The sequence below is a fragment of the Amygdalobacter nucleatus genome (assembly GCF_029167365.1).
Lineage (GTDB): Bacteria > Bacillota > Clostridia > Saccharofermentanales > Fastidiosipilaceae > Amygdalobacter > Amygdalobacter nucleatus.
Map to the genome: position 1 here is coordinate 665,344 of NZ_JARFNM010000001.1, position 461,373 is coordinate 1,126,716.

The following is a 461,373-nucleotide window of genomic DNA, read 5'->3' on the forward strand; positions in this document are numbered from 1 at the left end:
CGCTGTGACTTAGAGGGTATGGCGGACTATGCAGAAGAAGTAGCTCGTTTCTTTGGCTATGATAATATTCCATCTACTATGCCACATGATTCATTAGCAGGTGCTTATACACCTAGACAGAGCTATGAACGCTTAATTAAAGATAGCTGTGTTGCACTTGGTTTCTCTGAAATGATCACTTTGAGTTTTGAAGCACCTAATACATTTGCTAAATTAGGCTTCCAAGATGAAAAGACTTTGGCCCAAGTTAAAATTGCTAATGCTGCTGTTGAAACTTCAAGCTTGCGTACAGATTTGTTGCCAGCTTGCCTAAGAGTTATTAGCAACAACGTTACGCAATTTAATGATCATGGCAAACTGTTTGAAGTTGGTAATTGCTATTTCGATATTAAGGATGAAAGTGGCTTGCCAACTTATGAAACACGCTTGTTAGCTACTATTTTTGCTAATGATAAACAAGCTAAGAGTGGTAATCTCTTCTATGAGTTAAAGAATCTCTTACAGGAATTGACAGCTGTGCTTGGCATAAAGGCAGAGCGTTTGAGCTATAATGTTCTTTCTGATTTGCCTGTTTATCATCCATATCGTAGCGCCACAGTTTATTTGGATCAGACTGAATTAGGCCAAATTGCGTATGTCGATAAGCAACTTTTGAAAACATACGATATTAAGGGCGAGGTAGCTGTTTTACAAATTAAGTTAGCGCCAATTTTTGCTGAGGCAACATTTGTGCGTAAGCAAAAGAAGATTAGTCGTTTCCCAGCCTATAGTCTAGATTTGGCTTTTGAGATGGATAAGACAGAGTCTGTTGAGAATTTATTGAATATTCTAAAACATAAGGCTAATGCTAATTTGGAACAAATTACGATCTTCGATGTTTATCAAGGTGAACAAATTGCCACTGATAAAAAGTCTGTTGCTTTCAACTTGACATATCGTCATCCAGATCGCACATTAACAGAAGCTGATGTTAGCGACAATGTCAAAGAAATGGTCGAGGCTGCTAAGACAGCTGGCTACAGTTTGCGTTCAGCTAGCACCAACTAACTAAATAACTTATTTAGTAATGTTTTATTAGCAATATTTAAGGATTTGAAGCTGCTCTTTAACTTGTTAAAGTTGGGAGCAGTTTTTTCGTAGCAAAATTAATCTATCTAGGCCTCTAAAAGCCCTAAACTTTGGGGAAATTATCTGCTTAATTTTAATTTTTCCAACTAACTGAAAAAGTTTTAGCTAGTTTCAAAAAACAGAAAATAGCCCTGAATTTAAGGCTATTTTTCTTTAGGAATTTATGAATTTTTGAATTAAAAATAGCCTAATTACAAGCGTTAAGTTCATTAGACTTAGAGCTGGAGGTGACATATGAAAAGTATAGAAGCGGCGGTGATTTTGCCATTAGTTTTGATTTTGTTGTGTTTAACAGCCAGTTGTTGTCTGGTTGCTTATGCTCATAGCGATAAGTTTAATCAGGCATATTTGCAGACGACAGCTAAAACTAGGAATACAGAGAAGCTAATGAATTATGAATTTCGTAATCTCAATTTAGCTGGACTTAAAGCTAAGAATTTGGGTCAACGGGAAGTGAAATGTATTGGTTCAGATTGTCGTGGCAACGAAATACTGGAACTGATTTATTTCATTAGTGATGAACTTAAAGCAGCTAAAGCATTGACAGCTTAGTGAGGTTAGTATGCGTAAGTGGCAGGAAGCTTTGAAGAAGCTAGGAAAACGAAAGGAACATGCTAGTGTCAGTTTGTTAGCTTGTATATGTTTGGCTGGTATTCTGACTTTAGAATCTGTTTTGTTACCTGCTAGTCGCTTACGTTATTTTGAGGCACAAATACCTGATTTTGTGAATATGCAATTAAAGACTATTCTTGCTAGTTATAAACGTCCGTTATTTAAACGATATGCCCTATTGGCTTTTGATAAACAATCTGAAGGTAAAGATGAATTATTGGCTCTAGTTGGGAAGCAGGCAGATACTTATCACTTTCAGGCTGAGGTAGAGGCTGAAAAGAGCTTAAGTGAGACAGACGTTTTACAAACAGAAGTATTGCAATACATGAAACCACGCTGGCCTTTAGCTATGTTGCAGACGTTTAAGCAAAGGTTCTTAGAACTTAAAAAAGGTTTGCAGGCAAACAGTCAAGCTTTAACGGTAATTGGAAAAGATGTTGATCTAGTTAAAGGAAAGCTAGATAGCTTACAACAAACTAAAGGTAAGGATAAGGCAAAATGGAAAAAGTTATTAGCTATGGGTTTGGAGAAGGCGCTTGATTATTGTTTTGATGGTTATAGCGAATACAAAAATTTAGCCGAGCAATCAATGCTGAATACGGAAGCAATTAGTAGTTTTACTAATCTATTTAATCTGGCTAAACAGACGATGGATAGTTTAACTAAACTGAATCTCCCCATGCTTGATGATATTTTAATCAACGAGTATTTGTTGGCTTTTTTGAGCTCTGCTGTACGTAATCAAACGACAGCCTTGCCAAGTAGCAACAAATTATCTTCCAATTTGACTGGCCGAAATCAAAGCTTTCAAAGTTTAAGTTTTGCTGATCCGTATGAACTAGAAGCTTGTATGTCAATGTTTAATGGTAAAGCTGCTTATTTACAAGTGCAGACTGAGATTTTTGCTTTGCGCTTCGCCTTACAATTTGTAGCTGTTAGACAAAATAAAACACAGCAAGCCATATTTCTGGGGGTTGGAAAAATAATAGAGTTAGCTTGTTTAATTTTTGCTATTCCTATCTCAGCCGAAGCTGTATGTCAGTTTTTAACCGCAGTAGAAGCAGCTATACGTGCTTTTAAAGAACTAAAAATTTTGAAAGCTGGTCGCACTTTAGGGCTTTTACCCAATGAGTTAGTAAAGACGTACGTGCTACCTAAAGAACTTGCAACGTTTCAACATGATTACTTTGATTATGCTCGCCTCTTTTTATTATTAATGACACGTAAACACCGACTCAACAAACTTTATAAGGCAATTAAAGCCAATTTACCAGCAGATTTTTACTGCCAAATTAGAGCGAAAGTTAATTGGCAAGTGCCTAAATGGACTTTTCAACAAGGCCAATATCAAGCCCAATTGACCTATCTCAAAAATTAGATGTCCGCAATTAAGCAAGGTGATGATTGTGAAAAAGTTAATGTCTAATCTGATTAATTTAGCCAAACGAAAAGAGAAAGCCAGCCTGAGTATCGAGGCGGCTATGATCTTACCAGCTTTTTTGCTGTTTTTGCTGAGCCTTGTTTTGATGGTGCAATTGGCAAATTATGAATTACTGTGGCACGCAGCGGGCAATGTCGTTTGTCAAGAGTTAGAAGCAATTATTGCGACAACAGCAAGTATCGAACATGACAAATTACACGATAAGGTCTTAGGCAATGTCTTACAAAAATTACCAGCTAAAGTGGCTAAAAAGGCTTTGAATGTTAAAACAGGTATGTTATCGGCAAAGTATTTGCTTAGACGGCATATTGATTTGTTTCAAGAAATCAATTGTGGACAAAGTGGCCTAAATTCTCGTTTAATTAGTAATTTCAAAGCGAAAGTAAGACTGAATGAGGCTAGGCACAATTTAACTTATGAGACAAATTATACCTATCACTTGTTCTTTTGGCCGGTTAAACGTCAATTTAAATTAATTGTACCATTGTGGAATGTTTATCCATTTGATGGCTATACGCAGAAAGATGAGCAAAGTGATGAAAAAACAGAAAAGACTGTTTGGAGTGAAGGCAATTTTAAGCGAGGCGATTTGTTACAAAAGAAATATGCTGCCAATTTGCCTAAAAGTTATCCAACAATTAACAAATATAGTGCTGGCGTGGTGACAAGTATTAAAAGTGTAGATCTGACTAATCCTAGTTTAGAAGATCCGTTTTATTTGGAAATGCGAATTAGCAATTTGGCTAGACAGCTAAGTAATTTTAATGGTTATCAAGCCAAAAATTCTAATTGGCCAACAATTCAGGCCACTGACATTAAGGCACGCAAATTGTTGCTGATAGTGCCTGAAAATAGCCCAGAGGATAAATTAGCTAAGGTCGAAAATATTCTAAAAGCTTATAAGCAGATTGATTATGAGATAGTCAAGCATGAAAAGAGCTATCGCTATAAGCAAACAGAAGCTGAAACTAGTGATAAGAGTGACGATTTAGGGGGTGATACCCATGATTTAGATTAAGTATAGGCGATGAATTTCAAGCTTGTGTGTGGAGAAAATGCTTAAGAAATTTATGGTCAGCTGTAAGTAGTTTTAGCTATTACTAAATTCGATTAAAAGAGGTAAAAATATGAAAAATATCAGAAATATTAAATTAGGCTGTGCCGTTGTTTTAAGCTGTCTATTGACAATTAGTGAACCTGTACTTGCACTTAAGCGAACTAGACAAGCAAGCTCACAAAATACCTATAGAAGCGCACATAGCATGCGAAAAAGATCAGCTCATGGACCGGCTTTAGGCCAAGATAGGTACGCCGATGATCGCTTCGATTCTGAATATGCAGTTACGGGCAAAGTAAATGTTTTTGATCAGTACGGTAGTACGGTTAGTGGAGCTAGAATTGAAGTGTCATATCCAAGCATGAGTGGAAGTGGCGTTAAAACAGTATATGCAGGTGAAACGTTCTCAGCTACTTGTTTAAGTGGTTCGACAGTTTCGCAGTGCTATATTAAAGCAACTTTAACTTATTTACCATCGGGATATGAATTGATTGGGGATAAGACAGCTTATTTGTCTGGATCCAGTGATTCTATGATATACACTTTTTCTGTTAAGCGTACAGGTCCTTCGCCAGAAGAGATAAGACGTGAAGAAGAACGTAGGCGCGAGGAAGAACGAAAGAAAGAAGAAGCACGTAAGAAGGCTGAGGCTGAAAAAGCGAAAGATTTGGCTGACTTGCAAAAATTCAAGCAAGACCATGCAAAGCTTTTAGCTAAAAAAGAGCCAGTTTTAACTGATGTTAAAGAGGTAGAAACGGCTTTTAACGAGGCTAAGAAACATACAAGTGGACCGAATAAGGAAGAATGGAAAAAATTGGTCAAGCAGTTGGATGATTTCACAGTCAAATTAAAGAACCTTCCAATTACGCTCAATATAGACTATGTAGATAGCAAAGGTAAGTTAGTAATTTCAGTTGCAGTCAATCACAAATTTGGTGAAGTTGAAGATTTTGCAATACCTAATAAGTTGAACGAACAACTTGAGTCAAGCAAAGCTTACAAAATGCAATTGGCTAAAACTATGCCTAAACATACTGTCAGCTATGCGGATGACAAAAAGCATTTTACAGTTCCAGTTAAACTGGTAGTTAAGGCAAGTTTGATTACGACTGATAATGTGCTTATGAAAACTACCATCAAATATGTCGATGAAAATGCTAAAGTGCTAAAAACAGAAGAGGCTATGCTAACAGCAAAAAGTCTTGTAGATTTGCATATACCTGAGGGCTATAAACTAAAAGATGCAAGACGGACATACCATCAGGCTAAAGAAGTTATGGTTGATGTTGTGCGCTTAGAATATCCAGTTAAGCTTCGCTATATTGATAGTAAAAAACAGTTGATTCATACTGAAAATGTAAAGTGCAAGTATGGTGACAAGCCAACATTGAATTATTTAACTACTCAAGCTGGTAAAGAATATAAATTAGCAGATGGAAATTTCAGTTTGCCGCTTGTTAAGGGCGAATTAGATATTGAAGTTCCAGTTAAAAAAGTTATTAGTTGGGCTATGATTCAACCTGATTTAACTAAGCAGCTAAAAAATTACAAGGCTTATACAGAAGATGGCAAGCTGGTATTCACAGGTCAAGCTAGCAAAGAAGGTTTAGCTGATTTTGATTTTCATTTGCCAAAAGGATATGAATTACTTGATGCTAAGGATTGGTTAGCTGGTAAAAGCGATGGGATTAAGGTAAAGGCTCTATTGCCTGATAAAAAAGAGGATAAGTCTGATAAACCTGATTTGAAGAATGACAAGTCAGACGACAAGCAATCAGATGATAAGAAGTCAGATAACAAAAAGCCAGATAACAAAAAGCCAGAAGACAAGCAAGATGATCCCAAAGTTAAAGCAGATGCTTTAAATAATTCTGATTTGGACAAGGATAAGTTGATTGAACAATTACATAAGGAATTGGAAAACAAAAAGCCAAAGCCAAAATTAACGTTCAATAAACAGAATATGCAGATTGAACCAAGTAAGAATAGTAGTCTTTTGAAGTTTTTGCGTGCCGACAACAAAGAACCTTTAGCTAAAATAGCCTTAACAATTTTGAATCAAAATGGCCTAAAACCACATTTTACGCTCATCAAGGGTGACTATTATTATGAACCGAATGGCGAGATAACAACTGTTTACACGGATTCAAATGGTGAGCTTTTACTTAATAATTTGCCTGATGGTGACTATCGCTTCTTCTATCAAGGCGTTGAAATTGCTAATTTACATATTGATAATGACTTAGCAGATCCAGGGGTGGAAGGTAGTATACTTGTTCCTGCTGAGTTGTTAGAAAAAGCTGATGTCATGCAATCTTTGAGCGAAAAGATTAGTAAACAATGTGATTGGATGCAAGATTGGCAAAGCGGAAAATTAAAGGACAATGTAGCTGAATTACTCAACAAGTACAATGCTGAGGCAGATGATAAGAAGAAATTGACAATTGATGAACTAGAACAAGCGTTAGCTGAAAAACAGTCAGCTCTTGAAAATAAGTATGAAGTAGTTAAAGTAGGTGACGACACATATCTTAAGCCTAAGGGTGCATCTGAAGAAGCAATGTTTAAGGCTTATCGAATTAGCAAAACTGGTGAAAAACGTTCGCCAATTAACTGCTTGAGTTGCTTCAGATCTTTGTTCAGCATACATCTGTTTAGAAGATGATGACAGTATACAAGCCCAGGGTGTAAGACGGTGCGTAGTTTAAAGCAAATTTACCGATTAGTGGTTGAACTTGCCTGTTAAAAGCCGTATATTATACAGGTTAGACTATAATATTTTATTGGCTGAATTAGTCAGCGCAAAGGAACTATGGGAATTATTGATAAAATTTTTGGAACACACAGCGAGCGCGAAATTAAGCGGCTTATGCCCTTAGTTGAGAAAATCGAAAGCTTGGAGCCTGAATACAGTAAGTTATCTGAAGCGGAGCTAAAAGCGAAAACACCTGAATTTAAGCAACGTTTACAGGCTGGAGAGAGCTTGGATGATATTTTGCCTGAGGCTTTTGCTACTTGTCGAGAGGCTGCTTGGCGTGTTTTAGGCATGAAACATTATCGAGTTCAACTTATAGGTGGTATTGTCTTACACCAAGGTAGAATTGCTGAGATGAAGACAGGTGAAGGTAAGACATTGGTTGCAACTTTGCCTGTTTACTTGAATGCTTTGAGCGGAGAAGGCGTACACGTTGTCACTGTTAACGACTACTTAGCTCAACGTGACTCTGAATGGATGGGTAAAGTTTACCGCTATTTAGGTTTAACAGTTGGCTTGATTGTCCATGATAAAGATAGCTATGAGCGTAAAGAAGCCTATGCTAGTGATATTACTTATGGTACTAATAACGAGTTCGGTTTCGATTATTTGCGTGATAACATGGTTGTTTATAAAGAACGTTGCGTACAACGTGCTTTGAATTTTGCTATCGTCGATGAAGTCGACTCAATTTTGATCGATGAAGCAAGAACGCCATTGATTATTTCAGGTCAAGGTGATGATGCTACTGATATGTATCAACGAGCTGATCAGCTAGTTAGAGGCATGAAAGCCTTACATTTAACTGAGACTGATGAAAAAGTTGAACAAGATGAGTATGCAGAAGATGCTGATTATGTTGTTGATGAGAAAGCAAAGACAGCTGTTTTGACTCGGAGAGGTGTTAAGAAGACTGAGAAATTCTTCGGTATTACAAACCTTGCTGATGAGGCAAACTATGATGTACAACATTATGTCAGTAACGCTTTGAAAGCACATGGTACAATGCTTCGTGATCAGCAATATATTGTGCAGGATGACGAGATTGTTATAGTTGATGACTTTACTGGTCGTCTTATGTATGGTCGCCGTTATTCAGATGGCTTGCATCAGGCAATTGAGGCAAAAGAGGGTGTAGAAGTTAAGAAAGAGAGTAAGACGTTAGCTACTATTACTTTCCAAAATTTCTTTAGAATGTACAATAAATTGTCAGGTATGACAGGTACTGCTACAACAGAAGAACAAGAATTCAGAGATATTTATAATTTGGATGTTGTAACTATTCCTACCAACAAGCCTTTGCAACGTATTGACGAGCATGACGCTGTGTTCAAGACCATTAACGGTAAATTGAATGCAATTGTTGAGGAAGTAAAAGCTGCTCAGGCTAAAGGTCAGCCAGTCTTGGTTGGTACTGTTAACGTAGATAGTTCAGAACGGATTTCTGATTTGTTCAAGCGTAACGGTATTAGCCATAACGTTTTGAATGCTAAGCAACATGCTAGAGAAGCTGAGATAATTGCTCAGGCTGGCCGTATAGGCCAAGTCACGATTGCTACTAACATGGCTGGTCGTGGTACAGATATTCTGTTAGGCGGTAATGCTGAGTATCTGGCTTTGCAGGAATTGCGTAAACAAGGCTTTGATGAAGAACTGATCGTGCAAGCTAATGCTTACAATGAAACGGATGATCCAGCTATTTTGGATATTCGTGAACGCTTCAAAAATTTATATGACGATTTCAAGAAGATCACAAGTAATGAACATGATCAAGTAGTCAAAGTTGGCGGCTTATATATCATTGGTACAGAACGCCATGAATCACGCCGAATTGATAATCAGTTAAGAGGTCGAGCTGGACGTCAAGGCGATCCTGGTAAGAGCAAATTCTATTTGTCTTTGGAAGATGACCTTTTGCGTTTGTTTGGTGGCGCTTGGATTAAGAACTTATTCGATAAGTTGAATGTTGATGAAAATATGGAAATTCAGGCTAAGTACTTGAATCGAAATATTGCTAATGCTCAAAAAGCAGTTGAAGGCCAAAACTATGCTATTCGCCGCCGTGTCTTTGAGTATGATAACGTCATGAACAAGCAACGTGAAATTATTTACGATTTGCGTCGTAAAGTCTTAGATGGCGAAGATTTGAAGCCAATATTTACTAAGCTGATTTCTAATACAGCTAAAGATATTGTTGCGACATATGCTAACGGTATCGAAGATTTCAGCAATTTAGATTATCTATCCTTAGCTAATAAAATAAGTTATGTATTTGGTGGCTTGGATTGTGTTAATCGTTTGTTGGAGATTGCTAGCTTATTGCGTAATAGAGAAGCAAGCGATGATGAGATATGCTTAACCTTAGCTAACGGCGAGAAATTCTATCCTGCACGTTTATCCGAGGAACAGTTAGTTGATGAAATTGTAACTGAAGCAATGCAACGTTATGCTGACCGTGAGGCGGCGTTACCTGCACCTGAATTGATGCGTGAAGCTGAACGAGTTATTCTCTTACGCGTTATTGACGATCACTGGATGGAACATATCGATGCTATGGATGATATGCGTAATTCGATTGGTATGCGTGGCTATGGTCAACATGACCCTGTAGTTGAATATACTAAAGAGGGTTATGCGATGTTCGAGGCTATGAACGATTTGATTCGTGAAAATGCCGTACGTTTGTTGATGTTAGCTCAAATTACAGCTGAGAAGCCAATGGAGCGCCGCGAAAATAAGCAGGAATTAAGTGAGGCCAAAGAAGAAGGAAATACAGCTTACCAAGCAGCTGAGAGCGAACAAAATTCAGCTGGCGAAGTTGGTGAACGTGAGTCAAAGGCAGAAGACAATGAAACAAGAATGCCTGTAAAACGTGACAAACGTAAAATTGGCCGTAACGAGAATTGCTGGTGCGGTAGTAACAAGAAGTACAAGGATTGTCATTTGATGGAAGACAGAAAGAATGACTAATTCCTTAGCATAAGCAAGTTTAAGCTTGAGATAGTTTAGGATGACTTGTTAAGCAGGCAGTGACATTGGTCGCTGCCTGTTTTGCTATTATTAGTTTATGAACTAAAAGAAAAATTGGAAACGAGCTAGTATGTTTAAGAAAGAATTATTGGTTTTGGTGCCACAAGCTAAAAAATACGTATTTTTCGTCGCCATATGTCGATGGATCAGTTTGTTATCGCATATAGTCTTTGTTTTTGTGTTTGCCAAATTTTTAGAACAATTATTATTTAAACAGAATTTAGCTTGGCTTAATTTATGTTTAGTTGCCTTTTTACAAGCAATAGTTATCCGTGGTATTTGTGAAATTTTACAGAGTCGTTTTGCGTTCCAAGCTAGTGCTGATGTCAAACAGGTTTTGCGGGCTAAATTATTTGCCAAATTATTACAGATTGGGCCCAATTATGCTGATTATGTTTCCACAGCGACAGTTATGCAATTAGCCACAGAAGGAGTTGAACAATTAGAAAGCTATTTCAGCGGTTACCTACCACAGTTCTTTTATGCCATGCTTGCTCCTTGCACCTTATTTATCTGCTTGGCTCCGATTTACTTTACAGGTAGTTTAGTTCTGTTTATCGGTGTACCTTTAATACCAGTTTCGATAGTCATTGTGCAGAAAATAGCAAAACGGATAATTGCTAAATATTGGAATTCCTACACTGGCATGAGCGACCATTTCTTGGAAAATATCGAGGGATTAACTACCTTAAAAGTTTATCAAGCAGATGAAATTAAAGCGAAAGAAATGGAAAAAGAGGCTGAAAGCTTTCGGATAGCTACTATGCGTGTGCTGTTGATGCAATTAAATTCAATCAGTGTCATGGATCTATTTACATACGGAGGAGCAGCTGTTGGCATTTATCTAGCTTGTCGAGCTTTTTATTTAGCAAATATTTCTTTTTCTACAGCTTGTATATTTATCTTGCTGGCTAGTCAGTTTTTCTTGCCTCTACGTAGCTTAGGTGCTTATTTCCATATCGCAATGAATGGAATGACTTCGACAGATAAGATAATGGCAATTTTACAGACTAAAGAAATGAAAGATGGTAATACAGTTTGCTCAACTGAGTTTAAGCAAATTACACTTTGCAACTTGTCATTTACCTATGCAAATAAAAAAGAAAATGTGCTGGCTAATTTGAATTTGGATTTGCAAGATAAGGGTTTATATGCGCTTGTGGGAGAATCTGGTTGTGGTAAATCAACCCTTGCCAATATTTTAGCAGCTAAATTGCGTAATTATAGTGGTCAATATCTCATTAATGGCATAGATAGCAAAAGCATGACGAGGCAGAGCTTGTATCAGAATATAACTTGTGTAGGCTTGGATAGTTATGTATTTAAGGGAACTGTGCGTTCCAATTTAAAGTTAGCTGATGCAGATGCTAGTGCTGAACAAATGCAAGAGGTTTTGCAGGAAGTTAATTTGATAGATGATTTCTTGCCAACTGGCGGCCTAGACAGTGTGATAAGTGAGGGAGGTGCTAATTTGTCAGGTGGACAAAGACAGCGCTTAGTATTGGCGCGTGCTTTGTTAAAACCAACAGCATTTTATGTCTTTGATGAGGTAACAAGTAATATTGATATTGAGAGCGAAGCTATAATCATGGCGAAAATTTATGCGCTAGCTCAGAAAAAAACAGTTTGCTTAATTTCACATCGTCTTGCTAATGTTGTACCTGCCAAACAAATTTATTTTTTGGATAAGGGTAAAATTGTTGAAAGTGGGACGCATGCAGAATTAATTACGAAAAATGGTCCTTATGCTCAACTATTTAATAAACAGGCAGAGCTTGAACATTATGGTTGGGGGAATTAAGTATGCGCAATAATGTGAGAGATAAAAAGTTTAATAGACGAAGTGGCTTAGTGATTATGGGCAGGCTACTTAAATTGATTCGCAACTTATTACCAGTAATAGCTTTAGCTGTGTTGTTTGGCGTTTTAGGCTATTTGTCTATGACAGCCATTCCAACGTTAGCTATGCAAGCTTTGCTAAAATTTTTGCAGGAACAAGGCAAATTATCCAATGCGAACTTTTGCTTCAAATTTGCCAATGTTAATAGCATATTAGGATTGATGGTGATAGTAGCTGTTTTGAGAGGCTTTCTTCATTATGCGGAACAATATTGTAATCACTATATCGCCTTTAAGATTCTAGCTTTAATCAGGCATAGGGTGTTTATAGCTTTGCGCAGATTGTGTCCTGCTAAGTTGGAAGTAAAAGAAAGAGGCAACTTAATTTCAGTTCTGACGAGTGATATTGAGTTATTAGAAGTGTTTTATGCACATACAATTTCGCCAATTGCTATTTGCATTATTGTATGCACTGCTTTAATTGTCTTTTTCGCCTATTATCACTGGAGTATTGCTTTATTAGCCTTGCTAGCTTATTTATTTGTTGGAGTGGTCGTACCTTTGGTGAATAGTAAATTGGGTAATAAAGTTGGTGTTGCTTTTCGTGAACAAATGTCTGACATGGACAGCTTCGTGCTTGAATCATTGCGTGGCATAGAAGATATTATGATGTTAGGTTATGGCGAAAAACAGGCTGCTAAATTGAGTGAAGAATCAAATTCGCTTAAAGGTCAGGCAAGTAAATTGACGAAATATAGCGCTTGGCAAAAAACGTTAACTTTAATTTCTATCTTTTTAGCTAGTTGTGGCAATCTACTTTTAACAATTAACTTATATCAACGAGGTAGCTTAGGCGTTGATGGCATAGCGATTACTTCAATTACACTTATGTCCTCTTTTGCGCCGACAATTGCCTTAGCTAATTTGTCTAATAGCTTGAATTTGACTTTTGCAAGTGGGGAAAGAGTGCTATCTCTATTAGATGAACAAGCCGTAGTTGATGAGGTAGAGGGTGAAATAGAGACTGAAACGTTTGAAAATATGTTAGTAGACGCTGTTTCATTTTCTTATGGCCCTAAAGCTGTTTTGACTAATTACACGTTAAATATTTTGCCGAAGCAAATTATCGGCATTTATGGCCCAAGTGGTTGTGGAAAATCAACGTTTCTGAAATTATTAATGCGCTTTTGGGATGTTAAAACAGGTGCAATTTATTTAAATAAGCGAGATTTAAGAGAGTATCCGACCAGTAATTTGCGTAAAACAGAGAGCTATATCAGTCAAGACACTCAGCTTTTTAAGGGGACAATTCGAGAAAATATTGCCATTGCCAAAATGGATGCTAGCTTAGATGAAATTGAAAGCGCTGCAAAAAAAGCCGCTATTCATGATTTTATTATGTCTTTATCTAAAGGTTATGACACGGAATTAGAAGAACTTGGTGCTGGTCTTTCAGGTGGACAAAGGCAGCGAATAGGACTTGCGAGAGCCTTTTTGCATGACTCAGAGCTTATCTTATTAGATGAACCAACATCTAATTTGGATGCCCTCAATGAAGGCTTGATTTTGAAAAAGCTTAAGGAAGAAGCTAAGACTAAAACTATAGTTTTAGTTTCACACCGTGAATCTACTTTGAGAATAGCTGATAAGGTTGTTAATTGCGGGAAAGCATAAGCAACTTGCAATGCAAAAACATAATATACAAAGAACATATGCAACAGCAATTTTTGTTTACAACAAACTAAATATATTTTGTTATACTTAGAAGAGTACTTTGACAAGTCAACTTGATAACTTTGGGGATGTAAAGGCTTCGACAGGGTTGTTGAGATTGGAATAGCGGGTAGAGGATGCGCGTTGGCCTCTTTAAAAAACGGGCAAAAAATTTAGTTGCAAAAACTAATAGATTCGCTGTAGCTGCGTAAGCTTGGCGCACAAACTTGATGAATCTGCTAATTGAGTGATTGTGTTAGACTAGCAGACCTTGATCGTTAGAGGTCAAACTTTCAAATTTCAAGTTAAGCTTTGCCCTTGGAATTATCTATGAAGCTACTTTCATAAGCGATTGTTCAAAGTCTACCTTATGAGGGGAATTTAGAAAATTTGAACTGCACCCGGAGAAGTTCTGATTAAGGCGATTTTGGACACGAGTTCGATTCTCGTCATCTCCATTCTATTATGCAAATCCGAACACTTGCTTTTTTGTTAAGCATTGCTTCGGATTTGTTTTCCTAATTGGAATGTAGGCTAATTTTTCTTATTTTGATTAAGTTGAGGAGTGTTTACTATGGAAATTAAGCAGGGGAAAAATCGTTTTTATATCGGCAGTTCAGAGACTGATTTTGTCGCTGAAATTACGTTTGAACTTGTAGATGCCAATACATGGAGCATCAATCATACATTTGTTGATCCTAGCTTGGAAGGTCAGGGAATTGGGCGCAAATTGGTTAAAGCTGTTAAGGATTATGCAGAAGCTCAGGGCAAGGAATTGACAGCTACCTGTTCATATGCAGCCCATGTCTTAGCAAAATCTGCTAAATAATCTAGAATTAATCAGGCAGATAAGCCTATGTTAAAATAAGGTAAATCAGTTGAACGAGGTGAAAGTGTTGGCTCTTCAGTTTTCAGAACAGTTTATGCAACATTATCTAGGGACATTGAGCCCCTTGGCGTGGAAACTGTATTTGCATTTGTCATTTATCTGTTCACAACGAAAGAATTGGCAATTACAGGCCAATGAGATTGAATTAGAACCGGTGAATCAGTTCGTTAATAACAAACAATATAAAGCAGAACTGAAAGCAGCTACGGCTGAATTACAACAGCAGAGCTTATTAAAAGCTGATTACACTCGCCAATGCCTATGGTTAGTTAGCCCAGATATTCAGCAGAAATTGTGGGATTTAGCTGATATGTGGCAACAAGAATTACAAACTATGAGTGAGGAACAGAAGCAAAATCTGACAAGAAGTAACTTTGTTTTAGCTCAAGTAGATGCTTGTACAGCCAATAACCAGAAATTGCTTGATTATTTGCTTGCAACTAAGAAGCAGCAGCTTAATGCCAATTTGCTCGGCCAAACTGAGCAAACAACAGCTGAGCTTAGTTCAACACAGGCTAGTTCAGACAGTGATGAGACTGAATATAATGAATTGGTGCAAGCTATTAACCAGCGCTTCTTAGTTGGCTTTAGTTCTTATAGCTGGATCAATTTGATTGACAAATTACATCATGAGTATCATTTTGAAAACACACTTATCTATGCCATTTTTGCAACTTTACAGAGCGAAGGCCATCTTTACAAAGATCAGATTCAACGCTTAGCCGATAATTTACATAAAGAAAATATTACCAGCGCCGAAGCTTTTGATAAGTGGTTGAGCGAACAGGAATTGATTGCAAAGCGGCGACCGTTTGTGCAGGCTAATTTGCAACGCCATAATTTGACAACTGCTGATATGCAGATAGTGAATAAGTGGTTCGATGAATATGCTTATGATGAAGAAATAATAAAGTATCTTTTCAGTAAAAGCGTTGAGAGTACCAATCCAACTTTGACGTGGTTCGATGCGATTATCACACGTTGGCATAATTCTGGTTATAAGACATTAGAAGAGATTCAGCAAGCTGAAAAAGAGTTCAAAGCAAAGCCAAAGCGGCAGGCTTATGTGCGCTCAGGTTTAGCTAGTTATCAGCCACGTAGTCAGAAAGAAAATTATACAGAACGGCATTATGATGCTGATTTTTATAAAAAATTGATGCAAGGTTCGAAGCATACGCTGAAATACGATTAATTGGAATAAATGCTATGAGTTTAGATTATTTGGATAATATTTATAAGGCCCGCAAAAATAAGGCGGCCACCAAGTTGTCAGGCTTAAAAACTTGGCTTTTAGCGCATGATGCTAATTTGAAAGCTAAACGCCTTAAGTTGACGGACTTACATGCTAAGTTGATTGATTTGACGAGACAGGCTGTAAGCCAAGCAGACTGTCATGATTTGAAGACATATGCACCATATACGGCATTATTGGCTGAGACTAAATTAGCTGAGCAGGATTTTAATACAGCCGTTAAGCAAGCTTGTGCTGAATATTGCCAAAGACAGAACTATGCTTTGTATGAATGTTCACTTTGCTTAGATAGAGGTTATATTGAATTACAGTCTAACACAGAGATAGAAACTACGCCTAAACAGATAGCTTGCCCAAACTGTTTCCCTAAACTTTGTCGTCAGTATTTGCAAAGTTTGAATTTGTGGCAAATAAATCATAGCAATCAGGATGATAACAGATTAGAAGAGCCAGTTTTGGATATTTATCGGCTCAAAAATTCAGCTGAAGTTTTTACTGAGCAAAAAGACAATTATGAGATGAATTACAAGTATGCTTTGCGCTTCTCAGAAAATATTATCCAAGCTGAGCTAGCTAGTAGTAATACATTAGCTGATTGCAAAGACAATTTGTTTATTTCCGGCGCTGCTGGCTCTGGAAAAAGTTATTTAGCGGCTAAAATTGCTGAATATGTGCTTAGACATGGCGTTTTAGCCATATATATCACAGCTGATAGCTTAGCTGATTTGTTCAAGCAACAAGAATTTTTGAAAACGTCATATGCGCCTGATTTAAGACAATTAGATTATGTCAAAACCTGTTTCAGCTTAATTTACCAAGCTCCGCTTTTGGTGATTGATGATTTGGCTGTTAGCAATTTGCAAGTTCCGCATTTATTGAAGTTATTTAATCAGCTTGGCGCCAAGCAACATTTGGTTTTGACTACCAATTTGAGTGCCGATGATATAGTTCAAACTTATGGTGAACGAATTTTATCCAGATTGTTATATCGAGCTGAACCGATTGATTTTTTGACAGCTGATTTACGTTTGGGGATTTAATATGATCAGTTGTGGCGTTGATATTGTTGAAATGGATACCATGCGTGTAACTTACATGCGGCAAGGTGAAAGACTTTTAGAACGTTTATTAACCAAGCATGAACAAGCTGAGTGGAGTAGACTACGTCAGCCAGAAAGGCAAGTGGCATATTTAGCTAAGCGTTTTGCTGCTAAGGAAGCTTTGCTTAAGGCCATTAAAACAGGCTTAAGTCAAGGCTTTAGTTGGCAGCAGATTGAGGTAGTCAAAGCTGAAAGTGGGGCTGTCAGCTTCAAGTTGAGTCCAGATTTTTATGCTAATTTAGTTAAGGTGGCGAGCTTATCAGATTACAGTTCAGACAAGAACTTGGAAATAGCTTTAAGTTTAAGTGACAGCTTGCATTATGCTATAGCCCAAGTTTTCATCATGTGGTAAATAAAAATTCACAGATAGTTTAGTAGTTGAAATTATAATTGTCTGAAAGGAGAGAGGTTTTATGAAAAAGAAAAGTGCTCTTGGTGTAGCCATTATAGTTGTTTTAATCTTAGTTTTGACAGGTACTTCATATAATTCTTTGTTGTCGAAACAGATCAATGTGGAAGAAAAAGTAGCAAACATAGACAGTCAGTTACAGAGAAGAGCCGATCTGATACCTAATTTAGTTGGAACGGTCAAAGGTTATGTTAAACATGAAGATGATGTATTCAAAGCCGTTAATGAAGCTAGAACAAAGCTTTTAGCTGCTAAGACGATGCCAGAGAAGGCAGAAGCAAGCCAGACAACTCAAGCTGCTTTGGGTCGTTTGTTAGCTGTAGCTGAAAATTATCCAGAATTAAAGAGTGATAAGCTATATACCAATTTGATGGATGAGTTAGCCGGCACAGAGAATCGTTTAGCTTATGCAAGAGATGAATATAACCAAGCTGCTAAAGCAAATAATCAGGCTGTTTCTCGTTTCCCGAGTGTTATTTTTGCCCGTTTGTTCTCGTTTAATAAGGTAGATTATTTCCAAGCAACAAAGGCTGCTCAAACTGCTCCGACGGTAGATTTTAGCAAGTAGAGATGAGCGAAGTTTATCTTTCAAATTAGAAAGCAGGTTGAGATGCATTTAACAAGTAAACAAAAATTGGGTGTATTTGCAATTTTTTGTAGTTCGGTGCTGGTCCTAACTTGCTTTATTTTTGCAATATTTCATCAAACAAGTGAAACTGTTTACCCAGAAGCAACCTATGATTTTTATGTCGCTGATTACAGTTCAGTTTTGGATGATGCGACGATTGAATATATCGTGAGAGAAGCAAATAATTTAGCTTCAAAGACGAAAGCGCAGGTCGTGGTTGCAACGGTGCCCGACACGCATGAAGATAGCTTAGAGAAATATAGCATTAATTTGGCAAATAAGTGGAAAATAGGCGATGAAAAATTAGACAATGGCATTTTGCTTTTATTCACGACTGAAGATGCGCATGTTCGCTTAGAAGTTGGCCGTGGCCTAGAAGGTATCATTAATGACGGCAAAGCTGGGCGAATTTTGGATCGTTATGCAGTTGAAGCTAAGAATGCAGGTGAGTGGAATCAGGCTGCTTACGATACTTTCAACGCCATTTGTCGACAAATTTACAAGGCATACAACCTTGAATGGCCAGCTTATATGAATGAGATGTATGTGCGTAAGAATGTTACATTTGACCAGAGTAAGAAGACTTTGCAGACAGATCTGGTTTTCCCAAGCAAAAAAGTTATTTTGAATGAGCGGCCAATTGGTCAACAAATTTTATTCGCGTTCCTTGCTGCTTTGTTCATTTCATCTGTACTAGCAATTATTTTGGCTAGTTTCGTGATGTCATTGATTAGACAAGCTAAGGCAAGTCCTTATTATCGGGATAGGCTCAATAATGACATGCTATTTTGGACTTTGCTGAATGTGTGGTCTAATTCTAATCGTGCAAGGCGTCATTCTTATTGGTCGAATCATGGCGGAGGCTGGTCGTCAGGCGGCTCATTTGGCGGAGGCGGCTCTTTTGGTGGTGGCGGTGCTAGTCGCTGATTGTCTTTTGTTCGCTCATATAATGCCTATCTGTTTTAGTACAGATAGGGAATAGATAGCCAGAAGCGATAATTCAAGACGAAGGATTAGATGCCATCTAATGCTAAAGGCGCAAAAACATTTAAATTACTAAAATTAGGCAATAGAAAAGGCTCTGTTTTGAACAGAGCCTTTTGCGTAATCTAAGTTCTTCTTAGCTGACTTAAATTATTTGTCGCTTGTTTCGAAGCGCTTCTGCCTCTGTATCTTCTTCATAGAAGACAGCATGTGGTAAGATTAGGGTGCATTCATCGCCAACTTTGAATTCAATGCGGTGTGGAGTTTGCACTTTAACAGTTTCCGTGCCGATATTCACAATATATTCAGTGAAGTTCGTTAAGAAAATGCGTTTGATAATTCTGCCATGTAATGTAGCTTGTTGATCAGTTGAGCTGTTAGCAGGCAAAATTTCAACTGTATTTGGGCGAGTAGCTAAAAGTAACGAACCCTTTGTTTGCCCTTTCTTTAACATCTCTTCTGAAATAGGGATATTTAATACTTGTGTATCACCAGCAATACGAAGTTGTTCGCCTTCAACAGAAACACGCATGAAACTTGATTCACCCAAGAATGAGTGAACGAAGCGATTCAATGGCTTGTTGTATAATTCCTCAGGTGTGCCAATTTGGACAATCTTACCCATATCCATAACCAACATACGGTCTGACAGAGCCATTGCTTCGGATTGGTCGTGTGTGACGAAGATGATGGTGAAATTAAACTTTTTCTGTAAAGCCTTAATTTCAAAACGCATACTCTCACGTAACTTAGGGTCAAGGTTGGAGAGTGGTTCATCCAACAACATGATACGTGGGTTAGTTACAATCGCACGTGCTAAGGCAATACGCTGCTGTTGACCACCAGATAGGTTAGCTGGATATTCATTACCCAAGCCATCTAGGCCAGTGTGCTTGAGGGCCGTTTGAACACGCTCATTAATTTCAGCTTGTGGACGCTTTTGCACACGTAGCGGAAAAGCAACGTTTTCAAACACATTCATATGTGGCCAGACAGCAAAGGCTTGGAAAACCATGCCAAGTTGGCGATCTTCTGGTGGAATGTACAATTTTTTGGCGCGGCTAGAAACAAGCTTGCCTGACAGATAAATTTCACCGTCTGACAAATCCTCAAAGCCAGCAATCATGCGCAAAGTCGTTGTTTTACCACAACCAGAAGGACCTAGGAAAGCGAAGCATTCGCCCTCTTTCACTTCTAAATTAAAGTTTTCAACTGCTGTTACAGTTCCTAAACTTTTAGTCGTAAATTGCTTAGTAACATTACGTAAAATAATTTCGCTTGACATTAGTTGCTTCTCCTATCTTTAGTAATAAAGCGCACAATAGCATTGCAGATAAATATGATGATAATAGCGACGGAAGCCAGAGCTGAAGCTTGAACTATATAGCCATCACTTTTTAGTGAGTAGATAGCTACGCCCAAAGTTCTGGTAAATGGACCATAGAGTAGGACAGAAGTTGTCAACTCACGCATAGCAGGTAAGAAGATTAAGAAGAAACCAGAAACCATGGCTGGACGAATTAGAGGTAAGGTAACGTCTAACAAAGATTCAAAGTGGCTAGCACCACAGTTACGGGCTGCATCTTCCAATGAATGGTGTACTTGTTGCAAGGAGGCAGAAGCACTCTTCATGGAAAAAGCGAGGTAACGGGCTAGATAAGCTACCAAGATGATCCATAACGTGTTATAGAGGTTGAAATAAAGTTTACCAGACCAAGTTAAAATAACACCAATTGCTAAGACTATACCTGGAATGGAGTAGGGTAAAACTGAAATAATTTCGAGGACTGTTTTGCCACGAGGCTGGATTTTGGTGATGACGTAAGCAATGATAACGCCTAAAATCATACAGATAATACCAGCTGAAATTGACAGTAACAGAGAGTTAGAAATAGAATCTGTAACCATCTTATTTGAAGTTAGAATTTCCTTGAAATTGTCTAATGTGAAATTGTTAAGTGTTAATGGTAGGCCGTAAGCTTTTAACATACCAACTAAGAAGATCATGGCAAGCGGAATTACGACCACAACTACTAAGAAACTTAAAGCAACGAATAAGAGAGGCCATTTGCTACCACGTAACTTAATTAGCATTGGGCGCATTGATTTCCCTTTGATAATATCGTAGCTTCCAGCTTTTAATACATGTTTCTGTAAAACGAGGGCGAGCATGACGACTGCAACCAATAACAAGGAGAGAGCAGCACCTTCTCTGATACCTTGGAAATCACCAGATGAGCGATTGATCAAGTCATAAATACGAGTTGGCAATGTGTAGATTTTTTGGGAAAAACCTAAGATAGATGGTACGCCAAAGTGGGAGAGGGATGAGGTTAAAATTAGAAGCGCACCAGAAGCGATAGCTGGCTTTACGAGCGGTAAAGTAATTTTGGCAATAACGTAACCTTGCTTAGCGCCAGCAATACGAGCTGATTCTTCCAAAGTTGGATCCATACGTTCAAGTGCACTAACAACTTGCATGAACACGAATGGGAAGTAGTATGACATTTCAACGAAAATAATACCGCCCAAAGAGTTGATGTTGAACAGTGCATTTTTAGCGCCAGTTACAGACATATACCAATTGTTGAAATAGCCACCGCGTGGCGAGAGCAACAAGTCCCAAGCCATAGCACCAAAGAATGGTGGAAACATATAAGGAATGGTAAAGAGTGAACGCATTAGGCCTTTTAGTGGAATATCACTGCGACCTAAAAGCCAAGCAAAGAACAGACCAACAACAGTACCCAAAACAGTGACAGATAGGGCAATGATGAGTGTGTTAAACATGGCTTTGATGTTTTCTTTATCTAAAAGTACTCGCTTGAACATTGATAGATCAAAGCTGCCTTCATTGAAGAAAACGTTGATAATGATCATGGCAATTGGCAGAACAACGATAACTAATAGGAGGATAAAGCTTAACCAAGTCAAAACTAAATCGAGGCTAAAGTGACGACCTTCCATTTTATCGAGATCTGAACGTTTAAGGGATTGTTTGAAAGATTGAATTAAGCTTCGCATGTTGCATTCTCCTTATCTAATAGAACAGAGTTAGAAGGATAATAGACAGCCTTTGCAAATTTGATACCAACTTCTTGTCCCTCGCTAAATATACCCTGCTTAAGTGCATCTAAAGTACTAACTTGGACACGTAGTTCAAGATCACCTAATCTGACAAAATAGTTGTATTGGTTGCCTAAGAAAACAACGCTTTTTACAGTTGCCTTAAGGGGTGAATTATCGGAAAAGACAATATCTAACGGACGAATACCCATATCTAAACTGTTAGCTTTAGTCAATTGGAGAATTTCATCAATTGGCGCATCAGGCCATAAGATATTTTGCTTAGGCTGCTTGATGTAGACTTTTTCAGCATTAACAATCAAAGGAATAAAGTTTGATACACCGATAAACTCAAAGACAAAGCGGTTAGCTGGCTGCTTGATGATTGTTTCATCATTAGCAACTTGGACAATTTTACCATCTTGTTGCATGATAGCTATGCGATCACAAAGCTTTAGTGCAGCTTCCTGGTCGTGGGTGATATAGATGATAGTTGTACCTAAATCGTGCTGAATTTGGCGAATTTCTTCGATCATTTCTTCACGCAATTTAGCATCGAGATTGGTAATAGGTTCATCCATGACGATCAATTTCTTGGAAGATACGAGCGCACGTGCAATTGCAACACGTTGCTGCTGACCACCTGATAATTGAGCAGGCATATAGTTAGCATAAGAGGACATACGAACTTGCTTTAGAGCATGTGCTATGATCTTTTCACGTTCGGATTTAGCAATTTTATGCTTAGCCAAAGGATACTCAATATTTTTACTGACTGATTTATGCGGCCAGACGGCATAATCTTGGAAGACCATGCCAATTTTCCGTTTCTCAGGCTTAATACTTATATGCTTATCGTGACTGAATACAATTTGATCGTCGATGAGAATTTCACCAGAACTTGGATTCAAAAGACCAGCTAAGCAACGAATAAGCGTTGTTTTACCACAGCTTCCAGGTCCGACAATACCAAGAATTTCGCCATCCTTCACTTCAAGTGATAGATTGCTAAATACTTTTTTATTGCCAAAATTGAAGCTGACATTATTAAAAGTTACAGATGCCATCAGTAGACCTTTCTATTATTAAATTGCATAAAAATGCCCGAAAGCGGCTGTATTCACAGACTTTCGGGCTGTAAACTCAGCTTAATTATTTGAAGAGTTTATCGAACTTATCGAGGATTTCTTGTTTTTGCTTAGCAACTTCTTTATCGTCTGTTTCTAGCATACGTTTCGCAATTTCTGCTGCATCGAGTGCAGCTTCGCCAACTTTAACGCCGTTTCTAACAGGTGTTGCTTGCGTCTTAGCCAAAATTGTTTGGCCTTCTTCGGACAAGATGAAATCATAAAGCAACTTAGCTTCTTCCATATGTGGAGCGCCCTTCATGATAGCGATAGGGGAAGAAACAACGATCAAATCTTTTTCAGGATAGCTGAATTTAATCGGAGAACCTTGTTTCTCAAGTGTTCTTGTTACATAGTCAACACCGATACAGGACATGTAAGCGCCTGAACCAACTTTGTTGATAGTAGAAGTTGTACCTGATTCAAGTTCCATCTTATTGGCTTTCAATTTTTCAAAATAAGACCAGCCATAATCTGGATGATTGACCAAGGCAGATACAGCATACATTGTAGTACCAGCTTCTGCTGGATCGGACATAACTAATTGGCCCTTAAATTCAGGCTTTGTTAAATCGGACCAATTTTTTGGAATTAAATCAGCTTTAACGTTAGTTGAGTTATAGGAGAAGCCCATAACGACCAGACGTGCGCCAACGAAAGTGTTGTCCTTGTCTTTGAATTTATCAGCTATCTGTTCAGCTTCCTTGGACTGATATGCTTCCAACATTCCTTTTTCTTTGAAAGTCAGGTAATTAGATGGATCACCGACCCAAATCAAGTCACTAGCAATTTGGCCAGATTGTTGCTCAGTTGCAATTTTAGTCAAAACCTTACCTGTACCAGCAGCGTAATAGTCCATAGCAATATCAGGATACTTTTTCATAAAAGCTTCCTTGATAGCAGACAATTGCTTCTCTTTCAGAGATGAATAGAGCATGACCTTTTTCTGCTTGTCTGGTTCTGCTTTAGTCTTAGCTTGTTCGTTTTTTTGACCACAAGCACTTAGTGTTGTTAGACATAAGCTAGCTGTTAGTGCAAAAGCAAGTAACGATTTACGTTTCATAAGTTCCTCCTGCTCTAAATGAGCATAATTTAATCTAATTACATAGCGAAACATTAATTGTGCTTCAATTGTGCTTCATAACACTATGTAACTTTAAGATGGCAACAGTATAGACAAGGTGCTACAAAAGGGCGAGTGCAAAATCACGATAAATTGGCTTATTCAACAAAACTGTACACGGTTTGAGCTCGCTTAAGTGCAATTTTATGTCCAAAAATTAAAATTATATTGCATAATGTAAATGTCAGATTTGGCGTCAATTGATAACTTAGCAGGCAACAGGAGCTTAAATGAATAACGTAAATTCGTCTGTTAATATGGATAAAGTGTATAAAACAAAGGCTACAATCATAAGAGCCTTTGCTGCTTTCATATTGCTAAATTATCTTGCGATCTTTTCAATTGCTTACTTTAACCTTAATCAATTTCGTTACATTCGTGAAACGCGTGCAAAACAATTGTTTAATGAGACTATCGAGCAGCAGGGCAGACTAATTGCTACATATAATCGGCAGATCATCGATTCGATTCTGCAATTGTATAATTCACCTTTAAATAAGAAATTACGTCAACAAAATAAGTTATCTCAGACAGACAAATTACAAGCTATGCGCGAACTTAATGCCTTTGTCACAAGCTCTGAATATTTATTATCAGCCTATGTTTATAACCCAGTTTACGGTATGCTATCTAGTGATGATAATTTTGAATCAACAGATGAGCTGGTTAATTTTAAGGATACGGCTGCTTTAGATTTGCTGAATATGGCAAGTAAGCAGCCAAAAAGTTTGCAACTGTTGCCAACTTTGCGAACTTATCCGACCAAACAAATTGCAATTTCCAAAAATCCTAAATTTGAATCAGATCTTTTTGTATTGGCGCCTGAACAGAAATATTTGTTCACTTATGTATTACATGAAGGCAACACAGCTTTAATTGTGAATGTCGATGCGGCCTATCTAATTAAAATTATGCAGACTAATCGTGAGCAGACTGTGCTGCTACAGATGCAGGATGGCGAAAAATTGCTAATTGGTGGTAATGCTGAATTTGCTAAAGATTTGGATAGTAATTTACCTGATTTAGTAGATGATAAGCAATTAGTTTCTAGTAATTTCACGCTACTCAATATAAGTGGGCGAAACTACCTTAGCGCACAAACTTATAGTAAGACACTTGCGGCTAATATGGCGTATTTTTTGCCTGAGAAGCAAATCCTTGCTGATGTTTACACTTTGAAGAAACAGACATACCTGTTGCTATTTTTCGTTTTGTTGCTATTTATGGCCTTGCACATTTGGCTTTGGAAGCAGGTGGTTAATCCCTTTGCCGAGGCAGTCAGTGAGGTTGGTAAATTACATAAATTTTCATTTAATCCAGCCAAAGTCCTTAAAACATTGCGTCAGCAACAATTTTGGCGTGCTTTGTTGAGTGGCGTTTACAAAAATGAGCCTGATTTTGAGTTCGTGACAGCTTGTAAGCAGTTGGATTTGGATTTTACAGATGAGCATGTTTATCTGATTTTGCCAGATACAGTTCTGAGCAGCCAAGAAATCGAGCGAATTTTGAGTGAGTTTAATTGCCAGCAGGCTAAAATTGACTATTCGGAAAAAACATTTTACTTGTTAGCAGCTGAACAAGTATTGACTGAGCATTCTAGTCTATATGTCATACCTAAACAGATTGAAAATTATGTTAGTCATAATGCTTGTTTCTATAGTGGAATTTACCAGGCTAAAGATTTGGCAAAAGCAACGCTTCATCTCTTGGAGTTACAGAAATTAGCGCATCTTAATTTGATGCAACTAAAAGCTGAGGATGAACTATATACATTAAGCAAAGCTAACGGTGAACAAACTATAATTTCGAATTTGTTCAGCAATTTGTTGAATTATACGAAAGCAAGCGATGAGTGCTTGGATGAGTTTTGGCAAAGCTTAAGAACATATAGATTGGCTAGTGTAATTTATAGTTTACGTAATTTGGCGGTACAATTAGATAAAAGGACAGACGAAATAAGAGAATCTGCTGAGCAGCCAATAACTGTGCCACAGCTAAGTGCAAGTTATTTAGCACAAGACCAATTGAATGAGTTGCTCACAAAAGATTTTACGTTCAAAGATCTTTCAGACATCTTGTTACCTAAAATAGAATACTATCGTCAGATCAAATTAGCACAGCATCAGGAGCAGGTGAGCAGTCTAGCTGAACAAGTATCAGAGTTTGTGCAGATGAATTTAGCTGATTTTAATTTATCTTTGAAATTGGTAGCAGCCGAATTTAGACTGAATCCAACTTATCTGAGCAAACTGTTTAAGGAAGCGAAAGACATCACTCTAAGTGCTTATATTACGCAAAAACGAATGGAAGCAGCGGTTGACTTACTCATGACAAGTGACATGAGTAACAAGCAAATTTGTGCGCAAATTGGTCTTGAAAATAGTTCTTATTTTTACGCTTTATTCAAGAAAACCTATGGCGTAACTCCAAGTGAATACAAACAATCTAATGAACAACAAAAAGGGGATACAGACTAAATTCTGTATCCCTTAATTAAATCGGAGTGAGAGGATTCGAACCTCCGGCCTCATAGTCCCGAACCATGCGCGCTACCACCTGCGCTACACCCCGAAGAACTCGTTAATTATAACATAGTTAGAATTTGAATAATAGATTTCGATGTACATCACGCAAAATGTCCATGCAATTTCTTAAGCAGCGAGGGAAGAACGTGTTTTATTTTAATTATGACAAAAAGAAAAGCCCCTCTAGGCGAGGGGACTTTACCAACTGTAATTCACTATAAGCTTAGACTATGCACGAACTACAGCACCGTTGCGTAAGCAAGATGTGCAAACATATTCTGTCTTAGGAGTATTGCCTTCGATAACACGTACCTTGCGAACATTTGGCTTTTGTTGGGCCAAGGCGCGACGAGAAACCTGAGAACGTGTGATGGAAATCTTACGTCCAAAGTTCATACCCTTTTCACAAATACTACATTTTGCCATGGATTTCACCTCCCAAATTGAGCTATCCACAAGGAATGCTTAATTCTAACTAGCTCGTACCTCTTGAAAGATACCTGTCAATTCTACTGAATTTAGCTTGTCTTGTCAATAGCAAAAAATTGACAGGTTAATATGTGTTCTGGAGCAAATTTCCCCACTTTTAGGGCCTGAAATTTGATTAGTATCATATTTAATCGCACAAATATTCTCAATCTCATATAAGATCATTTATGAACTTAGATGATATAAGTTCAAAAAATAATTATCTAAATTCAAAGGAGAACTAGCATGGCTAAGGGAAAAATTAAAGTTGCAGTCGCCGCTCTTAAAGTTTTAGAGGGTTGGGGTGTAGATACTGTGTATGGCATTCCATCCGGTACATTGAGCTCTTTTATGGATGCACTTGCTGTTGAGCAGGATAAAATCAAATTTATTCAAGTTAAGCATGAAGAAGTAGGCGCTATGGCCGCAGTCATGCAAAAGAAATGGGGCGGCAAATTAGCTGTTTGCGTCGGCTCAGGCGGCCCAGGTGCAACTCACTTAATTAACGGCTTATATGATGCTGCAATGGATGCAACACCAGTTGTAGCTATTTTGGGATCACGTCCGCAAGCTGAATTAAATATGGATGCATTCCAAGAATTAAATCAAAACCCAATGTATGATCATATTGCTGTTTTCAATCGCCGTGTCGCTTATGCAGAACAATTCCCTAAGTTGATGGATGAAGCTTGCCGTGTCGCTTTAGCTAAACATGGCGTAGCTGTTTTGGAAGTACCAACTAACTTTGGTTTCCAAGAGATGGACGCAGATGCATTCTATTCATCAGGTTCAAGTTACAGACCTTTCAAAGCATCCGCTTTGGATATGAACGATATTGATGCTGCTTGTGAATTAATCAAGAAATCCAAACGCCCACTTATTTATGCTGGTTTTGGTACAGTTGGTCATGGCGAATTAGTTGAAGCTTTGTCCAGAAAAATCAAAGCACCAGTTCTCACAACTGGTAAGAGCTATGAGGCTATGCATTGGAACTATGAAGCACTTTTAGGTTCAGCTTATCGTGTTGGTTGGAAGCCAGCTAATGAGGCAATTTTAGAGGCTGATACAGTTCTATTCGTTGGCTGTAATTTCCCATTTGCAGAAATAGATCATACTTTCCGTAATATTGAACATTTCATTCAGATTGACATTAATTCAGCTATGCTCGGTAAACGTCATGCCGCTGATGTTGCTATTCTGGGTGATGCAGGTGAGGCTTTGCAGACCTTGTTAGACAAGTTGCCAGAAATCAAAGATACAGCTTGGTGGAAGGCTAACTTGAAGAACGAGCAAAATTGGCGCGATTATTTGAACAAGATCGAAGGCAAGCAAAGTGGCGATTTGCAATTGTATCAAGTTTATAATGCCATCAATAAACATGCAGATGCTGATGCCATTTACTCAATTGATGTTGGTAACTCAACTCAGACATCAGTTCGTCATTTGCATATGACACCAAAGAACATGTGGCGTACTTCACCACTCTTTGCCACAATGGGTATTGCTTTGCCAGGTGGTATTGCAGCCAAACACACATTCCCAAATCGTCAAGTTTGGAACTTAATGGGTGATGGCGCATTTTCAATGACATATCCAGATGTTGTAACTAACGTTCGTTACAATTTGCCAGTTATCAATGTTGTCTTTACTAACAACGAATACGGCTTCATTAAGAATAAGTACGAAGATACGAACGAAACAACTTTCGGTACAGAATTTACGGATGTAGATTATGCAATGGTCGGTGTTGCACAAGGCGCAATTGGCTTTACAGTTCGTCGAATTGAAGACATTGACGCAGTTATGGCACAAGCAGTCAAAGCTAACAAGGAAGGCAAGACAGTGGTAATTGATTGCAAGATCACAAACGATCGTCCAATCCCGGTTGAAACAGGTTGCTTGAAGCTTGATTCGAAGTTATGGTCAGATGCTGAAATTAAGGCTTACAAAGCTAAATATGAAGCTGAAAATCTCGTACCATTCCGCACATACTTGGAAGAAGAGGGTTTGAGTTCTAAATACATTAAGTAATTAGCTGAAAATTAACACTTAAAAAGTGTTGCAAATAGCCTGTCACATATCAATGTGGCAGGCATTTTAAGTATTAGCGTAAGTTAGCTAACCAGAGTAAGCAGAGAACAAGCCCAACAACAATACGGTAAATAGCCATCTCTTTCAGACTGTGTTTGCTTAGATAGCGCATGAAGGCTTTCACGACTAAGAGAGCAACTAAGAACGAAACTAGGCAGGCGATAGCGAGGTAAACATATTGCATATATTCGCTATTACCAGCTAGGAAATGTTGCTTTTCAGCTTGCAAGAAAGGCAGATTAACAGCTTGCTCGGCTAACATTGTGTCACCCAAACTGGCAAAAGAGTTTTTAACTTTGAAAAATTTATAGAAGCTAAAAATACTTGCGCCAAACATTAGGGGGATTGCTAAGAAAAAGGAAAATTCAGCCGCTAGTTTGGTTCTTAAGCCAGCTAACCAACCACCGATGATGGTTGAAGCTGAACGTGAAAAGCCAGGTAACAAGGCTAAACATTGCCAAGCGCCTATCAAAAAAGCTTGTTTGTATGTCAAGTCATCTAATTTTTGCGCACGCGGATTTTCCACCTGATAGCCTTCGCCAAAATAAAGAAGTATACCGCCAATAATCAGGGCGATTGCAACCGTTAAATTGTTGAACAGATAACGTTCTATGTATTTGTGCAATGGTACAGCCAGAATCACAAATGGCAATGAGGCTAAAATCCATTTGGCCCAGAAATGTAAAGCTGGCTTTTTCAGTTTTAGTAAATCGATGAATAATTGCCATAGCTTACTAAAGTAAAGCACGACAACAGCTAAAATAGCTGCTAATTGAATTACGATCATCAGCAATTTCATGAAATTATTTTGCGGTAATTCAAAAAGACTACTTGTGATGATTAAGTGGCCGGTTGATGAAACTGGCAAAAATTCAGTTAGGCCTTCAACAATAGAAAGAATGATAATTTTTATTAAATAAATGAAATCCATATTTTTTCCTTCGTCAATCGATATGCACTTTTGATATAATAGCAGATAACGGGGTAAGAATTTGCCTCAGCAATGTAAAGAAAAGGATATGTCATGAGCAAACAAATTTTGAACTTAGACTTAAGCGATGGCCTTTTGCTAAAAGAGAAAATTTTGATTCTCGATTGTGGTGGCCAGTATAAGCAATTGATTGCTAGACGCGTACGAGAAGAAGGCGTTTATGGTGTGATTTTGCCAGCTGATACTAGCGTGGATGAAATCAAACAAGCGAATTACACTGGTATTATCCTGAGTGGTGGCCCTAATTCTGTATACGAGCACAATCGCTTTGAAGCAGATCCTGCCATCTTAGATCTAGGCATCCCAGTTTTGGGTATCTGCTATGGTGCGCAATGGATTTGCCACGTTAAAGGCGGTCAGGTTTTATCAGCAGACAAAGGCGAATATGGTAAGCGCTTTATAAATGTGGCTGAGTCAACTAAAGACCCAATTTTCCATAACCTAAAGGCAAATAGCCAAGTTTGGATGAGTCACCGTGACCAAATTTCTAAATTACCAGCTGGATTTACAGTATCTGCAAGTTCTGATTCTTGCCCAATCGCTGCTTTTTCTAATAATTCACTTAATTTGTATGGGGTGCAGTTCCATCCGGAAGTTGAACATAGCTTGCAAGGCCGTGACATGATTCATAATTTTCTCTATGAAGTTTGTCATGTCCAAGGCAACTGGCAGATGAAAGATTTTGCTGAAAGCATGATTGCTAAGCTAAAAGAGAAGCTAGCAGGTGCTAAAGTCTTGTGTGCTTTCAGTGGTGGCGTTGATTCATCAGTTGCCGCTTTACTCGTTCACAAGGCAATTGGCCGTAATTTGACTTGTATTTTTGTTGACCATGGTCTTTTACGTAAAAATGAGGCTGATGAAGTTGAGAAAGTCTTCAAAGATACTTACGATATGGACATTCGTCGCATTGATGCAAGTGAGCGCTTCTTAGGCCGTTTGCAAGGTGTAACTGATCCAGAAACTAAGCGTAAGATCATTGGTGAAGAATTTATTCGGGTGTTCGAAGAAGTGGCTAAGGATTACAAGGATGTTGATTACTTAGTACAGGGCACAATTTATCCAGATGTGATCGAAAGTGGTACAGATAAGGCAGCTGTGATTAAGAGTCACCATAATGTTGGCGGTTTGCCTGATAACATCAAATTCAAAGCCATTGTAGAGCCTCTACGTAATTTGTTCAAAGATGAAGTGCGTAAAGTCGGTTTGGAGCTTGGTATGCCAGAGAATTTGGTTTGGCGTCAACCTTTCCCAGGACCAGGTTTGGCCGTGCGCTGCTTAGGTGAAATTACTAAGCAAAAGTTGCAGATTTTACGTGATGCAGATGCTATTTTCCGTGAAGAAGTGGCTAATTCCAATTTGCATAAGACAATTTCCCAGTATTTTGCTGTGCTGACACCGATAAAGTCAGTTGGTGTTATGGGTGATAGTCGTACATATGATTACACTGTGGCTCTACGTGCTATTATCACGAATGATTTCATGACAGGTGAGTGGGCTCGTTTGCCATGGGAGCTTTTAGAGAAAGTAAGTTATCGTATCGTGAATGAGGTTAAGGGCGTTAACCGTATAGTTTACGATGTGACGGCAAAACCACCAGCTACGATTGAGTGGGAATAACAGAAGCAAATATGTTACTGATATAAAACGCTTGAAAATACAGTATTTTAGCGGTTTTGGTGTAGAAAAATTCTCTAAATGATACTGTTTTGATACTAAAAGTAAGAAAAAGCAGGTCTGAAAGGGAGTTGTTGAATTTAGGTAAAAATTTTAGAAAGCCTTCCATCATTTTGGTGGGAGGCTTTTGTAGAAAATAGATAATGGTATATTTGAAGTTGTGGAGAAGATGTAAAATATGGGATTTTGCACAAAAATATTGTGCAAGAATGTCGCTTTATATGTTTTTTCCTTCGTTGATATTGACAATTGCAATTATGCCTACAGTGATTAATAAGTCAATTGATAGGATAGGGTGGATAGGATTTGGTATTACAATAATTCAAATGATATGTTTTGTTGTGATTATGATATCTACTGAAAAAGCTTTAAAGAATACCTTTGATGAAAGTGGAAACAGAGTGTAAAACAACTTCCTATTTATAGGGACAGATAAATCCCAGTTTCGTTTAAATCTTCGAACAATATAAAAGACAAAGCACATGACTTTAAGATTGTAAAATCTTTCAGCTATGTGCTTTTTCTGTGCCTATTTTATATCCGGAGGAATCTTAGCAGATATACCTTTTCTATAAAACTTTACATTGCTTTCTTCAAAAGGAACATAATCTTTTTTCAAGCTGTCAGGATAGTTAGCTTTCCAATCCTGCAAGGCTTCTTTAGTAATTTCGTTATTTTCATATTTCTCTTTCATTTCCTGCCACTGTTCAAGCATATTACGAATTCTTAATATAGCTTCACTGCCGAAATATATACCTGTGGTAGTGTATCCGGGATCTTCGTCATTCATAATAACCTGTCTTATATTAACTTCAATACTGTCATCAAGTTTAAATAAGAATCGCATAAGGTCATGTTCCGTGTATGGATATGCAGGTTCTTTCAGATAATCTTTATTTACATGGAGTGCAGCGGAAATATTTTCTAAGACATCATCTTTAGGAGTACGAATATCAAGCTCATATTGTCTGATTCTGACATCATCTAAATGTGTTCTGTCTCCTAATGCCTTTTGAGTAATTCTCCGTAATTCACGGAACTTCTTAATTATTTTACCCAAACTCAATTTTAACACCTCCTTAGGAGCAAATTTGTTTCTCTTTTAATAATATAATCGAAAATAAGAAAAAATACAATAGAAAAATAAAATTTAGAAAAAAGTATTGACAGAAACAAAAAAGCTACTTATAATCTAAAATAGAAACAGAAACAAATAAGTTTCTGAAAAGAAAGGAGGAAAGTACGATGGAGAAATTATTTCTTACTTCAAATGAAGTTGCCGATTTACTAAATATATCGCAGCAGCAGGCTTATAAAATCATTCGTGATATGAATAAGCAGCTGGCTGAACACGGCTTTCTTATCCTAAGGGGAAGAATCAATAAGAAATATTTTATGGAACAAATATACAAATCAAAGGAGGGAGAATAATGCCTGCATATAAGGACGAAAAAAATGGAAAATGGTTCGTTTCGTTCTATTACAAGGATTGGGATGGACAAAGCAGGAAGAAGCTGAAAAGAGGCTTTGAAACAAAGAAAGAGGCAATTACTTACGAGAGAAATTTCACGGTAAAGATGTCCGGTTCACTCAATATGCTTTTTGAGGATTACTTTGAACTCTATAAAGCCGATGTTATAGGAACTATTCGTCTTAATACATGGATGACAAAAGAACACATGATTAGGACAAAAATACTGCCGTTTTTTACAGGAATGAAAGTAAGCGAAATAAAACCTGTGGTAGTTAAGAAATGGCACAATGTGCTTCTAAATATTGAAAATGCGGAAGGGGAAGCCTATAAGCCAACTTATCTTAAGTCAATTCACGCACAGCTAAGCTGTATGTTCAACCATGCCGTTAAGTATTACGGACTAAGACAAAATCCTTGTAAGGTTACAGGCAGAATCGGAAAGCAAAAGAGTGATGAGGAAGTGGAATTCTGGACTAAAGATGAATATCTGCAATTTATTGAAGCTGTTAAAGATAAGGATATTTCATTTTATGCTTTTGAAATTCTTTATTGGACAGGGATTCGTTTAGGAGAACTCAGAGCATTGACAAAAGGGGATTTTGACTTTGATAAAAAGACAATGCGAATCAGTAAATCAGCTCAGAGAATTAACGGAGAAGAAGTTATAACAGACCCGAAAACACCTAAAAGTAAGAGAACAATAATGCTTCCTGATTTCCTAATCAGAGAGCTACAGGATTACTTCCTTAAAATCGGGTACTTTTCAGAGGATGAGCAGATTTTCCCTAAATGCAAAACATATTTCAATAAGGAAATGGAAAGAGGAATAAAAAAGTCGGGCGTAAAGAAAATAAAACTTCATGCACTAAGACACAGTCATATATCGCTGCTTATAGAAATGGGCTTTACACCGGTAGATATTGCAGCGAGAACAGGGCATGAAAGCATAAAGGTGTTAATGGATTATAGTCATATGTTCCCCAATAAACAGGTGGATATGGCTGATAAATTGGACAAGGAGGGCGAATACAGTGAAAGCACCGAAATTTCCAAGCTATGATGAGGCGGTTAATCGTAAAAAGAAAAAGTGCCAAAATTTGATGAGTAAAGAAGAATGGCAAACGTTGGAAGAGGAAAGAAAACAAAAGGAACGAGATAAAGGCAAGCGATTTGCTAATCACAGGAAAAAGGATGTAACCATAGCATTCAGAACAAATCGAAAAGACAGAGAGCTTATTTTCAATAAAATTGCGATGTCCGGGCTGAGTAGACAGGATTATATGACTAATGCAATTCTTAATGCTCCTATAAAGGTGTTTGCTACAAGAAATGTCATAGACAGTTGTAAAAGTGAGTTACAGGAAATTTTATCGGAACTGAAACGAGTGAAAGAATATGGAGAAGTGGATGATAATTATAGGCATGAACTTAGGATGATTGTTGAAATAATAGAAGCGGCAATGCAAGAAAAAAGCCTTTAGCCATACGACTAAAGGCAAGATGAAAGTACAACTTGGTATTTCATCCCTGACAAGATTATTTTATCAGGTTGTACTTCTATCAGCAATAAAAAGATAGGAGGTTACGATGATAAACAGAGAGAAATATATTGAAAATATTCCGCAAGACTTAAAAGACCGTAGTCAATGGTTATGGTTTAAAAGGGTAGTAAATGTTGATAGGCACGGAATGAAAAAAGTTATAAAGATACCTGTAAGCCCGATAACATTGAAATCGAATTTTTGGAATCAAAAAGAAAATTGGGCAGATTTTGAAACGGCGGTTAATAATTTGAAAAGTAGTGGCTGTGACGGATTGTCTTTTGTGTTGAGTAAAGACGATCCGTTTGTGTGTATCGACTTGGACGATGTGGACAATAAAAAACTTGAGATGTTTATAAATGACTTTAATGATACTTATATCGAAGTATCACAATCCGGAAGAGGGTTACACATTTTTGCAAAGGGGAAAATGGAAAAGAACTTTAATAACCAGCTTGAGAAAGTGGAGATGTATCAAGAAAATAGATGTATTGCTATGACAGGTAATATCTACAAATTTAATGATTTTGTTGCGAACAAAGTTCTCTTGAAACAAAAGGAGTTGGACAAATATTACAAGTTATTTTTCCCAAAAAGAAGTGTCAGAGAAGTTATTAGAAAATATCAGGAAGCTGCTGAATGTGTTCCTGACAGTGATACAGTTATAGAAACCATGTGCAGGTATAACGCAAAGGCAAAAGCGTTATTTGAAGGCTCATATACAAGCGGAGACGCCAGTAAAGATGACTTTTCATTGCTTCTTTTTCTAAACAGTTTTACTCACGGAAATGCAGAAATGATGAAAGAAATATTTTTGAAATCTGCACTTAATCGAATGGGAGATAGAAGTAAAAGAAGTACGGAAAAAGGATACTTGAAATATTTAGAGGACAGCATTTCAAAAGCGATACAGGGAGGAAATAAGAGATATTGGGATTATAACTATCACAGAAGTAAAGGAGGATACTCGCTTGAATAATTGGCTTAAATTTGATGATTTGGAGCTAAGCGATTATTTAGATCGTGAACTTGAAATCACAGATAAGGGACAAGTCAAAAGTACAACAACCAATCTCATAACTGTGTTAGTGAATCCCCGTTTTTGTAAAGAACAAGATATTTTATCAGGATATATTTTCTTTGACACTTGCAGCAGAACAATTCGTTTTTATGGAAAGTTAAAAGGAGAAAGATGTACTGATTTAGAAATACGAAAATGGAATGACCATATGACAAATATCCTCGGAGTTGAAATCGAAAGAGAATTTGGAATTAAATATTCGAAAAATCGTATGGAAGATGCCGTTCTTTTTGTTGCTCATAAGAGGTCAATCAATTTACCGGCAATGTATATGGAATCGCTACCCTATGACGGGCAAGAATATATTTCAAAATTACTACCCAAATATCTTGGAGCAGAGGATACAAAATTAAATTCTTGGATTATGAAACATATCTTGGTCGGTATGGTAAAAAGAGCATTTAATCCCGGATGTAAGTTTGATGAATTGATGGTTCTTACAGGGGTGCAGGGCGTTGGGAAAACTTCATTTATTGAAAAACTGGCACTATTTCCTGAATGGTATTGCTCATTAAACAATATAAAAGGGAAAGATGCCGTCAGTAATTTGGTAGGTAAGATTGTTGTTGAGCTTGAAGAATTTGTTGCTCTTAGAAATGCGAAAAGTGCTGATGAAGCAAAACTTTTTATTTCGGCAAGAACAAGCACGGTAAGACTTCCATATGAACGCTTTTCAACAGATGTTAAACGAAGCTGTGTTTTGATTGCGACAACAAACGACGCTACATTCTTGGGAGACTTCTCAGGAGAAAGAAGATACTTGCCTGTAAAAGTGAACAGTGAAAAGATACAAATTCCGTTGATGTATGATCCGGAAAAATTTCCTGTATTGGAAACTATCACAAGAAAAAAACATGAAAAAATGCTGAAAAATGATTTTGAAGGAGCTATTGCAGAAGCGGTACATCTTTACAAAAACAAGCTGCATGATTTCTATTTGCCGAAGGAACTAAGAAGTGATTTGGATTATGTCATTCAAACACATAAGAGCGAAAACAGACATGTGCAAAACTTCTTGGACTTCATGGAATGGAAGGTAACGAAGTCTGATACTCCTAATATATTATGTTCCGCAGAATTTACAAGCAAGTATCCTGAAACAAATGAAAAGGTGTTTTCGGAACTGATGGAAAATGAGATGGCTGACGAATGGATTTTAGAGCCTAATGTAAAAAGCAAGAAAGTAAGGATTGACGGAATCGTTAGAGTAAGCAAGAAGTTCTATAAGAGAAATGTAACCGCAGACTTTATGGAAGTAAAAGATATGGAAATACCATTTTAAGAGTTTTGAAAAAGTCTGCTACCGCTACTTTGCTACCTGGCTTAAAAGGTAGCGAGGTAGTGGTAGCGACAACTTTTAAACTTTTGTAGAAAAGAAAAAAACATGATTTTTTAGATAAATTGATTATAGCGGTTCATATGTCTTTTCTGTGATAGTCATAAGAGCTTATTAGTAAAAGCACTATTTTCAGTGAGATAGTAAAAGCACTATTTTCAGTGAGATAGCAAGCATATACTTTTTGACCACAGTCCAAAAAGTAGGCTTGTAAGCTGCTAATTCACCTTAATCAATTTTAGGGAGTACCCTAAGACCCCAATGAGAAAGGAGAGATGAAAAATGCCAAAGATAGTTAATCGTAAAAACAACTGTACCGTTCACTTTATGGTGAACGAAGAAGATATGAAAGAATTAAATAGAAGATTTGCATTGACCAATTTTAAGAGCAAGAGAGAATTTTACAGAGATACTATTTTCAAGAACAAAATTATCAGCATTGATATTTTTGGAGACTTCAGAAAAGAACTGAGGGAATTATCTTCTCTTATAAGTCGTAACTCAGTGAACCTGAATCAGATTGCAAAGGCGGTAAACAGTACAGGAGTTATTTACAAAGATGATATTGAAAGTATCAAGGAAGCTTTGCAGGGGGAACTTCTTTTTCTATCAGAGTTTAGAGAAAAGGTTTCCGACTATATTATCAATGAGGTTGTAGGATAATGGCTGTTACAAAGATACATCCGATTAAAACAACTCTTAAAAAGGCAATAGACTATATCTGTAACGGAGATAAGACAGACGATGAAATCTATGTTACAACACACCTTTGCAGCAGAGAAAATGCTCATAAAGAGTTCGAACTTACCAAGAAACAATTTAGCTCAAGAACCAAGACCTTAGCACATCATTTGATTCAATCTTTTGTTCCGGAAGAAGTGAGTTTTGAAGAAGCACATCAAGTTGGAATTGAACTCTGTGAAAAGATTTTAGGCGGGAAATATGAGTATGTATTGGCTACTCATATTGACAAAGACCATATTCATAATCACATCATTTTTAATTCCATAGATGTTGATGAAGGTAAAGTTTATCATTCCTACTATGGTTCCTATATGAACATCAGAAATCAAAGCGATAGACTGTGCAAGGAACATAATTTATCGGTAATAGATGTTGAAACGCAAAAAGAAATCAATGAAATTAAGCGAAGAAAATTTGTGAATTGGTACGACTGGAATGAAGATAAAAAGGGCAGTAGCTATAAATCAAGACTTCAATTTGATATTGATAGAATCATAAAGCAGTCAATCAACTGGCAGGACTTTTTATCTAAAATGGAAAGCTATGGTTATGAAATCAAGTTTGGGAAGCACATAGCTTTTAGAAGTAAAAATCAGCAAAGATTTACCAGAGCAAAGATCATTGGAAATAACTACACTGAAGAACAGATTAAGGACAGAATCCTAAATAAAGAGAAAGAAATTGGCAATATCATTGATATTAAGAACAACGAAAAAGCAAAGTTGAACAAAGGGTATGAACACTGGGCAACGAAACATAATCTTAAAACTGCTGCTTCCACACTTGTTGAAATTAGGAATAAAGGTTTTAACTCAATGGAAGAATTGGAGCGTGGCATCAGCCGAATCTCCATTGAAAAGAATGAGTTGAAACGAGAATTTGATAAGCTGTCATTGGAACAAAAGAGGATAAAGGCAGTAGTAAAGCATATTCAAGTCTGTATTAACAAGCGAGAACATTATGAGGGTTATCGCAAAAATCCGAATGACAAAATTTATTTGATGATGAATCGAAAAGATGTGGAAGCTTATCAGAAATCCTATGAGGAAATAGATATTTTCCTTAAACAATTTCCTCATTTGAGACATATGGTGTTGGGAGAGTTAAAAGCAAAATCAGGTAAAATTCTTTTCAGAAAATTAAATGAGCGTTCCAAAGAATTACAGATTAAACAAGAGGATATTGCCGAGAAACATAATGCGTTATCAGTAAAATATGAGGAGTTGGAACATCTGAAAAATAACATGAATGATTATCTTGGCAGAGATAAAACTGAGAAGAAAAAGGAATCAGTTATCGACGTCATAAAGAAGCATAAGGCTAAGGAAAAAGAAAAGCCAAAAGAAAAGAAAGAAGCAAACAAAGAAGCTGATAGGTAAATTTATGGTCGGTGTGGTCTTAGGGCTGCACCGGCTTTTTACTATTTATAGTGGTAAAATCTAAATAGAAATTCGAATATTTTCGAAATAGAGTTGACATACATTCTGTAAAAAAGTATAATCTATTTAGAAATATATCGAAATAGAATTTTGAAGTTTAAAATAGATTAGACGAGGTAATTTGAGTGGGATTCCCGAATACATTTAAAGCATTAGCAGATCCTGTAAGGCGTGATATTTTACTTTCCTTGAAGCAAAAATCACTTACAGCAGGAGAAATTGCTGAAAAATATGATTTATCTAATTCAACCATTTCTTATCATTTATCCTTGCTAAAAAAAGCAGAATTAGTAACGGAGAGGAAGTATAAGAATTTTATATACTATGACATAAATATATCCGTATTTGAGGAATTGATAATTTGGTTATCACAGTTTCAAGGAGTGGAAAATGAAGAATAAAAAATGGTATGTGGTAATAATACTACTTAGTTTTTCAGCAAGTATATACCTATTAACTAACGGAAATGGAGAAATTAGTTTCTATAAGCTGTATATACTACCAATGATAATTTCGGTATTTAGCATAGGCTTAGATATAATTGGTGGGATGCTGGCGAAAAGAGATAGATTGCCACATAAATTAGTATTGCCTATTGCAATGAGTGTTCCTGTGTTATTTTCTATATCACAATATGGAAAGTATGTTTTTAATCAAGCGAATGAAAACTATACTCAGAAAATAATACATGTTTTAGTAGCTTTAATCATTATTGCAGTTGGGAATTATTTGCCAAAAACAAAACCAAGTAGATTTGTAGGACTGAAATTTTTCTGGTTATTAGATAGACCGGTACTATGGTTTAAAGTGCATAGGTTGGCGGGATATTTATGGATTATATCTGGCATTTTGATACTATCCGTTGGTCTTTCAAATAAATGGTTTTGGATGATTAGTTATGCAATGCTGCTATATGTCATTCCATTGATATATTCCATTGTGTTATTAAAAAAAGAAAAGGAGGAGAAAAATGAAATCATCAAAGATTAAGCACCTAATTATTAGTAGTATTTTATGCTTAGCTACAGTTGGCATTTTCTTGGTATTTGGTAAGAATTTACCAGATATAGTACCAGTACATTGGGATTCATCTGGAAATGTTAATGGTACTATCGCCAAAACCTACTTAACTTACGGAGCGCCATTTGCATATCTGCTTATTAACTTTATTGCATTTGCAAAGTTTCAAGGAAGTGAAAAAGCAACATGGAAATACTATCTTGTACCATTAAGTGTAATAGCAATTAGTTTCTTGGTAATATTTTTAGCTTTGAGATAAGAACATAGTGCAGAGTAAAATAGCTCCAGACAGATTATTCTGCTGGGGCTATTTTTAGGAGGAATTATGCTGAAAATAAATAATTTTTCGAAAACCTATAGTAATGGTCATGTTGCAATTGCTAACTTAAATTTAACGGTAGAAGCAGGTGATATATATGCGTTTATTGGTTCTAATGGTTCAGGTAAGACATCAACTATAAAGGCTATCGTGGGAATACATGATTTTGATGGCGAAATCATTGTTAATGGTAAAAAAGTAAGCAGAAAAAATGAAACTTATAAAAAAGATATTGCTTATATACCGGATAATCCTGATGTATATGAAAATTTGACAGGCTTTCAATATGTCAATTTTGTATCTGATTTATACGAAGTCGCAAAAAATGTAAGAGAGGAAAAGTTAGATTATTTCTCAAACTTGTTTGAAATGAAATCCTTTCTAAACAATACAATTTCATCCTATTCACATGGTATGAAACAAAAAATTGTGATTATCTCAGCATTGATTCATTCCCCTAAGTTATTAGTAATGGATGAGCCTTTCGTGGGATTAGATCCCAAATCATCATATTTGCTAAAAGAAGAAATGAGAAAGTTAGCGAGAAATGGTGGAGCAATTTTCTTTTCAACACATGTTTTAGAAGTTGCAGAAAAGCTTTGTAATAAAATTGCCATGATAGATAATGGACATTTGATTTTTGAGGGTAAAACAACAGAAATATTAAAAAACTCTGATGGATTAGAGCAATATTTTATGGAGATGATTAAAAAATGAAAAATACTGTCATACTTGTAAAAAATCAAGTGATCAATCTCCTTAATATCGGTAATGGAGAGAAAAACAAAAAAGAAACATTGATATATACTTCATTGAGTCTATTTTCTGTATTTATGTTGGTTTGCTTGTACAATTTCTTTTCAATAAAATCAATTATAGAAATTGGGTTATATAAGTATGCTGTATCGTATGGAGTTTCCATATCGTTTTTCTTTGTGGTTTTAGCAACGATTTTTAGAAGTAATTCTATTTTCTTTTATAACAAAGATTTTGAAATGCTTAGTTCTTTTCCGGTAAAAAAATCTGAAATCATTGCAAGTAAGTTTTTTCTATTATATTTAATAGACTTAATTATATGTGAAAGCGTATTGCTGCCAGATGTAATTTTATTATTATTAAAACAATACATTTCAATTGAACTATTTTTGATTTTTTTAGTAGCAAGCATAATTATCCCTATTATTCCTATGTGTGTGGCTTCTGGCTTGGCGATTTTAATTGAGATGTTAGGTAGTTTATGTAAAAGAAAAAATATTGTGAACATCACATTATCATTTTTGCTTTTCATGGGATATTTTATAGTTATATCAATAAATCGTGGGGCGAAATATTTAGCGTTAGAAAAAATTATTGAGAATAAACTTATAAAAATATTTCCTTTTGCAAAGCTATTTTATATCGGAGAAAGTTTACAAATTAGACTTGTTATTTTCTTGTTGATTTCAGTTGCGATATTTAGCTTGTATTTCACTTTCTCAATGAAAAATTACGATAAAATACATCTATTTCTAAATAGATGTATTCAAGGGAAAAGAGAGAGTAACTTAATCATTAAGACAAAAACACCATTTAGAGCGTTGTTTGAAAAAGAATTGAGGAGGTATTTAGGCTCAAGTAGTTATGTGATAAATACTTCTTTGGGCATTATGATTTTGTGTTTTGTATCATGTGGATGTATTATATTTGGAATTTCTAATATAGAAAATCTGTTAGGAATAAGCTCATTGGAATCAATACTTACTCAATATGGTTCATTGTTTATTGCTTCATTTTTAATAATGTCTTGCACTACATCATCGTCCATATCATTGGAAGGCAATAACCTATGGATATTACAATCATCACCAGTGTCTACAAGGAAAATCATAAATAGTAAAATAGCGGTTAATGTTTTAATACACTTTGTTGGATATGTACTTGCAGTAATGATGATTCTTTTGAAAACTAAATTGAATGTGCTTCAAATGAGTTTTGTATTGATTGTTCCGATATGTTATTCATTATTTATTTCTGTTGTAGGTCTTTATCTAAACATGCGATACATGAAACTTAAATGGAATGATGAGATAAGTGTAGTTAAGCATAGTACAGCAGCCATACTAACCAATCTTATTGCAATAATTATGATTGCAGTTCCTGTTATAATGATGATTTTCTTGCATTTGTCATATCAAGTAACAATGCTTATAATATGCACCTTAATGCTTATTGTTCGTCAAAAATTATATAGAGTTAGTCTATCTATAAATTTTTGCAAGTAATGTGAAGAAAATACCTATGAACTAAAAATAAAATTAAATATAGAGATATTTTCAAGAGGACATTTTACGCCAAAGTGTAGAAGTCCTCCTTTTTTATTCTCATAAAGCAAAAACAGAGAACTTAAAAAGGAGGATAACTAAGTGGCAAAAGAATATTACATTTATGTAAAAGGCAAAGCCGTACCTGTAAGTGAAGAAGTTTATAAAGCCTACTGGAAGATAACAGAGCATGAAAAGTATCTCCAAAGAAAAGATTGGAAGCACAATGTTATATCATTTTCGGCACTGGATTATGACGGACACTTTATAGATAACATCATAGATGAAAGAATAGACTTAGAAAAAATTGTAGAAGTAAAAATGCAAATTGAAGAATTAAACAAGGCACTAGCCACACTAACAAAAGAAGAACAAGAGTTAATGGAAGCCATCTTCTACAGAGAAGAAAGTCTAAGGTCAATCGGCAGAAAAGAAAAAGTAAGCTATCAAGCAATCGGAAAAAGGAGGGATAAGATTTTAGAAAAACTAAGAAAGATATTAAAAGATAAAATCTAAAAACATGGAAAGGTTAAGTGTCAAAAGATGCTTAACCTTTTTGACTATATATAGAGGTTTGAGAATCTGGGCTATTATTTGAATAAAGAAATTTTATGGTACAATCACTGTAGTTTAGTTGAAAATAACGCAGTAATGTTTATTAGATTTGTAAGCTTAAAATTTTAGAAAATTTTATATTTTAGTATCACTTATGATACTGTCTTGATACTAAAAAACTCAAAAACTATAAAAAATAGGTATAAAACGCTCAAAAATAGAAACAAAATAGATACTGCTTTATAAAAACAAGAAACAAATATGCTATGGTAATTATTGAGTGGGAATAATCGCAAAATTGTCTAAAATGGCTTGATTACAAGCTATATAGAGAATGAAAAATGGCTACTGGTACTCAAATGGTACTGGAAGTAAAAAAGAATAAATTGAATAATAGTTCCAAGTGGTTTACATTTGGACAAAAAATTGAGACTTTTAATTAGTTTGTGTATATAAACTCCTCCTGATTAGATAATCATAATCAGGAGGAATTTTTATGGCAAGAAAAAGACCAGAAATAAGACTAAACAAAATATCAAAAATTTATATTAAACCAACACCATAAATAAAATTTATCATCACAAAAAATGGAAAGTTTACTTGACATTTACTCTAAAAAGAATTATAGTATATGTAAAGTTAACTTGTCATTTGATGGGAGGTAATTAAATGTGAAAAATAGACTTGAAGAAATTAGAAAAAGTCGAGGAATTACTCAAGAAGAACTGGCAAATATCCTTGAAGTGTCAAGGCAGACCATCGGTTCTCTAGAGAATGGAAGGTATAATCCTTCAATTATTTTAGCTTTTAAAATTGCTAAATTTTTTAAATTGACAATTGAAGATATTTTTATTTATGAGGAGGAAGAAAATGAATAGAAACAAAAGCATCTTAAAAGATTGGATTTTAGTATTTTTTGGAGTAGCACTGGTTTTAACGGGATTCTATCTTCACAAAAGCATCAATAGTGTAAATAAGACAGTCCTCGCTATTCCGTATTTATTTATCGGTATTGGATGTGGAGTTTTCGGACATTTCATGGGAAATATAATTAAATATTTCTCTACAAAAAATAACAAAGAGTTAATAAGACAGCTTGAAATTGATAAGACGGACGAAAGAAACGTATTGATTGCAGAAAAATCAAAGGCAAAGGCCTACGACTTAATGACCTATCTCTTTGCAGCCATGCTTATTATGTTTTCATTGATGGGTGTTGATGAGTTACAAATAATAATACTAGTTGCAATCTATCTTTCTATACAAATATATGCAGTATTTTGGCATTCTAAATTTGAAAAAGAAATGTAAAAAAATTAGACCGTAGCTTCAAGCTGCGGTCTTTTTGCGTACATATTTTTATTTTAAAAATCTTGATTTTTTTGGATATGATAATTTCCATTCTTCAAACTCTTCATCTGTTATTTCATCATTATAATGTTTTTTTTCTCATTTCATCCCATTCTATTAGGAAATTATTATAGGTGTACGTTTCGACTTCATCACCAACGTTAGGGAAAAAATTCAAGTCAGATCGGTTAACGGTCTTACAAGAACCATCAGGAAATCCAATAATTATACAATCATCTTTTATACTTATAATCTTTGCCATAAAAACCTCTCGGCAATAAAAAAATTACTAATTTCGCAACAAACGAGCAATCTGATTATATATATATATATATGCAAGTTCCGAACGGTTTTTTAAGCTATATTCACCAAGAAGCTTGTAAATCTAATCTTCACGCCCCATCCTTCAACACCTTGTAATAAAAAATAGCCAGCTGCGTGCGATCCCTAAGCTCCAATTTTTCTAGAATTTGCGAGAGATAATTGCGGATTGTCCCTTCGCTGAAATGTAACTCAGCTGCAATTTCTTTATTGCTTAGGCCGTTAGCGACACAATAGATAATCTGCCGTTCAGAATTTGTTAAACGTAGACTTGCAAGCTCCACCGACTTTGCCTCGACTTTAGAATTAGCCGTAGATTGTAATAAGTTCGGCAATTTCTCACTGATGGCGTTCCCATAGACAGATTGGCCCTGCTTTACAGCTAAGATAGCTGGTAGGAGCGAATCAAAATCAGTTTTTAGAAGATAACCTTTAGCGCCCATTTTGAGCGCCTCGATAATATAATCATCTTCCAAGAAAGTCGTAAGATACAACAATCTAGCACTAGGATCAGATTCTAATATTTTTCTACCGGCTTCTATACCATCCATTGCCGGCATCCTAATATCCATTAAGGCTAAATCAGGCTTGTGCTTCAGATAAAGTTCGACTGCCATCAGACCATCATAAGCCAGAGCGATGACTTTAATTGGATCATCTAGTTTTTGGCTAGTTGCCTCGATGATTGTCTTGATGCCTTGGGTAACTAATTTATCGTCATCAGCGATGAGAATTCTCATTAGCGTTGACCTCCTTGGGGATTTGGATGAAGTAGCGGTAGCCATTTACACAACATAGATTGAGTTTGCCTTGCATTTCTTGCACCCGTCGATTGATACCAGACAGGCCAATGCCGTCTGAATGGGTTGGATTATTGTTAGTTTGCCCATTATCGGCGACAAACAAACTGAACGAATCATTATTTTCTTGGAAATAAATTTTGCAATTTTTAGCTTGGCTATGCTTAGTGGTGTTGGTCAGACATTCGCGAACTATACTGAGAATTGAGTAAATAGAAGCAGCCTTTAGTGGGCAATTAGCGCTGTATCTAAAATCAATTTCCAAATTTGGGAAGCTTGCACAGATGCTTTTAAGCTCAGTTTCCAAATTTAGAGCCTTGCTGTGTTCACTATGAATGACTTTTCTCACATTTTGCATCGCATTTTGTAATTGCGCACTGACTAAGTGCAGATTTTGCGCAAAATCATAGCTTGGTGAAGTTAATTCCAAAGCTTTCAGTTGCACGATACAGCTCGTTAATTGGTGACCCAAAATATCGTGAATTTCGCTTGTTAAACGCAGGCGCTCTTTTTGAAAAGATTGCTCAATCAGCTTGTCCTGTTGCGCTATTAATTGAGCTTGGAGCTTGTTCAACTTTTGATTTGCACCTTGTAAGACGTCAATTGTTTGGAGGTATGCCGATTGCTCGCTCGTGCCACTTTCATTGTTTTTTTCAGATAAGTAAGCCCATAGACTGAAACAGCTAAGGAGAATTAATAAAGCGAGGTTATGTAATTGGCTGTAAGCAAAAAGCAGACTCACAATTAAACAGATACTTAGTGTGAAGAGGTTTGGGATATTCAGTATCAGGCAGGGAAGAAAGAACAACAGATTAGGCAATTTGTAGCTTATCAAAAGACAGATAGCTATACATAATAGCGGTATTATTTTGGCCGTAAATGTCCTAATTTGGCTAATTTCTGCAAGTGAAAAGAGAATTAGGCTTATGCATGCTTCGACAACTATGAACTCATTGGCTTGATAAGAGGCTAAAGCCCATAAACTACTTATGAGAAGTAAACGCAGGCTTATTGCAAATTTGTTCATGCTAGTCATTCCTTGTTCTAAAATCAGTATCTCTAAATCGAATCAACTCAGTTCATTATAGCAAGGAGAACATGTTTAATTATATGCAAATCAATGAACTACTGACATTTGTCATGCGCATATGTGGCAAATTACCCTTTTAGCAGCTGCCCTTAGCATCTATGATAAGAGCTGAAAGGAATTAAGAGGTATGGTTATCGAAGTTAAAGATTTGGTTAAACGTTATGGAAAATTGCTGGCGCTGGATCATTTCAGTCTGACAGTTAAAAAAGGTGAAATTTACGGTCTTTTAGGTCCAAATGGTTCAGGTAAAAGTACATTTATCAACTGCATGTTAGCTTTGCTTGCAAAAGAGCAGGGCGAGATCAAGCTGTTTGGCGAAGAAATTACACCTGAAGCTTACAAAATTAAAGCTAGAATTGGCCTAGTCCCGCAAGCAATCTCTGTCTATGAAGAATTGACTGTTTTAGAAAATATTGATTACTTTTGTAGTCTTTATATCCGCGATAAAAGGCAGCGCAAGCAATATGTCGAAGATGCAATTAAATTTGTCGGTCTGGAAGACTTTCATAAATTTCATCCCAAGCAGTTATCAGGTGGCCTGTTAAGACGGCTGAATTTGGCTTGTGGTATAGCTCATAAGCCAGAATTGTTGATCTTAGACGAGCCAACTGTGGCTGTTGATCCGCAATCTCGACAATATATTTTGGATGGCTTGAAAGCTCTCAGCCAACAAGGCACAACTATTCTTTATACAACGCATTACATGGAAGAAGTTGAGCAAATTTGCGATAGAGTGACCATCATGGATAAAGGTCATGAAATCGTGCAAGGTACAGTAGATGAAATTTGTAACATGTCGAAACATGGTGAAATTTATCAGGTAGAATTATTAGATTTGCCAGAACTTGTTCGGACAGAGCTTAATAATTGGTCAGATATTGAACATTGGTCATATGATCAAAATGTGCTGATAGTTGAGTTAAAAGCTGAAAAATCATCTTTGCTCAATTTAGTGGAGCTGTTAGAAAGTCATCAGTGCAAGTTGGTTAATCTCAGTGTTAAGAAAATTCGCCTAAATGATGTGTTCTTGGAATTGACGGGAAAGGAGTTAAGAGATCATGCTTAAAAAGCATTTACTTTTAATTTTGCGTAATAAGGATGCTCTCATATATGGTCTAGCTTTTCCACTTTGCTACGTTTTAATTTATTCATTTGCTTTGAGTAAGTTATTCCTTGGCTCAGCTGAGTTTAGTCCAGCCAAAGTGATCTTACATGTACAAGCTGAGCCAGATGTGCAAGCTTCGGTGATTAACATGTTTAGCAAAGTAGCTGAGATTAAATCTGATCTTGCTAGCTTAGATAAGACTATTACGCAAGCTGAAACAGATAACATAAATGATGCAAGTGATAGTCACAAAATCATGCAAATTGTAGTGGCTAAATCAGAGACGGAAAAAATTGCTCTTAGTAAAGAGGGCAAGACAGTTGGAAATATTGTCGTAAAAGCATCAGCTAATGCAGCACCCAAGTTTAATTTTGAGGTAGATCCAAGCAAGTCTGAAAGTTTTCATGCCAGTTTAGTCTATGAAGTTTTGAATCGTTTAGCACAAGTAAATAAAGCTATTTATTTTAGTTCCGCTAAACTTGAACAAAATTATGCTGACAGTAAGATGTGGGCAGATTATGGTAAAAATCTAAAACAAGCTTTTTCGAGCAAGTTGACACAAGAATTTAAGCCTGGTTCAGCTGTTTCAAGTCAAATGGCATGTTTGTACAGCCTTTTAGCTTATCTTTGCATGTATTTTATGTCTTTTGGTTCTAATTTACATGCAAGCACTGATGCAGCTGTTAATCCAGTAGCACAGAGAACATTGGCAAGTCCGTATCCAAAACATAAGATCATTTTCTATTATTCTTTAGTCACATATATGCTCAGCTTGTTGGCTGTCTATGCTTCCGCAGCGTTTTTGGTGTTGCGTTTTAATAGCTTGCAGAAAAATATTTCACTTATGTTTATTATCCTAACTTTAGGAACATTGCTAGCTAACAACTTAGGGCTTTTTATAAGCAGAATTTTAATGCTTAATAAGGATGTTTTAATGGCAATTAATGTTGCTTTACCCTTATTTATGGCAGCTTGTGCAGGAATGATGAGTGAAAACTTGCGTACGCTTATTATTGAAAAATTACCTTGGTTAAATACTTGTAACCCATTAGCTGTTATTAGTGATGCAATCTATGCCCTTCAAGTTAGCGATATTGCCTTATTTAAGCATAAGTTATTAGTTATTTGCTTGGAGATAGTTATCTTTATGAGTTTGAATTATTGCTTAGGACGGAGGAAACTATATGCAAAGCTTTAAGCTGTTTTGGCGGCTCATCAATGCTCGCAAGCGTGCGAGTATAATTGCATTGGCCATTTATTTTCTTATCAGTATATGTTTTTTCTATGCTAATCGCCACCATACTAAATCTTTTAAGGCTCAGAGTATTAAAATAGGCTTAGTTCAGACAACTGATAGCAATATAGAACAAGGTGGAGAACTAGTACAGGCTGAGCAAGCTTTTTTGAAGTCTTTTCTTGCACATGTTGGAGAGGGTAATGAGCTGATTTATCTTTCAGATGATGAAAATGTGCTCAAGCAATCTTTATATGATAGGAAGTCTGATGTTTTATTGCGTTTGCCAAATGGATTTTTGACAAGTTGGCTTGATACTAATGGGAAAAAGTTAAAAGTTGAATTAAAGACTAAAGATAATCAGTTGGCTTATCACATTATCGAGGCGAGAGTTTCAGCCTTTTTGCGTAATTGGCAAATATTGCAAAGTGCTGAAACTGTTTTAGATACTAAACATAAAACAGATATATATACGTTAATTAATAATGTCCAGAAATCTTTAGACACGCAAATTACAGTAAGAAATGCTAGAGCAAAGGAATACAAATTGTTAAATATTATAGCGTACAACGGACTGCCGATTTTGTCGTATGCTTTTATCGTCGCATTTATTTCTATTATGGCGGGCAATTTTTACATCATGAATCAAAAAAATTTGAAACAACGTGATGAAATTGGCAATGTTAGAGCGAGCAATAAATTGCTTTCTACATATCTAGCAGCTTTGCTGTTTGGCGTTGCCTATTGGTTGGTGTTTATACTCTTCATTCATCTATTGTATGGACATTTTGTGTTTAGCCTTATTTTAATGCTTTTATATGCGGCAAGTTTGCTTAATATGTTTTGCTTAATAGCTTTTGCGATATTCATTGCAGAGATTAATTCAAAGCCAGGTGTCACGCAATTTTTGAGTACAATTTTAAGCTTACTTATCTCATTTGGTAGTGGCATTTTTGTACCGTTAGAGTTAGTTTCTAAACCTTTAAGAACAGTTTCTATGTTATTCAGTCCGATTTGGAATGTTAAGTTGAATTACTTACTTTTAAGTTATGCTACTTGGAGCAAAACACAAAAAACTACCGCTCTTAAATACATCGCTATTCAACTTCTTTTGCTTGTGACTTATTTAATGCTAAGTTTGCTTTTACGGTATTATCGCAGCCATAAAAAGGCTCGTTCTTAAGCTCAACTTAGTTTACTTGAACCGAGTTATTTACTTTGAATAACTCGGTTTTTTTGCGTTACGCCTAATAATATCGAAATTCTTCTGTTCAACATGAGAATTATCGATCATTTCACGGTTAATAAATTCGCTGTCGCCATCATAATTAATGCCTTTAATGTTAAAGGGAAAGCGAGGTAAAAGTTCCTCATGTCCAGCTTTAACATTACTAGAGAACGGCTTTTTAATTGAGAGAGCTTCAGTCCAACCAGTAACCGTGTCAGTACAGTTCAAAGACCAAATATGGTCACCTTTAGTGAGCAACAGTGTCAGTAGAAAGCCAGCCAGGAGAGCTATCATGCTTGCTGTAAGATTTACCGAAAGGAATTTCGTTTCTGAGAGTATAAGAAGCTGGTTTAGTAGTAGACTTACTTTTAGGCTTAAAAAGCTTGCGAGCATTAGCTAAATAGCGGTCAATAGTGGCAGAGGACATAAGCTTAATTTCAGAAATTACAGGGTCATGCAAGGAAACTATAGTACCTTTATTTTTACGACCATAGTGTAATTCATTAAAAGAAATAAGGCGTTCAAGAAGTCCATTTTGAATTTGTAAGACAAGATATTGACCGCAAGCTTGACCAGAAATGGCCCAAGCATTGACTAAAACATCCCGAGCTTGAGATGAGTATTTCTTAGGCTTAATTTTTCTTACAGATTTATAGGGGGAAATATAACGGTCGTAGGCAAGATGTAATTGCCTTCTAGTGTTATCTCTGCTCCAATTGCAGGTGACAGTAATAATGTCCAAGATTTTGGATTTGCGTTTTTTGGAAGCAAAATAATATTCATTAGCAAATCTAAGGGCTATCTCTTTTTTAGCCATCTGTGATATCCTTTCCATATAGAGTATTCTTTCTTTTGTTATTTGGAAATTAAAAAGATAACAAACTCTCTTGGCCCGCTTAAGAAATTTGGCGGGCAAATTTTGTGATTTTTGCGTTTCATTTCGCAGGCATTTTACGTGATGTACGTCGTTTGCTTGCCTGCATGTGCTATACTTTTCATCGGCTTTGCAGTTTGTTTATAGCTATATATGATGTAAAAAAGAGGTTGAAGTCTACTATTTATGAAGCGGCAGCATACAACTGAATCGTTGACAATCGCAGCGTTACTATCTTTATCTGGTGGCTTACAGGATATTTATACTTACTTATATCGTGGCAATGTCTTTGCTAATGCCCAGACAGGTAATATTGTTCTTATGAGTTACCATCTAAGTTCAGGCCAATGGCAGCACAGCTTGCGTTACCTTATGCCAGTTTGCTTTTTTGCTATGGGTATAGCCGCTACAGATTTGCTTGCACATTTTTATTTATCACAACAAAAACTTAAGTGGGAAATTAGAGTACTTTATCTGGAAATAATTCTTTTGGCCTTAGTTGGCTTTATGCCCGTGCAGCTTAATTTTCTAGCTAATGCTTTAGTTTCATTTTCTTGCGCCATGCAGGTGCAGACTTTCAGAAAAGTTAGGGGAAATTCCTACGCCAGCACGATGTGTATTGGCGATTTAAGGGCGGCCATGTCGTTTTTATGTAGTTATGGTTTACATAAGGAGAAAGAGGATTTACACCGAGCCTTTATCTATTTTTCAGTTATCGCTTGCTTTGCAGTTGGCGCTAGCTTAGGCGCAATAGCTTTGCCATATTTAGCTGGCAAAACGATTTGGTTGTCGAGTTTTCTTTTGGCTTTAGCAGTTTGTTTATTAACTTCGGAAGTTGAAAAAAACTAGATTTTTCAGATAAGTTATCTTAGAATATCGATAGTATTATGTGATTTTCGGAAAGACATTTTGGTCTTTATGAGAGGAGATATGTATGCAAATTATTAATACTGAAAAAGCACCAGCTGCTATTGGTCCATACAGTCAAGCCTATATGACGGGTAATTTGGTAATTTGTTCTGGTCAATTACCAGTTTGTCCACAAACTGGAGAGATGCCAGCTGATATCAAGGCGCAAGCAGAACAAAGTTGCTTAAATGTTAAAGCTATTTTAGAGGCTGCCGGTAGTGATTTGGAACATGTAGTTAAAACAACTTGTTTTTTGGCTGATATGGCGGATTTTGCCGCTTTTAATGAGGTATATGCTCGTTATTTTACATCAAAACCAGTTCGCTCATGTATTGCTGTTAAAGCAATTCCTAAAGCTGCTTTATGTGAAATTGAAGCAATTGCTGAAGTTAAGTAACTCTAATGCCACTTTTCAGAGTGGCATTTATATTTAGAGGGGCTTTATGTTGTCCTTACTAGTTAAGTTGTTATTTTTGCCGTTTTTACCTATCGTATGGATATTTAATTTAATGCGATATAAACATCAATTTCAGTCTAAATCGTCCAAACCGTCAGATAATGAATTGAAATGGGTAGATGACTTAGAAATGTTTTCTATCATTTTTGAAGATAAAGATTAATTACGAAATTAGATTGTATTTAATTTTCAACTGCAACAAAATGATTTTTTACGCAGTGCTATATTTGATAAATAAGAATAAATTGTAACAAAATTTCAAATTTAAGACAATATAAAAATGAATTTCTAATTCAAAATTGCATAAATCCCTAAATTACGGGAAAATATACACATATATAAATTAAGTAGAGAAGAGAAATTTTGTAAGCACTAGCCTTGAATCGTTAAATATGTAACAATACTGAAGCAACTATTAGTACAGTATGCTTAACTTATGGCTAAGCGTATATAAAAATTAGGGGGATTTATTCATGAAAGCTATTGTTGCTACTAAAGATCGTAAAGCTGCAGTTGTAGAGAAAGAGTTTCGTCCATTAAGAGCTGGTGAAGCTTTGCTAGATATGCTTTGTTGTGGTGTTTGCCATACAGACTTACATGTGAAGAATGCTGATTTTGGTGATAAGTCTGGTGTTGTGCTCGGACATGAAGGCATTGGTGTAGTAAAAGAGGTTACTCCTGGCGTAACTTCTCTCAAAGTTGGTGATCGTGCAAGTGTAGCATGGTTCTTTGAAGGATGTGATTATTGTGAATATTGCACATCTGGTCGCGAAACACTTTGCCGTTCAGTTCTGAATGCTGGCTATACAGCTGATGGTGGTATGGCTCAAGAGTGTATCGTAACAGCTGATTATGCTGTCAAAGTACCTGAAGGATTAGATTCAGCAGCTGCTTCTTCAATTACATGTGCTGGCGTTACAACATACAAGTCTTTGAAAGAATCAGGTGTTCGTCCAGGTGAGTGGATGCTCTTAGCTGGCTTAGGCGGATTAGGCAACTTGGCTTTATAATATGCTAATAATGTCTTTGGCATGAAAGTTATTGCAATGGATATTAATGATGGTCAGTTGGAGTTTGCTCGCGAGTGCGGTGCTGATATTTGTGTCAACCCAAATAAGGAAGATGTTGCCAAGTTAGCTATGGATAAAGTCGGTGTTTGCCATGGTGCAGTTGTTACAGCTGTTAATAAGGCAGCTTTCAACACAGCAGTTAATGCTGTACGGGCTGGTGGTTGCGTAGTTGCTGTTGGCTTGCCAGTTGAAACAATGTATCTCTCTATCCCACGTTTGGTTTTGGATGGTATCCGTGTCGTTGGTTCCTTAGTTGGTACACGTCAAGACTTGGCTGAAGCTTTCCAATTTGGTGCTGAATGTAAGGTTGTTCCTAAGTGCCAGATGCGTCAAATGAAAGACATTAATGATATCTTTTATGAGGTGGCAGCTGGTAAGATTCGTGGCCGTATGGTTATCGATTTGAAGCACTAAGTTATTTAGAATTTAACTTGTTCTGGGCGCTCCATCTGGGGCGCTCTTTACATAGGCAAGGAAGTTACTTAAGCTTGGCTTGATTTAGATAAAATGGCCTAGCTATTTACAATTGGCGTAATTTTAGCGGGTGCTTAAAATTCCTAATTACTTATCAGTTGACCGCTTAAAATCACAGACTTAACTTCTGAACTGTACTATATTAAATCTAGAGACATTGTAGGTAGGTAAAAAATGAATTTCGAGAAACTATATACTTTATTAGACAAAAAGTCTGACGAAATGATTAAAAACCGTCGCTATTTGCATGAGCATCCAGAAGTATCTTTTCAGGAAGAAAAGACGAGCGAATTTATTCTCAAACATTATGCCGATAAAGATGTAAAAGTTGAATATCCTTTAGGCACACATGGTATAAAAGTTACAATCGATTCAGGTAAACCTGGCAAAACAGTGGCGCTTAGAGCTGACTTTGACGCTTTGCCAATTCAAGAAGAAACAGATTTACCTTTTGCATCTAAAAATGGTGCGATGCATGCTTGCGGCCATGATGGTCATACAGCCTATTTGTTAGCTTTAGCTGATTGTTTAATTGAATTAAAATCTGAATTCACAGGTAAGGTAGTTATCTTGCACCAACATGCTGAGGAGGCTCCTCCAGGAGGTGCGAAAGAGATGATTGAAGCTGGTGCTTTAGAGGGCGTAGATGCTGTATTTGGTTGCCATTTCATGAATATGATGCAACCAGGCAAAGCCTATTACCACGCTGGCCCAACCCAACACGCTCGGTCCAAATTTATCATCAAAGTTCAAGGCCAAGGCGGCCATGCATCCATGCCACAAGATGCTAACGATGCAATTTTGATTGCTAGCCAAGTTGTTATAAATTTACAATCGATTGTATCAAGGCGCATCAGTTCTATGGAGTCAGCAGTATTAACAATCGGCTCATTTGATGGTAAGGGTCAAGCTAATATTATAAAAGATTGTGTCACATTAGAGGGTGATGTGCGTTGCCTAACTGATGAAACAAATCATTTCATTGAGAGGGAAATAAGACGTATTTGTGTTGGAATAGCACAGGCTTATGCTTGTGAGATAAAAGTCGATTACACAATTGATTATCCTGTGTTGTATAATGATACAAAATTGACTGAATTTGTGTACAAAACTCTGCAAAAAGCTAAGATTCCTGAGCTGAAAGGTGTAGAGGATAGTGGTATTCAAAATCCGTCAGAGGATTTTGCTTATTATGCACAAGTTAAACCGGCATGCTTCTTTTATATAGGAGCTAAACCTGATGCAGAAGCGGTTTATCCGCATCATCATCCAAAATTTGAGATTAATGAGGAGGCTTTAATGTTAGCTGCTAAATCTGTTGGAACTATTGCTTTGCAATATTTGAATGATCCTTGTATTTGCGATGAAAAGTGTCAATGTGAACCTGCTTGTGATTGCGGTGAAAGCTGTGATTGCAGAGAGAACTGTGATTGTGGCGAAAACTGTGATTGCGGTGAAAGCTGTGATTGCAGAGAGAACTGTGATTGTGGCGAAAACTGTGATTGCGGTGAAAGCTGTGATTGCAGAGAGAACTGTGATTGTGGCGAAAACTGTGATTGCCGAGAGAGCTGTGATTGTGGCGAAAATTGTGATTGCGGTGAAAGCTGTGATTGCAGAGAGAACTGTGATTGTGGCGAAAACTGTGATTGCGGCGAAAACTGTGATTGCGGTGAAAGCTGTGATTGCAGAGAGAACTGTGATTGTGGCGAAAACTGTGATTGCAGAGAGAACTGTGATTGTGGCGAAAACTGTGATTGCAGAGAGAACTGTGATTGTGGCGAGAATTGTGATAGTGAAGCAGAAAGTAACTGTGAAAAAGACTGTAATTGCACAAAAGATTGTTAGTCTCGCTTGATGCGACTACTAATGTTGAAGCACTCAACAAATTAAGCTTGGGTGCTTGCTTTTTAATAGCTAGAAAGTGAGGACTTTTATGCGCATAATGAAGAAAATTCCTGGTGGAACGTTACTTATATCTATGTTGATAGCAGCTATAATCCATACATTTTGCCCTGATCTATTCAAAATTGGTGGTATGACAGAGGCGTTGTTTAGTGGTAGTTCCATGAATTTTATCCTAGGTGCAGCTGTCTTTGTTTCTGGTTGTAGCCTGAATTCATCCAGCTTACCTAAAGTAATTAAACGTTACGGAACACTCTTAGTTTTTAGAACCATTTTAATTATTTTAGTTTGCTTAGCTTTCTATTATGCTTTTGGCGTTCCAGGTATAGCAGGTATCAGCACTTTAGCCTTTGTTTGCGCTATAACTTCCGTCAATCCAACGCTATTTTTGGCTTTAGTTTCAGATTGCGGTGATGAAATTGACCAGTGAGCTTTTAGCTTTATTTCGCTATTCTCAACCCAAGTTATTCCAATGTTTATCTATGGCTTAATGTCACCAACAGAAATAGACTTCATGCCAATTATCTCAACTTTGATACCACTTATTAGTGGTATTGTGATTGGCAACTTAGATAAAGAACTTGGCAAATTTTTGGCCACATGTATGCCTTTCTTAATTGTTGTTTTAGGTTGGGCAGTTGGCCTAGGCATTAATTTGTTGGAGACCGTGCGAGCTGGCTTAGATGGTATTTTAATGACAGCTATTTACTATGTCTTTACGTTTGTACCGATGCTGTTTGTCGACAAATTAGTTGTTAAACATGGCGGTCTATCAGCTTCAGCTATCGTTACTTTAGGTGTTGTTTTGACAGCTGTACTTACGCCAAACTTAGTGAAACATTTTTCGACAAATACTAAAAATGGAGGCCAATGAACAACTTTATTTTAATTGCAGCTAGCTTGATTATTCTCTGCGTATTTATTAACAAGCTCTTTCTGAAAATGGGTGTGCCTGTTTTGCTTGGCTTTATCTTTTTGGGCATTTTAGTCGGGCAAGACGGTATATTTGGTATTGAATTTACTAATTACAACTTAGTCGGCAATATTTGCACAGTCGCCTTGATTTTTATCATGTTCTACGGTGGCTTCAGTACCAATATTAAGCAGGCTAAACCAGTTCTCAAGCAAGCTGCGCTGTTAGCTGGTCCAGGTGTAGCCTTGACAGCCTTGTTTACAGGCTTATTTGCTTATCTATGTTTGGGCATGCCATGGTTACATGCTTTATTGTTAGGCTCAGTTATTGCTTCAACCGATGCCGCTTCAGTTTTCTCAGTCTTAAGATCTTACAACCTGAACTTGCGTTATAACAGCGCATCTTTGTTGGAAGTTGAGAGTGGTAGTAACGACCCGGCGGCATACATGTTGACGATCATTGTTCTGCAATTAATTCAAGGAAAGGGCGATTTGCAATTTATTATTAAGACAGTTGTTGCGCAAATAGTGTTAGCAATTGTGGCAGCTTGGCTCATAAGTAAATTGGCAGCTTATCTTTTGAACAAAATGCAATTTGCCACTGAGGGTTTTGAACTTGTTTTCATTATGGGCATAGCTTTGGTCAGTTATGCTTTGCCTTCAGCTTTTAATGGCAATGGTTACCTAAGTGCCTATATTTGTGGCTTGTTGTTAGGTAATAAACAAATAAAAGCCAAGCGTGAATTAGTTAGCTTTTGGTCAGGGATAACAGGCCTGATGCAGATTGTGATCTTTTTCTTGTTAGGCTTATTATCAACGCCATCGCTTTTGCCAGCAGTCTTTAATAAAGCAATTTTAGTGATGTTAGCTTTGACATTTTTGGTGCGCCCACTTGTCGTTTATCTATTACTTTTACCGTTCAAAGTTAATTGGCGTCAACTCGTGCTTTTGTCATTTGCAGGGTTAAGAGGTGCAGCTTCGATCGTATTTGCTATTATGGTAATTATGCAAGGCGAAATAGGTAGCGAGATTTTCCATATCACGTTCCTAATCGTTCTGTTGTCTTTAGGCTTGCAGGGCGTACTTTTACCTAAGGTAGCAAAATTGACAGATATGATTGAACCTGGTGGCAATGTCATGAAGACTTTTACGGACTATGCTGAAGATTTGCCAGTTCAATTTATGAAATTTCGCCTACAAGCTAATCACCTTTGGGTTGGCAAAAAGATTATGGATTTAGTCTTGCCACCACAGACGTTGTTAGTATATTTAGAAAATGAAAAAGGCGTAACTGTGCCTAACGGTGAAACTTTGTTACAGGCGAATGATAAGCTAATTTTGGCAGCCATTGAACCACACAAAATGCCAGGCGTAAGCTTGAGTGAACTTGAAATTAGCGAGAAGCATGAATATGTCGGGCAGGCTTTGAGTGAGCTTAATTTAGAGGATAGTTTGGTTGTTCTAATTAAGCGGGGCGATAAAGTCGTAATTCCAGATGGCAGGACTGTGATTAACGCTGGCGATGTCTTAATCTGTAACCGTGGCTAATTTGTATAGGTAGCTAAAAATCGTAATAAGTTAAAAAGGGGCTTTGAAAAGCTTCAAAAGGAAAAGACGAGCAAATAAGCAACCTCGTCTTTTTTGCTTAAACGCATTTATGAACCTATCTTACTCTAAGTTTTGGAGAGCTTTTAAGCACCCATACAAAGCAGAACGGCCGTTTAATTTTGGTAATTGAATGTATTCAGTTAAATTTGGCGTTTTAAGATAGTTATTAAGGCGCTTTGCGAAGTTAGCACGAACTAAGTCGATGAAATTAGCTTTTTGCATCACGCCGCCACCTAATTTAATTGCTTCTGGTCTCAGAATCACTGTATAAGCTAGAAGTGCTTGCGCTAAGTAATTGGCTAAGATTGCAAAGATAGGCTGATTTATATCCAAGTCTTGGCCGTTAATTCCCAAACGAGCTTTGATACTAGGGCCAGCTGCCATACCTTCGAGGCAATATTTGTGGAAAGGACAAGTGCCTGTGAATTTGTCGTTAGGATTAGGTGTAACTAAAATATGTCCCATTTCAGGATGACCATATGCATTTAGAATTTTACCAGAATGCACATATCCACCGCCTATGCCAGTGCCGACAGTGAGATAAAGGACAGAGCCTAATTTAGCTTCAGCTGCATAATATTCACCTAAGGCAGCTAGATTTACATCTGTATCGAAAACAATCGGGATATTTGGGAAAACAGACTTAAAAGCACCGACAAAGTTATAATTTTGCCAAGCCAATTTAGGGGTGCTTGTGATATAGCCATACTTTTTGTTCAAAGGATTTATTTCAAGCGGACCAAAGCTAGCAATTGCTAAGCCGGTTAGTTTTTCTGGCAGATTTTGGAAATAAGCGATAACCTCAGGAATTGTCTTATCTGGTGTTAGGGTAGGGAGGCTGACTGACTCGCTTAATTCGCCTTTAGCATTCGCGTGGGCTAAAACAAATTTTGTACCACCAGCTTCGATTAAACCGTACATAATTGACCTCTTTCAAATATAATATTTTTCTAATTCGTACTTTTACTTGCGAGACTAATTTACTTGCAAGCTGAACTATTTGCTTGCTTAGCTAACATTTTCTTATAAAGATCCTCATAGAAAGCTGGAACTTTACAATATTCAGCAATAGCGTAAGCGGTGAAACTGACTAATAGCAAACTGAATAGGTAGGAAAAAGCACCGCCACTCATCTCAAACACAAGTAATGCTGATGTGATAGGTGTTCTTACAATGGCACTAAAATGGGCGCAGAGAGCGAGCAAGACGAAGAAATACAAATCTTTTGGTTGGAGTAAGCCTAGATATATCAAGGTGCTAGCGTATAAATTACCAATTACAGCCCCGATGACTAAGAGCGGAACTAAATTGCCACCTGGCACGCTGATACCGAATGCCAAAAACAGTAAGAGCAATTTGGCAATGTAGAAGTAACATAACAAGCGTAAATTGCCAGATACGGCCCAATTTGGTTCCATCATTTCTTCGCCAACGCCAAATAAGTGTGGATCGAAATAAATCCAAATGGCAGCAATGATAAATGGCAGGTAAAACTTGTAGCGATCTTTAACTTTGCTTAGAGCGTAAAATTTATTACTGTTTAGAATTAGATAGCTAAAAAGAATTCCCGATGCTGCCGTGACGATAGCTAAACCAATCACGAAAAGGTAATAATTAGCTGATAAAGCGGGGAAATGCGGAACATTCAACAATGTTGGCTGATTTGGCAAGATGAAATTACTGACTGTTACAGCAATTAGAACTGTCAAAGTAGAAGTGAGGAATACCTGCTTGTTGATCTTTTTGGCTAACTCTTCAATATAGAAAGCTACACCAGCTAAAGGTGTATTGAAGGCAACGGCCAAAGCTGAGGCAGAGCCAGCTGAAACATAGTCCTTGTAGGCAGATTCATCTTTGACTGACTGAATTTTTGAAACAGCTTCGCCAACTAAGCCGCCTAATTGGACGGAAGGACCTTCACGGCCGAGAGTCAAACCAGAGCCAACTGTTAAGCTGCTTGTGATGAATCTAATTGGTAAAGCTGTTTGCCATTTAACAGTCCATTTGTTGTTGAGTAGACCGTAAATTACAGGAATACCAGAGCCCATGGTGCTGAATTTGTCCAAATTGGTTAAAAGTTGGACCACTAAGGCTAGGAGCAAAAAGCTAGCTAGGAAGTAAATGAAGCCGCCTGCTTGGCTCTTACAGAATGTAAGTAAAAGTCGCATGTTTTTGCTCACAAAGCTGATTGCTAATTTGTAGCCTGAGATTATTAATCCGGTAAAAATAGCGACAATGATCAAATTGATGTAATACTGTTTGCTACTTAGTTTGGAATTATTATCCATCTGTATTAAAGGCATGTTTAACCCATACTTTCTTTGCTTTTTCTAAATCATTATAGTCCCTAAAAACAGGGGAAATAAAGTACTAATTTAGCTGTTTGTTGAGTGTTTCATGCGCTATTAACATGATGACTAGAAAAATAGCAAGAAAATAAGGATAGAAGCCAATGGTCAAAGCTTTGGACAAGAAGCCGAAAACTTGCGGCATCAGACAGCTACCAATATATGCACAGCCCATCTGCATGCCGATTAAAGCTTGTGAGCGCTCTTTGCCAAAATGACTTGGTGTTGCGTGAATGATGGCTGGATAAATTGGCGCACAACCTAAACCAACTATAGTTAGAGCAATCAAGGCTAAAATTGCGCTATTTGCAAACATCAACATTAATAAGCCGAGCGTAACTATGCTCTGACCTAAGCGAATGAGTTGCTTGTCGTCTAATTTGAAACTGATAAAACCACTTATAAAGCGCCCAATAGTTATACCTAGAAAAAAACGGCTGGCATAAGTAGCAGCCAAATTAGCTCCCAAACCTAGCTTAAGCACTAGATAGCTACTTGCCCATAAACCCGTACAATGTTCCATTGCTGAATAGCAGAAGAAGGTGAGCAAAGTAGCTTTAGCACCCCTTAGTTGCCAAACATCGCGTAAACTAAGTAGCTTTGTATTTGCTTGCTGTTTCGGTGAGCTTTCAGCTTGCGTTGCATCTTTTGCTTGTACTGAGTTATTAGCTTGGTTGGTATTTGTAGCTTGTTTATCAGTTTGCATGTCAGCTTGCTGACTTGTATTTGAGTTAGAGGCTGAGGCTAAATTGGCAGTAAGCTCAGCTTGCTTGTGCCAAAGCGGTGTGCTTATAGCGACAATTACAGCCAAGGCGATTTGAATGTAAGCAATTATGCGATAACCACTTTGCCACGATTGCTTATTAGCTAGGGCCATACCTAATATACAAGGACCAATTGAGGCACCAACACCCCACATACAGTGTAACCAACTCATGTGCGCGCTTTTGTAGTGGAGAGCGACATAATTGTTGAGAGCAGCATCGATGCTACCTGCGCCAAGGCCGTAAGGAATTGTAGCAAGGATTAAATGATAAAAATTGCGACTAAAGGCAAATGCAAGCAAACCAAGCGCAGTTAAACCAATACTGATGGTTGTGATTTTGACCGTGCCTAAAATTCTTGTTAAACGCTCACTTTGAAAACTGGCAATAATTGTGCCCAAAGAAATAAGCATAGATAAGTGCCCAGCATAGGAAACAGGTACAGCGAAACTAGGGTAGATTAATGGCCAAGCTGCACCTAGAAGTGAATCGGGCAGGCCTAGACTGATAAAGGTTAAATAGATGACGAACAGTAAAAGACTGGTATACAAGTTGAAAGCTCCTTCCATTGGCCACTAATTTAACATAAGCAGTCTGTTGTAATTTGAGTATGCCTTGTTCACACATAAAAATATCGACTTTATAGCTTAACTGATAAGGGCGATACAGAGTTCACTTTATGCCAAATGACAATACTTAATCTCTAAAATATTTCCGCAATTTACGCCAAATAATAATGCCACCTACAATAAAAATGATTAAGAGAATGATAGGAAAAGCTAGGTTGCCGCCTTTTCAGGCAAATCAACTTTGAATTCATTGGAAGTTGTCTTGCTTGTTTCTTGCGTAGCTGTTTGTTTACTTGTTTGACTTTCAGAAACGATAGCAGTTACAGAAGTTTGGTTAGTTTCATGATCATTCATGCTGCTTGTAACTGTTGACTCAGTTGTGCTATTTGGCGTATTAGTAGCCAAGCTCGTTTGCCCTAAAATTATTGCAAAGAGCAAAAATGCACTGACTAGAAACGCACCAGCTTTTTGCTTTGTATACATATCACAACCCCAGTTCTATCGATCTAAATCTGCACAAGCTGGCTGACTTTTGTAAATTATCACAAACAGAATTGTAAACGTTAAAATTTATGACTGTCAATATTTGTTATTGTCATATTTGGCTAAATTAATTTTGTGGTGTAATCTTCAATATTAAGCACGCGGTTCACAAACCCCGAATAGAAAGTTGGATCGTGTGAAACGAGAACAATCGTGCCTTTGTAAGCCTGCAAAGCCCGAGCTAATTCAGCTTTGGCCATAACATCTAAGTGATTAGTCGGCTCATCTAATAGCAAGAGATTACAAGGTTTGTTCATGATCTTAGCTAAACGCACTTTAGCTTTTTCACCACCGCTCAAAGCAAACATCATAGTTTCAATATGCTGTTTAGTCAGGCCACATCTGGCTAACATGGCTCTAATTTCCTGATTCGTCGCATGGGGATAAACGGCCCATAACTCATCAAGAGCGCTTATAGCTTCGCCTTCATCTTCCTGTTCAAAAAAGCCACTTTCAACAAACTGATCAAGCGTGACTGAACCGCTTAAAGGCTTTAATTCACCGAGCAATGTTCTTAGAAGTGTAGTTTTGCCAAGACCGTTAGTACCATTAATTGCAATTTTCTCATTTCGTTCAATTTGAAAATTAAGCGGCCTTGTTAAAGGTGAAGTATAACCGATGACTAGATCTTTGACGTCAATTACGATTTTACCCGGTGTACGCGCACTTTGAAAACTGAAACTTGGCTTAATTTGCTCTTTAGGTTTTTCAACCATTTCCATTTTGGCTAACTTTTTCTGTCTTGATTGCGCCATGTTTCTAGTTGCAATTCTAGCTTTGTTGCGGGCGATAAAATCTTCCAATTGCGCAATTTCCTTTTGCTGCTTGTTGTATGCTTGCAGTTGTTTTTGCTTGTTGATTTCAGCCATACGCAAGTAATTGTCATAATCGCCTGTATAGCGTGTTAAACGGCCTTGTTCAACATGGTATATAACATTGACGACAGCATTCATAAAATCAGTATCGTGCGAGACTAAAATGAAGGCATTTTCGTAGTTCTGCAAAAAGCCTTGTAACCAACTGATATGCTCAGCATCTAAGAAGTTAGTCGGCTCGTCCAAGATCAAAATTTTGGGATTTTGTAAAAGCAATTTGGCTAAGAGAACTTTTGTGCGTTGTCCGCCGCTAAGCTCGCCAATTTTGTGATCTAAACCTAAATCTAAAAGGCCAAGCCCGTTAGCAATTTCTTTGATTTTGGCATCGAGGCTATAAAAGCCACTATGCTCAAGCAAATCTTGAATTTCGCCAACATCTAAAAGCAACTTATTCATCTCAGCTTCACTACAATTAGCCATTTTATCGTAGTCAGCGAGCATCTCTTTTTCCAATTTGTAATATTCACTAAAAGCTGATTGCAGCACAGCCATAATGCTTTGATTGGGATCGAGTAGGGCGTATTGGTCGAGATAGCCCCAGCTTATACGGTTACACCATTCGATTTTGCCTTGATCTGGCAAGCTTTGGCCCGTGACTAGTTTAAGAAATGTACTTTTGCCTTCGCCGTTAGCACCAACCAAACCAACGTGTTCACCGCTTAATAGACGAAAAGACACGTTCTCTAAGATAGACCGGCCAGCGAAAGAGATAGAAAGATCCGATACGGTTAAAATGCTCATAATTTATCCTCGTTAAATTGGTCAGATAATCTTAGCACTCAATTTGCAAATTGCGAAATATGGCTTTACTTACTTTTAGGATATGGCGTTGCTTGGTTTTGTTTGGGATATTGAAGAAATTTGAACAAAATTGGCTAAATGCATAGATTTTATCTTTCATAAAGCCTATTTGCACTCCAAAATGTATAAGCGCTAGTGCAAATATGCTATATTTTGCTTGTAAAAACCATAATTAAATGTGCAAAAGAGCAATGAAAAGATTTAGCTTTTTAAAGTTTTATTTGTTAAAGCCAAAATTGCACTTAGCACTAGAAAGGGTTAAGGGAAGTAACTATGAAACAAATGGGGCGCAAGTTTTTAGCTATGCTCTTAGCAGGTAGTTTTACTTTGACGTTGGTTAGCTGTGGAGGGCAGAAGCAAAATGATAAAGTGGTTGATGCAAGTCAAGCTGCTAGCTCATTAAGCAAGGTTGGAACATACCCAATCAGTGACAAAGCAATTGAAATGTCGATGGTTCGCTTATCAATGCCGAATGTTACAGATTTCACGACAAATGATTTCTCCAAGTTTATTGAAGACAAGACGAATATCAAATGGACTTATCAGACTGTCAATATGGATACAGCTGATGAACAGATCAACCTCATGATGTCCAAAAAGCCTTTACCAGATGCCTTCTTATTTTCTACACCAAAAGTTGCTAAATATGGCGTTTCTGAGGGCTTGCTATTACCTTTAGAGAACTTAATTAAAGAGAATATGCCTAATTTCATGGCTTATGTTAAGGAGAGACCTGAAATTTGGGGCCAGATTACACAATCTGATGGCCATATCTATGGTTTACCATCTATCAATGATTGCTATCATTGCAAGTTCCGTAACAAAATGTGGGTTAATACGAAGCACCTTGAGAAATTAGGCTTGAAAGTTCCTAAAACAACTGATGAATTAATGAAAGTCATGAAAGCTTACAAGCAAGCTAATCCTAAAGGTATCCCAATGTCTGGTTCAATTGATGGTTGGGGTCATCAATTCTATGATTGGATTACCAATGCTTTCATTTTGGATCCAGGTACATACAATGGTAAGCTTGTTTTGAGCAAGGACAAAAAAGTTGAATCAATTGCGACAACAGCTGAATATCGTGAGGCTTTGAAGTATATGCATCAATTATTTAAAGAGGGTTTAATTGATGATAGTGCATTTACACAGACAGCTGATAATTATCGTAAATTGATGAATAATGAGGGTGAGCCTGTTCTATTTGCTCCATTCGGTACAATTTCAGATGCTTATGATGTTAATGCTAAGCCAGAAGCATATGCAGCATATCGTGTTATCGAACCTATTAAAGGACCTCAAGGCCAGCAACATGCAACATTCTTCCGCTATGACGGTATTGCTGAGAACAAATTTGTCTTAACTAAAGATTGTAAGAATCCTGTAGCAGCTTTACGTTGGTTAGACTACTTCTATACTCTGGAAGGCTATTTAAGCATGCAGTTTGGTTCTGAAAAGGACAAGGACTGGAAACTTAATCCAGAAGGTAAGCAAGGCTTAGATGGTAGCAAAGCTCTTTACGAGATTATTAACCAATATTCATCAGATCCACAAAATCATGACTGGCAAGATGTTGGTATCAACTTTGCTACAGAGAAGACACGTTTCGGCCAGGCTACTGATAATGATGTTGATATTAAGAGTGCTGCTGGTTTGGAAAAATTGTTGTTCATCGAATCAAAAGAAAAGTGTGAACCATTTGCGCAAGATCCAAGCAAGGACTATGATGTTTTGCCAACTTTGAAATTTACTTCAGAAGAAACTGATCAATTGAACCAAGTTACAGTTGACGTTAAGAAGTATCTTGAAGAAAATCGCGCAGCCTTTATTCGTGGTGTACAAGATCCTAATGATGATGCAGCTTGGGATACATATGTAAAAGGCTTTGAAAATGTTGGTTTACCAACTCTGATCAAATTATCACAAACAGCTTATGATCGTGCTAATCAGAAATGATATAGCGCTTCATATTAATTAACTCCCCCGAGCGTCCGCCTAGTATCGGGCGGGCGCTCATTTTAGTAAAGGTGAAGCAATTTGCTGGAAAGGAAAAATATGGCGGCGATAGGAACTGACAACATGAAGACAGGCCGAACATTATTACTTAGTAAACGACCACGTTACAAAAATTATAATTGGCAATTTTGGGCAATAATTGCTCTGCCACTTATTTGGCTGATCGTTTTTTGTTATATTCCTATGGCAGGTGTATTTTTAGCTTTTAATAACTATTCGCCAGCCCAGGGTATCTTTGGTAGTCAATTTGTTGGCCTTAAATGGTTTAAGCAGTTTTTGTTCGGACCTTATGGTATGCGTACAATTATTAATACCTTAAGACTAGGTGTATATTCGCTGATTGTAGGGTTCCCATTACCGATAATTTTGGCTTTGTTTATCAATGAGGTAGGTAATAAACGTTTCAAAAAAGCTGTGCAAATGATCACATATGCGCCATACTTCATTTCACTTGTGGTTATGGTCGGTATGATGATGAGCTTGATGGATTTAAGAAGCGGTATTTTTAACCAGGTGATTCAAAGTTTAGGCGGCAAACCGATTAACTTTTTTGGCGATCCTAATGTATTCCCACATCTTTATGTTTGGTCTAGCGTTTGGCAGAATATGGGTTACTCATCAATTATTTACATTGCTGCTTTAGCTGGCGTGAGCAAAGAATTGCAGGAAGCTGCTTTAGTAGATGGCGCAAGTCGCTTCCAACGTATCATTCATGTCGATTTACCAAGTATTGCACCAACTATTGTTATGATGCTGATTTTCAATGTTGGCTCAATCATGAGTATTGGCTTTGAAAAAGCGTATTTGATGGGTAATAGTGTTAATGCTTCAACTTCAGAGATTATTTCAACCTATCTGTATAAAGTATCTGTGCAACAAGGTAATTACAGTTACGGTGTTGCAGTTGGTTTGTTTAACTCAATTGTTAGCTTGTTGCTATTTGTTGTAGTTAATTATTTGTCTAAGCGCTTGACAGACACGTCAATTTGGTAGGAGGGCTAAGATGAATTTGTTTAAACGTAAAAATATTCATGATAGTTTCAGCGATCGCTTGCTTATGATCTTTATTTATACTGTATTGATCATATTTACAGCTATTATTCTCTTACCACTGTTGCATGTTATAGCAGCTTCTTTTAGTGATCCGCAAGCTGTTATTGCAGGTAAAGTTTCCATTTTCCCTGTTAATCCTACATTTAAAGGTTATGAAGCTGTTTTGAAGTATCAACCAATCATGCTGGGCTTTAGAAATTCGTTGATTTATCTTGTGTTAGGTACAACGATTAACATTTCTATGACGATGTTGGCAGCCTATGCTTTGTCAAGACGTGAATTTAGAGCACGTAAGGCATTATCTATTTTGTTCATGGTTACAATGATCATAAGTGGTGGTATCGTACCGCTTTACTTGTTAGTTAATGCTTTGCATATGGATAATACAATTTGGGCTATGGTGATTCCAAATGCTATTTCAGTATGGAACTTGATGATTGCGCGCACATATATTCAAAATCAAATTCCAAATGATTTATACGAGGTTGCCTCGATTGATGGTTGCACACCATTTAGTTATTTCTGGCGGATAGTTTTACCTTTAAGTAAGCCAATTATTGCGGTGCTTTCCTTGTATTATGGTGTCAGTCAATGGAACTCGTATTTCAACGCCATGTTGTTTATCAATAATCCAAATCTTGAGCCATTACAGATCAAGTTGCGTCAATTATTAGTCTTGAACACAGTTGACCCGACGATGATTACGAATGTTGAGCAATTAATTGCCAAGCAAGGCATAACGGATTTGTTGAAATATTCTACGATTGTGATTGCTTCATTACCTGTTCTCATAATTTATCCATTAGTGCAGAAGCATTTTGTTAAGGGCATGATGATTGGCTCTGTCAAAGGCTGATAGAAAGTTGGTAGTGTGATGAAAAATTACCCAGAAAATTGGTTTACACAGGCAAAATATGGTTTATTTATCCATTTCGGTTTGTATTCGTTACTGGCAGGTGAATATAAAGGTGAGCGGACGCGTGGCTTAGCTGAATGGATACTCAATAATGCTGATATACCCTTAAGTGAATATCGTGCTTTAGCTTCAAAATTTAATCCAACTAATTTTAATGCCGATGAGATTTGTCAAAAGGCAAAAGAGTGGGGCATGCGTTATGTTTGTTTAACAAGCAAACATCATGATGGTTTTGCGCTCTATGATTCAAAAGTGAGTGACTACAATTCTGTAAAGGCAAGTCCCTGTAAGCGTGACTTTGTGCGAGAATTATCGGAAGCTTGTCACAAATATGATTTGATATTTTGCTTGTATTATTCTCAAGCGCAAGATTGGGATGATAAAGATGGATATCGCGCTTATCATGATAATAGTCAAAAGCAGTTTGAACGTTATTTCTACGGCAAATGCCTGCCACAGGTGAAAGAACTTTTGACTAATTATGGCCCACTTGGCATGTTGTGGTTTGACACGCCTATGGGTATGACATTAGAGCAAAGTAAAGAATTACGTGAAACTGTTAAAAAAATTCAACCTAATTGTTTGATTAGTGGCCGAATCGGGCATGGCCAAAGTGATTTCTTGAGTACGCAAGACAATCGTATTCCTTCGCATCCAATTGAAAAATTATGGGAAGTAGCAGGCACTATGAATGATAGTTGGGGCTACAAATATTATGACCACAATTGGCAAAGTGCTGAAACTGTTGTGCATAAACTTTTAAGAGTTGTAGCACGTGGTGGTAATTATCTGTTGAATGTAGGGCCTGATGGAAGTGGTAAAATTCCAGCTGCTTGTGTGAAAGAGCTAGATAAAGCTGGTAAATGGCTTAAGCGAGCTGCTGATAGTATTTATGCTACAAAGACGTTGCCTTTGTATGTTTATGAAGTGCCTAATTATTGCTTCACAGCTCGCACACACAAGCTGTATATAACTTTCTTTGCACCGCAAAATTTAAAGGGCAGTAGCGTTGATATTCCTAATATCGCTAACAATCTTACAGATGCTAAATGGCTAAATTTATCAACTGAAATGTTAGGATCAGTTAAAGCACAAGTTAAACAGACCAAAACATTAGAGGGCGACCCTTGTTACATCGTAACATTCCCGACTGAATTTAGTCAGGAATTGGCCTTAACATTGGAATTATCGTTAGCTGAGGCTGACTATATGCAAGAGGAGCTTTAATTTATGTTATTGACGATTGATATAGGTGGTACAAGCGTGAAAACAGCTTTATGGGATGCTGGCAATCTTAGCTTGAAAAAAAGCTTTGCTACACCAGATAGCTGGGAAGGCTTAAAGAAAGCAATTGTTGAAAGCGTAAATAATTACCGCCTTTATGCTGACATAACAGGAGTTGCTTTCAGTGTTCCAGGTATTCCTAATCAGGTGAGTGGTAGAGTTGAGGGCGCAAGTTCACTTTATTATATTCATGAACCTAATTTTTTAGGTGAGATATCAGCCTTGGTCAAATTGCCATTAAGCTTTGAAAATGATGCTAATTGTGCTTGTTGGGCGGAAATGAACCAACCTGAATGTCGCTGCATTAAGAATTTGTTGATGTTAGTGATTGGCACAGGTATTGGTGGCAGCGTAGTTTATAACCGAGAGATTATTAGTGGTAGCCATAACTTTGCAGGTGAATTTGGTATGATGCTGGTTGATGGGCATAATGAGTTAGCTAAGTTGGGATCAGCTGTACATATGGCCCGTTACCTTTCTAAACAGAAGGGTAAAGAGCTTAGTGGTGAAGAAGCGTTTGATTTGGCTGAAAAAGGTGATAGAGAGGCCATATTAGCTGTTAATAAGTTGTATCATTATCTAGCTCTTGGTATCTATAATTTGCAATACATTTTGGATCCGGAATTAATTATTATTGGTGGCGGTATAGCAGCCAAACCTGATCTTGTACATAACATCAATGCCGCGATGGACGAGATTTTGCAATATGGACAGCGCAGCCCGTTAAAGCCGAAGATAGTAACAGCTTACTATGGCAATGACGCTAATTTGCTTGGCGCTGGTTATTATTTTCAAAAATATAACGCTTGATAAAGCATTACTAGACGATTAATAAGGTTGTCAGTTATAGCACAATAATGCTTATGTTGTTATAATCTGACAGCCTTGTTCGTTAATTATTTTGCTCAATTCTGGTTCTAAAGGATAATTGGTGATCAAGGTATCAATAGCTTTATAATCGTCGAGTTTGAAAAAACCGCTAGATTCTTGTTTGCTATCATCACAGAGCAAATATGTTTTGATTGCTTGGCTCATCATGGTGCGTTTGATTAAAGCCTGTGCATCGTCACCCTCAAAAATGCCGTTTTTGTTGATGGCTTTACTGGACATAAAAACAGCATCAGCAGTGAAATTTTTAATAAAGTCGATTGCATATTGGCCGACTATAGATAAGCTTTTGTGCTTAATGACACCAGGGCAAATATAGCAAATTATACTTTGATAAAAGTTTAGTTGCTCAGCAATATTAATACCGTTAGTTACAATTGTTATATTTTTAAATTGGCGTATAATCGGGCACAGTTCGTTGACTGTTGAAGATGAATCTAGAAAAATGACCATATTGTCATGTAGATAGCGACTGGCAACGTGGGCTATATAGGACTTTTTGGCTAGGTTTTGCATTCTGCGTTTGCTGATTGGTGATTCCATAGCGCCGCTTTCTATTAAGCCGACACCACCATGAAAACGTTGAACCATACTAGCTTTTTCTAAATTGATAAGATCACGTCGAAGCGTTGATTTAGAGATATATAGATGATTTAACATCTCGTCAATGCTAGCTGAACCGCTGTTATCTTCTAATAAGCGAATTATTTTTTTCTGTCTAATAGTCAGCATTATGATATAACTCCTTCATTTATCTGTATATTATACAATAAACATTTATTTTAGCACTTGTTTTCGTCTAATTTGTTAGCGGAAATAACAGTAAATCCAAAATTTAATTTGACACAACCAAAATAAATCAAAATAACTATTTTTAGTTTATTTAATTCATACTTAAATAAGCAATCACTTGTTATATCTAAATTTCGGCAAATATTTTAGGTTCTAAAACTCCAAATTTACGGTGAAAATCATTAGATAAATGAACTTATTTGAACAAAAGTGATTTAATTTGATTCTGGATGTGAAATTGCATCAATATTTCCATCAAAGCCACTCAAAATTAGTGCGATATGCTATATTGTGCACAGTTAAGTTAACAATTTATCACTTAGCCAACTGACTGTTCGGTAATCATTTAGGAGGAACTACACGTGAAAAAGGTTTTAGCGATTGATATGGGTGCTACTTCGATTCGAGGTATATTAGCCTATGTTGTTGATGGCAAATTGGAAACACGTGAGGTTATGCGCCAAGCACACCATATGGTTTGTGAGAGCGGACGTTGGTATTGGCAATGGGATGTATTAATCAAGGCAATTTCTGAAACAATTATTAAATACGCTTCGGAGATTTCAGCCATCGGTATAGATACATGGGGTGTTGATTTTGGCTTGATCGGTGAGAATGGTCAATTGCTTGATACGCCAATTACTTATCGTGATGATAAGCACCAATTAGGCATTGATATTTGTAAAGAAAAGTTTACATTGTCTGAGCTGTTCAAATTGACAGGTAATCAGATTTCCAGTATTAACTCTTTATTCCAAATTTTAGCTTTGCGTGAATTATCACCAGATTTATTTGCTAAGGCAAAAAAGATTTTATTGATGCCTGACTTGGTCAAATATTTTTTGACTGGTAACATGTCTACTGAAGCTAGTATATTGTCAACAACGCAGATGCTAAATTTAGCAGATAAGAATTTGCAATCGAAAATCTTCAGTGCTTTCGCTTTGAATGAAAATCTAATTCCTGAATGCCTAGAAGCTGGCTGTTTTGTTGGTAGCACCAAAACAAGTTTGCTGCCAGAACTAAGAGAATTTGACATAAAGGTGGTTAATGTTGCAGGGCATGACACAGCTGGTGCTGTTTTGTTGACCGAAGCTGTTAATGACAATGAGTGCTTATTCTTGTCGTGTGGTACATGGTCATTGTTAGGTGCATGTGTAGAGCATGCTTATTTGACAGATGAGGTACAAGCAGCAAATTTAACGAATGAACTTGGGGTTAATGGGCAGCCGCTACTCTTACAAAATATCACTGGTTTATATTTGCTTGAACAGTACAAAAAACAATTAGAGTCTGCTTTAGGACAGCCAATTAGTTTCAATGCAATTACAGAACATGTTAGTAATCATACAGAGTCATATCCATGCTTTGATATTGATCAGCCAGTGTTTGGCCAAGCAAATGTAAAAGCTAAACAAGCTATTGATCAAGCTTTGCAAGCTAATGGCTGCAATTTGCCTATAAATAGTTTTGACTATTTCGGTGTTATTTATAGTAGTTTGGTTGCTAAGTACAAGACGAGTATTGATAACTTAGTTAAGTTGACAGGTAAGTCGTTTAAGCGATTGCATTTGATTGGCGGCGGCTCACAGTCAAGTTATCTTTGTCAGTTGATTGCCAATAAAATCGGTGTGGAGGTGATTGCTGGGCCGAAAGAAGCATCAGCACTAGGCAATATTATTGTTCAGTTGCAAGCAGTCGGTGCAATTAAGAGTTTAGCTGAAGGACGTAAGCTATCTGAACATCTCAGCAATATTCATCATTATTACGCCAAAGGTAATTAAATATTTTAGTTAACAAGGATGTAAAGTCCAAATAAGTAAATAAAAGGTGCAAACCTAAAAATACATAAGGAGAAGTATTATGAATCATCCACGAATTGGTATTAGACCTATTATCGACGGCCGTAGAGGCGGTGTACGCGAATCATTGGAAGAACAATGTATGGGTATGGCAACAAGCGCAAAAGCTTTAATTGAAAGCAAACTGCGTTATCCGGATGGTGAACCTGTTGAGTGTATTATTTCACCTTGCACAATTGGTGGAGCTAAGGAAGCTGCTACTTGTGAAGAATATTTCTCTACAAAGAACGTTGTTGCTACATTGAGTGTTACTCCTTGCTGGTGCTATGGCATGGAGACAATTGATCTCAATCCATTGACGATCAAAGCTGTTTGGGGCTTCAATGGCACAGAGCGTCCAGGTGCTGTTTATTTGGCATCAGTTATGGCTGCTTATGCTCAACGTGGCTTACCTGCTTTCTCAATTTACGGTCATGATGTGCAGGACAAAGATGATCGTACAATCAAACCTGACGTTGAAAAGAAAATTCTTGATTTTGCAAGAGCCGCTGTTGCTGTTGGCGTGATGCGTAATCGTTCATACGTTAATATCGGTGGTATCGCAATGGGTATCGCTGGTTCACAAGTCAATTCTGATTTCTTGCAGAAGTATTTGGGTATGCGTACTGAATGGGTTGATATGACTGAAGTTTTACGCCGTATCACCTTGGGTATTTATGACCATGAAGAATTTAAGAAGGCTCGTGCTTGGGTTGAGAAGAATTGTAAAGTTGGTATGGATATCAACCAAGGCAAAGAGTTGGCTGAAATTATTAAGAAGAGCCGTTATATCAAGGAAGAAGAGCAATGGGACTTCACAGTTAAGCATGCTATGGTTGTACGCGATATTTTGTTCGGTAATCCTAAGTTAGCTGAAATGGGCTGGATCGAAGAGTCATTGGGCCGTAATGCAATTGCTGGTGGCTTCCAAGGTCAGAGAATGTGGACAGACTGGTTGCCAAATGCTGACTTTACAGAAGCTATCATGGCTACAAGCTTTGACTGGAATGGCAAGCGTGCCCCTGTACCATTTGCTACAGAAAACGATACATTTAACTGTATTTCAATGTTGTTTGGTATGTTAGTTACAAACAAAGCTGCTATTTTCTCTGATGTTCGTACTTACTGGTCACCAGAATCTGTTAAGCGCGTAACAGGTAAAGAATTAACTGGCGTTTCTAAGAATGGTATCATCCATTTGATCAACTCTGGTGCTAGCTGCTTGGATGGTTCTGGCGCTGCTAAGAATGAAAAGGGCGAAGGTTGCATGAAAGAATGGTGGAATATGACCGATAAGGACGTGCAAGCTTGCTTGGATGCTACAGACTGGTGCCGTGCTAACTATGAGTACTTCCGTGGCGGCGGTTATTCATCTCACTTCCGTACTAATGCTGAAATGTCAGCTACAATGATTCGTTGCAACATGGTTGAAGGTGTTGGACCTACATTGCAGGTTATTGAAGGCTATACATGCAAGATTGATGATGAGATTCACAAGATTTTGGATGACAGAACAGATAAGACATGGCCAACAACTTGGTTTGCGCCAATTTTGAATAAGGATACAGCTCCAACTGTTTATGACATGATGGCTAAATGGGGTGCTAACCACGGCGCAACAGTATATGGTCACGTTGGCGATCGTTTGATCACATTAGCTTCAATGTTACGTATTCCAGTTGTATTCCATAACGTTGAAAAAGAACGTATCTATCGTCCACATACATTCAATGGCTTTGGCACGAAGGACTTAGAGGGTCAAGATTTCAGAGCTTGCGAATTCTACGGACCAATGTACAGATAAATTAAATTGTTTTTAACAAGCAATTTTAAATAAAGTTTATTTACTCCCCAAGCTGACAGGGGGAGATAAGGGGTGCCCCCTGTCGGCAATTTTAAAAGATTGGAAAATTATATGTTAGAAAATATTAAGTTGGAGTTAATCGAATACGGCAAAAAATTGTTTGATACCAAATTAACCAAGGGAACAGGTGGTAACCTGAGCTATTATGATCGAAAAAGCGGTTATGTTTGCTTAACTCCATCTGGAATTAGTTTCCACGAAATTAAAGTTGAAGATATTGTTGTTACCGATATAGATGCCAATATCATCGAAGGTAACCGTGTTCCAACATCTGAGTGGGAAATGCATCTAAATTTATATCGTACGCGTCCTGAATTTAATGCTGTTATACATGCTCATACAATGTGGAGTACAGTTTTAGCTTGCCTACGTCAAGGATTGCCAGCTACAAATTACATGATTGCAGTTGCTGGTAAAGATGTACGTGTTGCTGAATATGCGACATATGGTACACATGAGTTAGCTATGAATGCAGCGAAAGCAATGGAGGGTCGCCGTGCAGCTATTTTAGCTAACCATGGTGTTATTGCTGGCGCTCAGGATTTAAAAAACGCATTCAATATTATTGATGAACTTGAGTATTGTGCTGAGATTTATTGCAAGGCACGTGCGATTGGTAATCCAGTTGTTTTACCTGATTCTGAGATGGAGTTGATGCTGGAAAAATTTAAGCATTATGGACAGAAATAATAGGCATAATGCGTAGATTTTGTCGGTAGTAAAGAAGAGGGGGGAAGCTATGGCAGATGCGATTCTAAGGATGAAGAATATTGAAAAATATTTTTCAGGTGTGCAAGCTTTAAAGAATGCATATTTAGAGCTTGGAGCAGGAGAAGTTGTAGCACTCGTAGGGGAAAATGGCGCAGGTAAATCAACGCTGATGAAGATCCTTACCGGTATCTATAAAAAAGATGGCGGAACGATTGAATATATGGGGCAGCAAGTTGAATATAATGGGCCAAAAGAGTCAGAAAAAGCAGGCATAGCTATTGTTCACCAAGAACTTAATATGATGAGTGATCTGACAGTTGCTCAAAATTTGTTTATTGGTCATGAGGTGATGAACGGTATTTTCATCAATGACGAGCAGATGTCTAAATATGCTATTGAATTTTTCCAAAAATTACATATAGAAATTGATCCATATAAAAAAATTGGTGATTTAACTGTTGGTAAGCAGCAGATGGTTGAAATTGCTAAGGCAATCAGTAAACAAGCAAAAATAATTGTTTTTGATGAGCCAACAGCTGCTTTGACAGATGCTGAAATTGAGGAATTATTCAAAGTTATTCGTGATTTGAAGAAAAAGGGTGTAGGTATTATTTATATTTCACACAGAATGGATGAGATTGGACAGATTTCTGATCGGATAACTGTTATGCGTGATGGCGAATATGTCGGTACACTCGATACTGAAGGTTGCACAAAAGCAGACATAATCAAATTGATGGTTGGTCGTGCAATTTATACTGAGCCAAAGACCTGTTCACAGGTGGCAAAAGATGCACCAGAGGTATTACGTTGTGAAAAACTTAATCGGGGTAAGTTTGTTAAGGACGTATCTTTCAATTTGAAAAAGGGCGAAATCCTTGGCGTTGCTGGCTTGATGGGCTCAGGGCGTACAGAAATGGCTAGAATTTTGTTTGGAGCTGATTTGCGAGATTCAGGTGATATTTACGTAAACGGTAAGAAAGTCAAAATTAATACACCTGCTGATGCTGTTAAAGCAGGTATTGGTTATTTATCTGAAGATCGTAAACGCTTTGGATTGGTTGTCGATAAGACAATTGAAGACAATACAGTTATGGCTTCAATTGATAAGTTCATGCAAGGCATTTTTGTCAATAGTCAAAAGACAAAAGATGTTTCTGAGAAGTATGTAACTGAGCTTAAAACAAAGACGCCATCAGTTAAACAGATGGTCAGAAAACTTTCTGGTGGCAATCAACAAAAAGTTGTTATTGCTAAATGGCTTTGCCAAGATGCTGACATTTTGATTTTTGATGAGCCAACACGTGGCATTGATGTAGGTGCCAAGAGTGAAATTTATCATTTGATGGATAGATTAGCTAAACAAGGTAAATCAATCATCATGATTTCCTCAGAATTACCCGAAATTTTGCGTATGAGTGATCGCGTTGCGGTAATGTGTGAGGGTCGCTTGACTAAGATCATAAATATCGAAGATGCAAGTCAAGAAGTGATAATGGAAGCAGCGACCAATGCTAAGGAGTGTTACTTATATGAAAGATAAGTTAAAAAAGATTTTTTCTAATCAGCAAGCTGTCGTAGTGATTGCATTGATCGTAATCTGTGCTGCTTTTGCAATGATTACACCTAAGTTTATGCAACCTACAACATTCACTAATATTGCTAAATCAGCTTATTATGTTGCATTTATGGCAATCGGTGTCACGTTCGTCATCTGTACAGGTGGTATTGACTTGTCAATTGGTACAGTTGCTATCTGTTCTGTATTGATCAGTGGTACTTTGATGGAAGCTGGACTTCCAATGTTCTGGGTTATTGTTGTTACCTTACTAGTTGGATCGTTATTTGGTTTAGCTAATGGTATCTTAGTTTCCAAGTTTGGCTTGCCAGCTTTTATTGCGACACTTGGTACGATGATGATTTCGCGTGGCCTAGGCTCAATTGTTTCAAAGACAAAGACTATTTCATTCCCACAAGGTGATAGTGAAGGTGCTTGGTTCCGTGAGTTGTTCATGATTACACGTGAAGGTGGAATTTTACCTAAGAATTTCCCAACTGGTTTTGTGCTGTTAGTTATTTTAGCAGTGGTTATGGGTATCATTCTGAAACGTACTAAAGTTGGTCGCTATATTTTGTCAATTGGTTCTAACAAAGAAGCCACACGCCTTTCAGGTATCAACGTTGCTAAGTATGAGTGCCTAGCTTATGTGATTACTGGTTTCTTTACAGCATTTGCTGGTTTGGCTTATGTTGCAGTTTTCACTACTGCTCAGCCTAATACGGGTAACGGCTTTGAATTGGATGCTATTGCAGGTGTAGTTATCGGTGGTACATCATTAGCCGGTGGTTCTGGCTCAGTTTTTGGTACGATCATCGGTGTCTTGATAATGACAGTTCTGAAGATTGGTTTCCCATATATCGGTGTACAGTCACACTATCAATTGTTCATCACAGGTTTCATTTTGATCTTTGCTGTTTATATGGATATTTTGAACCGCAAACGCAAAAACTAATGTTTTAAGCTAGCTAATTCAACTGAATAGCTAGCTTAGACAGTTCCCATAAGGGACTTAAGGGGATGCTGCCTTGGCAGCAAGTTAAATGGTATGTTAACCGATAAATTAATTTGCTCCAATTTATCGGGAAAATATAAGGAGGAATTTATATGAAAAGCAAGAAAGCCATAACAGCTTTATTGTTAGTTACCACTATGATGAGTGGTTTGTTGACAGCTTGTCAGCAAAAGCCAGCTGAAAAGAAGCCGACTGAAAGTAAAAAAGAAGCGGCTACTGAAGCCAAGAAGGCAGATGCAACTGAAGGAAAGAAAGAGACTGATGGCAAGGCAATGCATATTGATGTTATTGCTAAAGGTTTCCAACACCAATTCTGGAAGGCTGTTGAGCAAGGCGCTAATCAGGCTGCTAAGGAATTCAAAGTTGATATCACGTTCCAAGGCCCAGATAATGAGTCTGCAATTTCACAACAAATTGAATATTTGGATGCTGCTATTGCTAAGAAACCAGCTGCTATTTGCTTAGCTGCGTTGGATACAAAGGCTTCATTGGCTTCAATTAAGAACGCTCAGTCAGCTAATATTCCAATCGTTGGTTTCGACTCTGGTGTACCAGATGCTCCAAAAGGTGCTGTTAAAGGTAATGCTTCAACAGATAACAAGGCTGCTGGTGAGTTAGCTGCTGTTGAAATGCATAAATTGATTAAAGACAAATTGAACAGCGATAAGCCAGTTCGTATTGGTGTTGTTGCTCAAGAGTCTAACTCTCAATCAATTGTTTCCCGTACAAAGGGTTTCGTTGATAAGATGGTTGAATTACTTGGTAAAGATCAAGTTTCAGTTGAAGGTCATGATAGCTTGAAGAACGAGAAGGCTGGAGCTAAATTTATCATCGATGTTGGTATTCCAGCTGAAGTTAAAGATGCTGATGCTGCAGCTGTTGCTTCCGCTATTTTAGAGAAACAAGATTTGATTGCTATTTACGGTTCAAACGAATTTGCTGCTAATGCTATCATCACAGCTAATGAAGGTTTGGATAAGATTGGTGAAGGCAAGGTCGTTGCTGTTGGTTTCGATGCTGGTAAGAAGTTGTTAGACGCTATTAAGTCTAAGCTCTTTGCTGGTGCTGTTACACAAAACCCAGTGCAAATTGGTTATCAAGCTGTTAAGTTGGCTGTAGCTGCTGCTAAGGGTGAAGAAGTAAAAGATGTTGATACAGGCGCTCTCTGGTACAACGCAGAGAATATGGCTGACGAGAAGATCGCTCCATGCTTGTATGAGTAAGCTTTGAAACTGTAAGTTTGGGCCACCGATGAGAAATCGGTGGCTTAATGCTGAATTATGCATCATTCTTGGTGTCATAGATGAGGAGATAATCTTATGCTTAAAGGTATTCCCGCTATATTAAGTCCTGAATTATTAAAGAGGCTCTGTGAAATGGGCCATTCTGATCGCTTGGTAATTGCTGATGGTAATTTTCCAGCTGAATCAATTGGAAAGAATGCATATGTTGTACACTTGGATGGTCACAATGTACCAGATATATTGCGTGCTGTTTTAAAAGTTTTGCCACTAGATGCTTATGTGGAAAAACCAGTAAGCTTGATGGCTAAAGTTCCAGGCGATACAGCTCAAACTCCAATTTGGGATATTGTTAAAGCTGAAGTTGCTAAGGTTGACAAACGTGGAGATGAGGCAGTTGGTTTTGTTGAGCGCTTTCAGTTCTATGAAGAGGCACGTAAGGCTTATTTGATAATCACAAGTTCTGAAACAGCTTTGTATGGAAATGTGATTTTGCAAAAGGGCGTTGTGCTTGAATAATTAGTTTTTGGGTGAAATGATGTCAGCTAATTTTAGTTGAGTTTTTTGTTTGGTAAAGATGGGTGTTCCTTGTATTTAAGGGGCATCCATTATTTTTAGAGCAAAAAAATTCCCTCTTACTTTGATATGTACCCCTTTTACTGGACACAACCAGTGAAAGGGGTTTTGTATGAAATACGATTATGCTTTTAAACTTAATGCTGTAGAACTATATCGCTCTGGTCAGTGGATTGAGACACCAGAAGGTATAAGTCAAAAGAATTTTAGAAAAAGAATTGTACAATGGTCAAGAATTGCAGATATATATGGTCTTGATTCTCTTCGGCATCCAACTACATGTAAAGAACGTTCGGCTGAATGTAGATATCAGTTAGTAGCTCGTGTACTTGCTGGTGAATCACAAAAATCTGTTGCTATTAGTGCAGGAATTGATAGTGGATTATTGTCTAAATGGGTTCAGACATATAAAGTTAAAGGGTATGAAGGATTAAATCTCAAAAAAGGCAGAAAAAGTAAGAAGGAAGCAAACGTGAGCAAGAAATCCAAACCCACTGATTTAACCCCATCAGAACGTGAAGAATTAATTCGTCTTAGAGCAGAAACTGAATACTTAAAAACGGAGAATGAAGCAATAAAAAAATTAATCGCCTTGAGACACGAAAAATGGGCTGCGGAACTCAAGGCGAAAAAGCAGCAATCATCAAAGAACTCCGTGAAAAAGGATACCAATTAAAATATCTCTTAAAAGCTATTGGCATGTCTAAATCAACTTATTATTTTGAGATTAACAAATCAGATGTAGTTGCTGATCGCAATGAAGAATTACTGATTGTTATTAGAGAAATATTTGAAAAAAACAAGCATAGATATGGTGTTCGTAGAATTTATCATGAATTACTAAATCGTGGATATCATATAAATCATAAGCGAGTTCAACGCCTTATGCATAAAGCAGGATTAGCTGGTAAGCGTCCAAAGGAAAAATATCATTCTTATAAGGGCGAAGTAGGTAAGATTGCTGATAATGTAATAAATAGGGATTTCAGTACAACAGCACCATTGCAGAAATGGACAACAGATGTCTCTCAGTTTAATTTTTCATGGGGGAAATGCTATATCTCTCCAGTACTGGATATGAATACGAATGAAATCATTTCATATAATTTATCAACAAGCCCGAATCTTGAGCAGGTATCAAGAATGCTGGATAGAGCTTTTGAAAAATTCCCATCTGTTGAAGGGCTTATATTTCATTCAGACCAAGGTTGGCAGTATATGCATGCCTATTTTAGAAATACCTTACAGAAACACGGTATTGTACAGTCTATGTCGCGAAAAGGTAATTGTTATGACAACTGTATAATGGAAACCTTCTTCGGAAGACTAAAGAATGAGATGTATTACGGCTATGAGAAAGATTATTCCTCCTTCGAAGAATTCTCAAAAGCAGTTGAAGAATATATAGATTACTATAATAATAAAAGAATTCAGGCAAAAACAAAATGGATGCCTCCTGTACAATACAGGATAGCATCCATGTGTCCAGCCTAGTTCATAAATATGTGTCCAGTATTCTGGGTACATATCACTTAAATTGTGAAGAGGGAGTCTGCTTTAAATTACATACAAAATCCAGTCTAGTTCAGCTTTCCTGATAATACTTGAACAAAGCCTGTGTGCCTAAATCACCATAACCTTTATCTGCTAAGACCTCAAATTGCTTGAGAACTTGTTCTAGGACAGGCAATAACAGCTTTTGTCTGTCAGCTTCAGCTTTGGCAATTTTCATATCCTTGATGAAATGCTTGATAAAGAAACCAGGCTTGTAGTCATCGGTCTTGATCTTTTTGCTAGCATAATCCAATTGGAAAGAAGCAGCCGAACCTTTGGAAATAGCTTGATAGACTCTATCATAGTCAAGCTTATTTTTGAGTGCGTAGGTGATGGCCTCCATAGCTCCCGCTATATTGCCCGCAATTGCAATTTGATTAGCCATTTTACAATGTTGACCGCTACCTGCTTGACCAATGTAGTTAATGGTCGTTCCCATTGCTTGGAAAATAGGTAAAACTTGTTGATACACATTTTCATCACCACCGACCATGATCGTCAACTTACCATTAATAGCGCCAATATCGCCACCTGATACAGGTGCATCTAGGGCAAACATCTTAGCAGCCTGGGCTGTCTTATATATTGTATTAGCTAAGGCTGGCGATGACGTTGTCATATCGATTAAGACAGTGCCTTCTTTAGCGTGGCTAAATATTTCTTTGTAGCAACTTTCAACATTTTTAGGGTAACCAACGATCGTGATTACAACATCAACTGCTTCGACACAATCTTTAATTGATGCACAAAAATTAGCGCCATAGCTAGTTAAAGCCTGGGCCTTGCTAGCTGTACGATTGTAGACATTGACTGTAAAGCCAGCTTTGAGCAAGTTTTTGACCATAGCGGAACCCATTACGCCAGTTCCGATAAAAGCTATTTTCATTTTGACCTCCCTGAGTTTATGCGCATTGTCTATCTGCCTTTATTTTAGCCCAAAAAAGGGACTTATGCTTAGAAGAATTGCTAAAAGCTTGATGGAATTAACTTTTTTGCTTAGATGAAAAGGGCTATAATGATTTCAAATCATTATTTTAGATAAGGCGGTAGAGTTAAGATGGCAAGGGAGAAATCATGTGGCGCAATTGCTTTCACGTGTCTTAATGGTGTGCGATATTACGTGATTGTGCAGCAGATTGATGGCCATCATGGCTTTCCTAAAGGACACGTGGAAGGTGACGAAAGTGAAATAATGACGGCTATGCGTGAAATCAAGGAAGAAACTGGGCTTGAGCCCAAAATTATGCATGGCTTTCGTTATGAAGACAGTTATCTTTTGCCGAATAAAGCAGATACACTTAAGCAGGTGATTTATTTTCTAGCTGAATACAGCAATCAAATATTAGTACCACAAGCGTCAGAGATTAAGCAGATTGAGCTCTTACCTTATGATGAAGCTTATCAACGGCTAGAGTATTATAGCTTGAAGCGAGCTTTGCATTTAGCGGAGCATTTCTTACAGACGAGCAAGTAATGAGCATGTGTTAAGTAACTTTTGGCTAGTTGGCTGCATAGTCGAGGAGAGTAAAATGGCTATTTTCAAAGCATTAAACGATTATGTTGTTGAGATGCGCAGATATTTTCACGCACATCCAGAACTTTCTTGGCAAGAAGTTATGACCAGCGAAAAAATTCAAGCTGAGCTAACTAAGCTGGGCATTCCTTTCGTTAAGGGCAAAGGTACAGCTGTTATCGGCACAATCAAAGGTGGTCAGCCTGGTAAGAAATTAGGCATTCGTGCAGATATTGATGCTTTGCCTGTAACGGAGAAAACTGGTTTACCATTCTCATCTGAAAATAAAGGCGTAATGCATGCCTGTGGCCACGATGCGCATATTTCCATTCTTTTGGCAGCTGCCAAGTTCTTAAACGAGCAAAAAGCACAATTAAAGGGTGAAATTAGAGTTATCTTCCAATCAGCTGAATAGTTCATTCAGGATTCTGGTGCTAAATATTTAGCCGAAGAAGCTAGTATTATAGAACTTGATAATATATCGGCCTACATATACAAGGCAATATTGATTGTGGCAAAGCAGCTTTACAAGTTGGCCCAATTTTAGCTTCTGCTGATACGTTCGATATTTATGTACGAGGCAAGAACGGCCATGGTGCTTCGCCTCAACTTGCCATTGATCCAATTGTAGATGGCGCAGAAGTAGTCCAGGTTTTACAAGCTTTAGTTAGCATTGGAAAATATGTTGTATAACATCGGCGATTACAAGGACCATGCGAAATATATCAAATTATCCTTAGTCAAAGTTGAGCAACTTAATGCTACGATCAAAGCTATTTTAACTATTTCACGTTTGGAGGAGAGTTCTAACGTAGAAGGTGTAGACATTTCTAGTCTGGTTAGCCGGATTATCGCTGACAATGAAATTTGGCTCAAAGTCGCAAACTTACAATTGTCAATGAGCTTAAAGAGACGAAAATTGCCTTGTCCAAGTTAGCTGCTGAACAAGTTTTAAGGCAGGTGATAGGCAATGCAATTCGATATTGTAGAGAAGGTGGTTTAATCAAGGTATGGGCAGATTTAGATTGCCTCTATGTGTTTGATAGCTGCAATAAGCTCAGCGAGGCTGAAATTGCTCGCTCTTTTGAGCTTTTATCGAATGAATTAGTAGCCCATAGTAGCAGTTTAGGCTTATTCATTGTCAAAAATATACTTAACAAGTATAATCTCGATTTTGCTTTTACGAATGTAGATAATGGCATGTGCTTTAAGATACAGCTTAGCCAAAAGCGTTCCTAGCCCCAAAATTAACAATTATTGCCGCTTTTTCAGGCTGGGTGTGCTAAGATTGTGGCAGGTTAATAGGGGGCAGCATGAATTTTGAAGCAAGGACGATAGAATTAGATGGCTTTACCGTTACGATTATTCCCAAGCTAGGCTTGAAACGTATGTACTTTCGTTATTATCCGAACAAAGACATTATCAATGTTTCACATGATATTAGAGTTCCTGAGTCTGAAGCTATGCGATTTATAAGGCAGCAGCTTTTGAATTTAGCACCGAAAATCAAAAAAGCTAGGTTCAAACAAGCTAAACAGGATATTAATTATGTGACAGGTGATATTATCACGATTTGGGGCGAAGCTCATAGATTAGAAGTTAGATTAGGTGGCCATACTTATCGTTGCTGTCAAAAAGATGGAATTATTTATCTGTTTGCGCCTGAAACTTGTGACAAAGAAAAGCGAAAGAAGTTTTTGCTCAATTACTTGCGTACACAATTTTTGGAACGCGTGCAAGCTGTTACGCCTAGCTTAGAGCAAATATGTCACGTCAAGGCAAATACGTACCATGCCAAATTAATGAAAACACGCTGGGGTTCTTGCAATATTGTTAGTAAAAGCATTAATCTTAATTTGAGCTTGGTACACAAAGATCCTGCTTGCTTAGACTATGTGATTTGTCATGAACTGGTGCACCTCTTAGAGAGACACCATAATCAGCGCTTTTATCAATTGTTGGCTGAGTTTTATCCTGATTGGCAGCGAGCTAAGACCAAATTGGAAGCAGAATAGGAGTGCTTATGAAAATTTTACTAACAGGCTTCACGCCGTTTAATGGTGAAACTGTAAATCCAGCTTGGGAGGCAGTTAAATTATTAGCTAGCCCAAGTTCAGAACTTGAACTTTATAAACTAGAAGTGCCAACAGCTTATGATGAGGCAGCCCAATTGATTTGTAACGAAATAGACAAAATTCAACCAGATTATGTTTTAGCTTTGGGCCAAGCAGGTGGTGTAACTTGCTTGAATATTGAGTATGTGGGCATTAACTGTCAGGCAGCTAATATTCCTGATAACAAGGGCGTGCGAAGAGAGTATGTACAGATTGACGCTAAAGGACCGGCTGCTTATTTTGCAACATTGCCTGTCTTAAAATTAGTCAAAGCTTTGCAAGAAGCTAATATCCCTGCCAAAGTATCTTTGTCAGCCGGAACTTTTGTTTGTAATGATGTTTTGTACAGCATTTTGCATCACTGTGCTACACGTAAACTTAAGAGTAAATGTGGCTTTTTGCATGTGCCGTATTTACCAGAACAAGTTATAGCCAAACCAAAAATGCCATCAATGGCGTTAAGCGATATGTTAAAAGGCCTAGAAGTGATTTTGGCTGCGCTTCTTCAGATGGAAAAATAGCAATACTCAAAGTTGAGTGTTTATTGTTTAAGGTTGAGTGCCTTTATAGCAAAGATTAGAGGTTGTTTGTAGCTTAAGAGGTCTAAGATGGAGATTGTTTGTTTTCATAACCCATATGAGGAAAATGCTTGTTTTAGTAATTGGTACAGGTCTGAATTTAAGTTAGATGGTATCACGTTCAGCTCTTTAGAACAGTACATGATGTATGTGAAGGCTGTCTGCTTTCACGATGATGAGATAGCCAAATTGATTTTAGCGACAGACGATCCAGCTACAATCAAAGCTTTGGGGCGAAAGGTAGCCAATTTTGACAATAGCTATTGGAATGGCATACGCCAAATAGTTGTTTATAGGGGCTTAATTGCTAAATTTGCACAGGATGCAGATTTGAGGCAAAAATTAATCGAAACTAAACAAGCTGTATTAGCTGAGTGTTCCTTGGATGACAAAATATGGGGTAATGGTATAGCAATGAATGACCCTAAGCGCTTTGACCTAGCTAAGTGGAAGGGGCAGAATTTGATGGGCTATACCTTGATGATGGTTCGAGCAGCGCTAAAATAGGCCCAAAATGTATGCTCAAAAAGGCAATACGATAAGATTTAATTAGCAAGTCAATCACAATATAATGTGCTTAGCTTCACTGAACAGTACAATATCTTGTGTTATCTTAATTTCAAGATCACTCAAGGAGTTAAGATATGCTAGAAGATTTGAACAAACATTCGCAAACCCCATCTGATTATGCTTTTCACGATAATGGCTTTAATTTACGAGCTGTCAATTGGAACAAGATTGAAGATGAAAAAGATTTAGAAGTCTGGAATAGAGTTACGCAGAATTTTTGGTTGCCTGAGAACATCCCAGTTTCTAACGATTTACCTTCTTGGCATGAGTTAAATGCAGATTGGCAAACTTTGATTTTAAGAACTTTTACTGGCTTAACGCTGCTTGATACAGTACAAGCAACCGTTGGCGATATTGCGCAAATTAAAAATGTGATGACTGATATTGAGGCGGCTAACTACGCTAATTTTGCCTTTATGGTCGCTGTCCATGCAAGATCCTATGGCACAATTTTTTCTACTTTATGTTCAAGTGAACAGATTCAAGCAGCCCATGAGTGGGTGGTGAACAACGAGTTATTACAGGCAAGGGCCAAAGCCTTAATTCCTTATTACACACAGGATGATGCGTTAAAGTCGAAAGTAGCAGCAGCCTTGATGCCTGGCTTTTTGCTCTATGGTGGTTTCTATCTGCCATTTTATCTTTCCTCACGCGCAAAATTGCCTAACACTTCAGATATGATTCGCTTGATTTTGAGGGATAAGGTGATTCACAACTACTATAGCGGTTATAAGTACCAGCAGAAATTACAACATTTAGATGCTACAAAACAGGCTGAGATGAAAGAGTTTGTCTTTGAGCTGATGTTTAATTTGATTGCTTTAGAGAAAGCGTATTTGCGTGATTTGTATAAGGGATTTGATTTGGCTGAGGAAGCGATTCGCTTTAGCCTCTACAATGCTGGCAAATTTTTGCAAAATTTAGGCTACGATTCACCATTTACGCCTGAAGAAACACATATTTCACCTGAAGTGTTTGCACAACTTTCAGCTAGAGCAGATGAAAATCATGACTTTTTCTCTGGTAGTGGTTCGTCATACATTATTGGTACAAGTGAAGAAACGACAGATGAGGATTGGGAATTCTAATGGCTTTAATTGTTTATTATTCAAGTAAATCAAACAACACCCATCGCTTTGTCGAGAAGCTAAATTTACCCAAAGTTAGGATACCTTTAGCTGAGGGGGATAATTTAAAGGTCAATGAGGACTTTGTCTTAATTACGCCAACTTATTCAGGCGGCCAGAAAGATGCAGATGGGCATGTTTTGACGGCTGGGGCAGTGCCGAAAGATGTGATTCATTTCCTAAACCAGGTGGAAAATCGCAAACATTGTTTGGCTGTAGTTTCAAGCGGCAATACTAATTTTGGCGATAGCTATGCCATTGCTGGTCCTATCATAGCTAACAAATTACATGTGCCACTTCTGCATCAGTTTGAGCTATTAGGTACAGAGTACGATGTAGACAAAGTCAAACAAGCAGTTTTATGCATATTCAAGGAGCAAGTAAATGAATAATCAGCACAAAGAAGCGTATATTTCACTAAATGCCTTAACTCAGTTCAAAGATCAGCATGGCCATTATCATTTTGATGCCGATAAAGAAGCTGTCAAATTGTATATGCAAGCACAAATAATGCCGAAGCTGCTCAAATTCAAAGACATTCCAGCCAAATTGACTTATTTAGTTGAAAATAATTACTATGACGAAATTGTTTTGGCACAATATAAATTCGACTTTGTCGTTGAATTGTTTCAGAAAGCGGCTGATTTTAATTTCACTTTCCCAAGCTTGATGGGCGCGATGAAATTTTATCAATCATATGCCTTGATGACAGACGATAAGCAGAATTATTTAGAGACATTTGCCGATCGAGCTTGCATGAATGCCTTGTTTTTGGGCCATGGTGATGCACAATTAGCTAGCTGTCTATTAGACGATATTTTGCATAAGCGTTTGCAGCCAGCTACCCCAACTTTCCTAAATGCCGGCAAAAAGCGAAGAGGCGAGTTCGTTTCGTGCTATCTTTTGCGTTTGGAAGATAATATGGAATCAATCGCCCGTGGCATTTCAACCAGCTTGCAATTATCTAAACGAGGTGGCGGGGTGGCTCTCTGCCTAACGAATCTGCGTGAAAGTGGCGCGCCGATCAAAGGCATTGTCAATCAGTCATCTGGCGTGGTGCCGGTCATGAAGCTTTTGGAAGACTCTTTTTCATATGCTAACCAATTAGGCCAAAGACAGGGTGCTGGTGCTGTTTATCTCAACGTTCATCATCCCGATATTTTGCAGTTCTTGGATACGAAGCGCGAGAATGCTGATGAAAAGATCAGAATTAAATCCTTGTCCTTAGGCGTTGTCATTCCTGATATTACCTTCGAATTAGCTAAGGCAAATAAGGATATGGCTCTCTTTTCGCCATATGATGTGGAAAGAGAGTATGGTAAGCCTATGAGTGATATTTCAATTACTGACGAATATGCCAATCTGCTGGCTAATCCTAGGATCAAAAAGACTTATACCTCAGCGCGCAAATTATTCCAAACGATTGCCGAGTTACATTTTGAATCTGGCTATCCTTATATTTTGTTCGAAGATAGTGCCAACTTAAGAAATCCGCTTAAAAAAGTAGGGCGGATCATTATGTCAAATCTCTGCTCTGAAATTGCGCAAGTCAATACAGCCAGTGCTTACAGTGAAGATTTGACTTTTACCAAGGTCGGAGAAGATGTTTGCTGCAATTTAGCTTCGCTTAATATAGCTAAGGTCATGGAAGCAGCTCCTCAGTTTGCTGAAATTGTCGAACATGCTATCTATGGACTTAACCTAGTTTCACGTGCTTCTGACCTAGCTTGTGCGCCATCTGTCCAAAAGGGCAATTTGGGCAACCATGCTCTAGGCTTAGGCGCGATGAACTTGCATGGTTTTTTAGCAGAAAATCACATCTTTTACGATACAGAAGAAGCGGTTGATTTCACCGACATTTTCTTCTTCTGTTTAGCTTACCATGCCTTCAGTGCGTCGAATAAGTTGGCACAAAAAGTTGGTCCATTTGCCAATTTCGCTCTATCTGAATATGCCGATGGTACTTACTTCCAAAAGTATCTAAACGAAGATAAGCAGCCTAAAACGGCTAAGGTTAAGGAGCTTATTAAGAAATATCAGCTCAAGTTGCCGACAGCTTCCGATTGGCGCAATTTGGTTGAACGAATTAAGCAATCTGGCTTAGCTAATGCCCATCTCTTGGCCGTGGCGCCAACTGGCTCAATTTCATACCTATCTTCCTGTACGCCAAGTCTGCAAGCAGTTGTTTCGCCTGTCGAGGTTAGAAAAGAGGGCAAGTTAGGCCGTGTCTATGTCCCAGCTTACAAAATTTCGGCTGATAATTATGCATATTATCAGAAAGGGGCGTATGAAGTAGGTCCGAATGCCTTGATTGATATAGCAGCTGCAGCTCAAAAGCATGTTGATCAGGCCATTTCGTTGACTCTGTTCATGACTTCGGAAGCTACAACGAGAGATTTAAACAAAGCTTATATCTATGCTTTCAAAAAAGGTCTATCGTCTATTTATTATGTGCGCATTCGCCAAGAGGTGTTAGAGGGTAGCGAGCATTTAGCGGAAGATGCGCTGATCAGCAATTTGAATGAATGTGAGTCGTGTATGATTTGATGATTTAAAAGAGAGAAAAAAATAACGCCATACAGAAATGTCTGGCGTTATTTTGTGAAACCATATCTGTCATTTTTTAAGCTAGCTTTGTGCAAAATGAATGAAAATATTCCAATTTTTGTTAAATATATGTTATAATCAAGCAAGTTTATTATGTAAGAGAGGTAATGATATGAAAAAGAAAAAATTTAAAGGGTGCATATTTACTGTTTTGCTTGCTTTATTTAACTTTTTTCTTGTAATGCAAGTTTTTGCTGAACCTACGATTGATATTTTAATTCCGTCCGCTGGTCAAGCTAGTGTAATTCCACCTGGTAAAGATTTTTATGTTTTAGGCAATTTATATGGATTAGATAAACAAGCTGATTTAAGCTTAAAGGTTTATTTGACAACAGCATCAGGTGAAGTGGTCAGAGAGCTTGAAGCTATATCTTTTCACAAACCAGAAAATACTTATGTTAATTACGACCTATTGAGTTATTATGCTGGTTCTGACCGTTCGCCTTTGGCAAACGCGTTAATGCCTGACCTAGTTTATGATAACAAAAATATAAATAGTTTTGCAGATGCTTGGCGTAAAGTATGCTTTAGCACCAAACACTATGCTGCTTTGATTTCTGGTGGAGTTTATGATCGAGATTTACAGCTGGTTGGTAAAACTGGCGAAGTTTGGCGTGAACTAGAACAAGGAAATTATCAAGTAAAGGTTGTTTTAAGCCAAGATAATAAAGTGCTAGCAACTGCTACTAAAAATATAGAAGTAGCAATCAATCCCGATGTTGCTTGCTTCCGATTTTCACCTTCTATGCATTTTGATAGGGTTAAGGAATTCGCAAATTCTAATAATATTAAAATGCTAATCGATCCTTTAGCTGGATTCTGGCATCCTGCTGATAATTTAGCTGATTTCAAAAATAATTCTGTATTTGCTGAAATATTGCCTAAATGGCGTTGGAATGATTTAGCTGAGTATCAAAATAATCATATTCATTTCTTTATTTATAATGTTTCAGAAACATCTGCAACTTATAAGGTAGAGGTTGGGACAGCTCAAAAGCAAGGTATTATTGCTGATAATGAACGCTTTACATCGTACTATTACAGTTATGGTGAACCACAAATTAATGGTGCTAAGCCTGCTGAGTTTGTTAAATTTGCTAATGATCAATATCTAGTTTTAACTAGATTGGATTTTAACAGTGATGGACAAGAGAATTTGCTTGACCCAAGTAAATTAGATCAATCCAATTCTGTATTAAATATGGACACGAATAAGATTTTGTCAGTAAATCGAAAATTTGCTCTTTCTGGTTTGGTTCGTCCAATTCAAAATAAACAAATTGTAGATAATTCTGATAACACATTTGATTTTAACCATCGTTTGTTATTTGTACGTTATACTATTAGTAATGGTAAACAAAAACAAGTGTTTAACAGGAAAATTGGTTTGACCAGGATTATTGACAGTAGGAAGCGAGAATCGATTTTGGAGTTTGAACATGAATTTAATTTAAGTTCTAATTGGCATGGCTTAGTGAATGTTAAGGCTGAAGTGCTTGACGAAAATGGACAGGTCTATCCAGGCCAAACAACGCAATTAAGTTTGCAGGTTGCTTAAAACAGTTATGGCATGGTATGACAAATTACTTAATATTTTAAATACTTACAATCTATCTAGCAAAGACGATCTGTTTAATATGGTTTTTTCGGCTTTATGTGAATATGGCTTGGCTTCAGATACAGATATTGCAGAAAGAACAATTAAATTGTATTTGACAGATAAATCTGTCACGTTAGCAGATTTGCCGCTAAATTGGAAACAAGCTGTTTATGCTTATTTATGGCATAGAATAGGTAGATGTGCAGCAGATGATTGGGAAAAATATTGCTTAAATGAAGAGAAAGTTTTATTTACAGATGATAAAATAGATCAGTTGCGCAAAGAATATATATGTAGAGCTGATAGTGAGCTAAATATTTGTCGAATTTTGTTGAATTTGGATTTAGCTAAACATGGAAGTTTGCCTACGCAGCTACAACATATAAATTCTAACGAGCGAGAAATAATAAAATCAGACTTGCCTTTATTAGCTAAATTGGCAGGATTTTTACGATGAAAATAGGAACGAGGAAAAGTAATTAAAATGATTTTGACAACATCGACAAATTTATGTTGGGAACGACCTGATCGGTCAATTATGCCTTTGGAAAAAGCAATACCCCTTTTGAAAGATGCTGGCTTTAAGATTCTTGATATGAATTTTTACGATTGGGCTTTGCCAGGTTCTCTTTTCTTAACAGATGATTGGCGTAAGTGGATCGAAATGATAAAAGATGTTGCTGACGAAAACGGTGTAACTTTCGTACAAGGACACGCCTACACTTTTGATTATGCAAGTTTAGATGCTAATAGTGCTGAGTATAAATACCAACAAGATTTGGTTGAGCGTTCACTAGATTGCTTAGCTATACTTGGAACTAAGGTTTGTGTCACACATCCAGCAACATGTAGAACTATTCATTTAGTCAAAGATTCTAAAGCCTTAGCGTTAAAGTATATGTCCGAACTAGCTGATTATGCTGACATGTATGGTATGCGTATAGCTGTAGAAAATATGTGCGACAAAATTGAACCTTACCAGAGAAAATATTTCGTATCCTGTGAGGAAATTGCTGATTTCTTTGCTAGCACTAATGACAAACGACTTGGCTTATGTTGGGATTTTGAACATGGTTTGTTGATGAAACATCAGCAGGAAGAAATTTTAACAGAGCTAAATGATGTCCTTATAGCTACGCATGTTTCTGATAGCTTTAGTAATGTAGATACTGATTTGATGCATGTTCCGCCATTCTTTGGCCGTGGAAATAATTGGGCATCTATAATGGCGATGTTGAAACGAATTAATTATCAGGGCTGTTTCAGCTTTGAATCACATAATTTTACGAACTGGTTGCCAGATGAGGTTCTTACAACTGGCTTGAAGTTATGTCATCAAATAGGTGTGAAGTTATTAGCATTGTCTGAAGAAGACAGCAAAAAAAGTAGTAGGTAAAATATGGTTAAGTATGATTTAGTTGCATGTGATATTGATGGAACTTTGCTTGGCAGAGAAGAGAAATTAACCGATATACATCAGCAGCTTAAATGTTTTATCAAAGAAAATAAAATACCATTCACGCTGGTATCAGGGCGTTCTTGGCCAGGCTTACAGAAGTTGATAGATTTTTTTGAACCAGAGTTACCAGTAATTGGGAATAATGGAGGGACTGCTTATTACAAAGGTAATGTAATTTGGACATATGCTTTTAACGCCAAACCTTTGTGGCCAGCAATTTGCGAAGCTGCCAAACGTAATATGGCTATTGTGTACACAGTTGGAATGAATGAGTATGCTTATTTGCGTAATGACTATTTGCAAAATCAAATTGAGAAATTCGGTCGCTATGACAAAGTTTGGACAGCAAATGAGACAGAGTGGTCTAATTTATCATTAGACAAAATCATGATTATTGATCCAGCTAAACCAGGCCATATCGATGCTGTATTAGCGGCTATTCCTGCTGATTTTAAGCCTGAATTAAACGTTATCCGTTATAATGATCGTTCGGCTGATATAACTGCAGCTAAAGCAGATAAAGCTAGAGGTCTCAAAGATTTGAAGACTTATTTACATGCTAAGAAAACGATAGCTTGCGGAGATGATTTAAACGATATTGCCTTTTTGCAAGCTGCTGATCTCGGTATAGCGGTTGCTAATGCTCACAAGGAACTATGTGCTGTTGCTGATATAGTTACCGAAAAAGCCGGCGCAGAAGGTGTCTTGGATTGCTTACGGCACATCTTTAAGCCTAATATCTTATCATGAGGAGGGCATTAAACTTGAATACTAATTTAAGACATAAAATAGAGCCGTATTTATGGTTAGCACCTAGTTTTGTGTTGTTTGGTTTATTTACCTTTTATCCCTTTTTTATAACACTATACAAAAGTTTTTTTATTGTTGACCAGTTAGGTGCGGTAAGAAAATTCGTCGGAATTGACAACTATTTGCATATTTTGCAAGACCGTGATTTTATTCAGGCCATCGTGAATACCCTATATTTTGCTTTGCTAACTGTGCCAGCTTCCAAAGTGATTGGCTTACTCTTAGCCATTTTAGCTTATCGCAAAAGAAAGTTTTCAATTATCTACGAAACGAGCTTTGCAATTCCAATGACAATAGCTTCTTCAACAGCAGCTATGATTTTTCAGCTTTTATACGTTCCTACATTGGGCTTTATAAATGGTATAACAGGTCTTAATACTCGTTGGCTGACAGATCCTAAAATTGCAATGTTTGCTATTGCTTTTATTCAAATTTGGTTGTCTTCTGGATATGCTTTCGTCTTTTTGTTATCGGCTATTCGTAATATACCTGTATCTGTTTTAGAGAGTGCGGCAATTGACGGTGCAACTGGTTGGAAAAAGATTACGCGTATTATCTTACCGTTGATTTCGCCAACAATGTTTTATCTGATTATTATGGATATTCCTTTTAGTTTAATGATGGTTAGCTTGAACAATATTTTGACACAAGGTGGACCTAATAATGCCACTATGACATTAATGCTTTATATCTATAATCAAATAGCTCTTGTTGGTAACAACACTTATGCTAATGCAGCAACAATGGTAACTTTCATTTTAACTTTAATCTTTATATTGTTAGGCTTTACCTTTGAGAAAAAGGGGGTGCATTATCAATGATGAAACATAAGTTTAACGATTATATTTTTCAAGTGCTTTGCTTATTGGTAGCGTTTATTGTTATTTTCCCTATTTTGTATGCCATAGCTGTTTCATTTATGAATGCAGAAGACATTTTAGCAAGACCGCCTCATTTTTTGCCACCCAGTATTACTTTAGAGAATTATAAGGTGGCTTTCACGCGAACATTATTGGGCAGATACATTTTTAACTCGTTTATTGTTGCCTTGATTTCTAGCCTTTCAAGAATTATTTTAGGTGCTATGGCAGCTTATGCATTTGTATTCTTTGAATTTAAAGGCAAAAAGTTCTTGTTTATGTTATCTTTATGCACGATGATGGTGCCAGCTGAAGTAGTGTTGGTTTCGAATTTTACTACAGTTTCACGTCTAGGCTTAATTAACACCTATTTAGGCGTATGTATAATCTTTTTGGTTTCAGCTAATAATATTTTTATTCTTCGCCAAAATTTTATGACGTTAGATAAGTCATTGTGGGAAGTTGCGCAATTAGATGGCTGTAGCAGAGTGAAGTTTTTCGGATCGGTTTTGTTACCAGTAGCTAAGCCTGTGGTTATAACCATTTTCTTATCGTCATTTGTCAATTTGTGGAATCAATATGTCTGGCCATTAGTAGTAACCAGTCGAAATGAAATGCGAACCATTCAAGTTGGTATTACTATGCTGAAAGATCGTGAATCGACAGCCTTTGGACCAGTTATGGCTGGTGTTGTGATTTCCTTGCTGTTTACGGTTTTGATATTTGCGTTGTTCCAGCGTAAAATAGTGGCTGGAATGATGTCCGGTTCATCTAAAGGTTAATAAATTTGTAATTTAACAGGTTATTTTTAACTGTTAATTTTATTCCTCAATTTGAGGAAAGAAAGGAATTTATATGAAAAAGATTCTCTCAACAATGCTTAGTGTTGTGTGTGCTTTCAGTTTAGTGGCTTGTTCAAATACCACTAAAAAAACATCTACCGATACTAGCAAGTCTTCAAAACAGGTTAGTACAGAAAGTAAAAAGGCTGCCAAGCAAGCTGATGGTGAACTGACTGAACTTTCCTTCTGGCATTCAATGGATGGAACTTATGCAGAAATTCTTAAGGCACAAGTTGAAGCATTTAATAATGGCATTGGTAAAGAAAAAAAAATACATGTAACGCCTGTTTTCCAAGAATGGCCAGGTACAAATGCATTGACATTGGCAATGACATCTGACGATATTGCCAATATGCCAGATGTAATTCAGTTATATGCTGAAAATGTTAGCTTAATCCGTAATTATAAACGTACAGTATGGGCAGAAGATATGTTTGCTAAGTATTCTGATCTTACTAAAAAAGAGGATCTCTTAAACAACACTGTTTCGTCCTATTCTATTAATGGCAAGATGATTGGTGTTCCTTACAATATTTCAGCTTTACTAATGTACTACAACCAAGATTTGTTAGATAAAGCTGGTATTAAAGAAGTACCTAAGAATTTAGCAGATTTGGCTAAAGCTATGACAGCTTTAAAAGAAAAAGCGGCTGTTAAACAGGCTTTGAATGTGCAAGTTAATCAGTTTGAGTTAGAAAACTGGATAGCAACTCAAGGTAAAGAAGGAACTTATTTTGGCGATAACGAAAGTGGTCATGCTGGATCTTTGAAAAAATTTGCAGCTGCTGAAAACGGTTCATTACAGGCTTTCTTAAAAGCATGGCAGGATGTTATAGCTACGGGTGCTTACAAACCACAAAATGAGAGTATTAAAGAAGAATTTGCTAATCAGGACAGTGCAATTGTTATCATGACAAGTTCTCGTATTCCAGCAATGAAAAAGTTGATTGGCGATAAATTTAAGTGGAATGTTGCTCCTATCCCAACTGTCAATACAGATGATAAGCAAGGTGCTTTCCCAAGTGGTGCTGGCCTCTATATTTTGAATCGTGACGATGAGAAGAAAGTAGAAGCAGCTTGGATTTTTAACCAATTTATGATTAGTAGTGAAGCTCAATCGATGTGGTTAGAAAAGACTGGGTATGTGCCAGTAAACCAAAAAGTTTTAGAGTCAGATGCATATAAGAAAGCTACTAGTGATAACCCGCAAGTTACAGTTGCTTTCAGCACATTAAAAGATTCTGGTAAAAATGTTGTTTCAGCTTTCGTACCTGCACAAGATGCTGTCAACAAGTTGATTAAGGAAACAATGTTGAAGTATGGTCAAGGTGAAATGAAGATGGAAGAAGCATTTGAAAAATTGAGTTCTGGTGTCCAAAAAGCTTTTGACGAGTATTATAAGCTTAATCCTGATGCTTAATTTTCAGTATAAATTTATTACATACGTCTATCGATAAATGTGCTAGAATGACAGAGCCCCTATGGCTTCTATAACTATAGGGGGCTTTCTGTGTATAGATGTAAGAGGTTTGTTGTGCAAAAAAGTAAACTAATTATTGATTGTGATCCCGGCTTAGATGACTTGTTAGCGTTAGTTGCTGCAGCCTATTTTTTACCTACTTCCGTGGAGGCAATTTGTAGTTCTTTTGGAAACTCTAATGTAGAACAAACCACAAAAAATGCTCTCGACTCTACTCATTTGTTACCGCAACTAGTTTGTGATGTTTATCAAGGGGCAAGTTGTGCTAATTTTTCAGGCCTAAATAAACAGTTAGAGTTACATTGGCCGACATATGGCGATGATGATGGTACATGCGGTGTTAATTTAAGGAGTTTGACTTCAGATAAAGCCTTTGACAGCTTCAAGATGAATATTTCTGAATTGTACGCCAAACTTATAGAAAGTCCTATGAAGCATAAATTGCTAGCTATTGCGCCATTAACAGATATAGCTAACTTGTGTCGAAAAGTTGATCAATCTAAATTTGAATTATATACATTAGGCAGTTACTTTAATCTTTGTTCAGTTGAAGAAGCTAGATTAAGTTACAATATTAAGCTTGATCCAGACGCAGCAAAGACTGTTTTTTCTAGTTTTAACGATATTACAATAACTGGCCTAGATATTTATGGAAACTGGTCTGAAAGTACCTTCAGCGATTTGTTTGATTATTGTATGAATTTAAATACTATTTCAGCAAAGCTTCTATTAATGGCTGTTTCGGCTTATAGGCAGCATAAAATGGATGCTTCTGCGTTGTTGGTGGATAGCTTACCTGTTTTTGCTGTTGCGCATCCAGAGATTTTTACTTGGTCATATGGTACAATCATTGTTCAAGCCGAGAATTATCCAAATGCTAGCTTTTTGAAATTTATACCTGATCAGAGTGTTGTTTGTGATAAGCAATTAAATTATCAACATACAGTCAGAGTAGCGACCAAGTTGAACATAGAAATGTTCATTGATTACTGGCTAAAAATAGTCCGTCACATTTAATTCTTGAATATAGCCTATAATATGGTCGTTACAATGCAGTGGATAAATTCTGTTCAGGCAAGTCAAGAGTGCTTGAGAACAGAGTAGAGGGAGAATCAAATCAACTGTTAATAGGCAGACATGCTGCTAATAGCTTAAGTTAGACATAATATACAAGGAGTTTGAGGGGCGAGAATTAGCCTTTAAGAAATAAGAGTGGATCTGAAAAAAGTAAAGTGGATAGCCACAGATATTGACGGGACGTTGAAACCATATACAGCTGAGTACCATGAAGAAGAAAGAGATAGATTAGTTAAACTTATAAAAAACAAGTCCATACTCAGCATTATTTCAGGTAGACCTATAAGTGGAGCTTTGCATTACGCTCAGATTTATGGACTTAGCGAAACGCCGATTGTCGCTTGTAATGGCGCTTTGCTTTACCATCAAGGCAATATCGTTAAGAAACATGCCATGTCAGGCCTTAAACCAATTTATAGCTATATCAAAGAAGCTGACAGCTTGGGCATTACTACACTTGTCACTTTTGAGCGTACAGAATATTGCTATAAGGAAACTAGTTGGGTGCGCAAAAATCGCAAGGCCAATGATCCTTTTCCAGCCTTAGAAGATGCTTTATTTACTGATGCTGTCACGCAAACTGGCATATACAAGTTATCTCTGCTGTGCGAATCATCGCCAAAAACAGATAAGTTTTTGTTGGACTTACAAAAAAATTTAAGTAGTAACTATGAAGTTGTCATATATAGTAAGTATGGTTGTGAGATTACGGCTAAAGGCGTGAATAAGGCGCTTGGCTTACAAGAACTAGCTAATTATCTGGCCTTACCGATCGATGCAATTGCTGCAATTGGCGACAATGAAAATGATATTGATATGGTGAAACTAGCCGGCGTTGGGGTGGCAGTGGCCAATGCCAAAGCGTCTGTCAAACAGGTAGCTAATTATATTTGCAATCATGAAGCGACAGCTGGCGTTGAGGAGTTTGTGGAACAAGTTATTGCGCGTAATAATTAGGCACGCTTAATAAATAGGAATGCTTAATAAGTGAAGATTCATATAATTAAGAATGCTTAATAAGTGACAATGCTTAATAAGTAGGAATGCTTAATTATGCTCTTTTACGTAAAAGTTATGAATTAGGACTTAAAATGGCTGGTGAGCAATATTAAGCAGAGTTGAAGTTGATTATTAAGGCGACAGAGATGTCGCTTTTTTAGTAGAAAATTGGACTTGCTTTCCAGCTTGAAATCCAAACATCTCTCTTGAAATCTAAACATACTCTTTTATAGCAGGATATTATAGCAAAAATTCCCATTGCCTAGATGAGCGGAGAATCCTGTGAACCAAAACAATATGCTCATTTTCGTTGATGATATAGAAAATAAGATAGTTTTTGTAGCAAGTTGTGCGATAACCTTGGCTAGCTAGATAGCTGTCAGAGACTAATTGAAAGCCTTCAGGCATAAAGGCTAATTGCGCTATAGATCCTTCCATTCCGTTAATAAATTTTTTGATAGTGATAGGGGCGGTTAAGTCCCTTTGCATATAGCGAATGATGTTTAGAAGATCAACTTGCGCAGATTCAGTTACTTCAATCTCATAATCATGCTCGGGATACGCACAATCATGCATAGGGTGCTTATAATCATGCTCGGGATACGCACAATCATGCGTAGGATCATAATCACGTGTGTGATCATAATCATGCATAGGGTGCTTATAATCATGCTCGGAATACACACAATCATGTGTTGAGTGCTCGTAATTATGCATGGGATAGCTCTTTTCGTAAGTCATTCATCACGTCTTCGAGTGGCCTTGTGTGCTTGGACTTAACGGCAATTTCACTAGTTTTCAATAAAGAATAAAGCTCTTGTTTACCTAGTAATTGTTCGTAAGCTTTGATGCTCATTATTGCTAGATCCCCTCTGCCATTCTTGGTGATGAAAACGGGTTCATCGGTTTTATTACAAAAGCTAGAAATAGCATTATAGTTATTTCTTAAATCAGTACTGGAATGTATCTTTGGCATATCACTATTATTCTCCTAAAGAAATAATAGCTTTATTTCTTTAGATAAGCAAAGGGAGAAACTATTGCAGCAAAGCAACATTGATATAATTTTATTTTGCCTATAATGAGTGCATAATTATATATAGACAGCAAGATATAGAACAGAGAGGGGACTTATATGTATTTCAAATATCAACGTAAATTAGCTTTACTACTTTGCCTGACTCTGAGCATGCTAAATTTAGCAGCTTGCCAAAAGTCGGGAGCCAAAATAACTAATTTTACGAACGAACGAATTTATCAAATAATGACTGACCGCTTCTACGATGGTGATGCCACGAACAATGCCAAAGGCGAAGCATTTCGTTACCAAGAAGAAACAGCCGATGACTTTAAGTATATGCATGGTGGCGACTGGCAGGGCATCATTGAGAAAATCCCTTACATAAAAGGCATGGGCTATACCGCTATTTGGATTTCGCCAATCATGGACGTGCAACTATGGAGCCCACCAGATGCTAAAGGTCAGCAATATCCAACAGCCTACCACGCTTATCATACTTATGATCCTAAACGAGCTAATCGCTATTTTGGCGCAGAAGATCCAGAGAAGAGTAAAGCTAAGCTTAAGGAGTTAGTGACAGAATGTCACAAACAGGGCTTGAAAGTCATTTTTGATATTGTGCCTAACCATATGGGTGACTACATCAAAGGCGTGGGAAAGGACGCACATTACGTCAAAGAACAGCCAAACATGAAAGAGGGAACGCAATTACAGCCAGTTGCGCCGTTTAATCAGGTCGATTGGTATCATAATTTGGGCCCAATTGATTGGTCCAAGGAACGTCCACACAATGAAAGCAGCAACAAAATGCTAGAAAGCCATGACCTTTGGGAGTTAGATGACTTGAATTACGACAAAGCTGAAGTTAAACAAGCGATGTTTGATGCCTTCAAATATTGGTTCGATTACACAGGCGCAGATGCAGCCCGCGTGGATGCCGTTAAATGTATGCGCCCGAGTGATTTGCACGACTTAGAAAAATACATTGCCGTACCAACTTTTGGTGAAAACTTTGACACTAGTCCGAAATTTATCGCTGAATGGATAGGTGATAAGGGCATGACGGGCATGCTGGATTTCCCCTTGTTTGAAGCAATCGTCAAATGCTTTGCTAAAGGGCAACATTTCAGTATTATTCGAGAAGTATTCGACCGTGACCATAATTATGGAGATAATCTGCTTAATATGGTGACATTCATCGATAACCACGACCGAAATCGCTTCTTAACCGAAGCTAAAGGCGACAAAGCACGTTTGCAGGCAGCGTTGACTTTCATCTTTGCTGCTAGAGGCGTACCGTGTGTATTTCAAGGCACGGAGCAAAATCGTGGCAATGCCGATAACGGCCTCATGAACTCAGGTATGCCAGATGTCTTTAATCGTTGGTGTATGGTTACCAAAGATAAAGCTGGCAAAGTTTTGCATGACTATTTCAAGACAGATACTGATACTTACAAGTTGATTGCCAAACTAAATCAACTAAGGACTGACCTAAAAGCATTAAGTGCTGGTAAACAAGTTGAGCTTTTAGCTGATACGCATACATATGCTTTGAGCAGGCAGACAAATGAGGCCAAAGATGAAGTTTTAGCAACTTTTAACAATGGCGAAGAAGCTGAAACAATTAAGCTTCAACTTAAAGACAAGAGCCAATTAAAAGCTGGCCAAAAATTAGTTAATGCGCTTGATAATAGCCAGACAGTTACAGTTGATGACAATGGTGAATTAGAATTAGAGCTTAAAGCTAAGAGTGCGCAAATTTGGCGCCTAGCCTGAAATAGGTCCTAATTAGCCTGATATTAGCGTGAGATTGGCCTAAATCTGTCTGAGCTTAGCTTGAACTAGCTTGAATTTAGCTTAAAGTCAGCCTGAATTAGCCCGAATTAGCTCTAAGTTGGACCAAATTTAGCCTGAATGAGTCCTAAGATGGCCCGAATAGAGCCTAAGTCAGCCTGAAATTGGACCTAAATTAGCACCAACTTAGCCTGGACTTAGCGTAAATTAGCTTGTATTATGCTATCATAACGAAAATGCCTAAAAGGCAGGTACGAAAACTCAAATACCTAAAAGGCAGGTACGAAATATGGCTAAAACACTAAAAATTATGCTTACAACCTTGCTTTCTAGTTTGCTTTTGGTAGCGTGCCAGAAAGCACCTATCACGAGTCCTACTAGCACTATCACAAGTATTACTCCAAGTGCGCCAGAAACTTCTAGCACTATGCTTCAAGAAAAAACACATACAGACTCAGGCTTTAGTAAGCTTATACCTTACAATGCTGAAGTAGATAAATTTACACAATTTTTATTGAAGGTCAACGAGCAAACAGCCAAGAATATTTTTGTTTACCAAGGTGAAGCGAAATTAAAAGTTGACTTCGTAGTTATGAAAGGCACTAAAGACAAATGGAAAGAAGTATCTGGTAGAGAGGGGATTGAGCTTTCCCAAAATGGCATGATTTTTGTTGATTTTAGGCATTTATCAGCCTCTCAATTTTCCTTGACTTTTGCTGAGTTTGCTAACAAGAAAGAGGCTGACTTTAGTAAATTTGTGCAAAAATTTGAAATTAAAAATGTTAAATGCATGATAACTGATGATTGGAGTGAGTCAGAAAGAAATGACCTTTCTGACAGCAAAATTTTGCGTAGTATTTCGATAGATACGCATAAAGGTAGTGCTGAGACTGATTATCGCTTAGCGTCAGAAATTTTCAAAAAGGCGCCTAACGCTGACATAGAATATGTTTTTATGTTGCGTACACATGCTTGATCTGTATTAAAATACTAGAGGAGGTTCGAATATGGATAGTATATTTAACCGTGTAAGTGTTCGTAAATATCAGGACAAGTTAGTAGAGCCAGAAAAAGTAGAGCAAATACTGAGAGCTGGCATGCAAGCTCCTTCAGCTTACAATTTACAGCCCTGGGAGTTCTTCGTCATCGAAAATGCTGACATTAAGGCAAAATTAGCAGTGTCAAACAATGTTTTGCAAGCTGCTAAAAATTCACCTCTGTTGATTTTGACAGCCTATCGTGAGGCCACAAAAGTGCCAGAGTACAATCAAATCAGTTTAAGTGCTTGTATGGAGAATATGTGGTTAGAAGCAACGAGCTTAGGCTTGGGAGCTGTTTGGCTAGGAATTGCACCCTTTACTGAACATATGCAGAAAGTAGATGAGATTGTCAATCTACCAGCTGGCTTAAAGTCATTTGCTTTGTTGTCAGTCGGTTATCCATTGCGTGACAAAAAAGTAAGTGATCGTTTTGATCAGACTAGAATTCACTATGTGAAGTAAGAGAGACTAACTATGAAAAGTTAAGCAGAAAAAGAGGGAATTTATATGTATCAAGCTAAAGATTTGGCTCAATTTATCGATCATACCTTGTTAAAGCCAGACGCTGTCAGCAGTGAAATTGTGAAAATTTGCGCCGAAGCTAAGGAATATCATTTTAAGAGTGTTTGTGTTAATCCTTGCTATACCAAATTGGTAGCTAAAGAATTAGCTGGCACAGAGGTTAATACCTGTTGTGTGATTTCGTTCCCATTTGGCTCTGAACCTAGTTCCGTTAAAGCTGAAGCTGCTAAGCAAGCCAAATTAGATGGCGCTGATGAAATTGATATGGTCATAAACGTGGGTAAAGTCAAAGAGCATGACTATGCTTATGTTGAAGCAGATATAGCTAGTGTGGTAGAAGCTGCGAAAGACGCCAAAATCAAAGTTATATTGGAAACTTGTTATTTAACAGATGAGGAGATTGTCGAAGCTTGTAAGGCAGCCAAGGCTGCTAAAGCAGCATTCGTTAAAACGTCCACTGGTTATGGCAAAGGCGGCGCAACAGTCGAGGCTGTTAAGTTGATGCGTGAAACAGTTGGACCCGATATGGGCGTTAAAGCTAGCGGTGGTATCAGAAGTTACGAGCAAGCTGTTAAGATGATTGAGGCGGGTGCTAATCGGATCGGCGCAAGTAGCGGGATTAAGATTGTAAGCGGCAATTAGTTTGTGCGTGGTAATTGGTTTGGCTGTTTCGAGGCTTGGTAGTAATTTAGCTGTGCTAAGAAATAGCAATTTTGGAGTGAATAGTTGATGGAAATTTGGCAGGCAATTTTAGCCAATCGGCTTTTATGTGCAGCGTTTATCGCTTGGTTTGTCGCGCAAGTTTTGAAGTTGTTGATCGAGGCTTGGCGCAGCAAAAAGTTAGAACTAAATTTGTTGTGGTCAAGTGGTGGTATGCCAAGTTCCCACTCGTCTACTGTTTGTGCTTTGGCAACAGGTAGTGCCATGCTTTATGGCCTAAGTTCATTTGAGTTTGCTATGAGCGCTATTTTCGCCATGGTTGTCATGTATGACGCTTCTGGTGTTAGGCGTGAAACTGGTAAGCAATCTAAGCTTTTGAATTTGATTTTGGAAAGTGATATTTCAGAATGGGCTAGCTTAGAAACGTTTGATGAAAATCTCAAAGAGCTTGTCGGGCATACACCTTTGCAAGTGACATCTGGTGCTATCCTAGGATTTTTAATTGCCTGGTATTATGTGTGTTAAGTTTGGTTTACATATCGCTGATTGGGCCTATGTTACAGTTGTAATACAGGCCTAAAATCTACATTACGTTCTTTTTTTCAGTGGAGTATATTTGGTGTGTAAAAATAACTTTTGAGGATAAGCTACATGGAAGAACTAAATTTGACTAAGCATATATTATATATATAGCGGCCTAAAACGCTGTTTAGTCAGTTTAGATTTAGACAAGTCAACACAGTTCTAAAGACTGTGTGGCTTGTCTTTTTTTGTGGCTTTTTAAAGTTAAGGAGGTTTATATGAAGAAGTTAGTAAGTTTATTGTTGGCTAGCTGTGTTGGCTTAAGCATGGCGACTAGTGTTGTTAAGGCTGAGGAAGCGGAAAATTATTGGTGTGCAACGGAAAAATACAGTTTACCTGTTAGTATGAGTAGTATAACTTACATGGAAAATGTGGATTCGCTTTTTGGTACAAGTTATCCTAAATATTTGCTCAACCAAATGAAAGTGCTGTTACGGGCAAGATTGGGTTAGGCTCTTTTCCGTATACTTCTGGAATTTACACAGGTACAGAAGCGAATAAATCTTTTGATACGTTGAGAAATATTGTTGATGATGATGATGGCATAAATTACGTTGATATGATTGGAAAGGGTCAGGATTCGCCGTCAGATGCCAATACAGAAGATCAAAATTGGACAAATGAGAAGAAATGGCATGATCCGTTTAATTGGGCCAAAGATAGTTTGCCTGTTTTCTTTAATGATGGTAGTCAATTACAAATTTTAGGTGATATAAAATCAGAAAATAGTAAAGATAGCACTAAAGTAGATGAATTTCAAAAGGGCCAAAAGATTGCATTAAACTTTAGTGTTAATGTAAGTCCTTTAAATATCTGGAAAAAAGCTTATTTATGGAATATGATAAACGGACAAAGCAAGGGCACAGCTTGGCGTGAAATTGGCTTGAATGGTACAAGGCCGACGGATTGGGAAATAGTTTATACGCTTAAGTTGCCAGAAGGAATTAAATTGGCTAGTGATGCGACTTACACTATTTCTGGTTTAACTGAAAATAGCTATACGCTTACCAAAGAGGAGAAAGATTATTATGCAAGACTTGCAAATTTGGGTGATGTTACGCTAAATATCAATGGCTTTACGATTGAGAGTTCCGTCAAGAAAAATACAAATTTACAAATTATTGGTACAGTTGCTGGTATGCATGATGAGGTTATTGCTAATAGTCAAGGAACTGTAGGAGATTTAGGTGGTCGTTCGCTTAATTATTTCGCCGCCAAACAATCCCCAGCTGGCTTAGACAGCGCAGCACAAGAAAAGCCCAACTTGATTTCTTATACTTTCAAAGTGAAAGATGAACCATCCAATGATAAAATCGTTACTTTCATAAACGACGGTAAATTCTATGATCTTGTTCTGGTACGAGCAGATACAGCAATTAAAGATAATTATTCCGCCGTCATGCCAGCTGATGCATCAAAAGAGGGTTATATCTTTAAGGAGTGGAACACCAAGGAAGATGGTACAGGCACAGCCTTTACCAACGAAACAGTCGTGCATACAGATATGACAGTCTATGCAATCTATACTAAGAAGCCAGACATGGTAATTCCGTATGTACCTAGCGATCCTGTCAAACCAGCTACAGTTGAAACTGTAGTAGAACCTAAGGTAGGCAAAGTTGCTAAAACAGGTGAAACAGCCATTAGCTTAACAGGCTTCGGCTTAGTATTGAGCTTAGTAGCTGTTCTAACTAAGAAGAAACAAAATGATGATTAGAGCTAAAGCTTAAATCTAAACTCTACGTTAGCCAGTAGTCAGTCGACTGCTGGCTTTTTCAATCTCTAAACAGCTATGGCCAAATAGTTTATAATATACAGGAAGGGAGAATTGTTGTGCGCATATTAGGAATTGATCCAGGCTACGCTATCTGTGGATATGCTGTTTTAGATTATGATGATACGCACGCAAGCTTTGAAGTCGTAGACTTTGGCACCTTTCAAAGCCCTTGTGGCATGAGCTTTCCTGACAGATTACTGATTATTTATCAGGGACTTAGCCGCATTATTCGCTTGTATCAGCCGCATGTGATGGCAATTGAGGAACTCTTTTTTAGTCGAAATACAACCACAGCCATTGCAACTGGTCAAGCAAGAGGCGTCCTCATTTTGGCCGCTGCCCAAGTTAAATTACCAATTTACGAATACAAACCTGTACAAGTCAAAAAAGCTGTCACAGGTTATGGGCGAGCTGAGAAGAAACAGGTACAGTTGATGGTGCAGAATATTTTGCATCTAGCTGAATTACCTAAGCCAGATGATGCTGCAGATGCTTTGGCATTAGCTATCTGCCAAGCTTATACTGGCCCACGTCCAGACTACAAACTAAAAGGCGCTTACAATTACGATTATTCATTGTTTGAAACAAATGGCTTAGACTAATTAATAGATAGGAACGTTATATGTACGCATACATTAGAGGCACAATCACAGAACTTTATACAGATGAATTGGTACTAGAAACTAATACTGGTGTGGCATACAGCCTATTAATTGGACCTAAGGCTCTGAGCAAACTGGCTAAAAAGTATCAAGTAGGCGAAGAAGCTGAAGAAGCAAAAGAAGTTAAAGAAGCTGATGTAACTTGTCTTATTGGGCAGCAAGAACGCTTTTACACATCTTTTATTGTTAGAGAAGATGCGCAGCTACTTTATGCCTTTTTGAACCGCCAAGATAAACTACTCTTTGAGTTGTTGCTTACTGTCCCTAGAATTGGCGCGAAGTTAGCCCAAGCAATTGTCGATAGCCTATCGCCAGCTGAGTTAATCGCAGCTGTTTTACAAGAAAATACTATACCTTTGGTTGCAGTAAAGGGCCTTGGCAAAAAAGTGGCAGAGCGAGTTTTACTTGAGCTCAAAGGCAAATTCAGCAAATTGCAATTATTAGTTGGCGCTGATTTAACAGCTGAGATAGCCAAACAGGCTAAGGCGAAAGATACAGAAACAGCAAGCAATTTAGATTTGCCAGGTAATTTAGCTTTGCGTGCCAAGGACAAAAAGCCTGAACAACAGATGTATGAGGACTTGTTGTCAGCCCTTATGGTCTTAAATTTTTCTTTGCATGAAAGCAAACAAATGCTAAAATTAACGTTTGACCCGAGTTTAACCGTCGAAGAAAATTTGAAGTTGGCTTTACAGAGCCGCTAATTATTTAGTTTAAAAGTGAGGAGGCAATGATTACTTATGGCTAAAAATCCAGAAATTGAGGGCAATTATGATTTACCAGATGCTTTGCCTGATTTAATTCAATCAAGCTATTTGAAACAGTCTAAACGTGAATCTAAACAGCTTAAACAGCCTAAGCAAGCTGTGCCTGAATTGATAGAAACTAATTATAAGATAGAGGAGACAAGCCAATTTAGCGCTGATGATGAAAGTCAGCTTGTAAGTCGCTGCAAGCAATACACTGACAAAGATGAAAATCAACTCAGACCACTTACCTGGGAAGCTTATTGTGGTCAGAATAAGTTGAAAGAGAAATTGCAAATTTACATTCAAGCTGCTAAGGAACGGCACGAGTGCTTGGACCATGTCTTGTTATATGGCCCACCAGGCTTAGGCAAGACGACTTTAGCAGGTATTATTGCGCACGAGATGCAAGCTAATTTGCGAATTACAAGTGGTCCTGCTTTGGAGAAAGCGGGCGATTTAGCAGCCTTACTCACTTCATTAAAAGAGGGAGATATTCTCTTTATCGATGAAATTCACCGCTTAAGTAGGCAGGTGGAAGAGGTTTTGTATCCAGCTATTGAAGACTTTTCTTTGGATGTGATTATCGGAAAAGGCCCAGGCGCGCGCTCTATTCGACTGGATTTGCCCAAATTCACCTTGATTGGCGCAACAACTAGAGCTGGTTTACTATCTTCACCGTTAAGAGATAGGTTTGGTGTTATAGAGCAATTGCAGCTTTATAATGAGGCTGATTTGGCGCAAATTATTGAGCGAGCATGTCGAATTTTGCATTTGGAAATTAATGAGGCAGGCCAGCATGATATAGCTAGACGCTCTAGGGGAACACCACGTATTGCCTTAAGACTTTTGAGACGTGTACGTGACTTTGCCCAGATTAAGGGTAATGGTCTAATCACAGCTGAAATAGCTGACTATGCGCTTGATAAACTTGAGATTGACAAATTAGGCTTAGATGCCAGCGATCGCAAACTGTTGAATGTACTTGCAACGAACTATGACGGTGGCCCTTGTGGCTTAGAGACATTGGCAGCTGCTTTGAATGAAGATGCTAGCACGCTTGAAGATGTGAATGAGCCTTACCTTATGCAAATTGGCTTCTTAGCCAAAACTGCTCGTGGCCGTGTCCTAACGACAGGCGCTTGGCAATATTTGCGTCTCACACCTGGAACGAACAAGACAGATACTAATAGTAGGGCCACAATTAAACAATTAGATTGGTTGGAAATAGAAAAAGATGCCTAAACAGTTGAATGATGTTTATCGTGAATTTCAGCTTGATTTAGCTGCACTTAAAGAAAAGGTTGGGGCGAGAAAGCCTAGAATTTTATTGCACGTTTGTTGTGCGCCATGTGGTGAATATCCATATAAGCAGCTTTTGGAGGAAGGCCTTGATGTCAAAGTCTTGTTCTACAATCCTAATATCCACCCAATTGAGGAATGGAAGTTGCGTAAGCATAATGTCGAAATTTTTAGCCACCTACACCATGCAGATTGCTCGTATGACGACACTTATTTGGAATCTAATTGGCGTAACATTAATAGCAAGTTCCAAGAGGACCATTGCCGCATGTGCTATCAGATGCGCCTTGATTTTGCTGCTAAGGCTGCGTATGAATTTAATTGTGATACATTTACAACTTCTTTGTTCGTCAGCCCCTGGCAACGCCATGAAATGCTCAAAATTAGCGCGCGTGTGTCTGGCAAGAAGCTGAAAATGCCTTTTTACTATGAGGATTTTAGAGTCGGTTATCGCTTAGGCCAAAATATGGCTAGGGAAGATGGCCTTTATCGGCAGCGCTATTGTGGCTGCATTTTTTCACTAGGTGAAAGTAAGTACAGCGACAAGATTATTAAAGACCATATTAACAGCATCACAGCAGCCGACATTCCACGCCGCTACTTGCGTGAGACAGGTGAATTAGTGCCAATTCGTTAAAAGTCTTTCAGTGAAGTTAAAAGTAACTAATTGAAGTCAGGAGTTACCAATATAGCTACTAAGGCTAACTAGAGTTACTAGCTACTTAACAGTAGCTGATAGCCATTAATAGGTATTGTTAGTTATTAATTAACATTTTCAGCTTCGTGACTATCAACCTTGCTTAAGCCCATTTGTTCAGCGCTCTGACCACTCACTTTTAGGGTGTGATAGTTGTTGTAATAGACGAGGCCAGCTTTGGCTTTAGCAGCTTTTTTCAACTTACTAGCCGGACAATAATCCACATTAACACTTGCTAAGCTATGATTACTTAACATTTTTCTCTCTTCAAAAGAGCGAGAATACCAGGCACATAATTGGGCAGCTTCTTTTAAGGTGTTGTCAGGTATAGCTTGGCTGTTATTTTTTTGTACGATTAAAATGTGACAGCCAGGTGCTTTTTGCAGATGCAGCCAAATATCATTCGGCTTAGCATAGTGAAGACTGAGATAGTCATTTTGGCTGGCATTTTTACCAATTAGGATTTTGTAGCCATCGGAACTCAGGAAAGAAATGAAATCCTGTTTGCTGCTAGATTTTTGTTTAGTTTGCTTGTTCTGTTTGGACTTTGCCAAACGGCGCAAATTAGCCGCTTGTTCACGTTGCCTTGCCATTAGAACTCGCTTGCCGCTAGCTGGCTTACCTGGTTGATTAGTGTTTTTTTCCTCAGCCTTATTAGCTTTTAGTTCAGATAGATTATTGGTATTAAAATTGATTAAGTCATTTTCAATTGAGTCTAAATCTGCCAAATTATCGGCATTTAGGCTGTTTATTTGACACTCAGCATAGAATTGCAGATTTTGCTCGCAATCTTTAGCTAAGGCTCTTACAATTAACAGCCGATTTTTCTTTTTACTGTAAATTTTGAAATAGTTTTTGGCATTTAGAGCCAAGCTTCTATTTGGCTTGATTTTAACGACTATCTCTGGTTCATCTAGAGCTTGCAAAATTTCAGTTTGCTTAGCTTGATTAACACCATATTCGCTTAACTCAGATAAGAGTTCATCAGGAAGCGTTGATTGATAGTAGTTTGTCAGCGTTAATTCCAATTCGGTTTGTTCTTTAGCTTGCTTATTTAGTGGCTGCAATGTGCCAATATTGGCCAGAATGAGGTCACCTTTAATTTTGTCCAAGACAAAGTCAAGGGAATCAGCTATATCTGCTTTGTAGGTTGTAAGCTTGTTGGCTAATTTACTAATTTGTTGGCTTAAACTTTGCAGCAGCTTGCTTTGCTTCTGGGTGAAAGCTGAATTAAAGGCAAATTGGCTGCGGGCAGTTAAGAGAGCTTCAGAAAAGCTCTTAAAAGTTTTTTGCTTAGTATCTGGACAGCCAAACAACGGCCTAGCTAACAGATTTTGCCAGTTCGTTTGCTTACGATAGAGGCAGGCTTGACCTTGGCTGTTTTGACAAAATTTACTTAAATTTTCTAAGCAGTCTACGAATTTAGTTTGCGCTTCTGGCTGCTTCATAAATTCGCTAATTAAGCAACTAGGATCAAGCTTAGCTTCCAAACAGAGACTTTTACTGACTAAAGGTGAAAGACCTAATAATTTGTTGACAGCCAAGTCTTTTAGCTTTTTATAACCAAGTTCAGTTAGATCAGAGAGTACATGTTTTGTGATAGCTTCTTTATTTTCTAATTCTAGTAAAGATTTTTTGCCAGCTTGAAGTGGGGGAGCTATATATGGATGTAATGGCAACAATTCGCGTTGGCGGTTAATCGTGCTATCGATATGAAGCAGGCAATCTTTGATAACACCATTTTCAACTAGAATCAAGTTACTGCAACGGCCCATAAGTTCGATTATCAGCTGATATTCGACAAGATCGAAATAACTGTTTTTGGCCGTTATTGTCATAACAAGATAGCGCTCAAAATTCGGACAAATAACTTGCGTGATTAAGCCATTTTGGAGGTATTTGCGTAAAAACATGCAAAAATTGGGCGCTATCGCTGGCGATTGCAGGTTCTTGTCAGTCAAACAGACAGCTGGATTGTTTTTGTCAACATCGATCAATAACCTAAGGTCAGATTGAGCTTGGGCTGTTTGTTTGCTTAATCTCAGGTTGAAAACAAATAGACTGTTCGTCAACTGGCTGATTTTACTAATATGTGCAGCAGCAATTTTGGTATTTAATTCTTTGGCCAAAAAATGCATGCTGAGACCGTCAATATTCATGCTTTACACTTCCTCAATATTTTGTTATTTTCCGTTTACAGCTCGCCAATTTTCAATGCCACCTTCTAAGGTTAAGGACTGAAAGCCTAGAGAACGCAATTGTTTGGCAGCTAGAGAAGATCGGTTACCAGAATGACAGTAGGTGACTATGACTTTATTGGCCTCTAGTTCATACGGTGCTGACATTAGTAAGCGCATGAGGGGAATGTTGATGGCTCCATTTATGAAGCCTTCTTGCCATTCGCTAGCATTTCTGACATCCACTAGACAGAGATCTTGCCAGCTTACAGACTGAAGCTCTTTGGGGCTAATTTCAAATGTGCCATGTGCAAGTAGAGGATAAAGTTCGTGTATGTTTTGCATCAGTAATTTACCTTTCAGATTCGTATATCTCAATCATGATCAGTTTGCCTAATGGTGTTTATGTAACAGCTTGACGTTTATTTAGCTATAAAAGATTTAAAAACTAATCATCAATTAGTCTAAGCTAAATATGCTCTAAATGCTACAATAGGTCCAACGTAAATTAGATGAATTTCGTTAAACAATTTACGTGACTTACATAGAATTGAGGCATAAATATGCAGACATTAGCAAAGCAAAGCAAGAAGTTAGGCTTAGATTTCATAGTAGCTGCTACACGCTTATATGCTTGCGCACCTAAGTTGGGCATAAAACGTTACAAACAGCCACTTAAAGCAAAAGCACTTTCAGAAGAGCATAAAGATACTGACAAGTTAGTTAATAATAATTGGTTAAAAGGCCCTCATTGAGGGCCTTTCGCTTAACTACCAGATTGTAACTTGCTGTTCTTTAGATAAGTACATTTTATCGTTAGGGTTTAACTTATAGAAAGTTTGGAAACTTGCCAAATTCATCAACTGGACATTGGCTCTTAAGAGATTTGGGGCATGGCAATCAATACTTAACAACAATTTGAAGTATTCATCTGAACCTTTCATACGCCAGATGCGGGCCCAGTTCACATAGAAGTCAGCTTCATGTGCCTTATCATCTTTGAGACAAGCTGTATAAGCACAAGAGATGCCACCAGCATCAGCAATATTTTCTGAAACTGTTAATTTACCGTTACATGGGCCAACTGGCGTTTCACGTTTATCGAACAATTGGATCATCTCATTCGTCTTTAGCTTGAAATTAGCATAGTCGCTCTCTTGCCACCAATTACAGAGATTACCTTCCTCATCAAATTGGCTACCATTGTTATCGAACGCGTGCGATATTTCATGTGCCATTACAGCGCCAATTCCACCATAGTTGCTAGCAGGTGTGGCATTTAGGTCGTAAAATGGTGGCTGCAAGATGGCAGCAGGGAAGACTATACAGTTTTCAGAAGGTGAGTAATACGCATTTACAGTATCGGCTGTCATTGACCATAATTCAGGATCAATTGGCTCATTAAAGTGCTTGATCTTGTAAGCTCTAATTTGACGATTAAGATCCATAGCTGTAGCCAAAAGTGATGGTTCATTTGCATCAATATTGACAGTTAATTCGTCATAGAGAGGTGAAAGCTTGTCTGGATAAGCAATGTGTAAAGCCAAATGCTCCAACTTTTTAATTGCCATCTCTTTTGTGCTAGCACTCAGCCAACTATTTGCTTGCAAACGCTCTTTGTATACATTGATCATATTTTTGAGCATATCCAAGATATTGGCTTTAGCAGCCGGGCTGATATGCTTTTTAGCATAAGCTAAGCCAAAGGCATCACCGAAGTAAGATTGCGCTATGGAGAAAGTATACTTTTCAAAACTTCTAGCTTCTTTAACGCCCATCATTGCGCGGGAGAAAGCGCCACCTAAAATTCTTAACTCATCATTTAAGTAATTAGAAGCACTCAAAGCGATATTAACTTTGGCCCAGCTCTTGAAATTCACGAAGTTGTCGTCAGTCATAAACATAGCTAAGTTAGCTGTGAAATTCGGTTCTGCATCACTAACTTTTGTTTCAACGCTAATTGCATATTGCTTTGCGATAATCGTACCTAAATCTTGTAGCATAGCTGGTAATTTGGCGATGTAGTCTTTTAATGATAATGGATGATAATCATCGACATAATCAGATTTTGCTTCATTTGATTTCGTAAATCTAGCGAAACTAGCATCGAATTTGATTGTGCGCTCAATGTCAGCTTCTGCAGCTTGCCAGTTGAGCTTTTTTAGGTAATTAAGTGTACATGTTCGATAGCTATCTAGTAATTGCTTAGCTTGCGGATGATTCTCAGCATAATAACTTGAGTCAGGCAAAATTGTGGCGTTTGGGCCAAAATAGAGCATCTTTTTGCGCGCGCTTTTCATATCGGAGCTGCTACTATATACGATAGGAAATGGAAATTCTAAGTTTTTGTAATTTACAAAATCAGCGACAATATCGTGCCAATTTGTGTATTTATTAAAAGAATCTAAAAGTGTTTGCAATTTGTTTAAATCGTTACAAGTGCGTTTTGACTCTGTACGGGCTAATTTTAAGAGCTTGCTGAAATTAAGTAATTGTGGCTGATCCTTAACTAAATCAGGCTGTTCTAGCCAAATTTGGGCTTGGTTTAAGCCTTCTTTCTCAATTTGCAGATAAAGTTCGTGAAATGTGCTCAATGCTGGCAAGTCAGCAGGTACTTTACAGGTATCTAGCCAATTTTGGTTGACGTGATTGTAAAAATTGTCTTCTAGGCGCATAACCCCTCCTAAATTTTGTCTAAATAGTTAATTATTTGTGTAAATAACAATTTCCATATCATAACATAAACAAAACAAATTTCAATTTGCTATAATATTATTTATTTAATACTTGTCTTAACAAGTTAAGTTTAATTTACAAAAGGAGTATTTAGAGAGATGTTTAAGCGAATTAGAACTGAGAGTGTGCCTGCTCCAACTATTCGGCGTTTACCGACTTATTTAAATTGTCTTTTGCATATTCAGGCCAAGGGAGTGACGGCTGTATCATCATCTACTATTGCCGAAATGCTCAGTTTAACTGGTATTCAAGTGCGAAAAGATTTAGCTTGGGTCTCTGATTCTGGTAAACCTAGGACAGGTTTTCCAATCGATCGTTTGATCAACGATATTAAGAACTTTTTGGGCTACAATGAATTGCGTGAAGCGGCTTTGATCGGTGTCGGCCATTTGGGCGGTGCTTTCTTACATTACCCTGGATTCAATGAGTATGGATTGACAATTTCGATGGCTTTTGATGTTAATACTGAGCTTATCAAGCAGTATCAGAATGATACAGTTCCTGTTTATTCCATGAGCGATTTAAGCAAAGTTCAATTACCTGAATTGGCAATTTTGACTGTACCTAAAGATCAAGCCCAAGCTGTTGCTGAACAATTGGTACAATACGGTACACGTGCAATTTGGAACTTCTCAACTGTGCATTTGAACTTACCAGAAACAGTTATAGTTGAAAATGTGGACTTAGCTCAGTCATTGGCTTTGCTCTGGAATCAATACGAATTACAGAATATGAATATTAAGCGTTAATTTCCCAGTGGTAAATTGCTGCAGCATGATTTTAGAGCTTACAGTAACATTTGATTTTTGAAAGCTTAGCGGCGTAATTGACATGAGCAGTTACGCCGTTAATATTTGTAGCAAAGAGCTGGAGAAATAAGGTGAAAGCTTATGAGTATAGAGATTATAAATTTAAGTATGACATATAGTACAGATGGGGGGAGAAAATAAAGTACTAAAGAATATATCTCTAGATATTAAAAGTGGCGAATTTATCATCATAACAGGCCCAAGCGGCTCGGGAAAGTCTACACCTTTGAATTTAATTGGTGGCTTGGAAAATATAAAATAGGGCGAAATCATAGTCGATGGAATTGAATTGAATAAGCGAACTGAAAATGGCTTAGCTGATTATAGAAGCAATAAGCTTGCCTTTGTTTTTCAGGCCTACAACCTGTTAGACAGTTTTAATCTGGACGACAATATTAAACTTGTCCCCCAAAATGGTCATGATGATAAAAAAAAGAAGTGAAGTGCTGGAAGCAGTTGACCTAATAGCCAAACGTAAAGCTTATCCAAGTTCCTTGTCAGGTGGTGAACAACAAAGAGCATCCATTGCAAAAAGGAGATGTATGCCCTTACTATTTTCGCCATTATAATAGGCACATTACTTTCTAAATATTTATCAATCAAGCTGCTTACAATTATGGGTAGTTCTACCGATTTGATGTATATCGGCAAAGCTTCGACCAAGCTGATTGCTTCTATTACAACGCTAATTATATCTATACTTCTAAATACCATAATAGCTAAATCAATCGACAAAATTGATCTAGTAAAAGAACTTAAGAGTAAAGACTAAAAATGGAGCAGAGCACTAGCTGAATACATTGGTTACGGCATTTGTTTGGCGACATTATTGTTTGGCGTCATCATTGTAAATTTGAAAATCTGGAATGAATGACTCACTTTGAGTTGTCGCAGCTTGCGTAAAGGCATGCTTGACGCCTAGATTAATAGCAAAATCGACAAATTCTTCGTATTCTTCGGTTAGAACATGGCGGTTTAATTCGGGATATTTTTTGAGAATTTGCGGAATGGGGGTGTATTGGTTCATCAAGCTAAGATAAATGTTATCGCCATAAAGCGTGTAGGCGTAGGCTAGTATCGCCTTAGCTTCATTGACAAAACCAGGCATCAGCAAGATTCTGAGAATTAAACCTTTTTTCAAAAGCTTAAAACCAGGTGCAGGCTTACTTGTTTTAGTAAATGGCTTATTGGCAAATTGTAATTTACCAACTTGGCGGTACATTTCATCCACAACCTTGAAGCTAATTTCAGGATAATTGGCAAAGCCAAGATACTTCCTAGCTGAACTTGCCTGATAGAACTTAATATCAGGTAAGTAAATGTCAATCAAACCTGATAGCTTTTTCAACATATCGAGGCTTTCATAAGATGAACTGTTGTAAACAAAAGGTATCTGTATACCAGCTTCTTTGGTGGCATAGAGGGCTGGAATTAAACTAGCTAGCTGATGGCCGGCGGTGACTAGGTTGATATTACAGGCCCCTTGCGCTTCCAAATCAAGACAAGCTTTGACAAACTCACCCTGGCTAAATTCCTTACCCAACTTACGCAAATTTTTGCGCCGCCTAGACGTAGAAATAGCACAATTTTGGCAAAAGACACAAGACAGGTTACAGCCAGTGAAGAAAATAGCGCCAGAGCCACTTGTCCCGGAAATTGGTGGTTCTTCGTAAAAGTGTAAAGCAGCGCGGGCAATATGCAAATTAGTCCCACTTAGACAAAAGCCAAGTTCACCATCTAGGCGATTAACTTGGCAATTTTGGGGACAAATTTGACAGCAACGGTAAAGCTGCTGCCATTCTTTGAGAGTAGAATTAGCATTTAAGTTAGCTAAAATAGCTTCATTTTCAGCGCGCATGAATAGCCTTATTTATTGTGCTTCAAAAATTGCGGCAAATCCCGTTGACTAAAGCTAGAACTTGATTTTAGTGAGCTTAATTTAGATTTGAGCGCTCCAACTAATTCTTGTTCGTTGGTATTTATCGGCTTACTCAAGCTTAAATCAGGTTCAGCCAACTTAGCACTTTGTTTGTTGAAGTCAGTTTGCTCAACGCTTTTCAGACCTGGCCCAGCTTGCTGATAGCCTTCAGTTTCGTTGGCCTTATCATGTGCCTTGTCTGCTTGCTTTTCATTTTGAGTGGCATTGTAGCTAGTCAAATTTTGTAAAAGCGTGGAATTAAATCTTGCAACTGAACTTTTTGTCCTAACTGGAATTGGCCGGTAATTATCATGTTCAGGTGTTGCATTAGTTTCAACTGTTGCAGCTTTTGGCTGAACAATTGGCTTGATTTCACTGATTCTTGTTTGAGTACGTTGTGAATTGACCTGAGCTTCCGTTTGCTTAAATGGCATAAGTTCGCCACATTTTTGGAGTATGGCGTGAATTGGCAAACCCATAATAGTGTAGACATCGCCATCAATTTTATTAATTAAGCAAGCTGTTTGCTCTTGCACAGCATAGCCGCCGGCTTTGTCAAAACAGGCACCAGAGGCAATGTAATCTTCGATAATGCGTGTGAATAGAGGTGAATTAGCTTGCATATAGACACCAGCTTGTTCAACGAACAAGATTCTGACGTAGTTATCTTTTTCGACATAAGTATCTGGCAAAGCTTCAATCCGCTCAATTGTCTGCTTGCTTAAATTGAATTTATTCAATAAATCTTTGCTGATTAATAAGCAGACTGAGGTTGAAACTTGATGAAATTGGCCGAACTTGCTACAACATTCTTCTTCGTTGCAGGCATGTGCTTCTTGCATGATATTAGCTTCGTCAGCATTGAGCGTTTCACCTAATAAAAGTTTGAACATGATTCTAGCAATTTCAGCATTATTGGGTTTGCCTAAGATATAGCCTCGACACATAACGATTGTATCGGAAGCAAGAATAAGTGGAGCAGAGGTCATCCTAGCAGCTGTTAAAGCTTTATGAAAAGCTAACTCGCTTGTCACGATTCGTCCGAGTGCAGATTGACAGACATCGTTGTAAATTGCCAGTAATCTTTTAGTGAGTGTAGCTTCGTCTAATTGTGGACTATAAGTAACGAAATCAATTTGGGCAAGATTAAGAATGCTCTTGCGCCGTGGGGAAGAACTAGCTAAAAGTAATTGAACTGACATATCTAACTCCTGAATCAAAATCTAGTGTCAATAAAAATTTGCATTGCAAGTATAATTGACTTTTCCACATTTTGCTATAACTTGATTTTAACCTGTTTGTAATATGCCACGGTATATCAAGCCAAAATTCCTTAGCTTAATGGGTTGGTGATTGGAGATATATCAATTAAGCGATGTATGACGGTAGCTTGTACTTAATCTGATTTTTCGTTACAACTTAGGTACCAGAACCCACTACGTTCCCCGATTCATTCTCTGATTTCAAAATGTGGGGGTCTATTTTAGAGGATGTTAATTACCCTGGTAGAGCCATTCAAATTTTCCAGAGAAGCTTCTACATTGGTAAAACCTTGCTTAAATATTGATGGACTAATTCACCGTTTAGCGTGCTCTGATAATTTGTTACTTATTTATTCGATTCTGAAAAAGCAAAAGCAAAGCTTATTCTTAAAACAAAAAACTACTACTCATTATCAATCTATATTAATTAGTCAGAAATAGTTGAAGAATATACTAAAATGTCATGAGCTTACGAAGTATATTTTTTTCTTGCCTGCTTATGAAATTTCACAGGCATTTTCAGTGAGCTACGTCGTATGTTTCCTAATCTGTTCGATGTGCTATATAATTAAATAAAACATATTTTGGGGAGATGACAATGGTAGAGCAAGCTAGTATAGAGGATCCAACTTTACATATTTATACTGACGGTGCCTGTTCTGGTAACCCTGGCTATGGCGGTTGGGCTTGTGTTTTGCTTTATCGTGGCTACAAGAAAGAAATGTCAGGCGGCGAGGTAAGCACGACTAACAATCGGATGGAGCTGACAGCTGTTATTCGGGCTTTAGATTGCTTAAAGAAGCAAGTGCCAACAATCATATACAGTGATAGTAGCTATGTCGTCAACGCTTTTAAGCAAGGCTGGGTTGTGAGCTGGCAGAAGCATAATTGGCTGAATAGTACGAAGAAAGAAGTCAGCAATAAGGACTTATGGCAGGAGCTTATAAAGCTTGTTGATAAATATAGTGTCAGCTTTGTTAAGGTAAAGGGCCATAGCGATAATAAATATAACAATCGCTGTGATGAACTAGCTGTGGCGGAATGGCGTAAACTAAAGAAAATTAAGGATTGTTGAGGCGAAATATGATTAACGAGCAAGAGCTTGGAGATAAGAGTAAGTCGGAATTTTTAGAAACAGAAGTTAGTTCAGAGACCTTTTTTAATGGCTATGTTTTTACCGCTAAGAAATTTCAAGTGAAGTTACCTGATGGTTCAGTCCATCCAAGAGAAGTAGCTTTACACAATGGCGGAGCTTGCATTGCCGCTCAACTTCCTGATGGCAAATTTTTGTTAGTTAGACAGTATCGTTTTGCTGTACAGCAGGAATTGTTAGAATTTCCAGCTGGCAAAATTGAAAAGGCCGAACTTGCCAAATTGTGCGCAATGCGTGAATTAGAAGAAGAGTGCGGCTATAAAGCTCAAAAAGTTGTTGACCTAGGCTATATTTATCCAACATGTGGTTATTCCTCTGAGCGAATTTATCTATACTATGCAACGAATTTGCAAAAAACAGCCCAAAACTTAGATGATGGCGAAAATTTATCCATCTTAAAGCTGAGTTTACCGGAGATTATCACATTGATTGAGCAAGGCAAATTACATGATGGCAAAACGATTGCCTTAGCATACAAAATCAAGCAATTATTAGACAGTAAGCAAAATTAAGGGAGAGTCATGGCTTCTTATCGTAAAGGTGAAAGTTTAGGTTTACAGGGCATAGTCAGCTTAATTGTACTGTGTCTAGCAATATTGGTTTTAATTTCGTTTTATCTACCAGCTGAAGTATCTGGTGCAATGGGTGTATTTTTTCGTTATGTTGCCTATGGCTTATGTGGCCCACTTTACCATTGCATACCATTGCTATTGTTATTGACAGCTTGGTTAGGCTTTAGACATAAACGGCATGGACTACCTAAGCAGTTGATTGTGCATTGCCTGATTATGTATATGCTAGTTGCTGCTTTAATTCAGTTCTTTACACTTGATCAAAATGCTTTTATCAAGCAAGTTGAGCAGATGACGCAATTTTACCAACATACACAAGCCAATTTGTGGTTTGCTCAGAGTGAAGTTAGAGCCACAACTAGCATTAACTTACTTTGGCAAGCTAGTATTGAGCCTGGCAATTTCCCTTTGTTGCAAGACGTGCGCCCAGTTGGCGTTTTGGCGGGTGCTTTCAGTTTAGCTTTTCATGAATTGTTCGGTTCACTAGTTGGCAAGATTGTCTTGTTAATTCTGTTAGCTGGCGAAATTCGCATTATTTTTGGCTTTTCTTTGCTAGAGTGGCTGATTACACTGAAAGATGTTTTGCTTGCTTCAAATGAAAATATTAAGCAGGCGGTGCATGAAACAATGCAGGAATTAGCGGAACAAAAAGCTAACGATTTAGAAGCTGGCGAAAGTTATGCCAAGCTAAGTGCGCCTGATTTAACCGATGATGTAACTTTAGCAGCTGATGCTTTACCTGAACCTATTGAAGCTAATTCAGGCAAGGTATTAGAAGCAATTAATGAGTTAAATAACGAGCCAAATACAAACGAAGCTGCTGATATAGTCGATAAGGTTAATTCTGCACCAATTGTGACAGCTTATGAAGCTGAGTTAGAGCCATATACGGCTAATAAATCTGTTGAATTAGCTCAAAAGATGGACTTTAATCAAACAGTAAATACAGAAACTGATGACACAACGCATAAAGTTGAGGCTGAGAAACTTGAAACGAAGGTAGAAAATGCAAGCAATCGTAACTTGCAAGTAGAACCTAAATTGATTGACAGTAATGCGTGGCGAAAACAAGCTAATTCTAAAATTTGGGCTAAAGTAGAAGCAGCTAACTTGTTTAATCCAAGCTTTAAGGCTAGTTCAGAACTTGCTAAAGAAGCGCCCAAAATAGCTCAGCCAATAAGTTCATTAGATAATAGACCTACAACTCAGTTTGGTGAGATGAGTCTATCACCAGAAACAAGTGTATCCAATGAGCCACAAACAGAAGTTGTTTTACCTCAAAAGACTGTATCTAACTTAAAAGCTCATTCTGAGCCTTTAGCCAATCAGGCTGAGCAGGCAGCATTGAATCGTGAATATGATATTCTCAATAAGTCATCCTTGCAGCCACAATTTGCAGTTGTTGAAGAAAAAATTAATGTTGATCCTTTTGCTTTGGATCCAACGGCTGATGAGATTGGCACGCAGTTACCGACAGACAAGCAACTAATGACAGATTTCAACATTTGGACCCAAGCTAAAAATCGCCAAGCTTACATGAACAATGGTGAAATGACTGACTTAGAGCCAAATAATGTAAAGGACTTAAGCATTAATTCAGCTGCAACTAACAATTCAGCTGCAACTAATAATTCGGCTGTAACTGAAAGTAAGCCAACTAATATGCAACCAGAAATGCATAGTCAAGCTGAACGTACTGATTTACAGTTAGGAACTGAAGCAGACTCACTGGTTGAGACTAAAGAAGTGCCAAGTGAAGATATTAGTGTTCATGATGATAACAAGCAAGCCATTTCAAAAGGTAGTCGTACAAATAAGAATGTCGAATTATTAGCCGATTTAGATTTGGCAAATAATGAGCCTGAACATTCAACAAGGTCGGCAAACGTCAAATACACACAACGTGAGGCTAAAGACAGCTTATTGAAAGAAAGTGCTTTACAGCAATTGGTCGAAAAACCAGCTATGAATAAGCCGGACTATGTGTTCCCTGATATTAGTTTATTGACGGAAGTTAAGAATAATAGTAATAGTAACAATACCGAACAAATCAGAGCACAAGCGGACAAGTTAGAAAGTACATTGAAGAGCTTTGGAGTTGATGCTGAAGTGATCAACATAACGACTGGTCCGACAATTACACGCTTCGAATTAAGCCCGGGTATTGGGGTCAAGGTTTCCAAAATTGTCAATTTGAATGATGATATAGCCTTGAGTTTAGCTGCAACAGGTGTTCGAATTGAAGCACCAATTCCTGGTAAATCGGCAATCGGCATTGAAATACCGAACAAAGAAAAACGTGTGGTTGATTTGCGTTCCTTATTAGTTTCAAGTAAGTGGTTAGAAAATCAACAACCGTTGAAAGTAGCTCTGGGCCGTGATATTCCAGGGCAGGCCTTAATTGCAGATTTAGCAGATATGACGCATACCTTGATCGCTGGTGCAACTGGTTCTGGTAAGTCAATCTGTATTAATGCTATCTTGATCAGCTTGCTTTATCACTGTCAACCTGATGAGCTTAAACTGATTTTAGTCGACCCTAAGGTTGTTGAGCTGAGCGTTTACAATGGTATTCCGCATCTTTTAGCATCAGTTGTAACAGATCCCAAGAAGGCAGCCAAGGCTTTGAACTGGGCTTGTGGCGAAATGGAACGGCGCTATACTTTGCTAGCTAAAGCACAGGTTAGAGACATCAAGTCATACAATGAATATGTGAACAGTCATGCTGGTTTCAGACAAAGCCATGTTGATAGTAATGGTCAATTAGTCTATGAAATTATGCAACATATGCCATATTTGGTTGTGGTGATTGATGAATTGGCTGATTTGATGATGACAGCGCCTCAAGAAGTTGAAGATGCGATCAATCGCATTGCAGCTAAGGGTAGAGCTTGCGGTATTCATTTGATTTTGGCAACTCAGCGTCCATCTGTTGATGTTATAACCGGTGTAATTAAGGCTAATGTGCCATCGCGTATTGCTTTTGCTGTTTCTTCACAAGTCGATTCACGCACAATCCTTGATGGATCTGGCGCAGAGAAGCTGTTAGGTAAGGGCGATATGTTGTACAATCCACGTGGAGCAATCAAGTCAACCCGTGGCCAGGGTGCTTTTATCAGCGACCAAGATGTAGAGGCTGTTGTCAAATTTATTAAGGAAAACAATGTAGCTTATATAGATGAAGCAACAGTAGTCGATATTTTCGTAGATAAGAGCGATGATAACAAGAATGTCAAAGCTAATAGTGATCAAGATGAGCTGTTTGATGCAGCAGTTGAAACAATTTTAGATGCTGGTTATGCTTCAGTTTCAATTTTGCAAAGACGTCTAAATATTGGTTATCCAAGAGCTGGTCGTTTGATTGATAGCTTGGAACAAGCAGGCTTTATTGGACCTGCCAACAGTTCAAAGCCGCGTGAAATTAAAATTAGTCGTTCAGATTGGGAAAAGTAAGGAAAGGTGAAGTTAATATGTTGTGGTCAGGCAAAGAAGTAGCACAAGCTATGTTATTAGAAGCTAGACAAGCAATTTCTGAAAATAGCGCCAAACAGGGGCGAGCTCCAAAGTTGGCAATAGTTGTAATCGGTACAGACCCAGCTTCGCAAGTTTATATTCGAAACAAATTGAGATCCTGCGATAAAGTTGGTATCTTGAATGAAACGATTGCTTTGGAGCCTACTGTTAGTGAAGCTGAATTATTGAATGTTATCAAGCAGCTAAATGCAGACAAAACTGTTGATGGTATATTGGTACAGTTGCCTTTGCCGAAGCATATCAATGTGCAAATCGTGCAAGCTGCTATTTCGACTGACAAAGATGTTGATGGTTTTAAAGCCGAGCATATGGGTGCATGTTGGCTGAATGCACCAGGCCTAAGACCATGTACGCCAGCTGGTATCATGCGCTTATTAGATTATTACAACTATGATTTGACAGGCAAAAACGTTTTAATCATCGGCCGGAGCAATATTGTGGCTAAACCTCTAGCAGCTATGCTGTTAGCAAAGAATGCAACGGTGACAATTGCTCATTCTAAGACGAAGAATTTGTTCGAATTAAGCCAGAATATGGATTTGATTGTCACGAGTGTAGGTAAGGCTAATTTCTTACCTCAAACGGCAATCAAGGCGGGCGTATCGTTGGTTGATGTTGGAATTAATCGGACAGCTGAAGGTAAGTTAGTTGGTGATATTGATCATGCATGCTATGAATTAGCAGAGAATTATACGCCAGTTCCAGGTGGCGTTGGCCCACTTACCGTAGCTCAGCTGATTGTTAATGCTGTACAAGCTTGGTTAGAACATTAAAGTTCCTTTTACTAGAAAATAGGGGATATAAAAGCAGGCCTTAGGGCCTGCTTTCGTTTGCGTTACTTGAATTTAATGCTATAATGATAAAGCTTGAGGGCAGTTAGCTCAGCTGGTTAGAGCGCATGCTTCACACGCATGAGGTCACAGGTTCGAGTCCTGCACCGCCCATATTTGGACTCTAGTTTGAGTCCTTTTTTTGTGCTGATTTCACGCCTAATTTAATTTCACGCTTAATAAATTCATGCCAGATTAATTTCACGGCAAATCAATTCCTGCCTATTAATTAATTGCAAATTGTTTGAGCCAAGGATCAGTTTTGTAAGGATCAATGAAATTGAAACCTTCAACGGAGTTCTCTTGCATGATCTGAGCTGTTCGCTTAGCTGAGGCTGTGATTAAGTCCATTTGACCATCAACTTTTTCAGGCTGTTTATTTGCATCAACCAAACAGATAGCTTGTGCTAGATGCCCGCCATTAGAACTTGCAGGCTTGTAACAATAAAGCGGTTGATAAGTTGCGAATGAAATTTTGGCACGAGCACTGTTAGAAGGCTTGCTAAATTCAACTTCTGCGAACAAACCATCTTCAGCAATGCCAGGAATGTTGGCTGAATTTGGCTCGCCTAGACCAGTTGAATATTGCTGAGCTGAAACGAAGTTGCCGACAGAATAGTAACTTAATAAGCGGTGCTCAGAGTTTTTTGCTTTAACGCTTTGAATAGCTTGGACACAATGTGGACCAGTTGCGAAGATTAAATCGCAATCTACATCGGCCAAAGCTTGCGCAATTTGCTGAGAAGCAATCAAAATTTGTGGATTATATTCAGTCCCCCAATGCATGAAGAAAACAGTCGCTTCAGCACCTGCTTTTTGCATCTCACGGGCCCTGTCTTGCATGCGTTTTAGGTCTTGTTCAAAATAAGGACTTTCGTAAGAAAAACTATCAACCCGTCCCACAAGCTCAGCTGGTAGAGAAATACCGTTTATCCCGATATTGCCGTTCAGTCTGACAGTTTCGTATGTCCAAGCTGAGAAGCCAACTTTAATGCCGTTAATGTCTTTGATCAGCCAAGTTTTGCTATCCTTACTTTTGCTTGTACCAACATGGACAATGCCACAGCTTTCCAAAGCCTCCAAAGTCGAATTTACACCGCTAACACCTGAGTCTATGCAGTGGTTATTGCTGGTAACAGCTAATTTGACGTTAGCCTTTTGCATGGCTTTGGCTAAGGTTGTGGGAGAGCGGAAAAGGGGATAGGCGGAAAATTGATCGTTAGCTTTTAATGCTGGGGTCATCGTACCTTCCATATTAACAATTGGCCAATCAATTTTAGCAAAGCGATTAGTAAAATGTTGGAACAAAAAGTCAAAATTGCTAGCTTGATCTTTTTCAGCATTGCCTGCTCTTAATAAAGTGTCATGTAATAACACATCGCCAACCCAGGATAAGCGACATTTTAAAGTCGTTACTTCTATATCCTTTGTTGCAGGCGTACTTTCAGAGCTTGTTGCTGGCACAGCTTGCACTTTATTTGCTTGCTTGCGTGAGTTTGTAGTTTGTTTAGCTTTATGCGGCTTTATACTTTTACTGAATAAAAATAGGTTACAAACAAGCAGTGCACAGATGATGATTGCTAATGATAAATATGATTTCTTATATTTAGACATTTAAGCCTCGCTTCAAAAATTTTGTTATATACAGCTTAATTTACATTATTATGATTCGCAACTAGCAAAAAGTAAATGTAATTTTTAATTTTAATGGCTTGACTGATGGCGACTTTTGTTAAGGAAATAGGGCAATGTGCCAAATTTACAAGCTGTATTTTGCGAACAAAAGGGCTGAAATACTGAAATTTAGGTTGTAACATTGCTTGCAATTGATTTGTCAGATTTATAGATTACAATCAGCGAATAACAGTTTTAGCTTGCACTTTATTTAGTTTAAGAGTTAGGCAAGCTTCACATTTTAGGAGATAAGAATGAAAAAATACAAATATATTGTTTTTGATGTTGATGGTACTTTGGTTGATAGTGAGATGAAAGTGCTTTCAACTTTACGCCAAGCAATTATTGATATGCGTGGAGTTGAGCATCCAATTAGCGAACTAGGTTTTGCTATGGGTATGGCACCAAAGCCAATTTTGCATAGATTGGGTTATAACATTGATGTTGATGAGATTATTCATTGTTGGGAACAACATCTTTTGCATTATGATAAAGAAGTTGTTTTCTTTGAGGGAATGTTGGATACATTGGAACAGCTCAGCACTAAATATACAATCGGAATAGGAACAAGCCGTATTTACGATGAGTATTATAAAGACTTTGCTAATTTGCCAATTTTCTCTAAATTGGGCTTAGCAGTATGCGGTAATATGGTTAGTAACCGTAAACCAGCACCAGATATTTTGTTGTATTATATGGATAAGACTGGTTGTACAAATCAAGACTTGTTATTTGTCGGTGATACTGAGTTCGACCGTGATTGCGCTAAGGCAGCTAATGTCGATTTTGCTTTTGCAGCTTGGGGCGGTAAAGATTTAACAGAGCAAGACTGTCAGATTTATTTGCAAAAGCCAACAGATTTGCTCAAACTATTAGAAGCTTAGTGTCTGGTCAATTTCTTAGGTTTAGCTGGAGGGAAAATGAATCAAGGTGAGGAGCTTATATACAATAAGTCTAATATTGGCTTGACTGTTCTGCAGACGCTACTTGCTTTATGTTTAGCAACAGTTGTTGTTTTTCAGAGTATAGCTACTTGCTGCTTTGATTTCCCGTTTTATCAGCAGAATTTCCGCAATTTAGGTACAGCTAAACATGTTGATGTAAGTGAAGATGAACTAGAGACAGCCTTAAAAGTTTTGCTTGATTATTTGAATGGTAAGCGTGATGACATTAATTTGACCGTGCGCTTAACTAGTAATCAAGAAACAGTGGAAATGTACAATGCGCGTGAAATAGCACATATGGTTGATGTGCGTGCGCTTTGGCAGCTTTTACTTAAGCTGAAACGGGTCTTGATAATAGTTAGTGTACTCATTATCTGTGGCTTGTTTTTGCCCTATTTATGGCAACTTAAATTTTATTTTGCGCACAATAAGCTTGCTAAAATGCAGACAGCTGTTGCCATGCGTAAATTCAGCTATTTCTGGCGATCCATGCGGCGCTCAGCTTGCTATAGTTTGCTTATAATTGCCCTGTTTGTTGGTCTAATTGCCTGGCTAGCAAGTTCTGATTTTTCTAGCTTTTGGTGGCATTTTCACGAACTTTTGTTCAGTAATGATTTGTGGCAATTAGACCCTAACACCTCGCGTATGGTCAATTTGGTTGATGGTCAATTCTTTGACAATTTAGTACATTATATTTTACAAACAACGACAGCTAGCTTAGCAGGTCTTTATCTGCTCTTACTTTTGTTTCCAAGTATCTGCCTTTATTTCATTCAAAAATGGCATAAAACTGTTTAATTTTATCTTACTTTTACATGCCTTAGGCAAGCTTAATTATGTTAAAATATAGATTACAACTTGACATGTAAAAGAGGTAAAAAAGATGGCAACTTTACAGGGAAGAGTAATATCCGAAGGCATGGTCGTAGCACCTGTTTTCGTCTATGAAAAATTTTCATTAGATAAGTTGAATTATGAGGCTGGTTCAGCAGACGAAGAATTAGCTAAATATGAGGATGCGTTGAAGGTTGCAACCAGTCAGTTGAAGGAGTTGTTTATCAAGGCTTTGAAAGAGCTAGGGCGTGATAAGTCATTGCTGTTTGAAGTTCATCAGATGCTGATTCAGGATGACGATTTCAAAGATGAAGTGCGTAATTTGATTAAAGATGGACTTGATGCACCACATGCTGTTCAGAAGGCAGGTCAGACGTTTGCTGATATGATGCTGGCAATCGATGATGATTATATGCAGCAGAGGGCCTTAGATTTCAAAGATATATCTAATCGCCTGATTCGTATACTAGCCAATGTCGAAAGTAATACAGAGATTTTAGAACCAGCAATTGTTGTAGCTGATGATTTGGAACCATCTGAGACAGTTACATTTCCTAAAGATAAAATTCTAGGCTTCGTTTTACGCCAAGGCTCAGCTAATTCACACACCGCCATTTTAGCCCGTGGTATGAATGTGCCGGCTTTAATTCAGACACCATTGAAACAAAACAGCGTAAAAACAGGTGATACAGTTATTTTGGATGCCGTTGATGGTTGCTTTATCACTGAACCAAGTGCTGAACAATTAGCTGAATATAACGATAAAATTGCGAAAAGAAAAGCTATGTTAGCTGAACTTAAACAATATCTGAATGGACCAAGTTTAACTAAGTCTGGCAAGGCTATTAAGCTTTATAACAATATAGGTAGCCTAGAAGATATTAAGTCTGTACTTGAAAATGGCGCAGAAGGTGTTGGCTTGTTCCGCTCTGAATTTTTGTATATGGGCCGTAGCAGCTTACCAACTGAAGAAGAACAGACCAAAATCTACACCAAGGCTTTGCAAGCTTTGGATGGCAAACCGTTAATTGTGAGAACCATGGATATTGGCGCTGATAAGCAGGTAGCTTGCTTGCGCTTGAAGAAAGAGGCTAATCCAGCCTTAGGCAAACGGGCAGTGCGTATCTGTTTAGATGATAAGCGTTTGTTCAAAGATCAATTAAAGGCTTTGTTGCGAGCTTCTGTAGCTGGCAAATTGTCTATCATGGTGCCGATGATCATTTCGGTTGATGAAGTTAGACAATGTAAAGAAATTTTGGCTGAATGTCGAGAAGAATTAAAGGCAGCTAATCAGCCGTTTAGTGAGAATATCCCATTTGGTATTATGATCGAGACACCAGCTGCTTGTATTTTAGCTGATGATTTAGCCAAAGAAGTTGATTTCTTCAGTGTCGGTACGAACGACTTGACGCAGTATACCTTGGCTTGTGATCGTCAGAATGATGCAGTGGCATATTTGTATGATGATACCAATCCTGCTGTTTTAAGTTTGATGAAGATGGTTGCTGAAGCTGCTAATCAAAACGGTATTTGGGCAGGTGTATGTGGTGAGTTAGCTTCTAATTCTGAGATAACTTCTACCTTAATTTCCTATGGCTATACTGAACTTTCCATATCACCAGCCAAAACCCCAATTATCCGTCGTGCAATTGCTAAGACAGAATAAAAAACAGATTAATTTAGTTTGCAGAAAGGACTATATTTTATGAAAACATTTACTTACACAGTCAAAGATCAATTAGGTTTGCATGCTAGACCAGCTGGCTTATTAGCTACTAAGTCTGCTGCTTTCCAATCCAAAATTACATTGAGCAATGGCGTTAAAGAAGCCGATTGTAAGAAATTGATCCGTTTGTTGACACTTGGTGTTAAACAAGGTGACAAAATCGAACTTAAGGTAGAAGGCGAAGATGAGGATGCCGCTTTTAATGATTTGAAAGCATTTGTTGAGGAAAATCTTTAAGTTACAAATTATAAAGGCGCAAACTGTATGCTTACGCTTTTGACTGAGGTTTTAGAGTGAAAATAGAAGCAGCTAAATTAAGTGAAGAGGAACAAATTAAGCTCTGGCGTGAAGCTAGTGAGGGTTGTTGTGGTGATGGCAAGATCGTTTGGCCTAAGTTCGAAGATGATATTGTTAAGCCAGAAGAACTTACAAGCAAAGAGGAGCAAGATAAGTATCAGACTGAGTTGACTAATTATGTTGATAAGGAACGTTCCTTCAGTCAAGATCGCTTAAAGTTAGCTGCTTTGATTCGCAATGAATTGACTAAGCAGGTGGATAGGTTTGCTGATGAAGTAGCAAAAGACAAAGACAAAAAAGATAAAGAGAAAGGCTGTTAAGGCTGATTTTGTATGCAACACTTTTTTGTTTCAAATCTTAAATGGGATGAGCCAACTGGCTGTGGTACAAGCGAACTAGACTCTAAGCAAGCACATCACTTGAGCTGTGTGTTAAGAGCAAAAGTGGGTGATGAGTTGACTGTAGCTTATGCTAGAGAGATATTTCGTGCCAAAATCAGTGATATAACTAAAGATACTGTTAGCTTAGAAGTCTATAAGCCTGCATTGCCTAACTCTGAATTACCTTTGGATTTGCTACTTGTACAAGGTCTACCTAAGGCTGATAAGTTAGAGCATATAATAATGAAAGCATGCGAGCTTGGCGTTAGCGAAATTTGGCCATGTGTTTGTGAACGCAGTATCAGCCGTGATAAAAAAGAAAAACTTGCCAAACTCAGTCAAAGGCGTAATGAAATTGCTTTGGCTGCTTGTAAACAGTCACATCGAGCTAAGTTAGTCGAAGTTCAACCTAGTGCTAATTTGTTTGATGTATTAAATATGATAGATGCAGATTATATTTTGTTTGCATATGAGCAGAGTCAGACTGAGCAAAATTTAGCAAATTGGTTTTCTGAACACTACGCTGAGTTGAGTGCAGCACTTAAAACCAACGTAGCTAACAGCAAACGCAAACGCATCGCAATTCTGGTTGGGCCAGAAGGTGGCTTTTCAGAAAAAGAAGTTTTGCAAATTCAAAGCTTGGATAAGGCTTTTACGATCAATTTGGGTTCGCGTATTTTGCGGACAGAAACAGCGCCGCTTGCAATGCTCAGCTATTTGATGCTAGAGCTTGAACAGCTGACTATTAAAGTGACTGAGTATCAATTTGTCTAATTTGTAAAATTGTGTTTTTAGTGGCAGTAACCTGCTGACAAGTTCACTAGTTTGCGCTATAATCATTCCCGTTGTTTTTTTTTTTGAGCGACGAAATGCTTCGATCGATGCATGCGCTAATTTAATAGAAACTAGATTTATTTAGTTTGTGGCAAATAGGTAGCCTGTAAATAGGTTTAGTTTGTATTAAATTAACGTTGAAACTATATCAAGGAGGCATTATTTATGTCAGCTTTTTTAGGAACAGTTGTTCGTGGTATTCGAGGACCAATCATCAACACAGGTGATGATATTGCAAAGGTAGCCAGTGATGCGTTATTAGCAGCAATTGATGGCGAAAAAATCCAAGTTCAGGATAAAGATGTTTTCAGTCTTACTGAATCAGTTGTTGCAAGAGCTCAAGGCAATTATGCAACAGTAGATCAAATCGCTAAAGATATTAAAGCTAAGTTCCCAGGCGATAAGATGGGTATTGTTTTCCCAATTTTAAGCCGTAACCGTTTCTCCATTATGTTGAAGGCTTTCGCAAGAGCCAAGAAGGAACTTGTGATTTTGTTAAGCTATCCACAAGACGAAGCTGGTAATGCATTGTTTGATCCTAAAATGATGTACAGCAGCAAAGTTAATCCTTACAGTGACGTATTAACAGAAGCTGAATTTGTAAGTAATTTCGGTGAAAGTTGCCATCCGTTTACGAAGATGAACTATGTTGAGTTCTACAAGCAAATTTGTGCTGGCGAAAATTGCCACGCTGAAGTTATTTTTGCTAACCAACCACAGACGATTTTGCAATATGCAGATGAAGTTTTGACTTGCGATATTCATAATCGTGTAGAAACGAAGAATCTCTTGTTACGTGCTGGTGCTAAGGTTTGCTACGGTATGTATGAAATTTTGACAAGCTCAGTTGATGGTAGCGGCTACAACGAAAAGTACGGTTTGCTTGGTACTAACAAGTCAACTGAAGAGAAGGTTAAGTTGTTCCCACGTGATTGCCAGAAAACTGTTGAGCGTATCCAAAGCATTTTGCGCGAGAAGACAGGCAAGAATATTGAAGTTATGATTTATGGCGATGGCGCCTTCAAAGATCCAGTTGGTAAGATTTGGGAGTTGGCTGATCCGGTTGTTAGCCCTGCTTATACAAGCGGTTTGGAAGGTACACCAAGTGAATTGAAGTTGAAGTACTTAGCTGATAATGATTTCTCCAACCTTGATGCTAAGTCCCAAAAGGCAGCAATTATTGAGCGTATCAAGAATAAGGAAAGAAGCGAAACAGCTGGTATGGCTGGTCAAGGTACAACCCCAAGACGTTTGACTGACTTATTAGGTTCTCTGTGTGACTTAACATCAGGTAGTGGCGATAAGGGTACACCATTCATTTACATTCAGGGTTACTTCTCAAATTACGCTGATCAGTAAGTTAGTAGTTACTTAGCCGGTGCAATGCACCGGCTATTTTCTTGAATGTAACAATTTTGTAATTGACAAACTAATGATGTTCTAGTAACATAGGAACGAAAAGTAGATTTATCTCACCTCAAGCTCAAGTAAAGAGGTTCTTACAAGAATGTATATGTGACTTGTTTGAACAGAGCGTGAGACTCTGTTTTTTTATATCAGGAGGTGTTACCATCGCTAAGAAACAAGAGCGTGTGCAAGTCAACGAATCAATTGTTTATCAGAAGTTGCGCGTTATAAGCCAAAATGGTGAGCAATTAGGTGATATGACTTTACAAGCAGCGTTAAACGAAGCTCATAGCGCTAATTTAGATTTAGTTTTAGTTGCTGATAATCCGGCTAATCCAGTTGCCAAAATTATGGATTATGGCAAGTATCTCTTCGAACAGAAGAAGCATAAGAAAGAAGCTAAGAAGAATCAGAAGGTGCAAGAACTAAAGGAAGTTCAACTTAAGTTGACAACTGATGAGCACGATTTAAGCTTTAAACGCAAAAATACTTGTAAGTGGTTAGAGGATGGCAACAAGGTCAAAGTTGCTATTCGTTTCCGTGGACGAGAGATGACCTATGTCGATCAAGGACTAGAGGTTATGCGCAAGTTCGCTGAGTCTTGCCAGGATTTAGCGGTGATTGAGAAAGCACCTAAGTTGGAGGGGCGAAACATGTTGATGTTCTTAGCTCCTAAGAAAGCAAAATAGAACTTTAGTATCGGCTAAAGATAGAGATTGCAAGGAGGAATTCTTATGCCAAAACAAAAGACTCACAGCGCTTCCAAGAAGCGTTTTAAGATTTCAGGCAGTGGCAAAGTTTTGCGTTATCATTCAGACAAGAAGCACAAATTAACTTGTAAGTCACCTCGCCAAAAACGTAATTTGCGTGGTTCAACTGTCATCGTTGGTCAATTCGCTAATAATGTTAAACAGATGATTCCTTATAACTAAGCGAGCGTGGAGGTAAAGTAAATGTCCAGAGTTAAAAGAGGCGTTACACAACGCGCCAAACATAAGAAAATTTTAAAGATGGCTCGTGGCTATTATGGCCGTAAGAGCAAGTTGTTCAAAGTAGCTAAGCAACAAGTCTGGAAATCAGGTAACTATGCCTTTGCACATCGTCGCTTGAAGAAACGCGAATTCCGCCGCTTGTGGATTGCACGTATCAATGCTGCTACACGTTTGAACGGTATGTCCTATAGTCGTTTCATGAGTGGCTTGAAGAGCTTGGGTATCATGTTGGACCGTAAGGTTTTGGCAGATATGGCTTTGAATCAAGCAGCTGATTTTGCAAAATTAGTTGAAATGGTTAAGAATAAGTAATTTGATTTTACTTAATATACACCCTCGTATTCACTGAATGCGGGGGTTTATTTGTAGATAGAGTGTGAGGCTAGTTTGGAACTTTCTGCAACATTTATTACAAGTAAGCAAAATAAATTGTTCAAAGAATGGCTGACGATTTTTAAGCGTAAGAAGCGTGACTTTTGTTTGGTAGAGGGTGAGAGAATTGTTAAGGAACTATATGCTTCACCTAGCTTTGTAAAAAAAGTTGAATGCTTGATTCTCACACCTGATTTTTGGCAGACAGAGCAAAAGTTTTTGCTTGGCTTATTTGCTAATGCCAATTTATCAATGGCAGAGTTGCCTAAAATTTACGTTTTAGCCACTAGTTTGTATAAGCAAATATCGACAACCGTGCAAAGCCAGGGGATTATTGCTGTGCTAAATTTGGCCAAGTTGGCAGCTTGCAATTTTAAAGTTGAAGCTGAACAGCATGAGCTTTTAGCTACTTTTCAGCCAGCTGTTTCGATTAAAGAGCGTGAAATTGTGCTTGTATTGGACCAGGTACAAGATCCTGGCAACTTGGGCAATATTATTAGGGCGGCAGCAGCTTTTGGCGTTAGGGATATCTATTTATTAGAAGGAACGGTACATGCTTGGCAAGACAAAGTTTTGCGTTCGACGATGGGTGGCATATTCAAAGTTAATATTGTTGAAAATCAGCAAGCTACGACTTTATTCCAACAATTAAAAGCCAATAATTATACATTGTTGGCAGCAGCCTTAGCCAAAGAAAATATTTTTAGTTTTTTGCAAACATATCCGCAAGCTAAATTGAAGAAGCTTGCCTTAATTATGGGCAATGAAGGGAATGGAGTTAGCCAAGCTAGTTTAGACGCAGCGCATGGTATTTTGACAATTCCTATGCTAGAAAATAGCGAATCTCTAAACGTGGCTAGTGCAACGGCTATTTGTTTAGCTGAATTACGTTTCCATTAAATATGATGGCAATTAAACTAGAGGCCAGTTAAAACGGTTGATAATAAACCGTTTCCAATTAAACCAAGGCTATACACTAAAAAAGGCAGGCGCTGACCTGCCTTTTATTAACTGATTAATGCTTTATTTTAGTCTAATTTATCCTCATGCACTAAGTATAAGGAACGAACGTCATATTGCTTTAGGCATTCACGACCATTTAGACCAGCTAACTCGATAAAGAAGAGTAAAGCTTGAATCTTTGCTCCGCTTGCTTCAATAACTTCACAAGCAGCTTTTGCTGTACCTCCAATTGCGAGTAAGTCGTCAACGAAGATAACCTTGCTACCTGCTTGTAAAGCATCTTTGTGCATTTCAATTGTCGCTTCACCATACTCTAGCTGATAGCTTTTCTTGTATGTAGCAGCAGGTAATTTGCCAGCCTTACGAATTGGCACAAAAGCTTTATGCATAGCATAAGCTAAAGCTGCTCCGATGATAAAGCCGCGCGCCTCAGCTGCCACAACAACGTCAAAATCAAGATCTTTGCAGCTGTCAACTAGCTCATTGATTAACTGCTCAAAATCAGCACTATTCTTTAGTACGGTTGTTATATCAATGAAATCAATACCATGCTTAGGATAGTGGTGGATATGTCGTAACTTTTTATCTAAATTTTTTTCCATGCTATACTCCGTTCTTGCCCGAAAAACATTTTCATTTTATCATAATTATCACTGATTGTTTGTATAATGTGAGTATTATATAACGAATCTAAATTTAAGGGTTAGGTGGACTGATGCAAAAGTTATTTTCTCATATGCATTCAAAGTGGCATTGTAAGCAACTTTTAGCTTTGCTGGTAGGTTTATTAGGCTTATTGAGCGCTTGTAAGCGTGATACACAGACAAGTTTGCCTGAAATAGCGAAATCTAGTCAATCAGTTATAGCCACAAATGGTAAGTCAACAGCACTGAATAATTTTAAGAATCTAATTAATATACCTAATTTTGCTATTATTAAATTAGCTGAAACTGAGAATCATAGTTTGAACTACAATGCGGAATTTTTGACGACAATTGAATCCTCCAAGCAGCCGGTTGTACTTTATTGCATTACTACTTGGTCTGAAGCTGCCAATAATTACTTGCCTAAATTTATTGATGTCTATAAAGCATACGGCGATAACTGTGATTTTTATATAGTGAATATAGAAGCATGCGCCAGTTTGGCTGAAAAGTATCAGCTAAAATTAGTGCCGGCTTTGATTTTAATTAATCAACAGTCTGTTGTCTGGCAGAAAACGGAAGCTTGGCAGGATTTAGCTGCTGATTTAAGCAACGAATTGAAACTGTTAGGTGTTAATGAAGCGTAGAAGCGTTATATGAGGTAGGAATGGCAAACAAAAAAGGGGCCAATAGAGCCGATAGTACTTTATTTGCAAAAATAAATAGTCTGCAGGAAGAAGCGGAGAAAGCAATTTGCTTCAGTGTCTGTTTGACGACGAAAGGACAGACAGAGGCAATTGTTGAAGCGTCTTTGGATGAATTGTCTGAGTTAGCCAATACGGCTGGGGCAGAAGTCTTAGCCAAAATTTATCAAAAGCGCGCTAAAATTGATAGCCGTTATTATATTGGAGTTGGCAAGTTGGAAGAGATTAAGGTCTTGGCTGAGCAAGTTGAAGCTAATTGCTTAATTTGTGATGATGAACTAAGCCCAGCTCAATTACGTAATATTGAAGAATTTACGCAAATGAAAATCGTTGATCGCTCACTTCTAATTTTGGATATTTTTGCTAAGCGAGCTAAAAGTTCAGAAGGTAAGTTGCAAGTTGCCTTGGCACAAGCTAAATATCGCTTGCCGCGTATCCAATTTATGCAGGGCTTCAACTCTAGACTAGCTGGTGGTATCGGTACCCGTGGGCCTGGTGAGAGCTTGAAGGAGACAGACCGTAGACATATTCAAGCGAGAATTAACACGTTACAGCAGAAATTAGTTGAACTTGGGCGCAAACGGCAAATTGTGCGTGAACAGAGGCGTAAATCGGCTTTGACTATAGCTGTTGTTGGCTATACTAATGCTGGCAAATCAAGTTTAATTAATCGCTTGTGTAAAAGTGATTTATATGCAGAAGATAAAGTTTTTGCCACGCTAGATCCAGCGTGCCGGCATTTATGGTTAGAAGATCTTTCTTGTGATTGTTTATTGATAGATACAGTTGGTTTTATTCGGAAATTGCCGCATCATTTGGTAGAAGCGTTTAAGAGTACGTTGGAAGAAGCTGCTCAAGCAGATTTTTTGCTTCTAGTTTTAGATGTGGCTGATGTGCAGGCTGAAGCTGAGTTGGATGTGGTATTAAGCTTATTAGAAGAGATTGGCGCTAGTCATTTGCCTAGGGTGTATGTTGCTAACAAATTTGATGAATTTAATTATGATCTAAGTCAAGTCGATAGCAGTCTTTTAGCCAAATTACATGCCTTAAGTTTCGATGATAAAAGTCTATTCTTCACGTCAGTAAAGGAGCAGAGAGGCTTGAATGAATTAAAGGCAGCCTTGCAAGCAAAACTGAAGAAAATATTACAAAAAAACAATTAACTTTATGTAATAACTAACATATGCAGTAATTTTAGCAGTGAAATATCTAGCAGTTTGGCAAAAAAAACAAATTGTTGGTAAAGCTGGGCTTAATTTCTTGCATGGACAAAAACTAAGTATTAAAATTGAAAGAAATCGAAGAAGGTAGCTAGAAATGAAGAAACTTGACGATAACGTCTTTGTCTTTGAACATCCACTTATTAAGCATAAGATTTCAATTATGCGAGCAGCAGATACGTCCACGAAGAATTTCCGCGAGCTGGTTAATGAGATCGCCATGCTGATGTGCTATGAAGTTACTAAAGATTTACCTTTAGAAACTTACGAACTAGAGACACCAATTGCTAAGACAACTGGTTATCGCATTTCAGGTAAGACACTGGCTTTGGTACCAATTCTGCGAGCTGGTTTGGGTATGGTAGAAGGTATCATGAGCATGATTCCAACAGCTAAAGTTGGTCACGTCGGTTTGTACCGCGATCCTGTTACACACGATCCTGTTGAATATTATTGCAAGTTGCCGGATGATATTGAGAATCGTAGCGTCTATGTTTTGGATCCAATGTTGGCTACTGGTGGTTCGGCTGTGGCTGCCATCAAGTTCTTGAAGGAGCGTAATGTTAAGTCTATCAAGTTCTTGTGCTTGGTTGCTGCTGATGAGGGTATTAATCACTTACATTCAACTTATCCAGATGTGACAATTTATTGCGCAGCTAACGATAAGGAACTCAATGCTAACAAGTATATTGTCCCGGGTCTTGGTGATGCTGGTGACCGTATTTTTGGTACTAAGTAATTTTGAAAAATTTATAATATAAGCTAACCCCACAGCTTTGGCTTAGGCAGTGGGGTTTTTATGCGACTTATGGGGGCGAAGAAATGAGATTTTTGCTTGAGTTTTTTCAACGCTTGATTGAAGGATTCAAAATAGGTGGTCGTGATATTGGCCAGGGCATTGAAGAAGCAATTAATTTTGGTGCCGTTTTTTATTTACCAACACCTTTGGGTGCTATTCCAATTCCAATTGCAGTGATTGGCATTGAAATAACAGTCTTGTTCTTGCTGGTATTTGCTATTTTTTATCGCAGCCATTTGAAGGTTTATAACATCTCTGTACTACAAGCATTGAGTGAGAAATTGTTCTCAATGGTTGAAAATGCTTGTAAGCAGAATCATTTGAATGAGAAGCAGACGAAGTTTTTAGCTCCGTATATTGTCAGTGTCGGAACTTTTATTACTTTGTCTAATCTTATTTCCTTGATTAAGGTAGCACCACCGGCTGGAAACCCTGCTTTCCCAATTGCTTTGGGTTTGTTCACGCTTCTGTTTGTGATTGTGGTTGGTATCCATTTCGTGGGTATTCGGGGATTCTTGCTGACTCTGTTATATCCGAAGGCTGCACTATTACCTTTCAATATTTTGGACTATTTTATTAAACCAATTTCATTGGCTTTCCGTTTGTTTGGTAATATTTTTGGTGCCTACATTTTGATTGAATTTATCAGCTTGGTCGTTCCACTATTAGTGCCAACTATTTTAGGCCTTTGGTTTGATGTTGGTGATGGAATTATCCAAGGCTTAGTTTTTGCTTATCTGACACTTAACTACGTTGGCGAAATTGTTGAGCGAGCAGAAGAGATGCAGAAGCCTAAGGAAACAGCTATACAAGAAGAAAAAAGATTGAGTGAAATTTAATTTGGAGGGTATTATGGATAGAGGATTAGTCGCGTTAGCAGCCGGTTTAGCAGTTACATTTGCAGCTGGTTTAGCAGGTTTGGGTATTGGTTTGTCATCAGGTAAAGCTTACGATGCAATGGCTAAGCAACCTGAAATGGCTAATAAGATTCAGAGCTTGTTGTTTGTTGCCATCATCTTCATTGAGGCTACAGCTATTTATGCACTTGTTGTCAGCTTGATTCTGTTATTTGTATTTAAATAAGCAGGAGGCAGATGAAGTATGCTTACAGCACAATTAGGCTCAACATTGAGTCTAGTCATTCCCGCATTTATGGCGATTGAAGTTTTTTCAAAAGAAAATATGGCTGCATTTTTGGTAACAGCAATTGCAGCAGTTCTGAATTTGTTAATCAGCTATTTAATCATTAAGCATTTCATTTACAAGCCTTTGCAGAAGATTGCTGCCGAGCGCAAAAAGGATATTGCTGATAAGCTGGAAGCAGCTAAAGTTGAACAGGCTGAAGCTGAGAAATTGAATGCTCAAGTTAAGGCCGATATGCAAGCGGCAAAAGAAAATGCTGCTAAGATCATTTTGGATGCTAAGCAGGATGCAGAGAATCGCAAAGAGATGATTATTGCCACAGCTAAAAAAGAAGCTGATCGTTACTTAGCTGATAAGGAAGCAGAACAACAACGAGTTTGGGAGAAGAAAGAACGTGAGCAACGTGATCAAGCTATCCGTTTGTCCATGCGTGTTTTGCAACAATTAGGTCGCGTCAAAAATGAGCAAGATGAACAAGCACTTGTCTCTGATGTCGTAAGCTCTCTCAACACTCCTAGTGGAGAAGGGAAGCAATCTGGTGAAAACTAATCAAATTATTCTTAAGTCTGCTAGTAAGTTATCTGACAGTGCTCAGCAAGAATTAGTTGGAGCATTGGTTAAACGTTACAATTTTTTAGCTGGCAGTTATGAAGTTAAGTATGAAGTAGATCCAAGTTTACAGGCTGGTTTTACCATCAAGGTCAACAACGATTTTTACGATTATTCTTTGTTGGCTAAGCTCAAAAATTTGGCAGTTGGTCTGTATAGTAGCAATGATAGTTTGGATGAAATCAGCCAAGATGCTTTGCATGAGATGATTTTTAATCAGCAGGCTAATTTGAGAGGCTCTTTAAATTTACCAGCTTTAGTTGGCAATGAGAAAGAACTTACAAGTGTTGAGCCACATGCCAAAGCTTATGCAACTAGTGCTTATGCTGAGGAGTCAGCTTTGTATGCCAAATTATTGGCGACACGTAAAGCAGAAGATATTAGCGATGAATTGGCAGCTTCACTTAAAGATGAATTTGCTCAACAGAAACAGGAATTAGGTGAAGTTAAGAAAGTAGCAGATGGTATAGCCCATGTAAGTGGCTTAAGTCATTGCTTGAATGGTGAGATGATCATTTTTGCAAGTGGTGCAATCGGCTTAGCGATGAACTTGGAGAAAGATAGTATCGGCGTTGTCCTTTTGACGATGGAAGATAGCGTCCATTCTGGTATGACTTGTAAAGGTAGTTCACAGGTCTTGAGCGTACCTTCTGGTAGCGCTTTCTTAGGTCAGGTTATCGATCCTTTGGGCCGTTCACTTGAAGGTGAGCAAAATTTACAAGTTAGTCATTATCGACCAATTGAATTTGCAGCCCCAGCTATTATTGATCGTCAACAGGTTGATGAGCCACTATACACAGGTATAACTGCAATTGATTCCATGATCCCAATTGGTAAAGGTCAACGTGAACTTATTATCGGCGATCGTCAAACTGGTAAATCAACGATTGCCTTGGATACTATTTTGAATCAAAAGGGCAAAGACGTTGTCTGTATTTATGTTGCTATTGGTCAAAAGCAGTCAACTTTGAAGAGTCAAGTTACGCTTCTGCGTGAGCGCGGGGCTATGGATTATACAGTTGTTGTGAGCGCTTCTGCTTCAGTGAGTGCCGCTTTACAATATGTAGCTCCTTATGCAGCTTGCGCCATGGCTGAGGAATTTATGTATGCTCAGCATCGCGATGTTTTGATTATCTATGATGATTTAACTAAGCATGCACAAGCTTATCGTGCAATTTCTTTGTTGTTACATAGACCACCAGGACGTGAAGCTTATCCAGGAGATGTTTTCTACATCCATTCACGTTTGCTCGAAAGAGCTGCTCGTTTAAGTGATGCTTTGGGTGGTGGCTCTATCACAGCTATACCAATTGTTGAAACTCAAGCTGGCGATATTTCAGCTTATATTCCGACAAACGTTATTTCTATCACTGATGGTCAGATTTATTTGGAGAGCGATTTGTTCTTCTCAGGTCAACGTCCAGCTATCAACGTGGGCTTATCTGTTTCGCGTGTTGGTGGTTCCTGTCAGGTGAAATCAATGCGTAAAGTTGCAGGTCCATTGCGTATTACAATGGCCCAGTTCCGTGAATTGCAGTCATTCTCACAATTATCAAGTGAAATGGATGCAAGTAGTGCTAAGCAGATTACGCGTGGCTTACGTTTGAACGAGGTGCTTAAACAGTCTGAGCATGTCAATCGCTCTTTGGCAGACAGCTTGATTTTGTTGACCCTTTGTACAAATGGTGCTTTCGATAAGCTAGACATTCCAACTATGCGCAGACTTTTGCATGATTTTGTTGATTATCTGAAGCAAGTGCGTGAGGATATTTTGTTGACATTTTCTAGTGGAACAGTTGTTAGCGATAGTGATAAACAAATGTTGTATGACTTGTTTGCTGATTATTGTGCTGAGCATGATAGCGCCAAGGCTGAAGCTTAAAGAGGTATTGCATGGCACAAAGTAGTGAAATTAAAAAGCATATTCGCTCTGTTCACGAAATTAAGCAGATTACGCGCGCTATGCAGCTCGTTTCGCAAGTTAAGATGAAGCGGTCAAGAAAATTGCTCAATTTGACCAAGCCTTTCTTTCTAGGTTGCGTACGCACGATGGAAGAAATGGTTTTAAGTGAGCCTAATCGCTTAGCTTCACTTTTTAAAGAGCGGGTAAAAGCTCCAGGTGATAAATACAAATGTCTCTTTTATGTATTTGGGGCTGAGCAGGGCTTGTCAGGTAGTTATGCGCTGAATGTTGTGCGTTATGCTGAAAAGTTGATTGAGTCTACACGGAAAGAATGCCTAGAAAAGCAACTTAAATTTGACTATGAAATTCGTTTCTTAGGTAAAATTGGGCGTGATAGGCTTGTACACGATGGATACAAAGTAAAGGCTGATTGGACTTATAAGATAGATAATCCTGATTTCTATGATGCAACTGATGTAGCAAATAACATGTTTGATTTGTATCAGGAAAAGCAAGTCGATGCCATCTATCTTGTTTATTCGACGATGCCTAATCAGATTCAGGCACATCCAATTTACACGCGCCTTTTGCCGACTGATTATCAGGGCTTGCATCTATTGTTAAGCGAACTATTTACAGCCGATGAAGTGCTTGAGGAAGAGAATACAGCTGACTTATATCGGCATGAGAAGATTGAATGGCAACCGAATGTGGATAAGGTTAAAGATTATTTAGGCTTAACTTATATTTACGGTATGGTTTACGGTGCTTTTACAGAAGCGTTTGCTAGTGAACAGGCTGTTAGGATGACGGCTATGAATCAGGCGACAGAAAATGCTGATAGTTTGTTAGCTGAGTTGCAACTTGAAAAGAATCGTGTCCGTCAGCAACAAATCACACAAGAGTTGAACGAGATTATTTCTGGTTCAATCTTGTAGTTAGGAGGTCCTTATGAAAGATGCCAAAGGAAAAATAAATCGCATTATTGGTTCCGTTATAGATGTTGAATTTGCTAGTAATGAAGCAGCTGAATTAAAAGAGGCACTTTTGATTCCTGCCAATGCTTTACATGGGCAAATTACTTTGGAGGTTATGCAGGACCTCGGAAACGGCTCAGTTCGTTGCATCAGCTTAAATGCAACCGATGGCTTGAGTCGCCAAGAATTTGCAATTGCAACTGGAGCTATGATCACAGTACCTGTAGGTCCAGAACTATTAGGTCGTATGCTTGATGTTACAGGTCAGGCTATAGATGGCTTAGGCCCAATTGAGAGCAAAGAAAACTGGCCAATTCATAGACCAGCTCCAGCTTATTCAGTCATTGATGAGAAAATTTCGGTACTTGAAACAGGTATCAAAGTTATTGATATGCTTGTACCTTACTGTAAAGGCGGTAAAATCGGTCTATTCGGTGGTGCTGGTGTTGGAAAGACAGTTTTAATTCTTGAGTTAATTCGTAATATTGCGCATGAACATGGTGGCTATTCTGTTTTCACTGGTGTTGGTGAGCGTTCACGTGAAGGCCAAGAATTGTGGCAGGAGATGCGTTCATCTGGTGTTAGTAAGAACACAGTTATGACATTTGGTCAGATGAATGAAACACCAGGTGCTCGTATGCGTGTTACACAGACTGGTTTGACGATGGCTGAATATTTCCGTGATGTCGAAAACAAAGATGTTTTGTTCTTCGTCGATAACATCTTCCGTTATGTGCAAGCTGGTTCAGAAGTTTCTGCTCTGCTTGGTCGTATTCCTTCAGCCGTTGGTTATCAACCAACCTTGGCTAATGAAGTTGGTGCTTTGGAGGAACGTATTTCTTCAACAGCTAATGGTTCAATTACCTCTATTCAAGCTGTTTATGTGCCAGCTGATGACTTGAGTGACCCAGCCCCAGCAACAACCTTTGCGCACTTGGATGCTATCACAGTTCTCAGCCGTTCTATTGTTGAATTAGGTATCTATCCAGCTGTTGATCCGTTGCAATCATCATCTCATATTTTGACAGCCTCTGTTTTGGGTGAGCAGCATTATCAAGTTGCTCGGCAAATTCAGAAGATTTTGCAACGTTACATGGAATTGAAAGATATTATCGCAATCTTAGGTTTGGATGAGCTTGGCGAAGCTGATAAAGTGTTGGTGCAAAGAGCGCGTAAAATTCAGCGTTTCTTATCTCAGCCGTTCTTTGTTATGCAAGAATCAAGTTCATATCCTGGTCGCTATGTTAGATTGGCCGATAATATTCGTTCATTCGAAGCAATTATCGGCGGTGAATGTGACGAGATCCCAGAACAATGCTTCTTTATGAAGGGCGATATTGATGATGTTTGGCAGGCATACAAGCAGTTGTAAGGAGGAAGCATGGCGGGAAGTAAATTAATGCGCCTGACAGTGGTAACGCCATATCGGGAATTTATCAATACCGAATGTGATTTGGTTGAGCTGAATACCTATTCTGGCAGTGTCGGTATTATGTACGGCCATACACCAGTTATCATGGCTCTTACCCCAGGCTTATTACGTTATCGACAAGGTAATGCTTACAAAAATGCCTTTGTTTCTGCTGGCTATGCAACAGTCCATAAACATATGGTGACTGTGATTGCTAACGCAGCTGAATGGCCAGAAGAAATTGATGTTGAGCGAGCTAAAGCAAGCTTAGAACGCAATCTAGATAAATACAATAAAGCTGAATCAAACCTTGTTAAGGTGCATGCTAAGCACGCTATGCGGCGGGCAAGAGCACGTATCCATGTCGCAACAACCTATAAAACTAATTAATTCAAAGTCTGTTTTTCATGTGTCATTAGAATTTTCTGGACAGCAGAAAAGCAGACTTTTATTTGCTATCGTCAAAATATCGCCATGCTGTAACGGACAAAGATAGAGTTCATTATCAAACAGGCTTTTAGGGTAACTGTTGGTTATTACATTTGGACCTAAGTAGACGTAGCTTTTACCTCGTGAATTTAATTCTAATTTTTGACCAGCAGCAAATTCTCTAAAGCTTAAAGCATACTTACCCAGTATGTAATCGTAAGTAAAGGTTAATTGCCAGGCCCATAAATCAGCAAAATAGATGTCGGCTAGACCCAATTGACCGCTTATCCTAGTATTAGGAAGCAGAAAGAAGCAATCATTTATATCACTTGATTGCGCTTTTAATTCATTGTTCATTAAAGCATAATAGTCACGTTTGGTTTGACTTTGGCTTAAAGCAAGTAACTTTTGGTAGCAACTTTTCGTTAAGCAGTAGAGCATAGCTTGTTTAAAGAAAATATTCATGTTTGTTCATTACCAATTTTAGCTAAATAACTGATTAGTTCAGGCCAAGTGTCACTGTTTATATATGTGTATATTTTTGTTAGATCAACCTCTGTATGCATAGCTTTTTTACGCATGAACAGACCTTTGACATTCTTTGATTGATAATTCATATATTGCTGCAGATTTTTTAAACAGAATTGAATCAATTCATCTAGCTTATCTTGAACTTGGCGTTGATAATCTTTTAGAATTGGAGATGTATCTGTAACGTAAATGTCAGTTTGAGCCTGCACAGCATAATTTGTTTGGATTGTATTTATTTCTAAATTTTGCTTGTTACTAACTTCTAGCGGCAACAAAACTAAGTACCAGCGATGTTCTTTGACTGAGAAAAAGATTCTATCTCTGTCGAACATAATTAAGTTTGATAGATACCAAGCTGCTTGATTGCACAACACTAATTCTAGACATAAACCTAAGAGCTCACAAAGTAATTGCAATGTGAACTTACGCTGATAATTAAAATCATAGTCAGCTACACAGATAAGATTGTTGATGTTAGCTAAACAGTTTTGCTTATTTAGCTTCTTAAAGCCTAAAAATTGCCAATTGAAACAACAGGGGATTGGCCGATTTTGCTTGTTAATTAGATAGGCTAATTGGGTGTGACTAAAACTTAATTCAGGCGGAATGCTTAATAGCAAATAGCGATTTTCAGCCAAATCTATGTTGCGCAAATTTATAGTTTGATATTTGACAAGCCGTAAATTTTGTTTGCTTTCTTTAGGATAAGTTATTGCATTAGCTGCCGTCTCTAAAGACGACAGCTTAGCAAGCTTTACCTTATGAATTGGAGTAAATAGCGCCATTTTTACCACCTTCTATACACCAGGTTTCAAGCTATCAAAGAATGAGCGTTCACCAAAGACAACTTGAATTAAGCTATTTGCATATTCACGTAAAGTTTTGTTGAAAATTAAGGCTACTGCGATAATGACAGCAATGACAATTACAACTTCAATAACCGCCGAACCAGCTTCAGCTTGCTTAAGGAGACATGTTTCGCTTTTACTTAGTCTTTGCTTGTATTGCTTTACTTTTGAACTTGCTTTGGCATACAAATTTCGCATTTGAGATTTAAGAATTTTCATAATATTTATCCTTTCAATGAAATAATATTTTTCTTACCACTCGTGGCCACCAAGTGTTAATAGACTAAACTAGGAATAACAGGCGCTAGTGTTATCAAGATCACGGCCATCAAGTCGAGAATCATTGGTAAAACAAAGGCTGTTTGTTTTTTGCTTTGAGCTTGCTTATGCTCAATCAATGCGTTTACAAATAGTTGTTCAGTTTGCTCACTTAAGGCAGCTAAGCTCATTTGATCGCCATTACTTATGTAAGCATGAAGGGCGCTAAAGTAACTATTGAAACTAAAATTAGCGATACTATCTGCCCAGTTGAAAAACAGCTTGTCAATTGGCTCACCTAAAAGTGCATGCTGCCAAAAATAGTAGAATTTTTTGCAAAGTGGATCTTTATTACTCAACAAATTTTGTAACTTGGCAAAGCTGTTGATTAAGCTATAGTTATTGCGTAATAGCATAATTAAGAGACTAAAATCCCATGGCAACAGTTCCAGGAGAAGCAGCAATGTTTTTTGACATTTACTTTGTAATTCTAAATCTTGTAGGTAAAATACAGCAATCGTTAAAGGAACGCTGAAATAGATTAGACGAAAATCAAGTAAACTTAACAGAAGTAAACTAGCCAAACTAAATACAACTGTTTGGAGCTTAAAGGCTAAATAGTTAATTAGCAGAATTTGTTTGCTTAGTAGAGCGGAATTACCATTTGTACTTTCTTTTTTATTTTCTAAGGCTGTACATATCAATAGATTACGCTTTAATTTTTCAATATAGACTAAGGGCAAAATTTGTAATAGGTTCGACCAGCTACGTTGAATGATTGCACAAAAGAATGGATACACATGCTCGTTAATATTGGGCTTATGCTGATTATGGGCGTGCATGAATAAGTAAAAAAGTAATAGAGCAGATGCCATGATACAGATGAAAGCTAAGGTCGATAATAAAGGACCAGGATTTGTGGTGAGCGCTGGGGCAAAGAAATCTGTTTGCGCAAAACGTAATATATAGATGATGGCAAAGGGCATTAATAGAAGTATACAAGCTTCCATTTGCTGCTGAGCAGCATTTGCCCGAATTTCTTGATCCATATTGGCTTTAGCTTGCATGTTTTTAGCAAAAACTTGACTAATTTTGAGAAGCTGGTTACTTAAAGCCATGCGATCATTCAGAATTGTAAAATAGTTATGAGCGTAGCGATTTGGGAAAAGACGCAAAAATTCACTTTGCAAATCATTAAGCGTCCAGCTATTAGATAGAGCTTGGCAAAGCTGTTTTAACAGTTCTGAAAAGGCTGACTTTTCACCGTAAAATTTACATAGATGCTCACTTAAAATTAAAATGCTATTTTCAAACGAAGTGCCGTTATGCAAGAGGGATATTAGTTCTTTCAAAAAGGCAAGAAAGGCCTGCTCATTTAAACACAGCTTTTTCAAACTGCAATAATGATTGATCAACTTGAATAAGGCGATAGTGAGGGGAATGGCTAAAATAAAGACTATATTTATATTTAAAAGAAAAGGCATCAACAAGCAACAACTAATAATATAAGCTAACACAAAATTAGTGACATAGATACTTTTATGTAAGCGTAAAACAGGACTAATTTGTTCAATTGCAGGCTTGGAGCTATTTGCTGCATCGAATTTACTTTTTTGAAATTGCCAATTTAAATCTAATATAAAATAGATCACGTGTTTGTATATGTGTCTCAAATTAGCCATATGCTTATTCCTTTCTAATTTAAGCAGCTACATGCCAATTAACCACTTTTTTGTTATTAATTTGCTTGGTTTGTTTTTGCATTTCGGCTGTATAACTGTAAATTGTCTCCATGATGAATTCGTTATCTCTAAAATCAACTAATTTTTCGATTTTACTGACATGCCGAAAACCATCAGCTTCACGCTGTATAAACACCAAATAGTCGATAGATGCGGCTAAAGTTTTTTGAATAGCCTCATAAGGTATCTTGCTATGGGCAAAGATTAAATTGCTTAAGCGATAAAGCATGTCGAGGCAGGAATTACTATGTCCAGTTGATAAAGCACCAGGATGACCAGTATTCATAGCATTTAACAGATCTACAGCTTCTTCACCTCTAACTTCACCAACAATCAAACGATCTGGTCGCATACGTAAAGCCGCTTTAATCAAGGTGCTTAGGTTGATAGCTGTTTGCATATCATTGTTCACACGTTGGGCTTCTAGGCGCACGAGATTAGGCACGTTTTGTAACTGTAATTCACAGGCATCTTCGATTGTGATTACACGCTCAGAACTAGGGATTGCAGCTGACAGAATGTTTAGAAGGGTAGTTTTGCCACTACCAGTACCACCACAGATAAAGATACTCTTTTTAGCTTTTACCGCCGCTTCCAAAAAAGCCATATATTTTTCTGGAATACCCCTCTTTTGAATGTAATAGTTACGGTCAGGCTTGATATTGGTGAATTTACGGATATTGAGAATTGGTCCATCTGGTGAAGCAGGTGGAATAACAGCGTGCGCACGTGAACCATCTGGCAAACGTAAGTCGGCAATTGGATAGCTATGGTTCAACGGCCGATTTGCCTTAGAAAACCAATAATCTAACAGCTCACGATAGGCTTCTTTACTGTCAAATTTAAGCTCACTAGGGTAGATTTGACCGCCGCATTCATAAAATATTTCATCATAGCGGTTGACCATGATTTCTGAAATACTTGGATCGCTTATAAGGGCTTGTAAAATATCAAAGCCTCTGATTTTGTCGTAAATCTCTTGAATAATTTGTCTCTGTTTTGGCAAATCTAATTGATAATCAAGAAAAATTTTGCTAGCCACTTGATTGATTTTTTGCCAAAGCAATTGCCCATCCAAACTGTGTACTTGCTTAATTTCTTGATATAGAGCTTGCCTAATACGCTGCTTTAGCCAATTGACATCGACAGCTTGTTCGTTATTAGCTTGTTGATTATAAACTTTGTGATGTTGCTTTCTGTTTTGAATTAGTGTTTGGAAGAAATTTTTAATTTGCATAGTAAGCTCCAATCTCTTAGTTCAGCGAATCGATAATGTTCACTTTGCAGTTACTAGAAAGTAGACTCTGGCAATGAGCCCAGTTGAAGGCACTACCATAATGCAAGTTAGAGTCTATGAGCTTGGATTGCACATATATCTCTTGCGTGTGTTTTAAGCAACTTATACTAGCGCCTTCGTTAGGAAGACCAATTTGACAGACGAGGTGATAAGCATTAGCTTGGCAATAATTAGTTAGACTTTGCCAAAAATTTTGCCAATGGACTTTGTCAACTTCGGAGTTTGGGTGGCTGCTAATTTGCATAGTGTTATTTAATATTGTTGTGTTGTTGAGCTTAGTTGCTTGTAAATAGTTTGACCAATCAATTTCACTAGCTTCTGCAAAACTATAATCAAGCCAGACATTGCGTGCAGCTTGGGCGTTAGTTAGTGGACGCAATTTTTCAGCATATTCAAGTGGATCTACCAATGGAACATAGATACAAGCAGCCGAAATTTTTTGACATTCTTGGCAGAGTGATAACAGACTTTTATTCATAGCTTGAGAATATGGAAAGTTCAAGAAACTGCTAAACATAATCTTATTCGTTTGCTTAAACAAGCTGTTTAATTTGGCTTGGATAGTTTGCCAGCTTGAATATTTATGAATCAGCGTATCTTTGGGCCAATTAGCTAATGAAACTAAATAATTGAAACCGTCAATAAATGCGTAGGTTTGGGGAGTAAGTTCTTTAACTTCAGCATTAGTTAGGTGTAGGCAATCAGTGTATTCATGGATTGCTAAATAGCGTACACTATTTGTTTGTATTTCAGCTTCTAAGTCATTCAAATTTGCTTCTTCTAAATATTCTGGACAGAAGATGAAAATACTATTATACGTGTCAGCTTGTTTAGCTAATGTCATAAATTTACTGAAATTGGGGCAGAGTGAGATCTTGTACATAGGATAGGATTCGTGTAAGTTCGTCACTAAAATATTGGCATAATCACTTTTTCTCTTAGTAAAACGATTTAAAACGTAAATAGTTTGCTGCATACATACCTCCTAAAGTGGAGCTAGAACTTATCTAGCTGTTTTAAGTTTAATTTAAGTTTCAGCTTAGCAAGTGAGAAATAAAATTCAAAAATTCGCAAGTTCGCGGGGAAAATGTGCTATACTATAAGTTCATGAATATATAGCTATGCAGAAGGAGTAAATATGGCAAGAAGATCTTTTTTGACCTCTGAATCAGTTACAGAAGGCCATCCAGATAAAGTTTGTGATCAAATTGCTGATGCGATTTTAGATAAAATTTATGAACAAGATAATCAAGCACGTGTAGCATGTGAAGTTTGCGTCAGCACAGGCTTGGTTGTCCTGTTAGGCGAAATAACGACAAAATGCTATGTGGATTTTAACCAAATTACACGCGATGTAATTGATCGCATTGGTTATAATCATCCTGAATTAGGTTTCGAGGCTAAGAATGTAGCTATCATTACCGCTATCAAAGAGCAATCTCCAGATATTAGCTTTGGTGTTAGCCATGCAATTAATAGTTGTGAGACAGTTGGTAGTGTTGATGAGCGTAAAGATAGCAAACTGACAGGTGCTGGTGACCAAGGCATGATGTTTGGTTATGCTTCTGATGAAACAGCAGAATTGATGCCTTTGCCGATTGTTTTAGCACATAAGTTAGCTCGCAAACTAGCTGCTTTACGTCATGATGGTGTATATAGCTGGTTAAGACCTGATGGCAAGACACAGGTGACAGTTGAATATGAGGATGATAAGCCAGTTCATATTCATAGCATTGTTGTTTCAACTCAACATTCAGAAGATGTTGATTTAGTAACTATCCGTAAGTCCCTTATTACTAGCTTGATTGAACCGAACTTACCAGCAGAATTATTTGATGATAAGACCGAGATTTACATCAATCCAAGTGGTCGCTTCGTTCTTGGTGGACCAGCAGGTGATTCTGGATTAACTGGCCGTAAGATTATTGTTGATACTTACGGTGGCGTTATTTCACATGGCGGCGGTTCATTTAGCGGTAAGGATCCAACCAAAGTTGATCGCTCTGCTGCTTATGTTGCACGTTACATTGCTAAGAATATTGTAGAAGCTAAGTTAGCTAAAAGAGTAGAAGTACGTTTGGCCTATGCCATCGGCTTAGCACATCCACTCGATGTGACAATTAATAGTTATGGTACTTCAAAGTATAGTGATGAGGCGTTATCTGCTGCTGTCCAAAAAGTTTTTGATTTGACACCAGATGGCATCATCAATGGCCTTAATTTGCGTCGACCAATTTACAGTCAGACAAGTTGCTATGGTGCTTTTGGCCGTACAGACAATTCCTTGCCATGGGAAGTTTGTGATAAAGTTTCAGCTCTACAAGCAGCTTTGCAATAGTAGTTATTATTAATATATCCCCAGCTTCTAGTAAGCTGGGAATTTTTGAATTTTTGAATTAATTTCTTTGCATATTTTAGTTAGTTAGCCTCTACACTAAAGACAGGAGGTTAAGATGGCTAGTTTGAAGTTATGCAAATTTATAGAAAACTTAAAATCATACACTAATTCCTATTGGCAAACTGATACTTGTTATATTTGTAATTTACGTAATTGCACAAACTTATCTGCACCAATAAATTCTAATGGTGGACAGTTAGTAGAGAATATGCAGTTACCTTTTTGTGCTAATTGTTATGCCACACTTCCTTGGCGTATGTGTACGGGTAATGTTTTACAGTTAGCCTGGCGAACTTATGATTTAAGCTGCAATTGTTTAGTAAGCACCTATTATCGTGATGTGATTTGCACTTTAGTTAGGCGTTATAAATTTCACCAAGCAGCTTATTTAGCTAAATTGTTTGGGTATATGTTAGCTCTAACTTATTGGCGTTATCAAAAAATGTTGGAACAAGGAACAATAAGGCCATCTTATAACGATTTGCCTAAAATAGATTATGTAAGTTACGTGCCATTACATGCTGAACGTAAGAAAGAAAGAGCTTATGATCAAGCCGAATGCTTAGCTAAATATTGTGCCAAGGCCTTGAATCTCCCTTGTAAAACAAGTTTATGCCGTATACGTAATACTAGTCGGCAAAGTAGTTTAGCGCATAGAGCCGAGCGTTTGCAAAATGTTAAATCTGCTTTTTCAGTTTTAGATAAGAATAGCGTTTGTGGAAAAAATATTTTGTTGATCGATGATGTTATTTCAACAGGTGCTTCGTTAATGACAGCTGTTCAGGTTTTACAAGCAAATGGAGCTTACGGGGTGCTATGCCTAGCACTTTCCAGCAACTTAAGTGAGCAAATTGTTCATTATATCGACGGACATAATTAATATTAAGCGACTTTTTGGATTATAATACAAAAATTGAAAGCGAGGGACAAAATGGTGAACGGATCAGAAATTTATCTTGATAACAAGCATAAAGCAGAGATATATCGCTTAAAAGCACATGGACAAAGCTTAGCTATTTTAAGTTATGGGGCGCGTCTATTAGAGTGGCTTGTGCCATGTGAAAAAACTGAGGCTAAAACACTTAATTTAGTTCTAAATCATGCTAATTTGCAAAATTATATTGCTGATCCAGCTTATATGGGGGCAGTTGTAGGACCAATTCCTAATCGTTTGAAAAATGCTGAATACTATTTGTCTGGTCAAAAATATAGTCTAAAAGCTAATGAAGGTGCTAATTGCTTACACAGCTCGAATTTTGCTTTTAGCGAGCTTGACTTCGCTTTACGTGAAATAGGTGAGGATTTCTTGCTCTTGGAGCATGTGTTTATACCTGAAGAAACGTTAACAGGTGGAAATCAGTGCTTACAAATTAAGTTCATTTTGCAAACTTGTGAAACTAAATGTCGCCTAAGAATTGAATATAATTTTAGTTCAACGGTTGATACGCTTTGCAATATAACCAATCACAGCTATTTCAAATTATGGAACAAGGAACTTCTTGACCAACATAATTTAAGTGCAGAAGCGGCTTTGGCTAACTTGCAAGTTACTTTGCCAAGCGAATTTTATACGCCGACAGATGAAAATTTGCTTGTTACAGGTGAAGTTAAACCTGTTTCAGAAGCTCCGCTTTTTGATTTTAGAAAAGGCCAAACCTTAGAGGCAGGTTTGGCAGCATTATATTCAACTAAGGCAAGTGGGTATGATCATAATTTCATTTTAGAGCGTGATTATCAGCATTATGATGCTAAAAGTGGACACTATTTTGCTAAACCGGCTGTTTTTAAATTTGTTCCAGCTAATTTTGAATTAAGTTTTTGTAGCACAGAAGCTGCTGCCCAATTCTATACAGCCAATTATTTAGCTTGTGACAAAACAAATACAGGTGAGGAGTATGCAAAACAAACAGCCTTTTGCTTTGAATGTCAGGCTATCCCTAATAGTCCGAGTTTTTCGCATTTACCAGCGCTAAAGTTGAGAGCAGGCGATCAATATAACACTGTAACTGAAATTACATTCAGGGCAAATTAGCTAGATTTAATTCGTTAATTTTTGTGTTATACTAAATACACCGAAGTATCATTGTTTTTGTACCTACACGACTAAAAAGGGAGTTCGCGTCGGTATGGAATATGGTCAGGCCTACTAGTTTAGGAAGACCTAAGGCCATCGTAGAACACCCACCTTGTTTTTAATAGCAGGGTGTCAAAGAGATGAGCTTCGGTTTTTATTTAGTATTTTTTAAGAGAATAAAAGAGAATAAGGTGACTTATGCTAACAGATTTGCAGTCAAAGATTTATTTGCACAATACATATTGCAATCGCAAGGAACAATTCAAGCCCTTACAAGCTGGAGAAGTCAAAATATATGTTTGTGGTCCGACTGTTTATGATTTCATTCATATTGGTAACGCTAGACCGATGATTACATTTGATGTCTTCCGTCATTTCTTGGAATTTGTTGGTTATAAAGTTACCTACATGCAGAATTTCACTGACATTGATGATAAGTTAATCAAGCGTTCACAAAAAGAAAATTGCGAGATGCTTGATATTGCTGAACGCTTTATCAATGAATATGAACATGATAGCAAGTCTTTGAATGTAGAAGATGCTGATATTCAGCCACGTGCAACCCAGACTATACCGCAGATCATCGATATGGTCGGCAAATTAATCGACAAAGGTTATGCCTATGTTGGCAAAGAGGGTGTATATTTCAAAGTTAGATCACTTAAGTCCTATGGTTGCTTATCTGGTCATAACCTTGATGACTTAGTTGGTGGCCAGCGTACGTTGATTCATGATAGTCAGAGCGATAAGCAAGATGATTTTGATTTTGCAGTGTGGAAGTTCCAAAAACCAGGCGAGCCAGCTTGGGAGGCTCCGTTTGGAGCAGGTCGTCCAGGATGGCACATTGAGTGCAGCGCAATGATTCATAAGCACTTAGGTGAACAGATCGATATTCATTGCGGTGGTCAAGACTTGATTTTCCCTCATCATGAAAATGAGGTAGCCCAGTCTATGGCTTATACTGGTAAGCTGTTAGCTAACTATTGGCTACACAATGCGTATATCAATGTTGATAATGTCAAAATGAGCAAATCATTGGGCAATTTCTGGACAATTCGTGATCTGTCTAAGAAGTTTGATTATCGTGTGATCAGATATTTCATGCTCTCAGCGCATTATCGTAGTCCGATTAATTTTAGTGTAGCGATATTACAATCTGCTGAAAAAGCTTTGCAACGTATCGATGAGAACATGGCTAATTATCGCTTCTTACTTTCAAAGCAAAATCTAGCTGAAAAGACTGAGTCAGATGTATTAGCCGAATTAGAGCAACTTGATTGGTCATTTGAATCTGAATTGAATTTCAAAGATTGCGCATATGATGACACGGTACTTGATAAAGCAATCAAGCAGAGCCAGTGCGTTTATATGAACGCCTTGGCTGATGATTTGAATACAGCTTTGGCCATGTCTGAAATTTTTAATTTGATTTATGCTACCAACTGTTATTTGGAACAAGTTAAACAAGTCAATTATGATTTGTTAGCTTTAGCTTTGGCAACTTTGAATTTGTTTGTTAAGTTGTTAGGCATTAACAAAGCTTCGGCTGCAGATTCGGAAATTAAGCCTGAAGTGATGGACTTGTTAGAACAAAGACAGGCAGCACGTGCTAATAAAAATTATGCGTTAGCTGATGAATTGCGTGACAAGTTGAAGGAACTTGGGTATAGCATTAAAGATACCGCGCAGGGACCACAATTGATTAAGCTTGGTGAATAATAATGCAGGTTGGTAATCTTTTGTTAGCATCAGATTGGCAGATTGATTGTCGAGAGATTAATTATGCCAAGTTAGCTTGGCTAGGCGATGCGATTTATGAACTGTATGTCCGTGTCAGTTTGTTTAATGAAGCGAAGAGTAATTTGCGCTTGCATAAGTTGGCTATCGGGTATGTAAATGCGTCATATCAAGCTAAGTTGTTAAATTATTACTTGGATCAGGCTATTTTACAGGCTGATGAAGCCAAAATTGTGCAACGGGCTTTGAATTTCAGAACACATAGCCATGCCAAAAATCAATCATTAGAGGATTACCAGGCTGCCACGGCACTTGAGGTCTTATTGGCCTATCTGTATGTGAATGGTCGGAGTGAGCGTATCACAGAATTAATTAATTTAAGTAAGAAAGTAGACGAAAACTAGTATGTATAAACAGGATAATGAGAGACGAAGAAATTTTAATAAGCAGGATAAGGTTGCCCGTCAGAAAAAGAGTAAATTTTTTCACAGTTCAAAGTATACGAATAATCGTGATTTAAGTCCACAGGCTGAGCATTTGGAGCAAGCACAGCCAGAAGTTGAAGAGAGGCCAGATCGCTTAAAGGGCAGAAACGCTGTCAACGAAGCTTTGAATGCGGGTAGACCGATTGAAAAAATTTGGCTGAATCGAAACTCAAATTTTGATATAGGCTTGCAACGTTTAATTGCTAAGGCTAAAGATACTGGAGCTGTAATTGTTGAGACTGATACTAAGGCACTGGAGAGATTAGCAGGGCGCAATCATCAAGGCATTGTAGCGCAAGTAGCAGTTAAAGATTATTTGGATTTTAACGAACTTTTGGCTAGAGCAAATGATATGCCTGATACTGAAAAAGCTGAGGAATTAGTCATTATTCTAGATCAAATCAATGATCCACATAATCTTGGCGCGGTGCTGCGTGTGGCAGATTGCGTTAAAGCAAGTTGCGTTATTGTCCCAAAGCATAGAGCATGTACTTTGGACATGACAGTAGCAAAGACAAGTGCAGGTGCAATAGAGCATGTTGATTGTTGTAAGGTTGTTAATCTTAGTCAAGCCATACTTAAGTTGAAGGAGAATGGTTACTGGGTTGTAGCTTGTGATATGGAGGGAGAGAATCTCTATACAAGTCAAACTCTAACGAAGCTTAAAAATGATAAGATAGCTATAGTGATTGGAAACGAAGGTCATGGTATTAGCCAAGCGGTCAAAGCAAATTGTGATTTTTGTGTGAGCATTCCCATGTATGGCCATGTAAATTCACTTAACGCTTCGGTTGCAACTGCTATTGTGAGCTATGAAATTAAGCGTAGACGCCAATTTCAGGCCTAATTTTAGCAAGAATAAGACTAAATTATGTTCTCAGCTAGAATTTTCTGCCATTTTGCTTCACTTGCCTAAATATTGTAACTTTGTTCATATATAATATAGTTAACTAAATTTGTTGATGAGGATAAAATGCATTCTAAGTATGATCGTTTAGTAGTGTTTTTAATCGTGGGTGGTAGTCTGCTCATGTTGTTTGGTGCTATATCTTCATTACTTAATTATATTGGTTATATTAATGGTGAAACGAAGCCTAGTGAGAGTGTGCAGGTAAGTGCTGATGCAGTTGCATCCAAGCCACTTGCAACGGAAGTTGAAAGTTTAAGTGATAGCGAGAAGAATGAAAAGAAAATAGTTGATTGTATTATCACGGCCATTAATGATGAACGTAAGGAAGAAGAAGCATATAAAGAAATATTGAAGCTACAATCTGGTAAACCTGAACTTGACTTATTTAAGTCATATGTTGGTTTTTTGCGCATGTTAAGCAAAGGCAAAGTTGTCGGCTACAAACCAGTTTCTGCTGCAGAGACGAAAGCAATTCAACTTGAGATGCTTGAAAATAGTCGTACGAGCCTGCTCGTGTTCAACAAATATAAGTGCTTTAATTTAATTTCGGAGATTAAACCAGAATCTGAAAAGGAAAATAAGCAAGAGAAGATGATTTTGCTTGTTTTGCCGTATATTGATGGAAAATTAGAGTTGAATGAACGACTAATTAATGATTTGGTTGAACCACATTATATCGCGCGTTTGTACGCAGAGGGCCTAAATAATGCTGACCGTAATCTGCTAGCGAATGTACTATATACTGATTTGCCAGATGATGAAGAGTTTAGATTAAATCAGGCGGATGCTTATGTTGATTATTATCGTAAAAACGTTGATGTAAGTGTTGAAAATTTGCAGATTGAAGAAGCAAGACCTGATATGTGGCTGATTTCTTTCCCAAAAAAGTCGGATGGTATTGCCAAAACTAACGCATACAGTGAAGCTATGTCAGATGAGTCAGAAGCGAAAGAAACTACAAGTGGTTCAGAAGCTGTTTCTAATGACGTTGCATTAGAAGTGAAAGCATTCAATTCCTTGCATTTTTCACCTAAATATTTTATACGTTGGCAGATGCATGCAAATCGGCATTATGTTCAATTGTTGAGACGTAGTAACGGCATTGTAGTTGTTGACTATCTGCCTATGCAAAATTTAAAAGGGGCTTGGAAGATCCAAGGCTTAAACAGTGATCATCAGATTGATTTACACGATACGATCAGTTTGAATAACATGAAATCAATATTCCAATTTGATGCTCAGCCTAAGCGATTGCTGTATAACGAAGCTGTTTATAGCGGACTTATCAAGCCTCAGATTTCATATGAAGATCGCGCTGATAAGATTTATTCACATCTTGTAAGTTTTAATGGCACTGGGATGGAGGCTTACAGCTTTGTGCGTCGTAACCAGGTTATGGATAATTTAGCCGTTGATCTTTTGGTGTTAAGTGGCAATAAGTTCAAGACTAATTCGCCAATTCAAATCGGTATGACAAGAGGAGAGTTGTTACGAGCTAATCCTAGTCTGGCTATGTCTGAGTATAAACTGATTTTCGGTAAGACAATTATTGAATTGCACTTCAATAACCAGAGTAAGAGCGGTATTAATATGCGAGTTAGCTCTGCTAGCGACAGATTGACTCATATAATGTATTACAACATTGAGTGGTATCAACAAGATTTTGATTTAGCTAATTTGCATTATGTTAATTGATTATTGCTTTGTCAGTGCTTAATTTTAGCGACATAAATTTTTTTACAAAAAGCCTTGACAAAAAAAGTAAGTTTAATATAATAGATAGTGCTGACGCGCTCGTAGCTCAACTGGATAGAGTGTCTGACTACGGATCAGAAGGTTGTGGATTCGATCTCTGCCGGGCGCATGCTTAAGGACCAAGTTACTTGGTCCTTTTTCTGTGCTTATCTAATGGCATATGGTACACTGATGTAACTCCCATATTAGGAGAAACAATTATGGATATTTTCAAAATGCGCCAATCATTAAAGAACTTGTGTAAAAAGCATGTTTTGCTTGGCTTTGCGTTAGCAACACTTATTTATGGCTTATGCATGCCTGATGCTAGGAATTTGCCAGCTGATTTTTATAAGCTGTTGACCAATCAAGCTTATCTTGTACATGACTTTGTTGAAATAGCTGGTTTATCTGCAACGTTTATAAATGTCGGTTTACACTTTCTTTTAGCTTATTATTTGATGGTACGTAACGAAAGAAGCGGCTTATACGGCTTACAAATAGCAGCCATTGGGATGTTTGTGGGGCACGCTTTTTTTGGCTCTAATTTGCTCAATATTTTACCAATTATTTTGGGTGTAGCTCTATATGCTAAATGGGCAGGCCATTCGTTTAAGTTATATACAGCCATCAGTATGTTTGCCTGTGCCATGGCACCGTTAGTTAGCTATGTTATATTCGTGCATGGCTTTAATTGGCTAAATCTAGTTTGTGGCTTGATTTTAGGCTTAATTATCGGTTTTTGTGCAGCGCCGCTATCAGAATCATTTGTGCGTTTTCATCAAGGTTACACATTGTTCAATTTTGGTTTTACCACTGGTATGTTAGCTATGCTAATAACTTCGTTTTTTGGCTATTTTAATTTGGAAATTACGCCTGCTCAGTTTTTAAGTTCAGCTTATCATAAAGAACTCAAAATTTATCTGTTCATGATTATAAGTCTATTATGCTTATTAATTTTGGGTTGCGAAAAGTCAAAAATGCATGAATTAAAGCAATTGTTGAAATCAGGTGGTAGGGCGCCGAGTGATTTCATCAGCAGCTATGGAATCAGTGTAACTTTGTGTAATATGTGCATTAATACTAGCATCTATTTCTGTCTTATTTTAGCCTTAGATTTTCCACTTAACGGTACATTGTTGGGTGGATTGTTTACAATTCTTGGATTTTCAGCCTTTGGTATGCATCCTAAGAATTGCTTGAGTATTGCAATTGGTGTTACAATTGCCGCTTTGTTACATGGGGAAAATATAGCTAGCCAAAAATACTTATTGACGCTTTTGTTTTCAACCGGTCTAGCGCCAATTGCCGGCGAATATGGTTGGTTTTTAGGCATTATAGCTGGATTTATCCATTTTAACCTAACCAGTATCGTGCTTAATTTACACTTGGGGATGAGCTTGTATAACAATGGATTTACATCAGCTTTTGTAGCTGCCTTAGTCGTGCCTTTAGCTGAAACACTAATTGCCGATAACAATGACTATTAATTTACAGGAGAGAAGAGCGAATGATTAGTGAGAAAGATAAGGTCAATCGGATTATTAAAGAGTTTTTGACTTATTTTATGGGTCACCAGTTGACTGATATATCATTGCATTTGAAAGTGGATGATAAAGAGATGGCTTTGGCCTTTACAGTTCCGTGTGAAGCAGAACCGGCTGATTTTAAGATGCTATTGAAGGAGCTTAATGTGCCAAGAGAATATGAATTAGAAGAATACTACAATGGTCTTTTAGGCGCTCATCATGGCAGTCAGCACAACTATACTTTATTAGGCAAAGCTTTAGATGAAGCTAAAGGAACTTATGTACAGGGCAAACTTTATTTATGGGTGAAACGCTATAACCTTGCTTGACAAAAATAGCGGCTAAGTTTTACTTAGCCGCTATATTAAATTTAATTTCATAGATTGTCTTTAATCGACAATAACTACGGGCTTAATTAAATTAGATGGCTTTTGTTTCATTAGCATCAAAGCATCTTCAACATGTTCAAAGCCATGGAAACGATGGGTGATCAAACGAGAAACATCCAACTTGTGATGTTGCACTAGGGAGGCTAGTTTTTCCAAACGTAAACGACCGCCTGGCATTAAGCCACCGACGATCTTTTTGTGGCCCATACCAACACCCCATGTTACGCGTGGAATTTTCACATAATCGCCATCACCTAAATAGTTGACGTTACCAACACAGCCGCCGGCTTTTAAACAGTTGATAGCAGGGATGAAGCTGTCACAATCACCACCAGCAATGATGACTTTATCAACTAATTTGCCATTGGTTAAAGCCAAAACCTGCTCATCAATTGGACCGTCTTTATAGCTGATGAAATCTGTTGCGCCATAAGAGCTTGCAACATCACGGCAAACTTGACGTGTACCAACGCAAATTATGCGACTAGCCCCGCGCATGTTAGCACCAGCGACAGACATCAGACCGACTGGGCCAATACCTATTACCAAGACAGTATCACCAAATTGAATATCGGCTAATTCAACACCGTGGAAACCAGTTGGGACCATATCTGATAACATGCATGCTTCTTCGACAGAAATTTCGTCAGGAATTAATGCGAGGTTGCCGTCAGCATCATTAACATGGAAATATTCACCAAAAACGCCATCCTTAAAATTAGAGAATTTCCAACCTGCTAGCATTCCGCCAGAATGCATAGGATAACCATCTTGGGCTGCTAAAGAATGCCAATCTGGTGTAATGGCTGCTACCAAAACCTTATCACCAACTTTAAAATCCTTAACCAAACTACCAACTTCAACTACTTCGCCACAAGCTTCATGTCCTAGAATCATGTTATGCCGTTGCCCAAGTGCACCCTCCCAAACTGTATGCGTGTCGGACGTGCAAGGCGAGAGAGCCAAAGGACGTACAATCGCGTCCAAAGGACCGCAGACAGGACGATCCTTTTCAATCCAACCGGTCTTTCCAATCTCCAACATGGCAAAACCCTTCATAAAATAACGACCTCCCAAATATTGTGGTTATATAGCAATTTGCATAAATTATGACATAAATACTGATTGCTATATAGCGCTATAATAAATCAAAATGTGTTTTATGTTCAACTAGAATTTGTTAAATTTTAAATGTTGTAAATTTGACTTTATAAAACTTAACAAGCGGAAATGAGGCTAATTCTGTAGATTAACTTAGGTTTTAGCTGAAATAGCGGTTCACTAATTGCATAAAATGATGATTTAGACAAAAAAAGTAGTATAATTTGTCTGTAAGTTTGGCATTAAACTTAAAAGTCAATTTGACAAGTTTGCTTAAATTTTCTATAATCGACTGACATTTTGGAGGAAGGAAGTAGAACAATGTATCAGCTTTGTAAGTTAGCAGTTTCAACACCTTTACTCCAAGTATATGAACAAAAGGGCAAAGATAGTAGTTGCAACAGTTATCTCATTGATTTAAGTGATGCAGCTTATGTGATCGATCCAGCTTGGGCTCCTACTATTTGGGAGAATTTAGCTGATAAGGTAAGATTGTTATTTGCTACGCACGGTCATTATGACCATATCAAAGAGTGCGATAATTGGCGTTCTGCATTTCCTAGCGTTAAGCTCTGTGTTGAGAAAGATGAAGCTGAACATATGCAGCATGCTGATACCAATGTAAGTTGGTTATTTGGCGATGAAGTCAATTTTAATGCACCTGACCGTCTTTTAAGCCCGAATGAAGTAATTCAATTAGCACCTGAGGTGGAATTGAAGCTTTTACATACGCCTGGTCATACGCCAGGTTCAGCCTGTTATTTATTAAGCACTAAGACAGAGGGTGCGCTCTGTTTGTTTACTGGCGACACTTTGTTTGCCGGTTCGATTGGTCGTGTTGATTTTCCAGGTGGAAATGCAGCCATGATGAAAAGCACCATGGATTACATGTGCAGCTTAGCTGCCGAAGAACATTTACCACAAAACCTGCCTGTTTTTCCTGGGCACGGAGTCAGTACAACTTTAGAGCTTGAGTGCGAGAATAACTTGTTTTTGACAGGTATTTTGCATATCTGAGTTAATTCATTATTAGCTTGTATTTTAGATAGCTTTGCATAGCTGTACTGTATTTCATAATTTAGCATATTTCGTAATTTATGTAAGGAGCGTCAGCATGCAAGAACAAATGAGCTATCTGATTGAAACTAAAAATTTAAGAAAAGAATTTAAGGGTGCTTCTGGAACTATTGCCTTGCAAGACATTAATTTGCAAATAAAGCAGGGTGAGAGCTTTGGTATTATCGGTTTGAGTGGCGCTGGCAAAAGCACTTTGATTCGCTGCTTCAACTTTTTAGAAAGACCAACGACTGGTCAAGTATTTTTCAAAGGTCAAGATTTAGCAACTTTATCGAAGAAAGAACTTAGATTGGTTCGCCGTGAGATTGGCATGATTTTCCAAAATTTCAATCTTTTAGCACAACGAACAGTTTTAGATAATGTAATTTTTCCACTTGAAATTAGCGGCGTTAAACGCGATGTGGCAAGCAAAAGAGCCTTGGAATTATTAGATTTGGTCCAGATTGTTGATAAGAAAGATGCCTATCCAGACCAACTTTCAGGTGGGCAGAAGCAAAGAGTGGCGATTGCTAGAGCTTTAGCTAACAAGCCCTTAGTTTTGCTCTGTGATGAAGCAACAAGCGCTTTAGATCCAAGTACTACTGAGCAAATTTTGAAGCTTTTAAAATCAATTCAGAAGCAATTAGGCATAACTTTAGTTATTATCACGCATCAGATGGAAGTAGTTAGCAAGACTTGTGAACGAGTAGCTGTGATGGAAAATAGTAAAATTGTGGAGTTAGGCTATGTGCGCGATGTGTTTATGAAACCGCAATCAGAAGTGGCTAAGCGCTTGATTATGCCACTTGGTGGACTTGTGCAACGAATTGAAAGTCCTAATGTTATTCGCTTAACCTTCGATGGACAGGCTGCTACAGAGCCAATTTTGGCCAATTTGATCCTAGCTTGTAAGACACCGTTATCAATTTTGCAGGCTGATAGCAAAAATTTAGACGGTAATGTGTATGGCCAGATGCTAATTCAAGTTCCGAACGATAGGAGTATTGAAGAAAGAGTTTGTGCTTGGCTAACTGAACATGAAATTAATTTTAAGAAGGAGAGTAAACATGACTAATACACAGATTGTGCAATTATTGCTAGACAGTTTATTAGAGACACTATTAATGACGTTTATCTCAAGTTTGATTGCGTATGTGATAGGCTTACCACTTGGAATAATTCTCGTTACTAGCAGTGAAAAAGGTATTTTGCCAAATCCAACTTTGCATAAAAGTCTTGGCTTAGTAACCAATTTCTTACGCTCAGTACCATTCTTAATTTTGTTGGTTTGGATCATGCCATTTACCCGTTTGCTAGTTGGAACGACAATTGGTCTCAAAGGTGTGATAGTGCCTTTGGTCATTTCAGCTTTTCCATTCATTGCCCGTTTGGTTGAATCTTCTTTGCAGGAAGTTGATGCTGGTTTAATTGAAGCTGCACAAGCGATGGGTGCTAATAACTGGCAGATTATTACAAAAGTGATGTTAATCGAAGCAAAGCCATCATTATTGGTTGGCGCAGCTTTAGCAGTTACGACAATACTTGGTTATTCGGCTATGGCTGGTTTCTGTGGTGCTGGTGGTTTGGGTGCAGTTGCAATCAATAATGGTTATCGCCGTTACGATAACAAGCTGATGGTATTGACTGTTGTGATTCTGGCTTGCATTTTACAAATTGCCCAAGAGTTTGGTCTTTATCTAGCTAAGAGGATTGATAAACGGAATCAAAAATAATTAATGTGTCATCAAAAAAAAGGAGGAATAAATGATGAAAAGTAAACAATTATTAACAAATGTCCTTGCTCTCAGTTTGGGCCTAGGTTTGGTCGCCTGCAAAAGTATTCCCAATGAGCAGACAAAAAATACTACTGAACCTAAATCAACAAGTTCAGAGACTCAAAAAAGTCCAACTGAAACAGCTGAAGAAAGCAAAACAGAAGGTAAGACAGTTACTTTAAGAATTGCAGCTAGTGCAACACCACATGCTGAAATTTTGGAATATGCGCAAGCATTACTTGATTTGCGTTCAGATGCGAAATATAAGTTGGATATTAAAGTGTTTGATGATTATGTTTTACCAAATCAGGTAACTGAGGAAGGTTCAGTTGATGTAAATTATTTCCAACATCAGCCATATATGGACGATTTCAACCAGAAAAATGGTACACATTTAGTCTCTGTTAAGAAAATTCATTATGAGCCATTTGGTTTGTTCGCTGGTCGCAAGAAGAGCTTAGATGAACTCAAAGAGGGCGATTCAATTGCTATTCCTAATGACGGAACCAATGAAGGTAGAGCTTTGCGTTTGTTGGAGAGTGCTGGCTTAATCAAATTGAAGGCAACAGATGATTTCAATTTAACAAAGTTGGATATTGTTGAAAATCCTAAGAACTTGAAGATTGAGGAATTGGAAGCTGCTCAAATTTCCCGTGCCTTATCCGATGTCGATTATGGCGTAATTAACGGTAACTATGCTTTACAAGCTAAGTTGAATGTGGCTAAGGATGCCTTGATTAAAGAGGGTTCAGAGAAGTCAATCAATACTTTTGCAAACATTATTGCGGTTAAAAAAGGCAATGAAGATTTACCTGGCGTCAAGCAACTTGTAGAAGTATTAGGTAGTGCCGAAATGCAAAAATTTGTTGCAGATAAATACAAGGGATCAGTTGTGATGCTGGAAAATAAATAATAGTTTTATTGTTTGTTGATTTATCTAGGCAATGGAGCACTTGAACAGCTTTGTTCAGGTGCTTTTTACTTTTATTAAAGCAAAATGTTATACTTAAAAAATTCATATAATTTTTAGGTGAAATTTAGTTAGGACGGTGGATGTGGAAAAGATCAATCTAGCAAATCATAAAAAGCTATTAAATTATTTAGGTAAGGGTAAGCTTGCAGCTTGTTTAGCACCTTTATGTGGTTATGCTGAGCTTTTGTTTGCTATTTTAATTCCACGCCAAATGGCCAAAATTATTGATCAAGGCGTTTTGTTAGCAGACAGCAAAGCGATTATGCAGCAAGGGCTATATTTGTTAGCTATGTCGTTTGCTAGCTTGTTTTTTGGCCTTTTAGCCAGTTTAACGTCAGCATATTCAGGTTCACAACTGACGGCTAATTTGCGTACAGCTTTATTCAAACAGATCTTAAATTTTTCTTTCCCTAACTATGATAAATTTTCTAGTGCCAGCTTAGTTACACGTTTGACCAACGATTTATCAGTTATTCAGTTTTCTTTTATTACTAATCTGAGATTGCTCACTAAAATGCCTTTTATGTTAATTTTAGCCTTGCTGATGACCTATAACATTAACAGGCAAATTGCTTTGACTTATTTTACGTTATTGCCGCTGATGATTTGTATTTTAATTTTTATTGAAGTTAAAGCCTATCCTTTGTTTAGCCGTTTATTTGTGGCAATGGATGACTTAAACAATAATGTTAAAGAGAATGTGACAGGCATAAGGGTAGTTAAGGCGTTCGTACGTGAAGATACAGAATATGACAAATTTGCTTCTACAGTTGAAAATTTATACCAAATTAACTATAGAGCCGAAAAATTAGTTAATTATTGGAATCCGCTTGTTTTGTCAATTATATATGCAGCTGTTTTACTTGTCATATATTTAGGTGGCCGAAGTTTGGTGTTTGGTAGCATGCAAATTGGCGAACTTACAAGTATCATGATTTACACCATGCAAGTTGTCTGGTCGTTCTTTTCCTTTGCCTTTATTTTTATGGTCAATCTGCATTCAGAGGCAGCGAGAACGAGAACAATGGAGGTTTTAGATACTCAAATTTCGCTTCTATCACCAAAAGACGGCTTAAAAGCAGTTAAAGACGCTAGTGTTGAGTTCAAACAAGTCGCTTTTTCTTATGATGAAGAGCAGGCGAAATTAGTCTTAAAAGATGTTAATTTCAAGTTAGCTAGCGGTCAAAGTATGGGCATCATCGGTGCTACAGGTAGCGGCAAAAGTTCACTTGTTCAACTTTTACCCAGACTTTACGATGTATGCGAAGGTCAAGTGCTTGTAGGAGGGCATGATGCTCGGGACTATGATCTTAGTTGCTTAAGACAGGCTATTAGCATTGTTTTGCAACGAAATATTCTATTTAAAGGTACAATTTCAGAAAATTTACGCTTCGCCAAGGCAAATGCCAGTGTGGAAGAACTAAGAGAAGTATGTAAAATAGCTTGCGCTGATGAATTTATAAAAGATTTGGATAAGCAATATGACTATGAATTATTGAAGGGTGCTAGTAATTTATCCGGTGGCCAGAAACAGAGATTATGTATTGCCCGTGCCTTGTTAAAAGAACCCAAATTATTGATTTTGGATGATTCGCTTAGCGCCGTTGATGGTAAAACAGCTAGTAAAATTCAATTCAATTTACGTAAATTACGGGCTTACATGAGTACAATTGTCATTTCAGAGCGAATAAAACCGCTTTTAGATTGCGATTATGTGCTGATTTTGCAGGCAGGTAGGGTCAATGCTTTTGACACGCCAACTAATTTATTAAAAAGCAATCAAATATTTCAAGATTTGTACGAGTTAGAAACAGTGAATAAGGAGGATGCTAATGGCCAAGCTTAGTGTATTAAAACGTCTATTTGCCTATTTGTGGCAGGACCATAAGTTAAAATTACTTGTAGCTATCTTTTGCGTCATTGTCAGTAATTTTGCCTTAATTGCTGTTTCGTATGCTTTAAAGATCATGCTTGATAATTACATTTTGCCAATGATTCAAGCTAAGTCGTTAGACTTTACCAACTTTTACAAGTTCATAGCTTATTTAGCGAGTTTATTTTTAGCTGGTGCAATTGCCAACTATTGGTATAACAAGCTGTTAATCATATGCGGCCTCAAAATTCAAAAAGCTTTGCGTCTGACATTATTTAAGCACATGCAGGCCTTGCCGTTAGCTTATTTTGATAAAAATCCTAGTGGCAACATTATGAGCCTCTATTCGAATGATATTGAGAATATACAGTCTTTTTATACGCAGGCAATTTCGTCGCTTTTTCTGAATAGTATACAGGTGTTAATAACTGTGTGTATTATGTTTAGCATGAGCCCAATTTTGACAGCTATTTCACTTGGCTTCGTGCTAATTATGTTTTTTGTGAGTCGATATATTGGCGCTTGGAGTTCCAAATATTTTAGCGTGAGACAAGCGGCTTTGGCAGATTTGACAGGCCTAATTGAGGAGCAATTTGCAGGCTTACGGGTGATTAAAACGTTTAATCATGAAAAAGCTTCTTTAGCTAAATTTACACAAGTTAATAATTATCTTAATACCTGTGAGATAAAAGCTACAGCTTCCAGTCAGACAATTAGACCAATTATTCGTAATTTAGGTGATTTGCAATTTATCATAACTGCAATTATTGGCTGCTTACTAATCACAAAGCAAATTAGCAGTCTCAGTATTGGTAGTTTAGCTGCCTATTTGAATTTATCGCGCAGCTTTACCACACCGTTTATGGAATTAGCGCAATTGTTTAACACAATTATGCTGGCTTTGGCTGGGGCAGAGCGCATCTTTAACACATTAGCCATCGAACCTGAAGTTGATCAGGGAAAGTTAGAAAAATTACCTGAAAATGCAACAATTGAATTACGTAATCTTTGTTTTGCTTATATTTCTGGTAAACCAGTTCTACATAACTTGAATCTAACGGCCAAAGCTGGTCACAAAATTGCCTTTGTCGGTGCAACTGGTGCGGGCAAAACAACTATTACTAATCTACTTAATCGCTTCTATGAAGTGCCTGCTGCTTCTATATTTTATGGCGGAATTGATATTAAGCAATTCAAAAAATCAGCACTTAGAAGTTCACTAAGCATTGTTTTGCAAGATACAAATTTGTTTAGTGGTAGTATTCGCGAGAATATTCGTTATGGTAATTTATTAGCTTCTGATGCTGAAGTGGTACAGGCTGCTAGGTTAGCTATGGCAGATAGCTTTATAAGTCATCTCCCAAATGGCTATGACACGATAATTAGCGGCGATATGAGTGAAATATCTGAAGGTCAGGCGCAATTATTGGCCATTGCTAGAGCTATGCTTGCTAAAACACCAATTTTAATTTTGGATGAGGCGACATCTAACATCGACTTAAGGACAGAACGTTTGGTACAGATGGGCTTAGATAATCTCATGCAAGGCAAAACGGTATTCATAATTGCTCATCGTTTATCAACGGTTAAAAACTGTGAACAAATAATCGTGCTTGATCATGGTCAGGTAGTAGAACAAGGTACACACGCTGAGCTGTTGAACAAGCACGGAACTTACCATGATTTGTATACTGGCAAATTAGAAATGGCTTAATGCCAAAATTAACCACGTTTCCAAGTCTTAGGTCTAAAGCAAAGTAGCACTGGCAAAATTTCCAAACGTCCAGCAATCATTGAGAAAGTTAGGACAAATTTAGAGAAGTTATTATAAAAGGCAAAACTGCCAGTTGGACCAACTGCGCCTAAACCAGGACCGATGTTGTTAAAAGTGGCCACTGTTGCACTAAAGGCCGTTGTGAAGTCTGGGCTGTCAAGACTGACTAAGAGGACAATTAAGCCAAAAATAAACATGTAAACGGCGAAATAGGCATGCATACCACGCACAGTGTCTTTGGAAAGAGCTTTGTTATCCATCTGAATAAAATAGACGCGGTTAGGCGAGAGAGTTCTAATTATTTCAGCTTTAACAGATTTGAATAAGACAGCTACACGATAGATTTTTAAGCCGCCAGCTGTTGAACCAGCCGAAGCGCCAAAGATAGAAATGATCGTGATAATCACATGCGAAAAAGCAGGCCACTTATTGTAGTCGACTGTACAGAAACCGGCGGTTGTCATCAGTGAACTTGTGGTAAAGAAGGCATTGCGGAGAGCTTCGGCAAAATTTTGTGACATTGGTAGAATACTCCAAGTGATCAACAAGGTAGCTGCTGAAATGATAAATATATACCAGCGTAGCTCTTCATTTTTGAAAAATAGCTTAAATTGCTTCATCAATAAGAGGTAATAAAGGTTAAAGTTCATGCCGAAAAAGACCAAACTGATCGCAACAACATACTCAATATATACAGAATGGTAAGCACCAATGCTTGCCATTTTACTACTCATACCACCAGTACCAGCGATACCAAATGCATGGACAAAGGCATCGAATAAAGGCATGTGACCAAGCCAAAGAAGAATGACGACTAACATGGTCATGCAGAGATAAATAGTATATAAGGTACGCGTCATATCTTTGACTTTAGGCAAAAGCTTACCAAAAACAGGACCAGGAATTTCAGCTTTTAGTACGTTCACATTAGCTGAATTGCTAGCTGCATTTGGCATGATGGCAATGACGAAGACCAGTACACCCATACCACCAATTAAGTGCGTGAAACTACGCCAAAAAATTAAGCTATGGGGTAGAAGCTCAATATTGGGGATAACACTAGAACCAGTTGTGGTAAAACCACTTGCTGTTTCAAACATTGCATCCATAAAATTAGGCACATAGCCACTCAAAAAAAATGGCAGAGCTCCGATAGCTGACATGATAAACCATGACATAGCACAGATAATGTAGCCTTCCTTGGCGTAAATCTCTTTCATGTTGGGACGCTTGAAACCTAACAAAAAGCTTAAGATTAAGCACAAGCTTTTTGTGATTGCAAAGCTGATAAAAACTTTTGCTTCTTCTGCATAGATCCAAGCTACTAATACAGGAACACAGAGTAAAGCGGCTAGAATCAGCAACATGCGGCTGATCATCAATTTGATCATGCCATGATTCATACGTCAGCCTCCTTGAGAATATCGTCGACATCATCAAAGTTTTTATGTGTAGTAACAATTAAGACACGGTCGTTTTCTTTGATAAGATCTTGACCTGAAGGGAAAATTAAGCGATTATCACGAATGATATAGGCAATTAAGATATTATCTTTTAATGTCAAATTAGCTAGTGGTATATTTATGCAGTGAGCAGTCGCTTTAACGTTAAATTGTAAAACTTCAACTTTATCGTTGCAGAGACGATAGAGGGCATCAACGTTAGAACCACTAGCGTTACCATAAGCACGGACGAACCGAATAATTTTATCAGCAACTAACAAACGCGGCGTAATTACAGAATGTTGAGAAAATTCTGCCTTATCTTCATCATATAGTAAAGATAGCAAATTTATACGATTGACTTTTGAAATTACCTTTGGAACTTTTTCCCTAGCAGCATACAGACTGATCAACAAGTTTTCTTCGTCGATACCTGTCAAAGCGATACTTGCATCATAATCTTGGAGTTGCTCAGCATCCAAGACTTTTTGGTTGGTACCATCATCGTTAATGATTGTCACATTTGGAAAATCTTGACAGAGTTCATTAGCAATATCTTCATTAACTTCAATAACTTTTGGCGAAATATTACCTCTTTGCAGGCGAGGAATTAAGTATTTTGTAATCTTGCCACCACCGATGATCAAAGCGTTTTTAATTTTCTTTCGGCTATAACCGACATAGGCATAAAAACTGTTTAATTCTTTAATATCACCAGTAACATAGGTGCGGTCGCCTTCCAAAATCTCAGTCTGGCCAAAAGGAATGAGCACTTCGCCAGATTGCCGCTCAATTGCTAGAACAATCACGCTCTTAAATTTATTACGGACAGTGATCATGTTTTGACCGATTAACTGACTGTTTGCTGGTAATTTCAAATTGAGTAAATAGCCACGGTCGTGAGCGAATTGTTCAACATTGCTAGCTTGCGGAAATTGCAGGTTACCAGCAATATCTCTAGCTGCCTGCAATTCAGGATTGATAATCATATCAATGCCTAGTTTAGAACGCAAAAAGTTGATTTGCTTAGTATAGTTAGGGTCACGGACACGGGCAATTGCTTTCTTGGCACCCAATGACTTAGCTGTCAAAGCAGCAATTAAATTGGTTTCATCTTTTGGGGTAACAGCGATAAAAATATCTGTTTCTGCTACATTACTATCTTGTTGAACGTCGTATAAAGCGCCATTACCAACATAGCCTGTTATATCAAATTCACTGATCATATCGTTGATGACAGCTTCATCGAGATCAATCAAGGTTATATCGTGATTAGCATCTGCTAAATCCTGGCAAAGTGTTTCGCCAACTTTGCCTGCACCAACAATCATTATTTTCATATTATCTTCCTTTAATTACAAAGATCCTATTTGATGACTCATTGTACCATAATTTCTACCAGCTTTAACATTTAATTGCTTTGTGTTAATCTAGTAGAAAATTTATTCTAAATATATGTGGAGGAGTGAGAATGGCACAGATTTTCAATGAAGAGTCACATACTTTTAGTGAGTACTTATTGATTCCTAATTTGACTACAACTGAATGTCAGAGTCATAATGTAAATTTGAAAACAGCAATTACCCGTTATAAAGTAGGTGAACGAGAAAAAGCGCTGACGATAAATATCCCTTTAGTTTCAGCTATTATGCAATCTGTTTCTAATCATACTTTAGCGATAGCACTTGCCAAAGAAGGCGGCCTTTCTTTTATTTATGGTTCGCAATCAGCTGAAAGTGAAGCTGAAATGGTCAGAATGGTCAAAAGCTACAAGGCAGGTATCGTTTCAAGTGATTCCAATTTGCCAATCGATAGTACTTTAGCTGACGCTCTTAAATTGAAAAAAATCAGTGGTCATTCAACTATTGCTGTAACTGATGATGGAACAAGTTCTGGCAAATTGTTAGGTTTATTAACTTCAAGAGACTATCGCTTAAGTCGTACTAATTTAGACACACCAATCAAGAACTTGATGACGCCGATTGAACGGCTAGTAACAGCCCAAGATGGTATTACACTATCTGAGGCTAACGATATTATTTGGGAACACAAACTCAATCAATTACCTATTATTGATAATGATGGCAAATTAATCGGCTTAGTTTTCAGAAAGGACTATGATTCGCATAAAGATCATCCTAACGAAATTTTGGATAGCCGTAAACGCTTGCTAGTTGGTGCTGGCATTAATACCAGAGATTATATGGAACGGGTACCATTGCTGATTGAAGCTGGTGTCGATGTCTTATGTATTGACTCATCAGATGGCTTCTCTGAATGGCAATATCAGACAATCAAATGGATCAAGGCCAATTACCCAGACATGCTAGTTGGCGCAGGTAATGTAGTTGATGCTGACGGCTTTAACTATCTTGCTGATGCAGGCGCTGACTTCATCAAAGTTGGAATTGGCGGCGGTTCAATTTGTATTACTCGTGAAACAAAAGGTATTGGTTGTGGCCAGGCAACAGCTGTTTACAATGTGGCCAAGGCTAGAGATGCATATTGTGCAAAGCATGGTGTATATATTCCAATTTGCTCTGATGGTGGTATCGTGCATGATTACCATATGACGTTAGCTTTAGCTATGGGTGCTGATTTCATTATGCTAGGCCGTTATTTCGCTAGATTTGATGAAAGCCCAACTAAGCGTATGATGGTTGGTGGTAAGTACGTCAAAGAGTATTGGGGTGAAGGCTCTAACCGTGCTCGTAATTGGCAGCGTTATGATGAAGGTGACACGAAAGGTGGCATGCTCTTTGAAGAGGGCGTTGATTCATATGTTCCTTACGCTGGTTCACTGGCATCAAACGTACAAAATAGTTTAGCTAAAATTAAGGCTACAATGTGTTCAGTTGGTAGCTTAACCATTCCAGAGCTACAAGCCAAGGCTCGCTTGGTTAGAGTTTCCGCAACTTCAATTGTTGAAGGCGGAGCACATGATGTTATATTGAAAAATAGTCAGAGTATCGATTTATAATTGCTAAGGCAGAGGAGGATTTATGGCTGAAGAATTTTATGAGATGACGCTTGAAGGCGTTAATCGTTTAAATGCGGAACTTGATCGTCGTAAAGTGGAAGAACGTACAGCAATTGCAGAGCGCATGAAAGTTGCACGTGGTTTCGGTGACTTGAGCGAAAACTCAGAGTACGATGAAGCTAAGCAGGCACAAAGCGAGAATGAGCAACGTATTCAAGAATTGGAAAATATTCTTAAATATGCCAAAGTTATTGAAGATAGCGAAATTGCTAAGAATAAGGTAGCAATTGGTACAATTGTAAAGTTGGAAGACGTTAATACTGGCGAAGTTGAAGAATATAGCATCGTCGGTACAGCCGAAGAGGATATTTTCTCCAATAAGATCAGTTCAGATTCACCTGTTGGTCAAGCAGTTATCGGTAAGCGTAAAGGTCAACAAATTGAAGTTGATACACCTTATGGTATTTTCCAATACAAAATTACAGGTATTTCTCGTAAATAGTGTAGGAGTTAAAGTATGGATAATCAAAACGTTAAAAATACAAGCGAACAGGTCGAAATTAGACGAGCTAAGTTGCATGAGTTAAAGGAACGTGGTAAGGATCCTTTCAGTATTACAAAATATGAGCGGACTAATTTAATTAAAGATATTCGTAATGATTATGATAACTTTGAGGATAAAGAAGTTAAATTAGTTGGTCGTATTGTTGCTAAACGTGGTATGGGCAAGGTCAATTTTTCTGACTTGTTAGATCCAAGCGGGAAAATGCAAGTCTATACAAGACAAGATGCCATGGGCGAAGCTTATGCTGATTGGAAGAAGCTAGATATTGGCGATATTGTCGGTATAACTGGTAAGATCATGAAGACAGAAGCTGGCGAGATTACCTTGCGCAATGAAAACTATGTTTTGTTATCTAAGGCTTTAAGACCATTGCCTGATAAGTTCCATGGCTTGCAGGATATTGAGCAACGCTGTCGTCAACGTTACGTTGATTTGATTGCTAATCAGGATGTTAAAGCAACTTTTGAAAAGCGTTCCTTGATCATTCGTGAAATTCGTCGCTTCATGGATAATCGTGGCTTCTTGGAAGTTGAAACTCCAATTTTGAACGTTATTGCAGGTGGTGCAACAGCTCGTCCTTTTATTACGCACCATAATGCTTTGGATATAGACCTTTATTTGCGTATTGCTCCTGAGCTTTACTTGAAACGCTTGATCATCGGTGGCTTTGATCGTGTTTATGAAATTGGCCGTAATTTTCGTAATGAAGGTATTGATAACCGTCATAATCCTGAATTTACAATGATGGAAATGTACCAATCATATACTGATTTGTATGGTATGATGGAAATTGCTGAGAATTTGATTTCTACCTTGGCTGACAAGTTATATGGTACGACCAAAATTACTTGGGAGGGCCGTGAAGTTGATGTAACTCCGCCATTCCGTCGCTTAACAATGTTGGATGCTATCAAGCAATATTCTAACGTCGATTTCCATGACGTTAATGACTTTGAAACAGCTGTTAAGTTAGCTGAAGAACACGATATTGAAGTTTTACCATCTCATGGCTTGGGCGACATTATTAACTCATTCTTTGAAAAGTATGTGGAAGAGAATTTGGAACAACCTACATTCATTTATGAGTATCCAATTGAAATTTCACCTTTGACAAAGAAGAAGCCAGGTAATCCTAGATTCACTGAGCGTTATGAGTTGTTCATCCATGGTAAAGAGTTTGGTAATGCTTATTCAGAATTAAATGACCCTGAAGATCAGCGTGAGCGTTTTGCTTTGCAGGCTAAGAAACGTGAAGCTGGTGATGATGAGGCCAACAGCATTGATGAAGATTTCTGCGAAGCCCTTGAATTTGGTATGCCTCCGACAGGAGGCTTAGGGATTGGTATCGATCGTTTGTGCATGCTTCTAACCAACCAAGATTCGATTCGTGAAGTATTGCTATTCCCAACAATGAAGACCCTTGGTGGTGTAAAATCCGAAAATGGTGTAAGTCCTAAAGAGGTTTCTACACCAAATTCAGAGCCGGAAAAAATTGATTTTTCTAAGGTAAAGGTTGAGCCTTTGTTTGAAGAAGATGTTGATTTTGATACATTCTCAAAGTCAGATTTCAGAGCAGTTAAGGTTAAAGAATGCGTTGCTGTACCGAAGTCAAAGAAACTCCTTCAGTTCACTCTTGATGACGGAACAGGCACAGATAGAACCATTTTAAGCGGTATTCACGCATATTACGAGCCGGAAGAACTTGTTGGTAAGACACTTATCGCAATCACAAATCTTCCTCCAAGAGCAATGATGGGCATTGACTCTTGTGGTATGCTTCTCAGTGCAGTACACGAAGAAGAAGGCGAAGAGAAGCTTCATCTCCTTATGGTAGATGACCATATTCCGGCAGGTGCAAAGCTCTATTAAGAAGTACCGTTTTACTTTACAAAACGGGATGTACTTCATTTGTGAAAAAGCTCTGAAAATACACAAATACACCAAATTTACACCAAATGGTGCTTGAAACGGTGCAGAGCCTTAAAAATCGCATATTTTAAAGATATATGGGCAGTTCCATTGCGGAATTGCCCATTTTCAGAAAGAAAAAGATAAATTGGTATTTATAAAGGAGAATATTGATGAAACTATTTTTATGTTCGCACTTTTCAAGTGTGGGAAGTCTGATAAAGGAAGAAATTGAAAATAAGAAAGTCGCATTTATTCCAACAGCTTCACTGCGTGAAGGCTACACCGGTTATGTCGGCTCGAAAATTATTCAAAAAGTTGGGAGCAATCGTAACTGAAATTGATATTTCAACGGAGGCTTATTCAACGATACAGTCTGTTTTTGAAGATGCGGATGTGATATATTTTACCGGCGGAAATTCTTTTTCCTTATAGACCAGCTCCGTAAAACGGGAACGGATGAGCTGTTGAAAAAAGAATTGGCAAAGGGAAAACTGATGATTGGTGAATCGGCAGGTGCGATTATATGCGCTCCAAGCATCCAATATATCGAGCAAATGGATGAAAAGCCGGAGGACTACTCACAAGAAGATGATGCAGGGCTTGATTTGATTGATTTCTATGTTCTTCCGCATTATCTTACAGCACCATTTAAGAAAGTTACCGAGAAAATAATGACTGAATTTTCGGATTTGAATCTATGCCCTATTAACAACCATCAGGGAATTGTAATTGATGGTGAAGGTTCAAAGGTTATTTGCAAAGACTAATTTGAAAAATCCTTTTTTTGAAACTGGAAAATCGGAAGCTGAGGAGATAGACTATTGAGAACATATGAGAATAAAGACGAGCTTAAAAACGAGATAAATAAAAGCTTTGCAAAGTATATTTCAGAATTTAATGATATTCCGGAGCATTTAAAAGATAAGAGAATTGATGAGGTCGATCGAACTCCGGCAGAAAATCTTGCTTATCAGGTTGGCTGGACAACTCTTGTTATTAAATGGGAATCAGACGAAAGAAAGGGTATTCCTGTCAAAACTCCTTCGGATAATTTTAAGTGGAATCAGCTTGGCGAATTATATCAATGGTTCACAGATACATATGCTCAGCTGTCACTGCAAGAATTGAAAGACAGATTGAATGAGAATATCAACTCTATTTATGTAATGATTGATTCTCTGAGTGAGGAAGAATTATTTAAACCACATATGAGAAAATGGGCTGACGAAGCAACTAAAACAGCTGTCTGGGAAGTATACAAATTCATACATGTTAATACAGTTGCTCCGTTCGGAACCTTTAGAACCAAGATTAGAAAATGGAAAAAGATTGCACTATAACTTCCAGTTTGCCAACTTGCCCTTTGAGAGAGGAGAAATCCCTTTCCCAAAGGGCTTTTTCTATTTATACGGATATTCGCAAACTACAAGATAAAGCCAAAACTTCATATACTCTAAGCACAAGGAGGTTGAGGTTTGGCTATGAATAACAGTTTAGCAGAAGTACACCCGGAGCTTGTTTCGGAGTGGTCGGAAAAGAATTTAACGCTTACGCCTGATGACATTACTTTCGGTTCAAATAAAAAAGTATGGTGGAAAGGTGCTTGCGGTCACGAATGGGAAACAAGTATAAAGGCTCGTTCCAGTGGAGAGAAATGCCCCATATGCTCCGGTGCGAGAGTGATTGAGGGAATTAACGATTTAAGTACATTGAAGCCGGAATTGGCTTCGGAGTGGTCAGAGAAAAATGAAATCAAGCCGACAGAGGTATCTATCGGCTCACACAAGAAAGTGATATGGAAGTGTAAATTAGGACACGAATGGATAGCCACTGTAAAGAGCAGAACCATCAACAAAACAGGTTGCCCGTACTGCTACCATAACAAAGTGCTTGTAGGATTTAATGACTTTGCAACGCTATTCCCGGAAGTTGCAAATGAATGGTCGGACAAGAATGAAAAGAAGCCTACCGAAGTTATGGCGTTTGCAAACAGCAAGGCTTGATGGAAGTGCAGAATCTGCGGTTATGAATGGAATACGCTTATCTCTACACGTTCAGGCGGCAGTAAATGTCCTTGTTGCAGTGGCTATACATTTATAAAAGGCAGAAATGACCTAAAAAGTACACACCCGCAGATAGCCAAAGAATGGTCAGAGAAAAACTATTCTCTGCAACCGGATGAAGTCAATGCAAAGTCGAGGAAAAATGTATGGTGGCATTGCAGAAAATGTGGAAACGAGTGGAAATCAGTTATCAATGCCCGTGTGAAAGGAACGGTTTGCCCTGTCTGTGCAGAGCGAGAAGTGCTTGCCGGATACAATGACTTTGCAACAACTGATAGAAAATTACTTGTTGAGTGGGATTATGAATTAAACAAGTTAAAACCGACAGAAGTTTCAAGAAATTCGGCAAAGAGAGCGTGGTGGAAATGCAGATACGGTCATTCTTGGAGTATGAAGATAAATGAGCGTACTGTTCTTGGAAAGGGGTGCAGGATGTGTGAGCAGGAGTATATGTCGTTGTTCCCGGCTCTTGCAATCAGTTATTATTCCAATTTGAAAGGATTGAAAGTTGAACTTGGCTCTGATAGGTTATTAGGCATTCCACTTGATGTATATATCCCACTGGAGCAGATTGCCATTCAAGTGAATACAGACTCGGAGAAGATAGATATACTAAAGGAACATCTCTGTAAACAACGTGGAATCAAACTCATTAAGTTGCCGATGAAGCCAAACGAAGCGGAACCCGAATATGTACAGCGTATCAAAGCAGCATTTCAGAGCGTACATATATTTATATCTTCCGATACAGAAGAAGATGTTAAGATAATCAGGAAAATATTTAAGAACTGGAGGAACAGCCGATGAGAGAAACGAAATATCACATTTATCTAACCGATGATGAGCAAAGCAGAGTGATACAGTCGCTTATCAATCTGAAAAACAACCTCATAGTACAAGGAAGATACACCGACGCAGTAGATGAAGTTCTTCTGAAAGTGCTGTCCGCAAGGAAAAAGAAACTGAAAATCAAATAATTTCAAGCATTTATGCCGTCTGTTTTTTAACCGAAACAGGCGATTTTTTTTGTTGTCAAAAATTTTTTGAAAATTTTTTCGGAAAAGCAGCGATTTTGGGTGTCCAAAATGAAGCCTTTTGTGCAATGAGTGAAGGGGTTAATTCCTGATGATGAAGACGGAAGCCTTTTCACTTGTTCTTTGACAACTTAATACACAGGTCGTTAAGACTTTAATTCTGATGATAGCCACTTTAGCGGGTACGCCGAAACTTCTGAAAATTACAGAACAGCGAGAACTCCTGCTATGGGTATCGGATTGCAACCGATATGGCGATGACAGTCAGAAGGATAATGATACTTCTCTACGGAGCTGGCGGAGTACCCGGCAGAGGTTAGATTCCTATGATACAGATAAGCAGTCTGTTTCTTAACGACTTCCCGAAAGCTATATGCTTGGCAAGGGATATTGAGAATAAATATTGCCACGACCGTTTAGGAAATGAAACGGTCAAGTACATAGCCATATTTTATTGGCTATGAATAAATCGAAAGGAGGACGCAAGAGGTGTCAAACTGCAAAACGATTGCCATATGCAATCAAAAAGGCGGAGTCGGAAAGACAACGACAACGGTTAATCTTGGCGTTGGGCTTGCAATGCAGGGTAAGAAAGTCTTGCTCATTGACGCAGACCCACAGGGAGATTTAACTACTTGTCTCGGTTGGAGAGATACGGATAACTTGGGTATCACGCTTGCAACGAAACTTACAGATGTGATTAGTGAAACGATGAATGACCCGACAGACGGTATCCTGCACCATGAGGAAGGTGTTGACCTTTTACCGGCGAACCTTGAACTTTCGGCGATGGAATATAACCTAATGAACGCTATGAGCAGAGAAACCACTTTGAGGAATTATTTAAGTCAGGTCAAAGACAGATATGATTTTGTTCTGATTGACTGTATGTCCTCACTGAGTATGGTAACCTCAATGCTTTATCTGCGGCAGACAGCGTGATTATTCCGTTGCACACCAATAATTTTCCGGCTAAGGGTATGACCCAGATTGTGCAGACCATTTCAAAAGTCAAGAAGTATATCAATCAGGACATTAAGATAGACGGTATGCTTCTCACTTTGGTGGATAACCGCACAAACCTCGCCAAAAGTACGGTGGAAGCGTTGCGGGAGAATTTCGGAAATCAGATTAAACTGTATCGCACATCTATTCCGATTGCTGTAAAAGCCGCAGAAACTTCTTCCAAAGGAAAGAGCATTTTGCTTATGAGCCAAACAGTACGGTGTCTAAGGCATACACCGAATTTACGAAGGAGGTGTTAGCTGATGGCAGGAAGAAAGAGCAACTTCACTCTCACGAGGCTCGATGACTTGTTTTCAACACAGGAGCAGTGAGATGAGGAAAAATTTTCAAAAATCCGAGATATTCCGTTAGAGCTGATTGACGATTTCCCAGACCATCCATTCAAGGTCAGGGACGATGAAGATATGCAGCAGCTTGTCGAGAGTATCAAGGAACGTGGAGTAATTACTCCGGCTACGGTAAGGCAGAAAGAGGACGGAAGATATGAACTCGTATCCGGTCACAGACGAAAACGAGCAAGTGAACTTGCCGGTTTTGAAACACTAAGATGTGAGGTTGTTGACCTTAATCGAGATGAAGCCACAATTCTAATGGTGGAAAGTAATTTCCAAAGGTCGCAGATACTTCCCTCTGAAAAAGCCTTTGCCTACAAAATGCGTTTGGACGCAATGAAAAGACAAGCAGGCAGACCAAAAAAAGAAAATGTGTCCCCAGTGGGGACGAATTTACGAACTGATGAACAAATCGCTTTGGAAACAGGCGACAGTAGAAATCAAATACACAGATATGTTCGCCTTACAAACCTTGTTCCGGAACTGCTTGAATTTGTTGATGAGGGGCGAAAAAATACTTGGAGTAATCCATTTGAAGGATATTATTAAGCAAGGTGTTCAAGAGAAATTTGCCGATCTTCGTAAAATGGGTATCAAAACCATTATGATTACAGGTGATAATCCGATGACCGCCGCTGCTATTGCCGCCGAAGCCGGTGTAGATGACTTTCTTGCAGAAGCAACCCCAGAGAGTAAACTTCAAATGATTCGTGACTTTCAATCGAAAGGTCATTTGGTGGCAATGACGGGAGACGGAACAAACGATGCCCCAGCTCTTGCACAGGCTGATGTTGCGGTTGCAATGAATACCGGAACACAAGCGGCAAAGGAAGCCGGAAATATGGTGGATTTGGATTCATCACCTACATAATTAATTGACATTGTTCGTATCGGAAAACAGCTTTTAATGACAAGAGGAAGTCTAACTACTTTTTCGATTGCAAACGATGTGGCAAAGTATTTCGCCATCATACCGGCGCTGTTTATGGGACTGTATCCGGGGCTTTCTGCGCTCAATATTATGGGACTGCATTCCCCGCAAAGTGCTGTGCTTTCAGCGATTATATATAATGCGCTGATTATCATTGCACTGATCCCGTTGGCGTTAAAGGGCGTAAAATATCGTGAGGTTCCGGCAGGGAAGCTGTTGTCACGCAATTTGCTGATTTATGGTTCGGGTGGTCTTGTGGCTCCGTTTATCTTTGTGAAACTGATTGATATGCTGCTGGTCGTTTTGGGATTGGCATAAGGAGGTATAGAGATGAAAGCATTGAAAAATATATTGCCGAAAGCGGCTGACATTTTCCTGATTTTTACCGTAATTTGCGGTATTGTTTATACGGGTGTTGTAACAGGGATAGCACAGCTCATTTTTCCTGATAAAGCAAACGGCAGCATTATTGAGGTTGATGGGAAAAAGTACGGCTGCGAACTGCTCGATCAGCAATATACGGATGACGCTCATATGTGGGGACGCATTATGAACATTGATGTTTCAACCTACAAGGATGAAAATGGGAAAACTTTAATGTATGCTTCGCCATCAAATTTGAGTCCGGCAAGTGAAGAATACAAAGCGTTGGTTGCCGAGCGAGTAGAAAACCTGCGCAAAGCTAATCCCGATATGGACGAAACCACAATTCCTGTTGATCTTGTCACCTGTCCGGCAGTGGACTTGATCCGCATATTTCCCCTGCTGCTGCCGAGTATCAGGTAGTAAGAATCGCAAAAGCCAACCAAATGACAGAGGATGAAGTGCGGGAGATTATTGATAAATGCACGGATGGAAGATTTTTAGGTGTCTTTGGTGAAAAAACCGTAAATGTTCTAAAAGTTAATTTGATGTTGGACGGCATTTTATAATCTTAAGCCGAAGAAGAAGCAGAGGTGTTTTAGGCACTTCTGTTTCTTTTTTATATAATCTTAATGTGACGGTAGGGTTGCTTATGCGACTTTAACACAAATAAAGGTAGCATAAAGGAGGCATAAAAAAGCGATTAAGATAACGAGGATACATAGACTATGCAGAAAAGAAAAAAATCAAAACATTACCATATCACATCCTTTCAGATTATTATTTTGGGATTTCTTTCTGTTATTCTAATCGGAAGCTTGTTGTTAATGCTTCCGATTGCTACCCGCAGCGGCAATGGCGCATCATTTTCCGATGCCTTATTTACTGCAACATCAGCGGTTTGTGTAACAGGATTGATTATACACGATACGGCAACCTATTGGTCTGTGTTCGGACAGAGTATCATTTTGTTGTTGATTCAGATTGGCGGAATGGGAATTGTTACAATTGCTGTTTCGATTGCGGCAGTTTCAGGACGCAAAATAGGGCTGATGCAGCGAAGTACGATGCAAGAGGCAATCGCAGCACCAAATGTTGGTGGAATTGTTCGGAGAACGAAGTTTATCTTAAAAACAGCTATTTCTGTTGAATTGATCGGTGCGGCTGTTTTATCACCTGTCTTTTGTAGAGATTTTGGATTTTTCAAAGGAATATGGTATGCACTATTTCATTCTATTTCTGCATTTTGCAATGCGGGATTTGATTTAATAGGTGCAAAAAAGCCTTTTTCCTCATTAACTTCCTATTCAGTACAGCCAGTCGTAAATATTACGATTATGGCGCTGATCATTATCGGGGGCATAGGCTTTCTTACTTGGGAGGACATAAAGAACAATAAATGGCATTTCAAAAAATACCGTATGCAAAGCAAGGTCATTCTTGCGGTGACAGCCGCTTTAATCCTTCTGCCTGCCATTTACTTTTACTTTTTTGAGTTTTCCCGATTGCCGTTTCCCGAAAGAGTATGGACTTCTTTGTTTCAATCGGTTACGCCGAGAACTGCCGGATTTAACACGGCGGATTTAACGCTGATGAGTGAGGTTGGACAAATGCTTATGATTATGCTAATGCTGACGGGCGGTTCTCCCGGCTCTACCGCAGGCGGTATGAAAACAACGACGCTCGCTGTCCTTGTTTCATCCGCATTGTCTGTGTTCCGAAAAAAAGAACACACCCAATTTTTCAAAAGGCGAATCCCTGACAATACGATAAGAAATGCGGCTACAATTTTTTTAATGTATGTTACTTTGTTTCTTGTCGGCGGTATGATAATCAGCGGCATAGAAGAGATTCCGTTAATAACGGCGTTGTTTGAAACAGCCTCTGCAATCGGTACGGTTGGATTGTCGTTGGGAATTACGCCTGAGCTCGGAATCGCCTCTCATATGATTTTAATTTGCTTGATGTTTTTCGGCAGAGTCGGCGGTTTGACCTTGATATTTGCTGCAATCTCCGAAAAAACATCAAACGGCTCAAAATATCCACAGGAGAAAATAACAGTAGGTTAAAGGAGAAAAAACGATGAAATCTGTTTTATTGATAGGACTTGGAAGATTTGGACGCCATATTGCTATGAAGCTGGATGAACTGCATCATCAAGTTATGGCGGTAGATAAAGAAGAACGGCGAGTAGAGGCTGTTCTCCCGTATGTAACAAATGCTCAAATTGGGGACGCAACAAACGAGGACTTCTTATGTTCCCTTGGTGTTCGGAATTTTGATGTGTGTATCGTAGCCATCGGAGATAATTTTCAAAATTCGTTAGAAACTACTTCGTTATTAAAAGAGCTTGGCGCAAAAGTGGTTGTCTCCCGTGCCGCCAGAGATGTTCACGCTAAATTTCTTTTGCGAAACGGTGCTGACGAGGTGGTCTATCCGGAACGCCAGCTTGCCGATTGGACGGCAATTCGCTATACCGCTGACCATATCCTCGATTACATAGAGTTAGACGAAGAACACTCTATTTTTGAAATCTCCGTACCAAATGGATGGGTAGGAAAAACAATCGGTCAATTAGACATACGGAAAAAATATGACATTAACATTATGGCGCTCAAACATAACGGTGTAATGAATTTGAGAATAAGCCCAGATACTTACTTGCCAAAAGATGATACAATGCTTGTTCTCGGAGATATAAAGAGTATTCAAAAATGCTTTCATATTTAATTTGTAAAGGAAACCGGAGATATGAAAGAACTTATTTTAATTTGCATAGTTGCATTTGTGTTTATTGTTGGCTACCTTATTATGAGAAAGGTGGATATGTTTCTTGCTGAAAATAACTTGCAGACAAAGGAACATAGTACCTTTTCTTCGCTCCGCATTGGATTTGAAACTTTTGATTTAGTCGATCAGTCGGCAGAACTGTTAGAACACTTTTCAAAGAAAGCTCCAAGCTGCGAAATCATACTTTTTTACGGTTCAGCCGAAAAAATTGAAAAAGGACTGAAAAATCAGGAGCTTGATTTTGGTTTTATTTTAGATACTTGCAACGATTTTTTGGATGGAGGCTTTGATTCTCTGCTTGTTTCGGTCAAACAAGGTTCGGTTATTTCCAATTCGGTAGGGCTTTCGGTTGTTCCGCTCGACAAGTCAGAAAAAGACCTGAAGATTGTTTGGATTGCGGATGAAGGAAACCACAAAAAGAAAATGTTTGCAGAGTTGTTACAGAGCTTTTTCAAAGAACAGCTCCATTCTCGGTGACCGCAGATGAAAAAAAGATGAAATTGTGGTATAATCTTTATGCAATCTTAATGTCAGCACCAAAATGCTTGTCAGAAATTTATTTGTTTTCATTTATAATAGCTGCTATACAGGAGGTGAGCGTATGAGCTCATCCAGACTAAATTCGGATGAGCTGTTAAAGGTAATCCGAGATGAAGAAGAAAATCAAACCAAAGGGCATTTGAAAATCTTTTTTGGATATGCAGCAGGTGTAGGGAAAACCTATGCAATGCTCAAAGCGGCTCATATAGCAAAAAATCAGGGTGTAGATGTGGTGGCTGGTTATATCGAACCGCACGCACGTCCTGAAACGGCAGCCCTTTTGAACGGCTTGGAGATTCTTCCTACTAAAGAAGTAGAATATAACGGAATCACGCTGCACGAATTTGATATTGATACGGCACTGAAAAGAAAACCGCAGCTTATGCTTGTGGACGAGCTTGCTCATACAAATGCACAAGGGTGCCGCCACACAAAGCGCTATCAGGATATAAAGGAACTTTTGAATGCGGGAATAGATGTTTATACAACCGTTAATGTTCAGCATATTGAAAGTCTCTGCGATGTAGTTGCATCCATTACAGAAGTTTTTGTGCGGGAACGCATTCCAGATTCGCTGTTTGACAATGCGGATCAGGTTGAATTGGTGGATATTGAACCGCAGGAACTAATTGACCGACTTAATGCCGGAAATGTCTATAAGGAAGCACAAGCCAAACAAGCCGTAGAGAATTTTTTTACCGTAGAAAACCTGACGGCGCTTCGAGAAATTGCGTTGCGCCGATGTGCAGATCGGGTAAATATCCTGACGGAGTACGCCCGATTGAAAAGTCACGGCAATTATCATACAGACGAGCATATCCTTGTTTGTCTTTCTTCGTCTCCCTCTAATGCGAAAATCATTCGTACTGCCGCAAGAATGGCTACTGCCTTCAAGGGAGCTTTCACAGCGTTGTTTGTGGAAACTCCGGATTTTTCGGTAATGAGTGAGGAAAATGCGAAACGCCTGCGCTCCAATATGCGTCTTGCCGAACAGCTTGGCGCAAAAATTGAGACAGTTTACGGTGAAGATGTTTCTTTTCAGATTGCAGAATTTGCAAGGCTTTCCGGTGTTTCCAAAGTTGTGATTGGGCGAAGCTCCGGGGTAAAACGCCATCTGTTCAGCAAACCGACTTTGACAGAAAAGTTGATTGCGAGCGCTCCTAATTTGGATATACATATTATTCCCGATACTGTTTCCAATGAGGCTGTTTATCAGTTGAGAAAAGCAAAGAAAAGAAATCACATCATTTTTTCTGCTGCGGATATATTAAAGTGCATTGTGATCCTGCTTGCTTCCAGCTTAATCGGAACGATTTTTGAAAATCTTGGATTTGCCGAAGCCAATATTATAACTGTCTTTGTTCTTGGCGTACTGGTAACATCTGTTATAACAAAGCACCAAATATACAGCCTGATTTCTTCTATTGTCAGTGTTTTTGTTTTTAACTTTCTGTTTACCGAGCCGAAATTTACATTGCAGGCATATGACCAAGGCTATCCGATAACCTTTTTGATTATGTTTTTGGCAGCTTTTTTGACAGGCTCCCTTGCTATACGGCTCAAAAATCAGGCGAAGCAGGCGGCAAGAGCAGCTTACCGTACAAAAGTATTATTTGATACCAACCAGTTATTGCAGCAATCAAAGGATAGAAATGAAATTGTATCCGTAATCTCTAACCAGTTGCTAAAACTGTTGGGAAAGGATATTGTTTTCTATGTGGCTGATAAGGAAAAATTGGAAGAACCTCATATTTTTTCAGCAACCAATGAAAGTTTAGAAATGTGTACTTCTGATAATGAAAAAGCAGTTGCAGGTTGGGTATTCAAAAATAATAAGCGTGCCGGGGCAACAACCGAAACGCTGTCCAGCGCAAAATGTCTGTATTTTGCTGTTCGTGTCAACAGCACAGTATATGGTGTTGTTGGAATTGTTATGGGAGAGAAGCCTCTCGATCCGTTTGAAAACAGCATTTTGCAATCCATCCTCGGTGAATGTGCGCTGGCTTTAGAAAACGAAAAGAATGCCCGTGAGAAAGAGGAAGCGGCGGTTCTTGCGAAAAACGAACAGCTTCGGGCAAATCTGCTTCGGGCAATTTCACACGATTTGAGAACGCCCCTGACATCTATCTCCGGCAATGCGAGCAATCTTTTGTCTAACGGCGAGTCCTTTGATATGGATACGAAAAAGCAGCTTTATACCGATATTTATGACGATTCAATGTGGCTAATCGGTCTTGTGGAAAACTTGCTTGCCGTTACCCGAATTGAGGAAGGCAGACTGAACCTGAATATCTCCCAAAATCTGATAGATGATGTGATTACAGAAGCTCTTCATCATATTAACCGCAAAAGCGTGGAACATCATATTACCGTTGAAAATGAGGACGAGCTTCTTCTTGCAAAAATGGACGCTAAACTCATCGTTCAAGTAATTATCAATCTTGTGGACAACGCCATAAAATATACACCTCAAAATTCTCATATTGAGATCAGGACAGCGAAGCACGGAGATATGGCAGTTGTTTCCGTAGCTGATGACGGTGAAGGAATACCGGATGAAATAAAGCCACGAGTGTTTGATATGTTTTACAGCGGTGCAAACAAAATTGCAGACAGCCGCCGCAGCTTGGGACTTGGGTTGTCGCTATGCAAATCCATCATTAACGCTCACGGTGGAGAAATTACAGTTTCCGACAATCAGCCGCACGGAACAGTATTTACATTTACATTACCCTTAGGAGAGGTCAAGGTTTATGAATAAATTACTTATATTAGTTGTAGAGGATGATACCTCTGTAAGAAATCTAATTACGACTACATTAAAGGCGCACGACTATCGCTATCTTACAGCGCTAAACGGTCAAACAGCAATTTTGGAGGCTTCGTCTCACAATCCTGATATTGTTTTGCTGGATTTGGGGTTGCCGGATATAGACGGCGTTGAGGTCATAGAAAAAATCCGTACTTGGTCGAATATGCCGATTATCGTTATCAGCGCCCGCAGTGAAGATACCGATAAAATTGACGCTTTGGATGCAGGAGCAGACGATTATTTGACAAAACCGTTTTCGGTGGAGGAATTGCTTGCAAGGCTTCGGGTTACGCAAAGGCGACTTACGATGATTCAAAAGGAATCTCCTGCCGAATCTGCCGTTTTTACCAACGGACAACTCCGTGTTGATTTTGCCGCCGGCTGTGCCTATTTGAATGAGGAAGAACTGCATTTGACGCCGATTGAGTATAAATTGCTTTGTTTGCTTTCAAAAAATGTCGGCAAAGTCTTAACGCATACTTTTATCACGCAAAGCATTTGGGGGAGTAGTTGGGATAACGATATTGCTTCTCTGCGAGTGTTTATGGCTACGCTTCGTAAAAAGCTGGAGAAGGACGCAGATTCTCCGCAATACATCCAAACGCATATCGGTGTCGGATACAGAATGATGAAAGTGGAATGATATATAGCTATGGATATGAAAAACAATATAGAAGAACACACGGAATGGATATATTGTCCTGCCTGTGGAAACAAAACAAGGTTACAAATACGGGAAGATACGGAATTAAAGAACTCTCCTCTCTACTGTCCAAAATGTAAGAGGGAAACATTGATCGAAGCGAAAGAATTACAAATAACTGTCATCAAAGAGCCGGACGCATAGACGCAGAGCCGATGAATTTGTGAGTAATCACAGATCATCGGCTCTGTTCTTTATAAAGAGGAAAAAGCAGCCTTGCGGCTACTTTTCGGGTGTGGTATCAATCAAGGCTTTCGCTGTTGCTTTGACGACTTCCAATGACCGTTCATCGCAAGCTGAAAGCATACGGAGGAGATTTTCTACCTCGGAATCTTTGGACGGCTTTTCGGGGTAGAAAATCGAATCCGCAGAAATATTCAACTCCCGGACGAGCTTATGTAGGACATCAAAACTTGATTTCTTTCCCTCGTTCTCAATCCTGTATAGGTATCGCTCGGTAATATCCACTTTGTTTGCTAACGCTTCTATGGTAATTCTGGCGTTCTCACGAGCAGACTTAATGATACAGCCAAGCGTTTCAGGTTGCTATGCACTTGCAGTTCACCTCCGTCTATAATTATACGGATTTATGCCATCTTTATAATGGCACGACAATTCAATTATAAATAGACTGACAGTTCGCAAATATATGAACTAAATAAGAGGTATCAACCCCACCAAATGAAAAAATGAGGTTTTGACGGGGCGATTCAACACGCCTATACCCTTCAATCCGAGTTTTTGGATTGGAGGGATTTTTTATGCACTGGACTTCTCTCGGCGTTCCGCTGCTTGTGATGAGCAGCGAATATGAGTCTATGACATAGGTATTATCAGAGGTGTTCCATCAAAAAAAGCACTTGCCCTACAAAGGGGCATTGCGGCTCACATACTGAACTGATATGCCATAGATATAATGAAATAAACGCACTTGCACGGCGAAATTTGTCGCTATGTAGGTGCGTTTTTGCGTTTACCGGGATTATAAACTTTAATAGTGTCGGCTGTCGTTCACCGCCTTCCAGTCTGAATTTTTACATTTTTTGAAAATTCAGACTGGAGGTAAAGTAAATGGCAAAAAGTCAATTAGATGTTCTAAAAGAGGAGTTTCAGAGCGAGTGCAAGGTTATCAATTTGAAATACGAGTATGAAGGGTATAGCGGAAAAGAACAATGGGCGATTATCTCGGAACTATCCAAAGAGGAAATACTTAAAAAGTACAAGCCTATTGTTCAGGATTACATATGAACGACAATTTGATGTTCGCCGGATTGATGAAGTATGCCGATAAATCTTTTTGGGAAAAGCATAAAATCATTCAGTTTGATACGCTGACCGAGAAAGGTAAATACGAAGTAGTGGCTGCTTTTAAGACAGAAGTATATACAGACAGTCCGAACAGCTTCAGATATTATGATTTTGTCAATGCAGATACAGAAGATGATTTCAATGCGTATATCGCCAAGTGCAAGGAACTTGCTTTGTATGATACGGGAATAACCGCAGAAAACGGCGATAAATTGATTACGCTTTCTACCTGCGAATATTCCCGTAACAACGGAAGAATGGTCGTCGTGGCAAAGAAAGTGGCTGAGTAAGGAGGGATAAGGCAGACATGCGTGAAATTGAGAAAGTTAGAATAGTGCTTTCAATGATGAAACCAGCTCAGGAACGAAGATTGTATAAGTTTGTCATTGAGGGAAAGAGCTGTCGTGAAATAGCCGTAGAAGAAGGTACTTATCACAGTTCTGTCAGCAAATCTATTGAAGCAGCAAAGAGAAATTTTAAGAAATTTTACGAGAACCTCTGATTTTGGGTGTCCAAAATGAACCCTTTTGTGCAATGAGTGAAGGGGTTATTTCATTCCGGATACGAATGACACTTCAAAATGTTTAGAAATGTGAGGTTTTACATATGAAAGAAAAAATAATTTGCCGTGGAGATTTATTCTACTACGACTTTGGAACACGAACAGGTTCGGTACAAAGCGGAACACGACCGGTACTTGTAATTCAGGCAGATGATTATAACAGAAACGCACCAAAAATTATTGTGGCTGCTGTAACAGGCGTTATCAAGAAAAGATACCTGCCGTCACATATCCTGCTCGGTCAGGAGCTTGGACTCAAGAAGCCGTCAATGGTTCTACTGGAGCAACTTCAGACAGTAAACAAAGATGAACTCAGAGATTACATCGGAACGATTTAAGATGAGCAGCTTTTAAGGCGGATAAATATAACGCTTAAAAAGACTTTCGGACTTTGGATTTATAAGGAAGAAAAGAAAGAAAATATCCGTTGCCTTTGCTCAAAGTGCCTGAAAGATTATATTCACAATCCTAATTGTATCGTGCGTCGGCTTGACACGTTTGCTAAGGTCAAAGACCATTGTGATAAATGCAATCAATCCGGTTGGGATTATGTGATTGCTGAAAGAGAGCACAACGCAAGAGAAAAGGGGTGTCAGAATGTCTAAGAAAAGATATGAAATTGTAAGTTATGACATCCCGCTTTAGTTAAAACCTGTTTTATCGGTAACGGAAACTTCAATTTACACAGGGATAAGTGCCAATAAGATATATGAGATGTCAGAATCGGAGGACTGCCCTTTTGTGATATGGATAGGAAGTCGCAGGGTAATCAAGAGAAAATCCTTTGAGGAATACCTCGAAAGGCAGTATTCAATATAGTAAAAAGTCAAATCTGCGATGAGTCCGATTGCATAATGGGCTTATCGCAGAAAAATGAATATACTGATGCCATCAACGCAAGGAGGTATCAGTATATCTCCCGAAAAAGAGATGAAATCATAGCATACGATATTCCATTATGGAACAAACCTATAATGTCTGTTGCGGAAGCTGCGATGTAAACAGGACTCAGTGCAAATAAAATTTACGAAATGACAAGTGATGAAAAATGTCCGTTTGTCATATGGGTTGGAAGTCGTAGAGTTATCAAGAGAAAATCGTTTGAAAAATATCTGGAAAGACAGTATTCCATATAGGAAGCGGAAAGGAGAATAAATGATAAGCAACAAAGGAATGCCATTAGAGCATAAGCCGATACTGACTTTAAGAGAAGCGTCACTCTATACAGGAATCAGCGAGGAAAAACTGAAAGAAATAACAAATCCGTATGCGTGTCCATTTGTTTTGTGGATGGGTTATCACAGATTTATAAAGAGAAAAGCGTTCGATGAGTTCATTCGGACATCAAAATTCAAGGGAGGAGCAAAAGATGAGCAGTCTGAATATTGAGTGGTTTATCACTAAGAGTGAGAGCGTTCCAGTATGGCACAAGGTAGCACTCTCGGTTGATGAGATGTATGCGTACACAAGTATCGGCAGAGAAACAATACGAGGACTTATCAAACTGCCGGAAGCAAAACACTTCACAATAAAAATAGGAAAAAGAACGCTGATTAAACGCAAACGCTTTGAAGAATTTTTGGAACAAATGAGTTCTATTTGATGGGAGGAATGAAGATGTACAAGATAGATGGTACTGAACTTTATGATTATCAACAACAGTTATTGCAACCGCCGGAGGAAATACCAATTTGGGAAAAGAAATGTCTTACTGTTGAGGAAGCGGCGGCATATACCGGTATCGGAGAAAGAAGACTGAAAGCACTTTTGAAAGAAAAGGATAGCAGTTTCAGAATTGCAAGAAGCGACCAGTTTTTAATTATACGAGAGAAATTAGAAAAATTTATTGATGTAACCACAGAACTTTAGGAGGTAGAATGATGGCAAATACAAAAAGAAAAGACAAATCTAGAAAGGTTCTCCGCAAAGGAGAATCTCAACGTTCAGATGGTACATATCAATATCGTTGGACGGATGTGAACCGAAAAAGACAGTGCATTTACGCAAAAACTTAGACGATTTGAGATATAAGGAAGAAGAAATCGACAAGGACAAAAAAGGCGGTATTAAGGCAGAAGCACGATACACAACACTTAATGATATGTATGAGCTTTGGAGAGATTTGAAGCGTGGAATAAAAAACAATACCTTTGAGAATTACAAATATATGTACGAGACATTCGTGCGTAACCAGATTGGCTCTCAATTTATAATGTCCTTAAAAAAGAGTGACATCAAGAGATATTATAATAGCCTTGTTGATGACAGACATTTGAAAGCTGCAACAATTGACAGTATACATACCGTTCTACATCAGGTTTTTGAAATGGCAGTAGATGATGATTATATCAGAAGCAATCCAACCGACAATGTTTTGCGTGAATTGAAAAAATCGCATTGCTTTAGGAATGAAAAACGCAGGGCATTAACTAAACCGGAGCAGGAACTTTTTCTTGATTATCTGAAGAATACACCGGAAGCACAGTATTGGTATCCGATATTTGCGGTTATGGTAGGAACAGGATTACGTGTCGGCGAATTGACCGGACTTAGGTGGTGTGACATAGATTTAGAGGAAGGAATTATAGATGTGAATCATACGCTTGTTTACTATGACCACAGAACCGAAAGAAGCAAGAGAGGTTGCTATTTCAATGTGAATACAACCAAGACACCGGCAGGTATGCGACAAGTCCCAATGCTTGAATTTGTTAAAGAAGCGTTTTTGATGGAAAAAGAAAGGCAGGAACTTCTCGGACTGCATTGTAAAGCCACGGTTGACGGATATACGGATTTTATTTTTGTAAATCGTTTTGGTCAGCCGCAACATCAAGCAACCCTCAATAAAGCAATTCGTCGCATTATACGAAATTGTAATGATAAGCAGTTTTTAGAAAGTGATAATCCGGAGGTTTTAATTCCGCACTTTAGCTGCCATTCTCTTAGACATACATTTACCACGAGAATGTGTGAAGCAGGAGTGAATGTGAAAGTCATACAGGACGCACTCGGACACAAAGATGTATCCACAACATTGAACATCTACACAGATGTAACAAAGGAATTAAGAAAGTCAGAGTTTGAGGGACTTGAACAGCAGTTCAATCAATAAATACTGGAAAAATGAAAAGAGAGCTTATGTCGGCTGCAATGCCGGTGTCTGCTCTCTTTACTTTATGTGATGAAAATGGTAGAACAGAAAAAATAAGATGAAGCGATTATCGAAGTTCGGAAAAACAAATAAAATTATTCCAATTATACATAATAAGAGCTTGAGTAATTTAATATAGCCATACACCAATTACACCATTTTTTACACCAAATCTTATTTTTAGTTTAATGAAACTGATAGAAATGGTGTAAAAATGCCTTGTATATGCCCATTTACAAGTAGCGAAATTGGCAAGATGGTTTTAATGTTAATTTGGACGATTTCGTCCCAACAATGAAGCCAATAGGCAAGAGTGTAGGAAGTGATGAAAATGTTGCTGAAGAAGTAGCTAACTATTTCTTTACGCCTAATGAGAAAATTGATTTTTCCAAAGTCAAGATCGAAGACTTTTTGCAAGAATCAGTTGCCTTTGAGCAATTTGCAGCTTGTGATTTTAGGGCTGTTAAAGTTAAAGCTTGTGAGGCTGTGCCAAAATCCAAAAAGTTATTACAATTCACATTAGACGATGGTTCTGGAAAAGATAGAATTATTCTAAGTGGTATCCATGCATTTTATGAACCAGAAGAATTACTTGGTAAAACGCTTTTAGCAATTGTAAATTTGCCACCACGAGCAATGATGGGCATTGAGTCATGTGGTATGCTGCTATCAGCTGTACATATGGAAGATGGCGAAGAGAAACTTAATTTACTAATGCTAGATAATCATATCCCGGCAGGTGCTAAGCTTTGCTAGTTCGGACAAATATATTGTTAAATATGGAGAGAGGCAATCATAGGATTGTCTCTTTTCTGTTCATATACGTTTTTATAAATTAAAATAAGCAGCATTTTAATTCATTTTTACCTTATTAACTGCTCATATTTTACACAGTATTGTTAAATTGCAGTTAGGAGGTGAGTTGATGCATTAAACGTGGCTTTTCATTTATTAAAGAGTACTAACTTATTTACAAATAACAATCAAGTTGAACAGTGTAGTCAACTTAAACATTTGTGTAAATCTTTACGTATAACATGGATAGATCCATCTGGCACAGTTATATTTGATAATGACTTTCTGGTAGCTCAACTTAGTAATCACTCTGAGCGTGAAGAGATTATAACCGCCCTAAAATCAGGAGAAGGCCAAGCTGTTCGTTATTCCAGCACATTAAATGAAGATACTTTTTACTATGCTGTATGCTTAGATAATGGAACAATTTTACGCTTAGCTACTGAAGCTAAGAGCCTAGGTTCGATTATATTATCAGCAACACCTATTATTACACTTGTTTTGCTCTTAATCATATTGGCATGTATTGCTTTGTCACATATGTTGACAAGTCAGCTAATTAAACCGATTGAACAAATGGCACGTAACATTGCCAATAAAGATTTTCAAGCAACATACAAAGAGTTAGCTCCCTTCAGCCACATAATAAGAACGCAGCATATTAGAGCGGCCAAAGAAAGACAAGATTTCACAGCCAATGTTTCTCACGAATTAAAGATTCCACTTACAGCTATTTCTGGGTATGCTGAATTATTAGCTGCAGATATGGTAGATAAAGAACAAAAAATGCATTTTTATCAAGAAATTCAAAAATGTGCAGCTCGCTTGATTAGGCTATTCAATGACATTATTCGTTTAGCTGAAATAGATCGAAGCGAACGAGAACCATTATTTAGTAGTGTGGATTTGGCTGAAATAGTTAAAGAGTGTCTTACGAGCTTGAAAGTTAATGCTGATCAACGCCAAGTTAAGCTAATTCTGCAAGCTTAAAAATGTATTGTACATGGTAATCAAGAAATGCTGAAAGAGCTTGTAGATAATTTAGTTGCTAATGCCATCAGATATAATTCACCGGGTGGTAAAGCTTTAGTAAAAGTAAGTACTGATAACAATCATGTTAGGCTGCTAGTAGAGGATAACGGCATAGGGATTCCAGAAACGGAACAAGCCAAAATTTTTCAACGTTTTTATCGTGTCGATAAAAGTCGCTCTAAAGCAACTGGCGGTACTGTTTTAGGCTTGGTAATCGTCAAGCATATTGTTGAATTGCACTCTGCACAAATTATACTTAACAGTGTTCCAGGTGTCGGTTCAAGCTTTACAATTATTTTTTGATTCTGCAACAAGGCTTCAAGGACTGTTTGACATGTTGTGTTAAGTCAGTTATCATTCTATTGGCTAAAAATCACACAAACTATCTTCTGTTGATTAAATTTAGTTTGTGGAAGTTAAAACAGGAGGAATTTATGGCCGTAATTTCAATGAAACAGCTTTTAGAAGCAGGTGTCCATTTTGGTCACCAAACACGTAGATGGAACCCTAAGATGGCTCCTTACATTTTCACAGAACGTAATGGTATCTATATCATCGACTTACAGAAGACAGTTAAGTTAATTGAGACAGCATATGATTTCGTTCGTGACTTGGCACAGAATGACGGTACAATTTTGTTCGTTGGTACTAAGAAGCAAGCTCAAGATTCCATTAAGGAAGAAGCAGAGCGTTGTGGTATGTACTACATCAACAATCGTTGGTTAGGTGGTACATTGACAAACTTCACAACAATCAGAAAGCGTGTTCAACGTTTAGCTCAATTGGGCAAGATGGAAGAAGACGGTCAATTTGCTTTATTGACAAAGAAGGAAGTTGCTAAACTTCGCTTGGAAAAAGAGAAACTTGAGAAGAACTTGGGTGGTATCCGTAACATGAAGGAATTACCTTCCTGCTTGTTCGTTGTTGATCCACGCAAGGAACACATTGCTGTATCTGAAGCAAAGCGTTTGGGTATCCCAGTTGTAGCAATTGTTGATACTAACTGCGATCCTGATGATGCTACATATGTTATTCCAGGTAACGATGATGCTATTCGTGCCGTTAAGTTAATTGCTGAAACAATTTCTAACGCTGTTATCGAAGGCCGTCAAGGCGAAGATGCATTGGCGATTATGACACAGTCTACTGAAACTGAAGCTACAGAGGAAGCAACAGAAACTGTTGAGGAGCCTGTAGAAGAAGCAAAAGAAACAGAAGAAGCTTAAGCGAAAGGAATTAGTGTAATGGTTATTACAGCTGCATTAGTTAAACAATTGCGTGAGATGAGCGGTTCAGGCATGATGGACTGCAAGAAGGCTTTGCAAGTCAATGATGGCGATATTAATAAAGCTATGGACTGGTTGCGTGAGCAAGGCATGGGTAAGGCTGATAAGAAGGCTTCCCGTGTTGCTGCAGAAGGTGTTGTAACATCTTACATTCACGGCAATGGCAGAATCGGTGTCTTGATTGAAGTCAACATTGAGACTGACTTTGCTGCTAAGAACGAGGACTTCCAAGAGTTTGCTCGTATGATGGCTATGCAAGTTGCTGCTATGAATCCTAAGTATGTTACACCGGAAGAAATTCCAGCTGATGTTTTGGAGCATGAGAAGGAAGTTGTCCGTAATCAAGCTTTGAATGAAGGTAAGCCAGCTAAGGTCGTTGATGAGCGTATCGTTCCAGGTAGACTTGAGAAGTTCTATGCTGAGGTATGCTTGATGAATCAAGCTTTCATTCGTGATGATAGCAAGACATGTGATCAAGTTCGTCGTGAATTGATCGCTAAGATCGGTGAGAACGTTGTTGTTCGTCGCTTCATCCGTTATGAATTAGGTGAAGGTATAGAGAAAAAAGAAGAAAACTTCGCTGAAGAAGTTATGAAACAAATTAAGTAATGATGTTTGGCGGCAACTTCGGTTGCCGCTTTTTTATACCCTTTTTTCGGAGGTAATTATGTTATATAAGCGTGTCTTATTGAAGTTGTCAGGTGAATGCCTTGCAGGTGACCGTGTTGGTGGCGGTATTGATGAAGCAACTTTAGCGCGTGTAGCCAATGTAATCAAACAAGTGCATGATAAAGGTGTGCAATTGGCAATTGTAGTTGGTGGTGGCAATTTTTGGCGTGGACGTTCTAGTCAGAACATGGACCGTGTAACGGCTGACCAAATCGGTATGCTAGCAACTTGCATGAATGCCCTGGCTTTGTCAGATTCTTTGGAGCAAGTTGGCTTGGAAGTACGTGTAATGAGCTCAATTGAGATGCGACAGATTGCTGAATTGTACATTCGTAAACGTGCTTTGAGGCATTTAGAAAAAGGGCGCGTTATCATTTTTGCTTGTGGCTTAGGTAATCCTTATCTTTCAACTGATACGACAGCAGCATTAAGATCTGCTGAAATTAAGGCTGATTTATTCTTAAAAGCCACAAATATTGATGGTGTTTATGATAGAGATCCGCATAAGTTTAGTGATGCTAAGCGTTATGATTTTATTTCACATGATGATGTTTTGAGTAAGAACTTAAAAGTCATGGATGCAACAGCAGCAGCCTTGTGTCGTGATAATAAGACAGATATTTTTGTTTTCGATGTCCGTAATCCAGAAAATCTTCTCAAGGCTTTGGAGAGCACGGATGGTGGTACTTTAGTTCATAGCTGATTGATAATTTAATGATGCTTGTATGCTAAGGAGTGAAAGTGCTAACTATAGTTAGCACTTTTTTATTATGTGTAACGTGATGTAAAGTAGATTTTTTAGGCTGTTTTATAATTAATAAATAGAAGGGGTGAGTAAGTGAAAAAAGAAATTGTTTACGCATTTTTTGGTTGGCTTTAGGTATTGTCTTGATTACAAAAGGTGATTTGGGAACATCACCAATTTCTTCTGTTCCGCTTGTGACATCGACAGCCTCCAACCTATCGTTTGGTCAGACAACTTTTATTTTGAATGTTGCCTTTATTTTGTGTCAGTGGTTTTTATTGCAAAAAGATTTTTTGCCTGTACAATGGTTGCAACTTGCCATTAATTTATTATTTTCTAGTATGATTGATATAGCGACGCAATTATTAAGCTTTCTAAAAGTAGATAATTTGTTTATGCAGCTTTTAGTCTTTTTGTTAGGCTGTGCGTCCTGTAGCCATTTTTATATACTTCACCTGCTTCTCTTCTTTCGTATAACGCTACCCCAATTTGTTCCTAAGCTTCGCTATTTAGAACTGCATCCGTAACATTGTTTAGTAATTTTTTCATTGCTTCTTCATTGTTTCCTATGAATAGAGCTTTAAGTAATTCCGTTTCTAGTGTAATATTGATTTGAGCCATCTTGATCCTCCTGTTTGTTTATTTACATTTTTATTATAACTGAAAGAGTCATCTTGGCCTTACTTTTTTACACCAACTTAGATTGCACTATCGTTTGCGGTTGTAGTTACCATAAATAGAAATATAGGGCTTTTATAGCAGTAAACAAGTTAAATAGAGTAAAAATATGCTAAAATTAAGAAAATGTCTGCTAAGGAGTAATAACTATGGCTATTGAAATCACTAAGAGTACATATGAACCTTATGAAGAAAAAATGAAAAAGTATTTGGACAATTTGGTTGAAAATCTAACTTACATCAGAGCTGGACGTGCTAATCCACGCTTGTTAGATCGCGTCTTGGTTGATTATTATTCATCAATGACACCAATTAATCAATTAGCTAATATCCAAGTACCTGAAGCTAGACAATTGTTGATAACGCCTTGGGACGCAAATGTCTTAAAGAGTATTGAGAAGGCAATTTATGATTCCGATTTGGGCTTGACACCTTCTAGCGACGGTAAGAGCATTCGCTTGACTTTTCCAGCTTTGACTGAGGAGAGACGCCATGATTTAGCTAAAGAAGTAGATAAATATGGTGAAGAAGCTAAGATCAATATCAGAACTGTGCGCCGCGATTTCTTGGATAGTATGAAGAAGCTCCTCAAGAGTAACCAGATCAGTGAAGATGTTTATACTGGTTGTGAAGAAGATATTCAAAAGCTTTTGAATAAATATAGCGAACAGGTCGATAAAGCCGTCAAAGTTAAATCTGCAGAATTGATGGAAATTTAATTTGGCTTACCAATTAAGTGATCAAACTTTAAGTGACTTAAAAATTTTAAAGTTACCTAAGCACGTGGCAATTATTATGGACGGTAACGGCCGTTATGCCGAACGCCTCAATAAGCCACGTTCTTTTGGTCATAAAGCTGGCGCTCTAAACTTAACTAATGTTTGTCGAATCATGGATGCGATGGGGATTAGTTATTTAACTGTCTATGCTTTTTCAACTGAAAACTGGCAGCGACCGCTAAGCGAAGTTACCCAATTGTTTGCCTTAGTCTCACAATTTTTTGATCAGTATATTGATGAAATATGTGAGCTTGGCGTCAGATTGCGTTTTATTGGTGAAATAGGCGAGTTACCTTTAAGCTTACAAAAGACAGTCAAGCGAGCTACTGAGTTGACACATGACAATAATAAGCTGCAGCTGATAATAGCACTTAATTATGGGGCAAGGCAGGAAATAGCTAAGGCAGCTTGTAAATTTGCTTTGGATTGTGAATTACAGCCAGACTTGTTAAAGCTAAAAGCTAAGGACTTAGAAGCAAAATTTGCTAGCTATCTTTGGACATGTGACTTGCCTGATCCTGATCTAGTGATTAGGACGGCAGGTGAGTTACGTTTGTCTAACTTTTTACTTTGGCAGTTAGCTTATGCTGAGTTATACAGTACAGATTGTCTTTGGCCTGAGTTTGGTGAAAAGGAAATACTTTCAGCAATTGTTGCGTATAATCAACGGACACGTAAATTTGGTGGCTTAGCCAAAAGCTGATTTGAAAAGGAGTTAATATGAACGATCGTACTAAAACAGGAATAGTTTTGGTGATACTGGCTTTGTTCTTTTTATTGCCGGCTGCCTTTTTTAGCCAGATTATTATAGTTGCAGGTGTAATAGTTACAATTCTAACTTGCTTAGAGATGTTTTATGCTTTACGCCGACGCCTAAAACCAATAAGTTTGACGAGTATTTTTATCGGTGCATTTACAGCTTTGTTGCCGTTATTTGTTTGGTTAGCATTCAGTGATTATGTTAATTGGTTTAATTTGCCATTAAGAGCTAGCGGAATTTCCGCCGAACTTGTTCAGAATAATCTATGGCGCTCTTATTATTTATGGTTATTTGGCTTAGGTTTTGCTGTATATGCCTTTGCGTTCTTTATTTATGCTTTATTCTCAGTGCTTTGGCAGTTCATGCATTATGGTCCAATTGTTTTACCTCAAGCTGGTTTGACGGTATTTGCTGCGCTTTACTTATCCTTACCATTGGCTTCATTGGCCTTATTATCATTTGCAATCCCAAATGGCTACAAGTGGGTTTGGTTTGCTGTTATAGTAGTTACGACTACTGATATTGCCGCATACTATGGTGGTAAGAATTTTGGCAAGAACAAAATTGTGCCTGACATCAGTCCAAATAAGACGATTGAGGGAACTATTTCTGGTTTGCTTGCTTCAGCAGTAGTTGGCAGCCTATATGCTTTACTGTTTTTAACTGGCTCAGTACCACAACTCAGTTCTTATTTCCTGAATTTTATCATTGGCTTCTGTGCCGCCTTTATTTTAAGCATTTTAGCGCAGTTAGGTGATTGGTTCGCCTCGGCTCTGAAGCGTTGGGTCAAGCTAAAAGATTTTAGTAAGATTTTGCCTGGCCATGGTGGTGTTTTGGATCGTATAGATTCATACATGTTCGTATTACCAGGTCTGTTATTGTTAACATTTGTTTATTACATGAGTAAATTTGCCTGAGGGTGAGTATGTATAAAAAAATAAGTATTTTGGGCTCAACAGGCTCAATTGGTCGACAAACTTTGGCAGTTTGCCGTAATTATAATTTGTCAGTTATAGCGTTAGCATGCCGTTCTAATTGGCGTTTATTGATCGAGCAGATCATGGAGTTTAAGCCGTTAGCCGTTGCTTTATGTACGGAAGATAAAAATTTACAAGCTGATTTTAATAGCAATTTGGCAAATAGCTTAGCTAAGCTGTCTGATGCTTACAAAGGACCAGATGTATTTTTGGGTGAGGATGCTGCATGCAAATTAGTTGCTTATGATTGTGACTTAGCAGTTGGTGCCATCATTGGTTTAGCTGGTTTAGCACCTAATTTGGCCTTTTTGGAGGCAGGCGTTGATTTAGCTTTGGCTAACAAAGAGAGTATAGTTTGCGCTAGTTATTTGCTTGATCAAGCTATGGCTAAATCTAAAGCCATAATTTTGCCAGTCGATAGTGAACACGCAGCTATTAGTGAGTGTCTGAAAGCAGGGGAGCGTTCAGATTTTAAGCGAATTTGGTTGACAGCTTCTGGCGGACCATTTCGCACCTGGGAAGCTGCCAATATTGCGCTGGCAACTAAGGAAGAAGCTCTGAAGCATCCTACTTGGCAGATGGGGGCCAAGATAACGATTGATTCAGCCACCATGATGAATAAGGGGTTAGAAATGATAGAAGCTGCTTATTTGTTTAAGGTAAAAGCGGATGATATTCAAGTTGTTGTACATCCACAATCAATCATTCATTCTGCTGTTGAATGGCAAGATGGTCAGGTGACGGCTGAAATGAGTTTTCCAAATATGGAAGCACCAATCAAAGCAGCTATCTTTTATCCCAATAAGTTAGAGGGCTTAACTGAACCGTTCAATTTCTTTGATGAACGGGCGCGTAATTTAACATTTTATCCGCCTGATTTTAATAAATTTCCTTGTTTAGCTTTAGCTAAATCTGCTATGATTGAAGGCGGAATTGCGCCATTAGTTTTGAATGCAGCTAATGAAGCGGCAGTTCAGTGCTTTTTGCATGATCAAATTCGTTTGGGCCAAATTGCTACATCGGTAGAAGCGGCATTAGATGACTGTCGTAAACTTAACATAAATCAAGTACATGATTTAGCAGAACTTTTGGCACTTGATCAAAAATATAGAAATTTTGTGAGGAACTATTTACATGTCTAATTTGCTTAACATAGTTGTTGGCATCTTAATCGGTCTTGTTTCACTTAGCTTGATGATGCTTTTGCATGAACTTGGCCACTATGTGGCGGGGCGCTTGCTTGGCTTTAAGATTATTGAATTTTCACTTTTCATGGGACCACGTATTTTTAGTCGTGTTAAAAATGACATCCGTTACAGTATAAAATCCCTGCCAATTGGTGCATCCGTTGAGTTTGCTGGTGAATATCCAGAGATGGATGAAAAGCTAAATCCTAATCAAATTGCTAATCCTGAGCTTGGCCAGACTGAGAAGTTGGAAGATGAATCACTCAGTAAAGAAGCTATTTTAGAGCGTGACAAAGCAGCTGGTATTTTCTATGCTCAAGCTAAATGGAAGCGCTTCATTGTCATGGCAGCTGGTCCAACCATGAACCTCATCACTGGTTTCTTGGCCTTTGTTATCTATTTTGCACTTACTTATTCCAGCACTACTCAGTTGTTAGAAGCACCGAAATATAGTTTAGCAGCTGATCTAGGCATTCAAGCTGGTGATAAGATTGTCACTTATAATGGCTTCAAGATTAAAACAGACATGGATATTGTCGTAGCTGAGAAGTTCCCAGCTAGCGAACAAGGTCGATTGCTTGTATATGAGCATACGGATAAAGATGGCACCGTCAGCCAAAAGCAAGGCTATTTACAAGACAGAAAGCTTAAATTTTTACGCTTGAATGTGATTGGTCAGGCTGAAGAAGATAAGTTCAAAGTCATCCAATCCCAAAATGATGCTATTCAAGTTGGCGATGTAATTACGAGCATCGATGGCAAAAAGTTCACCCCTGAAGCTAGAGTTTATACAGGTGAAGCTGAAGCTAATTCTGAAATTACAAGCAAAATCAAGCTCTTACGCGCTGGAAAAGAAGTAGAAGTAGATGCAAAGCAGACAGTCTATGCTGTTAAAGCTCCATCAGGCTTATATTTACAGGCTGTAAGCGGTGTCAGCCCAGCTATTGGTTACGCTTGGAATTATTGTTTTTCAGTTGCTAAGAGTACATATTATCTCTTAGGCTTACTGTTCAAGGGCATGTTACCAGTTAGAGATGCCTTTGCTGGCCCTGTTGGTATCGTCAATTTGTATTCGCAAATTAATAGTGCCAATTTCGTAATTTGGGAGAAATTGCTCAGATTTGTGCAGATGTTTGCCTTAATTTCCCTGAGCTTGGGCATTTGCAACTTTATTCCGTTACCACCACTAGATGGTTCGCAAATTTTCTTGTTAGCAATCGAAGCTATTCGTGGCAAGCGTTTATCCGAAAAATGGGAGAATTTATATGGCTACCTTGGCTTAGCTTTAGTTCTCGGCTTAGCTTTGTTTACACTCTATCTTGATATTGCGCGTATTTTTAATCACTAGGTAAAAAATATGGTTTATCATAATTAGCATGTATGAGATAGAACGTAGAAAAACAAGATTAGTTAAAGCTGGCAAGATTGCCTTTGGCTCAGATGCACCGTTAGTTATTCAATCGATGAATAGCACTGATACGCGTGATGTAGAAGCTTCGCTTAAGCAAATTGTTGAGCTCAAAGAAGCAGGTTGCCATTTGACGCGTTTGGCTGTACCTGATTTCACAGCTGCTAATGCATTGAAGGAAATTGTCAAATATTCACCTTTGCCAATTGTGGCTGATATTCACTTCGACTATAAGTTAGCTTTGGCAGCCATTGATGCCAATGTCTGTAAGATTAGAATTAATCCTGGCAATATGAAGATGAATGGTGGTCTGAAGGAGGTTGTGCAGGCAGCCAAAGCTAAGCATATTGCAATCAGAGTTGGCGTGAATGCAGGCTCCTTAAATCCTAAAATTTTACGCAAATATGGTGGTCCAACGGCAGAGGCACTGGTTGAAAGTGCTAAAGAGGCTATCAATATGCTAGAAGAAGAAAATTTTTACGATATTGTTTTGTCGCTTAAATCTTCCTTTCCGTTATTGACTATTCAGGCTTACAGGTTGATGGCCAATGTCTGCGATTATCCTTTTCATATTGGTGTTACAGAAGCTGGTACTCTGCGTGAAGGTACAATTCGCTCTGCTGTTGGAATTGGTACTTTATTAGCTGAGGGTATTGGTGATACTCTGCGTGTTTCTTTGACAGCAGCTCCTGTGGAAGAAGTGAAAGCAGCAATCAGTATCTTGAAGTCATTAGGCTTAAGTGAGGGCTTGACGTTTATTTCTTGTCCAACTTGTGGCCGCACGGAAGTTGATCTCATTAATGTTGCCAATGAAGTAGAAAAGCGTTTAGCAAATATCAAAGTTAATGCTAAGGTGGCAGTCATGGGCTGTAAGGTTAATGGCCCTGGTGAAGCTAGAGGCGCTGATTATGGCATTGCTGGCGGTAAGGGTAACTATCTTTTGTTTAAAAAAGGTGTCACAATCAAAAAAGTTTCAGAAGATGGCGCCATTGACGCCCTAATTTCAGAAATTTTACAAGATCAAGCTAAGGCTAAAACAGCTCAAGCTAAGATTTAATTAGGTGAGAGTGATAAAAATGCAGGAACAAGCCAATGAATTAGATACATCTATAAAGGAGCTTAAGCCAATTAAAAGCTTAGCTGCCTTATTAAAAGATTTTGCTAAATTATATGATTGCCCAGTTTTTCAAAAATTAAACGAGCAGGCTTTAGAACGTTTAGCAGCTTTTCCAGCTACGATTCAACATTACAGCTGCGAGATTATCGAGTCAGCTAGTTTGCAGGCAGCTTTGAGTTTGTATAATCAGCAGAACAAGCAATATAATTTGAAATTTTACTGTTCGCTGAGTAAAGATTTTCGCGACATTAAGTTGCTGCGTTTTATCGAAAAAATATTTAAAGAGGTTTTCAAAGAGGCGGCTAATATTGAGCTGATTTTCCAGTTTGAGCCTGATTTTTTGCAAAGCTTTTCTAAACAGGCGCAGGCGGAGTTCTTTATCGGTATTTATCCGTATCTTTTATATAAGCTACAAGCTGAAATTAGCGGCAAAGATAATTGTTTCTTGCAAATAATGCAACTTGAAGCAACTGTTGATGGCCTTATCTGCAAAGTGCCAGAACAGTTTTATAGTTCTTATCCAAGCGAGCTTTTTAAGCGTTTGTTTGACTTGTTGAAATATGAATTTAATCTTGATTTAGCTTACCAAATCAAAAAAGTAGCTGAAATTGATACAGAGGCGAATTTAGAAGATCAGGCTTATCAAGAACAGCAGCAATTACTAAAACGCATGATCAAAGAACAAGCTGCTGAAAATGCCAATGTGCCACTTCCTAGTGAAGAGGCAGCTAGTAGCAAGGCGACAAAAGCTAAGCAAGGTCAATGGCTTAAAGACGATGACCCTAATTTCTTGTATGGACATGTGCCAGTTACGGATAATATTAGTTCTTTGACTGATTTTAATATACAGAGCCAAAAAGTTTTGGTCAAAGGTAAAGTGCATAATTTGGAAGCTAATCCAACTCGTGATGGCAAAAATTTAATCATTAAATTTGCCTTGTTTGGAGTGGATGGGGCAGTACAGTGTTTTTTGTTCGGCAAGGAAGAAAAGCTGACGCCTTTAAGTGAGCAATTACAAGAGAAAATGTGGATTTCAGCTTATGTTGAAGCTAGTTCTAATCGCTATACGAACGAACTTGAAGCAAGAATTTTAGGCATCAAGAAGGCAGAAGCGCCAGCTAAACGGGAAGATACGGCTGAGAAAAAACGAGTCGAATTACATTGTCACAGCCAGATGAGTGCGAAGGATGGTTTTGCTGAACCGAAAGAAATTATCAGATTAGCAGCTCATTTTGGACATAAAGCCTGTGCTATTACAGATCATGGGGTTGTGCAAGCATATCCTTTGATGTATGAGGAGAAAAAGGCTTTAGCTAAACAAGGTAAGCAAATTAAGTTGATTTACGGCATGGAAGGATACCTAGTTGATGATGGTAACTGTGTGGCATTTGGCTTGAATATACCTGATACACCTTTAACATCATTTGTGGCTTTCGACTTGGAAACAACAGGCTTAAATGCGCATTCTGACAAAATAATTGAGTTGGCAGCGGTGCGTTATAAACTGAATAAGGATAACGTTTTTGAAGAAGTAGACAAGTTTACAACTTTCGTCAATCCTGGCGGCATGCTTAGTCCTAAAATCAGTCAATTGACAGGCATTGAATCTTTGGACTTAGTGGGCCAACCAACTATTTCTGAAGTTATACCCAAATTTTATGAATGGCTAGGTAATGATCCACTAGTAGCGCATAATGGCTTATTCGATTTAAGTTTTTTACGTTATGCGGCTTTTAGTTTGGTTAAAGGTACAGAAGCTAGAATTAAGTTCAACAATATTTTGATTGATACTGTAGAAATGGCTAGGACCTTTTATACAGGCTTAAGCAATTACAAACTAGATACAGTGGCCAATGCTTTACATGTAGAACTTAAACAACATCACCGCGCCTTAGATGATACTCGTTGCTGTGGCGAGATTTTTATCAAATTACTAGCTGAACTTGGTATTAAAGATTTAGCTAGCCTCAACAGAAAAGCCGGTAAAGAAGATATAGCGCAAATTAAGGTACGCACGAAACAAGTTTTGCATTTTATTGCGCTCTGTCGTGATCAGCTGGGACTTTATAATTTGTATCGTTTGGTGTCTGAAAGCCATATCCATTATTTCAGCTCTAGGCCGCGTATCCCACGCTCACTTTTGCGCTATTTCAAAGCTGGTTTAATCTTAGGTTCAAGCTGCGAAGCTGGCGAAGTATATAGAAGTATGCATAAACTTTATCGTGATGCCAACAAAAACATGGTTTTGGCCAAAGAGCGCTTGTCTGAGTATCAATTTAAGAAAATGGCGCGCTTCTACGATTACCTCGAAATTCAACCATTGGCGAACAATCATTTCTTTTTAAGAGATGAAAGTAGTGGTATTCGTGATGAAAACGATCTAGCTAATATTAATCGCTTGATCATTGCCTTAGCAGAGAAAAATCATAAGCCTTATGTAGCAACTTGTGATAGCCACTTTTTGGAGCAAAACGAGCAAATTTATCGCAATATGTTACTAAGCGTAAATGGCTTTGCGAATGCTGATTTTTCACCTTGTCTTTATTTCCGGACAACGAATGAAATGTTAGATTGCTTTAATTATCTTTCGGAGGAGGAGCGTGAAAATGCCGTCATTACGTATCCTAATGAGATAGCAGAACAAATTATTGATAATTTGCCACCTTTCCCAGAAGGCACATTCCCACCTGAAATTCCAACAGCTGACAAGGAAATTCATGACCTAGTTTGGCAGGAAGTCAAACGCTTGTATGAATATAAGGGCAAGTTGCCTGAGATAGTAGAGAAACGTGTACATCGTGAACTTGATTCAATCATCAAAAACGGTTTTGCTATCATGTACTACATATCGTCAAAATTAGTTAAACAATCGAATGCTGATGGCTATTTCGTTGGTTCGCGTGGATCTGTTGGCTCGTCATTTGTTGCCACCTTGTGCGGCATTACGGAAGTTAATCCATTGCCAGCTCATTATCTTTGCTTAGACTGTCATTATAGTGAATTTGTCAATGATAGTAAGTACGATAGCGGCTTTGATTTGCCACGCAAAGCTTGTCCAAATTGCCATAAACCTTTGCAACAAGAAGGGCAAAATATTCCATTCGAAACATTCTTGGGCTTTAACGGTGATAAGGAACCTGATATTGATTTGAACTTCTCAGGTGAATATCAGAGCCGTGCCCATAACTTTATCAAAAATATGTTCGGTGAAGAATATACATTTAGAGCCGGCACTATTTCAGCTTATCAGGAAAAGAATGCGATCGGTGTGGTGAAAAAATACGCTGAAACACATGAACAGAATTATACAGCTGCCAATATCTTACGCTTAGCAAACGGCATTTGTGGTGTTAAAAGAACTACTGGTCAGCACCCAGGTGGTATTGTGGTTATCCCGAAGGATCGCGATATTTACGACTTTACGCCAATTCAATATCCTGCGGATAATCAAGATAGTTCAATGTATACAACCCATTTCGATTTTAATTCGTTGCATGACACGATTTTGAAATTTGACTGTTTGGGCCATGATGCTCCAACTCAGTTGAAGCGCTTAAAAGATTTCACAGGCGTCGATTTCTTAACAGTTCCGCTTAATGATCCGAAAGTTATGTCTTTATATAAAGATACATCGGCTTTGGAATTGAGTGAGCCAGACTTCCAAAAAGTCGGCTGCCTCGGTCTACCAGAACAAGGTACGATCATGGCGCGTGGCATGATTGAGGAGACTAAACCTAAATCATTCTACGATCTCGTGCAGTTAGCTGGTTTGTCCCATGGTACGAATGTTTGGAACGGTAATGCTCGTGATTTGATCAACGATGGCGTATGTACAATTGACCAGGTCATTGGTTGCCGTGACAATATTATGACCACCTTACTTTCTTATAACTTACCGGCCAAGATGTCTTTCGATATTATGGAAAAGGTGCGTAAAGGCCGTGGCTTAACAGATGAGCAAATTGCTAAGATGCGTGAGTGCAAGGTGCCAGAATGGTATATTGAGTCTTGCTTAAAAATTCAGTATCTTTTCCCAAAGGCTCACGCTGTGGCTTATGTTATGTCAGCGTTGCGAATTGCTTGGTACAAAGTTTATCGTAAGCAGGCGTTCTATGCTGTCTGGCTTGGCAACAATATTGATGAATTTAGCGCTGATATAATCATTGGCAAAAGTTTAAGTGAGATTAGAGCTAGTAAGGAAGCTTATTTCAACAACTTCAATAAGCTAAATCCACGCGAAAAGAAATTGTATTATATCCTCGAAATTGTCGAAGAAATGATGCTGCGTGGCGTTAAGTTGCTGCCAATTGACCTTTACAAATCTGATGCTAACTATTTCTTGCCAGAGGGTGATAATGTTAGACCACCGTTTGCCGTGATGCCTAAATTCCCTAAGTCAACAGCTGAGCAAATTGTTAAAGTGCGTAAGGATGGCGAGTTTTTGGCCAAAGAAGATCTTTCAATCAGAGCTGATGTCAAGCAAGCTGCGATGGAAGCTTTGGAGCATTTCCATGTCGTAGATAAATTGCCCGAGCAAAATCAGATGGATTTAGCTAGTTTGGCAGCTCAGCAAAATTAGAGGTGCTAGATGGAGGCAATTTCTGTAACTGTCAGTATTTTAAAGAATAAATTTCAGCAGCAATTGTTGTATCGTTTGCCGCTTAATTTATTGCCAGCTGATTTAGCTACTTCTAGTTTTGGCGAATTGAGCGAACGTTTAGTTGGAACTTTGGTGGCTGTGCCTCTAGGCAAGGGAAATCAGTTACAGGCCGCTATTGTCTGGGAGGTTAAAGGTTTAGAAGCAGAAACTAAGCTGAATTTGAAAGATGTTGCTTCCTTAATTAGTAAAGAGCCAGCTTTAACAGCTAAGCAATTAGACCTAGCTAAGTTGATTGCCTGGCGCTATCAGTGTAGCTTGGCGCATGCGTTGAATTTGTTTTTGGTTAGAGAAGAATTAAAAATTAAAGCAAATTCAGTTAAGCGTAAGTCTACTGTGCCTAAGTATCAACGCTATATTGCCAAAATTGTGGCTGAGTTAGAGCCAACTGAACAGGCTAAGTTGAAATTAGAGCCGACACTGACAGAAGAACAGGAGATGGCTTTAAAGGCAATTAGTCAGGCTAAAATTAGGGAGTTTTTGCTACATGGTGTAACAGGTAGTGGCAAAACAGAAATTTATTTGCAGTTAGCCAAACAAGTTCTGGCTAAAGGGAAAACTTGCTTAATTTTAGTGCCGGAAATTAATTTAAGTTATCCCATGATTCAAACTTTTAGCTTACGTTTCCCGAATTTGTGTGGTATTTGGCATAGTCAGATGAGTGCAGGGGAGAAATTGTCTTGTAAGCAAGCAATTAAAGATGGACAAATTAAAATTTTGATTGGTACACGGAGTGCCTTGTTCAGCAATTTAGACAAGATAGGTTTGATTGTCATAGATGAGGAACATGATAGTTCCTATCAATCTGAGACAATACCGCATTATCAGACAGCCAGTATTGCGCGCTTATTGTTGCGCATGCAGCCAGACGCTTGCTTAATTCTAGCCAGTGCTACACCAGATGTTAGTACGTATTATCGGGCAAGTACAGCCAAAAGTCAGTTGATTGAACTAAAAGAGCGTGTGCATAAGCAGGCATTACCGAAGATAGATTTGGTTGATTTACGTTTGGAAGCAAATACAATTTCGCAACTTATTTTGGCAAAACGGACAGAACAAGCGATTCAAAATTGCTTGAATTTAGGTGAGCAAGTTTTACTTCTCTTAAATCGTCGCGGTTACAATGTCTGTTATCTTTGTAAAGATTGTGGACAAGCTATGCAATGTGAGCGCTGCGACTTTCGCTTAGTTTATCATCAAAATATAAACAAGTTACTCTGCCATTATTGCGGCAAGACTTACGCTTTACCAAGTCACTGCCCTAAATGTAAAACTGGCAGCTTAATCAATTTTGGCTTTGGTACAGAAAAATTAGAAGAATACTTACAAATGCATTTTAAGGATGCTAAAATTGCGCGCTTAGATCAAGATGTTAGTCAGAAAAAGCAGGCAGCCAATCAAATTTTGAGTGCCTTTAAGCGAGGCGAATATCAGATCCTTTTAGGTACCCAGATGATTGCTAAGGGCCATGATTTTGCGAATATCGGTCTTGTCTGTATTTTAGCTATCGATAGTATATTGGCGATGCCTGATTATCAAGCTGAGGAATGTTGCTTTCAATTAATTACTCAAGCTGCAGGACGAGCTGGGCGTCAGGGTCAAGCTGCGCATGTGCTTTTACAAACTTTCGATCCTAAGCAAGCTTGCTTGCAGGCTGCTATTAATAACGATTATGCTGGATTTTATAAACAACAGCTAATCTGGCGTAAACGTTTAGGGTTACCTCCTTTCCAAGCTTTGGGCATGCTTAAGCTACAAATAAAGCACAAGACGCTGAATGCTTCTGAATTAAATGAATTTTTACAGCGTGTAAACAATACCTTACAATCACTCTGTTTGGCAATTAATCAAGAAAAGCCGAACTATGGAGTTATGATTTGGCCATCGTCACTTAGTAACTGGCGCAAAATTAATCAGGAATATAGTTTGATTGTGAAAGTTAGTAGTAAGGCAGAAGCAGCTATTGCTTATCTTTATCATAAGTTGCAACAACAAAAGCTACCTCTGCCAGTTAGTTTTAGCCTTTACTTTGCTGATTAGTTACAGCTAAGTTTGCCGCTTTCTACATCACGGATGAAGTTAGCCAAATTTTTATAATAAACATCTGGATTATCAACCATATGATGGTGACCGCCGTTAGGGGTTGTAACCAAACGTGCACAAGGAATTTCCTTTTGCATAATTTTGGCAGTTTCAAGTGGCATGGTCTCGACTTCGCCAAATGTAAGCAAGGTTGGGACTTTAATATTTTTCAATTGCTTTCTAAAATGCCATTCTTTCAGCTTGCCGGTAATAACAAATTCATTATCGCCTTGGAAAGCATTGTAGACAGTGCTTCCGCCTAAATCGTATAAATGATATAGTCTGGAAGGTTGCTTTCTATCAACGAAATTAATGTTAAGAATCTGAACATCAGCTTGGTATCTTTGATTATTGTAATCGTTATTTGTTTCGCATTTATGCATGAAATCAATTTCTGTTTGTGGCAAAATTTCTTGGCGTCTGCGATTGACAGCTTCAACATACTCATCAATCTCATCAACCATGGAAGAAACAATTGCGCCTTTTAAGTGTTGCCCGTATTTTACGGCATACTCTTGAACTAATAAGCCGCCCCAGCTTTGGCCGATTAGATAAAACTTATCTAAGCCTAGCTTTTGCCTAACTTCATCTACTTCATCCAAAAAGTATTCATATGTCAAGTATTTAGCTGCAATGTCTGGATCAGAATAATCTGGCTGATCTGAATATAACGAGCCTAATTGATCATACATGGTAACTTGAACATTTAGTCCTTGCTTAGCTAATTGGTAAGCAGCATCTTCCCAATATTCATGATTGCCGCCAGGGCCTCCGTGTAGAGCTAATAAATGAATATCACCCTTACCTTGGGTGTTCGTCCATAGATGATAGCCGTTATCAAGCGTGATAATTTTAGTACCTGTTTGCATAAAACCTCCTAGTAATATGTCATTGCTTATTACTTTATATACGAAGTATACACCTTAGCATTCAATTTCTGGCTTTAGTTTACAAATTGCTTTGGTACTTTTATGGCTATGCTATAATATGAAAAATAAGTATTTTTCAAATTAAGAGGTTTTCTATGGCATTAAGAGAAATAGTCCATGAAGGTGATGATCGTTTACGTAAAATTTGCCGTCCGGTTACTGATTTTGGGCCTAAGACCCAGCAATTGATCGACGATATGATTAATACATTGCAGGCAACCTCGAACGGCGTTGGTTTGGCTGCTAATCAAGTTGGCATCGTCAAACGGATTTTTGTCATTGATTTCCAAGATGAACGAGGTTTAAAAGTCTACATCAATCCTGAAATTATTAAAACTGAAGGTGAGCAGGTCAATACTGAAGGTTGTTTGAGTGTACCTGGTTGGTGGGGTGAAGTGAAGCGCCCACGTTATGTTACATGCAGAGCACAAGATCGCGAAGGCAATTATTTTGAGGTAACTGAGACTGGTATGTATGGCGTTTGCCTGATGCACGAGACTGGTCACCTAAACGGTGAACTATACAAAGATCATGTAATTCCAGGTACGATGTATCGTGATAATTAGTTAGAAAGCATTGTATGAAGAGAATTTGTTTCATGGGGACAGCTAGTTTTGCGCTGCCCTCTTTAAGAGCATTAATTGCGTCTGAAAAGTATAAACCAGTTGTGGTTGTGACACAGCTAGACAAAAAAGTTGGCCGCAAGCAGGAACTTACGATGCCTGAGCCTAAGAAATTAGCCTTAGAGGCTGGTATACCTTGCTTACAGTTTGTGAGTTGTAAGGATCCAAGTAGTGTAGCTGCTTTGGCTGACTATGACATTGATTTAATCGTTACAGCTGCTTATGGCCAAATTTTGCCTGAGGCAATGCTAAATTTGCCTAAATGCGGTGCTATCAACTTGCATGGCAGCTTGCTACCAAAATATCGTGGCGCTAGCCCAATTCAGACAGCTATTTTGAATGGTGATGCTGAAAGTGGTGTCACAATTATGAAAATGGTCAAGGCAATGGATGCAGGCTGTATCTATCAGCAATTCAGTTTACCAATTTCAGAAAATATGACTTACAGTGACTTGGAAGCGGACTTGGCTGAATTAGTGGCTAAGAATTTGGTTGCTTTCTTAGATAGATATTTTGCAAAGCAAGTTGTTGGCAAAGAGCAAGATGCAGCCAAAGTGACTTTCTGTCATATGCTCAAACGTGAAGATGGTTTGATTGATTGGTCAGAAACGGCTCAAAATATCCATAACAAGATTAGAGCCTTTTATCCATGGCCCAATGCCTATAGTAGCTACAAGGGTAAAACTTTGAAAATTTATCAAAGTCGCTTAGTTGATTTAGCTAATTTGCCGGATAATTTAAGCGCTACAGTCAAACATAATCTTGATAGTTTAGCGTTAAATAAACAAGATTTAGCAAGTGTTGTTCTGGCTAACAAGGGCCGTTTAATTGTTGGAACAGGGGATGGCTTGTTGGAAATTTGTGAATTACAATTTGCTGGTTCTAAGTGTTTATTAGCTAAAGAAGTTGCACATAATTTTGCGCTGCTAAGTCAATTAAACAGTTGAAACAAAAGGAGAGCTCATGCCTGATAATTACAGTATGCAAACGGCTCTGGACAAACTGAAATCCAGCCATAAATTATTTTATGATTTAGATTATGCCAACCTGCAAACTTGCTTGGCTGACTTAGGTGCAGGCAAATTCAGAGCTAAACAAATTCAGTCGTGGCTGAACAAGGGCGTTAGCGCTTTTAGCGAGATGAAAAATTTGCCTAAAAGTTTGTTAGCTGAATTAGAGGCGCATTATACGCTCGATTATCCCAAGCAGATTGCGCTGAAAGTTTCAAAATTAGATGGTAGCCGAAAATATCTGTTTCAGATGGTGGACGGTAACATAATTGAAGCAGTTTATATGCCTTACCAAAAGGCTAATTCTGTCTGTATCAGTTCACAGGCAGGTTGCCGTATGGGCTGCGCTTTTTGCGCTTCTACCTTAATTAAATATGGGCGTAACTTGAGCGCTGGTGAGATGATTGGCCAAATTTATCGTATCCAAAAAGATTTGGGTGATACACGCATTGATCACGTGGTGGTTATGGGAATTGGCGAGCCGTTAGAGAACTTAGCTGAGCTTGTACCTTTCCTTAAAATGCTGAATGATGAAAATGGCCTAAATATCAGTCTACGCCATGTCACAGTTTCAACTTGTGGCCTTGTGCCAGCTATCTATAAGCTAGCGGAAGCTAATTTACCAATTACTTTGGCAATTTCGCTTCATTCAGCCGACCAGGAAAAGCGCGCAAGCATCATGCCTATTGCAAAGGCTTTTGATTTGCCAACGTTGAAAAACGCTTGCAAAGCTTACCAGGCTGCAACTAAACGCCGTATGAGCTTTGAATATGCTTTATTCAAAGATTTCAATGATAGTCTTGCGGACGCTAATTTGTTAGCTGATTATATCAAGGGAATTGTCAGTCACGTCAATTTGATCCCAGTTAATCCTGTACCTGGAACTGATTTTGTTCCACCTACCAAAGAAGTGATTGACCAGTTCCAAAAAGCGCTATTGAAGCGGCATGTCGAAGTGACAATTCGGCAGAAAAAAGGCCAAGATATTTTTGCCGCCTGTGGTCAATTGCGACGCCAAAAATTAGAAGCTGATGTTAATAAGCATCTTAGCTCTAAATAGTGAGCTTAATTATAACTAATGAGAGGAGATAAAAGTGGACTTTTGGTTATATGCTGATAGTATATGTAGTAATTATCGTAGTAATAATGAAGATTACTATCGCTGTATATATCTTGAAGAAAGACAAGCTTATCTTCTCTGTTTAGCTGATGGTATGGGCGGCGAAAGTGGGGGCGAAGTTGCAGGTCAATTAGCCATTGATAGCTTAGCTGCTTATTTAGTGCCCCAATTAGTTCTCAATGTAAGTTCTAGGCAAGATAAAGCTTGCTTGTTGGCTGCCTTTAATGCCGCTAATACTGCTGTTTACAAAGAGGCTTGTCATCAGCCAGCTTTGCAAAATATGGGCTCAACGCTTATTGTTGCCTTGGTTTCTAAAGATGGTCAGACGCAGATAGCCAATATTGGCGATAGTCGGGCTTATCATTGGCACGAAAACAAATTGATCAAAATAAGTGATGATCATAACTATGCCAGCCAGTTATTAAGAGCTGGCGAAATAAGTCAAGCTGCCTATGAAATTCACCCTGGTCGGCATATGTTGACCAAGGCCATTGGTTGTGCAGCATATGTTACACCTGATTTTTTCTCTGTGAAATTAACTGGTAGTGATAAGTTATTGCTGTGTAGTGATGGGATTCATGGCTATTTGTCAGAAAAGCAGATAGCTAATGTTTTGAATCAAGCGATGACAGCTGAAGCTTCAACTCGCTCACTTATGCAATTAGCAAAAACGAAAAGTCAAGATAATGCAACTGTAATTTGCTTAGCAGTGGGCTGAAGATTTATAATGAACATGAGTTTTTAGATATATTTTAGGAGTTAAAATGCCACTTTTAAATGGTACAATTTTGAATGAAAGATATAGCATCTGTAAGATCTTAGGCTCTGGCGGCATGGCCCAAGTTTATTTGGCACGCGATTTGAAGAATGGTGAGTATGTAGCTGTCAAAATGCTCAAGCCTGAGTTTAATGATGATAGAGAGTTTTTACGTCGCTTTGATACAGAAGCTAGGGCTGCTTCTAGTCTTTCACATGCCAATATTGTTAAGGTTTTAGGTGTGGGCGAGGACCATGGTATGCGTTACATGGTGCAGGAATATGTCGATGGCGTCACCCTTAAAGAAATGATTTTACATTATCATCGCTTAGATTGGCGTGTGGCTGTACCTCTTTTTGTGCAGATAGCTTTAGCACTTGAAAGCGCGCATGCTGGTGGTGTAATTCATCGTGATATTAAACCACAAAATATAATTATTAATAAGCAACATAAAGCCTATGTTACAGACTTTGGTATTGCTAGAGCTAACAACCAAAATACTGTTGCTGGCAGTGCAAGTACACTAGGCTCAGTGCATTATTTTTCACCTGAACAAGCCCAAGGCGGTATTGTTTCCGAACAGAGTGATATTTATTCGCTAGGCGTGTTGATGTATGAGACTTTGACAGGTAGTTTGCCTTTTGACGCTGATACGTCTGTTACCATTGCCTTGAAACATATTAACGAGAAAGCTATTCCTCCTTCTCAAATTGAGCCACTTGTACCTAAGCCTTTGTCTGATATTGTCATGAAGTGCTTGAACAAGACGACAAATAGCCGTTATCGTAATGCCCGTGCTTTGATCACAGAACTCGATGCTTTTATGATTAATCCGCAAGGTGTATATGGTGTTGCGAAAGATGAAGCGGAACATAATAATTTCACGGAGCTTAATAAAAGTAGAGTAAATCTAAATAACAACAAAGCTAATAGCGATAAGTTAGCTAAGATTCGTTATTTAGAGGAAACTATGCACAAAAGAAGAAGCTCAAGGCATCGTGAGACAGGCTTAGTTATCGCCTTGGTAGTTATAACTTTGCTTGGCATTAGTTATGTCTTCTATAACTTTATCAACAATTTCAAAAGTGAGCTTAATTCTAATCAAGTACCACCTGTACGTTTAGCTGACTTTGTAGGTCATAGCTTAGAAGAATCTGAGAAAGCCTTGCAAGATGCAGGCATTATTCCTGACGTTGAGTATGTTTATTCTGATAAATATGACAAGGATGTGGTCGTTAAGCAAAATATTGCACCGGATAGCCGCTTCTATCCTAAGAGCTTGCAAAAGTTAGTTTTGACTGTCAGCAAGGGCAGTGGCTTAGAAAAAGTTGCTAATTACGTCGGCCAATTAGGTGAGGCTGCTCAGAAGGAGATCATTGCTAAAGGCCTAACTTGTGAAATTCAAGAGATTAAAAATGACGATTATCAAAAAGGCTATGTTGTGAAGCAAAGCCCAGCTGCCGATAGCGTCTTAAAGAAAGACGAAAAAATTGTGCTTTATGTTTCATCAGGTTCAGATATTGTGACATTTGAACCACAACAAGGCAAGAAAGTGGCTGATACAACGGCTTGGCTGAAAGCTCAGGGCTTAGAGATTAATGAGATTCTTTTAGAGAGTACAGATAGTAATCTTACAGCAGAAGATGCAGTTGTTAATTATGTTTGCCGCGCTGGCGAAATCAAAGCCTTTGTTGGTGGCGATCAAATCGATGTCGGTACTAAGGTTGACGTTCATGCTTGTTCAGCTGAAGCTTTAGCTGACATTCGCAGCAACAACGCAAATAGTAGCAATAATTCTGATAGCGATTAGGCAAGAGAGATGGTTTTGGCGGTAAAACAAGCTGAAAATATAACTAGTCAAGCTTTTATCAGCAAAAGTGATAAAGGCAGCTTTACTATTATTACAAACGATGATTTAGCCTTAACAGCAGCTGTGCAGGGCAAGTTGCGTTATCACGGCAAAAAGCTCTGTGTTGGCGATGAAGTTGAGTATGTTAAGACAGATTTAGCAGATACGGAAGTTTTGATTGTTGGGGTTAAAGAACGCCAAAACAGCCTTTTGCGGCCACCTCTAGCTAATTTGGACGAGCTTTGGCTCTTAGTCAGTATCGCTGAGCCAGAAGTTAATTTTTGTCAGGTGGATCAAGTCATTTGTCAGGCTGCCTTACGCAAGATTAATTTGCGTTTAATTTTGACCAAGGCAGATTTAGATTTAGGACAAACAGAGGCTCTTTCACTCCTAAACTATTTCCAATCAGCTTTTCCAAGCTTACTTATTTCTACCAAACAGGCTAAATTAGCAGATTTACAGGCACTTATTTCACCAAATAGTCCTTTAGCTGGCTACAAGGTAGCTTTAACTGGTTTAAGTGGAGTTGGTAAATCAAGTCTGTTAAATGCCTTATTAGGTGATGAGTATATGCTCACCCAGGAACTTAGCCAAAAGTTAAAGCGTGGCAAACAAACTACACGTCACTGTCAATTCTTTGCATGTGGTTCACTATGGTTGGCTGATACGCCTGGTTTTTCAGCCCTTGATATAAAGCGTCTGCATCTTAAAGCGAAGGATGCTATTTTGGCTTATCCAGACCTTAAAGCATTGGCAACAGGCTGCTATTTTAATGACTGTCAGCATGTGAATGAGCCTAATTGTGCGGTTAAGGCCAAATGTACAAGTGGTATTTTACAAGCAAGATGGCAAAACTACTGTACTTTCCAAAAATTTTTGCAAAATGAAGAAGGACAATATGTCTACTGAAAAATTAAATCTCTATTTTGATGCAACGGCAACTAAGCCGATAGACGCTGATTTGCTAGCTGAGTATTGTGCGAATTTGAAAACTTATTACGCAAATCCAGCTGCTGTATATGATAGTGGTTTAGCTAGTAAAAAGTTAATTCAAGACGCTTTAGCTGACTTAGCGAAATACTTCGGTGTAGAAAGTAGGCAATTACTGGTTACGTCAGGTGCTACTGAATCAACTAATACGGTTTTTTATAATTTTGCTAAACGGCATCGTCAACAAGATGTCATCTTGTTAGGAGCTGGTGAGCATCAAGCAAGTCAGATAGCAGCTTATCGCTTAGCTAAAGATTTGAACTTAAAGCTAGTCATTGTGCCTTTGGCTGATGATTACCGCTTGAATCTGTCTGAATTGGAAAATTTGTTTAAGCAATATGGTGAGAGAATTTTGGCCTTGTCCAATCTCAGTGTTTCTAACGAAACTGGCACGATTAACGATTTGGCTGCCATCAGTCGTTTATTGAAGCAGTATGCGCCTAAAGCACTTTGGCACGTTGATGATGTGCAAGGCTGGGGCAAGATTTACTTTGATTTTACAGAGTTAAAAGTTGACTATGTTACATTAGCTGGGCATAAGATAGGTGCGCCAAAAGGCATCGGCTTACTTTACATACGTGAGCCTAAATATTTCCAGCCTTTCATCGTCGGTGGCGGTCAGCAAAATAATTTGCGCTCTGGTACAGAAAATCCACCACTTGTTAGAGCTTTGGCTTTGGCTAATTCTAAGCATTGTGCTTTAGCTGAATTAGATAAGAACTGGAAACATTTAAGCAAATTAAGGAACTTACTTTTAACGGAATTAAAACCAATCGACTATGTTTGTCATACCGCTAATGAAGCGTGGCAGTATCCAGGTTTGCTTGCTCTTTCTTTCAAAGATATTAGAGGTGAAGTGTTGTTACACAGCTTGGAAAGATATGGTATAGCTGTTTCCACTTCTTCTAGCTGTCATAATTTGGCAGCTGGTACTAAAAATCAAAAAGTCTTTGGCGAGCCGATTTTCAAGGAACCATTCAAGGATAATCATTTACGAATCACTTTGACAAGTGAACATACTGAAGCTGATATTAAATATTTAGCTAATGCAATTAAGCAAGAAGTAAATTTACTAAGAAGCCATAAATAGGGAAGGACAGGAAAAAATGAATTTAGATAGTTGTAAACAAGCTTTGATGTTACGGTTTGGCGAAATTGCCCTTAAGGGTTTGAATCGCCATAAATTTGAAGAACGTTTGATTCATAACTTAGCTTTGAAATTAAAACAATATGGTTCATTCCAAGTAACATTAAGCCAGAGCCGCATTTGGATTGAGCCGGATTTGTTTACGAAAAATTACAGTGTTGCTGAGATTAAAGTCCTTTTGAAACAAGCTGAAAAGGTTGCTTGCTCGACATTTGGTATTGTATCTGTTAGCCCCGTTTACAGCTTTACAGGTGAATATGCTGATCTTTTGCCTGTTGCAGATGAATTAGTACAACAGCATCTCAATCAAGGCGAGAGAACGTTCAAAGTTGTTTGCAAGCGTGGCGAAAAATCTTTCCCGATGACCTCCATGGAAGTGATGGAACAATTAGGTGGCGATTTATTACAGAAGCATCCTGAGCTCAAAGTTGATTTGCATACACCTGATTTTGTTGTTTATGTTGAAATTAGAAAGCAATTTATTGTCTACAGCCAAATCAAGCAAGCTGTGCGTGGCTTGCCAACATCTTCATCTTCACGAGGCCTTTGCCTGCTTTCAGGCGGAATTGATTCGCCAGTAGCTGCCTATATGATGGCATCACGTGGCATGGAATTGGAGGCAATTTATTTCCATACCTTCCCATACACCTCAGATTTAGCTAAGCAAAAGGTAATTGATCTAGCCAAAATTGTCAGTCAATATTCTGGCCGAGTTATTTTGCACGTGGTTGACTTTACAGAAATTAATTTGGAGCTAAATGAAAAATGTGAGAAAGATATGATCACCATAGTCATGCGCCGAATGATGATGCGCATTGCTGAAGCTTTGGCCAAAAAGCGTGATTGCAAGGCCTTGATTACAGGTGAATCTTTAGGACAGGTAGCTAGCCAGACTACCGAAGCTATCAATGCTACAGACGAAGTTGCGCATATGCCGATTTTTAGACCATTAATTGGTTTAGACAAGGAAGATACAATTAAAATTGCCCGCAAAATTGGTACATTTGAAACTTCAATTCAGCCTTATGATGATTGCTGCACAATCTTTGTAGCTAAGCATCCTAAAACCAGACCTAATCAAGCTGTTTCGCAAACTTGCGATAGCAACTTAGATACAGAAAAATTGACAGAATTGGCTTTGACGAGAATTGATTCTTACGACATTCGTTATGATCGTATCAAGGAGTTTAAGCTCGATTATAGCCAAATTGAGGATAAATAATGGTGAACTTTAAGGAACCTTTAGCGATGCGCATGCGGCCGGAAACTTTAGAGGAAGTTGTCGGTCAGGCGCATCTTTTAGCCAAAAATGGCATTATCAATCGCTTGCTTAAGCAAAAAAGTTTGAGTTCACTTATTTTGTTTGGTCCACCAGGCTCAGGTAAGACCACCTTAGCATATGTTCTAGCTAAAACTTGCGCCTATCCATTTCGGCAGCTAAATGCTGTCACAGCTGGTGTGAAAGACATCAAAGAAGTAATTGATTTAGCTAAGAGTCCTTTATTGTGTCCAGAGGGCCAAGTCTTATTATTTATCGATGAAATTCATCGCTTTAACAAAGCACAACAAGATGCTTTGCTGCCGGCTGTTGAAGCTGGCTCAATTATTTTGATTGGCGCTACGACGGAAAATCCTTTCTTTGAAGTAAATAAAGCTTTACTCTCAAGAACGACGATTTTGGAATTAAAAGCACTTAGTTTAGCTGACATTGTGACAGTTATTAAGCGGGCGCTTACAAGTGAAAAAGGCTTAGCAAAATTAAATGTCCGTTTAGTTGAACCAGAATTAAGCCAGCTAGCTCGTTGGGCCAATGGCGATGTTAGGCGGGCTTTGAATTTATTAGATTTGCTAGTTAATACGACGGATATGAATGCTGAGGGCGTCATTGATTTAAATGCTGATGTCTTTAATGATTTAGCCTTGCCAGTGCAATATAATTACGACAAAAAAGGTGAAGAACATTACAATAATAGTTCCGCTTTCATTAAATCCATGCGTGGTAGTGATCCTGACGCAGCTGTCTTTTATTTGGCGCGTGCCTTACAAGCAGGCGAAGATCCAGAGTTTTTAGCCAGACGCATTGTAATTGCAGCAAGTGAAGAAGTTGGGTTGGCCAACAGTCAGGCCTTGGAAGTAGCAACTGCATGTTTGACAGCTGTTAAGCAAATTGGTATGCCAGAAGCAAGAATTATCTTAGCGCATGCATGTATTTATGTGGCAGTTAGTCCCAAATCCAATGCAGCTTACAAAGCGGTAAATACGGCCTTGGCTGATTTGAAAACTAAAAACTGTGGCGAAATTCCTAGACATATTTTGAATGCACCTTATGCAGGAATGCAAACTGAATTTAATTATGGTAATGGTTACAAATATGCGCATGATTATGCTAATAACTTAGTGGCGCAACAATATTTACCAGATGAATTATTAGGCACACAGTATTATCAGCCAACATCGAATGGTCAAGAAGCAAAAATTGCAAGCTGGCTTAAGGAGTGGCGCCAATTTGTGGCAAATGAGCTAAAGGCTGAAGAGCAGAAAAAATAAATAAGCGTTAAAATAGTAAAAATATTAGGCTTTATAGATGGAGGAAATTATGGCAAAAGATTATCTTTTTCATGCAGAATCTATGTGGCATAAGCAAGATGCTAATGAACAAGCTGCCATTCAAGCATATGGCGAAAGGTTTAAGGCATTCTTAAATGCTGCCAAAACAGAGCGTGAATTTGTAGCTTTAGCAATTAAAGAATTAAAAGAATTAGGTTACAAGGAAATCAATGCTTGCCCAACTTTAAAAGCAGGTGACAAAGTTTATCAATCAATCCGTGGCAAGGGTTTGGCTGTGGCTGTTATTGGTAAACGCCCAAGTGAAGAGGGCTTCAATTTGCTAGGCTCGCATATCGATTCTCCACGCTTTGACGCTAAGGCTCATTCAGTGCAAGAGCATGACAAATTAGCTTATTTAGCTACGCAGTATTATGGTGGCGTTAAAAAGTATCAATGGACTTGTATGCCTTTAGCTATCCATGGTGTAATTACCAAAGCTGATGGTACAGTTATTCCTGTTTCAATTGGTGAAAAAGAAGATGAGCCAGTCTTTTACTTCACAGACCTACTACCACATTTGGGTAGGGAACAGATGAGTAAGACAGCTAACAGCTTTATTCAAGCTGAGCAGCTCAAATTGTTAGTTGGCTCTGAACCAAGTCAAAATACAGAGACTAAGGAACCATATCGTGAGCGTATCTTAGAAATTATTGCTGAAAAATATGGTGTGACAGAAGCTGACTTAATTGCTAGTGAGTTAGAAATTGTCCCAGCTAATAAAGCTCGTGACGTTGGCCTAGATCGCTCAATGATTGGATCATATGGCCAGGATGATAAGCTCTGCTCATTTGCTTCCTTTACAGCTATCGCTGATATTAACGAATGTGAACGTACATCTATTGCATTCTTGTATGATAAGGAAGAAATTGGTTCAGAAGGTAATACAGGTGCCCAATCTCGTCTATATGAACTTTTCTTGATGCAATTAGTCAAAAAGACCTGCCAAGCATATGACAGTGTGATTTACAATCAAATTATCAGTAAGAGCTACATGATCTCATCTGATGTTACAGCGGCCTTTGACCCAATGTATCCAGATGTCTTTGATAAAGCTAACAATGCTTACTTAACTGAAGGTCTCTGCTTGATGAAACATACCGGTTCAGGCGGTAAGAGCTCATCCAATGATGCTAACAGTGAATTTTTGCGCGCTGTTATCAACATCTTCGAAAAAGCTAATTTGCCATGGCAGATTGGTACACTTGGTAAGATTGATGCAGGTGGTGGCGGTACGATTGCCAAATTTGCCGCTAAGACTGGTATGCAGGTAGTTGATGCGGGTATTCCAGTTCTCAGTATGCATGCTCCGATGGAAATTTGCCATAAGCTAGATCTCTACTATTCATATCTTGCATACAAGGCATTCTTACTTAATATGGATCTCTTAGTAGGAGATAGATAGTAGTAACTATTTAGAACAACAAATAAATCACCTCTTCTATTAAATTGATATGTACCCAGAATACTGGACACATATTTATGAACTAGGCTGGACACATGGATGCTATCCTGTATTGTACAGGAGGCATCCATTTTGTTTTTGCCTGAATTCTTTTATTATTATAGTAATCTATATATTCTTCAACTGCTTTTGAGAATTCTTCGAAGGAGGAATAATCTTTCTCATAGCCGTAATACATCTCATTCTTTAGTCTTCCGAAGAAGGTTTCCATTATACAGTTGTCATAACAATTACCTTTTCGCGACATAGACTGTACAATACCGTGTTTCTGTAAGGTATTTCTAAAATAGGCATGCATATACTGCCAACCTTGGTCTGAATGAAATATAAGCCCTTCAACAGATGGGAATTTTTCAAAAGCTCTATCCAGCATTCTTGATACCTGCTCAAGATTCGGGCTTGTTGATAAATTATATGAAATGATTTCATTCGTATTCATATCCAGTACTGGAGAGATATAGCATTTCCCCCATGAAAAATTAAACTGAGAGACATCTGTTGTCCATTTCTGCAATGGTGCTGTTGTACTGAAATCCCTATTTATTACATTATCAGCAATCTTACCTACTTCGCCCTTATAAGAATGATATTTTTCCTTTGGACGCTTACCAGCTAATCCTGCTTTATGCATAAGGCGTTGAACTCGCTTATGATTTATATGATATCCACGATTTAGTAATTCATGATAAATTCTACGAACACCATATCTATGCTTGTTTTTTTCAAATATTTCTCTAATAACAATCAGTAATTCTTCATTGCGATCAGCAACTACATCTGATTTGTTAATCTCAAAATAATAAGTTGATTTAGACATGCCAATAGCTTTTAAGAGATATTTTAATTGGTATCCTTTTTCACGGAGTTCTTTGATGATTGCTGCTTTTTCGCCTTGAGTTCCGCAGCCCATTTTTCGTGTCTCAAGGCGATTAATTTTTTTATTGCTTCATTCTCCGTTTTTAAGTATTCAGTTTCTGCTCTAAGACGAATTAATTCTTCACGTTCTGATGGGGTTAAATCAGTGGGTTTGGATTTCTTGCTCACGTTTGCTTCCTTCTTACTTTTTCTGCCTTTTTTGAGATTTAATCCTTCATACCCTTTAACTTTATATGTCTGAACCCATTTAGACAATAATCCACTATCAATTCCTGCACTAATAGCAACAGATTTTTGTGATTCACCAGCAAGTACACGAGCTACTAACTGATATCTACATTCAGCCGAACGTTCTTTACATGTAGTTGGATGCCGAAGAGAATCAAGACCATATATATCTGCAATTCTTGACCATTGTACAATTCTTTTTCTAAAATTCTTTTGACTTATACCTTCTGGTGTCTCAATCCACTGACCAGAGCGATATAGTTCTACAGCATTAAGTTTAAAAGCATAATCGTATTTCATACAAAACCCCTTTCACTGGTTGTGTCCAGTAAAAGGGGTACATATCAAAATTAATTCAGTAGTTGGCTTTTTTAATTCTATTATTTCAAAACGCTCATTCACAAAGTTGATATAGAAAATCTTTTAAGCCTCCACCTAAAACAACAAAGAAGAAAGGAGGGAACGAGATGAAACGAGATGAAACAGTTAAACAAAAAGCTTGATGAGCTAACTAAAACGGTAGTGAAACTCATCAAGCTAGGACTAGAGATAGAAACTCTAGTTACTATCATCAAGCTAATTATAAAAGCTATTAGATGATAAAAAAGGGTGGTGCAAACCACCACCCTTATTTTGTTTAACTTGAAAGTATTGGTAAGAATTATGAAAATCAATAAGGACTTAAAAGATTTGATTGTAGCAATTTTTAAGCTGCCTATTGACCAAAGCTTATGGGTATAATTGGCAATGCTCTATGCGAAATAACGTCTTTGCTCAAAATTAAGAATTACTTAGTAAGTTTGTCGGCAAAGTATGGTATAGTATCAAGAGCACCCACAGTTATAGGGAGGATATAGAGATGGACGCAAACAAGACTGAAACAGATAATAAGGATAAGATTTTTTTAGCTAGTGAGAACACAGCTGAAGAAAATGAAAATTTCAAAAATATCGGTCAATCATTTTTACATTTTTTGGCTCGTAATTATATCAACGTCAACAAAGTTTATGCCGTACTTGGCATATTAAGTGCCGTTTCGTTGATGTTAGCTAATTTGTTAGTGACGCCACTATTGAATTTATTTGCATTTTTGAATGTTAATTCAGATGATTTATATATGCCTTATTTTTGGCATGGGCTTCATTCTAAATTACCCGGCGCAACACTACTTATCCCAGCTGTTTTGATCGGAATTGTGTATATTGCTTTGTTTGTTTATGTGTGGAAGATAGCTCGTTATGCTGACAAGAAGGCACTTTTATGTGCCTTACTTGTTTGGGAAATTATCATGGGCAGGGGCTTTATTTCCATACTCTTGCCAGTCGCTGCTTTGGCAAGTAAAGTTTTAGCACTTTATTATTATCGTGACTTAAGCATTGAACAGCAATTGAAGGATACAGAAGCTGAATTTCGTAGTTGGTTTACAGCGTTTAAGAAATAAAAGTAATAATGGAATTAGAAGATAAGAAACAGGTAGACAATTTGCTTGTTGAAGATAGTGATAACAAGGCTAAAGAACGAGGCACGAGTACGCGCAATTTACTCTTTGGCCTTTTAATTCTGATTGTGATGCTATTTCTAACTTGGCGGATCATTTTTACTGATTACAGCTTTGATGAAATGCTTACTTCTTTGCAATCAACTAACTGGCATTGGCTCTTGCTTGGCTTTTTGATGATGCTGATTCATCAACTCTGTATAGCTTTAAGTATAGTTCGGGTGCTAAAGTATATTGCTCCGAAGGTGGATATATCTAATAACTTAGCTATCTGCACCTCATTTATTGGCTTCTTTTTCAACAATATTACGCCATCATCTTCCGGCGGGCAGCCGATGCAGATGTATTATATGAAGAAACGCGGTATAGCTATGTCGTATACATCAGTCGTTTTCATAGCCTTAGCTATTTTCTATAACTTGGCTATGTTATTCTACTGTGCTTTAGTTAATATCCTGCGTTTTAACTATGTTAAAAATAATTTGGGCTATGTTAGCTATTTGTTGCCGTTAGGCTACCTGTTATATATAGTGACGACTGCTTTCTTAATTGTTTTATTTTTTAATCCCATGATCATTGTCAAATCTGCGCGTAGTATTTTGAATTTTTTAATTAAACATCGCTTGGTTAAGCGTCCTAAGGCGCTTCTAGCCAAATTGTTGCACTTTTCCAAACGTTATGTTGCAAGCTCACTCAATTTTAATAAAAATTGGCGCTTGATTTGGGAGCTGGCTGGTTTACACTTGATTCAGTTAGCAGCTTATACCTCTGTACCGTTTTTTGCTGCTATGGCTCTAAAAGACTGTATGACTACTAACAAATGGCAGCTTTTCCTGGACACTTTTACTATGCAAGCTATTTTGAATATATCAGCTTCTTTAATTCCTTCACCTGGCGCTGTGGGCTTGACTGAAGGTAACTTTTTGCGGCTGTTTACCAATATTGTGGGGGATAAGCAAGTTTTGACAACCATGCTTTTAACTCGTTTAGTAAATTTATATGTCTTCTTATTGATCGCAACTGTGATTACCATAATTTGTTTTGTAAAACCAGGTATTTATGCTAAAAGAGATGGAAAATCTGATAATTGATTCATATACTTTGTTATTTGCATAGAAAATAAGGAGAAAATGCAACATGTCTAAAAAAGTTTTGACGATAATTATTCCAGCTTATAATTCAGAAGTTTATTTGGAACGCGCTTTAATTTCGCTTTTAGCTTATAAAGAGAATTTGGATATTATCATTGTCAATGATGGGTCTACTGACAAGACAGCTAGTATTGCTCAAACATATGTTGAGCGTTATCCAGATGCAATTCGTCTATTAAACAAAGCAAATGGCGGCCATGGCTCAGCCATTAACTTAGCTTTGAAGTATGCTTGTGGTACATATGTAAAAGTGCTAGATTCTGACGATTACTTTGTTAGTGAGGCATTAGAAGCGTTAGTTATGTTAATCAATGAGCTTACTCAAAATGCTACCTTTCCAGATTTGATTTTTACTGATTACACTTTGGAAATTTTGAAGCAAAATTATCGCCCTATGTTGTCTGAATTCAGTCCCAAAGAGCTTTATCCATTACAAAGAGATAAAAAGTTCTTCTATATTGATAATAAACTGGGCCATGTTTTACCATCCAAGCAATTATTTGCTTGGGACGAAGTTAAGAAGTGGTCGTTTAGAGATCTTCTAATTATGCATACACTTTGTTATCGTTTGGATTTTTTGCGTTCAATCAATCTTTGCCTACCAGAAGGCGTATTTTATGAAGATAATTATTACAGCTTGGTCCCTTTGCAAAGTGTAAAGTCAATGTTTTATCTGCCAGTTAATCTCTATGTATACTATATTGGGCGACCTGATCAGTCAGTTAATTTGCAGAAAATCATCAAAAATTATCGCCATCAAGTGAAAGTTATCAAGGCTATGCTGCACAATTTGCACTATGACGAAAATCTACACACGCAAGCTTATGTCTTAAAGGATCTTACAGTTAAGCATATGGCACGCATGTATGAAGTTTGTCAGCTGATTTATTTGTTAGAGCCAACTGATGAACATAAGAGAGCCGTTAAAGAAGTTAAGGCTGCTTTTAAGTCAAAAGGACCACAACTTTGGCATAGCGTCAAACGTAAGAAGCTAGTTATCTTCTTGAATTTTGCCTGCCGTTACTTGCTTGGATTGGCTCAATTTATTTTAGCTTGTTTGCGTAAGTTGAAAATTATTAACGTTTAATTTTGCTTGAGCGATGTATATACATCACCAGGCAAAAGCTCTTCTTTGTAAAGTGTTGCACATTCGTTTATATTTGCGTAGCGAATCTGTCTATCTCTGAGTAATTCCAAGCTATCAGAGAGAGCTTCGATGCTAGCTTGATTAGGCGTTAATTCTACAATGTCACCAGGTTCAGGATTGTGTTCTAATATTTGACTTATGCTTTCTTTAGGATAAGTTGCCTGAATATAATTGTTATTGCTGATGATTGGAATATTAATAAGCGCTTCATTGACATTAAGCTTATTTAAACGGATGAATTTAATTTCAGACCCTAGCTTAGCACTTAGATCTTGTTTATAGCTTGAACAAAGCTCATCAAGATTGTCTACGTCTTTTTCTGTGAAGTCATTGTTTGTGATTAAGAGCGCAATTTCGTGGCCTAGTTTTTGTAATTTTTTGAGTTTAGCTAGATTAGAGCTTGTATCTGCTTCAGCCTTACTTATGAAAAATGTTGCATGTGCTTCATTTTTGGCCAAGACATTGCATAAATTATCTAATTCAGTATCTGTTTCAGGTAAATGATCAAAAGTCAGAGCCAAAAACTTGTAGGAAAGTAAATTAGCTGCTTTTTCATTAAAATCATAAGGTAAGAGTTTCTCTTTATCATGATTGTTATAGTAAAGAGACCAAGCATCATAATTAAGCGGTAGCTTTTTAGGTGAGCTGGCGTTGAAAAATTTACCAGCCTCTTTGTAGCTCAAATTGAGATAATTGCTGAATACTTCGCGACTACCACCGAGCTTAATGAGTTCTTTTGGATTAGTGTTTTGTTTTATTAAATTGGCTTGGCAAAGCTTAGGTTCGACAATTAAGACTAGCTTATCATTAGTGAAAAGTAGGTTTTGCATTGCTTGAATGTTAGAAGGCAAGCCAAGTTCTTCTTTTTTCTCATAGCGATAAAGATTGTTAAAGTTATCAGCTAGTTCTTGCAAATTGGCGCCTAAATTAGGCAACAATTCCTGCAAACTTAAAACTTGGTGATTAGGCAAATCGTAATAAAATGAGCAATACTGCCAATCGGTTAATTTGCTTTGGCGGGCGCCCTGTTCATAATAATTGAGAGTGAATACAACTGATAACAAGCGCTTTGCCAGTATACAGGCATCGTAATTGACTACCAATAGCGCTTTGTAGCGGCTTTGCCGGCTGACATTCAAGCTTTCAGCCGCTTTAATATAAGGTTGGATTAACTCATCGACTTTTGTTTTTATTTTCAAATTAAGATAATCGTCGTTGAAGCTAGGGTAGGCCAGGTTCAAATTGATTTTCTCTAATTCAGCATTAGTTTGCGTAAGTTGACCAGCTAATTGAATACCCCTAGTTTGCGTCAAAGCCTGTTTGAACTGATGCTCTGCTTGTTTATTATTCAATGCCCAACCGTGTAAAATATAGAAAGAATTACAGATAATAATTAAAGCTAAGACAAAAATGCTAGATTGTTTCAGGCTGAAATGCCGAGACAATAAGCGTTTTATGGCATTAGTTTCATTTAATTGCTGATTATAGATAGAAGTATCAATCTGACTTTTATGCCAATTAGAACGCCAATTAGCTAATTCTGATTTGGCTTCCTTAGCGATATTTTGGCCAAAAGCGCGTAATTTCTGATAAGGGCTGAGTGTCTTTAGTTTAGATTTAAGTTTGGTTTGGGCTTGCTTAGCCTTGCTGTTTTGCCAAAATTTGTTAGCTAAAGCTTTGGAAAAATTGAAAGTAGCAGCACCTTCGTGTCTAAGTTGCATAAATAGCTCATGTTTAACTTCTGAATTATCAGTTATATCATCAGAATTTGGCAATTGTTGCCGTGACTTATAGCTAGTTAATTGAGCAGCCTTATCTTTGGCCAAACCACGATAGGTTAATATTTCTAAATTTTGGGGTAGAGCACTAGAATTTGCTATAGGCTCAGAATCTAGCTCAAGTTTCTCATCTTTGGCACTTAGCTTATTTGTGTCTAGTTCAGCTTGGGCTGGCTTAGAATCATTCATTTGGTCCTGAGTTGTGTGTTTATTCAAAGAACTTGTCAAAAGGAGATTAAGCGGCCGATAACTTATATCTTGCTTGGCTTCATCATTAGTGAATAATTGACTTTCTTTGTGTGCTAATTTTAGTTGCCAGGCTAATTTAGCTCGCTTAGAACGCATGACCATTACTCCTTCTACCATCCTAGAGACAGTCATTTCATTATAGCAATTAATTTAACTTTGGCCCGTAATATGCTTGACACTTTGGACAGAAATGGCTGCTTCGGCCAGCTATTTTAATTTTACAAATTTCAGTTTGACAAATAGAGCAAGCTTGCTTACTGCGTTTATAGACTTTTAGTTCAAGTTGGAATGTACCTTTATGACCTAAGCTATCAACATAGTCGCTAAAAGTAGTGCCATGATGACCAATTGCTTGCGTAAGAAGTGGTTTTATACTATAGAACAATTTACTAATTTGTTCAAAACTTAGATAGCTAACCAAAGAGAGAGGATGAATCTGATTAATGAATAACAATTCGTCTGCATAAATATTGCCCAAACCAGCAATAACTGTTTGATCTAAGAGTAGACTTTTAATTGGTGTTTTAGGATGTTTTACTAAGTTATTTTGAAAACAAGCTAGGGCATCTGACTCCTTAAGCGGGGAGCTTGTATATGCTAGTTTGTAGGTGTAAGCGTCAAAAGCCAGTTTAGTTAGACTCGAATAAGCTTTAATTTGCTCTTTTGTGAGGACAACAGCACCTCCAAAGCGTCTTATGTCGTTGAAATACAGATAATGTGTAGCTCTAGCTTTATCTTCTAAGGTGAAATAAAAATGTGTATGCTTCGGCCAATCTATAACTGTATCAGTAACAATTAACTTGCCAGTCATACGCAGATGAAAGATAATTAAGAATGCAATTTGTTCACATTGCTTAATTTCAGCTATGAGATACTTGCCTTGGCGTACGAATTGACTTAATGTAAGCGGCTCACTACCATTGAGTGAGTTAGCTAATAAATTTTCAGAATCGTGAAAACAATAAGGGCTGACTTTAGTAAAATCCTTCAAGACAGTCTGGCTACTTAACTTATTTAAGCCACGTCTAATTGTTTCAACTTCTGGTAATTCTGGCATATTTATTATTCCTTGCTTAGCTTTTGTTGTTTTACTTTGTAATCGCTGATCAAACTTCTTGCATCGTCAACGTGACAACGCGCTAAGCGCGGATCGAGTTCAGCTTGGCCTAAACCTTCAATCAAGTCACGGTAAACATAAGCAATTTTCGTATCAGTTGGATAATAGGTAATCCTAAAGTCCTTGTACCAGAATTGAATATAGCTGTTTATATCTTCGTAAACGAAATGTTGGGGTGGAACTTGAATCAAGTAGTTCAAATCTATGCCAGCACGGTCCTTAGTTGCAAAGATAGTGCAAGCGTTTGGCGCTTCTAAATCTTGCTTAAACTCAGCTAAATCAGGCTTGTTTTCAGTGTTAAAAGCAAAGGTGAAACGTGGACTTTCATTTGCCCAATCTAAAACGAAATAACTTGCTACATTCTTGCAGATACATTCACCGCTTGCGTGCTGGTTGCTGAATTTTTCAATTGTAGCTTCACCGCTACTTGGATAGATATATTCAGGTGCTAATTCCTTGAGATAGCGTACAGTTGTATGGCGAATTTGCCAAAGATGCCAAACAATTGGGTTAGCACTAACACCAATTTTCATTTTGCCGATGGCTGGAAAGTTAATTGCTTCCTTGAATAGACCATCTGCCCCGATAGTTGCCTTGAAATTACAGAAAGAGCAGGCAATACTGTTACGGTTAGCTTGATAAATGACTAAGTGCTCTTGACAGTTAGGGCAGCTGTAAAGCAGATTGTCCAAGCCGCGAGCGAGATTATAGTGCCAATAGTTATAAGCTTTTTTGCCGTTTTTGATTCTCAATAACTGATTGCGATAATCATTGATTTGCAGGAGCTCTGCCATTTTTTCCCGAATTTCATCTAATTCCAGCTTGCTCGTTTGTTCACCTGTATAGATAAGCTCGCTTGTAGCTGTAATTTTGCCAAAACGTAAGCCTTTGTAACCACTCCAACGTGGCCAGGAGAGAAAGGCGCCATCAATATTGCAATAAATCAAATTGGCCTTAGCACGTTGAACTAATTTGATGAAAGCGTCTGAAAAAAGTTCATGTCTACCATCAGGTGTGCGTTCTCCTTCTGGAAAAATAGCAATTGATTCATTACTTCTAAGCATCGTCAACATTTGTTTAACAGCAATGTAGTCGCTGTTAAATTGCGTAATGTTGATGGTTTTCATTTTGGCCGTTATCCAAGGTAAAAAGCCTTTGCCTTCTTGTAAGAAGCTGCCTGCGACAAAGTGAAGTTTCATCTGGCTGCCTAAAGCAAGCATAACTAGAAGCGGATCGATCAAAGATGAGTGTGGGGCGATAATGATACTTGGGCCTTGTAATTTCTGACTATCGAACTTTCGTTCACAGGTGAAACGGAAAAAGATAGCAAAAACTACTCGTAATAAATAATAAGCAGCAGTATAAAACAAAGGTGAAATTGCTAGTTTAGATTTATTTTTGGCTTGACCGATAAGTTTGAAAGATAAGGTTTTGAGACCAATTTTTTTAATTTTGGTTTTATCTACGTTATCTGTCTGTTCAGATGGATCGCCGTCAGCTTGACGAAAGTGCTTGGTATTCAATGCTGTTACCTCATAGTAAATATACTTATATACGCGTTTAATTATAAGCTAAATGCGAAAAGTTTGTATATTAAATTGATTTCTAGCAAATAATACAAGATTAATACGCTTGTGTTACTTAAACCTGCTAAGTCTTTATAAGCAAAATAAGGTGTTTTTGCCAGTATGCTAGCTAATCTGCGCTATGTGATTTGGAAGAAAACTTAATTTAATTGCAAAATAGGCGATGCTTATGCTACTATATCTGGCGTTACTTAGCTATGAGATAGTTTAATGTAGCTTGCAGCTTGCATCTATCCATGGTAAAATTCCAAGCGTTAGGCCTACATACAACACAATATGTAGTGTTTAAATCGAATGGCAATTCGAAGTTTAGGCTTTTCCTTAAAATGTTTAACCGCTATATTTTGTAGTAGTAATTAGAGGGGACTGGAATACATTATGTCATTAGAAGTTATCAAGCGTGATGGTAAAGTAGTTGCTTTTGATCGTGAGAAGATCAAGATTGCAATTGAAAAAGCCATGAACTCCGCCACAGGTAATTTTGTAGATGGTCAAGCGGAAGAAATTGCATGTGAAATTGAGGAGTTTGCTAGAAATATTCCCCGTGCTATTACCATTTATTTGATTGAAGATCAGGTTTATTACAGTTTGATCAAGCATGACAATGCCGCTACAGCTAGAGCTTATGAGAATTACAAGGCTGTACAGAGCTTCAAACGTAAAGATAACACGACAGATGCCGGCATCATTGGCTTGATTGAAGCAACTAACCGTGACGCTATGGATGAGAATTCTAACAAAAATGCCTTCCTAGCCGCAACGCAGCGTGACTTGATTGCTGGTGAAGTTTCCAAAGATATTGCTCGTCGTAAGATTATGCCAACGGATATTTTGCAGGCACATGATTCAGGCGCAATTCATTACCATGATCTTGATTATGCAATTCAGCCGATTTTTAATTGCTGCTTAGTCAACCTAGAAGATATGTTGAATAACGGTACAGTTATCAATGGCAATCAGATTGAAACACCACACACTTTCCGCGTGGCATGTACAGTTACAACTCAGATTATTGCGCAAGTTGCGTCTAACCAGTATGGCGGTCAGTCCATAAACGGCTTTGATCGCATCTTAGCTCCATTTGTGCGCAAGTCTTTCAAGCGCTATTTAGCTGAGGTCTTAGAAGAACAAAAAGACGTTTATGGTGCAGAAGTAAGTGCAGCCAATCAGCAAAATGCTGAAGAGGTAGCTTGGCGCAGAACTAGAAGAGAGATCAAAGATGGTGTGCAGACAGTGCAGTATCAGATCAATACTTTAATGACAACCAACGGTCAATCACCGTTTGTTACCTTGTTCTTGTATTGCCCACCTGAGAATGAATACTCCAAAGAAGCTGCCATGATTACAGAAGAGATTCTGAGACAGAGAATTGAGGGCATTAAGAATAAGTGCGGCGTTTACGTTACACCAGCTTTCCCTAAACTTATCTATGTTTTGGATGAACACAATATTCGTGAGGGTGCACCTTATTTCTATCTAACAAAATTGGCCGCTGAATGCACAGCTAAGCGCATGTATCCTGACTATATTTCAGCTAAGAAGATGCGTAAGATGTATGAAGGCAATGTCTTTAGCCCAATGGGTTGCCGTTCATTCTTGAGTCCTTGGAAAAATGAGAAGGGTGAATATGTCTTTGATGGCCGCTTCAATCAAGGCGTTGTGACTTTGAACTTGCCACAAATTGGTTTGCTAAATCGTGGCGATGAAGAAGGCTATATGAAGATGCTCGATAAGCGACTTCAGATTGTTAAAAAAGCGCTTTTACTTAGACATGAACGCCTGATGACAGTTAATTCTAATGTTAGCCCATTACACTGGCAGTATGGTGCAATTGCACGTTTAGGGGAAGGCGAGAAGATTGCCAAATTCCTCGAAAAAGGTTATTCAACTTTGAGCATTGGTTATATCGGTTTGTACGAAGCTAGTTATTTGGTAACAGGTAAGAGCCATACAACGCCTGAAGGTAAGGCCTTTGCTTTGCGTGTTATGCACAAACTTAATGATGCTGCTGACAAGTGGAAAGCTGAAACTGGTTTAGGCTTCAGTGTTTATGGTACGCCAGCTGAGTCTTTGACGCATAGATTTTGTGCAATTGATAGAGCTCATTTTGGTGAAATTGAAAATGTCACAGACAAAGGTTATTACACAAACTCTTATCATGTAGATGTCCGCGAGCATATCAGCGTGTTTGATAAGTTCAAGTTTGAAGCAGAATTCCAGCCACTTTCCAAAGGCGGTATGATTTCTTACGTTGAGATACCTAATATGCAGAACAATATTGCTGCTATTTTGGAGATGATTCAGTATATTTACGATACAATCATGTACGCTGAGTTCAATACTAAGCTCGATTATTGCCATGAATGTGGATATAGTGGTGAGATAAAGCTAGATGATAAAAATATCTGGACTTGCCCACAGTGTGGCAATAATAATCGCAATAAGTTGACAGTTGTACGTCGAACTTGTGGCTATTTGGGTTCTAATTTCTGGAATGAAGGACGCACGAAAGAGATTAAGAGTCGTGTCTTACATATTTAACCAGATATGGTTTTGAATGACAGAGAGTTAGTTATGAAAATGGCTAACTCTTTATTGTTGCTTGCGATTGTAAAACAGTTAAATTAGAAAGGATTAAGTTATGCGTTACGCCCAATTACGTGAATTTGATGTGGCAAATGGCCCAGGTATTCGCTCAACTGTCTTTGTGACTGGCTGTACGTTTAACTGTCCTGGCTGCTTCAATGGCTTGTATCAAGATTTCAAATATGGCGAAATATGGACGCCTGAAGTAACAGTTAAGTTGGCTAGATGGCTGCGTAATCCCTACGTTTCTGGTTTAACAGTTTTAGGCGGCGAACCGATGCAGCAGGGCCCTGAGTTAGCTAACATTTTAGGCTTGTTGCGTGAAATGGTGGCTGAATCTGACTCAGAAAATAGTGGACGTTACTTAAATATTTGGTTGTTTTCAGGCTACAAAATTGAACAGATAATCCAAAATCCAGTTCAGAAGCAAATTCTCATGCAATGTGATACGTTAGTCGATGGCTTATTTCAAATTGCTCAGAAGGATTTAATGCTCAGATTTAGAGGCTCTGCCAATCAGCGGGTTTTAGATGTGAAAAAGAGTGTAGAAAGTTTAGAGCAAGGTGATTTAGCTATTTGGCAAAATAATTTTGGTCCAAGTTGTGAGCGTATTTTAGCTAAATATTCAGCCTTTATTCCGCCTGCAAAAGAGCAATAAATGCGTCATTTGATTTATATTTTTAGCTTAATTATGCAAAAAACAGTCATTAACTGTTACCTTTATGTAGCTTATATGATACTATACGTCTATGAACTGCGTAAGCAGCGGGAGGTTATTAATGACAGCTTTCGATCAGCAATTAAATGAGCCACTCAAGTCGCGCAAAGATATTTGGGTTAGGCGTAAGATTATTGGCCAGAAGCGCCCAGAAGAATTAATTGCCAAAGAACGGACACGGCGTGAATGGAGCTGGATGCTTTATGATGTGGGAAATTCAGCCTTTTCAGTGGCAATTAGCACAGCTGCTTTTCCAGCTTTTATAGGTATAATTGCCAATTCTGAAGCGCAGATGAGGTTAGGTTGGTTCAATTCAATTAGCTCAATCATCTTAGCTTTGATCAGCCCAATTTTAGGTACTTTAGCTGAGTTCCGTGGCTATAAGAAGAAAATGTTTACCTTCTTCGCCCTTTTTGGCATCCTTACCACTATGTTGTTAGCAGTAATACCAGCTAATTTGTGGTATACCATTTGTTTAGCTTATGTATTGACGAATGTTTGCTATAACGCATCTATCATTTTTTATGATGCTTTCCTAGTTGATTCTGTTGTAAAAGAGCGAATGGATAAGATATCATCATATGGTTTTGCTTGGGGTTATATCACGAGTATTATTCCTTTCGGTATCTCTTTAGCCATTATTTATATGCTGGGTATGAGTAATCCGCTTGGTTATCAAATTTGCTTCTTGATTACTGGTGCTTGGTGGTTAATTTTTACCATTCCGATGTTAATTGATGTACAACAAGTTTATTGGTCGCCTAAGCCAGAACATGCTTTATTGCATTCATTCAAAGAGATTTATCAGACATTCAAGGATATTAGTAAATATAAAGTAGCTTTCATTTTCTTAGTTGCTTATTTCTTTTATATTGATGGCGTTGATACGATTATCAGTATGGTTGTACCTTATGTGCAAAGTGTTTTGGGACAAGACGTTGTAAATACGGCGCTTTTGCTTGTTATATTATTAGGAACCCAAATAGTCGCTTTCCCATTTGCCATTTTGTATGGTTGGTTGACGAAGTTCTTTACACCTATTCGTTTGATACAGGTTGCTATGTTGCCTTATTTGTTTACAGTTTGCACGGGTATGTTTATGAGCAACGTCTGGCACTTGTTAATCATGTCAACCTTGATTGCTTCTTCACAAGGCGGTATTCAAGCTTTGAGCAGATCTTATTTTGCGCAAGTAATCCCACCTGAGAAAAACAATGAATTCTTTGGCTTCTATAACATTTTCGGACGCTTTGCTGCTATCATGGGTCCGGCTTTGATGTCCTTGATTGGTTGGTTGACAGGTAAGCCACGTTTGACAATTTTGGCCGTTGTACCACTGTTCATCATTGGCTTTGTCATTACTTTGTTCTTACCTAAAGAAATGCCTAGTGAGCTGAAAGCTAATTAATCTTTTTTGAAAGGAAAAATATGCAAATTAGTCTGACAGCATTTCGTAAGCAAACATATTTTTTGGCACCGATGGCTGGCTTCAGCCATCTGCCATTTCGTAGGCTTTGCCACAAAGGTCAATGTGACTTTAATACAACTGAATTGGTGAGTGCGAGGGGAATTATCTACAATGGCTTAGAGCCATCTTGGCGTTATCTTTTAATTGATCCTGAAAGTGAAGGCCCTGTAGCAATCCAGCTATTTGGCTCTGAACCAGATGATTTTGTGCGAGCCTGTGACAAAATTATGGCCGATCCTATTCTTAAGCAATGTACAACGATTGACATCAATATGGGCTGTCCAGTCAAAAAAGTTTGTCAAACTGGTGCAGGTGCGGCTTTAATGCTGACAGAAGAAAGAGCTTGCGCTATTGTTAAGGCCTTAAAAATTTATTTAGCTGGAAGTGGTGTGTTTGTAACGGCCAAATTCAGAAAAGGTTATTATTCTGAGGATAATACAGCGAAAGACTTTGCCTTGCATTTGGCTGAAGCTGGCGCAGATAGACTGGTTTTACATGCGCGCACCGCCAAACAGATGTATAGCGGTCATGCTGATTGGGCTTTGTTTGCTGATGTTAAGCAGGCATTGGTTGAACATGGCTTTGGTGATATTCCATTCATTGCTAATGGTGACATCAAAAGTCAAGCTGATTGTGACGAGATTAGAAAGATAGCTAACGTTGATGGCTTCATGATTGGGCGAGCTGCTTGTGGAAATCCTTGGATATTCCAAATGCTTAAAACAGGTCAAGCCGAAATTAGCCCATCTGAACGTTGCTTAGCACTTAGACAATGCTTTGAAGATATGTGCGAAATTTTGGGTGAACATATAGCCTGCCATGAATTTCGTGGCTTGATTATGCCCTGGCTGAAAGCTAGGCCGCAATCATCTAATTTACGGCAGATTTGTGGCAAAATGCAAACTAAGAGTGAGTGGTTAGAGCTTTTCACAAAATTACCTGACTTTTTTGCAACAACACTAACTAAATAAGCGAAACTAGCTTTGAATAAGTCTTAAATGCCTTTATTTTACAGCGCAAGCGGTTAAATTGTGCTAAAATTTTAGCTGCGATTGTCAAATAATGAGGAGGCTTGTACTAGTGGCTCAGTATAAAAAAGTTAAGGGTACATTAGATCTTTTACCAAATGAATGTCATGAATGGCATGAGATAGAAGCTATTTTTGCTAGAGTTTGTCGAAGCTTTGCTTACGGTGAGATTAGAATACCGACTTTTGAATATACCGAAGTTTTTAATCGTGGCGTTGGTGAAACTAGTGATATTGTGCAGAAAGAGATGTACACATTCGCCGATCGTGGCGGGAGAATGTTGACTTTACGGCCAGAAGCTACGGCAGGTGTAGTAAGAGCTTTTGTGGAGAATGGCTTATTTAACGAAGCTTTGCCACAGCGCCTTTATTATGAAATTTCTGCCTTTAGAGCTGAGAATGTGCAGAAGGGCCGTTATCGTGAATTCCATCAATTGGGTTTGGAGTGCCTAGGTAGTCAAGCTAGTCAGACAGATGTTGAGATTATTGCTTTGATCAAGCAATTTTTCCAGGAAGTTGGCTTAAAGAATGTCAGCTTGAAGCTAAATAGTTTAGGTTCAACTGAGAGCAGAAAGGTTTATCACGCTCGCTTATTAGACTATTTGAAGCCACATGTAGCTGATTTGTGCTTCGATTGTCAAAATCGAATTGAGAAGAATCCGTTGCGCGTGCTTGATTGCAAAGTCCCAACTTGTAAGGAGATTGTGCAGGGCGCACCACTTATTTTAGATTGCTTAACTGATGAAGATAAGACAAGATGGCAACAGGTCTTGCATGGCTTAGACAATCTCGGCATTTCTTATGAAATTAATCCGAGGATTGTGCGTGGCCTTGATTACTATTGCCATACAGTCTTTGAATTTATCTTGGATAATCAGACAACTGGTCAAGCTTCAACAGTTTGTGGCGGTGGCCGTTATGATGGCCTTGTCAAATTGTTAGGCGGACCAGATCTACCAGGTATGGGCTTTTCAATTGGCTTAGAGCGCTTGCATTTAGCTTTAAAAGAGCAGAATCGAGACTTTAAGCAATTTAGACCTTGCTTATATGTCGTTGCCCAAGCTGAGGCTGAACGTGAAATGGCAGCTAAGCTGATTTGGACTTTGAGACAAAAAGGCATTGTCGCTGAACAAGATGTTGATAATCGTTCATTCAAAGCACAGATGAAATATCTCAATAAGCGCAATTATCGTTATTGTCTAGTTTTAGGTGAAACTGAGCTTGCCAATAATAGTGCAAAGTTGAAAGATCTTGATACAGGTAAAGAGTTAGAAACAGAATTCAGTTTGCAAGATTTAAGCCAATTAGAGGCTGTTTTGCTTGCTGACTAGGTAATATTAAGGAGTAGAAGTATGAATAACACGATTACTGGTTTGCAACGTACGTGCTATGTTGCTGAATTAGATAAGTTAGTTGTTGGCCAGAATTACACATTAATGGGCTGGTGCCAAAAGCAACGTGATTTAGGTGCTTTGATTTTTATTACTTTACGCGATAGAAGCGGTTTGATGCAACTAGTGGTTGATGATACATGTCCTAAAGAAGTACGCGATTTAGCAGCTAAAGTACGCAGCGAGGATGTCTTAGCAGTTAAAGGCCAATTACGCATACGTTCCAATCCTAACCCAGATATGCCAACTGGTCAGTATGAATTACTGTTGAGCGAGATTAGAATTGTTGCTGAGTCAGAGACAACTCCTTTCTATATTGAAGATGATGTCCAAGTCAAAGATTCCTTGAAATTGCAATATAGATACTTGGACTTAAGACGTCCAGCTTTGCAGAAGATCATCATGTTGCGTTCTAAGTTGACACAATTGACCAATCGCTTCTTTGAAGAAGAGGGCTTTATCAATTTGGAGACACCTATCTTAGGTAAGTCAACTCCAGAAGGCGCACGTGACTATCTTGTACCTAGTCGTATTTTCAAGGGCGAGTTTTTCGCTTTGCCACAGTCACCACAGCTCTTTAAGCAATTGTTGATGGTAGCAGGCTTTGATAAGTATATTCAAATTGCCCGCTGCTTCCGCGATGAAGACTTGCGTGCTGATCGTCAACCTGAATTTACCCAGATTGACATGGAGATGAGCTTCGTTGATGAAGCTGATGTTATGGACGTTGCTGAGCGTTTCATTCAACGTGTTTTTCGTGAACTCAAAGGTATTGATATTCAATTGCCACTCAAGCGCATGGATTATTGTGAGGCTATGGAGCGTTATGGTTCCGATAAACCAGATTTACGCTTCGGCATGGAATTAGTTGATATTTCAGATTTGGCTAATACGCTTGATTTCACAGTCTTTAAGACAGCTTTAGAGAGCGAAAAAGGTGCTGTTAAGGCTATTAAATTAACAGATGGTGATGATTTAAGCCGTAAGCAATTAGATAAATTATCTGAATTCGTCAAGACCTATCGTGCAGGTGGCTTATTATGGATGACAGGTGATGCTAAGCGTAGTTCGTTTGCTAAATATGCAACGCCTGAGTTTGTTGAGAGCTTAAAAGCTCGATTGGAAGCAGAAGCTAAAGATATGATCCTTATTGTAGCTAATAGCGATCGTAAGATTGTCAATGATGCTTTAGGTCATTTGCGTTGCGAATTAGCAAGTCAACGTGGCTTAATCGATCCAAAGAAATTGTCAGTTCATTGGGTCGTTGATTTCCCATTGCTTGACTATGATGAGACAGAGAAGCGCTATGTTGCTGAACACCATCCATTTACCATGTTGAAGGATGATGACCGCGCTTATTTGAAGACAGATCCTTTGAAAGTACGTTCTAAGGCTTACGATATGGTTATCAACGGCTATGAAGCTGGTGGTGGTTCAATTCGTATCCATGATCAGGAATTACAGAAAGAGATTTTAGGCTTACTTGGCTTTACGGCTGAACAAGCTCAAGCTTCATTCGGTTTCCTCTTGGATGCCTTTAAGTATGGAGTACCTCCACACGGTGGCTTGGCTTTCGGTATGGATCGTCTCGTTATGCTTTTGACTGATACAGAAAATATTCGTGACGTTATTGCTTTCCCGAAAGTTCAAACTTCAGCTTGCTTGATGACACAGGCACCTTCAGCTGTTAGCCAGGGTCAGTTGGATGAATTGGGGATTGATGTTGCAACTAAGGAAGACTAAAGGGGAAGTTAAGATTGGATTCTTCTAAACAAAGTCATTTTAAGCTCGATAAGACAGCTACAGATCAGGCAGCTTCGCCTAGACCTGAGCCGTCGGTTCGGGCTATCAATTTTGATAAACAAGCTTTAGATAAGCAGGTTCGTTTAGGCTATTTACGCAATATGTTGATGGCGGATGTAGCGAGAAAGGATGCGCTCAAAGACGAAGATGGCACAGCTAACAAGCGAAAAATTCGGAAAAGACGCAGGAAAGCGATCATTATCGATGATGAAAATAAGCCAACGTCAGGTCCGATTGTGAGCCAAGTAAACAGCTATCGTGTGCCTTTTAGAGATGAAAATAGATCTGTCCTTAATCGTAATTTTGCTGAACAGAGGCGCCATGCTAAGCAAGCTTTGGAGAGATTAGATATGCCAGATTCACCATCATACAATTTAGAAGAAAATAATGTAGCTGATTTCAGCCCAGAGAATGTGGCTGTACCTAGTCGCGTCGATGTGCATGAAGGTAAGGCTTCTAATAAGCTCATGAATGAAGTCTTTTCATGGGTGAAATCCTTATTTTTAGCTTTTGTTCTAGCCTTCATTTTTGTTACGTTTGTAGCTCAACGGAATATTGTCGACGGTAGTTCTATGTATCCGACACTTTACAATGGCGATAATCTGATTGTTGAGAAAGTGAGTCGCTATTTTTTCTTGCCACCTTATGGCAAGATTATTACCTTCATTAAGCCAAAAATAAAGATTAATTATAGTGAAGATAGTGACGGGAATTTGAAGCGTGACGTTAAGCCTGTACCTGATATGCCGGATATCCATTTAGTTAAGCGTGTGATTGGCTTGCCTGGCGACACAATCGAAATTAAAGATGCTCATGTGTATAGAAATGGTACGTTGTTAAAAGAGGATTATTTGTCTGAGCAAGTTGTGACGAATGTATTAGATCCAGTTTTTGCTAAAGTTACCTTGGCAGATGATGAGATTTACGTACTTGGTGATAATCGTGAACATAGTTCAGATAGCCGCTATTTTGGCCCAATTAAGACAAAATCGATTGTTGGCCGCAGCTTATTACGCTTTTATCCTTTCAGCCGAGTCGGCATACCACATTAATTGACAGGGAGTAGTTTATTGATGACGCAAAAGCGTTTAGATTTGATAAGAAATTTTAGTATTATTGCGCATATTGATCATGGTAAGTCAACTTTAGCCGATCGCCTGATTCAAGATACAGGTGTGCTCACTGAACGTGAAATGCAAGAGCAAGTGCTTGACAACATGGATATTGAGCGTGAGCGTGGCATTACAATCAAAGCCCAGGCTAGTAGAATGTATTACACAGCTAAGTCAGGTGAGACTTATGTACTCAATTTGATTGATACACCGGGGCACGTTGATTTCAATTACGAAGTTTCCCGTTCGTTAGCAGCCTGTGAGAGTGCAATTTTGGTCGTTGATGCAGCCCAGGGTGTGGAAGCGCAAACCTTGGCCAATTGCTATCTTGCAGCTGATGCTAATTTGGAAATCTTGCCAGTTATCAACAAGATTGATTTACCATCTGCCCAACCAGAAGTTGTCAGAAACGAAATAGAAGAAGCAATTGGTATCGATGCTTCCTATGCGCCTTTAATTTCGGCCAAAAATAATATCGGCATCGATGATTTGTTAGAGGCGATCATTAAATATTTACCTGCACCAACAGGCGATGAAGATGGTCCTTTGCAAGCTTTGGTTTTTGATAGCAAATTTGATGCTTATCAAGGTGTTATTGTACACGTCAGAATTAAAAATGGCTCTTTAAGAAAAGGCGATCGCATTCGCTTTATGCATAGCCAGACTGAGTATGATGTTACAGAAGTAGGCTATTTCAAAGCCGGGCAACAGTCAGATTGTAAGGAACTTTTGACAGGTGAGGTTGGCTATTTTACCGCTTCTATTAAAGACATACACGATTCTGAAGTTGGTGATACTGTCACTCTGGCAAATCACCCTGCTAAGGAAGCTTTGCCAGGCTATAAGCCAGCTAGACAGATGGTTTACTGCGGTATTTATCCAGCTGATAGTGCCAAGTATGAAGATTTGAAAGACGCTTTGAGCAAATTAGTTTTGAACGATGGCGGTATCTCATTTGAGCCTGAAACATCTTTAGCTTTGGGCTTTGGCTTTCGCTGCGGTTTTTTGGGCCTCTTACATTATGAAATAAGTTTGGAGCGCTTGGAACGCGAGTTTAACCTCGATTTAATTTCGACAATTCCATCAGTTATGTATGAGTTAATAATGACCAATGGTGAGACTCTCATGTTGGATAATCCAACTAACATGCCAGATCCTTCGAAAATTTCGGAGATGCGTGAACCAATTGTCAAAGCCGATATTATGGCGCCTAAAGATTATGTCGGCAATATCATGGAGCTCTGCCAGGAGCGCCGCGGCACGTTTATCGATATGACGTATGTTGACCAGTATCGTGTCAATATTGAGTATCATCTGCCGTTTAATGAAATTATTTACGACTTCTTCGATGCTTTGAAATCTCGAACACGTGGCTATGCTTCGCTTGACTATGATTTCCTAGATTATGAAAAGGATAAATTAGTCAAATTAGATATTCTGATTAACGGCGATGTAGTGGATGCTTTATCATTCATCGTGCATGAGGAAAGTGCTTATACGCGCGCGCGTAAGATGTGTGAGAAGTTGAGAGACAATATTCCAAGACAGATGTTTGAAATTCCAATTCAGGCAGCTATAGGCGGCAAAGTAATTGCGCGTGAGACAGTAAGAGCTTACCGCAAAGATGTGCTTGCTAAGTGCTATGGCGGTGATATTTCGCGTAAGAAAAAATTGCTAGAGAAGCAAAAAGAAGGTAAGAAGAAGATGCGCCAGATAGGCTCAATCTCCATTCCACAAGATGCTTTCATGGCTGTTTTGAAATTAGATGATGAGTAAAGCTAATTGATAAATAAGCTCTAGGCCATTTGCAAGTGCAAAAAATGGTAGCAAGGGATAAGACGCACTGAGTTTCGACTTAGGATCGTCTTTTTCTTTCAAACTTAGTTTTAAGTAAAGATGGTATAGGACAATCAACAGACAACTTATTAACAGATAAGATGCTGTAGCTTGCCAATTGAAATAAAAAATGGCACATGTAAGTAAGCGCCAATCAGCTAAACCTATGCCAAAGTAAACTTGTTTAGTGAATAAGAAAAAAGCAATTTGTAACAAATTAAAACAGATAAGCATCCAGCTAAACTGCTTAAAAGCATAGAGCCAATAAAGATTGACTAATAAGCTAGGCCCAAGCCAAAGATAAAGCTTAACTTTACTACATTTCCAATCTGAAATAGCTAATGGCATTAAGAGAATGAGCCAGATTATCAGTTTGAGGATTGCCATATCTTAAGCCTTAAAAAAATCTTGCATAGACTTGGATTCAGCTAATGGCTCATTGTTAGCATAGCTTTCTGTTTGGGCTGCTTTATACAAGGTCAAAACAGCTTGTAAAGCCGAAATGCCTGACTCTAAGTTAGCTAGGCAGGCGTGATCATTTTCGATGCTAGAGATTAAATCAGCATATATAGCTTGATGCGGATTAGTCCAACTTGTCCAAGCATGTGGCCCTCTGTTTCGCCAATATAAAGGCAGAAGGAAAATAGCTAAGTGCCAAAAACGTTCTTGCCCATTTTTGTTATGAATGCTAACTTTGAAGCTTTTATTATGCATAGAGAGAGTTAAGTCACCAGATTCACCAATTAACTTGAATGACGCATAATGCTGATTAGGCAGGGTAGAAGTTGTGCAATTTAGGTTGATTTGGCGCCCTTTGTTGTCAACGAGCAAGCAAGCTGCGTAATCTTCTGCTTCAATTGTGTGATTTAGTTGAGCTAAATAAGCTGTCCCTTTGGCTAACTTGCTATCTAACAGATAGAAGAGGAGATCCAAGGCGTGAATACTCTGATTCATTAAAACCCCACCATCTTTGGCATAAGTGCCACGCCAGGCAGCCTGATCGTAGTATTCTTGACTATGTCCCCATTCAAGCTCCAATTTTGCCATGAGAATTTTGCCTATCATACCAGATGCTAAACAAGTTTGTAACTCTTTAACTAGCGGAATATAGCGATAAATATGGCCGATAGCAACTTGTAAATGCTTAGACTGGCTGAGAGCTAATAAGTCATTTGCTTCCGTCAAATTGAGCGTTACTGGCTTTTCAATTAAACAATGACAATTATTTTCAAGTGCTAGTTTAGCTTGCTCATAGTGCAGATTGGAAGGAGTTGTGATGGCAACTATTCTTTTGGCTTCAGGTTGGTTAGCTAAAGCCTCGGCCAAATCAGAAAAGAACAAAACAGTGCCAGGCAAATACTTTTGATTTTGCACACAGAAACGTTCAATCTGCTGCTTATTTGGCTCAACTAAGATTAAAGAAGCAAAAAATTCGCGTAAATTGTAGAAAGCTTTCAAATGCTTGATTGCGACCCGTCCTAATCCGACAATAATTAGTTGATATTTTGAATCAGGTGTTAGCATATGCATACCTCGCAATTGTAAAATAGTCAGCCAATTTCCTCACTAAGTGTTAAAATTAGAACGTTACTGCATTAGACAGCTTTTTTGATTATAATGAGCTAAAATAAGGCCTAGCTAAAGTATAAACTATGAGGTGGAGAATGACCAAACCAGAAGTAAAAGCATTTTTGCAAAAATATGAATTAGATGCTGAGCAGATAGATATGACACAGGAGCTTGGACATATGCTTGAAGCTATGTCAATTGGTTTGTTGCCAGATCAAGAGGCAGACAGACTAGCTAAATTATATGACAGCTTACCACTTGCTATGCTTCCTACTTTTATTGGTGTAGAGAACAAAGTTCCTTTTGAGAAACCTTGTATTGTTTTAGATGCTGGTGGCACCAATTTTCGCGTGGCGGTGCTAACTATGCACGCTAACAAGCAACCTGATATTGAACATTTTGCTGTTTATCCAATGCCAGGTTCGGAAGCTGAACTTAGTAAGGTCGAATTTTACGACAAGATTGTCAGCTTCATTGAACCAGTCATTAATCTGAGTGACGATATTGGTTTTTGCTTTAGTTATCCAGCTGAAATTATGCCAAATCGTGATGGTCGTGTCCTTAGCTTTACCAAACAAGTTAGAGCGCCAGAAGTGGTAGGCGGCTTGATTGGTGAGGATTTAAAAGCTGCCTTAAAGCGGCGTAATTTGCCAAGTGACAAGAATATTTGTATTTTGAATGATACTGTTGCCACCCTTTTAGGTGGACGAGCTTCTATGAGTGAGGAGCTGTATGATTCGTTTGTTGGTTTTATTTGGGGAACTGGTGTGAATGCTGCTTATGTTGAGAAATGCCAAGAAATTAGCAAGATTCATGCACAATTAAGTTCTGAACAATTAGGCGAGCGAATGATAATTAATACCGAGAGTGGTTACCATCGTCCACTTTTAAGTTCGGAAATTGATATGGAGATGGATGAGGGAACGGTTGATCCAGGTCGTTCCTTGCTTGAGAAACGCGTATCTGGTCGCTATCTTGGCTTACTTTGTTTATATGTCATTCGCAAAGCTATGCAAGATGGTTTGTTTAGTAATTTCTTTATTACTAACTTCAGTGGGATTAATCAATTAACAACGAAAGACCTTGATGCCTACATGCGTCAGCCATTTGGGCAGAGTGTTTTAAGTAAGTCATGTGCGAATGATATTGATCGGCAGACTTTGTACTATATAATTGACAATTTGTTTGAACGGGCAAGCCGCTATGTTGTGACGTTGATTGCCGCAATATTAGTCAAATCAGGCTTAGGGAAGAATCCATTGAAACCAACGGTTGTAACTATGGACGGTTCAACATATTATAATTCATTGTTATTACCTAACAAGGTAAATTATTATGTTAAACAATTTATTAATTCGAAACTGAACCTGAATATCCGCTTTAATAAAACGGAAAATGGCAACCTAGTCGGAGCAGCGATAGCCGCTTTGACAAACAGAAAGGCTTAGTATGGGGATATTTACGAATAGACCAGATGGCTATTTGGTTGATGATGGCGATCCGATGAATCTCATTATTCCTTATATGATGCGTTCAAGGATTGAATCGCAGATTTATTACAAATACCATATACCCTATGACACAATCAGTGAATATATCAAAAGTAAGCGGCGAGCAGGCATTAAAATAACGTTTTTTAATGTGCTAGTAGCAGCTATCCAGCGTACCATGTCCGAGCGGCCAAAAATGAATCGCTTTGTGGCAGGACGGAGAATTTATCAGCGTAAATCGTTTGAAGTATTGTATGTTGTCAAAGATAGTTTGACTGATGATGGTAATGAGTCAGTTGCTAGATTAGAGTTTGATGACCATGATACGATTTTTTCCATTGCTGAAAAAATGGATAAGACCAATCAGGCCTTGCGTAATGGCAAAGAGAATTTGGAGGACAAAGCAATTTTGTTATTGTTAAAGCTGCCTCGCTTTATGATTAGCTCCGTCTTTGCTATCTATCGTTTTTTAGATTACAACGGTTTGGCACCGAAGAAAGCAATCCAGGAATTTCCATTCTATTCTTCGATTTTCATTTCGCACCTTGGCACAATTGGTGGTGATGCTGTTTTCCATCATTTGTACGAGATGGGAACTAGCAGCTTATTTTTGACAGTTGGCCGTTTGAAGAAGCAACCTTATTACGAAGACAATACAGTTGCTTGGAAGAAGTCGATTGAGCTAGCGTTTACGATTGACGAAAGAATTTGTGATGGCTATTACATCATCAAAAGTCTTAAGTTACTTAATCATTATTTGGCTGATCCTACTTTATTGGAGCAACCATTAAAAGAGACATTTACTAAGGAAGAGAAAGAGAACAAGGCTAAGCACTTCAGCTTGATGAAGATGGCACGTGACAAGGCTTTGCGCAAATTCTCTGGTTATATTACTGGCCGTTATTTCCGCGACAAAGATAATTAGAGTTAATACTCGCACCAACTAGTAGTGAATTAGCGTAAAAAAGTGCCTAACGAATGTTAGGCACTTACTCTTAGGGGTTATTAAGAGAGGGGTATGAATAACTTAATAAGGGGGTCGTTATCCATCTGTTTATATGGTATGCTCATATGATAAAATTTAAAAATAAAAAAATGTTGTCGCTCATATGAAAATAGTGTAAATTCAATTTATCAATTTAGAAATGAGAAAAATGCATGGAAGATACTTTACTAGTTAAATTGCGCAATGCTAAATTTCCGCCACTAATCGTTAGTAATAAAGGGCATAAATGGTTAGAGACAGGTCACCTATGGTTATATGCTAATGACATAAATTGCTCATTGTGTAACAATTTGCCTGCAGAATTAAAAGCTTATAAGTCAGGTGAGCTGGTTGATGTTTATAGCGAAAAAGCTAAATATCTTGGCACAGGTTTTTACAATGACAAAAGTAAGATTGCTGTTCGCATACTAAGTTCCAATCGTAACGAACGGTTTGAAGCTAGTTTTTGGCAGCGCCGTGTCAGCTATGCCTTGGCTTATCGTTTGCAAATTGGTTTATTGACTAGCAATGAAAATACAGCTTGCCGCTTGATTTATGGTGAAGCAGACGGCTTCCCAGGCTTAACTTGTGACTTATTTGCCGATGTTTTGAGCATAGAGATCTTTTCATTAGGTATGGCTAAAATTTGGCCCTTAATCCAGGAGATTCTGCTTAACGAATTAAAAACAGTATATAAGCGTAAAATTAGGATTGTGTACGAGAAAAGTCTAGGTCAGCTTAGAGCCAAAGAGGGCTTAAGCGAGTTTGCTGGACCTAGATATAGTTCTAAGTATAGTTTGGCTGATGAGAGATTAGAGACTGAATTAAAGCCCGTCTTGATTGTTGAAAATGGCATCAAAATGGAAGTTGACTTCGTGCATGGCCAAAAGACAGGCTATTTTTTGGATCAGAGAGATAATCGCTTGTATCTGCAAAAATTAGCCAAAGACAAACAAGTTTTGGAATGCTTTACCCATACTGGCTCATTTGCACTTAACGCTGTAGCTGGTGGAGCAAGTTCAGTCTTAGCTGTTGATATAAGTGAAACAGCACTTAAGCAAGCTGAACAAAATGCTAAGTTAAATGCAGAAAATTTAGATTTAACGCATTTGGAGTTTTTGCAGGCAGACGTGTTTCAGTTGCTGACAGCCTTGGTAGAGCATAAATCCGGACCTGATTGGAATAAGGCGCGTGCCAAAGGCCCGTTTAACATGATTTTACTTGATCCGCCTGCCTTTGCTAAACGCAAAGAAGTCAAACAGGCAGCCTACAAGGGCTATTTGCAGATTAATTATCAGGCTATGCGGCTTTTGCCACGTGGCGGCTACCTGGTCACAACTTCATGTAGCCATTTTATACCAGATGCAGATTTCTTTAAGATGTTGCAGGAAGCTGCCAGCAAGGCCAATGTCAGTTTGCGCTTAATAGCTAGGAGAGAACAGGCAGCTGATCATCCCATCTTGCTTAATATGCCTGAAACTGCTTATTTGAAGACTTATTTTTTGCAAATTGTCTAATTAAAAGAAAACTTTTTGCATTTTTTGCTCAAGGCTAATGATTTATTGTAAAATATAAGGCAATTGATTTTGCAACAAGTTTTGCAAGTAGACCTTGGAATATTTCCGAGGCAAGAAGATATGTGAGGGAGTTTAGATATGCGAAATACTAGATTAGCAGCAACGCTATTAGCAGGTACTTTGCTTTTACCTTTAGTGGCATGTAATAGCTCTAAGTCAAAAACAAATGTCACTGAGAAGAAAATTGTTTTAAGCGGTTTGTCTAATGAAACTGAGAAGCCAAAAGCTACAGAACCTGAGAAGCCTTTTGATTTTAAGCCACTTAAGTACAATTTAATTCGTGATTATGTCAAAGATGATGACGGTGATAATTTCCCGTTCTTGGCAGCAACGATGTTAGCTGATAGTGATTTGTACCAATATCCTGATGCTGGTACTAAGGTTGTAGCTAAAGCTAAGAAGGGCGACAAGATTTACTTGATTCAGAATATTGAGAATGGTTGGTCTTTCATCCATGTCGGCAAAGATTCTGGTTACGTCAAGAGCGAAACGACAGATCAGAGCAAAGTCAAGGAAGCGCAAGCTAAGAATGCTTCAACCATGATCGAACAGAATATGTCAGTTAAGCCTCCATTTGATACAGTCTTGAACAAGGATAATTTCAAATCCACTGGCAAGAAAGAACCTAACAAGGTCTATTGGAAGAATTACACTTTCCCATATGAAAGAGTTAGCGACTTTACTTTCTATGATCCTAATTTGTACTACAAAGAGCCAGCTAGCGACATGATTTACAAGATGATTGGACCTGAGTTTAATCCTTATGACAACAAGATCACATATCTTGATGGTCACCGTCACAAGGTTGCTTTCAATATGTGGAACAACAAGTTTGGCAAAGGTGAGATTATCGAAATCACAGATAAAGATGGTAATGCTTACAAGTACAAGGTAGTTGATGCTAAGCAAGAGAAATTCAGTAAATATAATGCTTACATTGGTGCTGCCTTTGATAACGGTACAAGCGTAGTAGATGCTTTGTACTTTGGCGCTAATTACGAGGGCGTTGTCATTCAGTATTGCAATGACGCAACTACTGATCCTGTTATCAACTTCTTCTTGTGCTTACCAGTTTTAGATGAAAAAGCACAGTAATCTAAGCTAGCGCTAATTCAAATCTACTATTGCTCAAGTAGTGATAGTAGATTTTTTATTATCTTCTTAGGAACAGAAATGCGAATTTTTGAATTTTTGAATTTTTTCTTGATGTCTTTGCTTAAAACAATGTGATATAATGTGCTTATTACATGAACTTTAGTTCAGGTTAAGCTTGCGAATATAACTTAGGAGAATGATATGGCGAAATTAACGAAGAATGCGAAATCCAATCAAACAATTACACAAGTCAGTAGTGAGGAGAGAGATGAAGCTTTGAAAGCCGCTTTGGCTGCGATTGATAAGAAATTCGGTGCTGGTTCAATTATGGTTCTTGGCAAGGCACCTGACCAGAATATTACTGTTATTCCTACCGGTATATTTGCAATCGATTTAGCTTTGGGCGTAGGGGGCTTACCAAGAGGCAGAATTATTGAAATCTATGGACCAGAATCTTCAGGTAAGACAACAGTTGCATTGCATTGCATTGCTAGCGCTCAACAAGCTGGTGGTGTAGCAGCTATCATCGATGCTGAACATGCTTTATCGCCAGAATATGCAGAGGCTTTGGGAGTTGATACAGCTCGTTTGGTACTATCACAACCTAATAACGGTGAAGAGGCACTTGAGATAGTAGATTATCTTGTGCGTTCAGGTTCAGTCGATATTATTGTCGTTGACTCAGTGGCCGCCTTGGTTCCTAGAGCTGAGATAGAGGGTGAGATGGGTGATTCCTCTGTTGGTTTGCAGGCACGCTTGATGTCACAAGCTCTCCGAAAATTAACAGCTAGTATCTCCCAATCCAAAACGATTGTTATTTTCATCAACCAATTGCGTGAGAAAATCGGCGTGATGTTCGGCAATCCTGAAACTACAACTGGTGGTCGTGCTCTGAAGTTTTATAGTTCAGTTCGTATGGACATTCGTAAAGGCGAAGTGCTTAAAGAGGGTGATCGCCCAATTGGTGCTAGAACTAGATGTAAGATCACTAAGAACAAGGTAGCGCCGCCATTTAAGGAAGCAACTTTTGATGTTATTTATGGCAAAGGCGTATTGAATGAGAGTTGTGTAGTTGATATTGCCGTTGAGTATAATGTCATTGCCAAATCTGGTGCTTGGTTCTCTTACAAAGAAGAGCGTCTAGGCCAAGGCAGAGACAAGGCTATTTGCTACTTATTAGATCATCCTGACGTTTGTGAGGAAGTTATGAGAGCTGTCAATGCCAAAATTGCAGAAGAAAATGCTAAACTTGAAGCTAAGATGAGTCGAACTAAAGCAAAGCCAGCTGAAGATAACAAGGCTGAACAAGCAACAGAGACTAAATCTGAAGCAGATAGCAGTATTTTGGATGATATATTGGAACTTGATGAATTATGAGTTTAAGCAATTTAGAGAAGAGGCAAATGCGCGAGAGTGCATTTGCCTATTTAACTAAATACAAACCTAGTACGGGCAAAATGCGTGCCTATCTTTTGCAAAAAAAGTATCCGCTTCAAGAGATAGACGCTTTGATCAATGAGCTTACGGAACGTAATTATTTGAATGATCATGTTTTAGCCTCCAAATTGTTAATTGCCTATCGTGGCACTAAAAGCCGTGGCAGAACAGCTTTACGCTTGATGCTTATAAAACGGGGAATTGCACTCGATAGCGTTGAACCTGCTTTGAATGAGTTCTTTGAATTACGCAGCGAGAAAGACTTGTTGGCTGATTTCTTAGCTTCAGCCTGTCAGTCTATGTTAGAGGAATTAGAACAAGCTGAGGATTATTTAAGCAAGCGGAAAATTCTGCACAAATTAATGGCCAAATGCTTGCGACGAGGCTTCAATAGTTACGATATTCGTCAGGCGTTGGCAGAATATTTGATTATCAAGACATGGTGATAACACGTAATAGGGCGAACATTTGTCTTTTCGCAAATTGATTAGTGTATAATAGAGAAAAGTTTAATAAGGCGGTCAAGATTATGAATTTACCAAACAAGTTGTCTTGCTTACGGATTTTATTGATGCCGTTTGTTTTAGGTTTTGCATATCTAGCTAATAGCTTAGGTATGAAGGAGCAACGGATTGGCGCTGTTCTCAGTATGGTAATTGCGCTATTACTGTTCGCATTAGCTTCATTTAGTGATTTTCTTGATGGCCATATTGCACGTAAATACAATATAGTAAGCAACTTTGGCAAGTTTATCGATCCTATTGCAGATAAGTTGTTGATTTTAGCTACGATGATTTTATTTGTTGAGCTTGGCTATATCAGTGCTTGGGTACCAATTATTACGTTGTTCCGCGATTTAATCGTAACGGGCATGCGCTTGATTGCTGTTGAATCTAGTGGCAAGGTAATTGCTGCTAATTTCTGGGGCAAGATTAAGACTGTTTCACAGATTGCGGCCTTGCTTGTTTGCTTTGCTTATGGAATATATTCCTTTGCAGTTGGCAGTGTCGGAGATATGATTACTATTCAACATGGCTTTCAGTTAGCAGATGTAGAGTTAAGTTCAGCGTATGCTGCTTTACATAATTTCTATTTCATGATGAATAGTCTAGCTTGGGTAACAGTTGCGATTGCTTTGTTCTCAGGTTTGACGTATTGGCTCAGTAATCGTAAACTTTTAACTGTTGCTTAATATTATCTATTTAAGGAAGGGTACTTTTTATGTCTAAACAGGAAATTCTAGATAAAGTGACTAAGATTCTCGTTGATCAGTTGGATGTTAAACCAGAAGAGGTTGTTTTGGAGGCGAATTTCTTAGAAGATTTGAATGCAGATTCGCTTGATATTGTTGAACTGATCTTAGTAATGGAGGAAGAGTTTAATTTACAAATTCCTGACGAAGATGCTGAAAAAATTCAAACGGTTGGCGATGCTGTCAAATACATTGAGGAGCATATCTAAGCCTAGCTTAGTTTGATAGATTGCGTTGGTATGTTAAATTCTGAAAAAGCTTTATTATGCAAATTAGTTAATTGTCAAGCCGAGTCACTGAACTTTGTTAAACAAAGCAGTGATTCTGCTTTACCTGCTTTGATTGCTAATATGTATCGGGGAGAGAATTTGCAAATTGTTAGTGCTAGAAGCGAAGAAGCAATTAATGCTAACAATTTGTTCAATTGGCAGCATCCTTATATTCTGCAATTCTATGCAGGAGTTGACCTTGATCAGTTTGCGCCACGCTATGAGTTTGAAGTTTTACGCAATTTATATACTTTGCGAGATAAAATTGACCACGACTTGTTAGAATTAGAGCCAGTAATGGATGATTATATGCTGTTATTGGCTGCTGAAAAAGAATCTGAACTTGATTCCACTCAGTTAAAAACTAAATTTAGAGCAGAACAGCAGATTTTAGATTTTTGGCTTTTGTATCGTAAAGTAGTTAGTATTGTTGGTGGCTTCCTCATGCTGGAGCATTTTGATGATTGTTTGCCTATCATGATTCAAAAATATCATTATTGTCGCAAACGTTTCGACTTAACCAGCAAATTGTCAAAGCTGAATGATCGCCTCTTGACTTATTATGATTCTGAACACGAGTTATTAGCTAGTAAGCTAAAGCAGGCGAAGAGATTAGCAGATGAAGCAGACGTTATCCAACGGCAAATTAAACAATTTGATCGCCAGATATTAAGTATTGATCAGAGCTTGAATGAATTAAGGGATTTTTATGCCTCTGATTCCAGCTTCTGCATGCATGAAAAATATCGTGAAAGTGGCTTGTGCTTAAATTATTTAACCAGAGCTGAACGGCGAAGCTTGGCAGCTGAGATTGTTACAATAGTGCCTAACGATACGGATTTTGCAAGCAATTTTGAGGCTGAAGAATTTTCCAAGATTTTGGCTGAATTTTCAGAAGGAACGAAGCAGATCAAGCAGCAGACAGAGATTCAGAACTTGTACAATCTTTTGATTGACTTTGTTAAAGCTGCTAACTGTCGTGTTCAGTCTTGTATTTTCTCACCTTTTGTTTTAACTGTAGAGAAGCGTAATGTCTATGGCTTTAATCTTTTAAGTAGACGGCCTAAGCTTTTACTATGGCAAAATGTGGCGGCAAATATGCAAGCAAATGGCTTAGAAAATGATTGGTTGCAGCTTCTAAATATTTTGAAGGAACATGAGCAAATCAGTAACTTCTTGTTGCAGGCAGCAGATTCGTATGTGGATATTGACCTTGACAAAATTATTTGTAGAATTTCAGATAATGTAGCGATTAATTTCCAACATGAAGAAAGAGAAGCTAACGTTGAGCTAAATGCAGAGCCGGTAGAAACAGCAAGTTTAGGACAAGTGGAAGCAAGTTCTGAACCGGTAGAAGTTACTAGCTGTGAACAAGTAGAAACAGTAGGTTCAGAGCAGACAGAAGCTAGAGATTCAGAGCCTAAGCTTGATAAGCTGGAGCTAGCTCATACAGAGCTTTCAGATGAGCATTCGGAACTATCTGATGTAAAGACTTACGAAGTTAAGGAAACTGAAATTGAAACAAAAGCTAAGGCTGAATTAGAAACAGATAATGAGCCAGCTTCAGTAACTGATTCTGAACCTGAGCTTCCTAATTTAGCTAGTGCTGATTTAATGACTGAAAGAGCTGAATCAGACAAAGATAACGATTCTGGTGCAATACGCTAGATACAGATAGTTACGGTCAGCTATTTTGAGGTAATTACGTATGGACAATTTAGAAGAACAATACAAAAAGTTGAGTGAAGCTGAGCTTTTTAAGGCTTATGCTTCTTTTTTGCGCCCGTCTTATGCTGAATTTTACAAGAAGCTTGGTTATGAATTTCATGACCCAAGCAATTTGGTATTAGCATTGACGCATTCAAGTTTTGCTTATGAGCATCTTGAGCACCGAGCTGTTGATAATGAACGCCTAGAATACCTGGGCGATGCTATTTTGGAATTTATCATCAGTACTTTTTTGTTTCATCACAATGACCAAATTCAAGAGGGTGAGATGACGGCGTTAAGATCCGTTGTTGTTAGAGAAGAAACTTTGGCTTTAGCGGCTGAAGATATTAATTTGGGTGCTTATCTTTTACTTGGCCATGGTGAAGAGTTAAATGGCGGCCGTGAAAATCCATCTAATTTGGCCAATGCTTTAGAGGCACTTTTGGCAGCTATCTATATTGATTGCACTGAGGCTGACAATTCGCATGAGACAGAAGCGGAATTTTTTGCTTTACCACCTGAAGTTTACAGCATTTGTATCAAATTGTTGAAACCATATTTGTTGCAAGCGATGGCTGGCACACTCATCTATGATTACAAGTCACGCTTGATTGAATGGTCACAGGAGAAATATGAACAGGGCGATTTGCAATTTAAATTGTTAAGTCAAAATGGACCTGCACATTGTCCTGAATTTACCGTTGCGGTTTTGTTAAAAGATAAAACGATCAGCACGGGTGTTGGCAGAAGTAAAAAGGAGGCTGAACAGAGAGCAGCTAAGACTGCTTTGGAGGCTTTGCGTTGAAATTAATCTCACTCGATATTAATGGCTTTAAGTCATTTCCTGAACCAACTCATATTCAATTCCATTCCGGTATTACAGCCATTGTCGGGCCTAACGGGTCAGGCAAGTCTAACATATCAGATGCTTTGCTTTGGGTTTTAGGTGAGCAAAGTGTTAAGAGCTTGCGTGGTAGCAAAATGCAAGACCTTATATTTTCTGGCACGCAGCATCGTAAAGCACATGCTTTTGCCGAAGTAATGCTAACTTTGGATAACAGCGATCACGAATTGAATGTTGCCTATGACACAATTGAGATTAAGCGTCGTTTGTATAAAACGGGCGAGAGTGAGTATGCGATAAATCAGCATACCTGTCGCTTAAAAGACATTGTTGACCTTTTCCTAGATTCAGGTTTAGGCAAAAATGGTTATTCTTTGGTTGGACAGGGCAGAATTGATGAGATTTTGAGTGCTAGATATGAAGATAGACGCTTGATTTTTGATGAAGCTGCTGGCATTAGCAAGTTCCGCAAACGTAAAGAAGAAGCTGAACAGAAGCTGCGCTACACGGAAGATAACCTTGTGCGTATCCAAGATATTCAGCGTGAAATATCCACCCAATTACAGACCTTGGCGAAACAAGCTGAGTTAGCTCAGACATATCTTAACTTACAAGCTGAATTAACGGATCTAGATTTAGCAAGAATTTATTTTGAGCTCCATGCTTATACTGACAAGATGGCGAAGCTAAAAGCTGATAGTGCAATTTTGCAGGATGAGATAGCTACACAAGAAACGGCCAAAACGGAGCTTTTAACTGCGAATGAAAATTTGCAGGCTAAGCGTAACGCCATGCAGGCTGATATAGAGGAGCTGCAGACTAAAACAGAGAGCTTAACGTGGAAAATTAGCGAGCTTAAACAGCAGCTTGAGCTTTTGAATTTGAATCGTAGCAAATATAAACAAGAGCGCTTAGAAAAAGAACAGGCAATTGTTGATATTGAAGCAGAACTAAATAGTTTAGGTGAAAAGGTTAAGTTAGATGAACAGGCTAAAGCGAGCTTAAATGAGGAACTTTTAGTTTTAGAAGCTGAGTTATCTAAGTGGCAGACTGAATTTGGCGCATCCTTGGAGGTTAGCTCCAAGGCAGAGACTAAGTGGCAACAAGCTCAGACTCAGTTAAATAAAGAGCAAGCTAGTTATTGGCAGGATAAATCTAAGTTAGCTGATTTACAGGCTAAGCAGGCTGCGGTCAAGAGTAAGTTAGCTGTGCAAAAGACAACAGTTGAGGATTTAGCTAAACAGCTTAGCAAATTCACTAAAGAAGAAGCTAACTTAACCGAACAGGTTAATAAGGCAACAGCCAAAGAAAATGTCGCTAAAAAAGACTTAGAACAAGCCTTAGGTGCTTACAATGCCTGCAAAGTAGAAGTGCAAAAGTTAGCGAAGGCTGTGTCTGATAATGAAGCTGCGTTAAACAGCTTAACTTATCGGCAGCATGGTTTGACATTAGCTGCCAACAATTATGAGGGCTTTAACCAGAGTGTTAGACAACTTTTAACTTATGTCCGTAAGAAACTGCTTTATAGTCAAGAACAGGTTATTGGCAGCTTGGCGGACTTAATCACAGTTCCTAATGAATATGTCCATGCTATTGACAGTGTGCTTGGTCAGTCTATCCAAAATATCGTGACTGATACGGCTAAAACGGCCGCTGATTTAATTACACTTTTGAAAGAAAAACACTTTGGCCGGGCTAATTTCTTACCACTTGATAACTTGCGCTCACGTTCAATTAATGACAATGACTTGCGTAATTTGGAACGCTTAAGCGGCTTTATTGGTATTGCTTCAAATTTAGTGAACTGTAAATCTGCTTACAAAGCAGCCATTGACTTCCGGCTAGGGCGCATAATTGTCGTGGATAATTTAACAACTGCAAGAGAAGCTGCCCAATTATGCGATAGACGCTATTTGATAGTGACATTAGAGGGCGACCAAATAAGCGTAGGCGGCGCTATGTCAGGCGGCGAAAAGCAACGCAATACAGCTAGCTTGCTTTTGCTTGAACGTAGGCAAGAAATTTCTAAGTTAGATGCTGAAATTAAGGCTAGTCAACAGAATTTAGAGGCTAAGCAGGCAGAATATAAGCAAGCTGAACAGGCCTTAGGCGAAAAAGAATTATTAATAGCTAAGTTGAAACAAGTTAATGAAAATTGTCATATGGATTTGCTCGCAAAGCAGCAAGAATTAAAACAGCAGACTTTACAAAAAGAGAATTTAGCTAAGAAAGAAGCTTTTGAGCGGCAAGCTCTTAGCCAAGCTCAAGCTGAATATGCTAAGAATTATGCAAATTTGCCAGATGCAATTAGAGAGCAGGAGCAGACGTTTGCTAGTTTACAGGCTCGTGAGTTAGCTTTACAGGCTGAACGAGAGGAATTAAATAAGCAGAGTCAGTTAAGCAATGATAAACAGGCTGAATTGCATAAGTGTGAGTTGGCATTAACTGAGAAGAAGAGTGCTTTGAAGTTAAAAACAGAGCTTCTGGCCAATTTACAGGCTCAGGTGCAAAATTTGCAAGGCAAATTAGCAAATACACGCAGTTTGTTAGCCATGCTCATTAAAGATCAGGCCAATTTGGGGACAGATGAGAGTAAGTGGCAGACAGATTTACAAAAGCTGGAAAATGATTTAGCTAAGACGAAAGAACTTTCTAAGGTTAAGAATGAAGAATTAAATCAATTGGAGCAAGCTAACTCAGGCTCATTCCAAAAGTTAAATGATTTACATGCCTTATTAAGCAAGTTGAACAACCAACTGACTAGATTGCAGAATCAGGTGGACAGGGAAGAACAGACAAGACGTGAGCTTTTACAGGAATTGTGGGAGAATTATCAAAAGAGTCTGCAAGATGTACCTGATAAGCTAGAGAAAGATTATCAAGCTAAGCGCGACCTTGCTATGATTCGTGATTTAAGAGCTGAAATTAAAGCTTTGGGCCCAGTTAATGTTGAGGCAATCGAACAATACAACGATTTACAGGAACGCTATGATTTCATCGAGCAGCAACGCAGCGACATCATTGCAAGTAAGAAAGAGTTAGATCAGTTAATTGTGCAAATTACAGAGGCGATGCAGGAGAAGTTCAGCGCAAGCTTTGCTTTAATTCAGGCGAATTTCCAAGACATATTCGTTAAGCTTTTTGGCGGTGGTCAAGGCGAAATTTGCTTAGAGGAAAAGGCAGATATTTTGTCGGCTAATATTGAAATCAAAGCTTGCCCGCCAGGTAAACGTATGCAGAACATGCTTTTATTGTCAGGTGGTGAACGCTGCTTAACAGCTATTGCTTTGTTGTTTGCAATTCAGTCCTTGAAGCCTTCAGCTTTCTGCGTTTTGGATGAAGTTGAGGCAGCTTTGGATGATGCCAATATTTTCCGCTTCACTGAGTATTTGAAGAAGCAGGCGGGAAAGACACAATTTATTGTTGTGACACATAGAAAGAGCACGATGGCTGCTTGTGAGCGAATTTATGGTGTGACGATGCAAGAACGTGGTGTGTCACAAGTGTTGACTTTGGCTTTAGCAGAAGATCAGGCGAAGTTTAGCAAGATGATTGAGTAAATGAGGTGTTAGGATGGGGATTTTTGATAAATTCAAAGCCGGTTTAAGCAAGACGAGAGCTTTAATTAGCAACCAACTGCAGAGCTTGAAATTACAATTAGGCAAGTTTGATTTAGAAAAGCTAGATGAACTTGAATATAGCTTGATTCAGACAGATATGGGCGCTCAAAACGTCGATAATATCATGGAAAATTTGAAAAAGACCATGAAAGAAGCTGGGCGTGAAGATGGTGCTTTCATTCGCGAGAATTTACAAGCTCAGTTATTAGGGATTTTGGGCAAGAAACAAGAGCTTGAATTAGTGCCTGGTAAGTTAAATATCTTTTTGATGATTGGTGTTAATGGCGCTGGTAAGACAACTACTTGCGGTAAATTAGCTAAGCAATTCAAAGAAGCTGGTAAGCAAGTTATGCTGTGTGCGGCTGATACTTTTAGAGCAGCTGCAATTGAGCAATTAGAAGCTTGGGCTGTTAAATCTGAGGCTAAGTTTATCTGCCAAAAAGAAGGCTCAGATCCAGCTGCAGTTGTGTTCGATGCCTTAAGCTCGGCCCAATCGAAAGCTTATGACGTGCTCTTAGTTGATACAGCTGGCCGTTTGCATAATAAGAAGAATTTGATGTTGGAATTGGAAAAAATTAAGCGTGTAATCACAAAGACAGCCGTTGATGCTAATGTGATTACGCTTTTAGTGATTGATGCCTTGAATGGGCAAAATGCCTTGGCACAGGCGGCTAGTTTTGGCGAAAGTTGCCCAATTGACGGCTTTATCTTAACTAAGTTAGATGGGTCAGGTAAAGGCGGTGTTGCAATTGCTTTGGCTGAATTAAAAGTTGCGCCAATTGTCTATGCTGGTGTAGGTGAAGCAATTGATGACCTCATTACCTTTGATCCTGAGGCGTTTGTCGAGGCTTTATTGCCAGAAGTTTGAGTTTGCAAGTGGCTATGTTTAATTACTTCAATTAATGTGGGACTTGATAGTAAACATTGACTTTGCAAAGTAACTATTTTATAGTTTATATATTAACAGTGGGTTATTTAAATAACTCAAGCTGTAAGATGAAGTTAGAGGGTTGACAAGAATATGGAACTGTGTGAAACTGCCTTGACAGACAGACAGACAGACAGACAGCATAGCTTATGTTTGGCTGCTATTTTTGGCGACCGTAATAATTGTATAAGTACATTTAATAAGCAAGGACTAATGCCGAGTTTTCGGCAAAGGTTCTTGCTTTTTTTGTGCCAATTAAATGAAAAAATTAGATTGTGAGGTTATAAGTAGGATGAAAAAGATCATAAATAACTTATTTTCCTTAGCACTGACAGCAAGTTTGTTGGTAAGTGTTTTGCCGTGTCAAGTAAGAGCGGAAGAGGCTAAATTGCTAGATGATAAAGGTCAATTAGTAATTAGCAATCAAGCTAAATTAATGGAAAAAATTGCTGAAGCAAAAGATATCGGAGTTAAGGTTACTGAGCAAGACCAAACTAACAAAAATCTTTATGATACTGAAACTGAAAAGCTAAAGGAAGCTAAAAAGAAAATTGAAGAGAGTTATACAACTAGTATTAATAACTTAGATAATGCTATAAATGAGCAAAAGAAAAATAACGCAGCTTATTATGAGAAATTAAAAGCTTCATTTGCACCTTTCCTTAAAGATGGTTGGGATTTCGAGAAGTTTAAGAATTTTTTGTTGACACCTGATGAACAGAAATTGTCTGAAGAATTACAAGTAAAAAAGATGATGGATAGAATGAGCGGCCTGTCTATTGTGACGTCAACGAGTAATGAGACAAAATTGATTGCTAAGAATATTGGCGGTAACACGGATATTAATACAAAGAATGAAGACTATTTTACAGTTAATGACTGGTTACGTTATGGAAAAGTGTTCAAATCTGCTAATGGCGAGTGGGTCGATTTGAAAATTACATTGACGGCAGTCGAACCGATGCAAGGACAAGCAGATCAAGATACTAAGAAGGTTAATTTTGTAAGTGATAAATACAGACTAAATGAACCGTTCTTTTTCTATGGCAATAAGCATCTAACACTTAAAGTTGATTTCTTAAAACACAATACTGACGAAACAGATACTAAGACCGAGACCCCTATTTCAATATTGCCGTTAATTGTTTTTACAGATATAGATGGAAAACAGGCTGTAGAAATAAAAGAAGGTGATTTTAATGCACCATTGGCCGGAAGTAAAGTGGAGGTTGAAGGTGGCAAGTGCACTAGTGTTGATGATCAAGACAATACACAAGGGTCTAATAAAAATTTCTGGGCCTTATATGCTGGTAAACATCCAATGACGTCTTTTACTTATAAGTTTTATCAAGGAAATCCATCTGATGTATACCAAGGCTTAGGTGGCAAAGATGTAGTATACACAGCACCAACTGACAAACTAGAGAAAGTAGATTGCGTAGTCACAATCATCAAGCAACCTGTTGAGAAGAAGCCAGAACCAGAGAAACCAGTTGAACCTGAAAAGCCAAATGACGAGATTCCATATGTGCCAAGTGATCCTACAGAGCCAGTTGTTACTGAAGTTGTAGAACCTAAGGTAGGTAAAGTAGCCAAGACCGGCGAGCTTGCAAATATGGCAAGTGGGTTTGGCCTGGTTATGTTAGTTGCGTTTGCTGCATTGACTGTCAACAAGCGTAAGAAATAGTAAATTAACAAGCTGCAATTTAGCAGCTTGTCATTAAAATGAATCCAATTGAAGAGAGGAATAAAATTATGAAAACACAAATGCATGCAAATGTTTTCAAGAAAAAATGCTTGGCATCTATAACAGCTATGCTCATGGCAGCTTTGCTCGTTGTGCCAGCTAATGTTAAGGCAGTGGGAGGAAATGAGCCTACGGACCCAGAGTGCAATGATTTAGATGCAGATTTGAAATCTGGTGCTGATAGTGGAAGTGATGTTATCACTAAGAAAAAAGATGATGTAATGAGTTTCACAGGTGTACTTGGTGTAACAAAGATAAAGGATCAATTAGATGCTAAGAAGAATTCATTCAATAAATCATTCAAAAATATTTACGGTACAACAATCACAGATTGGTCAATAATATCTTTAACTGATGATGACGGTAAGACCACTGTTAAGACGTCTTTTACCGCAACATTAACATTACCCGATGGCTTGGAATTTACGGAAAATCCGACGGCTGGCCTTAGCGGTGCAAATAATAACTTTGAAATTACTAAACAAGATGGTCTAAAGATCGACAGAAAAACAAGAACTGCTACAGTCACTATGACATTAACCAAATTAGCTTATGTTAAAAACTTTCAACAGCTAGAAGAAAAAGTAAAAGGTGTAAATGAAGATCTTGAAGTTACTTTGAAAGGCGTTAAGTTTTCTAAGGAATCTAAAGGAAATACGCCATATATCATAACAGGCCAAGTATCAGGTGATTTTAGTGCCACTGCAAAATATTTATTTGTTAGTAGTATTAAAAAAGATTTTAAATTTAAATGGACTGGCAAGCAAACTGATGCTGGTAAATACAAGGATAGAAATGATATCGCTATTGCTGTTCAGTACGCTGCTGCTCCAGCCCCAGATCCAGATCCAGCTCCAGCCCCAGCTCCAGTTGAACCAGAAGTAGAAATTCCGTATGTTCCAAGTGACCCTGTAGAGCCAGTTGTTACTGAAGTTGTAGAGCCTAAGGTAGGCAAAGTTGCCAAGACAGGTGAGATGGCTAATACCGTTAACCAATTAGGCTTAATTATCCTAGCTGCCGCTAGCGTTGTAATTGCCAAGAAACACTAACATAACTATCAGCTTGAGATAGTTAACATAAGCCAGCCTATAACGGCTGGCTTTTTCAGTAGATGAGAAATTTTAAATGCCTACTTACCGGGGTGAAGAATCACAACTTTGAAATTATCACTGATTAACTACACACCGTCATATATAAATACTTGACAAGCTTCTAATATGCCTGTATACTTCAACATGTTGTGCGTGAGGTAGGATAAGTGGCAGATTTAGAGAAGACAGAAGAAATCAACGAATTGTTGGACCTATACCTGCCTTTACTGACAGAGAAACAGCAGACAGCCCTAGAGCTAGTCTATCAAGAAGACATGAGCATGCAAGAAGCAGCTTCTCTCCTAGGCATAACGAAGCAGACAGTCCATTTTAATGTGCAGAGTGGACTTAAGCATATTACAAAACTGGAAGCGAATTTGCATTTGCTCAAACGAAACAAACAATTGGACACGTTTATTTCTAAGTACAAGCAGATGAAAGAAGCAAACTTTGACTTTAGCCAATTGCAGGCTGATTTAACAGAATTACAGGTAGGAAACTAAAGCATGGCACTGTTTACAAATTTATCAGACAAGCTGCAAGCAATAACACGTAAGCTAGGTGGTAAGACACGCTTAACTGAAAAAGACATTGATCAGATGATGCGTGAAATCCGTTTAGCCTTGCTTGATGCTGACGTTTCAATCCAAGTTGTTAAAGAATTTATCAACGATGTCAAAGTTAAAGCCCATGGCCAAGATGTCATGGCTAGCTTGAGCCCAGGCCAGCAGGTAGTTAAGATCGTTCGAGATAATTTGGCGGCTGTCTTAGGTGGCGCCAATGCCAAATTAGAATTTGCCTCAGGCCCACTTACAGTTATCATGCTTTATGGTCTGCAGGGCTCTGGTAAGACAAGTACAGCTGCTAAGTTAGCTTTGTATTTGAAGAAGTTAGGCAAGCAGACTTTACTCTGCTCAGTCGATACCCATCGACCAGCTGCTGCTTTACAGCTGAAGGTTTTAGCTGATAGCATCAATGTCCCTTGCTTCATTCAACCAGATGAGAAGGACGCAACTGTTATTGCTAAGGCAGCTTTGGACAAAGCTACATATTTGATGTCCGATGTCTTAATCGTAGATACAGCTGGTCGCCAGATTGTTGATGATGAACTGATGGACGAGTTAAAGGCTATTGACAAGATTGTCAAACCAACTGAACGCTTGTTAGTTGTCGATGCGATGTTAGGTCAAGAATCAGTCAAGATTTGGCAAGCATTTGACGAAGCTGTCGGTGTTTCTGGCTTTATCATGACTAAGCTAGATGGCGATGCTAGAGGCGGTGCGGCTTTATCTATTCATAAGTTGAGCAACAAGGCAATCAAGTTCGTGACAACTGGTGAAAAGGTTGAGGCCTTGCAGGAATTTTATCCTGAACGCATGGCTGACAGAATTTTAGGCATGGGCGATGTGCTCAGCCTGATTGATCAAGTGACAGCTAAGGTTGACAAAGAGAAGATGACCCAGACAATTGATGATCTGAGTCAGAACAAGTTCACTTTGGCTACGATGTTGACTCAATTTGAGCAAGTCAAGAAGATGGGTTCATTGAAAGACATTGTCGGTATGTTGCCAGGCATGGCCAATGCCAAGCTTGATGAGAGCAAACTTGATGATCGAGTAATTGACTACAATATCGCTATCATTCGGTCTATGACGCTTAAAGAACGCTTGCATCCTAATTTGCTTGATGCTTCCAGACGTAAGCGCATTGCCAAAGGCTCTGGCCGCTCAGTTTCTGAGATCAATCTCTTGATCAAGCAATATGAGCAGACTAATAAGCTGATGAAACAGTTCCAGTTGCCTAAGCTCAAGAACAAGAACAAAAAGGGCAAGGCCAAAGGCAGCTTCAATCCGTTCAAGAAGTTGTTCGGTAATCAGTCAGCGATGGTCAGCCAAGAGAGTATGGCCGAACAAGCTAAGAAATTACTCAATGATCCGAGCATGCTGAACAATAAGCAAAATCCATTCAAATGGTAAAATAATTAAGTTAAAGACGATTGACCGTAAGGCAATTGAAATATATTAAAGGAGTTTAACTATGGCAGTTAAAATCAGATTAAAGAGAATTGGTATGAAGAAGCAACCACATTATCGTGTAGTTGTTGCTGATGCACGTGCACCACGTGATGGACGTTTTATCGAAGAGATTGGTTATTACAATCCAAAGTCTGAACCTGTTAGCTTACAATTAGATTTAGCTAAGGTCGATGAGTGGATTAAAAACGGCGCCCAACCAACTGAAACTGTTCGTTCTTTGATCCGCAAGGCAAAAGAGCAGCAGTAAGGAATGAGCAATGGAAAGACAAAGACGTCAAAGAATTTTAGATAATGTTTCTTATGAGCAAGCTTTAGTTGAATTACACGATCTTTTGCAGATCTTAGTTGAACCATTGGTTGAGCATAAGGACGAGATTAAGATTGTACCTGTTGAAAAAGAGCATCAAGTTGTTTTGCAATTATACGTGCACAACGATGATATGGGCCGCGTAATTGGTCGTGCTGGTAAGCGAGCACAGGCAATTCGTTCTTTGATCAAAGCGAAGGCTAGTCGCGTTGGCGTTAGGGTGGCAGTCGATATTGTTGATAATATAGCTTAATTTATTAGAAAAGCTCAGGTTGCTTCATATAACTTGAGCTTTTTATATTTGTAGGTGGCAAATGCGTAGCTTAAAGCAGTACTTAAAGGTTGGCCAGATTCGTACCGCACATGGTGTGCATGGCGCTTTCAAAATCGAATTATTTTCTGACGATGTCGCACGTTTAGCCTATTTGAAAAGTGCGAGATTCGTTAATCCACATGCTGAAAACGATTATCGCGATGTGGAATTGTCCTTGCAGGGGAGAAAACCAGAATCCTTGATTTTAGCAGCCTTAAATATCGAAAGCCGTGAGGAGATCATGGCATATCAGAATTGGTATGTAGAAGTTGAACGCAAAGATGCTAAAAATTTGGCTGAAGGCGAGTTCTTTGTATGTGACTTATTGCATTGCCAAGTTATCGATGCCAAATATGGTGAAATTGGCGAGGTGAAAGACCTTTTACAGAACACGTCGCAAGATGTGTTTGTGATAGCCAAAGCAGGTGAAGCAGATATTTTATTGCCGAAAGTTAAAGCGTTTATACAGGCAATCGATATTGAAAATGGCGTAATTAAAACAGCTATGCCAGATGGCTTATATGAGCTTTATCGTGCAGAAAAATAGGCTACGGCTACATAGGTACTTTGCATGCGAATTTCAGTTATTACTTTATTTCCAGACATAGTTGAAGCTTATCTTAATTGCTCCATTTTGGGCAGAGCTCGCCAAAAGAATCTGTTTGAGTGTCAGACAGTTAATTTGCGTGACTTTGGCCATGGCAAGCGTAAACAGGTGGACGATCGCTTGTTTGCTGGTACCCATGGCATGCTTTTACAAGTTGATGTAATCTGGCAAGCTTATCTAGCAAGCTTAAAGTGGCAGTGTGAGAATATAACCAATCAAGAACTGAAAACAGAGATAGCTGACTGTATTTCTAAATTACAAACGAATTTAACCGACATTGAATTTATTAACTTAGCTTCTAAATTGGCTGATTTAATTACACAAGTTCAGATTAAATTATTTTATCTGTCCCCAAAAGGCCTGACATTTAATCAGGCAACAGCAGAAGCATTTGCGCAAGCTGAGCATTTAATCTTTTTGTGTGGTCACTATGAAGGCATAGATAGCCGTGTTTTAAAGATTATGCCATGGCAGGAAATTTCATTGGGTAATTTTGTGTTGACAGGTGGCGAGTTAGCCGTTTTAGCTATGATTGATGCAAGCTTACGCCTTGTTGATGGCGTTTTACCAGCCAAAGAAGCTTATAGCAACGAATCTTTATATAATGGTGTTTTGGAAACTGAACAATTTACGCAGCCAGCTAATTGGCATGGTTTAGCAGTGCCGGAAGTTTTGACTAACGGTAACCATAAATTACAGACAGCTTATAAACAGCAAAGCAGCCTGGAGGAAACATATACCAAACGGCCTGATTTATTCAATAAAATTGTCTGGCAGACTGAGGATTTAACTACCTTCATTCAGCATTTACAAGCTAAATTAAAGCAAGATACAGATAATGAGGTATGATATGGCGAAAGATATAGATACAGAATTTTTGGAAGAAGAAGCATATTTGCACGATTGCTTGGCGTATATCAAAGGCTTACAGGGCCAACTTGAGCAAAAAATTGCTAAGTTGACTGGCAGTATGCATGAAATAAAAGAAGAAGCTTACAATGAACACATGGAATATAAAAGCGGTGCCAATATGGCCGACAATGCCGTGGTGCAGCATGAATTGTGGCAAGAACATCTGTATCAGACAGACTTAAAGAAAGAAAAGCGCAATTTGTTAAGAATGAGCTATGAACCTTATTTTGCGGCTCTAACTTTTCAGTTTCATGGTGAAGATGAGGCAGAAGTCTATCATCTAGGCCTTTCATCCTTGTTTGATGACGAAACATACAGACAGTGGGTTATAGACTGGCGTAGCCCGATTGCCTCACTTTATTACGAGGGAGAATTAGGCGAAGCTAGCTATGATGTGAATGGTGAGAAGGTCAAAGGCGATTTACTGAACAAAAAGCAGATTTTAATTCGCCGTGGCCATCTGTTGAACATTTACAATCGTTCTAATTTGATGAATGACCAACTCTTAGAGTGGGTTTTAAGTCAGCCAGCCTCACAGCATTTGGAGCAGATTGTTTCAACAATTCAAAGTGAGCAAAACAGCTTAATTAGAGCAAGGGAGCAGCAGAACTTATTAATTTACGGGGTAGCTGGCTCAGGTAAAAGCTCAATAGCTTTGCACCGTGTCTCTTATTTGCTTTACCTCCATCGTGATTGGGATTCAAGTAGCTTTTTGTTCATTTCCCCCAATGAGCAGTTTGCCGAATATATTTCGGAGCTCTTGCCGAATTTGAATGATGAAAATATCAGCACATTAACCTTGGCTAACTTGTATCGTAGCTTGTTTTTGCATAAGCAGTTAAGATTGGCGCAATTTAATTTCAGAGAAGTCAAAGGTGAGACCAAAGCGCTTTTTGCCAGCTTCAAATTTGTTGACTGTGTGCAAGCCTTTATAAAATCTTTCACTAAGTCCAATTTTAAGCCCCATGATTTGATTTTGGATGAATTACAGGTTGAATCTGAAACATTGCTGGATTTGTATCAGCGTGAGTTTGCAAGTGAAGCTCCGTTCCAACGCCCAGCTTTAATGTTCGATTACTTACAGAAAGAATTGCATGCTAAGGCTTTCAAATATCAAGCCGATGACATAAAAGCTGAGTTACAGTCCATGTTAAAGACAATCGATTTGGTTGAGATTTTAAGTCAATTTTATGCAAGCAAAGAGTTTAAGGCGTGGGTAGAAGCTTTGATAGAAAGTGAGCAAGCTTTGTGTAAAGCAAAATGCCAATCGGTTAATTCCAAGCTGGATGAGATTGATCGAATTATCTTAGCTTATTTATTGGTGGACTTCTATCGCGACTATGACACATATCTAGTCAAGCATTTGCTGATTGATGAAGCGCAGGATTTACTTGCCATTGAACATGTGCTTCTAGCTAATTTGTTCAAAGTGGACAAAACCATTTGTGCTGACTTTAATCAGGCAATTTATTGGCCACAGGCTAAGGACTTTTCAGAAGAATTAAAAGACTATTATGCCAAGCAGAAACACTTGTTGTTCAAAGTAATTAATGTAGCTTATCGCTCAACGTATGAGATTACTGAATTTTGCCGTCGCTTTATTCCAGGAACTGAACTTCAAGCTGTTAAACGTCATGGCTCAGATGTGAAATTAACCTGTTTAGGTCAGACTAATGTTGATTGCTTTAAGGCTAAATTAACAGATATTGAGCCGTCATTAGATGTTACTTACACTAAGTTCATGCAGGGAGAAGACAAGCGGCATAGCTTGGCAATCATCGTGCCGAATGAAATGTGGAAAGAGGCTCTAAAGACCCAAATTAAAGATAGTAAGTGGCAGAAGGCATTAGCTAGATACGAAATGACAGCTGGTAATAAGCCAGTGTTAGAGAATTTGCTGCAAAAAGATGAAGATGAGCAAATGAAAGAGTTCAAATTGGCCGTGCATACAGCTAAGTCGGCGAAAGGCATGGAGTTTGATACTGTCTTAGTTTATCCAGTTGATAAAGAACTGTACCAAGATAAGCAGGCTAATTTACAGCTGTATGTTGCTTGTAGCCGTGCCTTACACAATTTGGAAATCTTTTATTACAACGACAAAAGCTTGATTGACTAATTTCGCTTCAGCTTTTAAGCATAAGCAAGCAAAGCCAAATAAGCAAAATAAGCCAAATTTAGTTAGTAGTTAAAAATAAGAGCTTGACTTAGTTTAGTGCCCATATAGCGCTAAAGGTCAGGCTCTTTTGCTTGCTTGAAATATTAATTACAATTTGTTTTGGCCAAAGGATATTGCGCTTGCCAAAGCTTAGCATAAAGTCCGTTTTTGTTAAGGAGTTCCATATGATTGCCGCGTTCTTGAATAGCGCCATCTTTGACAACCAAGATTAAATTAGCATTGGCGATACTGACTAGGCGATGGGCGACAACTAGGAGAGATTTTGTCTGACTTAGCTTGCGAATTGCTGTTTGAATTTTGACTTCACTAAAGCAATCAACAGCAGAACTAGCTTCGTCAAGGAGAATAATTTTACTCTCGCGCAAGAATAATCTTGCTAATGAAAGAAGCTGCATCTGGCTATAAGAAAGCATCAGCGCGCCTGGGCCAATTAAAGTATCTAGCTGTTTAGGCAGACGCTTGATGAATTTCTCTAACTGAGCAGCTTTGCAAGCCTGCCAAAGTTCAGCTTCACTTGCTTTTTCATTGGCAAAGTAGAGATTTTCTCTGATTGTGCCATAGAAAATCCAGCTATCTTGTAAGACCAAGGCGAAATTTTGTCGCCAAATTGGCTTAGAATAGCACTTAGCATTCAGCTGATTCAAGCTGATTTTGCCAGATTGTGGCTCATAAAATTGCATGAGCAAATTGATAATTGTACTTTTACCAGAGCCAGAAGGACCTACGATAGCCAAAGTTTGGCCTTTTTCTAAGCTGAAAGAAACATCATGCAGAATCTCTTTGCCCAGTTTATATGAAAAGTTAATATGCTCAGCTTTTAATTCACCGTTTGGAGTTTTGCTTGTAAGCTCCTTAATGTCTGAAACTATGTTGTCTGAGTGAGCGCTATCTGCATTATTCATATTACTAGCATTATCTACAGTATCAGCGTTAGCAATGTTGTCTACGTTGAAGCTGCTTTCAGATTCACTTAGCGTGCTATGAAGATGCTCATTTAGTTCAGACACAGCTACTTTTGCTTTTTCTAATTCAGCCAGCACACCATTTAAGTCACTAAAGGGCTTGCTAAATTCATTTGTATAGGTCAAGAAAGCTGTCAAGCTAGCTAAGTTAACTTGCCCCATCTGGAGAAAGATTAGGCCAAAGAGGGCAACTAAAATATAGATGACGTTATTCAAAATACGGTTGAGGGGATTTGCGAGGGAGGAATAAAAGATAGCTTCTTGCCAAAAGTTTTTCACCTCATGATTATGCTTATTAAAAGCTTCGACAGCATACACTTGATTGCCTTGTTGCTTAATGCGCATGATGGACTTAGCTGATTCAGAGACTTGACTTGTCTGCTTAGCTTGCGCAGCTTGGGCCAGACTAAAATAACGATGTGTATTTTGGCTGATAAAGCGGGTGACTAGGAAAGCCAAAGGGCTTAGGCAGACAATGATTAAAGTCAAATAAATATTCAGCTTGAGCATGATGGCAAAACTGAAAATCAGGCTAAAGAGGGCGGTAAAAAATTGTTTGTAATACATTTCAATGCCTTGGGCAAGATAGTCTAAATCTAGTAGGAGAATATTGTTTAACTCGCCGCTTGTCAGGCCGTTAGCCTGCGCATATTGCTGATAATTAAAGAGATTAAAGAGGTTTTGACGTAGTTGGCAGATAGCGCTGATGCTGAATTTGTAAATTAAGAGCTCCAAGCAAACACTTGTCACACTGTGAACAAAGATTAGGCCAGTGAACATCAGAGCTAATTCAGAAAAATTGTGAGCGCCAGTTTCAACAGCTAATTCTTTAATTAATTGTCCGACCATAAAAGGCATGAAAGCGAGGCTGACGCCATTTAGGAGGCAGCAAGCTAGGGTAGCTAAATGATAGAGCTTATAGTTAACCAGTTTAATGTCGCTTTCAATTTGGCTGCTCTGCTCTAGCTTAGTTTGACTTAATGTGAGTAGAGCGATGAGATCGTGACTAGAAAAATTCATAAGTTTACGCATGCTTGAGCTCCTTTGTCATTAGGAAATTCTAATTTGTATAGTTCTTGATAATAAGGATTTGACTTAAGTAAGTCTTGGTGCTTGCCTTCAGCAATAATCCTTTGATCCTGCAGGATAGAGATACATTCGCTGTTGATCAAGGTCGCTAGGCGTTGGGAGAGGCAGATGACCAAGCAATCTTGGCTGATTTTTTGGACATTGCGTAGTAATTTAAGCGCCGTACTCAGATCCAAGGCTTGCAAAAAGTCATCCAGAATCAGAATATCAGGCTGCCTAAACAAGGCAATGGCCAAGGCTAAGCGGGCTAATTGCCCACCTGAGAAGTTGTTCGATTGCTCATTAACGAGACAATCAAGGCCACCTTTGGCTTTGACAAAGTCTATAGCCTCTGTTAGCTCCAAAGCATGCCAGATTGCTTCTGTGTTTTTAGCACTGTTTAAGTTTGCATCGGACATGGAGCCATAACGGAAATTACTTCGCAGTGTTCCTGCTAACAGTTTAGGTGCCTGTTCAACATAGGCAACATGTTCATTAAGAAAAGCAGCTTTTTCATTAGCATCCTTGAATTTAAGTAGCTTGCCATTTGTCTTAATTTCAACATTATCACTTTTATATAAGCCAGCTAAAATTCTAGCCAATGTGCTTTTGCCGCTTGCTTGTAAGCCAAAAATTCCGTAAATACAGCCACTATGCATTTCTGGCAAATTCAGATTTTCCAAAACAGGCAAATTATCCTTGGTATAAGTGAAAGTTAAGTTCTTGACTATAAGTGAATAGCTTTTTGCTGGGATTGGTTTAATTGTGGACTTGGGGTTGTTTACATTAATTACATTGCTTGCATTAAGATCTAGCTTAGCTTCGGCCTTCAGCTTGAAAAAAGTTTGAATTAACTGATAGCTACCGATGGCCTTACTTAGCGTAACTAGCAAATTAGCGAATTTAATTGTTTCAATCAGGCTTTTACTAAAATAACTATAAATGGCAATCAAGGTTGCGGCATTTAGGCGCAAGCTGAAGGGCAAGCTGTAATAAGAAAAGAGACAATAGAGCAAGGCAAAGTTAATTAATGCTTGGCTTAATGGGGCGATATAGGCATTTAAGAGTGAGAATTGACGCTTAAAATAAGCTTCTTCTCGGTTCGTTTTAGCAAATTTGTTGATGATTTTACTTTCGGCATTGAAAGCGCGAATGCAGCTTAAACCGCTTTTTGACTCGGCAATTTGACGAAAAATCTGCTTCGTTTTGCTTTGCATTTCTTTGTAAGCACTCAAGCTTTTTCTTAAAAAATAGCTGATCATGAGGCTGATAACTAAAATAGCAATAGCCAAAATTAAGGCCGCTTTAGGCTGAATGATGAAGGTCATGATTAGAGAGCCGATAATAATGAAAGGCGAACGAATGAGTAAGCGGAGGCCTAAGTTGAGGCCATTTTGAATAGCTAAGCAATCACTGACAATTCTTGTGTTTAGATAATCTTGTCCCAAACTCGTTTGACTCAAACTATCAAGCTCCATGTAGTGCTTGTAAATTTTGCTTCGCAATTTAGCCGTATAATCCGTAGCTGCTTTGCTTGCAAAATATTGAGCAGCAATTGCGAGAATACCAGTTAATAGAGAGAGAAGAATAATTAGCTGGAATTTTGAATTTCTTAAAAGGAGCTTAATTGTCTCTATGTAACTGACGCTTTCACTTTGTTTACTAGACATCAGGGTGATCAGGCTGATCATGAGGTAGGGGATTAAAAGTTCAAAGATTGTTTCACCTAACTTGCAGAGTGGGCCAAATACGATGGACCATTTCTGTATAATCGAGGCATTCTCTGTTTTGTCGTTTTCCATAGTCGCTCCTAAATTATTAAATAAATATAACTATAACGCTACTTGCCATCTGCATTACTTTCAATGCTAATTATAAACAATTTGTTATAAGCTGCCTGCAAGCATAACAATATTTTGCTATTACCTATAAAATATAGACAAGTCCTAAGGAAAGAGGTAAGAAGATGGATAAGAAGTTACAAGAAATGTTGAATGTTTACTGTGCTAATTTCGGTTTGGGTTATATCAAGGTTTGTAACCTACACTGGAATGTTAAAGGTAAAGGCTTCATTACAGCCCACAAGTACTTAGAGTCAGAATACGAGAATTGGGCAGAATATTTGGACGAAGTAGCAGAACATTTGCGCATCAATGGCGTTTGCCCACCTGCAACATTGAAAGCTTATCTTGAATTAGCTACACTCAAAGAGAAAGTTTCTGAAGAAGTAGAATGCATGGATGCTTACCAAATTTGGTATAAGGACATGGAGACACAATGTGCTTTAGCTAAAGAGATCAGAGCTTATGCTGATGAAATTGGTGCAGTTGATACAGCTAATATGTTGGACGACCAAATTGCTGATTTCAACAAGGCTTTGTGGATGTTGAAGATGCAAATTAGCGATTAAACTATAATAAGTAAGTTTAATTTGAAAGTGAACACCATCAGTTGAATAGCTGGTGGTGTTTCGTGTTATTATTGGAATGCATAAAGTAAATTAGGAGTAGACGAAGATGCTGAGTTATAGAGATAGAAAATTTGGTAAATTTACTTATTTTAAGCAAGCTCTGAGCCTAGTCTTAACAAGCTTGATTCTAGTTGGCTGTCATAGGGTAGATGTGCCAACGATTGGTGATAGTGCCAAACGTAAGGCCAAACAGCAAGTGGTTGATGTGAACAAAGTTGAACAGGAGAAAGTCCCAGTCGATGTTCGATTTAGCCCAAGAGAGGTGACGAAGAATAATGTGCAGACTGAGGCTAAAGGCGCATGGGAAGTGTGGCCCAAAGCTATTTCCGTGCCGCTCAAAATTGATGTTGATATGGCAGCGTTTAATCAGCGGACTTTCAAGAACAAACCTTTGTCAGATGCCGTAATTTTCATCGATCCTAGCCATGGTAGCAGCCTTGATTTGGGCTCAACGGGCGAAGTTAAAGGTAGAACTGTTTCAGAAGCTGAAATTACTATCTCTCTAGCTAATAAGTTAAAAGTTGTGCTTGAAAATCTGGGCGCCAAAGTAATTCTTTTAAGAGAAAATGATGATTGGCGTTCTTTGCATTATCGTATTGCTAAAGTGGGCGCTTGGACGGTTGATTACGTTAAACCACAGATTGAAAAGTCGCAGACTGATAGCAAGTGGCTAGATGAAATTGCTGATGGTATGAAAGACATCATGGAGCGCAATAACGACCGCCAAGATTTGCCCAAAGAAAGCTCTGGCTTAGGTGTAGCCTGGGGCTATGGTGTCAGCGCTACGATGCGCCAATTGTTTGATTTAGAGAGCCAGATTCGTCAAGTGATTGTTTTATCTCTAAATATGAGTGCAACAAGTCAGCTTGAGAATCAGATAAAGGGCTTTTTGGCATACTATTTGAATTCTGATTTTATCTTTGAAAATGAATTACAAAACATGAACGGCCAACCAGATACCAACGGTAGCTTTGCTTTTGCTTCAAATGAACGAGCTAACCCAGCTTATACTTACAAGAATGATGCTGAGCGTGAGCGCCTAGCTAAGAGTATTTATGATGCAGTAGTTGGCAAAATCACGCATTTTGCGAGAAATGCAGAAACTGGTAAGCAAGTTGGCCCAGCTAATTTCACAATTTTGCGTGAGACAGGTTATGCTTCAGCGGCTTTACAGTGCGGCTTTATCAGCGATGAGGGCGATTTGAGTTGGATTTTGGATGAAGATAATCAAAACAATTTAGCGCAGGCAATCGGTAAAGGCATTTATAACTATTATTGCACGGCTAATTGGCCTTTAATTGACGGCTTAAGTCATTCCAATGATAAGAATTGGAAATCAGCTAGCGATGCTTACCGTGAGAAAAAATCAGGGGTTCAAAATCAAGCTCCAGTCAAAGCCAGTGAAGCTATGTCTACAAGTAGTGAAAGTGAGCCAACTTCGACAGAAAAATCTGCCTAATTTTGGCCAAGATCACAATTTATTTAGTTTTTCTTTGCTATAATGAAGGCAAATTTTAGAGACACAAGTGTTTTCAGGGAATGGTGAAAATCCTTACCGGTGGTGATAGTCCACGAGTTAGCTTAATTGCTTACAGATTCGGTGCAATTCCGAAACCGACAGTAAAGTCTGGATGGGAGAAAACGTTTAACTGCAATTTTGTTGCTTAGACTACTTTGAAACACCAAGTTGTCGAGAGGAGTAGTTTATGCAGAGAAATTGTCAATGCCAGTCCAAGCAGGCTGTCAACAATTTAGCTTTAACCAGTTTGTTCGTCGCTATTGCTTATATAGCCGTCTTTTTGTTCGAAATTCCCTTGCTACCAGGGGCAGATTTCCTAAAGTATGATGCTAAGGACGTATTCTATATCTTAGCAGCCTGTTTGCTAAATCCCATGTATAGCTTGCTCATGTGTTTTGCCGTTCCATTTCTGCAGTTGATTACAATTAGTAAGAGCGGAATTATCGGCTTTATCATGAACTTCTTAGGCTGTGTCAGTTTTGTTATGCCAGTTGCGATAGCTGTCAACAAAAAGCGCAACTTAAAGCAGCTTATTATCGGCCTTGTCATCGGTATTATCAGCCTGAATATTACCATGCAATTATGGAACTATATTTTTACACCTCTATTCATGCCAGCTATGACACGCACTAAGATGATTCCATTCATGTTGAGGTTTGTTCTACCATTTAATCTTTTGAAGGGGACGATCAATTCGATTTTGGCCCTGAGCTTGTATTTGACGATGTGGCCAATTTTACAAAAGAGTGGTTTAACGCACAATTTTACAGTGCTTGAGTCAGATACAAGTTCACGTAAATTAGCCATCAGCTTGATATTGCTTTTCTTAGCTTTGACAGCTATCTTGTTATTGCTGGAGCAGTATAAGCTAATTTAAGTTAGTATTGCTTGTTTAGCCACTCATGTATTCGTTTGCCCGCTTAAGAAATTAGCGGGCGTCCTTTTGCAATTTTTGCCTCTGCTTTGTAGGCGTTTTTGGGCTTTGTTTCGCAAGATTTTCAGTTGATGAACGTAATGCATGTTGTCTACTGGCCAATTTGTGCAAAATAGTACAAAGTGGTCACTAAGCTATGGAAAAAGCTATGAGGAAACAGCAGTAGGCTGCATTGATTGCAAAGCACAATATTATGATTTTTTGTCTTTGTTTTGCGTGCGTTCTGTGTGTTAGGGTTACTGGTGCTTTACGTGATACATGCTATCTACTGGCCAATTTGTGCAAAATAGCATAAAATGGTCAGTAAGCTACAAGCTGTAAGCGAGAAGAGGTAGATTAAGATGTTTGGTCGTGAAATAAAGCGAGATTATTATGTTAAAAGATTGATTTCGGCACAAGGTAATGGTCTTATCAAAGTTATATCTGGTATGCGTCGCTCAGGTAAAACTTATATTCTTATGAAACTTTTCTATGACCATTTAATTGAAGATGGAGTTAAAGCAGATCATATTATGCGAATTTCGCTTGATGACAGAAGATATAAGGAATTACGTAATCCCGATAAAATGCTTGACTATATTGATGCCTGTATCAAAGATAGGCAAATTTACTATGTATTTATCGATGAAGTTCAGATGATGGAAGACTTTGTTGGAGTACTTAATAGCTTTTTGCACATGCACAATTTAGACGTCTATGTAAGTGGTAGTAATTCAAAATTCCTTTCATCAGATATTGTGACGGAATTTCGTGGAAGAAGTGATCAGATTCGCGTTTATCCTCTGTCTTTTTCTGAATTTATGTCAGTTTATACTAAAGATAAACGAGATGCTTGGGAAGAGTATTGGCGTTTTGGTGGCCTTCCGCAAGTTGTTTTGTTAGATGATGAGGAACAAAAACGTAACTTTTTGCAATCAGTATTTGAAAACACGTATAAAAGAGATATTATTGAACGCCATAATATTAGAAAAAAGAGTGAGTTAAGCGATTTAACAAGGGTGCTAGCTTCTTCAATTGGCGCTCTAACTAGTACTAGAAATTTGGTCGAAACTTTTGCCTCTGTTGCTCATGTTTCTATTTCTAAGACAACTCTTGAAAATTATATTTCGTATCTTGAGGATGCCTTTCTTTTGGAACAGACGCTTCGCTATGACATTAAAGGTAGAAAGTATATAGCTAGTCCAAGCAAATATTATTTTACCGACATAGGTATAAGAAATGCGGTGCTTGGTTTTAGACAAATGGAAGAAAGCCATATCATGGAAAATATTATCTACAACGAATTAAAGCGTTTAAGGTATCAAGTTGATGTCGGCCGAGTGCAAATTCAGGACAAAGACAAAAATGGTAATTATATGCGCAAACAAACAGAAGTTGATTTTGTTGTGAACAAGGCTGACCAAAGGTTCTACATTCAGTCTGCGCTTGCTTTGCCAACTAGAGAGGAAACGCTGCAAGAAGAAAAGTCGTTATTAAATATTAATGATGCCTTTCGTAAAATAATTTTAGTTGGCGGAACTGTTAGACCTTGGTATACCGAAGAAGGCATTCTGGTTGTGGGGTTACTTGATTTCCTGATTAATCTTGAACTTATTTACCATTAATGTGCTTAAAAAAGTGCAATACTTATGATTTTTGCGTTTTCTAGGCTCATTTAGCGTGATATATCGTCTACTGGCCAATTTGTGCAAAATAGTACAAAGTGGTCACTAAGCTATGGAAAAAAGCTATGAGGAAACAGCAGTAGGCTGCATTGATTGCAAAGTTAATAATTTGTTTTCCTATTACGATCAAGTAATTTGTAGAATATAGACAACAGCACTCCCCGCACATTGCAGATTTTGTGATGTGACCCAGGGGAGGCATTTTTTATGATCCGAAAATTTGCTAAATATAGGGATTTTCTGCTATAATTGGTGAGTTATTTCAAGGTGGTCCGCTGCGGTGCGTGCAAGAACACCTGGTGTTTATTTAAGGAGGTACGCATGAGAGATTTAGTTAAGGCAGTTGAGCAAAGTCAACTCAGAACTGATTTGCCAAAGCTCGAAGTTGGTGATTATATTAAGATGCATCTTCGCATCACAGAAGGTCAACGTGAGCGTATTCAGATTTTTGAAGGTACAGTCATTGCATTGTCAGGTAAAGGCTTGAGTGAGACAGTGACAGTCCGTCGTTTATCATTTGGTATCGGTGTTGAGCGTGTAGTGCCAGTTCATAGCCCATCAATAGCTAAGATTGAGCTCGTACACAAGGGCGTTGTACGTCGTGCTAAATTGTATTACTTACGTAATCGTTCAGGTAAAGCTGCTCGCGTTAGAGAGCGCTTGGCTAATAAGAAGTGAAGCTTATTTGAACAAGACGTTAGAGCAGAGCATTAGCTCTGCTTTTTTGTATCTTGCATTAGAAAGGTATAAGAGATGGAGCAGATTGCGCAATGGTTTCCTGGCCATATGGCTAAGACATTTAGAAATTTAAATAGCCAGATAAAATTAGTCGATGTAGTGTTAGAAATGGTGGATGCCAGACTACCATACAGTAGTAGAAATCCTGAACTTAGGCGCTATACGCATAACAAAGTGCATCTCATTCTGATGAATAAAGCAGACTTAGCTGATGCTAAGGTCAATCAGGCTTGGCTTAATTATTTTCAAGCTAACAATTTGCCTACATTCTTATACAACAGTAAACAACGGCAACAATTGCCTAAATTGTTGCAATTCATTTATACACAGGCAGGGGCCTTACTTGAACGGAACGAGCAACGCGGCCTAGACCAAAAAGATTTGAAGGTGATGGTTGTAGGCGTGCCTAATTCTGGTAAATCGACCTTTATCAACAATTTGGTTGGACGCAAAAGCAACGATACAGGCAACCGCCCTGGGGTGACTAGACAGAGTAAGTGGATCAAGAGTGAAGTTGATAACTTAGCTTTCTTAGATACACCGGGTTTGTTGTGGCCCAAAATTGAGCGCGTAGAAGCGCAACTTTATCTAGCTTTGGTAGCCTCTATTCCTGAAACTATTTTAGATAAAGAGAATTTAACATACAAAGGTTTTGCACATCTGTGGCAATATTATCCAGAACTCTTAGCCAAACGCTACAAATTAGATAGTCAGTCTGAGTTTTCAGTTGAATTGTTTGATGAAGCAGTTAGAAATCAAGGCTGTATACGTGCCAAAGGTAAGTTAGACTATGAGCGTTTTGCCAAAGCTTTTTTGAATGATTTAAGAAATGGCACGTTAGGTGCTATCAGCTTAGAGCGCCCAACGGATTATGTGAATGAAAATGAGGCATGTGAATGACAGACAAGCAGCCTGTTTATGATTTAGAAGCTTATTTAGACAGCAAGCCCGAAAAAGCTGAGCCTGTGGCTACAAGTAACTTGGATTATAGCAAATTAGCAAGTGGCCTTGAATTCATGCAGTTAGCTTATCCGGATAAGTCGCAATTTGAACAAAAATTGTATCAACAAGGTGCAAGATATATTGCTGGCGTAGATGAAGTTGGCAGAGGCTGTTTAGCAGGTCCTTTGGTGGCAGCTTGCGTGATTTTGCCGGCTGATTTTCGCTGCCCTTTACATTTGAACGATTCAAAGAGATTATCAGCCAAGCAACGAGAGAATTTAGCTAAGCAAATTCAAGACGTAGCACTAGCTTATGCTATTGAAGAAGCGTCAGTTGAAGAGATAGCTGAGTATAATATCTTAGAAGCAGATAAACGGGCTATGCTAAGAGCTTTAGGCAAATTAAAGCTAAAAGCAGATAGTTTGTTAGTTGATTATATTGATCTAGCTTATCCAACAAAATACGGTTGTATTCATCCAGCCAAAGGTGATAGCTTGTCGTATTCAATAGCTGCTGCTTCTATAATTGCCAAAGTTTATCGTGATAAGTTGATGACTAAGTTAGCTTTAGACTATCCAATGTATGCCTGGGATAAGAATAAAGGTTATGGCACCAAGGAGCATTACCAAGCTTTAGATACATATGGGTCGTGTAAGTGGCATCGAGCTTTATTTTTAAGAAAATGGCAAGCAGAGAAGTTAGCTAAGTAAGGCTATGTAGTTTTTTGAGCACCTTATAAATCTTGATTTTTGAAATTTTTAACTTTGGAATTTTTGAATTTTTGAATTTTTTTGCTTAGTTTATTTAGCTCCTTAAGTTCTATACTTAGCTTATGGCAAATAGTGAATTAGTTAAATTGAGTAATCAAAGTATAGATGGCTTTCAGGCGGAGCATTTGTTCTTAGAATGGTTAGCTAAGCATGGGTGGCAGTTAGTAATTTACAATTGGCGCTCTAATAGGAGTGGGGCAGGTCAAGTCGATGTGATTGCTAAGGGCAAAAAGGTTGCTTTGTTTGAGGTTAAGTATAGAAGTTGTCAGACAGAGCTAAATTGGCCGCTTACTATGCGTCAGTTAAGGCGTTTGTATCGGGCAAGTTTAGTGTGGAATGCAAGCTATCCTTATTGTCAGATTAGCGAGCTGTATTTAGTTTTGATGCGCCCAATTGGCAATTTGAGTGTCAAGGAGCTTGAAGAGAAGTTAAATCAGGCAATTTCGCTTAAACATATTAATGTACGCTGGGGTGATTATCTGATTCAGTTCTTTAGCTTTCGTGATATACTTGACTGACATGTGGAGGGAATTATGACTATTTCTGAGATTGTTGGTGCGAATAAGAAGTTGTATTTAAGTCCATCGTTATTGGCTTGTAATTTTGCTAATTTGCAAGCTGATTTAGCCAAAGCTGAGGCTGAAGCTGACATGTATCATTTTGACGTGATGGATGGGTTGTTTGTGCCGAATATTTCGTTTGGGTTTCCTCTCATGGAAGCTGTACGCAGTGTTAGCAAAAAGCCACTTGATATGCACCTAATGATTGAAGCACCTGAACGCTATTTTGAACGCTTTAAGCAAGCTGGGGCTGATAGTATAACTTTCCATCTTGAAGCTGTGAAACATCCAGATCAGGCTCTAAGGTCTTTGCATAACTTAGGCTTAGGGGCTGCTGTGGCACTGAATCCTGGTACACCAGTTTGCATAGTTAAAGATATTTTGCCGCTTTGTGATATGGTCTTAATTATGTCGGTCAATCCTGGCTATGGCGGTCAGAAATTTATTGACTATAGCTTGGATAAGATTAAGGAACTCAAAGCTGTGATTAGAGAGCGCAAACTACGTTGCTTGATCGAGGTGGACGGAGGCGTAAAGTTGCACAATGCCAAGGCCTTGTTAGAAGCTGGGGCTGATGTGTTGGTTGCTGGGACAGAAGTGTTTCATCATGCAGATCCAGCTAGCTGTTTAAGGCAGTTTAGGGCTTTAGGGGAGTGAAATTAGAGCTGTGAAATGTGACGAATTGTTACAAATTGACTGATTGACTTTATCGCCAGTATGCCATATATTGTGGTCGTTGATGGATGTCGGTTAGTAATGCTAGCTCAGAATATCTGGGCTAGCTTGCTTATATGAGATGGCGCCTCAAAACTTGATTATAAAGTCGAAAGCTCCAGAAATTGCTTACTTACAGGGAATTAATTATCATTGATTAACTACACACAGGTCGATTCACCACTTGACAAGCGCCCAAAAATTTACTATATTGTCATAGCTATAGGGGAGTGGCTCAACGGTAGAGCAACGGTCTCCAAAACCGTCGGTTGCGGGTTCAAATCCTGTCTCCCCTGTTTCATTGCTTACTATGTTTATAGTAAGCTTTTTTATTGCCTGAACATTAATTAGCTGACAGAGGATGATAGAGGACTTTTAATGACAGATACATGTTGGATGGAAACTGAAATTAGCTTGACAGACTTGCATGCTAAGAACAAAAAGCAGAGCCAGCCATTTAAACTTGTTAGTAAGTACCAACCAACTGGTGACCAGCCAGCTGCCATTAACAAAATTTGCGCGTCCATTCAAGCTGGCAATCGTTTCCAAACCCTTGTAGGTGTAACTGGTTCAGGTAAAACATTTACCATGGCTAACGTCATACAGAAGCTACAACGCCCAACTCTAGTTTTGGCTCATACTAAGACTCTGGCTGCCCAGCTTTGTGCTGAATTTAAGGCACTTTTCCCCGAAAATGCCGTTGAATATTACGTATCTTATTACGACTACTATCAGCCAGAATCATATGTGGCGCGGACAGATACTTATATTGAGAAAGACGCCTCGATCAACGAAGACATCGATCGCCTGAGCCACCTAGCTGTGAGCAGCATTTTGGAGCGTAATGACGTCATCATCGTGGCCACCGTTTCCTGTATCTATGGCTTAATTTCACCATTAGACTATGTCAATTTAACCTTACCGATTAAAGTCGGGCAGATTAAACCAATCAAGGATATCGTGACTAAATTAATCAGCATTCAGTATGTGCGTGATGATTTTGATTTCAAACGTGGCGCTTTTAGGCTGCGTGGCGATACTTTGGATATTTTCCCAATTGAATCAGAAAATATGTATATTCGCATCAAATTTTTTGATGATGAGGTAGAGAGTATCTCTGAGATGCAAGCGCTCAATAACAATGTTATCAGCAAGCGAACTTTTGTCAGCATTAACCCAGCCAGTCGTTATTTAGTTAGGGAAGAAGCAATCAAAGAAGCTATCCCTAATATTCAAGCTGAATTACAAGCAAGATTAGCTGAATTACAGAATACTGGCAAAATTGTGGAAGCTTATCGTTTGGAACAACGCACAAATTACGATTTGGCCATGATGCAAGAAACTGGTTTTTGTAAGGGCATTGAGAATTATTCCAGACATCTAAGTCAACGCTTGCCAGGCTCGGCCCCATATACATTGGTGGATTTCTTTCCTGATGATTTTCTTTTGATGATTGATGAGTCGCACATGACTATTCCTCAGTTAGGTGCCATGTATCTAGGCGACCACTCACGCAAGCAAGCCCTTGTTGATTATGGCTTTCGTTTGCCATCTTGCTTAGATAATCGCCCTTTAACCAAAGATGAGTTTTGGCAGAAGATTAAGCAGGCATTGTTCGTTTCAGCTACACCAGGGGACTTCGAACACGAAAACTCAGCCACCTTTGCTGAACAGATCATTCGCCCAACTGGTCTCTTAGATCCAGAGATTGAAATTCATCCGGAAAAAGATCAGATTGCTTACGCTCTTAGACAGATTAATTTGCGAATTGAACGTAATGAGCGCACATTATTGTTGACAACGACTAAACGCTTAGCTGAGGAAATTAGCGAGCATTTGAAGAAAAACGGCATTAAGGCAGCTTATATTCATGCCGATGTGCCGAATCAGAAACGTAGCGAAATTTTGCGTGATTTACGAATAGGCAAATATGATGTCTTAATTGGTATCAACCTTTTAAGAGAAGGTATCGACTTACCTGAAGTATCGTTAATTGGCATTTTTGATGCTGACAAACAGGGCTTATCGCGTTCAACCACTTCTTTAATCCAAATTATTGGCCGTGCATCCAGAAATGCGCATGGACATGTTATTTTGTTTGCAGATACTGTTTCTGAATCTATGTTAGAGGCAATTACGGAAACTAATCGTCGTCGCCAAATTCAGCAAGCTTATAATGCTGAACACCACATTGTGCCCAAGACTGTACAAAAAGGTGTGCGTGAACTTCTTAGCACCAAGTTGGATACACGGGAGTCTGAGACTGAATACAAAGCCCGTAAAGCAAATCAGCGGAGAAAGAAACAAGTGCTTGATTTGGCTGGCGTTGATAACAATGAAGAACATACCTTCATGTCGAAGCTTGAAATTAGTGAACACTATGCTGAGCTGATCAAAGCTTACCAAGTGGCAACTAAAGAAGAACAAACTATGTTTGGACAGCAGATCGAACAGGTCCAGAAACAAGCTATCAATGATTTGGACTTTGAAACAGCTGCGAAGATGCGAGATTTAAAAGCCTTGTTAGATGTTTCTATCTAGGGCAGATGTTATAATTAACAGACAAAGTATTGGGAGGCGCTTTTTGAGATGAGCGAAAATACGATAACAAGTAACGACTTATACAACTTTTGGTTGCACGATCCTTTTTTTGATGAAGCTACACATAAAGAATTGCAAGCCATAAGTGGGCAGACAGAAGAAATTACAGAGCGATTCTACAAGTATTTAGAGTTTGGTACAGCCGGCTTACGTGGCATTATGGGCGCTGGTACTAATCGAATGAATGTCTATACAGTTAGTTTGGCTAGTGAAGCTTTTTCACGCTATATCGACACTTTAACTGAAGAAGAGAAAAAACGTGGCTTAGTTATCTCTTATGATTCACGCCATAATTCCAAAGAGTTTGCTTTGAAGTCTGCATTAGTTTTTGCTAAGCACAATATTCCTGTGCGCTTGGTTGACGAAATTCGTCCAACACCAATGCTTTCATTTGCTGTGCGTTTTTATAACTGCATAGGCGGTGTCATGATTACAGCTAGCCACAATCCAGCTAAATATAACGGCTACAAAGCTTACGGGGTCGATGGTGGACAGATGCCACCTGAGGCTGCTGACAGAATCATGGCTGAGATGGCTAAGATTACAGATATTCGCACTCTTTCTTGGCTGAGCGAGAAGGAAGCTTTGGACAAGGGCTTATTGCAATATGTTGGCAAAGATTTGGATGAAGCATTCGATGCAATGCTCTTAAAAGTCCAGATTGATAAGGACGTTGTTAAACGTCATTCAGATTTGAAGATTGTCTATACTCCACTTTGTGGTTGCGGCAACAAACCAGTTAACCGTATCTTAAATGCTATTGGCTTCAAGAACGTATACACTGTGAAAGAAGAGCAAAATCCAGATGGCGATTTTGCTGGCATTCCATTCCCAAACCCCGAAGAAGCTTGTGCTTGGGAACGTGCAATTAAATTAGCTAATGAAGTCAAGGCCGATTTGGTCATTGCAACTGACCCTGATAGTGACCGTACAGGTTTACTTGTTAAGCGTAAAGATGGCAGTTATCAGATTGTGACAGGTAACCAGATTGGTATTCTTTTGATGGAATACATTTTGTCAGCCAAAAAGGCAAGTAACACCCTAAAACCTAATTCCTTTGTAGTCACAACTATTGTATCTACATCATTGGCAGATAAGATTGCAGCTAATTATGGCGTTAAGTGCTATCGTACATTAACTGGCTTTAAGTATATTGGTGAAAAAATTAAGCAATATCATGAAACTGGCTTAGAGACATTCGTCTTTGGCTTTGAAGAAAGCTATGGTTTCTTAGCTGAAACAGAAGTTAGAGATAAGGATGCTGTTGTTGCATGTATGCTTTTGGCTGAAATGGCAGCTAAAGCAGCTGATGATGGCAAGAATGTCAATGATTTACTCGTAGAGCTGTTTGAAAAGTATAATTACGGCAAGGAAAATGTTTTCTCAATCGTAAGAGAGGGCATTGAAGGTCAGAAGCAGATTAATCATGCTATGGAAGTTATCCGAAATGGCGAAGTTAATTTGACTTTCCCGAACTTAGAAGTAGAAGAATTAGAAGATTACACTAAGTCTACTAGTTACAACTACCAAACAGGTAAGACCAGAGAGCTTGAGATCAAAGTTAAGTCTAATGTTTTGCGTTTCAGATTTACAAATGGTTTAGATTTTGTGGCTATTCGTCCATCTGGTACAGAACCAAAGTTGAAAGTATATTGTGCAGCATATGCTGACACAGAAATAGCAGCTTCACAAAAAGCAAAAGCATTAGAAGAAGTCATGCGTCATACATTAGATAAGCTCATGGCTTAATGGATAGGGAGATGGAGTCTGTTCAAGTAAATAAATTTGTCCATTTGCACGTACACAGTGAATATTCTTTACTGGATGGCGCAATTAGAATCAAGGACTTGCCTAATAAATTACAAGCACTTGGTATGAATGCTTGCGCAATTACTGATCATGGCAACATGTTTGGGGCCGTTGAATTTTATAAAACGATGCAGGCAGCAAATATGCAAGCTATCATCGGCGTTGAGCTCTATGTGACAAGGGGCAGCCGCTTTAGTAAAACTGAACGAAGTGATCGGGAACGTTATCACTTATTGGTGTTGGTTGAGAACAATGTTGGCTTAAGGAACTTGAACATTCTCCTTTCCAAAGCTTGGTTAGAGGGCTTCTATTACAAACCACGTGTCGATTATGATCTTTTATTAAAGTATCACGAGGGCTTAATCTGCCTGTCAGGTTGCTTAGGTAGTGAAATTGATCAGGCCTTACAGGCTGATGATTATCCTTTGGCTAAGCAAATTGCGGAACGCTATAAAAAGCTGTTTGGAACAGATAATTTCTTTTTGGAGCTACAAGCTAATGATTTACCAGAGCAACGATTATGTAATGCTGAATTAAAGCACTTGGCCAAAGAGCTTGATTTAGGAGTAGTTGCGACTAACGATGCGCATTATTTAGAACAAAAAGATTGGGAAGCGCACGATATTTTGCTCTGTATGCAGACTAACAGCTTAGTCTCAGATCCTAATCGCTTCAGATTCTTAGGCGGTCATAGTTATTATCTTAAGAGCGCTGATGAGATGATCGCTGCTTTTCAAGATTGTCCAGAAGCTATTTCTAATACAGTTAAAATTGCTGAACGTTGCAAGGCGATGAAGATGCAGTTTGGCAAGCTTTATCTGCCTGAATTTGCAGCTCCAGATGGCTTAACAAGTACAGACTACTTAGAACAATTAGCCAAAGCTGGCTTAGAGGCAAGGTTAGCCAAACATATTTGTTCTCGATTTGAAGTAGCTGATTATGAGGCCCGCCTAAAAAGAGAACTTGCTGTGATCAACAGCATGGGCTACACAGATTACTATCTAATCGTGCAGGATTTCATCAACTATGCCAAAAGTCAGGGCATTCCAGTCGGGCCAGGTCGTGGCTCTGGTGCAGCTTCCTTAGTTGCATATGCTTTAAGAATAACGGATATTGATCCGCTTGAATATGATTTGTTGTTTGAACGCTTTTTGAATCCAGAACGTGTCAGCATGCCAGATTTCGATATTGATTTCTGCTATGAGCGTAGGCAAGAAGTGATTGATTATGTCACACGCAAATACGGTCAGAATCACGTCTGCCAAGTTATTGCGTTTGGTACTTTAGCTGCTAGAGCTTGTCTGAAAGATGTATTAAGAGTTTGTGGCAAAAGTCCAAGTGAAGTGACTAAGCTTTTGAGGTACATGCCGAATCGGCCAAATATTACTTTGAAGTCCACTTTAGAAATAAGCAAGGATATACGTAAGCTTTACGATACTAATGCTGAATTTAGGCACGACTATGAAATTGCCGAAAAGTTAGAAGGCTTACCACGCCATACTTCCACGCACGCAGCCGGTGTTATTATTTCAGGTAAGGACATCAAAGCAATTGCGCCTTTAGCCAAGAATGATGAAGCTGTAGTTGTGCAGTATGACAAAGATTTAATTGAGCAAGTTGGCCTTTTGAAATTTGACTTTCTCGGTTTAAGAACCTTGACAGTGATAAGTGCAGCCTGCCAAGCAATTTATGAAAAGACTGGTCAAACTATTGATTTCACCAAATTAGCTTATGCTGATCCAGCTATTTATGAGGATATTAGTCGTGGCCAAACAGGGGCGGTCTTCCAACTTGAAAGTGCTGGTATGACTTCGTTCATGCAAGCTTTGAAACCTGATAGTTTGGAAGATATTATCGCTGGAATTTCACTCTATCGTCCAGGCCCAATGCAGCAGATTCCTGATTATGTCAAAGCACGTCATGATCCAAGTCAAATTAAGTATCTGCATCCATCTTTGGAAAAGAGCTTAAAAGTTACTTATGGCTCTATGGTTTATCAAGAGCAGGTTATGCAGATTGTGCGTGACTTAGCTGGCTTTTCTTTGGGTCAGTCTGACATCATTCGGCGGGCAATGGCGAAGAAAAAACCAGAAGAGTTGAAACGCTATGAGAAAATTTTCATCTATGGCGGCAAGTTTGCTGAGACGGATAAAGAGCCTGTACTCGGAGCTGTCAATAATGGGGTGGATGAGAAGTCAGCCAAGGTGATTTTTGACCATATCTTAGCCTTTGCTGGTTATGCCTTTAACAAAGCGCATGCCGCCGGCTATGCTGTTTTGGCTTACCAAACAGCTTGGCTCAAGCATTATTATCCATGTGAATTTATGACTGCTATGCTAAATAGCTATATCAACACACCGGCACAGGTGGCGCATTATATTACAATGGCACGAAGCATGGATATCCAAGTTTTGCCACCTGATATTAACCATTCAGCAGCCAAATTTATCAGTAACTCTGAGCATACTGCTATTTACTATGCTCTGGGCGCAATCAAGAATTTGGGCTTGAATACGGCGCTTGAAATAGTTTCGACAAGAGAACAAGCAGGGCCATATAAGCGGCTTGATCAGTGCTTAAGGACTTTGCAGCAGTACAATGTTAATAAGAGCAAAATCGAGGCTTTGATTTATGCAGGTGCGCTTGATTGCTTAGAGGGTAATCGCTTACAGAAACTCATTTTTTCAGCTGAATATTTGCCTTTAATCAGCCAAAGTAAAGAGCAGGTGAGCCAACAACAAATTTCTTTGTTCAGTTTGGCAGAAGCTGAGACGGAGCAGCTACCTGAAATTAAGCTGGCAGCAGACAAAGCTTTTACTAACTTAGAAGAACTAAGCTATGAAAAAGAGTACACATCTGTCTATTTCAAAGGCCATCCTCTGGACAACTATCCCGATTTAATTAAATCAGCTTATTGTGTTACAAGTGCTGATTTAAGGTATCTTGATCAAAGTTTAACTGATTCTACCGAGGCTGCTGACGAGGCGTTTGCATTCGCCGGAAATCTACCTGTAACGCTTGCTGATGGACAAGAAGTTTTGATGTATGGCTTGTTGCAAAAAGTGAACAAACGAATCAATAAAAAGCAGGTAGCTTGGGCGATTTTGCAGTTAGAAGATTATACAGGTGATTTTGAGGCGCTTTGTTTTAGCTCTGTTTGGGAGAAATGCAAGGCTGATTTACAAGAAAATCAAGTCTATGTTTTTAAGGGCAAAGTCAGTGCACAAGGTGATTTTGCAGCTGCCTTGATTGTTGATGAATGTTTGCCATATACAGCTGAAAATTTAGAAACTTTGCATTCAAAGCTTAAAAATACAGCACCTAAAGCAAAAGTAAGTTATGCTAACGGCGAAAATATTATAGCTAAGACTAAGACGCTAGTTAAATCCACTAAGCAGCCGGTTATAGCTGCTCAGCCGCAAGTTAAATCTACTATAGAACAGCCTAATTTAATTGCTAATTCACAAGCAAATTACTTAGCCGAAGCTGTTTTGTGCCTACATTTAGCTAGCGATAAGTCTGACCAATTAGCTGCCTTAGGTAATTTGTGTAAACAGTATCCTGGCAAAAATCGAGTCTTAGTTTATGATGCAAGTTTGGCTCAAGTCATTGCTACACGCTCTAAACGTGGCGTTCAACTGAGTGTGGAGTTTTTGCAAAAACTTGCCCAATTATTAGGCTGGAACAATATCGCTATCAGATTTTTGACTAAGTAAAGAAAAAGAGGAAAGCATGCTGCCAGAACAAGCTAAATTATCTGGAAAACTTAATTCTAAACATATTCTCACGGTAATAGCGTTTTTAATGGTTATTTTTGCGCGCTATTTACCTAGAATTTTGCCATTCAGTCAGGGCGCTTCACAGGTTATTTATCAATTTGTGGCTGTTTTAAGCTTATGGCTCTTTGTAGCTATTGATTGGCCGTCACTTTTACTTTTGTTTGGCTTCAGCTTGGTGCCTGAATTGAAATTTACAGGTGTTTTGCAAGCTGCCTTTGGCAATCAGACCTTTGCTTTTTTGTTATTTACATTTAGTTTGACTTACGTTTTAACGAAAGTTGGCTTATTAAGACAGGTTGCCTTGGCCTTCATCACAAGCAAGTTTGCTAGACTAGGAGGCTGGCACTTTGTTTTGGCTTATTTTGCCTCTATTCTGGTTTTAGGCTGCTTCATTTCGCCAACTGTTTTGTTTTTCATCTATTTAGCTATTTTAACTGAAATTTGTACACTCGTTAAGCTTGAGAAAGACTCTAGTGCCGCTAACTTATTGATGCTAGGAACTGTCTTTTTCTGCGGTATCAGTAGTGGTATGACAACTATCTCACACGTTTTTCCATTGATTTCTTTGAGCTTAGCTAAACGGATGTTGAATTTAACTATCAGCCATGTAACTTTTTCTTTGGTAGCAATTCCTATCGGCTTAGTTAGTTCGTTAATTGCCCTAGCTATTTTTTATTTCGTGCTTAGACCTGATCTTACTAAGTTACAAGCTAGCAATTTACAACAAATTAAAAGCTATTTGGTAACAGAATCAGCTGATCCAAAGTCAACATATGAACGTTTAATCAGCTTAATTGTTGCTGCGCTTGTATTATTAGCTTGGCTTGTGCCAACTGTGTTATTGAAGCTCAGCTTGCCAAATGCAATTACGAATTTCCTCAAATATTGGCAGACAGCTGGAATTAGTTTGCCACCTTTATTGGGCTTTATGTGCTTATGTCTAGTTAAAACTGAAAATAAGCCACTTGTTACAGTTCAGGAAGCTTTGACTAAAGGAGTGAGCTGGCCTAGCTTGATCATGTGTGCCTCAACTTTAGCTTTGGGGGCAGTTTTGACTAACAAGGAGCTTGCCTTTAATACAAGTTTGGCCAATTTGTTCAAGGATAATTTGCCTAGTTTACCACATCTCTTAGTTGTACTTATTTTCTGTGCTTGGGCGGGGATACAGACTAATTTCAGTAGCAATATGGTTACGGCCACTTTGGTGACAAGTACACTTTTGTCTTTAGCTGGCAATTTAGTGTTTGTAAACATACCTTTATTGGTTTGTTTGATTGGTATATTAGCAAGTTATGCGTTTGCAGCACCATCAGCCATGCCTTGTGTCGCAATTGCAGCTGCAAGTGGTTTTAGCAATAGCCGCGATTTATTAAGATACGGGCTTTTGTTGATTTTCTTGGTTGTTTGCTTTATCAGTTTTATTGCTTATCCATTATTGCTAGCTGTGGTATAATTAGTTGATTAGTTTGGTTAGATATTTAACGATTGGAGACTTGTGAACTATGAATAACAGTTCAGAATTAAACGTAAACGGACAGCCTAATGTCCCTCAAGCTGATGTTAACGGCCATGCTGTTAATACCAATACGGAAAATGATATGCAAATTCCACCTATGTCTGGGTTGCTGACGGATTTACATCGTCATCATCATGTGTTTGGTGACACACCGAACAAAGAGATTCGGACAATTGGCGTTTTAACTTCTGGCGGCGATGCTCCTGGTATGAATGCTTGTATTCGTGCTGTTGTGCGTGCTGGTTGTTACTATGGTTATCGCATGGTAGGTATCAATCGTGGCTATCACGGCTTATTACGTGGTGAAGTTAATGAATTAGATGCCCGTAAAGTATCTGGCATTTTGTCCAGGGGTGGTACTTTCTTAATGACTGCTCGTTCCAAGACTTTCCCAACTGAAGAAGGGATCAATTCTGCTGCTAGAATGGCCAAAGTTTTTGGTATTGATGCTCTAGTAGTTATCGGTGGCGATGGTTCTTTCCGTGGCGCTCAGAAGTTATCACATGTTGGTTTGCCAGTGATTGGTATCCCAGGCACAATCGATAATGACGTAGCTTCCACTGAATATACAATTGGTTATGATACAGCTATGAATACAGCTATGGAGTGTATCGACCGTATTCGTGATACAGCTTCATCACATGAACGTTGCTCAGTTATTGAAGTTATGGGCCGTGAAGCTGGTTACTTGGCTTTGAATGTTGGTTTGAGCTGTGGTGCTGAGGTCATTCTTTTGCCAGAAATTCCAACTGACTTTGATCGTGATGTTATCAAGGTGATTTTGGAGTGCCGCAACTTAGGTAAGAATCACTTTGTCGTTGTAGTTGCTGAAGGTGTTGGTAACTCTGTTCAGATTGCTAAGCAGATTGAAGAAGTTACTGGTATTGAGTCAAGAGCAACTATCTTAGGTCACTTGCAACGTGGTGGTTCACCAACTATTCGTGATAGACAGACAGCTTGCTTTATGGGTATGAAAGCTATCGAGTGCATCAACGCCGGCCGCTTGAATCGTATCATAGCTGAACAAGGCGGTAAGTGCGTTGATCTTGATATTGATGAAGCCTTGAGCATGAATAAATCAATTGCTCGTGATGAGATCCTTGATGCTAAGATCATTGCATTCTAATTTAACTATGAGGTAGTGGACAGTGTTAATCAGTGAACATGATTTATCAATTTTGGAATTTCCCAAAATCTTAGCAAAATTAGCTACTTATTGTCACTATCCAGAAAATGAACAATTTGCTTTGAAAATTCGCCCGTTTGCCGATTTAGACAAGGCGAATTTCGAGCAACGCTTAACTGAAGCGGCGCTGGAGCTGACCAAAATGTGGGGCGAAGCGCCGCTTTATGGTTTAACTGTTCTGAATCCTTATTTGAAGCGCGTAAGTCTTGATGCTAGCTTGAATTGCGCTGAATTGGCGCAAATTTCTACTTTTTTAAGAGCTATAAATCGCTTACATGCCTATATCCAGCCAGCGATAGCTGAGGATGAGGATTTTAAGCAGTTAATTCCACCTTTTCAAGCCTATTTAGCCGATAGCAAGCAGGCTTATCAATGTGCTGAATTCCTAAATTTAGATACTAAATATAATGCAGTTTTGCTACTTTTAGCCTGTTTACCAGAACAGCCTGATTTGTTGAAAGAATTAGAGCGCTGTATCATGGATGACAATAATTTGCAGGACAATGCTAGTTCAGAATTAGCCAAAATTCGGCAAAGGATCAAAGAGCAGGAAAATAAGGTCAGACAGAGCTTAGAACAATTAATTAAGAGCAACAATAGTGCTTTGCAGGATAATGTCATTACCCAGCGTAACAATCGCTTTGTTGTGCCAGTTAAAGCCAGCTTTAAGCAGCAAGTTCCAGGCCTAGTGCATGATAGTTCAGCTAGTGCTCAGACTCTGTTCATCGAGCCTTTAGCAGTTGTTGAATTGAATAATGAAATTCGCGAATTAGAATTGGCTGAGGCTAAGGAGATTGCCAAGATTCTGTTCAGATTGAGTCAACTCGTGAAGGCTGTCTCGCCTGAACTCAAGTTAGCTAGCAATCTTTTGAAAATTATCGACTTTAGTTTTGCTAAGGCCAAATTAGCTAAGTCAATGCAAGCTAATGCTACTTTCTTTGTTGAAGGTCAAAGCTTACATTTAATTAAGGCGCGGCATCCTTTGTTAGATGTTGAGAATATAGTGCCATTAGATTTGACATTGCAAGCTGATATTGAACAGCTTTTGATCACTGGCCCTAATACAGGTGGTAAAACAGTTTGCCTTAAAACAGTTGCCTTGTTGCAAGTCATGGCCCAAAGTGGTCTAGCTATTCCAGCGCAAGCTGAGTCCAAATTGCCTTTTTATAAGCATATTTTTGTAGATATTGGTGATGAGCAATCAGTCAAACTTAATTTATCAACTTTTTCTGGGCATATGCGCAAGGTGGTGCATATTTTAGAAGTGGCTGATAGTTCGAGTTTAGTTGTCTTAGATGAACTTGGCTCTGGTACTGATCCTATGGAAGGTGCGGCATTAGCTAGGGCTATCATGGAAATGCTATTACAGCGCCACGTTATGACTTTGGCTTCAACCCATTATCGTGAACTTAAAATTTATGCCTTAGATACACCACATGTCCTAAACGCTGCTTGTGAGTTTGATACAGTTACCATGCAGCCGACATATCATTTGTTGCTGGGGGCAGTTGGTGTTTCCAATGCTTTTACGATAGCGAAAAATTTGGGCTTAGACAAAGATGTCATCAGTCTAGCGCAAACTTATTTATCAAATGAAGAACAGAATTTTGACCAAGCTTTGAGCAAAATTGAAGCTGAAGGCAGACAAACTAGACAGTTGCAGGTTGAGTTAGATACGAAGTTGCGTGACTTAGCAGTTGATAAGGCACAGGCTGAGCGTGAACGAAACAAATTGCAAGAACAGAGAAGCAAATTAAAAGCTGACTTGTTGCAAGAAAATCAACGAACTTACAAGCAAAAGCTCTCAGAAGTAGACAGTTTGCTGGCTGAATTGAAAGAGCTGTTACAAACTTGTCAGCGTGAAAAAGTGGCCTCACACAAAAATTCGCTCAAAGACGCAGTTGATTTGGCTAGCTTATTGAAGCAGGAAGTCAAGGGCGATTTGTCCAAATTGCAAGGAAAAATTCATGATCAGACTTTGCACAAATTATTCCAAGCGGATGAGAAATCTGACCAAGTTTTGCAAAATGTAAATGAAGTTGAACTTGGCGCTTATTATTTAGCACCTAAATTAAGCTTGCAAGGTCAAGCCCTGGCTGTCGATGCACATAAGAAGCAAGTTACATTGAAACACAAGAATATGCAGGTCAATGTACCAGTACAGGGATTAATTAAAATCAACAAGTTAGTTGAAACTGAAGTTGATCCAGCTGCTGATTTGAAAGTAAAGTATCGTTTGCCAAAGGGTAAAGCAGGCGCTAACAACGAAAATTATCGTAAATTGCAAGCAAATTCCGCCAAGAATCTACCGCTTGAACTCAATTTGATCGGCCAACGTTACAATGAAGCTGAGATGGCTTTGGAGCAATATGTTGATCAGGCTGTTTTAGGCGCTGCCAAAACAATCAGAGTTGTCCATGGTAAAGGTTCAGGTATTTTGCGGAAAATGGTTGAGAATTTCGCCAAACAGGACAAACGGGTGGAGAGTTATCGCTTGGGTGAGTTAGGCGAGGGTGACACAGGTGTTACAATTATCAGTTTACGTTGAGGTGAATGTATGAAAGTGCATGTCTTTAAAAATGAAGATGCTGCTTCTTTAGCAGCTTCAATGTTGGTTTGTACGCAAATTCTAAAAAAGCCAGAGTCGGTAATTGCTTTGGAAAACAATTTAGATCTGCAATCGACATATGATAAGCTTGTGGCTTTTTATCGAGCAGGTTCCCTCTCTGTGGGCAGTGCTAAATTTTGTTTAACAAGTGAATATGCCAAAGGCCAGTTTGCGCAGACCAATTACGATAAATTGAAGCAAAAATTTGCTGATGCGGTTCATTTGGAAGCAAGTGGTTTGTATGACTTTAATTTGCAGACTGAAAATTTGGCCGTGGCAGCTTTGAATTACGAGCAAACTTTGAATAAGTTAGGCGGCATCGATTTAGGCTTATTGACAGTGAGCGAGACAGGCAATGTCTTGTTCAATCAGGCCAATCAAGATGTGTACAATGATTGCCATGCTACTGAACTAGAATACACTGTACCAGCGCACGGTACAGATGAGCAAGCGAAACAGACTGTTCATTTGCCAGTTCTCACATTTGGCATGGGCACGTTGATGCGGATTAATACGTTAGTTGTATTAGCGTTTGGGCGAACCAAAGCAGCTAGTGTGGCTGATTTGGTTAGAGGAAAAATTACACCAGCTTGCCCAGCTAGCTTTTTACAATTGCATAAACAACTTATTCTAATTGTCGATGAAGCAGCCGCTTCCTTAATCTAAAATGCTTATGAATTGTAAATATAGGTGTTTTTTAGTAAAATAGTCCAAGTACGGGGTGTAGCTCAGGTGGCTAGAGTGCGTGCTTGGGGTGCACGAGGTCGCAAGTTCAAGTCTTGTCACTCCGATAGCGCAGCTCAGACGAGGCTGCGTTTTTTAAAATTAGCTTAATTAGCAATTGGAGATAGAAGACTATAATTGGAGGAAATATTATGGCAACAATCAAGATTGTGTATTGGACAGGCACAGGCAATACTGAAACTATGGCAGAGGCGATTGCTGAGGGCGTAAAAGCTGGTGGCATGGAGCCAGAAGTTGTGAATGTCAGTGATACTACAGCTAGTGAATGTGCTGATTTACCATATATTATGTTAGGTTGCCCAGCTATGGGTAATGAGGAATTGGAAGAGTCTGAATTTGCGCCTTTCTTTGAGGAATTATTACCAAGTTTGGCTCACAAAAAAGTAGCTCTCTTCGGTTCTTATTCCTGGGCTGTAGGTGAGTGGATGGATACATGGACACAGACATGCTTAGACAATGATGTAGATGTGTTTGATGGTCATGGCTTGATTGCCTTTGATGATCCAGAAGATGAAGATTTGGCTAAGTGCCGTGATTTAGGCAAGCGCTTTGCCGAAGCTGTCAAGTAATTTTGATTTGACAATCAACGAGAAAGAGTATATAATACTCTCCGTTGATTGCCGAATGGTGTAAAGGTAGCACAGCTGCCTCTGGAGCAGTACGTGAGGGTTCGAATCCTTCTTCGGCAGTTGTTCTTGGAGGTTGAAGGCTTTAGCTTTTGACCTCTTTTTTTATTGATAGGGCATGATGATCTTAACGATCTATTGTTAAGGTGGGATTATATGAGTATAATGTTACAAATTCTTGGTTATGCTTTGCTAGCTGTCTGTTTACTTTCGATGCTGGCTGTTTATGTAGCTGGAAAGATTCGGAAACGTTTTAATCTGCATTTAAAGCTTAATGAGAAAGAATTGGATAACTTAGCCAAATTTGATGCAGAAAAGCGAGCTAAGTATGAGGAACTATTGTTAGATTTGAAATTGAAACGTAATTTCTTGCTTTTTGCTGCTTCAGTAGGTGGATTAAGCTGGATTTGTTTCATTTTATTGCATTATGTTTATAATATTTAACTTATAAACAAACTTGTTTGAAAGATGGAGAGTAAGATGCGGGATTTAGAGTTTTTGCCCAAACACTTTGAACCAAAAGATCGGGAACGTGATATTTATCAGACATGGGAGAAAAATGGCTATTTCAAAGCTAAAGTCGATCCTAAGAAGAAGGCTTTTACTATTGTGATGCCACCACCGAATGTTACAGCTCAGCTGCATATTGGTCATGCTTTAGACAATACTTTTCAGGATGCGTTTGTTCGCCAACATCGTATGTTAGGTGAAGAGGCTTTGTGGATTCCTGGTGTTGACCATGCAGCGATTGCAACTGAGGCCAAATTAGTTGAACAGTTGAAGAGTGAAGGCTTAACTAAGCAAGATATTGGCTACGATGAATATATGAAACGTGCCTATGCTTGGAAAGATAAGTATGCCAATCGCATCATTTCACAATTGCGTTATTTAGGTAGTTCTTGTGATTGGGACCGCCAACGTTTTACGATGGACGAGGGCTTTTCAGAAGCTGTATTAGCTGTTTTTGTAAAATACTATAAGCAAGGTTACATTTATCGCGGTGAGAGGATCATCAACTGGTGTCCTAATTGTAAGACTTCTATCTCTGATGCTGAGGTTAATTTTGCTGAACAACAGGGCCATCTATGGTATGTTCGTTACGAGATTGAAAATGAACCTGGACACTATATCGAAGTAGCAACGACAAGACCTGAGACAATTTTGGGCGATACAGCTGTCGCAGTAAATCCTAATGATGAGCGTTATAAGGATTTGGTAGGTAAGCGTTGCTTAGTACCATTAGTCAATCGTTGGATCCAAATTGTCGCTGATGAATATGTTGAGAGTGAATTTGGTACAGGTTGCGTGAAAATCACACCAGCCCACGATCCTAACGACTATGAAGTTGGCTTAAGACATAACCTTGAAATTATCAATGTCATGGATGAAACAGCGCACATTAATGAAAATGGTGGCAGTTACCAGGGCTTAAGCCGCGATGAGGCACGTGAGAAGATTGTTTCTGATTTGGACGCTTGTGGTGCTTTAGTTAAGGTTGAAGATTATAAGCACAATGTTGGTAGTTGCTATCGTTGCCATAAAGTGATCGAACCACGTCTTTCTAAGCAATGGTTCGTCAAGATGCGGGCCTTGGCTGATAAAGCTATGGCTGCTTCTGATGCCGGTGAGGTGACTTTCGTTCCTAACCGCTTCAAAGGCATCTTTGATAACTGGATGAACAATATCCGCGACTGGTGTATTTCCAGACAATTGTGGTGGGGCCATCGTATCCCAGCATGGTATTGCGCTGATTGTGGCGAAATTACAGTTGCTAGTTCAACACCTTCTGTCTGTGCCAAATGTCAAAGTGAACATCTAACTCAAGATCCTGACACTTTGGATACTTGGTTCAGTTCCGCTTTGTGGCCATTTGGTGTTTTAGGTTGGCCTAATTTCAAGGTTCCTTACACTAAAGAAGAATTCGATTATTTCTTCCCAACTTCAATTTTGGTAACTGGTTACGACATCATTTTCTTCTGGGTTGCACGTATGATCTTCCAGAGCTTGGAGTTGACAGGTAAAGCTCCATTTCATCACGTTTTGTTGCATGGCCTAATGCGTGATGCAAATGGTATTAAGATGAGTAAGTCCTTGAACAATGGTGTTGATCCGTTGAAGATTATTGATGAATATGGCGCTGATGCTTTGCGTTTCGCAATTGTTTCTGGTACAGCTTCTGGTAATGATCAGAGATATTCCAAGGAAAAGCTAGAAACAGCGCGTACCTTTATCAACAAGTTATGGAACGCATTGCGTTTCTTACTAGGTCATCTTGCTGATGATTCAACTTATTTGACGGAAAACGAGTTAAAAGACTTAGTGAAAGATGCTAATTTGCGCTTGGAAGATCGTTGGATCTTACATCGTTGCAATGCCTTGGTTGAGAATGTTTCGACTAATTTCCAAAACTATGAAATTGGTACAGCTTTAGATAATATCTACAATTTCTTCTGGACGGAATATTGTGACTGGTATGTTGAGATTGCTAAGGCTCGTTTGTTCGATGAACAAGATACTAGCCGTAATGTTGCTTTAAAGTGCTTGCGTTATGTCTTAGAAACTATTGTCAAGCTCTTGCATCCATTTATGCCTTTCGTTACAGAAGAAGTTTACCAATATCTGCCTAACCATGGTGAAACGATCATGTTGGCAGCTTGGCCAACTTATGTAGCTGAACTTAACGATGAGCAATCTGTCAACCATATGGAAATGCTTATTCAAGCGATCAAAGAGATTCGTAATGTACGAGCTGAGAAGAAGCTTAAACCAAGTTTGCGTTTCAAAGTTCTCTGCTATACACAAGATGAAAAGATTAAGAACTTATTAAAAGTTTCTGCACATTATTTTGAGCGCTTGTGTGGCGTTAATGCCATTGAGTTCTTAGAGGACCAAACAAAAGCCCCGAAGCTGGCAATTACAATTGTTTTGCCTAAGACACATATCTACATTGCTTTGAGCGATTTAATTGACTTGAAAGCTGAGAAGGAGCGTTTGCAGGCAGAGTTATCCAATTTGACAAACGAAGTTAAGCGCTTTGAAGCTAAGTTAAGCAATCAAGAGTTTGTGAATAAAGCTCCAGCCAAAGTTGTTGACAATGAGCGCAATAAGCTGGCTGTAGCAAAACAAAAGTTGCAGGCAACAGAAGCTCGTTTGGCTGCCCTTTCTTAATTGATTGAAGATATTTATGGATAAACTAACCCTTGTTCTGCCAACAATTGCCGATAGTCAGGCCATTTTGGAGTACAGAGATGAATTTATCAGTGCAGGAGAAACTATTTGTGGTGCTGGTGATCTTACGAGATTAGCAGACCCTCAGGCTTGGTTAGCGACTATCAAGGCCAAAAGTAGCCAGGATACTTTGCCTGTTGGATTGGTTATTAGCACGCAGTTTATTTGTAAGCGCTTAACTGATGGTAAAATCTTAGGTACCATTGATGTGCGCCATAGCTTGAATGATTATCTGTTAAATTATGGTGGTAATATCGGTTATGCAGTCGCACCAAGTCAGAGGCATCAAGGTATCGCAAAATGGATGTTACAATCTGTATTGACTTATTGTCGAGAGATAGGTTTGCCAAGAGTTTTAGTTACATGTTTAGCTGATAATGTTGCTAGCAGAAAGACAATTTTAGCTTGTGGCGGTGAATATGAAGATAGTCGCTTAGAGCCAAATAAACAGAAGTTAATGCAGCGTTATTGGATTAAATTAGCTTAACAGTTATGATTAACTTGCATTGGTGAATCAAATGAATGTAGATTTGCTTAAAAAAGCGTCGGCTAGTAGCTAACCGACGCTTTTATGCTTAGTGGAATAAAGTACCTTTGATCCAAACTTGCTTAATGTTGAGATCTTTGTCAACAGCGAAGAAATTAGCTAACTTGTGCTGCTTGATGCTACCCAAAATATCGCCAAAACCTAAGTAAGTAGCAGGGGTGAGTGAGCCCATTTCAACAGCCTTCTCCAATGGAATACCATATGTGGTTAAGCGCTTGGCATTATCCCAAATATTAGATATGCCACCTGCAATTGCGCCATTAGAAATTCTCGCAACGCCATCTTTAACTGTAACTGTTTGACCACCTAAATCATATTGACCATCTTGCAAACCAGCTGCGCGCATAGCATCAGAAACAAGAATCAGGTGCTTAGAGCCGAACATTTTGTACGCAGCATAAACAGTAGCAGGACTATTATGAACACCATCAGCAATAATTTCAGCATAACTGTGCTTGGCACAAGCAGCTCCAATTGTGCCAGGATCTCTATGTAAAAGTTCAGGCATAGCGTTGAAGAGGTGACAAAGACCTTTAGCACCATAACTGAAAGCTAAGTCAGCAGTCTCAAAGTCAGCTAAGGTATGACCAATTTGACAAACGAGATTCTTATTAGCTTGCTTTATGAATTCAAGCGCACCATCTGTTTCAGGGGCCAGAGAAATAAGCTTGATCTTATCTCTATGATGATAGCTGAGATATTCTTCGTAACTAGCATGGCGAATGTGGTCTGGGTTTTGCGCACCTTTTTTGTTTAGATTAATAAAAGGTCCTTCCATGTGATAGCCTAGTAACATTGCACCGCCTGGTTCAACATTTAAATCGAAAACGGCATTCAATCTTTCAATAGGCATGGACATGGTTGTAGCAAGAAAAGCAGTTACACCGTGACTAGCTAAGAAACGACTGATAGCATCTATGCCTTCTTCTTTGGCATCCATCGTATCGTAATTCATCGCTCCGTGGATATGTTCATCGATTAAGCCAGGCAAAAGATACATGCCATGGCCATCGACAAAATCCTGATAGTCAGAGGTATCTAATTTACCAGCTTCGACAACCAAGCTAATTTTGCCAGCTTCAACCACAAGGTCAAGCGGTTTGAATGAAAAATTCTCATCAAGCACAATAAAATTTTTGAAGAGCATGCTAATTTCTCCCTTTTTCTATATCTAGTACCTATTATAACTGAAAGAATTGTGCAAAACCGATAATTTTTTTGTCAAACTAACGTTTTTGTTCTATAATGCTAAAGATTATTTTGTTTGTGAGGGTATTATGCCGAAAAAATCTGAAACAGCAGCAACTAAGCCAGCTGCTAAAGAACTTAAATTTGAAATCAAAAAAACAATTGATACAATTTCTGATAGTAAAAATGGTAACTGGCATTTGGAATTGAACGTTATTTCCTGGAATGATGCTAAGCCTAAGTATGATTTACGTAGTTGGAATGAAGATCATACCCGTATGACGAAGGGTATTACACTCAATGCTGAGGAACTTGCTGTCTTAAGAGAAGTTTTAGCCGAAATAGATCCTTACGCTATCGAAGAAATGTAAGTCATGGAAAATTTAAACGACCTATTTGTTAGCTATCCGTTGATTTTGCAAAAATATCAAGCTGGACAGGTCTTAACTAAGGAAGAGATTATTAGTCTATTTTCTAAAGTTAAGATGAGAGAAGTTACTGCCTTCTATCTTGATTTGCAAGCACGTTTGCAGACGTATGCCAAAGCCTATTATGACGAGGGTAATTCTAATTTAGCTGACTGGGATTATGATTTTGCATATCGTATTTTAGAAACTTTGAGTGAAACATTTAGCACGCTTAAACTATACAGCACTTTGACAGAGAATGTCGGTGCGGTTGAACCTGCAATTAATAGTCAACCTGAACAGCTTAGCTTTTTTACCGATACACCGTCAGCTGAGCCTACGCCTAAGCAGATTAAGTCTAACAAAGTTAAGTCTAATGAAACTGAGGCTAATAAAGCTTCAAAGTCAAGCTTATTTCCAAAAGAAGCGCATGCTGTGAAGTTGGAGTCTTTGCAGGATTTGTTCAGCCAAGTTGAACTTTTTTCCGCACTTGATAATATGCGCGCTGACTTAGTTTCTAAGGGGATAAGCGCTGATGAAGTTAATAATTTGGGCTTTTCTGTTGAAGAAAAAATTGACGGCCTTTCGTTGGCTGCTTTGTATGAGCATGGTAAGTTGACTAGGGCCTTGACGCGTGGCAATGGCCTAGTTGGCGACAATGTGACAGCTAATGCTCTGATGATTCGGAATTTGCCAGCTAAAATTGACTGTCCTTTGGATTTGCTTGAAATTCGTGGCGAAGTTTATATGCCTAAGGCCGCTTTTCAAAAACTGAATGAAGATTTGTATACAGACTTAATTGACAAGGGTGTTGATCCGGAATTAGCTTCTTCTAAGTTGTTTGCCAATGCGCGTAATGCCTGTGTTGGCTCCTTGAAGCAAAAAGATGCCAAGGTCACTTATGCCCGTAATTTGCAGATTTTCGTGTTTAATTGGCAAAGAGCTTCCGAAATAGTGACAAATAGCCATGTTGATACTTTACATGAAATGCAGAATTACGGTCTGCCAGTCATTGCAAGTAAGCAACTTTATAAGACAAATGCTGATATTTATGCAGCTTGTCAGGCAATTTTAGCTCGTCGTGAAAGCTTAAGCTACGGCATTGATGGCGCTGTAATTAAATTGGATAACTTAGCCTATCGTAAACTGTTAGGTTCAACTGCCAAAACGCCACGTTGGTCATATGCCTATAAATTTCCACCTGAACAGGTCAAAACAAAATTGTTGGATATTAAGGTGCAAGTTGGTCGTAGCGGTAAATTGACGCCTTTAGCCATTGTTGAGGCAGCCGAAGTACAGGGCAGCACCATTCGCAAAGCCAGCTTGCATAATTTCGACTACTTAAGCAAATTAGATTTGCGCATTGGCGATACAGTTTGTCTACATAAAGCTGGTGACATTATTCCTGAAATTACAGCTTATGTGAAAGAATTAAGGCCTGAAGATGCAAAGGTATATCAAGCACCTTCACTTTGCCCAGTCTGTCAATCTAAGCTGTTTACGAAAGGTCAAGATGTCTTTTGTCCTAATTTCAATTGCCCTCAACAAATTTTGTTGCGCTTTGCTTACTTTACAAGTAAAGAGGCGATGAATATCGCTAATTTGGGTGAAAAGACCTTAGCTCAATTTATCGATGCTGGCTTTTTGCACGCATTACCTGATCTATATCGTTTGCATGATCACTATGCTGAAATAGCCAAATTAAAAGGCTTTGCCACAGTTAATAGCTTGAATGAACAGGGTGAAGTTGAACTTAGAGTGCCAAAATTTGATGAAATATGGCGTTCAATTGAACACAGTAAGCAAAATACAGCTAGCCAGCTCCTTACTGCTTTAGGTTTGCCAGAACTTGGGGTGACGATGGCAAGGAAGTTAAGTAAACATTTTAAAAATCCAATGGCTTTCTTTAATAGTAGTGAAGAAGAGCTCTTGGCTTTGCCAGATGTTGGACCAACAATTGCCCAAATTTGGTCGGAAATTTTTATGAGCGCTAACTTTAGAGACTTAATTTCCGAGTTCAAAGACTTAGGCTTAAAGATGCTTGATGAGAATTTTGTAAGTCAAGCAGCAAAAAGCAATAAGCTTGATTCGACAGATAGCAATTTTAATCTGTTGCTTGAGCAATGCTATATTGATGCCAAAGGTAATTTTAATAAAGAGATACAAAAGGCTAAATTTTGGTTGGATAAGAAATTTGTTTGTACTGGTACTTTCCAAAAGATTAAGCGCAGCGATCTAGTTAGACTTCTAACTAGCTTAGGTGCTCAGGTACAAGCTACTGTAAATAAGCAGACAAATTACTTAATTGTAGGTGAAAAAGCCGGTTCCAAGCTACAAAAAGCTGAAAAATTAGGTATTAGCTGCTTATCAGAGGCTGATTTTTGGCAAATTTTTGCTAAATAAACTATAATCTAGTTTTAGCAAGTATTTTAAGAAAGAGCGAAGAGTATGAAACGCAAAAAACGCAAATTAGTTGTAATTATATCAAGTTTGATTGTAGCCAATTTGATTGTAGTAGCACTGACAATTGCTTTGTTTTATAACAAGCAACATAATACAAATGCCTTGATTAAAGCTGCTCAAGCTGCTTATAGACAAGCTGATTATGAAGGTGCGATGACAAAGTTGAACAAACTTTCTCAAGCAGCGCAGAAGAAGCCAGAAGCTTTGATTTTGCGTGCTAAGATCGAAGCTTTGACTAAGAGTGATAATCTGGATCAGACATTAGCCGCTTTTAATGATTTGAAATTAACAACTAAGCAGCAAGCTTTGTATGCTAATGATTTAGCTCAAATTAAATTGAACGTGGCTTTGGACAAGGAAGACTACAAGGCAGCTGAGGCTATCTTTGCTGAACAAGCTAGCATTCCACTAGATCCACAATTAGCTTTAAAATGGGTCAAGTATGAGAGCGAAAATCAGAATTATGCTGATGCTTTGAAAATATTCAAGCTCTTAGAGAATGCTTTTGACTTCGATGATAATTTGCAAAAGTATTACTTGCTGACAGCCGTTAATGCTGGCGATGATCATGTAGCTTCCGAGATTTTCCATAAGAATACGGAGAATTATTTGAAAGATGAGAAGTTCATGCTTAATTTGGAAGAGAGCCTTATTTCTAAAAAGTTGGATAGCTTGTTAGGTGAGATTTATCAAGGCTATATGGAGCGTAAGCAAGTTAATAAGTCCAATTTCTTACGCTTGAGCAAGTTCTTCAAGTCTAAGAATGATGAAGCTAACTTAGAGAAATTAAAGGCTATGGCTAAGGAGTTAAATATAGTTGCAAGTGATGTTAATGCAATTGGTAATAGTCAAGGCAATATCCTCAATCATGGTATTGTAGCTAAACATAAAGATACAATTTTCTTCCCTGATTTTAATAATTTCTATTTAGCTAAAACAGATGACAATTTTGCCAATAAGACAATTTTGTTGGAGCAAGCTGTTGGCTATTTGAACGTATCAGATGATGGTGTTTATTTCATTAATCGTCAGCAAAAGAGCAACGCAACTGGTAAGCAAGATAAATGGTTGAATGTCGGTTCAATTAAGCGCGTTGATTTGGATGGCAAGAACGTTCAGACTATTTACGAAACAGAAGCAAGTAACTTATTGTTAGAGAAAGGTTTCCTCTATTTCATCGATCATAAAGATGGTAATAAGTTGAAACGCATTGCTTTATCTTCAATCGATTTGGGTGAAGTAGAAGTAGAGACTTTGTCAGATGCATCTATGTCTGAATATGGCTTACACCAAGATTTAGTTGTATACAACAACGATAAGGATCATAAGTTGCATCAATTAGATTTGGCTAAGAAAGAAGATAAAGTGCTCGTAAATTCGCGTGTAAGTTATGTCAACTTAGTCCAAGATCGTGTTTACTACATCAATATGGACAAGAATTCAGAAATTGAATGCTTTGATTTGACTAAGAATGAGAGTTCTGTTGTTTATAACAAAGCTCAATGCAGCCAATTAAACGTTATTCCTGGTTCAAGCAGAAGCAAGGATATGTTATTGTTTGAAAAGCTGAATTTGGCGCGAATTCGTGGCGATGGTAATGATTTCTTAGACCTCACAAGCGATTTGATCAGTCAGATCAACTTTGTTGGTGATTCTATCTATTATTACTTAGAAGATCCTAATATTGCTTGGGAAATGTACAAGCAAGATATTAACGGTAGTCAGCGTGTAAAGGTTGTAGGTAATAAATAATGGCGATTAAACTCGTTGTTTCAGATCTTGATGGTACATTGTTGAATAAATTGAGCCGCTTGGATATTAGAACTATCCAAGCGGTCAATGCGCTTAAAGAACGGGGAATCATGTTCACCTTTGCAACTGGTAGAACTGATCTTAATACTTGGTATTATGCCAAATTGCTAAATCTTGATTTACCAGTTATTGCATGTAACGGTTCTTTGATTCGCTATCCATTTAGCGATAAGGCGCTCTATCAAGCTTTTTTGCCAGAAGAGGCTGTTGATAGTTTAGTAAGGGAATTTATCCGTAAGCAGAATGATTTCTGTTTATATACCCCAGATGCTATTTATTATCCAGCTGTAAGTAAAACTGTTCAACGTTTCTGCTTCTATAATCGTTTAGCTAGTACCATTAACGTACCTCAAATTAAGTTGATTAACTTCGATACATGGAGTCAAGGTCGCACAAATCTTTGTCCAGAATTAACTGTTAAAATTTATTGCCATGCTCCTAATGAAGAAGCGCGGCAACACGTTATTCAATTGACAAGTCAATTTCCAAACCTAATAGCTGTCAAATGTGCTAGAGCTGCTGTTGATATTATGTTAAGTTCTTCTGACAAGGCTGCTGGTGTCAAACGCTTAGCAGATAGCCTGGGCATTAGTTGGTCTGAAATAGCAACTTTTGGTGATGAAGCCAATGACTTTAATATGTTAAGTCTGGCCGGGCAAGGTTTTGTGATGAAGAATGCGAATAAGAAATTTATTCAGCGTTTGCCGAATGCTATTGTGGCTGAAAATCACAATTGCCACGGCTTTGCAAGAGCTATATACCAGTATATCTTGTGAAGATAATTGTTTTGTATTAGTATTAATGAGCTACTTGTGTTTGTGTGTCTAGCTAATTTATAAGCGCAGGGAGTTTATTATGGTTAAACCAATTAAGTTTTTAGCTGAGCGTGAGCATTATTGTTCACCTTATTTTGTTTTAGTTGCCAATGATCAAGAATTATTAGCAGATTTGAATAGGTTGTTCCGTAGGCAAGGCTTCATTTCTGTCGTGACAAGAGCCAATCAGCAAGTGTTTTATATTAATAGTCAGCAGGCAACATCCAAAATAAGTAGTGAGATACTTCACTTTATGCAGGAACAGAATTTCATTTGGCCTCAGGTTGCGAACAATTATGCTTGTTTTTGCCAGGCTCGTAGAAAACTTATCCATGCTGTCTTGCATAAGTTTAATTTTGATGAATCACTGTTAGGCTATGCTATTTTGAAATATATAGCTGAACATTTAGATTGTCCGCCTAAGGATTTAAAACCATTTAAGCAAAAAATATATCCGCAGGCAGCTAGCTATTTTGCTGTCAGTATCAATCAAGTTAATCGGGCAGTTAATTATGTTTTACGTAAGGCTAATTATGTTGGTAATACATTAGATATTTTTAACGTAATTTATTGTTATCTTAATGAGTTAGCTCGGCATCCAGAACTAGTCAAAAAGCTAGGAACAAGTAGAGCTGATTTAACTAAGCTTGAAGCTTTGACCTTGCTAAGCATTTTGGCACCCAAATTTAGGGATAAAAACTTGGAAAATAGCGAGATTTCCAGCGAATTAGCTGCTTAATTTAGTTTGGATTATGGCAATTGCAGAATTTCGTTAAAATCAGGTGAAAACGCTTGACAAAGGCGCCAAATATCTTAATAATACCACTTGTAAGTCTTAAGGAGGATTAAAAATGTCCAAGAACAAGTTAATTGAATTGATTGCTGAACAAAGCGGTTTTACAAAAAAAGATTCAGAAGTTGCTTTGAAATCAGTTTTAGGTGCTTTCGGTGCTGCTTTAGAGCAAGGTGAAAAGGTTTCCATCGTTGGTTTCGGTACTTTCGAAGTTAAAGAGCGTAAGGCTCGTATTGGTCATAACCCAACAACACGTCAAGAAATTCAGATTCCAGCTTGCAAGGCTGTTACTTTTAAAGCTTCTAAGAACTTGAAGGATCGTGTCAACAAGTAAGAATATCCTTTCTTTGTTGAAGAACACTTTTCGCTATTACCGTTTGGTAATTTTCGAGAAGTGTTTTTATTTTATTTAGGTAACGATTAAGCAATTAAATATAGTTTACAAGTTATGTGCTTTGCGTAACTTACAATTTGTAGCGCTTTGGCTTAAAATAGACTAGTAAAGGATGGCATATACATGAAGATTACAGCAGATATGATTGTTAGCGATATTATGAACATGGATCCAGGTGTTATCCCAATTTTTATGGAGCATGGCTTGTATTGTATGGGCTGCTTCATGTCTGGAGATGAGTCATTAGAAGAGGCTGCCCAGGTAGATATGGTTGACTTGGATCATCTTATCTTGTCATTGAATCAATATTTCGGATTTGATACTGGCGATTATGATATGAATGGTAATGAAGCTGGGAGCAGCGATTATGATGCAACAGCTAAGCCAATGACCGAAGCTGAACGCGATGAATTGAAAGTAAATTCTACAGCTGAAAATGATAATTCCAAGCCTGAATCTGATCGTAAGACTGATAAGTCTAAGGATGCTTTGACAGGTCTGTAATTTGTTAGATATGAGGTAACTAGATGGCGCAGATCATCTGCGCTATTTGTTTTGCTCAGATTAATTCTAGATTTGTTTTTCATTTTCAAATTAATGTTAATTTGCATTTGAAGCTTGTTTGATGTAAAGTAAAGCAGAATTTACTAATTTTCTTTTTGCATTTGTAGATGTACAAATGTTGTAGATAGAGGAGGATTTTATGTGCAAGAAGACAGGTTTTGCTGTGCTACTTGCTCTACTTATAGCTTTGCTTGCACCTTTTAGTGTAGGTGTTCAAGCCAAAGAGCGGAAAAAGTATGCAAACTTCCAAGAAGTTGCGCTTGATATGGAAACTTGTTTCCAAGAGGCAATTAAGTCTGTCAAGGCAGGCGAAGCTAAAAAAGCTTATAAAGCGATGAATGATGCCTACTTTGGGCATTATGAGGTACAGGGCTTTGAGAAATATGTCATGGTCAATATTTCTGCTAATCGTGTGAATAAAATCGAAGCAATGTTCCGTGATATAAAGCATTCAATTTTAGGTAATGTTTCCAAAGATAATAAGGAAATCATAGCTAATATCAAGACTTTGTCGATGTGTGTCTGCCGTGATGCACTCGTTTTGGATGGTGTACTTGATACTGACTCGGCTGATGAAGAGGGTCTTAAGTTACTCAAAGGAACGACAGTTGAAGTTGACGAAAAAGCCGTTAATCTCAAATCATTTTTTGCTTCATTCGGTCTTTTGTTGCGTGAAGGTTTGGAAGCCATCTTAGTTTGTATGGCCATCATTACATACTTGATTAAGTCTGGTAACAAGCAATTATGTAAAGGTGTATACCTCGGTATGTTAGCCGGTGTAATTGGTAGTGCCTTGTTGGCTGTGGTCATTAATTATGCTTTGCAAGGTGTAGGTCAGGAACTCATGGAAGGCTGGACAATGTTCCTAGCTGTGGCTGTTTTGTTCTATGTTAGCCACTGGATGTTACATCAATCAGAAGAAGATGCTTGGAATGAATACATCAACAAAGCTGTGCAAAAGTCAATTGATAAGCGCAATGAGTACGTCTTAATTGCGTCAGCATTCTTAGCTGTCATCCGTGAAGGCGCAGAATTAATCTTGTTCTACAAAGCAACATTAACTGGTAACACCAGCAGCTTATATGCCGTCCTTGGCTTTGTCGCTGGTTCCATTGCCTTGGCAGTTATTTACTTTGTTATGCGTTATACCACTGTGAGATTGCCGTTACGTCCATTCTTCTTGTTCACAAGTATCCTACTGTTCGTAATGTGCATTAGCTTCATGGGTAAAGGTGTACAAGAACTTACAGAAGCTGGCTTCATTTCAGGTGCTAGCAGCTTGCCATTTATGAATGGTTTCAGTATTCCAGATTTAGGTATATATGATCGAGCTGAAACTATGATTCCACAAGTGATGATTTTGATTGCTTCAATTTCTGTGATTGTCTCTAATCAACTAAAACAGCGAACTAAATTAAAAGCAGGCAAGAAACTTGCTAGTCCAACAAAATAAGTAGGGTTATTAATAAAAATTGTTAGATCGAGTCTATGATTCGATTTAGCTTAGGAGGAATTTATGAAAAGAAATTATATTAGTCTAGTCTTGGCTTTAGCTTTGAGCTTGACTTTAACAGCTTGCAACAATTCAGGCAAAAAGACTGATAAAGTTGCTAAAGAAGAGAGCATGCAAAAAGACACTGACAGCAGTAAGGCAAAAGACGATAAAACAGCTGATAAGGCTGACGACAAAAAGCCAGCTGAAGAGAGTAAAGCTGAAAAAGATGACAAGGATAGCAAGAAAGGCGATGCTGTTGCTAAGCCTGGTGAGTCTGGCTTTAACGAAATTCCAATCGGTGAAGCTACTGAAGCTGGTCCATTCAACGTTGAAGCAGTTTACTTCCAAGGCGTTGATATGGTTCCAGAGAATAAGCAACCATCTGGTGAAGAATCAGATATGCACCTTGAGGCTGATATTCACTTGAAACCAGAGGCTGCTAAGATATTCGGCTTTGGTGATGGTGAAAATATTTGGCCAGCTTATTTGACAGTTAATTACAAGGTCATGTCAGCTGACGGCAAGAAGGAAATTACTTCTGGTACATTCATGCCAATGAACGCTGATGACGGTCCTCACTATGGTATTAACATCAAGAAGGGTGTTATTCCTGTAGGTAAGTACAAGTTGATCTTGGAAATCAAAGCTTCCGATGATTACTTACTACATGTTGATAGTGAAACAGGTATTCCAGTAGCACGTGAAGAAGGTAAGGCTGCAGCTGTTAAGTACTACGAAAAACAGACTGTCAGCTTCGACTGGAATTACGATGCTAGCCAATTGACTTCTAAGTAATTGCTAATTTTACGCTATATTTGCCAAGGTTGATTAGGCACTAATCAGCCTTGGCTTAATAGTATTGCTTAGAAAGGAGGCTTGGGTGCTTAGCTTTTTTGTTTATGTTGTAAGTTTGCTCTTGTTGTTCGCCTATTTATATGGCCAAACTCTAGCCTTTGTCTGGCGCAGCCGTGATAAGTGGTTAGCCTATTTACTGTACATTGCAACAGCTATCGGTTTTGTAGCTGGTACAGGTGTTTATATTGCTAAACGTTTGCAACCGAAAAAATTATTGCGCTTGCTGACAACCTTGAACCGGCATGTAATCGTATTAGCTTGGCTCTTTGCCTTAATTGGTTTTGTACTTCTTATTATTTATCTTTTAGTCAAACAAACTAAGCTTAAATTTAGATTAGATTCAGGCTTAAAGCAGCTTGCTTTGGCCTTTTTCAGCCTGTCTATCATTCCTTTACAAATGCATTTGATACCGCAACTTCTCTTGAAAACAGGCGAGTTTGTAGCTTTTAACGAAGAGTCTATCAGTACAGGTACCTTGTTCCGTTTCTTAGGCTATAGCTTAGGTCTTTTGTTGGTATTTTTGACAGGCTTGAGTGTCTTCCATGCTTGTAAACGAATGCTAGATAAACATCTATATTTGATCGCAGTACTCAATTATGCTGCAATTGTTCTGCATCTGTCTGTACGTGGCGTAAGTAGTGGTGCACGTCTAGGCATATTTTCAAGCCGTAATAATTTCATCTTTGACATTATGATCCTCGAAGATAAATGCCTGCCTTACTTTGCTATCAGTTATTTGTTGCTTGCTGTGGTTACGGCCTTAGCAGTCTATCTGACGCACCGTAAATTAGTTGGCACATTCAAAACGGCAGCTATGAGACGTAAAGAAGCATGGTGGCAACGTAATTGTCGGCGTTGGGCTAAGAGTTTAGTTATTTTCATGCTTTTGTCTGCTTTGACATTAACTGTGGTCAATGATTACATCACTAGACCAGTTAAATTGACGGCACCTGAGGAATATCAGGACGAAAATCGGCAGATTATTGTTGATTTGAAGCAGGTTGAAGATGGCCATCTCCATCGCTTTGCATATGAATTTGAACATCATAATATACGCTTTATCGTAGTTCGAAAGCCTAAAAGTAATGCCTATGGTGTAGGCCTTGATGCTTGTAATATTTGTGGTATTGCTGGCTATTTCGAACGTGGTGATTCAGTTGTTTGTAAGCGCTGCGACGTTGTTATGAACAAAGCAACAATTGGTTTCTTAGGTGGCTGCAATCCTGTCCCATTTCCTTATGTTGTAAAAGACGGCAAGATCATTATTAATAAGGCTGATTTGGAGAAGGAAGCAAATCGCTTCCCGTTAGGAGCGTAGTTATGTTTTGGAGAATGGTTGGCGGCGCTCTGTTCCGCCAGAAAAAGAAGATGGCAATGGTTGCTTTTACTGTTGCTTTGGGTATCTCGCTCGCTACAGCTTTGTTAAATGTCATGCTCGGAGTTGGCGATAATATCAACAAAGAACTAAAAGTTTACGGCGCCAATATTAGAGTTGTTCCGAAAGACGCCTCTTTACTGGATGATCTATATGGCTTAGAAGAAGGCGCAGGCGTCAATGATAAGTATTTGTATGAAGAGGATGCACCGAAAATCAAACAAATTTTCTGGGGCTACAATATTGTCGATTTTGCACCTTACTTAAAAATTAGAGCTAATATTGCAAATTCTGATACAAGCACCCAAGTCATTGGTACTTGGTATGCCAAGCCTTTGAATTTACCAACTGGTGAATCACTATTAGCCGGCGTCCGTAACTTAAAAACATGGTGGCGAGTTGACGGCGAATGGCTGCAAGATACAGATGAAAAAGGTGCCTTAGTTGGCTATCTATTAGCACAAGAAAACAATTGGCAGATTGGTAGCAAAATCAAACTAAGGTTGAACGATAGAGAAGAAGAACTGATTGTCCGCGGCTTACTTAATGCTGCAGGCGATGAAGATAAATGTACTTATGTTAATTTACCAATTGCACAGAAATTAGCTAATTTGCCAGGCAAGATTTCTGGTATTGATGTTTCAGCTTTGACCACGCCTGATAATGACTTAGCAAGGCGAGCTTCCCAAAATCCTGATTCACTTTCACCGTCAGAGCGTGATACTTGGTATTGTACAGCTTATACAGGTTCCATCTGCTACCAAATTCAAGAAGTAGTTAGAGATGGTGTGGCCAAAACAATTCGGCAGGTGGCTGAGTCTGAAGGTACGATTTTGAATAAAACGAAATTGTTGATGCTATTAATTACAATTTTGAGCTCCATTGGTTCAGCTCTCGGTATCAGCAACTTGGTAACAGCATCTGTTATGGAACGTGGACAAGAAATTGGCTTAATCAAAGCTATTGGCGGCCGCAACATCAGAATAGTTCTATTAATTTTGACTGAGATTATGTTGACAGGTTTATTTGGTGGCGTGCTTGGCTATGGTATTGGCCTTGGCTTTGCGCAGATTATCGGCTTAACTGTCTTTGGTACAACTATTCCTTTAGCCGTAATGGTCATTCCGATTGATCTTGTGTTGCTAGTTGCAGTTGTACTTTTGGGCAGTATCCCTTCAATTCGCTATCTGTTGCGCTTGAAGCCAACGGAAGTTTTGCACGGGAGGTAAAAAATGCGCGCTAGATCTATGTATTTTAAGATGATTTTGAGCTCACTCTTAAGAAGGCGCTCACGTATGCTCATCGCTTTACTAGCTGTGGCCATTGGTTCCACCATAATGTCAGGTATGATCACGATTTACTACGATATTCCACGTCAATTAGGCAAGGAATTTAGATCGTATGGTGCGAATTTCATGGTTATAGCTGGCGGTGACAAGAAGATCAACCAAGAGCAATTCAAAGCTCTACAAGAGATTTTAGAAAAGAAAAAGTTAGTTGGTTTGGCTCCTTATCGTTATGAAACAGCTAAGATTAACCAGCATCCTTATATTCTTGCTGGAACTTATATGGATGAAGCTAAGAAAAATAGCCCATTCTGGTACATTGACGGTGAGTGGTCAAACAATGACGATAAAGAACAAGTGATGATTGGTAAAGAAGTTGCTAAGACTTTGAGTTTATCAGTCGGTGATACATTTACCATTCAAGGTGTTTTATATGGTCGTGATATTATTGCAACTAAAGTGACCCATACAGCTGAAGATTACAAGAAAAAGGATGCCTTCAAAGATTACTACCGTGTTAAGTTACATGTAAAAGGTATTATCACGACTGGCGGCGCTGAAGAGAGCTTCATTTTCATCAACTTAGGTATGCTTAATGAAATGTTGCAAGATAAGGAATTACGCTTGGACGGTATTGAGTGCAGTATAGAAGCTGATAATGAAGAATTGGAAGCATTAGCCACTGAAATAGCAGATAAAGTCCCAGGTGTTGTAGCAAGGCCAGTTAGACGTGTGACACAATCTCAGGACATCGTGCTTGGCAAATTGCAAGTTCTAGTCCTTTTAGTTGATGTAGTTGTTTTACTTTTGACTGTAATTTCTGTCTTTACAACTATGCTCGCCGTGGTCACAGAACGCCGCAAAGAAATTGGTTTGAAGAAAGCCTTAGGTGCTTCCGACAAGAGTATTATTTCTGAATTTATCGGTGAAGGTGCTAGTTTAGGTATCTTAGGCGGTGGCTTAGGAGTTGGCTTAGGCTTTTACTTTGCCCAACAAGTTAGCTTGAGTGTCTTTGGTCGAACCATTGAATTTTCATGGTGGATTATTCCGCTGACTTTGAGTTTAGCGGTGGTGATCACTGTGTTAGCAAGTATTTGGCCAGTTAAACAAGCTACCAGCATTGATCCAGCCTTGGTACTTAGAGGCGAATGATGAGCAACAATAAGAACCCAAATAACAGGAGATAATTATGGCAAAATATAAATTAGAAGTAGATGCGAACAAAATAAGTTCAAGTGAGCAGATTGAACGCTTGCCTGGCGATACAGATCCACGGCCAGTTATTTTGTCAGTTAGAGGTGTATCCAAAATTTATGCAACAGTTAAAGCTTTGCAAGATATTAATTTGGATGTACATAAGGGTGAATGGCTATCAATCATGGGTTCATCAGGTTCTGGTAAAACAACAATGATGAACATCATTGGCTGCATGGATAAGCCCGTAGCTGGAGCTGTTTATCTGGATGGTGAAGATATTACGAAGAAGAGTCAGCAGGAATTGACGACAATTCGCCGCGAAAAAATCGGTTTGATTTTCCAACAGTTTCATCTGATTCAATATTTGACAGCTTTAGAAAATGTCATGGTTGCGCAATACTATCACAGTATGCCGGATGAAAAAGAAGCTTTAGCTGCATTAGAAAAAGTTGGTCTAAAAGATAGAGCTAAGCATCTGCCGAACCAATTGTCAGGTGGTGAGCAACAGCGCGTATGCATAGCACGAGCCTTAATCAATAATCCTGAAATCATTTTAGCTGATGAACCAACAGGTAACCTCGATGAAGCAAATGAGAACATCGTGATTAACATTTTGCGTGAATTACATAAAGAAGGCGCAACTATTGTCGTCGTTACCCATGATCCTGAAGTAGGTGAGGAAGCTGAACGAAAAGTGATCCTCGATTACGGCAAAATCAAAGATATTATCAATTTGAAAAAGTAGTTGCCTTGTAATTAAGCAATTACTGGAAACGATAACACTTAAATATATTAGGCAATTAAAGGCAGTTTACTGTCTTAAGAATAAAAATTTAGGAGGTGCTTTATGCACACAAATAGATCCTTGCAGACAATCAATTATCTGCAAATAATCGTCGCTGTCATCTTAGCAGCCATGTCATTCATCATTTTGCCTGTATGCGGTCCGATGAAAAATGGTATGCATATGTCTTGTTACTATACAGGCATTTTGGAAACCGTAGTTGGTATTGTCCTCTTTGTCCTAGCTATAGTCAATTTAACTAACAAGAATGCCCTTGTCCATAAAATTTTGCCTTTTGCACAAATTGTAATTGCTGCAATTGCCTATATGATTCCAACTAAGATCATTCCAATTGCTGTCGGCACAACAATGAATGGTAAGACTAAGTTGATTGGTCTTTGCATGAAACCAATGCGTTGCTGGACAAGCTTCAGGGGTTGTAGCATTTGCCTCTTAATCGTTGTGCTATTGGCGCTCATTTATTTGGGTATGCAATACGTTACGAAAAAAGACTAGTGCTTAAACTATAAAACTTCTTGTATAGGCCAAGCTGTTCAAGCTTGGTCTATAACTTAATTTAGAGAAAATAAAGGAGATTTATGCGAACTAAATTTAGTTTCCGAAAGTTAGCTAAGGCTAATATTCAAAGTAAACCTCTGCGCAGCTTCTTCCTGTTACTCGTTGTCTTTTTGTTTAGCTTAGCCATTTTATCTGGCTCATTATTTATCAGCGCTTTATCTGACGGTATCATGCGCATTTCCAACAAAATGGGGGCCGATATCATGGTCGTACCTTCAGGCTACAAGAGTAACGTTGAAGATGTTTTGTTGAAAGGCGAACCTTCTACATTCTATCTACCAGCAGATACACTTGATTTGTTGGAAGAGCAACCTGGCGTAAAGCAAGTTACACCACAGCTCTATATTGCTACTTTGTCAGCTTCTTGCTGTTCTTATCCTTTACAAATTATTGGTATCGACACTAAAACTGACTTCCTAGTCCAAGCTTGGCTCAAGCAAACTTTGCCTAGAGATATGGCCGATGGTGAAGTTTTAGCGGGCCATAATATTATTGGTGAAGCGGGCGAAAAAATTAGATTTTTCGGTAAGGAACTTAAAATTGCTGGCCGTCTGAGTAAAACTGGCATGGGATTTGATGGTACTGTTTTTGTCAATATGAATACAGCCAAAATGTTAGTTAAAGCTAGTGAAAGAAAAGGTGTGCAAAAAGCTGTTGATAATAGTCAAGTTAGCGTTGTCATGGTCAAGGTCAAATCTGGCTTAGATCCAATCAAAGTAGCTGGTAATATCTCAAAGAACTTAAGTAATCGTGGCATTTTTGCTATGGCTAGTAAGAGCTTTGTTAATGATTTAGCTGATAAACTTTATATGTTAGCTGGCTTAATCAAATTCTCGCTCGTGCTACTATGGGTGATGGCGCTAATTATTTTAGCTATGAGCTATACAACTATGATCAATGAGCGGAAACGGGAATTAAGTGCTTTAAGAATTTTGGGTGCTACTAGAAAGCAGTTAAGAAAAATCGTTCTACTGGAAGCTTGGCAATTAAGTAGTGTTGGCAGCATTACTGGTGCGCTCGTAGGCTTACTTTTAACTTTGATAAGCTACCCATTGCTTGTGAATAAATGGTCTATTCCTTTACCTAATCCAAGTTGGCAAGTCTATGTATTTTATAGCTTGGTTACAGTTATTGTCGGTATGCTAGTTGGCCCACTTGCTTCTTTGCCAGCTGCTTGGAAAGTTAGCAAGCGTGACGCTTATACAAGTATGAGGGAGACAGACTGATGCTGGAAATTAAAGGATTAACGAAAACATACAAGCGTGGAGAAAAAGTCGTTACAGCCGTAGATCATGTCGATTTAACCGTTAAAGATGGTGAATTTCTGCATATTATCGGCCATTCTGGTAGCGGCAAATCAACCTTGCTCAGCCTGATAGCTGGTTTACTTACAGCTGATTCTGGTACGATAAACATCGCTAATGAAGCATTTTCAACCTTAGGTGATGAAGAACGGGCTATTTTCCGCAATCACAATATCGGAATAGTTCCGCAGATGCCAACTTTGCTTTCAGCTTTGAATGTATTTGATAACATTGCTTTGCCTTGGTACTTAAGTAAGCAAAACGAAGATGCTGAGGGCAGAGTTTTGTACTTATTGGACGAACTTGGAATTAGCGATTTGAAAGACGCTTTCCCACATACTTTGTCAGGTGGTGAGATTCGGCGTGTTCTAATTGCACGCGCTCTAATGATGGCGCCTAAATTATTGTTAGCCGATGAGCCAACTTCTGATTTAGACCCAGCTAAAACCAAAGAGGTTATGGAATTATTCCAACGAATAAACCAAAAATGCGCTACGACTTTGATTGTTGTTACGCACGAGTATGATACATTAAGTTATGGCGATCGTGTACTTGAATTGGCAAGTGGTAAATTCAAAGAAAAGGGCATAATTAGCTAGAGATAGAGGATAGGTGACTGATTAATGACTAAAAAATGGCTACTTATACTAAAGAAGCTATTAACATATAGTTTGGCCTTGCTTCTATTATTAGGCCAGGCAGCTTGCAGTAACAAACTTTCACAAGCGGAAAAAGATTTGCAAAAGAGCCAAAATGCTCCAGCCTTTGTCAAAATTAGCCGCAAAGATTTGAATATAGCAATCCAAACAGCACCCAGACATTGGCGCCCAGACTTGCCTCAGACACTGGCTGAAAAGGCCCTGATTGACCAAGTTTACGAAGGTTTGGTGACTTTGCATAATAATCGTGTACGCTTGCAACAGGCAGAAAAAATCACGCCGAATCAAGCTGCCACGATTTGGCAAATTAAATTGCGTGATGATCTTAAATGGTCTGATGGTAGCAAACTGACGGCTGAAGATTATCGTAGAAGTTGGCTTGAACATCTGAATTTAGCTAAGCAAAAACCTGAAAACGCAAGATCTGTGAACGGACAAACTGAAAACTTACAATCTGAAGCTTATCGTGGTTTTATCATCGAAAATGCTGAAGCTTACAGTGTAGGAAAAGCAGCAGCTTCCGAAGTTGGGATCAAGGTTCAAGGTGATAGCTTGATTGTCAAACTGACTAGACCTTTAGCCAATTTCCCAGCCTGGTTAAGTCAAAGTTTTTTCTATCCAACTAAATCAACTAGTGATGGTAAAGCCTTGTATAACGGGGCTTACGTCTTAGCTGAGCAAAGTGATAAGGCAATTAAATTGCAGGGCAATTCTACATATTGGGATGCGATCAATGTTTGGCTAAAAGACATCAACATAGCAATCATCGCTGATGAAATTCAAGCTTATGAGGCTTATCATGCTGGTAATCTTGACTTCATCGGTGAACCATTCTATTCAATTGCCAAAGATCGGCGTGAGGCTGCTTTACGTAGTGCCGAAAAGCTAATTTTCCCTATGGCCCGCTTAGGCTATATCAAATTACAGAATCAAGCCCATAAGCTATTTTCCGTACCTGAAAAGCGACAAGCATTGTATGCGCTTTTAGATGCGCCATTTCAAGCCAATGTGATCTTACAAGATAATTCAGAAGTCTGGCCTGAACGCAAAACTCCAACCCAAGTTGAGCGTGAAAAAGCTGCACAAGTTCTAGATAAAGGCTTAACTGAAACTGATTTAACTGAATTAAAAGAAGTTGAAACAATCGGTGTGGCTGGACCTACGATTTTGGAAAATCGGCTGTTAGTTGCAAGTAGTAAAGATTGGCTGAATGCCTTGAAAATCCGTTTTCGTTTGCAACGGCAAGCTAAGGCAAATAGCGTGCCTGACTTTAAATATTGTACAGACATTGCACCTGATGGTGAAATGAATAGTCTACTTAGGCTCTGGGACTTAAAAAAAACTATTAAGCTGGATAAAGCAGAAGCAGCCATCATCTGGACTGACGGTGATGCCAAGTATGATCAAGCTGAGTCGATCAATGCTTTATGGCAAAATCTAGCAAGTACAAATAGTATCTTGCCACTAACTTCACGCAATGCCTTACTCATGGTTAGACCAGGTTTGATTGGTGTTAGCGTTGATAAAACTGGTAAAATGCTCTTAAGTGACCTGCAGTGGCATTAAAACGCCAATTTATAATCGAAATTTCAAGTTGCAAAATGTTCACATTCATCTTGCTTGACAATCTCTTATAAATATGAGATACTATCGCCTGTTGACGCTGGTGTAGCTCAGTAGGTAGAGCAGCTGATTTGTAATCAGCAGGTCAGGGGTTCGAATCCGTTCACCAGCTTGATTAAGCCGTAACTTAGGTTGCGGCTTTTTTATTATCCAGATTGGAGAGAAGCGATGGAAATAGCGAACAAATTTGCTCTAATCACAGGTGCTAGCGGTAGCCTCGGCCAAGCTTTAGCTTTGACATTAGCTGAACAAGGCTGGTCTTTAATTTTGCATTACAGTCACGGGGAAGAGCGCATACAAACTTTATTGAATACGTTGACGCAAGCTTATTCTAGACAAGAATTTTCAACTTGGCAGGCTGATTTCAGCAAGCTCTCTACTTTAGAAAGTAGCTGTCAGACAGCTTTAACTAAGCTTACGAAGCTCAATTTGTTGGTCAATAACGCAGCACTTGATAGTTATTGCCAAATTGATGATTTAACAGTCACTGAAATACAAAACGTGCTCAATGTCAATATCGCTGCGCCCATGCTTATAGCTAAAGCTTGTTTGCCCAAATTAAAGCAAGCAACTTCATTGAAGCAAACTGCCCAAATCATCAATATAAGTTCAATTTGGGGCAATTATGGTGCCAGTATGGAAGTTTTATATTCAGCAAGTAAAGGTGCTATTAACAGCCTGACAAAGGCTTTGGCCAAAGAATTATATTCCTTCCCAATCAAGGTAAATGCAGTCGCACCAGGCATGTTTACAAGTTCGATGAATGCTATTTTTACGGATAATGAACAGAGTGATTTTGTCAATGAACATTCACTCTTACAACGTCAAGGAACGGCTAAAGAAATAGCTTCGGTTATTGCCTTTTTGGCTAGCGATCAAGCTAGTTATGTAAATGGTCAAATACTTGAAGTTAGCGGATCTTACCTATAAAATTTAATTAATATGAGAGATGATGAGGTAGCAAATTTGATCAAATTCAAACGTGTAAGTGAAGAAGATTTACAGCGCCAACGTGACTTGTGTATCGAAAACAAGGCGTTATGGGGCAGAGGTAAACAGTTTTATATCAGTACATTTGGTTGTCAATTGAATGAAAATGACTCAGAAAAAGTAGGTGGTCTATTGACTGAAATGGGCCTAACAAAGACTGACGACATCCAAAAAGCTGATATTATTTTGATCAACACATGTAGTATCAGAGAGAATGCTGCTGGTCGTTTTTATGGTAATTTGGGTGAACTTAAAGCCATGAAACGCAATAATCCTAATTTAATTGTAGGTGTTTGCGGTTGCATGATGAAACAAGAAATTTACGTTGAAAGAGTGAAGCGGAGCTATCGCTTTGTCGACATCATGTTCGGTCCTTCAGATATTTGGCGCTTGCCTGAGATTTTGAATCGACGTTTAAGAGGCAGCCGCCGTGTCTATGACATTAGCAATGATGAATTGATTGCTGAAGATCAACCAATTTTAAGAGAGCGCAAATATCGTGCTTTGGTCAGCATTATGTTTGGTTGCAATAATTTCTGCACTTTCTGTGTCGTACCACATACACGCGGCAGGGAGCGTTCCAGAAACATGGACGATATTGTGCATGAAGTTGAGGACCTGGTCAAAGAAGGTTATAGCGAAGTTATGTTATTGGGCCAAAATGTTGACTCTTATGGCAAAGAAATTCGTGAATATCGTAAAGCCTATCCCAATGCCTTTGCCGAGCTTGTGAAAAGATGTGCTCAAACAGGTATCAAGCGTTTGCGCTTTATGACGAGTCATCCGAAAGATATTTCTTTAGAATTGCTAGATGTTATGCAAGCTTATCCAAATGTTGAACGCCATTTACATTTGCCGTTACAATCAGGCAGTGACAAGGTCCTAAAAGCCATGAACCGCCATTATAATATTGAACGGTATATGATGATTGTCGATGAGGCTAGAAAACGTATACCTGATTTGAAATTTAGTACAGATATTATTGTTGGTTTTCCTGGCGAAGAAGAAGCAGATTTTGAGCAGACATTGGCGATTATGGAAAAAGTTAGATACGCTACAAGCTACACTTTCCAATATTCCCCAAGGCCAAATACGCCAGCTGCTTTAGAAGAGCAAATTCCCCAAGAAATTGTCGATGAACGCTTCCAACGCCTAGTCAATATGCAAAATGAGCATAGTCTTGAGATTGCGCAAGCTCAAGTTGGGCGTATCTGTGAAGTTTTGATTGAAGGTGTATCTGACCATGTTGATGATCGCTATACAGGCCGAAGTTCCGACAATTTCTTAATTAACTTCTCTGTTCCAGATAGCATTTGGCCAGGGCGACTTATAAATCAGCCAGCTTCCTTCAAAGGTGATTACTTAGAAGGTAAGTTCTGTAAAGTTCGTATTACTGAGGCTAAAACCTTCTCATTGACAGGTGAATACGTCTCTGGATTAGAGTTAGAAAGCGATGATGAGCTAGATCATTCTAGCTTAAACATAGCTGAGGCATAGGGAGATGAAACAGTATCAATCAGCTTTAGCCAAACCTGAATTAAGCCCTATGATGCGCCAGTATTGCCTAACTCATCAAGAGTATGATGACTATCTTTTGTTGTATCGTTTGGGCGACTTTTACGAACTGTTTTTTGATGACGCTGAAATAGTAGCTAGGGAGTTGGAGCTCGTTTTAACCGGTCGTGATGCTGGTTTAAGTGAGCGAGTACCCATGTGTGGTATGCCACATCATGCCGTAGATAACTACATTAATCGCTTATTGGCCAAAGGTTATAAACTAGCTGTCTGCGATCAAGTTGAAGATCCAGCCTTAGCTAAAGGCCTAGTTAAGCGTGAAATTACCCGTTTAATTACCACAGGTACCCAAACAGATGTCAGTGCTATAGATAAAGCTAGCAATAACTGGCTAGTTGCCTGCTATCAGCAAAAAAATTACTACGGCTTAGCCGTACTTGAGTTAGTGTCTGGTCAGTTTTTGGCTTGTCAAATCAATTTGGGTTTAACAGATAAGACCTTGTTCAACGAACTGGTTAATTATCAAGCTGGCGAATATCTTTTGCCTTGTAGTATGCAAAATCAGCCTTTGGCTAAAAGTCTTGAACAGATCAATTTGAATATTAATTATCTGCCTGAAACTAACTATCAAAGCTTAGACAAAACCTATTTACCTTTCGATTTTAAGCTTGAGGATTTGTTGCCTGATAAGTTAGAGTCAACTCAGGCCTTAGCTTATGGCGCCATTTTAGCATTATTAAACTACGTCTTAAAAACACAGCACAGTCTGCCTAGCCATCTTCAGAAATTGCAATTTTATCGCATCAGCGACTACCTGCAAATTGACGCAGCTTCCCAAGCTAATTTGGAGCTATTTACGACTTTACGTGAAAAGAAAAAGAAAGGTAGTCTCTTGTGGGCTATCGATCAGACAAAGAGTGCCATGGGCCTAAGACTCTTAAAGCAATGGCTAGAAAAACCGCTTTTAGACGTCAAAGAAATTAAAAGTCGCCAGAACATTGTGCAAACTTTGTTGGCAAACTACCGCGAACGGCAAAATTTAAGGGATTTAATCGGCCAAGTTTACGATATTGAACGTTTAGCTGGCAAATTAGGTAACGGCACAGTCTTGCCGCGCGATTTATTGGCAATCAAAGATAGCTTGGAGCTAATTCCGGCCTTTAAGCAGATTTTAGCTAGTTTGGCTGACCCTAATTTAACGAATTTAGCAGAAAACTTACAGCCTTTACCAGAAATTGTCGATTTAATCAATCAGTCTATTGCACCTGATTGCACTAATATCATTAAAGATGGCGGCATTATCAAGCCGAAATTTTCAGCTGAACTTGACCACTTACGTTCTGTAAAAACAGATAGTCAAACGTGGTTCGATGCTTATGTGCAAGCTGAAAAAGATAAGACGGGCATCAAAAATATGAAGATAGGTTACAGCCGTATTCATGGCTATTTCCTAGAAGTATCGAAATTAAACTTAAATTTGGTGCCAGATTACTATATTCGTCGCCAAACTTTAGTTAATAATGAACGCTTCACCACTAAAGAGCTAAAAGTACGCGAAAATGAGATTTTAGGTGCAGAAACTAAATTATATAGCGTTGAATTAGAGCTTTTCAATCAAGTGCGTGACCAAGTTAAGACTGAAATCAAAGCTTATCAGTTAAATGCACAAATTCTAAGCCAATTAGATGTTTTACAGAGCTTTGCCGAACAAGCTGAACAGGCAGATTATTGTTGTCCAGAATTTGTGGAAACTAAGTGCCTGAATCTGAAAGCAGCCAGACATGCTGTCTTAGAAAAACTAGCTGGTCGGGCTAATTTTGTTGCTAATGATTGTGAGCTAGATGCCGATAATCATTTTATTTTGTTAACTGGCCCGAATATGGCCGGTAAATCAACTTATATGCGTCAGATTGCCTTGATTTGCTTGTTGGCGCAAATTGGTTCATTTGTGCCAGCTACTAGCTGTCAACTGAGTCCCGTTGATCAGATCTTCACCCGTATCGGTGCCTCAGATGATTTAGGTCTAGGCAAATCAACTTTCATGGTTGAAATGCAAGAAATGGCCTATATTTTGCATAATATGACGCATAACTCCTTACTGATACTAGACGAAATTGGTCGTGGAACAGGCACAGCTGATGGTCTATCTATCGCTTGGGCTATCTGCGAAGCTTTGAATTCAGATGCAGCACTTAAAGCAAGAACTTTGTTTGCTACTCATTACCATGAACTTATAAAATTAGCTAAACAATTCAAAAGTATCCGTAATTATCATGTGACAGTCGCTGAGACTAACGACAGTATTACCTTTTTGCATAAGATAAAAGCAGGGGGAACTGACCAGTCATACGGTGTAGAGGTTGCCAAATTAGCAGGTTTACCTAAATCTATCACAGAGAGGGCCAATTCTATAATGGAAGAGCTTGGCAAGCAAATTTATCAGAACAAATTAACTATCAGCAAATGTGAGCAGCCCATGGCTAATCAGGTGCAACTTTTTTCACCAGAACAAGCGAAAAAAGATGAATTATTGGCTAACTTACAAAAGATAGATATTAACCAGTTAAGCCCGTTAGATGCTTTACACAAACTGAATGATTTAGTTCAGGCAACGAGAAAACTAAATAGCTTAAACTAAAACTAAATGACCTAAGCGAAAACTAATTAGAGGTAAAGGAGAGAAGTATGGGGCATATTAAACAATTAGATGCCGCCACAATTCAACAGATTGCTGCCGGTGAGGTGATTGAACGCCCCGCTTCAGTCGTCAAAGAACTGATTGAGAATGCAATCGATGCCAAAGCAACCCGCATTGATATTGCTGTCCAAAATGGTGGTATCAGTGAGATTAGAATTCAAGATAACGGCATTGGCATCCCTCAATCTGAATGCGTGCTTGCTTTTAGTAATCATGCTACGAGCAAATTGACCGACATTAATGATTTACATACCCTAATGACTATGGGCTTTCGGGGTGAAGCTTTAGCTTCCATTGCTGCTATCAGCCGTGTCACTCTAATCAGTAAACCTAGAGAGCAGGAACATGCGTATAAAGTTGAATTTGCCGCATCTAAGTTAATTAAAGCTGAAACGGCAGCTTTAAGTGACGGGACGCAATTAATTGTCCGTGACTTATTTTACAATGTGCCAGCTCGTTTTAAGTTCTTGAAAAAAGATCAAGGCGAAGTGCAAGCTATCACAAGAATTGTTACGGAAGAAGCTTTGGCTGCTCATAATGTCGCTTTTACTTTATCTAGCAATAGCAAATTACTTTTACAAACGCCTGGTAACAACGACTTGTTGAGCGCTGTACAAGCTTTGTTTGGCTCAGATGTAGCTGATGCTTTAGTGCCAATTTATGGCGATGATAATTACAATCTAGTCTGTAAAGGCTTTGTCGCACGTGCCAATTTAAGCCGTAAATCAAGGCGCATGGAATACTTTTTCATCAACAAACGTGCCTTTAATTCAAGCGTCGTAACCAAAGCTTTAGAAGCTGCGATGCAGCCATATCTCATGACAAGAACGTTCCCGGTTGCTTTCTTGTTTCTAAATTTGCCACCTAACTTAGTTGATGTGAACGTGCATCCACGCAAGTTAGAAGTTAGATTTTGGAATGATAATGAAGTTTACCGCTCTGTCTATTACCAAGTAAGGCAGGCGATGGCTGAAAGCTTCGAGAAAGCAAGCTCGGAGCTTTACAGTGTAAATGCACAAATAGCTAATGCAGAACAAGTAGCCGAGCCAATGCAAGCTTCTGAAACGCCTAAACAAGCTACAAGTCAGGGCACTAAACAAACTAAGGCTACGCAAGAAGCAGAAATTATAGATAAGGCGCCAATAAAGAATGTTCAAGCTAAGCCAAGTTTAGAACGAATTAGCACTTTTTCTAAAGTAGAGGTAGGCAAAAGGCAGCTTAACTTAGCTAACTCTCAAGCTGAAGTAATAATAATGCCTAATTATGCCCAAAATCTAGCTGTAAAAACGCCTAATTTAGGAGATACACCTGTAACTACACAGATAGATAATGCCTGCATCAAAGCGCCTCAAACGGAAGCTAACAAGGCCCCATCCAGTCAAGCTCAGCTTAGCTTACATGAACCTTTGACTAATTATCATGTCACTCATTCAGAAACTAATAGTGAAATTGATGCAAATAGCAAGCTGAACACAAATTTAACAAGCAATTATACGCAAGCTAAGGCTGAAATTACCTTGCCTAACTTAGCTAGCACTGAACTAAAGCGCATTGACGGCAATTTTGCCGAACTAAATAAGTTAAGCACAGCTGATTACCTTGGCCAATTGCATGGTACTTATTTATTATTTAACGTGCCTGACTGCCTGTTGATTGTTGATCAACACGCCATGCATGAAAGAATCAATTATGAGCTCTTGCTAAAAGTACAAACTACACCCAATAAACAAGCTAATTGCCAACAATTATTAGTGCCGTATGAGTTCAGTTTACCAGTTACAGAGGCTATCTTATTAAAAGATAATCTTACCTTGTTGGCTGAAAATGGCTATCAACTGGAGGCAAAATCAACTACTGAATTCGCCTTACTAACAGTCAATACGACAGATGTCCAGGCTGATTTTGCCCGCCTGATTAGCGAATTTATCAGCGATCTTAGTGAACAAACGTGGCAACAAACTGAAAATAAATTAGCCAAAAAAGAACGCCTAATTGCGCGCAGAGCTTGCCGTAGCTCCATCATGGCCAATGATTATGTCGCACCAGAACGCATTCAAAAGTTGATCCCCCAACTTTTAGCTTGCCAAAACCCTTTCCAATGCCCACATGGTCGGCCAACTTGTCTTCAAATTACACGCTTGAATATTGAAAAAGCTTTTAAGCGCAAATTATAGAAAGGACTGATAAAATGAAACAGGTGATTGCAATTATCGGTCCAACTGCTAGTGGCAAAACCAATCTCTCTCTAGCTCTCGCTAAAGAACTTAAGGCAGATATTATTTCCTTAGATTCTATGCAAATTTATCAAAAGTTAGATATAGGCACCGCCAAAGCTAGTGTGGAGGAGAGGAAAACCATTCAGCACCATCTGATTGATATAGTTGCAGCGAATGTCAATTATTCAATAGCTGATTTTTTGAAAGATTATACCGATACAGTTAATGAATTAGAAGCCAAAAAGCAGCCATATATCCTGGCAGGCGGTTCTTTGCAATATTTATTGGCTTTATGGCGTGAAGATAATTATACAGATAGTATCGCAGAAGATGCTGAATATCGTGCTAATTTACAAGCATCTTATCAAGACTACGCCAAAGACTCAGATGATAATAGCCAAAATCCTGTCTACCTTAAGTTATGTGAAGTAGATCTGAAACGAGCTCAACAGGTGCATCCCAATGATATGAAACGCATTATTCGTGCTTTAGAAATTTGCAAAACAGGCTGTCTAGCATCTGAGAAAGATCCACGTAATTTAGAAAAAAGTAAGAATGATAATTACTTGCTTTTTGCCTATAATTGGCCAAGGGAAGTACTTTATCAACGCATTAATCAGCGGGTGGATTTGATGCTAAAAGCTGGTTTGTTAGAAGAAGCGAAATGGGTATATATTAACAGAGAAAATTTGAGTACAAGCTGTTTGCAAGCTATCGGTTACAAAGAATTTTTTCCTTATTTTCAGGCTGAAATTAGTTTAGAAACAGCTATCAATCAGCTTAAATTAAACTCTAGACATTACGCCAAACGGCAATTATCAATCATGCGCAAATTACCAATCAATTACTTGGATCCACAAACAGGTATTGCTAGCCAGCTTAATTTTATTCGCCAAAGCCTATAAATTGATACAATAAGACGCATATTTTAAAGTAAATGCGTCTATTTGAGGCAAAAGATAATTAACGGCCAAAGCAAATAATGAGCTCAATAAACAACGTTGTTTAAAATCTCAACCAAAAGAGAGGGTTGTTTATGGCTAGTAATTATGCTTTCCAAACAGGGGAATATAAAAAGTCTTTTAACAATCAGAGCCTAGCGTCTTTGACCAGTTCTGATAGTTTGCGTAATAATAGTTTGCAAGATCGTTTTTTATCTGTCTGTATAAGTGAACAAATTTTACTTGATTTGTTTTTGCAATCTGATAGTAGTCAACGTGGTGTGATTGAGGCGTTTGATAATTGGGTTATACTGTTTCACGCTAAACAGCGCTATTACTTAATTTATAAGACAGCAATTGCACTTTTGACACCCGTTGAACCAGATAAAGTAGAAGCACTGATGCAATCTGATTTAAGCTATGCCTTTCAACCTGCCCGTGTTGTATTGACATTAGAAGAAAGAATGGCTAAATATCGGGTTAAATCGGATGTAAGTAACAATAAGAAACAGGCTATTCAATTTTTAGCTCTTAAACAAACGTTAAGCGATAAATTGCATAAATCATCAGGTGAACAGAAATATAATTCCGTTGCCTAGAAATTAGCGCTTTAGTTAGTTAAAATTAATGGTCGCTAGACAATTTGCTGTCAGCGACCATTTTCTAGTATAATTCGTTTAGCGAGGTTTAAAGTTAGTATGAAGTTAAAATTAAAAAGAAACGGCCCCAATAAGCATTATCGATTTAAGGGCTATAAAACTGTCAAACAAGCTAAAAGAGTTAGATTCTTTGAACGCCAGAAACAAACTTTATATCAATATATTTTTCTAGTGGCAGCCTGTGTTGTCATATTGATTTTCATCATAGCGATTAAGCCATGGGGCAAGATTTGTGATATATTGACTATCTTTGGCTTACTCTAATTTAGATTTTATGAAAAAGGGAGCTTAAAACAAGCTCCCTTTTAACTATGCCTTGATAAGCTCAGCTTGAGCAAACCGTAACTATCTATTAGTTTTACTTTTTATTAGCTTTACTTTGCTCATTAGCAGTTTCTGTTTCAACGGCTTTCGGCAATTTTTTATTCGCCAGAGGATTACTTTCAACAGCTTGATGTAATAATTCCTCATTCGTATGCGTGTAAATCTCAGTAGTTGCTACGCTCTCATGGCCAAGAATCTCTTGCAATGAACGAATATCGACATGGCCAAATTGATACATCAAAGTCGCAGCTGTATGTCTAAGCTTATGCACACTGAAATTATAATTGGCTAAACCAGCTTCACTTAAAGTCTGTTTGATCATGTGCTGAATCATACTACGTGATAATCTGTTACCTTGTCTTGAAATGAATAAGGCGGCTTTATAATTCTTCGCAGCCGGCAATCTAACATTCATATAGTGCTGCAAAGCATCAATACAAGCGTCATTCAGATAGATTGTCCGTTCTTTATTACCTTTACCAATAACTCTTAAGGTTCGCTCATTTTGATTAATATCTTGGCAGTTTAACTTCTGTAATTCAGACAAACGCATGCCACAGTTCAAGAAGAGAATCAAGATACAATAGTTGCGTAGAGCCAAACTTTTCTCTAAAGCTGGGCTGTATTTATAATCGGTAGCCATTGTCTTCAAGCTTGAATCTAATAACGATTGCGTTTGCTCTAAATTAAGATATTTCGGTAAACGTTTATATTGGCGTGGTAATTCAAGCTCACTAGCTGGGTCAACCTTTAGAATATGAATTTTTTGACTGAGGAATTTGAAGAAAGTCTTTAGACTTGAACACTTTCTAGCTCGATTAGCCACTGAAGCATTTCGCTTAGTTGCTAACCAAGCAATATATTGATAAAAATCAGTCAAAGAAATTGCTGCAAGCAGCTTATCATCAACCAATCTCAAATCAATCATATCTAATTCAATGTTTTTATAATCAGCAAATTTAGTCTGTAAGTACCAGTGGAAAAATAAGCGTAAGTCATAATGATACTCTCTGATAGTCAAATCCGAACGACCTTTGATTGCACTTAGATAAGCTAGGAATTCATCTAAGCGCGGAAATGTATCAACAATAATGTGACTAGAGTCATCAAGTTTTGCCATAATAATACCCCTGATAAAATCTATTACTTGTTTGGAAGCTTTAAGTGGTGAACATACAATAACTAAACTTAATGTAGAGACCTTAACATAAATTAGACAAGCAAATAACAAAAGTATCATTTGAAATTTTGTTGTTTTAATGCTTGTACGGCCTGAGAAGAAGAGTAAGTTAAAGTATCACTCACCTAAGTGGCCTTTTATAGAGTTAAACAAAATAATAATTTTGTTTAACTCAGTATCTAGTATAAACGTAAAATCCTATGTCTGCAAAAATTTAAGCCACAATCAAGCCACAGCCGAATTTGAGCTGTTAATTAACTCGAGTACTTAAATCAAACGCATCAATAGCAAAAATAAATTCAGCTAAATGTAAATATATAAAATTTAAAAGCAAAATTAAACCTTAATATGTATAAAAATAACTTATTGCCACAGATAGCACATAACACGTAGTCAGATAACTTATTGTGGATCAAGCACTAGCATGAACTTAAGTGCGTGTAACCAGTTTGTAATAAAGCACAAACTTTATAAAGCGTATTTTATAAACACAAATGAATAAAATTTCTGTGTATTACCAGACGTTCCTACCTACCCATAACAAGCTATTTCAGCTAGTTTGCTCAATCTCACCAAATGTGCCTAATTTTAGGGCATAAAAATACCTCTCCTAATTTGATATGTACCCCTTTTACTGGACACAACCAGTGAAAGGGGTTTTGTATGAAATACGATTATGCTTTTAAACTTAATGCTGTAGAACTATATCGCTCTGGTCAGTGGATTGAGACACCAGAAGGTATAAGTCAAAAGAATTTTAGAAAAAGAATTGTACAATGGTCAAGAATTGCAGATATATATGGTCTTGATTCTCTTCGGCATCCAACTACATGTAAAGAACGTTCGGCTGAATGTAGATATCAGTTAGTAGCTCGTGTACTTGCTGGTGAATCACAAAAATCTGTTGCTATTAGTGCAGGAATTGATAGTGGATTATTGTCTAAATGGGTTCAGACATATAAAGTTAAAGGGTATGAAGGATTAAATCTCAAAAAAGGCAGAAAAAGTAAGAAGGAAGCAAACGTGAGCAAGAAATCCAAACCCACTGATTTAACCCCATCAGAACGTGAAGAATTAATTCGTCTTAGAGCAGAAACTGAATACTTAAAAACGGAGAATGAAGCAATAAAAAAATTAATCGCCTTGAGACACGAAAAATGGGCTGCGGAACTCAAGGCGAAAAAGCAGCAATCATCAAAGAACTCCGTGAAAAAGGATACCAATTAAAATATCTCTTAAAAGCTATTGGCATGTCTAAATCAACTTATTATTTTGAGATTAACAAATCAGATGTAGTTGCTGATCGCAATGAAGAATTACTGATTGTTATTAGAGAAATATTTGAAAAAAACAAGCATAGATATGGTGTTCGTAGAATTTATCATGAATTACTAAATCGTGGATATCATATAAATCATAAGCGAGTTCAACGCCTTATGCATAAAGCAGGATTAGCTGGTAAGCGTCCAAAGGAAAAATATCATTCTTATAAGGGCGAAGTAGGTAAGATTGCTGATAATGTAATAAATAGGGATTTCAGTACAACAGCACCATTGCAGAAATGGACAACAGATGTCTCTCAGTTTAATTTTTCATGGGGGAAATGCTATATCTCTCCAGTACTGGATATGAATACGAATGAAATCATTTCATATAATTTATCAACAAGCCCGAATCTTGAGCAGGTATCAAGAATGCTGGATAGAGCTTTTGAAAAATTCCCATCTGTTGAAGGGCTTATATTTCATTCAGACCAAGGTTGGCAGTATATGCATGCCTATTTTAGAAATACCTTACAGAAACACGGTATTGTACAGTCTATGTCGCGAAAAGGTAATTGTTATGACAACTGTATAATGGAAACCTTCTTCGGAAGACTAAAGAATGAGATGTATTACGGCTATGAGAAAGATTATTCCTCCTTCGAAGAATTCTCAAAAGCAGTTGAAGAATATATAGATTACTATAATAATAAAAGAATTCAGGCAAAAACAAAATGGATGCCTCCTGTACAATACAGGATAGCATCCATGTGTCCAGCCTAGTTCATAAATATGTGTCCAGTATTCTGGGTACATATCATTTTTGTTGTGTCAGTATGTCGGCTTAATTGTTTTGTTCATTTCAAATTTTAAAAGTAAGGGCGAGCGTTAGCGAGTTTATTTACCCTTGACTTTAAAAAAAGCCAATGGTTGTTGCTCCATGCAAGGGTTTGCTCACAGGACGCAAGCACCCTTTATGGTGTATAATTGCGCCTTAGTAAATTAAGGGGTTTTGATTAGTCTTTTGACTTTCACAATTTTCTCTTTTTTTATACTTTCATCTCCTAATCAGTTTCATTTTTTTGATTACTTTTTTCTTCTTATGATAAAAGTTCATCATATTTTTACCAAAGACTTTTTCTAAAATGACTTTGATTTCTTCTGTAGATTTATCTTCTAAAATCATTCTTGATCTGCTTTATGACTATGCAATTAAGAACGAAGTTTTATCACCAGAAGCCAAGAAGATAATGGACTACGTCGATATATCAGATGTTCAGGTAGAAGACAGCAACAAAGTTAAGCTCCGCTTATACACGCAAGAAGAGATTAACACTTTATGGCAACTTGAAGATGATTTTAATGCTAAGATTGCGCTAGTGCTGCTTTATACAGGTATGCGTAGCGGCGAGCTATACAATTTAAGACTTAACGACATACACATAGATGAGCGCTATATCGATGTTAAACATGCCAAAACTGAAGCTGGCATCAGACAAGTGCCTATTTGTGAGAAGATAGTAAGCTTACTGGAAGACTTAATGTATGCCTCGACGAGCGAAAAGCTTTTTGAGCGTAATAAAAACACTGTTTTCTATTACCAGATGCTGCCATTTTTGAAATCGCATAACACGGTACACACTACGCACGACACCAGGCATACATTTATAACTCGTATGGTTGAACTAGGCATTGATTCTCGTGTCCTTAACTTTTAATGCGTAAACAAAATTATACAGCTTTGTGTTACTTGCCTGTCACTTGTACGGTAAATATTCTATTTTCTTCTTGTGTTCGCAGGCATAAAAATAGCGACTTAACCACAATATGTAGTGGATAAGTCGCTAAAATGGGACTAACTGCCCTATCTACTGTAGAACTCAATGATCTGACGATCGTTAACTTCAACTGGGATCTCTTCGCGCTCTGGCAAACGAGTATACTTAGCTGTAAACTCTTCAGTATTACGCTCAACATATGGTAAGCTGAAACCTGCGAACTCACGGAAGTGGTTAGCAAAATTCTCAACCTGACGAGCCTTCTCATGCAATGAAAGGACATCACCGACCTGTACTTGATAGGATGGAATATCAATGCGCTTGCCGTTAACCAAGATATGGCCATGGCTGACCATTTGGCGAGCCATACGAATTGAGCTAGCAAAGCCAGAACGATAAACTAAGTTATCCAAACGGGACTCTAACAAACGTAAGAGAGCTGTACCTGTTTGCTCCTCTGAACTCAAGGCAGCCTCATAATAACGAATGAGTTGCTTCTCGAAGATGTTGTAGTAAACCTTTAACTTCTGCTTCTCCAACATCTGAACACGATATTCAGTTGGCTTGCTACGACGTAAATTACCATGTGTAGCAACGCGCTTCATTGCCTTAGGATGGCCGATAGCATTAACGCCAACCCAGCGGCATTCCTTAAAACGTGGACCTCTTCTAGTTGCCATGTTTTCTCCTTAAAAGATTACGTGAATTTCACATCGGGCATTTGCATAGGGATGTGATTGAACGGTTACCCGTGGCGAACTTAGCATTCAAAGTGTGAAGCATATTCGCTCTTTCCTACCTATTCTTGCATACACAAGAAAAATGCGAACATATTATACATGTTTTAGCCTGATAATGTCAAATTTGGGCATATTTAGACCGAACTTCGCGCTCAACTGCCTTCTTCTTCATATCCTCACGTTTATCATAGAGCTTCTTACCGCTAGCCAAGGCCAACTCTAATTTGACGTGATTATTTTTGAAATACAAGCTTAACGGCACTAACGTTAGACCATTCAGCTTCACTTTATTGGCTAGCTTATTAATCTCACGCCGATGTAAGATCAATTTCTTAGCTCTGAGCGGATCAGAATTAAAAATATTGCCCTGCTCATACTTAGAAATTTGCCAACCATACAACCAAACTTCGCCTTGCTTAATCTGAGCATAGGCCTCTGTCAAGCTGGTATTACCTAGGCGAATCGACTTAACTTCTGTGCCCTGCAACACAACGCCACATTCGTAGGTTTCAAGAATATTGTACTCATGTCTAGCCCGACGGTTGTAACAAATCTGATGGCCACTACCCTCTTTCATCTCTTACTCCTTACAACTTTTTGTGGACTTTAACTTGAGGCAATTTTTTCCATTGGTCAAGCGACCAAGATGGATAAGCATTCAAGTTTGAATCAGCTGGCTTACCGCCACTTATACTTAAATAATAAGCTGATGCACCAATCATAGCGCCATTATCTGTACATAATATTTTGTCAGGACAAGTGAAATGTACATTAAGTTTTTTGCACATGTCAGCCAAAGCCTGACGTAATTCGTTATTAGCAGCTACACCACCAGCTAAGCCAAAGATCTTCGCACCAGTTTGTAGAATTGCTAACTTAGAATGTTTAACTAGAGTTTGCACGATAGCTGTCTGGAAAGAAGCTGCAAAATCATTGATATTCAAAATATCAGTAAATTCACAACCCTCACGCTCTGCTGTTTGCTTAGCCTTGTTAATATAGGTTAAAGCGGCTGTTTTCAGGCCACTAAATGAGAAATCCAAATTATTTTTCAAATGCGCAGTTGGGAAGGCATAACGAGTATTGTCACCAGTTTTAGCCAACTTATCAATCTGTGGTCCACCTGGATATGGCTTGCCTAAGGCACGAGCAATTTTATCAAACGCTTCACCACAAGCATCATCCAAGGTTCTACCTAGAATTTGAAAATCATAATTCTGATCCATTGTCACCAAATGGCTATGCCCACCTGACACAATCAAGCCTGTAAATGGCACATCAAATTCAGCATCAGATAAAAAGTTTGCGCAGATATGACCTGCTAAATGGTGAACTGGATACAAAGGCTTCTTATAGGCAAAAGCTAAGGCTTTCGCTGCACTTACACCAACTAGCAAAGCACCCGCTAAGCCAGGGCCAGCTGTTACGGCAAAAGCATCTATATCAGTTTCTGGTTTGCAATGAGCTTCTTCCAATGCTTGTTCGATTACAGCAGCAATAACTTTCACATGCTCGCGTGCAGCTATTTCAGGCACAACACCGCCAAATTGGCTCTGCAAATCCGCAGATGAGGCAATAACATTACTTAAAACTTTACGACCATCTTTAACAACTGCTACACTTGTTTCATCACATGACGATTCAATTGCTAAAATATTCATCTTTTTATCCTTCATCCTCTACTTAAGCTAAGCCGCTATGACCAAAACCACCTTTACGATCAAAATCAGGCTCACCTGAAGCTTCTGACCACTCCACCTGATAAATAGGTGCAAGCACCAATTGGGCTATACGATCGCCTCGACAAATCTTATAAGCACCATGGAGGGCTCCTTTTGTAGTCAAATCATAAACAGGCAGCTTGCCATATGCAGTGTCAATCGTTTCTATATTATTATCGTTCTTAGCTTGTCTTTCAGCCAGACTAAAATCTGAATTGTTGTGTACAATCAACTTAATTTCATCTCTAAAGCCAGCATCAATCGTACCAGGGCTATTTGCGATACTTAAGTTGGTTTTCAGGCTTAAACCACTTCTTGGACGCACTTGTAATTCATAGCCTTCAGGTAATTCAACTGCAAAGCCTGTACTTACCAAAACAGTTTGACCTGGCAATATTAAATAGTCATCAGCTGCGCACACATCCATGCCAGCATCGCCACGATGGCGATAAAATGGTTCTTTAACATCTAATTGAAGCGCTTTAAAACCCACTTTAACTTTACGTACGTCAATCTCTGTTTCCATCATGCTTTATTCCCTTCTTTTGTTAGACAGTCTTGCAAAGATAATTGCTTGCGATTGGCTAATTGATCTTCCACTTCTTCACCAGCTAAGATTTGCAAAACAAGTTTCTGAAAATGCTCGGCACTAAAATTATCATCTGCTTTGTATTCACTAAAGCGTTCTGAAATGCGTGTGAAAATACTAGCTAAGTCAGCTAACTTCTGCTTGTAGTTAACAATTTTGCGCTCTAAGACCGCCTTTTGTTTTTTTAGTTCAGCTGTTATTAACAAGCTCTGCTTTAAAAGTTCTTCTTGATCATTTAGCTTAAAAGCAACCGTTGCCTTCTCATCTAAGGCATTCAGCAAAGCTAAAATAAAAATCGACTGCTTGTCAGCATGCGCTAACTCACGTTTTACATCTTTCAAAAGTAAATTAGCCTCAGCAGCAATCATTTGCATATATTCAACATCAGCATCGGAACTGATCAAATAATTCTGGTTGGCAATTTTCAAGGTAACTGTTTGTCTAGTTGGAGTAGTTTTGAGTGTAGCTATTAAATCTAAATGTGGCTCATTCAAAGATGCCTGTTTCAGCTTATCTGTATTTTCTACTTGTCTTATCTGCTTCTCTAAAGCAACTGTATGTAAAGCTTTCTTAACAATATCTGGTAACTCATTGGAAAGTGGCTCTTCAACTACTTTAGTTTGTTGCTGTACACGCTCGACTACCTCGGACACAATATTATTTGCAATCCGCCTAACCCCCACTTCCATATAATTCACGTCAGATTCTATATTAGGATACAAATCAGCTAAACTAGCTTGCTTATTCAATATTTCCGTTCTTCTGCGCTTTTGCATAATCAGTCACTTTTCTTGTTTTCTTTATTATACATGGCTATCGCTAATTGAAAAAGTTCTAACGGTTCTAACTCTTCAGCCCGAACGGATGCTTTCAGTTCAAGTTCTCTAAAAAAAGCTAAAGCTGCTTGTTGCTCATCTGAACTAAAAGCAGAATTTAATAACTGTTTGCGTCTCTGTTTGAATACTAACTGCAGAAAATCAGCAAAATAAGGGAAAAAATCAGCTAGATCTAGCTTAGCTTGTGCTAATAACGAGCTACATTTAGCAAATTTTCCTTTATCTCTGACTAAGGTAACAAAACTATTATTCACTTTGGGTACGGGGTAAAATGCACTAGCACTAATTTTCTGACTACAAGCTTTAGCAAATAGTAGTTGGGTAAAAACAGCCTGCGGTCCATAGAGTTTAGCTTGATAATTACTCTGTTTAGAGCTAGCAGCCGTCAAGCGTGAAATGGCTTCTGTTTGCAACATCAAAGCTAACACTTCTAGTTTTTCACCCACTTCGGCATAAATTTTCAAAATTAATTCGCGTGTCTCTGAATAAGGCAAATTGGATATGACAGCCAAGTTTAGCTCAGATTTAAACAATGAACGCCAATCAATTTGTAAAGCATCTTCACACAGTAAATGTAATTCGCCAGTTTCTAATTGCTTAGAAAAGCGCTCATTGAGAAAGTCACGCAAGCTTAAATCAATTTCAAATGCTAAGACACGAAAATGGCGCCTGAGGAGCGCTTCTGTCAAAGCGCCCCCACCAGCACCAACCTCGATTACCAATGTATTTTCTTCTAAGTCGATTGATTTCAACAAGGAAATAGCGTCTTTTTGATAGCGCAAAAAGTTCTGACCCCAAGCTTTCTTAAATTTATGCTCTAAGTTAGCTACATAGCCAGGATCAAAGCCAGATTCTTGCGTATTATCAAGCGCCATACTGTTTCCTCTCAAATCACTCAGCTTGCTCAGCTAAACGAGCTTCTAACTCTTGTTTACGCTCTTCAAAGCCAGGTTTACCAATCAAGGCATACATATTTTGCTTGTATAGTTCGACACCTGGTTGATCAAATGGATTAACGGCATTGAGATAGCCACTCAAACCAACTGCATATTCAAAGAAGTAAATCATCTGACCTAAGTCATATTCACTGATGCTATCAATTGTCAACAAACTGTTAGGTACGCCGCCATCAGCATGGGCAATAGCTGTACCTTGCATAGCCTTGTGATTAACTTCTTGCAATTCTTTACCAGATAAGAAATTCAAGCCATCGATATTATCAGGGTCATTTGGAATTAAGCAACTGGAATTACTCTTGTTGACCCACAAAACCGTTTCAAACATGGCTCGCTTACCCTCTTGGATGAACTGCCCCATGCTATGCAAATCAGTTGTATTACTTACTGAAGCTGGGAAGATACCGCGCTTAAACTTACCTTCACTCTCACCAAATAGTTGTTTCCACCACTCGGAGAAGTAATTCAAACGTAAATCGTAGTTGACTAAAATTTCAATGCCTTTTCCTTGACGATATAAACTATTACGTAAAGCGGCATAAGCCCAGCTTGGGTTAGTCAAATCTTTGGTTTGAGCGCAAAGATCCTGCATAGACTTTGCACCTTCTAACAATTTTTTGACATCAATACCAGCTACAGCCAATGGGAATAAACCGACAGCTGTCAAAACAGTGAAACGACCACCTACATTGTCAGGAACAACAAAAGTCTGATAGCCCTTATCAGTTGAGAATTGTTTCAAAGCACCTTTGTGAGCGTCTGTTGTAGCAAAAATTAAGGAACGAGCTTTTTCAGCGCCAACTTGCTTCTCCAATAAGGAACGCAAAATACGGAAGCTGACGGCAGGTTCTGTCGTTGTACCAGACTTAGAAATTACATTAATAGCAAAGCGCTTACCCTCTAGGTAATGCAACAATTCATTCATGTAGTCACCAGACAATTGGAAACCAGCAAACAACAATTCAGGACTATTTTTAACTTGACCTGTCAAAGATTGAGCGAAGGCTGAATGAACGGCACGTGCACCTAAATAGGAACCGCCAATACCAATGACAACTAAGCAATCAATCTCCTTACGCAATCTCTCAGCAATTTGTAAAATTGTATCTAGCTCTGCTTGATCATAATTAGTTGGCAAATCAACCCAACCCAAAAAGTCAGAACCTAAATTGCTACCATCATGTAAAGCCTTATCAGCAATCTGCAACTGAGCCTGCAATGCTGCTAATTCATTCTTAGCTAAAAATGGAGCGGCATTAGTGTAATTAAAATTCAACATTCAATCTCCTTCTTTCTCGCCCTTACGAGCTAAACTATAAATCAAGTCTATACATAAACTTATTTTGCCTAAAACAGTCAAAATATCGATTTATATTATAACAGTTTCAAACAAGTTAGGTTAGGAAATTGTTCGTAACGCACTTAATTGCTATAATAAGGCTTATGAGTTTAGTTAATTTACAAGCCGTTGATTTAGCCTTTAATGAACAAGTTATCTTTCAAAACGCCGATTTAACTATCGATGCTGGCTACAAGTATGCCTTAGTCGGCCTTAACGGTTCGGGCAAATCAACTTTTTTTCGCTTATTGAATCATGAATTAAGCCCAGATCATGGACAAGTTAAGATTGCCAAAAATTGTTTAATTTCCTATTTAGGTCAACTTTCGTTAAATTATTTGGATGATTTAGAGCATATTTATGATAATCCTGAACTTAATCTAGCTGAGCAGCACATGCAAGATTTACAAGCTCAATTAGCGAATCTTCAGACTAAGTCTGCCAAAGATAGTTTGGAATTAGATAAGCTACTTGAAGCATACAGTCAGGCACAAGCTGAATTTGAGCGTTTAGGCGGTTATAGTTTTCAGGCTAATTTTAAGGCCGCTATTTCGGGTTTGAATTTACCTAATACATTACTGGAGCAAAGACCAAGTAGCCTATCTGGTGGTGAAAAGATGAAAATTGCCCTTGCTCACTGCCTCTTAAGAGCTAACGATTTAGTCTTATTGGATGAGCCGACTAACCATTTAGATTTACTCAGTGTCGAATGGTTGGCTAATTTTATCAACAAGTCAAAAAAAACATTCATCGTAGTCAGCCATGACCGTTATTTTTTAGATCAAATCAGCAATCGTACTATCATGCTAGATGGGCATAAGTTTACTGTCTATCCTGGCAATTATAGCCAAGCTAAGCAGCTTGAAAACGAACAAGCTCAAATTCATGAACACGAATTAGAGAAGCTAACAGACAAGCTTGAACACGAGATGGAAGTTAAGCAAACAATGCTTTCACATAGGAATATCAGTGCTTACCATCAACGTGAAAAAGTCGTCAATAGCCTAAATGACAAAATTAAGAACTTAATGCAACAGGAAGTTAGCAAACCAAATTTGAAATTCAGCTTTAATCAGCCAGAAAGTTTGGGTGAAAAAGACTATAAGCGCTTACTCATCGTCATTAAAGATTTAGAGAAATCATATCAAAAGAAGCTATTTTCTGAGCTTAATTTGGAGCTTAAAGCCAATGAAAAAATCGCTTTGATCGGCGGAAATGGGGCTGGCAAAACTACGCTTCTAAAAATTCTGTTAGGGGAAGAATTAGCTGATGGTGGTGAAATAAAACTTTATGGTGATTTGCAAATTGCTTACATGGGCCAAATCATAAATTTCGAAGATGGCAATATGTCGCTTCTTGATTATATGATGTCTGACAATACCATTCCTGAGCGTTTTATTCGTGCCCAATTAGCTAATTATGGTTTTTCAAGCGAAAATATTGATAAGCCCCTATCTTCCCTATCAGGTGGCGAAAGGCATCGAATTTTTCTTGCAAAATTGATTAATTCCGCACCTGATATTCTGTTCCTAGATGAGCCAACCAACCACTTAGACCTCTATTCAATTGAGTGTCTGGAATCGGCCTTGGAACGCTATTCTGGAGCGGTAATTATCGTAAGCCACGATCGTTATTTCGTGAACAAAATTGCTGAGCGTGTTTATGGTTTTATCAACTGTCACTTAGATAGTTTCGACTCTTACACCGCTTGGTGGCAGGCTTATCTACAGGCTTTGGCTAACAACAAGGCTAAGCCTAAGCCAGCTGAAAAAAAAGAAAAAGTTGAGCATAAGACCATACAATCTAGCGAAAACAAAGCCATAAAAAAGCCTTCTTTTAATAAGGGCAAAATTCGTGCCTTAAAAGCCAAAGCCCAGCTTGTGCTCAACAATTTGTTAGATGATTTGACCGATTTAGAAACAAGCAATCAATCTTTGCTTACTTACAGCCAAAAACAACCTGAGTTATATCAAGTATATAATCAACACCTTGATTTACAGACAAGATCAGAAACGCTTTATATGGATTTAGGCGCACTTATGGAAGTTCAGCCTGAAGAGGCAGTTAACTGGTCTGAAGTGCAAACTTTAACTAATAAATGGCCAGATTTAGAAGCTGAGCTTAAACAAGCTTTCCAATATGTGAAAGCCCTAGATTAAGTGTGTGAAAGCTTAAATGTGAAAACCCTAGCTTAATGAACTAGGTTCTCAAAGCTAGGGGCTTTTAGTATTAGTTAATCTATAAAAATTAGAGCAAATTGTTCTTAATACCAGGTTGAGTCATGCTCTTTGGATCAAGTATCGTCTTTAGCTCTTCTTCATTAAGCACGCCATGTTCTAGGATTAACTCTGCTACTTCTCTTCCCGTCTTTTGGGCTTCTTTAGCAATACTTGCTGAATGTTTATAACCAATGTATGGATTCAAAGCTGTGATAATACCAATTGAATGTTTAACTAAGTCTAAGCAATGTTCCTTATTAGCGGTAATGCCGTTGATGCAGTTCTTAATCAACGTCCGAATTGCTTGGGTCAATGTTTCAATTGACTGGAACAAGTTGAAGAAAATAACTGGTTCAAAGGCATTCAATTCCATCTGGCCAGCTTCGCATGCTAAAGTGATAGTTGTGTCGTTACCGATAATATTGAAAGCAACTTGGTTCACAACTTCAGGAATTACTGGATTAACCTTACCAGGCATAATAGAGGAACCATTTTGCATGGCTGGCAAGTTGATCTCATTAAAGCCACAACGAGGGCCGCTACTTAACAAGCGTAAGTCATTGGACATCTTGGACAAATTAACAGCACAAGCTTTGACAATACCCGAAGCTTCTGTATAGCAATCTAAGTTCTGGGTAGCATCAATTAAGTTATCAGCTTGTTTTAAAGTCAAATGACTGACTTTGACGATATTATCAACGATATTATTTACATAATTAACATCAGCATTGATACCAGTACCAATAGCTGTGCCACCCATAGGTAAGCTAGATAAGCATTCGATAGCCCGATCAAAACGTTTGATGTCACGCTTAATGCCTTCAGCATAAGCTGTAAATTCTTGGCCCAAACGAATAGGTACAGCATCTTGTAACTGTGTTCTACCCATCTTCAAGACATCATCAAATTCTTCCGCTTTAGTTAAAAGTGCTGATTCCAAATCACGTAAAGCAGATTGAGCTTCAATTAAAAGCTTAATGGCTGCCATCTTGCCGCAACTTGGGAAAACATCGTTCGTTGATTGCGCAAAATTAATGGCATCGTTAGGATGAACGATGCTGTAATCACCCTTTTCGCCGCCTAAAATTTCAATCGCACGGTTAGCAATAACTTCATTGGCATTCATGTTAACAGAAGTACCAGCACCACCTTGGATAGGATCTACAATAAAAGCATCATGTAGATAACCAGCAATAATCTCATCACAAGCTTGGCAAATTGCCTGTAACTTCTCTTCATTCAAACGACCAACTGTGTAATTTGTAATAGCTGAGGCTTTCTTCAACTCAGCAATTGACTCAATCAAATATGGGTGTAATCTCTGACCTGTAATTGGGAAATTGATAGCAGCTCTTAATGTCTGTACGCCATAATAAGCCGTCTTAGGTACACGCTTCTCACCAATTGAGTCACTCTCAAGGCGATAGTCGAATTCACCTTTTTCTTCCAAATGACTGTATATTTCGCCATGCTTACAAATACGATCAACAGTCTTACCATGCCAGTCAGCTGGTTGTGCTGCCTTAGTATACGAACCATCCAATAAACGTTGAATCAAATCTTGATCAATCATCTTCATTGCTATCTACCTTTCACAAAACATGTCATATTTTATAGATTTACTAACATGTATAAACTAAATTATAGGCAATTACACAATAAATTCAATTATTTAGTTTGTATTAAGCAGATCAATTATGGCCAAATAGATGAACTGTATTGGCATATATACACGAAGCTACAGTCTCTATATCTAATCCCTTTAATTCAGCAATTTTACGAAGCACAAGCTTAACATTGCACGGCTCATTCCGCTGGCCTCTAAAAGGTTCAGGCGTCAGATAAGGTGCATCAGTTTCAATCAAGATGCGCTCTAAAGGGCAATATTTTATGACTTCTAAAGGCTGTCTTGCATTCTTAAAAGTAATTGGGCCATCAAATCCCAAATAAAAGCCTAAATCCAATAATCTTCTCGCATGTTCTACCGAACCAGAATAACAATGAATCACACCTGGAATATCAGCCAACAAATTATGACTTTTAGCGGCTAATAAAATCTCCAAAGTATCCTTATGAGCTTCCCTAGAATGAATACTAACTGGTAATTTATACTTACTAGCTAACTCTAACTGTGTATAAAATGCAGCCTTCTGCTCATCCCTGGGTGAATTATCGTAGTAATAATCTAAGCCAATCTCACCAATAGCAGCCAAGACTGGTTTTTCTTGGGATACTGTATCTAAATTAGCGTCACTATTAACTGTCATCTGCTTAATGATAGCTTCTAAGCAGTCTAATCCTGCTTCGTTGATAAAAGCATGTGCAGCATGTGGATGAAAGCCAATTGCATAGCGAAACAACTTTTTCTGACTTGTGCTTAATTTGGCATGAAAAGTTAAAACGCGCTTACTAGAAGCAGCATCATCAGAAGGTAAAAGCATCTGCATGACGTGGCTAGCTAAGCAATGTGCAATCACTTCTTGCCAGTCATTCTCAAAATCCAAATCATGCAGATGCGTATGACTATCGTAAACAGCTATGTCATTGGCAATGAAATTCTCTGCTATCTTTCTTAATTCCGCTTGCTTACCCATAACTATTTACCCTCTTTATCAGCTTATTTTCGAACCGTTTTCAATCTTCTGTTCTGGTTGAAGCAGGCGCAAATTACCAGCTTGGTCAACAGCTGTCAATAACATAGCTTCAGACTCAATCCCCTTTAGCTTGCGCTTTGGTAAATTGCACAGAACAACTACTTGTTTGCCAACTAACTCCTCTGCTTGATATTGCTCGGCTATACCAGAAACAATATGACGTTGGCCTAAGCTACCTAAATCAATCAGTTCATGGAGAAGCTTATCGGCCCCTTTAACTTTTTCACAGCTAATTACAGTTCCGACACGCATATCAAGCTTCGTAAAATCACTGAAGTCAATCAGTTTGCAATTAGTTGCCTCTTCACTTGTTGGCTCTGACTTTTTGGCTAAAGCAGCTTGTTGCTTAGCTAATAAATCATTCAAGAAATTAATCTCTTTGTCCATATCCAAACGTGGGAAAAGCGGACTTGCATTAACTAAAGTTTCTTTACTACTAAACGCTTGCCACTTTCCAACAGTCTTGAATTCATTAACCAGCTCTGTTAATTCTGTCTTCTGACCTAAGCCATTTAAGAGTGTGAGCATGGAATTAGGCATAGCTGGATAGAGGCAAAGGGCAACTTGTCTTAATACTTCCAATAGATGCAACATAACATCTAATAACTCACCCTTTTTACTCTCATCTTTGGCCAAAATCCATGGTGCCGTCTCATCAATATACTTGTTAGCCCGGCGTACTAACGTGAAAACTGCAGCTAAGCTGTTAGAATATTGATTTTCTTCAAAGCACTTATGATATTTACTGATTGCTTGCTCTAAGGCAGCTTCCAAATCAGTATCAAAAGCTGTGCTAACTGGCTTACAATCACTTGGCACTTTACCTTGGAAATACTTGACGAACATCGCCACGCTACGTGAATACAGATTGCCCAAATCATTTGCCAAATGAATATTGATACGTTCTATAAGTGACTCATTACTGAAATGGCCATCACCACCATAAGGCAATTCGCTAAGTAAATAATAACGAATTGGATCAACGCCATAACGATCAGTCAATACCATCGGGTCAACAATATTGCCCTTTGATTTGCTCATTTTATCATCTTTGAACATTAACCAACCATGGGCATACAATTTTTTAGGCAAAGGCAAATCCAAAGCCATCAACAAAGCGGGCCAGATAATAGCGTGGAAACGAACAATATCTTTACCTAAGATTTGTAATGAATTATGCCATATCTCAGGTAGCACTGGTTCATCTGGATAATGTAAAGCCGTGATATAGTTACTCAAAGCATCAACCCAAACATAGATAACATGCTTAGGGTCGAATGGAACTGGTACGCCCCATGAAAATGAAGTTCTAGAAACAGCTAAATCCTGTAAGCCTGGTTCAATAAAGTTCTTGACCATCTCATTGACACGAGAATTTGGCACCAAGAAATCAGGATTGTCGTGATAAAGCTTAAGCAAGCGATCTTGATAGTGCGAAAGACGGAAGAAATAACATTCTTCTTCAGCCGTCTCAACTGGTCGATTGCAATCTGGGCAAAGGTGTTCAGCCCCAACTTGTGTGTCTGTCAAAAAAGTTTCACAAGGTGTACAATACCAACCTTTATAGACGTTCTTGTAAATGTCACCTTTATCATATAATTTTTGGAAAATTGCTTGCACACGCTTACAGTGGTCAGCATCCGTTGTCCTAATGTAGTAATCGTATGAAATATCTAACTTTTGCCAAAGTTCTTTGATCCAAGCGACAATGCCGTTAGTAAACTCCAAAGGTTTTAAGCCCTTTTCTTGAGCAACTTTCTCAATTTTCTGGCCATGTTCGTCAGTACCTGTTAAGAAAAATACTTCTTTTCCCAACAAACGCTGATAACGAGCCACATAGTCAGCTAATACGGTTGTGTAGCTATTACCAATGTGCAATTTATTACTTGGATAGTAAATTGGTGTCGAAATATAAAACTTCTCCTGCATAAATCACCCTCCAGTTACGAACTAAATTAAAGTTTTTCAGGTTCACCTAAATTAACATCATCTAATAAGTAGACATGCAAAATCGTCTCTTCTTTTAATGGACGGTCCTGATAATTAGTTTTAGTCTCAGCCACCTTGTCTAAGCATATTTCACCAGAAGTTAAACGTCCGAAAGCAGCGTATTGGCCGTCTAGATGCGGTGCATCAGCGTGCATGATAAAGAACTGTGAACCAGCTGAATCAGGATGCATTGCTCTAGCCATTGAAAGGACGCCACGACTATGTTTAAGCGGATTAACAACGCCATTTTGTCTAAATTCACCCTTAATACAATAGCCAGGGCCACCCACACCTGTTCCTTCTGGGCAACCGCCTTGAATCATAAAATCTTTGATTACGCGGTGGAAAATCAAGCCGTTATAGAAGCCACGCTTGATCAAGCTGATAAAATTCTTCACGGTATTAGAAGCTAAGTTTGGATAAAGCTCAGCCAACATATAATTATCAGAATTTAATTGTTCACCTAATTTTTGCCATTCGGCTTTGTTAAGATAATTTGTCTCTGGCAATGTGATAGTTAATTTTTCATTGCCATGTTGGACAACAAAAGCTATTTTGACTGCATCAGCATATAAATCACTCATATTATTCTCCATCTTCTCTAATTGTTTCTCTTGCTATGCTTTTCCAAGAATTCATGCTTGACTTGCCATAAGCGTGGCGATAAATCAACATAATAAGTTTGTGGATTTTCAAAGCGCTTAATTGAAGGCCACAAACTAGCCATCTCTTGCTGACAGAAGTCACGTAATTCTTGTAAGCTATAAGACTTTGCTACGACCCGGCCATTTTCCATAAGTGGTTCTAACATCCTGCGTACACGATAATTGTGTAATATCTTTCGCTTCCAAGTCTGAATTGGATCAAAGATTTCAATCTCTTGACCATGGTAATACGGCTGCAAATCTTCATCCTCTAACAAAATCAAATCAGCCATTGCCTTATCTGTTTCATTATCATAGAAACGCAACAACGTCTTAGAACCTGGATTTGTTACTTTCTCATGATTTTCAGAAATCTTCATCTTTGGCTCAAAATGAGGCTCACCTTTTCTCCGAATACCAGATAATTTGTAAACACCGCCAAATACAGGCTCATTGTGGGCTGTAATCAAGCGTTCACCGACACCGTATGCATCAATCATTGCACCTTGCATCTGTAAATCACGAATAATATATTCATCAAGTGAATTGGAAACTGTGATTTTAACATCACTCAAACCAGCTGCATCTAAGCGCTTTCTAGCTTCCTGACTTAACCAAGTCAAATCGCCACTGTCAATGCGGATACCTTTTAACTTTTTGCCCATCGGAGCCAATACTTCTTTGTGCACACGAATGGCATTAGGTAAACCAGAATTTAAGACGCTATAAGTATCAACCAAAAGAACAGCATTATCAGGGAAGCTCTTAGCATAAGCGACAAAAGCCTCATATTCAGTTGGGAAAGATTGCACGAAGCTATGCGCCATCGTACCGCCAACTGGCACTTGGAAGAACTCACCGCTAGCTAAGCAAGAACTACCATCCATACCACCAATATAGGCTGCTCTAGCACCCATCAAAGCAGCTGTATAACCTTGCGCTCTACGTGCACCAAATTCTAAGACTTGGCGCTTACCTGCTGCTAAGCGTAAACGCGAAGCCTTGGTTGAAATCAAACTCTGATGATTGACTAACAAAAGAATCATTGTTTCAACAATCTGAGCTTGAATAATTGGTCCAACTACTTTGACAATTGGTTCATTAGGGAAAATGACACTACCTTCACGCACTGCATAAACAGAGCAAGTAAAGTCCATATCACGCAAATAATTTAAGAAATCGTCATGGAATAAATTAGTTGACTTTAAATATGACAAATTATCAGGGCTAAACTTGATTTCTTGCAGATATTGCACCAAGTCTTCAATACCGCCCATGATGGCATAGCCACCATTTTCTGGTACTTTACGGAAGAAAACATCAAAGCAAGCTTCCAAGTCACCTAGGCCCTGATCGAACCAAGCTTGAGCCATTGTTAGCTCATATAAGTCCATCAACATAATACGATTCATCTGATAATTCATGTAAACTCCTTAATGTAAATAAGGCAGCCTGCCAATATACTAACAAGCTGCGCTCAGATTTTGTCTAAGACTAGCAACAAAACTATTATAGTTGATCACGATATTTTGGATCAGATAAGAAATGGAAATGAATATGCATCACTGACTGACCTGCATTTTCACCATTATTCTGAACCAAACGGAACCCGCGCTTGGCCAAATTATCTTTCTCAACTAAAACTGGCAAAGCATTCACCAAAGCCTGTAGACCTTGGAGGCCAGCTTGCGTGCTTATAGCTGGATCCATGAAATTAACATAATGTTCCTTAAAGATAATCAGCTGATGGACCTCAGCTTTGGGATGTATATCGTTGATAACAAAAAGCTCATCATTTTCATAAACTTTATCAACGGCTATCTCATTACGTGCCATCTTACAAAAAAGGCAATCATCTACTTGCATCTGTTCACCTCTCTAATAATAAGCAGCCGGCTTAAAGCCGGCAACTGTAATCAACACTAAGCTAAATCAGCTGTAATTTTTTCAGTTACAGCCTGAATTGCAGCCTCAATCTTTGTAGCATCCTTAGCACCAGCTTGCGCCATATCAGCACGGCCACCGCCGCCGCCACCTAAGATGCTTGTTGCTGTCTTAGTTAATGTGACAGCGTTAAGTTTACGTTCAGTCAAGCTCTTGGAGAGCATACAAATAAGTTGTAACTTGCCAGCATTTTTATTGAATAACATCACTACTGCTGGTTCTAACTGTTGACGATAAGCATCGGCTAAATCGCGCAATACATCAACTGAACTTACCTCAACTTCTTGAAGCAAAACATTAACGTCTTTGATCTGCTTAACTTGTTCCTTCAAGTTATTGGAATTGTTATCTTGGAGAAGCTTATGCTCCAACTCATTAATTCGCTTATCACGCTCTTTGATTTGTTCCTGTAAATGATTTACACGGCTACCAATATCCTTAGTTGGGCACTTCAAGTTATTAGCCAAATCAGCTAATTGATCATGCTCTTGGAATGTTAACTGATAAGCAGCTGGTCCTGTCACAGCATCAATCCGGCGAATACCAGCAGCTGCTGAAGATTCACCAATAATTCTGAAGAAACCAACTTGTGAAGTGTGATCCAAGTGAGTACCACCGCAAAGTTCAACACTGTAATCCGTCATTGTTACAACTCGAACTTCATCTTCATACTTTTCGTCAAAGAGATGAATAGCACCACTCTTATTAGCCTCATCCATGCTCATATATTCAACTTGCACCGGCCAATCTTGCATAACTGCCCAATTGACGCGTTCTTCAATCTCACGAATTTCTTCGTTTGTCAAAGCTTGTGGATGGTTAAAATCGAAGCGCAGATAATCAGGACCAACGAATGAACCTGATTGTACTAATTGCTTACCAAACTTCTCACGCAAAGCTGCATGCAACAAGTGGGTAGCTGAATGGTTCTTACGAATCTTCTGCCGGCGCTCATAATCTACATCCAATTGATATGTTTCACCAACTTGAAGCGTACCATTTTGTAATACAGCATCATGGATATAAACTTTACGAATTGTCTTAGTGCAATTGTTGACAACAACTTCAGCATGATCGTTATAAATACGACCAGAGTCACCAATTTGGCCACCATTCTCAGCAAAGAATGGAGTTGTATCAAAGATCAAATATGCTGGAACTGGCTCAGCTTCACAGACTAACTTATCAACTAATTTCTTACTGCCATTTTCATCAACAATAATAGCTAACAGCTTAGCTTGATCACTTGTCTTTTCATAGCAAGTAAAGACAGATGATGGCATTTCTTTAAGCTCTTTAACTAAGTCAGACTTGATCCAAGAACTATCAGCCTTAGCTCGTGTAGCCTCACGCGCCCGTTCTTTCTGAATCTGCATAGCCTGATCAAAGCCAGCACGATCAATCTCCAAATTATTTTCATGTGCAATTTCGCTAGTCAAATCGACTGGGAAACCGTATGTATCATGTAACTTGAAGACAACATCACCTGGCAATATTTGCTTCTTGCTCTTCTTAACCGCTTGCATTGTCTCTTGTAACAAATTTAAGCCTTGACGCACCGTCTGGTCGAAGCGCTTCTCCTCAGCTTCAATTGTAGCCATGATGAAATCATGATGCTCTTCTAACTCAGGGTAAGCTGACTTAGAGCACTCAATAACTACTTCAGCCAACTTGGTTAAGAATAACTCGTCGATGTTAAGCAAACGACCACAACGGCTAGCACGACGTAACAAGCGGCGTAATACGTAGCCACGGCCTTCGTTACTTGGTGTGATACCATCAGCAATCATCATTGTAGTTGAACGAATATGGTCAGTTACAACTCGAATTGAAATATCATCTTGCTCGTTATCACCATATTTCTTATGCGCAATTTCACAAACTTTGTCCAAAACAGCACGCACAGTATCAACTTCGAACAAGTTATCTACGCCTTGCAAAATTGTAGCAACACGCTCAAGGCCAGCACCTGTATCAATGTTTCTCTGCTTCAAAGGATCATATGTGCCATCGGCTTTATGTTCAAATTGTGTGAAGACTAAGTTCCAAATTTCAACGTAGCGATCGCCCTTGTCCTCTTGGATACCTTCTTTTGGTGTTTCATTACCATACTTAGGGCCACGATCGACAAAGATCTCACTATCAGGTCCACATGGGCCTGTACCATGTTCCCAGAAGTTATCAGCCTTACTCATCTTGAAGATGTGGCTAGGATCTAAGCCAACTTTCTCTGTCCAAATTTGGAAAGCTTCATCATCTTTCTCATAAATTGTGACATAAAGAATGTCTGCAGGTATCTCAAGCACCTTTGTCAAAAATTCCCAAGCCCAAGGAATAACTTCTGCTTTGAAATAATCGCCAAAGCTAAAGTTACCGAGCATTTCAAAGAATGTGCCATGCCGAGATGTCAAGCCGACACGTTCAATATCTGGTGTACGAATACATTTTTGGCAGGTAGTGACCCTTGTGCGTGGTGGTTTCTCATCTCCACGGAAATAAGCCTTCATAGGTGTCATACCTGCATTGATCAATAAAATTGATGGATCGTTCTTAGGCACCAAGGAAAAGCTTGGTAAACGTAAGTGGCCTTTACTTTCAAAAAAGCTCAAATAAGCTTCGCGTATCTCATTTACGCCTAATTTTTTCATTATTTTGCGTCCTTATCTTAAAAACATTCAAGCGAAATTAATTAGCCTTTGTTGTATTTGCAGGTTGTGCTGAACCGTTATTATTAACGATACTGTCAATATCAGGAATGACTAATTCATCGCCAGCATAATAGTTATTGCCGTTATTGGTGATCTTTTCTGGATTAGCCTTGATCAATTCTTGCAAAGCTGCAGCTTGTTGATCTGCATCCAAATGATAATCACGGTAAACTTCTGAAATAACTTGAACTAGAGCTTGACCAGCCTTGATTTGGTACTTCTCAGGATGAGTTGGGCCAGGCACGGTTGTAGTCGGTGGAACTGTTGGTTCAGTTGTAGCAGCTGTTGTTGCTTCAGTTGTAACAGCTGTTGTTGCTTCCATCGTAACGTTGACAATTGAATCTGATGGCTTACTTTCTTTCTCATCGTCAGCAGCACTACTACCAAAGAAAGGTATCCAAGCTGGGAAATTGCCATCGTTAAAGAATTGTACCCAGATTAAGAAGCCTGCTAAAACAGCTAACAAAACAGCAAATAAGGAAGCTACGATTACTAAGCCTTTACCGCCGTTACCTTCCTCATAATCATCATAAGCTTCATCGAAATCATCAATTGGCTTCATGCTAACTTGTGAATTTGCATATTGCTTATTATTAACAGCTTCATTATTCTTAGCATTGTTGAGATCTGTCTCAACTTCATCATAAACAGTTGGAGCAGCTTGCTTCTTAACAGGCATCTTCACTTCTTTGTTGCTTAATAAATCTTCGACAAAACCAATCATGAATTGATAAGGTACCCCAGGCGCCTTCTCATCCATAAGCTCACCAACCATGCCAACAGAATCTGCTTGATCCTCTGCTGCATATAATAACTGCAACATGCTCTCTTGCCCGATAGTATCCATAACTTCTCGGCTACAAAGCATAATGCAATCATCAGGTTGCAAACGTGCAATATTTGAATATCTAATTGTTGCTGCCGTACCAGCTGAATAAACATACAAGTTAGGTACCTTACGTCCATGCGTATCAACTGCCTTCAATGGATATTCATCTTCAGTCAAAGGATAAAGAATATCATTACGGTATAGATAAACACAGCCACGGCCTAATGTAACAGCTGCAATCTCGGCATCTTTAACAATTAAGCCAGCAAAATAAGGTTGCTTAGCACCATTATCACCTAAAGTCATCTGACCAGATACATTGACGGCACAATCGGCTAAATCATTAATTTCTTCATCGATCTTCTTATCCGAATACTTCATGTCGTCATGAATCTTATCAAGAATTTCACGTTTCTTTTTATCGTACTTCTCAGTATCACCATTCAAATAAGATGAAGCATAGATGGCAAAAAAAGCACCAACGTCTTCACGATCAAGTGTAATATCTGCACCCTTTTCTTCTCTTTTTCCTGAGAAACGGCCATCAAGATAGAATCCATCAACAGCACCGGCCATGTTTTGGTACTTCGCCCCTACCGTGGTTGCTAACCTAGTTATCATTTCAGTCCTCTTTCTTCTGTTTAGACAGATTTAATTTCTCAAATATCATAAGGGCAACTTGCCTGTTCACTTACAATAAGGAACGCAAATCGCCACATGTTTTAATAAGCGAATACAAAATTCAGACATATCACTTTAATTTTAGCACAAACTAAGTAAAAGCACAGCTTGAGCAAGATCCCTCTTTACAGTAGTTAAGCGCACTCTTAGCCTGAGCTGTTCCACCTTCAGCTGTCTCACGCAAACTGGAAGGTATAGCTTCACCGACTTTTTTCTGCACATCAACCATTTCATCAAAAGGTACAATCATCTTTATGCCACTAGCAGCCATTGTCGCTGCTGTCACAGCATTAGCTAAGCCCATAGCATTTCTAACCTGACATGGCACTTCAACTAAGCCGCCAACTGGATCACAAACTAGCCCCAAGGCATTCATCAAGCTGATAGTTGCTGCTTGCATACCTGCATCTAAGTCATAGCCCATCAACTCGCAAACTGCTGTAGCTGCCATAGCCGAAGCTGAACCCACTTCAGCTTGACAACCACCTGTTGCGCCAGCCAAAGAAGCGTGTAAATTGATCAAGAAGCCAATGGCACCTGCTGTAAACAAAACTGCAATAATCTCGTCATCGCTCTTATGATGGTATTCTTTCATCAGTTGCATACAAGCTGGCAAAACACCGCTTGCTCCTGCTGTCGGTGCAGCCACGATTTTACCCATGCAAGCATTGTGCTCCAAGGTAGCTAGAGCATATGCTAAACCTTCACTAATTTCTAATCCACCTGCTACATGGTCTTCTTTTTTTAAGAAATCATGCAGGCGTTTGGCTTCACCACCAATCAGCTTTCCCATTGAGCGCTCTGGCTTCTCCAAAGCAATCGAAATAGCTGTCTGCATCGTTTCCCAGACATAAGCCATTTTCTCAAGCACCTTTTCACGTGAAAGATGACTTAAAGCAATTTCACGCCTGATCATAAACTCACTAATAAGTAAATTTTTGCGCTTACAAGCTTCTACTAACTCTGAAGCACTCGAAAATAAATAATCTTCAAGTTGATATTTCTCATCATCACTGTTAAGGCTATCAGTATCTTCCTGAGTTTTAGCTTGCTCTTCAATTTCATCATTTCTTAAAACTAAGATCCGTTTAATAGCCGGTAATTTGCGCAATTGAGCCAGAGCGTGTTCAGGAATAAGTGAATCAGTTTCAACAAATGTATAGGCATTTGCTCCCTTTTTTTCTCTAAAAAGATTCAGGAAGGCAATATTAACATTTTCCTCACTCAAGCACTGAGTAATATAGGCTAAGACACCAGCTTTATCGATTTGTTCGACTACAATCGTATTCAAGCGACCTGAAAAATCGACCTTGATTCCATTGATCTCACTGATTTTAGCGCGTCCTCCACCCAAAGATTGTCCGACAACACTTTTACAATTATTGTCAGCGTCATACATCTCAACCCGAACTGTATTAGGGTGCTCAACTAATGTCTCTTTATCGTAAACATATTCATACTTCATGTGAGCCAAAGCAGCTTCCGAAAAAGCTTGTCTGATTCTAGTATCATCGACATTGAAGCCTAACAAACCAGCTAGCAAAGCTCTATCTGTACCATGTCCTGATGTTGTTTTAGAAAAGCTACCATACAAGGTAAAGCGCACAAAAGTAGGTGTGACATTGCCATTGATCAAACGTGCCCAATTAGCAATGCGGCAAGCACCAGCTGTATGTGAACTTGATGGTCCAATCATCACTGGACCAATTATTTCAAAACAAGATAAATCTAAATTTAACATCTTTGACCTCAGCAAATAGCTAGATACTACTTATCACAAACGACCGTGTCTGCCTTCACACAAGTATATAATTTCTTAACTTGCATAGCCTCAGCTATCTTGTCACTTGTCTCTTTGTCGCGCAAAATTGCCAAAGTCTCTAAAGCTAAAGGTAAGCAAGCAGCTGGTCCATTACCAGTTAGATATTTGCCACTTCTCACAACCATAGCATCTTGCACGTAATCACAATCAGGCAATTTATCCTTGTAACTTGGTGCGCATGTCAAAGTCAAATTATCAGTTAAGCCAGCTGCATGCAAAACATATGGGCCGGCACAAACAGCTACAATCAACTTGTCATCAACAGCCAAAGACTGAACAATATGCAAAACCAAAGGATGGGCAGCTAAATTCAAAGCGCCAGGAATACCGCCTGGAATATAAACAGCATCAATATCATAAGGGGAAATATCTTCAATTAAGCTATCACAAGCAATTTTCACACCATGGGCAGATGTAATTGTGGATTGGCCTGTAATTGAGCAAAGCTCAACTGAAACACCAGCTCGGTTCAACACATCATACATAGTCAGAGCTTCTACTTCCTCTGTACCATCAGCTAACAAAATCAGCATCTCAAGTTCATCATTCATTTAAAATACCTCTTTCAACTTGCAGCTAAAATAATTACTTTTATTGTACAGCATTTTCACTTAAAATATGGTGACTCAGGTTAAGAGCGCTCAACACAATTTGATCCATATTGTAGTACTTATATTCAGCCAGACGACCACCATAATAGAAATTAGCTTCCTTATCTGCTAATTCTGCGTACTTAGCATAAATTGCCTGATTTTCGTCATCATTAACAGGGTAATAAGGTTCCATACCTGCTTGCCATTCACAAGGATATTCCCGTGTAATAACAGTTTGGGGCTGGGTTCCAAAATTAAAATGCTTGTGTTCAATAATACGTGTATAAGGAATTTCTCGTTCAGTATAATTGACAACCGCATTGCCTTGATAATTAGCCTTATCTAGTAATTCTGTTTCAAATTTCAAGGAACGGTAGGCTAATTTGCCAAAACAATAAGCAAAATACTCATCTAAGGCACCTGTATAAATTACATACTTAGCTTGGTTTTGTAAGTTTGCTTTGTCAGCTAAATAATCAATATTTAGTCGAACTTCACTTGTTTTTAGCAAATTTTCAACTAATTCCGTATAGCCATTTACAGGTATACCTTGGTAAGGATCATTAAAGTAATTGTTGTCATATGTGAAACGAACTGGCAAACGCCGAATGATAAAAGCTGGCAAATCCTTGCAGCTTCTGCCCCATTGTTTTTCAGTATAGCCTTTGATCAATTTCTCATAAATATCAGATCCAACTAAACTGATAGCTTGTTCTTCTAAATTTTGAGGTTCGCCTTTAATTTGTGCCTTTTGCTTGGTAATGACAGCCTCGGCTTCTTCTGGTGTTCTGACAGACCAGAGGCGATTAAAAGTATTCATATTAAATGGCAAATTATAAATTTCGCCCTTGTAATTGGCAATTGGACTATTTGTAAAGCGATTAAATTTAGCAAATTGATTAACAAATGTCCAAACTTGCTCATTAAAAGTATGGAAAATATGAGCGCCATATTTGTGCACATCAATTCCAGCTACTTTCTCCGTATAGCAATTACCAGCTATATGTTCTCGCCTGTCTACAACTAGACATTTCTTGCCACTTTCACTCAAGACATGAGCAACAACGGCTCCGAATAAACCAGCTCCGACAATTAAGTAATCGTATTTGGCTGTATTATCCTGTGTACGCATAACTTGCCTCCTAACTTTAGCTATAACTAGCCTAAAACAATATCAGCTGTTTCTGCTCCTAAATACTTAATAAGATCCTTAGGATTTAATTTTAATTGTAAACCTCTTTGACCACCTGAGACCAATATAAAATCGAGATCTTCTGCTTCCTTGGCAAAAACTGTTTTAAATTGTTTTTTCATACCAACTGGGGAGCAGCCACCTCTAACATAGCCTGTTAAAGGTAACAAATCAGCTAAATTGAGCATCGAAACGCTCTTGACATCAAAGACACGTGCTACTTTTTTCATATCCAAATTGGCTGCTACAGGCAAAACAGCCACAAAATGCTGGTTACCATCTTTCAAAACCAAAGTTTTAAAAACATGCTCAACTGGCTCGCCTACACTTATTGCAACATGCACGCCGGACAAGTCATTCTCATCAACTTCGTAAGTCAAAACTTCATATGTAAGTTTTGCTTGATCTAATTTACGCATTGCATTAGTTTTTTTCATGTATATACTCCTTAGACAATTATCGCTGATTTTAGACTAAATTTCATTATTGAACAACCCAGTCAATGACTGGGTTGTGTAAAAAAACTTTAACTTTTTGAGTAAGCTTAAGCATTACGTTTAACAAAATAAGCTTCCTGAATTTTAGGTTGAACTTTAATCATCTGATTTTCAGTTTCTAAATTGGCAATTGCGTCAACCACATCCATACCATCTATAACCTTAGCAAAAGCGGCGTATTTACCATTTAATGAAGCTGCCACATTGGAATTTGAGGCTAAAACAATAAAGAATTGACTGCTTGCTGAATCCATTGATGTTGCGTTACGAGCCATTGAAACAACTCCGCGCTCATGATTATCAGCCAAATCATTTTTGACACCGTTATCAGCAAATTCACCTGTAATAGTTTCCTTAGCTCCACCTGTACCATTGCCATTAGGATCACCACCTTGAATAACAAAACCTGGGACTGCGCGGTGGAACGTTAAATTGTTATAGAACTTGTCCTTAACTAATTTTTTGAAATTGTCAGTCGTAATTGGCGCCTTATCCTCAGCTAACTCCATAACAATCTCACTACCATCTGCCATTTTCAGCATAACTAGATTGCTTGCTTCGTCGCATCTAACATATTTTGACTGCTTGGCACTTGTTTGAGCAACTGTCGTAGCTGTTACAGATTTAGACTTACTACAAGCACTTAACGGCAGAAGACATAGAACAGAAATTAAAAGCAGACTAGCTGTATATTTCAATTGGTTAAATTTCATAGCATACCTCTCATTCTAATTGGTAGCTGAAGATTCTACAGACTCACTATTAGCATCAGCATTTTCAGCATCTAAATTGCTTAAGAATTGTTTACGAATTGCCACAATATCCAAATTTTTAATCGTTACATTGCCTAGGACTAAATCAGGTTGATCGCTTGTCTTCGGTAACTGCATGCAGACAAGTTCTTCATTCGAAATTAAGCTTTTGGCTAAAGTCTTAGCAATAGAGAATCTGGAAGCATCTGTTGTCAAGCAACCCAACAAACGTCTAACGAAATGCCAACGATCTAAAAGTTTAAGGTCGTTAAACTCCTTACTAATTTGCTGCAACAAGACAGCAGCCACAAGCTGACCCTTTTCATCTAAGCCACCTAAACTAGCATAGGAAACTGCCAAGACGCCATTGGCAATGGATTTCTCCTTATACTCTTTGATGTTCATTTTCTTATGCTCGGCTTTATCATCGCTATTTAATAAATTCTCTAGCATAAGTTCATTTTTCTCTAAAGAAGCCAATGTGCTATCATCAATCTTCAACGCAATACCTTTGATTGAATCGACCAAATCAACTAATTTACTAGCATTCAAAAGGTAGGTATTTGTGATATGAATACCTAAATTATGAGCTAAAGTTGAGCTAAGGGCCGTAGCTCCACCATAAAGCCAGCTCTGGCCTAATGGATTGTTGCCCATACCAGCAAAATTAACGTAAATATTAGGGCTTACAAATTGTAAAACTTGTCTATGACTGACACTATTTTGACTGAAAATAGCCATCATGACATTGTTGTTCGTTTTCTCTTTATCACCTAAATTCAACACGATCAAATCATGCTGCCAGTTACTTGCTTGATCTTCATTGGTTCCCTTGACGACAACTTTCTCAAGCTGATCATCAAAATCTTGCAAATCTAAAACATACTGACTTAAGTCTATAATTGCCGCTTGGCCTATGCCATCTTGATTATTCTTTTCTCCCTCACTGACAAAGGCATAACTAATTTCGTCCAAAGCACTATTGATCAACGCTAAGGCTAAAGATGTGCTGATAATGATTAACGATAGTAAGACAGCTAACAGCTTCTTTAGGAAACGAAAGTTACGATTTTTGGTACTGATTCGCTTGGACCGCATAAATGCCCTCTTTCTCACAGTCAATGTAATAATTTTAAGCAGACAAACTCAAAAAAGCAAACTTTGATCAGCTTATTTGTGCTTTTCTTTGGTCAAAATCGACTCTGAAATTCTAATCGCCGACCAAATTGCTAGCATCAAATTGTAGCCGCCACAATCACCAACTAAGTCAAGCATTTCGCCACCAACATAGCAATTTTCTAATACTTGCAAAGAAAAATCACGTGGATTAATCGCCTTTAAATCGACACCTCCTAAGCTAACTTGTGCTTCTTTCAAGCTTAATGTCGATTGAATTATTAATGGCCAATTACGCAAATAATAAAGCAAATTTGCCAAAGATGCCTGTGTCAGATCAGGCCAATATTGCTCTAACTGTTCCTCAATAATGGCCATCAACTTAGATGGTAACAATGCAGACAACAAAAAATCTAACAGAGCCTTTGTTAAATGCACTTTTGCTAAATCAGTGGACTTATCAGTTTTGAATTTAGTTTGGCACGCAAAATTACACCTAATAAAATCAAGTATGTCGGCATCTGTAAGTTCGTCTAACAAATTTAATAATAGATAATTGGCTTGCGCTGGTTTAAACTTTGGCCACAAAAATTCAAGTCGTTTAAGATGCTTTTGTAAAGTCTTTTGTTCAGCTTGGCTTAATTTTTGCTTACATTCATTAGGTATATAAACTTGCTTGGCTAAGTCTTGCTGATAATAAGTAGCCAAAATCATGCTCACAATGCCGCTCAACCCATATTTAGCAAATAGAACTTCACCACGTTGACTGATAAATTCTCCATCAGTTAAAAGTAATTTGGCCTCGACTTTCAATCGTAAGCCCGTTAATCTTAAATAATTCGGTTTGGTCTGTAATTGCACCAAAGCTGGCAAACTGGCACGCATTGGCACATGCAAATTCTCTAAGGCTGTATAAGCTAAACTCGTTGCAGCTTGATTACATTGGCTAAGGCCACCTGCCGCCCAAACTAAATAACGAGTATTTACAAATAGCTTAGCTTCATTCAATACAGCCTCTAAGCCATAAGTATTTTTTTGTTTGGAAATACTTTTAACTTTACAGCTCAAATAAAAATGCACATTCTCGGTCTGACAGCTAGCATACAGTTTGTCTCTTAGCTGTTTAGCTGACAAAAAACGTGGATAAAGCCAATCAGCCTGATCTAGTAGAAATACGCCCACATTTTGCCAAAAACCTTTGACGGTACTTAATACGTCTAACTTTTCATCATCTAAGAATTTGCGCCAAAAATCAACGTAATCGGCTTCATTTTGCCAAGATAAGCTGTGATAAAATTCTCTTTTCCAACAATTATTCGCTAAATTGCAACGCCCGTTACCTGTTCTAGCTAATTTCTTGCCAACTTCTTGTTCACTATCTAAAACAGCTATGTCTAAACTAGGTGCTAACTTATGCAAACAAAAAGCTAAGCTTAAGCCACAAGCTCCAGCGCCTATAATTGCAACATCACAATTCAAACTATTCATCACTTTACTCACAGATATAGCTAATTAAACACGAATTACTTTGTTATCCGTCACAATTATCAAACGATTCTGACTATCTAAAGCAATTCTCACAATTTTACTACTGAGTTGGAATTTCTCACTCCGCATGGTTGACATATTGACCCGATAAACTTGCTGCCCATCAATCACAGCTGCATGTGTACGGCTACAAATTAAGCTATCAGGATTTGTCCCTAATTCAATTGAGTTACTTTCAGTCGGTTCGCTATCAGTCAAGTCAACATAATAAAGTTTTAAGTTCGCCTGAAATGTTTTAGCCGCCAAAATAGCAATGCCATGCAAAACTTCCCTAGCTTCTTTCAACTCAGCAATTGAGAACCAGCGTGTAAACTGCTGATCTACTAAGTGATAAACATCTGATTCGCTCAGCAAAATCATGCTGTTTGCGTTACTTTGCAAAATCAAAGGCAAGGCACCGTTATAATCAATCTGATAGTTAACAAGCACTTTCAGTGTCTTTAGACTAAAACGCGTAATTAACGGATACAACTTGACGCTATCTGTATTTAACAAGCTTAAATCTAAGTAACTAGCATCGGAAGAAAAAGCTGCCGACAATAAATAGCCAGCATTCTGCCTATCTTTAATATCATAATCTAACAAATGCTTACCGTCTGGATTCATCAAACGTAACGAACCTTTGCTTTTGTCAGGTTGCATGATTAAAGCTAAATGTCCATCATTAGCTAAGCGCACAGACTGAATGCTGGCTTTAGCTTTGGCCTTATAAACTAAACCATAGCGGTCAAATAAATAATAATTTTGGCCACCTAAATCATAAACAGCTGCAAAATTCTTATTCGAGACCAATTGAGGCTTAGCTAAATTCACTTTAACTGTTTTATTGCTCTGGCCCTGCATATTTAAATATTCAACTGAGTCTGTCGATAATTGCAAAACCGTATCATCAGTAAAAGGATAGAGACTAGCTGCATTACCATTCACCAAAAAGCCATCCAACGGTTTCTTGGCATTATCTAAGAAAATCTGCTCATCTAGAGCATGTTTACCTGGCACTAATAATGGGTAAATAAGTAAAAAAGCTAAGGTTGCTAGCATCACTAGCAAACAAAGTATCGATAATTTGAATAAATTTTTGCTCCTGTCAGCCATAATCACACTTCCTGCTAATCGTCGTTTAATTCTAGCTTAGCAAGCGCTAAAAATAAAGGTCTGTTTACTTACTCTGTATCTATTCAGTCATTAATTTGTACAAGGTTTGCAAAATCGTATCTAAGTAGTTAGTTTTGGCGCTACCTAGCAAAAGATCACGATGAATGACATAATGGCTGAAATTTTCATTAATAAATAAGTAATAGCTATTGTAATTAGCCTCATACAAGGCAAAATTCAATTTCTCACCAGAATTAAATTTAAATTTAAATTCGTAAACAGGCTCGCTTGTTTTATCTAAGAAAATCGTTTGCCAAGCTAAGTCAGAAGCTTGTACAGACTGAATATGTTGGAATAAAGCTTGCCACAAGCTATCTAATTGTCTAGCAACTTCACCCGATACGGCAATTTTGTTCACCTTTTTATTTACTTTATCTGTTTTCAAATCTAGCCACGTTACATTGTAATTATCTGGTAATTTCACGCCAAGTAATGATTTATCAAGTTCTTCAGCATAAATGCGTTTCTGATAATCCTCCAGCACATATTGCTTAGAAGCTGCTGGTAAATTAGGCGCAACGGATAAATCACGCAATTTTGGGTAATCTGGCAAAGTTTGTAAAACTGAACTTTCAGCTTTATCAGCTACGGAGGCATCGATTCCATTAAAGTCAGTCAACTCTAACTTCATACTATAATCTGCTTGCTTACATTCTAAGCTCTGCAAATTGCTTAAAGAAAAAGCAAATGGTTTAGCCCGAAAAAACAGATAATTTGGCAAACGTAAGGTCATGAAAGCCTTTTGTTCAACTAAATAAATATAAGGACTTGTACTCGTTTTAACATAATAGTAGTCCCCAACTTGTTTACCTACAATTATTTGCCATTTTTCTCCATTTAAAGTGCCAACTTTGACTAGGAAACTCGGTTTATAAAAGCCATATTTTTCCATCTGACTGGTACTCATAACAGAATTTGCATCTACCTCATCAATGCAATCATATGCTTCTAAGGTCTGGAAACGGCTCACAATTTCATGGGCAACTGTTTGGTTTAATAAATTGTAAAAGGGTCGATAGCTATACCAACGTTTTAAAGGTCGATCTAGATGCTCTTTTTTCTCACAATCGTGCTCTGGCCATGTAGAATAAGGTGTGGTCAACAAAGCATCAAAGTAAAAGCTATCGCTATGTCTAGCAAATGAAAAATATTCTGGTAAAAAGACATTAACTGTGCTACCTATTTTGCGAGAAACAAAGGATAATTTAGGTAGCAAAAAGTTCTTAATCTCAGGGCCAACTGTAAATACGACTGTCGAATTTTTAAATCTAAAATAATAACGATCGTTATCCTCAAAACTAGCTAATCCAACCTGCATCTCTATCTCTTGGCGGTTGTTAAACACGCACTTGATGATGGCTTTAGGTTGTTTAAGGCCATATTTCTCTAATTCAGCTTCACCATTTGAAACACTGACACTGTAAAAAGGCAGATTATCCAACGTATCAAGTAAGCGTTCAATAACATTCACATCAACTTTGGCTACACTTGGCTCTAACAATCGCCACTTAACATTATGATTAGTCACTGTGACATCATCTAATGCCTGTGTAATTTCACGATTAAGATGAACTTTATATCCCTTCTTCTCCCAATTTTCAATTATTTCCTGCACATTGAGCAGAAATATATTGCCCATTTTACTTTTGACTTGTACAGAAGAAAGCTTATTAACATCAAGCTTCAATAGATTACCTAACTTGCCTGATGGCTGTCTAACTTCAGCTTGTTGCAAGCCTAAATCGGCCCCTAACGCAAACAAGCGAAAGAGCACAAAAACAATCAGCAAAAAACTTAAGCTATACGCAGCTAGATGAATAACTTTACTTTTGTTCATAGACTAAATTTGTAAACTCGGATTAACACGTCTTAAGAAACGCAAAGTTTTAGAGACTAATTTATCATTGAAAGCAACAATTACTGTATGCTTTGCGCTCAATGGATGTAAGCGTCCCTTCAGTTGTAACAAAGAGCCATTTGACTTTTGGGCCTGACTTAAATCTAAGGCAAAATAATGTAAGTTAGCATCTTTAGCATAGTAGTTAGGACTTAAATCACATTTAGCTTTGGACTTAGCCTGCACGAAAGCTGCCTGATTTTCGATAGAATCAGCACTAAGTAAGCTCTTTAAATCAGCCTCATAAATTACAGCCCGCCGTTTTTTATTGTAAATAATAGCTACTGTCAAATTCTCATTCACTAGTGCATACTCATACTCAACATAGAGCGCATCTTTACAATAAAGAATCAGACAAGCACTTAAAAATGCATAAATTAAAAGTATATAAGGCACATACAGTAACACAAATATAGCTCCAATTAAAATCGCTAAGCTCAAAGCCAAAAAACTAAACAAATATGTTTTTGGCGTCTTAACTGGAAACAATTGCTCTAAATATACATCTTCCATCATAAAATTGCCTCTCCATTCTGAACTAATTCTAACATAAAAAAGGCAACGGGTTTAAGCCGCTGCCTTTCACATTTAGCTAAAATCAGCTAGATTTTAGTACATACCGCCTGCGCCTGGCATTGCTGGCATAGCTGGAGCTTCTTGCTTAGGAATATCAGCTACACAAGCTTCAGTTGTTAAGAGCATAGCAGCGACAGAAGCAGCATTTTGCAAAGCTGACCGAGTAACCTTGGCTGGATCAACAATACCATTCTTGATCATATCCATATACTCATCTGTCAAAGCATTGTAACCAACACCAACTTCAGCCTTCTTCACGCCTTCAAGAATAACGCTGCCATCCAAACCAGCATTGACTGCAATTTGACGAACAGGCTCTTCCAAAGCGCGCATGATAATGCCAATACCTGTCTTAACATCTCCGCTAGCAGCCTCATACAATGGTTGTAACTTGCTTAAGATGTCAACATAAGTTGTACCACCACCTGGTACCATACCTTCTTCAACACCAGCACGCGTTGCAGACAAAGCATCCTCAATTCTGTACTTGCGTTCTTTCATCTCTGTCTCAGTAGCAGCACCAACTTTAATAACAGCGACACCACCAGCTAACTTAGCCAAACGCTCTTGCAACTTCTCCTTATCAAAGCTTGAGCTTGTAGCTTCAATTTGAGCCTTGATTTGCTTTACACGTTGATCAATCAAGTCCTTATTACCAGCACCATCAACAATGATTGTATTGTCCTTGTTGACCTTTACTTGACGGCAATGACCTAATTGGCTAATATCAGCATCTTTTAAGTTGTAACCTAATTCTTCGCTAATCACTTGACCACCTGTCAAGATAGCAATATCTTGCAACATCTCTTTACGGCGATCACCAAAACCAGGAGCCTTAACAGCACATACATTCAATGTACCACGTAACTTGTTGAGAACTAAGGTTGAAAGTGCTTCACCTTCCAAATCATCAGCGATGATAAAGAGCTTAGAACCGCTTTGAATTACTTTCTCTAACAATGGCAACAATTCTTGAATATTGCTAATCTTCTTATCTGTAATCAATACGAATGGATCGTCCAAGACTGCTTCCATCTTTTCCATGTCTGTGCACAAATAAGCTGAAACATAGCCACGATCAAATTGCATACCTTCGACAACTTCCAAAGATGTCTCCATAGCCTTAGCTTCTTCAACTGTGATAACACCGTCTTTGGAAACTTTCTCCATTGCATCAGCAATCAATTCACCGATACGTTCGTCGTTAGCTGAAATAGAAGCAACACGAGCAATATCATTCTTGCTTGCAACTGGTACGGAAATTTCTTTGATACCGTCAACAGCAGCTTGTACAGCTTGCTTGATACCTTTTTGCAAAATAATTGGGTTAGCGCCAGCTGCAATGTTCTTCAAACCAGCCTTGATGATAGCTTGAGCCAAAACTGTAGCTGTTGTTGTACCATCACCAGCTACGTCATTTGTCTTAGTCGCAACTTCTTTAACTACTTGAGCACCCATGTTCTCGAAGCGATCTTCTAATTCAATTTCTTTGGCGATTGTTACACCATCGTTTGTGATAATTGGTGTACCAAATGATTTATCCAAAATAACGTTACGGCCCTTAGGTCCTAGTGTAATCTTAACTGTATCTGCTAATTTATTAACGCCAGTTTCTAAGGCTTTACGTGCATCTTCATTATATTTAAGTTCTTTAGCCATACTCTTCACTCTCCTTATCTAATTATTCAACAATTGCTAGCACATCACTTTGTTTCAAAATTGAATAAGTCACGTCATTTAACTTAACTTCAGTACCTGCATATTTGCTACAAATAACTTGATCTCCAACCTTTAATTCCATCTTGACATCTTTCGTACCAGGACCTACAGCTACAACTTCAGCTACTTGTGGTTTCTCTTTAGCTGAATCAGGTAAGAACAAACCAAACTCATTCTTAGTCTCTTTCTCAATCATTTTGATCACGACACGATCTGCTAATGGTTTAATATTCATGGTCTCCAACCTCCTTAATTCAATTAGTCAATCACTAATTCATTTAGCACTCTAACTGTTCAAGTGCTAACAGTTGTTATTCTAGCACACTAAGCAAGAATAATCAAAGTCAGACAAGGTCAAATACGTTTTTTCAAAAAATGTTTATAAAATTGTCGAATTTAAGCTTGCCAAGCTTCGCTGTGCCTATAGTGTCATTAGCCTGTACATTATAACTTCAGCATATAAAAAGTCCCTTCACAAAGTGAAAGGACTCATATTCAAAAAATGCTTTATACTTCAAACTTTGTAGCCATTTGGATTAGCTGATTGCCAACGCCATGTATCGCGGCACATATCTTCTATATTATGTGTAGCTTCCCACCCTAAGACACGCTTAGCTTTGGATGCATCAGCATAAACTGTAGCAGGATCACCTGCACGACGGCCAACAATTTTGTAATTTACTTTAATGTTGTTTACCTTTTCAAAAGTATGTACCAATTCAAGCACGCTGGTACCCTTACCAGTACCAAGATTGAAAGCGTCAATACCCTTATGCTTCAAAGCATACTCCAAAGCTTTGATATGACCACGAGCTAAGTCAACAACGTGAATGTAATCACGAACACCCGTGCCGTCAACTGTTGGATAATCAGAACCAAAGACTGACAATTCAGGCAACTTGCCAACTGCCACTTGGGAAATGTAAGGCATCAAATTATTTGGAATACCATTCGGATCCTCACCAATTCTGCCACTTTCATCAGCGCCAATTGGATTGAAATAACGTAAGAGGCAGACGCTCATCTCAGGATTAGCAAAAGCTACGTCACGCAAAATTTGCTCGATCATCAACTTTGTCCAGCCATAAGGATTTGTACATGGGCCAAGTGGCATATCTTCTGTTAATGGCATAACTTCACTTGCGCCATAAACAGTTGCAGAAGAACTAAAAATAAAGCAATGACAATTGTATTTTTGCATCATCTGCAATAAGCCTAAACTAGATACTAAGTTGTTATCATAATACATAAGCGGCTTATAAACAGACTCTCCGACAGCCTTAAAGCCAGCAAAATGAATAACAGCATCTATCTGGTTCTGTTGGAAAATTGCCTCTAACTTAGGCAAATCCTGAACCTGTGTCTCCACAAATTCAACTTGGTAACCTAACAATTCCGCTAAGTGATCCAAAACAAGCGGTGAAGAATTAGAGAAATCATCCACAACCAGTGTATGATAACCAGCTCTCTCAAGCTCTAACACAGTTTGTGCACCAATATAACCTGTACCACCAGCTACTAAAATTTTGCCCATATTCACCTCCTAAAACATATTCCTCAATAATTTTTACTCGTTGTCAGTATCAGCATCGATATCAAACTTTGGACGTCTTGGCTTAGCCTCAAATTGACCAAAGCTATTATGATTCTCACGTCTTGCAGCGTAAGCATTGTCACGATTGTCACGATCATCACGGTTATAACGTGAACCTCTATTATGGCTTTCGCCATCACGATTACGGTAGTTGTTTCTCTCACCATAGCTGGAACGATTGCCGCTACGACGTTCATTACGTGTTTGTGGCAAACTAGAAGCACCTGGCAAGCAATCACGCATTGACAAATTCACTCTACCTTGTTCATCCACTTCAATGATCTTAACCTTGACTGTATCACCAACATGCAAAACCGATTCGATGTTATCGATACGTTCCAAAGCAACTTTTGAAATATGAACCATACCCTCTTTGCCTGGCAAGTATTCAACAAATGCACCAAAGCTCATCAAGCGTGTGACAGTACCTTCGTAAATCTCACCAACTTCTGGCTCACTCACAATTCCTTCGATCATCTTAATTGCTTTCTTACCTAATTCTTCATCCAAGCAAGAAACATAGACATGACCACTCTCATCAATATCAATCGTTGAATTGGTCAAGCTAATGATTCGATTGATAGTCTTACCAGATTTACCAACAACCTCACCAATCTTGTCAACTGGAACTTCTGCTTGATAAATCTTGGGAGCCCAAGCAGACAAATGCTCACGTGGAGTTGGCAAACAAGGCAAGATAATATCGTTGATAATTTTGAGACGTCCACGTTTGGTCATAGCAAAGGCATCACGAATAATATCTAAAGTTAAGCCTTTGACTTTAATATCAACTTGAATAGCTGTAATACCTTCAGTTGTACCAGCAACTTTGAAGTCCATATCGCCAAAGAAGTCTTCAATACCTTGAATATCCATGAAAACCTTGTAATCATCAATATTGTCTTTAGCAGTAATTAAGCCACAAGAGATACCCGCAACTGGGCGCTTGATTGGCACACCTGCTGCCATCAAAGCCAATGTTGAAGCACAAACTGAACCTTGTGATGTAGAACCATTAGAAGACATAACCTCAGATACGTTACGAATTGCATAAGGGAATTCTTCCTTGCTTGGTAAAACTGCTAACAAGGCGCGCTCTGCTAAAGCACCATGGCCAATTTCACGGCGACCTGGTGAACGTGATGGTTTAGCCTCACCTGTGCTATAACCTGGGAAATTATACTGGTGAATATAACGCTTCTCTGTATCAGTAGACAAGTTATCAATTGCTTGAGAATTAGCCAAAGAAGCAAGTGTACATACAGTCACAACTTGAGTTAAACCACGTTGGAACCAAGCTGAACCGTGTGCGCGTGGCAAAAGATCAACGCCACAGCTAAGTGAACGAATTGTATAGAAATCACGGTCATCAACTCGTTGTTCATTGTAGAGATAGGATCTAACTACTTCTTTCTCAAGGCTGTACATAATCTCAGCTGCTAAAGCTTGCTTAGACTCATCATCGCTAAAGTGTTCTCTTAATTTGCCAGTCAAAGCCTCAACTGCATTGTCGCGTGCAACTTTATCTGTTGTCAAAACAACGGACTTCAACTCATCCATGACAAGCTTACGACTCTCTTCTAATAATTCACTAGGTACAGCACTAGAAGTATAAGTATATTTAGGTAGTCCAATCTCAGCTACAATCGACTTAATAAAGCGGCAAATCTCACTGATAACCTTATGTCCCTCAGAAATAGCTTCCAACATTACATCATCTGGCACCTCATTTGCACCAGCTTCAATCATGCAGACTTTATCCTCAGTACCAGCCAATGTGACATACATATCAGAAACATCGCGTTGATGTGCATCTGGATTTATAACAATTTTGCCATCTACCAAACCCAAGGCAACAGTTGCTGTTGGGCCATCCCAAGGAATATCAGAAATAGCTACGGCAATTGAAGAACCAATCATAGCAGCCAATTCTGGCTCGCAGTCCTGATCAACAGACATAACCAAGTTATTCACATGCACATCGTTACGCAAATCCTTAGGGAATAATGGACGCAAAGGACGGTCAATTGCTCTTGAAGTCAAAATTGAATTTTCAGAAGGGCGACCCTCACGCTTCATAAAGCCACCTGGGAATTTACCAAGGGCATACATCTTTTCTTCGTAATCAACACTCAAAGGGAAAAAGTCAACACCTGGACGAGGTTCCTTAGAGGAAGTTGCGGTTGACAATACAACTGTATCACCATATCTAACTAAGCAAGCTCCGTTTGCTAACGGTGCTAAATGACCTGTTTCAATCACTAATTCTCGGCCTAAGAGGTCAAATGTAAATTCTTTCTTCACTTTATTTCTCTCTTTCTCATTTATCCTTTTTATCATAGCATTTTTTGTTCTTAGCACAAGCATTAAAGACGCCAAAATCGCAATACAAAGCTAAAAATTTCAAATTAAAGTTGGAAAACTTGATGATATAAAAAGAGCCTGAACTTTTATTCAGGCTCCGAAGATAAAAAATTACTTACGCAAATTCAAGCGAACAATCAATGAACGATAACGTTCAATGTCAACCTTCTGCAAGTAACCCAACATGCTGCGACGCTTACCTACCATCATCAATAGGCCACGACGGCTGTGGTGATCTTTCAAATGGCTCTTCAAATGCTCTGTAAGATGATTGATCCGTTCTGTCAACAAAGCAATTTGAACTTCTGGTGAACCTGTATCACCCTCATGTGTAGCATACTCTTGAATAATAACTGCTTTTCTTTCCTTATCCATGTCCTTTTCCTTCCTATTCTAACCTTGAACTGAGCTTAACTTTGGACTTAAGTCATGCTAAGTAAAAGGCGATTTAGCAAATTAATTAGTCGTTTGACTTAACAATGTTGATGTCAGCGCCCTTGCCATCATCATCACGATATGAGCTTGGGAAATCTTGCTCTTCCTTTTTCTTGCTCATGGCCATTGCAGAGCCTTCTGTCTCACCCAAATTCATAACAGACTTAATGCTGATAGAAATACGACGACGCTCCAAGTTGACTTCCAAGACACGAGCTTGTACTTCATCACCTGGCTTCAATACATCTTCTGGTTTCTCAATACGATGATTGCAGACTTGTGAAATATGGCACAAAGCATCTACATCAGGTGCAATGTTGACGAATACACCATAAGGCATGATACGTGCAACTTTACCATTAATAATTGAACCAACAGGATACTTCTCTTCGATTTGGAAGTATGGATCATCCTCGATCTTACGATAGCCTAAAGAAATACGCTTAGATTCGCGATCGAAGTCCTTTATGTAAACCTTAACCTTGTCACCGATCTTAACAACTTCCTTAGGATGACGAATGTGCTTCCAAGAAAGCTCTGTAATATGGATCAAGCCATCCAAGCCACCTAAGTCAACGAATGCACCGAAGTTTGTCAAGTTACGAACTGTACCTTCGTAAACATCGCCAACTTCTAAGTTGTCCCAAATAGCTTCTGCTTGTTTGTCACGAATAGCAGCCAACAAGCTACGACGTGAACCTGTCACACGTAAGCGACGGTTGTTGCTATCATCAAAGGCTGTAATCAAAATCTCAATTGTCTGACCTACATATTGATCTAAATCTTCGACTGTGTGTAATTCTAATTGTGTACGATGGATATAGATGTCAGCTCCACCATAAGAAGCGATAACGCCATCCTTAACCTTGTTAACAATCTTAACTGTAACAGGTGTCTTCTCTTCGAAGGCTTTCTTCAATAACTCTTTGTACTTATTGAAATCTACTCTAGCCTTAGAAAGCAAGATCTCCTTGCCCATCTCTGTGTTACGAATGCTACGAACATAAATTTCAACCTCTTCATGATCAGCAATTGCTTTATCCAAGTCGAAATCAGGTGTCTTCAAGAATTCGCTCATTGGGATTTTGCCTTCAGACTTGTCTTTAACATCTACATAAACGAAATCCTGGTCATAACGAACGATCACACCCTTGATAATTTCACCGCGTTTCAACTGCGGGATATTCTCGATGAAATCAGAAAAATTGACATCGCTGCCCGCTTCTGCTTTGTTATCGACAACTGCTTGGTCGTTAGGAACTTCATTAGCTAAAGTTTCTTGGTTCTTGGTTACTTCTGTGTTCTCATTCATTATGCGAATGACCTCCGTGATAATACTGTCTGGCGCTGAGGCCGATGCTGCTATGCCTACGTGCTTAGCAGATATTAGACCTTGACGTTTAAGTTCAGCCATTTCAGCTGCGCTCTCAATCAAGTAGGTTGCTCTACAAACCTCAGTCGATAGGTCAACTAAACGCTTGGTATTAGAACTACTTCGATCGCCAATGATTACCATGACGTCCTTCATCTGAGCCAATTCCCTTGTGGCTAGTTGTCGATCAACTGTCGCTCTACATATTGTATCAAAAACGAGCATTTCTTCAAGATGTAAAGAAAAATAATTTAAAATTTTTGTAAATTCCTGATGGTTAAATGTCGTCTGCGCCAATAAAACACTAGGGACCCGTGTAATATTAAGTTTTTTCGCCTCATCCAAGCTCTCTACCACCAAACAATTGCCAGGCGCAAAGCTCTCTTCACTGATAATTTCTGGATGGCCGCGATGTCCCGCTAGGATAATTTGGTAATTTTTGGCGTGATACTGTGCTATTTTCTGTTGAATAAAACGCACATACCCACATGTTTCATCAATAATCGTACATTCCTTAGCCTTAAGCAGTGCTAATTCTGTTTGGGTTATGCCATGTGCTCTGATGAGAACACTGGCTTTTGCTGGTACTTCACTGGTTTTTTCGACTAAGACAAAGCCACGTTCAATCAAGGATTGCACAACGTGTTTGTTATGAATGACAGCACCATACATATAACATTTTTGGCCATCTAATATATCGGCAATTTTGTATGCCTTTTGCACAGCTCTTTTGACGCCATAGCAAAAGCCATAACTAGAGGCCAGTGTATAACTTTTAGCTTGTAAATTGTTGCCTTTACTTTGTGTGCTCATTATGCCTTTCTTTGAACTGTTTCATCTCATCGTAGGTCGGATAATCTTTTTTGGCCAAGGTATATACTTTTCTCATTAAATCATAAGCTATCTCATCATCGCTTTGATCAGTATCATAAAAATCAGCCAAATCAAAAGCTGGCAGCATTTGTAATTCAAGCTTAGAGTGGAATTTAAATTCACCAGCGATACCTATCAATAAAACTCTAGCATGAGTTTTTCTAATCAAGTTTACAATTGTCGATTGTGGCTGATAAACAAGAAGTTCTTCTTTAGTCTTACAGCGATGGCCCTGGGGAAAGATGCCTACTATGCGCTTATCTTTCAAACGTTTGATGATAGTTTTGATAGCAGTTAAATCCAATTTGTGCCTATTAAAAGGAATTGCCGCCCATTTTCTCAAAAAATTACCGAACAAAGGTACGTCAAATAGCTCATTTTTGCAAACCCAATCAATCCATGCCGAAACTGCCAATATAATTAAAGGCACATCCCAAAAATTCTGATGGTTAGAAATGATAACATACGGCCGTTTAGTTTGCTCATCTAATGCCAAAATTTCGCTATTTAAGCGATTAAAATCTGGTGAAATTGTAATGCAATAATAACGACGTAAACCAAATTCGACCAGCTTAATCACGCTTCTTCGCCAGCCTTTTGCAAGCTGAAATGTCTCTGGCAAACTTTCAATCTTAGGTTTCTTGGAATCAGCAACATTTAACGGCACTATTTTCACCAACTTTCTTTAATCACGCCTTCTTGGTTGATTGAATCAAATGACTTATTCTAGATAATACCTCTTCAATCTCCATTTGACTGGAATCGATATAAACAGCATCGCTTGCCTGCTTCAAAGGTGCAAGTGGTCGATTGATATCTTGATAATCACGCTGATTAATCTGATTTAAAACTTGTGTATAATCACTCTTCACGCCTTTAGCTGTAAGTTCACGCCAGCGTCTGGCTGCTCTTTCTTCAGCCCTTGCATCCAAATAAACTTTGACATCAGCCTGAGGTAAAACGACAGTTCCAATATCGCGTCCATCCATAATCACATTATTATGCTTGGCAAATTGCCGCTCTAAGTCCAGCACAAAATTGCGCATCTGAGGATTTTGACTCAAAAAAGAAGCCATATTACCTACTTCTTCTCGTCTTAAATCAGAGTCAACCATCTCGCCATTCAGCAAATAATAAACTCTGTTCTGCCCTATCTTAATTTTCACATCGGCATTAGCTAAAATTGCCTCATGTGTAGCTTCTTGGCTTATATCAAGCTCATTTTTCCAAGCATAAAGTGCCAAGCAACGAAACAGCGCACCTGTATCTAAATGATAAAGATTAAATTGTTTTGCTAATAATTCAGCAATCGTGCTCTTTCCAGCGCCACTAGGTCCATCAATTGCTACAGTTATATTATTCATTTCTTGCTCCATCTTCACTTTATGTCAGCTGAGTTATCAAGTTTCAATTCCAGCTGCGCTCGCTTCTTCATTTAATTGCCGTAGACTATCATACATCAGCAGAGGTTGTGCTGGTAAGTCGGCGGTGGAACTCAAGCCAAACAAGCGCAAAAATTTAACAGTTACAACGTATAAAGCTGGATGACCTGGCAATTCTAGAAAACCATTTTTTTCTAATAAACCTAATTCCACTAGGTTATTAATGACAGAATCAGAATTTACTCCTCTAATTAATTCTATCTGCGCTCTCGTGCATGGCTGATTGTAACTTACAGCAGCTAATACTTCATACGCTTGCTTGCTTAAACGTGGATTTAAATTATCAGCAAAAAGCGCGCTTAACAAAGCTTTGGAGCGAGCTTGATTAGTTAATATGTAGCTGTTGTCTAAACGTCTAACTTCCAAATAAGAACCAGATGCCTGATAACGCTTATTCAAAGCATCAACTATATTTGGCAATTCAGTTTCAGTTGCTGGTAAGAGCAAACATAGATTGCTTGCAGGCATAGCCTCGGCCTTAGCAAACAACAAAATCTCCAAAGCGTTAACTTTATCATTTAACGCATTAGCTACTGTATATTCTGTATCTGTCAAATTTTCCATAAATCACCTACTGATAGTCCTCAAAGATAGCTGTTTTCTCCAAAGCATCATTTTCAGCGTCACTTTGCTTGTAGACGGTAATATCGGTTTGAAAATCTGCTTGTTCTGCTCTCACTAATTGTCGTCTGACCAATTCTAGTAAGGCCAAAAAATAAGTTATTTTTTCTTCCTTGGAGCAACCTCTTAAAAGGCTGAAAAATTTCAGTTGCTTCACAGATTGCAATTTATGATAAATACGCTTAATTCTTTCTTTTAAGCTGATTTTTTCTTTGGCCAAAATATAGCGCAATTTCTCGCTCAGATTTTGATACATTTGGCCATTACGTTCAGCCATAGTCGTAATTACGTTCAACAATTTGTCTAAGCTACATTGTTCTTCCTTCAAATAATTAGCCGTTGATACGCTCAAACCTAAATCGTGCTTAGTTAAACTAGGTCTCTCAATAGAGTAACAATAAGCTGCATAACGTTCTTGCAAGCCTTGAGCAATCTGTTTGCAGCGTTTGTATTGTAATAGTTGAAAGACTAAATCTTGACGCGGATCGGACATATCTTCAGTTTTGTCTGTAGGTAATGGCAACAATAAGCGTGATTTAATCTGCATTAAAGTCGCTGCCATCAGAACAAAATCTGTCGCTATATCCAAGTTAAGGGCTCTGGCTGACTCCAAATAAGCAAAATATTGCTCCGTCAGCTCCTTAATTGGAATATCGTAAATATCGATCTTATGTTTACTGATCAAATAGAGTAACAAATCAAGCGGGCCAGAAAAGTCGTTGATTTTCAGGGCTAATTTGCTGCTTGTTTCTGTCTTTTCAACATAAAGGCTTAATTCATCAGTGGCCATATTAAATAATCAACCTAACCAAAGAATCAATGATTTGCGTAATTGGCAATAAGACAACTGTCATCAAGCGGTTCAAAATATTGAAAGGTAAAATTGCTAAAATCAGCAAAGCAAACATAAAGCTGCGACTATTCGCATTAAGAAAATTTTGAACTTTGGCTGGCATAAAAGTACTCCAAATCCAATAACCATCCAAAGGTGGAATTGGCAAAATATTGAAGCAAAGCAAACCCAAATTGATCTGGTACAAATAGTAGCTCAATAGGAGCAAGGTCCGTGTAAAGCGCACATTGGCAATTACCTGATTATGTTTCATTAAGCTAGCAAAAATCAAAGCACCAATCACGGCCAGAATAAAATTCATAATAACGCCAGCTAGCGACACAACAATGTTCGCCAACTTTATGTTATATTTTGGATCAAAATTATTTGGGTTGACTGGCACAGGCTTAGCCCAACCAACTGATGCAAATAAAATCATCAGAAAGCCAATTGGATCAAAGTGGGCTAACGGGTTTAATGTTAAACGGTTAGCCCGATAAGCTGTCCTATCGCCATAATGATACGCCATGCAGCCATGACTTAACTCATGCAAAACAATGGAAAACACCAATACAACAATTCGGCAGATAGAACTCAACATAGAATCTCCTTATACACAACAGCTCCAACTACGATCACTAAGCTATTACTCCAATATCAGCTAACAAAGTATGACCATTTAAATCAAACTTTTCAGCTTTAGAAAGCTCACTCTCCTTAACTTCAGTCAAAACATTTGCTTGAATTTCAAACATTATTGTCTGCCTGTAGTTCTCTAACATGGAATGAATTACAGCAGCGCTAGCATACTTAACACTAATTTTGTCTGTGACGTTGTAATCACGCTGTTTACGCAAATTCTGTACCTTGGACACAAACTCGCGATACAAGCCCTCTTCTTCCAATTCAGGTGTTAATTCTAGGTTGAGTGCAACTGTCAATGCACCCTCACTAACTGTAGCTAAGCCTGCTTTCTGCTTACTTTCAATCAACAATTCTTCTTCAGTTAATTTCTCTTGACGGTCATTAACTTCAACTGTGATATAAGCATTTTGCTTAAGCTCTGCATAAGCAGCTGTTCCATTCAATTTAGCCAAACTAGCTTTTAAGTCATTAAGTTCTTTACCAAAACGGCGACCTAACAGACGTAACTGTGGCTTAAATGTATAGTCAAGTAAATCTGTTGCATCTGTTTGGAAGACAAGCAACTTCACATTCAACTCATCCTTGATTTGCTCTTGGTTCTCAGCACTAATTTCCTCACCAGTCAAACCAACTACTCGCATCTCAGAGAGTGGTTGTCTGTTCTTAACTTGTGAAACGTTACGAGCTGAACGACCCAAATTAACTAATTGTCTGATTAAATCCATCTCTTTCTCTAAGTCAAGATCAATCAAACTCATATCAGCTTGTGGGTAAGTTGCCAAATGAACTGATTCTGGATAAGTACCCTCAGCCTTTGGTGCATAAAGTACATGCCACATTTCATCAGCCAAGAAAGGCGTAAATGGAGCTAACAAGCGGCTCAAAGTTTCCAAGATTGTGAATAAGGTCCGATAAGCTGCCAACTTAGAATCATCATTTGCACTAGCCCAGAAACGTTCACGATTACGTCTAACGTACCAGTTACTAAGCTCATCAACAAAGTCTTGAATCGAACGAGCTGCTGGTGTTAATTGATATTCAGACAAACAAGCATTAACTTTCTTAACTAAGCTATTCAACTTACTCAAAGCCCATTTATCAATTGGTTGCAAGGTCACATCACTCTTAGCTGTGAATGGATCATACTTGTCAATCTCTGCATAAAGTGTGTAGAAAGCCAAAGTATTCCACAAGGTACTCATAAACTTACCTTGCAATTCAGTCACTGTATCCAAACTAAAGCGGCTAGGTAGCCAAGGATTGGAGTTGGCATAGAAATACCAACGTACAGCATCAGCACCAGGTCCATCCAAAATTGCTTGTGGTTGCACAACATTGCCCTTATGCTTACTCATCTTAATGCCGTTTTTATCCAAAACTAAGCCTAAGCAAATGACATTCTTGTATGGGCTTTGCTGCCGCAACAAAGTAGATATTGCCAAAAGTGAATAGAACCAGCCACGCGTCTGATCTTGTGCTTCTGAAATAAAGTCAGCTGGGAAATGTTTAGCAAAGTATTCTTTATTTTCAAATGGATAATGGTACTGGGCAAAGAACATCGCACCAGAATCGAACCATGTATCGATAACTTCAGGCACTCTTGTCATCAATTGTTGACATTCAGGGCAAGTTATATGCACAGAATCGATAAATGGCTTATGTAACTCAATATCATCAGGACAATCGGGTGACATTTTTTTGAGTTCAGCAATGCTACCAATACAATAGCGATGTAGATCAGGACACTGCCAAACTGGCAATGGTGTACCCCAATAACGTTCTCGTGACAAAGCCCAGTCAACTACATTCTCCAAGAAATTGCCAAAACGACCATCTTTAATATTTTCAGGTAGCCAATTAACTGACTGATTATTCTTCAACAATTGATCTCTGACTTTGGTCATAGCGATAAACCAGCCACTACGAGCATAGTAAATCAACGGTGTATCGCAACGCCAGCAATGTGGATAACTGTGTGTAAATGGCAAAACAGCAAACAACAAACTGCGCTCTTGCAAATCATCAATCACCATTGGATCTGCTTTTTTACAGAAAACGCCTGCAAATTTACCACATTCTGGAGTTAATTGACCTCTCAAGTCGACAAATTGAATAGTCGGCAAGTCAAAATTGCGACCGATTTGGGCATCATCTTCACCAAAGGCAGGTGCAATATGAACAATACCTGTACCATCTGTAACTGTTACATAATCGCCAGATACGACATACCAAGCTTTTTGCTTGGACTTAGCTACCATATCTTTAGCAAATGGGAACAAAGGCTCATATTCTAAGCCAACTAAGTCGCTACCTTTGTATTCTTCAACAATTGTATAGTCTTTTTCGCCTAATACCGACTCTAAACGTGCCTTAGCTAAATAAAGGAACTCATCCCCCATATTAACTTTGACATAATCAATATCAGGATTTACGCACAAAGCAGCATTAGATGGCAGGGTCCAAGGAGTTGTCGTCCAAGCCAAAATATAGGTATTCTCAGCATTTTTCAAACTAAAGCGCACAATGACTGAGTTTTCTTTGACATCTTTGTAACCTTGAGCTACCTCATGACTGGACAGAGATGTGCCACAACGTGGACAATATGGCAAAATCTTATGGCCTTTATAAAGAAGCCCTTTCTGCCAAATCTGTTGTAATAAATACCACTCAGACTCAATGTAATAATTTTCATAATTGACATAAGGATGCTGCATATCAGCTGAATAAGCTACACGCTCTGACATCTCTTGCCAAAGATCTTTGTAACGCCAGACACTCTCTTTACACTTCTGAATGAAATTAGCGACACCATAATCCTCAATTTCACCCTTACCATCCAAATTGAGTTCTTTCTCAACCTCTAATTCAACCGGCAGACCATGTGTGTCCCAGCCAGCTTTGAAAGCTACATTGTAGCCTTGCATACGCTTCCAACGTGGAATGCAATCTTTGATTGAACGGGTCAGGATATGGCCTATATGAGGCTTACCATTAGCTGTTGGAGGTCCATCGTAAATTGTAAAATCAGGACCATCTGAATTTAATTTTAATAACTTTTCAGCTAAATTTTGCTGTTTCCATATTTGCAATCTTTTCTCTTCGCGCTCGGAAAATTTCATATCAGCATTTAACTTTGGATACATGGCTTTACCTTCCTAACTCTTACAACACTATAAAAATAGATTATAAAAAAAAGCTAAGCAAATGTCTAATTTGCCTAGCTTATAAGTATCAACAACTACCAAATTAGTGGACAAGTTCACGCCAATCTAAGTCACCACGATCAATTGCTAAAATCAAGACTTCAGCTGTAGCGATATTACTTGCGTATGGAATACTGTTGATATCACAAATATCAAGCAAACTCTGACTATATTTCAAGTATTCAGCGCCACCTTGCTTACTATCACGCAAATGAATCACAGCATCTATCTCGTTGTAACTAACTCTTTGCGTCAATTGACCTAAGCCACCAACAATATCACTTGGCACACCTGTTACACTCAAGCCAACATTCTCTTCTAGCAAACGTGCCAGATTCAAAGTAGACAATAGTTGATGTCGTTTCAACAACTGTTTATAAGCAATGCAAAAATTAATTAACAACTCATTTTTACGACTGTCTGCTAATAAAATAATCCTCATCACGTCTACCTCATATCCGCTAAGATACTATAAGAATAAACTTATTTGTTCTCTAAATCAACCAAGCTTTACTGAAAAAGCATTAATTATTTATACATTTTGCACAAAGCACAAATAGTAGCAAATTATCCTTACATTATTTATCAATAAGCGGAATATCAAGCAAACTCAAGCCTCAAAAAGCTCTCTTCTCTCTTCGTACAAACTGAGATAAGAATGCTCTGTCACAATCACATGATCCTGCAAACTAACAGCGCAATTGGCTAAGAGTTTTGCCAGCCTCTCTGTCGTTAAACAATCAGCCTCACTTGCCAATACTTCGCCGCTTGGATGATTGTGTACGAGTATAACACTTTTAGCATTGTAGCGCAAAGCTAAGCGTAACACTTCCCGGGCGTCAAAATTGGCCTCATCTAATCTGCCAATTGCAATAGTGCTTATATGTAATAGTTGCAAATGACAATCTAGGTCAAGCGCGAAAATCATTTCCTTCCCATGCTGCAATCTCGGTAATATAAATTTGTAGATAGCTTCTGGTGTATCCAAAATCAATCTAGTATTAATCGGTTTACTTTGCCAGATACGTTTGGCTAACTCTACACACGCTAATATGCGAGCGGCTTTTGCTAGGCCTATGCCCTTAATTTCAAGTAAGTCATTCACCTCCAAGTTGGCTAATTGACGAAGGTTGTGGCCAACCATCTCATTGGCCAGTAAATTAGCAGCCAGATCAAGGCTAGATTGGCCCTTTTTCCCAGATTGCAAAATAATAGCTAATAATTCAGCATTAGTTAGATAAGTACTACCTGCTATTTGCAATTTCTCATAAGGGCGCTCGCTTACATTAAGTTCGGCTAATGTAAACACTGTAATTTCCTCCTTAGCAATTTTGTATAACTGATCTTTAGCTATACATCAAGCATAAGGGATAATAATTGGAATTTGCGTTTAATTTTGCGTCAAAAATTCAAATCTGGGCCCAAAATTCAAAAAAGCAGCTCAGGTGAAACTGAACTGCTTGTTGAAATTGTGAAAAACACTCACTTATTAATACATTGCGTTACCAGCTGTACGTGGGAAAAGCTCAACATCACGAATATTGGATACACCTGTTAAGTACATCAATATACGCTCAAAGCCAAGGCCATAACCAGCATGCGGAGTTGAACCGAAACGGCGCAAATCGTTATACCAAGCATAGTCAGCAACATTCAAGTCCTTATTCAGATAAGCTTGCTCTAAACGCTCCAAGCGTTCTTCACGCTGTGAACCGCCTACAATCTCACCTACGCCTGGCACTAGGCAATCGAACGCTGCCACAGTCTTACCATCCTCATTCTGGCGCATATAGAAAGCTTTAATATCAGCTGGATAGTCTGTCACGAATACAGGTGACTTAAATACTTCCTCAGATAAATAGCGCTCATGTTCTGTCTGAATATCGCAGCCCCAATCAACAGCATATTTGAACTTCTTATCTGCTTTTTTCAGAAGATCAATTGCTTCTGTATAAGTAATACGTGCGAAATTACTGTTAGCAACATGCTCTAAGCGTTCAAGTAAGCCCTTATCAACAAATTGATTGAACATTTGCATCTCAGATGGGCAACGCTCTAAAACACGTTTAATGATATGTTTCAACATATCCTCAGCCAAATTCATCGCATCTTCAATATCAGCAAAACTAATTTCAGGCTCGATCATCCAAAATTCAGCTGCATGGCGTGTTGTATTTGAATTTTCGGCTCTAAAAGTTGGACCAAATGTATATACATTTTTGAAGCATTGCGCAAAAGCCTCAGCGTGCAACTGACCTGTAACTGTCAAATAAGTTTTCTTATTGAAAAAGTCTTGTGTGTAATCCACTTTTCCAGCTTCATTCAGCGGCAAATTGTTCAAATCTAAGCTTGTGACTTGGAACATCTCACCAGCACCCTCAGCATCATTAGTCGTAATTAATGGTGTATGAATATACAAGAAATCACGGCTATGGAAAAATTCATGAATCGCAAAGGCAGCCTCGCTACGCACTCTAAAGACAGCCTGTAACAAATTAGTACGCATACGTAAATGCGGTATTGTTCGCAAATACTCAACTGTATGACGCTTTGGTTGCAAAGGGAAATCACTTGGGCAATCACCAACGAGTACAATCTCTTTTACTTGCATCTCAAGTGGCTGCTTAGCGTTCGGTGTCAAAACAATTTTGCCACGAGCTGTATAAGCTGTACCTGTACCTTGATGAACTAACTCATCATAATTAGCTACATTTTCACGATTAACAACTAACTGCAAAGGTTGCTGATAGCTACCGTCTTGTAACGCGATAAAGGCAAAGGCTTTCTGATCACGAATTGTCCTAGCCCAACCGCTAACAACACATTCCTTGTCAGCATACTGTTTGGGATTTAACATCAATTGCTTTACTTCAACATTGTACTTCAGCATATTATTCCTCCAACCAGCTATCAATCTAACTTAAGCCTGTTCTTGTTCCTTGTGCATGCAGCAATTCTTGTATTTCTTGCCAGAGTTGCATGAGCAAGGGTCATTACGACCGACTTTTTCGCTAACAGCAATATGTTCACGGCGATAATTCTTACCAATCTCTGAAATCTCCTCAGCGCTCAACACGCTCTTCCAGGAATCTAACTTGAAAAGCCAAGTTGCTTTAGCACCGTGCATATTGTAAAGCAAGTTTCTGTAATCAATATCCAAAGCAATTTCTGTTTCAGCAGTTACATTCTTAACATCAATTGGCTGCTTCAAACTGGAATTAATACCTTCCAAAAAGCCCGTAAAAATATCAAACTTCTTACCGAAGCCAAGCTTTTCGCTCAACTCAGTTACTGTACCATGAGTTAAGTTTTCATTCTCAGGATAAGCACTCAAAATACTATCATAAGCCTTCTGCTCTAACTCATAGTATTCACGCATATAGTTTTGATATTTAGTCATATCACTAATATCTTCGCTCTTCTTCATCCAATCATCGTAAAAAGACATAGTTCTCCTACCTCGATAAACAATAAGTTCCTAAATATTAAGCTCAAATTGCTAATTCTGCAAATTTTATATCTAAATCTGTTTTGACCAGCTTAGCTAAAAGAAGATCACTCAGTGCTAATTCATCCGTATAAGAGCTCTTGTATACTGTATCACAGTCAGCACAAAACCGAATCATATCGCTTAATTCCTGAGCTGTAAATTGACGAGCTTGCGCTTTTAATTTGTTCACTTTCCAAGGACTAGCGGTCAATAAATCTGGTCTTGTTTTTGCTACTAAAAGTTCACGCATATGGCGCCCTAGAAGTAATAGTGTCACCAAAAAAACTTGTTTGTTAGCTTGCAAAATGCTCATGATTGCTTTGGCTTTAGCTAAATTCTTTGCACTAACTGCATCTAGCAAATCGAAAATATCTGCTTTCATGTCACGTTGTAAAAGCTGGTCAACAACGTTCATGTCTATTGCCGTCAAATTATTAGCCTGGCAATACAGCTTAAGCTTACGCAATTCATTCTGCAAAACAAACAGCTCACAATTGCTTCGCTCCAACAATGAAGTAAGTGCAGAATTAGTGATTTTCAAGCCTAACTTCTTAAGCTCGTTTGCTAACCAAACAGCTAATACTGGCTGCTCAACATAAGAAAAATTATAGATGGCACAATCTTGACTTTTGCTAAGAGCCTGACAGTGTTTAAGCCGTTGATCAATTTTATCTTCTAAAAACACGCAAACACAAGCTTTGCTCTGACATAAAGCTTGCATAAAAGTTTGCCACGCTGCCTGTTTCTCAACACCTAAAGCTTGCTGAAACAACTTACTCTGCTTAATCAACAGCAATCTCTTTTTGGCCATAAATGGGGGCATCTGGCATTCACTTGTGATACTAGGCCAATCAAGATTGCTTGTTTTAGCATCAATGTCTATAACATGGGCATCAATCTCTGACTTTAAATCAGAAGCTAAACCAAGCTGCACCTTTAATTTTTCTAAGGCAGCGGAAACTAAGAAACGCTCCTCACCGGCTAAGACGTAAAGCAGCTTAAACTGTTCAGCTTGTATCGCTTTAACAGCTGTCTGATACAAATTAAAACTGTTTGTAGTTTGTTTTTTCGTGTAAGCCATATCGCCAGTTTAACACAAAGCCATTTAATTGACATCAGCTACTTCTAAATAAAGCATGTGCTTTCCAAGCGTCAAGATAGCCTGTCCAGTGCCAATAATTTAAACTTGGTCTAACTAGTAAACGACCAAAAATGTTTTGCTTGATGGTTATTTTGCCCTGTAAATCAGTTCTTAAAGCAAAAACTTTGTGTCTATTTAAGCGATCGATCACCTCTCTACGTGGATGCCTATAAGTATTGCTAAAAGCGCAGGAAATTACAGCTAATTTGGGCCTAACACAATCCAAAAATTCATCACATGTACTGCCTTTCGAACCATGATGCGCTACTTTAAGTATCGGTGCAGCTTGAACTAGTTTATGAGCTAGCCAATCATTCTCAGCCTCCTTGCTTATATCCCCTGTAAACAAAGCTATATTTTGCTTATTAAATGATAAATAAAGGCCAAGGCTGTAATCATTTTCTTGCTCAGAGTATGATTTCACTTGAATAAAGTGAAGTTTTAGTCGCTTATTCAACACTATATCAGGTAATCTGTCTAACTTTAGCCGTGGCAAAGCCACTAATTCGATTTGTTTAGCTTGACAGATGGTGCTTAATTCTTGATATACAACAAACTTCTCACTGTTAGCTAAAGGTTTACTACAAATAATTGCCTTAACTTGACCTGCTTTCGCTAAGTTAAAAATACCGCCATAATGGTCACTATCAAAATGTGAAATAATTGCAAGATCAAAGGTTCGCACAGCCTGAGCCTGCATAAAATCACGAATTGTTGAAAAATTTTTAGCCTCACCTCCATCAATTAAACAATAATGTTTCTGCAAAGCTTGCCAATATTGAATAACACAAGCATCCCCCTGACCAACTGCTAAAAAGTGCAAACTATAAATTGTTAAGTTAAACAGATAGCATATGCCCAGACAAAAAGCTAAGCTAAGCAGGCTAATAAAGCGCCACTTAAAGACTGAACGCTTAATTGGCAATTTGGCTATGTAATATTGCCTAAAAAGATAGGTTAGCATAAGCATAAGTCCGGCGCTAAAAAGCTGTTTATTACTGACTTTGTATGAAGAAAAGCAATTGACCCAAGCCAAAGCTTGCCTTAAAAAGTCTAAACTAAATTTAAGTAATTCACCTATCACTCTATAAATAGGAAGCGAACAGAGATAAGCCAAAGCATTAACTATATTGAGACTGTTAAATAGCAAGGCTAAATACACAAGAATAGGTAAAATTAAACTGTTTGCTAAAATTTTGGCTAAACTTAGCTCATCATTAAGCAGATTAAATAAGCTATATACCAACTGAATAACAAGCACAATCAAGCTAGCCTGACTTATGCGACTGTTCATTAAATTTTTCAAGAAAGCATACCAATAATTAGTCTGTTTTTGTTGTTTTGCCCGATAGAAGTCTGTCAGCGAGTGTGGATAATAGCGTCTCGCCTTATTTGCCGATTTAGAAGTTAAATTAGCTATGAGTTTAGATTGAGAGCCATTAGCTTTTTGCTTACGCTGCCTAAACATTATTACTTGTAAACAATATAAAGTTAAGCAGGCTAACAAACTTAAATGGAAACTGATATTACTAATCAAATACGGTTGCCAGGCTAAGAGAAAAAAATTAGCCAAACTAGCTAATTTGAACTTGTTCAAATTACGGCCTGATAGATGGCTTATTTGCAATAAAACATATTGCAAAATTGCTCGCCAAAAAGCTATCTCTGTGAGATAAAAGCAAGCTAAGAACGCTAGCAAACAGAGAGCTAGAATTTGCCGTTTGTACCATGTAAAAGGGCTGGCCTCGACCAATAAAAAAATAAGCGCAAGCAAATAATTAACGTGCTGGCCAGATGCTACAAGCGCATGAATAATACCAGCTGTTTGAAATGCTGATTTATCTCTTTTCGCTAAATAATTGCCGTTGGCTAAGCTCACAGCTTGTGCTAAGCCCGCATCTTCTTCATTTAGGCTATGTCTTAAAAGTTGTTGCCAGTAATAATGCATATTTTGTAAGCTTACTAACGACTTAAGCAAACGATTAGGCCAACTTAATTGACTAGGGTCAATTGTCTTCCAACTTTTAACTTGCAAAATTAAGTAAATACCTTTGCTTGCTAAATAGCGCCTAGCATCAAAGCCGTCAGCTGTCAGAGCATTTGGGGGCGCTTCTAAGCTTCCTTGTACCTCCAAATAATCACCAGCTTTCAAATAAGCTGTTGTCAACTTGCTAAAACTAGAATTAGGAAAGACCAATTGTAGCCTTAATCTGTTTGGAGTTTGCGCGATACATTGCTTAGTTCCGTATTGCCTAGTCTGTAACAAGCTGGTAGTTAAGACCTTGGTCTTAATTGTTAAATGCCATTTCTCAGTTTGTAAAAAGGGAAATTGTTTAGCTAAATCTAGACTTTGATGATAGAAATGTCCCGTTAAGCGTTTGGCTGATTTTAGCTCACCTAAGATGGCTGATTGAAACTCACTTGAAACCGTACGATTATAGTTACTAATATATGGTTCAATTAATTGGCGCTGCTCTGTCAGATCATTAAAATAACGCCAAGTTAAAAAGCTAAAGCACAAAATCTGTAAGCAGGCTAAATAAAGGCCAAATTGCCAATTAAAGCCTGCCTTACATCTAGTAACGTACATAGCAACAAATTGCAAACTCAAAGCTAGTAAGAGCATCAAGCTGCCTAAGCTAAGGCTTTGCTTGATTGAAAAACTTCCTGCAAAATTAATGATCGTCAATGCATAAGCTATTACGGCTAAAGCAAATGGCGCATAGCTGAATTTAAGATACAAAGCTAAAATATAAACTAAGCTCTGTTTCGCATACTTATATGGTTCCATAGCTCTAGCTTAATTGAATTTAGCCGAGCTGTTGGGAGAAAATAAATTCAAAAATTCGTAAATTCCAAACTTAATATCTAACTACTTAAAACATTGCACGGATATATGCTAATAAGTCCTCTAATCCGCTTGATTTGCTAGCTGAAATAGCAAAACAAGGTGCCTGTATAAGTTTTTGGCAATTAAGTAAAGCTTGTTTCTGTTGCATTTTGCTCAATTTATCTGCTTTATTGAGAACAACGATGTAAGGCAGATTTTTATAATTTAACCACTCAATCATGGCTAAATCAGAAGCTTGTGGCGTATGGCGAATATCAAGTAGCAAGATGATCAAAGCAAATGAGCGGCCTGATTCAAGGTAATTATCTGTTAATTCAGAAAATTCAGCCTGTTTATTTTGACCCGCTACGCTATAACCATAGCCTGGCAAGTCAGTTAGATAAAATTCCAACTTTTTAGAGCTTGCTTTATCTGTGTCTTTGATTAAAAAATAATTGACAGCTTGGGTTTTACCAGGCTTCTGACTAACTTTGGCCAAGGCCCTTCTGCCCGTTAAAGCATTGATTAAAGTTGATTTGCCAGCATTAGAGCGACCTGCCAAGACAATCTCTGGTAAAGGTGCCAAATTAAGCTCTTTTAGGCTATAAACTGATTTAATAAATTCACTTTGCTTAAATGTTTGCGACATGCTGACTCTCTTTTCTCCATTTTGTCAAGATTATAGGCCAAATCTTAACTTATCTGCAAGCTCATAAATCTAGGTTATAATAAAGGTGTATTGTCTTTAATTAGCAAGAAGTGTATATGAACATAACTTGCATAAGTCGATTAACTACGACTATTAATAAAGAATAAGGAGTTAGGCATGCCTGAAGAGAGAATTAAAGCAAAACAGTATTTTACTTATGACCAATATGGCGAAAATCTGATGGAACCAGTTGGTCCGCTTGTAGTTATTCCAATCGGTGCAACAAAATTTTGTGAGCAAGTAAACGCTTGGTTGTACGATCGTAGAAAAGCATATTTCGCAAATGGTGCAAACCAGCAAGTCCTCGAACATCCAGGATTTTTGAGAGAGAACTATCTATTGCCGACACAGAATTTGCGTTTGGAAACAGGTGAAGGTCGTATTCATCTCACCAATACAGTCCGTGGACATGATGTCTTTTTGATCTGCGATGTCATGAATTATTCTGAAACATATAGTTTCTATGGTCAGCCTAAAGCTATGACACCAGATGAGCATTATCAAGACTTGAAACGAATTATTTTGGCTTGTTCAGGCAAAGCAAGGCGTATCAATGTGATCATGCCTTTTCTCTATGAAAGTCGTCAGCATCGTAAAAACGGCCGTGAGTCATTAGACGCTGCTTATACGTTAGAGGAATTGGAAAATTTGGGCGTACATAACGTCATTACTTTTGATGCCCACGATCCGCGTGTGGCAAACTCTGTCCCTTCCCTAAGCTTTGAAAGCATCCCTACCACCTATCAGACATTGAAATGGATGTGCAAAAAATACCCTGATTTGGAATTCAGTCGGGATAAATTAATGATCATCAGCCCAGATGAAGGTGGTGTTGATCGTGCAATGTACTACGCATCCATGTTGGGCTTAGACTTTGCAGCTTTCTACAAACGTCGTGATTACAGTAAAGTTGTGAATGGCCGTAACCCTATCATTGCCCATGAATTTTTGGGTGATAATGTGGAAGGCATGGATATTCTCATCGTCGATGACATGATTTCAAGTGGCGACTCAATGCTTGATATTGGTCGTGAACTAAAGAAACGTAAAGCTCGCCGTATTTTCTGCGCTGCTACCTTTGGTTTGTTCACTTCTGGCCTCGAACGTTTCGATCAAGCTCACGCAGAAGGCATTTGCGATGCAGTTTTAACAAGTAACCTCATTTATCTACCACCTGAATTATTAGCTAAGCCTTGGTTCTGCCAGGTCGATTGCAGTAAATTTGTTGCCCTTTTGATTGATGCACTTAATCATGATTCATCTTTGGGTGCTTTGGTTGATCAAACGCAAAAAATTGACAAGCTTTTAGCAAAATACAATAAAAGATCTAACTAAGCGTGGAGGCTAGAATGTCACTTTTATTCAATGATGAAGATTATTACAACTATAATCAGAAAAAATCAGTCCGCATGGGCTTAGTTGGGCCGCTCGCATTAATTTCCACTCAAGGAAACGAGGAATTTGTGGGCAAAATCAATGCTGAACTTTTGAGAATTAGACGCCAACAAGTTGAAGAGCATCCTGAAATTTTGTTATCTGCACCTGGCTTTTTGCGTAGCGATTACCAAGCTGCTGCCAAATTTGTGCGTTTTTCATCAGGTGAAGCCAAATGCACAATTGGTCAAACCTTACGTGGTCACGATGTATTTATCATCGCTGATGTCCTAAATCACGGTGCTACTTACAAAATGCGGAATTTTGAAGTGCCAATGTCGCCAGATGAGCATTTGCAGGATATTAAACGCGCTATCTTAGCTATCGGTAATAAGGCTGCTCGTATCAATATTGTGATGCCTTATTTGTACCAATCTAAGCAAGTTCTGCGTCGTAGCCGTGCGGCTTTGGATTGTGCCCAAATGCTCAAAGAATTAATCAAGCTTAATGTACACTCAATTGTGACTTTTGAGCCACATGAGCCTCGAATTGAAAATGCAATTCCAGAAATTGGTTTGGAACGCATCCCAAGTTCTTACCTCTTACTACGCACTTTACTTGAAAAAGAAAGTGATTTGTCTGTAGCAAAGGAAGATTTGGCTATCATCAGTCCTGATGAATCAGCTATGAAACGTGGTATTTTCTACTCATCAATTTTGGGTATCCAAATGTCCACTTTCTACCGTCAACGTGACTACACAAACGGCAAAAATGGTGTTTATCCTGTTGCTAAATATCGCTTCCTTGGTGAAAATTTAGAGGGCAAGAGCGTCTTAATTGTCGATGATATGATTCTAAGCGGCGATACAATGCTGAAAACAGCTTATCGTTTACGCAAAGAACAGAGGGTCAAAGATATTTACTGTCTTGCTACCTTCCCTATTTTCACAAACGGTCTCAAAACATATCAAGAAGCTTATGAACAAGGTGTAATTAAGGGTGTTTACAGCACAAACTTAATCTATCGCACACCAGAATTATTGAAGCAAGAGTGGTATCACGAAGCTGATACAACTAAGTTTATCGCTTCTTTGATTGATTGCATCAACCATAACGCTTCAATTTCTAATTTGGTAGACCAGACAGCTTCTATCAACGAGCTCTTGCGCCTACGTCAAAATAAGTAAGCCAAAAATACGTAAGCAACAGACAAGTTAAAACTAAAGCACTAACTCTGAGCTAAACTCACTGTTAGTGCTTTTTATTAGCTTAAACTGGGAATAAGTTTCCTTAGTCAACTAAGCCATTGACCAAACACTGTCACAATATCCTGCCACAAGCGCTTAAAATCGAAAGCATAGAACCAATACAGGCTAGCTACGAATAAAATCGTTGTAAATACTAATAGACTGATTAAAATGGAAGTTAATAATTGTAAGGCAATTTGTTGCTTATCTTTAGTTTTTTCAGTCTGACTATTTGCTTCTACCTTAGGCTCACTAACTAAATTGTTTGCAACTTGCTTCCCTTTATCTTTGGCTTGTCGTTTCAACGCTTCTTGTCTGGCTAATTCAAAGCGCTCTAAGTCATCTGTCGTAATTGGTTCTGTTGGTGTCCTATTTTCAGCAAAGAAGCTTAGGCTGCTTGCGTTGGTATTTGAGCCTATAACACGCGAAATTAACACATTTTCAGATTTACTAGCTTCCTTAGCACTATCATTAGCTTTGTCCTTGCTATCAGTTGTTAAATCCACACGACGAGTTTTGCCTAAATCAGCTGGTAAATCAACCTGTGTATCAGATTTACTGATAGATAAGCTACGTTTAGTCTCAGTATTTTTTAGGCGATTAACTTTTTTCTCATGGACCTCAGCTTCGGCTAAAGCTTGCTTCTCCTCTAATTTTTGATAGTTCAAATAAGGATACTGCAACATATCGATATTGCTGATGCCTTTGGCTAGGTGCTTAATCTCAGCATCAACGGTGAAAATTGGCTTCTCATCGCCCTCTGTCTGTTCTAATGCCTCACCTATCTGCCTGGTTTTTGCAACATTGCTAGCTAAATTACTAGTTTGCATATTTTCTAAAAGTGCTTCATTTAGCTTCATTCTAAGCTGTGGATCTTGTCTGGTGTCCTGACTTGTTTTGCTATTAGAAGTTTGGGCTAAGAAATCTGCACTACTTAAAATTCGATGCTGTCCAGTTTTCATCAGCCGTTCATCACTTAAAGCATCAATTGCAACCAAAATAACCGTGATATTATCTTTACCACCGGCAATAATTGCTTTCTGCACCAAATCTTCTGCTGCCAACTTTATATCAGTCGTACTTGCTAAAATCTTTCTAATGCTTTCATCAAGCAGCATATCGGTTAGGCCATCACTACAAAGCAAAAAGTAGTCGCCTTCTTGCAAAGTAATTTCTGGTGAAAGAGCTGGTTCCAATTTGTACTCGTTAGGAAAAATACCTAAATGCTGGACTAGGCGGTTATGCTCAGGATGAGTTTTGACTTCGCTCTGCGGAATTAAGCCTAAATCAGCTAATTTCTGGGCCTGTGTCTGGTCAACTGTCAGCTGTTTCAACTTACCTTGGCGAAATAAATAAATCCGGCTATCACCTAAATTGATACAGCGTGCAACTTTTTGGCGAATTAAAAGTGAGGAAAAAGTTGTACCCATGCGTAAACCATTATGCGAGCGCACACGGTCACATATCTCCTGATTCACCATGAGTAAATAACTTTCCATTAAATCAGCAAAATCTTGCTTGGTGGAATGTCTCAAACGATCTTCAATAGCAGATAAGCCTGAAACGGCAATTAAAGATGCCTCCTCACCATAGCTCTCACCACCCATACCATCGCAAACAACAAACAAAGAAGCATCCGTCGTCTTATCCAAATAATGCCAATAAGGCACGTTCACTTCACTACCGTGCCGCCATTCACCATTCAAATATAAATTATCTTCATTGTTATCTCTAACTGCTCCCGTTTCCGAAATGGCAATGACACGATACTTGATCACTAGATAATCCTCATTTCTGCTATCTAATCAGATTATATTATATCTTGCTCGGGCAAAAATAGCTGCTTATGTGCTATCATAATACGGAATTATGGAAAAGAGGCGGTACTTATGGCAACAATCCATCCTCAAGCACTGAGCGACTTAGCACTTAATGCTCGCATTTTCTTCGTCGGTATCGGTGGCGTAAGCATGAGCGGTCTAGCTTTGATGGCCAAGAATCTCGGTTATACAGTGGCAGGCTCTGATCCACATGCAAACAGCCGAACAGAACATTTACAATCTGAACAAATCAAAGTTCACTATTCACATCATAAAATGTGGATCGATGACTTTCAGCCTGATATAGCCGTCTACACGGCAGCGATTAAACGACCTAATCCAGAACTTGATCGCTGTCAGGAATTAAATATCCCGACAATTGATCGAGCTGAATTTTTAGGTTGGATAACAAGATATTATAGTCGTGTTATTAACGTTGCAGGTACACATGGTAAAACAACAAGCACCTCCATGTTGGCCTCAATGCTAATTGCCGATAATTTCGATCCTTCTGTCCATTTAGGTGCAGAATTTAGCGGCTTTGGTGGTTCAACAGTCAGAAACGGCCGTCCTGGTGATATATTAGTTTCAGAAGCTTGTGAATATAATTCTAGCTTACTGAATTTCCGTTCGACAACAGCTATTTTGCTGAACATTGATAACGATCATCTTGATTACTTTAAGACAATGGATCGTCTCATTAACTGCTTTGCCCAATTTATAGCTAATATTCCAGCTGATGGCCAGTTAATCGTAATTGATAAAGGACCACATATTGCAAAATGCCTAGCTGAAGCTAAGCAAATGAGAGCTCAAAAAAATAACGGCCAAATTAAGTTATATAGCTTTAATATAGTTGATACTGAAAATTATGCTGCTTGTTGTGAGCAACCTGAAGACAAGCGCGTGCAACTTTGGGCTGAGCATCTAATTCCAGATTACGCTGCTTTCAACTTAACATATGAAGGTGGTTATCCTTGCTTTGATTTCTACAAACAAGGCAGATTTTTAGCCCATATCAACTTACAAATCCCAGGTCGACACAACGTCTTGAATGCCTTGGCTTCCCTTGCCTGCGCTGATTTGTACGGAGCTAATATCGAAACAATCTGTAATGCGCTACAAAATTTCCATGGTGCTGATGGCCGTTTCGAAGTAAAAGGCACATTTCAAGGTGCAACAATTGTTGGTGACTATGCCCACCATCCAACTGCAACTAAGGCCACTATCCTAGCTGCTTCCAAAATGCCCTTTAAGCATCGTTATGTAGTTTATCAGCCACTTACCTATGGCCGTGTTAAAAACCTCTTTAACGACTACGTCGAGGCTTTGAAGCAGGCAGAACATGTTCTCTTTATGAATATCTTTAGTGACCGTGAAAAGAGCGATTTTGGCGTCAGCTCCGAGCAACTAGTCGAAGCTATCAACAAAGCAGGCGGCCATGCTGAGATGCAGCCTACCTATGAAGATATAAAGCAGCGTTTAAGCGAACTTTGTAAGCCTGGCGACTTAGTCCTCTTCTTAGGCCCTGAAGAAGTAAGAATTTGTGGTCAAAGATTGGCTGATGAAAAGCTCTAAGTTCTAAATTAAATAATTCTTAGTGCAAACTAATTCAAGTTATTAGAGTTATTAGAGTTATTACAAAACAAAATCCGCAAGTCAAAAACTTGCGGATTTCTTTTATCTAAGCTAATTAAGCTGTTAATTACAACTTGCTCAAGTCTGGTACATCTTTGGACTCAACTTCAGATAATTCACGTTTATGCTTAGCTTCCTCTTGCTTAACTAAATAGTTTTGCTTAAATTCGGCCAAATTCTCCAAACTTGGTAATTTGCCAGCAGCAATCATCTTCTCACGGCCCTTATTGTGAGCATCCTTAGCTAAAACATCCTCAGGTGTATTTTCCAAATAGAGTATCTCAAACTCTACCTCGTCAATACGCTCAACTTCTAATAAGCGCTCTGCAATCTTACGTAAAGCAGCTTCATGCTCCCTTAAGCAAGTCAAGACATCAACATAAGCTTGGTCGATAATCTTTTTGACAGCCAAATCAATCTGTTCAGCTGTCTTATCGCTAAAGCTACGGCTATGGCCAATACCATGGCCCATGAACATATCATCAGTCTCAACGTAGACCAAATTCTCCATGTTCTCAGCCATACCATAAGCTGTAACCATCTTACGTGCCAACTTATTGCAACCTTCCAAGTCGTTAGAAGCACCAGTTGTGATCTGGTTGAAAATCACTTGCTCTCCGCCTCTACCACCTAAGGCAATCATAATATTCTGCAACAATTGTTCCTTCGTTGCATAATACAAATCCTCATATGGCTTATGGGCTGTATAACCACCAGCTTGACCGGCTGAAATGATAGATACACGTTCGACGCGCTCTGTTTCACTAACTGAACGAACCATAATTGCATGGCCAGCTTCATGATGAGCTGTTATGCTCCGCTCTTCCTCGCTCATAATACGATTCTTCTTTTCAGGTCCAAGCATGACTTTAAAGATAGCATCTTGAATGTCAAAATATGTAATCTCTTTGGCATTACGTCTAGCTGCTAACAAAGCTGCCTCATTAAGTAAGTTAGCTAAATCAGCACCTGTAAAGCCTGGTGTAATACGCGCAATTTCTCTTAAATTGATACCAGCTTGCAACTTTTTGTTGCGAGCATGTACCTTCAAAATCTCTTCACGGCCTTGAATGTCAGGCGGTGAAACGGTGATTCTACGGTCAAAACGACCTGGTCTAGTCAAAGCTGGATCCAAAATATCAGCTCTATTCGTAGCAGCCATTACAATGATGCCCTGTGTAGAACTAAAGCCGTCCATTTCGACCAGAATCTGATTCAATGTTTGCTCACGCTCATCATGGCTACCGCCTAAGCCGGAACCACGCTGACGACCAATTGCGTCAATTTCATCGATAAAAATAATTGCCGGTGTATGCTTCTTAACTTCGTTGAACATATCACGGACACGGGAAGCACCAACACCAACATACATCTCCATGAAATCGGAACCAGAAATTGTATAGAATGGCACACCAGCTTCAGTAGCTACAGCCTTAGCTAACAAAGTTTTACCAGTACCTGGAGGGCCGACTAAAAGCACGCCACGTGGAATCTTCGCACCCAAAGCATAATAACGATTAGGATTGCGCAAGAAATCAACAATCTCTTGCATCTCTTGCTTCTCTTCATCTGCACCAGCTACATCATCGAAGCGAACAGGATTCTCCTTAAGGTCCACTCGTCTAGCCTTGCTACTACCAAAGTTAAGCGGATTTTTGCCATCCCCCATTTGGCGGAACATGAAATTCCAGACAGCAAAGGCTAAAACGCCCATCATGGCTAAAGTCAAAACTACATTTGTCACTGCGCCGTAATTGATCGGCTCTGTGTAGTTGTATGTCATGCCATATTTTTGCTTAGCTTGCTCTAATTTATCTAGAATTTTAGGTAACCAGAAACTAGAAACTCGTTTGCTGATGATTCGACCATCTAAAACAAGCGAATTTTTAGGATCGTTAGCCTTATCTAAAATTTCTAACAAATTAGGCGCTGTGGCTTGGCTATTTGCCTCAGTCAAATTACTTGTTGTATGCTCAGGCAATTCACCTAGCTTAACTTGACTCTTATCAATCAAGTGCACCCTAATTTCGTTGCTTGTCACATCAACGTGACTTACTTTACCCTCATCGATTAAGCGAACAATGGACGATAAATCAGCTTGTTTATCGCCACTGCCCATGAAATAGTAAATGCTCGCAAAAGCCGCTAATATCATTAACAAAAATAGTCCGATATTTGGGCGAAAGCCACGGGCATATTGCTTTTCTTTCTCAAACATATTAACTCCAATTTTTAATTATTAGCTTGAACTGGCCTTGCGGCATAAACGCCAGACAAGTTACGATAGTAATCTTGATAATCAGTTCCATAGCCAACAATAAACTCATCTGGAACTTCTATACCAACATACTTAGGTTCTAATACAACCTTGCGGCGTGATGGCTTATCAAAAGCCGTGCAAATTTCCAAACTTGCTGGTTCACGCTCCTTAAGTAATTGATAAATTTTCTTCAAGGTAAAGCCAGTATCAACAATGTCCTCTACTAAAAGCACATGGCGGCCTTTAATATCACAATTAACATCTTGAACAATTTTGACATCACCGGAACTTACAGTGCCATTACCATACGAACTACAACGTATAAATTCGACGATCACTGGCAAATCAATTGTACGTACCAAGTCACTCAAAAATACAAAAGAACCTTTTAGAATTGAAATCAATAATAACTTTTCCCCTGCATAATCTTGTGACACTCTCTGGCCTAGGCGAACCACCATAGCCTTTATGTCTTCTTCACTGTACATCAGTTTAGCTGGGTACATACCACCAATTGGCGTAAATTTCCCGTTTAACTGCTTCTGATCCATCTTCACGCTCCTTTTTGAGAAGTACTCTTAATTTTAACATAAAAGCCTATCTATTTAGTAAAGCAAACATTAATTATTTCGCTTTAAATTCGACTTTTTTCCGTAAATTGCGGAAAAAGAGATGTTGAACATGCTGAGTATTTTTCTTTACAAGTACTAATAGCTCTGAATACAAAAAAGAAGGTAAAGGCAAGCGCTTAAAATAAGCCTCCAATGCAAGCTGTTTTTGCTCAACTAACAAATAATCCCCCTTTTGGGCTGCTCTTAATTCCAAACTAGCTGATAAATCACCAATTAGCTCAAAATATTGTGGCCAATTAGAAGCTAAAGGCAATAGTTTACCATAATAAGCTAAGAAAAAAGGTTTGCACTTTGCAATAACTAAATCAGTAGCTAACTTTTTATCAGCCAAATGTAAATCAGGGCTAACATATACGACTAGGCAGCGATCCAAAAGAACGACAATTGTCTGTTTATTCAAACTAAAGAACTGAATTTGTTTACTAGGCTTAGTCCAAGCCTTCAAAATAAAGCTCTCTACTACTTTTAATTGTCTCTGCGTAATTAATAGGTCTGGTAACAGCTCAGCTAACAAGCGTTGCCAATAAAATTGCACCAGCTTAATGGGTAAAATTGAAGTTGAATCTGGCTGAAAAGTTATAGCCAAGGCTTGGTCTTTTCCTGGCAAATTTATAGACTTACTTAAATTAACAACTTGCTTATTTAACTCTAAATTAGTCTGTAACAGATAATCTGTAACTTCTAGCTCAGTCTGAGCTAAGCTTGCTAAATTAGCCAACTTACTAGCTGCTTTTGGAAATTTAGTCAAGACAGCAGGCAAAATTGTCTGTCTCAAGAAATTACGCTCATAATGTGTGTCTTTATTGCTTTGATCATCAGCGTAATTCAAGCCTCTTGCCTTAACATAAGCTAACAAATCCGCCTTTGTAAACTTCAACAACGGCCGCCAAGCTGTATATGTTAAATCATCAGTCTGCGTATCTAAAAAATGCTCAAGTTCAGCCTTAGCTATGTCAGCTTCGGGAATTATCTGAATATAGTCTGCCTGAGCAGCCAATTTAATAGTTTCTAAATCAACACAATGCTCCTTAAGCGGCCAAATGCCAGCTAAGCCACGCATACCTGTGCCTTTCAAGCAATGGTTAAAGACAGTTTCAGCCTGATCATCTAAATGTTGAGCTAAACACAGATAACAACTATTATGTTCAACTTTGGTGTAATACGTACTTGCCCACGAAAATGCCATGCGTCTAAGCTCACGCGCGGCTACTTCCTCACTAAAGTGCATAACCTTAGCATAAGCATTGACATCAACGCTGAAAGCTAGAAGTTGGCCCTGCAAAGCGTCTACCTGCGTTTTTAGATTGTAATACTCAAATTCAGCTTCTTTGCGTAAATTATGCCAAATATGAACAAGCGTCACATGCTTTGCCAAAGCTAAGTTACTAGCTAAAAGTTGCCATAAAGCTAGAGAGTCAGCTCCCCCAGAACAAGCCACAAGATAGTGTTTAGTGCCTAATTTTGCTTGCTCATGCTCAAATTCAGCTAGAATTTCCCGAAACTCACTCTCTAATTTTTGTACTTGCATCAATCTACACCCTAAAAATTAAAAAGGTAAATCCAAATCATGTGGAACATCTGAACTGGTTGGATCTTTAGCTATCGGCTCTTTGGCTAATTTAGCATCAGCATCATTCAAATGTGCGTCTAACCAAGCTTTATCTATTTTGTCTGGTTGAAATTCATCAAAATCTTGCGTATGTTGCTCTGCTGGCGGCTCTGCTTGTTCAAAGCTCTCAGCAAATAAAGTATAGTCAGGCATCCAATTCATTTTAACTGTCGTTGTTTTGCCATGCCTATTCTTCGCAATGATAATTTCAGCCTCACTTACAGCTGAACTACTTTCAATCCCCTGTTCTTTCTCTTTATAGTAAGAATCACGATAGATAAAAGTAACAGTATCAGCATCCTGCTCAATAGAACCTGACTCACGCAAATCAGACAAAATTGGACGCCGATTCTGCCTAGCTTCACAAGCACGCGACAACTGCGACAAAGCGATAACTGGCACATTAAGTTCCTTAGCTAACAGCTTCAAGTTACGGGACATTTCCGAAACATCCTGCTGTCTCGAATCAGACTTGCTGTCAGAGCGCATCAACTGCAAATAATCTACAACAATCAAACCTAAATCATGCTCTAGTTTTAGCTGTCTAGCCTTACTTAAAATCTCCAAAGGCGAAATGCCAGGCCGATCATCAATATAAATTGGCACATCGTAAAACTTAAAGGCTGCCTCAGACACCTTGGTCCAAAATTCAGGTGGAAAAGGTGGCTTGTTAAAATCAGCTGAATTTATGAAACGAAAGGCAGACAACAAACGAATCGCAATCTCCTGTTTGCTCATCTCTAAGCTGAAAATTGCAACTGTTTTTTTGGAATAGTAGGCCACATTATGCGCAATATTAATGGCCAAAGCTGATTTACCCATGGCTGGACGTGCTGCCAAAATATTGAGTGAGCCAGCCTTTAGACCGCCTAAAGCATTATCCAAACTTGGATAGGAAGTTTTTAGGCCACGGAACTGGTTACCTGATTTATCAAGCTCTTGTAAATAAGCCAATGTTTCGTCCATAATTGGCCAAATTGCTTCCAAGCCCCCACTGTTACTCTGCTTGCGAATCTGCAATAATTTGCTAACCAACGTATCCATCACAGAGTCAGCATCTTCACTCTTATGACTTAAAAGCGTGATCTGCTGCAATATAGCCTGCAATTCCCGCAGCTTAGCCTTGGAGCGCACTAACTTAGCGTAATCCTCAGCATTCTCCAAGATTCTCGGAGCGTAAGATAGCTCATCGATATAAGCCATCGTGCCAACTTCGTCTAATTGCCCTAAAGCATCTAACTTATCAGCCAAAGTTAAAGCATCTACCGCTTTATGTTCGGCTAACAATTCACGAATTGCCCGATAAATGACCTGATGCTTCGGCAAATAAAAATCTTTCTCGCTTAATAAAGGTAAAAGCGCAGCTAAATAGCTCTTACCTGCCAGCATACAGCCCAAAGTGGCTTTTTCAGCTTCGACATTGTACGGAACAACTTCTGTTTCTGGATTTAAATTCAAATCAGCCAGCATCTCATCTTTCGCCATGCTCAGCGAATCTCCTTATAAAGCTTCGATATTAATTGTAATATCGGCGCTAACTTCATGATAAAGTTTCAATTTACAAGTCATTTGGCCAACACTCTTAATATTACCTGATAAAACGATATTGCGTTTATCAACTTTGTAATCAGCCTTATCTAGGCAAGCCGCCACATCAGCAGCTGTCAACGCACCATAAAGTTTACCGCCCTCACCAGCTTTCATCTTGAGTGTGAAAGTCTTTCCTTTGATCTCTTTGGCTAAATCTTGAGCAGCTTGCTTGTCACGTGCTTCCTTAGCAGCTTCTGCGCCCTTCTTTTGCTTGAGTAAGTTAAGATTTTTGTCATTAGCCAGCAAAGCGAGCCCCTTCTTCAACAAGAAATTATTAGCATAACCCTCGCTAACATCAAGTAATTGATCCTTTTTACCAACATTCTTTATATCTGCTAACAAAATAACCTTCATATGTTGTAAATCTCCCTTACGCTTTTCGCTTAATTATAGCAAAAGATGCAGAGTCTGTGAAAATGACGCTGCATCTTATTAAGCTTAAAGTAGCTTATAATGCTGATAATTAGCTTTCCATCAATTTAATGGCGGCCTTCAGAACTTTTTCACCGTTCATCATGCCATAGTCCATCATGTTTATTACAGCTAACTTGATTGGCCGATTGCCGATAACCTCAGCGAACTTCGGTTCAACGTAACGAATCTGCGGACCTACTAGAACAACTGAAATATCATTATCTTTCTTCAGGCGATCCACGCCTTCCGGCTCAGAAACGGCAAATATCTCAAACTCCTTGCCCATCTCCTTAGCGGCCTTATCCATCTTAGTTACTAACAAGCTTGAACTCATGCCACCTGAGCAAACTAACATGATTTTCTTCATTCTTTCTCACCAGCTTCTTCTAATTTCTTGTAATCTTTCTCAAGTTCCATAACAAATGGCGCATAAATCAAGATGTCAATTACAATCAACACAATCTGCAAGATTGAACCCATGATGCTGCCTGTAGCAAAGAAGCCACTTAAAATCGGCGGCATTGTCCAAGTTGGCATTGCGCAAGTTCTAGGCACAATCCCAATTGCCATCGTTGTATAAGTGATTATAGCATTAACAATTGGTGTGAAAACGAATGGGATGAGTAACTTGAAATTGAGCACAACTGGAACGCCAAAGATTGTCGGTTCATTGATATTGAATATACCAGGTGTAAAAGTAATTGGTGCTAATGCCTTAGCTTGCTTACTTGCATTCTTGCGTCTTGCTAAAATAGCCAAAACAATAACCAAACCTAATGTAGCACCGCCACCACCGATGTAAACAAAGTTCATCATGAATGGGTTTGTAACAATGTGTGGTAATGGCAAACCAGCTTTAACAGCTTCCATATTAGCATTGATATTCTCTAACCAAGTTGGGCCAAAGAATGTATGAACAGTATCAGCACCATGTACACCTACGAACCAGAACAAACCGTTCAAACCAGCAACTACGCAAGTGCCTAACAAGTTATTCGTGAACAGACGTACAGGTTTTGAGAGAATTTGTTGAATCAAAATATGCATATTTGGCAAGCCGAAAGCGTCCAAAGTAGCAAAAATTGCGAGCCAACCACTGATAATCACAATACCAGGAATGATACCTGAGAAGCTACGTGCAACTGCCGGTGGTACAGTTTCTGGTAAAGTAATCTGAATATTACGTTTGATAAACCAAATGTAAACTCTAGAGCTGACCAAAGCTACGACCAATGCAACGAACAAACCACTTGCGCCTAAGAATTGAGTAGGTACACCAGCACCAGCCTCACCTTTGACAAACGGTGTTAATGTGATAAAGGAACCAACTGAAATAATACCAGCTGACAAACCATCAATATCATGCATTTTAGCATATTCCATAGCCACGCCAAAGGCAGCAATCAAGCTGACTAGGCCAAAGCTACTGTCAACACCTTTCCACAAGTAGCCTACGATACCTGCGTCCTTCAACAAGTCTTTCCATGCTTGAATTGGGAAACTTGCAATAATCATTAGAAGAGAACCTGCCATGATAAGCGGCATACTCATAGCTAAACCGTTACGTACAGCTAACAAAATCTTATTCGTAGCCAACTTATAAGCAACCGGCGCCAGCTTTTCTTCCATGAAATTTTTGAGATTCATACGTAAAAATCCCCCGTCTACACAATAGATACCCTGCTCTAACCCGAAAGCAGCGTTCAAGTAATATATTAATACAATATCACAATTTGTGCAATAATTTGTGATTTTTTCCGCCTGTATTTGTACTCATTTTACAAGTGAAAGCTCATGAATCTAAGCAAAATAGCAATTTTGCAAGCATTAAAAAAGGACAGTATATTGTACTGTCCTAAATAAGAACTTGTCCTACACATATCAATCAAAACTAGCAATAACTACTTTTAGTTCCTTAGCTAACTGATAGTCAGTGCAAATATAACTCGTCGGTGCATTTGGATAAACGGCATAAGACACATGCAAGTTACTTGTTGGGTCTGATTTGGTCGACTTACAAGAAGCGTGTAAATACTGTACATGCGTTTTCTCTAACAAGCTCTTCGCGTTGCTTGCCTTAACTCCAGCTCCTGCCACAATTTCAATTTGCTTGCCATACTTAGCTTGCAAACTTGCTAATAAGTCAGCTCCTTGTAGAGCTGTTTCAGATTGCCCACTTGTAAGTAAGCGGTCGACCTTGAGTGCAATCAATGTTTTAATCGCAGCTGCAGCATCTTTGGTATTATCAAAAGCACGATGAAAAATAGCTTTCTTGCCAGCTTGATGAATTAACTCTACAAATTCTTTAGTCCGTTTTTCATCGACCTCGAAATCTTCAGTCAAAAATCCAAAGACTATACCGTCTATATTCTCCTTGCAAAAGATATGTAAGTCCGCTAGCATGCTAGCATATTCAGATTCAGAATAGAAAAAGCCACCAGCTCTAGGTCTAAGCATGCAATTTTTTTCAATCTGCAAATTGTCAGCAATCAATCTAACCAAACCAAAAGATGGCGTCAATCCGCCTAGATCTAAGGCGGCATTAATCTCTACACTTGTGTAAGCAAGCTCGCTAGCTATCTTAGCACCTGCATACGACTCAACACAGATTTCACTCTTAATCATCACTAAAGCTCCAAATTCTAAGGTACAATCGTCTCTACTTCATTCAGCTTATACAAAGCATAAGCATAAATTTCGATGCACTTTTTAAGATCAGCTAGATCAAACCATTCGTTTGGCAAATGCGCAATTCCGTTTTGACCTGGGAAGGATGGACCAAATGGAATGACAGTTTCGCACTTATGTGCATAAGTCATACCAGTTGTTGTCGTCATCTTTGTCTTTGTCTGCATCACTTCATCATAAGCTGCTTGTAAAACAATGGCATTTGTTGAAAGTGGATTCTTTAAGGCCCATTTATCGAAGTGGACAAGTTTGACATTAAGTTTTTTAGCCGTCTGCTTTAACTGCTCAATTAAAGCGTCAATATCACAAACTGGAGTTGATAGACTGAATCTTGCGCCAATGCCCTCAGCTGTATTAACTAAGCGTACCCCACGCACGACCATCTGACCAAAGTGTTCATCTTTGCAACTTACGCCCAAGCTCTTACCTGTACCATCAAGATTTAAGAGATACTTGTTGTAAAATTCTGTAAACACATCAGCTGGACCTGTAATTTCAACAATTGCACGCCCACGTTCACCATAGATAGCTGGGAACTTATTGTCTGGCACAAAGCCCATAACAGGTGCTTTGACATGCTCTAGGTAATACTCAATATCCGACATACCACTTTCTTCATCTGCACCAAAGATGATTCTAATTGGTCGCTTAGGCACAACGCCTAAATTCTTAAGAATCAGCAAAGCATAAAAAGCTGCCATAGATGGACCTTTGCTGTCCAACGCACCACGGCCGTACATACGATTATCAACAATCTGAGCCGCGTATGGTGGATACTGCCAGCCTACGCCCTCTTCAACTACATCAAGATGGCAGAACATTCCCACATAATCTTCGCCAACGCCATACTGACCATACACCATATGATAATCAGCATTACCGGTACTTAATCCCTCGCGTTCACATAATTCAAGGGCCTTATCCAAAACCTGCTTACAAGCTGGACCATAAGGTGCATTAGGCTCAGCTTTCGCTTTTTTACTTGGAATTTGAATCAAGCTCTTATAGTCAGCAATTAATTGGGGATATAAGCGCTCTAATTCAGCTCTAATCTCATCAATCATCATAACTTCAAAATCTCCTCTAATGTATTTGCTTTAAATTCTTTAATAATCCACGAGCATAACTCAATACAAGCTGCTAAATCATCGGTATTGACAACACTATGATTGCAATGCATATAGCGAGCTGGAATACCTAAAGACATATTGACGATACCACCCAAACTCTTATGAATATTACCTGAATCTGTACCGCCTCGATTGAAAACTGAATATTGATATTTGATATTATGCTTTTTACATAAGCCCTCTACCCATTTCAATAAGCTACGATTGGGCAAAGTATTAGAATCAATGCAACAGAGAATAACACCGCCACCCAAAGTGACGCCATTATCATCAAACAGCGTATCACCAGCTAAAGTTGCGTCTAAAGCAAAGGCTAGGTCTGGTCTAACCATATCAGTAACTGTTCTCGCGCCTCTTAGACCTGGCTCTTCTTGCGAAGAAAAAGCCCAATACAAATTGTTTTCATGTGGCAATTTTTGCCCTAAAACTTCTAAGCCAACATAGCAACCGCTTCGATCATCAAAGGCCTTATTCAAAACATATTTCGGATTAGCAAGCGGCATATAATCAGCCTTTGGGCAGCACATATCACCTATTTTGATACCTAATTTCGTGACATCATCAGCATCTATACCTAAATCAAGATAAATACAGTCAGGTTTAACTGTGTACTTTTTGTCAGCTTCGGGCATAGCATGTGATGATGGACTTGAAATTACACCTGTTAAAACACGCCCATCACTTGTCTCCAAGGTACATAAATCACCAACAACTAGATGTGGCCAAATACTCCCAAATGGATGCAAGCGTAAGAAACGGCCACAAATTTCTTCCACAATGAAGCCTACTTCGTCTTGATGCGTGCAAAACATCAACTTAGGTAAGTTAGCATCTTCTTGTTCTGGCCATGCAATCACGCAATGTAAACCATCTATTTTATAATTCGTTAATTTTTGTTTAAGGTACTCAACCATATGCCTTTCCCTGCTAGAAATGGCACGCACACTTGATACTTCCTCTAACATTTTGAGATTCATACGTTAAATGGCCTCCCTACTTTGTGAAGCTCAAGCTCCAATAAGAAATGCTTGAGGAAATTCACCAAGGCTTTAATATCGCGTTTATCTGCCACGACATTCGCTGTGCCCAAATTGCGCATAACGATACCCAAAGCTAAAGTTGGTGTACCACTCAAAGTCTTGTGAATAAATGAACCATCGTTAGCTAGCAAGCCTAAATAAGGTTGGACAGCATATTTAGAGGTAACATAATCCAACAACTGATGATCTGGCAACATCTGGCGATCATAACAAGACACAACTACACCTGAACCTAAGTCAAGACCTGATTTGGAGCCATGGGCCTCAAAGGCTGTTAAAGCAATAGCTAAGTTAGGTCTTGTCACATAAGTAGCTGTCTGAGTACCTCTGAAGCCAACTGTCGATTGAGCTACAGCACCGATAGATAACTGATAGTCCAAAGTTGTAGCTTGTAATTCCCTTAGTAATTCAAGTTCGACAGCTTGTAAGACTTTTTGATTTAACGAACGACCAACAAATGTATGATCTGTTTCAACTAATTCACTTGCGAAGCTAACTAAATCACCTGGCAAAATCTTTTTCGAATCACTTGGATCGCATAACTCGATAAACAGATCGCTCTCTTTAACTGAAGCTGGCACATGCTCTAAAAGCTTACAATCAGTTGAAATAACAGCTGGATACAAGCTACCATCTCTAGCTAAAATTTGAACTCGCTGGCCTAATAAAACAGCCGGCGACTGCGCTTCTAAACAGACAAAGCTGAGTCTGCCGTTTGGAAAGACACGCTCAACCATCAACCCAATTTCATCCATTGGGCAAGCAACAAGTACTTTCTCCAGTTCTTTGTCAGCCTTGTTAGTTTCTGCAAAAACAGAATACAAGCCGTCCTTGTTAATTTGATAGCCAAGCTCTGAATATTTTTCAGAAAGATATTGCTGCAATTGTTTTTCTGCACTTGAGACAGAATTAATCGCATAAATCGTTGCTAATTCATCAAGCATTTCACTTACCTCTTATTCTCTTTATAAAACAAAAACTGCCTATAAGCAGTTTTCGTTTTGCTAATAGCAGATGTCTTGTTCAAGCTGAGCTAGCTTGTCGGGGTGATTAAGTTTGTAATCAAGCCAGGTAGTTAGATTATCAAAGCTATCACTCAAACCAACGCCGCCCTTCTTTGGCATCTTAATAATCGCTATCTTGTCTTTGAACTCAGTGATCAAATCATCATTCTCAGCTGCCATCATCGTCACAACTGGAATTTCACTATTAGTCTGCACAGATTCAGTAACTAAAGCTGACATCTTAGCATAATCGGCAAAATTGAAGCAGGGACCACAGACAACCACATCAGGGTTGATTTTCTTAACCATAGCTGTCAACTTTTGCACAACTTCTGTTTCGTGCTCGACAAAATATTGGTTACCACAATACAAAGTAGCTAGAACTTGAGCACCAACTTTTTGAAGATGAGGTTCTAGCATCAGGGCGGAGCCAACTCCGCCCTTAGCTAAGGTCAAGCCGACATTAGGGTTACCTTTACCCCCTGCACCAGCCAAACCTTGATCAAAAATTAATACAACACGCATAATCAACCTTTCACTTAATCCAACTTAAGTCATACAGCTAGATCATCGAATGATAGATCATCTAACTCATCAGTCTTATTTGCATTAAGTTGTTCTTCCTCCAAATACTTCTTGTCAAGTAATTTCAAGAATGGGAAGTAAATAGCCATATCAACTACAAGGAGCACAGCTTGCAAAATAACAGCTGTAAATGTACCTGTTACGAGATAGCCTGAGAAGAAAATTGGTGTAGTCCATGGTAATTGCACACCAGAAGTGATTGGAATGAAGCCAACCAAAGTAGCAACCATTGAAATAACAGTATTAATAACTGGTGTAAAAATGAATGGTACTAACATCAATGGGTTCAACACAATTGGCAAGCCGAAGATGATTGGTTCGTTGATACCAAAAATAGCTGATGGTAAGGACAAACGACCGAGCATCTTAATGCGGTTAGATTTACCAATAAAGGCCATCATGATGACTAGACCTAAGGTTGAACCGCCACCACCAAAGTTACAGAAGAAGTCTGAGAAACCAGCGGTGAAGATATTCTTCATAGCTAAGCCAGCTTGAGCAGCTTCATAGTTTTCCAAAGTTAAAGCCTTATGAATAGGTCCAAAGATAGTATTTGTAACAGCTGGGCCGTTAATACCGAAGAACCAGAACAAGGTTGACAAGAACTGATAGATAACTTCAAACAAATTATTCTTGCCTAAACCAACCAATGGAGCTTGCAATACTTGATAAATAAAGGTATGAGCATAGGCATAAGATGTGAAATTGAAAATGATGCTGATAGCTAAGAAAATCACCATAACAATTGCAGCTGGAATCAAAGCGGCGAATGAATCCATAACTGCCGGTGGCACACCATCAGGTAACTTAATGACTAACTTACGCTTGTAAGCCCAGGCAAAAATTCTAACAGACAGAATTGCGACCAACATTGACAAGAAAATGCCAGCTGTACCGAAATTGCTGAATGAGAAGCCACGGAAAGCCTTGCTAGTCTCATTCACAAAATTAGGATGAGCCTGTGGTGTAATGATCAAGAATGAAACCAAAGCAACCAAGGCAGCTGCAATCTTATTTGTCAGTTTTAATTCGCTAGCATAGCAATAAGCGATAGACAAAACAGCCATCAAAGAAACACAGTCAAAGGCAACTGTTGTTACACGGCCAAGGAAGGATGACCAATCAGCACCAAAGATGCCAGCCATGAATTCTTCATAGCCATTGATTGGGAAATTGGAAATCAACAAGAAAATTGAGCCGACGATCACAACTGGCACAGAAACCATGAAACCATCACGAATGGCGCTCAAGACCTTGTTTTTGGACAATGAGTTAGCTATAGGACCTAATATACGGTCAAGTTCTTTTAACATTTTGCTGTTCCTTTCTTAATTGCCAATAAAGCACGCTTCAAGACGCGCTCACCGTTCATCTGACCATAATCGTCAGGATCGATAACGAAAATTGGCATACCATAACAACCATATTTCTCTTGCACTTTTTCATAAATGTGCTTAACTTGAGGTCCTAATAACACAGCATCTGGTTTGTACTGTGTGATAATCTCCTCAAGCTGAGTTTGTGAAAATGCTTTGACCTCCAAAGGCAATTTGTTAGCATCAGCTACCTTCTGCATTCTAGAAGCTAACAAGCTTGTCGACATGGCATTGTCACAAAACAAATAAATCCTTTTCATTTTTCTCCCCCTTCCTTGTTCAAAGCTGACAAACTTTAGTTTTGGCTAAATAGTCTTGCAATGAGCCACTGAATTCTTTACTTTTTAGAGCTAAATAAGCTGAAACGATCAAAGAAACGCCGCTTACTACAACTAAAAAATTAGCAACATATTGTGTATCATAATTGGCTAATAGCATCCGCCAATCAAAGATGAATAACGAAAATTGGCTACTTAAATAACCCAATAAAAAAAAAGTCACGAGATAGCGCTGAGCCAACGTAACTAAACTTGGCTTACATTCGTTATTTAATGTAACTATCTCTAACCTAAGCAACATCATCATCGGTGTTTGCGCTCTTTTGGATAGATGTGGAACTAAAACGAAATAAGCAAAGGCAACAAGCAGGCATAATAACATCTCTAAAAGTAGATATGTAGTTGTATATCTAACAACTTGGCCATTACTATCCCCCACACCTAAGCTAAAAGCTAAACCGCGCGAACCTAAGTTCAAAAAAATCGCCGATAAATACCAATCTAATCCGAAAGCTAAAAGACGCTTAAGCAATATTCCACCTTGCATAAGTTGATCCTACTAACTACTTCTTAGCTAGCAATGTGCACATCGTAGCTAATGTTTCTTCACTGATTGTTTTGAAAATTTCAGCTGAATTCAACTGATCTTCTGCGTGCATCAACAGCAAAGAAAAAGGAATCTTCTCGCCATCAGCTTCCTTTACAAGAAGCTCACGATGTGCTTCATGCGCTTTCATAAAAGCAGGATTTGCTTCATTAATCAAGCTCTCAGCTTTGGCAAAATCAGCTTCACGCGCACAACGCATCGCCTCAATATAATTAGATTTAGCTGTTCCAGCTTGAGCTATAATCTGGCAAAAAATCAATTCTAAATCGTCCATAAATTAACTCTCCCAAAAATATTTTATTATTTTTTATTATATTTTATAACATCTCCAAAGGTGCCGTACGCGTCCGAATATAATCTTCCAGCCACTCTTCACTGGCAACTTTATAAGTTGTATGACCCTCTTCCACCTTGCAGACATAAACAGTCGCTGCCTGTTTAGATGAAGCATAAACAAAGGAGAAATTGTTGATATTGGTTGCTACGCCATATTCTCCATGCTTATTCAATGCTACAACTGAAATATCGCCAGCTGTGCCATGATTAATTTCACGTAGACGCTTATCTAAGCGATTAACTACTAGCTCACAAGCTGCCTGTGGTGTTAAACCAGCTTCCATCTGTCGAACAATTTCATAAGACACAAGACCTTTCATAATGTCTTCGCCTAGACCTGTCGCCGTAGCAGCGCCAACTCTTGAATCAGCATAGAAGCCAGATCCAACTAAAGGGCTATCGCCAACACGCCCTGCTCGTTTCATGAACAAACCAGAGGTAGAAGTACCGACACAAATTTTGGCTTGTTTGTCCAAGCAAGCCATACCGACAGTATCATGCCCAATATATGGTTTTAAGACTGATGCCTGTTGCGCCAAATTCTCTTTCTTCAAACGGTTATAATAGTGAATCTTTGCACGCTGTGTCAGCATATTTTTGCGCTCAAACCCAAATTTATGAGCATAGGCTTCAGCTCCTGCGCCTACTAACACATTATTATATTTTTCAAAAGATAAACGTCGAGCAATGGCAATTGGATTTGCATAATCACGTAATGCTCCAACAGCTCCAACGGTTAAATCATTACCGTCCATGAAGCCTGAATCAAGCTCAACTTCCATATTCTCATTAGGTAAACCGCCATACCCGACAGACTTAAAATAAGGATAATCCTCAGTCTCTTTGATTGCAGTTTCGATAGCTTCGCCAGCATCTTCACCTTCAGCAAGTTCGGCACATGCTTTAGTAATACCTTCTAAAGCCATTCTCCAAGTTCCAATTATCGCCCACATCTAACTTTCTCCTTTTCTCGCTCTAAATTATACCGATTGGCTAATTATTTTGCAAGTATTTGCACATATTTTGTGCAAATTTGAACGGGGATTTTGAGTATTTTTGGTTTTCTCAAATTAAATCAAAATTCTTAGAATTTAGAAAGCTGACATGCGTGCTTAATGTCTAATGTACCTTATTATAAAGCATAATAAGGGTATAAAAAAGAGCAGCTAATAAATTGCTGCTCCTTATCATCTACTAAAGTAAATAACCTTACTCGCCAACGAATGGTAACAAGGCCATAAAACGTGCACGCTTAATAGCGACTGCCAATGGGCGCTGATGTTTAGCGCAATTACCACTGTTACGACGTGGCAAAATCTTGCCAGATTCAGTAATGAACTTCTTCAATGTAGTGACATCTTTGTAATCAATGACTTCTACATGATCAGCACAGAACTGACAAACTTTCCTACGTACACGATGTGGACGACGAAAACTACGATTTTCTGCCATATTAAACTCCTTAACTAATTATAATGAGAAGGGCAGTGTATTATCGCTACCCGAGACGTTAAAGAACTCATCACTATCATCCAAATCAAAAGCATCGTTAGCCTGTGGCTTGTTGCTAGCTTGACTAACAGCTGGCTGAGGCTTGTTGGCTGTATCGCCACCATAGTTATTATTAGAAGAAGCAACTTTACTCTCTGCAAAGTAAACTTCATCTACAACTATCTCTGTGATATAACGGCGTTCACCATTCTTATCATAGCTACGGACCTGAATCGAACCGACAGCTACCATCTTCGAGCCTTGCTTAAAATACTTAGCGATAAATTCTGCCTGTTGGCGCCAAGCAATCATCGGAATGAAATCCGTCTCTCTTTCGCCATTCTGTGACTTAAAACGACGATCAACCGCCAATGTAAAAGAAACTACAGACACACCATTCGGAGTTTGTCTCAGTTCTGGATTTTTAGTTAACCTACCCATCAAAATAGCTTTATTCATGCCGGCTACGCCTCCATTTGTCTTGCTTACTTATCTTCACGTACGATGATGAAACGCAAGACTGCTTCATTAATCTTCAACAAACGATCAATCTCTTTCGGATGCTCAAGATTAGCTGTTTGGAATTTAACAACATAGTAGAAAGCTTCCTTGTGATCATTGATTTCGTATGCTAAGCGTTGCTTACCGATTGCATCTTTAGAAGTGATTGTTGCATTAGAACTAACCAAAGTTTCAATATCTTCAACAGTCTTCTGCAATGTCTCTTCATCCAAAGTTGGAATCAAAGCAAACATCAACTCATAATTACGATCCATGACTTCACCTCCTCTCGGACTTTGACCTAATAAAAATTAGGTGAGGGCGCCTATGTGGCGCATATAACTTGTTTAGTATATCAGTTTTAAATAAAATTACAAGCAAAATCGGGCTCTGCTAATAATTAGTTCAAACTAATTTCAATCTCTCGCCTGTAATTACCTACTAAATATAGGCTATTATAAATTAGCCATTTACATGCACAATACTGATCATGAGTTCTGGCTCACGACCTGTCTTTTGTCTGAGATACGATAGTAACTTTTGTCTGAAGCTAACTGAAGCTAAGAAAGTTGGTAGTGGCTTGCCTGCCTTCTTAGTCTGCTGAATTTGACGAGCAATCATTTTTCTAAAGTTACTTTCAATCTCTTTATCAGTTTCAAAAATAAAGCCAAGTGTTTTCAGTTGTACATCGCTAGCTAACTCACCATTTTTCATATTAACAGCGAAAGTTAAAGTAATTAAGCCCTTATCAGCTAGGCTATGCCGCTCTTGAATGACTTTGGTATTAGCTAAAGTACGCGTACTACCATCAATCAAGACATCATTGCCAAGTACATAACCGGTAATAGCGGCAAAGTCATCTTTGAGTGCTAATACGTCACCGTTATGCATGATAAAAATATTAGCCCAGTTCTGCCCTAATTCATGTGCCAACTTTGCATGCTCATATAACATATGATATTCACCATGTCCTGGTACAAAGTACTTAGGTTGAATGATGGTATGCATCAGTTTAAGTTCTTCTCTGGAAGCATGACCTGAAACGTGTACATCATTTAATTGATTATATATAACATTAGCGCCATGCTTATATAATTCATCAATCACCCGTACAACTGAACGTTCGTTACCAGGAATTGGTGATGAACTCAAAATTACCGTATCTCCCTCTTTGAGGCTGATGGCTGGATGTTCAGAATAAGCAACACGGCTTAAAGCAGCTAACGGCTCACCTTGACTGCCTGTCATGATGAAACAAAGCTCTTCCGGCTTGTATTTATTAATTGCTCTTAAATCAATTACTGTATCCTGCTTGACCTTGATATAGCCTAAATCGTAAGCTGCTTGAAAGACACTCTGCATCGATCTGCCTAACAAACAGACTTTGCGCTTGTAATTTTCAGCAGCCGCCACAACCTGTGCCACACGATCAACGTTACTAGAGAAAGTAGCTACAAAGATGCGGCCCTTTGCCTCTCTAAAATAATCATCAAAACAGGCCCCAATTGTCTTCTCTGACATGGTATATCCGCTCTTTGTGGCATTGGTACTTTCACACATATACAATAAAACACCCGCCTTACCAAGCTCGGCAAAGCGTTGTAAGTCAATAGCTTGTCCATTTATAGGTGTGAAGTCGACTTTAAAGTCACCTGAATGAATAACAGTACCAGCTGGCGTAAAGATAGCTAACGAAAAAGCATCCGCAATTGAATGATTAACATGAATATACTCAACTGAAAACTTACCAGCTTTAACTACATCACCACTTTGGCAAGCATGCAAATCTTGACAAGCTGTCACTAAATTGCGTTCGCGTAATTTCTTCTCAATCAACTTGATAGCAAGTGCTCCAGCATAAATTGGGGCTTGAATTTTCTCCATCAACCAGGCAATTGAACCAATATGATCTTCATGGCCATGGGTGATGAATATCGCCTTGACCTTATCTTTGTGTTCATATAGATATTGCATATTAGGCAAGACAGAATCGATGCCTGGATGATCTTCAGTTGGGAACTTCACGCCCACATCAACGACAATGATCTCATCACCATACTCATAGCAAGTCAAATTCTTACCAATTTCACAAAGTCCGCCCAAAGGAATTACTTTAAGCGCATCTTTCGGTGCCTTAGGTAATTTTTTGCTAATTGATCTTGGTGTCTGTACAGACATCATGCGCTGAAAACGATTTTCGTAGGTATTGAAATTAGGTTCGCTATCAGCAATTTTCAGGAATTCTAGCTGGGGTGACAAGTTAGGTCGGCGTAATTTTAATTTAGCACGCTTACTAGCTCTAAGCTTTTCTTTGGAAGGCAGATATTGCTTAGTAATTCTGACGCTATTCATGCGTCCCTGCCTATTTCTACTAATACCGCGTTTAGGCATGATAACGCTCTGCAATTTAGTTTTAGCAGCCCGCAAAGCCTTACCCAAACTTGATGTTTTATCACTCGAATCAGACTTAGCCTGCTTTTTACTCATTTGTTTGTTTAACGTTTTTGGACTTTCTTTTTTCGCTTGGGAACTATGTTTTTTGTTGCTTTTTTGCTTCGGAATAGCTCTCTCTTTATTTTTTTCTGTTGTTTGTGTCATTAAATTCTCCATTTTCTAGCAGTTTGACAAGGTTACAAAATTAAATATAATGTTTACTAGTGTTATTTTGCTGGAATAGCTCAGTCGGTAGAGCAACTGATTCGTAATCAGTAGGTCGTCAGTTCGATTCTGATTTCCAGCTCTTTTTATACCCAAAAATTTCAATATAAAGTAATGACTAAGTCTACACTGATATTTCATCTAGCTGACTTAGCCATCACACTTCTTCTACTCTTTTCAAAAGCTACTGAATCTAATCAGTTTTAGCTTCGCCTTTGTATTTCAAAATTAAGACTGACAACGGTGGCAAAGTCAACTCAGTACTAGCATATGGGGCTGTCAATTCTTGTAGTTCAGACATTGCTAAGTCAGGTAAATTGTAATACTTTAGCTCTGGATAATGCAAATTCTTCACTTCATCCAAGCTCATAGGTAGCAACCTGCCGTAGTTAGCTTGCTCGTGCAAAAGCTCAAGATATTCTTCCTTTAACGTAGCTAACGACTTTTGCATCTTAGCATGCTCTTTGGAGAATTTAGCCAATTTCTTGTCAAATTCTTTCTTAGTCTGGGCATAATCCTTAGCAGCAATATCTTCAGTCAAAGTTGATGTTTGTAAACTCTTAAAATCATCTAAGTTCTGAGAACCGAACCATTCAGAATCGTCTGAATTTAGGATAACGTCATATTGACCATAATATGGCAATTCAAGCTTGTAATGCTCCAATACAGCAGGTGTGTTATTGAAAATAAACACAAGCGTATCTTCTTTCTTATTAGCAAAACGAGCATATGCATAGACAGAATTCTTCGCATCGTTGACCTGTAACCACTTGAAGCCTGACCAGTCATGCTCCTTGGTCCATAAAGCAGGTTCATTGAGATAAATATGGTTCAAGCAACGAATGTAATTATGTAATTTAGCATGATGCTCATATTGCAACAAATGCCAATCCAATTGCTCATTAAAGTTCCATTCGGCAAATTGACCTAGCTCATACCCCATGAAGTTCAATTTAGCGCCTGGATGACCAATCTGCCATGCATACAAGGAACGTACACTTGCCATCTGTCGCCACAAGTCACCTTGCTGACGACCCAAAATAGATTTCTTGCCATGGACAACTTCATCATGTGAAAATGGCAAGACAAAATTCTCACTAAATGCGTAGGTAAGCGAGAATGTCAACATATGGTAGTGATAGACACGATAGAGATAATCAAGACTGTAATAGTCTAAAGTATCGTGCATCCAACCCATATTCCACTTATGTGTAAAGCCTAATCCGCCTTCTTGAGCACTCTTAGTAATACCAGGATAAGCTGTTGATTCCTCAGCGATCAACAAACAATATGGATAACGATCACGCAAAATGGAATTAACGCGCCTTAAGAATTCAATAGCTTCAAGGTTCTCGTTGCCGCCATAAATATTACGGACACTACCATTTGGCTTATCAAAGTCTAGGTATAACATAGCTGAAACAGCATCAACTCTGATACCATCGCCATGGAACTCTTTGATCCAGAAATTAGCTGAAGAAATCAGGAAGCTATGGACTTCACGTTTAGCGAAATCAAAGATGTATGTACCCCAACTTGGCTGTTCACCTTTAAGCGCATCAGCATATTCAAATTGCGGTGTACCATCAAAGCGCGCTAAGCCTACTTCATTCTTAGGGAAATGTGCTGGCACCCAGTCAAAGATAACTTTAATGCCCTTTTGGTGCAGGCAATCAACCAAATACTTCAAGTCATTCGGTGTACCGTAACGAGATGTAGCAGCAAAATAGCCAGTTACTTGATAGCCCCAAGAAGCATCCAATGGATATTCCGTAACAGGCATGAACTCAACTGCATTGTAGCCCATCTCTTGCACATACTCAGGTAAACGCTGTGCTAAATCACGATAGCTATAAAAATTGCCATCCCAGTGCTTCATCCAACTACCGATATTAAGTTCATAAATGTTCAAAGGTTGAGCGGCCAAAGCGTCCTTACGATTCTTACAAAAATCAGCGTCATTCCACTGATAATCATCTTCACCAGATAAAATCGTAGCCGTGCCAGGTCTCTCTTCAAAATGGAATCCAAATGGGTCACTCTTGTCAACCCAATTGCCATTCTGTTGTTGCACACAATATTTATATCGTGTCCAAGGAGCTAGATTAGGAATAAACAAAGAGAAAATCCCAGTTGCCCAATCTTTGTGCATGAAATATTCAAATTTGTTCCAACCATTAAACGAGCCAAAAACTGTAACTTGTTGTGCATTAGGTGCCCACACGCGAAAATTATAACCATCCTGGTCATTCTCACGGCTCTTATGTGCACCTAGGAAATTGTAACTTTCAAAGTTTTCCCCAATATTAAACAAATAAGCTTGATCCATAAGCTTCTCACCACCCAAGCAGGAATTTAATACAATTATAGCAGATTGACTATAAAAACAAACAGCCTACGCAAGCGCAGGCTGTTAAATTGAGTAATAAAAAATTAATATTTTTAATGGATATTTTCCTTAAAGCCTTTACCCAAAATCTCATTGGTTGATGTCAACAAAATGAATGCATGCTCATCGAGTTTACGAATCTGCCGCATCATCGACCCAGCTTGATAAGGACTTACAGCACAAATAAATACTGACTGCTCCTGGCCAGTAAAGTAGCCTTCAGCTTTCATACGCGTAGCACCACGATGCATAACTAACGTAATATAGTCGCCGATAATACCTGGTTTAGTAGTCACGATGATGAAGTATTTGGACAAGGTCAACTGATTCATAACTGTATCGATAACTGAGCCCCGTGCCAACATACCCAAAATTGACAAGAGAACTGTCTGAATATCAAAGACTAAGAATGAGCTAAAAGTGATGAAGAAGTCAGAATAAACTAAGGCACTACCAATATTAATGCTGCTGTAGCGTTTCAAAAGCATAGCTAAAACGTCAGTGCCACCAGACGAGCCATTAGCATAAAACAACAGTGAGCCACCAATTGAAGGTAAAAGCACTGCAAAGCTTAATTCCAATAACGGTTGGTTAGTCAGTGGATGTTGCAAATAAAAATACTTCTTGTAGATAACAATAAGTATATTCATAAGCAAAGTTGAATAAGTTGTGCGGAAGCCAAAGCTGCGGCCAAGGAAAATATAACCGATAGCTAAGAAGAGCAAATTCAACACAATTGTCGTCGCCTCAGCTGAAATACTAGGCACTAATTTGGCAAACACAACTGAAAAACCAGTCACACCGCCCATAGCAAAATTGTTCGGGAACTTAAAGAAACAAACGCCAATGGTCATAATCAAAGTGCCGAGATTGATTAAGGCATAATCTTTGATTAACTCTTTACGCTTTTTAGCTTTATCAGGTTCGTTAATTTTCACGCCCTGACCACGTAAGTAATTTAAGAAACTATTGAACGATAATTTATGCCCAGCTTTTTCGCCATCTTTAGCGTACTTCGAGCGTAAACTGCTGTAAGCTGGTTTTTTCTCGTTTAGGTTCTCTTTGATCTTAGCAACGACTTGATCAGCATCGCTCGCACATAAGCGACAATCACGATTGAAATTATCCACTTTGTTCTCCTTCGACAAGTAAAAAATCTGTTGCCAAAATTGTCAACAGATTTTAAACACAGCAAAACAAATATTAGTTATTTTTGCCGTTCCTTCTCCATGGCTTGTAATTTCACTTCATACTCAGCCATCTCACGATCATTAGCAAACACTAAATGATTCTCTCTAATATGCCGTAACTTAGGTTTCTCACCAGAAAAGTCACGTCCCTCTTCATCATACACAACAAGCTCTTTGGACTTCTCAATTCTTGGATCAGGCATTGGCACAGATTGCAAAAGTGAACGTGTGTATGGATGTAAAGGATATGCAAACAATTCTTCAGTTGGTGCAATCTCAACAATTCTGCCCTTGAAAATAACCGCAATCCGATCACTGAAGTAACGCACAACTGATAAGTCATGGGCGATAAAGAGATAGGTCAAGCCTTTCTCGCGCTTGAACTTGTTCATAAAGTTCAAAATCTGAGCACGAATTGAAACGTCCAAGGCTGAAATTGGCTCATCGGCAATGATGAAATCAGGTTCCATAACCATCGCACGGGCAATACCAACACGCTGTCTTTGACCACCTGAAAATTCATGTGGATAACGTGACTTATGTTCAGGTAACAAGCCAACAGTTTTAAGTGCTTCATCAACCTTACGGCTACGCTCCTCCTTGTCTTTGTAAAGCTTGAAGTTATCCAAGCCCTCAGCAACACAGTAGTCGATTGTCGCACGCTCATTCAATGAAGCTGCTGGATCTTGATAAATCATCTGAATTTCACGCACAAGTCTATGTCTATCTTGCTTTGACAACTTACCATTGATTTTTTGACCCTTGTAGATAATATCGCCATCTGAAGTTTCATTTAGACCAATGATTGCTCGGCCAATTGTCGTCTTACCAGAGCCTGACTCACCAACCAAGGAAAACGTCTCGCCACGGTAAATTTGGAAATTACAGTCTTTAACAGCTCTAAATCTTTTTTTATTGTTAGTGAAAGTAACTTCAAGATGTTTAACATCTAATAATACTTCTCTCTCGCCATTAGTCTCGCTCACTGTAAACGCCTCCTTTTGATGTCAGATTCACCATTTTCTCATGTAAATTACGAATTAATTCTGGCTTTTCCACCTTTGGTGCTCGCTCATCTAGGAGCCAAGTCTTAGCAAAGTGCGTTTCTGAGACTTGGAACATAGGTGGTTCCTCTTCAAAGTCAATCTCCATCGCATAATTACTACGTGGGGCAAATGCATCACCTTTAATCTTGTTGAACAATGAAGGAGGTGTACCTTTGATAGCAAAGAGTTCATCTTCCTTTTCGCCTAACTGTGGCAATGAAGATAAGAGGCCCCATGTATATGGATGACGTGAATCATAGAAGACTTCCTCAACCGTACCATATTCAACCAACTGACCAGCATACATAACAGCAACTGTATCAGCAACGTTAGCAACAACACCCAAGTCATGTGTAATGTAAATAGTTGTGAACTTGTATTCCTCTGCCAAATCCTTAATCAAAGCGATAATCTGAGCTTGAATTGTAACATCCAAAGCAGTTGTTGGTTCATCACAAATCAAAATACGTGGACGGCAAGCTAGTGCAATTGCAATAACAATTCTCTGACGCATACCACCAGAATACATGAACGGATATTCATCATAACGCTTCTCAGCATTCTTGATACCAACACGCTGCATCAACTCAATTGCCAACTTTTTAGCTTCAGCTGGAGTCTTGTTCTGATGCTTAATGATAACTTCTGAAATTTGGTAGCCAATAGTTCTAACTGGGTTCAATGATGTCATTGGATCTTGGAAAATCGTGGCAATTTTCTTACCTCTAATTTTCTCCCATTCAGCATCCTTCTTTAGCTTAGCAATGTCCTCACCCTCAAAGATGATTGAACCTTTGGAAATCATACCGTTGATGTCAAGCATACCGGTGAATGTTTTGGTGAAAACGGACTTACCGGAACCAGATTCACCAACGATAGCTACGACTTTACCTTCTTCAAAATCAAAGGAGATATTACGGATAGCTGTCAATACGCGGTCACGAACTCTGAATTTAACTTCCAAATCTTTAACTGACAAAATAATATTTTTTTCGCTCATAGCCTACTCCTTACACCATGTGGTTACGTGGATCACTGGCGTCAGCCAATGTCTGACCAACTATGTACAGAGAAACTGAAATCAAAGCTGTCAAACAAACTGGGATCAAGAACAAATATGGTGCAGATTGCATGTACAGTGAATGTTCTTGCACAATACGGCCTAATGAAGCCTCAGCTTGGGTAAGACCAACACCGATAAAGCTCAAGAAAACTTCATATGAGATGAAGGAAGGTATATCACGGGAAAGAGATGTTACCAATACAGAGACCAGATAAGGCAAGATGTTATGCATAACAATCTTTGTCGTGGAAGAACCTAATGTTCTTGATGCTAAGTTGTACTCACGGTCACGAATTATCATAACCTGCACACGAATGAAGTAAGCAACACCAATCCAAGATGTAACAGACAAGGCAAATATTAACTGTGGAATACCAGCACCAGCTACGAATGCGATAACCATGACGATCAAGGTAAATGGCACGTTTGAAATAACGTTGTAAACCTGAATCATCACTTTATCAACTCGCTTGGAGAAGCCCCAGAACATACCAACGATAACACCGATAACGTTCGTAATAATCGTTGCACTAAAAGCGATGAACAAGCTCGTTCTAGCACCGGCCCAAAGCATAGCGAAACAATCACGGCCGACATCATCTGTACCAAACAAATATTTGGAATTAGGTGTAATGAAGTGCATGCTACGGTCATTAATGTAACGTTGATCCAAATGATCATAGTGTGAAATCATTGGATGAATGATTGACGTCAAGATAATCGCAATAACAATAAGCGACATGAAAATAGCTAACTTGGAAGAAAAGAACTTACGGAAAACACTCTTCCAATAAGAATATTCCGGAGCAGCAATCTTTTCAGAAATCGAATCATCGACTTTGACAAATTTAAATTTATTCTCTAAATTCTTTTGCTCAGTCATGGCTTATTCTCCTTTCTTCGTATCAAGCGAAATTCTTGGGTCAACAATGGTCATCAAAACATCACCAAGCATAACAGAGAAAATTGACAACGAAGTAAATATAAATGTCAAGGTAATGATCATATTGTTATTAGCGGCTGTAATAGCATCTGGTAACATCTTACCCATGCCAGGAATTGAGAAAACGCTCTCAGTGATAACAGCACCAGAAATAGCTAAGATAACTGAACTTGGCAAGCCATTGACGAATGGAATAATCGCATTCTTCAAAATATGGTTACGGAAAATCTCCTTCTTTGACAAGCCCTTAGATTTAGCAAATTTGACATAATCAGAATTAGACTGATCGATCATATAACGTCTCAACCACATCATGATACCTGGCGTCATCATCAAAGCCAAAATGACAATAGGCATGATATAAGATTTTATGTTACCAAAACCAAGTTGTGGGAACAAATCAGGTAATCCTAACTTGTGGCCAAAAAATTTCATCAAGAAAATAAAGGCCAAGGACGGAATTGCAATCAGTAGGTTGATATAAACAATACCAATCTTATCCTGTAACTTGCCTTTGTTGCGCGCCATGGAAATACCAGCAGGAATAGCAATCAAGTAAGCCAAAATCAGTGCCAAAACACCAAAAATGTATGATGTTTCAATCATAGATGGTGAATCGTAGGCCAATCTGCAATCTGCATAGTTATCACTAAACTTAGCCTTGTCAAGCTCATCTAGAGTGTATTTGTAACGGCATGTATCTTGCAAAATTGGGCTGCTCATCTCCTTGCCTGAAGGCAAAACTTGCTTGAATGGCTTGTTCTTGCCTTGACGTGTACTGATAACTTCTAATGTATCAATACCAGAGAAGCTTGGATATGACTTACCAAAATTTAAACGAATAATATTTTGATGAATAAATGGGAATTGCTTGTTGAAGTATAACTGATACTTGTATTCACAACCAGAACAAATTAAACCCCAGTTGCCAGCATTACCACCCAAACTATAAGAACGTTTCAAGTCCTTGTTATTTGGATCATTAACTTTATATATGTTGTCAACTACGATTAATTTACTTAAGTAACGCAAAATAAGTTCATAGGCGCGATATTCGCGGTATGCTACGACTTGTCCTTGCATAGAATCAGCATAGTCAAGTTCATGAATTGTATAACCTTCCTTTGCAAATTCTGCAATTACACGTTTAGACTCTTCACTACCAGCTTTTTTACATTCTTCGAAGTTCTTCGATTTAATCGAACACATCTCAGCTTGTGTATACATAGTCTGATAACCTAGTTCTTTTAAGACATTCATCTTATAAAGATACAATTGGTTACCTGTCAACTTAGTAATAACCGTATCTTTAGCAAAGATGTTAGATCTAGGTATCAAGGTATAAACCATGGTAACAACAATTGCTACAACCACAAAAACTGCAACAATGGATTTGAGCAATCTTGTTAAAATATACTTCTTCATAAATGCTCCCTTTGATATAAAAGCAAGGGGCGAGTCATATGACACAACCCCTAGCTTCGTGCTGAATACTAATGATACTACTTATTTGGCAGCTTCGCTACGCTCTTTAGACCATTCTTCAAATGCTTTCATATGTTCTTCAGCTGTAACTGGAGATTGTTGGAGCTTAGCACCCTTCCAGCTAACGTTAGAAATACCATATGGAGAGAATACTCGTTGATAAGGTACATATTTAGATACAACCAAACCACGAGTCTGTTGTGAGTTAGGTAAGTAGAATACCTTATCGATCAAGAATGCATCAGCCTTAGCATACGCCTCATAACGAGCATCTTTATCAGCTACGATCTTATCAGCCTCTTCAATCAACTTAGTATACTCAAGCATACCAACTTGCTTCTTGATTTCCATGTCCTTATCTCCCTCACCAAGGCCCATGTTCTTCAAGTAATTGCCTGTCTTAGCACTGTATGTATCGCAGAATGACTTAGGATCAGCATAGTCAGGACCCCAACCGGAGAATGTAGAAATATCATAATCTGCTTCCTCTGGTGTACCCAATTGGAATGCAACGTTGGACAAGGTATCTCTATCCATTAACACAGGTTCAACAATGATCTGACCATCAGTGTTTTCCTTAACAGATTGAGCAATTGAGTTAGCCTTATTGACTAAGTCCTTACGTGTATCAGCTACTGGAATATCCAAGTGGATTGGGAAGACAATACCGTCTTTCTTAGCAGCTTCAATATACTTCAAAGCCTCTTCCTTGCTCAACCATGGATACTGACCATCAGCCAAATTAACGTGCTTACCAGTTAATTTTTCGTATGCTTGTTCAACCAACTCGAAGTATGTACCGTTCTTACTTGTACCTGCTTCTGGGAAGTTGTTGATGTTACGGATCTGAGCCTTAGCAACAACCTCAGGTGCGTTACTACCTAACCATGCGACTGCATCAAATGCTGCACGGTAAGCTTTACGGAAGTTCTCATTCAAAACAGCCTTACGTGTGTTCTCACGCAATGTCTTGTCTTGAGCATAGTTAGTATGTTCGAACTTCTTACGGTTCATGTTAAAGATTGTACCAAAGCAACTAGCGTTAGGATCTGACAAGTAAGCGTACTTCTTATACTTCTCTAGATAAACATCATAGTCTTTCCAAGAAGCTATCAAATTAGCTTGCGGATAGATACCAGACTCAAAACCTCTGACACCTTCATATTGGTCAGAACCATCAGTATAAACATATTTAATAGTCTTTAATGAAACGTTGTCCTTATCCCAATAGTTTTCATTCTTTACAAGTTCAATTTCTGACTTAGCCTGATGTTTAGATAAAAGATATGGTCCACAGTACAAAATTGAATCAACAGCGGATGTACCGAAGTCGCACTTCTTAGGATCTGGGCTACCCAACTTACAACCTTCACCCTTTGACTCCAAGAATTCTTTTTGAATAGGAGCAAAAATTAAATATGATGTCATTGTGTCGAAGTATGGAGTTGGCTTCTCTAATTCATAAACAACTGTATGCTCATCTGCTGTCTTAATACCAACCTTTGCCCAATCTTCGTCTGTTAATTTGCTGTTGCAATACTCTTCATAGCCCTTAATTAAGCCTTTGAGTAACCAGCTCATGTTAGACTTGAAATCAGCACTGTGACGTAAGCTTGTGACAAAGTCAGCTGATGTTAATTCCTTAGGATACTCTTCACCTGTATTTGTGTACCACTTAACACCTTCACGAAGTTTAAATGTCCAAACGGTCTTATCATCATTGGATGACCATTCCTTAGCTAAAGATGGAACCAATTTACCAATTCGATCGTTCTCCAATAAGGTATTGATACAGTTACCTGCAAATGTTGCATCTGAGTTCTTGTCACTTACCACATAGTCAAGCTTCTGCAATTCAAAGTCTTGAGAAACGACCAATGAATCTGTCTTGAAGTTGCTGTTTGTAGCTCCCTTATCGCCACTGCCTGTTGAGCAAGCTGTCAAAGTCAATGTGACGACCATGAGTGATGCTAATAGTTTCTTCATAGTTACCTCCTTATTTCGTTTCAAAATAATTGTAGAAATTTTAATAAATTCAAAACTTTCTTGCAAGCATTAAACGAATTTTCAAAGATAAATTAGACAAAAGTTACTAAACGGTGTAACAAAATAGCTAATAGCTTAGGCAAATTGTTGAGATCAGCATATATTGATGTGCGCTTGCCTTAACAAATAAAGCCTGTTGGCACTACTTTGTTTCGGCTGTTTTTGAGCTAGCTGGCTCATTTTTAGTAGCTTCCGTCTTGGTGGATTCAGTTTTAGCAGTTTTAGTTTCAGAAGTTTTTTCGACTAAAGTAATTGTTTTTAATTGCTCCGTCAATTCTTCTGTATTGTAACTACCATGCTTTTTGACATAGTCATAGTCCAAAGGAATGTTGTTGACCTCACCTTTACCACAATAAAGCAAACTTGGAACATACTCTAACTTGTTATCGTCAAAGAATTTATCCATCTCATCATTTGTCTTAATAACATTTAAATAGTAAAATTTTAGATTTAGTTTATCTTTCATGTTCAAAAGTTCGGGCACCAATTTGACACAATAAGGGCAATTTTCACGGCCAACATAGACTAAAATCTGCTCTTCACCCTTAATTTTTGTTTTTAGGCTGTTTAAATCAAGTGCTTCAAATTGCTTCACTTGTTCCCGATAATTCGCCACCTCTGGCTCCACTTTTTGACATGCGACCAATAAGCTAGCTGTTAAAATAACTGAACTAATCAAACTTAATACTCTGCGCATACTTTTTCCTCCAAAAAAACATTTAAGTTTATATTTTAGCCACACAAAGCATTTTTGACTAGTAGTTATAAATTATGTAGTTATAAATTAATTTCAGCATCTGAACAAATCATCTCACAAGCAGCTGGCTTTTTTGGTAAGCCTGGCATAGTTAGAACCTTGCCACAATGTGCCACGATGAAATTAGCGCCCCGATAGGCAGAAAAGCTCGTCACATGTAAAGTAAAATCAGTCGGTGCATTTAGCAAATTCGCCTGATCAGTAAATGAACTTGGCGTCTTGGCAATACATAGAGACATGGACTCCCAGCCTTGTTGCCTGATAAGTGCCAAATCAGCTTCAGCTTCTTCACTCAAGCTAACATCTTTTGCACCATAAATCTGTTTAGCAATGCAAGTTAGTTTGGTCATAAGATCAGCATTTTCAGAAAATAATTGTTTCGCATTAGCTACGTTAGCTTCGCTTACAATTTTCTGAATAACCTTATGCGCTAGGTCATCTGCTCCTTCACTATCTTGACTAAAAACATCAGCGACTGCCAATGTCAGTCCCTGCTCATTTAACTTAGCTTTTAAAAAGTTAATCTCTGTCTCTGTATCATTCGCAAACTTATTTAAGCAAACAACAAATGGAACTTGAAAATTCTGAATAATTTGCATATGTCTTTTTAAATTAGCTAAACCAGTTTCAAGCGCGTATAAATTTTCTTTAGTTGTATCTTTTAATGCTAAGCCTGCTTGATATTTCAAAGCACGTAAACTAGTTACTAAAACAACACAATCAACTTTCAGCTGTCTAGGACCAGCTAACAAGTCAAAATACTTCTCCAAGCCCAAATCGGCGCCAAAACCAGCTTCTGTTACGACATAATCAGCCAAAGAACAGGCTAATTTAGTAGAAACAAAAGAATTGGTGCCATTAGCAATATTGGCAAAGGCCCCACCATGGACAATGGCAGGATTATGCTTTGCTGTCTGCACAAGATTAGGATTAAAAGCATCTTTCAAAATCAAAAGCAAGGCATCTGTAATCTTTAGGCTACGTAAATATACAGGTTCAGAATTAAAATTAAAGGCCAATAAAATGTTATCCAAGCGCTGCCGTAAATCCTTAAAATCACTAGCTAAGCCAAAAATCGCCATCAATTCACTAGCTGCAGTGATATTAAACTGGCCACTGACATTATATGTCTGCTGATTTTCAACTGATTTAGGTTGCTTAATTAGATAATTGAAATTTCTTAAAGAGCGTTCGTTCAGATCAAGGGCGCGTTTAAACACGATCTTAGCTGGATCAATCTGTAATTCATTACCCCAATAAATGTGATTGTCCAAACAAGCTGCAATCAAATTGTTCGCCTGAGTAATTGCGGCAAAATCGCCAGTGAAATGCAAATTAATTTCATCCTCTGGCACAATTTTGGCTTGACCGCCACCGCAAGCTCCACCTTTCAGACCAAAAGTTGGCCCCATTGATGGTTCCCGTAAAGCGGCACAAACAGACTTACCTAACTTAGCCATGGCATCGGCTAAGCCAATAGCCATTGTAGTTTTGCCCTCACCTAACGGGGTTGGGGAAGTAGCTGTGACTAAAATCAACTTGCCTTTAGGATTTTTACGCATAAGAGAAAGTGGCAATTTAGCTTTGTATGGTCCATAAGCATATACGTTTTCACTCGTTAAACCCAATTTAGCTGCAACCTTTGTAATTGGTTCTAATTTGCAATCTGACATCTGACACCTCCTATAAGTTCAAGTGATTAATTATTGTAAATGTAAATTTTCGCTATCAAGATAAATGGTAAAAGGTCCGTCATTCTGTAAGCTAACCAACATATCTGCGCCGAACTCACCATGGCCGACATTCTTAACATCAGCTTGGGCTAACTCAAGCATTTTAAGATAAATCTGTTTTGCATGATCTGGTTTACCTGCTTCAACAAAGCTGGGGCGATTGCCTTTTTGGCAATTAGCATACATGGTAAATTGTGAAACGATTAAAACGCTGCCACCAATATCACTCAAGCTTAAATTCGTCTTATGATTTTCATCCTCGAAAATACGCAAATTTTTAATCTTTTGCCAAAATTTAGCCGTCAGCTCTTCAGTATCCTGATCACAGACGCCGAGAAAAATAAGTAAACCTTGCTGAATTTCAGAAATTTTTTCGCCGCCAATTTCTACTTTGGCTTGTTTAACTCTTTGAATTAATGCACGCATCTAAATTAACCTCTTATATTTCTAAGCAATAAGATTTTTTAACCAACTTGTATAATGGCCAATACCACCACTTAACATCAAAATTCCAACTATAATCATCAAACAAGCAGCAATTTTCTGGAAAGTCCGCCCATGGACTTTGAAAAAGTTGATACTACCTTGAAGATAATTGGCAGCTAAGCCAACTATTACAAACGGAATTGCTAAGCCTAAACTATACATAAGTAATAGTGCAGCACCCTGCCAAACTGTCTCGCTATTTGCTGCCAAAAGCAATGCATAGCTCAGATTAGGCGATATACAAGGTGAGCTTGTCAAGCTAAAAGCAATACCGATCAAACAAGCAGACCAAAAATGGACTTTTTCAGGCTCTTTTACGGCCTTTTCATATAACTTGTCGGCTAAGGCAGCATCTTTTTTCCAGCCAATAGCTACTAGCAAATGATCAAAACGTAATTTTAATTTACTTTGGGCAATTTTTTCGTAAGCAAAGTAATAAATGCCAAGCATAATCACCAAAATACCTGTAATCTGCGTAAACAAGCGCCGATTCAACATAATGATTCTAGCCAAGCTGCTAGCTGTCATACCTAAAGCAACAAAGACTAAGCTAAGGCCACAGACAAAGCCGAGCAAGTTAAATACTCTTGTCTTAAATTTTTGCTTTTCATTCGCCGCTAAATAAATCAAGTACACAGGCACCATCGGCAATACGCACGGTGAAACAAAGCTGATCAAGCCTTGGACAAAGAGCAAAAAATAAATACTCACTTAAGCCTCCGCTACTTGCTTTATGAAATTACGTAGTTGCTCTTCAGTTGCACCAAAGAAATATTGTGTACTTTTATCACCAACTACTAATTTGGTCAGATTGCCTTCTTGGTTCAAGACTAAATTGAATGGGAAACCAGGAATACCTAATTCACTAGCATCATCTTGGCTTATAAAAGCGATAGGCAAATCAATTGCATTTTCTTTGAGGTAATTTGTCGCCATCTCAACTGTTGAATTTGAGTTTGTAACATTAACCAGCAAAATTTGGAATTTATCATTTTGCTTGTAGTCAGCAGCAATCTTATTTAGGCTAGCTAACTCATCTTTACAATATTGACACCAAGTTGTCCAGAACGTAACAAGTACAGATTTGCCGCTCAATGTACCTTTGTCAAATTCAGCTCCCTTAGCATCTTTAAGCTTTAAGGCATCGATTAATTTAATTCTAGCCTTACTTGCCTCAGTTCCTGTTTCACTAGCTACGGACTCATTGGTTTCTGTTTGCGCCTTGTCTGTGCTAGAGGCCAAAGTTTGAATATCTTTAGATTTTGCACTGCAAGCGCTTGTCAATAGCAACGCTGCCGTAAGAATATATGTTAAACTTCTTTTGCTAAATTTATGCATATTAAACTTCCTTTTCTGAGTTCTATATAATTTCCTCTACATTATGCTTCAGCTTTTGCTAGTCTTTTTAATAAAGTTCTGGCAAATAAGCGAGCATAGGCTTTTTGGCCTTTTTCGTTAGGATGGATACCATCCCATAATAAGGCCTGATTATTCTTAGCATAAGTGTGCCAATCAACAATTTCCAAATTAGTAAAATCTTTCGCTAAATCATACCAGATAGCATTATTAGCCGTTTCCCACTCTTTACCAACAAAAATTGTGTAAGCAAAGACAGGACGGTCACCTGCTATTTTCAGTAAGCTCTCAGCTTGTTGCTTATTGAAATAGCCATTTTGGCCAACTGCTAACAAGATGACATCTCCTAGACGCTGCTGATTTTTTAGTTGCTCTAAATCATTGATTGCTTTATCAATCTGCGCTGATTCCTTGGCTCGATAGTGGAAATTAGGCAATAGATAACTTAAGGCTCTAGAACAACCTAACAAAACTGAATCGCCGACAGCTGTCACTTTAATTTTGCCAAGCTTATCTAATTCAGCTTTGCTTAAATCGTCTTTGGTCATCTCAAGCATTGTCTGTAAATCATAAGGACCTTTGACCTGCTCCAATGCTAACTCCGTTTGCTCAGGCTGCGTAGAACTTACTTTTTCGCTAGCATTAACTGACTCTTTAGTTTCGGCATTAGCTTGCTTATCATTAGCAGCCTGCTCAGTTTCAGCTTGTAAAGCCGCTTGCTGAATCTGGGCTTTGTATTTGGCATTAGCTTGTTTAGAAACAGGTTTCGAATTAACTAAAGCTGGCACAATTGAAAGCGTAAAAACTAAAACAACAAATAAGTTAGCCAAGCTAGCTAAACTAATTTGCCCTAATTTAACTTCTTGCAATAAGTGCTTGAAATTCAGCTGTTTGACGAAGCGATAAGCTAATTCAGCCAAAATCAAGGTCAAAACAATATTGAGTAATAAGCTAGTTGTGCGATCCAAGCCCAAACTTGTGCTCTTCTCTCTAAGCATGATCATAACGGCATATTGCCAAAGATAATAAGCATAGGCACGTTTAGCAATGACTGAAAAAACTTTCAAGTCAAATAATTGATTGCAGAAAGTCTTAGGTACAACCACACAATGCACCAATAATGTACAGAGGACTGCGTGCAAAAGTAGGCCACCTCTATAGGTGAAATTGCTGTTAGCAGGTAAAAGCATCCAAATTGCTATAATCAAACAAAGTAAAGGCAAAGCAACTAAATCATAGAAATAGATGCGTTTAGAGTCTAACTCCTGATTAGAATTATGCATCGACTTGTCTAAAGATTTAGCCCGTGCGCTTGGTACAATAACTGCCAAAAGCGCACCCAAGCAATAAGCGTAAGCACGCGTCAAAGTTCCATAATAAACATTGGTCGGGTCAGTATTGGCCTTATATAAAAGCGCCATACTTAAGCTAGATACAATAATTAAAATGAGTAAAAGTAAGCTAAGCTCTTGTCTAAGCTTAGAACGTAACTTATTTTGCTTAGCTAAGAACTTAAATAAAGCTGGCCAAATAAGTGTAAATTGCCCCAAAATAGCGATATACCACAAGTGTTTGAAGGCAGAAGGACTAACAGCTTCTGCAAAATAAGAATCGCCTAAATATATTTGCCAAAAATTATTGCCAAATGCTAAGCTGCTCAGATAATTGGGCAACATATTCTGCATCAATTTGGGAATAAACAAAAAAGCTAGCAACAAAACAAACGTGCAGAGTGCAAACAATGGCGACCAAAGTTTCAAAAAGCGCCGCTTATACAAGTTAGCTAAATCGATCTGCTGCCAATTTGAAAGTAATTTGTTAGTAGTTAAGTAAGCAGAAATAATGAAAAACAGATCAACTGCTAGATAGCCGCCGACAAACACATCAGGCCGCAAATGGTAAGCGCACACAGCTAACAAGGCTAAAACTCGTAAAGCAGCTAAGCCCCCTATATACTGTTGGCTTAAATTCAGCTGCGTAACTGGTTTTTGGGGTGCAAGTTGCTGATCAGATAGCAACTTATGGTTCTGAACACGCTGTATATCTACCATGCTTTATCCTTACACAAATAAGACTATGTATAAAAGCAGCCTGAGCGAATAAGGCAATCACCTATAGCTCAAGCTGCCGTTAATCCTTACTATTATAGTCAACAAAAATTACTAATTTATTACCAACCCAAATAGCAAGCTTCTCCCCACACTGAAGTTAAATCTTTTCACCATGCGGATAACTTAACTTCTTAGGATCCAATAAGGCATCGAATTCAGCCCTACTTAATAGTTTATGCTTATCGACAACTTCCCATAACGTCAAGCCTTCGTCGTTCGCTTCATTAGCCAACTTAGCAGCTTGTTTGTACCCTAACTTAGGACTTAAAGCTGTCACATTCATCAAAGAATTCTGGAAATTAGCTAACATCTTAGCTTTATTTGCCTTGATGCCTTCCAAAAGATGTTCTTTAAAGCTATCAACAGCTTCTAACAACAAGCTTGCTGACTTTTCAAAATTATGAACGATAAGTGGCATAAAGACATTCAACTGGAACTGGCCCTGACTATTAGCAAAAGTGATTGCTTGGTTATTAGCCATAACTTGAATTGCCACCATAGTCAAAGCTTCAGCCTGTGTAGGATTGACTTTGCCAGGCATAATTGAACTACCTGGTTCATTAGCTGGAATTGTAATCTCACCATAACCCAAGCGTGGACCTGAGGCAAGGTAACGAATATCATTCGCCATTTTGAACAAGTTACCAGCTAAAACAGCTAACGCGCCATGGCAAGCAGCTACGGCTGATTTACCGCTTAAAGCTGCAAACAAATTGACGTTTTTACGGAAAGCAAAGCTAGCAATTTTGGTCAAATCAGCATGCGCTACACTCAATGTCTGATTAACTTCATCTAAAACAGCCTCACTGAAATTATCTGGTGTATTTAAGCCTGTACCACAAGCTGTACCACCCAAAGCCACATTGAGTAATTGTTCGGCATTTTGAGCTAAAATTGTCCTACCCTCGATAACTAAATGCTGCCAGCCACTTAATTCTTGCGCAAATGACATTGGAACAGCGTCTTGTAAGTGCGTACGAGCTGACTTGAATGTCTCCATATTTTCTAAAATAAGTGGATCGAACGCCTTAATTAAACGATCTAAGCCCTGCTCTAGCTCAAGCACTTTAATGTAAGCAAGAATATGCATTGCCGTTGGGAATGTATCGTTAGATGACTGTGAGCAATTCACATGGTCATTTGGATGGACACGCAAGCTAGCTCTATTAAGAGTTTCTGTCACTTGATCAGTGCCAACTATAGATAAGACAGCAGCTTCAAGCTGTTCAGTATTAAGATTTTCGCCCTTAGCTTTAGCGTCATTTTGGGCAGTCAAAATAACTGTAGCCAAATTAGCTAAAACTTCATTGGCATTCATATTGCTCTGTGTACCACTACCTGTCTGCCAAACATGCAAAGGAAACTCAGCTTTAAATTCAGCAAAATTATGGAGGATCAATTTGCCAGCAATTTGAATAGCCTTACCAATTTCAGCTGGGATAAAATGCCGTTCTTCATTCACCTTGGCAGCTGATAATTTCAACAAAACTAAAGCTTTCATCACACCTAAAGGCATGATTTCCGTGCCAATTTGGAAATTGTGTAAACTTCTTGCTGTCTGTGCAGCATACAAGCGATTGGCTGGTACTTTCACCTCGCCCAAACTATCTTGTTCAATGCGATACTGCATATATCTCCCTCATTTCAAGCAAAAAAGCGCCGCATAAAGCGACGCTTAAAATGTTAAATTTTACTTAATGCGATTAACGCCAGTCTTAATAGCAGCAGCCTTACAAGCATTAGCAACTGCATCTTTCACACGCTTATCAAAAGCTTCTGGCAAGATGTACTCTGGTCTTAATTCTTCGTCGCTAACTAAGTTAGCCAAAGCTAAAGCAGCTGCAATTTTCATCTCGACGTTAATCTCTATAGCTCGAACATCCAATGTACCACGGAAGATGCCTGGGAAAGCCAAAACGTTGTTGATTTGGTTTGGGAAATCGCTACGTCCAGTAGCAACTACCTTAGCACCAGCATGTAAAGCCTTGTCTGGCATAATCTCAGGAATTGGGTTAGCGCAAGCAAAGACGATAGCATCTTTGTTCATGCTCTTGACCATTTCTTCTGTTAAGCAATTAGGAGCTGAGACACCAACAAAGACATCAGCACCCTTGATAACATCCTCTAGCTTGCCTTCTTCATGCTGTAAGTTAGTAATCTTAGCCATTTCAGTCTTGATTGGATTGAGTTTCTCACGGCCCTCATAGATAGCACCTGTCCTATCGACCAAGATAACATTCTTGCAGCCATAGGAAAGCATAAGTTTCGTGATAGCAATGGCAGCTGCACCAGCGCCGTTCATAACAATCTTCAAGTCTCCTAAATTCTTGTGTACTAATTTGGCAGCATTGATCAAAGCAGCCAATGTAACAACAGCTGTACCGTGTTGGTCATCATGGAAAATAGGAATATCACAAACTTCTTTTAATTTCTGCTCGATATAGAAGCATTCTGGTGCCTTAATATCTTCTAGGTTGACACCACCGAAGCTACCTTGCAAGGATGCAATGATCTTGACAATCTCATCAATGTCTTTGCTATTTACGCAAAGTGGAATTGCATCAACATCACCAAATGCCTTAAATAAAGCGGCCTTACCTTCCATAACTGGCATACCTGCAACTGGGCCAATATCGCCCAAACCTAAAATAGCTGTACCGTTCGTAATAACAGCTACTGTGTTCCAACGGCGAGTATAGACGAAAGACAAATCAGGATCCTTCTCAATTTCAAGGCAAGGTGCAGCAACACCTGGAGTGTAAGCTAGAGCTAACGCTTCTGCAGAATCAAGTGGAGCACGTGTGGTAACCTCAATTTTACCAGCCCATTTTCTGTGCATCTCAAGTGCTTTTTGTTGATTATCCATAAAAAACTCTTCTCCTTTACAGGTTCTTTTCATCAATACGCTGATTATAACACTAACTAAGCGAAAACGAGATGCGTAAATGACCCATCTCGTTAGTGTTTGTAATTTCTTAACCAATGTTTAATGGCTTGCTTAAGAAGCTAATAAAAGACTGATTAAGTTATGATATTTAAAACCCAATCAAATTAGCTTGTTAGTTTATGCTATTAAGTTGTATTAAATCAGGGCTTTTAAGTTGCTTTGAATGAGCAAATTGCAAAAGCGTAAGCGCTCAGCTTTAACTTCTCTCATTTTGCCAAATACGGACATTTACTTTATAATTAGTGTTAGTTGCAGGTGTAGTTCAATGGTAGAACTTCAGCTTCCCAAGCTGACCACGGGGGTTCGATTCCCCTCACTTGCTTATAAGCTCCGTTAAGCGGAGCTCTTTTTAGTTAAAGAAAAGAAGAAAGACACCATGATTTATTTAGATAATGCCGCTTCGACCAAAATGTGCCAACCAGCTTTGGAAGCACTTGTGTATTGGGGCGAAAATTGCCTCAATCCTTCTGCTGCCTATAATGCCGCTAATCCTAGCCGTGATATTGTATTTCAGACACGGGAACTCATTGCCAAAGAGCTAAATTGTACCGATTCTGAAATTTACTTCACCTCAGGCGGTAGCGAAAGTGATAACTGGGCTTTTCATACAGCTACAGATGCTTTGAGCCAGTTTGGCAAACATATCATTGTCAGTGCTATCGAACATCCAGCTGTCATGGAATGTGCTAAATACTACGGCCGTAAGGGATTTGACATTGATTTTTTGCCTGTCGATAAAGATGGCATTGTCAAACTAGATGAGCTAAAGAAATTGCTGCGTGATGACACAATCTTAGTTTCAGTTATGACGGCTAATAACGAAGTGGGCAGTCTGCAACCAATTCAAGCCATTGGTGAATTATTGAAAGATAGGCTAACACTGTTCCATACAGATGCCGTCCAAGCTTTCATGCACGAAAAAATCAATGTCAAAGCTTGTCATGTCGACCTTCTCAGCCTCTCTGGCCACAAATTTAACGGTCCTAAGGGCATCGGCGCCATGTATATAAATGAAGATAAACGCGATAAATACAACTTACCTGCCTTAATTTTGGGAGGTAGCCAAGAACGTGAAAGACGCGCTGGCACAGTTGCTGTACCTCTAATTGCTGCTATGGGCGAAGCAATTAAATTCCATCAAGCTCATTACACTGAATTTAGGACTAAAATCACAGACTTGCAACAGTATTTCATGCAAGAATTAAAACGTAATTTCCCAAATTGCCAAATTAATGGTAGCTTGACACATCGCTTATGCAACAATGTCAATGTTTGCTTGCCTCATTTGGCTGGAGAGGAAGCTTTGATCATGTTAGACTTTGCCGAAATTTTGGCCTCACATGGTTCAGCCTGCGCCTCTGGCTCCTTAGACCCAAGCCCTGTTTTACTAGCTATGGGCAAAAGCGTAGAAGAAGCAAGTAGTTCTCTTCGCTTCACCCTCGGCTATGAAAACACCAAGACAGAAATTGCTGAAACAATCAAAGTATTACTGAATTTAGCCTGAATAAACTAATAAGGAATTAAATGAACGAACTTAACATGCTTAACTCACAATCTGAAGCAGCAGCTAACTTGCTCTGGCAAGCAGCTGAGTTTAACCCTTCCATCCAGAAAGTAGTTGTCGGCATGTCAGGTGGTATTGACTCTACAGCCGTTGCTTATATCTTGAAGCAAAATCATTATGATGTAATTGGCATCAGCATGAAGCTCTGGCAAGAAAAAGGCAAAGATGAACTCTCTAGTCATGGCGGTTGTTGCGATTTGGACGCACTTTCAGATGCTAGACGTGCTTGTATCCAAATGCAAGTGCCTTTTTACGTCATGAACTTCAAGCAAACTTTTGAAAAAGAAGTTGTCGATTATTTCGTAAGAGAATATCAAGCTGGTCGCACCCCTAACCCTTGCATCATCTGCAACCAAAAACTGAAATGGGAAGGGCTTTTACAGCGTAGCAAGATGATAGGCGCCCAAGCTATTGCAACTGGCCACTATGCCAGAATCAAGCAGCTGCCTAATGGTCGCTTAACTATTCAAAAAGCCCTCTATTTAGAGAAAGATCAGTCCTATGTCTTGTATAGCTTAAGCCAAGAGAATTTAGCTCGGACTTTGTTTCCTTTAGGCAATTACAAGAAAAAAGACGTCCGTGCCATGATGGCTGATGCTGGTTTCACTCGTATTTCACGCAAAAAAGATAGTGAAGATATTTGTTTCGTCACAGAAGGCACCCATGCCGACTTCATCGCCGGACGTAGTCACAAAAAGCCTAAAACTGGTAATTTTGTCGATAAGCAAGGCCATATCCTAGGCACGCACAAAGGCATCACCAACTATACAGTCGGCCAGCGCCGTGGCCTCAGCATCGCTTTGGGCTACCGTGCCTATGTCCTTGAATTACGGCCTTTCACTAATGAGGTTGTTTTGGGCACCTATGAAGAAAGTCTGAAATCTGTTTTTCGCACAGATTTGTGCAAATTCATGGCGGTTGAAAAATTGACCGATCCTATCACCTGTAATGTCAAAATTCGCTATAATCAAAAGCCTGTCGAAGCAAAAGTCATCCCTATGAACGATATTCAATGCGAAATTCGTTTAAGTCAAGCTGTATCAGGTATAGCCCCAGGCCAGTCAGCTGTCTTTTACATAGATGACTATATTTTAGGTGGCGGCATTATCACAGAAATTTTAGAATAAATCAATAGACTTTAAGATAAGTTAAAGCACTAAAAGCAGCTCAGTAAGGAGCTTACACCATAAGTTAGCATATAGATGAACAGTGTACCCAACGCATTACCTAAAACTATCAAAAGTAAAGATGGTAAATATTTGAGATGTAAAAGGCTTGCTACCAAAGATCCACTCCAAACGCCAGTGCCGGGAATTGGCAATGCGACAAAGGCAAACAAACCCAGATAACCGTAGCGGTCAATTAAATCACGTTTAGCATAAATCTTCTCTTCAAGTTTGTTAGCAAAATCAACTGTCTTAGGCCAAGTGCGTAATAATTTAAGGAAATAAGTAAAGCCGATTAAAATAAACGGCACTGGCAGCATCGAACCCCAATAAGCCCAAAAGGTACTCTCCCACACTCTAAGTCCAGCAATTGCACCCAAAGGAATAGAGCCTTTCACCTCGATAAATGGGCAACAGGCAATCACAAACACTGCTATATTTAACGGTACATAAGTCTTAATAAAGCTAAAAAATTGATTAAACATGTGTTCTATTATAGCCTATGCCAAACTATAACGGTATGTAATAAATTAATATTTACTAAATTTTCGTACACAACTTCGAATGAAACTTTGCATAAAAGCTAAAAAGCACTGTGAGCTAAATCCCACAGTGCTTCAAAATAATTGCGGAGGCAGGACTCGAACCTACGACCTCCGGGTTATGAGCCCGACAAGCTACCAACTGCTCTACTCCGCGATGTATGCTCATGACCGGACTCGAACCGGTATGGCTGTTAACCCACGGATTTTAAGTCCGTTACGTCTACCTATTTCGTCACATGAGCAAGTCATATACTATTGTCAATTGCAACCTGTATGGAGATAAGCGGGATCGAACCGCTGACCTCTTGAATGCCATTCAAGCGCTCTCCCATCTGAGCTATACCCCCGAATTGCATCACAAATTATAGCAAGTAGCTCAGGAATTGTCAAATTGCACCAAGCCATGTGACTTGTAAACTTAATTGATAAGTAAATTCTAACACGTTTACAGGGAAATTCAACTTTTAATTACAATATTGCTTAAAACATATACTTCGCTCAAACTTCTGAACTCATTAAAAATCTGCTTAAAATGAGCTAGCTAAATAAATATAAGCAACTTCCTAGCTTCCAGACATTCAATTACAAGTAAGACGCGCTCTTATCTGTTTTAATTTTTTGTCTTTAATCCCTTTGACACGCAAAAGATCCTCTAACTTTAAGAAATTACCCTGTTCCATTCGATAGTTTATGATGGTTTTGGCTAATTTAGGCCCAATTTTGGGCACTTTGGCAAGTTCTTCCTCACTACAACTATTAATATTCACTAAATATTCTGCCTGCTCATCATTCGCCAAAGAGGTTGTATTAAGATCTAACCTGGCTTTAGCGGTCAATGACTTAGTGTAGTTTGCTGGCAAAACATTAATTATGCCTGGTTTCACCAAACTAAAATCGTGGCTCTGTTCCAAACTTGCTAATTCTTTGAAACTTGGTATGCGATAAAGTTCCTTGTCCTTAAGTGGCATGGCCAAATTAAGATATTCAACGGCTGCTTCTTCCGTACACCCGCCAGCTTTGGCAATAAGTTCAGCCAAATTAGCATTAGCTGTTAGTTTATAAATTCCAGCTTGCTTAACTTCGCCTTTCAAATCCACCTGAATCATGGCTTGTTCATGTCTAGCTCTCATCGTCTGCTTATCTCTAAGATTAAGCGAACTATCTGGAACTAGTTTACTTTCACTTGGTGCAATTGCAAGTTCATTAATTTCACTTGGCAAAACAAGTTTAGGAACAATTTCCGCTTGCCTAGTACTTAAACGATATATCGCTAGTAGCAAAATGAGCAAAATAACTGTAATACCAATAAAAAAGTAACTTCGATGCTGTAAATAAAAGCGTTTCATATTTGCCTCCAACTTCCTATCTGCTATTTAGTCTAAAGCTAGATCACACGAATTTTTTCAGAATTTTCCAGCAAAAATTCGTAAATTCAAACTTAGAGCCAGATACCCAAAAGCCAATCCAATGAGGCATAAAAAGAGCCAATTAAGCGAGGCATAAAAAACAGCCAATTCTAAGAACTGACTGTCTCATCTAATACAAACAATGCAAATTAATTACTCAGCATGAACTTGACTAGGTCTTGTCTGCCAAAGCTTATCCAAATTGTAGAAGCTACGTTCTTCTTTATGGAAAATATGGACAATAACTGTATCGAAATCAAGTAAAATCCATCTTCTACTATCTAAGCCCTCTTTGGTTCTAGCAAAGATGCCTTGCTTAGCTAATTCTTCTTCAAGTAAGTTAGATAAGCCCTGAGCTTGTTGTTCTGAATTTGCCGAAGCTATTACAAAGTAATCGCAAAGACTGCTCTTATTCTGTAAGTCTAACAGATCAACATCCATTGCCTTGTAATCGCTCAAAGTTTGCTGAATCAATTTTGCTAAATCAGCTGCTGTCATTATTAATTCCTCTCCTCTTCTAAATCAGCCAAAGCCTCTAGTGATAATGAATGAGCATGTTGCTGCTTTGACTCTAAAAGTTTGGTTGTCGCACGCAAAACTCGCTTGACCGTCTCATCATAACCCAAAGCTAAACTAGCACGCAAGCTCACAACGTCATTGTAAGTACGACCAAATTCTAACTTATCGGCCAAATAAACAAGTTTATCGACTAAAGTAGCCTGGGCACGCAAAGTTGTATGATAATACACCGCCTCGATAATTGTTCGATTCGTACAACCAAACTCTTTAGCTAAAACATGAGCTGCAATTGGACCATGCTCAATTTTGCTATTAATATCTTCTTCAGTCAGTTTCGCTTCCACCTCTTTATAATTAGATAATTGGCTATACTTACAAGCATCATGAAAAAGACCAGAAATGACTACTTCTTCACAAGTCTGTTTTTGCTCATCTGTCAAATTTATATTTGCAAAATTCAGCCAGGGAGCTTCTAAAATGCGCTTAATCTCGCTTAAATTAATAGCCTTTTTCGCTTCTATCTGATATTTAGCAATCAACAAGGTAAAAGCAAAATACATGACATTCAAGCAATGTGATTGACGTTTCCAAGGCAAATTTTGTAAATTGTAGTTAATCAAGCGATTAACGAACCTAATTGTTTCTTCAGACAAAATGCTACTTAGATTAGGCTGCTGATACAGGCGATTTTGGGCAATGAAAGCTAGCTCATTTTTGCTCAAAAAATTAGCTTGCAAATTGGGCATAATTTCTTTTAAATCAGGCAAATTGTAATAATTATTAATCTCACTTGCAATCAGACTATAAGCTTGTGCATACGGTACAGATTTTAATTCTGTTCTTAGTTCAGCTGAACTTATGTCTGGCATATCTACGTTCATAAGCTCGATCCTGGCCTTGTACTTAGAAACTAACTTATCGCGTAAACTAGAAGCTGCTTGCATATAATGTGGGCGACTTACAACAAATAATGTTGCTACTTTTAGAATTTTTTCCACCTGATACCAGCGTTCGAAATCTTTCAACAGATCAGAACCACCTAGCAAAACAAGCTCACACTCAGAATACAAAGTTTGCAACTTTTCTAATGTATGCCAAGTATAAGATGGCTCATTTGCCTTAATCTCCCAGTCTAAGATTTCCAAGCGCTTAGCCTGATAAAATTCCTTAATCTGCTCCTGTTCAGTCTTAGAGATATAGCTAAAATCTTGCTCCAAATCTAATAAATCTTCGAAAGCCAAGTCAATCAGCTGCCATCTATAGCAAGCTGCTACCTGCTCAGATTGTTGCTTAAAAGGCGAGCAATAAGCTGGCATCAAAATGACTTTGGAAACGTCTTTCAGTTGACAAGCTAAACTGATTAATTTCAAATGACCCAAGTGAATTGGATTAAAGCTACCACCAATCAAAACTATTTTTTGCATGTCGTTAAGCCTGCTTTTTGCTGCAGATAAGCATAAACAAAGGGTTTCAAATTGCCATCCATCACACCTTCAACATCAATATCTTCATATTCTGTGCGATGGTCCTTGACCAAAGTATATGGGCAGAAAACGTAAGAACGAATCTGTGAACCCCAGGCAATGTCTAACTGTTCGCCTTTCAAATCATCGATGGAAGCTTTTTGCTGTTCCAAAGCCAATTTGTATAACTTAGCTTGCAACATCTTCATAGCCGTTTCTCTGTTCTGGATCTGGCTACGCTCAGCTTGGCAGGCAGCCACAATACCAGTTGGTAAGTGTGTTAAGCGGACAGCTGAATCGGTTTTGTTGACGTGCTGACCACCTTTACCAGTTGAACGATAAGTATCAACTCTCAAATCTTCGGGGCGAATTGTAATTTCAATTGTTTTATCAAGTTCTGGTAAAACTTCGCAAGAGGCAAAGCTTGTATGACGTCTACCAGAAGCGTCGAATGGTGAAATACGGACCAAGCGATGCACGCCATGTTCAGATTTAAGCCAGCCATAGGCATGTGGACCTGAAACGCTAAAACTGACAGACTTAATTCCAGCTTCTTCACCTTCAACCAAGTTAAGTTCTTTGCATGTAAAGTTCATTTTTTCAGCAAAACGAGTGTACATACGATACAGCATCAATACCCAGTCTTGCGCCTCAGTTCCGCCAGCACCAGCATGCAAAGTCAAAATTGTATTCTTATCATCTAGCTTATCAGTGAACAAAGTTTCTAGCTGTAATTCTGTATAAGCATCCTGCCAGTCTTTCAAACCTGACTGAACTTCCTCTAACAACTCTGTCTGCTCATTTGCCTCGCTTACTTCAGCCAAATCTAGGCCAACTTGTAAGTCATCCAATTGCTGACCTAAATTGAGAAAGGCTGACTGTTGCTTTTTCAAATCAGTCAACTCTTTTTGCAAGGCTGTTGCCTTAGCTATATCTGTCCAAAAGCCCTCTTCCTGACTTCTAGCTTCCAGTTCTTCAATATAATTACTTAATGTGTCAATTTTTAACGCAGCCTGCAAAGGTGCCAATTTGGCCCGATCAGCTGTCAAAGTTAATTGTAATTCGTGTGAATCAAGCACTAATTTAATCCTTCCTTCTCTTCAACTAAGCTTGTCGTCTTACCAGAGCGCTTTAGGTAATCTACAGCTTGACTTATAAGCCTGTTTAAGTCAGCCAATTGCTGTTTTGAGCGATAGAAATTGCTAGCAACTTCTTCAGCTTCTTTAGTTAAATAAGCTTCCTTACTAATACATAAGCCGTCTTTAGCTAAGGCAGCCTGCAACTTTCCAGAAATAATCTGCAAATTCTTACTTAACAAAGCAGCTTTTTCTTCCACGTTTTGGGTGGATACAACTGGCTCTGCTTGAATAGGTTCAGCTTCAGCTGGCTTAGTTTTAAGTTCTTTAGCTAGTAAGTTATCAATTGGTTTTTCAAGCGGTAACTTCTTGTCTAATATATCTGACTTAAATGACTTAAATTCCTGGCTGAACAAGGCTTTTTCCAAATCTGACTCACCAGCATATTCACGCTTAATCTCAGCCATGAATCTGGCTTTCTCAGCTTCTGTGTATAACGGGTAAACCAGATTATTCAACTTCTTTAAGAAATTACCCAAATCCATAATGCCCAAACTTCTAATTTGTGGATAGAAATATTCAGACAAGTAAAGATAGTAAATGAATAAGCAGCGCAGGCAAACAGCCATATAAACGGTTCTAACAATCGCCAAAGCCAAATTAAGCAAAATGCCACTTGGCAAAATAGTGATAATAACAAGTTCTGGCACGACTTTGAACATGAAATGCAAGCAAGTAAAAGTCAAAAGGAAGTTCAGCTTAAAGCCTTGCATCAATTGTCTAGAAACGACAAAAGCTTGCCCTAAGTTGTAGTCGTAATCAATTAAAACTGTTGGCACAAACAGCGCCTGAGTGATTATGAACAAGCTAAAAGCAATGGCTATTGTTGGCAACATGCTAAATATGTGCACAAAGGCAATCACTGTCAAACTCACAAGTAATAAAAAAGCTAAAATGGTCAATAACTTCTTAAAGAAGCGTTTGCAAACAAGCTGCCACTTCATCTTTTTGTAGCAAGCTATCTGCCAAGCCAAAAAGAAAATACCAGTTAAAAGCATTAAGACATCTAGGCCAAAATCACTCAAATAATAAATCATATTAGCCCGGCTAAACAAAGACAGCAATTGTTTGGAATCTAATAATTTCTGCAATGCCAGCATCATATTCTGCCAATCAAGTTCAGCCAACTGATCTAAGACTTTAATTCTCGGATCTCCTGGTGGGAACTGATAAAACATGAATAAAGCTAAGCCGAGCAAAACGATATAAAGCCTACTTCCCTTTTTGCTTGGTAATTTATCAAACTTTAAACTTTCAAAAACGATACTAAACATGACTCTCCTTTGCTTGTGGATCTAACGCTAACACCCGTGGTAAATCAGCTAACAAAGCTTGTAAAGCTTTAGCGCGATGACTTATTTTATTTTTAAGCTCAGCTGGCATCTCAGCCGCTGTCATGCCATACTCAGGCACATAAAAAATCGGATCATAGCCAAAGCCATTATCACCTTTAGCTTCAGCGCTAATTTCGCCATGAAATTCACCCGTATAGCCAAACATATCACCCCAAGGGCAAAGCAAACAAAGGCTGCAAACGAAGTGAGCCTGCCAATGCGTAGGAGGAACTTGTCTAGCGGCTAATTCTTGCCAGATCAAAGTGAATTTCTCAGCATAAGTTGCATCAGCTCCGCCATAGCGAGCTGTATAAATACCTGGTTTGTCGTCCAAAGCTGTCACACATAAACCTGAATCATCTGCCAAAACAAAAGCATCAGGATAATATTGAAAGATATTTGCAGCTTTGATCTTGGCATTCTCATAAAAAGTCGTGCCAGTTTCATTGACATTCTCCAAATAATTCAAATCAGCTAATGAATATATCTGCCACGCAAAATCTTTTAGGAGTGTCCTAAACTCCCCAATCTTGCCCTGATTGGTGCTAGCAATAATTAATTTGCGCATACATCTTTCCTTTCATATCAGCCTAAAACAGACATTATTAATATAATACCAGTTTTCTCAGCTTCTAAATACTATTCAGCCACTGTTTAGGATAGAGAGTTTTGACAAAATCCTGACCTAATTGGAGCCAGCAAGCTGCATAGTTATCAACTGTTAGAAGCACATAATGCGTCTTAGTTGGCCAAGAGCTTGCTAAATAAGGTGAAACGTCTTCTTTGAGCAAACTTTTACCTTCTAAAATCTTTGTATAAAGCTCATCTGTCGCACTTGTTTTAACTTCATATTGGCATTGGCCTGTCGTAAATAGCAAAGCCCAGTTATGCGATGGGGTAAATTTGCAACCGTTTTTGAATAGCTTAATTTGCCCTAACCAGATACCCTCGCTCAAAACATGAATTTTGGAAGCTCGCTTGCTCTTATTATTCAATTCTGCTAAACCATAGCTATCCAAATCTATTAGCCACTCAACAGACTCGCCCACTAATTTAAAGTATGGGAATTTAGTAAACAATTCAACATATTGCTCAGCTACTTCTTTTTCGAAAGTTGTCTCTACAAACTCAACTAATAATTTCTGCAAATTCTTAGAAGTTAGAGTGAGTGTTGGAAGTTGCTTAGATATAGAAGCTTTGCCTTTTTTAGGCTCATCTTTATGTTTAGGTTGAAGAATTGTCAATTTAGGCTTACTTGCATAGGCATGCAAATCTTGCCAGCTTTGGTTAGCTAATTCTAAATCACCTTGTTTCTGCAACAAGATGGCAAAATGGCCCTCACCATAACCAGCTTGTGGGAAAATTCTTAAGCCTTTTGTAAGTTCCTGACAGCCACGATATGGAAAAGCTGACTGTAAGCCAGCTGCTTTTTGCATAAATTCTGGCGCTTCTAAAACACTTGCGTCAGCATACTTATGTAGAAAGTCATAAATTACCGCTTCATTCTCAGCACAATTAAAAGTACATGTTGAATAAACCAGTCTGCCACCTCTCTTTAAAGTCTGCCAAGCAGCTTCTAACAAACTAAGTTGTAAATTATGAAAGGCAGCTGGATCTTTGCTCATGCGCGCCTGCAAAGCCTTATGCTCACGGCGAATCATGCCTTCACCTGAGCAAGGCACATCTAGGACAACGGCTGAAAAATAGGCTTTTAGCTCTTTGGCTAAATCATTCAAATCGGCATTGACTAAGACATTGTGCCACACAGCAAGCTCATTCAAATTCCTAAGCATTATCTTTGATCTACTTAAGGCTAAATCATTCGACAAGAGACAGCCACTGCCTAACAAATCGCTAGCTAACTTGCCAGACTTGCCACCTGGCGCTGCACAAAAATCAGCTACTGTCTCATTAGGTTCTACATGTAATAAATTAGCTGGCAGCATGGCTGAGCTTTCTTGTAGATAATACAAACCAAGCTTGTAGGCTTGACACTTGGCAATTAAATCATTGGCAATAGTTGGCACATAAAAGCCATCATCAGCCCATGGCACAGCTTGCCAAAGACCCTTAAACGGAGCAAACTCTGGCCAATTATTGAGAAAGTCTAAGCCTGCTTGCATTTTTTCTTTTCGCGTAAATGACTTAGTCATTTGCACTAAAGGCCCCTGTTTTTGAAGCTTGAGAAAATTAAGGCGAATTGCTCTTTTAACTTCTCCTGTACGAGCCAAAGCTGAGGCTAAATCAGCCATAAATCCTGCTTCTACATATTCAGCTAATGATTGCTCTAATTGCGCCAAAAACTCTGTCAATAAGTTATTCATAATTTAATCTTCTTTGTTGTTCACTTCCAAATGATAAGCCAACTTATAGGCTAAACGTTTAATAGCATCTTCATCAAAAGCACTTGGCCAATCTAAGTGCTCAATTGCTTCCACTGGTGTGTATTTAGAACCTAATTTTAGTAAGTTATAGAAAGCTTCCAACCGCTCATCGCTAGTTTTGAATTTGTCAGCTTCATCCCAGAGCATCAAGCCCGATAATTCCAACAAAACTTTTAGTTGTTGATCAAACGATTCAGCCAAAAGCTCATTAAAATTGCACGGCAAAATAAATTCTGAATAACGTTTTAGGCCTGGAAAATAAATCTCATGCAAGCTACTATACAAGTTACGACTTAAAGTAAGTAAATCGTTACTAGCTTGTGGATTAACCAAATATAATTGTTCCTGTAATTCTGTCAGCAAGCAAATATGCAACAATTTTTCCAAAATTTGCATAACACGCTTGTAGAAATAACTGCGACCGAACAATTTTTCGCTAGTTGGAAAGCAAAGGCTCTCTAAGACTTGACTTGCATACGACTTAAAAACAGTATCAGGCAATTCATTTTCAATTAAGGAACTATCTGTTTTGTTCACCAACGTAAAGCTCGTGCTTACAAGACCTTGATATAGCTCGACCCAATCGGTAATATGCGCAAAGCTATGCAAACAAACTAAAGTTTGACGCCAATTTGCTAAATATAAGCCATTCAAGCTTAATTTCGTTGCCCGTGTTTTGTAGGGTGTACCCTCGCTATCAATGCTATTAACAGCTAGTTTAACGCAACCTTGTTCCTTAAGCTCACCAAATGACGCCAAATCAGGCTCAGAGAAAGTAGCTGTAATTAATTGCTGAAAAGCTTTAAACATACTAGCTTGGTTTTGGAAACTTAACCAACCGTTTTGATAAAGCCCAGCTTTTACTAACAGACCTTTGTATAACGGCACTAGATATTTTTGCACAGCTTGGCGAATTTCCCTCAGCCTCTCAGCACCTAACTCGGATCTGGCTGCAAGTGAAATAGCTAGCTCTCCGTAGTTGTTATAACCTAATAATTTGGCTTTCCTAGTTCCTAAAGCTAAAAGTTCATTAAACGATCGATTCAAATCAGCTAGTTCTTTGGCACTTAGCTTGCCAAACTGCATAGGTAAGCATAAAAGTTCATGTCTTATTCTTTTAACTATCTCAGACTGTTTGGCATTAATCTTAAGCGTTGCATCTTGTTTTAAGAAGTATTGCATCTGCAAATCTAGTAAATAACGTTTGCCAGTTAATTTTGCTAACTCGCCTAAATCGCCACGTAAGATGCTAACCTTAGCGCCTAAGTAGGCGTGCTGCAACAAACTCATGCTAGCTTCATAGTACGCAAGTTCCGTCTGATAATAGCTATTATTATCTGCCTTAACTTCAGCTTGAAAAATCAAGTAGCTGACATTTTCATAATATGCCCGATATAATTCATCGCATTTTCGAAGCAATAAGTACTTGTCCGAAGCAGAATTAGCCTTAGCCAATTCTTGAGCTAAATTGCTGAAATGCGCGGCCAATTTAGTCATATCAACCCTTTGATACTTAAAATCGCTCAAAGCTTGCCAATTATTGCCCTCTTGCCTAGTTAAAGCAGACACAGCCGTCATATATTCTTCCTTACATCCGTTCAATCTTAGCTAAGCCTAAAATCTTGAAGCCATTTTCAAGGACTTGGCAAGTTGCTTGACAGATAGCTAAGAGAATCTGCTTCTGCTCAGCTTCAGCAGTCAAAATATGGTTATTCGTATAGAAGCGATTGAAAGCACGACAGATATTGTTCAAGCTACGGGTCAAAACAAATGGCTCATTCTGTTGAATTGCACTCTGCAAAACTTCCTTGTACTTAGACAATTCCTTAACTAAGGCATAAGCACTTTCATCTACGGCAAAATTGCTGAAATCTTCTAGTGTTAATGTCAAAAGTTTTGATCCCTGATCAGACTTTAGCACCTTATCAGTCAAATTCAAATCAAAGGCTTTGCGTAAAATTGATTTAGCACGTGCATAGGTGTATTGCAGGTATGGACCTGATTCACCTTCAAAGCTCAAAATCTCTTTCCAATCGAAAACAATATCACGCTCACGGCCACTCTTTTGGAAGATATACATAATGGCAGAAACACCGATTTTCTCAGCCGTATCTGCTATCTCCTCATCTGACATTTTGTCAGCGCGATTGGCGTTATTAGCCTCGATAATCTCTTTTGTCTTGTTGACAGCCTCATTCAACAAATCTTCTAGTAAGACGACTTTGCCCTCACGAGTTGAGAATTTGGCATCTGGGAATTTAACTAAGCCAAAGCCAACATGCACACAATTATCAGCAAAGTCATAGCCTGCTTTCTTCAAGACAGCGAATACTTGTTTGAAATGCAAAGCTTGTGGCGTACCAACGACATAGATGTTTTTGGCAAAGTGCCAACGCTTGTAACGATACATGATAGCAGCCAAGTCACGGCTAGCATAAATGGTTGTACCATCAGATTTCAAAACTAGGCACGGTGGCAAATTCTCTTCGTCCAAGCGCACAACCTGTGCCCCTTCTGATTCTTCCAACAAATGCTTATCTCTCAAATCTTGTACGACAGCTGGAATTAAATCACTGTAGAAGCTCTCGCCATTCCAACAATCAAAATCAACATGTAAACGTTTGTAAATGCGGTTGAACTCAACTAATGACAAGTCCTTAAAACGCTGCCAGAGCTTCGTTTCGTACTCTTTACCAAGCTCCAAATTTTTAAAGCGTAAACGTGCCTCTGTGTCCAAGGTGCTGTCTAACTTAGCTTCTTGATGGAATTTGACGTAAATGCGCAAAAGCTCATTGATCGGATTTTGCTCCAAAGCTGCCTCATCACCCCATTTTTCATAGGCCACAATCAGCTTACCAAACTGCGTGCCATAGTCACCCAAGTGATTCAAACGCACTACATTGTAGGACTGTGTTTCGTATAATCTAGCCAAACTTGCACCAAGAATGGTTGTAAAGGCGTGGCCAACATGGAAAGGCTTAGCAATATTAGGTGAAGAATATTCAAGTAAAACTGTTTTGTCTTTGCCTAAATCTGTACAGCCGTATTTCGTTTGTTCTTGATTGATAGTATGTAAGTTACTGTACAAAAAATGCTTACGATCAAAGAAGAAATTCAAGTATGGGCCTTGCACCTTGATCTCACTGATAAATTCCGGCAAATTCGCCTGCAATTTACTAGCCAAATCAGCAGCAATCATTTGCGGAGCCTTGTGCCAGGTCTTAGCTAAATTGAAGCAAGGAAAAGCTGCATCGCCTAATTCCATCTTAGGTGGAGCTTCCAAGCAATTTAAAATAGTCTCTTCATCCATTTCAGCATACGGTTTAATAGCTTTAGCCAATAATAACTTGTAGTTCATACTTTCTCCTCGGCAATGTGGTAGCCGTCAATATTTTCTTAGACAATTTGCCTGATTAATTTTATAATCATAAAGAATATGATTTATTATAACAAACTTATCAGCAATACCGCATAGGCGCTCTCATGAAACTGAATAAGCTTTGGTTAACATAGAGGTTATAATGACTGATTTTACTGATACAAATAAAGATGACTTAATCAACAATCGCCCACGCATTGCTAAAACTAGCTGGTACAAGGGCAAAATGCCTCGGACAAAGGCACAACTTTTGGCTGAAAGAAAAGCCGAAGCGGCCATCATGGACAAAAATGCTGTGGAGCAACAAATTAATAACCGTGAATCAGCTCCAGCACAAGTGCCCTCTCAAGCTGCTTCTATGAATCGCCATAGTTCAATCAAATATGTGCTTGCTGTAACAAGCGGTAAAGGCGGCGTTGGCAAATCAATGCTCGTCTCTACTTTGGCTGTTTCATTACAAAATTTAGGCTTAAAAGTCGGCATTTTGGACGCTGACGTTACAGGTCCATCTATCCCGCAAGCTTTCGGCTTACAAGAGCAAGCCTACGCTTCTTCCTTAGGCTTAATGCCAGAAGAAAGTGATAATGGCATTAAAGTTATGTCAGTAAATTTGATTCTAGATAATAAGAGCGATCCAATTGCTTGGCGGGCGCCGATAATCAATACCGCTATCAAGCAATTCTGGTCAGATGTGGTCTGGGGAGATTTGGACATTCTGTTAATTGATATGCCACCTGGAACAGGTGATGTTCCTTTGACTGTCTTTCAGGCCATTCCGATTACAGCAGCCATTGTCGTATCATCGCCACAATTGTTAGTACAGACGATTGTCGAAAAGTCAATCAAGCTCTTAGACAAACTCAAAGTGCCACTGATGGCAATTGTTGAAAATTTCGCTTACTTTGAGTGTCCTAATTGCAATTTGCATACTGAATTATATGGGCCATCACAATTAAAGACGTTAAATGCTGATAATAAGGCTAATTTGACATGGCAAATTCCAATTTTGCCAGACTTAGCTAAGCAAATTGACGCTGGCACTATAAGCAGCTATCGTAATGACCATTTCTATAATTTGGCTCGGCAAATCTACGCTTGTTTGCAAGATAATTACGGTCAACTTAATCAAGTGTGAGTTAATTAGCAAAATTCAAATCAATATAAATGTTGATGACTGCTTTCACGCGACTTAGAGCCTCACGTACGAAATTGTATACTTGGGTTGGCCAACTGAAGTTATAACTATCAGCTGGGAAGCCATAAGCTCTGAGCTCTAATTTGCGTGCCAAAAAGCAGGCACGTGGTAAATGATATTCGCTTGTAACGATTAACAGAGTCTCATTGGCGTAATTAGTTTGGTAGTTTTGACAAGATTTCAAAGTATTGATCCCTTCTTTGTCGAGGATGATTTTTTGCTCATTGACACCCAATTTATGTAAATAATTAGCCATAGCTTTAGCTTCATCATAATTCTTAGCATGGCTACCTGAAACAATTATCTTTAATTCTGGCTTATCCTCTACTTGGCTATTTGAGCTATTTGTTTCAACACAAGCTATACATTTCAAACTATTTGTCTGTTGCTTGGCTTGAGTAAGGTAAATATAGGCCTGATAAGCTGCATCTAGACGTTGTTTTAATAAGGGTGATACAGTCCCATCTGGATATACTCTCGCACCTAAAACCATAATCTTGTCCACATTCAGGCCAGAAAGTGATTGTAAATCAGGTTCAATGTAGGGTTTGCTTAGTTTATGGACAAGTGAAAATGCTGCTAGGCAAAGCAGGCTAACTAAAAAAGTTAGGCATACAAATAAAGCAAGCAACCTAGAGATTACTCGCTTTAGATGACAATTGTATTTTCTAATACGCCCTAACATTATTTCTTACTTTTGGAACAGGAAGAAGTCTTCTTAGTAGTTTTGCTCTTGCAAGTTGTTTTCTCACTTGCTTTAGCTTCAGCCTTAGCTGCCTTGGCTACCTTAGCTGCTACCTTGACGCTTATCTCTTCTTCATCAGCTTGCAAAATCTCGCCAGCTCTCTCTGCTCCCAATATACGTTGCATCCACTCTGTTGCATCTGCCAGAGACAAGCTCAACAACGTTTCCTTAGGATATGGTGACAATGAACCACCCAAACCATATATAAAGTAGTCATGAGCCGCCTTACGATACAGACGCTCTTCAAAGCCGTCAGCTGAACAGTATTGACCGACAATCTGCTCACCTATCATTTGGCTCTTTTCAGTATCATAAACTTTGGTTCCGATCTTAGTACGCATAAGCGCTCCCTCTATTAATCACAAATATTATCCGCAAATATCAATAACTTGCGATAAGTTAATACTAAAAATATTCTTGTGTACTGACAAGCTTTTGCGTAAAATTTCATCATTTTATACAAATTATTCACTTACTTTTCGCTCAATAAATAACAAAAGCCACAGTCAAAGCTGTGGCTTTAATATTCTCTAAATCGAAACTCAATTACTGAGCTTGACGGTTAAGGGCTTTTTGCAAACGAGAAACACGACGTGCAGCTGTGTTCTTGTTCATCTTACCTTGACCAGCTAACTTATCAATCTGCTTCTGTGCTTCACGAACTAAGTCTAAAGCGCCTTCACTAGCTGTAGAAACGGCAACATGGGCTTTCTTGATGGCCGTGCGAACTTCGCTCTTCTTATTCTTATTGACTTCAGTCTTCTTTTCATTGATACTGACGCGCTTGATAGCTTGTTTAAGATTAGGCATGTTTTACACCTCCTTTGTTGACGTTACTAACATAAATGCTGACATATTATAGCACCTTGCTACAAATTTGGCAAATTAAAGTCGGTAGTTTGACAGTTGAGAAACGAAGTGAAAATGTAAACATTCGGAAAATTAGGGCTAAAAGCCCTCTTTTTTTGTCAAATTTCTATTCGTATTGGCAACAAGACCACTACAATATCTGTTGAAAGACTTGGTAGTATCGATGAAATTAAAGCTAGATGTGGTGACCAAGATCCTATTGAATGGGCTAAAGAGTATACGCGCAAACTAACTATCGCTGAAAAAGATGCTAATAAAGGCATTTTGCTTAAATATTCTGCTTCCTTTCTTATCGACAAGAACATTCGTCGTTCTTGTAATGTTGGCTACCTCTTCCTTAAAGATATTTACTACAGCCTTGCTTTAGACAAAATCTGTAACGCTATTTCTGAAAAATACAAATTCTCTTATGACCTTAACGACATCTTTTCCATGCTTGTTTATTCAAGAATTATCTCGCCTGGCTCTAAGGTTTCTTCGCTTGAAAGTTCTAAATTATTTTTAGAACAGCCTAAATGTGAATTACACCAAATTTACGGGGCGCTTGAATTTATTTCTAAAGAAAATGATTTCTTCCAATCCACTCTTTATAACAACTCTCTAAAACTCATTCCTCGCAATAGTGACGTTCTCTATTACGATTGCACTAATTATTATTTTGAAATTGAAAATGAAGATGACTTTAGAAAATACGGTATTTACAAGGAACACCTCCCTAATCCTATTGTGCAAATGGGAATGTTTATGGATGCTAATGGTATTCCTCTGACATTCTCTATGTTTAACGGCAACCAAAATGAGCAGCCTTCTATGACTGCTCTTGAAAGAAAGGTTGTTAGAGATTTCAATACTTCTAATTTTATTGTCTGTACTGATGCTGGTCTTTCGTCAACAGACAACAGAAAATTCAACAATATTCAAGGCAGAAAATTTGTTTGCACTCAGTCTATTAATAAGCTCAAAGGTTTTATTAAAGATTTCTGTTTAGACAATGATGGCTGGCATTTACCTAATAGCGACAGGAATTACAAATTAAACGAAATTAATGAGATTGCTGATTTTGACAAAATTTTCTACAAAGACAGATGGATTAACGAAAATGGCCTTGAACAGCATTTAATTGTCACTTATTCTGTGAAATACCGTGATTACCAACGCAATATTAGGCAAAAGCAACTCGATAGAGCTTTTAACTTGGTGAATTCTAAAGCTAATTTAGAAAAAGCTAAGCCTAACGATCCTAAAATAGCTGGCCAAAGTCAAACGAGCAACTTAAAAATGCCCATAAACCCACTAAATAAGCCAACTTTTCTAACATGTAAAGCATAATTTACATAGAATCACATTAAATCCAGTTCAGAGATATCTGCTTCACAGCAATTTGTAATAATTTTCAAAGCTGTCTTTAGGCCATCGACAGCAGCCGAACTTATACCGCCAGCATAGCCAGCGCCTTCCCCGCAAGGATACAAGCCCATAGCTGAAACTGCCATCAAGGAATCTTTGTCACGTTCAATTCTAAGTGGCGCTGAAGTCCTTGTCTCTGGGGCAATCAAATTACTCTTGCTAGAAGCAAAACAGTGCATTTGCTTATTCAACTTTAAGATGCCTTTCGCTAGCGCCCTGGTTATTATAGCTGGATATAATTGACTTAAATCCTTTGCCACTACCCCTGGTAGATAACTTGGCTTAACATCTAATTGGCAAAGTTCGTGTAAGACTTTATCAGCCTTAACAACTTGTAAATTCTCAGCAAAGTCAGTTTCTTTGAATAAGGCCGCTTTATCTACTTGGTTCAAACTCTTTTCGACAAAGTCACACACTTTCATATATGGAGCATTGTATGAGCCTATCATCTGATATGCAGCCTGTTCAACTTGAGCTTGGAAATTCATCCCGGCAAACAAATCTTCGCCAAAATCTTTGCTATTAACAGCACAGATAACAGCTGCATTGGCATTTTCGGCTGCTCGCTCCTGATAACTCATGCCATTTACACAAAGTGCGCCTGACTCAGATGCACTTGCAATTACCTCGCCACCTGGACACATGCAGAAAGTATAAACACGCCTTTCTTCGCCATCGACATCAACTTTACATGCCAAATGATATTCAGCTGGGCCTAATAATTCTGTGAGCAAATTCTCATAATCAGGGCCATACTGCACCAAATTAACAGCTTTTTGCTTCTGTTCAATACGGAAGCCTACGGCAAACGCTTTAGCGCTTAACTTCTGACCTTTAGCGTACAAAAGATGATAAAGGTCTCTAGCACTATGCCCTGGGGCCAAAATAAGTTGTGTACAAACAATTTTCTCACGAGTTGAATCAGCCTTTTCAACTGTAATTGAGCGTAAATTGGGCTCTAACTCAATATCGACTAACTTCGTGCTAAATCTAACTTCGCCACCTAAAGCAATGATATGTTGCCGAATTTGCTTAATTATTGGCCTTAGCTTGTCTGTGCCAACATGCGGATTTTGCCGCCAAAGAATACTCTTATCAGCTCCAAAACTAACTAATACATCCAAAACCAAGCTTAAAAGGTCATCCTTGATTCTCGTACCTAATTTGCCATCTGAGAAGCAGCCTGCGCCACCTTCACCGAACTGAGCGTTGGAATTTGGGTTGAACTTGCCTTCAGTTTGTAAAAGTTGAAAATCTTTAACGCGCTTGTCAATTGCCTCGCCTCGCTCTATGACTATTGGTTTTAAGCCTGCCTCTGCCAACAATAAAGCAGCAAAGATGCCAGCTGGGCCAAAGCCAACAACAATCGGTCGCTTAGAATCTGAATTTGCAAGATAGGCTGCACTTCTCTCTCCAAAAGCGCTTAATTTGGCCTGCACTTTTGACCAAACATAATTCGCCGCTTCACAAGTGACAATATTCTTTTCTAGTAATTGCCGTAAAAGTGTATGACCAGCTATCTCTTCCAAATTAGGCAAAGCCAACTTGTAAATAAAGCTAGCTTGCATTTTTTTGCGCAAATCAAGCGAACGCTTAAGCACCGTATACTCAAGCTTGACTAGCTCTTTTTTGGCCAACATCGTTAAAAGCTTTTTGTGCAATTCCAACTCAATTGCTTTGCTTTCACCTAGTTGCTTAATTTTATCAAGACTAACTTTTAATGATCCGATTGTGTAATTCTGTTTTTTTTCACTCATGTTAATTATGATATGTTATTTAAGGCAAAAAGCAAAGCCGACACAGTATTATCACTATGCCGGCTTAAATATTCTGCCTAATTCAGTCAAGCTAATAGGGCTATTTAACCTATATAGCTTATTTAGCTGTATAAGCAGCCATTGTGATGTAGTTGTAGGGCTTGTTGAAATGTGGCAAGAAGAAAATATCTGTCAAAGCTAAACGATCAATCGTGATTTTCTCTTGAATAGCCAATGAGAACAGATGGATACCCATGCTCATATCGTACTTAGAAGCCATCTGGCAACCAATTACTTGGCGATTGTCTTTGCGATAGACGATACGAATCTTAACTTTCTGATTCTCAACTTCCATGAACTCAGGGCGTTGCAAATCTTCGAAATCTGTATACAAAGCTTCGATACCTAACTTCTCAGCTCGTTCAGCTGTTAAACCAGTTGAAACCATCTTCAAGTCATAGATGTTGATACCGTTAGAACCCTGAACACCGATGGACTCAATCTTGGTGCCACCAACATTATGAGCTGCTACTAAGCCACTTCTAACAGCATTAGTTGCTAGAGCAATATAAGTCCAAGCCTCTTGAGCGTTATCATAAATTGTAGCGCAGTCGCCAACGGCATAAATGTCTTTATCACTTGTCTGTTGATGACGATCAACAATATAAGCACCGTTTCTGAATGTTTCAAGTTGGTCACGCATCAAGACTGTATTAGGTTTGAAACCGATAGCCAAAACAGCCATATCGCAAGCATGTTCAGCTTTATCTGTGACAACTTTGGTCAAGATGCCATTTTCGCCAGCAAATTTGACAATTTTTTCATTGAAGCAAAGCTCAATCCCATGCTCTTCTAAGTTTTTATCCATCAAATCAGTAAATGGACGGTCATAATATGTAGATAAGGAACGATCGGCCATATCGATTAACTTAACTTTTTTGCCATGACGTCTGAAAGCTTCTGCTAGCTCAACACCAACATAGCCAGCGCCAACTACAGCGACTGTTTCGATCTTTTTGGTAGCTAGAGTGTCAATTGCTAACTTAGCATCTTGATAAATTTTAACGTGTTGAACGTTTTCTAAATCCAAGCCTTCAATACCTGGAGGATCAATTGGCAGAGAACCTGTGGCTAAAATTAATTTGTCATAGGAGTCAACAATCTCCTTACCACCCTTTAAGCGAACCTTTACAGTTTTGGCCTTAGGATCAACGTGCAAAACTTCAGCTTCCATATACACCTTGGCACCATTCGCTGTCATTTTCTCAGGGCTGTTATAGAACAAGCCATCGCCGCGACTGATTTGGCCACCTATCCAAAGGGCCATACCGCAACCTAAGAAACTGATATTGTTGTTACGGTCATAAACTGTAACTTCACAATCTGGATATGAAGAAGTCAAAGTGTTAATTGCAGCTGTACCAGCATGATTAGCACCAATTACAATAACTTTTGTTTTTGCCATACTTTCTCTCCTCTAATCTAATCAGGCTATTAAATAGCTCTAATCCCATATCTATGGTTTATAAATGATTATATTATTATCAGTATAATATTTCTGTGATTTCAGTCGCTTTTTCACAAACAAAAATTTACTATTATGTATTAAATTAGATTTACATTATCCAATGCAAAAAATTTGCAAACTAAGGCTCATTTTGCAAACTAAAGGTAACCTAGACATTTGTAATTTCATGCTAAAATTGCACTTAACAATTGGAAAGGATATGTCATGGCCATTTTCAAAAATTCTCGTCCCTTAGCTAGTGTTTTAGCAAGCAGTCTGTTATTACTTTCAGCTTGTCAAATTCAAGCAAGTACCTCGATTAAAATTGACCCCTCTTCAGCACAAGAAGCTAAAGAGCCTAGCATGACTTACGGTGTAAAAGATAACTCGATCTACGAACAGCCTAAAGTCGTTCGTTACAATCCTTATACAGGTGACAAAAAAGTTATTTTCGAAGCACCTCCTACTCCTAGCAATTTGAATCAACCAGCAAGTGATGATATAAGTGACGAGGATATTCCAGTTCCCACCTTGCCCAAAGTTGAAATCAAGCAGCGTCTCTCAGCCAAACTAGCTGATGTGTATGGTGAACAGCGTAGTGCCATGTTCGATGCCCAAGTAGCAAGCTTAAATTTGCAAGAAAGAAAGGCTGTCGATGCGCTTAGGCACATTATCACGGCGCCATTTGCTAAGAATAATACAATCGTTACGCCTTTCTATCTGCCATCTTCCCTATCTTCAACTTGGATAGCTGAACGTTGCTATTATGAACTTAGTCATGAATTAAAAGATAGGCAAGTTAAATGTAGTGCCTTGGCTGACTTAGCGCAAAAACATTGGCAATACACCCCAAATTGGGCTAGCGTCAACAGTCAATTCATCAGCTACGATGCCTCTAAACAAGTGTTTAATCTAAAAGATGCAAACGCCTGGTCACAAGCACGCTTCTTAGGAACTGACTTGATTGACCTTTCTATAAAGTCCAATGCGGACAATTTTTATATAACAGCACATGAAATTAGATATGAAAGCCTTAACAACTTATTGAACAACAATGAGCAAAAATCCATCTTGCGTGACGCTGGCATCATCACTTGTGGTGATTGGTTGATTGGTTATTATGACAATCGTTTTCCAGAGACGCACGTCAGAAATGGCGGTATAATTTTTGCTAATTATTATTGGCTAGATGCTACATGTTATGAATTAGCAGCTGATAGCAACAAAAAAGACTATTATTTGCTCGGTAAAAGCATGGCCATTGGTAATAGCGATAACAAAAGCTATAAGCCACGTCCTTGCCAACCAGTAGCAAGCAAAAGTATAAACTTCCTACCAGCACAATTGAATTTGAAAGCTAAGGAACATTATCTAGCCGCTGCCTTACCTAAGCGCCCGCAATTCAATGAACAAGTTGTGGCAAGCTACACTAGCAACGACAAATTGCTTTACTTGAATATCCCATTCAATAACTATGTACTAGCTTTCAGTTTAGATAGAGAAAATGCTAAGAAGCCAGCTTTCATTCTGCAAGCGAAGTTAAAGGCAATGAATTAAATTAAAGCTTGAGCTATATACTCTAAGGTGCATGTGGATTTGGGCTCTAGCTTTAT

Annotated in this window: 409 protein-coding genes, 12 tRNA genes, 2 other RNA genes, 9 pseudogenes and 1 riboswitch (2 of these 433 cut by a window edge); of the genes and pseudogenes, 280 read left to right on the forward strand and 152 right to left on the reverse strand. The window is 38.5% G+C overall.

All coding sequences use genetic code 11. The annotated features are described in order from the left end of the window. From pheT to PYS62_RS03030, 15 genes are all read left to right on the forward strand, one after another. Positions 1–1,047 carry the 3' portion of a phenylalanine--tRNA ligase subunit beta gene (gene pheT / locus PYS62_RS02960; RefSeq protein WP_066713430.1) on the forward strand. The gene continues 1,416 nt to the left of window position 1, outside the view, so the window shows 1,047 of its 2,463 coding nt (coding positions 1,417–2,463); the start codon falls outside the window, past its left edge; its stop codon occupies positions 1,045–1,047. 315 nt (positions 1,048–1,362) lie between these two features. Continuing rightward, the gene (locus PYS62_RS02965; RefSeq protein WP_066713433.1) at positions 1,363–1,680 is read left to right on the forward strand and encodes a hypothetical protein; all 318 of its coding nucleotides are present in this window, start codon (positions 1,363–1,365) and stop codon (positions 1,678–1,680) included. A 10-nt stretch (positions 1,681–1,690) separates the two neighbouring features. Beyond that, on the forward strand, positions 1,691–3,118 hold the full coding sequence (locus PYS62_RS02970) for a hypothetical protein (RefSeq protein WP_066713435.1): 1,428 nt from the start codon (positions 1,691–1,693) through the stop codon (positions 3,116–3,118). A gap of 28 nt (positions 3,119–3,146) precedes the next feature. Then, positions 3,147–4,199 carry a hypothetical protein gene (locus PYS62_RS02975; protein ID WP_066713437.1) on the forward strand — a complete coding sequence of 351 codons (1,053 nt, stop codon included), beginning with the start codon at positions 3,147–3,149 and terminating at the stop codon, positions 4,197–4,199. 109 nt (positions 4,200–4,308) lie between these two features. Continuing rightward, positions 4,309–6,903: a hypothetical protein gene (locus tag PYS62_RS02980; protein WP_066713439.1), complete on the forward strand. Its 2,595-nt coding sequence runs from the start codon at positions 4,309–4,311 to the stop codon at positions 6,901–6,903. Between the two features lie 147 nt (positions 6,904–7,050). Continuing rightward, the gene (secA, locus tag PYS62_RS02985) at positions 7,051–9,963 is read left to right on the forward strand and encodes a preprotein translocase subunit SecA (RefSeq protein WP_066713441.1); all 2,913 of its coding nucleotides are present in this window, start codon (positions 7,051–7,053) and stop codon (positions 9,961–9,963) included. Between the two features lie 130 nt (positions 9,964–10,093). After that, on the forward strand, positions 10,094–11,824 hold the full coding sequence (locus PYS62_RS02990) for an ABC transporter ATP-binding protein/permease (protein WP_066713444.1): 1,731 nt from the start codon (positions 10,094–10,096) through the stop codon (positions 11,822–11,824). A gap of 2 nt (positions 11,825–11,826) precedes the next feature. Next, positions 11,827–13,536, forward strand: a complete 1,710-nt coding sequence (locus PYS62_RS02995; RefSeq protein ID WP_066713447.1) for an amino acid ABC transporter ATP-binding/permease protein — start codon at positions 11,827–11,829, stop codon at positions 13,534–13,536. 124 nt (positions 13,537–13,660) lie between these two features. Continuing rightward, positions 13,661–14,036: a transfer-messenger RNA gene (gene ssrA, locus PYS62_RS03000) on the forward strand. A gap of 113 nt (positions 14,037–14,149) precedes the next feature. Next, positions 14,150–14,404: a GNAT family N-acetyltransferase gene (locus PYS62_RS03005; protein ID WP_066713449.1), complete on the forward strand. Its 255-nt coding sequence runs from the start codon at positions 14,150–14,152 to the stop codon at positions 14,402–14,404. 64 nt (positions 14,405–14,468) lie between these two features. After that, positions 14,469–15,656, forward strand: a complete 1,188-nt coding sequence (locus PYS62_RS03010) for a DnaD domain protein (protein WP_066713451.1) — start codon at positions 14,469–14,471, stop codon at positions 15,654–15,656. 14 nt (positions 15,657–15,670) lie between these two features. Continuing rightward, complete coding sequence (locus tag PYS62_RS03015; RefSeq protein WP_066713453.1) at positions 15,671–16,756, forward strand: ATP-binding protein; 1,086 nt, start codon at positions 15,671–15,673, stop codon at positions 16,754–16,756. A 1-nt stretch (position 16,757) separates the two neighbouring features. Continuing rightward, positions 16,758–17,168, forward strand: coding sequence for a holo-ACP synthase (acpS, locus tag PYS62_RS03020; RefSeq protein ID WP_066713455.1), 411 nt, complete (start codon positions 16,758–16,760; stop codon positions 17,166–17,168). Between the two features lie 61 nt (positions 17,169–17,229). Then, on the forward strand, positions 17,230–17,793 hold the full coding sequence (locus tag PYS62_RS03025; protein WP_066713457.1) for a LemA family protein: 564 nt from the start codon (positions 17,230–17,232) through the stop codon (positions 17,791–17,793). A gap of 42 nt (positions 17,794–17,835) precedes the next feature. Next, positions 17,836–18,780 carry a TPM domain-containing protein gene (locus PYS62_RS03030; RefSeq protein WP_066713459.1) on the forward strand — a complete coding sequence of 315 codons (945 nt, stop codon included), beginning with the start codon at positions 17,836–17,838 and terminating at the stop codon, positions 18,778–18,780. 202 nt (positions 18,781–18,982) lie between these two features. Here the strand turns inward: PYS62_RS03030 and PYS62_RS03035 are convergent, their stop codons facing one another. From PYS62_RS03035 to PYS62_RS03050, 4 genes are all read right to left on the reverse strand, one after another. Continuing rightward, the gene (locus tag PYS62_RS03035) at positions 18,983–20,122 is read right to left on the reverse strand and encodes an ABC transporter ATP-binding protein (protein ID WP_066713461.1); all 1,140 of its coding nucleotides are present in this window, start codon (positions 20,120–20,122) and stop codon (positions 18,983–18,985) included. Further along, positions 20,122–21,861: an ABC transporter permease gene (locus PYS62_RS03040; RefSeq protein WP_082714290.1), complete on the reverse strand. Its 1,740-nt coding sequence runs from the start codon at positions 21,859–21,861 to the stop codon at positions 20,122–20,124. The genes PYS62_RS03035 and PYS62_RS03040 overlap by 1 nt, the downstream gene beginning before the upstream one ends. Next, entirely contained in the window at positions 21,849–22,970 is a 1,122-nt protein-coding gene (locus PYS62_RS03045) for an ABC transporter ATP-binding protein (RefSeq protein WP_066713465.1), read from the reverse strand. Before PYS62_RS03045 ends, PYS62_RS03040 begins: the two co-directional genes overlap by 13 nt. Before the next feature lie 85 nt (positions 22,971–23,055). Next, positions 23,056–24,093: an ABC transporter substrate-binding protein gene (locus PYS62_RS03050; RefSeq protein ID WP_156422949.1), complete on the reverse strand. Its 1,038-nt coding sequence runs from the start codon at positions 24,091–24,093 to the stop codon at positions 23,056–23,058. A gap of 290 nt (positions 24,094–24,383) precedes the next feature. Between PYS62_RS03050 and PYS62_RS03055 the strand changes: the two genes are divergently transcribed. Next, on the forward strand, positions 24,384–26,630 hold the full coding sequence (locus tag PYS62_RS03055; protein ID WP_066713471.1) for a helix-turn-helix domain-containing protein: 2,247 nt from the start codon (positions 24,384–24,386) through the stop codon (positions 26,628–26,630). A gap of 21 nt (positions 26,631–26,651) precedes the next feature. Here PYS62_RS03055 and PYS62_RS03060 read toward each other — a convergent pair. Both PYS62_RS03060 and PYS62_RS03065 read right to left on the reverse strand, forming a co-directional pair. Beyond that, positions 26,652–26,724: transfer RNA gene (locus tag PYS62_RS03060), tRNA-Pro, on the reverse strand. A 182-nt stretch (positions 26,725–26,906) separates the two neighbouring features. Beyond that, positions 26,907–27,104, reverse strand: coding sequence for a large ribosomal subunit protein bL28 (locus tag PYS62_RS03065; RefSeq protein ID WP_066713475.1), 198 nt, complete (start codon positions 27,102–27,104; stop codon positions 26,907–26,909). A 288-nt stretch (positions 27,105–27,392) separates the two neighbouring features. Between PYS62_RS03065 and spxB the strand changes: the two genes are divergently transcribed. Further along, the gene (gene spxB, locus PYS62_RS03070) at positions 27,393–29,177 is read left to right on the forward strand and encodes a pyruvate oxidase (RefSeq protein ID WP_066713478.1); all 1,785 of its coding nucleotides are present in this window, start codon (positions 27,393–27,395) and stop codon (positions 29,175–29,177) included. A 73-nt stretch (positions 29,178–29,250) separates the two neighbouring features. On the opposite strand, the gene PYS62_RS03075 is transcribed toward spxB, so the two are convergent. Beyond that, positions 29,251–30,168 carry an undecaprenyl-diphosphate phosphatase gene (locus PYS62_RS03075; protein ID WP_066713481.1) on the reverse strand — a complete coding sequence of 306 codons (918 nt, stop codon included), beginning with the start codon at positions 30,166–30,168 and terminating at the stop codon, positions 29,251–29,253. A 135-nt stretch (positions 30,169–30,303) separates the two neighbouring features. Here PYS62_RS03075 and guaA point away from each other — a divergent pair, with 135 nt between their 5' ends. After that, positions 30,304–31,845, forward strand: coding sequence for a glutamine-hydrolyzing GMP synthase (gene guaA, locus PYS62_RS03080; protein ID WP_066713618.1), 1,542 nt, complete (start codon positions 30,304–30,306; stop codon positions 31,843–31,845). 586 nt (positions 31,846–32,431) lie between these two features. On the opposite strand, the gene PYS62_RS03085 is transcribed toward guaA, so the two are convergent. Next, positions 32,432–32,968, reverse strand: coding sequence for a helix-turn-helix domain-containing protein (locus PYS62_RS03085; protein ID WP_066713484.1), 537 nt, complete (start codon positions 32,966–32,968; stop codon positions 32,432–32,434). 179 nt (positions 32,969–33,147) lie between these two features. On the opposite strand from PYS62_RS03085, the gene PYS62_RS03090 reads away from it, so the two are divergent. The 15 genes from PYS62_RS03090 to PYS62_RS03160 all read left to right on the forward strand — a co-directional run bounded on the left by PYS62_RS03090 (position 33,148) and on the right by PYS62_RS03160 (position 45,022). Continuing rightward, entirely contained in the window at positions 33,148–33,333 is a 186-nt protein-coding gene (locus PYS62_RS03090) for a transcriptional regulator (RefSeq protein WP_066713487.1), read from the forward strand. After that, positions 33,333–34,436 (forward strand): site-specific integrase, encoded by a 1,104-nt coding sequence (locus tag PYS62_RS03095; protein ID WP_066713498.1) that lies wholly within the window; start codon positions 33,333–33,335, stop codon positions 34,434–34,436. Before PYS62_RS03090 ends, PYS62_RS03095 begins: the two co-directional genes overlap by 1 nt. Further along, the gene (locus PYS62_RS03100) at positions 34,408–34,857 is read left to right on the forward strand and encodes a plasmid mobilization protein (protein WP_066713503.1); all 450 of its coding nucleotides are present in this window, start codon (positions 34,408–34,410) and stop codon (positions 34,855–34,857) included. Before PYS62_RS03095 ends, PYS62_RS03100 begins: the two co-directional genes overlap by 29 nt. 106 nt (positions 34,858–34,963) lie before the next feature. Then, on the forward strand, positions 34,964–35,896 hold the full coding sequence (locus tag PYS62_RS03105) for a DNA primase (protein WP_066713511.1): 933 nt from the start codon (positions 34,964–34,966) through the stop codon (positions 35,894–35,896). Next, entirely contained in the window at positions 35,889–37,280 is a 1,392-nt protein-coding gene (locus tag PYS62_RS03110; protein ID WP_066713517.1) for a VapE domain-containing protein, read from the forward strand. The genes PYS62_RS03105 and PYS62_RS03110 overlap by 8 nt, the downstream gene beginning before the upstream one ends. Positions 37,281–37,616: 336 nt before the next feature. Further along, the gene (locus PYS62_RS03115; RefSeq protein WP_066713519.1) at positions 37,617–37,997 is read left to right on the forward strand and encodes a plasmid mobilization relaxosome protein MobC; all 381 of its coding nucleotides are present in this window, start codon (positions 37,617–37,619) and stop codon (positions 37,995–37,997) included. After that, positions 37,997–39,457, forward strand: coding sequence for a relaxase/mobilization nuclease domain-containing protein (locus PYS62_RS03120; protein ID WP_066713523.1), 1,461 nt, complete (start codon positions 37,997–37,999; stop codon positions 39,455–39,457). The genes PYS62_RS03115 and PYS62_RS03120 overlap by 1 nt, the downstream gene beginning before the upstream one ends. Before the next feature lie 185 nt (positions 39,458–39,642). After that, a complete protein-coding gene (locus PYS62_RS03125; protein ID WP_036380154.1) occupies positions 39,643–39,918 on the forward strand; it encodes an autorepressor SdpR family transcription factor in 276 nt (91 codons plus the stop codon). Continuing rightward, positions 39,908–40,507, forward strand: a complete 600-nt coding sequence (locus PYS62_RS03130) for an SdpI family protein (protein WP_066713526.1) — start codon at positions 39,908–39,910, stop codon at positions 40,505–40,507. Before PYS62_RS03125 ends, PYS62_RS03130 begins: the two co-directional genes overlap by 11 nt. Next, on the forward strand, positions 40,488–40,796 hold the full coding sequence (locus PYS62_RS03135) for a DUF1648 domain-containing protein (protein WP_004825228.1): 309 nt from the start codon (positions 40,488–40,490) through the stop codon (positions 40,794–40,796). Before PYS62_RS03130 ends, PYS62_RS03135 begins: the two co-directional genes overlap by 20 nt. 66 nt (positions 40,797–40,862) lie before the next feature. Then, a complete protein-coding gene (locus PYS62_RS03140; protein WP_028078707.1) occupies positions 40,863–41,573 on the forward strand; it encodes an ABC transporter ATP-binding protein in 711 nt (236 codons plus the stop codon). Further along, the gene (locus tag PYS62_RS03145) at positions 41,570–43,117 is read left to right on the forward strand and encodes a hypothetical protein (protein WP_066713529.1); all 1,548 of its coding nucleotides are present in this window, start codon (positions 41,570–41,572) and stop codon (positions 43,115–43,117) included. The genes PYS62_RS03140 and PYS62_RS03145 overlap by 4 nt, the downstream gene beginning before the upstream one ends. Positions 43,118–43,258: 141 nt before the next feature. After that, the gene (locus tag PYS62_RS03150) at positions 43,259–43,672 is read left to right on the forward strand and encodes a sigma-70 RNA polymerase sigma factor region 4 domain-containing protein (RefSeq protein ID WP_066713533.1); all 414 of its coding nucleotides are present in this window, start codon (positions 43,259–43,261) and stop codon (positions 43,670–43,672) included. Positions 43,673–44,382: 710 nt separating this feature from the next. After that, positions 44,383–44,589, forward strand: coding sequence for a helix-turn-helix transcriptional regulator (locus tag PYS62_RS03155; protein ID WP_008901077.1), 207 nt, complete (start codon positions 44,383–44,385; stop codon positions 44,587–44,589). Beyond that, entirely contained in the window at positions 44,582–45,022 is a 441-nt protein-coding gene (locus PYS62_RS03160) for a hypothetical protein (RefSeq protein ID WP_066713535.1), read from the forward strand. The genes PYS62_RS03155 and PYS62_RS03160 overlap by 8 nt, the downstream gene beginning before the upstream one ends. 121 nt (positions 45,023–45,143) lie before the next feature. On the opposite strand, the gene PYS62_RS07535 is transcribed toward PYS62_RS03160, so the two are convergent. The 3 genes from PYS62_RS07535 to PYS62_RS03175 form a co-directional block, all read right to left on the reverse strand. Further along, positions 45,144–45,323, reverse strand: a complete 180-nt coding sequence (locus tag PYS62_RS07535) for a hypothetical protein (protein ID WP_066713538.1) — start codon at positions 45,321–45,323, stop codon at positions 45,144–45,146. Positions 45,324–45,453: 130 nt separating this feature from the next. Next, positions 45,454–46,122: a response regulator gene (locus PYS62_RS03170; RefSeq protein WP_066713541.1), complete on the reverse strand. Its 669-nt coding sequence runs from the start codon at positions 46,120–46,122 to the stop codon at positions 45,454–45,456. Next, on the reverse strand, positions 46,103–47,209 hold the full coding sequence (locus PYS62_RS03175) for a sensor histidine kinase (protein ID WP_066713544.1): 1,107 nt from the start codon (positions 47,207–47,209) through the stop codon (positions 46,103–46,105). The genes PYS62_RS03170 and PYS62_RS03175 overlap by 20 nt, the downstream gene beginning before the upstream one ends. Before the next feature lie 190 nt (positions 47,210–47,399). On the opposite strand from PYS62_RS03175, the gene PYS62_RS03180 reads away from it, so the two are divergent. From PYS62_RS03180 to PYS62_RS03190, 3 genes are read left to right on the forward strand one after another with little or no spacing between them, the layout of a single operon-like run. Next, positions 47,400–48,338 carry an ABC transporter ATP-binding protein gene (locus tag PYS62_RS03180; RefSeq protein ID WP_066713546.1) on the forward strand — a complete coding sequence of 313 codons (939 nt, stop codon included), beginning with the start codon at positions 47,400–47,402 and terminating at the stop codon, positions 48,336–48,338. Beyond that, positions 48,331–49,575, forward strand: coding sequence for an ABC transporter permease (locus PYS62_RS03185; RefSeq protein WP_066713548.1), 1,245 nt, complete (start codon positions 48,331–48,333; stop codon positions 49,573–49,575). Before PYS62_RS03180 ends, PYS62_RS03185 begins: the two co-directional genes overlap by 8 nt. Next, complete coding sequence (locus PYS62_RS03190) at positions 49,562–50,794, forward strand: ABC transporter permease (RefSeq protein WP_066713550.1); 1,233 nt, start codon at positions 49,562–49,564, stop codon at positions 50,792–50,794. The genes PYS62_RS03185 and PYS62_RS03190 overlap by 14 nt, the downstream gene beginning before the upstream one ends. A 30-nt stretch (positions 50,795–50,824) precedes the next feature. Here the strand turns inward: PYS62_RS03190 and PYS62_RS03195 are convergent, their stop codons facing one another. Together PYS62_RS03195 and PYS62_RS03200 are read right to left on the reverse strand one after the other, a co-directional pair. Beyond that, the gene (locus PYS62_RS03195) at positions 50,825–51,067 is read right to left on the reverse strand and encodes a hypothetical protein (RefSeq protein ID WP_066713552.1); all 243 of its coding nucleotides are present in this window, start codon (positions 51,065–51,067) and stop codon (positions 50,825–50,827) included. A 19-nt stretch (positions 51,068–51,086) separates the two neighbouring features. Then, positions 51,087–51,674, reverse strand: coding sequence for a hypothetical protein (locus tag PYS62_RS03200; protein ID WP_156422952.1), 588 nt, complete (start codon positions 51,672–51,674; stop codon positions 51,087–51,089). Between the two features lie 225 nt (positions 51,675–51,899). On the opposite strand from PYS62_RS03200, the gene PYS62_RS03205 reads away from it, so the two are divergent. The 7 genes and pseudogenes from PYS62_RS03205 to PYS62_RS03235 all read left to right on the forward strand — a co-directional run bounded on the left by PYS62_RS03205 (position 51,900) and on the right by PYS62_RS03235 (position 58,985). Next, complete coding sequence (locus PYS62_RS03205; protein ID WP_066713556.1) at positions 51,900–52,562, forward strand: YoaK family protein; 663 nt, start codon at positions 51,900–51,902, stop codon at positions 52,560–52,562. A gap of 85 nt (positions 52,563–52,647) precedes the next feature. Next, on the forward strand, positions 52,648–53,019 hold the full coding sequence (locus PYS62_RS03210) for a RidA family protein (protein ID WP_066713558.1): 372 nt from the start codon (positions 52,648–52,650) through the stop codon (positions 53,017–53,019). Between the two features lie 533 nt (positions 53,020–53,552). Next, positions 53,553–54,089: an alcohol dehydrogenase catalytic domain-containing protein gene (locus PYS62_RS03215; protein WP_315574142.1), complete on the forward strand. Its 537-nt coding sequence runs from the start codon at positions 53,553–53,555 to the stop codon at positions 54,087–54,089. A gap of 21 nt (positions 54,090–54,110) precedes the next feature. Beyond that, positions 54,111–54,563 carry a zinc-binding dehydrogenase gene (locus PYS62_RS03220; RefSeq protein ID WP_315574143.1) on the forward strand — a complete coding sequence of 151 codons (453 nt, stop codon included), beginning with the start codon at positions 54,111–54,113 and terminating at the stop codon, positions 54,561–54,563. Between the two features lie 234 nt (positions 54,564–54,797). Then, entirely contained in the window at positions 54,798–56,468 is a 1,671-nt protein-coding gene (locus PYS62_RS03225) for an amidohydrolase (protein WP_315574144.1), read from the forward strand. Positions 56,469–56,565: 97 nt separating this feature from the next. Continuing rightward, a pseudogene (locus PYS62_RS03230) lies at positions 56,566–57,399 on the forward strand (2-keto-3-deoxygluconate permease). Next, a complete protein-coding gene (locus PYS62_RS03235) occupies positions 57,396–58,985 on the forward strand; it encodes a potassium/proton antiporter (protein WP_066713566.1) in 1,590 nt (529 codons plus the stop codon). Before PYS62_RS03230 ends, PYS62_RS03235 begins: the two are co-directional and overlap by 4 nt. A 120-nt stretch (positions 58,986–59,105) precedes the next feature. Here PYS62_RS03235 and PYS62_RS03240 read toward each other — a convergent pair whose 3' ends face one another. The 5 genes from PYS62_RS03240 to PYS62_RS03260 all read right to left on the reverse strand — a co-directional run bounded on the left by PYS62_RS03240 (position 59,106) and on the right by PYS62_RS03260 (position 64,885). Then, positions 59,106–59,966, reverse strand: a complete 861-nt coding sequence (locus PYS62_RS03240) for an ROK family protein (RefSeq protein ID WP_315574145.1) — start codon at positions 59,964–59,966, stop codon at positions 59,106–59,108. Between the two features lie 59 nt (positions 59,967–60,025). Beyond that, on the reverse strand, positions 60,026–61,348 hold the full coding sequence (locus tag PYS62_RS03245) for a chloride channel protein (RefSeq protein WP_066713571.1): 1,323 nt from the start codon (positions 61,346–61,348) through the stop codon (positions 60,026–60,028). 67 nt (positions 61,349–61,415) lie between these two features. After that, positions 61,416–62,708 carry an MFS transporter gene (locus PYS62_RS03250; protein WP_066713574.1) on the reverse strand — a complete coding sequence of 431 codons (1,293 nt, stop codon included), beginning with the start codon at positions 62,706–62,708 and terminating at the stop codon, positions 61,416–61,418. Positions 62,709–62,936: 228 nt separating this feature from the next. Beyond that, entirely contained in the window at positions 62,937–63,209 is a 273-nt protein-coding gene (locus PYS62_RS03255; protein WP_066713576.1) for a hypothetical protein, read from the reverse strand. A gap of 122 nt (positions 63,210–63,331) precedes the next feature. Then, positions 63,332–64,885: an ABC-F family ATP-binding cassette domain-containing protein gene (locus PYS62_RS03260; protein WP_066713579.1), complete on the reverse strand. Its 1,554-nt coding sequence runs from the start codon at positions 64,883–64,885 to the stop codon at positions 63,332–63,334. Between the two features lie 333 nt (positions 64,886–65,218). On the opposite strand from PYS62_RS03260, the gene PYS62_RS03265 reads away from it, so the two are divergent. The 5 genes from PYS62_RS03265 to PYS62_RS03285 all read left to right on the forward strand — a co-directional run bounded on the left by PYS62_RS03265 (position 65,219) and on the right by PYS62_RS03285 (position 71,024). Next, on the forward strand, positions 65,219–66,901 hold the full coding sequence (locus PYS62_RS03265) for an extracellular solute-binding protein (RefSeq protein ID WP_066713581.1): 1,683 nt from the start codon (positions 65,219–65,221) through the stop codon (positions 66,899–66,901). Between the two features lie 99 nt (positions 66,902–67,000). Then, a complete protein-coding gene (locus tag PYS62_RS03270) occupies positions 67,001–67,954 on the forward strand; it encodes an ABC transporter permease (RefSeq protein ID WP_315574146.1) in 954 nt (317 codons plus the stop codon). A 10-nt stretch (positions 67,955–67,964) separates the two neighbouring features. After that, on the forward strand, positions 67,965–68,870 hold the full coding sequence (locus tag PYS62_RS03275; RefSeq protein ID WP_066713584.1) for a carbohydrate ABC transporter permease: 906 nt from the start codon (positions 67,965–67,967) through the stop codon (positions 68,868–68,870). An 18-nt stretch (positions 68,871–68,888) separates the two neighbouring features. Then, complete coding sequence (locus tag PYS62_RS03280) at positions 68,889–70,157, forward strand: alpha-L-fucosidase (protein ID WP_066713586.1); 1,269 nt, start codon at positions 68,889–68,891, stop codon at positions 70,155–70,157. 3 nt (positions 70,158–70,160) lie between these two features. Next, positions 70,161–71,024: an ROK family protein gene (locus tag PYS62_RS03285; RefSeq protein ID WP_066713589.1), complete on the forward strand. Its 864-nt coding sequence runs from the start codon at positions 70,161–70,163 to the stop codon at positions 71,022–71,024. A 51-nt stretch (positions 71,025–71,075) separates the two neighbouring features. Here the strand turns inward: PYS62_RS03285 and PYS62_RS03290 are convergent, their stop codons facing one another. After that, entirely contained in the window at positions 71,076–71,834 is a 759-nt protein-coding gene (locus PYS62_RS03290; RefSeq protein WP_066713591.1) for a DeoR/GlpR family DNA-binding transcription regulator, read from the reverse strand. 422 nt (positions 71,835–72,256) lie between these two features. Here PYS62_RS03290 and PYS62_RS03295 point away from each other — a divergent pair, with 422 nt between their 5' ends. The 9 genes from PYS62_RS03295 to PYS62_RS03335 all read left to right on the forward strand — a co-directional run bounded on the left by PYS62_RS03295 (position 72,257) and on the right by PYS62_RS03335 (position 82,194). Next, entirely contained in the window at positions 72,257–73,678 is a 1,422-nt protein-coding gene (locus tag PYS62_RS03295) for a rhamnulokinase (protein WP_066713593.1), read from the forward strand. 79 nt (positions 73,679–73,757) lie between these two features. Beyond that, positions 73,758–75,539 (forward strand): L-fucose isomerase, encoded by a 1,782-nt coding sequence (locus PYS62_RS03300; protein ID WP_066713596.1) that lies wholly within the window; start codon positions 73,758–73,760, stop codon positions 75,537–75,539. Between the two features lie 111 nt (positions 75,540–75,650). Beyond that, complete coding sequence (locus PYS62_RS03305) at positions 75,651–76,289, forward strand: L-fuculose-phosphate aldolase (RefSeq protein ID WP_066713622.1); 639 nt, start codon at positions 75,651–75,653, stop codon at positions 76,287–76,289. 49 nt (positions 76,290–76,338) lie between these two features. Continuing rightward, positions 76,339–77,853: a sugar ABC transporter ATP-binding protein gene (locus tag PYS62_RS03310; RefSeq protein ID WP_066713598.1), complete on the forward strand. Its 1,515-nt coding sequence runs from the start codon at positions 76,339–76,341 to the stop codon at positions 77,851–77,853. After that, positions 77,843–78,823: an ABC transporter permease gene (locus PYS62_RS03315; RefSeq protein WP_082714294.1), complete on the forward strand. Its 981-nt coding sequence runs from the start codon at positions 77,843–77,845 to the stop codon at positions 78,821–78,823. Before PYS62_RS03310 ends, PYS62_RS03315 begins: the two co-directional genes overlap by 11 nt. 152 nt (positions 78,824–78,975) lie before the next feature. Next, the gene (locus PYS62_RS03320) at positions 78,976–80,106 is read left to right on the forward strand and encodes a substrate-binding domain-containing protein (protein ID WP_066713602.1); all 1,131 of its coding nucleotides are present in this window, start codon (positions 78,976–78,978) and stop codon (positions 80,104–80,106) included. Positions 80,107–80,202: 96 nt separating this feature from the next. Beyond that, positions 80,203–80,643 carry an RbsD/FucU family protein gene (locus PYS62_RS03325; protein WP_066713604.1) on the forward strand — a complete coding sequence of 147 codons (441 nt, stop codon included), beginning with the start codon at positions 80,203–80,205 and terminating at the stop codon, positions 80,641–80,643. A 169-nt stretch (positions 80,644–80,812) separates the two neighbouring features. Next, a complete protein-coding gene (locus PYS62_RS03330) occupies positions 80,813–81,376 on the forward strand; it encodes a helix-turn-helix domain-containing protein (RefSeq protein ID WP_066713357.1) in 564 nt (187 codons plus the stop codon). Next, positions 81,307–82,194 carry an IS3 family transposase gene (locus PYS62_RS03335; protein WP_082714282.1) on the forward strand — a complete coding sequence of 296 codons (888 nt, stop codon included), beginning with the start codon at positions 81,307–81,309 and terminating at the stop codon, positions 82,192–82,194. Before PYS62_RS03330 ends, PYS62_RS03335 begins: the two co-directional genes overlap by 70 nt. A gap of 91 nt (positions 82,195–82,285) precedes the next feature. On the opposite strand, the gene PYS62_RS03340 is transcribed toward PYS62_RS03335, so the two are convergent. Next, positions 82,286–83,140 (reverse strand): NAD(P)-dependent oxidoreductase, encoded by an 855-nt coding sequence (locus PYS62_RS03340; RefSeq protein ID WP_066714487.1) that lies wholly within the window; start codon positions 83,138–83,140, stop codon positions 82,286–82,288. A gap of 171 nt (positions 83,141–83,311) precedes the next feature. Between PYS62_RS03340 and PYS62_RS03345 the strand changes: the two genes are divergently transcribed. From PYS62_RS03345 to PYS62_RS03435, 19 genes are all read left to right on the forward strand, one after another. Further along, a complete protein-coding gene (locus tag PYS62_RS03345; RefSeq protein WP_066714486.1) occupies positions 83,312–83,728 on the forward strand; it encodes a bis(5'-nucleosyl)-tetraphosphatase in 417 nt (138 codons plus the stop codon). Between the two features lie 55 nt (positions 83,729–83,783). Beyond that, on the forward strand, positions 83,784–84,182 hold the full coding sequence (locus tag PYS62_RS03350) for a M20 metallopeptidase family protein (RefSeq protein WP_315574147.1): 399 nt from the start codon (positions 83,784–83,786) through the stop codon (positions 84,180–84,182). A 267-nt stretch (positions 84,183–84,449) separates the two neighbouring features. Then, positions 84,450–84,704 carry a hypothetical protein gene (locus PYS62_RS03355; protein ID WP_066714485.1) on the forward strand — a complete coding sequence of 85 codons (255 nt, stop codon included), beginning with the start codon at positions 84,450–84,452 and terminating at the stop codon, positions 84,702–84,704. After that, positions 84,692–85,006 carry a sensor histidine kinase gene (locus tag PYS62_RS03360; protein ID WP_066714482.1) on the forward strand — a complete coding sequence of 105 codons (315 nt, stop codon included), beginning with the start codon at positions 84,692–84,694 and terminating at the stop codon, positions 85,004–85,006. Before PYS62_RS03355 ends, PYS62_RS03360 begins: the two co-directional genes overlap by 13 nt. Positions 85,007–85,080: 74 nt before the next feature. Continuing rightward, entirely contained in the window at positions 85,081–85,782 is a 702-nt protein-coding gene (locus tag PYS62_RS03365) for a M48 family metallopeptidase (RefSeq protein ID WP_066714480.1), read from the forward strand. A gap of 8 nt (positions 85,783–85,790) precedes the next feature. Next, on the forward strand, positions 85,791–86,402 hold the full coding sequence (pcp, locus tag PYS62_RS03370; protein WP_066714478.1) for a pyroglutamyl-peptidase I: 612 nt from the start codon (positions 85,791–85,793) through the stop codon (positions 86,400–86,402). Between the two features lie 87 nt (positions 86,403–86,489). Then, positions 86,490–86,966 carry an NADAR family protein gene (locus tag PYS62_RS03375; RefSeq protein ID WP_066714477.1) on the forward strand — a complete coding sequence of 159 codons (477 nt, stop codon included), beginning with the start codon at positions 86,490–86,492 and terminating at the stop codon, positions 86,964–86,966. A gap of 137 nt (positions 86,967–87,103) precedes the next feature. Then, on the forward strand, positions 87,104–88,117 hold the full coding sequence (gene nrdF, locus PYS62_RS03380) for a class 1b ribonucleoside-diphosphate reductase subunit beta (protein WP_082714354.1): 1,014 nt from the start codon (positions 87,104–87,106) through the stop codon (positions 88,115–88,117). Further along, a complete protein-coding gene (gene nrdI, locus PYS62_RS03385; RefSeq protein ID WP_066714476.1) occupies positions 88,117–88,548 on the forward strand; it encodes a class Ib ribonucleoside-diphosphate reductase assembly flavoprotein NrdI in 432 nt (143 codons plus the stop codon). Before nrdF ends, nrdI begins: the two co-directional genes overlap by 1 nt. Beyond that, entirely contained in the window at positions 88,541–90,703 is a 2,163-nt protein-coding gene (gene nrdE, locus PYS62_RS03390) for a class 1b ribonucleoside-diphosphate reductase subunit alpha (RefSeq protein ID WP_066714475.1), read from the forward strand. The genes nrdI and nrdE overlap by 8 nt, the downstream gene beginning before the upstream one ends. A gap of 172 nt (positions 90,704–90,875) precedes the next feature. Further along, on the forward strand, positions 90,876–92,321 hold the full coding sequence (locus tag PYS62_RS03395; protein WP_066714471.1) for a hypothetical protein: 1,446 nt from the start codon (positions 90,876–90,878) through the stop codon (positions 92,319–92,321). After that, complete coding sequence (locus PYS62_RS03400) at positions 92,314–92,820, forward strand: hypothetical protein (protein WP_315572612.1); 507 nt, start codon at positions 92,314–92,316, stop codon at positions 92,818–92,820. Before PYS62_RS03395 ends, PYS62_RS03400 begins: the two co-directional genes overlap by 8 nt. 27 nt (positions 92,821–92,847) lie before the next feature. After that, positions 92,848–93,759 carry a sugar phosphate isomerase/epimerase family protein gene (locus PYS62_RS03405; RefSeq protein WP_066714467.1) on the forward strand — a complete coding sequence of 304 codons (912 nt, stop codon included), beginning with the start codon at positions 92,848–92,850 and terminating at the stop codon, positions 93,757–93,759. 3 nt (positions 93,760–93,762) lie between these two features. Beyond that, on the forward strand, positions 93,763–94,572 hold the full coding sequence (locus tag PYS62_RS03410; RefSeq protein ID WP_066714466.1) for an HAD-IIB family hydrolase: 810 nt from the start codon (positions 93,763–93,765) through the stop codon (positions 94,570–94,572). A gap of 14 nt (positions 94,573–94,586) precedes the next feature. Beyond that, a complete protein-coding gene (locus tag PYS62_RS03415; protein ID WP_315574148.1) occupies positions 94,587–95,453 on the forward strand; it encodes a carbohydrate ABC transporter permease in 867 nt (288 codons plus the stop codon). After that, on the forward strand, positions 95,450–96,274 hold the full coding sequence (locus PYS62_RS03420) for a carbohydrate ABC transporter permease (protein ID WP_066714463.1): 825 nt from the start codon (positions 95,450–95,452) through the stop codon (positions 96,272–96,274). The genes PYS62_RS03415 and PYS62_RS03420 overlap by 4 nt, the downstream gene beginning before the upstream one ends. Before the next feature lie 73 nt (positions 96,275–96,347). Then, complete coding sequence (locus PYS62_RS03425) at positions 96,348–97,754, forward strand: extracellular solute-binding protein (protein ID WP_066714461.1); 1,407 nt, start codon at positions 96,348–96,350, stop codon at positions 97,752–97,754. 114 nt (positions 97,755–97,868) lie between these two features. After that, positions 97,869–98,831, forward strand: coding sequence for a nucleoside hydrolase (locus PYS62_RS03430; protein ID WP_066714459.1), 963 nt, complete (start codon positions 97,869–97,871; stop codon positions 98,829–98,831). Positions 98,832–99,026: 195 nt separating this feature from the next. Next, a complete protein-coding gene (locus tag PYS62_RS03435; RefSeq protein ID WP_066714457.1) occupies positions 99,027–99,848 on the forward strand; it encodes a Cof-type HAD-IIB family hydrolase in 822 nt (273 codons plus the stop codon). 282 nt (positions 99,849–100,130) lie between these two features. Here the strand turns inward: PYS62_RS03435 and PYS62_RS03440 are convergent, their stop codons facing one another. Both PYS62_RS03440 and PYS62_RS03445 read right to left on the reverse strand, forming a co-directional pair. Beyond that, positions 100,131–100,631 carry a type II toxin-antitoxin system RelE/ParE family toxin gene (locus PYS62_RS03440; RefSeq protein ID WP_315574149.1) on the reverse strand — a complete coding sequence of 167 codons (501 nt, stop codon included), beginning with the start codon at positions 100,629–100,631 and terminating at the stop codon, positions 100,131–100,133. Further along, complete coding sequence (locus PYS62_RS03445) at positions 100,600–100,866, reverse strand: type II toxin-antitoxin system Phd/YefM family antitoxin (RefSeq protein ID WP_066714453.1); 267 nt, start codon at positions 100,864–100,866, stop codon at positions 100,600–100,602. Before PYS62_RS03445 ends, PYS62_RS03440 begins: the two co-directional genes overlap by 32 nt. Positions 100,867–101,025: 159 nt before the next feature. On the opposite strand from PYS62_RS03445, the gene PYS62_RS03450 reads away from it, so the two are divergent. From PYS62_RS03450 to PYS62_RS03500, 11 genes are all read left to right on the forward strand, one after another. Beyond that, positions 101,026–102,687, forward strand: coding sequence for an alpha-amylase family glycosyl hydrolase (locus tag PYS62_RS03450; protein ID WP_066714451.1), 1,662 nt, complete (start codon positions 101,026–101,028; stop codon positions 102,685–102,687). Between the two features lie 307 nt (positions 102,688–102,994). Further along, positions 102,995–103,681 carry a hypothetical protein gene (locus PYS62_RS03455; RefSeq protein ID WP_066714449.1) on the forward strand — a complete coding sequence of 229 codons (687 nt, stop codon included), beginning with the start codon at positions 102,995–102,997 and terminating at the stop codon, positions 103,679–103,681. Positions 103,682–103,712: 31 nt separating this feature from the next. Further along, on the forward strand, positions 103,713–104,207 hold the full coding sequence (locus PYS62_RS03460; protein WP_066714447.1) for a nitroreductase family protein: 495 nt from the start codon (positions 103,713–103,715) through the stop codon (positions 104,205–104,207). A gap of 45 nt (positions 104,208–104,252) precedes the next feature. Further along, positions 104,253–104,909, forward strand: a complete 657-nt coding sequence (gene deoC, locus PYS62_RS03465; RefSeq protein WP_066714445.1) for a deoxyribose-phosphate aldolase — start codon at positions 104,253–104,255, stop codon at positions 104,907–104,909. 87 nt (positions 104,910–104,996) lie between these two features. Then, on the forward strand, positions 104,997–105,452 hold the full coding sequence (locus PYS62_RS03470) for a divergent PAP2 family protein (protein ID WP_066714443.1): 456 nt from the start codon (positions 104,997–104,999) through the stop codon (positions 105,450–105,452). A gap of 275 nt (positions 105,453–105,727) precedes the next feature. Beyond that, positions 105,728–105,961, forward strand: coding sequence for a hypothetical protein (locus tag PYS62_RS03475; RefSeq protein ID WP_066714442.1), 234 nt, complete (start codon positions 105,728–105,730; stop codon positions 105,959–105,961). Between the two features lie 62 nt (positions 105,962–106,023). Next, positions 106,024–107,226 (forward strand): InlB B-repeat-containing protein, encoded by a 1,203-nt coding sequence (locus PYS62_RS03480; protein ID WP_066714440.1) that lies wholly within the window; start codon positions 106,024–106,026, stop codon positions 107,224–107,226. A gap of 116 nt (positions 107,227–107,342) precedes the next feature. Next, positions 107,343–107,888, forward strand: coding sequence for a crossover junction endodeoxyribonuclease RuvC (gene ruvC, locus PYS62_RS03485; protein WP_066714438.1), 546 nt, complete (start codon positions 107,343–107,345; stop codon positions 107,886–107,888). 20 nt (positions 107,889–107,908) lie between these two features. After that, complete coding sequence (ruvA, locus tag PYS62_RS03490; RefSeq protein ID WP_066714436.1) at positions 107,909–108,652, forward strand: Holliday junction branch migration protein RuvA; 744 nt, start codon at positions 107,909–107,911, stop codon at positions 108,650–108,652. Between the two features lie 36 nt (positions 108,653–108,688). Next, entirely contained in the window at positions 108,689–109,939 is a 1,251-nt protein-coding gene (gene ruvB / locus PYS62_RS03495) for a Holliday junction branch migration DNA helicase RuvB (protein ID WP_082714351.1), read from the forward strand. Further along, on the forward strand, positions 109,932–110,633 hold the full coding sequence (locus PYS62_RS03500) for an epoxyqueuosine reductase QueH (RefSeq protein WP_066714434.1): 702 nt from the start codon (positions 109,932–109,934) through the stop codon (positions 110,631–110,633). The genes ruvB and PYS62_RS03500 overlap by 8 nt, the downstream gene beginning before the upstream one ends. Positions 110,634–110,758: 125 nt before the next feature. Here PYS62_RS03500 and PYS62_RS03505 read toward each other — a convergent pair whose 3' ends face one another. Both PYS62_RS03505 and PYS62_RS03510 read right to left on the reverse strand, forming a co-directional pair. After that, positions 110,759–112,852 carry an Rqc2 family fibronectin-binding protein gene (locus tag PYS62_RS03505; RefSeq protein ID WP_066714429.1) on the reverse strand — a complete coding sequence of 698 codons (2,094 nt, stop codon included), beginning with the start codon at positions 112,850–112,852 and terminating at the stop codon, positions 110,759–110,761. Positions 112,853–112,876: 24 nt separating this feature from the next. Continuing rightward, positions 112,877–113,215 (reverse strand): rhodanese-like domain-containing protein, encoded by a 339-nt coding sequence (locus PYS62_RS03510; RefSeq protein WP_066714428.1) that lies wholly within the window; start codon positions 113,213–113,215, stop codon positions 112,877–112,879. A gap of 218 nt (positions 113,216–113,433) precedes the next feature. Between PYS62_RS03510 and PYS62_RS03515 the strand changes: the two genes are divergently transcribed. After that, positions 113,434–113,625 (forward strand): hypothetical protein, encoded by a 192-nt coding sequence (locus tag PYS62_RS03515; RefSeq protein WP_066714427.1) that lies wholly within the window; start codon positions 113,434–113,436, stop codon positions 113,623–113,625. Between the two features lie 15 nt (positions 113,626–113,640). On the opposite strand, the gene PYS62_RS03520 is transcribed toward PYS62_RS03515, so the two are convergent. Continuing rightward, positions 113,641–115,545, reverse strand: a complete 1,905-nt coding sequence (locus PYS62_RS03520) for a M13-type metalloendopeptidase (RefSeq protein ID WP_066714426.1) — start codon at positions 115,543–115,545, stop codon at positions 113,641–113,643. Between the two features lie 159 nt (positions 115,546–115,704). On the opposite strand from PYS62_RS03520, the gene PYS62_RS03525 reads away from it, so the two are divergent. Next, positions 115,705–116,355 (forward strand): redox-sensing transcriptional repressor Rex, encoded by a 651-nt coding sequence (locus PYS62_RS03525; protein ID WP_066714424.1) that lies wholly within the window; start codon positions 115,705–115,707, stop codon positions 116,353–116,355. A 184-nt stretch (positions 116,356–116,539) separates the two neighbouring features. After that, complete coding sequence (locus tag PYS62_RS07475; protein WP_082714350.1) at positions 116,540–116,677, forward strand: ATP-binding cassette domain-containing protein; 138 nt, start codon at positions 116,540–116,542, stop codon at positions 116,675–116,677. A 564-nt stretch (positions 116,678–117,241) separates the two neighbouring features. Here the strand turns inward: PYS62_RS07475 and PYS62_RS03530 are convergent. Both PYS62_RS03530 and PYS62_RS03535 read right to left on the reverse strand, forming a co-directional pair. Next, positions 117,242–118,273 (reverse strand): hypothetical protein, encoded by a 1,032-nt coding sequence (locus PYS62_RS03530; RefSeq protein ID WP_066714422.1) that lies wholly within the window; start codon positions 118,271–118,273, stop codon positions 117,242–117,244. A gap of 8 nt (positions 118,274–118,281) precedes the next feature. Beyond that, positions 118,282–119,535 carry a Maf family protein gene (locus PYS62_RS03535; protein ID WP_066714420.1) on the reverse strand — a complete coding sequence of 418 codons (1,254 nt, stop codon included), beginning with the start codon at positions 119,533–119,535 and terminating at the stop codon, positions 118,282–118,284. Positions 119,536–120,193: 658 nt separating this feature from the next. Here PYS62_RS03535 and rnhA point away from each other — a divergent pair. From rnhA to PYS62_RS03560, 5 genes are all read left to right on the forward strand, one after another. After that, positions 120,194–120,670, forward strand: a complete 477-nt coding sequence (gene rnhA / locus PYS62_RS03540; protein WP_066714417.1) for a ribonuclease HI — start codon at positions 120,194–120,196, stop codon at positions 120,668–120,670. Between the two features lie 8 nt (positions 120,671–120,678). Next, complete coding sequence (locus tag PYS62_RS03545) at positions 120,679–121,260, forward strand: NUDIX domain-containing protein (RefSeq protein WP_066714415.1); 582 nt, start codon at positions 120,679–120,681, stop codon at positions 121,258–121,260. A gap of 9 nt (positions 121,261–121,269) precedes the next feature. Continuing rightward, positions 121,270–124,773 carry a DNA translocase FtsK gene (locus PYS62_RS03550; protein WP_066714413.1) on the forward strand — a complete coding sequence of 1,168 codons (3,504 nt, stop codon included), beginning with the start codon at positions 121,270–121,272 and terminating at the stop codon, positions 124,771–124,773. Then, positions 124,761–125,627 (forward strand): bifunctional 5,10-methylenetetrahydrofolate dehydrogenase/5,10-methenyltetrahydrofolate cyclohydrolase, encoded by an 867-nt coding sequence (locus tag PYS62_RS03555; RefSeq protein ID WP_156422977.1) that lies wholly within the window; start codon positions 124,761–124,763, stop codon positions 125,625–125,627. Before PYS62_RS03550 ends, PYS62_RS03555 begins: the two co-directional genes overlap by 13 nt. A 97-nt stretch (positions 125,628–125,724) precedes the next feature. Next, positions 125,725–125,798, forward strand: a tRNA-Val gene (locus tag PYS62_RS03560). Positions 125,799–125,909: 111 nt separating this feature from the next. Here the strand turns inward: PYS62_RS03560 and PYS62_RS03565 are convergent. Beyond that, entirely contained in the window at positions 125,910–127,298 is a 1,389-nt protein-coding gene (locus PYS62_RS03565; RefSeq protein ID WP_066714409.1) for a CapA family protein, read from the reverse strand. Positions 127,299–127,612: 314 nt separating this feature from the next. On the opposite strand from PYS62_RS03565, the gene PYS62_RS03570 reads away from it, so the two are divergent. The 11 genes from PYS62_RS03570 (at position 127,613) to PYS62_RS03620 (ending at position 136,044) form a co-directional block, all read left to right on the forward strand. Then, positions 127,613–128,242, forward strand: coding sequence for an HAD family hydrolase (locus PYS62_RS03570; protein ID WP_066714408.1), 630 nt, complete (start codon positions 127,613–127,615; stop codon positions 128,240–128,242). Between the two features lie 36 nt (positions 128,243–128,278). Then, a complete protein-coding gene (locus tag PYS62_RS03575) occupies positions 128,279–129,100 on the forward strand; it encodes a DUF1461 domain-containing protein (RefSeq protein ID WP_066714406.1) in 822 nt (273 codons plus the stop codon). Between the two features lie 85 nt (positions 129,101–129,185). After that, on the forward strand, positions 129,186–130,802 hold the full coding sequence (gene ptsP / locus PYS62_RS03580; protein WP_066714404.1) for a phosphoenolpyruvate--protein phosphotransferase: 1,617 nt from the start codon (positions 129,186–129,188) through the stop codon (positions 130,800–130,802). Between the two features lie 39 nt (positions 130,803–130,841). Further along, positions 130,842–131,099, forward strand: a complete 258-nt coding sequence (locus PYS62_RS03585; RefSeq protein ID WP_066714402.1) for an HPr family phosphocarrier protein — start codon at positions 130,842–130,844, stop codon at positions 131,097–131,099. 56 nt (positions 131,100–131,155) lie between these two features. Beyond that, complete coding sequence (locus PYS62_RS03590; protein ID WP_066714400.1) at positions 131,156–131,479, forward strand: hypothetical protein; 324 nt, start codon at positions 131,156–131,158, stop codon at positions 131,477–131,479. A 12-nt stretch (positions 131,480–131,491) separates the two neighbouring features. Beyond that, complete coding sequence (locus tag PYS62_RS03595; protein WP_066714398.1) at positions 131,492–132,313, forward strand: RsmE family RNA methyltransferase; 822 nt, start codon at positions 131,492–131,494, stop codon at positions 132,311–132,313. A 225-nt stretch (positions 132,314–132,538) separates the two neighbouring features. Then, positions 132,539–133,732: a coenzyme F420-0:L-glutamate ligase gene (locus PYS62_RS03600; RefSeq protein WP_066714393.1), complete on the forward strand. Its 1,194-nt coding sequence runs from the start codon at positions 132,539–132,541 to the stop codon at positions 133,730–133,732. 176 nt (positions 133,733–133,908) lie between these two features. Then, complete coding sequence (gene infC, locus PYS62_RS03605; protein WP_315572554.1) at positions 133,909–134,469, forward strand: translation initiation factor IF-3; 561 nt, start codon at positions 133,909–133,911, stop codon at positions 134,467–134,469. A 45-nt stretch (positions 134,470–134,514) separates the two neighbouring features. Further along, a complete protein-coding gene (rpmI, locus tag PYS62_RS03610) occupies positions 134,515–134,712 on the forward strand; it encodes a 50S ribosomal protein L35 (RefSeq protein WP_066714389.1) in 198 nt (65 codons plus the stop codon). Positions 134,713–134,733: 21 nt separating this feature from the next. Continuing rightward, positions 134,734–135,084 carry a 50S ribosomal protein L20 gene (gene rplT / locus PYS62_RS03615; protein ID WP_066714387.1) on the forward strand — a complete coding sequence of 117 codons (351 nt, stop codon included), beginning with the start codon at positions 134,734–134,736 and terminating at the stop codon, positions 135,082–135,084. 75 nt (positions 135,085–135,159) lie between these two features. Then, positions 135,160–136,044, forward strand: coding sequence for a TrmH family RNA methyltransferase (locus PYS62_RS03620; RefSeq protein ID WP_066714386.1), 885 nt, complete (start codon positions 135,160–135,162; stop codon positions 136,042–136,044). 128 nt (positions 136,045–136,172) lie between these two features. Here the strand turns inward: PYS62_RS03620 and PYS62_RS03625 are convergent, their stop codons facing one another. Then, the gene (locus PYS62_RS03625; RefSeq protein ID WP_066714384.1) at positions 136,173–136,709 is read right to left on the reverse strand and encodes an adenine phosphoribosyltransferase; all 537 of its coding nucleotides are present in this window, start codon (positions 136,707–136,709) and stop codon (positions 136,173–136,175) included. A 113-nt stretch (positions 136,710–136,822) separates the two neighbouring features. Here PYS62_RS03625 and PYS62_RS03630 point away from each other — a divergent pair, with 113 nt between their 5' ends. The 10 genes from PYS62_RS03630 (at position 136,823) to atpC (ending at position 145,907) form a co-directional block, all read left to right on the forward strand. Further along, positions 136,823–137,398 (forward strand): thioredoxin family protein, encoded by a 576-nt coding sequence (locus PYS62_RS03630; protein WP_066714382.1) that lies wholly within the window; start codon positions 136,823–136,825, stop codon positions 137,396–137,398. 20 nt (positions 137,399–137,418) lie between these two features. Next, entirely contained in the window at positions 137,419–138,618 is a 1,200-nt protein-coding gene (hflX, locus tag PYS62_RS03635; RefSeq protein WP_066714380.1) for a GTPase HflX, read from the forward strand. A gap of 154 nt (positions 138,619–138,772) precedes the next feature. Continuing rightward, positions 138,773–139,414 (forward strand): uracil phosphoribosyltransferase, encoded by a 642-nt coding sequence (upp, locus tag PYS62_RS03640; RefSeq protein ID WP_066714377.1) that lies wholly within the window; start codon positions 138,773–138,775, stop codon positions 139,412–139,414. Between the two features lie 83 nt (positions 139,415–139,497). Then, positions 139,498–140,313, forward strand: a complete 816-nt coding sequence (locus PYS62_RS03645; protein ID WP_066714375.1) for a FoF1 ATP synthase subunit A — start codon at positions 139,498–139,500, stop codon at positions 140,311–140,313. A gap of 13 nt (positions 140,314–140,326) precedes the next feature. Beyond that, positions 140,327–140,557 (forward strand): ATP synthase F0 subunit C, encoded by a 231-nt coding sequence (gene atpE, locus PYS62_RS03650; RefSeq protein ID WP_066714373.1) that lies wholly within the window; start codon positions 140,327–140,329, stop codon positions 140,555–140,557. Between the two features lie 18 nt (positions 140,558–140,575). Continuing rightward, on the forward strand, positions 140,576–141,166 hold the full coding sequence (locus PYS62_RS03655; protein WP_066714371.1) for an ATP synthase F0 subunit B: 591 nt from the start codon (positions 140,576–140,578) through the stop codon (positions 141,164–141,166). Continuing rightward, positions 141,156–143,108 carry a F0F1 ATP synthase subunit alpha gene (gene atpA, locus PYS62_RS03660; RefSeq protein WP_315574150.1) on the forward strand — a complete coding sequence of 651 codons (1,953 nt, stop codon included), beginning with the start codon at positions 141,156–141,158 and terminating at the stop codon, positions 143,106–143,108. The genes PYS62_RS03655 and atpA overlap by 11 nt, the downstream gene beginning before the upstream one ends. Before the next feature lie 11 nt (positions 143,109–143,119). Continuing rightward, positions 143,120–144,067, forward strand: a complete 948-nt coding sequence (atpG, locus tag PYS62_RS03665) for an ATP synthase F1 subunit gamma (RefSeq protein WP_066714368.1) — start codon at positions 143,120–143,122, stop codon at positions 144,065–144,067. Positions 144,068–144,080: 13 nt separating this feature from the next. Further along, positions 144,081–145,478: a F0F1 ATP synthase subunit beta gene (gene atpD, locus PYS62_RS03670; RefSeq protein WP_066714366.1), complete on the forward strand. Its 1,398-nt coding sequence runs from the start codon at positions 144,081–144,083 to the stop codon at positions 145,476–145,478. A gap of 9 nt (positions 145,479–145,487) precedes the next feature. Beyond that, positions 145,488–145,907: an ATP synthase F1 subunit epsilon gene (gene atpC, locus PYS62_RS03675; protein WP_066714364.1), complete on the forward strand. Its 420-nt coding sequence runs from the start codon at positions 145,488–145,490 to the stop codon at positions 145,905–145,907. Positions 145,908–145,922: 15 nt separating this feature from the next. On the opposite strand, the gene PYS62_RS03680 is transcribed toward atpC, so the two are convergent. The 6 genes from PYS62_RS03680 to PYS62_RS03705 all read right to left on the reverse strand — a co-directional run bounded on the left by PYS62_RS03680 (position 145,923) and on the right by PYS62_RS03705 (position 151,598). Then, positions 145,923–146,411: a hypothetical protein gene (locus tag PYS62_RS03680; RefSeq protein ID WP_066714362.1), complete on the reverse strand. Its 489-nt coding sequence runs from the start codon at positions 146,409–146,411 to the stop codon at positions 145,923–145,925. After that, positions 146,408–147,262: a hypothetical protein gene (locus PYS62_RS03685; RefSeq protein WP_066714360.1), complete on the reverse strand. Its 855-nt coding sequence runs from the start codon at positions 147,260–147,262 to the stop codon at positions 146,408–146,410. Before PYS62_RS03685 ends, PYS62_RS03680 begins: the two co-directional genes overlap by 4 nt. A 12-nt stretch (positions 147,263–147,274) precedes the next feature. Next, positions 147,275–147,544, reverse strand: coding sequence for a hypothetical protein (locus PYS62_RS03690; protein WP_066714358.1), 270 nt, complete (start codon positions 147,542–147,544; stop codon positions 147,275–147,277). 56 nt (positions 147,545–147,600) lie between these two features. Next, entirely contained in the window at positions 147,601–148,935 is a 1,335-nt protein-coding gene (locus PYS62_RS03695; RefSeq protein WP_156422976.1) for a type II secretion system F family protein, read from the reverse strand. Between the two features lie 349 nt (positions 148,936–149,284). After that, positions 149,285–150,562, reverse strand: coding sequence for a CpaF family protein (locus PYS62_RS03700; protein WP_066714356.1), 1,278 nt, complete (start codon positions 150,560–150,562; stop codon positions 149,285–149,287). 16 nt (positions 150,563–150,578) lie between these two features. Continuing rightward, positions 150,579–151,598: a hypothetical protein gene (locus tag PYS62_RS03705; protein ID WP_066714354.1), complete on the reverse strand. Its 1,020-nt coding sequence runs from the start codon at positions 151,596–151,598 to the stop codon at positions 150,579–150,581. Positions 151,599–151,760: 162 nt separating this feature from the next. On the opposite strand from PYS62_RS03705, the gene metK reads away from it, so the two are divergent. From metK to PYS62_RS03760, 11 genes are all read left to right on the forward strand, one after another. After that, positions 151,761–152,960: a methionine adenosyltransferase gene (gene metK / locus PYS62_RS03710; RefSeq protein WP_066714352.1), complete on the forward strand. Its 1,200-nt coding sequence runs from the start codon at positions 151,761–151,763 to the stop codon at positions 152,958–152,960. Positions 152,961–153,075: 115 nt separating this feature from the next. Next, positions 153,076–153,900: a ComF family protein gene (locus tag PYS62_RS03715; RefSeq protein ID WP_066714350.1), complete on the forward strand. Its 825-nt coding sequence runs from the start codon at positions 153,076–153,078 to the stop codon at positions 153,898–153,900. A 51-nt stretch (positions 153,901–153,951) separates the two neighbouring features. Next, on the forward strand, positions 153,952–155,052 hold the full coding sequence (locus PYS62_RS03720; RefSeq protein ID WP_315574151.1) for an aldose epimerase family protein: 1,101 nt from the start codon (positions 153,952–153,954) through the stop codon (positions 155,050–155,052). Positions 155,053–155,077: 25 nt separating this feature from the next. Continuing rightward, positions 155,078–155,263: non-coding RNA, 6S RNA (gene ssrS, locus PYS62_RS03725), on the forward strand. A gap of 29 nt (positions 155,264–155,292) precedes the next feature. After that, positions 155,293–156,813: a cysteine--tRNA ligase gene (gene cysS / locus PYS62_RS03730; protein WP_066714346.1), complete on the forward strand. Its 1,521-nt coding sequence runs from the start codon at positions 155,293–155,295 to the stop codon at positions 156,811–156,813. Positions 156,814–156,815: 2 nt separating this feature from the next. Then, positions 156,816–157,235: a ribonuclease III domain-containing protein gene (locus PYS62_RS03735; RefSeq protein WP_066714345.1), complete on the forward strand. Its 420-nt coding sequence runs from the start codon at positions 156,816–156,818 to the stop codon at positions 157,233–157,235. Position 157,236: 1 nt separating this feature from the next. Next, positions 157,237–158,163 (forward strand): 23S rRNA (guanosine(2251)-2'-O)-methyltransferase RlmB, encoded by a 927-nt coding sequence (gene rlmB / locus PYS62_RS03740; RefSeq protein ID WP_066714343.1) that lies wholly within the window; start codon positions 157,237–157,239, stop codon positions 158,161–158,163. A gap of 126 nt (positions 158,164–158,289) precedes the next feature. Continuing rightward, a complete protein-coding gene (locus PYS62_RS03745; protein ID WP_066714341.1) occupies positions 158,290–159,921 on the forward strand; it encodes a hypothetical protein in 1,632 nt (543 codons plus the stop codon). A 95-nt stretch (positions 159,922–160,016) separates the two neighbouring features. Continuing rightward, positions 160,017–160,090 (forward strand) — tRNA-Arg (locus PYS62_RS03750). Positions 160,091–160,181: 91 nt separating this feature from the next. Continuing rightward, a complete protein-coding gene (locus tag PYS62_RS03755) occupies positions 160,182–161,450 on the forward strand; it encodes a DUF1576 domain-containing protein (protein WP_082714347.1) in 1,269 nt (422 codons plus the stop codon). Between the two features lie 20 nt (positions 161,451–161,470). Continuing rightward, entirely contained in the window at positions 161,471–161,818 is a 348-nt protein-coding gene (locus PYS62_RS03760; protein ID WP_066714338.1) for a hypothetical protein, read from the forward strand. A 60-nt stretch (positions 161,819–161,878) separates the two neighbouring features. Here PYS62_RS03760 and PYS62_RS03765 read toward each other — a convergent pair whose 3' ends face one another. Further along, entirely contained in the window at positions 161,879–162,937 is a 1,059-nt protein-coding gene (locus PYS62_RS03765; RefSeq protein ID WP_066714337.1) for an NAD(P)-dependent alcohol dehydrogenase, read from the reverse strand. 363 nt (positions 162,938–163,300) lie between these two features. Here PYS62_RS03765 and PYS62_RS03770 point away from each other — a divergent pair, with 363 nt between their 5' ends. From PYS62_RS03770 to PYS62_RS03795, 6 genes are all read left to right on the forward strand, one after another. After that, positions 163,301–163,996 (forward strand): MBL fold metallo-hydrolase, encoded by a 696-nt coding sequence (locus PYS62_RS03770; protein ID WP_066714335.1) that lies wholly within the window; start codon positions 163,301–163,303, stop codon positions 163,994–163,996. Between the two features lie 97 nt (positions 163,997–164,093). Continuing rightward, the gene (locus tag PYS62_RS03775) at positions 164,094–165,110 is read left to right on the forward strand and encodes a methionine ABC transporter ATP-binding protein (RefSeq protein WP_082714346.1); all 1,017 of its coding nucleotides are present in this window, start codon (positions 164,094–164,096) and stop codon (positions 165,108–165,110) included. Then, a complete protein-coding gene (locus tag PYS62_RS03780; RefSeq protein ID WP_066714333.1) occupies positions 165,103–165,768 on the forward strand; it encodes a methionine ABC transporter permease in 666 nt (221 codons plus the stop codon). Before PYS62_RS03775 ends, PYS62_RS03780 begins: the two co-directional genes overlap by 8 nt. A gap of 31 nt (positions 165,769–165,799) precedes the next feature. Then, on the forward strand, positions 165,800–166,723 hold the full coding sequence (locus PYS62_RS03785) for a MetQ/NlpA family ABC transporter substrate-binding protein (protein WP_066714331.1): 924 nt from the start codon (positions 165,800–165,802) through the stop codon (positions 166,721–166,723). A 142-nt stretch (positions 166,724–166,865) separates the two neighbouring features. Beyond that, positions 166,866–168,629 (forward strand): ABC transporter ATP-binding protein, encoded by a 1,764-nt coding sequence (locus PYS62_RS03790; RefSeq protein WP_066714329.1) that lies wholly within the window; start codon positions 166,866–166,868, stop codon positions 168,627–168,629. Further along, entirely contained in the window at positions 168,616–170,370 is a 1,755-nt protein-coding gene (locus PYS62_RS03795; protein ID WP_066714328.1) for an ABC transporter ATP-binding protein, read from the forward strand. Before PYS62_RS03790 ends, PYS62_RS03795 begins: the two co-directional genes overlap by 14 nt. Positions 170,371–170,378: 8 nt before the next feature. Here PYS62_RS03795 and PYS62_RS03800 read toward each other — a convergent pair whose 3' ends face one another. Together PYS62_RS03800 and trkA are read right to left on the reverse strand one after the other, a co-directional pair. Then, a complete protein-coding gene (locus PYS62_RS03800; RefSeq protein WP_066714326.1) occupies positions 170,379–171,833 on the reverse strand; it encodes a TrkH family potassium uptake protein in 1,455 nt (484 codons plus the stop codon). Next, positions 171,830–173,212: a Trk system potassium transporter TrkA gene (trkA, locus tag PYS62_RS03805; RefSeq protein ID WP_066714321.1), complete on the reverse strand. Its 1,383-nt coding sequence runs from the start codon at positions 173,210–173,212 to the stop codon at positions 171,830–171,832. The genes PYS62_RS03800 and trkA overlap by 4 nt, the downstream gene beginning before the upstream one ends. 131 nt (positions 173,213–173,343) lie before the next feature. Here trkA and PYS62_RS03810 point away from each other — a divergent pair, with 131 nt between their 5' ends. The 17 genes and pseudogenes from PYS62_RS03810 to PYS62_RS03885 all read left to right on the forward strand — a co-directional run bounded on the left by PYS62_RS03810 (position 173,344) and on the right by PYS62_RS03885 (position 190,066). Further along, a complete protein-coding gene (locus tag PYS62_RS03810) occupies positions 173,344–174,852 on the forward strand; it encodes an IMP dehydrogenase (protein ID WP_066714319.1) in 1,509 nt (502 codons plus the stop codon). 22 nt (positions 174,853–174,874) lie between these two features. Beyond that, positions 174,875–175,354 (forward strand): transcription elongation factor GreA, encoded by a 480-nt coding sequence (gene greA, locus PYS62_RS03815; protein ID WP_066714317.1) that lies wholly within the window; start codon positions 174,875–174,877, stop codon positions 175,352–175,354. Positions 175,355–175,369: 15 nt separating this feature from the next. After that, positions 175,370–177,286 carry a lysine--tRNA ligase gene (lysS, locus tag PYS62_RS03820; RefSeq protein WP_066714315.1) on the forward strand — a complete coding sequence of 639 codons (1,917 nt, stop codon included), beginning with the start codon at positions 175,370–175,372 and terminating at the stop codon, positions 177,284–177,286. A gap of 212 nt (positions 177,287–177,498) precedes the next feature. Beyond that, positions 177,499–178,095 (forward strand): annotated as a pseudogene (locus PYS62_RS03825) (Type 1 glutamine amidotransferase-like domain-containing protein). 54 nt (positions 178,096–178,149) lie between these two features. Continuing rightward, entirely contained in the window at positions 178,150–178,668 is a 519-nt protein-coding gene (locus PYS62_RS03830) for a ClbS/DfsB family four-helix bundle protein (RefSeq protein ID WP_055264514.1), read from the forward strand. Between the two features lie 141 nt (positions 178,669–178,809). After that, entirely contained in the window at positions 178,810–179,331 is a 522-nt protein-coding gene (locus PYS62_RS07480; protein ID WP_390086122.1) for a zinc-ribbon domain-containing protein, read from the forward strand. Between the two features lie 132 nt (positions 179,332–179,463). Beyond that, entirely contained in the window at positions 179,464–180,198 is a 735-nt protein-coding gene (locus tag PYS62_RS07485; RefSeq protein ID WP_390864852.1) for a zinc-ribbon domain-containing protein, read from the forward strand. Between the two features lie 716 nt (positions 180,199–180,914). Continuing rightward, positions 180,915–181,737: pseudogene (locus PYS62_RS03840) on the forward strand (ParA family protein). Positions 181,738–181,792: 55 nt separating this feature from the next. Beyond that, the gene (locus PYS62_RS03845; protein WP_452038988.1) at positions 181,793–182,332 is read left to right on the forward strand and encodes a ParB/RepB/Spo0J family partition protein; all 540 of its coding nucleotides are present in this window, start codon (positions 181,793–181,795) and stop codon (positions 182,330–182,332) included. Then, a pseudogene (locus PYS62_RS03850) lies at positions 182,223–183,032 on the forward strand (HAD-IC family P-type ATPase). The gene PYS62_RS03845 and the pseudogene PYS62_RS03850 overlap by 110 nt, the downstream one beginning before the upstream one ends. A 12-nt stretch (positions 183,033–183,044) precedes the next feature. Continuing rightward, positions 183,045–183,646: pseudogene (gene kdpC / locus PYS62_RS03855) on the forward strand (potassium-transporting ATPase subunit KdpC). 159 nt (positions 183,647–183,805) lie between these two features. Next, the gene (locus PYS62_RS03860) at positions 183,806–185,146 is read left to right on the forward strand and encodes a TrkH family potassium uptake protein (RefSeq protein ID WP_082714343.1); all 1,341 of its coding nucleotides are present in this window, start codon (positions 183,806–183,808) and stop codon (positions 185,144–185,146) included. Between the two features lie 13 nt (positions 185,147–185,159). Beyond that, a complete protein-coding gene (locus PYS62_RS03865) occupies positions 185,160–185,807 on the forward strand; it encodes a potassium channel family protein (protein ID WP_066714314.1) in 648 nt (215 codons plus the stop codon). A 21-nt stretch (positions 185,808–185,828) separates the two neighbouring features. Beyond that, the gene (locus PYS62_RS03870; protein ID WP_066714312.1) at positions 185,829–186,344 is read left to right on the forward strand and encodes a type 2 periplasmic-binding domain-containing protein; all 516 of its coding nucleotides are present in this window, start codon (positions 185,829–185,831) and stop codon (positions 186,342–186,344) included. 124 nt (positions 186,345–186,468) lie between these two features. Further along, positions 186,469–189,168: a sensor histidine kinase gene (locus tag PYS62_RS03875; protein WP_066714310.1), complete on the forward strand. Its 2,700-nt coding sequence runs from the start codon at positions 186,469–186,471 to the stop codon at positions 189,166–189,168. Then, positions 189,161–189,862, forward strand: a complete 702-nt coding sequence (locus PYS62_RS03880; RefSeq protein ID WP_066714308.1) for a response regulator — start codon at positions 189,161–189,163, stop codon at positions 189,860–189,862. Before PYS62_RS03875 ends, PYS62_RS03880 begins: the two co-directional genes overlap by 8 nt. Positions 189,863–189,877: 15 nt before the next feature. Further along, on the forward strand, positions 189,878–190,066 hold the full coding sequence (locus tag PYS62_RS03885; RefSeq protein WP_066714491.1) for a cysteine-rich KTR domain-containing protein: 189 nt from the start codon (positions 189,878–189,880) through the stop codon (positions 190,064–190,066). Positions 190,067–190,144: 78 nt separating this feature from the next. Here the strand turns inward: PYS62_RS03885 and PYS62_RS03890 are convergent, their stop codons facing one another. Beyond that, complete coding sequence (locus tag PYS62_RS03890) at positions 190,145–190,447, reverse strand: helix-turn-helix transcriptional regulator (protein ID WP_066714306.1); 303 nt, start codon at positions 190,445–190,447, stop codon at positions 190,145–190,147. Between the two features lie 546 nt (positions 190,448–190,993). Here PYS62_RS03890 and PYS62_RS03895 point away from each other — a divergent pair. The 18 genes and pseudogenes from PYS62_RS03895 (at position 190,994) to PYS62_RS07495 (ending at position 199,997) form a co-directional block, all read left to right on the forward strand. Continuing rightward, entirely contained in the window at positions 190,994–191,170 is a 177-nt protein-coding gene (locus PYS62_RS03895) for a hypothetical protein (RefSeq protein WP_156422975.1), read from the forward strand. A gap of 2 nt (positions 191,171–191,172) precedes the next feature. Further along, positions 191,173–191,520 (forward strand): annotated as a pseudogene (locus PYS62_RS03900) (class B sortase); the annotation flags it as partial. A gap of 17 nt (positions 191,521–191,537) precedes the next feature. Continuing rightward, positions 191,538–191,732, forward strand: coding sequence for a hypothetical protein (locus tag PYS62_RS03905; protein WP_315572481.1), 195 nt, complete (start codon positions 191,538–191,540; stop codon positions 191,730–191,732). 104 nt (positions 191,733–191,836) lie between these two features. After that, positions 191,837–192,130 carry a type II toxin-antitoxin system PemK/MazF family toxin gene (locus PYS62_RS03910; protein ID WP_315572480.1) on the forward strand — a complete coding sequence of 98 codons (294 nt, stop codon included), beginning with the start codon at positions 191,837–191,839 and terminating at the stop codon, positions 192,128–192,130. Between the two features lie 322 nt (positions 192,131–192,452). Then, positions 192,453–192,611 (forward strand): annotated as a pseudogene (locus PYS62_RS03915) (excisionase); the annotation flags it as partial. Between the two features lie 197 nt (positions 192,612–192,808). Further along, positions 192,809–192,928, forward strand: a pseudogene (locus PYS62_RS03920) (excisionase); the annotation flags it as partial. Positions 192,929–192,947: 19 nt separating this feature from the next. Next, positions 192,948–193,181, forward strand: a complete 234-nt coding sequence (locus PYS62_RS03925; RefSeq protein WP_066714304.1) for an excisionase — start codon at positions 192,948–192,950, stop codon at positions 193,179–193,181. Then, positions 193,162–193,395, forward strand: coding sequence for an excisionase (locus tag PYS62_RS03930; protein WP_066714302.1), 234 nt, complete (start codon positions 193,162–193,164; stop codon positions 193,393–193,395). The genes PYS62_RS03925 and PYS62_RS03930 overlap by 20 nt, the downstream gene beginning before the upstream one ends. A 14-nt stretch (positions 193,396–193,409) precedes the next feature. Further along, the gene (locus tag PYS62_RS03935; RefSeq protein WP_066714299.1) at positions 193,410–193,661 is read left to right on the forward strand and encodes an excisionase; all 252 of its coding nucleotides are present in this window, start codon (positions 193,410–193,412) and stop codon (positions 193,659–193,661) included. A gap of 11 nt (positions 193,662–193,672) precedes the next feature. Continuing rightward, on the forward strand, positions 193,673–193,807 hold the full coding sequence (locus PYS62_RS07490) for an integrase DNA-binding domain-containing protein (RefSeq protein ID WP_390864693.1): 135 nt from the start codon (positions 193,673–193,675) through the stop codon (positions 193,805–193,807). Then, positions 193,786–194,904: a tyrosine-type recombinase/integrase gene (locus PYS62_RS03940; RefSeq protein WP_390086110.1), complete on the forward strand. Its 1,119-nt coding sequence runs from the start codon at positions 193,786–193,788 to the stop codon at positions 194,902–194,904. The genes PYS62_RS07490 and PYS62_RS03940 overlap by 22 nt, the downstream gene beginning before the upstream one ends. A 333-nt stretch (positions 194,905–195,237) precedes the next feature. Next, a complete protein-coding gene (locus PYS62_RS03945) occupies positions 195,238–195,699 on the forward strand; it encodes a hypothetical protein (RefSeq protein WP_066714297.1) in 462 nt (153 codons plus the stop codon). 180 nt (positions 195,700–195,879) lie between these two features. Next, positions 195,880–196,728, forward strand: coding sequence for a histidine kinase dimerization/phospho-acceptor domain-containing protein (locus tag PYS62_RS03950; RefSeq protein WP_066714295.1), 849 nt, complete (start codon positions 195,880–195,882; stop codon positions 196,726–196,728). Between the two features lie 27 nt (positions 196,729–196,755). After that, a complete protein-coding gene (locus tag PYS62_RS03955; protein WP_066714293.1) occupies positions 196,756–197,073 on the forward strand; it encodes a sensor histidine kinase in 318 nt (105 codons plus the stop codon). Positions 197,074–197,204: 131 nt separating this feature from the next. After that, entirely contained in the window at positions 197,205–197,996 is a 792-nt protein-coding gene (gene rpsB, locus PYS62_RS03960) for a 30S ribosomal protein S2 (protein WP_066714291.1), read from the forward strand. A gap of 18 nt (positions 197,997–198,014) precedes the next feature. Then, positions 198,015–198,665: a translation elongation factor Ts gene (tsf, locus tag PYS62_RS03965; protein ID WP_066714289.1), complete on the forward strand. Its 651-nt coding sequence runs from the start codon at positions 198,015–198,017 to the stop codon at positions 198,663–198,665. A gap of 58 nt (positions 198,666–198,723) precedes the next feature. Continuing rightward, complete coding sequence (gene pyrH, locus PYS62_RS03970) at positions 198,724–199,428, forward strand: UMP kinase (RefSeq protein ID WP_066714287.1); 705 nt, start codon at positions 198,724–198,726, stop codon at positions 199,426–199,428. A gap of 167 nt (positions 199,429–199,595) precedes the next feature. Then, positions 199,596–199,997, forward strand: coding sequence for a DUF6198 family protein (locus PYS62_RS07495; RefSeq protein ID WP_156422974.1), 402 nt, complete (start codon positions 199,596–199,598; stop codon positions 199,995–199,997). Here PYS62_RS07495 and PYS62_RS03975 read toward each other — a convergent pair. Further along, positions 199,966–200,091 carry a hypothetical protein gene (locus PYS62_RS03975; protein WP_315572472.1) on the reverse strand — a complete coding sequence of 42 codons (126 nt, stop codon included), beginning with the start codon at positions 200,089–200,091 and terminating at the stop codon, positions 199,966–199,968. The two genes, PYS62_RS07495 and PYS62_RS03975, sit on opposite strands and share 32 nt — an antisense overlap. A 206-nt stretch (positions 200,092–200,297) precedes the next feature. Between PYS62_RS03975 and frr the strand changes: the two genes are divergently transcribed. The 8 genes from frr to priA are packed head-to-tail and all read left to right on the forward strand — an operon-like array spanning position 200,298 to position 213,073. Next, the gene (gene frr, locus PYS62_RS03980) at positions 200,298–200,867 is read left to right on the forward strand and encodes a ribosome recycling factor (RefSeq protein ID WP_066714285.1); all 570 of its coding nucleotides are present in this window, start codon (positions 200,298–200,300) and stop codon (positions 200,865–200,867) included. 1 nt (position 200,868) lies between these two features. Then, the gene (uppS, locus tag PYS62_RS03985) at positions 200,869–201,630 is read left to right on the forward strand and encodes a polyprenyl diphosphate synthase (RefSeq protein ID WP_066714283.1); all 762 of its coding nucleotides are present in this window, start codon (positions 200,869–200,871) and stop codon (positions 201,628–201,630) included. Between the two features lie 17 nt (positions 201,631–201,647). Then, the gene (locus tag PYS62_RS03990) at positions 201,648–202,604 is read left to right on the forward strand and encodes a phosphatidate cytidylyltransferase (RefSeq protein WP_066714282.1); all 957 of its coding nucleotides are present in this window, start codon (positions 201,648–201,650) and stop codon (positions 202,602–202,604) included. 8 nt (positions 202,605–202,612) lie between these two features. Next, positions 202,613–203,806 carry a 1-deoxy-D-xylulose-5-phosphate reductoisomerase gene (dxr, locus tag PYS62_RS03995; protein ID WP_066714281.1) on the forward strand — a complete coding sequence of 398 codons (1,194 nt, stop codon included), beginning with the start codon at positions 202,613–202,615 and terminating at the stop codon, positions 203,804–203,806. Next, positions 203,799–205,199 carry an RIP metalloprotease RseP gene (rseP, locus tag PYS62_RS04000; RefSeq protein WP_066714278.1) on the forward strand — a complete coding sequence of 467 codons (1,401 nt, stop codon included), beginning with the start codon at positions 203,799–203,801 and terminating at the stop codon, positions 205,197–205,199. Before dxr ends, rseP begins: the two co-directional genes overlap by 8 nt. A 37-nt stretch (positions 205,200–205,236) precedes the next feature. After that, entirely contained in the window at positions 205,237–206,316 is a 1,080-nt protein-coding gene (gene ispG / locus PYS62_RS04005; protein ID WP_066714489.1) for a flavodoxin-dependent (E)-4-hydroxy-3-methylbut-2-enyl-diphosphate synthase, read from the forward strand. 19 nt (positions 206,317–206,335) lie between these two features. Further along, complete coding sequence (locus PYS62_RS04010; RefSeq protein ID WP_066714275.1) at positions 206,336–210,955, forward strand: PolC-type DNA polymerase III; 4,620 nt, start codon at positions 206,336–206,338, stop codon at positions 210,953–210,955. A 9-nt stretch (positions 210,956–210,964) separates the two neighbouring features. After that, positions 210,965–213,073, forward strand: a complete 2,109-nt coding sequence (priA, locus tag PYS62_RS04015) for a replication restart helicase PriA (protein ID WP_066714273.1) — start codon at positions 210,965–210,967, stop codon at positions 213,071–213,073. Here priA and PYS62_RS04020 read toward each other — a convergent pair. After that, positions 213,070–213,984 (reverse strand): proline-specific peptidase family protein, encoded by a 915-nt coding sequence (locus tag PYS62_RS04020; RefSeq protein ID WP_066714271.1) that lies wholly within the window; start codon positions 213,982–213,984, stop codon positions 213,070–213,072. The genes priA and PYS62_RS04020 overlap by 4 nt on opposite strands. A gap of 155 nt (positions 213,985–214,139) precedes the next feature. Here PYS62_RS04020 and def point away from each other — a divergent pair, with 155 nt between their 5' ends. The 10 genes from def to PYS62_RS04070 are packed head-to-tail and all read left to right on the forward strand — an operon-like array spanning position 214,140 to position 225,549. Further along, positions 214,140–214,610: a peptide deformylase gene (def, locus tag PYS62_RS04025; RefSeq protein WP_066714270.1), complete on the forward strand. Its 471-nt coding sequence runs from the start codon at positions 214,140–214,142 to the stop codon at positions 214,608–214,610. 14 nt (positions 214,611–214,624) lie between these two features. Beyond that, positions 214,625–215,614 (forward strand): methionyl-tRNA formyltransferase, encoded by a 990-nt coding sequence (gene fmt, locus PYS62_RS04030; RefSeq protein ID WP_082714342.1) that lies wholly within the window; start codon positions 214,625–214,627, stop codon positions 215,612–215,614. Between the two features lie 16 nt (positions 215,615–215,630). After that, positions 215,631–216,737 carry a 23S rRNA (adenine(2503)-C(2))-methyltransferase RlmN gene (gene rlmN, locus PYS62_RS04035; protein WP_315574152.1) on the forward strand — a complete coding sequence of 369 codons (1,107 nt, stop codon included), beginning with the start codon at positions 215,631–215,633 and terminating at the stop codon, positions 216,735–216,737. 34 nt (positions 216,738–216,771) lie between these two features. Then, on the forward strand, positions 216,772–217,515 hold the full coding sequence (locus PYS62_RS04040; protein ID WP_066714266.1) for a protein phosphatase 2C domain-containing protein: 744 nt from the start codon (positions 216,772–216,774) through the stop codon (positions 217,513–217,515). Between the two features lie 46 nt (positions 217,516–217,561). After that, a complete protein-coding gene (gene pknB, locus PYS62_RS04045) occupies positions 217,562–219,364 on the forward strand; it encodes a Stk1 family PASTA domain-containing Ser/Thr kinase (protein WP_066714264.1) in 1,803 nt (600 codons plus the stop codon). A gap of 15 nt (positions 219,365–219,379) precedes the next feature. Beyond that, the gene (gene rsgA, locus PYS62_RS04050; protein ID WP_315574153.1) at positions 219,380–220,312 is read left to right on the forward strand and encodes a ribosome small subunit-dependent GTPase A; all 933 of its coding nucleotides are present in this window, start codon (positions 219,380–219,382) and stop codon (positions 220,310–220,312) included. After that, the gene (locus tag PYS62_RS04055) at positions 220,302–221,483 is read left to right on the forward strand and encodes a cysteine desulfurase family protein (protein WP_066714260.1); all 1,182 of its coding nucleotides are present in this window, start codon (positions 220,302–220,304) and stop codon (positions 221,481–221,483) included. The genes rsgA and PYS62_RS04055 overlap by 11 nt, the downstream gene beginning before the upstream one ends. Before the next feature lie 16 nt (positions 221,484–221,499). Next, on the forward strand, positions 221,500–222,762 hold the full coding sequence (thiI, locus tag PYS62_RS04060; protein WP_066714258.1) for a tRNA uracil 4-sulfurtransferase ThiI: 1,263 nt from the start codon (positions 221,500–221,502) through the stop codon (positions 222,760–222,762). Beyond that, the gene (locus PYS62_RS04065; protein WP_066714256.1) at positions 222,762–224,087 is read left to right on the forward strand and encodes a replication-associated recombination protein A; all 1,326 of its coding nucleotides are present in this window, start codon (positions 222,762–222,764) and stop codon (positions 224,085–224,087) included. Before thiI ends, PYS62_RS04065 begins: the two co-directional genes overlap by 1 nt. A 49-nt stretch (positions 224,088–224,136) precedes the next feature. Beyond that, positions 224,137–225,549 carry an aminopeptidase gene (locus PYS62_RS04070; protein ID WP_066714254.1) on the forward strand — a complete coding sequence of 471 codons (1,413 nt, stop codon included), beginning with the start codon at positions 224,137–224,139 and terminating at the stop codon, positions 225,547–225,549. Positions 225,550–225,631: 82 nt separating this feature from the next. On the opposite strand, the gene PYS62_RS04075 is transcribed toward PYS62_RS04070, so the two are convergent. Continuing rightward, the gene (locus PYS62_RS04075; RefSeq protein WP_082714282.1) at positions 225,632–226,519 is read right to left on the reverse strand and encodes an IS3 family transposase; all 888 of its coding nucleotides are present in this window, start codon (positions 226,517–226,519) and stop codon (positions 225,632–225,634) included. Beyond that, a complete protein-coding gene (locus PYS62_RS04080) occupies positions 226,450–227,013 on the reverse strand; it encodes a helix-turn-helix domain-containing protein (protein WP_066713357.1) in 564 nt (187 codons plus the stop codon). The genes PYS62_RS04075 and PYS62_RS04080 overlap by 70 nt, the downstream gene beginning before the upstream one ends. Positions 227,014–227,572: 559 nt before the next feature. Here PYS62_RS04080 and PYS62_RS04085 point away from each other — a divergent pair. The 3 genes from PYS62_RS04085 to PYS62_RS04095 are packed head-to-tail and all read left to right on the forward strand — an operon-like array spanning position 227,573 to position 230,449. Further along, on the forward strand, positions 227,573–228,154 hold the full coding sequence (locus tag PYS62_RS04085; RefSeq protein ID WP_066714069.1) for a hypothetical protein: 582 nt from the start codon (positions 227,573–227,575) through the stop codon (positions 228,152–228,154). Positions 228,155–228,162: 8 nt separating this feature from the next. After that, positions 228,163–229,302: a lysylphosphatidylglycerol synthase transmembrane domain-containing protein gene (locus PYS62_RS04090; RefSeq protein ID WP_066714067.1), complete on the forward strand. Its 1,140-nt coding sequence runs from the start codon at positions 228,163–228,165 to the stop codon at positions 229,300–229,302. 46 nt (positions 229,303–229,348) lie between these two features. Continuing rightward, entirely contained in the window at positions 229,349–230,449 is a 1,101-nt protein-coding gene (locus tag PYS62_RS04095) for a glycosyltransferase family 2 protein (protein ID WP_066714065.1), read from the forward strand. Here PYS62_RS04095 and PYS62_RS04100 read toward each other — a convergent pair. Genes PYS62_RS04100 through PYS62_RS04110 form a run of 3 tightly spaced genes read right to left on the reverse strand, consistent with a single transcriptional unit; the run spans position 230,446 to position 235,176 of the window. Continuing rightward, on the reverse strand, positions 230,446–232,632 hold the full coding sequence (locus tag PYS62_RS04100) for a polysaccharide deacetylase family protein (RefSeq protein WP_315574154.1): 2,187 nt from the start codon (positions 232,630–232,632) through the stop codon (positions 230,446–230,448). The two genes, PYS62_RS04095 and PYS62_RS04100, sit on opposite strands and share 4 nt — an antisense overlap. A 49-nt stretch (positions 232,633–232,681) precedes the next feature. Next, positions 232,682–233,593, reverse strand: coding sequence for a bifunctional DNA-formamidopyrimidine glycosylase/DNA-(apurinic or apyrimidinic site) lyase (mutM, locus tag PYS62_RS04105; protein ID WP_066714058.1), 912 nt, complete (start codon positions 233,591–233,593; stop codon positions 232,682–232,684). A gap of 5 nt (positions 233,594–233,598) precedes the next feature. Further along, complete coding sequence (locus PYS62_RS04110; RefSeq protein ID WP_066714057.1) at positions 233,599–235,176, reverse strand: lysophospholipid acyltransferase family protein; 1,578 nt, start codon at positions 235,174–235,176, stop codon at positions 233,599–233,601. Positions 235,177–235,617: 441 nt separating this feature from the next. Between PYS62_RS04110 and nrdD the strand changes: the two genes are divergently transcribed. The 8 genes from nrdD (at position 235,618) to lepA (ending at position 247,120) form a co-directional block, all read left to right on the forward strand. Next, positions 235,618–237,780, forward strand: a complete 2,163-nt coding sequence (gene nrdD, locus PYS62_RS04115) for an anaerobic ribonucleoside-triphosphate reductase (RefSeq protein WP_066714056.1) — start codon at positions 235,618–235,620, stop codon at positions 237,778–237,780. 100 nt (positions 237,781–237,880) lie between these two features. Beyond that, positions 237,881–238,483 carry an anaerobic ribonucleoside-triphosphate reductase activating protein gene (gene nrdG, locus PYS62_RS04120; protein ID WP_082714324.1) on the forward strand — a complete coding sequence of 201 codons (603 nt, stop codon included), beginning with the start codon at positions 237,881–237,883 and terminating at the stop codon, positions 238,481–238,483. Positions 238,484–238,604: 121 nt separating this feature from the next. Then, on the forward strand, positions 238,605–239,951 hold the full coding sequence (locus PYS62_RS04125; RefSeq protein WP_082714323.1) for an MFS transporter: 1,347 nt from the start codon (positions 238,605–238,607) through the stop codon (positions 239,949–239,951). Positions 239,952–239,971: 20 nt separating this feature from the next. Beyond that, positions 239,972–240,982, forward strand: coding sequence for a tRNA dihydrouridine synthase (locus PYS62_RS04130; RefSeq protein WP_066714054.1), 1,011 nt, complete (start codon positions 239,972–239,974; stop codon positions 240,980–240,982). A 109-nt stretch (positions 240,983–241,091) separates the two neighbouring features. Beyond that, the gene (hisS, locus tag PYS62_RS04135) at positions 241,092–242,369 is read left to right on the forward strand and encodes a histidine--tRNA ligase (protein ID WP_315574155.1); all 1,278 of its coding nucleotides are present in this window, start codon (positions 241,092–241,094) and stop codon (positions 242,367–242,369) included. Positions 242,370–242,390: 21 nt separating this feature from the next. Beyond that, positions 242,391–244,172: an aspartate--tRNA ligase gene (aspS, locus tag PYS62_RS04140; RefSeq protein ID WP_066714050.1), complete on the forward strand. Its 1,782-nt coding sequence runs from the start codon at positions 242,391–242,393 to the stop codon at positions 244,170–244,172. Positions 244,173–244,186: 14 nt separating this feature from the next. After that, positions 244,187–245,284, forward strand: a complete 1,098-nt coding sequence (lepB, locus tag PYS62_RS04145) for a signal peptidase I (protein ID WP_066714048.1) — start codon at positions 244,187–244,189, stop codon at positions 245,282–245,284. 21 nt (positions 245,285–245,305) lie between these two features. Next, positions 245,306–247,120 carry a translation elongation factor 4 gene (gene lepA / locus PYS62_RS04150; RefSeq protein WP_066714046.1) on the forward strand — a complete coding sequence of 605 codons (1,815 nt, stop codon included), beginning with the start codon at positions 245,306–245,308 and terminating at the stop codon, positions 247,118–247,120. On the opposite strand, the gene PYS62_RS04155 is transcribed toward lepA, so the two are convergent. Together PYS62_RS04155 and PYS62_RS04160 are read right to left on the reverse strand one after the other, a co-directional pair. Further along, positions 247,106–247,567 (reverse strand): hypothetical protein, encoded by a 462-nt coding sequence (locus tag PYS62_RS04155; RefSeq protein ID WP_066714044.1) that lies wholly within the window; start codon positions 247,565–247,567, stop codon positions 247,106–247,108. The two genes, lepA and PYS62_RS04155, sit on opposite strands and share 15 nt — an antisense overlap. A 3-nt stretch (positions 247,568–247,570) precedes the next feature. Next, entirely contained in the window at positions 247,571–248,704 is a 1,134-nt protein-coding gene (locus tag PYS62_RS04160; protein ID WP_066714042.1) for a Gfo/Idh/MocA family protein, read from the reverse strand. Between the two features lie 140 nt (positions 248,705–248,844). Between PYS62_RS04160 and PYS62_RS04165 the strand changes: the two genes are divergently transcribed. The 21 genes from PYS62_RS04165 (at position 248,845) to PYS62_RS04265 (ending at position 273,085) form a co-directional block, all read left to right on the forward strand. Further along, positions 248,845–250,197: a hexokinase family protein gene (locus PYS62_RS04165; protein ID WP_066714040.1), complete on the forward strand. Its 1,353-nt coding sequence runs from the start codon at positions 248,845–248,847 to the stop codon at positions 250,195–250,197. 1 nt (position 250,198) lies between these two features. Then, positions 250,199–251,164, forward strand: a complete 966-nt coding sequence (locus tag PYS62_RS04170) for a 2-oxo acid dehydrogenase subunit E2 (RefSeq protein ID WP_066714038.1) — start codon at positions 250,199–250,201, stop codon at positions 251,162–251,164. A gap of 233 nt (positions 251,165–251,397) precedes the next feature. Beyond that, a complete protein-coding gene (locus PYS62_RS04175; RefSeq protein ID WP_066714036.1) occupies positions 251,398–252,741 on the forward strand; it encodes a class I SAM-dependent rRNA methyltransferase in 1,344 nt (447 codons plus the stop codon). Between the two features lie 138 nt (positions 252,742–252,879). After that, positions 252,880–253,896 (forward strand): hypothetical protein, encoded by a 1,017-nt coding sequence (locus tag PYS62_RS04180; RefSeq protein WP_066714033.1) that lies wholly within the window; start codon positions 252,880–252,882, stop codon positions 253,894–253,896. 201 nt (positions 253,897–254,097) lie between these two features. Next, positions 254,098–255,273, forward strand: a complete 1,176-nt coding sequence (gene recA / locus PYS62_RS04185; protein WP_066714029.1) for a recombinase RecA — start codon at positions 254,098–254,100, stop codon at positions 255,271–255,273. Between the two features lie 26 nt (positions 255,274–255,299). After that, positions 255,300–255,779 (forward strand): regulatory protein RecX, encoded by a 480-nt coding sequence (locus PYS62_RS04190; RefSeq protein ID WP_066714026.1) that lies wholly within the window; start codon positions 255,300–255,302, stop codon positions 255,777–255,779. Between the two features lie 83 nt (positions 255,780–255,862). Next, entirely contained in the window at positions 255,863–256,525 is a 663-nt protein-coding gene (pgsA, locus tag PYS62_RS04195; RefSeq protein WP_066714023.1) for a CDP-diacylglycerol--glycerol-3-phosphate 3-phosphatidyltransferase, read from the forward strand. 29 nt (positions 256,526–256,554) lie between these two features. Next, positions 256,555–256,794, forward strand: a complete 240-nt coding sequence (acpP, locus tag PYS62_RS04200) for an acyl carrier protein (RefSeq protein WP_066714018.1) — start codon at positions 256,555–256,557, stop codon at positions 256,792–256,794. 30 nt (positions 256,795–256,824) lie between these two features. Continuing rightward, positions 256,825–258,522 carry a hypothetical protein gene (locus PYS62_RS04205; RefSeq protein WP_156422963.1) on the forward strand — a complete coding sequence of 566 codons (1,698 nt, stop codon included), beginning with the start codon at positions 256,825–256,827 and terminating at the stop codon, positions 258,520–258,522. Positions 258,523–258,562: 40 nt separating this feature from the next. Continuing rightward, positions 258,563–259,369 (forward strand): ribonuclease III, encoded by an 807-nt coding sequence (gene rnc / locus PYS62_RS04210; RefSeq protein WP_066714013.1) that lies wholly within the window; start codon positions 258,563–258,565, stop codon positions 259,367–259,369. Further along, positions 259,366–262,968, forward strand: a complete 3,603-nt coding sequence (gene smc, locus PYS62_RS04215) for a chromosome segregation protein SMC (protein ID WP_066714011.1) — start codon at positions 259,366–259,368, stop codon at positions 262,966–262,968. Before rnc ends, smc begins: the two co-directional genes overlap by 4 nt. A 13-nt stretch (positions 262,969–262,981) precedes the next feature. Continuing rightward, a complete protein-coding gene (gene ftsY / locus PYS62_RS04220) occupies positions 262,982–263,896 on the forward strand; it encodes a signal recognition particle-docking protein FtsY (protein ID WP_066714009.1) in 915 nt (304 codons plus the stop codon). Positions 263,897–264,248: 352 nt separating this feature from the next. After that, entirely contained in the window at positions 264,249–265,643 is a 1,395-nt protein-coding gene (locus tag PYS62_RS04225; RefSeq protein WP_315574156.1) for a hypothetical protein, read from the forward strand. 68 nt (positions 265,644–265,711) lie between these two features. After that, a complete protein-coding gene (locus PYS62_RS04230; protein ID WP_315574157.1) occupies positions 265,712–266,752 on the forward strand; it encodes a hypothetical protein in 1,041 nt (346 codons plus the stop codon). A 209-nt stretch (positions 266,753–266,961) separates the two neighbouring features. Further along, positions 266,962–267,297 carry a sigma factor-like helix-turn-helix DNA-binding protein gene (locus PYS62_RS04235; RefSeq protein ID WP_066715272.1) on the forward strand — a complete coding sequence of 112 codons (336 nt, stop codon included), beginning with the start codon at positions 266,962–266,964 and terminating at the stop codon, positions 267,295–267,297. A 3-nt stretch (positions 267,298–267,300) separates the two neighbouring features. Beyond that, positions 267,301–268,770: a signal recognition particle protein gene (ffh, locus tag PYS62_RS04240; protein WP_082714398.1), complete on the forward strand. Its 1,470-nt coding sequence runs from the start codon at positions 267,301–267,303 to the stop codon at positions 268,768–268,770. 61 nt (positions 268,771–268,831) lie between these two features. Beyond that, the gene (gene rpsP, locus PYS62_RS04245; RefSeq protein WP_066715271.1) at positions 268,832–269,077 is read left to right on the forward strand and encodes a 30S ribosomal protein S16; all 246 of its coding nucleotides are present in this window, start codon (positions 268,832–268,834) and stop codon (positions 269,075–269,077) included. A 10-nt stretch (positions 269,078–269,087) separates the two neighbouring features. Further along, complete coding sequence (locus PYS62_RS04250; RefSeq protein ID WP_066715270.1) at positions 269,088–269,390, forward strand: KH domain-containing protein; 303 nt, start codon at positions 269,088–269,090, stop codon at positions 269,388–269,390. Positions 269,391–269,451: 61 nt separating this feature from the next. Continuing rightward, complete coding sequence (gene rimM / locus PYS62_RS04255) at positions 269,452–269,997, forward strand: ribosome maturation factor RimM (protein ID WP_066715269.1); 546 nt, start codon at positions 269,452–269,454, stop codon at positions 269,995–269,997. A 24-nt stretch (positions 269,998–270,021) separates the two neighbouring features. Beyond that, positions 270,022–270,906 carry a tRNA (guanosine(37)-N1)-methyltransferase TrmD gene (trmD, locus tag PYS62_RS04260; protein WP_066715259.1) on the forward strand — a complete coding sequence of 295 codons (885 nt, stop codon included), beginning with the start codon at positions 270,022–270,024 and terminating at the stop codon, positions 270,904–270,906. Position 270,907: 1 nt separating this feature from the next. Then, positions 270,908–273,085, forward strand: coding sequence for a HelD family protein (locus tag PYS62_RS04265; protein ID WP_066715256.1), 2,178 nt, complete (start codon positions 270,908–270,910; stop codon positions 273,083–273,085). Between the two features lie 143 nt (positions 273,086–273,228). On the opposite strand, the gene PYS62_RS04270 is transcribed toward PYS62_RS04265, so the two are convergent. Together PYS62_RS04270 and PYS62_RS04275 are read right to left on the reverse strand one after the other, a co-directional pair. Beyond that, complete coding sequence (locus PYS62_RS04270; RefSeq protein WP_066715254.1) at positions 273,229–275,139, reverse strand: ABC transporter ATP-binding protein; 1,911 nt, start codon at positions 275,137–275,139, stop codon at positions 273,229–273,231. Then, positions 275,124–276,977: an ABC transporter transmembrane domain-containing protein gene (locus PYS62_RS04275; protein ID WP_066715251.1), complete on the reverse strand. Its 1,854-nt coding sequence runs from the start codon at positions 276,975–276,977 to the stop codon at positions 275,124–275,126. The genes PYS62_RS04270 and PYS62_RS04275 overlap by 16 nt, the downstream gene beginning before the upstream one ends. Before the next feature lie 164 nt (positions 276,978–277,141). On the opposite strand from PYS62_RS04275, the gene PYS62_RS04280 reads away from it, so the two are divergent. From PYS62_RS04280 to PYS62_RS04390, 23 genes are all read left to right on the forward strand, one after another. Beyond that, positions 277,142–277,585: a Dps family protein gene (locus PYS62_RS04280; protein WP_066715249.1), complete on the forward strand. Its 444-nt coding sequence runs from the start codon at positions 277,142–277,144 to the stop codon at positions 277,583–277,585. A gap of 106 nt (positions 277,586–277,691) precedes the next feature. Beyond that, positions 277,692–279,104 carry an N-acetylmuramoyl-L-alanine amidase family protein gene (locus PYS62_RS04285; RefSeq protein WP_066715247.1) on the forward strand — a complete coding sequence of 471 codons (1,413 nt, stop codon included), beginning with the start codon at positions 277,692–277,694 and terminating at the stop codon, positions 279,102–279,104. 65 nt (positions 279,105–279,169) lie between these two features. After that, positions 279,170–279,292: riboswitch (FMN riboswitch) on the forward strand. A 59-nt stretch (positions 279,293–279,351) separates the two neighbouring features. After that, positions 279,352–280,041, forward strand: a complete 690-nt coding sequence (locus tag PYS62_RS04290) for an ECF transporter S component (protein WP_066715245.1) — start codon at positions 279,352–279,354, stop codon at positions 280,039–280,041. Between the two features lie 398 nt (positions 280,042–280,439). Then, positions 280,440–281,702: an ATP-binding protein gene (locus tag PYS62_RS04295; RefSeq protein WP_066715243.1), complete on the forward strand. Its 1,263-nt coding sequence runs from the start codon at positions 280,440–280,442 to the stop codon at positions 281,700–281,702. 381 nt (positions 281,703–282,083) lie between these two features. Further along, the gene (gene rplS, locus PYS62_RS04300) at positions 282,084–282,440 is read left to right on the forward strand and encodes a 50S ribosomal protein L19 (RefSeq protein ID WP_066715238.1); all 357 of its coding nucleotides are present in this window, start codon (positions 282,084–282,086) and stop codon (positions 282,438–282,440) included. A 75-nt stretch (positions 282,441–282,515) separates the two neighbouring features. After that, on the forward strand, positions 282,516–283,400 hold the full coding sequence (ylqF, locus tag PYS62_RS04305) for a ribosome biogenesis GTPase YlqF (RefSeq protein ID WP_066715236.1): 885 nt from the start codon (positions 282,516–282,518) through the stop codon (positions 283,398–283,400). Beyond that, positions 283,397–284,152, forward strand: coding sequence for a ribonuclease HII (locus PYS62_RS04310; RefSeq protein WP_082714396.1), 756 nt, complete (start codon positions 283,397–283,399; stop codon positions 284,150–284,152). The genes ylqF and PYS62_RS04310 overlap by 4 nt, the downstream gene beginning before the upstream one ends. Before the next feature lie 122 nt (positions 284,153–284,274). After that, on the forward strand, positions 284,275–284,730 hold the full coding sequence (locus PYS62_RS04315; RefSeq protein WP_066715234.1) for a YraN family protein: 456 nt from the start codon (positions 284,275–284,277) through the stop codon (positions 284,728–284,730). A 15-nt stretch (positions 284,731–284,745) separates the two neighbouring features. Further along, entirely contained in the window at positions 284,746–285,429 is a 684-nt protein-coding gene (rpe, locus tag PYS62_RS04320; protein WP_066715232.1) for a ribulose-phosphate 3-epimerase, read from the forward strand. A gap of 281 nt (positions 285,430–285,710) precedes the next feature. Further along, positions 285,711–285,782 (forward strand) — tRNA-Trp (locus tag PYS62_RS04325). Positions 285,783–285,882: 100 nt separating this feature from the next. Continuing rightward, a complete protein-coding gene (gene uvrB, locus PYS62_RS04330; RefSeq protein WP_066715275.1) occupies positions 285,883–288,027 on the forward strand; it encodes an excinuclease ABC subunit UvrB in 2,145 nt (714 codons plus the stop codon). Between the two features lie 48 nt (positions 288,028–288,075). Next, positions 288,076–289,836 (forward strand): phospho-sugar mutase, encoded by a 1,761-nt coding sequence (locus tag PYS62_RS04335; protein WP_066715231.1) that lies wholly within the window; start codon positions 288,076–288,078, stop codon positions 289,834–289,836. Positions 289,837–289,847: 11 nt separating this feature from the next. Beyond that, a complete protein-coding gene (locus PYS62_RS04340) occupies positions 289,848–293,612 on the forward strand; it encodes a DNA polymerase III subunit alpha (protein WP_315574159.1) in 3,765 nt (1,254 codons plus the stop codon). A gap of 16 nt (positions 293,613–293,628) precedes the next feature. Then, positions 293,629–295,128, forward strand: a complete 1,500-nt coding sequence (locus PYS62_RS04345; RefSeq protein WP_066715229.1) for an SLC13 family permease — start codon at positions 293,629–293,631, stop codon at positions 295,126–295,128. Between the two features lie 160 nt (positions 295,129–295,288). Next, positions 295,289–296,317 (forward strand): 6-phosphofructokinase, encoded by a 1,029-nt coding sequence (pfkA, locus tag PYS62_RS04350; protein ID WP_082714401.1) that lies wholly within the window; start codon positions 295,289–295,291, stop codon positions 296,315–296,317. A 22-nt stretch (positions 296,318–296,339) separates the two neighbouring features. After that, complete coding sequence (locus PYS62_RS04355) at positions 296,340–298,925, forward strand: endonuclease MutS2 (protein ID WP_066715227.1); 2,586 nt, start codon at positions 296,340–296,342, stop codon at positions 298,923–298,925. A gap of 9 nt (positions 298,926–298,934) precedes the next feature. After that, on the forward strand, positions 298,935–299,651 hold the full coding sequence (locus tag PYS62_RS04360; RefSeq protein ID WP_066715225.1) for a 6-phosphogluconolactonase: 717 nt from the start codon (positions 298,935–298,937) through the stop codon (positions 299,649–299,651). A gap of 51 nt (positions 299,652–299,702) precedes the next feature. Next, positions 299,703–299,776, forward strand: a tRNA-Pro gene (locus tag PYS62_RS04365). Between the two features lie 84 nt (positions 299,777–299,860). Continuing rightward, complete coding sequence (locus PYS62_RS04370; RefSeq protein WP_066715223.1) at positions 299,861–300,298, forward strand: flavodoxin; 438 nt, start codon at positions 299,861–299,863, stop codon at positions 300,296–300,298. A gap of 49 nt (positions 300,299–300,347) precedes the next feature. Next, positions 300,348–300,418, forward strand: a tRNA-Gln gene (locus tag PYS62_RS04375). 93 nt (positions 300,419–300,511) lie between these two features. Continuing rightward, entirely contained in the window at positions 300,512–300,799 is a 288-nt protein-coding gene (locus PYS62_RS04380) for a hypothetical protein (RefSeq protein ID WP_066715221.1), read from the forward strand. Positions 300,800–300,835: 36 nt separating this feature from the next. Next, positions 300,836–303,523, forward strand: coding sequence for a valine--tRNA ligase (locus PYS62_RS04385; protein ID WP_066715219.1), 2,688 nt, complete (start codon positions 300,836–300,838; stop codon positions 303,521–303,523). 16 nt (positions 303,524–303,539) lie between these two features. After that, a complete protein-coding gene (locus PYS62_RS04390; protein WP_066715217.1) occupies positions 303,540–304,070 on the forward strand; it encodes a GNAT family N-acetyltransferase in 531 nt (176 codons plus the stop codon). A gap of 88 nt (positions 304,071–304,158) precedes the next feature. Here the strand turns inward: PYS62_RS04390 and nagA are convergent, their stop codons facing one another. Beyond that, positions 304,159–305,277: an N-acetylglucosamine-6-phosphate deacetylase gene (gene nagA / locus PYS62_RS04395; RefSeq protein ID WP_066715215.1), complete on the reverse strand. Its 1,119-nt coding sequence runs from the start codon at positions 305,275–305,277 to the stop codon at positions 304,159–304,161. Positions 305,278–305,407: 130 nt separating this feature from the next. On the opposite strand from nagA, the gene PYS62_RS04400 reads away from it, so the two are divergent. The 25 genes from PYS62_RS04400 (at position 305,408) to PYS62_RS04520 (ending at position 333,006) form a co-directional block, all read left to right on the forward strand. Then, positions 305,408–305,689: a YdbC family protein gene (locus PYS62_RS04400; RefSeq protein ID WP_066715212.1), complete on the forward strand. Its 282-nt coding sequence runs from the start codon at positions 305,408–305,410 to the stop codon at positions 305,687–305,689. Positions 305,690–305,692: 3 nt separating this feature from the next. Next, positions 305,693–308,128, forward strand: a complete 2,436-nt coding sequence (ligA, locus tag PYS62_RS04405) for an NAD-dependent DNA ligase LigA (protein WP_066715210.1) — start codon at positions 305,693–305,695, stop codon at positions 308,126–308,128. Between the two features lie 45 nt (positions 308,129–308,173). Continuing rightward, the gene (locus PYS62_RS04410) at positions 308,174–309,940 is read left to right on the forward strand and encodes a DUF5050 domain-containing protein (protein ID WP_066715208.1); all 1,767 of its coding nucleotides are present in this window, start codon (positions 308,174–308,176) and stop codon (positions 309,938–309,940) included. Next, positions 309,940–310,776 carry an HAD family hydrolase gene (locus PYS62_RS04415; RefSeq protein WP_066715206.1) on the forward strand — a complete coding sequence of 279 codons (837 nt, stop codon included), beginning with the start codon at positions 309,940–309,942 and terminating at the stop codon, positions 310,774–310,776. Before PYS62_RS04410 ends, PYS62_RS04415 begins: the two co-directional genes overlap by 1 nt. Before the next feature lie 79 nt (positions 310,777–310,855). Then, a complete protein-coding gene (locus tag PYS62_RS04420; protein WP_066715204.1) occupies positions 310,856–311,554 on the forward strand; it encodes a sporulation initiation factor Spo0A C-terminal domain-containing protein in 699 nt (232 codons plus the stop codon). A 112-nt stretch (positions 311,555–311,666) separates the two neighbouring features. Beyond that, positions 311,667–311,942: an HU family DNA-binding protein gene (locus PYS62_RS04425; protein WP_066715202.1), complete on the forward strand. Its 276-nt coding sequence runs from the start codon at positions 311,667–311,669 to the stop codon at positions 311,940–311,942. A gap of 183 nt (positions 311,943–312,125) precedes the next feature. Beyond that, positions 312,126–312,506 carry a DUF1858 domain-containing protein gene (locus PYS62_RS04430; RefSeq protein WP_082714395.1) on the forward strand — a complete coding sequence of 127 codons (381 nt, stop codon included), beginning with the start codon at positions 312,126–312,128 and terminating at the stop codon, positions 312,504–312,506. 199 nt (positions 312,507–312,705) lie between these two features. After that, the gene (locus PYS62_RS04435; protein WP_066715200.1) at positions 312,706–314,019 is read left to right on the forward strand and encodes an FTR1 family iron permease; all 1,314 of its coding nucleotides are present in this window, start codon (positions 312,706–312,708) and stop codon (positions 314,017–314,019) included. 63 nt (positions 314,020–314,082) lie between these two features. After that, positions 314,083–314,856, forward strand: coding sequence for an iron transporter (locus PYS62_RS04440; RefSeq protein ID WP_066715198.1), 774 nt, complete (start codon positions 314,083–314,085; stop codon positions 314,854–314,856). A gap of 85 nt (positions 314,857–314,941) precedes the next feature. Then, positions 314,942–316,234, forward strand: a complete 1,293-nt coding sequence (locus PYS62_RS04445; RefSeq protein ID WP_066715197.1) for a Fe-S-containing protein — start codon at positions 314,942–314,944, stop codon at positions 316,232–316,234. 2 nt (positions 316,235–316,236) lie between these two features. Further along, positions 316,237–317,520, forward strand: coding sequence for an ABC transporter permease (locus PYS62_RS04450; RefSeq protein WP_066715195.1), 1,284 nt, complete (start codon positions 316,237–316,239; stop codon positions 317,518–317,520). Positions 317,521–317,523: 3 nt separating this feature from the next. After that, positions 317,524–318,729: an ABC transporter permease gene (locus tag PYS62_RS04455; RefSeq protein WP_066715193.1), complete on the forward strand. Its 1,206-nt coding sequence runs from the start codon at positions 317,524–317,526 to the stop codon at positions 318,727–318,729. A gap of 37 nt (positions 318,730–318,766) precedes the next feature. After that, positions 318,767–319,519 (forward strand): ABC transporter ATP-binding protein, encoded by a 753-nt coding sequence (locus tag PYS62_RS04460; protein ID WP_082714394.1) that lies wholly within the window; start codon positions 318,767–318,769, stop codon positions 319,517–319,519. Positions 319,520–319,621: 102 nt separating this feature from the next. Further along, positions 319,622–320,074, forward strand: coding sequence for a DUF4418 family protein (locus tag PYS62_RS04465; protein ID WP_066715191.1), 453 nt, complete (start codon positions 319,622–319,624; stop codon positions 320,072–320,074). Between the two features lie 83 nt (positions 320,075–320,157). Next, complete coding sequence (locus PYS62_RS04470) at positions 320,158–321,363, forward strand: ABC transporter permease (protein WP_066715189.1); 1,206 nt, start codon at positions 320,158–320,160, stop codon at positions 321,361–321,363. Further along, positions 321,363–322,040, forward strand: coding sequence for an ABC transporter ATP-binding protein (locus tag PYS62_RS04475; RefSeq protein ID WP_066715186.1), 678 nt, complete (start codon positions 321,363–321,365; stop codon positions 322,038–322,040). Before PYS62_RS04470 ends, PYS62_RS04475 begins: the two co-directional genes overlap by 1 nt. Positions 322,041–322,064: 24 nt before the next feature. Continuing rightward, positions 322,065–323,666, forward strand: a complete 1,602-nt coding sequence (locus tag PYS62_RS04480; protein WP_066715184.1) for an ABC transporter substrate-binding protein — start codon at positions 322,065–322,067, stop codon at positions 323,664–323,666. Positions 323,667–323,762: 96 nt separating this feature from the next. Beyond that, positions 323,763–323,835, forward strand: a tRNA-Thr gene (locus tag PYS62_RS04485). Positions 323,836–323,891: 56 nt separating this feature from the next. Then, positions 323,892–324,653, forward strand: coding sequence for an SDR family oxidoreductase (locus PYS62_RS04490; protein ID WP_066715182.1), 762 nt, complete (start codon positions 323,892–323,894; stop codon positions 324,651–324,653). Between the two features lie 36 nt (positions 324,654–324,689). Beyond that, entirely contained in the window at positions 324,690–326,210 is a 1,521-nt protein-coding gene (gene miaB / locus PYS62_RS04495) for a tRNA (N6-isopentenyl adenosine(37)-C2)-methylthiotransferase MiaB (protein ID WP_315574161.1), read from the forward strand. A 4-nt stretch (positions 326,211–326,214) separates the two neighbouring features. Next, a complete protein-coding gene (gene mutS / locus PYS62_RS04500) occupies positions 326,215–328,866 on the forward strand; it encodes a DNA mismatch repair protein MutS (RefSeq protein ID WP_066715180.1) in 2,652 nt (883 codons plus the stop codon). Positions 328,867–328,913: 47 nt separating this feature from the next. After that, positions 328,914–331,100: a DNA mismatch repair endonuclease MutL gene (gene mutL, locus PYS62_RS04505; protein ID WP_066715179.1), complete on the forward strand. Its 2,187-nt coding sequence runs from the start codon at positions 328,914–328,916 to the stop codon at positions 331,098–331,100. 14 nt (positions 331,101–331,114) lie between these two features. Continuing rightward, on the forward strand, positions 331,115–332,047 hold the full coding sequence (miaA, locus tag PYS62_RS04510; protein WP_066715178.1) for a tRNA (adenosine(37)-N6)-dimethylallyltransferase MiaA: 933 nt from the start codon (positions 331,115–331,117) through the stop codon (positions 332,045–332,047). Positions 332,048–332,178: 131 nt separating this feature from the next. Continuing rightward, entirely contained in the window at positions 332,179–332,682 is a 504-nt protein-coding gene (locus PYS62_RS04515) for an RNA chaperone Hfq (RefSeq protein WP_066715176.1), read from the forward strand. Positions 332,683–332,781: 99 nt separating this feature from the next. Continuing rightward, complete coding sequence (locus tag PYS62_RS04520; RefSeq protein ID WP_066715174.1) at positions 332,782–333,006, forward strand: hypothetical protein; 225 nt, start codon at positions 332,782–332,784, stop codon at positions 333,004–333,006. Between the two features lie 94 nt (positions 333,007–333,100). Here PYS62_RS04520 and PYS62_RS04525 read toward each other — a convergent pair whose 3' ends face one another. Next, entirely contained in the window at positions 333,101–334,186 is a 1,086-nt protein-coding gene (locus PYS62_RS04525) for a tyrosine recombinase XerC (RefSeq protein WP_066715171.1), read from the reverse strand. A 723-nt stretch (positions 334,187–334,909) separates the two neighbouring features. Here PYS62_RS04525 and PYS62_RS04530 point away from each other — a divergent pair. The 3 genes from PYS62_RS04530 (at position 334,910) to PYS62_RS04540 (ending at position 337,226) form a co-directional block, all read left to right on the forward strand. Continuing rightward, complete coding sequence (locus PYS62_RS04530; protein WP_066713357.1) at positions 334,910–335,473, forward strand: helix-turn-helix domain-containing protein; 564 nt, start codon at positions 334,910–334,912, stop codon at positions 335,471–335,473. Continuing rightward, entirely contained in the window at positions 335,404–336,291 is an 888-nt protein-coding gene (locus PYS62_RS04535; protein ID WP_082714282.1) for an IS3 family transposase, read from the forward strand. The genes PYS62_RS04530 and PYS62_RS04535 overlap by 70 nt, the downstream gene beginning before the upstream one ends. Positions 336,292–336,653: 362 nt before the next feature. After that, on the forward strand, positions 336,654–337,226 hold the full coding sequence (locus PYS62_RS04540; RefSeq protein ID WP_066712243.1) for a tyrosine-type recombinase/integrase: 573 nt from the start codon (positions 336,654–336,656) through the stop codon (positions 337,224–337,226). Between the two features lie 146 nt (positions 337,227–337,372). Here the strand turns inward: PYS62_RS04540 and rpsD are convergent, their stop codons facing one another. The 7 genes from rpsD to PYS62_RS04575 form a co-directional block, all read right to left on the reverse strand. Further along, positions 337,373–337,966 carry a 30S ribosomal protein S4 gene (gene rpsD, locus PYS62_RS04545; protein WP_066712246.1) on the reverse strand — a complete coding sequence of 198 codons (594 nt, stop codon included), beginning with the start codon at positions 337,964–337,966 and terminating at the stop codon, positions 337,373–337,375. A 178-nt stretch (positions 337,967–338,144) separates the two neighbouring features. Continuing rightward, complete coding sequence (gene smpB / locus PYS62_RS04550) at positions 338,145–338,603, reverse strand: SsrA-binding protein SmpB (RefSeq protein WP_066712249.1); 459 nt, start codon at positions 338,601–338,603, stop codon at positions 338,145–338,147. A gap of 10 nt (positions 338,604–338,613) precedes the next feature. After that, positions 338,614–339,687, reverse strand: coding sequence for a tRNA (adenosine(37)-N6)-threonylcarbamoyltransferase complex transferase subunit TsaD (tsaD, locus tag PYS62_RS04555; RefSeq protein WP_315574162.1), 1,074 nt, complete (start codon positions 339,685–339,687; stop codon positions 338,614–338,616). A gap of 22 nt (positions 339,688–339,709) precedes the next feature. Beyond that, positions 339,710–340,276: a dUTP diphosphatase gene (locus PYS62_RS04560; RefSeq protein ID WP_066712256.1), complete on the reverse strand. Its 567-nt coding sequence runs from the start codon at positions 340,274–340,276 to the stop codon at positions 339,710–339,712. Then, positions 340,273–341,112, reverse strand: a complete 840-nt coding sequence (locus tag PYS62_RS04565) for a cell division protein ZapA (RefSeq protein ID WP_066712259.1) — start codon at positions 341,110–341,112, stop codon at positions 340,273–340,275. Before PYS62_RS04565 ends, PYS62_RS04560 begins: the two co-directional genes overlap by 4 nt. A gap of 2 nt (positions 341,113–341,114) precedes the next feature. After that, positions 341,115–342,047, reverse strand: coding sequence for a ribosomal RNA small subunit methyltransferase A (locus PYS62_RS04570; protein WP_066712261.1), 933 nt, complete (start codon positions 342,045–342,047; stop codon positions 341,115–341,117). A gap of 16 nt (positions 342,048–342,063) precedes the next feature. After that, complete coding sequence (locus PYS62_RS04575; RefSeq protein WP_066712263.1) at positions 342,064–343,407, reverse strand: glucose-6-phosphate isomerase; 1,344 nt, start codon at positions 343,405–343,407, stop codon at positions 342,064–342,066. Between the two features lie 164 nt (positions 343,408–343,571). On the opposite strand from PYS62_RS04575, the gene abc-f reads away from it, so the two are divergent. Then, the gene (gene abc-f, locus PYS62_RS04580) at positions 343,572–345,626 is read left to right on the forward strand and encodes a ribosomal protection-like ABC-F family protein (RefSeq protein ID WP_066712266.1); all 2,055 of its coding nucleotides are present in this window, start codon (positions 343,572–343,574) and stop codon (positions 345,624–345,626) included. A gap of 88 nt (positions 345,627–345,714) precedes the next feature. Here the strand turns inward: abc-f and PYS62_RS04585 are convergent, their stop codons facing one another. The 37 genes and pseudogenes from PYS62_RS04585 to yihA all read right to left on the reverse strand — a co-directional run bounded on the left by PYS62_RS04585 (position 345,715) and on the right by yihA (position 391,493). Continuing rightward, positions 345,715–347,265: an aspartate ammonia-lyase gene (locus PYS62_RS04585; protein WP_315574163.1), complete on the reverse strand. Its 1,551-nt coding sequence runs from the start codon at positions 347,263–347,265 to the stop codon at positions 345,715–345,717. 112 nt (positions 347,266–347,377) lie between these two features. Then, positions 347,378–348,280, reverse strand: coding sequence for a TatD family hydrolase (locus tag PYS62_RS04590; RefSeq protein WP_066712269.1), 903 nt, complete (start codon positions 348,278–348,280; stop codon positions 347,378–347,380). Positions 348,281–348,298: 18 nt separating this feature from the next. Next, positions 348,299–350,269: a methionine--tRNA ligase gene (gene metG / locus PYS62_RS04595; RefSeq protein ID WP_066712276.1), complete on the reverse strand. Its 1,971-nt coding sequence runs from the start codon at positions 350,267–350,269 to the stop codon at positions 348,299–348,301. Positions 350,270–350,295: 26 nt separating this feature from the next. Next, positions 350,296–350,766, reverse strand: coding sequence for a peptidylprolyl isomerase (locus PYS62_RS04600; protein ID WP_066712976.1), 471 nt, complete (start codon positions 350,764–350,766; stop codon positions 350,296–350,298). A 164-nt stretch (positions 350,767–350,930) separates the two neighbouring features. Beyond that, positions 350,931–352,397: a nicotinate phosphoribosyltransferase gene (locus PYS62_RS04605; RefSeq protein WP_066712278.1), complete on the reverse strand. Its 1,467-nt coding sequence runs from the start codon at positions 352,395–352,397 to the stop codon at positions 350,931–350,933. Positions 352,398–352,482: 85 nt separating this feature from the next. Then, positions 352,483–352,839 (reverse strand): HIT domain-containing protein, encoded by a 357-nt coding sequence (locus PYS62_RS04610; RefSeq protein ID WP_066712281.1) that lies wholly within the window; start codon positions 352,837–352,839, stop codon positions 352,483–352,485. 56 nt (positions 352,840–352,895) lie between these two features. Then, positions 352,896–355,565 carry an alanine--tRNA ligase gene (gene alaS / locus PYS62_RS04615; protein WP_066712283.1) on the reverse strand — a complete coding sequence of 890 codons (2,670 nt, stop codon included), beginning with the start codon at positions 355,563–355,565 and terminating at the stop codon, positions 352,896–352,898. A gap of 37 nt (positions 355,566–355,602) precedes the next feature. Continuing rightward, positions 355,603–357,075, reverse strand: a complete 1,473-nt coding sequence (locus tag PYS62_RS04620) for a hypothetical protein (RefSeq protein ID WP_066712285.1) — start codon at positions 357,073–357,075, stop codon at positions 355,603–355,605. A gap of 151 nt (positions 357,076–357,226) precedes the next feature. Then, positions 357,227–358,876, reverse strand: coding sequence for an L-serine ammonia-lyase, iron-sulfur-dependent, subunit alpha (sdaAA, locus tag PYS62_RS04625; protein ID WP_066712288.1), 1,650 nt, complete (start codon positions 358,874–358,876; stop codon positions 357,227–357,229). 26 nt (positions 358,877–358,902) lie between these two features. Further along, a complete protein-coding gene (locus PYS62_RS04630; protein ID WP_066712291.1) occupies positions 358,903–359,508 on the reverse strand; it encodes a DJ-1 family glyoxalase III in 606 nt (201 codons plus the stop codon). Positions 359,509–359,548: 40 nt separating this feature from the next. After that, complete coding sequence (glf, locus tag PYS62_RS04635; protein WP_066712293.1) at positions 359,549–360,682, reverse strand: UDP-galactopyranose mutase; 1,134 nt, start codon at positions 360,680–360,682, stop codon at positions 359,549–359,551. 26 nt (positions 360,683–360,708) lie between these two features. Next, the gene (ybaK, locus tag PYS62_RS04640) at positions 360,709–361,179 is read right to left on the reverse strand and encodes a Cys-tRNA(Pro) deacylase (RefSeq protein ID WP_066712297.1); all 471 of its coding nucleotides are present in this window, start codon (positions 361,177–361,179) and stop codon (positions 360,709–360,711) included. Positions 361,180–361,286: 107 nt separating this feature from the next. After that, complete coding sequence (locus PYS62_RS04645; protein WP_315574164.1) at positions 361,287–361,952, reverse strand: peptidylprolyl isomerase; 666 nt, start codon at positions 361,950–361,952, stop codon at positions 361,287–361,289. A gap of 15 nt (positions 361,953–361,967) precedes the next feature. Further along, entirely contained in the window at positions 361,968–363,089 is a 1,122-nt protein-coding gene (locus PYS62_RS04650) for an LCP family protein (protein WP_066712299.1), read from the reverse strand. Between the two features lie 72 nt (positions 363,090–363,161). Continuing rightward, entirely contained in the window at positions 363,162–364,595 is a 1,434-nt protein-coding gene (locus tag PYS62_RS04655; protein WP_066712301.1) for an NAD(P)/FAD-dependent oxidoreductase, read from the reverse strand. Between the two features lie 24 nt (positions 364,596–364,619). Beyond that, complete coding sequence (locus PYS62_RS04660; RefSeq protein ID WP_066712303.1) at positions 364,620–365,750, reverse strand: DUF5711 family protein; 1,131 nt, start codon at positions 365,748–365,750, stop codon at positions 364,620–364,622. 79 nt (positions 365,751–365,829) lie between these two features. Beyond that, positions 365,830–367,647, reverse strand: a complete 1,818-nt coding sequence (locus tag PYS62_RS04665; protein WP_066712307.1) for a DUF4340 domain-containing protein — start codon at positions 367,645–367,647, stop codon at positions 365,830–365,832. Positions 367,648–367,650: 3 nt separating this feature from the next. Then, complete coding sequence (locus PYS62_RS04670; RefSeq protein ID WP_066712310.1) at positions 367,651–368,223, reverse strand: hypothetical protein; 573 nt, start codon at positions 368,221–368,223, stop codon at positions 367,651–367,653. Between the two features lie 93 nt (positions 368,224–368,316). Continuing rightward, positions 368,317–369,942 (reverse strand): chaperonin GroEL, encoded by a 1,626-nt coding sequence (gene groL, locus PYS62_RS04675; RefSeq protein ID WP_066712312.1) that lies wholly within the window; start codon positions 369,940–369,942, stop codon positions 368,317–368,319. Between the two features lie 22 nt (positions 369,943–369,964). Next, entirely contained in the window at positions 369,965–370,237 is a 273-nt protein-coding gene (locus tag PYS62_RS04680) for a co-chaperone GroES (protein WP_066712316.1), read from the reverse strand. Between the two features lie 279 nt (positions 370,238–370,516). After that, positions 370,517–371,536, reverse strand: coding sequence for a UDP-glucose 4-epimerase GalE (gene galE, locus PYS62_RS04685; RefSeq protein WP_066712319.1), 1,020 nt, complete (start codon positions 371,534–371,536; stop codon positions 370,517–370,519). Positions 371,537–371,824: 288 nt separating this feature from the next. Further along, positions 371,825–373,900, reverse strand: a pseudogene (locus PYS62_RS04690) (polyribonucleotide nucleotidyltransferase); the annotation flags it as partial. Between the two features lie 171 nt (positions 373,901–374,071). Then, the gene (gene rpsO / locus PYS62_RS04695) at positions 374,072–374,335 is read right to left on the reverse strand and encodes a 30S ribosomal protein S15 (RefSeq protein ID WP_066712326.1); all 264 of its coding nucleotides are present in this window, start codon (positions 374,333–374,335) and stop codon (positions 374,072–374,074) included. Positions 374,336–374,420: 85 nt separating this feature from the next. Continuing rightward, a complete protein-coding gene (locus tag PYS62_RS04700) occupies positions 374,421–376,580 on the reverse strand; it encodes a bifunctional 4-hydroxy-3-methylbut-2-enyl diphosphate reductase/30S ribosomal protein S1 (protein WP_066712330.1) in 2,160 nt (719 codons plus the stop codon). Next, a complete protein-coding gene (locus PYS62_RS04705; protein ID WP_066712333.1) occupies positions 376,564–377,307 on the reverse strand; it encodes a lysophospholipid acyltransferase family protein in 744 nt (247 codons plus the stop codon). The genes PYS62_RS04700 and PYS62_RS04705 overlap by 17 nt, the downstream gene beginning before the upstream one ends. Positions 377,308–377,329: 22 nt before the next feature. Further along, positions 377,330–378,004 (reverse strand): (d)CMP kinase, encoded by a 675-nt coding sequence (gene cmk / locus PYS62_RS04710; RefSeq protein ID WP_066712336.1) that lies wholly within the window; start codon positions 378,002–378,004, stop codon positions 377,330–377,332. Positions 378,005–378,040: 36 nt separating this feature from the next. Continuing rightward, positions 378,041–378,646 (reverse strand): SMC-Scp complex subunit ScpB, encoded by a 606-nt coding sequence (scpB, locus tag PYS62_RS04715; protein WP_066712338.1) that lies wholly within the window; start codon positions 378,644–378,646, stop codon positions 378,041–378,043. Between the two features lie 7 nt (positions 378,647–378,653). Next, positions 378,654–379,493 carry a segregation and condensation protein A gene (locus PYS62_RS04720; protein ID WP_066712340.1) on the reverse strand — a complete coding sequence of 280 codons (840 nt, stop codon included), beginning with the start codon at positions 379,491–379,493 and terminating at the stop codon, positions 378,654–378,656. Position 379,494: 1 nt separating this feature from the next. Then, entirely contained in the window at positions 379,495–380,136 is a 642-nt protein-coding gene (locus PYS62_RS04725) for a site-2 protease family protein (RefSeq protein WP_066712343.1), read from the reverse strand. A 37-nt stretch (positions 380,137–380,173) separates the two neighbouring features. Next, entirely contained in the window at positions 380,174–383,323 is a 3,150-nt protein-coding gene (ileS, locus tag PYS62_RS04730) for an isoleucine--tRNA ligase (RefSeq protein WP_066712346.1), read from the reverse strand. A gap of 103 nt (positions 383,324–383,426) precedes the next feature. Next, positions 383,427–383,825, reverse strand: a complete 399-nt coding sequence (locus tag PYS62_RS04735) for a methylglyoxal synthase (RefSeq protein WP_066712348.1) — start codon at positions 383,823–383,825, stop codon at positions 383,427–383,429. A 168-nt stretch (positions 383,826–383,993) separates the two neighbouring features. After that, complete coding sequence (gene radC / locus PYS62_RS04740) at positions 383,994–384,692, reverse strand: RadC family protein (RefSeq protein ID WP_066712351.1); 699 nt, start codon at positions 384,690–384,692, stop codon at positions 383,994–383,996. A 180-nt stretch (positions 384,693–384,872) separates the two neighbouring features. After that, positions 384,873–386,273, reverse strand: a complete 1,401-nt coding sequence (gene asnS, locus PYS62_RS04745) for an asparagine--tRNA ligase (RefSeq protein ID WP_066712353.1) — start codon at positions 386,271–386,273, stop codon at positions 384,873–384,875. Positions 386,274–386,303: 30 nt separating this feature from the next. Next, complete coding sequence (locus PYS62_RS04750) at positions 386,304–386,831, reverse strand: SEC-C metal-binding domain-containing protein (RefSeq protein WP_066712355.1); 528 nt, start codon at positions 386,829–386,831, stop codon at positions 386,304–386,306. Positions 386,832–386,874: 43 nt separating this feature from the next. Continuing rightward, a complete protein-coding gene (gene holA, locus PYS62_RS04755; protein ID WP_066712357.1) occupies positions 386,875–387,954 on the reverse strand; it encodes a DNA polymerase III subunit delta in 1,080 nt (359 codons plus the stop codon). A gap of 34 nt (positions 387,955–387,988) precedes the next feature. After that, entirely contained in the window at positions 387,989–390,805 is a 2,817-nt protein-coding gene (locus PYS62_RS04760) for a ComEC/Rec2 family competence protein (RefSeq protein WP_066712360.1), read from the reverse strand. A gap of 85 nt (positions 390,806–390,890) precedes the next feature. After that, positions 390,891–391,493, reverse strand: a complete 603-nt coding sequence (yihA, locus tag PYS62_RS04765; protein WP_066712362.1) for a ribosome biogenesis GTP-binding protein YihA/YsxC — start codon at positions 391,491–391,493, stop codon at positions 390,891–390,893. 177 nt (positions 391,494–391,670) lie between these two features. Here yihA and PYS62_RS04770 point away from each other — a divergent pair, with 177 nt between their 5' ends. Together PYS62_RS04770 and prs are read left to right on the forward strand one after the other, a co-directional pair. Continuing rightward, positions 391,671–392,888, forward strand: coding sequence for a ribose-phosphate pyrophosphokinase (locus tag PYS62_RS04770; RefSeq protein ID WP_066712364.1), 1,218 nt, complete (start codon positions 391,671–391,673; stop codon positions 392,886–392,888). A gap of 14 nt (positions 392,889–392,902) precedes the next feature. Continuing rightward, entirely contained in the window at positions 392,903–394,114 is a 1,212-nt protein-coding gene (prs, locus tag PYS62_RS04775) for a ribose-phosphate diphosphokinase (RefSeq protein ID WP_082714249.1), read from the forward strand. A 107-nt stretch (positions 394,115–394,221) separates the two neighbouring features. Here the strand turns inward: prs and PYS62_RS04780 are convergent, their stop codons facing one another. Beyond that, positions 394,222–395,952, reverse strand: coding sequence for a PP2C family protein-serine/threonine phosphatase (locus PYS62_RS04780; RefSeq protein ID WP_066712366.1), 1,731 nt, complete (start codon positions 395,950–395,952; stop codon positions 394,222–394,224). 111 nt (positions 395,953–396,063) lie between these two features. Here PYS62_RS04780 and murC point away from each other — a divergent pair, with 111 nt between their 5' ends. Continuing rightward, entirely contained in the window at positions 396,064–397,572 is a 1,509-nt protein-coding gene (murC, locus tag PYS62_RS04785) for a UDP-N-acetylmuramate--L-alanine ligase (protein ID WP_066712368.1), read from the forward strand. A gap of 127 nt (positions 397,573–397,699) precedes the next feature. Here murC and ftsH read toward each other — a convergent pair whose 3' ends face one another. From ftsH to PYS62_RS04890, 21 genes are all read right to left on the reverse strand, one after another. Then, positions 397,700–399,850, reverse strand: coding sequence for an ATP-dependent zinc metalloprotease FtsH (gene ftsH, locus PYS62_RS04790; RefSeq protein WP_066712370.1), 2,151 nt, complete (start codon positions 399,848–399,850; stop codon positions 397,700–397,702). 14 nt (positions 399,851–399,864) lie between these two features. Then, the gene (gene hpt, locus PYS62_RS04795) at positions 399,865–400,443 is read right to left on the reverse strand and encodes a hypoxanthine phosphoribosyltransferase (RefSeq protein ID WP_315574007.1); all 579 of its coding nucleotides are present in this window, start codon (positions 400,441–400,443) and stop codon (positions 399,865–399,867) included. Positions 400,444–400,516: 73 nt separating this feature from the next. Continuing rightward, positions 400,517–402,052, reverse strand: a complete 1,536-nt coding sequence (tilS, locus tag PYS62_RS04800; RefSeq protein ID WP_066712372.1) for a tRNA lysidine(34) synthetase TilS — start codon at positions 402,050–402,052, stop codon at positions 400,517–400,519. 18 nt (positions 402,053–402,070) lie between these two features. Next, positions 402,071–403,618: a replicative DNA helicase gene (dnaB, locus tag PYS62_RS04805; RefSeq protein WP_066712375.1), complete on the reverse strand. Its 1,548-nt coding sequence runs from the start codon at positions 403,616–403,618 to the stop codon at positions 402,071–402,073. A 15-nt stretch (positions 403,619–403,633) separates the two neighbouring features. Then, complete coding sequence (rplI, locus tag PYS62_RS04810) at positions 403,634–404,077, reverse strand: 50S ribosomal protein L9 (RefSeq protein WP_066712378.1); 444 nt, start codon at positions 404,075–404,077, stop codon at positions 403,634–403,636. A gap of 109 nt (positions 404,078–404,186) precedes the next feature. After that, positions 404,187–404,504, reverse strand: a complete 318-nt coding sequence (locus tag PYS62_RS04815) for a PTS sugar transporter subunit IIB (RefSeq protein ID WP_066712381.1) — start codon at positions 404,502–404,504, stop codon at positions 404,187–404,189. After that, complete coding sequence (locus PYS62_RS04820) at positions 404,501–405,784, reverse strand: PTS sugar transporter subunit IIC (RefSeq protein ID WP_066712384.1); 1,284 nt, start codon at positions 405,782–405,784, stop codon at positions 404,501–404,503. The genes PYS62_RS04815 and PYS62_RS04820 overlap by 4 nt, the downstream gene beginning before the upstream one ends. Positions 405,785–406,018: 234 nt before the next feature. Continuing rightward, a complete protein-coding gene (locus PYS62_RS04825; RefSeq protein ID WP_066712386.1) occupies positions 406,019–406,762 on the reverse strand; it encodes a copper homeostasis protein CutC in 744 nt (247 codons plus the stop codon). 17 nt (positions 406,763–406,779) lie between these two features. After that, positions 406,780–407,892 (reverse strand): Sapep family Mn(2+)-dependent dipeptidase, encoded by a 1,113-nt coding sequence (locus PYS62_RS04830; RefSeq protein ID WP_315574165.1) that lies wholly within the window; start codon positions 407,890–407,892, stop codon positions 406,780–406,782. Next, positions 407,889–408,932: a M42 family metallopeptidase gene (locus tag PYS62_RS04835; RefSeq protein WP_066712388.1), complete on the reverse strand. Its 1,044-nt coding sequence runs from the start codon at positions 408,930–408,932 to the stop codon at positions 407,889–407,891. The genes PYS62_RS04830 and PYS62_RS04835 overlap by 4 nt, the downstream gene beginning before the upstream one ends. Continuing rightward, positions 408,929–409,939 carry a hypothetical protein gene (locus PYS62_RS04840; protein WP_066712390.1) on the reverse strand — a complete coding sequence of 337 codons (1,011 nt, stop codon included), beginning with the start codon at positions 409,937–409,939 and terminating at the stop codon, positions 408,929–408,931. Before PYS62_RS04840 ends, PYS62_RS04835 begins: the two co-directional genes overlap by 4 nt. 60 nt (positions 409,940–409,999) lie before the next feature. Continuing rightward, positions 410,000–410,524, reverse strand: coding sequence for a GrdB-related putative oxidoreductase (locus PYS62_RS04845; protein WP_066712393.1), 525 nt, complete (start codon positions 410,522–410,524; stop codon positions 410,000–410,002). Positions 410,525–410,553: 29 nt separating this feature from the next. Next, a complete protein-coding gene (locus PYS62_RS04850) occupies positions 410,554–411,897 on the reverse strand; it encodes a PTS sugar transporter subunit IIC (RefSeq protein ID WP_066712395.1) in 1,344 nt (447 codons plus the stop codon). Then, positions 411,891–412,220 carry a PTS sugar transporter subunit IIB gene (locus PYS62_RS04855; protein ID WP_066712398.1) on the reverse strand — a complete coding sequence of 110 codons (330 nt, stop codon included), beginning with the start codon at positions 412,218–412,220 and terminating at the stop codon, positions 411,891–411,893. Before PYS62_RS04855 ends, PYS62_RS04850 begins: the two co-directional genes overlap by 7 nt. Before the next feature lie 19 nt (positions 412,221–412,239). Continuing rightward, the gene (locus PYS62_RS04860; protein ID WP_066712400.1) at positions 412,240–412,785 is read right to left on the reverse strand and encodes an RDD family protein; all 546 of its coding nucleotides are present in this window, start codon (positions 412,783–412,785) and stop codon (positions 412,240–412,242) included. 16 nt (positions 412,786–412,801) lie between these two features. Further along, positions 412,802–413,119 (reverse strand): PTS lactose/cellobiose transporter subunit IIA, encoded by a 318-nt coding sequence (locus tag PYS62_RS04865; RefSeq protein WP_066712402.1) that lies wholly within the window; start codon positions 413,117–413,119, stop codon positions 412,802–412,804. A gap of 43 nt (positions 413,120–413,162) precedes the next feature. After that, positions 413,163–414,134, reverse strand: coding sequence for a N(4)-(beta-N-acetylglucosaminyl)-L-asparaginase (locus tag PYS62_RS04870; RefSeq protein WP_066712408.1), 972 nt, complete (start codon positions 414,132–414,134; stop codon positions 413,163–413,165). Between the two features lie 256 nt (positions 414,135–414,390). Further along, positions 414,391–414,633, reverse strand: coding sequence for a 30S ribosomal protein S18 (rpsR, locus tag PYS62_RS04875; protein ID WP_066712411.1), 243 nt, complete (start codon positions 414,631–414,633; stop codon positions 414,391–414,393). A gap of 18 nt (positions 414,634–414,651) precedes the next feature. Beyond that, the gene (locus PYS62_RS04880) at positions 414,652–415,131 is read right to left on the reverse strand and encodes a single-stranded DNA-binding protein (RefSeq protein ID WP_066712413.1); all 480 of its coding nucleotides are present in this window, start codon (positions 415,129–415,131) and stop codon (positions 414,652–414,654) included. Between the two features lie 26 nt (positions 415,132–415,157). Then, positions 415,158–415,448 (reverse strand): 30S ribosomal protein S6, encoded by a 291-nt coding sequence (rpsF, locus tag PYS62_RS04885; protein ID WP_066712417.1) that lies wholly within the window; start codon positions 415,446–415,448, stop codon positions 415,158–415,160. Positions 415,449–415,635: 187 nt separating this feature from the next. Continuing rightward, entirely contained in the window at positions 415,636–417,771 is a 2,136-nt protein-coding gene (locus tag PYS62_RS04890) for a ribonuclease J (RefSeq protein ID WP_066712420.1), read from the reverse strand. A gap of 69 nt (positions 417,772–417,840) precedes the next feature. Here PYS62_RS04890 and PYS62_RS04895 point away from each other — a divergent pair. Next, positions 417,841–417,913, forward strand: a tRNA-Thr gene (locus tag PYS62_RS04895). 111 nt (positions 417,914–418,024) lie between these two features. Here the strand turns inward: PYS62_RS04895 and glgB are convergent. From glgB to PYS62_RS04970, 15 genes are all read right to left on the reverse strand, one after another. Next, positions 418,025–420,160 carry a 1,4-alpha-glucan branching protein GlgB gene (gene glgB / locus PYS62_RS04900; protein ID WP_066712424.1) on the reverse strand — a complete coding sequence of 712 codons (2,136 nt, stop codon included), beginning with the start codon at positions 420,158–420,160 and terminating at the stop codon, positions 418,025–418,027. Between the two features lie 113 nt (positions 420,161–420,273). Then, the gene (locus PYS62_RS04905) at positions 420,274–421,350 is read right to left on the reverse strand and encodes a YitT family protein (RefSeq protein WP_066712427.1); all 1,077 of its coding nucleotides are present in this window, start codon (positions 421,348–421,350) and stop codon (positions 420,274–420,276) included. A 77-nt stretch (positions 421,351–421,427) separates the two neighbouring features. Next, entirely contained in the window at positions 421,428–422,396 is a 969-nt protein-coding gene (locus PYS62_RS04910; RefSeq protein ID WP_066712430.1) for an ATP-binding cassette domain-containing protein, read from the reverse strand. After that, a complete protein-coding gene (locus tag PYS62_RS04915; protein ID WP_066712433.1) occupies positions 422,383–423,456 on the reverse strand; it encodes an ABC transporter ATP-binding protein in 1,074 nt (357 codons plus the stop codon). The genes PYS62_RS04910 and PYS62_RS04915 overlap by 14 nt, the downstream gene beginning before the upstream one ends. 10 nt (positions 423,457–423,466) lie before the next feature. Then, positions 423,467–424,402 carry an oligopeptide ABC transporter permease OppC gene (gene oppC / locus PYS62_RS04920; RefSeq protein WP_066712435.1) on the reverse strand — a complete coding sequence of 312 codons (936 nt, stop codon included), beginning with the start codon at positions 424,400–424,402 and terminating at the stop codon, positions 423,467–423,469. Positions 424,403–424,405: 3 nt separating this feature from the next. Beyond that, complete coding sequence (locus tag PYS62_RS04925; RefSeq protein WP_066712438.1) at positions 424,406–425,887, reverse strand: ABC transporter permease; 1,482 nt, start codon at positions 425,885–425,887, stop codon at positions 424,406–424,408. Between the two features lie 81 nt (positions 425,888–425,968). Then, complete coding sequence (locus PYS62_RS04930) at positions 425,969–427,933, reverse strand: ABC transporter substrate-binding protein (protein WP_066712440.1); 1,965 nt, start codon at positions 427,931–427,933, stop codon at positions 425,969–425,971. 202 nt (positions 427,934–428,135) lie between these two features. Further along, on the reverse strand, positions 428,136–428,690 hold the full coding sequence (locus PYS62_RS04935; RefSeq protein WP_066712444.1) for a thioredoxin family protein: 555 nt from the start codon (positions 428,688–428,690) through the stop codon (positions 428,136–428,138). A gap of 80 nt (positions 428,691–428,770) precedes the next feature. Further along, positions 428,771–430,423 (reverse strand): formate--tetrahydrofolate ligase, encoded by a 1,653-nt coding sequence (locus PYS62_RS04940; RefSeq protein WP_066712452.1) that lies wholly within the window; start codon positions 430,421–430,423, stop codon positions 428,771–428,773. 30 nt (positions 430,424–430,453) lie between these two features. Further along, the gene (gene dtd, locus PYS62_RS04945; protein WP_066712455.1) at positions 430,454–430,909 is read right to left on the reverse strand and encodes a D-aminoacyl-tRNA deacylase; all 456 of its coding nucleotides are present in this window, start codon (positions 430,907–430,909) and stop codon (positions 430,454–430,456) included. Positions 430,910–430,930: 21 nt separating this feature from the next. Continuing rightward, positions 430,931–431,680, reverse strand: a complete 750-nt coding sequence (locus tag PYS62_RS04950) for a cytochrome c biogenesis CcdA family protein (protein WP_066712457.1) — start codon at positions 431,678–431,680, stop codon at positions 430,931–430,933. Then, positions 431,681–432,307, reverse strand: a complete 627-nt coding sequence (locus PYS62_RS04955; RefSeq protein ID WP_066712466.1) for a TlpA family protein disulfide reductase — start codon at positions 432,305–432,307, stop codon at positions 431,681–431,683. 41 nt (positions 432,308–432,348) lie between these two features. Next, complete coding sequence (locus PYS62_RS04960; protein WP_066712468.1) at positions 432,349–434,376, reverse strand: acyltransferase family protein; 2,028 nt, start codon at positions 434,374–434,376, stop codon at positions 432,349–432,351. Between the two features lie 157 nt (positions 434,377–434,533). Further along, positions 434,534–436,066, reverse strand: coding sequence for a class II fumarate hydratase (locus tag PYS62_RS04965; protein ID WP_066712470.1), 1,533 nt, complete (start codon positions 436,064–436,066; stop codon positions 434,534–434,536). Positions 436,067–436,126: 60 nt separating this feature from the next. Continuing rightward, the gene (locus PYS62_RS04970) at positions 436,127–437,302 is read right to left on the reverse strand and encodes an NAD(P)-dependent malic enzyme (RefSeq protein ID WP_066712472.1); all 1,176 of its coding nucleotides are present in this window, start codon (positions 437,300–437,302) and stop codon (positions 436,127–436,129) included. Positions 437,303–437,634: 332 nt separating this feature from the next. On the opposite strand from PYS62_RS04970, the gene PYS62_RS04975 reads away from it, so the two are divergent. From PYS62_RS04975 to mnmA, 3 genes are all read left to right on the forward strand, one after another. Beyond that, a tRNA-Gly gene (locus PYS62_RS04975) sits at positions 437,635–437,705 on the forward strand. Positions 437,706–437,759: 54 nt separating this feature from the next. Further along, a complete protein-coding gene (locus PYS62_RS04980) occupies positions 437,760–438,887 on the forward strand; it encodes a cysteine desulfurase family protein (RefSeq protein WP_066712476.1) in 1,128 nt (375 codons plus the stop codon). Positions 438,888–438,907: 20 nt separating this feature from the next. Beyond that, a complete protein-coding gene (gene mnmA / locus PYS62_RS04985) occupies positions 438,908–440,074 on the forward strand; it encodes a tRNA 2-thiouridine(34) synthase MnmA (RefSeq protein ID WP_315574166.1) in 1,167 nt (388 codons plus the stop codon). Between the two features lie 29 nt (positions 440,075–440,103). Here the strand turns inward: mnmA and PYS62_RS04990 are convergent, their stop codons facing one another. The 13 genes from PYS62_RS04990 to argS form a co-directional block, all read right to left on the reverse strand. Next, positions 440,104–440,598 (reverse strand): COG2426 family protein, encoded by a 495-nt coding sequence (locus PYS62_RS04990; RefSeq protein ID WP_066712479.1) that lies wholly within the window; start codon positions 440,596–440,598, stop codon positions 440,104–440,106. Positions 440,599–440,739: 141 nt separating this feature from the next. After that, a tRNA-Met gene (locus PYS62_RS04995) sits at positions 440,740–440,812 on the reverse strand. A 5-nt stretch (positions 440,813–440,817) separates the two neighbouring features. Continuing rightward, positions 440,818–440,900, reverse strand: a tRNA-Leu gene (locus PYS62_RS05000). Positions 440,901–440,932: 32 nt separating this feature from the next. Further along, a tRNA-Ala gene (locus PYS62_RS05005) sits at positions 440,933–441,005 on the reverse strand. Between the two features lie 231 nt (positions 441,006–441,236). Next, positions 441,237–442,004 (reverse strand): helix-hairpin-helix domain-containing protein, encoded by a 768-nt coding sequence (locus tag PYS62_RS05010; protein ID WP_066712484.1) that lies wholly within the window; start codon positions 442,002–442,004, stop codon positions 441,237–441,239. A 213-nt stretch (positions 442,005–442,217) separates the two neighbouring features. After that, a complete protein-coding gene (gene rsfS / locus PYS62_RS05015) occupies positions 442,218–442,562 on the reverse strand; it encodes a ribosome silencing factor (RefSeq protein WP_066712485.1) in 345 nt (114 codons plus the stop codon). A gap of 2 nt (positions 442,563–442,564) precedes the next feature. Beyond that, complete coding sequence (locus tag PYS62_RS05020; RefSeq protein WP_066712488.1) at positions 442,565–444,007, reverse strand: adenylyltransferase/cytidyltransferase family protein; 1,443 nt, start codon at positions 444,005–444,007, stop codon at positions 442,565–442,567. Beyond that, the gene (gene prfB, locus PYS62_RS05025; protein WP_082714251.1) at positions 443,995–445,125 is read right to left on the reverse strand and encodes a peptide chain release factor 2; all 1,131 of its coding nucleotides are present in this window, start codon (positions 445,123–445,125) and stop codon (positions 443,995–443,997) included. Before prfB ends, PYS62_RS05020 begins: the two co-directional genes overlap by 13 nt. Beyond that, positions 445,125–446,456, reverse strand: coding sequence for a hypothetical protein (locus PYS62_RS05030; protein WP_066712489.1), 1,332 nt, complete (start codon positions 446,454–446,456; stop codon positions 445,125–445,127). The genes prfB and PYS62_RS05030 overlap by 1 nt, the downstream gene beginning before the upstream one ends. After that, entirely contained in the window at positions 446,449–447,084 is a 636-nt protein-coding gene (gene rdgB / locus PYS62_RS05035) for an RdgB/HAM1 family non-canonical purine NTP pyrophosphatase (RefSeq protein WP_066712492.1), read from the reverse strand. Before rdgB ends, PYS62_RS05030 begins: the two co-directional genes overlap by 8 nt. 64 nt (positions 447,085–447,148) lie before the next feature. Next, positions 447,149–448,840: an RsmB/NOP family class I SAM-dependent RNA methyltransferase gene (locus PYS62_RS05040; protein WP_066712494.1), complete on the reverse strand. Its 1,692-nt coding sequence runs from the start codon at positions 448,838–448,840 to the stop codon at positions 447,149–447,151. Positions 448,841–448,843: 3 nt separating this feature from the next. Beyond that, positions 448,844–450,478, reverse strand: a complete 1,635-nt coding sequence (locus PYS62_RS05045; RefSeq protein ID WP_066712496.1) for a gluzincin family metallopeptidase — start codon at positions 450,476–450,478, stop codon at positions 448,844–448,846. A 10-nt stretch (positions 450,479–450,488) separates the two neighbouring features. Continuing rightward, positions 450,489–452,258 carry an arginine--tRNA ligase gene (argS, locus tag PYS62_RS05050; RefSeq protein WP_066712499.1) on the reverse strand — a complete coding sequence of 590 codons (1,770 nt, stop codon included), beginning with the start codon at positions 452,256–452,258 and terminating at the stop codon, positions 450,489–450,491. A gap of 163 nt (positions 452,259–452,421) precedes the next feature. Here argS and PYS62_RS05055 point away from each other — a divergent pair, with 163 nt between their 5' ends. After that, positions 452,422–453,414 carry an Mrp/NBP35 family ATP-binding protein gene (locus tag PYS62_RS05055; RefSeq protein ID WP_315573946.1) on the forward strand — a complete coding sequence of 331 codons (993 nt, stop codon included), beginning with the start codon at positions 452,422–452,424 and terminating at the stop codon, positions 453,412–453,414. Between the two features lies 1 nt (position 453,415). On the opposite strand, the gene PYS62_RS05060 is transcribed toward PYS62_RS05055, so the two are convergent. From PYS62_RS05060 to rpsT, 3 genes are all read right to left on the reverse strand, one after another. Beyond that, positions 453,416–454,159 (reverse strand): SanA/YdcF family protein, encoded by a 744-nt coding sequence (locus PYS62_RS05060; RefSeq protein ID WP_066712502.1) that lies wholly within the window; start codon positions 454,157–454,159, stop codon positions 453,416–453,418. Beyond that, entirely contained in the window at positions 454,159–454,560 is a 402-nt protein-coding gene (locus PYS62_RS05065) for a hypothetical protein (protein WP_066712505.1), read from the reverse strand. Before PYS62_RS05065 ends, PYS62_RS05060 begins: the two co-directional genes overlap by 1 nt. 205 nt (positions 454,561–454,765) lie before the next feature. Beyond that, positions 454,766–455,029, reverse strand: coding sequence for a 30S ribosomal protein S20 (gene rpsT / locus PYS62_RS05070; RefSeq protein WP_066712508.1), 264 nt, complete (start codon positions 455,027–455,029; stop codon positions 454,766–454,768). A gap of 195 nt (positions 455,030–455,224) precedes the next feature. Here rpsT and PYS62_RS05075 point away from each other — a divergent pair, with 195 nt between their 5' ends. Then, positions 455,225–456,418, forward strand: coding sequence for an IS1634 family transposase (locus tag PYS62_RS05075; protein ID WP_452038989.1), 1,194 nt, complete (start codon positions 455,225–455,227; stop codon positions 456,416–456,418). Between the two features lie 11 nt (positions 456,419–456,429). On the opposite strand, the gene PYS62_RS05080 is transcribed toward PYS62_RS05075, so the two are convergent. Together PYS62_RS05080 and nox are read right to left on the reverse strand one after the other, a co-directional pair. Further along, complete coding sequence (locus tag PYS62_RS05080) at positions 456,430–458,253, reverse strand: NAD(P)/FAD-dependent oxidoreductase (protein ID WP_066712515.1); 1,824 nt, start codon at positions 458,251–458,253, stop codon at positions 456,430–456,432. Positions 458,254–458,371: 118 nt separating this feature from the next. Then, complete coding sequence (gene nox, locus PYS62_RS05085) at positions 458,372–459,718, reverse strand: H2O-forming NADH oxidase (RefSeq protein ID WP_066712517.1); 1,347 nt, start codon at positions 459,716–459,718, stop codon at positions 458,372–458,374. Between the two features lie 267 nt (positions 459,719–459,985). Between nox and PYS62_RS05090 the strand changes: the two genes are divergently transcribed. Continuing rightward, positions 459,986–461,317 (forward strand): hypothetical protein, encoded by a 1,332-nt coding sequence (locus PYS62_RS05090; RefSeq protein ID WP_066712520.1) that lies wholly within the window; start codon positions 459,986–459,988, stop codon positions 461,315–461,317. On the opposite strand, the gene PYS62_RS05095 is transcribed toward PYS62_RS05090, so the two are convergent. Continuing rightward, on the reverse strand, positions 461,314–461,373 hold the 3' end of the coding sequence (locus PYS62_RS05095; RefSeq protein ID WP_066712523.1) for an aldose epimerase family protein. It continues 855 nt past the right edge of the window; 60 of the gene's 915 nt are visible here — the last part of the coding sequence; the start codon falls outside the window, past its right edge — the gene reads right to left on this strand; its stop codon occupies positions 461,314–461,316. The genes PYS62_RS05090 and PYS62_RS05095 overlap by 4 nt on opposite strands.

Bases quoted from the DNA above. Each gene is read 5' to 3' on its own strand.
- PYS62_RS02965 (WP_066713433.1), top strand. From the start codon at position 1,363: ATGAAAAGTATAGAAGCGGCGGTGATTTTGCCATTAGTTTTGATTTTG.
- PYS62_RS02970 (WP_066713435.1), top strand. From the start codon at position 1,691: ATGCGTAAGTGGCAGGAAGCTTTGAAGAAGCTAGGAAAACGAAAGGAA.
- PYS62_RS02980 (WP_066713439.1), top strand. From the start codon at position 4,309: ATGAAAAATATCAGAAATATTAAATTAGGCTGTGCCGTTGTTTTAAGC.
- secA (WP_066713441.1), top strand. From the start codon at position 7,051: ATGGGAATTATTGATAAAATTTTTGGAACACACAGCGAGCGCGAAATT.
- PYS62_RS02990 (WP_066713444.1), top strand. From the start codon at position 10,094: ATGTTTAAGAAAGAATTATTGGTTTTGGTGCCACAAGCTAAAAAATAC.
- PYS62_RS02995 (WP_066713447.1), top strand. From the start codon at position 11,827: ATGCGCAATAATGTGAGAGATAAAAAGTTTAATAGACGAAGTGGCTTA.
- PYS62_RS03005 (WP_066713449.1), top strand. From the start codon at position 14,150: ATGGAAATTAAGCAGGGGAAAAATCGTTTTTATATCGGCAGTTCAGAG.
- PYS62_RS03015 (WP_066713453.1), top strand. From the start codon at position 15,671: ATGAGTTTAGATTATTTGGATAATATTTATAAGGCCCGCAAAAATAAG.
- acpS (WP_066713455.1), top strand. From the start codon at position 16,758: ATGATCAGTTGTGGCGTTGATATTGTTGAAATGGATACCATGCGTGTA.
- PYS62_RS03025 (WP_066713457.1), top strand. From the start codon at position 17,230: ATGAAAAAGAAAAGTGCTCTTGGTGTAGCCATTATAGTTGTTTTAATC.
- PYS62_RS03030 (WP_066713459.1), top strand. From the start codon at position 17,836: ATGCATTTAACAAGTAAACAAAAATTGGGTGTATTTGCAATTTTTTGT.
- PYS62_RS03035 (WP_066713461.1), bottom strand. From the start codon at position 20,122: ATGTCAAGCGAAATTATTTTACGTAATGTTACTAAGCAATTTACGACT.
- PYS62_RS03040 (WP_082714290.1), bottom strand. From the start codon at position 21,861: ATGCGAAGCTTAATTCAATCTTTCAAACAATCCCTTAAACGTTCAGAT.
- PYS62_RS03045 (WP_066713465.1), bottom strand. From the start codon at position 22,970: ATGGCATCTGTAACTTTTAATAATGTCAGCTTCAATTTTGGCAATAAA.
- PYS62_RS03050 (WP_156422949.1), bottom strand. From the start codon at position 24,093: ATGAAACGTAAATCGTTACTTGCTTTTGCACTAACAGCTAGCTTATGT.
- PYS62_RS03055 (WP_066713471.1), top strand. From the start codon at position 24,384: ATGAATAACGTAAATTCGTCTGTTAATATGGATAAAGTGTATAAAACA.
- PYS62_RS03065 (WP_066713475.1), bottom strand. From the start codon at position 27,104: ATGGCAAAATGTAGTATTTGTGAAAAGGGTATGAACTTTGGACGTAAG.
- spxB (WP_066713478.1), top strand. From the start codon at position 27,393: ATGGCTAAGGGAAAAATTAAAGTTGCAGTCGCCGCTCTTAAAGTTTTA.
- PYS62_RS03075 (WP_066713481.1), bottom strand. From the start codon at position 30,168: ATGGATTTCATTTATTTAATAAAAATTATCATTCTTTCTATTGTTGAA.
- PYS62_RS03090 (WP_066713487.1), top strand. From the start codon at position 33,148: ATGGAGAAATTATTTCTTACTTCAAATGAAGTTGCCGATTTACTAAAT.
- PYS62_RS03095 (WP_066713498.1), top strand. From the start codon at position 33,333: ATGCCTGCATATAAGGACGAAAAAAATGGAAAATGGTTCGTTTCGTTC.
- PYS62_RS03105 (WP_066713511.1), top strand. From the start codon at position 34,964: ATGATAAACAGAGAGAAATATATTGAAAATATTCCGCAAGACTTAAAA.
- PYS62_RS03115 (WP_066713519.1), top strand. From the start codon at position 37,617: ATGCCAAAGATAGTTAATCGTAAAAACAACTGTACCGTTCACTTTATG.
- PYS62_RS03120 (WP_066713523.1), top strand. From the start codon at position 37,997: ATGGCTGTTACAAAGATACATCCGATTAAAACAACTCTTAAAAAGGCA.
- PYS62_RS03130 (WP_066713526.1), top strand. From the start codon at position 39,908: ATGAAGAATAAAAAATGGTATGTGGTAATAATACTACTTAGTTTTTCA.
- PYS62_RS03135 (WP_004825228.1), top strand. From the start codon at position 40,488: ATGAAATCATCAAAGATTAAGCACCTAATTATTAGTAGTATTTTATGC.
- PYS62_RS03140 (WP_028078707.1), top strand. From the start codon at position 40,863: ATGCTGAAAATAAATAATTTTTCGAAAACCTATAGTAATGGTCATGTT.
- PYS62_RS03145 (WP_066713529.1), top strand. From the start codon at position 41,570: ATGAAAAATACTGTCATACTTGTAAAAAATCAAGTGATCAATCTCCTT.
- PYS62_RS03160 (WP_066713535.1), top strand. From the start codon at position 44,582: ATGAATAGAAACAAAAGCATCTTAAAAGATTGGATTTTAGTATTTTTT.
- PYS62_RS07535 (WP_066713538.1), bottom strand. From the start codon at position 45,323: ATGGCAAAGATTATAAGTATAAAAGATGATTGTATAATTATTGGATTT.
- PYS62_RS03170 (WP_066713541.1), bottom strand. From the start codon at position 46,122: ATGAGAATTCTCATCGCTGATGACGATAAATTAGTTACCCAAGGCATC.
- PYS62_RS03175 (WP_066713544.1), bottom strand. From the start codon at position 47,209: ATGAACAAATTTGCAATAAGCCTGCGTTTACTTCTCATAAGTAGTTTA.
- PYS62_RS03180 (WP_066713546.1), top strand. From the start codon at position 47,400: ATGGTTATCGAAGTTAAAGATTTGGTTAAACGTTATGGAAAATTGCTG.
- PYS62_RS03185 (WP_066713548.1), top strand. From the start codon at position 48,331: ATGCTTAAAAAGCATTTACTTTTAATTTTGCGTAATAAGGATGCTCTC.
- PYS62_RS03190 (WP_066713550.1), top strand. From the start codon at position 49,562: ATGCAAAGCTTTAAGCTGTTTTGGCGGCTCATCAATGCTCGCAAGCGT.
- PYS62_RS03200 (WP_156422952.1), bottom strand. From the start codon at position 51,674: ATGGAAAGGATATCACAGATGGCTAAAAAAGAGATAGCCCTTAGATTT.
- PYS62_RS03205 (WP_066713556.1), top strand. From the start codon at position 51,900: ATGAAGCGGCAGCATACAACTGAATCGTTGACAATCGCAGCGTTACTA.
- PYS62_RS03210 (WP_066713558.1), top strand. From the start codon at position 52,648: ATGCAAATTATTAATACTGAAAAAGCACCAGCTGCTATTGGTCCATAC.
- PYS62_RS03215 (WP_315574142.1), top strand. From the start codon at position 53,553: ATGAAAGCTATTGTTGCTACTAAAGATCGTAAAGCTGCAGTTGTAGAG.
- PYS62_RS03220 (WP_315574143.1), top strand. From the start codon at position 54,111: ATGAAAGTTATTGCAATGGATATTAATGATGGTCAGTTGGAGTTTGCT.
- PYS62_RS03225 (WP_315574144.1), top strand. From the start codon at position 54,798: ATGAATTTCGAGAAACTATATACTTTATTAGACAAAAAGTCTGACGAA.
- PYS62_RS03235 (WP_066713566.1), top strand. From the start codon at position 57,396: ATGAACAACTTTATTTTAATTGCAGCTAGCTTGATTATTCTCTGCGTA.
- PYS62_RS03240 (WP_315574145.1), bottom strand. From the start codon at position 59,966: ATGTACGGTTTAATCGAAGCTGGTGGTACAAAATTTGTTTTAGCCCAC.
- PYS62_RS03245 (WP_066713571.1), bottom strand. From the start codon at position 61,348: ATGCCTTTAATACAGATGGATAATAATTCCAAACTAAGTAGCAAACAG.
- PYS62_RS03255 (WP_066713576.1), bottom strand. From the start codon at position 63,209: ATGTATACAAAGCAAAAAGCTGGTGCGTTTCTAGTCAGTGCATTTTTG.
- PYS62_RS03260 (WP_066713579.1), bottom strand. From the start codon at position 64,885: ATGAGCATTTTAACCGTATCGGATCTTTCTATCTCTTTCGCTGGCCGG.
- PYS62_RS03265 (WP_066713581.1), top strand. From the start codon at position 65,219: ATGAAACAAATGGGGCGCAAGTTTTTAGCTATGCTCTTAGCAGGTAGT.
- PYS62_RS03270 (WP_315574146.1), top strand. From the start codon at position 67,001: ATGGCGGCGATAGGAACTGACAACATGAAGACAGGCCGAACATTATTA.
- PYS62_RS03275 (WP_066713584.1), top strand. From the start codon at position 67,965: ATGAATTTGTTTAAACGTAAAAATATTCATGATAGTTTCAGCGATCGC.
- PYS62_RS03280 (WP_066713586.1), top strand. From the start codon at position 68,889: ATGAAAAATTACCCAGAAAATTGGTTTACACAGGCAAAATATGGTTTA.
- PYS62_RS03285 (WP_066713589.1), top strand. From the start codon at position 70,161: ATGTTATTGACGATTGATATAGGTGGTACAAGCGTGAAAACAGCTTTA.
- PYS62_RS03290 (WP_066713591.1), bottom strand. From the start codon at position 71,834: ATGCTGACTATTAGACAGAAAAAAATAATTCGCTTATTAGAAGATAAC.
- PYS62_RS03300 (WP_066713596.1), top strand. From the start codon at position 73,758: ATGAATCATCCACGAATTGGTATTAGACCTATTATCGACGGCCGTAGA.
- PYS62_RS03305 (WP_066713622.1), top strand. From the start codon at position 75,651: ATGTTAGAAAATATTAAGTTGGAGTTAATCGAATACGGCAAAAAATTG.
- PYS62_RS03310 (WP_066713598.1), top strand. From the start codon at position 76,339: ATGGCAGATGCGATTCTAAGGATGAAGAATATTGAAAAATATTTTTCA.
- PYS62_RS03315 (WP_082714294.1), top strand. From the start codon at position 77,843: ATGAAAGATAAGTTAAAAAAGATTTTTTCTAATCAGCAAGCTGTCGTA.
- PYS62_RS03320 (WP_066713602.1), top strand. From the start codon at position 78,976: ATGAAAAGCAAGAAAGCCATAACAGCTTTATTGTTAGTTACCACTATG.
- PYS62_RS03325 (WP_066713604.1), top strand. From the start codon at position 80,203: ATGCTTAAAGGTATTCCCGCTATATTAAGTCCTGAATTATTAAAGAGG.
- PYS62_RS03330 (WP_066713357.1), top strand. From the start codon at position 80,813: ATGAAATACGATTATGCTTTTAAACTTAATGCTGTAGAACTATATCGC.
- PYS62_RS03335 (WP_082714282.1), top strand. From the start codon at position 81,307: ATGGGCTGCGGAACTCAAGGCGAAAAAGCAGCAATCATCAAAGAACTC.
- PYS62_RS03340 (WP_066714487.1), bottom strand. From the start codon at position 83,140: ATGAAAATAGCTTTTATCGGAACTGGCGTAATGGGTTCCGCTATGGTC.
- PYS62_RS03345 (WP_066714486.1), top strand. From the start codon at position 83,312: ATGGCAAGGGAGAAATCATGTGGCGCAATTGCTTTCACGTGTCTTAAT.
- PYS62_RS03350 (WP_315574147.1), top strand. From the start codon at position 83,784: ATGGCTATTTTCAAAGCATTAAACGATTATGTTGTTGAGATGCGCAGA.
- PYS62_RS03355 (WP_066714485.1), top strand. From the start codon at position 84,450: ATGTTGTATAACATCGGCGATTACAAGGACCATGCGAAATATATCAAA.
- PYS62_RS03365 (WP_066714480.1), top strand. From the start codon at position 85,081: ATGAATTTTGAAGCAAGGACGATAGAATTAGATGGCTTTACCGTTACG.
- pcp (WP_066714478.1), top strand. From the start codon at position 85,791: ATGAAAATTTTACTAACAGGCTTCACGCCGTTTAATGGTGAAACTGTA.
- PYS62_RS03375 (WP_066714477.1), top strand. From the start codon at position 86,490: ATGGAGATTGTTTGTTTTCATAACCCATATGAGGAAAATGCTTGTTTT.
- nrdF (WP_082714354.1), top strand. From the start codon at position 87,104: ATGCTAGAAGATTTGAACAAACATTCGCAAACCCCATCTGATTATGCT.
- nrdI (WP_066714476.1), top strand. From the start codon at position 88,117: ATGGCTTTAATTGTTTATTATTCAAGTAAATCAAACAACACCCATCGC.
- nrdE (WP_066714475.1), top strand. From the start codon at position 88,541: ATGAATAATCAGCACAAAGAAGCGTATATTTCACTAAATGCCTTAACT.
- PYS62_RS03395 (WP_066714471.1), top strand. From the start codon at position 90,876: ATGAAAAAGAAAAAATTTAAAGGGTGCATATTTACTGTTTTGCTTGCT.
- PYS62_RS03405 (WP_066714467.1), top strand. From the start codon at position 92,848: ATGATTTTGACAACATCGACAAATTTATGTTGGGAACGACCTGATCGG.
- PYS62_RS03410 (WP_066714466.1), top strand. From the start codon at position 93,763: ATGGTTAAGTATGATTTAGTTGCATGTGATATTGATGGAACTTTGCTT.
- PYS62_RS03420 (WP_066714463.1), top strand. From the start codon at position 95,450: ATGATGAAACATAAGTTTAACGATTATATTTTTCAAGTGCTTTGCTTA.
- PYS62_RS03425 (WP_066714461.1), top strand. From the start codon at position 96,348: ATGAAAAAGATTCTCTCAACAATGCTTAGTGTTGTGTGTGCTTTCAGT.
- PYS62_RS03440 (WP_315574149.1), bottom strand. From the start codon at position 100,631: ATGACTTACGAAAAGAGCTATCCCATGCATAATTACGAGCACTCAACA.
- PYS62_RS03445 (WP_066714453.1), bottom strand. From the start codon at position 100,866: ATGCCAAAGATACATTCCAGTACTGATTTAAGAAATAACTATAATGCT.
- PYS62_RS03450 (WP_066714451.1), top strand. From the start codon at position 101,026: ATGTATTTCAAATATCAACGTAAATTAGCTTTACTACTTTGCCTGACT.
- PYS62_RS03455 (WP_066714449.1), top strand. From the start codon at position 102,995: ATGGCTAAAACACTAAAAATTATGCTTACAACCTTGCTTTCTAGTTTG.
- PYS62_RS03460 (WP_066714447.1), top strand. From the start codon at position 103,713: ATGGATAGTATATTTAACCGTGTAAGTGTTCGTAAATATCAGGACAAG.
- deoC (WP_066714445.1), top strand. From the start codon at position 104,253: ATGTATCAAGCTAAAGATTTGGCTCAATTTATCGATCATACCTTGTTA.
- PYS62_RS03470 (WP_066714443.1), top strand. From the start codon at position 104,997: ATGGAAATTTGGCAGGCAATTTTAGCCAATCGGCTTTTATGTGCAGCG.
- PYS62_RS03475 (WP_066714442.1), top strand. From the start codon at position 105,728: ATGAAGAAGTTAGTAAGTTTATTGTTGGCTAGCTGTGTTGGCTTAAGC.
- ruvA (WP_066714436.1), top strand. From the start codon at position 107,909: ATGTACGCATACATTAGAGGCACAATCACAGAACTTTATACAGATGAA.
- ruvB (WP_082714351.1), top strand. From the start codon at position 108,689: ATGGCTAAAAATCCAGAAATTGAGGGCAATTATGATTTACCAGATGCT.
- PYS62_RS03500 (WP_066714434.1), top strand. From the start codon at position 109,932: ATGCCTAAACAGTTGAATGATGTTTATCGTGAATTTCAGCTTGATTTA.
- PYS62_RS03505 (WP_066714429.1), bottom strand. From the start codon at position 112,852: ATGAATATTGACGGTCTCAGCATGCATTTTTTGGCCAAAGAATTAAAT.
- PYS62_RS03510 (WP_066714428.1), bottom strand. From the start codon at position 113,215: ATGCAAAACATACACGAACTTTATCCTCTACTTGCACATGGCACATTT.
- PYS62_RS03515 (WP_066714427.1), top strand. From the start codon at position 113,434: ATGCAGACATTAGCAAAGCAAAGCAAGAAGTTAGGCTTAGATTTCATA.
- PYS62_RS03520 (WP_066714426.1), bottom strand. From the start codon at position 115,545: ATGCGCCTAGAAGACAATTTTTACAATCACGTCAACCAAAATTGGCTA.
- PYS62_RS03525 (WP_066714424.1), top strand. From the start codon at position 115,705: ATGTTTAAGCGAATTAGAACTGAGAGTGTGCCTGCTCCAACTATTCGG.
- PYS62_RS07475 (WP_082714350.1), top strand. From the start codon at position 116,540: ATGGGGGGAGAAAATAAAGTACTAAAGAATATATCTCTAGATATTAAA.
- PYS62_RS03530 (WP_066714422.1), bottom strand. From the start codon at position 118,273: ATGCGCGCTGAAAATGAAGCTATTTTAGCTAACTTAAATGCTAATTCT.
- PYS62_RS03535 (WP_066714420.1), bottom strand. From the start codon at position 119,535: ATGTCAGTTCAATTACTTTTAGCTAGTTCTTCCCCACGGCGCAAGAGC.
- rnhA (WP_066714417.1), top strand. From the start codon at position 120,194: ATGGTAGAGCAAGCTAGTATAGAGGATCCAACTTTACATATTTATACT.
- PYS62_RS03545 (WP_066714415.1), top strand. From the start codon at position 120,679: ATGATTAACGAGCAAGAGCTTGGAGATAAGAGTAAGTCGGAATTTTTA.
- PYS62_RS03550 (WP_066714413.1), top strand. From the start codon at position 121,270: ATGGCTTCTTATCGTAAAGGTGAAAGTTTAGGTTTACAGGGCATAGTC.
- PYS62_RS03565 (WP_066714409.1), bottom strand. From the start codon at position 127,298: ATGTCTAAATATAAGAAATCATATTTATCATTAGCAATCATCATCTGT.
- PYS62_RS03570 (WP_066714408.1), top strand. From the start codon at position 127,613: ATGAAAAAATACAAATATATTGTTTTTGATGTTGATGGTACTTTGGTT.
- PYS62_RS03575 (WP_066714406.1), top strand. From the start codon at position 128,279: ATGAATCAAGGTGAGGAGCTTATATACAATAAGTCTAATATTGGCTTG.
- ptsP (WP_066714404.1), top strand. From the start codon at position 129,186: ATGGCAACTTTACAGGGAAGAGTAATATCCGAAGGCATGGTCGTAGCA.
- PYS62_RS03585 (WP_066714402.1), top strand. From the start codon at position 130,842: ATGAAAACATTTACTTACACAGTCAAAGATCAATTAGGTTTGCATGCT.
- PYS62_RS03595 (WP_066714398.1), top strand. From the start codon at position 131,492: ATGCAACACTTTTTTGTTTCAAATCTTAAATGGGATGAGCCAACTGGC.
- PYS62_RS03600 (WP_066714393.1), top strand. From the start codon at position 132,539: ATGTCAGCTTTTTTAGGAACAGTTGTTCGTGGTATTCGAGGACCAATC.
- rpmI (WP_066714389.1), top strand. From the start codon at position 134,515: ATGCCAAAACAAAAGACTCACAGCGCTTCCAAGAAGCGTTTTAAGATT.
- rplT (WP_066714387.1), top strand. From the start codon at position 134,734: ATGTCCAGAGTTAAAAGAGGCGTTACACAACGCGCCAAACATAAGAAA.
- PYS62_RS03625 (WP_066714384.1), bottom strand. From the start codon at position 136,709: ATGGAAAAAAATTTAGATAAAAAGTTACGACATATCCACCACTATCCT.
- PYS62_RS03630 (WP_066714382.1), top strand. From the start codon at position 136,823: ATGCAAAAGTTATTTTCTCATATGCATTCAAAGTGGCATTGTAAGCAA.
- hflX (WP_066714380.1), top strand. From the start codon at position 137,419: ATGGCAAACAAAAAAGGGGCCAATAGAGCCGATAGTACTTTATTTGCA.
- upp (WP_066714377.1), top strand. From the start codon at position 138,773: ATGAAGAAACTTGACGATAACGTCTTTGTCTTTGAACATCCACTTATT.
- PYS62_RS03645 (WP_066714375.1), top strand. From the start codon at position 139,498: ATGAGATTTTTGCTTGAGTTTTTTCAACGCTTGATTGAAGGATTCAAA.
- atpE (WP_066714373.1), top strand. From the start codon at position 140,327: ATGGATAGAGGATTAGTCGCGTTAGCAGCCGGTTTAGCAGTTACATTT.
- PYS62_RS03655 (WP_066714371.1), top strand. From the start codon at position 140,576: ATGCTTACAGCACAATTAGGCTCAACATTGAGTCTAGTCATTCCCGCA.
- atpG (WP_066714368.1), top strand. From the start codon at position 143,120: ATGGCACAAAGTAGTGAAATTAAAAAGCATATTCGCTCTGTTCACGAA.
- atpD (WP_066714366.1), top strand. From the start codon at position 144,081: ATGAAAGATGCCAAAGGAAAAATAAATCGCATTATTGGTTCCGTTATA.
- atpC (WP_066714364.1), top strand. From the start codon at position 145,488: ATGGCGGGAAGTAAATTAATGCGCCTGACAGTGGTAACGCCATATCGG.
- PYS62_RS03680 (WP_066714362.1), bottom strand. From the start codon at position 146,411: ATGAATATTTTCTTTAAACAAGCTATGCTCTACTGCTTAACGAAAAGT.
- PYS62_RS03685 (WP_066714360.1), bottom strand. From the start codon at position 147,262: ATGGCGCTATTTACTCCAATTCATAAGGTAAAGCTTGCTAAGCTGTCG.
- PYS62_RS03690 (WP_066714358.1), bottom strand. From the start codon at position 147,544: ATGAAAATTCTTAAATCTCAAATGCGAAATTTGTATGCCAAAGCAAGT.
- PYS62_RS03700 (WP_066714356.1), bottom strand. From the start codon at position 150,562: ATGCAAATTAAAAATTTCTTCCAAACACTAATTCAAAACAGAAAGCAA.
- PYS62_RS03705 (WP_066714354.1), bottom strand. From the start codon at position 151,598: ATGCAGCAAACTATTTACGTTTTAAATCGTTTTACTAAGAGAAAAAGT.
- metK (WP_066714352.1), top strand. From the start codon at position 151,761: ATGGCAAGAAGATCTTTTTTGACCTCTGAATCAGTTACAGAAGGCCAT.
- PYS62_RS03715 (WP_066714350.1), top strand. From the start codon at position 153,076: ATGGCTAGTTTGAAGTTATGCAAATTTATAGAAAACTTAAAATCATAC.
- PYS62_RS03720 (WP_315574151.1), top strand. From the start codon at position 153,952: ATGGTGAACGGATCAGAAATTTATCTTGATAACAAGCATAAAGCAGAG.
- cysS (WP_066714346.1), top strand. From the start codon at position 155,293: ATGCTAACAGATTTGCAGTCAAAGATTTATTTGCACAATACATATTGC.
- PYS62_RS03735 (WP_066714345.1), top strand. From the start codon at position 156,816: ATGCAGGTTGGTAATCTTTTGTTAGCATCAGATTGGCAGATTGATTGT.
- rlmB (WP_066714343.1), top strand. From the start codon at position 157,237: ATGTATAAACAGGATAATGAGAGACGAAGAAATTTTAATAAGCAGGAT.
- PYS62_RS03745 (WP_066714341.1), top strand. From the start codon at position 158,290: ATGCATTCTAAGTATGATCGTTTAGTAGTGTTTTTAATCGTGGGTGGT.
- PYS62_RS03755 (WP_082714347.1), top strand. From the start codon at position 160,182: ATGGATATTTTCAAAATGCGCCAATCATTAAAGAACTTGTGTAAAAAG.
- PYS62_RS03760 (WP_066714338.1), top strand. From the start codon at position 161,471: ATGATTAGTGAGAAAGATAAGGTCAATCGGATTATTAAAGAGTTTTTG.
- PYS62_RS03765 (WP_066714337.1), bottom strand. From the start codon at position 162,937: ATGAAGGGTTTTGCCATGTTGGAGATTGGAAAGACCGGTTGGATTGAA.
- PYS62_RS03770 (WP_066714335.1), top strand. From the start codon at position 163,301: ATGTATCAGCTTTGTAAGTTAGCAGTTTCAACACCTTTACTCCAAGTA.
- PYS62_RS03775 (WP_082714346.1), top strand. From the start codon at position 164,094: ATGCAAGAACAAATGAGCTATCTGATTGAAACTAAAAATTTAAGAAAA.
- PYS62_RS03780 (WP_066714333.1), top strand. From the start codon at position 165,103: ATGACTAATACACAGATTGTGCAATTATTGCTAGACAGTTTATTAGAG.
- PYS62_RS03785 (WP_066714331.1), top strand. From the start codon at position 165,800: ATGATGAAAAGTAAACAATTATTAACAAATGTCCTTGCTCTCAGTTTG.
- PYS62_RS03795 (WP_066714328.1), top strand. From the start codon at position 168,616: ATGGCCAAGCTTAGTGTATTAAAACGTCTATTTGCCTATTTGTGGCAG.
- PYS62_RS03800 (WP_066714326.1), bottom strand. From the start codon at position 171,833: ATGAATCATGGCATGATCAAATTGATGATCAGCCGCATGTTGCTGATT.
- trkA (WP_066714321.1), bottom strand. From the start codon at position 173,212: ATGAAAATAATGATTGTTGGTGCAGGCAAAGTTGGCGAAACACTTTGC.
- PYS62_RS03810 (WP_066714319.1), top strand. From the start codon at position 173,344: ATGGCACAGATTTTCAATGAAGAGTCACATACTTTTAGTGAGTACTTA.
- greA (WP_066714317.1), top strand. From the start codon at position 174,875: ATGGCTGAAGAATTTTATGAGATGACGCTTGAAGGCGTTAATCGTTTA.
- lysS (WP_066714315.1), top strand. From the start codon at position 175,370: ATGGATAATCAAAACGTTAAAAATACAAGCGAACAGGTCGAAATTAGA.
- PYS62_RS07480 (WP_390086122.1), top strand. From the start codon at position 178,810: ATGAATAACAGTTTAGCAGAAGTACACCCGGAGCTTGTTTCGGAGTGG.
- PYS62_RS03860 (WP_082714343.1), top strand. From the start codon at position 183,806: ATGCAGAAAAGAAAAAAATCAAAACATTACCATATCACATCCTTTCAG.
- PYS62_RS03865 (WP_066714314.1), top strand. From the start codon at position 185,160: ATGAAATCTGTTTTATTGATAGGACTTGGAAGATTTGGACGCCATATT.
- PYS62_RS03870 (WP_066714312.1), top strand. From the start codon at position 185,829: ATGAAAGAACTTATTTTAATTTGCATAGTTGCATTTGTGTTTATTGTT.
- PYS62_RS03875 (WP_066714310.1), top strand. From the start codon at position 186,469: ATGAGCTCATCCAGACTAAATTCGGATGAGCTGTTAAAGGTAATCCGA.
- PYS62_RS03880 (WP_066714308.1), top strand. From the start codon at position 189,161: ATGAATAAATTACTTATATTAGTTGTAGAGGATGATACCTCTGTAAGA.
- PYS62_RS03885 (WP_066714491.1), top strand. From the start codon at position 189,878: ATGAAAAACAATATAGAAGAACACACGGAATGGATATATTGTCCTGCC.
- PYS62_RS03895 (WP_156422975.1), top strand. From the start codon at position 190,994: ATGGCAAAAAGTCAATTAGATGTTCTAAAAGAGGAGTTTCAGAGCGAG.
- PYS62_RS03905 (WP_315572481.1), top strand. From the start codon at position 191,538: ATGCGTGAAATTGAGAAAGTTAGAATAGTGCTTTCAATGATGAAACCA.
- PYS62_RS03910 (WP_315572480.1), top strand. From the start codon at position 191,837: ATGAAAGAAAAAATAATTTGCCGTGGAGATTTATTCTACTACGACTTT.
- PYS62_RS03925 (WP_066714304.1), top strand. From the start codon at position 192,948: ATGATAAGCAACAAAGGAATGCCATTAGAGCATAAGCCGATACTGACT.
- PYS62_RS03930 (WP_066714302.1), top strand. From the start codon at position 193,162: ATGAGCAGTCTGAATATTGAGTGGTTTATCACTAAGAGTGAGAGCGTT.
- PYS62_RS03935 (WP_066714299.1), top strand. From the start codon at position 193,410: ATGTACAAGATAGATGGTACTGAACTTTATGATTATCAACAACAGTTA.
- PYS62_RS07490 (WP_390864693.1), top strand. From the start codon at position 193,673: ATGGCAAATACAAAAAGAAAAGACAAATCTAGAAAGGTTCTCCGCAAA.
- PYS62_RS03945 (WP_066714297.1), top strand. From the start codon at position 195,238: ATGAAGCCAATAGGCAAGAGTGTAGGAAGTGATGAAAATGTTGCTGAA.
- PYS62_RS03955 (WP_066714293.1), top strand. From the start codon at position 196,756: ATGCTGAAAGAGCTTGTAGATAATTTAGTTGCTAATGCCATCAGATAT.
- rpsB (WP_066714291.1), top strand. From the start codon at position 197,205: ATGGCCGTAATTTCAATGAAACAGCTTTTAGAAGCAGGTGTCCATTTT.
- tsf (WP_066714289.1), top strand. From the start codon at position 198,015: ATGGTTATTACAGCTGCATTAGTTAAACAATTGCGTGAGATGAGCGGT.
- pyrH (WP_066714287.1), top strand. From the start codon at position 198,724: ATGTTATATAAGCGTGTCTTATTGAAGTTGTCAGGTGAATGCCTTGCA.
- PYS62_RS03975 (WP_315572472.1), bottom strand. From the start codon at position 200,091: ATGGCTCAAATCAATATTACACTAGAAACGGAATTACTTAAAGCTCTA.
- frr (WP_066714285.1), top strand. From the start codon at position 200,298: ATGGCTATTGAAATCACTAAGAGTACATATGAACCTTATGAAGAAAAA.
- PYS62_RS03990 (WP_066714282.1), top strand. From the start codon at position 201,648: ATGAACGATCGTACTAAAACAGGAATAGTTTTGGTGATACTGGCTTTG.
- dxr (WP_066714281.1), top strand. From the start codon at position 202,613: ATGTATAAAAAAATAAGTATTTTGGGCTCAACAGGCTCAATTGGTCGA.
- rseP (WP_066714278.1), top strand. From the start codon at position 203,799: ATGTCTAATTTGCTTAACATAGTTGTTGGCATCTTAATCGGTCTTGTT.
- PYS62_RS04010 (WP_066714275.1), top strand. From the start codon at position 206,336: ATGCAGGAACAAGCCAATGAATTAGATACATCTATAAAGGAGCTTAAG.
- priA (WP_066714273.1), top strand. From the start codon at position 210,965: ATGGAGGCAATTTCTGTAACTGTCAGTATTTTAAAGAATAAATTTCAG.
- PYS62_RS04020 (WP_066714271.1), bottom strand. From the start codon at position 213,984: ATGCAAACAGGTACTAAAATTATCACGCTTGATAACGGCTATCATCTA.
- def (WP_066714270.1), top strand. From the start codon at position 214,140: ATGGCATTAAGAGAAATAGTCCATGAAGGTGATGATCGTTTACGTAAA.
- fmt (WP_082714342.1), top strand. From the start codon at position 214,625: ATGAAGAGAATTTGTTTCATGGGGACAGCTAGTTTTGCGCTGCCCTCT.
- rlmN (WP_315574152.1), top strand. From the start codon at position 215,631: ATGCCTGATAATTACAGTATGCAAACGGCTCTGGACAAACTGAAATCC.
- pknB (WP_066714264.1), top strand. From the start codon at position 217,562: ATGCCACTTTTAAATGGTACAATTTTGAATGAAAGATATAGCATCTGT.
- PYS62_RS04055 (WP_066714260.1), top strand. From the start codon at position 220,302: ATGTCTACTGAAAAATTAAATCTCTATTTTGATGCAACGGCAACTAAG.
- thiI (WP_066714258.1), top strand. From the start codon at position 221,500: ATGAATTTAGATAGTTGTAAACAAGCTTTGATGTTACGGTTTGGCGAA.
- PYS62_RS04065 (WP_066714256.1), top strand. From the start codon at position 222,762: ATGGTGAACTTTAAGGAACCTTTAGCGATGCGCATGCGGCCGGAAACT.
- PYS62_RS04070 (WP_066714254.1), top strand. From the start codon at position 224,137: ATGGCAAAAGATTATCTTTTTCATGCAGAATCTATGTGGCATAAGCAA.
- PYS62_RS04075 (WP_082714282.1), bottom strand. From the start codon at position 226,519: ATGGGCTGCGGAACTCAAGGCGAAAAAGCAGCAATCATCAAAGAACTC.
- PYS62_RS04080 (WP_066713357.1), bottom strand. From the start codon at position 227,013: ATGAAATACGATTATGCTTTTAAACTTAATGCTGTAGAACTATATCGC.
- PYS62_RS04085 (WP_066714069.1), top strand. From the start codon at position 227,573: ATGGACGCAAACAAGACTGAAACAGATAATAAGGATAAGATTTTTTTA.
- PYS62_RS04090 (WP_066714067.1), top strand. From the start codon at position 228,163: ATGGAATTAGAAGATAAGAAACAGGTAGACAATTTGCTTGTTGAAGAT.
- PYS62_RS04095 (WP_066714065.1), top strand. From the start codon at position 229,349: ATGTCTAAAAAAGTTTTGACGATAATTATTCCAGCTTATAATTCAGAA.
- PYS62_RS04100 (WP_315574154.1), bottom strand. From the start codon at position 232,632: ATGCGTTCTAAGCGAGCTAAATTAGCCTGGCAACTAAAATTAGCACAC.
- mutM (WP_066714058.1), bottom strand. From the start codon at position 233,593: ATGCCAGAATTACCAGAAGTTGAAACAATTAGACGTGGCTTAAATAAG.
- nrdD (WP_066714056.1), top strand. From the start codon at position 235,618: ATGTCATTAGAAGTTATCAAGCGTGATGGTAAAGTAGTTGCTTTTGAT.
- nrdG (WP_082714324.1), top strand. From the start codon at position 237,881: ATGCGTTACGCCCAATTACGTGAATTTGATGTGGCAAATGGCCCAGGT.
- PYS62_RS04125 (WP_082714323.1), top strand. From the start codon at position 238,605: ATGACAGCTTTCGATCAGCAATTAAATGAGCCACTCAAGTCGCGCAAA.
- PYS62_RS04130 (WP_066714054.1), top strand. From the start codon at position 239,972: ATGCAAATTAGTCTGACAGCATTTCGTAAGCAAACATATTTTTTGGCA.
- aspS (WP_066714050.1), top strand. From the start codon at position 242,391: ATGAATAACACGATTACTGGTTTGCAACGTACGTGCTATGTTGCTGAA.
- lepA (WP_066714046.1), top strand. From the start codon at position 245,306: ATGACGCAAAAGCGTTTAGATTTGATAAGAAATTTTAGTATTATTGCG.
- PYS62_RS04155 (WP_066714044.1), bottom strand. From the start codon at position 247,567: ATGGCAATCCTCAAACTGATAATCTGGCTCATTCTCTTAATGCCATTA.
- PYS62_RS04160 (WP_066714042.1), bottom strand. From the start codon at position 248,704: ATGCTAACACCTGATTCAAAATATCAACTAATTATTGTCGGATTAGGA.
- PYS62_RS04165 (WP_066714040.1), top strand. From the start codon at position 248,845: ATGACCAAACCAGAAGTAAAAGCATTTTTGCAAAAATATGAATTAGAT.
- PYS62_RS04170 (WP_066714038.1), top strand. From the start codon at position 250,199: ATGGGGATATTTACGAATAGACCAGATGGCTATTTGGTTGATGATGGC.
- PYS62_RS04175 (WP_066714036.1), top strand. From the start codon at position 251,398: ATGGAAGATACTTTACTAGTTAAATTGCGCAATGCTAAATTTCCGCCA.
- PYS62_RS04180 (WP_066714033.1), top strand. From the start codon at position 252,880: ATGCGAAATACTAGATTAGCAGCAACGCTATTAGCAGGTACTTTGCTT.
- recA (WP_066714029.1), top strand. From the start codon at position 254,098: ATGGCGAAATTAACGAAGAATGCGAAATCCAATCAAACAATTACACAA.
- PYS62_RS04190 (WP_066714026.1), top strand. From the start codon at position 255,300: ATGCGCGAGAGTGCATTTGCCTATTTAACTAAATACAAACCTAGTACG.
- pgsA (WP_066714023.1), top strand. From the start codon at position 255,863: ATGAATTTACCAAACAAGTTGTCTTGCTTACGGATTTTATTGATGCCG.
- acpP (WP_066714018.1), top strand. From the start codon at position 256,555: ATGTCTAAACAGGAAATTCTAGATAAAGTGACTAAGATTCTCGTTGAT.
- PYS62_RS04205 (WP_156422963.1), top strand. From the start codon at position 256,825: ATGTTAAATTCTGAAAAAGCTTTATTATGCAAATTAGTTAATTGTCAA.
- rnc (WP_066714013.1), top strand. From the start codon at position 258,563: ATGGACAATTTAGAAGAACAATACAAAAAGTTGAGTGAAGCTGAGCTT.
- ftsY (WP_066714009.1), top strand. From the start codon at position 262,982: ATGGGGATTTTTGATAAATTCAAAGCCGGTTTAAGCAAGACGAGAGCT.
- PYS62_RS04225 (WP_315574156.1), top strand. From the start codon at position 264,249: ATGAAAAAGATCATAAATAACTTATTTTCCTTAGCACTGACAGCAAGT.
- PYS62_RS04230 (WP_315574157.1), top strand. From the start codon at position 265,712: ATGAAAACACAAATGCATGCAAATGTTTTCAAGAAAAAATGCTTGGCA.
- ffh (WP_082714398.1), top strand. From the start codon at position 267,301: ATGGCACTGTTTACAAATTTATCAGACAAGCTGCAAGCAATAACACGT.
- rpsP (WP_066715271.1), top strand. From the start codon at position 268,832: ATGGCAGTTAAAATCAGATTAAAGAGAATTGGTATGAAGAAGCAACCA.
- PYS62_RS04250 (WP_066715270.1), top strand. From the start codon at position 269,088: ATGGAAAGACAAAGACGTCAAAGAATTTTAGATAATGTTTCTTATGAG.
- rimM (WP_066715269.1), top strand. From the start codon at position 269,452: ATGCGTAGCTTAAAGCAGTACTTAAAGGTTGGCCAGATTCGTACCGCA.
- trmD (WP_066715259.1), top strand. From the start codon at position 270,022: ATGCGAATTTCAGTTATTACTTTATTTCCAGACATAGTTGAAGCTTAT.
- PYS62_RS04265 (WP_066715256.1), top strand. From the start codon at position 270,908: ATGGCGAAAGATATAGATACAGAATTTTTGGAAGAAGAAGCATATTTG.
- PYS62_RS04270 (WP_066715254.1), bottom strand. From the start codon at position 275,139: ATGCGTAAACTTATGAATTTTTCTAGTCACGATCTCATCGCTCTACTC.
- PYS62_RS04275 (WP_066715251.1), bottom strand. From the start codon at position 276,977: ATGGAAAACGACAAAACAGAGAATGCCTCGATTATACAGAAATGGTCC.
- PYS62_RS04280 (WP_066715249.1), top strand. From the start codon at position 277,142: ATGGATAAGAAGTTACAAGAAATGTTGAATGTTTACTGTGCTAATTTC.
- PYS62_RS04285 (WP_066715247.1), top strand. From the start codon at position 277,692: ATGCTGAGTTATAGAGATAGAAAATTTGGTAAATTTACTTATTTTAAG.
- PYS62_RS04290 (WP_066715245.1), top strand. From the start codon at position 279,352: ATGCAGAGAAATTGTCAATGCCAGTCCAAGCAGGCTGTCAACAATTTA.
- PYS62_RS04295 (WP_066715243.1), top strand. From the start codon at position 280,440: ATGTTTGGTCGTGAAATAAAGCGAGATTATTATGTTAAAAGATTGATT.
- rplS (WP_066715238.1), top strand. From the start codon at position 282,084: ATGAGAGATTTAGTTAAGGCAGTTGAGCAAAGTCAACTCAGAACTGAT.
- ylqF (WP_066715236.1), top strand. From the start codon at position 282,516: ATGGAGCAGATTGCGCAATGGTTTCCTGGCCATATGGCTAAGACATTT.
- PYS62_RS04310 (WP_082714396.1), top strand. From the start codon at position 283,397: ATGACAGACAAGCAGCCTGTTTATGATTTAGAAGCTTATTTAGACAGC.
- PYS62_RS04315 (WP_066715234.1), top strand. From the start codon at position 284,275: ATGGCAAATAGTGAATTAGTTAAATTGAGTAATCAAAGTATAGATGGC.
- rpe (WP_066715232.1), top strand. From the start codon at position 284,746: ATGACTATTTCTGAGATTGTTGGTGCGAATAAGAAGTTGTATTTAAGT.
- uvrB (WP_066715275.1), top strand. From the start codon at position 285,883: ATGGAAACTGAAATTAGCTTGACAGACTTGCATGCTAAGAACAAAAAG.
- PYS62_RS04335 (WP_066715231.1), top strand. From the start codon at position 288,076: ATGAGCGAAAATACGATAACAAGTAACGACTTATACAACTTTTGGTTG.
- PYS62_RS04340 (WP_315574159.1), top strand. From the start codon at position 289,848: ATGGAGTCTGTTCAAGTAAATAAATTTGTCCATTTGCACGTACACAGT.
- PYS62_RS04345 (WP_066715229.1), top strand. From the start codon at position 293,629: ATGCTGCCAGAACAAGCTAAATTATCTGGAAAACTTAATTCTAAACAT.
- pfkA (WP_082714401.1), top strand. From the start codon at position 295,289: ATGTCTGGGTTGCTGACGGATTTACATCGTCATCATCATGTGTTTGGT.
- PYS62_RS04360 (WP_066715225.1), top strand. From the start codon at position 298,935: ATGAAAGTGCATGTCTTTAAAAATGAAGATGCTGCTTCTTTAGCAGCT.
- PYS62_RS04370 (WP_066715223.1), top strand. From the start codon at position 299,861: ATGGCAACAATCAAGATTGTGTATTGGACAGGCACAGGCAATACTGAA.
- PYS62_RS04380 (WP_066715221.1), top strand. From the start codon at position 300,512: ATGAGTATAATGTTACAAATTCTTGGTTATGCTTTGCTAGCTGTCTGT.
- PYS62_RS04385 (WP_066715219.1), top strand. From the start codon at position 300,836: ATGCGGGATTTAGAGTTTTTGCCCAAACACTTTGAACCAAAAGATCGG.
- PYS62_RS04390 (WP_066715217.1), top strand. From the start codon at position 303,540: ATGGATAAACTAACCCTTGTTCTGCCAACAATTGCCGATAGTCAGGCC.
- nagA (WP_066715215.1), bottom strand. From the start codon at position 305,277: ATGCTCTTCAAAAATTTTATTGTGCTTGATGAGAATTTTTCATTCAAA.
- PYS62_RS04400 (WP_066715212.1), top strand. From the start codon at position 305,408: ATGCCGAAAAAATCTGAAACAGCAGCAACTAAGCCAGCTGCTAAAGAA.
- ligA (WP_066715210.1), top strand. From the start codon at position 305,693: ATGGAAAATTTAAACGACCTATTTGTTAGCTATCCGTTGATTTTGCAA.
- PYS62_RS04410 (WP_066715208.1), top strand. From the start codon at position 308,174: ATGAAACGCAAAAAACGCAAATTAGTTGTAATTATATCAAGTTTGATT.
- PYS62_RS04415 (WP_066715206.1), top strand. From the start codon at position 309,940: ATGGCGATTAAACTCGTTGTTTCAGATCTTGATGGTACATTGTTGAAT.
- PYS62_RS04420 (WP_066715204.1), top strand. From the start codon at position 310,856: ATGGTTAAACCAATTAAGTTTTTAGCTGAGCGTGAGCATTATTGTTCA.
- PYS62_RS04425 (WP_066715202.1), top strand. From the start codon at position 311,667: ATGTCCAAGAACAAGTTAATTGAATTGATTGCTGAACAAAGCGGTTTT.
- PYS62_RS04430 (WP_082714395.1), top strand. From the start codon at position 312,126: ATGAAGATTACAGCAGATATGATTGTTAGCGATATTATGAACATGGAT.
- PYS62_RS04435 (WP_066715200.1), top strand. From the start codon at position 312,706: ATGTGCAAGAAGACAGGTTTTGCTGTGCTACTTGCTCTACTTATAGCT.
- PYS62_RS04440 (WP_066715198.1), top strand. From the start codon at position 314,083: ATGAAAAGAAATTATATTAGTCTAGTCTTGGCTTTAGCTTTGAGCTTG.
- PYS62_RS04450 (WP_066715195.1), top strand. From the start codon at position 316,237: ATGTTTTGGAGAATGGTTGGCGGCGCTCTGTTCCGCCAGAAAAAGAAG.
- PYS62_RS04455 (WP_066715193.1), top strand. From the start codon at position 317,524: ATGCGCGCTAGATCTATGTATTTTAAGATGATTTTGAGCTCACTCTTA.
- PYS62_RS04460 (WP_082714394.1), top strand. From the start codon at position 318,767: ATGGCAAAATATAAATTAGAAGTAGATGCGAACAAAATAAGTTCAAGT.
- PYS62_RS04465 (WP_066715191.1), top strand. From the start codon at position 319,622: ATGCACACAAATAGATCCTTGCAGACAATCAATTATCTGCAAATAATC.
- PYS62_RS04470 (WP_066715189.1), top strand. From the start codon at position 320,158: ATGCGAACTAAATTTAGTTTCCGAAAGTTAGCTAAGGCTAATATTCAA.
- PYS62_RS04475 (WP_066715186.1), top strand. From the start codon at position 321,363: ATGCTGGAAATTAAAGGATTAACGAAAACATACAAGCGTGGAGAAAAA.
- PYS62_RS04480 (WP_066715184.1), top strand. From the start codon at position 322,065: ATGACTAAAAAATGGCTACTTATACTAAAGAAGCTATTAACATATAGT.
- PYS62_RS04490 (WP_066715182.1), top strand. From the start codon at position 323,892: ATGGAAATAGCGAACAAATTTGCTCTAATCACAGGTGCTAGCGGTAGC.
- mutS (WP_066715180.1), top strand. From the start codon at position 326,215: ATGAAACAGTATCAATCAGCTTTAGCCAAACCTGAATTAAGCCCTATG.
- mutL (WP_066715179.1), top strand. From the start codon at position 328,914: ATGGGGCATATTAAACAATTAGATGCCGCCACAATTCAACAGATTGCT.
- miaA (WP_066715178.1), top strand. From the start codon at position 331,115: ATGAAACAGGTGATTGCAATTATCGGTCCAACTGCTAGTGGCAAAACC.
- PYS62_RS04515 (WP_066715176.1), top strand. From the start codon at position 332,179: ATGGCTAGTAATTATGCTTTCCAAACAGGGGAATATAAAAAGTCTTTT.
- PYS62_RS04520 (WP_066715174.1), top strand. From the start codon at position 332,782: ATGAAGTTAAAATTAAAAAGAAACGGCCCCAATAAGCATTATCGATTT.
- PYS62_RS04525 (WP_066715171.1), bottom strand. From the start codon at position 334,186: ATGGCAAAACTTGATGACTCTAGTCACATTATTGTTGATACATTTCCG.
- PYS62_RS04530 (WP_066713357.1), top strand. From the start codon at position 334,910: ATGAAATACGATTATGCTTTTAAACTTAATGCTGTAGAACTATATCGC.
- PYS62_RS04535 (WP_082714282.1), top strand. From the start codon at position 335,404: ATGGGCTGCGGAACTCAAGGCGAAAAAGCAGCAATCATCAAAGAACTC.
- PYS62_RS04540 (WP_066712243.1), top strand. From the start codon at position 336,654: ATGACTTTGATTTCTTCTGTAGATTTATCTTCTAAAATCATTCTTGAT.
- rpsD (WP_066712246.1), bottom strand. From the start codon at position 337,966: ATGGCAACTAGAAGAGGTCCACGTTTTAAGGAATGCCGCTGGGTTGGC.
- smpB (WP_066712249.1), bottom strand. From the start codon at position 338,603: ATGAAAGAGGGTAGTGGCCATCAGATTTGTTACAACCGTCGGGCTAGA.
- tsaD (WP_315574162.1), bottom strand. From the start codon at position 339,687: ATGAATATTTTAGCAATTGAATCGTCATGTGATGAAACAAGTGTAGCA.
- PYS62_RS04560 (WP_066712256.1), bottom strand. From the start codon at position 340,276: ATGATGGAAACAGAGATTGACGTACGTAAAGTTAAAGTGGGTTTTAAA.
- PYS62_RS04565 (WP_066712259.1), bottom strand. From the start codon at position 341,112: ATGCAAAAGCGCAGAAGAACGGAAATATTGAATAAGCAAGCTAGTTTA.
- PYS62_RS04570 (WP_066712261.1), bottom strand. From the start codon at position 342,047: ATGGCGCTTGATAATACGCAAGAATCTGGCTTTGATCCTGGCTATGTA.
- PYS62_RS04575 (WP_066712263.1), bottom strand. From the start codon at position 343,407: ATGTTGAATTTTAATTACACTAATGCCGCTCCATTTTTAGCTAAGAAT.
- abc-f (WP_066712266.1), top strand. From the start codon at position 343,572: ATGAGTTTAGTTAATTTACAAGCCGTTGATTTAGCCTTTAATGAACAA.
- PYS62_RS04585 (WP_315574163.1), bottom strand. From the start codon at position 347,265: ATGAAGATGATTGATCAAGATTTGATTCAACGTTTATTGGATGGTTCG.
- PYS62_RS04590 (WP_066712269.1), bottom strand. From the start codon at position 348,280: ATGGGTAAGCAAGCGGAATTAAGAAAGATAGCAGAGAATTTCATTGCC.
- metG (WP_066712276.1), bottom strand. From the start codon at position 350,269: ATGCAGGAGAAGTTTTATATTTCGACACCAATTTACTATCCAAGTAAT.
- PYS62_RS04600 (WP_066712976.1), bottom strand. From the start codon at position 350,766: ATGTTGGCTGAGCTTTATCCAAACTTAGCTTCTAATACCGTGAAGAAT.
- PYS62_RS04605 (WP_066712278.1), bottom strand. From the start codon at position 352,397: ATGAATTATCAGATGAATCGTATTATGTTGATGGACTTATATGAGCTA.
- PYS62_RS04610 (WP_066712281.1), bottom strand. From the start codon at position 352,839: ATGCAAGTAGATGATTGCCTTTTTTGTAAGATGGCACGTAATGAGATA.
- alaS (WP_066712283.1), bottom strand. From the start codon at position 355,565: ATGAAAAAATTAGGCGTAAATGAGATACGCGAAGCTTATTTGAGCTTT.
- PYS62_RS04620 (WP_066712285.1), bottom strand. From the start codon at position 357,075: ATGATAACTAGGTTAGCAACCACGGTAGGGGCGAAGTACCAAAACATG.
- sdaAA (WP_066712288.1), bottom strand. From the start codon at position 358,876: ATGTTAAATTTAGATTTATCTTGTTTTGAAATAATTGGTCCAGTGATG.
- PYS62_RS04630 (WP_066712291.1), bottom strand. From the start codon at position 359,508: ATGAATGATGAACTTGAGATGCTGATTTTGTTAGCTGATGGTACAGAG.
- glf (WP_066712293.1), bottom strand. From the start codon at position 360,682: ATGCGTACACAGGATAATACAGCCAAATACGATTACTTAATTGTCGGA.
- ybaK (WP_066712297.1), bottom strand. From the start codon at position 361,179: ATGAAAAAAACTAATGCAATGCGTAAATTAGATCAAGCAAAACTTACA.
- PYS62_RS04645 (WP_315574164.1), bottom strand. From the start codon at position 361,952: ATGAAATTTAACCAATTGAAATATACAGCTAGTCTGCTTTTAATTTCT.
- PYS62_RS04650 (WP_066712299.1), bottom strand. From the start codon at position 363,089: ATGCGGTCCAAGCGAATCAGTACCAAAAATCGTAACTTTCGTTTCCTA.
- PYS62_RS04655 (WP_066712301.1), bottom strand. From the start codon at position 364,595: ATGAATAGTTTGAATTGTGATGTTGCAATTATAGGCGCTGGAGCTTGT.
- PYS62_RS04660 (WP_066712303.1), bottom strand. From the start codon at position 365,750: ATGGCTGACAGGAGCAAAAATTTATTCAAATTATCGATACTTTGTTTG.
- PYS62_RS04665 (WP_066712307.1), bottom strand. From the start codon at position 367,647: ATGAACAAAAGTAAAGTTATTCATCTAGCTGCGTATAGCTTAAGTTTT.
- PYS62_RS04670 (WP_066712310.1), bottom strand. From the start codon at position 368,223: ATGATGGAAGATGTATATTTAGAGCAATTGTTTCCAGTTAAGACGCCA.
- groL (WP_066712312.1), bottom strand. From the start codon at position 369,942: ATGGCTAAAGAACTTAAATATAATGAAGATGCACGTAAAGCCTTAGAA.
- PYS62_RS04680 (WP_066712316.1), bottom strand. From the start codon at position 370,237: ATGAATATTAAACCATTAGCAGATCGTGTCGTGATCAAAATGATTGAG.
- galE (WP_066712319.1), bottom strand. From the start codon at position 371,536: ATGGGCAAAATTTTAGTAGCTGGTGGTACAGGTTATATTGGTGCACAA.
- rpsO (WP_066712326.1), bottom strand. From the start codon at position 374,335: ATGGATAAGGAAAGAAAAGCAGTTATTATTCAAGAGTATGCTACACAT.
- PYS62_RS04700 (WP_066712330.1), bottom strand. From the start codon at position 376,580: ATGAGCACACAAAGTAAAGGCAACAATTTACAAGCTAAAAGTTATACA.
- cmk (WP_066712336.1), bottom strand. From the start codon at position 378,004: ATGAATAATATAACTGTAGCAATTGATGGACCTAGTGGCGCTGGAAAG.
- scpB (WP_066712338.1), bottom strand. From the start codon at position 378,646: ATGGAAAATTTGACAGATACAGAATATACAGTAGCTAATGCGTTAAAT.
- PYS62_RS04720 (WP_066712340.1), bottom strand. From the start codon at position 379,493: ATGGCCACTGATGAATTAAGCCTTTATGTTGAAAAGACAGAAACAAGC.
- PYS62_RS04725 (WP_066712343.1), bottom strand. From the start codon at position 380,136: ATGTTGAGTTCTATCTGCCGAATTGTTGTATTGGTGTTTTCCATTGTT.
- ileS (WP_066712346.1), bottom strand. From the start codon at position 383,323: ATGTATCCAAAGTTAAATGCTGATATGAAATTTTCCGAGCGCGAAGAG.
- PYS62_RS04735 (WP_066712348.1), bottom strand. From the start codon at position 383,825: ATGAGGATTATTTTATTAGCAGACAGTCGTAAAAATGAGTTGTTAATT.
- asnS (WP_066712353.1), bottom strand. From the start codon at position 386,273: ATGCTGAAGTACAATGTTGAAGTAAAGCAATTGATGTTAAATCCCAAA.
- PYS62_RS04750 (WP_066712355.1), bottom strand. From the start codon at position 386,831: ATGTCTTTTTACGATGATTGGATGAAGAAGAGCGAAGATATTAGTGAT.
- holA (WP_066712357.1), bottom strand. From the start codon at position 387,954: ATGGCTTACACGAAAAAACAAACTACAAACAGTTTTAATTTGTATCAG.
- PYS62_RS04760 (WP_066712360.1), bottom strand. From the start codon at position 390,805: ATGGAACCATATAAGTATGCGAAACAGAGCTTAGTTTATATTTTAGCT.
- yihA (WP_066712362.1), bottom strand. From the start codon at position 391,493: ATGTCGCAAACATTTAAGCAAAGTGAATTTATTAAATCAGTTTATAGC.
- PYS62_RS04770 (WP_066712364.1), top strand. From the start codon at position 391,671: ATGCCTGAAGAGAGAATTAAAGCAAAACAGTATTTTACTTATGACCAA.
- prs (WP_082714249.1), top strand. From the start codon at position 392,903: ATGTCACTTTTATTCAATGATGAAGATTATTACAACTATAATCAGAAA.
- murC (WP_066712368.1), top strand. From the start codon at position 396,064: ATGGCAACAATCCATCCTCAAGCACTGAGCGACTTAGCACTTAATGCT.
- ftsH (WP_066712370.1), bottom strand. From the start codon at position 399,850: ATGTTTGAGAAAGAAAAGCAATATGCCCGTGGCTTTCGCCCAAATATC.
- hpt (WP_315574007.1), bottom strand. From the start codon at position 400,443: ATGGATCAGAAGCAGTTAAACGGGAAATTTACGCCAATTGGTGGTATG.
- tilS (WP_066712372.1), bottom strand. From the start codon at position 402,052: ATGCAAGTACAAAAATTAGAGAGTGAGTTTCGGGAAATTCTAGCTGAA.
- dnaB (WP_066712375.1), bottom strand. From the start codon at position 403,618: ATGGCGAAAGATGAGATGCTGGCTGATTTGAATTTAAATCCAGAAACA.
- rplI (WP_066712378.1), bottom strand. From the start codon at position 404,077: ATGAAGGTTATTTTGTTAGCAGATATAAAGAATGTTGGTAAAAAGGAT.
- PYS62_RS04815 (WP_066712381.1), bottom strand. From the start codon at position 404,504: ATGAAGAAAATCATGTTAGTTTGCTCAGGTGGCATGAGTTCAAGCTTG.
- PYS62_RS04820 (WP_066712384.1), bottom strand. From the start codon at position 405,784: ATGAATCTCAAAAATTTCATGGAAGAAAAGCTGGCGCCGGTTGCTTAT.
- PYS62_RS04825 (WP_066712386.1), bottom strand. From the start codon at position 406,762: ATGATTAAGAGTGAAATCTGTGTTGAGTCGTATGCAGGTGCTAAGATA.
- PYS62_RS04830 (WP_315574165.1), bottom strand. From the start codon at position 407,892: ATGATGATTGATGAGATTAGAGCTGAATTAGAGCGCTTATATCCCCAA.
- PYS62_RS04835 (WP_066712388.1), bottom strand. From the start codon at position 408,932: ATGAATCTCAAAATGTTAGAGGAAGTATCAAGTGTGCGTGCCATTTCT.
- PYS62_RS04840 (WP_066712390.1), bottom strand. From the start codon at position 409,939: ATGCTTGATGAATTAGCAACGATTTATGCGATTAATTCTGTCTCAAGT.
- PYS62_RS04845 (WP_066712393.1), bottom strand. From the start codon at position 410,524: ATGCGTGTTGTATTAATTTTTGATCAAGGTTTGGCTGGTGCAGGGGGT.
- PYS62_RS04850 (WP_066712395.1), bottom strand. From the start codon at position 411,897: ATGTTAAAAGAACTTGACCGTATATTAGGTCCTATAGCTAACTCATTG.
- PYS62_RS04855 (WP_066712398.1), bottom strand. From the start codon at position 412,220: ATGAAAAGGATTTATTTGTTTTGTGACAATGCCATGTCGACAAGCTTG.
- PYS62_RS04860 (WP_066712400.1), bottom strand. From the start codon at position 412,785: ATGCAAGGTGGAATATTGCTTAAGCGTCTTTTAGCTTTCGGATTAGAT.
- PYS62_RS04865 (WP_066712402.1), bottom strand. From the start codon at position 413,119: ATGGACGATTTAGAATTGATTTTTTGCCAGATTATAGCTCAAGCTGGA.
- PYS62_RS04870 (WP_066712408.1), bottom strand. From the start codon at position 414,134: ATGTGGGCGATAATTGGAACTTGGAGAATGGCTTTAGAAGGTATTACT.
- rpsR (WP_066712411.1), bottom strand. From the start codon at position 414,633: ATGGCAGAAAATCGTAGTTTTCGTCGTCCACATCGTGTACGTAGGAAA.
- PYS62_RS04880 (WP_066712413.1), bottom strand. From the start codon at position 415,131: ATGAATAAAGCTATTTTGATGGGTAGGTTAACTAAAAATCCAGAACTG.
- rpsF (WP_066712417.1), bottom strand. From the start codon at position 415,448: ATGGATCGTAATTATGAGTTGATGTTTGCTTTGATTCCAACTTTGGAT.
- PYS62_RS04890 (WP_066712420.1), bottom strand. From the start codon at position 417,771: ATGACACAAACAACAGAAAAAAATAAAGAGAGAGCTATTCCGAAGCAA.
- glgB (WP_066712424.1), bottom strand. From the start codon at position 420,160: ATGGATCAAGCTTATTTGTTTAATATTGGGGAAAACTTTGAAAGTTAC.
- PYS62_RS04915 (WP_066712433.1), bottom strand. From the start codon at position 423,456: ATGAGCGAAAAAAATATTATTTTGTCAGTTAAAGATTTGGAAGTTAAA.
- oppC (WP_066712435.1), bottom strand. From the start codon at position 424,402: ATGACTGAGCAAAAGAATTTAGAGAATAAATTTAAATTTGTCAAAGTC.
- PYS62_RS04925 (WP_066712438.1), bottom strand. From the start codon at position 425,887: ATGAAGAAGTATATTTTAACAAGATTGCTCAAATCCATTGTTGCAGTT.
- PYS62_RS04930 (WP_066712440.1), bottom strand. From the start codon at position 427,933: ATGAAGAAACTATTAGCATCACTCATGGTCGTCACATTGACTTTGACA.
- PYS62_RS04935 (WP_066712444.1), bottom strand. From the start codon at position 428,690: ATGCGCAGAGTATTAAGTTTGATTAGTTCAGTTATTTTAACAGCTAGC.
- PYS62_RS04940 (WP_066712452.1), bottom strand. From the start codon at position 430,423: ATGTCAGATTGCAAATTAGAACCAATTACAAAGGTTGCAGCTAAATTG.
- dtd (WP_066712455.1), bottom strand. From the start codon at position 430,909: ATGCGTGCATTAATTCAAAGAGTTAAACAAGCCAAAGTAGAAATTGGC.
- PYS62_RS04955 (WP_066712466.1), bottom strand. From the start codon at position 432,307: ATGCATAAATTTAGCAAAAGAAGTTTAACATATATTCTTACGGCAGCG.
- PYS62_RS04960 (WP_066712468.1), bottom strand. From the start codon at position 434,376: ATGGTAGATATACAGCGTGTTCAGAACCATAAGTTGCTATCTGATCAG.
- PYS62_RS04965 (WP_066712470.1), bottom strand. From the start codon at position 436,066: ATGCAGTATCGCATTGAACAAGATAGTTTGGGCGAGGTGAAAGTACCA.
- PYS62_RS04970 (WP_066712472.1), bottom strand. From the start codon at position 437,302: ATGGATAATCAACAAAAAGCACTTGAGATGCACAGAAAATGGGCTGGT.
- PYS62_RS04980 (WP_066712476.1), top strand. From the start codon at position 437,760: ATGATTTATTTAGATAATGCCGCTTCGACCAAAATGTGCCAACCAGCT.
- mnmA (WP_315574166.1), top strand. From the start codon at position 438,908: ATGAACGAACTTAACATGCTTAACTCACAATCTGAAGCAGCAGCTAAC.
- PYS62_RS04990 (WP_066712479.1), bottom strand. From the start codon at position 440,598: ATGTTTAATCAATTTTTTAGCTTTATTAAGACTTATGTACCGTTAAAT.
- PYS62_RS05010 (WP_066712484.1), bottom strand. From the start codon at position 442,004: ATGAAACGCTTTTATTTACAGCATCGAAGTTACTTTTTTATTGGTATT.
- rsfS (WP_066712485.1), bottom strand. From the start codon at position 442,562: ATGACAGCAGCTGATTTAGCAAAATTGATTCAGCAAACTTTGAGCGAT.
- PYS62_RS05020 (WP_066712488.1), bottom strand. From the start codon at position 444,007: ATGCAAAAAATAGTTTTGATTGGTGGTAGCTTTAATCCAATTCACTTG.
- PYS62_RS05030 (WP_066712489.1), bottom strand. From the start codon at position 446,456: ATGTTTAGTATCGTTTTTGAAAGTTTAAAGTTTGATAAATTACCAAGC.
- rdgB (WP_066712492.1), bottom strand. From the start codon at position 447,084: ATGCGCAAATTAATTATTGCTAGCACCAATCAGGGCAAGATTGGGGAG.
- PYS62_RS05040 (WP_066712494.1), bottom strand. From the start codon at position 448,840: ATGAATAACTTATTGACAGAGTTTTTGGCGCAATTAGAGCAATCATTA.
- PYS62_RS05045 (WP_066712496.1), bottom strand. From the start codon at position 450,478: ATGACGGCTGTGTCTGCTTTAACTAGGCAAGAGGGCAATAATTGGCAA.
- argS (WP_066712499.1), bottom strand. From the start codon at position 452,258: ATGAACTACAAGTTATTATTGGCTAAAGCTATTAAACCGTATGCTGAA.
- PYS62_RS05055 (WP_315573946.1), top strand. From the start codon at position 452,422: ATGACTGATTTTACTGATACAAATAAAGATGACTTAATCAACAATCGC.
- PYS62_RS05060 (WP_066712502.1), bottom strand. From the start codon at position 454,159: ATGTTAGGGCGTATTAGAAAATACAATTGTCATCTAAAGCGAGTAATC.
- PYS62_RS05065 (WP_066712505.1), bottom strand. From the start codon at position 454,560: ATGCGTACTAAGATCGGAACCAAAGTTTATGATACTGAAAAGAGCCAA.
- rpsT (WP_066712508.1), bottom strand. From the start codon at position 455,029: ATGCCTAATCTTAAACAAGCTATCAAGCGCGTCAGTATCAATGAAAAG.
- PYS62_RS05080 (WP_066712515.1), bottom strand. From the start codon at position 458,253: ATGAGTGAAAAAAAACAGAATTACACAATCGGATCATTAAAAGTTAGT.
- nox (WP_066712517.1), bottom strand. From the start codon at position 459,718: ATGGCAAAAACAAAAGTTATTGTAATTGGTGCTAATCATGCTGGTACA.
- PYS62_RS05090 (WP_066712520.1), top strand. From the start codon at position 459,986: ATGGCCATTTTCAAAAATTCTCGTCCCTTAGCTAGTGTTTTAGCAAGC.